The organism is Streptomyces sp. NBC_00341, from assembly GCF_041435055.1.
Classification (GTDB): Bacteria; Actinomycetota; Actinomycetes; order Streptomycetales; family Streptomycetaceae; genus Streptomyces.
Genome location: NZ_CP108002.1, coordinates 7,826,851 through 8,288,223 on the forward strand (window position 1 = coordinate 7,826,851; position 461,373 = coordinate 8,288,223).

General features: G+C 70.8%; 394 protein-coding genes, 2 tRNA genes, 5 pseudogenes and 2 riboswitches (2 of these 403 cut by a window edge). Of the genes and pseudogenes, 206 read left to right on the forward strand and 195 right to left on the reverse strand.

Translation table 11 applies throughout. From position 1 onward, the window contains the following. Positions 1-634 carry the end of a M14 family metallocarboxypeptidase gene (locus OG892_RS34985; RefSeq protein ID WP_371631191.1) on the forward strand. Its footprint begins 704 nt before the window's first position, so only the last 634 of its 1,338 coding nucleotides appear in the window; its start codon lies off the left edge, out of view; its stop codon occupies positions 632-634. Positions 635-708: 74 nt separating this feature from the next. Further along, positions 709-2,457 (forward strand): BCCT family transporter, encoded by a 1,749-nt coding sequence (locus tag OG892_RS34990; RefSeq protein ID WP_371631192.1) that lies wholly within the window; start codon positions 709-711, stop codon positions 2,455-2,457. A gap of 34 nt (positions 2,458-2,491) precedes the next feature. On the opposite strand, the gene OG892_RS34995 is transcribed toward OG892_RS34990, so the two are convergent. Continuing rightward, the gene (locus OG892_RS34995) at positions 2,492-3,415 is read right to left on the reverse strand and encodes an FAD-dependent oxidoreductase (protein ID WP_371631193.1); all 924 of its coding nucleotides are present in this window, start codon (positions 3,413-3,415) and stop codon (positions 2,492-2,494) included. A gap of 126 nt (positions 3,416-3,541) precedes the next feature. Here OG892_RS34995 and OG892_RS35000 point away from each other — a divergent pair, with 126 nt between their 5' ends. The 4 genes from OG892_RS35000 to OG892_RS35015 all read left to right on the forward strand — a co-directional run bounded on the left by OG892_RS35000 (position 3,542) and on the right by OG892_RS35015 (position 8,845). Beyond that, positions 3,542-5,179: an ABC-F family ATP-binding cassette domain-containing protein gene (locus OG892_RS35000; protein ID WP_371631194.1), complete on the forward strand. Its 1,638-nt coding sequence runs from the start codon at positions 3,542-3,544 to the stop codon at positions 5,177-5,179. A gap of 221 nt (positions 5,180-5,400) precedes the next feature. Then, positions 5,401-6,879 carry a chlorohydrolase family protein gene (locus OG892_RS35005; RefSeq protein ID WP_371631195.1) on the forward strand — a complete coding sequence of 493 codons (1,479 nt, stop codon included), beginning with the start codon at positions 5,401-5,403 and terminating at the stop codon, positions 6,877-6,879. Further along, on the forward strand, positions 6,876-7,550 hold the full coding sequence (locus OG892_RS35010; protein ID WP_073734409.1) for a GntR family transcriptional regulator: 675 nt from the start codon (positions 6,876-6,878) through the stop codon (positions 7,548-7,550). The genes OG892_RS35005 and OG892_RS35010 overlap by 4 nt, the downstream gene beginning before the upstream one ends. Before the next feature lie 83 nt (positions 7,551-7,633). Beyond that, the gene (locus OG892_RS35015) at positions 7,634-8,845 is read left to right on the forward strand and encodes an amidohydrolase family protein (RefSeq protein ID WP_073734739.1); all 1,212 of its coding nucleotides are present in this window, start codon (positions 7,634-7,636) and stop codon (positions 8,843-8,845) included. A 68-nt stretch (positions 8,846-8,913) separates the two neighbouring features. Here the strand turns inward: OG892_RS35015 and OG892_RS35020 are convergent, their stop codons facing one another. The 7 genes from OG892_RS35020 to OG892_RS35050 all read right to left on the reverse strand — a co-directional run bounded on the left by OG892_RS35020 (position 8,914) and on the right by OG892_RS35050 (position 18,460). Beyond that, a complete protein-coding gene (locus tag OG892_RS35020) occupies positions 8,914-9,978 on the reverse strand; it encodes an ABC transporter ATP-binding protein (protein WP_371631196.1) in 1,065 nt (354 codons plus the stop codon). Then, positions 9,975-11,045 carry an ABC transporter ATP-binding protein gene (locus tag OG892_RS35025; RefSeq protein ID WP_371631197.1) on the reverse strand — a complete coding sequence of 357 codons (1,071 nt, stop codon included), beginning with the start codon at positions 11,043-11,045 and terminating at the stop codon, positions 9,975-9,977. Before OG892_RS35025 ends, OG892_RS35020 begins: the two co-directional genes overlap by 4 nt. After that, positions 11,042-11,962, reverse strand: coding sequence for an ABC transporter permease (locus tag OG892_RS35030; RefSeq protein ID WP_328864610.1), 921 nt, complete (start codon positions 11,960-11,962; stop codon positions 11,042-11,044). Before OG892_RS35030 ends, OG892_RS35025 begins: the two co-directional genes overlap by 4 nt. Further along, complete coding sequence (locus OG892_RS35035) at positions 11,959-12,933, reverse strand: ABC transporter permease (protein WP_107421718.1); 975 nt, start codon at positions 12,931-12,933, stop codon at positions 11,959-11,961. The genes OG892_RS35030 and OG892_RS35035 overlap by 4 nt, the downstream gene beginning before the upstream one ends. After that, positions 12,930-14,540 (reverse strand): ABC transporter substrate-binding protein, encoded by a 1,611-nt coding sequence (locus OG892_RS35040; RefSeq protein ID WP_371631198.1) that lies wholly within the window; start codon positions 14,538-14,540, stop codon positions 12,930-12,932. The genes OG892_RS35035 and OG892_RS35040 overlap by 4 nt, the downstream gene beginning before the upstream one ends. A gap of 422 nt (positions 14,541-14,962) precedes the next feature. Then, positions 14,963-17,449 carry a Tex family protein gene (locus tag OG892_RS35045; protein ID WP_371631199.1) on the reverse strand — a complete coding sequence of 829 codons (2,487 nt, stop codon included), beginning with the start codon at positions 17,447-17,449 and terminating at the stop codon, positions 14,963-14,965. A gap of 153 nt (positions 17,450-17,602) precedes the next feature. Continuing rightward, positions 17,603-18,460 carry a hypothetical protein gene (locus tag OG892_RS35050; protein WP_371631200.1) on the reverse strand — a complete coding sequence of 286 codons (858 nt, stop codon included), beginning with the start codon at positions 18,458-18,460 and terminating at the stop codon, positions 17,603-17,605. A 134-nt stretch (positions 18,461-18,594) separates the two neighbouring features. Between OG892_RS35050 and OG892_RS35055 the strand changes: the two genes are divergently transcribed. Continuing rightward, on the forward strand, positions 18,595-19,584 hold the full coding sequence (locus OG892_RS35055) for a GlxA family transcriptional regulator (RefSeq protein ID WP_371631201.1): 990 nt from the start codon (positions 18,595-18,597) through the stop codon (positions 19,582-19,584). Positions 19,585-19,603: 19 nt separating this feature from the next. Then, on the forward strand, positions 19,604-20,239 hold the full coding sequence (locus OG892_RS35060) for a DJ-1/PfpI family protein (RefSeq protein WP_328864606.1): 636 nt from the start codon (positions 19,604-19,606) through the stop codon (positions 20,237-20,239). 24 nt (positions 20,240-20,263) lie between these two features. Here the strand turns inward: OG892_RS35060 and OG892_RS35065 are convergent, their stop codons facing one another. Beyond that, positions 20,264-21,022, reverse strand: coding sequence for an enoyl-CoA hydratase/isomerase family protein (locus OG892_RS35065; protein ID WP_073734418.1), 759 nt, complete (start codon positions 21,020-21,022; stop codon positions 20,264-20,266). 80 nt (positions 21,023-21,102) lie between these two features. Here OG892_RS35065 and OG892_RS35070 point away from each other — a divergent pair, with 80 nt between their 5' ends. Then, on the forward strand, positions 21,103-21,729 hold the full coding sequence (locus tag OG892_RS35070) for an HdeD family acid-resistance protein (protein ID WP_371631202.1): 627 nt from the start codon (positions 21,103-21,105) through the stop codon (positions 21,727-21,729). Positions 21,730-21,863: 134 nt separating this feature from the next. Continuing rightward, a complete protein-coding gene (locus OG892_RS35075) occupies positions 21,864-22,319 on the forward strand; it encodes an ATP-binding protein (protein ID WP_073734419.1) in 456 nt (151 codons plus the stop codon). 33 nt (positions 22,320-22,352) lie between these two features. Here OG892_RS35075 and idi read toward each other — a convergent pair whose 3' ends face one another. The 4 genes and pseudogenes from idi to galE all read right to left on the reverse strand — a co-directional run bounded on the left by idi (position 22,353) and on the right by galE (position 25,821). Beyond that, positions 22,353-22,946 carry an isopentenyl-diphosphate Delta-isomerase gene (idi, locus tag OG892_RS35080; protein ID WP_073734420.1) on the reverse strand — a complete coding sequence of 198 codons (594 nt, stop codon included), beginning with the start codon at positions 22,944-22,946 and terminating at the stop codon, positions 22,353-22,355. 150 nt (positions 22,947-23,096) lie between these two features. Continuing rightward, positions 23,097-23,597, reverse strand: a pseudogene (locus tag OG892_RS35085) (GNAT family N-acetyltransferase); the annotation flags it as partial. A 129-nt stretch (positions 23,598-23,726) separates the two neighbouring features. Next, entirely contained in the window at positions 23,727-24,668 is a 942-nt protein-coding gene (locus tag OG892_RS35090) for a cation diffusion facilitator family transporter (protein ID WP_371631203.1), read from the reverse strand. A gap of 169 nt (positions 24,669-24,837) precedes the next feature. Beyond that, on the reverse strand, positions 24,838-25,821 hold the full coding sequence (galE, locus tag OG892_RS35095; RefSeq protein WP_371631204.1) for a UDP-glucose 4-epimerase GalE: 984 nt from the start codon (positions 25,819-25,821) through the stop codon (positions 24,838-24,840). 295 nt (positions 25,822-26,116) lie between these two features. Here galE and OG892_RS35100 point away from each other — a divergent pair, with 295 nt between their 5' ends. From OG892_RS35100 to OG892_RS35185, 18 genes are all read left to right on the forward strand, one after another. Then, a complete protein-coding gene (locus OG892_RS35100) occupies positions 26,117-27,919 on the forward strand; it encodes a DUF5941 domain-containing protein (RefSeq protein WP_371631205.1) in 1,803 nt (600 codons plus the stop codon). Beyond that, positions 27,916-28,653: a sugar phosphate nucleotidyltransferase gene (locus OG892_RS35105; protein WP_371631206.1), complete on the forward strand. Its 738-nt coding sequence runs from the start codon at positions 27,916-27,918 to the stop codon at positions 28,651-28,653. The genes OG892_RS35100 and OG892_RS35105 overlap by 4 nt, the downstream gene beginning before the upstream one ends. Next, positions 28,641-29,702: an iron-containing alcohol dehydrogenase family protein gene (locus OG892_RS35110; RefSeq protein WP_371631207.1), complete on the forward strand. Its 1,062-nt coding sequence runs from the start codon at positions 28,641-28,643 to the stop codon at positions 29,700-29,702. Before OG892_RS35105 ends, OG892_RS35110 begins: the two co-directional genes overlap by 13 nt. Then, positions 29,680-30,459, forward strand: coding sequence for a CDP-alcohol phosphatidyltransferase family protein (locus OG892_RS35115; RefSeq protein ID WP_073734426.1), 780 nt, complete (start codon positions 29,680-29,682; stop codon positions 30,457-30,459). The genes OG892_RS35110 and OG892_RS35115 overlap by 23 nt, the downstream gene beginning before the upstream one ends. Before the next feature lie 8 nt (positions 30,460-30,467). Beyond that, on the forward strand, positions 30,468-31,340 hold the full coding sequence (locus OG892_RS35120; protein ID WP_073734427.1) for a glycosyltransferase family 2 protein: 873 nt from the start codon (positions 30,468-30,470) through the stop codon (positions 31,338-31,340). 106 nt (positions 31,341-31,446) lie between these two features. After that, entirely contained in the window at positions 31,447-32,376 is a 930-nt protein-coding gene (locus OG892_RS35125; protein WP_073734428.1) for an ABC transporter permease, read from the forward strand. Next, entirely contained in the window at positions 32,369-33,154 is a 786-nt protein-coding gene (locus OG892_RS35130; protein WP_073734429.1) for an ABC transporter ATP-binding protein, read from the forward strand. The genes OG892_RS35125 and OG892_RS35130 overlap by 8 nt, the downstream gene beginning before the upstream one ends. Before the next feature lie 443 nt (positions 33,155-33,597). Then, complete coding sequence (gene hpnC / locus OG892_RS35135; RefSeq protein WP_073734430.1) at positions 33,598-34,518, forward strand: squalene synthase HpnC; 921 nt, start codon at positions 33,598-33,600, stop codon at positions 34,516-34,518. A 29-nt stretch (positions 34,519-34,547) separates the two neighbouring features. Beyond that, a complete protein-coding gene (gene hpnD / locus OG892_RS35140) occupies positions 34,548-35,468 on the forward strand; it encodes a presqualene diphosphate synthase HpnD (protein ID WP_199884343.1) in 921 nt (306 codons plus the stop codon). Positions 35,469-35,587: 119 nt separating this feature from the next. Then, entirely contained in the window at positions 35,588-36,976 is a 1,389-nt protein-coding gene (hpnE, locus tag OG892_RS35145) for a hydroxysqualene dehydroxylase HpnE (RefSeq protein ID WP_327340079.1), read from the forward strand. After that, on the forward strand, positions 36,973-38,076 hold the full coding sequence (locus OG892_RS35150) for a polyprenyl synthetase family protein (protein ID WP_073734432.1): 1,104 nt from the start codon (positions 36,973-36,975) through the stop codon (positions 38,074-38,076). The genes hpnE and OG892_RS35150 overlap by 4 nt, the downstream gene beginning before the upstream one ends. A 107-nt stretch (positions 38,077-38,183) precedes the next feature. Beyond that, positions 38,184-40,187: a squalene--hopene cyclase gene (gene shc / locus OG892_RS35155; protein ID WP_073734433.1), complete on the forward strand. Its 2,004-nt coding sequence runs from the start codon at positions 38,184-38,186 to the stop codon at positions 40,185-40,187. Continuing rightward, positions 40,187-40,846, forward strand: coding sequence for a 1-hydroxy-2-methyl-2-butenyl 4-diphosphate reductase (locus OG892_RS35160; RefSeq protein WP_073734434.1), 660 nt, complete (start codon positions 40,187-40,189; stop codon positions 40,844-40,846). The genes shc and OG892_RS35160 overlap by 1 nt, the downstream gene beginning before the upstream one ends. Positions 40,847-40,851: 5 nt before the next feature. After that, positions 40,852-41,871 carry an adenosyl-hopene transferase HpnH gene (gene hpnH, locus OG892_RS35165; RefSeq protein ID WP_073734435.1) on the forward strand — a complete coding sequence of 340 codons (1,020 nt, stop codon included), beginning with the start codon at positions 40,852-40,854 and terminating at the stop codon, positions 41,869-41,871. A gap of 217 nt (positions 41,872-42,088) precedes the next feature. Then, positions 42,089-44,026, forward strand: coding sequence for a 1-deoxy-D-xylulose-5-phosphate synthase (dxs, locus tag OG892_RS35170; protein WP_371631208.1), 1,938 nt, complete (start codon positions 42,089-42,091; stop codon positions 44,024-44,026). Beyond that, a complete protein-coding gene (locus tag OG892_RS35175) occupies positions 44,023-45,417 on the forward strand; it encodes an aspartate aminotransferase family protein (RefSeq protein ID WP_371631209.1) in 1,395 nt (464 codons plus the stop codon). Before dxs ends, OG892_RS35175 begins: the two co-directional genes overlap by 4 nt. Before the next feature lie 67 nt (positions 45,418-45,484). Then, the gene (locus OG892_RS35180) at positions 45,485-46,093 is read left to right on the forward strand and encodes a helix-turn-helix domain-containing protein (protein ID WP_073734438.1); all 609 of its coding nucleotides are present in this window, start codon (positions 45,485-45,487) and stop codon (positions 46,091-46,093) included. 43 nt (positions 46,094-46,136) lie between these two features. Then, positions 46,137-46,313, forward strand: a complete 177-nt coding sequence (locus tag OG892_RS35185) for a DUF6126 family protein (RefSeq protein ID WP_199884344.1) — start codon at positions 46,137-46,139, stop codon at positions 46,311-46,313. Between the two features lie 27 nt (positions 46,314-46,340). Here OG892_RS35185 and OG892_RS35190 read toward each other — a convergent pair whose 3' ends face one another. Next, on the reverse strand, positions 46,341-47,153 hold the full coding sequence (locus tag OG892_RS35190) for a tyrosine-protein phosphatase (RefSeq protein ID WP_073734439.1): 813 nt from the start codon (positions 47,151-47,153) through the stop codon (positions 46,341-46,343). A 434-nt stretch (positions 47,154-47,587) separates the two neighbouring features. Continuing rightward, a riboswitch (cyclic di-AMP (ydaO/yuaA leader) is annotated at positions 47,588-47,778 on the forward strand. Positions 47,779-47,781: 3 nt separating this feature from the next. Between OG892_RS35190 and OG892_RS35195 the strand changes: the two genes are divergently transcribed. After that, a complete protein-coding gene (locus OG892_RS35195) occupies positions 47,782-48,735 on the forward strand; it encodes a peptidoglycan DD-metalloendopeptidase family protein (RefSeq protein WP_371631210.1) in 954 nt (317 codons plus the stop codon). Positions 48,736-48,934: 199 nt separating this feature from the next. Further along, entirely contained in the window at positions 48,935-49,780 is an 846-nt protein-coding gene (locus OG892_RS35200) for an SGNH/GDSL hydrolase family protein (RefSeq protein WP_371631211.1), read from the forward strand. 12 nt (positions 49,781-49,792) lie between these two features. Here the strand turns inward: OG892_RS35200 and OG892_RS35205 are convergent, their stop codons facing one another. The 6 genes from OG892_RS35205 to OG892_RS35230 form a co-directional block, all read right to left on the reverse strand. Beyond that, entirely contained in the window at positions 49,793-50,731 is a 939-nt protein-coding gene (locus OG892_RS35205) for an STM4011 family radical SAM protein (protein ID WP_242436612.1), read from the reverse strand. A gap of 7 nt (positions 50,732-50,738) precedes the next feature. Further along, the gene (locus tag OG892_RS35210) at positions 50,739-52,100 is read right to left on the reverse strand and encodes an STM4012 family radical SAM protein (RefSeq protein WP_371631212.1); all 1,362 of its coding nucleotides are present in this window, start codon (positions 52,098-52,100) and stop codon (positions 50,739-50,741) included. Continuing rightward, positions 52,097-52,909, reverse strand: coding sequence for an STM4013/SEN3800 family hydrolase (locus OG892_RS35215; RefSeq protein ID WP_073734743.1), 813 nt, complete (start codon positions 52,907-52,909; stop codon positions 52,097-52,099). Before OG892_RS35215 ends, OG892_RS35210 begins: the two co-directional genes overlap by 4 nt. 61 nt (positions 52,910-52,970) lie before the next feature. Then, on the reverse strand, positions 52,971-54,116 hold the full coding sequence (locus tag OG892_RS35220) for an STM4014 family protein (protein WP_371631213.1): 1,146 nt from the start codon (positions 54,114-54,116) through the stop codon (positions 52,971-52,973). Next, a complete protein-coding gene (locus OG892_RS35225; RefSeq protein WP_242436613.1) occupies positions 54,097-55,065 on the reverse strand; it encodes an STM4015 family protein in 969 nt (322 codons plus the stop codon). The genes OG892_RS35220 and OG892_RS35225 overlap by 20 nt, the downstream gene beginning before the upstream one ends. Before the next feature lie 7 nt (positions 55,066-55,072). After that, entirely contained in the window at positions 55,073-56,023 is a 951-nt protein-coding gene (locus OG892_RS35230) for an STM4015 family protein (RefSeq protein ID WP_371631214.1), read from the reverse strand. Positions 56,024-56,198: 175 nt separating this feature from the next. Between OG892_RS35230 and OG892_RS35235 the strand changes: the two genes are divergently transcribed. Together OG892_RS35235 and OG892_RS35240 are read left to right on the forward strand one after the other, a co-directional pair. Beyond that, positions 56,199-56,525, forward strand: coding sequence for a hypothetical protein (locus OG892_RS35235; protein WP_073734445.1), 327 nt, complete (start codon positions 56,199-56,201; stop codon positions 56,523-56,525). A 114-nt stretch (positions 56,526-56,639) separates the two neighbouring features. Next, entirely contained in the window at positions 56,640-57,641 is a 1,002-nt protein-coding gene (locus OG892_RS35240) for a DUF6745 domain-containing protein (protein ID WP_371631215.1), read from the forward strand. Between the two features lie 33 nt (positions 57,642-57,674). On the opposite strand, the gene OG892_RS35245 is transcribed toward OG892_RS35240, so the two are convergent. Next, positions 57,675-58,265, reverse strand: coding sequence for a TetR/AcrR family transcriptional regulator (locus OG892_RS35245; RefSeq protein WP_024490035.1), 591 nt, complete (start codon positions 58,263-58,265; stop codon positions 57,675-57,677). Between the two features lie 123 nt (positions 58,266-58,388). Then, positions 58,389-59,597, reverse strand: a complete 1,209-nt coding sequence (locus OG892_RS35250; RefSeq protein ID WP_073734447.1) for a glutamate dehydrogenase — start codon at positions 59,595-59,597, stop codon at positions 58,389-58,391. A gap of 256 nt (positions 59,598-59,853) precedes the next feature. On the opposite strand from OG892_RS35250, the gene OG892_RS35255 reads away from it, so the two are divergent. Continuing rightward, positions 59,854-60,294, forward strand: a complete 441-nt coding sequence (locus OG892_RS35255; RefSeq protein WP_327340097.1) for a PPOX class F420-dependent oxidoreductase — start codon at positions 59,854-59,856, stop codon at positions 60,292-60,294. 99 nt (positions 60,295-60,393) lie between these two features. Then, the gene (locus OG892_RS35260; RefSeq protein ID WP_371631216.1) at positions 60,394-61,656 is read left to right on the forward strand and encodes an MBL fold metallo-hydrolase; all 1,263 of its coding nucleotides are present in this window, start codon (positions 60,394-60,396) and stop codon (positions 61,654-61,656) included. An 87-nt stretch (positions 61,657-61,743) separates the two neighbouring features. On the opposite strand, the gene OG892_RS35265 is transcribed toward OG892_RS35260, so the two are convergent. Next, entirely contained in the window at positions 61,744-62,322 is a 579-nt protein-coding gene (locus tag OG892_RS35265; protein ID WP_371631217.1) for a helix-turn-helix domain-containing protein, read from the reverse strand. Between the two features lie 47 nt (positions 62,323-62,369). Between OG892_RS35265 and OG892_RS35270 the strand changes: the two genes are divergently transcribed. The 9 genes from OG892_RS35270 (at position 62,370) to OG892_RS35310 (ending at position 70,611) form a co-directional block, all read left to right on the forward strand. Continuing rightward, entirely contained in the window at positions 62,370-63,224 is an 855-nt protein-coding gene (locus OG892_RS35270; RefSeq protein WP_328864587.1) for a class I SAM-dependent methyltransferase, read from the forward strand. A gap of 109 nt (positions 63,225-63,333) precedes the next feature. Beyond that, entirely contained in the window at positions 63,334-64,326 is a 993-nt protein-coding gene (locus OG892_RS35275; protein ID WP_328864586.1) for a helix-turn-helix domain-containing protein, read from the forward strand. Positions 64,327-64,534: 208 nt separating this feature from the next. Next, entirely contained in the window at positions 64,535-65,248 is a 714-nt protein-coding gene (locus tag OG892_RS35280; RefSeq protein WP_328864585.1) for a C39 family peptidase, read from the forward strand. 28 nt (positions 65,249-65,276) lie between these two features. Continuing rightward, positions 65,277-66,266, forward strand: a complete 990-nt coding sequence (locus OG892_RS35285; RefSeq protein WP_199884345.1) for an alpha/beta hydrolase family protein — start codon at positions 65,277-65,279, stop codon at positions 66,264-66,266. Between the two features lie 364 nt (positions 66,267-66,630). Next, positions 66,631-68,538 (forward strand): ATP-binding protein, encoded by a 1,908-nt coding sequence (locus OG892_RS35290; RefSeq protein ID WP_371631218.1) that lies wholly within the window; start codon positions 66,631-66,633, stop codon positions 68,536-68,538. 7 nt (positions 68,539-68,545) lie between these two features. Beyond that, complete coding sequence (locus tag OG892_RS35295; protein ID WP_073734455.1) at positions 68,546-68,980, forward strand: roadblock/LC7 domain-containing protein; 435 nt, start codon at positions 68,546-68,548, stop codon at positions 68,978-68,980. Positions 68,981-68,982: 2 nt separating this feature from the next. Beyond that, positions 68,983-69,354 carry a DUF742 domain-containing protein gene (locus tag OG892_RS35300; RefSeq protein ID WP_073734456.1) on the forward strand — a complete coding sequence of 124 codons (372 nt, stop codon included), beginning with the start codon at positions 68,983-68,985 and terminating at the stop codon, positions 69,352-69,354. Beyond that, the gene (locus OG892_RS35305; protein ID WP_328864582.1) at positions 69,332-70,027 is read left to right on the forward strand and encodes an ATP/GTP-binding protein; all 696 of its coding nucleotides are present in this window, start codon (positions 69,332-69,334) and stop codon (positions 70,025-70,027) included. The genes OG892_RS35300 and OG892_RS35305 overlap by 23 nt, the downstream gene beginning before the upstream one ends. Beyond that, on the forward strand, positions 70,024-70,611 hold the full coding sequence (locus OG892_RS35310) for a GAF domain-containing protein (protein ID WP_073734458.1): 588 nt from the start codon (positions 70,024-70,026) through the stop codon (positions 70,609-70,611). Before OG892_RS35305 ends, OG892_RS35310 begins: the two co-directional genes overlap by 4 nt. Positions 70,612-70,683: 72 nt before the next feature. Here OG892_RS35310 and OG892_RS35315 read toward each other — a convergent pair whose 3' ends face one another. From OG892_RS35315 to OG892_RS35335, 5 genes are all read right to left on the reverse strand, one after another. Beyond that, on the reverse strand, positions 70,684-72,624 hold the full coding sequence (locus OG892_RS35315; protein ID WP_371631219.1) for a DUF2264 domain-containing protein: 1,941 nt from the start codon (positions 72,622-72,624) through the stop codon (positions 70,684-70,686). Between the two features lie 40 nt (positions 72,625-72,664). Further along, positions 72,665-75,088 carry a polysaccharide lyase 8 family protein gene (locus tag OG892_RS35320; protein WP_371631220.1) on the reverse strand — a complete coding sequence of 808 codons (2,424 nt, stop codon included), beginning with the start codon at positions 75,086-75,088 and terminating at the stop codon, positions 72,665-72,667. Between the two features lie 47 nt (positions 75,089-75,135). Then, complete coding sequence (locus OG892_RS35325) at positions 75,136-76,500, reverse strand: M60 family metallopeptidase (RefSeq protein ID WP_328864579.1); 1,365 nt, start codon at positions 76,498-76,500, stop codon at positions 75,136-75,138. Between the two features lie 158 nt (positions 76,501-76,658). Next, entirely contained in the window at positions 76,659-77,753 is a 1,095-nt protein-coding gene (locus OG892_RS35330; protein ID WP_073734462.1) for a LacI family DNA-binding transcriptional regulator, read from the reverse strand. 62 nt (positions 77,754-77,815) lie between these two features. Further along, positions 77,816-78,802 carry a hydroxyacid dehydrogenase gene (locus OG892_RS35335; protein ID WP_371631221.1) on the reverse strand — a complete coding sequence of 329 codons (987 nt, stop codon included), beginning with the start codon at positions 78,800-78,802 and terminating at the stop codon, positions 77,816-77,818. Positions 78,803-79,141: 339 nt separating this feature from the next. Here OG892_RS35335 and OG892_RS35340 point away from each other — a divergent pair, with 339 nt between their 5' ends. The 5 genes from OG892_RS35340 to OG892_RS35360 all read left to right on the forward strand — a co-directional run bounded on the left by OG892_RS35340 (position 79,142) and on the right by OG892_RS35360 (position 86,493). Then, on the forward strand, positions 79,142-80,155 hold the full coding sequence (locus OG892_RS35340) for an ABC transporter permease subunit (protein ID WP_327340110.1): 1,014 nt from the start codon (positions 79,142-79,144) through the stop codon (positions 80,153-80,155). Positions 80,156-80,237: 82 nt separating this feature from the next. Further along, a complete protein-coding gene (locus OG892_RS35345; protein ID WP_371631743.1) occupies positions 80,238-81,098 on the forward strand; it encodes a carbohydrate ABC transporter permease in 861 nt (286 codons plus the stop codon). Positions 81,099-81,149: 51 nt separating this feature from the next. After that, a complete protein-coding gene (locus tag OG892_RS35350) occupies positions 81,150-82,823 on the forward strand; it encodes an extracellular solute-binding protein (RefSeq protein WP_371631222.1) in 1,674 nt (557 codons plus the stop codon). Beyond that, positions 82,823-84,298: a M1 family metallopeptidase gene (locus tag OG892_RS35355; protein WP_371631223.1), complete on the forward strand. Its 1,476-nt coding sequence runs from the start codon at positions 82,823-82,825 to the stop codon at positions 84,296-84,298. Before OG892_RS35350 ends, OG892_RS35355 begins: the two co-directional genes overlap by 1 nt. Beyond that, complete coding sequence (locus tag OG892_RS35360; RefSeq protein ID WP_371631224.1) at positions 84,295-86,493, forward strand: right-handed parallel beta-helix repeat-containing protein; 2,199 nt, start codon at positions 84,295-84,297, stop codon at positions 86,491-86,493. The genes OG892_RS35355 and OG892_RS35360 overlap by 4 nt, the downstream gene beginning before the upstream one ends. Positions 86,494-86,581: 88 nt before the next feature. Here OG892_RS35360 and OG892_RS35365 read toward each other — a convergent pair whose 3' ends face one another. Further along, positions 86,582-87,304: a TetR/AcrR family transcriptional regulator gene (locus OG892_RS35365; protein WP_371631225.1), complete on the reverse strand. Its 723-nt coding sequence runs from the start codon at positions 87,302-87,304 to the stop codon at positions 86,582-86,584. A 166-nt stretch (positions 87,305-87,470) separates the two neighbouring features. Here OG892_RS35365 and OG892_RS35370 point away from each other — a divergent pair, with 166 nt between their 5' ends. Continuing rightward, positions 87,471-88,418: an NAD-dependent epimerase/dehydratase family protein gene (locus tag OG892_RS35370; RefSeq protein ID WP_327340115.1), complete on the forward strand. Its 948-nt coding sequence runs from the start codon at positions 87,471-87,473 to the stop codon at positions 88,416-88,418. A 26-nt stretch (positions 88,419-88,444) separates the two neighbouring features. Here OG892_RS35370 and OG892_RS35375 read toward each other — a convergent pair whose 3' ends face one another. Both OG892_RS35375 and OG892_RS35380 read right to left on the reverse strand, forming a co-directional pair. Then, positions 88,445-89,347, reverse strand: a complete 903-nt coding sequence (locus OG892_RS35375) for a transketolase family protein (RefSeq protein WP_371631226.1) — start codon at positions 89,345-89,347, stop codon at positions 88,445-88,447. 56 nt (positions 89,348-89,403) lie between these two features. Then, a complete protein-coding gene (locus OG892_RS35380) occupies positions 89,404-90,105 on the reverse strand; it encodes a transketolase (protein WP_073734471.1) in 702 nt (233 codons plus the stop codon). Positions 90,106-90,233: 128 nt separating this feature from the next. Between OG892_RS35380 and OG892_RS35385 the strand changes: the two genes are divergently transcribed. Beyond that, positions 90,234-90,307: transfer RNA gene (locus OG892_RS35385), tRNA-Pro, on the forward strand. Positions 90,308-90,436: 129 nt separating this feature from the next. Here OG892_RS35385 and OG892_RS35390 read toward each other — a convergent pair. Next, the gene (locus tag OG892_RS35390) at positions 90,437-91,741 is read right to left on the reverse strand and encodes a DEAD/DEAH box helicase (RefSeq protein ID WP_371631744.1); all 1,305 of its coding nucleotides are present in this window, start codon (positions 91,739-91,741) and stop codon (positions 90,437-90,439) included. 420 nt (positions 91,742-92,161) lie between these two features. On the opposite strand from OG892_RS35390, the gene OG892_RS35395 reads away from it, so the two are divergent. Then, entirely contained in the window at positions 92,162-92,569 is a 408-nt protein-coding gene (locus OG892_RS35395) for a YciI family protein (RefSeq protein WP_073734473.1), read from the forward strand. 8 nt (positions 92,570-92,577) lie between these two features. Then, positions 92,578-93,723 carry an RNA polymerase sigma factor gene (locus OG892_RS35400; protein ID WP_371631745.1) on the forward strand — a complete coding sequence of 382 codons (1,146 nt, stop codon included), beginning with the start codon at positions 92,578-92,580 and terminating at the stop codon, positions 93,721-93,723. A 21-nt stretch (positions 93,724-93,744) separates the two neighbouring features. Here the strand turns inward: OG892_RS35400 and OG892_RS35405 are convergent, their stop codons facing one another. Beyond that, complete coding sequence (locus OG892_RS35405) at positions 93,745-94,488, reverse strand: GntR family transcriptional regulator (protein ID WP_073734475.1); 744 nt, start codon at positions 94,486-94,488, stop codon at positions 93,745-93,747. Between the two features lie 214 nt (positions 94,489-94,702). Continuing rightward, entirely contained in the window at positions 94,703-95,626 is a 924-nt protein-coding gene (locus OG892_RS35410; RefSeq protein WP_371631227.1) for an LLM class F420-dependent oxidoreductase, read from the reverse strand. Positions 95,627-95,797: 171 nt separating this feature from the next. Here OG892_RS35410 and OG892_RS35415 point away from each other — a divergent pair, with 171 nt between their 5' ends. The 3 genes from OG892_RS35415 to dhaL all read left to right on the forward strand — a co-directional run bounded on the left by OG892_RS35415 (position 95,798) and on the right by dhaL (position 99,119). After that, a complete protein-coding gene (locus OG892_RS35415; RefSeq protein ID WP_328864568.1) occupies positions 95,798-97,243 on the forward strand; it encodes a glyceraldehyde-3-phosphate dehydrogenase in 1,446 nt (481 codons plus the stop codon). Positions 97,244-97,395: 152 nt separating this feature from the next. Next, positions 97,396-98,394 carry a dihydroxyacetone kinase subunit DhaK gene (locus OG892_RS35420; RefSeq protein WP_328864567.1) on the forward strand — a complete coding sequence of 333 codons (999 nt, stop codon included), beginning with the start codon at positions 97,396-97,398 and terminating at the stop codon, positions 98,392-98,394. A 59-nt stretch (positions 98,395-98,453) separates the two neighbouring features. Next, positions 98,454-99,119: a dihydroxyacetone kinase subunit DhaL gene (gene dhaL, locus OG892_RS35425; protein WP_327340121.1), complete on the forward strand. Its 666-nt coding sequence runs from the start codon at positions 98,454-98,456 to the stop codon at positions 99,117-99,119. A gap of 13 nt (positions 99,120-99,132) precedes the next feature. Here the strand turns inward: dhaL and OG892_RS35430 are convergent, their stop codons facing one another. The 3 genes from OG892_RS35430 to OG892_RS35440 all read right to left on the reverse strand — a co-directional run bounded on the left by OG892_RS35430 (position 99,133) and on the right by OG892_RS35440 (position 102,483). Beyond that, a complete protein-coding gene (locus tag OG892_RS35430; protein ID WP_328864565.1) occupies positions 99,133-99,858 on the reverse strand; it encodes an HAD family phosphatase in 726 nt (241 codons plus the stop codon). 756 nt (positions 99,859-100,614) lie between these two features. After that, positions 100,615-100,851: a DUF5133 domain-containing protein gene (locus tag OG892_RS35435; RefSeq protein WP_079193317.1), complete on the reverse strand. Its 237-nt coding sequence runs from the start codon at positions 100,849-100,851 to the stop codon at positions 100,615-100,617. A 390-nt stretch (positions 100,852-101,241) separates the two neighbouring features. Continuing rightward, positions 101,242-102,483 carry an FAD-dependent monooxygenase gene (locus tag OG892_RS35440; protein ID WP_371631228.1) on the reverse strand — a complete coding sequence of 414 codons (1,242 nt, stop codon included), beginning with the start codon at positions 102,481-102,483 and terminating at the stop codon, positions 101,242-101,244. A 76-nt stretch (positions 102,484-102,559) separates the two neighbouring features. On the opposite strand from OG892_RS35440, the gene OG892_RS35445 reads away from it, so the two are divergent. Then, a complete protein-coding gene (locus OG892_RS35445) occupies positions 102,560-103,132 on the forward strand; it encodes a TetR/AcrR family transcriptional regulator C-terminal domain-containing protein (RefSeq protein ID WP_371631746.1) in 573 nt (190 codons plus the stop codon). A gap of 220 nt (positions 103,133-103,352) precedes the next feature. Here OG892_RS35445 and fusA read toward each other — a convergent pair whose 3' ends face one another. The 3 genes from fusA to OG892_RS35460 all read right to left on the reverse strand — a co-directional run bounded on the left by fusA (position 103,353) and on the right by OG892_RS35460 (position 107,178). Then, on the reverse strand, positions 103,353-105,440 hold the full coding sequence (fusA, locus tag OG892_RS35450; RefSeq protein WP_371631229.1) for an elongation factor G: 2,088 nt from the start codon (positions 105,438-105,440) through the stop codon (positions 103,353-103,355). 432 nt (positions 105,441-105,872) lie between these two features. Beyond that, a complete protein-coding gene (locus OG892_RS35455; RefSeq protein ID WP_073734483.1) occupies positions 105,873-106,151 on the reverse strand; it encodes a hypothetical protein in 279 nt (92 codons plus the stop codon). A 103-nt stretch (positions 106,152-106,254) separates the two neighbouring features. Next, positions 106,255-107,178, reverse strand: coding sequence for a DUF2510 domain-containing protein (locus OG892_RS35460; protein ID WP_371631230.1), 924 nt, complete (start codon positions 107,176-107,178; stop codon positions 106,255-106,257). A gap of 210 nt (positions 107,179-107,388) precedes the next feature. Here OG892_RS35460 and OG892_RS35465 point away from each other — a divergent pair, with 210 nt between their 5' ends. The 8 genes from OG892_RS35465 to OG892_RS35500 all read left to right on the forward strand — a co-directional run bounded on the left by OG892_RS35465 (position 107,389) and on the right by OG892_RS35500 (position 114,141). Beyond that, a complete protein-coding gene (locus OG892_RS35465; protein WP_327340126.1) occupies positions 107,389-108,129 on the forward strand; it encodes a class I SAM-dependent methyltransferase in 741 nt (246 codons plus the stop codon). A 64-nt stretch (positions 108,130-108,193) separates the two neighbouring features. Next, a complete protein-coding gene (locus OG892_RS35470) occupies positions 108,194-108,571 on the forward strand; it encodes a DUF4440 domain-containing protein (protein WP_073734486.1) in 378 nt (125 codons plus the stop codon). 52 nt (positions 108,572-108,623) lie between these two features. Further along, positions 108,624-109,667 carry a S66 peptidase family protein gene (locus OG892_RS35475; protein WP_328864560.1) on the forward strand — a complete coding sequence of 348 codons (1,044 nt, stop codon included), beginning with the start codon at positions 108,624-108,626 and terminating at the stop codon, positions 109,665-109,667. Positions 109,668-109,766: 99 nt separating this feature from the next. Further along, complete coding sequence (locus tag OG892_RS35480; RefSeq protein WP_328864559.1) at positions 109,767-110,177, forward strand: SRPBCC family protein; 411 nt, start codon at positions 109,767-109,769, stop codon at positions 110,175-110,177. 138 nt (positions 110,178-110,315) lie between these two features. Further along, entirely contained in the window at positions 110,316-111,047 is a 732-nt protein-coding gene (locus OG892_RS35485; RefSeq protein WP_073734489.1) for a FadR/GntR family transcriptional regulator, read from the forward strand. A 159-nt stretch (positions 111,048-111,206) separates the two neighbouring features. Further along, entirely contained in the window at positions 111,207-111,974 is a 768-nt protein-coding gene (locus OG892_RS35490; protein ID WP_073734490.1) for a (Fe-S)-binding protein, read from the forward strand. Continuing rightward, the gene (locus OG892_RS35495; RefSeq protein ID WP_328864558.1) at positions 111,971-113,512 is read left to right on the forward strand and encodes a LutB/LldF family L-lactate oxidation iron-sulfur protein; all 1,542 of its coding nucleotides are present in this window, start codon (positions 111,971-111,973) and stop codon (positions 113,510-113,512) included. Before OG892_RS35490 ends, OG892_RS35495 begins: the two co-directional genes overlap by 4 nt. Then, positions 113,509-114,141 (forward strand): LUD domain-containing protein, encoded by a 633-nt coding sequence (locus OG892_RS35500; protein WP_073734492.1) that lies wholly within the window; start codon positions 113,509-113,511, stop codon positions 114,139-114,141. The genes OG892_RS35495 and OG892_RS35500 overlap by 4 nt, the downstream gene beginning before the upstream one ends. A gap of 53 nt (positions 114,142-114,194) precedes the next feature. Here the strand turns inward: OG892_RS35500 and OG892_RS35505 are convergent, their stop codons facing one another. The 6 genes from OG892_RS35505 to OG892_RS35530 all read right to left on the reverse strand — a co-directional run bounded on the left by OG892_RS35505 (position 114,195) and on the right by OG892_RS35530 (position 121,773). Then, complete coding sequence (locus tag OG892_RS35505; RefSeq protein WP_073734493.1) at positions 114,195-116,096, reverse strand: DUF2264 domain-containing protein; 1,902 nt, start codon at positions 116,094-116,096, stop codon at positions 114,195-114,197. Further along, a complete protein-coding gene (locus OG892_RS35510) occupies positions 116,093-117,133 on the reverse strand; it encodes a hydroxyacid dehydrogenase (protein ID WP_327340132.1) in 1,041 nt (346 codons plus the stop codon). The genes OG892_RS35505 and OG892_RS35510 overlap by 4 nt, the downstream gene beginning before the upstream one ends. A gap of 39 nt (positions 117,134-117,172) precedes the next feature. Then, positions 117,173-118,048 carry a carbohydrate ABC transporter permease gene (locus OG892_RS35515; RefSeq protein ID WP_073734495.1) on the reverse strand — a complete coding sequence of 292 codons (876 nt, stop codon included), beginning with the start codon at positions 118,046-118,048 and terminating at the stop codon, positions 117,173-117,175. Continuing rightward, complete coding sequence (locus OG892_RS35520) at positions 118,045-119,046, reverse strand: carbohydrate ABC transporter permease (RefSeq protein WP_073734496.1); 1,002 nt, start codon at positions 119,044-119,046, stop codon at positions 118,045-118,047. Before OG892_RS35520 ends, OG892_RS35515 begins: the two co-directional genes overlap by 4 nt. A 108-nt stretch (positions 119,047-119,154) precedes the next feature. After that, the gene (locus OG892_RS35525) at positions 119,155-120,513 is read right to left on the reverse strand and encodes an ABC transporter substrate-binding protein (protein ID WP_073734497.1); all 1,359 of its coding nucleotides are present in this window, start codon (positions 120,511-120,513) and stop codon (positions 119,155-119,157) included. A gap of 102 nt (positions 120,514-120,615) precedes the next feature. After that, positions 120,616-121,773 (reverse strand): substrate-binding domain-containing protein, encoded by a 1,158-nt coding sequence (locus OG892_RS35530; RefSeq protein WP_371631231.1) that lies wholly within the window; start codon positions 121,771-121,773, stop codon positions 120,616-120,618. 138 nt (positions 121,774-121,911) lie between these two features. Here OG892_RS35530 and OG892_RS35535 point away from each other — a divergent pair, with 138 nt between their 5' ends. Continuing rightward, positions 121,912-122,682, forward strand: a complete 771-nt coding sequence (locus OG892_RS35535; RefSeq protein WP_073734499.1) for a sulfite exporter TauE/SafE family protein — start codon at positions 121,912-121,914, stop codon at positions 122,680-122,682. 78 nt (positions 122,683-122,760) lie between these two features. Here OG892_RS35535 and OG892_RS35540 read toward each other — a convergent pair whose 3' ends face one another. Then, positions 122,761-124,290, reverse strand: a complete 1,530-nt coding sequence (locus OG892_RS35540; RefSeq protein ID WP_073734500.1) for an amino acid permease — start codon at positions 124,288-124,290, stop codon at positions 122,761-122,763. Positions 124,291-124,388: 98 nt separating this feature from the next. Then, positions 124,389-125,396 (reverse strand): hypothetical protein, encoded by a 1,008-nt coding sequence (locus OG892_RS35545; RefSeq protein WP_328864552.1) that lies wholly within the window; start codon positions 125,394-125,396, stop codon positions 124,389-124,391. Positions 125,397-125,717: 321 nt separating this feature from the next. Between OG892_RS35545 and OG892_RS35550 the strand changes: the two genes are divergently transcribed. From OG892_RS35550 to OG892_RS35560, 3 genes are read left to right on the forward strand one after another with little or no spacing between them, the layout of a single operon-like run. Next, positions 125,718-127,151 carry an FGGY family carbohydrate kinase gene (locus tag OG892_RS35550; RefSeq protein ID WP_371631232.1) on the forward strand — a complete coding sequence of 478 codons (1,434 nt, stop codon included), beginning with the start codon at positions 125,718-125,720 and terminating at the stop codon, positions 127,149-127,151. Between the two features lie 19 nt (positions 127,152-127,170). Next, positions 127,171-128,610, forward strand: a complete 1,440-nt coding sequence (locus tag OG892_RS35555; RefSeq protein ID WP_371631233.1) for an NAD(P)/FAD-dependent oxidoreductase — start codon at positions 127,171-127,173, stop codon at positions 128,608-128,610. Further along, positions 128,607-129,839 (forward strand): FAD-dependent oxidoreductase, encoded by a 1,233-nt coding sequence (locus OG892_RS35560; RefSeq protein WP_371631234.1) that lies wholly within the window; start codon positions 128,607-128,609, stop codon positions 129,837-129,839. Before OG892_RS35555 ends, OG892_RS35560 begins: the two co-directional genes overlap by 4 nt. 30 nt (positions 129,840-129,869) lie before the next feature. Here the strand turns inward: OG892_RS35560 and OG892_RS35565 are convergent, their stop codons facing one another. Together OG892_RS35565 and OG892_RS35570 are read right to left on the reverse strand one after the other, a co-directional pair. Continuing rightward, complete coding sequence (locus OG892_RS35565) at positions 129,870-130,289, reverse strand: hypothetical protein (RefSeq protein ID WP_371631747.1); 420 nt, start codon at positions 130,287-130,289, stop codon at positions 129,870-129,872. An 8-nt stretch (positions 130,290-130,297) separates the two neighbouring features. Beyond that, positions 130,298-130,852: a DUF309 domain-containing protein gene (locus OG892_RS35570; RefSeq protein WP_371631235.1), complete on the reverse strand. Its 555-nt coding sequence runs from the start codon at positions 130,850-130,852 to the stop codon at positions 130,298-130,300. 109 nt (positions 130,853-130,961) lie between these two features. Here OG892_RS35570 and OG892_RS35575 point away from each other — a divergent pair, with 109 nt between their 5' ends. From OG892_RS35575 to OG892_RS35585, 3 genes are all read left to right on the forward strand, one after another. Further along, complete coding sequence (locus OG892_RS35575; protein ID WP_073734507.1) at positions 130,962-133,595, forward strand: AAA family ATPase; 2,634 nt, start codon at positions 130,962-130,964, stop codon at positions 133,593-133,595. A gap of 49 nt (positions 133,596-133,644) precedes the next feature. After that, positions 133,645-133,718: transfer RNA gene (locus OG892_RS35580), tRNA-Pro, on the forward strand. Between the two features lie 370 nt (positions 133,719-134,088). Further along, positions 134,089-135,267, forward strand: a complete 1,179-nt coding sequence (locus OG892_RS35585) for a S8 family serine peptidase (RefSeq protein WP_371631236.1) — start codon at positions 134,089-134,091, stop codon at positions 135,265-135,267. A 106-nt stretch (positions 135,268-135,373) separates the two neighbouring features. Here OG892_RS35585 and OG892_RS35590 read toward each other — a convergent pair whose 3' ends face one another. Continuing rightward, positions 135,374-136,906, reverse strand: a complete 1,533-nt coding sequence (locus tag OG892_RS35590) for an ArnT family glycosyltransferase (RefSeq protein ID WP_371631237.1) — start codon at positions 136,904-136,906, stop codon at positions 135,374-135,376. A gap of 244 nt (positions 136,907-137,150) precedes the next feature. Between OG892_RS35590 and OG892_RS35595 the strand changes: the two genes are divergently transcribed. Next, a complete protein-coding gene (locus OG892_RS35595) occupies positions 137,151-138,866 on the forward strand; it encodes an MFS transporter (protein ID WP_073734513.1) in 1,716 nt (571 codons plus the stop codon). 40 nt (positions 138,867-138,906) lie between these two features. Here the strand turns inward: OG892_RS35595 and OG892_RS35600 are convergent, their stop codons facing one another. From OG892_RS35600 to OG892_RS35610, 3 genes are all read right to left on the reverse strand, one after another. Next, a complete protein-coding gene (locus tag OG892_RS35600; protein ID WP_371631238.1) occupies positions 138,907-140,304 on the reverse strand; it encodes a cytosine permease in 1,398 nt (465 codons plus the stop codon). Then, positions 140,295-140,389, reverse strand: a riboswitch (TPP riboswitch). Its footprint overlaps the gene before it by 10 nt. Before the next feature lie 56 nt (positions 140,390-140,445). Further along, positions 140,446-141,411 carry a formylglycine-generating enzyme family protein gene (locus tag OG892_RS35605; RefSeq protein ID WP_328864543.1) on the reverse strand — a complete coding sequence of 322 codons (966 nt, stop codon included), beginning with the start codon at positions 141,409-141,411 and terminating at the stop codon, positions 140,446-140,448. After that, complete coding sequence (locus tag OG892_RS35610) at positions 141,408-142,631, reverse strand: ROK family transcriptional regulator (protein ID WP_327340149.1); 1,224 nt, start codon at positions 142,629-142,631, stop codon at positions 141,408-141,410. The genes OG892_RS35605 and OG892_RS35610 overlap by 4 nt, the downstream gene beginning before the upstream one ends. A gap of 205 nt (positions 142,632-142,836) precedes the next feature. On the opposite strand from OG892_RS35610, the gene OG892_RS35615 reads away from it, so the two are divergent. From OG892_RS35615 to OG892_RS35635, 5 genes are read left to right on the forward strand one after another with little or no spacing between them, the layout of a single operon-like run. Then, positions 142,837-144,324: a sulfatase-like hydrolase/transferase gene (locus OG892_RS35615; RefSeq protein WP_371631239.1), complete on the forward strand. Its 1,488-nt coding sequence runs from the start codon at positions 142,837-142,839 to the stop codon at positions 144,322-144,324. Next, complete coding sequence (locus OG892_RS35620; protein WP_073734518.1) at positions 144,321-145,184, forward strand: ABC transporter permease; 864 nt, start codon at positions 144,321-144,323, stop codon at positions 145,182-145,184. Before OG892_RS35615 ends, OG892_RS35620 begins: the two co-directional genes overlap by 4 nt. 3 nt (positions 145,185-145,187) lie before the next feature. Further along, on the forward strand, positions 145,188-145,970 hold the full coding sequence (locus OG892_RS35625; protein WP_073734519.1) for an ABC transporter ATP-binding protein: 783 nt from the start codon (positions 145,188-145,190) through the stop codon (positions 145,968-145,970). Beyond that, complete coding sequence (locus OG892_RS35630) at positions 145,967-146,998, forward strand: aliphatic sulfonate ABC transporter substrate-binding protein (protein WP_371631240.1); 1,032 nt, start codon at positions 145,967-145,969, stop codon at positions 146,996-146,998. Before OG892_RS35625 ends, OG892_RS35630 begins: the two co-directional genes overlap by 4 nt. Continuing rightward, positions 146,995-149,280 (forward strand): DUF4838 domain-containing protein, encoded by a 2,286-nt coding sequence (locus OG892_RS35635; protein ID WP_371631241.1) that lies wholly within the window; start codon positions 146,995-146,997, stop codon positions 149,278-149,280. The genes OG892_RS35630 and OG892_RS35635 overlap by 4 nt, the downstream gene beginning before the upstream one ends. A gap of 85 nt (positions 149,281-149,365) precedes the next feature. Here the strand turns inward: OG892_RS35635 and OG892_RS35640 are convergent, their stop codons facing one another. From OG892_RS35640 to OG892_RS35660, 5 genes are all read right to left on the reverse strand, one after another. Continuing rightward, positions 149,366-149,860: an FBP domain-containing protein gene (locus OG892_RS35640; protein WP_073734520.1), complete on the reverse strand. Its 495-nt coding sequence runs from the start codon at positions 149,858-149,860 to the stop codon at positions 149,366-149,368. Between the two features lie 50 nt (positions 149,861-149,910). Continuing rightward, positions 149,911-150,417, reverse strand: coding sequence for an NUDIX hydrolase (locus OG892_RS35645; RefSeq protein WP_073734521.1), 507 nt, complete (start codon positions 150,415-150,417; stop codon positions 149,911-149,913). A gap of 71 nt (positions 150,418-150,488) precedes the next feature. Then, complete coding sequence (locus OG892_RS35650) at positions 150,489-151,388, reverse strand: hypothetical protein (RefSeq protein WP_371631242.1); 900 nt, start codon at positions 151,386-151,388, stop codon at positions 150,489-150,491. After that, positions 151,385-152,398, reverse strand: a complete 1,014-nt coding sequence (locus OG892_RS35655; RefSeq protein WP_371631243.1) for an SPFH domain-containing protein — start codon at positions 152,396-152,398, stop codon at positions 151,385-151,387. Before OG892_RS35655 ends, OG892_RS35650 begins: the two co-directional genes overlap by 4 nt. 219 nt (positions 152,399-152,617) lie before the next feature. Further along, entirely contained in the window at positions 152,618-153,247 is a 630-nt protein-coding gene (locus OG892_RS35660; protein ID WP_371631244.1) for a TetR/AcrR family transcriptional regulator, read from the reverse strand. Positions 153,248-153,412: 165 nt separating this feature from the next. Here OG892_RS35660 and OG892_RS35665 point away from each other — a divergent pair, with 165 nt between their 5' ends. After that, positions 153,413-154,285, forward strand: coding sequence for a phosphatase PAP2 family protein (locus OG892_RS35665; RefSeq protein WP_371631245.1), 873 nt, complete (start codon positions 153,413-153,415; stop codon positions 154,283-154,285). Beyond that, positions 154,282-155,241, forward strand: coding sequence for a hypothetical protein (locus OG892_RS35670; RefSeq protein WP_371631246.1), 960 nt, complete (start codon positions 154,282-154,284; stop codon positions 155,239-155,241). Before OG892_RS35665 ends, OG892_RS35670 begins: the two co-directional genes overlap by 4 nt. Before the next feature lie 71 nt (positions 155,242-155,312). Here OG892_RS35670 and OG892_RS35675 read toward each other — a convergent pair whose 3' ends face one another. Together OG892_RS35675 and OG892_RS35680 are read right to left on the reverse strand one after the other, a co-directional pair. After that, entirely contained in the window at positions 155,313-155,867 is a 555-nt protein-coding gene (locus tag OG892_RS35675) for a PadR family transcriptional regulator (RefSeq protein ID WP_371631247.1), read from the reverse strand. Positions 155,868-155,941: 74 nt separating this feature from the next. Continuing rightward, the gene (locus OG892_RS35680) at positions 155,942-157,957 is read right to left on the reverse strand and encodes an FAD-dependent oxidoreductase (protein ID WP_371631248.1); all 2,016 of its coding nucleotides are present in this window, start codon (positions 157,955-157,957) and stop codon (positions 155,942-155,944) included. A 236-nt stretch (positions 157,958-158,193) separates the two neighbouring features. On the opposite strand from OG892_RS35680, the gene OG892_RS35685 reads away from it, so the two are divergent. Next, complete coding sequence (locus tag OG892_RS35685; protein ID WP_073734529.1) at positions 158,194-158,730, forward strand: DoxX family membrane protein; 537 nt, start codon at positions 158,194-158,196, stop codon at positions 158,728-158,730. A 67-nt stretch (positions 158,731-158,797) separates the two neighbouring features. Here OG892_RS35685 and OG892_RS35690 read toward each other — a convergent pair whose 3' ends face one another. Both OG892_RS35690 and OG892_RS35695 read right to left on the reverse strand, forming a co-directional pair. Continuing rightward, a complete protein-coding gene (locus OG892_RS35690; protein ID WP_328864531.1) occupies positions 158,798-160,444 on the reverse strand; it encodes an FAD-dependent oxidoreductase in 1,647 nt (548 codons plus the stop codon). A gap of 61 nt (positions 160,445-160,505) precedes the next feature. Beyond that, positions 160,506-161,426 (reverse strand): diiron oxygenase, encoded by a 921-nt coding sequence (locus OG892_RS35695; RefSeq protein WP_073734531.1) that lies wholly within the window; start codon positions 161,424-161,426, stop codon positions 160,506-160,508. Between the two features lie 519 nt (positions 161,427-161,945). Between OG892_RS35695 and OG892_RS35700 the strand changes: the two genes are divergently transcribed. Then, complete coding sequence (locus OG892_RS35700) at positions 161,946-162,479, forward strand: EF-hand domain-containing protein (protein ID WP_328864530.1); 534 nt, start codon at positions 161,946-161,948, stop codon at positions 162,477-162,479. A 177-nt stretch (positions 162,480-162,656) separates the two neighbouring features. Beyond that, the gene (locus tag OG892_RS35705) at positions 162,657-163,523 is read left to right on the forward strand and encodes a class I SAM-dependent methyltransferase (RefSeq protein WP_242436615.1); all 867 of its coding nucleotides are present in this window, start codon (positions 162,657-162,659) and stop codon (positions 163,521-163,523) included. Between the two features lie 102 nt (positions 163,524-163,625). Here OG892_RS35705 and OG892_RS35710 read toward each other — a convergent pair whose 3' ends face one another. From OG892_RS35710 to OG892_RS35740, 7 genes are all read right to left on the reverse strand, one after another. After that, complete coding sequence (locus OG892_RS35710) at positions 163,626-164,714, reverse strand: NAD(P)-dependent alcohol dehydrogenase (RefSeq protein WP_371631249.1); 1,089 nt, start codon at positions 164,712-164,714, stop codon at positions 163,626-163,628. Positions 164,715-164,716: 2 nt separating this feature from the next. Then, a complete protein-coding gene (locus OG892_RS35715) occupies positions 164,717-166,120 on the reverse strand; it encodes an aldehyde dehydrogenase family protein (protein WP_371631250.1) in 1,404 nt (467 codons plus the stop codon). Positions 166,121-166,128: 8 nt separating this feature from the next. After that, positions 166,129-166,896 (reverse strand): (5-formylfuran-3-yl)methyl phosphate synthase, encoded by a 768-nt coding sequence (locus tag OG892_RS35720; protein ID WP_073734535.1) that lies wholly within the window; start codon positions 166,894-166,896, stop codon positions 166,129-166,131. A gap of 220 nt (positions 166,897-167,116) precedes the next feature. After that, positions 167,117-173,626 (reverse strand): beta-ketoacyl synthase N-terminal-like domain-containing protein, encoded by a 6,510-nt coding sequence (locus OG892_RS35725; protein WP_371631251.1) that lies wholly within the window; start codon positions 173,624-173,626, stop codon positions 167,117-167,119. Positions 173,627-173,694: 68 nt separating this feature from the next. Beyond that, the gene (locus tag OG892_RS35730) at positions 173,695-179,790 is read right to left on the reverse strand and encodes an SDR family NAD(P)-dependent oxidoreductase (protein ID WP_371631252.1); all 6,096 of its coding nucleotides are present in this window, start codon (positions 179,788-179,790) and stop codon (positions 173,695-173,697) included. 56 nt (positions 179,791-179,846) lie between these two features. Continuing rightward, positions 179,847-181,454, reverse strand: coding sequence for a PfaD family polyunsaturated fatty acid/polyketide biosynthesis protein (locus OG892_RS35735; RefSeq protein ID WP_371631253.1), 1,608 nt, complete (start codon positions 181,452-181,454; stop codon positions 179,847-179,849). A 54-nt stretch (positions 181,455-181,508) separates the two neighbouring features. Then, positions 181,509-182,651 (reverse strand): SDR family oxidoreductase, encoded by a 1,143-nt coding sequence (locus tag OG892_RS35740; RefSeq protein WP_371631254.1) that lies wholly within the window; start codon positions 182,649-182,651, stop codon positions 181,509-181,511. 992 nt (positions 182,652-183,643) lie between these two features. On the opposite strand from OG892_RS35740, the gene OG892_RS35745 reads away from it, so the two are divergent. Beyond that, positions 183,644-184,876: a wax ester/triacylglycerol synthase domain-containing protein gene (locus OG892_RS35745; RefSeq protein ID WP_371631255.1), complete on the forward strand. Its 1,233-nt coding sequence runs from the start codon at positions 183,644-183,646 to the stop codon at positions 184,874-184,876. A 40-nt stretch (positions 184,877-184,916) separates the two neighbouring features. Here the strand turns inward: OG892_RS35745 and OG892_RS35750 are convergent, their stop codons facing one another. Continuing rightward, entirely contained in the window at positions 184,917-186,290 is a 1,374-nt protein-coding gene (locus tag OG892_RS35750) for an NAD(P)-binding domain-containing protein (protein ID WP_371631256.1), read from the reverse strand. Positions 186,291-186,608: 318 nt separating this feature from the next. Between OG892_RS35750 and OG892_RS35755 the strand changes: the two genes are divergently transcribed. From OG892_RS35755 to OG892_RS35765, 3 genes are all read left to right on the forward strand, one after another. Continuing rightward, complete coding sequence (locus tag OG892_RS35755) at positions 186,609-187,223, forward strand: ABC transporter ATP-binding protein (RefSeq protein WP_073734540.1); 615 nt, start codon at positions 186,609-186,611, stop codon at positions 187,221-187,223. Continuing rightward, positions 187,220-188,095, forward strand: coding sequence for a hypothetical protein (locus tag OG892_RS35760; protein WP_073734541.1), 876 nt, complete (start codon positions 187,220-187,222; stop codon positions 188,093-188,095). Before OG892_RS35755 ends, OG892_RS35760 begins: the two co-directional genes overlap by 4 nt. Positions 188,096-188,278: 183 nt before the next feature. Further along, a complete protein-coding gene (locus OG892_RS35765) occupies positions 188,279-188,842 on the forward strand; it encodes a hypothetical protein (RefSeq protein ID WP_371631257.1) in 564 nt (187 codons plus the stop codon). A gap of 130 nt (positions 188,843-188,972) precedes the next feature. Here OG892_RS35765 and OG892_RS35770 read toward each other — a convergent pair whose 3' ends face one another. After that, positions 188,973-189,242, reverse strand: a complete 270-nt coding sequence (locus OG892_RS35770) for a hypothetical protein (protein WP_073734543.1) — start codon at positions 189,240-189,242, stop codon at positions 188,973-188,975. Positions 189,243-189,499: 257 nt separating this feature from the next. Here OG892_RS35770 and OG892_RS35775 point away from each other — a divergent pair, with 257 nt between their 5' ends. The 13 genes from OG892_RS35775 to OG892_RS35835 all read left to right on the forward strand — a co-directional run bounded on the left by OG892_RS35775 (position 189,500) and on the right by OG892_RS35835 (position 197,681). Next, positions 189,500-190,294: an SDR family oxidoreductase gene (locus OG892_RS35775; protein WP_328864519.1), complete on the forward strand. Its 795-nt coding sequence runs from the start codon at positions 189,500-189,502 to the stop codon at positions 190,292-190,294. Positions 190,295-190,450: 156 nt separating this feature from the next. After that, positions 190,451-191,242, forward strand: a complete 792-nt coding sequence (locus OG892_RS35780; protein WP_371631258.1) for a hypothetical protein — start codon at positions 190,451-190,453, stop codon at positions 191,240-191,242. 160 nt (positions 191,243-191,402) lie between these two features. Continuing rightward, on the forward strand, positions 191,403-191,726 hold the full coding sequence (locus tag OG892_RS35785; protein WP_073734546.1) for a gas vesicle protein: 324 nt from the start codon (positions 191,403-191,405) through the stop codon (positions 191,724-191,726). 33 nt (positions 191,727-191,759) lie between these two features. Beyond that, positions 191,760-192,215: a gas vesicle structural protein GvpA gene (locus tag OG892_RS35790; RefSeq protein ID WP_073734547.1), complete on the forward strand. Its 456-nt coding sequence runs from the start codon at positions 191,760-191,762 to the stop codon at positions 192,213-192,215. Continuing rightward, a complete protein-coding gene (locus tag OG892_RS35795; RefSeq protein ID WP_371631259.1) occupies positions 192,212-192,973 on the forward strand; it encodes a GvpL/GvpF family gas vesicle protein in 762 nt (253 codons plus the stop codon). Before OG892_RS35790 ends, OG892_RS35795 begins: the two co-directional genes overlap by 4 nt. Before the next feature lies 1 nt (position 192,974). After that, positions 192,975-193,229: a gas vesicle protein GvpG gene (locus OG892_RS35800; RefSeq protein ID WP_073734549.1), complete on the forward strand. Its 255-nt coding sequence runs from the start codon at positions 192,975-192,977 to the stop codon at positions 193,227-193,229. 7 nt (positions 193,230-193,236) lie between these two features. Next, complete coding sequence (locus tag OG892_RS35805) at positions 193,237-194,238, forward strand: histone protein (protein WP_328864516.1); 1,002 nt, start codon at positions 193,237-193,239, stop codon at positions 194,236-194,238. Positions 194,239-194,244: 6 nt separating this feature from the next. Next, a complete protein-coding gene (locus OG892_RS35810) occupies positions 194,245-195,369 on the forward strand; it encodes an SRPBCC family protein (protein WP_371631260.1) in 1,125 nt (374 codons plus the stop codon). Then, complete coding sequence (locus OG892_RS35815) at positions 195,362-195,703, forward strand: gas vesicle protein (protein WP_073734552.1); 342 nt, start codon at positions 195,362-195,364, stop codon at positions 195,701-195,703. Before OG892_RS35810 ends, OG892_RS35815 begins: the two co-directional genes overlap by 8 nt. Before the next feature lie 26 nt (positions 195,704-195,729). Then, entirely contained in the window at positions 195,730-196,545 is an 816-nt protein-coding gene (locus tag OG892_RS35820) for a GvpL/GvpF family gas vesicle protein (protein WP_371631748.1), read from the forward strand. 3 nt (positions 196,546-196,548) lie between these two features. Further along, on the forward strand, positions 196,549-196,776 hold the full coding sequence (locus OG892_RS35825; RefSeq protein ID WP_073734553.1) for a gas vesicle protein: 228 nt from the start codon (positions 196,549-196,551) through the stop codon (positions 196,774-196,776). Continuing rightward, the gene (locus tag OG892_RS35830) at positions 196,773-197,051 is read left to right on the forward strand and encodes a gas vesicle protein K (RefSeq protein WP_073734554.1); all 279 of its coding nucleotides are present in this window, start codon (positions 196,773-196,775) and stop codon (positions 197,049-197,051) included. The genes OG892_RS35825 and OG892_RS35830 overlap by 4 nt, the downstream gene beginning before the upstream one ends. A 162-nt stretch (positions 197,052-197,213) precedes the next feature. Then, entirely contained in the window at positions 197,214-197,681 is a 468-nt protein-coding gene (locus OG892_RS35835; RefSeq protein ID WP_073734555.1) for an Asp23/Gls24 family envelope stress response protein, read from the forward strand. 294 nt (positions 197,682-197,975) lie between these two features. Here the strand turns inward: OG892_RS35835 and OG892_RS35840 are convergent, their stop codons facing one another. The 4 genes from OG892_RS35840 to OG892_RS35855 form a co-directional block, all read right to left on the reverse strand. After that, a complete protein-coding gene (locus OG892_RS35840) occupies positions 197,976-199,022 on the reverse strand; it encodes an iron-containing redox enzyme family protein (RefSeq protein ID WP_371631261.1) in 1,047 nt (348 codons plus the stop codon). Then, a complete protein-coding gene (locus OG892_RS35845) occupies positions 199,019-199,270 on the reverse strand; it encodes a CDGSH iron-sulfur domain-containing protein (RefSeq protein WP_371631262.1) in 252 nt (83 codons plus the stop codon). The genes OG892_RS35840 and OG892_RS35845 overlap by 4 nt, the downstream gene beginning before the upstream one ends. Beyond that, a complete protein-coding gene (locus OG892_RS35850) occupies positions 199,254-199,898 on the reverse strand; it encodes a HemK2/MTQ2 family protein methyltransferase (protein ID WP_242436619.1) in 645 nt (214 codons plus the stop codon). Before OG892_RS35850 ends, OG892_RS35845 begins: the two co-directional genes overlap by 17 nt. 251 nt (positions 199,899-200,149) lie before the next feature. After that, positions 200,150-200,596, reverse strand: a complete 447-nt coding sequence (locus OG892_RS35855) for a hypothetical protein (RefSeq protein WP_371631263.1) — start codon at positions 200,594-200,596, stop codon at positions 200,150-200,152. A gap of 156 nt (positions 200,597-200,752) precedes the next feature. On the opposite strand from OG892_RS35855, the gene OG892_RS35860 reads away from it, so the two are divergent. The 3 genes from OG892_RS35860 to OG892_RS35870 are packed head-to-tail and all read left to right on the forward strand — an operon-like array spanning position 200,753 to position 204,075. Continuing rightward, entirely contained in the window at positions 200,753-201,937 is a 1,185-nt protein-coding gene (locus OG892_RS35860; RefSeq protein WP_371631749.1) for a zinc-dependent alcohol dehydrogenase, read from the forward strand. Positions 201,938-201,996: 59 nt separating this feature from the next. Continuing rightward, on the forward strand, positions 201,997-202,452 hold the full coding sequence (locus OG892_RS35865; RefSeq protein WP_328864511.1) for an SRPBCC family protein: 456 nt from the start codon (positions 201,997-201,999) through the stop codon (positions 202,450-202,452). Positions 202,453-202,494: 42 nt separating this feature from the next. Then, on the forward strand, positions 202,495-204,075 hold the full coding sequence (locus OG892_RS35870; protein ID WP_371631264.1) for a phytoene desaturase family protein: 1,581 nt from the start codon (positions 202,495-202,497) through the stop codon (positions 204,073-204,075). Positions 204,076-204,114: 39 nt separating this feature from the next. On the opposite strand, the gene OG892_RS35875 is transcribed toward OG892_RS35870, so the two are convergent. Further along, positions 204,115-204,990 carry an SDR family oxidoreductase gene (locus tag OG892_RS35875; protein WP_371631265.1) on the reverse strand — a complete coding sequence of 292 codons (876 nt, stop codon included), beginning with the start codon at positions 204,988-204,990 and terminating at the stop codon, positions 204,115-204,117. 362 nt (positions 204,991-205,352) lie between these two features. Here OG892_RS35875 and OG892_RS35880 point away from each other — a divergent pair, with 362 nt between their 5' ends. From OG892_RS35880 to OG892_RS35895, 4 genes are all read left to right on the forward strand, one after another. Continuing rightward, positions 205,353-206,891, forward strand: coding sequence for a cryptochrome/photolyase family protein (locus OG892_RS35880; RefSeq protein ID WP_328864508.1), 1,539 nt, complete (start codon positions 205,353-205,355; stop codon positions 206,889-206,891). Positions 206,892-207,207: 316 nt separating this feature from the next. Next, positions 207,208-207,633, forward strand: a complete 426-nt coding sequence (gene panD, locus OG892_RS35885) for an aspartate 1-decarboxylase (RefSeq protein WP_371631266.1) — start codon at positions 207,208-207,210, stop codon at positions 207,631-207,633. A 30-nt stretch (positions 207,634-207,663) separates the two neighbouring features. After that, complete coding sequence (locus tag OG892_RS35890; RefSeq protein WP_328864506.1) at positions 207,664-208,026, forward strand: GNAT family N-acetyltransferase; 363 nt, start codon at positions 207,664-207,666, stop codon at positions 208,024-208,026. 65 nt (positions 208,027-208,091) lie between these two features. Further along, positions 208,092-208,751 (forward strand): arylsulfatase, encoded by a 660-nt coding sequence (locus tag OG892_RS35895; RefSeq protein ID WP_371631267.1) that lies wholly within the window; start codon positions 208,092-208,094, stop codon positions 208,749-208,751. A 437-nt stretch (positions 208,752-209,188) separates the two neighbouring features. Here the strand turns inward: OG892_RS35895 and OG892_RS35900 are convergent, their stop codons facing one another. From OG892_RS35900 to OG892_RS35910, 3 genes are all read right to left on the reverse strand, one after another. Continuing rightward, a complete protein-coding gene (locus OG892_RS35900) occupies positions 209,189-209,986 on the reverse strand; it encodes a family 1 encapsulin nanocompartment shell protein (RefSeq protein WP_073734567.1) in 798 nt (265 codons plus the stop codon). After that, the gene (locus tag OG892_RS35905) at positions 209,986-211,062 is read right to left on the reverse strand and encodes a Dyp-type peroxidase (RefSeq protein ID WP_371631268.1); all 1,077 of its coding nucleotides are present in this window, start codon (positions 211,060-211,062) and stop codon (positions 209,986-209,988) included. The genes OG892_RS35900 and OG892_RS35905 overlap by 1 nt, the downstream gene beginning before the upstream one ends. A gap of 254 nt (positions 211,063-211,316) precedes the next feature. Further along, the gene (locus OG892_RS35910; protein ID WP_073734569.1) at positions 211,317-212,072 is read right to left on the reverse strand and encodes an MgtC/SapB family protein; all 756 of its coding nucleotides are present in this window, start codon (positions 212,070-212,072) and stop codon (positions 211,317-211,319) included. A 515-nt stretch (positions 212,073-212,587) separates the two neighbouring features. Here OG892_RS35910 and OG892_RS35915 point away from each other — a divergent pair. Together OG892_RS35915 and OG892_RS35920 are read left to right on the forward strand one after the other, a co-directional pair. Beyond that, positions 212,588-213,283 carry a type 1 glutamine amidotransferase domain-containing protein gene (locus OG892_RS35915; protein WP_371631269.1) on the forward strand — a complete coding sequence of 232 codons (696 nt, stop codon included), beginning with the start codon at positions 212,588-212,590 and terminating at the stop codon, positions 213,281-213,283. A 128-nt stretch (positions 213,284-213,411) separates the two neighbouring features. Beyond that, positions 213,412-215,088: a sigma-70 family RNA polymerase sigma factor gene (locus OG892_RS35920; protein WP_371631270.1), complete on the forward strand. Its 1,677-nt coding sequence runs from the start codon at positions 213,412-213,414 to the stop codon at positions 215,086-215,088. 19 nt (positions 215,089-215,107) lie between these two features. Here OG892_RS35920 and gndA read toward each other — a convergent pair whose 3' ends face one another. From gndA to OG892_RS35945, 5 genes are all read right to left on the reverse strand, one after another. Next, positions 215,108-216,547, reverse strand: a complete 1,440-nt coding sequence (gene gndA / locus OG892_RS35925; protein WP_371631271.1) for an NADP-dependent phosphogluconate dehydrogenase — start codon at positions 216,545-216,547, stop codon at positions 215,108-215,110. Between the two features lie 474 nt (positions 216,548-217,021). Continuing rightward, positions 217,022-218,380, reverse strand: a complete 1,359-nt coding sequence (locus OG892_RS35930) for a GH1 family beta-glucosidase (protein WP_371631272.1) — start codon at positions 218,378-218,380, stop codon at positions 217,022-217,024. 20 nt (positions 218,381-218,400) lie between these two features. Next, the gene (locus OG892_RS35935; RefSeq protein WP_073734574.1) at positions 218,401-219,240 is read right to left on the reverse strand and encodes a carbohydrate ABC transporter permease; all 840 of its coding nucleotides are present in this window, start codon (positions 219,238-219,240) and stop codon (positions 218,401-218,403) included. Positions 219,241-219,301: 61 nt separating this feature from the next. Next, positions 219,302-220,312, reverse strand: a complete 1,011-nt coding sequence (locus OG892_RS35940; protein ID WP_073734575.1) for a carbohydrate ABC transporter permease — start codon at positions 220,310-220,312, stop codon at positions 219,302-219,304. A gap of 9 nt (positions 220,313-220,321) precedes the next feature. Then, positions 220,322-221,635, reverse strand: coding sequence for an ABC transporter substrate-binding protein (locus tag OG892_RS35945; protein WP_073734576.1), 1,314 nt, complete (start codon positions 221,633-221,635; stop codon positions 220,322-220,324). 145 nt (positions 221,636-221,780) lie between these two features. Between OG892_RS35945 and OG892_RS35950 the strand changes: the two genes are divergently transcribed. Next, the gene (locus OG892_RS35950) at positions 221,781-223,139 is read left to right on the forward strand and encodes an ROK family transcriptional regulator (protein ID WP_199884348.1); all 1,359 of its coding nucleotides are present in this window, start codon (positions 221,781-221,783) and stop codon (positions 223,137-223,139) included. A 176-nt stretch (positions 223,140-223,315) separates the two neighbouring features. Here the strand turns inward: OG892_RS35950 and OG892_RS35955 are convergent, their stop codons facing one another. From OG892_RS35955 to OG892_RS35965, 3 genes are all read right to left on the reverse strand, one after another. Beyond that, on the reverse strand, positions 223,316-223,882 hold the full coding sequence (locus OG892_RS35955) for a hypothetical protein (protein WP_073734578.1): 567 nt from the start codon (positions 223,880-223,882) through the stop codon (positions 223,316-223,318). Between the two features lie 146 nt (positions 223,883-224,028). Continuing rightward, positions 224,029-225,138: a LacI family DNA-binding transcriptional regulator gene (locus OG892_RS35960; protein WP_073734579.1), complete on the reverse strand. Its 1,110-nt coding sequence runs from the start codon at positions 225,136-225,138 to the stop codon at positions 224,029-224,031. Positions 225,139-225,146: 8 nt separating this feature from the next. After that, the gene (locus tag OG892_RS35965; RefSeq protein WP_371631273.1) at positions 225,147-227,666 is read right to left on the reverse strand and encodes a beta-glucosidase; all 2,520 of its coding nucleotides are present in this window, start codon (positions 227,664-227,666) and stop codon (positions 225,147-225,149) included. 207 nt (positions 227,667-227,873) lie between these two features. Between OG892_RS35965 and OG892_RS35970 the strand changes: the two genes are divergently transcribed. After that, complete coding sequence (locus OG892_RS35970) at positions 227,874-229,301, forward strand: transglycosylase family protein (protein WP_371631274.1); 1,428 nt, start codon at positions 227,874-227,876, stop codon at positions 229,299-229,301. On the opposite strand, the gene OG892_RS35975 is transcribed toward OG892_RS35970, so the two are convergent. Then, positions 229,271-230,629 carry a DMT family transporter gene (locus tag OG892_RS35975; RefSeq protein ID WP_073734582.1) on the reverse strand — a complete coding sequence of 453 codons (1,359 nt, stop codon included), beginning with the start codon at positions 230,627-230,629 and terminating at the stop codon, positions 229,271-229,273. The two genes, OG892_RS35970 and OG892_RS35975, sit on opposite strands and share 31 nt — an antisense overlap. Positions 230,630-230,851: 222 nt before the next feature. Here OG892_RS35975 and OG892_RS35980 point away from each other — a divergent pair, with 222 nt between their 5' ends. The 3 genes from OG892_RS35980 (at position 230,852) to OG892_RS35990 (ending at position 237,406) form a co-directional block, all read left to right on the forward strand. Beyond that, on the forward strand, positions 230,852-231,553 hold the full coding sequence (locus tag OG892_RS35980; protein WP_371631275.1) for a (2Fe-2S)-binding protein: 702 nt from the start codon (positions 230,852-230,854) through the stop codon (positions 231,551-231,553). A 679-nt stretch (positions 231,554-232,232) separates the two neighbouring features. Next, positions 232,233-234,914 carry a PA14 domain-containing protein gene (locus OG892_RS35985; RefSeq protein WP_371631276.1) on the forward strand — a complete coding sequence of 894 codons (2,682 nt, stop codon included), beginning with the start codon at positions 232,233-232,235 and terminating at the stop codon, positions 234,912-234,914. Between the two features lie 128 nt (positions 234,915-235,042). Next, positions 235,043-237,406 carry a GH92 family glycosyl hydrolase gene (locus tag OG892_RS35990; RefSeq protein WP_371631277.1) on the forward strand — a complete coding sequence of 788 codons (2,364 nt, stop codon included), beginning with the start codon at positions 235,043-235,045 and terminating at the stop codon, positions 237,404-237,406. Between the two features lie 73 nt (positions 237,407-237,479). On the opposite strand, the gene OG892_RS35995 is transcribed toward OG892_RS35990, so the two are convergent. Together OG892_RS35995 and OG892_RS36000 are read right to left on the reverse strand one after the other, a co-directional pair. After that, positions 237,480-237,812: an STAS domain-containing protein gene (locus OG892_RS35995; protein WP_371631278.1), complete on the reverse strand. Its 333-nt coding sequence runs from the start codon at positions 237,810-237,812 to the stop codon at positions 237,480-237,482. A gap of 270 nt (positions 237,813-238,082) precedes the next feature. Further along, positions 238,083-238,580 (reverse strand): MarR family transcriptional regulator, encoded by a 498-nt coding sequence (locus tag OG892_RS36000; RefSeq protein WP_073734587.1) that lies wholly within the window; start codon positions 238,578-238,580, stop codon positions 238,083-238,085. 80 nt (positions 238,581-238,660) lie between these two features. On the opposite strand from OG892_RS36000, the gene OG892_RS36005 reads away from it, so the two are divergent. Beyond that, positions 238,661-239,836, forward strand: coding sequence for a PP2C family protein-serine/threonine phosphatase (locus tag OG892_RS36005; protein ID WP_371631279.1), 1,176 nt, complete (start codon positions 238,661-238,663; stop codon positions 239,834-239,836). Between the two features lie 52 nt (positions 239,837-239,888). Here the strand turns inward: OG892_RS36005 and OG892_RS36010 are convergent, their stop codons facing one another. The 5 genes from OG892_RS36010 to OG892_RS36030 all read right to left on the reverse strand — a co-directional run bounded on the left by OG892_RS36010 (position 239,889) and on the right by OG892_RS36030 (position 244,810). After that, positions 239,889-240,344, reverse strand: coding sequence for an ATP-binding protein (locus OG892_RS36010; RefSeq protein WP_073734589.1), 456 nt, complete (start codon positions 240,342-240,344; stop codon positions 239,889-239,891). A 103-nt stretch (positions 240,345-240,447) separates the two neighbouring features. Then, complete coding sequence (locus tag OG892_RS36015; RefSeq protein ID WP_073734590.1) at positions 240,448-240,891, reverse strand: response regulator; 444 nt, start codon at positions 240,889-240,891, stop codon at positions 240,448-240,450. Continuing rightward, the gene (locus OG892_RS36020) at positions 240,888-242,501 is read right to left on the reverse strand and encodes a CHASE3 domain-containing protein (protein ID WP_371631280.1); all 1,614 of its coding nucleotides are present in this window, start codon (positions 242,499-242,501) and stop codon (positions 240,888-240,890) included. The genes OG892_RS36015 and OG892_RS36020 overlap by 4 nt, the downstream gene beginning before the upstream one ends. Continuing rightward, entirely contained in the window at positions 242,491-243,711 is a 1,221-nt protein-coding gene (locus tag OG892_RS36025; protein ID WP_371631750.1) for a PP2C family protein-serine/threonine phosphatase, read from the reverse strand. Before OG892_RS36025 ends, OG892_RS36020 begins: the two co-directional genes overlap by 11 nt. A 196-nt stretch (positions 243,712-243,907) precedes the next feature. Beyond that, entirely contained in the window at positions 243,908-244,810 is a 903-nt protein-coding gene (locus OG892_RS36030) for an RNA polymerase sigma factor SigF (protein WP_328864491.1), read from the reverse strand. Between the two features lie 211 nt (positions 244,811-245,021). Between OG892_RS36030 and OG892_RS36035 the strand changes: the two genes are divergently transcribed. The 3 genes from OG892_RS36035 to OG892_RS36045 all read left to right on the forward strand — a co-directional run bounded on the left by OG892_RS36035 (position 245,022) and on the right by OG892_RS36045 (position 248,740). Next, positions 245,022-246,524, forward strand: a complete 1,503-nt coding sequence (locus tag OG892_RS36035) for an MFS transporter (RefSeq protein ID WP_371631281.1) — start codon at positions 245,022-245,024, stop codon at positions 246,522-246,524. Between the two features lie 191 nt (positions 246,525-246,715). Next, positions 246,716-248,215 carry an SDR family NAD(P)-dependent oxidoreductase gene (locus OG892_RS36040; RefSeq protein ID WP_371631282.1) on the forward strand — a complete coding sequence of 500 codons (1,500 nt, stop codon included), beginning with the start codon at positions 246,716-246,718 and terminating at the stop codon, positions 248,213-248,215. 348 nt (positions 248,216-248,563) lie between these two features. Further along, on the forward strand, positions 248,564-248,740 hold the full coding sequence (locus OG892_RS36045) for a hypothetical protein (RefSeq protein WP_199884350.1): 177 nt from the start codon (positions 248,564-248,566) through the stop codon (positions 248,738-248,740). Between the two features lie 80 nt (positions 248,741-248,820). Here OG892_RS36045 and OG892_RS36050 read toward each other — a convergent pair whose 3' ends face one another. Together OG892_RS36050 and OG892_RS36055 are read right to left on the reverse strand one after the other, a co-directional pair. Beyond that, positions 248,821-249,195, reverse strand: coding sequence for a CrcB family protein (locus tag OG892_RS36050; RefSeq protein ID WP_073734596.1), 375 nt, complete (start codon positions 249,193-249,195; stop codon positions 248,821-248,823). Next, positions 249,192-249,662 carry a CrcB family protein gene (locus tag OG892_RS36055; protein ID WP_371631283.1) on the reverse strand — a complete coding sequence of 157 codons (471 nt, stop codon included), beginning with the start codon at positions 249,660-249,662 and terminating at the stop codon, positions 249,192-249,194. The genes OG892_RS36050 and OG892_RS36055 overlap by 4 nt, the downstream gene beginning before the upstream one ends. A 197-nt stretch (positions 249,663-249,859) precedes the next feature. Between OG892_RS36055 and OG892_RS36060 the strand changes: the two genes are divergently transcribed. The 10 genes from OG892_RS36060 (at position 249,860) to OG892_RS36105 (ending at position 260,601) form a co-directional block, all read left to right on the forward strand. Next, the gene (locus OG892_RS36060; protein ID WP_328864486.1) at positions 249,860-250,822 is read left to right on the forward strand and encodes an urea transporter; all 963 of its coding nucleotides are present in this window, start codon (positions 249,860-249,862) and stop codon (positions 250,820-250,822) included. Between the two features lie 60 nt (positions 250,823-250,882). Beyond that, positions 250,883-251,188 (forward strand): urease subunit gamma, encoded by a 306-nt coding sequence (locus OG892_RS36065; protein WP_073734599.1) that lies wholly within the window; start codon positions 250,883-250,885, stop codon positions 251,186-251,188. Positions 251,189-251,193: 5 nt separating this feature from the next. Beyond that, positions 251,194-252,051, forward strand: coding sequence for a sirohydrochlorin chelatase (locus OG892_RS36070; protein ID WP_371631284.1), 858 nt, complete (start codon positions 251,194-251,196; stop codon positions 252,049-252,051). Next, positions 252,048-252,614, forward strand: a complete 567-nt coding sequence (locus OG892_RS36075) for an urease subunit beta (protein WP_371631285.1) — start codon at positions 252,048-252,050, stop codon at positions 252,612-252,614. The genes OG892_RS36070 and OG892_RS36075 overlap by 4 nt, the downstream gene beginning before the upstream one ends. Beyond that, positions 252,614-254,338, forward strand: a complete 1,725-nt coding sequence (ureC, locus tag OG892_RS36080) for an urease subunit alpha (RefSeq protein WP_073734602.1) — start codon at positions 252,614-252,616, stop codon at positions 254,336-254,338. The genes OG892_RS36075 and ureC overlap by 1 nt, the downstream gene beginning before the upstream one ends. 5 nt (positions 254,339-254,343) lie before the next feature. Then, positions 254,344-255,090, forward strand: coding sequence for an urease accessory UreF family protein (locus tag OG892_RS36085; protein WP_327340234.1), 747 nt, complete (start codon positions 254,344-254,346; stop codon positions 255,088-255,090). Positions 255,091-255,121: 31 nt separating this feature from the next. Continuing rightward, a complete protein-coding gene (gene ureG / locus OG892_RS36090; RefSeq protein ID WP_073734604.1) occupies positions 255,122-255,742 on the forward strand; it encodes an urease accessory protein UreG in 621 nt (206 codons plus the stop codon). A gap of 1 nt (position 255,743) precedes the next feature. After that, the gene (locus OG892_RS36095) at positions 255,744-256,703 is read left to right on the forward strand and encodes an urease accessory protein UreD (protein WP_371631286.1); all 960 of its coding nucleotides are present in this window, start codon (positions 255,744-255,746) and stop codon (positions 256,701-256,703) included. 50 nt (positions 256,704-256,753) lie between these two features. Then, positions 256,754-258,103 (forward strand): ammonium transporter, encoded by a 1,350-nt coding sequence (locus OG892_RS36100; protein ID WP_371631287.1) that lies wholly within the window; start codon positions 256,754-256,756, stop codon positions 258,101-258,103. A gap of 143 nt (positions 258,104-258,246) precedes the next feature. Then, a complete protein-coding gene (locus tag OG892_RS36105) occupies positions 258,247-260,601 on the forward strand; it encodes an alpha-L-fucosidase (RefSeq protein WP_371631288.1) in 2,355 nt (784 codons plus the stop codon). Here OG892_RS36105 and OG892_RS36110 read toward each other — a convergent pair. The 3 genes from OG892_RS36110 to OG892_RS36120 are packed head-to-tail and all read right to left on the reverse strand — an operon-like array spanning position 260,579 to position 263,420. Further along, complete coding sequence (locus tag OG892_RS36110; RefSeq protein WP_371631289.1) at positions 260,579-262,012, reverse strand: lipase maturation factor family protein; 1,434 nt, start codon at positions 262,010-262,012, stop codon at positions 260,579-260,581. The genes OG892_RS36105 and OG892_RS36110 overlap by 23 nt on opposite strands. Before the next feature lie 35 nt (positions 262,013-262,047). Beyond that, positions 262,048-262,572, reverse strand: a complete 525-nt coding sequence (locus tag OG892_RS36115) for a DUF1990 family protein (RefSeq protein ID WP_073734608.1) — start codon at positions 262,570-262,572, stop codon at positions 262,048-262,050. Next, positions 262,569-263,420: a YndJ family protein gene (locus OG892_RS36120; protein ID WP_073734609.1), complete on the reverse strand. Its 852-nt coding sequence runs from the start codon at positions 263,418-263,420 to the stop codon at positions 262,569-262,571. Before OG892_RS36120 ends, OG892_RS36115 begins: the two co-directional genes overlap by 4 nt. 197 nt (positions 263,421-263,617) lie before the next feature. On the opposite strand from OG892_RS36120, the gene OG892_RS36125 reads away from it, so the two are divergent. After that, positions 263,618-264,778, forward strand: coding sequence for a DUF6777 domain-containing protein (locus OG892_RS36125; RefSeq protein WP_073734610.1), 1,161 nt, complete (start codon positions 263,618-263,620; stop codon positions 264,776-264,778). Between the two features lie 158 nt (positions 264,779-264,936). After that, complete coding sequence (locus tag OG892_RS36130) at positions 264,937-265,989, forward strand: chitinase (protein ID WP_371631290.1); 1,053 nt, start codon at positions 264,937-264,939, stop codon at positions 265,987-265,989. A 464-nt stretch (positions 265,990-266,453) separates the two neighbouring features. Here OG892_RS36130 and OG892_RS36135 read toward each other — a convergent pair whose 3' ends face one another. Together OG892_RS36135 and OG892_RS36140 are read right to left on the reverse strand one after the other, a co-directional pair. Then, positions 266,454-267,386, reverse strand: coding sequence for a hypothetical protein (locus tag OG892_RS36135; RefSeq protein WP_073734612.1), 933 nt, complete (start codon positions 267,384-267,386; stop codon positions 266,454-266,456). Beyond that, entirely contained in the window at positions 267,383-267,787 is a 405-nt protein-coding gene (locus OG892_RS36140) for a hypothetical protein (RefSeq protein WP_371631291.1), read from the reverse strand. Before OG892_RS36140 ends, OG892_RS36135 begins: the two co-directional genes overlap by 4 nt. A 57-nt stretch (positions 267,788-267,844) precedes the next feature. Between OG892_RS36140 and OG892_RS36145 the strand changes: the two genes are divergently transcribed. Next, on the forward strand, positions 267,845-270,982 hold the full coding sequence (locus tag OG892_RS36145; protein WP_158072234.1) for a CHAT domain-containing protein: 3,138 nt from the start codon (positions 267,845-267,847) through the stop codon (positions 270,980-270,982). Between the two features lie 457 nt (positions 270,983-271,439). Here the strand turns inward: OG892_RS36145 and OG892_RS36150 are convergent, their stop codons facing one another. Further along, positions 271,440-272,807: an FAD-dependent oxidoreductase gene (locus tag OG892_RS36150; RefSeq protein WP_328864477.1), complete on the reverse strand. Its 1,368-nt coding sequence runs from the start codon at positions 272,805-272,807 to the stop codon at positions 271,440-271,442. Between the two features lie 319 nt (positions 272,808-273,126). Between OG892_RS36150 and OG892_RS36155 the strand changes: the two genes are divergently transcribed. The 10 genes from OG892_RS36155 to OG892_RS36200 all read left to right on the forward strand — a co-directional run bounded on the left by OG892_RS36155 (position 273,127) and on the right by OG892_RS36200 (position 283,816). Further along, complete coding sequence (locus OG892_RS36155; RefSeq protein WP_328864476.1) at positions 273,127-275,193, forward strand: SpoIIE family protein phosphatase; 2,067 nt, start codon at positions 273,127-273,129, stop codon at positions 275,191-275,193. A gap of 155 nt (positions 275,194-275,348) precedes the next feature. After that, on the forward strand, positions 275,349-276,770 hold the full coding sequence (locus OG892_RS36160; RefSeq protein WP_371631292.1) for a wax ester/triacylglycerol synthase family O-acyltransferase: 1,422 nt from the start codon (positions 275,349-275,351) through the stop codon (positions 276,768-276,770). A 119-nt stretch (positions 276,771-276,889) separates the two neighbouring features. Further along, positions 276,890-277,873, forward strand: coding sequence for an aldo/keto reductase (locus OG892_RS36165; RefSeq protein WP_073734618.1), 984 nt, complete (start codon positions 276,890-276,892; stop codon positions 277,871-277,873). A 1-nt stretch (position 277,874) separates the two neighbouring features. Then, the gene (locus OG892_RS36170; protein WP_371631293.1) at positions 277,875-278,186 is read left to right on the forward strand and encodes an L-rhamnose mutarotase; all 312 of its coding nucleotides are present in this window, start codon (positions 277,875-277,877) and stop codon (positions 278,184-278,186) included. Between the two features lies 1 nt (position 278,187). Then, complete coding sequence (locus OG892_RS36175; protein WP_371631294.1) at positions 278,188-279,045, forward strand: amidohydrolase; 858 nt, start codon at positions 278,188-278,190, stop codon at positions 279,043-279,045. A gap of 33 nt (positions 279,046-279,078) precedes the next feature. Beyond that, on the forward strand, positions 279,079-279,939 hold the full coding sequence (locus tag OG892_RS36180) for an Fpg/Nei family DNA glycosylase (protein ID WP_371631295.1): 861 nt from the start codon (positions 279,079-279,081) through the stop codon (positions 279,937-279,939). Between the two features lie 31 nt (positions 279,940-279,970). Next, complete coding sequence (locus tag OG892_RS36185; RefSeq protein WP_073734622.1) at positions 279,971-280,723, forward strand: LytTR family DNA-binding domain-containing protein; 753 nt, start codon at positions 279,971-279,973, stop codon at positions 280,721-280,723. Positions 280,724-280,788: 65 nt separating this feature from the next. Further along, positions 280,789-281,151: a hypothetical protein gene (locus tag OG892_RS36190; RefSeq protein ID WP_371631296.1), complete on the forward strand. Its 363-nt coding sequence runs from the start codon at positions 280,789-280,791 to the stop codon at positions 281,149-281,151. Continuing rightward, entirely contained in the window at positions 281,148-282,629 is a 1,482-nt protein-coding gene (locus OG892_RS36195; protein WP_371631297.1) for a cation acetate symporter, read from the forward strand. Before OG892_RS36190 ends, OG892_RS36195 begins: the two co-directional genes overlap by 4 nt. Continuing rightward, positions 282,626-283,816 (forward strand): histidine kinase, encoded by a 1,191-nt coding sequence (locus OG892_RS36200; protein WP_327340251.1) that lies wholly within the window; start codon positions 282,626-282,628, stop codon positions 283,814-283,816. Before OG892_RS36195 ends, OG892_RS36200 begins: the two co-directional genes overlap by 4 nt. A gap of 61 nt (positions 283,817-283,877) precedes the next feature. Here the strand turns inward: OG892_RS36200 and OG892_RS36205 are convergent, their stop codons facing one another. After that, complete coding sequence (locus tag OG892_RS36205) at positions 283,878-284,393, reverse strand: hypothetical protein (protein WP_327340252.1); 516 nt, start codon at positions 284,391-284,393, stop codon at positions 283,878-283,880. Between the two features lie 124 nt (positions 284,394-284,517). Between OG892_RS36205 and OG892_RS36210 the strand changes: the two genes are divergently transcribed. Next, entirely contained in the window at positions 284,518-284,715 is a 198-nt protein-coding gene (locus OG892_RS36210; protein WP_073734626.1) for a zf-HC2 domain-containing protein, read from the forward strand. Here the strand turns inward: OG892_RS36210 and OG892_RS36215 are convergent. Both OG892_RS36215 and OG892_RS36220 read right to left on the reverse strand, forming a co-directional pair. Next, positions 284,649-285,218, reverse strand: coding sequence for a sigma-70 family RNA polymerase sigma factor (locus OG892_RS36215; RefSeq protein WP_073734627.1), 570 nt, complete (start codon positions 285,216-285,218; stop codon positions 284,649-284,651). The two genes, OG892_RS36210 and OG892_RS36215, sit on opposite strands and share 67 nt — an antisense overlap. A 180-nt stretch (positions 285,219-285,398) precedes the next feature. Beyond that, positions 285,399-285,860: a universal stress protein gene (locus OG892_RS36220; protein ID WP_024491783.1), complete on the reverse strand. Its 462-nt coding sequence runs from the start codon at positions 285,858-285,860 to the stop codon at positions 285,399-285,401. Positions 285,861-286,025: 165 nt separating this feature from the next. On the opposite strand from OG892_RS36220, the gene OG892_RS36225 reads away from it, so the two are divergent. Next, positions 286,026-286,868: a polysaccharide deacetylase family protein gene (locus tag OG892_RS36225; RefSeq protein WP_073734628.1), complete on the forward strand. Its 843-nt coding sequence runs from the start codon at positions 286,026-286,028 to the stop codon at positions 286,866-286,868. 51 nt (positions 286,869-286,919) lie between these two features. Here OG892_RS36225 and OG892_RS36230 read toward each other — a convergent pair whose 3' ends face one another. Continuing rightward, a complete protein-coding gene (locus OG892_RS36230) occupies positions 286,920-287,579 on the reverse strand; it encodes a class F sortase (protein ID WP_371631298.1) in 660 nt (219 codons plus the stop codon). 314 nt (positions 287,580-287,893) lie between these two features. On the opposite strand from OG892_RS36230, the gene OG892_RS36235 reads away from it, so the two are divergent. Next, positions 287,894-288,550: a hypothetical protein gene (locus OG892_RS36235; protein ID WP_371631299.1), complete on the forward strand. Its 657-nt coding sequence runs from the start codon at positions 287,894-287,896 to the stop codon at positions 288,548-288,550. A gap of 92 nt (positions 288,551-288,642) precedes the next feature. Here OG892_RS36235 and OG892_RS36240 read toward each other — a convergent pair whose 3' ends face one another. Both OG892_RS36240 and OG892_RS36245 read right to left on the reverse strand, forming a co-directional pair. Beyond that, a complete protein-coding gene (locus OG892_RS36240) occupies positions 288,643-289,197 on the reverse strand; it encodes a hypothetical protein (RefSeq protein ID WP_371631300.1) in 555 nt (184 codons plus the stop codon). Between the two features lie 161 nt (positions 289,198-289,358). Beyond that, the gene (locus OG892_RS36245; RefSeq protein ID WP_328864466.1) at positions 289,359-290,126 is read right to left on the reverse strand and encodes a hypothetical protein; all 768 of its coding nucleotides are present in this window, start codon (positions 290,124-290,126) and stop codon (positions 289,359-289,361) included. 1,098 nt (positions 290,127-291,224) lie between these two features. On the opposite strand from OG892_RS36245, the gene OG892_RS36250 reads away from it, so the two are divergent. Further along, positions 291,225-292,043 carry an SAM-dependent methyltransferase gene (locus tag OG892_RS36250; RefSeq protein WP_371631301.1) on the forward strand — a complete coding sequence of 273 codons (819 nt, stop codon included), beginning with the start codon at positions 291,225-291,227 and terminating at the stop codon, positions 292,041-292,043. Next, on the forward strand, positions 292,040-294,214 hold the full coding sequence (locus OG892_RS36255; RefSeq protein WP_073734633.1) for a bifunctional diguanylate cyclase/phosphodiesterase: 2,175 nt from the start codon (positions 292,040-292,042) through the stop codon (positions 294,212-294,214). The genes OG892_RS36250 and OG892_RS36255 overlap by 4 nt, the downstream gene beginning before the upstream one ends. A 72-nt stretch (positions 294,215-294,286) precedes the next feature. On the opposite strand, the gene OG892_RS36260 is transcribed toward OG892_RS36255, so the two are convergent. After that, on the reverse strand, positions 294,287-295,180 hold the full coding sequence (locus OG892_RS36260; protein ID WP_073734634.1) for a LysR family transcriptional regulator: 894 nt from the start codon (positions 295,178-295,180) through the stop codon (positions 294,287-294,289). 94 nt (positions 295,181-295,274) lie between these two features. Between OG892_RS36260 and OG892_RS36265 the strand changes: the two genes are divergently transcribed. Genes OG892_RS36265 through OG892_RS36275 form a run of 3 tightly spaced genes read left to right on the forward strand, consistent with a single transcriptional unit; the run spans position 295,275 to position 298,676 of the window. Beyond that, entirely contained in the window at positions 295,275-295,982 is a 708-nt protein-coding gene (locus OG892_RS36265; RefSeq protein ID WP_371631302.1) for a succinate dehydrogenase, read from the forward strand. Between the two features lies 1 nt (position 295,983). After that, on the forward strand, positions 295,984-297,933 hold the full coding sequence (locus OG892_RS36270) for a fumarate reductase/succinate dehydrogenase flavoprotein subunit (RefSeq protein WP_073734636.1): 1,950 nt from the start codon (positions 295,984-295,986) through the stop codon (positions 297,931-297,933). Then, positions 297,930-298,676 (forward strand): succinate dehydrogenase/fumarate reductase iron-sulfur subunit, encoded by a 747-nt coding sequence (locus OG892_RS36275; protein ID WP_024488731.1) that lies wholly within the window; start codon positions 297,930-297,932, stop codon positions 298,674-298,676. The genes OG892_RS36270 and OG892_RS36275 overlap by 4 nt, the downstream gene beginning before the upstream one ends. Positions 298,677-298,748: 72 nt before the next feature. On the opposite strand, the gene OG892_RS36280 is transcribed toward OG892_RS36275, so the two are convergent. From OG892_RS36280 to OG892_RS36290, 3 genes are all read right to left on the reverse strand, one after another. Next, entirely contained in the window at positions 298,749-300,518 is a 1,770-nt protein-coding gene (locus OG892_RS36280; protein WP_073734637.1) for a glycosyl hydrolase family 18 protein, read from the reverse strand. Between the two features lie 248 nt (positions 300,519-300,766). Next, positions 300,767-303,199, reverse strand: coding sequence for an ABC transporter (locus OG892_RS36285; RefSeq protein ID WP_371631303.1), 2,433 nt, complete (start codon positions 303,197-303,199; stop codon positions 300,767-300,769). An 86-nt stretch (positions 303,200-303,285) separates the two neighbouring features. Continuing rightward, entirely contained in the window at positions 303,286-303,501 is a 216-nt protein-coding gene (locus OG892_RS36290) for a dodecin (protein ID WP_073734639.1), read from the reverse strand. A 200-nt stretch (positions 303,502-303,701) separates the two neighbouring features. Here OG892_RS36290 and OG892_RS36295 point away from each other — a divergent pair, with 200 nt between their 5' ends. From OG892_RS36295 to OG892_RS36305, 3 genes are all read left to right on the forward strand, one after another. Then, positions 303,702-304,958 carry an extracellular solute-binding protein gene (locus OG892_RS36295; protein ID WP_371631304.1) on the forward strand — a complete coding sequence of 419 codons (1,257 nt, stop codon included), beginning with the start codon at positions 303,702-303,704 and terminating at the stop codon, positions 304,956-304,958. A gap of 182 nt (positions 304,959-305,140) precedes the next feature. After that, complete coding sequence (locus OG892_RS36300; RefSeq protein ID WP_371631305.1) at positions 305,141-305,974, forward strand: GNAT family N-acetyltransferase; 834 nt, start codon at positions 305,141-305,143, stop codon at positions 305,972-305,974. After that, positions 305,971-306,903 (forward strand): lysophospholipid acyltransferase family protein, encoded by a 933-nt coding sequence (locus OG892_RS36305; RefSeq protein WP_371631306.1) that lies wholly within the window; start codon positions 305,971-305,973, stop codon positions 306,901-306,903. Before OG892_RS36300 ends, OG892_RS36305 begins: the two co-directional genes overlap by 4 nt. Here the strand turns inward: OG892_RS36305 and egtD are convergent. From egtD to egtA, 4 genes are read right to left on the reverse strand one after another with little or no spacing between them, the layout of a single operon-like run. Then, positions 306,846-307,808: an L-histidine N(alpha)-methyltransferase gene (gene egtD / locus OG892_RS36310; RefSeq protein WP_371631307.1), complete on the reverse strand. Its 963-nt coding sequence runs from the start codon at positions 307,806-307,808 to the stop codon at positions 306,846-306,848. The two genes, OG892_RS36305 and egtD, sit on opposite strands and share 58 nt — an antisense overlap. Continuing rightward, positions 307,805-308,560, reverse strand: a complete 756-nt coding sequence (gene egtC / locus OG892_RS36315; protein ID WP_073734644.1) for an ergothioneine biosynthesis protein EgtC — start codon at positions 308,558-308,560, stop codon at positions 307,805-307,807. The genes egtD and egtC overlap by 4 nt, the downstream gene beginning before the upstream one ends. Then, on the reverse strand, positions 308,560-309,939 hold the full coding sequence (gene egtB / locus OG892_RS36320) for an ergothioneine biosynthesis protein EgtB (RefSeq protein WP_371631308.1): 1,380 nt from the start codon (positions 309,937-309,939) through the stop codon (positions 308,560-308,562). Before egtB ends, egtC begins: the two co-directional genes overlap by 1 nt. Continuing rightward, on the reverse strand, positions 309,936-311,252 hold the full coding sequence (egtA, locus tag OG892_RS36325; RefSeq protein WP_371631309.1) for an ergothioneine biosynthesis glutamate--cysteine ligase EgtA: 1,317 nt from the start codon (positions 311,250-311,252) through the stop codon (positions 309,936-309,938). The genes egtB and egtA overlap by 4 nt, the downstream gene beginning before the upstream one ends. 147 nt (positions 311,253-311,399) lie before the next feature. On the opposite strand from egtA, the gene OG892_RS36330 reads away from it, so the two are divergent. Further along, positions 311,400-312,242, forward strand: coding sequence for a TIGR02452 family protein (locus tag OG892_RS36330; RefSeq protein WP_371631310.1), 843 nt, complete (start codon positions 311,400-311,402; stop codon positions 312,240-312,242). A 111-nt stretch (positions 312,243-312,353) separates the two neighbouring features. Here OG892_RS36330 and OG892_RS36335 read toward each other — a convergent pair whose 3' ends face one another. Beyond that, complete coding sequence (locus OG892_RS36335; protein ID WP_073734647.1) at positions 312,354-312,821, reverse strand: type II toxin-antitoxin system PemK/MazF family toxin; 468 nt, start codon at positions 312,819-312,821, stop codon at positions 312,354-312,356. Positions 312,822-312,930: 109 nt separating this feature from the next. Here OG892_RS36335 and OG892_RS36340 point away from each other — a divergent pair, with 109 nt between their 5' ends. Together OG892_RS36340 and OG892_RS36345 are read left to right on the forward strand one after the other, a co-directional pair. Continuing rightward, positions 312,931-313,950 (forward strand): LacI family DNA-binding transcriptional regulator, encoded by a 1,020-nt coding sequence (locus OG892_RS36340; protein WP_073734648.1) that lies wholly within the window; start codon positions 312,931-312,933, stop codon positions 313,948-313,950. Between the two features lie 58 nt (positions 313,951-314,008). Then, positions 314,009-314,341: a hypothetical protein gene (locus tag OG892_RS36345; protein ID WP_328864454.1), complete on the forward strand. Its 333-nt coding sequence runs from the start codon at positions 314,009-314,011 to the stop codon at positions 314,339-314,341. A gap of 98 nt (positions 314,342-314,439) precedes the next feature. Here the strand turns inward: OG892_RS36345 and trxA are convergent, their stop codons facing one another. Then, complete coding sequence (trxA, locus tag OG892_RS36350; protein WP_073734649.1) at positions 314,440-314,811, reverse strand: thioredoxin; 372 nt, start codon at positions 314,809-314,811, stop codon at positions 314,440-314,442. A gap of 117 nt (positions 314,812-314,928) precedes the next feature. On the opposite strand from trxA, the gene OG892_RS36355 reads away from it, so the two are divergent. Then, the gene (locus OG892_RS36355) at positions 314,929-316,371 is read left to right on the forward strand and encodes an NAD(P)/FAD-dependent oxidoreductase (protein WP_371631311.1); all 1,443 of its coding nucleotides are present in this window, start codon (positions 314,929-314,931) and stop codon (positions 316,369-316,371) included. Between the two features lie 43 nt (positions 316,372-316,414). On the opposite strand, the gene OG892_RS36360 is transcribed toward OG892_RS36355, so the two are convergent. Then, entirely contained in the window at positions 316,415-317,317 is a 903-nt protein-coding gene (locus tag OG892_RS36360; protein WP_371631312.1) for a family 16 glycosylhydrolase, read from the reverse strand. 195 nt (positions 317,318-317,512) lie between these two features. Continuing rightward, the gene (locus OG892_RS36365; RefSeq protein ID WP_371631313.1) at positions 317,513-318,136 is read right to left on the reverse strand and encodes a histidine phosphatase family protein; all 624 of its coding nucleotides are present in this window, start codon (positions 318,134-318,136) and stop codon (positions 317,513-317,515) included. 261 nt (positions 318,137-318,397) lie between these two features. Between OG892_RS36365 and OG892_RS36370 the strand changes: the two genes are divergently transcribed. Then, positions 318,398-318,613, forward strand: a complete 216-nt coding sequence (locus OG892_RS36370) for a CbtB-domain containing protein (RefSeq protein ID WP_024492504.1) — start codon at positions 318,398-318,400, stop codon at positions 318,611-318,613. A 29-nt stretch (positions 318,614-318,642) separates the two neighbouring features. Continuing rightward, positions 318,643-319,416, forward strand: a complete 774-nt coding sequence (locus tag OG892_RS36375; RefSeq protein WP_371631314.1) for a CbtA family protein — start codon at positions 318,643-318,645, stop codon at positions 319,414-319,416. Between the two features lie 81 nt (positions 319,417-319,497). Here the strand turns inward: OG892_RS36375 and OG892_RS36380 are convergent, their stop codons facing one another. After that, positions 319,498-320,004 carry a GNAT family N-acetyltransferase gene (locus OG892_RS36380; protein WP_371631315.1) on the reverse strand — a complete coding sequence of 169 codons (507 nt, stop codon included), beginning with the start codon at positions 320,002-320,004 and terminating at the stop codon, positions 319,498-319,500. 109 nt (positions 320,005-320,113) lie between these two features. Then, complete coding sequence (locus OG892_RS36385; RefSeq protein ID WP_328864450.1) at positions 320,114-320,470, reverse strand: tetratricopeptide repeat protein; 357 nt, start codon at positions 320,468-320,470, stop codon at positions 320,114-320,116. Positions 320,471-320,612: 142 nt separating this feature from the next. On the opposite strand from OG892_RS36385, the gene OG892_RS36390 reads away from it, so the two are divergent. After that, on the forward strand, positions 320,613-321,578 hold the full coding sequence (locus OG892_RS36390) for a pirin family protein (protein WP_371631316.1): 966 nt from the start codon (positions 320,613-320,615) through the stop codon (positions 321,576-321,578). Between the two features lie 384 nt (positions 321,579-321,962). Here OG892_RS36390 and OG892_RS36395 read toward each other — a convergent pair. After that, positions 321,963-322,076: pseudogene (locus OG892_RS36395) on the reverse strand (transposase); the annotation flags it as partial. 72 nt (positions 322,077-322,148) lie between these two features. Between OG892_RS36395 and OG892_RS36400 the strand changes: the two are divergent. Beyond that, positions 322,149-323,007, forward strand: a protein-coding gene (locus OG892_RS36400) for an IS5 family transposase (RefSeq protein WP_371628382.1) whose coding sequence is annotated in 2 segments (ribosomal slippage) — positions 322,149-322,504 and positions 322,503-323,007 — 861 coding nt in all. Because the reading frame shifts where the segments join, the coding sequence is not laid out codon by codon here. A gap of 80 nt (positions 323,008-323,087) precedes the next feature. On the opposite strand, the gene OG892_RS36405 is transcribed toward OG892_RS36400, so the two are convergent. The 3 genes from OG892_RS36405 to OG892_RS36415 all read right to left on the reverse strand — a co-directional run bounded on the left by OG892_RS36405 (position 323,088) and on the right by OG892_RS36415 (position 327,112). After that, a complete protein-coding gene (locus OG892_RS36405; protein ID WP_371631317.1) occupies positions 323,088-323,837 on the reverse strand; it encodes an SDR family NAD(P)-dependent oxidoreductase in 750 nt (249 codons plus the stop codon). Between the two features lie 218 nt (positions 323,838-324,055). Beyond that, a complete protein-coding gene (locus tag OG892_RS36410; RefSeq protein WP_371631318.1) occupies positions 324,056-325,831 on the reverse strand; it encodes a glycoside hydrolase family 3 N-terminal domain-containing protein in 1,776 nt (591 codons plus the stop codon). A 51-nt stretch (positions 325,832-325,882) separates the two neighbouring features. Then, a complete protein-coding gene (locus OG892_RS36415; protein ID WP_328864446.1) occupies positions 325,883-327,112 on the reverse strand; it encodes an MFS transporter in 1,230 nt (409 codons plus the stop codon). A gap of 293 nt (positions 327,113-327,405) precedes the next feature. Here OG892_RS36415 and OG892_RS36420 point away from each other — a divergent pair, with 293 nt between their 5' ends. After that, entirely contained in the window at positions 327,406-328,056 is a 651-nt protein-coding gene (locus tag OG892_RS36420; protein ID WP_371631319.1) for a TetR/AcrR family transcriptional regulator, read from the forward strand. A 649-nt stretch (positions 328,057-328,705) separates the two neighbouring features. On the opposite strand, the gene OG892_RS36425 is transcribed toward OG892_RS36420, so the two are convergent. The 10 genes from OG892_RS36425 to OG892_RS36470 form a co-directional block, all read right to left on the reverse strand. Then, the gene (locus tag OG892_RS36425) at positions 328,706-329,572 is read right to left on the reverse strand and encodes a fumarylacetoacetate hydrolase family protein (RefSeq protein WP_073734175.1); all 867 of its coding nucleotides are present in this window, start codon (positions 329,570-329,572) and stop codon (positions 328,706-328,708) included. A gap of 117 nt (positions 329,573-329,689) precedes the next feature. Continuing rightward, entirely contained in the window at positions 329,690-330,832 is a 1,143-nt protein-coding gene (locus tag OG892_RS36430) for a DUF3500 domain-containing protein (protein WP_371631320.1), read from the reverse strand. A gap of 122 nt (positions 330,833-330,954) precedes the next feature. Beyond that, positions 330,955-332,613, reverse strand: coding sequence for a bifunctional 3-(3-hydroxy-phenyl)propionate/3-hydroxycinnamic acid hydroxylase (locus OG892_RS36435; protein ID WP_371631321.1), 1,659 nt, complete (start codon positions 332,611-332,613; stop codon positions 330,955-330,957). Beyond that, positions 332,610-333,683: a zinc-binding alcohol dehydrogenase family protein gene (locus OG892_RS36440; RefSeq protein WP_371631322.1), complete on the reverse strand. Its 1,074-nt coding sequence runs from the start codon at positions 333,681-333,683 to the stop codon at positions 332,610-332,612. Before OG892_RS36440 ends, OG892_RS36435 begins: the two co-directional genes overlap by 4 nt. Positions 333,684-333,799: 116 nt before the next feature. Continuing rightward, entirely contained in the window at positions 333,800-335,047 is a 1,248-nt protein-coding gene (locus tag OG892_RS36445) for an acyl-CoA dehydrogenase family protein (RefSeq protein WP_079193296.1), read from the reverse strand. A 102-nt stretch (positions 335,048-335,149) separates the two neighbouring features. Further along, positions 335,150-335,701, reverse strand: a complete 552-nt coding sequence (locus OG892_RS36450; RefSeq protein WP_073734170.1) for a nuclear transport factor 2 family protein — start codon at positions 335,699-335,701, stop codon at positions 335,150-335,152. Between the two features lie 59 nt (positions 335,702-335,760). Then, positions 335,761-337,845 carry a CocE/NonD family hydrolase gene (locus OG892_RS36455; protein WP_371631323.1) on the reverse strand — a complete coding sequence of 695 codons (2,085 nt, stop codon included), beginning with the start codon at positions 337,843-337,845 and terminating at the stop codon, positions 335,761-335,763. A 264-nt stretch (positions 337,846-338,109) separates the two neighbouring features. Next, positions 338,110-338,664, reverse strand: coding sequence for a flavin reductase family protein (locus tag OG892_RS36460; protein ID WP_328864441.1), 555 nt, complete (start codon positions 338,662-338,664; stop codon positions 338,110-338,112). A gap of 396 nt (positions 338,665-339,060) precedes the next feature. After that, on the reverse strand, positions 339,061-340,254 hold the full coding sequence (locus tag OG892_RS36465; RefSeq protein ID WP_073734168.1) for a CaiB/BaiF CoA-transferase family protein: 1,194 nt from the start codon (positions 340,252-340,254) through the stop codon (positions 339,061-339,063). Further along, positions 340,251-340,628: a cupin domain-containing protein gene (locus OG892_RS36470; protein WP_079193295.1), complete on the reverse strand. Its 378-nt coding sequence runs from the start codon at positions 340,626-340,628 to the stop codon at positions 340,251-340,253. The genes OG892_RS36465 and OG892_RS36470 overlap by 4 nt, the downstream gene beginning before the upstream one ends. A 745-nt stretch (positions 340,629-341,373) precedes the next feature. On the opposite strand from OG892_RS36470, the gene OG892_RS36475 reads away from it, so the two are divergent. The 4 genes and pseudogenes from OG892_RS36475 to OG892_RS36490 all read left to right on the forward strand — a co-directional run bounded on the left by OG892_RS36475 (position 341,374) and on the right by OG892_RS36490 (position 346,740). After that, positions 341,374-343,185 carry a methylmalonyl-CoA mutase family protein gene (locus OG892_RS36475; RefSeq protein ID WP_371631324.1) on the forward strand — a complete coding sequence of 604 codons (1,812 nt, stop codon included), beginning with the start codon at positions 341,374-341,376 and terminating at the stop codon, positions 343,183-343,185. Next, the gene (gene scpA / locus OG892_RS36480; protein ID WP_371631325.1) at positions 343,182-345,395 is read left to right on the forward strand and encodes a methylmalonyl-CoA mutase; all 2,214 of its coding nucleotides are present in this window, start codon (positions 343,182-343,184) and stop codon (positions 345,393-345,395) included. Before OG892_RS36475 ends, scpA begins: the two co-directional genes overlap by 4 nt. Before the next feature lie 164 nt (positions 345,396-345,559). Then, a pseudogene (locus OG892_RS36485) lies at positions 345,560-345,658 on the forward strand (methylmalonyl Co-A mutase-associated GTPase MeaB); the annotation flags it as partial. A gap of 374 nt (positions 345,659-346,032) precedes the next feature. Then, positions 346,033-346,740 (forward strand): GntR family transcriptional regulator, encoded by a 708-nt coding sequence (locus OG892_RS36490; RefSeq protein WP_158072228.1) that lies wholly within the window; start codon positions 346,033-346,035, stop codon positions 346,738-346,740. A 66-nt stretch (positions 346,741-346,806) separates the two neighbouring features. On the opposite strand, the gene acs is transcribed toward OG892_RS36490, so the two are convergent. After that, positions 346,807-348,774, reverse strand: coding sequence for an acetate--CoA ligase (acs, locus tag OG892_RS36495; protein WP_371631326.1), 1,968 nt, complete (start codon positions 348,772-348,774; stop codon positions 346,807-346,809). Between the two features lie 251 nt (positions 348,775-349,025). Further along, positions 349,026-350,180: an NAD(P)/FAD-dependent oxidoreductase gene (locus OG892_RS36500; RefSeq protein WP_073734163.1), complete on the reverse strand. Its 1,155-nt coding sequence runs from the start codon at positions 350,178-350,180 to the stop codon at positions 349,026-349,028. 183 nt (positions 350,181-350,363) lie between these two features. On the opposite strand from OG892_RS36500, the gene OG892_RS36505 reads away from it, so the two are divergent. From OG892_RS36505 to OG892_RS36525, 5 genes are all read left to right on the forward strand, one after another. Then, positions 350,364-350,993: a TetR/AcrR family transcriptional regulator gene (locus OG892_RS36505; protein ID WP_371631327.1), complete on the forward strand. Its 630-nt coding sequence runs from the start codon at positions 350,364-350,366 to the stop codon at positions 350,991-350,993. Between the two features lie 175 nt (positions 350,994-351,168). Continuing rightward, complete coding sequence (locus OG892_RS36510) at positions 351,169-352,008, forward strand: TetR/AcrR family transcriptional regulator (RefSeq protein WP_073734161.1); 840 nt, start codon at positions 351,169-351,171, stop codon at positions 352,006-352,008. 647 nt (positions 352,009-352,655) lie between these two features. After that, positions 352,656-353,714: a hypothetical protein gene (locus tag OG892_RS36515; protein ID WP_371631328.1), complete on the forward strand. Its 1,059-nt coding sequence runs from the start codon at positions 352,656-352,658 to the stop codon at positions 353,712-353,714. Positions 353,715-353,847: 133 nt separating this feature from the next. Next, the gene (locus tag OG892_RS36520; protein ID WP_158072227.1) at positions 353,848-353,985 is read left to right on the forward strand and encodes a hypothetical protein; all 138 of its coding nucleotides are present in this window, start codon (positions 353,848-353,850) and stop codon (positions 353,983-353,985) included. 715 nt (positions 353,986-354,700) lie between these two features. Further along, entirely contained in the window at positions 354,701-355,567 is an 867-nt protein-coding gene (locus OG892_RS36525) for an SDR family oxidoreductase (protein ID WP_073734159.1), read from the forward strand. 141 nt (positions 355,568-355,708) lie between these two features. Here OG892_RS36525 and OG892_RS36530 read toward each other — a convergent pair whose 3' ends face one another. Next, positions 355,709-357,451 carry a CocE/NonD family hydrolase gene (locus OG892_RS36530; RefSeq protein WP_073734158.1) on the reverse strand — a complete coding sequence of 581 codons (1,743 nt, stop codon included), beginning with the start codon at positions 357,449-357,451 and terminating at the stop codon, positions 355,709-355,711. Positions 357,452-357,569: 118 nt separating this feature from the next. Here OG892_RS36530 and OG892_RS36535 point away from each other — a divergent pair, with 118 nt between their 5' ends. After that, the gene (locus OG892_RS36535; RefSeq protein WP_073734157.1) at positions 357,570-358,214 is read left to right on the forward strand and encodes a TetR/AcrR family transcriptional regulator; all 645 of its coding nucleotides are present in this window, start codon (positions 357,570-357,572) and stop codon (positions 358,212-358,214) included. After that, positions 358,211-358,468, forward strand: a complete 258-nt coding sequence (locus OG892_RS36540) for a hypothetical protein (protein ID WP_371631329.1) — start codon at positions 358,211-358,213, stop codon at positions 358,466-358,468. The genes OG892_RS36535 and OG892_RS36540 overlap by 4 nt, the downstream gene beginning before the upstream one ends. A 116-nt stretch (positions 358,469-358,584) precedes the next feature. Here the strand turns inward: OG892_RS36540 and OG892_RS36545 are convergent, their stop codons facing one another. After that, positions 358,585-359,856, reverse strand: a complete 1,272-nt coding sequence (locus OG892_RS36545) for an acyl-CoA dehydrogenase family protein (protein ID WP_073734155.1) — start codon at positions 359,854-359,856, stop codon at positions 358,585-358,587. A 943-nt stretch (positions 359,857-360,799) separates the two neighbouring features. Between OG892_RS36545 and OG892_RS36550 the strand changes: the two genes are divergently transcribed. From OG892_RS36550 to OG892_RS36560, 3 genes and pseudogenes are all read left to right on the forward strand, one after another. Next, entirely contained in the window at positions 360,800-361,321 is a 522-nt protein-coding gene (locus tag OG892_RS36550) for a nuclear transport factor 2 family protein (RefSeq protein ID WP_073734154.1), read from the forward strand. Between the two features lie 178 nt (positions 361,322-361,499). Continuing rightward, positions 361,500-362,015, forward strand: a complete 516-nt coding sequence (locus OG892_RS36555) for a hypothetical protein (RefSeq protein ID WP_371631330.1) — start codon at positions 361,500-361,502, stop codon at positions 362,013-362,015. Between the two features lie 204 nt (positions 362,016-362,219). Further along, a pseudogene (locus OG892_RS36560) lies at positions 362,220-362,870 on the forward strand (RICIN domain-containing protein); the annotation flags it as partial. Between the two features lie 141 nt (positions 362,871-363,011). On the opposite strand, the gene OG892_RS36565 reads toward OG892_RS36560, so the two are convergent. From OG892_RS36565 to OG892_RS36580, 4 genes are all read right to left on the reverse strand, one after another. Next, entirely contained in the window at positions 363,012-364,646 is a 1,635-nt protein-coding gene (locus OG892_RS36565) for a cation acetate symporter (protein ID WP_371631331.1), read from the reverse strand. Then, positions 364,643-365,008 (reverse strand): hypothetical protein, encoded by a 366-nt coding sequence (locus OG892_RS36570; protein WP_371631332.1) that lies wholly within the window; start codon positions 365,006-365,008, stop codon positions 364,643-364,645. Before OG892_RS36570 ends, OG892_RS36565 begins: the two co-directional genes overlap by 4 nt. A gap of 276 nt (positions 365,009-365,284) precedes the next feature. Further along, on the reverse strand, positions 365,285-367,615 hold the full coding sequence (locus OG892_RS36575) for a SpoIIE family protein phosphatase (RefSeq protein ID WP_371631333.1): 2,331 nt from the start codon (positions 367,613-367,615) through the stop codon (positions 365,285-365,287). Positions 367,616-367,813: 198 nt separating this feature from the next. Beyond that, positions 367,814-367,957 carry a hypothetical protein gene (locus OG892_RS36580; protein WP_158072226.1) on the reverse strand — a complete coding sequence of 48 codons (144 nt, stop codon included), beginning with the start codon at positions 367,955-367,957 and terminating at the stop codon, positions 367,814-367,816. Positions 367,958-369,183: 1,226 nt separating this feature from the next. Here OG892_RS36580 and OG892_RS36585 point away from each other — a divergent pair. The 5 genes from OG892_RS36585 (at position 369,184) to OG892_RS36605 (ending at position 374,749) form a co-directional block, all read left to right on the forward strand. After that, positions 369,184-370,431: an MFS transporter gene (locus OG892_RS36585; protein WP_371631334.1), complete on the forward strand. Its 1,248-nt coding sequence runs from the start codon at positions 369,184-369,186 to the stop codon at positions 370,429-370,431. A gap of 206 nt (positions 370,432-370,637) precedes the next feature. After that, entirely contained in the window at positions 370,638-371,411 is a 774-nt protein-coding gene (locus OG892_RS36590) for a TIGR03084 family metal-binding protein (RefSeq protein ID WP_371631751.1), read from the forward strand. 92 nt (positions 371,412-371,503) lie between these two features. Beyond that, a complete protein-coding gene (locus OG892_RS36595) occupies positions 371,504-372,814 on the forward strand; it encodes an AarF/UbiB family protein (RefSeq protein ID WP_328864430.1) in 1,311 nt (436 codons plus the stop codon). A gap of 202 nt (positions 372,815-373,016) precedes the next feature. Beyond that, positions 373,017-374,051 carry an SDR family NAD(P)-dependent oxidoreductase gene (locus tag OG892_RS36600; RefSeq protein ID WP_328864429.1) on the forward strand — a complete coding sequence of 345 codons (1,035 nt, stop codon included), beginning with the start codon at positions 373,017-373,019 and terminating at the stop codon, positions 374,049-374,051. After that, positions 374,048-374,749, forward strand: coding sequence for a maleylpyruvate isomerase family mycothiol-dependent enzyme (locus OG892_RS36605; protein WP_073734146.1), 702 nt, complete (start codon positions 374,048-374,050; stop codon positions 374,747-374,749). The genes OG892_RS36600 and OG892_RS36605 overlap by 4 nt, the downstream gene beginning before the upstream one ends. 155 nt (positions 374,750-374,904) lie before the next feature. On the opposite strand, the gene OG892_RS36610 is transcribed toward OG892_RS36605, so the two are convergent. The 5 genes from OG892_RS36610 to OG892_RS36630 all read right to left on the reverse strand — a co-directional run bounded on the left by OG892_RS36610 (position 374,905) and on the right by OG892_RS36630 (position 380,705). Further along, complete coding sequence (locus OG892_RS36610; RefSeq protein WP_328864428.1) at positions 374,905-375,702, reverse strand: helix-turn-helix transcriptional regulator; 798 nt, start codon at positions 375,700-375,702, stop codon at positions 374,905-374,907. Positions 375,703-376,060: 358 nt separating this feature from the next. Then, the gene (locus tag OG892_RS36615) at positions 376,061-377,113 is read right to left on the reverse strand and encodes a carboxymuconolactone decarboxylase (protein ID WP_328864427.1); all 1,053 of its coding nucleotides are present in this window, start codon (positions 377,111-377,113) and stop codon (positions 376,061-376,063) included. Positions 377,114-377,389: 276 nt separating this feature from the next. After that, positions 377,390-378,268: an SDR family NAD(P)-dependent oxidoreductase gene (locus tag OG892_RS36620; RefSeq protein ID WP_073734143.1), complete on the reverse strand. Its 879-nt coding sequence runs from the start codon at positions 378,266-378,268 to the stop codon at positions 377,390-377,392. After that, positions 378,265-378,900 (reverse strand): carboxymuconolactone decarboxylase family protein, encoded by a 636-nt coding sequence (locus OG892_RS36625; protein ID WP_056799877.1) that lies wholly within the window; start codon positions 378,898-378,900, stop codon positions 378,265-378,267. The genes OG892_RS36620 and OG892_RS36625 overlap by 4 nt, the downstream gene beginning before the upstream one ends. Before the next feature lie 257 nt (positions 378,901-379,157). Continuing rightward, positions 379,158-380,705 carry a GMC family oxidoreductase gene (locus tag OG892_RS36630; protein WP_073734142.1) on the reverse strand — a complete coding sequence of 516 codons (1,548 nt, stop codon included), beginning with the start codon at positions 380,703-380,705 and terminating at the stop codon, positions 379,158-379,160. Between the two features lie 282 nt (positions 380,706-380,987). On the opposite strand from OG892_RS36630, the gene OG892_RS36635 reads away from it, so the two are divergent. Genes OG892_RS36635 through OG892_RS36655 form a run of 5 tightly spaced genes read left to right on the forward strand, consistent with a single transcriptional unit; the run spans position 380,988 to position 390,913 of the window. Continuing rightward, entirely contained in the window at positions 380,988-382,967 is a 1,980-nt protein-coding gene (locus tag OG892_RS36635) for a VCBS repeat-containing protein (protein ID WP_073734141.1), read from the forward strand. Beyond that, positions 382,964-383,983: an enediyne biosynthesis protein gene (locus OG892_RS36640; protein ID WP_073734140.1), complete on the forward strand. Its 1,020-nt coding sequence runs from the start codon at positions 382,964-382,966 to the stop codon at positions 383,981-383,983. Before OG892_RS36635 ends, OG892_RS36640 begins: the two co-directional genes overlap by 4 nt. After that, entirely contained in the window at positions 383,980-389,865 is a 5,886-nt protein-coding gene (locus tag OG892_RS36645; protein ID WP_371631335.1) for an SDR family NAD(P)-dependent oxidoreductase, read from the forward strand. Before OG892_RS36640 ends, OG892_RS36645 begins: the two co-directional genes overlap by 4 nt. Further along, a complete protein-coding gene (locus OG892_RS36650) occupies positions 389,862-390,338 on the forward strand; it encodes a thioesterase family protein (protein ID WP_073734138.1) in 477 nt (158 codons plus the stop codon). Before OG892_RS36645 ends, OG892_RS36650 begins: the two co-directional genes overlap by 4 nt. 5 nt (positions 390,339-390,343) lie before the next feature. Then, a complete protein-coding gene (locus OG892_RS36655) occupies positions 390,344-390,913 on the forward strand; it encodes a flavin reductase family protein (protein ID WP_338012620.1) in 570 nt (189 codons plus the stop codon). Positions 390,914-391,070: 157 nt separating this feature from the next. Here the strand turns inward: OG892_RS36655 and OG892_RS36660 are convergent, their stop codons facing one another. Together OG892_RS36660 and OG892_RS36665 are read right to left on the reverse strand one after the other, a co-directional pair. After that, the gene (locus OG892_RS36660; protein WP_328864423.1) at positions 391,071-392,462 is read right to left on the reverse strand and encodes a cytochrome P450; all 1,392 of its coding nucleotides are present in this window, start codon (positions 392,460-392,462) and stop codon (positions 391,071-391,073) included. Then, on the reverse strand, positions 392,459-393,442 hold the full coding sequence (locus OG892_RS36665) for a DUF1702 family protein (protein ID WP_328864422.1): 984 nt from the start codon (positions 393,440-393,442) through the stop codon (positions 392,459-392,461). Before OG892_RS36665 ends, OG892_RS36660 begins: the two co-directional genes overlap by 4 nt. Before the next feature lie 267 nt (positions 393,443-393,709). Here OG892_RS36665 and OG892_RS36670 point away from each other — a divergent pair, with 267 nt between their 5' ends. Continuing rightward, on the forward strand, positions 393,710-394,669 hold the full coding sequence (locus tag OG892_RS36670) for a hypothetical protein (protein WP_073734135.1): 960 nt from the start codon (positions 393,710-393,712) through the stop codon (positions 394,667-394,669). A gap of 47 nt (positions 394,670-394,716) precedes the next feature. Here the strand turns inward: OG892_RS36670 and OG892_RS36675 are convergent, their stop codons facing one another. Next, complete coding sequence (locus OG892_RS36675; RefSeq protein WP_073734134.1) at positions 394,717-395,367, reverse strand: TetR/AcrR family transcriptional regulator; 651 nt, start codon at positions 395,365-395,367, stop codon at positions 394,717-394,719. A gap of 80 nt (positions 395,368-395,447) precedes the next feature. Here OG892_RS36675 and OG892_RS36680 point away from each other — a divergent pair, with 80 nt between their 5' ends. Next, positions 395,448-396,833 (forward strand): carotenoid oxygenase family protein, encoded by a 1,386-nt coding sequence (locus OG892_RS36680; protein WP_371631336.1) that lies wholly within the window; start codon positions 395,448-395,450, stop codon positions 396,831-396,833. Positions 396,834-396,972: 139 nt separating this feature from the next. Here OG892_RS36680 and OG892_RS36685 read toward each other — a convergent pair whose 3' ends face one another. The 3 genes from OG892_RS36685 to OG892_RS36695 form a co-directional block, all read right to left on the reverse strand. Then, positions 396,973-398,409, reverse strand: coding sequence for an MFS transporter (locus tag OG892_RS36685; RefSeq protein ID WP_073734132.1), 1,437 nt, complete (start codon positions 398,407-398,409; stop codon positions 396,973-396,975). Between the two features lie 231 nt (positions 398,410-398,640). Next, the gene (locus OG892_RS36690; protein ID WP_073734131.1) at positions 398,641-398,997 is read right to left on the reverse strand and encodes a helix-turn-helix transcriptional regulator; all 357 of its coding nucleotides are present in this window, start codon (positions 398,995-398,997) and stop codon (positions 398,641-398,643) included. Next, complete coding sequence (locus OG892_RS36695) at positions 398,994-399,440, reverse strand: SRPBCC domain-containing protein (protein WP_079193292.1); 447 nt, start codon at positions 399,438-399,440, stop codon at positions 398,994-398,996. Before OG892_RS36695 ends, OG892_RS36690 begins: the two co-directional genes overlap by 4 nt. Positions 399,441-399,908: 468 nt before the next feature. On the opposite strand from OG892_RS36695, the gene OG892_RS36700 reads away from it, so the two are divergent. After that, a complete protein-coding gene (locus OG892_RS36700; RefSeq protein ID WP_073734129.1) occupies positions 399,909-400,250 on the forward strand; it encodes a glyoxalase/bleomycin resistance/extradiol dioxygenase family protein in 342 nt (113 codons plus the stop codon). 189 nt (positions 400,251-400,439) lie between these two features. On the opposite strand, the gene OG892_RS36705 is transcribed toward OG892_RS36700, so the two are convergent. The 9 genes from OG892_RS36705 to OG892_RS36745 all read right to left on the reverse strand — a co-directional run bounded on the left by OG892_RS36705 (position 400,440) and on the right by OG892_RS36745 (position 408,797). Further along, positions 400,440-400,943, reverse strand: a complete 504-nt coding sequence (locus OG892_RS36705; RefSeq protein WP_073734128.1) for a pyridoxamine 5'-phosphate oxidase family protein — start codon at positions 400,941-400,943, stop codon at positions 400,440-400,442. Positions 400,944-401,079: 136 nt separating this feature from the next. Continuing rightward, positions 401,080-401,487, reverse strand: a complete 408-nt coding sequence (locus OG892_RS36710) for a GFA family protein (protein ID WP_073734127.1) — start codon at positions 401,485-401,487, stop codon at positions 401,080-401,082. A 95-nt stretch (positions 401,488-401,582) separates the two neighbouring features. Next, positions 401,583-402,299 carry an NADPH-dependent F420 reductase gene (locus OG892_RS36715; RefSeq protein ID WP_073734126.1) on the reverse strand — a complete coding sequence of 239 codons (717 nt, stop codon included), beginning with the start codon at positions 402,297-402,299 and terminating at the stop codon, positions 401,583-401,585. A 59-nt stretch (positions 402,300-402,358) separates the two neighbouring features. Further along, positions 402,359-403,543, reverse strand: a complete 1,185-nt coding sequence (locus OG892_RS36720; RefSeq protein WP_371631337.1) for an acyl-CoA dehydrogenase family protein — start codon at positions 403,541-403,543, stop codon at positions 402,359-402,361. Between the two features lie 33 nt (positions 403,544-403,576). Beyond that, on the reverse strand, positions 403,577-404,524 hold the full coding sequence (locus OG892_RS36725) for an alpha/beta hydrolase (protein ID WP_328864420.1): 948 nt from the start codon (positions 404,522-404,524) through the stop codon (positions 403,577-403,579). A gap of 280 nt (positions 404,525-404,804) precedes the next feature. After that, on the reverse strand, positions 404,805-405,551 hold the full coding sequence (locus tag OG892_RS36730) for an SDR family NAD(P)-dependent oxidoreductase (RefSeq protein WP_371631338.1): 747 nt from the start codon (positions 405,549-405,551) through the stop codon (positions 404,805-404,807). Positions 405,552-405,691: 140 nt separating this feature from the next. After that, positions 405,692-406,390 carry a DUF899 domain-containing protein gene (locus OG892_RS36735; RefSeq protein ID WP_073734122.1) on the reverse strand — a complete coding sequence of 233 codons (699 nt, stop codon included), beginning with the start codon at positions 406,388-406,390 and terminating at the stop codon, positions 405,692-405,694. Positions 406,391-406,425: 35 nt separating this feature from the next. Further along, positions 406,426-407,976 (reverse strand): AMP-binding protein, encoded by a 1,551-nt coding sequence (locus tag OG892_RS36740; RefSeq protein ID WP_073734121.1) that lies wholly within the window; start codon positions 407,974-407,976, stop codon positions 406,426-406,428. Beyond that, entirely contained in the window at positions 407,973-408,797 is an 825-nt protein-coding gene (locus OG892_RS36745) for a p-hydroxycinnamoyl CoA hydratase/lyase (protein WP_371631339.1), read from the reverse strand. Before OG892_RS36745 ends, OG892_RS36740 begins: the two co-directional genes overlap by 4 nt. 519 nt (positions 408,798-409,316) lie before the next feature. Here OG892_RS36745 and OG892_RS36750 point away from each other — a divergent pair. Then, positions 409,317-410,066, forward strand: coding sequence for a DUF6008 family protein (locus OG892_RS36750; protein WP_107421707.1), 750 nt, complete (start codon positions 409,317-409,319; stop codon positions 410,064-410,066). Between the two features lie 1,252 nt (positions 410,067-411,318). After that, a complete protein-coding gene (locus OG892_RS36755; RefSeq protein ID WP_073734118.1) occupies positions 411,319-412,158 on the forward strand; it encodes a helix-turn-helix transcriptional regulator in 840 nt (279 codons plus the stop codon). Between the two features lie 206 nt (positions 412,159-412,364). On the opposite strand, the gene OG892_RS36760 is transcribed toward OG892_RS36755, so the two are convergent. From OG892_RS36760 to OG892_RS36780, 5 genes are all read right to left on the reverse strand, one after another. Further along, a complete protein-coding gene (locus tag OG892_RS36760; RefSeq protein WP_371631340.1) occupies positions 412,365-413,531 on the reverse strand; it encodes a putative PEP-binding protein in 1,167 nt (388 codons plus the stop codon). A 66-nt stretch (positions 413,532-413,597) separates the two neighbouring features. Beyond that, positions 413,598-415,478 (reverse strand): FAD/NAD(P)-binding protein, encoded by a 1,881-nt coding sequence (locus OG892_RS36765; protein WP_073734711.1) that lies wholly within the window; start codon positions 415,476-415,478, stop codon positions 413,598-413,600. A gap of 946 nt (positions 415,479-416,424) precedes the next feature. Then, complete coding sequence (locus OG892_RS36770; protein WP_242436592.1) at positions 416,425-417,663, reverse strand: lanthionine synthetase LanC family protein; 1,239 nt, start codon at positions 417,661-417,663, stop codon at positions 416,425-416,427. 131 nt (positions 417,664-417,794) lie between these two features. Beyond that, positions 417,795-418,094, reverse strand: a complete 300-nt coding sequence (locus OG892_RS36775) for a DUF6882 domain-containing protein (RefSeq protein WP_242436591.1) — start codon at positions 418,092-418,094, stop codon at positions 417,795-417,797. 228 nt (positions 418,095-418,322) lie between these two features. Beyond that, on the reverse strand, positions 418,323-419,189 hold the full coding sequence (locus OG892_RS36780; protein ID WP_073734114.1) for a hypothetical protein: 867 nt from the start codon (positions 419,187-419,189) through the stop codon (positions 418,323-418,325). A 216-nt stretch (positions 419,190-419,405) separates the two neighbouring features. On the opposite strand from OG892_RS36780, the pseudogene OG892_RS36785 reads away from it, so the two are divergent. Beyond that, positions 419,406-419,993 (forward strand): annotated as a pseudogene (locus OG892_RS36785) (helix-turn-helix domain-containing protein); the annotation flags it as partial. Positions 419,994-420,115: 122 nt separating this feature from the next. Here the strand turns inward: OG892_RS36785 and OG892_RS36790 are convergent. Further along, positions 420,116-421,579: an NUDIX domain-containing protein gene (locus OG892_RS36790; RefSeq protein WP_371631341.1), complete on the reverse strand. Its 1,464-nt coding sequence runs from the start codon at positions 421,577-421,579 to the stop codon at positions 420,116-420,118. A 346-nt stretch (positions 421,580-421,925) separates the two neighbouring features. On the opposite strand from OG892_RS36790, the gene OG892_RS36795 reads away from it, so the two are divergent. From OG892_RS36795 to OG892_RS36810, 4 genes are all read left to right on the forward strand, one after another. After that, positions 421,926-422,510 carry a GNAT family N-acetyltransferase gene (locus OG892_RS36795; RefSeq protein ID WP_371631342.1) on the forward strand — a complete coding sequence of 195 codons (585 nt, stop codon included), beginning with the start codon at positions 421,926-421,928 and terminating at the stop codon, positions 422,508-422,510. A gap of 167 nt (positions 422,511-422,677) precedes the next feature. Continuing rightward, the gene (locus OG892_RS36800) at positions 422,678-422,902 is read left to right on the forward strand and encodes a hypothetical protein (RefSeq protein ID WP_073734112.1); all 225 of its coding nucleotides are present in this window, start codon (positions 422,678-422,680) and stop codon (positions 422,900-422,902) included. Positions 422,903-423,319: 417 nt separating this feature from the next. Then, positions 423,320-424,162: a helix-turn-helix transcriptional regulator gene (locus OG892_RS36805; protein WP_327340338.1), complete on the forward strand. Its 843-nt coding sequence runs from the start codon at positions 423,320-423,322 to the stop codon at positions 424,160-424,162. Next, positions 424,159-424,998: a helix-turn-helix domain-containing protein gene (locus OG892_RS36810; protein WP_371631343.1), complete on the forward strand. Its 840-nt coding sequence runs from the start codon at positions 424,159-424,161 to the stop codon at positions 424,996-424,998. The genes OG892_RS36805 and OG892_RS36810 overlap by 4 nt, the downstream gene beginning before the upstream one ends. A gap of 9 nt (positions 424,999-425,007) precedes the next feature. On the opposite strand, the gene OG892_RS36815 is transcribed toward OG892_RS36810, so the two are convergent. Genes OG892_RS36815 through OG892_RS36825 form a run of 3 tightly spaced genes read right to left on the reverse strand, consistent with a single transcriptional unit; the run spans position 425,008 to position 427,084 of the window. Then, positions 425,008-425,166 carry a hypothetical protein gene (locus OG892_RS36815; protein WP_371631344.1) on the reverse strand — a complete coding sequence of 53 codons (159 nt, stop codon included), beginning with the start codon at positions 425,164-425,166 and terminating at the stop codon, positions 425,008-425,010. Beyond that, positions 425,163-426,086 (reverse strand): SDR family NAD(P)-dependent oxidoreductase, encoded by a 924-nt coding sequence (locus OG892_RS36820; RefSeq protein WP_371631345.1) that lies wholly within the window; start codon positions 426,084-426,086, stop codon positions 425,163-425,165. The genes OG892_RS36815 and OG892_RS36820 overlap by 4 nt, the downstream gene beginning before the upstream one ends. Positions 426,087-426,133: 47 nt before the next feature. Further along, the gene (locus OG892_RS36825) at positions 426,134-427,084 is read right to left on the reverse strand and encodes an SDR family NAD(P)-dependent oxidoreductase (RefSeq protein ID WP_328864408.1); all 951 of its coding nucleotides are present in this window, start codon (positions 427,082-427,084) and stop codon (positions 426,134-426,136) included. A gap of 362 nt (positions 427,085-427,446) precedes the next feature. Here OG892_RS36825 and OG892_RS36830 point away from each other — a divergent pair, with 362 nt between their 5' ends. Beyond that, positions 427,447-428,127: a GntR family transcriptional regulator gene (locus OG892_RS36830; RefSeq protein ID WP_073734707.1), complete on the forward strand. Its 681-nt coding sequence runs from the start codon at positions 427,447-427,449 to the stop codon at positions 428,125-428,127. A 120-nt stretch (positions 428,128-428,247) separates the two neighbouring features. Beyond that, positions 428,248-429,582, forward strand: a complete 1,335-nt coding sequence (locus tag OG892_RS36835) for a PucR family transcriptional regulator (RefSeq protein ID WP_371631346.1) — start codon at positions 428,248-428,250, stop codon at positions 429,580-429,582. 8 nt (positions 429,583-429,590) lie between these two features. On the opposite strand, the gene OG892_RS36840 is transcribed toward OG892_RS36835, so the two are convergent. Beyond that, positions 429,591-430,799: an acyl-CoA dehydrogenase family protein gene (locus tag OG892_RS36840; RefSeq protein ID WP_371631347.1), complete on the reverse strand. Its 1,209-nt coding sequence runs from the start codon at positions 430,797-430,799 to the stop codon at positions 429,591-429,593. Between the two features lie 273 nt (positions 430,800-431,072). Between OG892_RS36840 and OG892_RS36845 the strand changes: the two genes are divergently transcribed. After that, the gene (locus OG892_RS36845) at positions 431,073-431,639 is read left to right on the forward strand and encodes a flavin reductase family protein (RefSeq protein ID WP_371631348.1); all 567 of its coding nucleotides are present in this window, start codon (positions 431,073-431,075) and stop codon (positions 431,637-431,639) included. Positions 431,640-431,742: 103 nt separating this feature from the next. Here the strand turns inward: OG892_RS36845 and OG892_RS36850 are convergent, their stop codons facing one another. Then, positions 431,743-432,579, reverse strand: coding sequence for an IclR family transcriptional regulator (locus OG892_RS36850; RefSeq protein ID WP_073734106.1), 837 nt, complete (start codon positions 432,577-432,579; stop codon positions 431,743-431,745). A 77-nt stretch (positions 432,580-432,656) separates the two neighbouring features. Here OG892_RS36850 and OG892_RS36855 point away from each other — a divergent pair, with 77 nt between their 5' ends. Together OG892_RS36855 and OG892_RS36860 are read left to right on the forward strand one after the other, a co-directional pair. Continuing rightward, complete coding sequence (locus OG892_RS36855) at positions 432,657-433,607, forward strand: amidohydrolase family protein (RefSeq protein WP_327340345.1); 951 nt, start codon at positions 432,657-432,659, stop codon at positions 433,605-433,607. Between the two features lie 73 nt (positions 433,608-433,680). Next, a complete protein-coding gene (locus tag OG892_RS36860) occupies positions 433,681-435,126 on the forward strand; it encodes an amidohydrolase family protein (protein WP_327340346.1) in 1,446 nt (481 codons plus the stop codon). Between the two features lie 21 nt (positions 435,127-435,147). On the opposite strand, the gene OG892_RS36865 is transcribed toward OG892_RS36860, so the two are convergent. From OG892_RS36865 to OG892_RS36920, 12 genes are all read right to left on the reverse strand, one after another. Then, positions 435,148-435,990, reverse strand: a complete 843-nt coding sequence (locus OG892_RS36865; protein ID WP_371631349.1) for a poly(aspartic acid) hydrolase — start codon at positions 435,988-435,990, stop codon at positions 435,148-435,150. Between the two features lie 43 nt (positions 435,991-436,033). After that, on the reverse strand, positions 436,034-436,351 hold the full coding sequence (locus OG892_RS36870; protein ID WP_073734102.1) for a DUF4387 domain-containing protein: 318 nt from the start codon (positions 436,349-436,351) through the stop codon (positions 436,034-436,036). A gap of 5 nt (positions 436,352-436,356) precedes the next feature. Further along, on the reverse strand, positions 436,357-437,718 hold the full coding sequence (locus tag OG892_RS36875; RefSeq protein ID WP_371631350.1) for an acyclic terpene utilization AtuA family protein: 1,362 nt from the start codon (positions 437,716-437,718) through the stop codon (positions 436,357-436,359). 38 nt (positions 437,719-437,756) lie between these two features. Continuing rightward, a complete protein-coding gene (locus tag OG892_RS36880; protein ID WP_327340349.1) occupies positions 437,757-439,064 on the reverse strand; it encodes an MFS transporter in 1,308 nt (435 codons plus the stop codon). Between the two features lie 92 nt (positions 439,065-439,156). Next, on the reverse strand, positions 439,157-439,873 hold the full coding sequence (locus OG892_RS36885) for a GntR family transcriptional regulator (RefSeq protein WP_079193288.1): 717 nt from the start codon (positions 439,871-439,873) through the stop codon (positions 439,157-439,159). 93 nt (positions 439,874-439,966) lie between these two features. Next, positions 439,967-441,208: an amidohydrolase family protein gene (locus tag OG892_RS36890; protein WP_327340350.1), complete on the reverse strand. Its 1,242-nt coding sequence runs from the start codon at positions 441,206-441,208 to the stop codon at positions 439,967-439,969. Then, positions 441,195-442,130 carry a 3-keto-5-aminohexanoate cleavage protein gene (locus OG892_RS36895; protein WP_327340351.1) on the reverse strand — a complete coding sequence of 312 codons (936 nt, stop codon included), beginning with the start codon at positions 442,128-442,130 and terminating at the stop codon, positions 441,195-441,197. The genes OG892_RS36890 and OG892_RS36895 overlap by 14 nt, the downstream gene beginning before the upstream one ends. A 94-nt stretch (positions 442,131-442,224) precedes the next feature. Continuing rightward, on the reverse strand, positions 442,225-442,611 hold the full coding sequence (locus tag OG892_RS36900) for a nuclear transport factor 2 family protein (RefSeq protein ID WP_371631351.1): 387 nt from the start codon (positions 442,609-442,611) through the stop codon (positions 442,225-442,227). Between the two features lie 70 nt (positions 442,612-442,681). Then, positions 442,682-443,809: an FAD-dependent monooxygenase gene (locus OG892_RS36905; protein ID WP_079193287.1), complete on the reverse strand. Its 1,128-nt coding sequence runs from the start codon at positions 443,807-443,809 to the stop codon at positions 442,682-442,684. 89 nt (positions 443,810-443,898) lie between these two features. After that, positions 443,899-444,906, reverse strand: a complete 1,008-nt coding sequence (locus OG892_RS36910) for an amidohydrolase family protein (protein WP_371631352.1) — start codon at positions 444,904-444,906, stop codon at positions 443,899-443,901. A gap of 11 nt (positions 444,907-444,917) precedes the next feature. After that, positions 444,918-445,487, reverse strand: a complete 570-nt coding sequence (locus OG892_RS36915; protein ID WP_073734094.1) for an NADPH-dependent FMN reductase — start codon at positions 445,485-445,487, stop codon at positions 444,918-444,920. After that, positions 445,475-446,824 (reverse strand): MFS transporter, encoded by a 1,350-nt coding sequence (locus OG892_RS36920; protein WP_371631353.1) that lies wholly within the window; start codon positions 446,822-446,824, stop codon positions 445,475-445,477. Before OG892_RS36920 ends, OG892_RS36915 begins: the two co-directional genes overlap by 13 nt. A gap of 389 nt (positions 446,825-447,213) precedes the next feature. Here OG892_RS36920 and OG892_RS36925 point away from each other — a divergent pair, with 389 nt between their 5' ends. After that, positions 447,214-448,038, forward strand: a complete 825-nt coding sequence (locus OG892_RS36925; RefSeq protein ID WP_327340357.1) for an IclR family transcriptional regulator — start codon at positions 447,214-447,216, stop codon at positions 448,036-448,038. Positions 448,039-448,044: 6 nt separating this feature from the next. On the opposite strand, the gene OG892_RS36930 is transcribed toward OG892_RS36925, so the two are convergent. From OG892_RS36930 to OG892_RS36950, 5 genes are all read right to left on the reverse strand, one after another. Next, positions 448,045-450,012, reverse strand: coding sequence for an acetoacetate--CoA ligase (locus tag OG892_RS36930; RefSeq protein ID WP_371631354.1), 1,968 nt, complete (start codon positions 450,010-450,012; stop codon positions 448,045-448,047). Next, the gene (locus tag OG892_RS36935; RefSeq protein ID WP_371631355.1) at positions 450,009-451,646 is read right to left on the reverse strand and encodes a bifunctional 3-(3-hydroxy-phenyl)propionate/3-hydroxycinnamic acid hydroxylase; all 1,638 of its coding nucleotides are present in this window, start codon (positions 451,644-451,646) and stop codon (positions 450,009-450,011) included. Before OG892_RS36935 ends, OG892_RS36930 begins: the two co-directional genes overlap by 4 nt. Positions 451,647-451,657: 11 nt before the next feature. Beyond that, the gene (locus OG892_RS36940) at positions 451,658-452,620 is read right to left on the reverse strand and encodes a VOC family protein (protein WP_073734089.1); all 963 of its coding nucleotides are present in this window, start codon (positions 452,618-452,620) and stop codon (positions 451,658-451,660) included. A gap of 53 nt (positions 452,621-452,673) precedes the next feature. Next, positions 452,674-453,537: a fumarylacetoacetate hydrolase family protein gene (locus tag OG892_RS36945; protein ID WP_073734088.1), complete on the reverse strand. Its 864-nt coding sequence runs from the start codon at positions 453,535-453,537 to the stop codon at positions 452,674-452,676. Between the two features lie 232 nt (positions 453,538-453,769). Beyond that, entirely contained in the window at positions 453,770-454,468 is a 699-nt protein-coding gene (locus tag OG892_RS36950; RefSeq protein ID WP_371631356.1) for a TetR/AcrR family transcriptional regulator, read from the reverse strand. Positions 454,469-454,680: 212 nt separating this feature from the next. On the opposite strand from OG892_RS36950, the gene OG892_RS36955 reads away from it, so the two are divergent. Continuing rightward, entirely contained in the window at positions 454,681-455,295 is a 615-nt protein-coding gene (locus tag OG892_RS36955) for a hypothetical protein (RefSeq protein ID WP_371631357.1), read from the forward strand. A 91-nt stretch (positions 455,296-455,386) separates the two neighbouring features. Here the strand turns inward: OG892_RS36955 and OG892_RS36960 are convergent, their stop codons facing one another. Beyond that, a complete protein-coding gene (locus OG892_RS36960) occupies positions 455,387-456,079 on the reverse strand; it encodes a hypothetical protein (protein WP_073734086.1) in 693 nt (230 codons plus the stop codon). Positions 456,080-456,192: 113 nt separating this feature from the next. Here OG892_RS36960 and OG892_RS36965 point away from each other — a divergent pair, with 113 nt between their 5' ends. The 5 genes from OG892_RS36965 to OG892_RS36985 form a co-directional block, all read left to right on the forward strand. Beyond that, entirely contained in the window at positions 456,193-456,843 is a 651-nt protein-coding gene (locus OG892_RS36965; protein ID WP_371631358.1) for a TetR/AcrR family transcriptional regulator, read from the forward strand. A 529-nt stretch (positions 456,844-457,372) separates the two neighbouring features. Continuing rightward, entirely contained in the window at positions 457,373-458,632 is a 1,260-nt protein-coding gene (locus tag OG892_RS36970; protein ID WP_079193342.1) for an ABC transporter substrate-binding protein, read from the forward strand. Then, positions 458,629-459,642, forward strand: coding sequence for a carbohydrate ABC transporter permease (locus tag OG892_RS36975; RefSeq protein WP_073734084.1), 1,014 nt, complete (start codon positions 458,629-458,631; stop codon positions 459,640-459,642). Before OG892_RS36970 ends, OG892_RS36975 begins: the two co-directional genes overlap by 4 nt. After that, positions 459,639-460,547: a carbohydrate ABC transporter permease gene (locus tag OG892_RS36980; RefSeq protein ID WP_327340362.1), complete on the forward strand. Its 909-nt coding sequence runs from the start codon at positions 459,639-459,641 to the stop codon at positions 460,545-460,547. Before OG892_RS36975 ends, OG892_RS36980 begins: the two co-directional genes overlap by 4 nt. Positions 460,548-460,616: 69 nt before the next feature. Beyond that, positions 460,617-461,373, forward strand: partial view of an RICIN domain-containing protein gene (locus OG892_RS36985; protein ID WP_371631359.1) — the 5' end (the start) only. It continues 1,016 nt past the right edge of the window; the window shows 757 of its 1,773 coding nt (coding positions 1-757); it begins with the start codon at positions 460,617-460,619; its stop codon lies off the right edge, out of view.

Sequence of the window (461,373 nt, forward strand, 5' to 3'; positions counted from 1 at the left end):
GCGCGACGAGTCCAAGCTCCTGGCCGCACGCTATGTGCGCCCGGCCGCCCGGTCCGCCGGACACGGCAGTGGGCTCTACGGCGTCTGGACGGACCCGGTCACCGGCCGGCCGGTCAAGCAGACGGCGGGCGACGGGCAGGAGCGCATCCTGCGTAACGCGGCGGGTGTCAAACACGCGGTGGCCCTGCTCGTCGAATCCCGCGTGGACCCGCTCACCGGCGCAGAGCGGGACGACCCCGCGGTCAACAACCGGCGCAGGGTGCACTCCCAACTCGCCGCGCTCAAAGGGCTTTTCTCCTACGTCGAGGAACGGCGCGGTGTGATCGCCGCCGCCACCGCCGGTTCCCGGGCGGCCGGTGCGTCCGGCCGGGGGCCGGTCCTGCTGGGCGGGGCCGACAACGAGGCCCCGGAGCCCGGCGACGTCCTCGCGCGGCCACCCTGCGGTTACCGGCTCACGGCGGCCGGGTTCGCCGCGGTCGGGGACGAACTCGCCCTGCACGGCGTCGCCTCCCGGCCCGACGGTGACGGTGCGTACGTACCACTGGACCAGCCGGCCCGGAGGCTGATCCCGCTCCTGCTGGACGCACGTGCGGCATACCACCTCATAAACGGTCAAGCCGATACCGCTTGTTGATCCCGGAAGATGTGCGCCGCGTGTGGTACTGCCTACGGAGAGCGAAACTTCAGCTTCCGTGAAAGGTGCCTTTCGTGTCGCAGGACGATCAGAGAACGGGCGGCAGGGGGGATCTGTCGGTGACGGCGGATCTGCCCGGCGGCCCGACCCAGGGCCGGCGCCCCACGACCGACCGGGTGGTGTTCGGAGTCACCGCCGTCCTCACCCTCGCCTTCGTGGTCTGGGGTGCCACCGCCACCGACTCGCTGGAGGACGTCTCCAGCACGCTGCTCAACGGCCTCATGCACAACGGCGGTTGGGCCTTCATGCTGGCCGCCTCCGGGTTCGTGGTCTTCGCGCTCTGGCTCGCCATCAGCCGCTACGGAAAGATCACCCTCGGCCAGGAGGGCGAGGAGCCGGAGTTCCGGACCGTGTCCTGGGTCGCCATGATGTTCAGCGCCGGCATGGGCATCGGCCTGATGTTCTACGGAGTGAGCGAGCCCCTGGCGCACTTCGTCCACCATCCGCCCGGCACCCATCCCGCGGACGCCGCGGAGGCGATGCAGACCGCGATGGCCACCACCCTCTTCCACTGGACGCTCCACCCCTGGGCGATCTACGCGGTGGTCGGTCTCGCCATCGCCTACAGCACCTTCCGGCGCCGCAGGCGGCAGACGATCAGTGCCGTCTTCGAACCGCTCATCGGCGCCCGGCACGCCCACGGCGGCGTCGGCAGGCTGATCGACATCCTCGCCATCTTCGCCACGCTCTTCGGCTCGGCCGCCTCGCTCGGCCTGGGCGCACTCCAGATCGGCAGCGGATTCCACGAACTGAACTGGAAGGAGAAGACCGGTACCGGGCTGCTCGTCCTGATCATCGCCGTGCTGACCGTGGCCTTCGTCGCCTCGGCGATCTCCGGCGTGGAGAAGGGCATCCAGTGGTTGTCCAACATCAATATGGTGCTCGCCCTGATCCTCGCCGTGTTCGTGTTCATCGCGGGCCCCACCATCATCGTGCTCGACCTGCTGCCCACCTCGATCGCCGCCTACATCGGTGATCTGCCCCAGCTCGCCGGACGCACGGAGGCGACCGGCGAGGGCGAGGTCGCCGACTGGCTCAGCAGCTGGACCGTCTTCTACTGGGCCTGGTGGATCTCCTGGACCCCGTTCGTCGGCATGTTCATCGCCAGGATCAGCCGTGGCCGGACGATCCGCCAGTTCATCGGCGGGGTCATCCTGGTCCCCAGCACGGTCAGCCTGGTCTGGTTCGCGATCTTCGGCGGCACCGCCATCAAGCTCCAGGAGGCCGGCAAGCTCGATGGCGCCGACACCCAGGAGGCCCAGCTCTTCGGCGTGCTCCAGCAGTTCCCCATCCCCACGGTGATGAGTCTGCTCGTGATGATCCTGGTCGGCATCTTCTTCGTGTCGGGCGCCGACGCCGCGTCCATCGTGATGGGCACCCTGTCCCAGAAGGGCATCCTCGAACCGGCCAAGTGGGTCGTCGTCTTCTGGGGCGTCACCACCGGTGCGGTGGCGGCGGTCATGCTGCTGATCGGGAACGGCAAGGGCGACGCGCTGGCCGGTCTGCAGAACCTGACCATCCTGGTGGCCGCGCCCTTCACCATCGTCATGCTCGGGATGTGTGTGGCCCTGATGCGGGACCTGCGCGAGGACCCGCTCATCGTGCGACGCGAGTTCGGGGTGGAGGCGGTCGAGTCCGCCGTCATCGAGGGCCACGCGAAGTACGACGGCGACTTCGAGATCCGGATCGGCCCAGGCGGCAGCCAGATCACCACCGAACGCGACGGTGACAAGCCCGGCGGTTCGAGCCCGGCCGCCGACTGAGCGGGGCGCCCGCCGGCTCCGTGCGGGCGCCTCCTCAGTCCACCAGCCGGGCCGCCGCCTCCGCGCAGCCCAGGGCCACGGTCACCCCCGCGCCGCCGTGCCCGTAGTTGTGCACCAGGCGCCCGCCGCCGGGCAGCGGCTCGGCCTCGATGCGGACCCCCGCGTCCCGGGCCGGCCGCAGCCCCACCCGGTGCCCGATGACCCGCGCGCCGGCGATCTCCGGCCGGACCCGGGCGCACCGTGCCACGATCTCCCCGGCCACACGGGGATCGGGCACGGTGCGCCAGTCGTCCGTGCCGGCGGTGCCGCCGAGCACCAGCCGGCCCGGCTGCGGGAAGAAGTACGTCGTCGCGTCGGATGCCGGGTCGGCCTCGGTGAACCACTCCTCGATCCCCGGGTTCTCCACCATGACCAGCTGACCGCGCACGGGCCGCATACCGGTGTCGGGGACCAGCTCACGGGCACCGAGCCCCGTGCAGTTGACCACCGTCGCGGCCTCGGCGGCGGCCTCGTCGAAGGAGCTGACCGTACGCCGCTCGACCGAGCCCCCGGCGGCCCTGACCTGTTCCTCAAGCCAGTCGAGGTGCACCGGCATGTCGATCAGCGGCAGTCGGCACCGCAGCCCCTCGGCGCTCTCCACCACATCCTTCAGCTCCCGGGCCCACGCCCCGAGCGCCGCGAGACGCTCGCCCCGGTGCAGGCCGCTGACCAGCCGTACCCCGGTCTCCGAGGGCCGGGCGGCCAGCTCCGCGTACCAGCTCAGCGAGGCCAGAGACCAGTCCCCGACCCGGTCCTGCGGCTCTATCCGGTACGGCCACCACAGGGCCCCCGCCACCGCGGAGGTCGTGGCCGCGGCGGGCTGCCGGGACCAGACCCGCACCCGGTGACCGCGTCCGGCCAGTACCACCGCTGTGGTGAGGCCGCTGACCCCACCGCCCACCACGATCACTTCCGACACTGCCGCACCGCCGCTCGTCTCTGCCCGGTCCACCCGATTCAGGGGAAGGACCCTAGCCGAGGCGAACGGGCCTGGCGATGCTCCGGGCGACCGGCGCCCCGGGCGCCGATTAGGATCGACCTCCTGATGACTGCCACCCTCGTCGCCAAGGACCTCGCCGCCGGACACGGCGACCGCACTCTCTTCGCCGAACTCGACCTCGTGGTCGCTCCCGGTGATGTGATCGGTCTCGTCGGAGTCAACGGCGCCGGAAAATCGTCGCTCCTGCGCCTGCTCGCCGGGCTCGACCAGCCGGAGGAGGGGGAGCTGCGGCTCTCCCCGCCCACCGCCACCGTCGGCCACCTCCCGCAGGAACCGGAGCGGCGCCCCGAGGAGACGGTGCGGGAGTTCCTGGCCCGCCGGACCGGAGTCGCCGAGGCCCAGTCGACGATGGACGCCGCCACCCAGGCCCTCGTGGACGGGGCACCCGGCTCCGACGACGCGTACTCCGAGTCGCTGGAACGCTGGCTCGCCCTCGGCGGCGCCGACCTGGACGAACGGGCCGAGGAGGTGGCCGCGGAGCTCGGGCTGACTGTCGGCCTCGACCTGCCGATGACCACCCTCTCAGGCGGCCAGGCGGCCCGCGTGGGCCTCGCCTCGCTGCTGCTCTCCCGTTACGACATCTTCCTGCTCGACGAACCCACCAACGACCTCGACCTCGACGGCCTGGAACGGCTCGAACGGTACGTCTCCGGGCTCCGCGCCGGCACGGTCGTCATCAGTCACGACCGCGAGTTCCTGATGCGCACGGTCACCAAGGTCCTCGAACTCGACCTCGCCCAGCAGCAGATCAACCTCTACGGCGGCGGCTACGCCGCCTACCTGGAGGAGCGCGAGCGGGCCCGCAGGCACGCCCGGGAGGAGTTCGAGGAGTTCGCGGACAAGCGCTCCGCGCTCGAAGGCCGCGCCCTCATGCAGCGCTCCTGGATGGACAAGGGCGTCAGGAACGCGCGCCGCAAGGCCGGCGACTCCGACAAGATGGCCCGCAAGTTCCGGAGCGAGTCGAGCGAGAAGCAGGCCGCGAAGGCCCGCCAGACCCAGCGCATGATCGAGCGGCTCGATGTCGTGGAGGAGCCGCGCAAGGAGTGGGAGCTGCGGATGGAGATCGCCTCCGCCCCGCGCTCCGGCTCCGTCGTGGCGACCCTGCGCGAGGCGCGGGTCACACTCGGGGACTTCGCGTTCGGCCCGGTCTCGCTCCAGATCGACTGGGCGGACCGGATCGCCATCACCGGAGCCAACGGCGCCGGGAAGTCGACGCTGCTCGCCGCCCTGCTCGGCCGCCTCCCGCTGGACTCGGGGCACGCGAGCCTGGGCTCCGGCGTGGTGGTGGGGGAGGTGGACCAGGCGCGGAAGCTGTTCCACGGCACGGAATCGCTGCTGGAGGCGTTCTGCGCGGCCGTCCCCGACACGGAACTGGCCGAGGTCCGCACGCTCCTCGCCAAATTCGGCCTGCGCGCCGATCACGTGATGCGCCCCGCGACCACCCTCTCCCCGGGCGAGCGGACCCGCTCCGCGCTCGCCCTGCTCCAGGGCCGGGGCGTCAACCTCCTTGTCCTGGACGAGCCCACGAACCACCTCGACCTGCCGGCGATCGAGCAGCTGGAGTCGGCGCTCGACTCGTACAAGGGGACGCTGCTGCTGGTCACGCACGACCGCCGGATGCTGGAGGCGGTCCGCACGACGCGCCGCGTCGAGGTGGCGGCGGGACGGCTGACGGAGAGCTGAGACCGGAGAGCCCGGTCGACCGTGCTGGTATGCCAAATGCGGTGAGCGTGAATCCCCTGTGCTTCGAGTGAGGCTTGAATTCCGACTTATTTCTCATAACTCCTGAAGGTGCGGGCACTTGGTATGCCAAGTGTTAGTGTCGCCTTGTTCCGGCCCGGGAGTCGCCGTTCCCGTCGCCCGGCCGGAACGCGACCGGTATACCCGCACCCGCAGGAGGCCCCGTGCGAACCCGCTGGCGTGCCACCCACGTCCTCGCCCACCGCGACGGCGGCCACGCGCTCCTGCGGGACGGCGAGATCGTGTGGGAGGGCGACACGATCAGCTACGTCGGACGCGGCTACGACGGCCCCGTCGACGCCGAACTGGACCTGGGCGAGGCCCTGGTGATGCCCGGACTCATCGACCTCGACGCGCTCACCGACATCGACCACCTGGTCCTGGACTCCTGGACGCCGCCCGACCGAGCCGCCGGACTCCTCTGGTCGCAGGAGTACTTCGACCACCGCAGGCACGACGTCCTCACCCCGGCGGAACGGGCCACCGTCCGCGAGTACGCCCTGGTCCAGCTGGCCCTGCACGGCATCACCACGTACATGCCCATCGCCTCCGAGGTCCACAGCGCCTGGGCCGAGCCGTACGACGAACTCGTCACCATGGCCGAGACCTCCCGGCGCATCGGACTGCGCGGCTACCTGGGCCCCGCCTACCGCTCCGGCGTCAACGTGGCCCGCCCCGACGGCGGGCGGCACGTCGCCTTCGAAGAGGAGCGGGGCCGCGCCGGACTGCGGGACGCCGAGCGCTTCCTCGACCACACCGCCGAGCTGGGCGACCCGCTCGTCAACGGGGTCCTGCTGCCCTGCCGCATCGAGACGCTCACCGAGGAGCTGCTGCGCGAGACCGCCGCGCTCGCGCGACGCCGCGACGTCCCCGTACGCCTGCACTGCCTCCAGGGCCTGCACGAACGCGACCTCGTACGGGAGACGCACCACGCCACCCCGCTGGAACTGCTGGCCCGCACCGGCCTCCTGGACACCCGGCTGCTCGTGCCGCACGGCGTCTTCACCGACCGCCACCCCTCGGTCCACGGTGAGGACCGGGGCGAACTGGCCACCCTCGCCGGGGCCGGTGTCTCCGTCATCCACTGCCCGCAGACCTCGCTGCGCTACGGACAGGTCCTGCACTCCTTCGGCGCCTACCGGCGCGCGGGCATCAACCTCTGCCTGGGCACCGACTCCTTCCCGCCCGACCTGATCCGGGGCATGGACACGGGCGTCCACCTCGCGAAGACCGCCGACGGCCGGGCGGACGCCGCACCCGCCGAGCACTACGTCGAGGCGGCCACCCTCGGCGGGGCCCGCGCGCTGGGCCGCGACGACCTCGGACGGCTGGAGCGCGGTGCGCAGGCGGACCTGGTCGCGTTCCGGCTCGACGACATCCGCGACGGCGTCCAGGACGACCCCGTCCGCACCTTCCTGCTCAACGGCACCGCCCGGCAGGCCACCCACTCAGTCGTGGCGGGACGCCCCGTCATGACCGACGGCCGTATCCCCGGCACCGACCTGGCCAACCTGCGCCGCCGGGCACAGGAACTCTTCGAGAGGATGCGTGAGGGCTACGCCGAGCGCGACGTGCACCGCCGGAGTGCCGACGCGCTGTTCCCGCCGACCTTCCCGCCGTTCGAGGAGACGACATCACGATGACGACGACCGAATCGCCCGACGCCAGTGAGTCCCACGCGGACCACGCCGAGCACACGATCCGGGCCGGCATCCTGTCCGGCACCTACCCGCCCGGTTCCCGGCTGCGGGAACGCGAACTCTCCGAGGCCCTGGGCTTCTCCCGTATCCCCGTCCGTGAAGCACTCACCCGGCTGACCGGCGAAGGCCTCGTCGTGATCTCCCCGCGGCGCGGCGCCTCCGTACGCAACCTCTCGCTGCGCGATGTCGCGGAACTCTTCGACCTGCGCCTGAGCCTGGAGGTGTTCGCCGCCCGCAGGGCCGCGGAGGCCTGCGCGGCCGGACGCGGCGGCGACCGGCTGCGCGCCCTCATGGAGGCGGCGCAGGACGCCACCCGGCGCGGCGACGCCCACGAGATCCCGGCCGCCAACACCGCGCTGCACGCCGAGATCGTCGCGATGACCGGCAACCGGCTGCTCCAGGACGCGCTCCAGCCCTCACTCGGCCTGGTGCAGTGGCTGTTCACCCTCACCGGCGGCCTCGACCCGAGCGTCCAGTGCGCCGAGCACCAGGACATCTGCGCCGCCATCTACGCGGGCAAGCCCGATCTGGCCGACGCCCTCGCCTACGCGCACATCGAGCGCGGCCGGGGCCCGTCCCTGGCGAAGCTGGCCGAGGTGCTGCCGGCCGAGTGACCCGCCCGGCCGGCGCCGTCCGGTCCGGGCCCCGACCCACCCCGACCGCCGGCACCCGGCGGCCAACCGAGGAGATGCACCACATGCTGATCACAGACGTCCGTCCCTGGGGCGGCGAGCCCTGCGACATCGAGATCAAGGACGGCGTGATAGCGGCGATCACCCCGCACGACCCCGCCCGGACCGTCACGGGCGACACCGTGGCCGGCCGGGGGCGGCTCGCGCTGCCCTCGTTCTCAGACGTCCACTGCCACCTCGACTCCACCCGCATCGGGCTGCCCTTCCGCCCCCACACGGGCAAGCCCGGCGTCTGGGGCATGACGATGAACGACCGCGCGCACTGGCGCGAGGACGAGTGGACCGTCGCCCAGCGGGCCACCTACACCCTGGGCCGCATGATCGAGCGCGGCACGACCCGGGTGCGCAGCTACGCGCAGATCGACGCGGACTGCGGACTGGAGCGCTTCGAGGGAGTCCTCGCGGCCAAGGAGGCGCACGCCGGCCGGTGCGAGGTCGAGATCATGGCCTTCCCGCAGGCCGGCCTCTTCAAGGAGAAGGGCGTGCCGGAGCTGATGGACCAGGCACTGGCCTCCGGCGCGGCCGTGGTCGGCGGCATCGACCCGTGCACCCTGGACCGCGACCCCGTCCGCCACCTCGACGTCGTCTTCGGTCTGGCCGAGCGCCACCAGGCGCCGATCGACATCCACCTGCACGAGCCCGGCGCACTCGGCGTGTTCAGCGTCGACCTCATCCTGGAGCGGGTGCGCGCCCTCGGCATGGCCGGGCAGGTCACGCTCTCGCACGCCTACGAACTCGGCACCGTGGACGAGGCGACGACGCGGCGCCTCACCGAGGAGTTCGCGGAGCTGGACATCGCGATGGCGACCATCGCCCCGGCCCAGCAGCAGCACGCCCTTCCGCTGGCCGGGCTCACCGCCGCCGGAGTGCGGGTCGGCCTGGGCGAGGACGGCCAGCGCGACTTCTGGTCCCCGTACGGCAACGGCGACATGCTGGACCGCACCTGGCAGCTCGCCTTCACCAACCGCTACCGGGCCGACGAGCTGATCGAGCACTGCGTGGCCGTCGCCACCCGGGGTGGCCACTCGATCCTCCAGGGCGGTCCGGAGCGACTGACGTCCGTCGCGGACCGGCCGGGCGTCGCCGTGGGTGACCCCGCCGATCTGCTGCTGGTCGAGGGCGAGACCGTCGCCTCCGCCGTGATGGACCGCAGCGACGACCGCACGGTCCTGCACGCGGGCCGCGTCGTCGCCGACGGCCTGGAGCTCGTCGGCTGACCCCGGCCACGAACGCCGGAGCCCGTCCACCACGAGGTGGACGGGCTCCTTGGAATCCGGCAGCGGTGCTACGCGGCCGGCTTCGCGGCGTCCGGCACGGTGCCGTCGTCCGCGACCAGGTGGCACGCCACCTGACGAGGGGCCGGAGAGTCCGCCGTTCCCGGCAGTGTGCGCAGCTCGGGTGCCTCCGTACGGCATCGCGCGGTGGCCAGCGGGCACCGCGTGTGGAAGTGGCAGCCGGGCGGCGGGTCCAGCGGGCTCGGGAGGTCGCCGCCGAGCACGATCCGGCTGCGGCCACGCTGCTCGGCCGGGTCGGGCACCGGCGCCGCGGAGAGCAGCGCCTGCGTGTACGGGTGCTTCGGCGAGGCGAACAGCTCGGCGGCCGGGGCCTGTTCGACGATCCGGCCCAGGTACATCACCGCGATGCGGTCCGCCAGGTACTCCACGGCCGCGAGGTCGTGGGTGATGAACAGGCAGCCGAAGCCCCGGTCGCGCTGGAGGTCCGCGAGGAGGTTGAGGACGGACGCCTGCACGGACACGTCGAGCGCGGAGGTCGGCTCGTCGGCCACCAGCAGGTCGGGGGCGACCGACAGCGCACGGGCGATCGACACCCGCTGGCGCTGGCCACCGGACAGCTCATGGGGATTGCGGTCCGCGATCTCGGGCCGCAGACCCACCTGCGCGAGGAGCTCGTCCACCCGGCGCGAGGCCTCGGCGCGGTTCGCCAGACCGTGCAGCCGCAGCGGCTCCGCGATGATCTGACGTATCGTCATCCTGGGGTTCAGGGAGGACGACGGGTCCTGGAACACCAGATGGAAATCCTTGCGCAGCGGCCGCAGTTCACGCGGCGAGAGCGCGGTGATGTCTCTGCCGTTGATCTCCACACTGCCACCGGTCGGCCGGTCCAGGCGCACCACGCACCGCCCCACCGTCGACTTGCCGCTGCCCGACTCCCCGACGAGGCCCACGACCTCGCCGGGCATGATCGTCAACGACACCCCGTCCACCGCCTTCACGGAGCCGCCGGACCCGTCGAAGTGCCGCTTCAGATCGTGCACGGCCAGTACCGGAGTGCCGGAGCCCGGAGTGCTGGAGCCCGGGGTGCGGGCGGGTGGGACGAGGCTGGCGCTCATCGGTCGGTTCCCTTGCTCGCGGCGGGTCGTGACGGGGCGGACCCGGCCGCACCGGCCGGGTGGTGACAGGCGATCAGATGAGTGCCGGCGGACCGGCTCAGCGGCGGGCGGTCCGTCAGGCAGTCCGCCTCCGCGAAGGCGCAGCGCGGGGCGAAGCTGCACCCCGCGGGCTGCTCGCGCAGATCGGGCACCAGGCCGGGGATCTCGTTGAGCCGGTCCCTGCCGTTCGCACCCCGGCTGCCGGGACGCAGTACGGCCCCGAGCAGGCCCCGGGTGTAGGGGTGCTGCGGAGAGGCGAACAGCTCGTCCACCGAGGCCTGTTCGACCGGGCGGCCCGCGTACATCACCAGGACCCGGTCGGCGGTGTCCGCGACGACCCCGAGGTCGTGCGTGATCAGCACGATCGCGGTACCGAGCCGGTCCCGGAGCGAGCGGAGCACATCGAGGATGCCCGCCTGCACGGTCACGTCGAGGGCGGTCGTCGGCTCGTCGGCGATCAGGACCGCGGGGTCGCACGCGACGGCGATCGCGATCATCACGCGCTGCCGCATCCCGCCGGACAGCTGGTGCGGGTACTCGTCGACCCGCTTATGCGGGGCGGGGATGCCGACGATGCCGAGCAGTTCGACGGCCCGCTCCCTGGCCTCGCTCCGGCCGAGCCCCTGGTGGCGGCGGAGCACCTCGGTGATCTGCCGGCCGATGGTGAGCACCGGGTTGAGCGAGGTCATCGGCTCCTGGAAGATCATCGAAAGCCGGCGGCCGCGCAGCGAGCGCAGCCTCTTCTCCGGCGCGCCGACCAGCTCCTGGCCGTCCAGCGTGATGGACCCGCCGATCCGGGCGGTCGGCGGGAGCAGCCCCATCACGGCCATGGAGGTGACGGACTTGCCGCAGCCGGACTCGCCGACCACGGCCAGCACCTCGCCGGGCGCCAGTTCGTAGGAGACACCGTCCACGGCGTGCACGGTGCGCTCCGCGCCGTGGAAGGAGACCGTGAGATCGCGGACCCGCAGGACCGGCTCCGCGCTGCGCGCGGCGGCGGTCGCGGTGGACGTTTCGACTTCGGTCACCGGGAACCTCCGCGGGGGTCGAGGATGTCGCGCACGCCGTCACCGAGCAGGTTGAACGCCAGAGTGGCGAGCACGATGACGAGACCGGGGAAGACCGCCATCCAGGGGGCGTCCGCGATGAACGGCTGGGCGCTGGAGAGCATCACGCCGAGCGAGGGCGAGGGCGGCTGCACCCCGAGACCGAGGAAGCTGAGCACCGCCTCGCCGATGATCGCGGACGGGATGCCCACGGTGGCCTGCACGATGAGGGTCGAGGTGGCGTTCGGCAGGATGTGGCGGAACAGGATCACGCCGTCGCCGCCGCCGTTGGCCGTCGCGGCACCGACGTAGTCCAGGTGCTTGAGCCGCAGGGTCTCCGCACGGGTGACGCGCACGATGCCCGGGATCTGCGAGATGCCGATCGCGATGGTCGCGTTCTCCAGGGACGGGCCCATCACCGCGGCGAGTCCCACGGCCAGTACCAGGAACGGGAACGCCAGCATGGTGTCGGTCAGCCGGGAGACCGCCGTGTCGGCGAACTTCCCGTAGTAGCCGGCCACCAGCCCGAGCGGGACGGCGACGACGAAGGCCAGCAGCACGGCCAGCACTCCGACCTGCATGGACGCGGTGACACCGACGAGCACCCGGGACAGCTGGTCGCGGCCCAGGTCGTCGGTGCCCAGCCAGTGCGACCAGCTGGGCTCCCGCAGCGCCGCGTCGAAGTCCGGCAGCGCCGGGTCGTACGGGGCGATGAGCGGGGCGATCAGGGCGACGAGGACGAACACCGCGGAGAGCACCGCGCCCACGAGCGCCAGCCGGTTGCGCCGCAGCCGGCGCAGCGAGGTGGCGAGGCGCGCCGCACGGGTGGGCGGCCGGGACGCGGGAGGTGCCGTGGCGGCCGGCGCGGGCGCCGCCGCCGTCGACGGGGAGAGGGTCATCGGGAACCTCCGAGCCGGATGCGCGGGTCGACGACCGAGTACAGGAAGTCGACCAGCAGATTGATCAGGATGTAGGCGGCCGAGGTGAACAGCACGACGCCCTGCACCATGGCGTAGTCACGGGTGAAGACCGCGTCGATGGTGAGCTTGCCGAAGCCGGGCAGCACGAAGACCTGCTCGGTGACGACGGCCCCGGAGATCAGATGGCCGAGCTGCAGGCCCAGCACGGTGATCACGGTGACGAGCGAGTTGCGCAGCCCGTGCCGGCCGATCACCGCGGCCGGGGACAGCCCCTTGGCGCGTGCGGTGCGCACGTAGTCCGAGGACATCGCGTCGATCATCGCGGCCCTGGTCTGGCGCATCACCACCGCGGCCAGGCCGGAGCCGAGCACGATGGCGGGCAGCACCAGTCGCCGCAGGTTCTCCAGCGGATCGGTGCTGAACGGTACGAAGCCGGAGGCCGCGAACACCGGCATGGCGATGGCGAACACCAGCACCAGCACGATGCCCAGCCAGAAGGCGGGGATCGACATGCCGAGCAGGGCGATGCCGTTGGCCAGCCACTCCTCCGGCTTGCCGCGCCGCACGGCGGCCATGACCCCGGCCCCGATGCCGACGACCACGGCCATCAGCAGGGACAGCGCGGCCAGCTCCAGCGTGATGGGCAGGGCCTGGGTGATGGAGTCGAGCACCGGCAGCCCGGTGCGGGCCGAGGTGCCGAAGTCGCCCGTGGCCGCGTTGCTGACGTAACGCCAGTACTGGACGGCGATGTTGTCGTCGAGCCCGTACTCGGAGCGGATCGCGGCCAGCACCTCCGGGGAGGTCTGCTCACCGGCGAGCGCCTGAGCGGTGTCGCCGGGCATCGCGCGGACCCCGAGGAACACGGTGATGCTGACCAGCACCATCGTCACCAGCGACTGGCCGATACGGCGGCTCACGTACGACGTGAGCAGTCTGCGGAGGGTGGTCACCGGCTCCCCTTCGTGTATCCGGCTTCCTTGACCCTGATCAGGCCGTCACCGGAGAGCTTGATGCCGCTCACGTCCTGCGAGGCGGAGACGTAACTGATGTTGCGGTAGAGGTAGATGACCCCGTGCTGCTTGTTGATCGCGGCGGTGAGCTCGCGGTAGATCTCGCGGCGCTTGGCCACATCGGAGGTGCTGCGCCCCTGGACGATCAGCCGGTCGATCGTCGGGTCGGAGAGCTTGCCCTGGTTGTTGCTGCCCGTCGTGCCGACGAGGCTGTCGATGTTGCCCGCGGGGTCGGGCTGACCGCCCCAGCCGCCGGTCCTCGCCTGGAAGTCGCCCGCCAGGGTCCGGGTCAGCCCGGTCGCGAACTCGGTCGGGCGGAGCTTGACGTCGAAGCCGGCGTCGGCGGCCATGGCCTGCACGACCTGGCCCAGACGGCTGTCCTCCGGGGTGGTGTTGATCATCAGCTCCAGCGGCACCGGCGTCTTCACCCCGGCCGCCTTCAGCAGCCGCTCGGCCTTCGCCACGTCGCGTCCGGGGCAGGTGACCGGGGAGCTGAGGGGCGTCCCCGGCGGCACCGGGCCGCAGGCCGGTTCGTACATGCCCTGGAAGACCAGCTTGTTGATCAGCGCCCGGTCCAGCGACAGGTCGAAGGCCTCCCGGACCCGCACATCGCGGCCGAAGGGGCTGTCGACGGGGCTGGGGTCCTTGTCGATGCCGTGCGAGTTGGCGACGTTCAGGGTCAGCGCCATGTAGCCGAGCGACGGGGTGTTCAGGAGCTGGAGCCCCTTCTCGCCCATCGAGTTGCGGACCTCGACCGGGCCCATCTGGTCACCGATCTGGACGTCACCGGAGCGGATGTTGGCCATCCGGATGCTGCCGTCGGTGATCGTCTTGTAGATGACGCCGTCGAGATGGACCTTGTCCGCGTCGTAGTAGAGCGGGTCCTTCTTCAGCTCGATCCGGTCCCCGACGACCCGCTTGACGTACTTGAACGGGCCGACGCAGGACGGATGGGTGGCGAAGTCGGCCCCGTACTCCTTGATCGCCTTCGGGGACATGATCAGCCCGGCGGTGTTGGCCAGCCGGCCCAGCAGCGGTACGTCGGGGTGGCTCAGCGAGAGCCGCACGGTGTACGGGCCGGTCGCCGTGACCTTCTCGACGGAGTCGATCTCGGAGGCCCGGCCGGAGCCCCGCAGGTGCAGGTGGCGGTCGAGCGAGGCCTTCACCGCGGCGGCGTCCAGCCGGGCACCGTCACTGAATCTGGCGCCCTTGCGGACGGTGAAGGTGAAGGTGCGCCCGCCGTCGGTGACCTTCGGCAGGGTGGCGGCCAGCTGCGGGACGAACTTGTTGTCCTGGTCGACGTCGTAGAGCTGTTCGCACATGGACGTGAACACGGTGCGGGCGACCAGCGTCGAGGTCAGGCTCGGGTCGAGCCTGTCGGGATCGGACTTCAGCCCGATCGTGACCGTGCCGCCGTCGCGCACGGGACGCATATCGGTCAGGCGCGGCTGAGCGGTGGTCTCCTTGCCGGGCGGCGAGAGCGAGCTGCATGCGGTGGTGATCGCCAGCAGTGCGGCCACCGACAGAGCGGCCGGAATTCGACGCATGGGATCAAGCCTCCTTGGGGACGGCAGGGGGGCAGGACGGCGCAACGAGTACCGACGTGGGTACACGTGGGCACTCGTTGAGCCGAACGGTATACCAGCGAACGTCCGGGCCTCTGGGCTGTCCACGACCGCGTTTGCCTGATTTGCAGGGGAATTTGGCGTACGAATGGGGCAAGTCGGCCGACAGAAATTTTCTACGGAATCGCCACTTGAGACCGACTTGGTATACCGGTATCGAAGCGGTCAGCCGGAGCGCGGGGAGGCCGACGGATGCGGGGGCGTGCGTCGGCCCCGGTCGTTGTACGTGTACCAGCGGCCGGAAACTGACCCTGGGCATGCGAAAGGGCGGGGTGGGGAGAAGGCCGCCTCAGGCGAACCCCTCCCCACCCCGCCCCGATGCCCCGGGCGGGCTCTCGCTCCCGCTACCGCTTCTTGCCGCCCTGCTTCGGATCCAGCAGCCCGGCCCGCCGAAGCGCGTCGGCCATCGCCCCGTTGGCCGGGGACGCGGCCGGAGCCGGCCGGCCGCCGCCATTGCCGCCGCCGCCCCCGCGCCGGTCGCGCCCCTGGCCGCCCTGGCCCTGGCCGCTCTGACCGCTCTGACCGCCCTGGCCCTGCCGCTGGCGCGGCGGGCGTCCGCCCCGCTCGCCGCCCGAGCCGGCCGGGGCGCCCGGACCGCCCGGACGGCCGGAACGGTCGGAACCGGAACCGGCCCGCGCGCCAGAACCCGAACCCGCACCGGCCTCGTCGTCCAGCCGCAGCGTCAACGAGATCCGCTTGCGCGGGATGTCGACCTCCATGACCTTGACCTTGACGACGTCACCCGGCTTCACGACGTCGCGCGGGTCCTTGACGAACGTCCTCGACATCGCGGACACGTGCACCAGGCCGTCCTGGTGCACCCCGACGTCCACGAACGCGCCGAACGCCGCGACGTTCGTCACGACCCCCTCCAGTACCATCCCGGACGCCAGGTCGCCGATCTTCTCGACGCCCTCCTTGAAGGTGGCCGTCTTGAACGCCGGACGCGGGTCGCGCCCCGGCTTCTCCAGCTCCTTCAGGATGTCGGTGACGGTCGGCAGCCCGAACTTCTCGTCCACGAAGTCATCGGCCCGCAGCGACCGCAGCACATCCGTGTTGCCGACCAGGGACGCGACGTCACCGCCCGTGCGCTTCACCATCGCCCGGACCACCGGGTACGCCTCCGGGTGCACGCTGGACGCGTCCAGCGGGTCGTCACCCCGGATCCGCAGGAAGCCCGCGCACTGCTCGTACGCCTTCGGGCCGAGCCTGGCCACGTCCTTGAGCCCCTTGCGGGAGTGGAACGGGCCGTTGGTGTCGCGGTGCGCGACGATGTTCTCCGCGAGCCCGGAACCGATGCCGGAGACCCGCGAAAGCAGCGGCGCCGACGCGGTGTTGACGTCGACTCCGACCCCGTTCACGCAGTCCTCGACGACCGCGTCCAGCGAGCGCGACAGCTTCACCTCCGACAGGTCGTGCTGGTACTGCCCGACCCCGATCGACTTCGGGTCGATCTTCACCAGCTCCGCCAGGGGGTCCTGGAGGCGGCGCGCGATCGAGACGGCGCCACGCAACGAGACGTCCATGTCCGGGAGTTCCTGCGAGGCGAAGGCGGACGCCGAGTACACGGAGGCGCCGGCCTCAGAGACCATCACCTTGGTGAGCTTCAACTCCGGGTGCTTCTCGCACAGTTCACCGGCGAGCTTGTCCGTCTCGCGCGATGCCGTGCCGTTGCCGATCGCGATCAGATCGACGTCGTGCGCCTTCGCCAGCTGCTCCAGCTTCGCCAGCGACTGGTCCCACTTGTTGGCCGGCACGTGCGGGTGGATCACATCGGTCGCGACGACCTTGCCGGTCGCGTCGACGACGGCGACCTTCACCCCGGTACGGAACCCCGGGTCGAGCCCCAGCGTGGCCCGGGTCCCGGCCGGTGCGGCGAGCAGCAGATCGCGCAGGTTCGACGCGAAGACGCGTACGGCCTCGTCCTCCGCCGCCGTGCGCAGCCTGAGGCGCAGGTCGATGCCGAGGTGGACCAGGATCCGGGTGCGCCAGGCCCAGCGCACCGTGTCGGCCAGCCACTTGTCCCCGGGGCGGCCGCGGTCGTTCACCCCGAAGCGCCGGGCGACCATGTTCTCGTACGACGAGGGGCCGGGCGTCTGAGACGGCTCCTCCGGCTCCAGGACGAGGTCGAGGACGTCCTCCTTCTCGCCCCGGAGCATCGCCAGCACCCGGTGCGAGGGCAGCGCGGTGAACGGCTCGGTGAAGTCGAAGTAATCCGCGAACTTGGCGCCGTCCTCCTCCTTGCCGTCCCGCACCTTCGCCACCAGCCGGCCCCGCGTCCACATGCGCTCACGCAGCTCGCCGGTCAGGTCGGCGTCCTCCGAGAACCGTTCGGCGAGGATGGCCCGCGCCCCCTCCAGGGCCGCCGCCGGGTCCGCGACGCCCTTGTCCGCGTCGACGAACGCCGAGGCCGCGACGAGCGGGTCCACCGACGGATCGTCGAGCAGACCCGAGGCGAGCGGTTCGAGCCCGGCCTCCCGGGCGATCTGCGCCTTCGTGCGCCGCTTCGGCTTGAACGGCAGATAGATGTCCTCAAGGCGCGCCTTCGTGTCGGCGGCCCGGATGCGCGCCTCCAGCGCGCTGTCCAGCTTGCCCTGCTCCCGTACGGATTCGAGGATCGCGGCACGGCGGTCCTCCAGCTCCCGCAGATACCGCAACCGCTCCTCGAGCGTGCGCAGCTGCGCGTCGTCGAGCATCTCGGTCGCTTCCTTGCGGTAGCGCGCGATGAACGGCACGGTCGATCCGCCGTCGAGCAGCTCGACGGCCGCCCTCACCTGTCGCTCCCGTACGCCGAGCTCCTCGGCGATCCTGCCTTCGATGGACGTCGTCACGGTTTTACCGACTCGCCTTCTCGTACTGGCTGTGCTGGTCGGGCCCCGGGGTCCGCGGTTCGGACCGGTCCCGGGCCACTCGCCTGCATTCTGCCGGGTGGCCGGGCGCCGTGTCGCCCGGCCACTCCAGCTGGGGCCTTCCGGCCCGGCCGGCTATCCCCTGAGATCCGCCGGGAACGCGCCCGCCGCCATCGCCTTCTTCAGGATCCCGCCCCCCAGCTCGGTCAGCCGGGCCACGCCCGCACCGCCGAGTTGCTCGTACGGCGCGAGGTCCATCCGGTCCGTGGTCTCTTCGAGCCCGGTCCGGAGCGCGGTGCCGGCCTCCGTCAACTCGCCCTCGGCGGTGAGCAGTCCACGCGCGTGCAGCCGTGCGGAGGCGTCCTCCCAGTCGCTGCGTCGCCAGCCGCGGGTGGCCAGCACCCAGCGCGGCGCCATGCCCTTGCCGGTGGCGGTGTGGCTGACCAGGGCCTCGACCGGGTCGAGCCCGGCGGCGAGGAGGGCGGCGAGGTGGGCGTCGCCGCGGTGCTCGCGCAGCAGCGTCGCCGCGTGCCAGTACGCCAGGTGCGGCTGCTCCGGCACCGGGAGGTCGGCGTGCGCCGCGTACAGCGGCCGGGCGTGTCGCGTGCAGCCCTCGGCGGCGCGCAGGGCCAGCTGTGCGGCCTCCGCCAGCTCGGGGGAGGCGATGACCTCCTCGCCCAGGAGCCGCCGCAGCGTCGAGTCGGCGGCACGCAGCCGCGCCGCCAGAACGGCCTCCGGCGAGGCGGTGTCCCAGACGGCGGGCAGGTGCGCGGCCACGAGCTCGTGGTTGAAGTTGTAGAAGGTCGCGGTGACCGTACCCGGGCCGACGGCGCCCATGGCGGCCGCGCGGGAGGCGAAGTACGCGGCGGGGGCGTCGGTGACCCCGATCGCGCCGAGCTCCTTGCCGAGGTCGGGGGAGAAGTAGAGCGAGGAGTGGATCGGGTTGATGACGTTGTGGCAGCGGCGTCCGGCACGGGGAGGCAGAGTACTCATGCCCGCACGTTACCGACTGGTCGGTACGCACCGGAACCCCGGGGCGCCGGTGACCTGTGTCGCGGCCCGCCATGGCAGGAAAGGTGGGCAGCTCGTCATTGCGGCCATCCGGGAGGCGGCCCAGGATTACGGACATGAAGCAGCGATCCGTGCTCGTCGTACTTTTCGACGGCGTCCAGAGCCTCGATGTCAGCGGCCCGATGGAGGTCTTCGCCGGAGCCGCCCGGTTCCCGGAGGTCTCGTACGAACTGCGCACCGCCTCGCTGGACGGCGCCCCGGTCCGCTCGTCGAGCGGCCTCACGCTCGTCCCCGACAGCGGACTCGCGGACGCCGCACCCGCGCACACCCTGCTCGTCCCCGGCGGCCAGGGCACCCGCGCCCCGGAGCCCGCCCTCGTCGACTGGCTGCGCGAGCACGCCCCGTACGCGGAACGGCTCGTCTCCGTCTGCACCGGCGCCTTGCTGCTCGCCGAGGCCGGACAGCTGGACGGGCACCGGGTGACCACGCACTGGACGGTCTGCGACCACCTCGCCCGCGCGCATCCGGCCGTCGAGGTCGACCCGGAACCGATCTTCGTGCGGGACGGCAGGCTGGCCACCTCTGCCGGGGTCACCGCGGGCATCGACCTCGCCCTCGCACTCGTCGAGGAGGACCACGGCCGGGACGTGGCGCTCACCGTCGCCCGGCATCTGGTGGTCTTCCTGCGCAGGCCGGGGAACCAGGCCCAGTTCAGCGCCCAGCTCACCGCCCAGACGGCCCGGCGTGAACCGCTGCGCGAGGTCCAGCACTGGATCACCGAACACCCCGGCGAGGACCTGTCCGTCGAGGCCCTCGCCGCCCGCGCCCGGCTCTCGCCGCGTCATTTCGCCCGCGCGTTCCAGGCCGAGACCGGCATGACACCCGGCCGGTACGTCGACCGCGTCCGCCTCGAAGCGGCCCGCAGGCTGCTGGAGGACAGCTCGGACGGTGTCGCCGGCATCTCGCGGAGCTGCGGATACGGCACGCCGGAGGCGATGCGCCGCGCGTTCGTCAAGGCGCTGGGCACCGCACCCGCCGAATACCGCAGGCGGTTCGCTCCCCGGCCGCCGGCCGGACCCACCCGATCCGTCACCATCGGTCTCTGACCGGAAGGCAGGCAGTCCCATGCAGATCGCCATCGTCCTCTTCGACCGCTTCACCGCGCTCGACGTCGTCGGACCGTTCGAGATCCTGTCCCGTGCCCCGGGCGCCGAGACCGTCTTCGTCGCCGAGCGCACCGGGCCCGTGCGCAACGAATCCGGCAGCCTTTCGCTGGTCGCGGACCGGACGCTCGACGAGGTGCCGGCGCCCGATCTGGTGATCGTCCCCGGCGGTCCCGGGCAGAGCGCCCAGATGGCCAACGAGACCCTGCTCGACTGGCTGCGCGCCGCCGATGCCACCAGCACCTGGACGACCTCCGTGTGCACCGGTTCGCTGCTGCTCGCGGCCGCCGGACTCCTCAAGGGGCGGCGGGCCACCTCGCACTGGCTCGCCGTCGACACGCTGAAGGAGTACGGCGCCGAGCCGACCGGCGAACGCGTCGTCATCGACGGCAAGTACGTCACCGCCGCCGGCGTCTCGTCCGGCATCGACATGGGCCTCACGCTGCTGGGCCGCATGGCGGGTGACCGGTACGCCCAGTCGGTCCAGCTGCTGACCGAGTACGACCCGCAGCCGCCGTACGACGCCGGATCCCCGGAGAAGGCCCCGGCCGATGTCGTCGAGGAGTGGCGGGCCCGGAGCCGCCACATCCTTCGGTAGCGATCCCGCTGCGGCAGGGGGCGGTCACCCCTGGGACGGCCAGGTGAAACGGGGTGCACGCCGTTCGAGGAAAGCGGCGACCCCCTCCGCGGTGTCGCCGCTGCGGCGCGCCTGGTCCGCCCAGTGGGCGTCCCGGTCCTCGCGCCCCGCGGCGAACTCCTTGGCGGCCGCCTGGGTCAGCTGCGAACGGGACACCAGCACCCGGGCGTAGGCCTCGACCCGCCTGTCCAGCTCGCCGGCCGGCAGCACCTCGTCGACCAGGCCGGTCCGCAGTGCCCGTTCCGCACCGATCAGCTCGCCGGAGAACAGCAGGTGCTTCGCCGTCGCCGGGCCCGTCAGCGCGACCAGCCGGCGGGTCGACGACGCCGGGTAGACGATCCCGAGCCTGGCGGGGGTGACGCCGAACGACGCGCCCTCCTCCGCGAACCGCAGATCGCAGGCCGCCGCCAGCTGGCTTCCGCCGCCCACGCAGTAGCCGCGCACCGAGGCGAGCGTCGGCCGGGGGAAGGCGGCCAGCGCCTCCTCCGCCGCCACCGCGAGCCCCTGCGGGGCGCCCGCCGGATCGCGCAGGGAGGAGATGTCGGCTCCGGCGCAGAAGGTCTCCCCGGCGCCCGTCAGCACCAGGACCCGCACCGAGGCGTCGGCGGCCGGCCCCGCCAGCAGTTGGGGCACGGAGCGCCACATCGCGGCCGTCATGGCGTTGCGCTTGGCGGGATTGCTGATGACGAGGGTGGCGACGCCGTCCGCGACGGTGAGCTCCAGCCGGGGTTCCGTACGGTCCATGCGCCGGATGCTATCCGTACCGTTCGAACCTATGATCAAGAAGGGGTCACGCAGCAGGCACGTACCCCGAGGAGCTCCCGGTGGCCGATTCCGTAAAAGAAGGCAGGAAGCTCAGCCGCAGTTTCAGCGGCCTGGCCCTGCTCGGAGCAGTCCTCGTCGTCGCGGGTCTGGTCGGCCTCGTCTACACCGGCGTCGCGACGCTCACCTCGATGATCCTCTTCGGCTGGCTGCTGCTGGTCGGCGGCCTGGTCGGACTGCTCCACGCGATCCAGTCGCGCGGCACCAACTACTTCTGGCTGGGCGTGGTGGTCGCCGCCCTGAACATCGCCGCCGGGGTCGTGGTCATCCGCCATCCGCACGGCACGGCCGAGGCGCTGACCATGTTCGCCGCGCTGCTCTTCCTGACCGGCGGGGTGTTCCGCCTCGTCGGCAGTGTCGTGGTGCGCGGCCCGCAGTTCGGCTGGACCCTGCTGCAGGGCGCCTTCGGGCTGCTGCTGGGGCTGCTGGTCCTCTTCGACTGGCCGCACAGCAGCCTCTACGTGCTCGGCTGCTTCTTCTCGCTCGCGCTGCTCTTCGACGGACTCGGGCTCATCGCGATCGGTGTGGGCGGCCGCCGGATCGTCTCGATGGTCTCGGACCAGCTGGGGCCGGACCAGGCAGCGCAGGAGCAGCCTTCAGGGGATGAGCAAAAGCGGTCCGACAACTGACGCATCAAAAGCTATCCGGTCAAATACTGTCGATAGAAGTCGACTTCTGTTCAGTGGTACGGACCGGACCGACTACGCCCCGCACCCTGTACTCGACGTGCAGTCACCATCGAGTGGAGAGCGGGTACCGGTCTATGGAGAGCCGCGGGAGTGTCCCCGCCGGACCCGTGTCGTACGAAGGGGTGTGGCGGTTCACCGCCCCGGCCACGGATGTCTCCGTACCCCGGGCCAGGCACGCCGTACGCGATCTGCTGGACCGCCAGGGCGTACCCCTGGACGACGACATCGCCCAGGGGCTGCTGCTCATCGTCTCCGAGCTGGTCACCAACGCCGTGAAGCACGCGGCGCTGCTCTCCCCGGAACTCGCCGTCGAGGTGGCCGTGGGCGCCGACTGGGTCCGGGTGTCCGTCGAGGACAACCACCCGTACCGCCCGACGGCGCTGGAGACCGACCACGCGCAGACGGGCGGGCGCGGACTGCTGCTGGTACGGGAGATCACCAGGGAGGCCGGCGGAGCCTGCGACGTGGAGCACACCGCAGGCGGCGGAAAGGTCATCTGGGCGGTGCTGCCACTCACCACGCGCCCCTGACCGGCCTTTCCGCCTCCCCGCGGCCGTCCCCGTCTACCAGCCGGCCGCCGTGCCGGTCAGCTCACGGATCGCGGGACGGGCGGCGTCCAGCACCGTCATGAACCATGCAGAGAACGGCGCCGCCGCATGCCGTTCGGCCAGCTCACCGGCCGACACGAAGGCCGTCTCGCCCACCTCCTCCGGATCCGGCCGCAGCCGGTCCTGCGCCATGCCCACGAAGAGGTGGTTGAACTCCTGCTCCACCAGCCCGGACGCGGGGTCCGGGTGGTTGTAGCGGACGGTGCCCGCCTCGGCCAGCAGCGAGGGGGAGACGCCCAGCTCCTCGTACGTCCGCCGGGCGGCGGCGGCGAAGGGCGCCTCGCCCGGATACGGGTGCCCGCAACAGGTGTTGGACCAGACACCGGGGGAGTGGTACTTCCCCGGTGCGCGCCGCTGCAACAGCATCCGGCCCTGCTCGTCGAAGAGGAACACCGAGAAGGCGCGGTGCAGTTGGCCGGGTGCCTGGTGGGCAGCGAGCTTCTCCGCCGTGCCGATGGTGGTGCCGTTCTCGTCGACCAGTTCGAGCATGATCGCGTCTGCTGTGCCGTTCGACGAGGTGTTCGCCGCGGTGGCTGGTGTGGTCGGCATACCCATCCTTCGCTGTGGTCCCGGCCCCGTGCGCCGGTCCCGTCGAGTCTGCGCAAGTCTGCCGTACAAAAGCGGCTTGTCTGCACTTCGGGCCCTGGCATGTCCAGTCCGGCGGCGCCACACGGGCGCCCACGGGTCCGGACTCGCACGTCAGACCCCGAACGCCGCCGGATAATGGATCGTGCCCCGGGGAACCGGCCCGGAATCATCGAGGACCAGCGCCATCATCGCCTCGTCCGGCACCTCGAAGCCCGGCCGGATGCCGTACCGCGAAGCGGGCACGAAGCCGAACCTCGGGTAGTACTCCGGATGTCCGAGCACCAGGACCAGCGACTCCGCACGCGCCCGCGCCGCGTCGAGCACGGCCCGCACCACGGCCTGTCCGGCGCCCCGGCGTTGCCACTCGGGCGCCGTGGCCACCGGGGCGAGGGCCAGTGCCGGAGCGCCCCCGACCAGACAGCGGGTCAGCAGGGCGTGGGCGGCCACGGATCCGTCGGCCGCCTCCGCGACGAGGGAGAGACCGGGCAGCCAGGCCGCCGGATCCCGGCGCAGCGCGTCGACCAGATCGGCCTCCGCCCGCGTCTCGAACGCGGCGGCGTTCACCGCGTGCACGGCGGCGGTGTCCGAGGGCGTCTCGGGGCGGGTCGTCCAGAGCCGCGTGTGATCGGTGCGGTGCAAGGTGAGGAACCTTTGATCGAGAGTGGATTCCACCGTACATCGGTGATCCCGGCGGCCTTCTGGCGCCCGCCGCGCCGCTCGTACGCGGGGGCCTTCAGGGGCTCAGCGGCACAGCTTCACCTCGTGCTCCGCGTGCCCGCTCGGCTCCAGCTGGAAGGTGCAGTGCTCGACGTCGAAATGGTCGCCCAGACAGCCCTGGAGCTCGTGCAGGAGCTTCTCGTGCCCGATCGAGTCGAGCAGTTCCTGGTGCACCACCACATGGGCGGAGAGCACCGGCATGCCGGAGGTGATCGTCCAGGCATGGAGGTCGTGGACGTCCAGCACCCCGGGCAGCGCCGTGATGTGGTCGCGCACCTCACCCATGTCGACACCCTTGGGCGCCGACTCCAGCAGGACGTTCAGCGTCTCCCTGAGCAGCTTCACCGTACGCGGGACGATCATGAGGCCGATGAGCAGCGAGGCGATCGGGTCGGCGGCCTGCCAGCCGGTGGCCAGGATGACGCCCGCCGAGATCAGCACGGTCACCGAACCGAGGGTGTCCGCGAGCACCTCCAGATAGGCGCCCCGGACATTGAGGCTGTCCTTCTGCCCGCGCATCAGCAGCGACAGCGACACCATGTTCGCCACCAGGCCGACCAGGGCGAAGGCGATCGTCAGCCCGCCCCTGGTCTCGGCCGGGCTGACGAAGCGCTCCACCGCCTCGAACAGGAGGTAGCCGCCGACCCCGAGCAGCAGCAGGCAGTTGGCCAGCGCGGCGAGGATCTCGGCGCGGGCGTAGCCGAAGGTGCGGTTGGGCCCGGCCGGTCGGTTGGCGAAGTGGATCGCCAGCAGTGCCATGCCCAGGCCGAGGGCGTCGGTCGCCATGTGGGCCGCGTCGGCGATCAGCGCCAGGGAGCCGGAGACCAGCCCGCCGACGATCTCCATGACCGTCACGGTGAGCGTGATGCCCAGCGCGATCCGCAGCCGTCCCTGGTACGCGGCGGCCGCCGTGCCGGTCGGTGCGGGCCCGCCGTGCGTATGTCCGTGGTCGTGCCCAGCCCCCATGGGGACGCCTCCCGGTCGTCGCGCGGACCCGGAGTCGTTTCGCCCCGGGCAATGCCAGTGAACTACGGGCGGGGGGTATCGGGCAACACGGCAGTGAACACCGTTGCCAACTACTCTGACCTGCGGAAATGCATGCAGGTCAGAGCGGTGGACGGCCCGGCGGTACGGCTCATGGAGCAGCCGGGGCGGGGTGGTGCAGCAGCCAGCCCCGCCAGGCCGACTCGACCATCTCCCGGACCCCGCGACGGGCCGCCCAGCCCAGTTCGCCGGAGATCCGGTCGCAGGACGCGACCGCCTTCGAGGCGTCCCCGGGCCGCCGGGGTTCGAGCTCGGGCTTCCGGTCCAGACCGGTGACCTCCGCCACCAGAGTGGCCAGTTCGCGCACCGAGACGCCCTCGCCGCGGCCGATGTTGACGGTCAGGTCCCCGGGGCCGTCCTGGGCGGTGAGCCGTCGCGCGACGGCCAGGTGCGCGTCGGCCAGGTCGGCCACGTGGATGTAGTCGCGGATGCAGGTGCCGTCCGGCGTCGCGTAGTCGTCACCGAAGACCAGCGGGGCCTCGCCGCGGGTCAGCCGGTCGAAGAACATCGGGATCACGTTGAAGACACCGGTGTCGGAGAGCTCCGGCGCGGCCGCGCCCGCCACGTTGAAGTAGCGCAGGCAGCCGGTGGACAGCCCGTGCGCCCGGCCTGCGGCCCGCACCAGCCACTCCCCGGCGAGCTTGGTCTCCCCGTACGGGTTGATCGGGACGCAGGGGGCCTCCTCCGTGATCAGCTCCGCCTCCGGTACGCCGTACACCGCGGCCGACGAGGAGAACAGGAAGCGCCGCACCCCGGCGGCCGCGACGGCCTCCAGCAGGACGGTCAGCGCGCCGATGTTCTCCCGGTAGTACAGGAGCGGCTTCTCGACGGACTCACCGACCTGCTTCTTCGCCGCGAGATGGATCACACCGCTCACCCGGTGCTGCGTCAGCACCCGGTCCAGCAGCGCGCGGTCCGCCGTCGAGCCCCGGACCAGCGGGACGTCGGCCGGCAGCCGGTCCGGGTTGCCGGACGAGAGGTCGTCGAGAACGACCACCCGTTCACCGGCCTCCTTCATGGCCCGCACCACATGTGCTCCGATATATCCCGCTCCGCCTGTGATCAGCCATGTCATGCGCGCCACCCTAACGACCCGATCGGCCCTCTCCCGCGCACCGGCCCAGCAGGGCTGCCCACCGCGTTTTGTCAGTCGAGGCCGCCATCGACGATGATGATCGCGGGCGGCGCCGCATGATCCCGGCCTGCCCGGAACGGAGCATAAACGGGCAGTGAACTCCCGCTTCCGTTCATCCGATAGCCTCTGCCGACATGCCGCCGGCCCGCATCGGGGCCGTTACCGTCGCGCGCCGACCCGTGTCAGCACCAAGGAGTGAGTTCGTCTGTCGACCGCCATTCTCACAGGTGCTCCGGTGCCCGGATCGTCCATCGAGGACGATCTGAGGTCACTGGGCTTCGACGTACAGGCCGCCGCCGATGTCAGTGAGGCCTCCCGGCTGCTGTCCGTCGTCCCCGCCGACAGCCGGGTCGCGCTCGTCGACCCCCGCTTCGTCGGCCATGTCCACGCCCTGCGGCTCGGACTGACCGACCCCCGCTACCCCGCCGTCACCGTGCCCGGCGCGCTCACCGTGCAGCCCGAGGCGCGTGCCGCCCTGGTGCACGCCCTGGGCAGCGCCGGCGAGGCGGTCGGGGCCGGCGCCCCCACCGGCCCGCCCGGCGACACCGTCACGGCCACCGACCGCACCGTGCCCGGCCGGCTCGCCGCCACGATGGACACCGAGGGCACCGCGGTGCAGCGACCGGAGCTCGGCTCGCTCGTCGCGGCCGTCCCGTCCGACGAGGCCGGCCGCGCCGTCGCGCTCGCCTCGGTCGCCGCCGTCGACGACGAGGCGATCCGGCTGCGCAGCGCGGTGAAGGCCCGCGACGGATTCTTCACCACGTACTGCGTCAGCCCGTACTCGCGCTACATCGCCCGCTGGTGCGCGCGCCGCGGATTCACCCCGAACCAGGTCACGACCGCGTCGCTGCTGACCGCCCTGATCGCGGCCGGCTGCGCGGCCACCGGCACCCGCGGCGGATACGTCGCCGCCGGACTGCTGCTCCTCTTCTCCTTCGTCCTGGACTGCACCGACGGGCAGCTCGCCCGCTACTCGCTCCAGTACTCGACGCTGGGCGCCTGGCTCGACGCCACCTTCGACCGCGCCAAGGAGTACGCCTACTACGCGGGCCTCGCACTCGGCGCGGCCCGGGGCGGCGACGACGTCTGGGTACTGGCGCTCGGCGCGATGGTGCTCCAGTCCTGCCGCCACGTCATCGACTTCTCGTTCAACGAGGCCAACCACGACGCGGTGGCGAACTCCAGCCCCACGGCCGCCCTCTCCGACAAGCTCGACAGCGTCTCCTGGACGGTCTGGCTGCGCCGGATGATCGTGCTCCCGATCGGTGAGCGCTGGGCGATGATCGCCGTACTGACCGCGTTCACCACGCCCCGGATCGTCTTCTACGCGCTGCTCGTCGGCTGCGCCTTCGCGGCCTGCTACACCACGGCGGGCCGGCTGCTGCGCTCGCTGACCCGCAAGGCCCGGCGCACGCCCCGGGCCGCGCAGGCACTCGCGGAACTCGCGGACTCCGGCCCGTTCGCCCAGCTGGTGGCGGCGCTCAGCCCCCGGATCAAGGGCGCCTTGACCGCCCCGGTGCTGGCGGTCGTCGGCGCCGGCGCGCTGATCGCGGCCGCGCTCCAGCAGCCGTTCGGCAGCCGGCAGATGATCGTCGCCGCGGTCTTCTACACGGTCTTCTCCGGAATAGCCGTCGCCCGCCCGCTCCTGGGCGCACTCGACTGGCTCGTACCCCCGGTCTTCCGGGCGGCCGAGTACTGCACGATCCTCGCGCTGGCCGCCCGCAGTGACATCGACGGAGCGCTTCCCGCGGCCTTCGGGCTCGTATCGGCGGTCGCCTACCATCACTACGACACGGTGTACCGCATCAGGGGCGGCACCGGCGCGCCGCCCCAGTGGCTGGTGCGCACGATCGGCGGGCACGAGGGCCGGGTCCTGGTGGTGGCCGTACTCGCGGCCGTATTCACCGGAGCCTCCGGCTTCGCCGTGGCACTCACCGCTCTCGCAGTGGCCGTGGCACTGGTCGTGCTGGTGGAGTCCATCCGCTTCTGGGTGTCCTCCGGGGCACCCGCCGTTCACGACGAAGGAGAACCCGCATGATCGGCCTCGTACTGGCAGCGGGCGCGGGACGGCGCCTGCGCCCCTACACCGACACGCTCCCCAAGGCCCTCGTGCCGGTGGACGGCGAGAAGACCGTCCTCGATCTCACGCTGGCCAACTTCGCGGAGATCGGCCTCACCGAGGTCGCGATCGTCGTCGGCTACCGCAAGGAAGCCGTCTACGACCGCAAGGAGGAGCTGGAGGCGAAGTACGGCCTCAAGATCGTCCTCGTCGACAACGACAAGGCAGAGGAGTGGAACAACGCCTACTCCCTGTGGTGCGCCCGCGAGGTCCTCAAGCGCGGCGTGATCCTCGCCAACGGCGACACCGTGCACCCGGTGTCCGTGGAGCGGACGCTGCTGGACGCGCGCGGTAAGGGCCAGAAGATCATCCTCGCCCTCGACACGGTGAAGAACCTCGCCGACGAGGAGATGAAGGTCATCGCAGAGGAGGGCAAGGGCGTACAGCGGATCACCAAGCTGATGGACCCGGCCACCGCCACCGGCGAGTACATCGGTGTCACCCTCATCGAGGCCGAGGCCGCACAGGAGCTGGCCGACGCGCTGAAGGCGACCTTCGAGCGCGACCCGGACCTCTACTACGAGGACGGCTACCAGGAGCTCGTCGACCGCGGCTTCACCGTCGACGTCGCGCCCATCGGTGAGGTCACCTGGGTCGAGATCGACAATCACGACGACCTCGCGAAGGGCCGGGAGATCGCGTGCCAGTACTGACCCGGCTCATCCCCTCCCCGGTCTTCGTCGACATCAGCCGGGGCGCGATGGACGACCTGGCCGGCCTCCTCGCCGACCAGCGGATCTCCGCCTCCGGCAAGCTCGCGATCGCGATCAGCGCCGGCTCGGGGCAGGCCCTGCGCGAGAAGCTTGCACCGGCCCTGCCTGGCGCCGACTGGTACTGCGTGCCGGGCGGCAACATCGACGCCGCCGTACAGCTGGCCGACGACATCAAGGGCAAGCGGTACGACGCGGTGGTCGGTCTCGGCGGCGGCAAGATCATCGACGTGGCGAAGTACGCCGCCGCCCGGGTCGGCCTGCCGCTGGTCTCCGTCGCCACGAACCTCGCCCACGACGGCCTCTGCTCACCCGTCGCGACCCTGGACAACGACAACGGACGCGGCTCCTACGGCGTCCCGATGCCGATCGCCATGGTCATCGACCTCTCGGTGATCCGTGAGGCCCCGGACCGCTTCGTGCGCTCCGGCATCGGCGACGCGATCTCCAACATCTCCTCGATCGCCGACTGGGAGCTCTCGCACCAGGTCAACGACGAGCAGATCGACGGACTGGCCGCGGCCATGGCCCGTACCGCGGGCGAGGCGGTGCTGCGCCACCCGGGCACCGTCGCGGACGACGAGTTCCTCACCGTTCTCGCGGAGTCGCTGGTGCTCTCCGGCATCGCCATCTCGATCAGCGGCGACACCCGCCCCTCGTCCGGCGCCTGCCACGAGATCAGCCACGCGTTCGACCTGCTCTTCCCCAAGCGGGCAGCGAGCCACGGCGAGCAGGTCGGCCTTGGCGCCGCCTTCGCCATGCACCTGCGCGGAGCCCACGAGGAGTCCGGGCTCTTCGCGGAGGTCCTGCGCCGGCACGGCCTTCCGGTCCTGCCCACGGAGATCGGCTTCACCGCCGACGAGTTCGTCCAGGCCGTCGACTACGCCCCGCAGACCCGTCCGGGACGCTTCACGGTCCTGGAACACCTCAGCCTGTCCACCGACCAGATCAGGGACGCGTACGCCGACTATGCCAAGACCATCAGTAGCTGAACTTCGTCCGGTCGTTCACCCCCCGGGCGTCAAGGACCGGCGCAGCGGCGAACACTGGGCGGGCCGGATATACATGCGCGAGGTCTCGCTGCGTGTGGACCGGTACCTGGTGAACACCAAGGTCACGCCCAACCAGCTGACGTACCTGATGACCATCGCGGGTGTGCTCGCCGCTCCGGCCCTGCTCGTTCCGGGCATCACCGGCGCGCTGCTCGGCGTGGTCATGGTCCAGCTCTACCTGCTGCTCGACTGCGTGGACGGCGAGCTGGCCCGCTGGAAGAAGCAGTTCTCGCTGGGCGGGGTCTACCTGGACCGGGTGGGTGCCTACCTCTGCGACGCCGCCGTGCTGGTCGGCTTCGGCCTGCGCGCCGCCGACCTGTGGGGCAACGGACGGATCGACTGGCTCTGGGCCTTCCTGGGGACGCTCGCGGCGCTGGGCGCCATCCTGATCAAGGCCGAGACCGACCTGGTCGGGGTCGCGCGCCACCAGGGCGGGCTGCCGCCGGTCAAGGAGGCGGCGTCCGAGCCGCGCTCGTCCGGCATGGCGTTCGCCCGCCGGGCGGCCGGTGCGCTCAAGTTCCACCGGCTGATCCTGTGCGTCGAGGCCTCGCTGGTGATCCTGGTCGCGGCCGTCCTGGACGCGGTCCGGGACGACCTCTTCTTCAGCCGCCTCGCGGTCGCGGTGCTGGCCGGCATCGCCCTGCTGCAGACCCTCCTCCACCTCGTGTCGGTCCTGGCATCGAGCAGGCTGAAGTGAGCACCCCCATGAAACTCGGCGCGGTCATCATCACGATGGGCAACCGCCCGGCCGAGCTGCGTGCCCTGCTCGATTCGGTCGCCGCGCAGAAGGGCGACCGGATCGAGGTGGTCGTCGTCGGCAACGGTTCCCCCGTACCGGACGTCCCCGCGGGCGTGCGCACCGTCGAGTTGCCCGAGAACCTGGGCATCCCCGGCGGCCGCAACGTCGGCATCGAGGCCTTCGGGCCGTCCGGCGCCGACGTGGACGCCCTGCTGTTCCTGGACGACGACGGACTGCTGCCGCTCACCGACACCGCCGAGCTGTGCCGGCAGGCGTTCGAGGCCGATCCGAAGCTCGGCATCATCAGCTTCCGCATCGCCGACCCGGACACCGGCGAGACCCAGCGCCGCCACGTGCCCAGGCTGCGGGCGGCCGACCCGCTGCGCTCGTCCCGGGTGACGACGTTCCTCGGCGGCGCCAACGCCGTACGCACCCGGGTCGTCGCGGAGGTCGGCCCGCTGCCGGGCGACTTCTTCTACGCGCACGAGGAGACCGATCTGGCCTGGCGGGCGCTGGACGCCGGCTGGCTGATCGACTACCGCGCCGACATGGTGCTGAACCACCCCACCACCGCGCCGTCCCGGCACGCCGTCTACCACCGCATGGTGGCCCGCAACCGGGTCTGGCTGGCGCGCCGCAACCTGCCCGCGCCCCTGGTCCCCGTGTACCTCGGCGTGTGGCTGCTGCTGACCCTGCTCCGCAAGCCGTCCGGCCCGGCGCTCAAGGCCTGGTTCGGCGGCTTCCGGGAAGGCTGGTCGAAGCCCTGCGGACCGCGACGCCCCATGAAGTGGCGTACGGTGTGGCGGCTGACACGACTAGGCCGCCCTCCGGTCATCTGAGAGGCTCGCCTCTGGGAGCATGAGGCGTATTTTTCTATTCGGGACCTGTCCGCCCTGAGCCGCGCCCGCGACTGGCTGCGCATTTTGAATACGAGAGTCTTATCTGGTGAGTGACACAACCCATGATGGTGCGGTCGCGCTGAGCACCCCGCCATCGGCAGACGACGCCCTGAGCTCGGCCGAGCTGGCCGCGAAGTACGGTCTGACGGTGAGCGGAGCCCGGCCGGGGCTCTTCGAGTACGTGCGCCAGCTCCGCGGGCGACGCCACTTCATCATGGCGTTCTCCCGGGCGAAGCTGACCGCTCAGTACAGCCAGGCGAAGCTGGGCCAGCTGTGGCAGGTGGCCACCCCGCTCCTGAACGCCGCGGTCTACTTCATCATCTTCGGACTGATCCTCGGCACGAAGAGGGGGATTCCGCAGGACGTCTTCATCCCGTTCCTGGTGACCGGGGTCTTTGTCTTCACCTTCACCCAGAGCTCCGTGATGGCGGGTGTCCGGGCCATCGCCGGAAACCTCGGCCTGGTCCGCGCGCTGCACTTCCCCCGTGCCTCGCTGCCCATCTCCTTCTCGCTCCAGCAGCTCCAGCAGCTGCTCTACTCGATGATCGTGCTGGTCGCGGTGACCGTCGCGTTCGGCAGCTATCCGCGGCTCTCGTGGCTGCTGGTGGTCCCTGCCCTGGTGATGCAGTTCTTCTTCAACACCGGCCTGGCGCTGATCATGGCGAGGCTCGGTGCCAAGACCCCCGACCTGGCGCAGCTGATGCCGTTCATCATGCGAACCTGGATGTACGCGTCGGGCGTCATGTTCTCCATCCCGGTGATGCTCGCGGACAAGCCGTCCTGGATCGCTGATGTGCTGCAGTACAACCCCGCGGCCATCTACATGGACCTGGTCCGGTTCGCGATGATCGACGGCTACGGCTCCGAGAACCTGCCGTCGCACGTCTGGCTGGTCGGGCTCGTCTGGGCGCTCCTGGTGGGCGTCGCGGGATTCGTGTACTTCTGGAAGGCAGAGGAACGGTACGGCCGTGGCTGAGGACAACACCGCGGGGCGCGTCCCCACCGTGATCGCCGACGACGTGCACATCGTGTACCGCGTCAACGGCGGCGGCGGTGGCAAGGGCGGCGCCACCGCGGCACTGAGCCGGATACTGCGCCGCGGCAAGGGCGAGGAGCGCGGGATCCGCAAGGTGCACGCCGTGCGCGGCGTGTCCTTCACCTCCTACCGGGGCGAGGCGATCGGTCTCATCGGGACCAACGGCTCCGGCAAGTCGACCTTGCTGCGGGCCATCGCGGGGCTGCTGCCGACCGAGCACGGCAAGGTCTACACCGACGGCCAGCCCTCGCTGCTCGGGGTGAACGCGGCCCTGATGAGCGATCTGACCGGCGAGCGCAATGTCGTCCTGGGCGGACTCGCCATGGGGATGAGCCGCGAGGAGATCCGGGAGCGGTACGAGGAGATCGTGGAGTTCTCCGGCATCAACGAGAAGGGCGACTTCATCACCCTGCCGATGCGGACGTACTCCTCGGGCATGGCGGCCCGGCTGCGCTTCTCGATCGCGGCCGCCAAGAACCACGACGTCCTCATGATCGACGAGGCGCTGGCGACCGGTGACCGCAAGTTCCAGATCCGCTCGGAGGCGCGTATCCGTGAGCTCCGCAAGGAGGCCGGCACCGTCTTCCTGGTCAGTCACAGCAACAAGTCGATCAGGGACACCTGCGACCGGGTGCTGTGGCTGGAGAAGGGCGAACTGCTGATGGACGGCCCGACCGAAGAGGTCCTGAAGGCGTACGAGCGGGAGACCGGCAAGTAGCGCCTCTCCGCCCCGCGCACCGCCGCGGCCCCCGCCGGAACTCTCCGGCGGGGGCCGCGGCGCGTGTCCGGACCCCGGACCGGACACCGCACGTCCACGGCTCGTCGTACGTCATCCGGCAAGATCTCCTCCCGCCGGATGACGTCAATTCAGTGGCGCGCGGGGAAAGTTGGCACGGCACGGCGCACACTCCACAAGTGTCCCGCACCCCGGCGTATCGATGAGCGTTGTACAACGTAAGCTGTACCGGTGCTGATTCGTTGCAAGTGGGGCGATACCGCCTGAGTGGAAGGCCCATGGGGTCCTCCGCACTGGGGAGGGTGGGCGGCGTGTCCGGAATGGGTTGTTTTGGGTCGGCAGTGTAGAACGGGAGATGTGACGGCTATGACGGATAATCTCCAGCTCCGAGGTGCTCACGCCGTCCCCGTGCAGGGCGGTACGCAGTGACGCGAGCCCGCCCGGCGCGGCTTGATTCCGCCGTACCCGGAACCCTTGACAAGGCCGCCGACGAGAATTTTCCGGTGGCTCCGTTCTTCCTGCCGCGCGCCTGGCGCGACGACCTGATGGCTGTCTACGGCTACGCCCGGCTCGTCGACGACATCGGTGACGGCGACCTGGCCCCCGGCGGCGCCGACGCCCGCCATCTCGGTCTCGACCCGGCACAGAGCGAGGACCGCCTCGCCATGCTGGACGCGCTGGAGACCGACCTGCGCAGGATCTTCGCCACCACGGGCGAGACTCCGCACCACCCCCTCATGCAGGCACTTCGCCCCACCGTGCGCCGCCGCGCGCTCACCCCCGAACCCTTCCTCGGCCTCATCGAGGCCAACCGGCAGGACCAGAAGATCCGCCGCTACGGGACGTACGAGGAGCTGCTCGCCTACTGCGAGCTCTCCGCCAACCCCGTCGGCCGCCTGGTCCTCCAGCTCACCGGGACCGCGAGCCCCGAACGCGTCCGCCGCTCCGACGCCGTCTGCACCGCGCTGCAGATCGTCGAGCATCTCCAGGACGTCACCGAGGACCTCGGGCGGGACCGGATCTACCTGCCGGCCGACGACATGGCAAGGTTCCATGTGGCCGAATCCGATCTTGCGGCCCCCACGGGGGGCGCGTCGGTGCGGGCACTGGTCGCGTACGAGGCGGAACGCGCCGGGGACCTGCTGAATGAAGGCACCCCTCTGGTGGGTAGCGTCCACGGCAGGCTCAAGCTGCTTCTCGCCGGATTCGTCGGCGGGGGGCGTGCCGCCCTCACCGCGATCGCGGCCGCCGGGTTCGATGTACTGCCCGGACCGCCCAAGCCCACCAAGCCCAGCCTGCTGCGCGAGGTGGGAGTTGTCTTGCGAAGAGCGCGTAGAGAGGGGTGAGCCGGACCGTGGAGGGACAGACGACGTACATGTCGGCACCGGTACAGGCCGCATACAGTTACTGCGAGGCGGTCACCGGACAGCAGGCGCGGAACTTCGCGTACGGCATCAGGCTGCTGCCGGCCGAGAAGCGACAGGCCATGTCGGCGCTGTACGCCTTCTCCCGTCGCGTCGACGACATCGGTGACGGTGAGCTGGAGCCGGAGACCAAGCGGGTCCGCCTGGAGGGCACCCGCACACTCCTGGACCGGGTACGGGACGGCGCGGTGGACGAGGACGACACCGATCCGGTGGCCGTCGCGCTCGCGGATGCCGCCCGCAGGTTCCCGCTGCCGCTGGAGGGGCTCGACGAGCTCATCGACGGTGTGCTGATGGACGTGCGCGGCGCGACCTACGAGACCTGGGACGACCTCAAGATCTACTGCCGGTGCGTCGCGGGCGCCATCGGCCGTCTCAGCCTGGGCGTCTTCGGTACGGAGCCGGGCGCGCCCGGCTCGGAACGCGCCGCGGAGTACGCCGACACGCTCGGCCTCGCACTCCAGCTGACCAACATCCTGCGCGACGTCCGCGAGGACGCGGGCAACGGGCGCACCTATCTGCCCGCCGACGACCTCGCCAAGTTCGGCTGCTCCGAGGGATTCCACCGGGCCACCCCGCCGCCCGGCTCGGACTTCGCCGGGCTGATCCACTTCGAGGTCCGGCGCGCCCGCGCCCTGTTCGCCGAGGGGTACCGGCTGCTGCCGATGCTGGACCGGCGCAGCGGTGCCTGCGTGGCGGCGATGGCCGGTATCTACCGCAGGCTCCTGGACCGGATCGAGCGCGACCCCGAGGCGGTGCTGCGCGGCCGGGTCTCGCTGCCGGGCCACGAGAAGGCATACGTGGCGGTGCGCGGCCTGTCCGGTCTGGACGCCCGCTACATTTCGCGCCGGACCGCCAGGGGGCGTGTCTGAATGCGCCGCGTAGACATCTCGCGCACCATGAGCACCATGGATGATCAGTGCGGGCGGCGGGCAACCCTCGGTAGTGCCGCTGCGTCCCTGACGGGAAAGACCTGGCGAGAGGGGGATTCGTGACGGACGACGGGCTGCGCTCCTCCCGGGCGGTGGTGATCGGCGGCGGCCTCGCCGGCATCACCTCGGCCCTGCGCCTGGCCGACGCCGGGCTTGACGTGACCCTGCTCGAAGGCCGGCCCCGGCTCGGCGGCCTCGCCTTCTCCTTCCGGCGCGGCGAACTGACGGTCGACAACGGCCAGCATGTCTACCTGCGCTGCTGCACCGCGTACCGCTGGTTCCTCGACCGCGTCGAGGGCGCCCGTCTGGCCCCGCTGCAAAACCGTTTGGACGTGCCCGTTCTCGATGTCGGACGGCCCGCCGGGCCCCGGCTCGGACGGTTGCGCCGCAACGGCCTGCCGGTCCCCTTCCACCTCGCCGCCGGACTCGCCGGATACCCGCACCTCTCGCTCGCCGAACGGGCGAGCGTCGGTCGCGCCGCGCTGGCCCTCGGCCGGCTCGACCCGGACGATCCGGCACTCGACGACATCGACTTCGGCAGCTGGCTCGCCCGGCACGGCCAGTCGCCGCGCACCATCGAGGCCCTCTGGGACCTGGTCGGCGTGGCCACGCTCAACGCCACCGCGCCGAACTCCTCACTCGCGCTCGCCGCGAAGGTCTTCAAGACCGGCCTCCTCTCCGAGCCCGGCGCCGCCGACATCGGCTGGGCGAGCGTGCCGCTCGGCGACATCCACGACACGCTGAGCCGCAAGGCCCTGGACTCCGCCGGTGTCCGCACCGAACTCCGGACGAAGGCCTCCGCGCTCACCCGTACCGACGACGGACGCTGGGTGGTCGAGACCGGGGCCGAGCGGATCGAGGCGGACACCGTCGTGCTGGCCGTGCCGCAGCGCGAGACCCACGACCTGCTGCCCGACGGCGCGCTCGACGCCCCGGAGAAGCTGCTGGAGATCGGCAGCTCACCCATCCTCAACGTGCACGTGGTCTACGACCGCAAGGTGCTGCGGCGGCCGTTCTTCACCGCGCTCGGCTCGCCGGTCCAGTGGGTCTTCGACCGCACGGAGGCCTCGGGCCTCACCGGACCAGGGCAGTACCTCGCCGTCTCCCAGTCGGCGGCCGGCGAGGAGATCGACCTGCCCGTCTCCGAACTGCGCGCGCGTTACCTGCCCGAGCTGGAGCGGCTGCTGCCGGCCGCACGCGGTGCCGGGATCAGGGACTTCTTCGTCACCCGGGAGCGGACGGCGACCTTCGCGCCCGCCCCCGGAGTCGGCCGGCTGCGGCCCGGGACCCGTACCGGGGTCCCCGGCCTCTTCCTGGCCGGCGCATGGACCGCCACCGGGTGGCCCGCCACGATGGAGGGCGCCGTCCGCAGCGGTGCCGGCGCAGCGGACGCCGCACTCCTGGCACTCGGCCGCCCCCACGAACATCCGCTGCAGGAGGCGGCATGAGCAGTACCACCGGAACAAGAGGAGAGTCAGTGACCCCGGCGAATCCGGCTTCCGACACCGTGGCGGACACCACGGACGTCACCGCGCTTCTGGAGCGCGGACGGGCCCTTTCCACGCCGGTGCTCCGGGCCGCCGTTGACCGGCTCGCACCGCCCATGGACACCGTGGCCGCCTACCACTTCGGCTGGATCGATGCTCAGGGCAGGCCCTCCGACGGCGACGGCGGCAAGGCCGTGCGCCCGGCGCTGGCCCTGCTGTCCGCGGAAGCGGCCGGCGCCGCCGCCGAGGCCGGCGTCCCCGGCGCCGTGGCTGTCGAACTCGTGCACAACTTCTCACTGCTGCACGACGACCTGATGGACGGCGACGAGCAGCGGCGCCACCGCGACACGGTGTGGAAGGTGCACGGCCCCGCCCAGGCGATCCTGGTCGGCGACGCGCTCTTCGCGCTGGCCAACGAGATTCTGCTGGAGCTGGGGACGGTCGAGGCGGGCCGTGCGGCCCGGCGGCTGACCTCGGCCACCCGCAAGCTCATCGACGGGCAGGCCCAGGACATCTCCTACGAGCACCGCGAGCGGGTCACCGTCGAGGAGTGCCTGGAGATGGAGGGCAACAAGACGGGCGCCCTGCTCGCCTGCGCCTGCTCCATCGGCGCGGTGCTCGGCGGCGCCGACGACCGTACCGCCGACGTCCTGGAGGCGTACGGCTACCACCTCGGCCTCGCCTTCCAGGCGGTCGACGACCTGCTCGGGATCTGGGGCGACCCGGAGTCCACCGGCAAGCAGACCTGGAGCGATCTGCGCCAGCGCAAGAAGTCCCTGCCGGTCGTCGCCGCGCTCGCCGCGGGCGGACCGGCCTCCGAGCGCCTGGGCGAGCTGCTCGCCGCCGACGCGAAGAGCAACGAGTTCGACAGCTTCTCCGAAGAGGAGTTCGCCGCCCGTGCGGCGCTCATCGAGGAGGCGGGCGGCCGTGAATGGACCGCTCAGGAGGCGCGTCGTCAGCATGCGGTCGCCATCGAGGCGCTGCACGGTGTCGACATGCCCGAAACCGTGCGGGCGCAGCTCACGGCGCTCGCTGACTTCGTCGTCGTACGAAAGAGATGATCGCCATCTGTTCCATATGACTCGCAGTCGCCGGCCGGTGCCCGTCACGGGCGCCGGCCGACGGAGACCCCAGCACAGCAGAGGAACAACTGCACGAAGGGGAAGCCATGACAGCGACGACCGACGGAAGCACCGGGGCTGTGGATCCCCGCGCAGCCTCGGCCAGTAGACCGACAACCGAATCAACCATCGCCGCGGACGACGTACTGGCCGCCGCGCGGCGGGCCGCGGAACGCTCGGTGGAGCACCTCCTCGGCCGACAGGACGAACAGGGCTGGTGGAAGGGCGACCTCGCCACCAACGTCACCATGGACGCCGAGGACCTCCTGCTCCGCCAGTTCCTCGGAATCCAGGATTCCGCCACGGTACAGGCGGCCGGCCGCTTCATCCGCGGCGAGCAGCTCGGTGACGGCACCTGGGCCACGTTCCACGACGGACCGGGGGACCTGTCCGCCACCATCGAGGCGTACGTGGCACTGCGGCTGGCCGGGGACCGGCCGGACGACCCGCACATGCTCCGCGCCTCCGGGTGGGTCAGGGAACAGGGCGGGATCGCGGCGAGCCGGGTGTTCACCCGGATCTGGCTGGCCCTGTTCGGCTGGTGGAAATGGGACGACCTGCCGGAACTCCCGCCCGAGCTGATGTTCTTCCCGAAGTGGGTCCCGCTCAATATCTACGACTTCGGCTGCTGGGCCCGCCAGACCATCGTGCCGCTCACCGTCGTCTCCGCGAAGCGGCCGGTCCGGCCCGCCCCCTTCGCACTCGACGAGCTGCACACCGACCCCGGCGAACCGAACCCACCCAGGCGCCCCGCACCGGCGGCCAGTTGGGACGGTGTCTTCCAGCGCCTCGACAAGGCGCTGCACCTCTATCACCGGATCGCCCCGCGCCGGGTGCGCCGCCTCGCGATGAACGCGGCCGCCCGCTGGATCATCGAACGCCAGGAGAACGACGGCTGCTGGGGCGGCATCCAGCCGCCCGCCGTCTACTCCGTCATCGCGCTGCATCTGCTGGGCTATGACCTCGACCACCCGGTGATGCGGGCCGGACTCGCCTCGCTCGACCGGTTCGCGGTCTGGCGCGAGGACGGCGCCCGCATGATCGAGGCCTGCCAGTCCCCGGTCTGGGACACCTGCCTCGCCACCATCGCGCTCGCCGACGCAGGCCTGCGCCCCGACCATCCGGCGCTCGTGAAGGCGGCCGACTGGATGCTCGACGAGGAGATCGACCGGCCGGGCGACTGGTCGGTACGCAGGCCCCAACTCCCGCCGGGAGGCTGGGCGTTCGAGTTCCACAACGACAACTACCCGGATATCGACGACACCGCGGAAGTGGTCCTCGCGCTGCGCCGGGTCCGTCACCCGGATCCGGCACGGGTCGAGGCGGCCATCGCCCGGGGGGTGCGCTGGAACGTCGGCATGCAGTCCCGCAACGGCGCCTGGGGAGCGTTCGACGCCGACAACACCAGCCCGTTCCCCAACCGGCTGCCGTTCTGCGACTTCGGTGAGGTCATCGACCCGCCGTCCGCCGACGTCACCGGACACGTGGTGGAGATGCTCGCCATCGAGGGCCACTCCGCGCACCCCGTCACCCGGCGGGGCATCGAGTGGCTGCTCGCCGAACAGGAGGCCGCCGGAGGCTGGTTCGGCCGATGGGGCGTCAACTACGTATACGGAACAGGGTCCGTGGTGCCCGCCCTGGTCGCCGCCGGACTGCCTGCCGCGCATCCCTCGATCCGGCGCGCGGCCGACTGGCTGGAGTCCGTCCAGAACGACGACGGCGGCTGGGGCGAGGACCTGCGCTCCTACAAGGAGGAGAAGTGGGTCGGCCACGGAGCCTCCACCGCGTCCCAGACGGCCTGGGCGCTGCTCGCACTCCTGGCCGCAGACCGGCGGGACACCGTGGCGGTGGCCCGCGGCGTCGCCTGGCTCACCGAGACCCAGCAGGCCGACGGATCCTGGGACGAGCCGTACTTCACCGGTACCGGCTTCCCCTGGGACTTCTCCATCAACTACCACCTCTACCGGCAGGTCTTCCCGCTCACCGCACTCGGCCGGTACGTGCACGGCGATCCCTTCGCCGGCCGCACGGACCTCCGTGAGGGGGCCTGATGGGCGAACCCGCGGGGCCGCCCGGCCCCGCCGCCCCGCTGCTGATCGCCTGTGCGCTCGGCATCGAACACCTCGCCCTGCGCACCGGCAGGAGCAGGGCGGACAGGGCGCCGGGACCCGTGACCGTGATCCGTACGGGCATGGGACCCAAGGCGGCCGAATCCGCCGTGGCACGGGCGCTCGGCGAGGGCCGGGCGTTCGGCGCCGCGGTCATCGCCTCGGGGTTCTGTGCCGGGCTGACGCCCGGCATGCACCCCGGAGATCTGGTGGTGGCCGACGAGACCCGGCTCGCCGGGGAGTCGGCCGCCTGCACCGGCACCGAACTGCTTGCCGACGCACTGGCCAGAGCAGTACCGGGACGCACCGTCCACACCGGTCCGCTGACCGGCTCCGACCATGTCGTACGCGGGCATGAGCGGGCCGAGCTGCGGACCACCGGAGCGATCGCGGTGGACATGGAGTCCGCCGCCACTCTGCGCACCGCCCTGCGCGCCGGGCCACGCCCGGTTGCGGCCGTACGGGTGGTCGTGGACGCTCCACAGCATGAGCTCGTCCGCATCGGCACGGTCCGCGGTGGAATATCGGCATTCCGCGTTCTCCGTGCCGTCCTACCGGCTTTCTATGAATGGCACCGATCTTTGCTGCTCCCCAGGAGGTGAGCTAGATGGCCATGCCACTCCGTCAGACCATCAAGATTGCGACGTACCTTGCTGAACAGAAGCTTCGCAAGCGGGAGAAGTTCCCGCTGATTGTCGAGCTGGAGCCACTGTTCGCCTGCAATCTCGCCTGCGAAGGCTGCGGGAAGATTCAGCATCCGGCCGGAGTTCTCAAGCAGCGGATGCCGGTGGCCCAGGCCGTCGGCGCGGTGCTCGAATCCGGCGCCCCGATGGTCTCCATCGCGGGCGGTGAGCCGCTGATGCACCCGCAGATCGACGAAATCGTCCGGCAGCTGGTGGCGAAGAAAAAGTACGTCTTCCTCTGCACCAACGCGATGTTGATGCGGAAGAAGATGGAGAAGTTCACGCCGTCGCCCTACTTCGCGTTCGCCGTGCACATCGACGGGCTGCAGGAGCGGCACGACGAATCGGTGGCCAAGGAAGGAGTATTCGACGAGGCGGTGGCCGCGATCAAGGAGGCCAAGCGCCGAGGTTTCCGGGTCACCACCAATTCCACCTTCTTCAACACCGACACCCCGCAGACGGTCATCGAGGTGCTGAATTACCTCAATGACGAGCTGAAGGTCGACGAGATGATGATCTCGCCCGCCTACGCATACGAGAAGGCGCCCGACCAGGAGCACTTCCTGGGAGTCGAGCAGACCCGCGAGCTGTTCAAGAAGTCCTTCGCGGGCGGCAACCGGGCCAGGTGGCGGCTTAACCACTCGCCGCTCTTCCTGGACTTCCTGGAGGGCAAGGCCGACTTCGCGTGCACGGCGTGGGCCATTCCCAACTACTCGCTCTTCGGCTGGCAGCGGCCCTGCTACCTGATGAGCGACGGCTACGTGCCGACGTACCGGGAGCTCATCGAAGAAACCGACTGGGACAAGTACGGCCGGGGCAAGGACCCGCGCTGCGCCAACTGCATGGCGCACTGCGGTTACGAGCCCACCGCCGTACTGGCCACCATGGGGTCGCTGAAGGAATCCCTGCGTGCCGCACGGGAGACCATCGGCGGGAACCGGTGAGGTGATGACCACCGGAGAACCAGTGGTACTGGTTCTCCGCGAGCCGCCGGCCCGGCCGCTCGCGACGCGCCGCCGTGCGCGGCGCGTCCAGGCCGGGCCGGCGGCGTCGGCCGGGACGTACCGGTTCCGGTGCAGCCGATGACGAGGACCGAAACGTCACCATCGGGGGTCCCCGCCGTCACCGTGAGCTGAGACAGGATTAGAGAGGGGGCCCGGCATGTCGCTTCTGCGGAGCATCCGGGGGCCGCACGATCTCAAGACGCTCAACGAACCACAGCTCGGCGAACTGGCCGAGGACATAAGGAAGTTCCTGATCGAGGCGGTGGCCAGGACCGGCGGACACCTGGGACCCAACCTCGGCGTCGTGGAACTGTCCATCGCCCTGCACCGGGTGTTCGACTCACCCGTGGACCGCATCCTGTGGGACACCGGCCACCAGAGCTACGTACACAAACTCCTCACCGGGCGGCAGGACTTCTCCAAGCTGCGCGGCAAGGGCGGCCTCTCCGGCTACCCCTCCCGTGAGGAGTCCGAGCACGACGTCATCGAGAACAGCCACGCCTCCACGGTGCTCGGCTGGGCCGACGGCCTCGCCAAGGCCAACCAGGTACTGGGCCGCCCCGACCACGTCGTCGCGGTCATCGGTGACGGGGCACTCACCGGCGGCATGGCCTGGGAGGCGCTGAACAACATCGCCGCCGCCAGGGACCGGCCACTGATCATCGTCGTCAACGACAACGAGCGCTCCTACGCGCCGACCATCGGCGGCCTCGCCAACCACCTCGCCACCCTGCGCACCACCGACGGCTACGAACGCTTCCTCTCCTGGGGCAAGGGCGTCCTCCAGCAGACCCCCGTCATCGGACAGCCGCTCTACGAGTCGCTGCACGGCGCCAAGAAGGGGTTCAAGGACGCCTTCGCCCCGCAGGGCATGTTCGAGGACCTCGGCCTCAAGTACGTCGGACCCATCGACGGCCACGACACGGCCGCCGTCGAGTCCGCGCTGCAACGGGCGAAACGCTTCCACGGCCCGGTCCTCGTGCACTGCCTCACGGAGAAGGGCCGCGGCTATCAGCCCGCCCTCCAGGACGAGGCCGACCGCTTCCACACCGTCGGCGCGATGGACCCGCTGACCTGCGCCCCGCTCGCCCCGGCGGCCGGCCCGTCCTGGACCTCGGTGTTCGGCGACGAGATCGCCGCGATCGGGGCGGAGCGGCCCGACGTCGTCGCCATCACTGCCGCGATGCTGCACCCGGTGGGGCTGACGAAGTTCGCCGAGGCCTTCCCGGACCGGGTCTGGGACGTGGGCATCGCGGAACAGCACGCGGCGGTCTCCGCGGCGGGACTGGCCACCGGCGGGCTGCATCCCGTCGTCGCCGTCTACGCCACCTTCCTCAACCGGGCCCTCGACCAGCTGCTGATGGACGTCGCGCTGCACAGGTGCGGCGTGACCTTCGTCCTGGACCGGGCCGGTGTCACCGGGCCCGACGGCGCCTCCCATAACGGCATGTGGGACATGTCCATGCTCCAGGTCGTACCGGGACTGCGGATCGCGGCACCGCGCGACGCCGGACAGCTGCGGGCCCAGCTGCGCGAGGCCGTCGACGTCGATGACGCCCCGACCGTGATCCGGTTCCCCAAGGAGTCGGTGGGGGAGCCGGTCCCCGCCATCGGCCGGATCGGCTCCATGGACGTACTGCACCGCGACGAGGACGCCGATGTGCTGCTGGTCGCGGTCGGCGTCATGGCCCCCGTCTGCTTGCGGGCCGCCGACCTGCTCGCGGGCGCCGGCGTCCGCTGCACCGTGGTCGACCCCCGCTGGGTCAAGCCGGTCGACGGGCAGCTGGCCCCGCTCGCCGCACAGCACCGGCTCGTCGCCGTCGTCGAGGACAACAGCAGGGCCGGCGGCGTCGGCTCCGCGGTCGGGCAGGCGCTGCGGGACTCCGACGTCGACGTACCGCTGCGCACGTTCGGCATTCCGGAACAGTTCCTCGCCCACGGCAAGCGCGCCGAGGTACTGGCCGACATCGGACTCACACCGGTCGAGATCGCCGGCCGGATCAGCGCGACCCTGGCCCTGCGGCCGAAGGCCGTCGACGACGGTCACCACGAGCGCGACGCCCTGGACGACGGGCACAAGGAGAGCGGGGCATGAAGGACGACGGGCCCAAGGGCTTCGATCTGGCGCGGCTCCTCGCGGAGCGCGGCGCCGAGCGCTACGAGCTGCACACCAAGTACCTCAACCACCAGCTCCCGCGCATGCTGCGCACCATCGGCTTCGACAAGGTCTACGAACGGGCCGAGGGCGCGCACTTCTGGGACGCGGAGGGCAACGACTACCTGGACATGCTGGCCGGGTTCGGCGTGATGGGGCTCGGCCGGCACCACCCGGTCGTACGCAAGGCGGTGCACGACGTCCTGGACGCCTCGCTCGCCGACCTCACCCGCTTCGACTGCCAGCCACTGCCCGGCCTGCTGGCGGAGAAGCTGCTCTCGCACAGCCCGCACCTGGACCGGGTGTTCTTCGGCAACAGCGGTACGGAGGCCGTCGAGACGGCGCTCAAGTTCGCCCGCTACGCGACCGGGAAGCCGAGGATCCTGTACTGCACGCACGCCTTCCACGGACTGACCACCGGCTCGCTCTCGGTCAACGGCGAGGACGGCTTCAGGGACGGCTTCGCGCCCCTGCTGCCCGACACCGCCATCGAGCTCGGTGACCTGGACGCGCTGCGGCGCGAGCTGAAGCGCGGCGATGTGGCCGGACTGGTCGTCGAGCCGATCCAGGGCAAGGGCGTGCACGCCTCGCCGCCCGGCTTCCTGCTCGCCGCACAGGAGCTGCTGCGCAAGCACAAGGCCCTGCTCATCGCCGACGAGGTGCAGACCGGCCTGGGCCGGACCGGCGACTTCTACGCGTACCAGCACGAGGAGGGCGTAGAGCCGGATCTGGTCTGCGTCGCCAAGGCGCTCTCCGGGGGCTATGTGCCGGTCGGGGCGACGCTCGGCAAGGACTGGATCTTCAAACGCGTCTACTCCTCGATGGACCGGGTGCTGGTCCACTCGGCCAGCTTCGGCTCCAACGCCCAGGCCATGGCTGCCGGGCTCGCGGTCCTCGCGGTGATGGAGGACGAGGAGACCGTGGCCAACGCGCGCCGCACCGGTGATCTGCTGCGCGAACGGCTGGCCGCGCTGGTCGACCGCTACGAGCTGCTGCACGAGGTGCGGGGACGCGGGCTGATGATCGGCATCGAGTTCGGCCGGCCGTCCTCGCTGAAGCTGCGCAGCCGCTGGACGATGCTCCAGGCGGCCCGCAAGGGACTCTTCGCGCAGATGGTCGTCGTACCGCTGCTCCAGAAGCACCGGATCCTCACCCAGGTCTCCGGAGACCACCTCGAAGTGATCAAGCTGATTCCGCCGCTCGTCATCGACGAGGCGGACGTGGACCGGTTTGTGGACGCGTTCACAGCGGTGATGGACGACGCGCACAACGGCGGGCTGATGTGGGACTTCGGCCGGACCCTGGTGAAGCAGGCCGTGGCCAACCGCTGATCAGGAGGGGTTTTGCCTGGGAGGCAATAAATTTGCCTCCCAGGCAGGATCCTGGCCCAATGGACATATGAATCCCGCAGAAGCAGGGGCGGCCGAAGAGCTGCCCGGTGTCGCGCCTCGGCTACGCGATCTGCGCCGCGGCCGCGGGCTCACCCTGGAGACCGCCGCCCAGCGCGCCGGGCTCTCGCCCGCGCATCTGTCCCGGCTCGAAACGGGCCGCCGCCAGCCCTCGCTGCCGATGCTGCTCGGACTCGCCAGGATCTACGGTACGACGGTCTCCGAGCTGCTCGGCGAGATCCCTCCGGAACGTGACGCGATCGTCCGTGCCCGGAAGTTCGAGGGGGCGGAGGCCGACGGCTGGATGTACCAGCAGGCCGGTGGGTCCGGCCGGGCGATGCAGGCGCTGCGCGTCCGGGTGCCGTACGGCGCGCAGGGCGACCTGGTGCGCGTCCACCCCGGTGAGGAGTGGCTCTACGTCCTGGCCGGAAACCTCCGGGTGACCCTCGGGGACACCGTGCACGACCTCGGCCCCGGTGACAGCGCGCACTTCGACTCGCTCACCCCGCACCGGATCGCGGCGCCGGACCGCGAGGGTGCCGAGCTGCTCTTCGTTCACACCCTGCTGCAGAGCCCCGCCGCCGAGCTGTGTCTCGGCAGCGGGATCCACCGTCGCTGAGACGCCGTCCCGCCGGCCCGTCCGGTCACCAGAGAGGACCGTCATGTCCGATTCCGAGAACTACGACCCGCTGACCCCGGCCAGGCGCAAGGAGTCCGACTCCCAGGAGCGCAAGATGCCGCGGGGGCTGGTCATCAGGCTGTTCGCCTACCTGGTGGCCGGGCACGTCGTCGCGGGCTTCCTCTACCTGCTGTTCGCGGTGGGGATGCACAACCAGTAGCCGGCGGCGTCACCCCTCCGGATTCCGTCAGGAGTCTTCGAGGAGCCGCTCGCGCAGCCGCTCCCGTGTCTCGGGCGTGATCTTCAGCCCCTCGGAGAGGTAGCGGTCCGTGCCGCCCCACGTCTCGTCGATCGTGGCGAAGGCCGCCCCGAGGTATTCGCTGTGGGCGCCGAAGAGCGGGCTGAGGAGCTCCATCACCTCGGGCGACATCCCGGCCGCGGAGGTGTCGCTGCGGCGCACCCGGTAGCGGCGGTGGGTGTCGTTGGACTTGAGGTAGTCCGCCTCGATCGTCTCGCGTCCGACGCCCACCGCGAGCAAGGAGATCGCGATCGAGAGCCCGGCCCGGTCCTTGCCCGCCGCGCAGTGCATCAGGGCCGGGACGCTGTCCTCGGCCAGGGCGTGCAGCACCTGGCTGTGCTCGGCGGTGCGGTCCAGGATGATCGAGCGGTAGGAGGCGACCATGCGGTCGGTCCCCTTGCCGCCGCCGAGGATCGCGCGCAGCTCGTCCATGTTGCCGTCGCGGACCATCCGCCAGAACTCGGAGCCGTCCGCCGGGTCGGTGAGCGGGACGTTCACATTGCGTACGCCGGGCAGCTCGACGTCCGGTCCGTCCAGCTTGAGGTCGGCGGCGTTGCGGAAGTCGAAGACGGTGTGCAGGCCGAGGCCGCCGAGGAACGCCGCGTCCTCGGGCGTGGCGGCTGCCAGGTGACCGCTGCGGTAGAGCCGCCCGTACCGCACCCGGCGGCCGTCAGAGGTGGGCAGCCCGCCCACGTCACGGAAGTTGCGGACCCCCGCCAGCTCGGGTTCCGTCGACGGGGTCTGCGGCAACTGCTGCGTCACGGTCACTCCTGGGGGCTCTGCCGCCGACGCGTGTCGCCGACGGGTCCACTCCCGTGACGATACGACATCGGATACACGGACAATCATCCCGGCGATGCTCCCGTCCATCCCCCTCCGTGCTGCGCATTTGTGGCACGCCGCACCGTGCCTTTGCGGGACGCCCCGCGAATGACGGGCACGACATGTCCGCATTGAGGCTTTTAGTCGAACATGCCCTGCTTATACGGGAGATGGTCACCCTCTCGTGAGCGGGATCATATCCGTGACGGTGTGTGGCGGCGCTCCGGTTGGGCAATCCGTGCGCCAAGCGGAATGCCAAGATCCATAATCCACGGAGTGTGACCGGAATTCCGCGTCGAATTCCCGGTGCGGATTCCGGCGTGGAACCCGTGGCTTGTTTCCGCCGTCCTGGCTCGCTTACGTTCCATGTCAATCCGGATGGAACGCCTAATCCTGCCGCCGTCCGGAATTCCGCACCCACTCACCGTGTGGCAGGAGCGGGGGACCCAGGTAAGCCGCCGACCGGAGTGATCCGGCCGGCTCGGGGTGAAGTCGCGCCAGGCGCGGCCGGGCATCTCCAGCCCGAACCCGACAGCTCACCTCGTAGGCGCCGGAGAGGAAATTCTTCATGCCCATCCCGGGTAAGCACCGCCGTCCCAAGTCCAGCACCATCGCCCGCGGCGTCGTCGTCGCGAGCGCCGGCGGAGCCGTCATCGCGCTTCCGCTGCTCGGCGCCACCGGTGCCAACGCCGCGGAGCAGGCCGCTCCCGCCACCGCGAAGTCGGCCGCCGCCACGCACTCCACCCCGGCCAAGCCGGTCGCGGACAAGCAGTCCGGCACCACGACGTACTCCGTGGTCTCCGGCGACTACCTGTCGAAGATCGCCGCCCAGCACAAGGTCAAGGGCGGCTGGGAGAAGCTGTACCAGGACAACCGCAAGGTCGTCGGTGACGACCCGAGCCTGATCTTCCCGGGTATGAAGCTGACCCTCGGCGGCAAGGCCTGGGGCCACGCCCCGGCCACCGGCTCGCACACCGCCACGGGTGACACCACCCCGTCGAAGGCCCCCTCGAAGGCTCCGGCCAAGACCGAGTCGAAGGCGCCCGCGGCCTCCAACACCGCGTCCTCCTCCGACACCCAGGCGTCCGACACCGCTCCGGCCGAGCAGGGCACCGCCTCCGGCTACGTCCACCCGGTCCCCGGCAACCACACCACCGCCTACCGCGCCTCCGGCGCCAGCTGGTCCAGCGGCAGCCACACCGGCATCGACTTCCCCGTCTCCACCGGCACCAGCGTGAAGGCGATCACCTCCGGCACCGTCGTCACCGCGGGCTGGGGCGGCGCGTACGGCAACGAGGTCGTCATCAAGCACGCCGACGGCCACTACTCGCAGTACGGCCACATGTCCTCGCTCTCCGTCTCGGCGGGCCAGACCGTGACCGCGGGCCAGCAGGTCGGCCTCTCCGGCGCCACCGGCAACGCCACCGGCCCGCACCTCCACTTCGAGATCCGCACCGGCCCGGCGTACGGCTCGGACATCGACCCGATTGCCTACCTGGCGTCGCACGGGATCAACGTCTGATCCAGGCAGCAGCGGTCCGGTGACCCGGACCCGCAAGCAATACAGAGGGACGGTGCGCGGCGGCGCGCCGTCCCTCTGCTTTGCGGTGACCGTCCTTATTCCCCCTTTACCAAAAACTGACCGGGTGGTCTATCTCACCACCCGTCAACCCCATATTACGGTCGCGTAGGTCACAATCGACGGTGCAGGATATGCCCTTGTGGCAGACGATTCGAGAAACATCCGACAGGGCGTCATCAACCGACAGGGCGCCATCGAGTCGTACGCGGCGATTGGCGACAGTTTCACCGAAGGAGTCGGTGACCCGGGCCCGGACGGGACATTCTTCGGCTGGGCCGACCGGCTCGCGGTAATTCTCGCGGACCAGCTCCCGCACCCGGAATCGGCGCAGGGCGGCACAGCCGCCGCGCACGGACACTTCCGGTACGCCAATCTCGCCGTACGAGGACGCCTCCTCGACCAGATAGTCGAGGAGCAGGTACCGCGCGCCAAGCAACTCGCCCCCGACCTGGTGAGCTTCTGCGCGGGCGGCAACGACATCATCCGGCCGGGCACCGACCCCGACGACGTGGCCGAGCGCTTCGAGCGCGCGGTCGCCGAGCTGTCCCGGTCGGTCGGCACCGTCATGGTCACCACCGGCTTCGACACCCGAGGCGTTCCGGTGCTCCGCCACCTGCGCGGCAAGATCGCCACCTACACGGCCCATGTGCGGTCCATCGCGGACCGCTACGACTGCCCGGTGCTCGACCTGTGGTCCCTGCGCTCCGTGCAGGACCGGCGCGCCTGGGACGGCGACCGGCTGCACCTGTCGCCAGAGGGGCACACCCGCGTCGCGCTGCGCGCCGCCCAGGTCCTGGGCCTCGACGTGCCGGCCGACCCCGACCAGGAGTGGCCGCCGCAGGCGCACCGGAGAGCGCTGGAGGTCCGGCGCGACGACATCCACTGGGCCCGCGAGTACCTTGTGCCGTGGATCGGGCGCAGGCTGCGCGGCGAGTCGTCGGGGGACCACGTGGAGGCGAAGCGGCCGGACCTGCTGCCGCTCTGAGGGCCGGTCCGGTCAGAGTTCGCCGAACGGGCGCCGCTCGGCGAACTCCGGCGAGGGCATCCCCAGCAGCTGGGGGCCCGCCCGCCCGACGGAACGCGGCGGCCGGGCCGGTACGCGCTCCAGCACGCCGCCCGCGAACACGTCGTACAGCGGCAGCGTCTCCAGATGGACGTAGCCGATATGGCAGTCGCACACCGCCAGCGGGCACGCCCGGGGGCCCAGCGCCCCGCGGTAGCTGCCGTCGTAGAGGTTGCCGAGTTCGGCCCGGACGAAGTGGCAGCGGCGCACCGTGCCCTCCCCGTCCACCGAGATGACCGACTCACCGGTCCGGCACGGCAGCCCGGCCGAGCGGTGCGGATGGCGGCTGTACGGGAACAGCGGGTCGATCTCCGTCCACCGGCCGGCCTCCGCGTCCGTGTAGGTGTGCCCCTCCGCGGCGTTGACCCAGAGGTACACCTCCTCCGGGAGCGCCGCCCGCAGCCGCCGGGCCTCGTCGAGGTGATCGTCCAGACCCACCACCCCGACGCTGTGCCGGATCCCCAGGGACGCCAGCTCCCCGCACCGGTCCAGGAAGCGCTCGTACGGCGTCTGGCCCGGGTGGTACGTGCACCAGAGCGCGATCTTGTCCCGCCCGGCCGCGCCCGCCTCGGCCAGCCACCGCGTACGTCCGCTCAGGTTCGTCTGGATCGCCACCCGGCGGATGTGCGGCAGCCCGGCCAGCTCGACCATCGCCCGCCGGTACCAGGAGCGGACCAGCCCCTCGCCCCACGGGGTGAACAGCACCGAGATCCGGTCGTCCCGCTGCGCCGCGGCCCACGCCGTGAACCGCTCCAGCGCGGCCCGGTCGGCCCGCAGCTGTTCCCCGCTGTCGCGCCGCTTGGCGAACGGGCAGTACGGGCAGTCGTAATCGCACGACGCGAGCGGGCCCCGGTAGAGAATCGTCAGGTCCATGCGGGGCTCACTTCAGCTCGTACGAGGCCATCGCGGCCCGCACCGCGGGGGAGAAGAGCTCGGGTCCCAGCGCGTCGGAGTGCGCGAGCCCCTCGGGCGACAGACGCAGCAGCCCGGCGGCCGACGCGTCCGGATCGAGCCAGCCCCGCTCCTCGAACAGGGCCAGCTCCGCACCGAAGTCCTCCTCGGGCCGGCTGCCGAACCGCTCGCGGTACTCCGACAGCCGCATGCCCCCGGCCTGGAGGACCGACTGCAGGAGATGGCGGCGGCGCGCCTCGTCGCCGTCGGTGTACCGGCCCACCTCGGCGTGCGAGAAGTCCTCGGTCTCCGTGTAGCCGTCGATGATCGTCCGCACCTGTCGCATCTCCACGGCGTAGTCGAACGAGTAGTGCAGCCGGGAGGTGTACGAGCGGGCGCCGCAGCCGAGGCCGACCATGCCGTCGGTCTGGCACGCGTAGTCGTCGGGGCCCTCGGCGGGCGGGGCGCCGGCGCGCCGGAACATCCGCATCGACACCTGCTCGTAGCCGTGCCCCAGGAGGTGATCGCGGCCCGCGCGGTAGAGCCGCAGCCGCTGCTCGTCCCAGGCCGGCTCCGCGTCCGCCGCGGCGGCGCCGGTCCGGCCGAGGCCGGTCAGCGGACGGACGTACAGCGGGTAGAGGTACAGCTCCTCCGGCCGCCACTGGAGCGCCGCGTCCAGTGAGGTGCGCCAGCTCGACTCGTCCTGCCCGTCGATGCCGTAGATCAGGTCGATGTTGAGGACCGGGATGCGGGCGTCCCTGATCAGCCCCAGGGCGGCCTCCACATCCGCCCGGCGCTGCGGACGGACCGCCGCCCGTGCCTCGGCCTCGACGAAGCTCTGCACACCGATGCTGATCCTGGTCGCCCCCCGCTCCGCCAGGACGGCCAGCCGGTCGGCGGTGGCGGTCGACGGTGACGTCTCGACCGACAGGGGCACCGAGCGGAGATCGGCGCCCATGCGCTTCTCCGCTATGTCGCACAGGCGCTCCAGCTCGCCCGCCGTCAGGAAGGTCGGGGTCCCGCCGCCGAAGGCCGCCGAGGCGAAACGCACCGGCTCCGTGTCGCCCAGGGCCTCCCGTACGGCTGTCGCCTGCCGGTCCAGCGCGTCGAGGTAGCGGCCGGTCAGCTCGTCGGGGGCGCCGACCCGGGTGAAGAGGTTGCAGAAGCCGCAGCGGACCTCGCAGAACGGTATGTGGAGATAGAGCGAGAGCGCGTCCTTGCCTTCCCCGGCCCACAGATCCCTCAGGGCCGGACGCCCGCCGGGCAGCCGGCCGAGCGGCTCGTACGCGGTCTTGTGCGGATAGGCGTACACATAGCTCTGGTACGGGCGGACGGTGTGCGGACTGGTCATCGTGCGGTCCCCGGTTCCAGGAAGAAGTGGGCGTACGGAACGGTCCAGACGGACTCGTGCCCGAGCCGGTGGCCGGTGTAGCCGTCGTCGCCGTACGCCGTGCCGTGGTCGGAGCAGACGATGGCGAAGGCGCGGCGGCGGCTGCTCATGGCGGCGAAGAGCCGGCCGATATGGGCGTCGACGTACTCCAGCGCGGCGGCGTGCGTCGCGCGGCTGTCACCCGCGTCCCGGGTCGCGCCGGGCCGGTGGAACCAGTTCGGCTGGTGCAGCGCGGAGACGTTGACGAAGAGGAACAGCCGCTGTCCGTGCGGCAGCCCGGCTACGACCTGCTCGGCACGGGCCACCTGCGCCTCGAACGAGGTGGGTGAGGCGACGCCGAACCCGGGTTCCCAGTGCGCCTCCTGGAACATGCCGGGAAGCACCGAGCCGAGCGGTGCCCGCTGGTTGAAGAACCCCACCCCGCCGATGCACACCGTGCGGTAGCCGGCCGCGGCCAGTCCCGAGACCAGGTCGGGGGTGTCGAAGACGAAGGTGCGCTCCTCGGTCGTCTCGCTGCCGGCGAACCGGGCGGCGAACAGCCGGGGATGCGGGCCGGGCGCGGCCGGCGTGGGCAGGAACCCCGCGAAGATGGCCTGGTGCGACGCGTAGGTGAAACTCCCCGGAGCGTGCCGCCGCTCCCAGCCCCCGGCCGGCAGATGCCGGGCCAGGTTCGGGATCCGGCCGGCGGCGGCCAGCTCCGCCGCGACGTCGTACCGCAGGGTGTCCAGGGTGACGAGCAGCAGATCGTCGTGGCCGACGACCTCGCTCATGTCCGGGTTCGGGGCGCCTATGACGCCGGAGGGAGGCCCGTCCATGGCGCCGGACGGGGGTTCAGGATGCTGCGTCGACACGGTGGTTCCCTGCTCTGTTCAGTACGGCGGCGACCTGCGCCGCATAGGTGTCCAGTCCCTCGGCGCCGCTGCCGGGCAGACCGGTCAGGCGCGGCAGCAGATCGCCGAAGGCGTTGACCTCACCGACGGCGAACCGCCGCCAGCCGGTCGAGGGCAGCAGGTCGACGCCCACGCACAGCGTGTCCGGGAAGGCGTCGCCCGCCCGCTCGCACACCGACATGGCCGCCTGCCAGCTGCCGCCCGCCGCCGCGACGGCGGCCCGCGCCTCGTCCAGATCGCCGCGAGCCCCGCCGAGGTGCAGATTGGTCATGGGGGAGCGGCTGGTGCGCACGACGGCGTGGGTGGCGCGGCCGTCCACCACCACGACCCGCAGATCCGCGGCCCGGCCGCGCTGGGAGGCCTTCGGCAGCCAGCGTTCGACGTGCAGACCGTCCGGTGCGAGCGCGTCGACGATCGTCGCGACCTCGCTCTCCGTCGTGAGCCGCCGTACCCGGAGCGAGTTGTGCAGCCGGCCGGCTCCGTCCCGCTCGACCGAGGTGGTCGCCCTCACCCGGCCCGGTCCGGCCGTCTCCACGGCCAGCACCCCGGAGGCCGAGGACCCGTGCGCGGGCTTCACGAACACCCTCGGCATCCCGCGCTCCGCCATCAGCCCGCGCACATCCGCCCAGCCACGCACGGGCGGTGCGCCGGGGCCAGAGGTGGGTGAGGCGGGCACGGGCACGCCCGCAGCGGCCAGCACGCCGTGACACAGGCGCTTGTCGAACAGCACCGCGATGTCGTCGGGGTCGTCCAGCAGCACCGCACCCGCCCCGGCCACCGCCCGCGCCACCTCCCGTACGGCGGAGGTGAATTGCGCATACCAGCGGGACGAACCCTCCACCCTGGTCGGATCCTCGACGCCCCGCAGCAGCCGCTCGACCTCGGCGTCCTCACCGGGGGAGTCGATGCGCACGGTCTCCCCGGGCAGGAAGACCGCGGCCCCGTTCAGTACGTCGAGCCAGGACACGACGCGGGCCGGGGACAGCCCGGCGGCACGCACGGCCTCCTGGAAGAGGCCGACGCGGCGGTTGCCCGGATTGCCCACGACCGCGAAACGGGGCGGCGCGCTATTCACTGACCGCGACATAGCGGGGCTCTTCGCCCTCGGGGTCCCAGTAGTCCGCCTCGTCGAGATCGAGCCGGGTGCCCGCCCCGGCGCACAGCTCCCGGAAGCGGTCCATGAGCGGATCGCTGAGGTAGTGGTGACGCAGGTCGAGCGAGGTGAGGTGGGTGAGCGGCTGACCGTTGAGCAGGGCCGAGGCTCCCTCATCGGTGAGCGTTCCCATGGAGAGGGCGAGCGACTCCAGCCGGGCGACGACCGGGGCGTGCGAGACGGCCGCGGCGATCTCGTCCTGGATCTCACTGTTCTGCAGGCCGAGATGGCGAAGCCGGGGAAGGCCGGTACCCGCGAGGACCGGGCGCAGATCCTCCACCGTGGCGTCACCGCCGTACCAGCCGACGCCGAACCAGAGCTCAAGCCTTTCGAGCGCGGGCAGTTCGCAGGCCCCGACCGCTCGTACGACGTGGCCGGGCAGGCCGCCGGACTCGAACCGCAGCGATTTCAGCGCCCCGTGCCGCACCGGACGCAGCTCCAGCGTCGCCTCCTCGGGGACGCTGTCCCCACCGCCGCGCACGGTCAGCTCCTCCAGGAGCGGGAACGCTTCGAGGACCGGTGTGATGTCGCACATCGCGAGCCACGACACCTCGCACTCCTCACCGACCACATCGGCGAGGAACAGCGCGCGCAGATCCGTGAACCGGCCCGCCGCGGAGACGAGCAGCTCGACGACGGGGGCGAGAGCGGAGTAGTCGTCCTCCCACCAGGGCCCGATCAGCAGGGCCCGGACCCCTGCCGGGTCGACCGTGTCGAGGAAGTGCTGCCAGAGCTCGGGGAACGGTACCTCCTCCTGCCTGCAGTCCAGCCGCCAGGCCACCGACTCCGCCGGAGGCAGCGCCGGCCCGCCGACATCGTCCGCGCACGGCAGCGTCAGCACGGGAAGACCGTGGAACATCTCGGGGTGTTCGATGCTGTTCAAGGCCGTATCACTCCGACACCGTGGTGTAGCGCCCTTCGGGCCCGCCGTCGTCCCACGGCTCGCAGCGGTCCGACAGATCGACCCGCACCCCGTGCGGTACCAGGGCGTCGGAGATCCTGCCCTCCATCCGCTCACTGAGGAAGTGGTGGTGCAGATCCAGCACATCGAGGTGGGTCAGCGGCTGGCCCTCCAGCAGCGCGGCCGCGCCCTCGTCCCCGAGGGTGCCGCACGACAGGTCGAGCGTGCGCAGCCGGGCCACCAGCGGGGCCGAGGCGACGGCCGCCGCGATCTCGTTCTCCACCTCGCTGTTGCGCAGACCGAGATGGTGCAGGGCCGGAAACCGGGTGCCGGACAGCAGCGGCGCCAGATCCGCCACATCCGCGTCGCCGCCGTAGGCGGACACACCCAGCCAGAGATCGAGCCGCTCCAGCGCGGGCAACTCGCTGTCCAGCACCCCGCGGACCACCTCGACCGGCAGCCCGCCCGTCTCGATGGTGAGCGAACGAAGGCGCTCGTGCCGGGTGGGCGGGAAGACGAGATCGGTTCCGCCGCGCACCCCGAACTCCACCAGCGCCGGATAGGCGGCGAGCAGGGCGGTCACATCGCTCTGCTGGATCCAGGAGATCTCCGACTCCTCCATCGTCAGATCCCCGACGAACACCGCCTCCAGCGACGTCAGCCGGTCGGCGGCGGCCGTCACCAGACCGATCGGATAGGACGAGTCCTCCTCGTACGACTCGCCCCACTGACCGATGATCAGCGCCCGCACCCCGGCCGGGTCGACGGCTGCCAGGAACGAGGCGAACTCCTGCTCCCAGGTGCGGTCGTCCTCGTACGGCTCGACGAAGACGCGCCAGGCCGCCGCACCCGCGGCCGGCCGGCTCCCGTCGCTCGCGTCGTGCTGGAAGTCGACGGCCGGAAGGCCGAGCAGCTCGTGCAGGTGGTCCACATCGGACATGGCCCTGGGCTCCTGGTGACGGTGACGGATTGATGTCCGCAAGGTCTATCAACAGCCACTGACAACGGGCGCACCGGCCCCGCCGCCCGGCCCTTCACCGTCGATTGTCAGACCCCCGCCGTAGCGTTTTCCACGTGGCCGGCACAGCGGGTGCCGGTCCGGAGGGGAGACGTCTGTGTACCGGCAGGGCGATGTGCTGATCATGGCGCTGGAGGAGTCCGAGGTACCGCCGAACCTCCTGGACGCACCGGGCGAACTGCGTGACGGGCGGGGGCGGCTGGTGCTCGCGCTAGGTGAGGTCACCGGACACGCCCACGCGGTGCCGGGACCCGGCCGGCTGATCCGGGAGGCCGGGGTGTTCGGCCCGATGCTGCTCCACCTGCCCGACGGGGGGCGGGTGGTGCACGAGGAGCACGCGGTGATCCCGCTGCCGAAGGGCTGGTTCCGCGTCGTGCGCCAGCGGGAGTACGCGCCGGGGTCGGTCCGCATCGTCGCGGACTGAGCCGCTCCACCGGCCGGGCCTGCGGGAGCCCGCGGTGAGGAGTGGCCGGAGAACGTCCGGAACAGGAAACCGGAACAGGAAACCGGAACAGGGAAGACAGGGGACGGGGAGAACATGCAGTACGTGGACTCATGGCGGGCCGTGGCGGCGGCGACGGGCGCGGCGGACCGGGCGGCGGCGGAGGACGGGGTGCGGCTCGCCTACCGCAGCGCGGGTCTCGCCGAGCCGGAGGAGTTCGTCTGGGCCGAATCGCCCAGGGAGGCCGTCGGGCTCGTGCGGAAGCTGGCCGACGCAGGCCGCTCGGTCCGCGAGGAGATAAGGACCCGGCCCTGGGCGGACGAACGACGCCGTTTGTACGACGAGTTGGGCCCGGCCGGCTGGTCCGCGCTCTGGTCCGCCACCGGCGCCCAGCTGTGGGAGACGACGGCGGCGCTCGCCGACCGGATACGGGCCGCTGTCGTGTCCGAGGCGGCCGAGCGGCCGGAGGACGAGCCGGATGTGCGGCTGCTCCTCCTCGACGCGGTCCTGGGCCAGCACGACGCGGCCTGGCTCGCCGCGTTCGACGGCCGGGGCGACCGGCTCGACGGACTGGCGGCGGTGGCCAGGAACGCGGGCTGGTGGTGGCCCTACGAGCGCACGGTGGTGATCAGTGAGCGTCCCGAGGAGCTGTACCGCGACGAGGCGGGCAGGCTCGACCGCGGCGACGGCCCCGCGCTCTCCTACCGGGACGGCTTCGGGCTGTACGCCTGGCGCGGCATGCCGGTGCCCGCCGCCTTCCTGGCGGAGCTGACCGCGCTCACCCCCGAACGGATCCGGGCCGAGGAGAACGCGGAACTGCGGCGCGTGATGCTGGAGTTCTACGGATACGACCGCTACCTCACCGAATCGGGCGCCGAACCGCTCCACCGGGACGAGACGGGCATCCTCTGGCGGATCGCGCTGGACGGCGACGAGGACGTGGTCATGGTCGAGGTGGTCAACTCCACCCCGGAGCCGGACGGCACGCACCGCACCTACTGGCTGCGGGTGCCGCCCGCGGTCCGGACCGCGAAGGACGGCGTCGCCTGGACGTTCGGGCTGCCGGGCGAGTCCTACGCACCCGTGCGTCAGACGTGAGGCCCCGCTGGAGAGGGCTGTCTGCTCCGGTAGTCAGGCGGTCAGTGTCTCGTGGTCTATGCCGAGTTCACGGGCCAGTGCCTGCTCGGTCCACTCCAGCATGGTGGCCCGGGAGAGCGGACCCGCGTACGAGGTCATCTGCACCGCCAGGCCGTCCAGCAGAGCGGTGAGCCGCCAGGCCACGGACATCGGGTCGTCGCAGTGGAACTCGCCCGCGGCCGCGCCTTCGTCGATGACCTCGGCCAGCTCCGCCTTCCACTGCTGGTCGAGGTCGCCCGCGACCGTGCGCAACGCGGGATCGCGGATCGATGCCGCCCAGCCCTCGATCCACAGCCGCCAGCCCTTGGCCTGACCCGTCGGCGCGTACCAGCGGACGGCGGCGCGCAGCCTTCGCACCGCCGTGGTCCGACGGGTCAACAGCTTGCGCAGATGCGCGAGATCGGCCTCGGCCGCGTGTGCGAAAGCGGCGGCGACCAGCTTCTCCTTGGTGGAGAAGTGGTAGAGCACGAGTGCGTTGCTCACGCCGAGGACGGAGGCCACATCGGCGATCCGTACCGCCGCGACACCTCGCACCTCGATCTGTTCCACGGCAGCGCGCAGCAGCTCCTCGCGTCGCTCCGCCACACCCAACCGCACTCTGCCCACGGCGCCACCCTAACAACGGCCCTGCCGGGGCAGGCCGGTACCGCGATCCGCGGCGGTCGCAGGGCCGTGCGGTGTCCGGCCGCTGACCGGGCGCGCGCCCGGTCAGCGGTACCAGCCGAAGCGTTCCGCCATCACCGGCAGCCGGTCCGCGACGACGGCGTGGGCCGCCGCCCGTGGGGTGCAGCCGTCCGCGGCGGCCCTGCTCATCACCAGCTCGACGAGCGCGCGCATCGAACTCCGGGTGTGCGCGAAGGCCTCGTCGGCACCGGCGCCGATGTCACCGAACAGGGTCCACCACCACCAGGCGTTGGTGCCGGAGTTGACGACGACATCGGGCAGCACCGTGATCCCGCGATCGGCGAGCAGCGCCTCGGCCTCCGGCAGCACCGGCATATTGGCCGCCTCGACCACCCAACGGGCCCTGATCCCCGCCTGGTTCCCGGCGTCGATGGCGTAGGAGACGGCGGCGGGAACGAGTACCTCCACGTCCTGTTCCAGCCAGGCCCCGGCGGGCAGCTCGCGGTCGGCCCCGCGCAGCGCGCCGCGGTCGACGGTCCCGTGGGTGTCCCGGGCGGACAGCAGGGCCTCGATGTCGAGGCCGGCCGGGTTGGCGATGGTGCCCCTGACGTCGGCGACGGCGACCACCCGGAGCCCGGCCCGGGACAGGAACCTGGCCGTCGCGCCGCCCATGGTGCCGAGCCCCTGCACGGCGACCCGCACCCCGTCGTACGCGACCCCGTCCCGGTCCAGCGCGGCCAGCGCGGACTCCGCGACTCCGCAGCCGCCGACCAGCTCGTCGAGGCCGATGCCGTCCACCTCGACGGCGAAGGCGTCGGCCAGTCGCTGCCGGGCGGCCGCCTCGTCGTCGAGCAGCGGATAGACGGCCTCGATGGAGGAGACGAGTCCGGCCTCCGCGGCGGCCCGGTCGACCAGGTCCTGGCTGAGGCCCAGGTCCTCTCCGGTCGTCCAGATCGTCTCGACGTACGGGCGCACGGCGCGCAGGTAGCGGACCAGGACGCCGTAGGCGGCCGGATCACGGGGATCGCAGTCGATGCCGCCCTTGGCGCCGCCGAGGGGGACGTAGCGGGCGCCGGTGCGGTCCGCGTCGAAGTGGAGGGCTTCCTTCATCGTCATGCCGCGGGCCAGTCCCGCCACCTCTTCGAGCGTGCAGCCCGCGCGCATCCGCAGCCCGCCGCTGGACACCCCGCGCACCAGCCGGTCGACGACCAGGTGTCCCCGGTGGCCGGTGACGTGGTCCGTCCAGGTCAGCGAGATCAGCGGGGCGGGCGGGGACACCGCGGGCGTTGTCATCGGAGTTCTCCTCGGTCACTGCGTTCGGGGGCGGGCCCGGGGACGGTGCGGTGGACCCGGGCCGCGCGGACCGGGTGGCCGTCCGGCCCGTGATCTTTACTGAATCGCGAGTCAGTATCGAGACCGTTCTGCGCCGCTGTCAACGCCGCCCGCGCCGAAGCGGGGCCCGGTGGCCGGATGCGGTCGCGCGGACTGCGGAACGTATGCCGGACGCGTAATGCGGAATCCTGCACGGGGTCCGGACGTTGGATTCGGCATGACGGGAATCGACGCACATCAGGATGCGCTCCTTCGGCTGTTCTCCGAGGGGAACAGCGGTGTACTGGTCACGCTGAAGCGGGACGGCAGGCCCCAGCTGTCCAATGTCAACCACTTCTACTACCCCGACGAGCGCATCGTCCGGGTCTCGGTCACAGAGGACCGCGCGAAGACCCGGAACCTGCGCCGGGACCCGAGGGCGAGCTACCACGTCACCAGCGAGGACCGCTGGGCCTGGACGGTCGCGGACGGCACCGCGGACCTCACCCCGCCGGCGGCCGACCCGGAGGACGCCACCGTGGCGGAGCTGATCGCGCTCTACCGCGACGTCCAGGGCGAGCACCCGGACTGGGACGACTACCGCCGGGCCATGGTCAGGGACCGACGGGTCGTACTGCGTCTCCACATCGAGCACGCGTACGGGCAGCCGCGTGGCTGAGGCGGGCCCCGCGGGCCACCATCCTGTTGGGTGTTCTGCTCTCGCACTGTCGTACCCCCTGTCCATAATGAGATGACACCGACTCCCTCAGGAGATCTTGTGACCGGCGCTGACTCCACGTTCTCGCTCCGTACCCGGCTGCGTGCGCTGCGGCCCGCCGACTTCGGGGCCGACCCCGGCGGCCCCCGTATGGAGCGCATTCGTCGTTCCCCGAATTTCGTCGACGGGTCCTTCCAGAACCCGGTGGGGGCGCGGATCAGGCCGTCGGGGTCCGCCCTGGAGTTCGCGAAGACGTACTTCCGCAAGGAGGAGCGGGTCCTGAGATCGCCGACCGGTGACGTACCGGTCCATGCCACCACCCTGGCCGATCTCGCCACGCCTCCCGTCTCCGGGCTGCGGCTCACCTGGATGGGGCATTCCAGTGTGCTCGCGGAGATCGACGGCCGGCGGGTGCTGTTCGACCCGGTCTGGGGCGACCGCTGCTCGCCCTTCGCGTTCGCGGGCCCCAAGCGCCTGCATCCCGCACCGCTGCCGCTCGGCGTCCTCGGTCCGGTCGATGTCGTGGTGATCTCCCACGACCACTACGACCACCTCGACCTGCCGACCATCCGGGCGCTGGCCCGTACGGACACGGCCTTCGCGGTGCCGCTGGGGGTCGGGGCCCATCTGGAGCGCTGGGGCGTGTCCCCCGACCGCATCCGCGAGCTCGACTGGAACGAGGACACGAACGTCGCCGGGATCAGCCTGACAGCCACCCCGGCCAGGCACTTCTGCGGCCGTGGCCTGCGTAACCAGCAGCACACCCTGTGGGCCTCGTGGGCCGTCGCGGGGCCCGAGCACCGGATCTACCACAGCGGCGACACCGGCTATTTCCCCGGCTTCAAGGAGATCGGCGCCGAACACGGGCCGTTCGACGCCACCATGATCCAGATCGGTGCGTACAGCCAGTACTGGCCCAAGGACCACACGGACGGCAAGCCGGAACCCGGTGCCTGGCCGGACATCCACATGAGCCCCGACGAGGGGGTCCAGGCCCATCTGGACCTCCAGGGCAACGATCCGGCGGCGGGCGTCATGCTGCCGATCCACTGGGGGACGTTCAACCTCGCGCTGCATCCGTGGGCCGAGCCCGCCGAATGGTCGATGCGTGCCACCCAGGTCGCGGGAGTCACGATGGCGGCTCCGCACCCGGGCCGCCCGTTCGAGCCCGCCGATCCGCCGGCCGTCGAACCGTGGTGGCGCGGTGTGGCGGCGGAACCCGTGGCGGGCTGGGGCAACTGGCCCCCGGTCCACGTACCGCTTCCCGGCGGAGCCGTGACGCCCGCCCCCGACCGTGACCGCGACCCGGCGGCCCAGGCCTGAGCGGTGAGGTGTCCGCGGTGCGACGCGCACGTGCCGCGGACACCTCGACGTGCCGGGTGACCGGCCGAACCACCCCGGCGGCGGGGTTCACCCCGAGGGGTGGAGGTGTGTGCGCTGCCCGTCGTGGTCGAGGATGCACAGGATCTCGGCCGGCCCGCCGTGCGCCTTGAAGGCGTGCGGGATCATGGTGGAGAACTCGGCGGCCTGGCCCGTTTCGACCCGGATGGCGCGCTCGCCGAGGATCAGCGTGACGGTCCCCGACAGGACCGTGAACCAGTCCTTGCCCGGATGCACTCCCAGCTGATCGGCCCCGGGGCCCCTGGCCTCGTCGGTGATGCGCATCTTGGCGACGGTGGCACCGGCCGGTCCGGAGCCTCGGTTCAGCACCCAGGTGGTCAGCCCGCGCTGCTCGTCGCGCTGCGGCCTGATCACGACATCCTCGTCGTCGGCGCTCTCCACCAGCTGGTCGAGCGAGATTCCCAGGGCGCGGGCCAGCGCCGTGAGCTGGTCGAGGCCGATGCGCCGGTGGCCGGTCTCGATACGGCTCAGGGTGGAGGGGCTCAGGAAGGCGCGCTCCGCGAGGTTGTCGAGCGACCAGCCGCGGGCCTGCCGCAGGCTCCTGATCCGCATGCGCACCGTGCTGTCCAGATCGCTCTCTTGCGTCATACGCAAGAGCATAAGCGTCATGCGCAAGGCGGAGTTATCGTCGGCATATGAACAACCCCGTCACGCCTTCAGCCCCCACACCGTCAGCCGGCACGAACACAGCCGCCACCGACGCCGCCGTCATGGCCGAGATCCTGGAGCTCGACGCAGAGGTCCTGGGGGCGTACTTGTCGGAGCTGACCACCTGGCTGGGTGAACTGTCCGACCGGGAACCGGTCCGCATCGTCGATCTGGGCAGCGGAACCGGGACCGGTGCGATCGCCCTGGCGCGGCGCTTCCCCGGAGCCGAGGTCTCGGCGGTGGACGTCTCCCCGCAGATGCTCCACCGCCTGTCGGTGAAGGCGTCCGGGCTGGGACTCGCGGACCGGGTCCGCGGCGTACAGGCCGATCTGGACCAGGGCCGGCCGCCCCTCCCCACCAGCGACCTCGTCTGGGCCGCCGCCGCACTCCACCACCTGGCCGACCCGGACCGGGTGCTGTCCCACGTGTTCGACGCCCTGCGGCCGGGCGGCCTCCTGGCCATCACCGAGATGGACTTCTTCCCACGCTTCCTGCCCGAGGACATCGGGGTGGGCCGGCCGGGCCTGGAGGCCCGACTCCACGACGCCCTCAAGGGGGCGCCCGACGCCGGCTGGACGGACCACCTGGTCCGCGCCGGCTTCACGCCGGAGGCCGAACGCCCCTTCGTGATCGACCTTCCCGCCCCGCTGCCGGACGCCACCGCCCGCTACGCCCAGGCGTGCCTGCGGAAGCTGCGCTCCCACCTCGACGGGCAGCTCCCCGCAGAAGACCTCGCCGCCCTCGACGCCGTCACCGACGACGAGGGCCCGCACAGTGTCCTGCGCCGCGACGACCTCACGGTCCGGACCACCCGGACCACCTGGGTGGGCCGCCGCCCCTGACCGCCCGTCGAGCGGCGGCGAAGGTGGCCGGTCGCGGGTCGAACGGCGGTACGCTGCCGTCGGGAAGCGGGTACGGCGTCGGTGCGCCCGCACCTCCGAGGGAGCGGCCATGCTGCGGGTGCACTTCACCCCCGAGGACCTGGGGCGGATCCGGGTGGCACCCGGGCCGGACTTCCTCTGGGAGATCAGCAACAGCGTGCAGACCCTGCAACGCCGCGACGGCGAAAGGGTGTTCGGCGCCTGGCGCCGCTGGGTCCGCCCACGGCTCTCCGCGAGCCCCCGGCTGCTCTCCCCGCTGCTGCCGCCGCGCGGGTACTCACCGGACTTCCTCACCCCCACCGCCGGCGACCGCGCGACCTTGCAGGCGGCCGTCGACACCCTGATGAGCACCCCGCGCCCACGACTGCGCACCGATCTGACGCACCTGGCGGCCACGCTCCAACTCCCGGGCTGGATCAGCTCCCTGGCAGGCGGGGACGCCGAGGCGCTCCGGCAGCTCGGTGAGGCGCTGCGCACCTACCAGCAGGAGGCGCTCGCCCCGTACTGGCAGCGCGTCCACGCGCACATAGACGCCGACCGCGCCCTTCGCCTGCGCAGCCTCCTCGACGGCGGCACCGAGGGTCTGCTGGCCGGGCTCGGGCCGCAGTTCCGCTGGCGCCCGCCCGTACTGGAGGCGGCGTACCCCGTCGACCAGCAACTGCGGTTACAGGGAAGGGGACTCGTGCTGCAGCCGTCGTTCTTCTGCTGGCCCACGCCGATCACCCTGGCCGACGGGGACCTGCCGCCCGTTCTCGTCTACCCCATCCACCACGCCGAGGACTGGGCCGGCCCCGCCCCCGCCCGCCCGGCCGGGGACGCCGGACCGCTGGGCCCCCTGCTCGGCCGCACCAGGGCCCGCCTCCTGCGCGCGACCCGGACCGGATGCTCCACCGTCGAGGCCGCCCGGCTCCTGGACGTGACCCACCCCGCCGTCAGCCAGCACCTCAACGTGCTGCGCGCGGCGGGTCTGGTCGCCACCGTGCGGGAGGCCGGCCGGTCCATCCATGTCGCGACGGCGGAAGGGCGAGCCCTGCTGGCCGCCGCCGGGCGGGCGAAGCGGTAGCCGGAGGGGGCAGGGACGGACCGTAAGCCGGAGGCGCAGGGACCGTAAGCCTGAACTTTCGTTCCTTGCACCGTCCGTCGGCCGGGTACGACGCTAACTCCTGCTGCCGGAACCGGCCGTGCCGCGCGGAGCCGTGGCGTTCACCGGTCGAGTGCCTTCCCGGCAGGCGTTCCTCCCACAAGGCCCGCCCCCACCCTCAGGAGCCTTTATGCGCAGGAGACTCGTATCCTCCGCGATCGCCGTCGCCGCCGTCGGTGCTCTCCTCCACCCCGGCCTGGCCCAGGCATCGCCCGTAGCGCACACCCCGCCGGTATCCGTGCTCGCCCACGGGACGAAGGCCGGTACGGCCGTCGTCAGCGGGCACAACGAGCCCGGCACCCGGCTGAAGGTCGACGCCGGGCGTACCAGCAGCGGGCACTGGCTGGAGATCGACTACCAGGTCCAGGAGACCGGCTACTGGTGCGGTCCGGCCGCCACCCGCATCGCTCTCTCGGCCCGGACCGCCCCGCCCAGCCAGGGCGTCCTGGCCGGGCAGCTCGGCACGACCGAGGCCGGCACCGACCACATCGGCCAGGTCACCGGCGTACTCAACGCGAACCTCGGCGGCGGCTGGTACGAGACGAAGGAGATGCCGAACGACCCGCCCACCCAGGCCCAGCGGGACCTGCTGTGGAACGACATCGTCTTCGACATCGACCGCAACTACCCACTGGTGGCCAACATCGTGGCGCCGCCCGGCAACCAGCCGCCCGGCTACCCGTCGGACCAGACGATCTACCACTACTTCACCGTGTTCGGCTACGACGACGTGGACCGCACCGTCCTCATCGCCGATCCGGCCTCCTTCGGCGGCAACCAGATCTACTGGATCTCCTTCGATCAGCTCGCCACGCTGATCCCGCCGAAGGGCTACTCGGCGTGACCCGTTCCCTTCCCCGCAGGAGGCCGTGTTGAGCAGCTACCGTCCCACCCGCAGAAGCGTCATCAGGGCCGCCGGCGGGATCTCCGCCGCGATGGCGCTGGGCACCGGGGGCATCCTCGCGGCCGCGTCCCCGGCCGGTGCGGCGGGGGACGGCTTCGGACTGCGCGTCGTGGAGCGCAACGAAGCCGATCCACGCATGTGGTACTACCGGTTCGCGACCGACGCGATCGGCTGGAATCCGGGCGTCAACGTCCTGCTCCCCGACGACTACCACTCCGGCGCACGCACCTACCCGGTCCTCTACCTCTTCCACGGGGGCGGTACGGACCAGGACTTCATCACCTTCGACCGCGCGGGCATCCGGGACTGGACGGCCGGGAAGCCCCTCATCGTCGTGATGCCCGACGGCGGGCACGCGGGCTGGTACTCCGACCCGGTCAGCTCCAACACCGGCCCGCGGAACTGGGAGACCTTCCACATCGGCCAGCTGCTGCCCTGGATCGACGCGAACTTCCGTACGTACGCCGAGTACGACGGCCGTGCCGTCGCCGGATTCTCGATGGGCGGCTTCGGAGCCCTGAAGTACGCGGCCAAGTACTACGGCCACTTCGCCTCGGTGAGCGCCCACTCGGGCCCGGCCAGCCTGCGCCGCGACGCCGGACTGGTCACCCACTGGGCCAACGCGTCCTCGGCCGCCCTGGACCTGGGAGGCGGCACGGTCTACGGCATACCGCTGTGGGACGAGGCCAGGGTCAGCGCCGACAACCCGGTCGAGCGGATCGAGAGCTACCGGAACAAACGGGTCTTCCTGGTGGCCGGCACCAGCCCCGACCCGGTCAACTGGTTCGACACGGCCAACGAGACCCAGGTACTGGCCGGCCAGCGGGAGTTCCGGGCCCTCCTCGGCACCGCCGGCATCCCGCACGAATGGTACGAGGAGCCGGGCGGACACATGATCCGCGCCGCCATGGTCCGACGCGACCTCGACGGCATCGTCGCCCGGCTCCGCAAGGCCTGAGCGGGTCCGCAATGCCTGAGCGGATACGTAAGGCCTGAGCGGATACGTCAGGAAGCCCCCTCGTCCCCAAGCCGTCGAGGGGGCTTCTCGCGTGCGGTCGGGGGCATGGCCGGTAACAGCCGCATCGGCGGACGTACTTAATCGGTCGCTCGTGCGAGAGCTCATACCAGAGCGGGACGGATGGCGGGCAAGTTCCGCAACTGCCCGCCGCGGCCTCGTCAAGGGCGACTACCGTGTGTGTCCGGTGATCAACGGTGGGCTCATATCCCGGAGCCCGTCCGGCCGATGATCCAAGAACGACCGACCACCGTAGGTGCCACCACATGGATACCGATTCCTGGGGCCCCACGTACCGAGGACGCTGATGTCTCAACTTCGCGCACCCGACGCGCGACCGGAACGCCGAGAGGGCGGGCGGCACGGCCGACCGGGCGCTCGTTCCCACTCGGCCGCGGCCAGACCGCGCGCTGCCCAGCCGTCCCCCGAGGCGCGTATACGCCCCCAACTCCTGCGCACCGCCGTGCTGCCGGCCGTCGCCGTCATGCTGACCGGCGCCGCGGCCGTCATCCTCACGGTCCGCTCCACCGGCGCCGCGCCGTCCACCGAGCTGTGGACCGCACTCGGCGCGGCCGCGACGCTGGCGGTCGCCGCCGTGGCGGCGGCCTTCCTCGCCGCCAACCGCGTCGCCACCACCGTCCTCGGGCGGTGCTTCGCTTTGCGCCGGGCCAGCGCGCAGGGCCAGGCCGAACTGCAGCAGGTGGTGGAACAGCTCCGCAACGGCGAACCCGTACCCACCCGCCGGACCCCGCAGCCCACCGCCCCCGGCAGCGACGCCTTCGAACTATTGGCACAGGAGCTCGGCCGGCAGCAGGAGGCGGCCGTGGCCGCCGTCGTACAGGCCTCCCGGCTCTCGGAACACACCGGCGAGGACCAGAAGGTCGAGGTCTTCGTCAACCTCGCCCGCCGGCTCCAGTCACTCGTGCACCGGGAGATCCAGCTGCTCGACGAGCTGGAGCACGAGGTCGAGGACCCCGATCTCCTCAAGGGCCTCTTCCAGGTCGACCACCTGGCCACCCGGATCCGCCGGCACGCCGAGAACCTCGCGGTCCTCGGCGGCGCCGTCTCCCGGCGGCAGTGGAGCAACCCGGTCACCATGACCGAGGTGCTGCGCTCCGCGATCGCCGAGGTCGAGCAGTATCCGCGGGTCAAGCTCGTGCCCCCGATCGACGGCACCCTGCGCGGACACGCCGTGGCCGACGTGATCCACCTCCTGGCCGAACTGGTCGAGAACGCCACGGTGTTCTCCGCCCCCCAGACCCAGGTGCTGCTGCGCGCCCAGCACGTCACGGCGGGTCTCGCCCTGGAGGTCGAGGACCGGGGGCTCGGCATGCCGGGCAACGAGCAGAAGCGGATGAACGCCCTGCTCGCCGACCCCGACCAGGTCAATGTCGCCCGACTGCTCCAGGACGGCCGGATCGGGCTGTTCGTGGTGGCCTCGCTGGCCCGCAGGCACGGCATCGCCGTGCGGCTGCAGAGCAACATCTACGGCGGGACGCAGGCCGTACTGGTGCTTCCGCAGTCCCTGCTCGGGGCAGAGGACGACACCGCGGTCGGCGCGGCACCGGCCCCGCCCCCCGGCCCCGTGCACCGCCCGCCGCCGCTGGACGAGGCCGCCGCCCCCCGCGACCTCGGCCCGGCCCCGACGTCCGCCCCCGAGCCGGAGCGTCGGCCCTACGTGCCGCAGCAGCAGCAACTGCGGATGCACCAGCCGCAGCAGACCGGGCGTCAGGGCGAGGGCCCGCCGCTCCCGCTGCGCGCCGAACGCCTCGACCGGCCCACGCCCGCCGAGGCCCGCCCCGGCATCCGGCCCGCCGACGACGCGGTCCCGGCGCTCCCTCCGGAGACCGGGGTCGTACGCGGCACGATGGACCGCCCGCAGCTTCCCCGGCGCGCGAACCAGGAACACCTGGTTCCCCAGCTCAGGGAAGCGCCGGTCCCGCGCACCGAGGAGGAGCCCACCCTGCACGACCCGGGCCTGGTGGCGGCCTTCCGGCGCGGCATCGACCTCGGTGAGGCCCGGGCGGAGACGGAGCCGGGGGCCGAGTCCGTACCGGAGTCCGGCTCCGGGACGACTCCGGCAGCGGTGCCGGCCGCCGGGACACCACTGGACCCGCTTCCGGTCCGGGGTGCCTCGACGCCGGGGCAGCTCCTGCGGACCGGCTCCTACCACAGCGATCAAGACCCACTCGACGCGAACACCTCCAAGGAGTAGATGCACCATGGCGACCGATATGTCGTCCGGTCAGGTCTCGGACCTCGACTGGCTGCTGAGCGGGCTGGTACAGCGCGTGCCGTACACCCGCAGCGCGGTCCTGCTCTCCGCCGACGGGCTGGTGAAATCCCTCCACGGCATGGACGCCGACAGCGCCGACCACATGGCGGCGCTGGCCGCCGGGCTGTACTCCCTCGGCCGCAGCGCCGGGGCGCGGTTCGGGGACAACGGGGAGGTGCGCCAGGTGGTGGTGGAGCTCGACTCGACCCTGCTCTTCGTCGCCACCGCCGGTTCCGGCACCTGTCTGGCCGTGCTCGCCGGGCGGAGCGCCGACGCCGCCGTGCTGGGCTACGAGATGGCCATGCTGGTCAAGAGCGTCCGGCCCTACCTGATGACCCCGACCAGACAAGCGGCCGGGGTGCCGGGCGCCACGGGGCTGTGAGCGTGTCGGCCACCCGGGACGCGCCGTTGCTCGACGATGCGGCGGGCCGCCTCATCCGCCCCTACACGGTGAGCGGCGGCCGCACCCGCCCCACCACCGTGCTCGACCTGCTCTCCCTGGTGATGGCCACCGGAACCGTTCCGCAGGTCCACCTCGGCCCCGAGCACTCGGTGGCGCTGGGACTGTGCGGCGGGCCCACCTCTGTGGCCGAGATCGCCGCGCACCTGCGGCTGCCCGCAGTCGTCACCAAGGTGCTCCTCTCCGACCTGGTCGACTGCGGAGCGGTCACCGCGCACCCGCCCGCCTTCCATGACATGCCCACCGACCGATCCCTGCTGGAGGCAGTGCTCGATGGCTTACGACGACAGCTCTGACGGTTTCGACGGCTCCGCCCCGTACCCGGGGACCGGGAGCCCCGGAAACGTCGGCTACGCGCAGGAGCCCAGCAGTCCGGAGGGCTTTCCCGTCGCGCTCAAGGTGCTGGTCGCGGGTGGTTTCGGGGTCGGCAAGACGACGTTCGTCGGCGCGGTCAGCGAAATCGCGCCGCTGAGCACGGAGGAACTGCTGACCCAGGTCAGCGCGGCGACCGACAGTCTCGAAGGCATCGAGTCGAAGACCTCGACCACGGTGGCCATGGACTTCGGCCGCATCACGCTGGACGAACAGCACGTGCTCTACCTGTTCGGCACACCCGGGCAGGAACGGTTCTGGTTCATGTGGGACGAGCTCTCGCAGGGCGCGCTCGGAGCCGTGGTCATCGCGGACACCCGCAGGCTGGAGGAGTGCTTCGCCGCCGTCGACTTCTTCGAGCGGCGCGGCATCGGGTTCATCGTCGCGGTCAACGAGTTCGACGGCGCCTTCCGGTACGGCCCCGAGGAGGTGCGGGCCGCGCTCGACCTGGCACCCGCGGTACCCGTCGTCCTCTGCGACGCCCGGATCGCCAGCTCGGGAACCGGCGCGCTGGTCACGCTCCTCCAGCACCTCATCAACGCCACCGCGGAGCCGGCCCCGCTCTCCGGCCACGGCAGTTTCGGAGTCCATACGTGATCCCGCACGCCATCGGACGGATGCTGCTGACCCCCGTCGACAGCGACGCGCCCGTCCGGACCCAGCGGCTGCGCAGCCTTGACCTGGGGGAGCGGAGCGACGCCTCGTTCGACAACTTCGACGCCTTCGCGGACCGGGTCGCCGAAGTGACCGAAGTGCCCTTCTCGATGGTCAACTTCATCGACGGCAACCGGCAGTTCTACGCCGGACTGCACACCCCCGCGGGCACCCGCAAGGGTGCGGACCTGGGCGCCACGGCGGCGGGCAGCGGCCGCAGCGGGCGCTATGTCGCCCTCGACCACGGCTACTGCCCGCACGTCGTGGTCCGGCGAAGAGCCCTGGTCCTGGAGGACGTCTGCGACTATCCGCGGTTCGCCGGGAACCCGGTCGTCGACGACATAGGCATCCGCTCCTACCTCGGGGCGCCGCTCATCGACCGCACGGGGATCGCCCTGGGCGCCGTCTGCGCGGTGGACACCGTGCCCCGCCCATGGGGGCGGGCCGGGCTCGACACGATCAAGTCCCTCGCGCAGGAGCTGATCGGGCACATCCACAGCCGGGAGGACAACAGCATCGGGATCTGACCCGCCCCCGTCGGCCGAGGGCCTCGGCCGGCCGGGGCCGGTCAGGCCTCGACCCCGCTCCCGTCAGGAAGGTCAGGCCTCGACCCGGCTCCCGTCCAGGAAGGTCAGGACCACCGCGTCGCCGTCCACCCGCACCCGCACCGCCGTCCGCAGCGCCTCCGGATGGACACTGTCGCGGGAGAGCACCACGAGCGACACCTGCACGCTCCGGCCGCCCGGAAGGGGCGCGCTGCGCAGATACGGGACCGCCGAGTGCGGTCCGTACGCGTTGGACTCGACATCGCGCGCCACCGCCGCCCCGTCGGCGCCGCCGTCCCACCCGTACAGCGCGACCACCGCACTGGTCAGCCCGTCGGCCGTGCGGGCGAGCGCCCAGTCCGGACCGGAGGAGGCGAACGGGCTCGCCGGGCCGGCGACCGCGTAACCGCCCTCCCGGACCATGGCGCCCTCGGGTGAATCGACCCGGTGCACCCGGATCTCCCACGGTCCGTGCAGCACACTCGTCGTCCCGATCCGGTACACGCGCTCGTCGCCCGGCAGCCGCGCCGCCGACCAGGAGGCGGCGACGCGGCCCTCGCAGCGCAGCGGATGGATCCGGCGGCGCCGGGACGGGGTGCCGTCCGGGGCGATCAGGGCCAGCTGGTTGTCGATGTTGCGGGCCAGGGCGTGCGGCGCGGACTCCGGCGCGGTCGCCGTCGAGTACGCGAGCTTCGCGTAGTGCGGGTCGTCCTCGCCCGCGCCCCGGTCCGGATCGGCTTCGGAGGAATCGGACGGATCGGCTTCGGGCGCGGGCGGGTTGTGGTCGCTGCCGTGGTTGACCAGCCGGACGATCCCGTCGTGCCGGGTGCCGTGCAGCAGCCAGCCCGGTGCGGGCAATGCGGTGTAGGTGTCGGACTCCTCGACGGGCAGCGGGAGTTCCCGCGCCGTCCACACCGCGTGGTCCGCCGGGAGCAGCAGCCCGAGGAAGCCCTTGCTCGCCCAGTACGGCGAGGCGGGACCCGAGTACGGCTGGGTGGACGGCAGGAAGGTGTCGTACCAGCCGAGCGTCAGCAGCCCCCGCTCGTCCGGCACCCCGCGCTCCGCGAAGTGCCGCAGAGTGCCGGAGGCGAGCCGGCGGGTGAGTCCGGGCGCCAGCGGCGTGCAGTCCGCGAGCGCGCCCATCCACACCGGGGCCAGTGAGGCGAAGCGGTACGCGAGCGAACGGCCCTGGTGGACCGGGGCGCCGTCGGCCCCGAAGAAGTGCGGGTAGTCCTCCAGGAACCGGCTGAGCCGCTCCCGGTACACCGCGGCCCGGCCGCCGTCGTCGTCCGGCCCGGCGATCCGCGCCCACAGCAGCGGGTACAGATGCATCGCCCAGCCGATGTAGTAGTCGAAATTGCGGCCGTCCCCGTCGGTGTACCAGCCGTCACCGACGTACCAGTCCTCGATCCTGTCGAGTCCGCCCTCGATGTCGGACCTGCTGTACGGGGCGCCGACCGAGGCGAGGAACTGCTCGGACACCACCTGGAACAGCCGCCAGTTGTTGTCCCAGGTGCGCCCGCCGACGAACCCGGAGAACCAGTCGACGACCCGTTCCTGTACCCCGGCGTCGAGCCGGTCCCAGATCCACGGCCGGGTCTCGTGCAGCGCGACCGCGATGGACGCCGCCTCCACCATCTGCTGCGAACAGTCCGTCAGTCGCGGCCAGGCCTCACCGCTGCCGGGATCGGTCCCGGCGGCGAGACCGGCCGCGTAGCGCTCGGTCAGCGAGGGGTCGACCGCCCCGCCCGCGCCCGCGATCCGGCAGGCGGCGAGCAGGAACGACCGGGCGAAGCCCTCAAGACCGTCCGAGACGACGCCCGACCAGCTACCGCGCCCCGGCAGCCGGTACTGCGCGAAGCCGGGTGTGGCGTACGGCGTCAGCGCGTCCAGCATCCGGTCGGCGGTCGCCTCCCAGTGCGCCCGGGTCCAGCCGGTACGTGACGACAGGACCCGGTCGGTCGGCGGCAGTTGCAGATGCGGGGCGACGGACATGGTGGCGCTGCTCCTCGGGGCGATGTTCGGAAGGGGTGGGTTACAGGACGAGTTCGGCGCGGTGGGTGTGGCCGCGCGAACCGCCGGCCGCGACGGTGAGGACGGTCCTGCGGCCGGGGGCGACGCTCACGGTGGCATCGGCTCGCGCCACCGACCGCACCCGGAAGGGGAGTTCGACCGTGAGCGACGCCTGGGTCCGGCCCGGGTCCGCCACCGCGACCGACACGTGCGCGCCCCTTCGCCGCACGAGCACGGAGGCCGGCCCCGACGCGGTGATCCCGGCCGCGGACCCGGCGTCCCAGAAGTGCGCGGCGGTCAGTCCGGCCCGGCGGTCCTCCACGGCCTGGGCGGTGGCGTCGTTGGCGACGATCCGGACCGGCCGGGAGTGCGACCAGACCGCGGTGGCGGCGGCCGAGGCGCCGGGCAGCAGTACGTAGGCGTAGCCGGCGTCGTCGGGCGAGATGCCGTGGTCCACCCGGAGCGTGAGGTAGCGGCGGGTGACGGGGTCGGTGCTGCCTCCGGTGTCGGCGCCCGTGTTGACGGCCCGCCACGTCCCGGTGCGTTCCTCGCGCAGGGTGCGCAGCGCGGCCCCTTCGGGGAAGACGTAGCCGCCGGTGCCGTCGAGATGCGCCCACCGGGCCCGGCGGAACTCGTCGGACCGGCCCTGCTCCACGGGGAGCGGGAGCCCGTCGACCAGGAGCCGGTTGCGGCCCCGCGCGCCGAGGTTGCGGTTCTCCACGATCGTCTCGACCGCCCGGCCGTCGCTCGCGGTGATGCCCGCGCCGAGCGCGACCACCGCGTTGTCCAGCAGGAACCAAGCCTTTCTGGTCCGCAGCGTGCTGCCGGCGGCGCCGGTCACCTCCATCGCGGCCACCGTGTACCGGTCGTCCAGCACGGTCCCGCCCGCGACGCTGTTCGACGGCAGGTAGGTGGAGGTGCCCGCGCCGGTGCCGAGGTCGTCGCGGTGGCGGGTGTCGACCGTGGTTCCGGGGAGCCGGTACGGATCGACGGTCGGCCAGAAGCCGTCGTTGTACTGCCCGAGGTCGTCGCCGTCGTACAGATACGTCATGCCGTCGCCGGTGTACCAGCCGTGCAGGTTCTCGCCGTTGCCCGCCTCGTACGCGGAGATCCGCTTCGACGACAGCGACAGGGCGCAGGCCCAGCCGGGGCGGCGGTGCACCACCCGGTCCATGTCCGCGAGGACGAAGCTGCCGGTCGTGCGTGCCCCGGCGCGGATGGAGCGGTCTTCGAGCACGGCCTTGGCCAGGGCCAGTTGGGGGAGGGTGGCGAGGGCCGCGAACGGGGTGGTGCGATTGCGGGTCAGCCAGCCCTTGGCCAGCGACCGCCAGCTGTCCGCGTAGGAGGCGGGTGCGCCGGACGCGAGGAGGAGGATCGCCGCGACGGCCGCGGCGCCGTCACGGTGGTCGCCCGCGCGCTCCCGCGAGACGGCCCGCCCGCGCACCGAGTCCATCATCAGCCCGTCGAAGACCACCGGAGCGAAGCTCCGCTCCACGGCCTCGTACATCACGGAGACCTCCGGGTCCGCGACCGCCCACGGTGAGCCCGCGAGGAGGGCGATCAGCCAGGCCGCGCCGCCGAGCAGTACGGTGCCGTACGAGCCGGTGTACGCGACCACGTCGTGCTGGACGAACGAACCGTCCTCGTAGAAGCCGTCACCCGAACTCGCGTACCGGAAGAGGCTGTTGCGGCCGGAGTCGCGCACGTCGGAGAGGGCGTCCCGAGCCGATGCCAGTTTGTCCGCGTCCTTGCCGAGCAGCCCGCGCAGCGCCACGGTCACCGCCTTGTCGGTGCGGTTGGCTCCGGTCTCGGACAGCGTGGGGGAGTTGGTCCGGCGGTCCGCGTCGGGGCAGAACCGGTCGACGACGGCCAGATAGTCCGTCAGGTCACCGTCGGTCAGCCGGCCGCGCAGCAGGACGCAGCAGTCCATCAGCGCGCGGGGTGCGCCGATCTCCCAGAACCACCAGTTGCCGCTCTCCTTCGCCTGCGGGTGGTAGGCGGTGTCGTACGTGAAGCGCAGCGCGCCGAGCAGGGCCTCCGCGGTCGCCGCGTCGCCGGACAGAGCGGCGCCGGGCGTGGCCCACGCGGTGGCGAGGGTGCGCAGCCGGGTGTAGCTCTGCCCGAAGTTGCCCGGCTCCGTGACGGGGGAGAGGTCGGCCCACAGCGCGGTCCGTCCGGCGTCGCGGTCCAGGGTGTCCCACAGTTCCTTCGCCGTGCTGTCCAGGGCCGCGAGGGCGGCGGCGAAGTCGGGGTCCGCCGGCTCTGACCCGCCTCCGGTGATCAGGGTCTGGGCCCGCTGGAGGAGCCCGTCGAAGTCCTGGTCCGCGCCGGTAACGTTCTCCGGCGTGCTGTCCGCGGCCTGCGCGGTACCTGCCGCCGGGGCGAGCGTCGCGCCGACGGCCGCGGCGCCGCTCGCGGCGAGAAGGGTCCTTCTGCTCAGTTGCACGGTGACTCCCTGTCCTGTGCGGTTGCGTCGTCCATGTCCCTCGCCGCTCAGTCGGAGAGCGTGCTCGGGTCGACGTCCGGCCGGGGCAGGTTCAGGGCGGCGAGTTCCGCCCTGCCGACGGCGTCGATGGGGAAGGCCCAGGTGTTGACGTAGAAGTCGGTGAGGTCGCGGCCCGCGACGCGGCTGGAGTAGGTGGCCAGTGCCCGGTAGCGCTTGTCGTTCTCCGTGGAGTCGGACTGCGGGTTCTCCTCGCGCACCAGCTTGTGCAGCCGGGGCCAGAAGTCGTCCCCGAAGGCCAGCTCCAGCTGACGCAGCGGCACGAGCTTCTCGTAGGCGCCGAACGACTTCTCGTAACTCAGCCCGTCGGTGCCGAACTTCGCCCGTGCGGTCTGGAAGGCGGTCAGCCCGGTCGCCGGATCGACCGTGAGCAGGTTGGACGGCTGGTCCAGGGTGCGCTGTGCGGCCAGCGAGTAGATGTTCACCGTCACCTCGGTGAGGCCGCCCGGCTTGTAGGCCATCTGCTGATGCAGGTGGCCCAGTTCGTGGTAGAGGCCCCAGCCGCGAGTCCGCAGCCCCTCGACGGTGGTGGCCCTGTCGAGATAGGCGCGCGGGAAGCCGTTGTAGCCGTGCGTGGCGTACGCGCCGACACCGGTCGGCACCTTGCTGACCTCGGTGAAGTGATACGGGCCCGCCTTGCGCCGGTGCACCGGGCGCGAACCGTCCAGGCCGCTGATCCGGGCGTGCGAGTCGATGATCGTCCCGACCAGCCGGAGCAGTGCGGCGTGGTCCTCGTCCCGGTACTGCAGCGCGCCGTCCCGGGTCAGCGTCATGATCGTGTCCGGCCCGTGGAGTTCGACCCAGGGCGACTCTGTGAGGGTGTCCAGCTGTCGCTGGTAGCCGGCCTCCGTGGTGCGGCCCAGCGTGAAGACCGGCATGGGGGCGGCTCCGGAGCGGATGAGCACAGAAGCCCGTTCGCCGTGTCCGGTGAGCGTCAGGTAGACCGGGCCGCCGTGCGGGTCCGTCACGGTGTTGTCGCCGGAGGTCAGCGGATAGGAGCGCGGTTCGGTGATCTCGCCGTAGTAGTCCCAGGCGCCGATCCAGAGCGTGGGCAGCAGGCCGTCGTGCGGCCGGACGGTCAGCGAGAGCGGGGTGCCGGCGGGAACGTACAGGCCGGTCGGCTGGAACTCCGAGCCGCGCAATGCCTGTGCGAGCCGCAGCCGTTCGGCCTCCGCGCCGGGGCGGGCGGTGACGGTCAGGGCGACGGGGCGGGCGGCCGGCCGGCGGGGGGCGGCCTGCGCGGCGGGAGCGGCGACGCCGAGTGCGGCCACCGCCCCGGCGCCGGCCGCGGCGGCGAGTACGGAGCGGCGGCCGACCGGAGTGGCGGACGGGACTGAGGGGGTGTGCTGACGCATGCGGAACTCTCCCTGCAGAAACGAACGAGGGGCGGAAGCGTGCGGAACGGGGTGGGACCTGCCGTCAGCATGTAAGCGGTTGCTGTCGAGCCGCAAGGGGAGTCGGAAAGTTACTGTCATTTTCTATGGCCAACTGCGGACAGGCAGGAGGTAACCGGTCAACCTCGCGCGGGCCTGCCGGCTCGGGGGCCGACGGAATCGCGTACCACGATGTGGGTGCCGAGCCGCAGCGCGCCCGTGGTCGGCTCCCGCCAGTCGTCCTCGTCGCCCCCGGAGACGGCCAGCCGCACCGCCTGGCGCCCCATCTCCTCCAGCGGCACATGGACCGTGGTCAGCCGGGGGCGCAGCTCCTGGGCGACCGGGATGTCGTCGTAGCCCACCAGCGAGATGTCCTTCGGCACCCGCAGCCCGGCCTCTTCGAGTGCCTGTGCCGCGCCGGCGGCGACCACGTCGTTCGCCGCGAAGACGGCCGTGAACTCCAGCCCGTCCCGGATCAGTTCGGTCATCCGCCGGTAGCCGAAGTTGCGGCTGAAGGCGCCCGACTGGACCAGTTCGGGATCGGCCGGCAGCCCGCGCAGCTCCAGGGCCCGCCGGTGCCCGGCCAGCCGGTCGCGGGTGGTGGAGAGCTTGGGCGGGCCGCCGAGGTAGAGGATGCGCTCGTGGCCCTGCATCAGCAGGTGGTCGGTGATCGCGAAGGCGCCGCCCTCGTTGTCGTACTCGACGGAGGCGGTCGGCGCCGCCTCGCCCAGCGGCGGCCGGCCGCACAGCACCAGCTTGGAGCCGCCCGCGTCCAGCTCGCGGGCGCGGCGGGCCAGCTCGGAGGTGTAGCCGCGATCGGCGATGGAGCCGCCGACCACCACCACCGCGTCGGCCCTGCGCTCGTGCATCAGGTCGATGAAGGCCAGCTCGCGCTGCGGGTCGCCCTGGGTGCAGCACACCAGGCAGAGCCGGCCGCCGAGCGCGGCCTCGCGCTCCACGCCCCGCGCGATGTAGGCGTAGAAGGGGTCGATGACCTCGTTGACGATGATGCCGACGGTGCGGTTGGAGACCCCGGCCAGTGCGCGGGCGTGCGCGTTGACCACGTAACCGAGCTCGCGCATGGCCGACTCGACGCGCTCCCGGGTCGCCTCCGCGACGGGGTAGTTGCGGTTCAGGACGCGTGAGACGGTGGCCGTCGAGACCCCTGCGCGCCGTGCGACGTCGGTGACCGTCGCCCGCCGCTGTCCGTCCGCGGCCGTGCTCTGCCGGCGCATCCGGCTCACCCCCTGGTGGCTGTTGTGTGACGCCGAGCCTAGAGCCTGTGGCGGGACGGGGTTCATGCGATCCTCCCGAGGTCGGCCCGGTGCACCGGGTGTCCGAAGGGCTCGCCCCGCGCGTAGCGGGCCAGCTCGTCGACGGCGAGCGCGCCGAGGCGGCCCACCTCGTTGCCCTGGGCGCCCGCGAGGTGCGGGGTCAGGAAGACGTTGGGCAGGTCCCACAGCGGGTGGCCGGCCGGCAGTGGCTCGGGCGAGGTCACGTCCAGAACCGCGTCCAGCCGCCCGCTGACCAGGTGCCCGGTCAGCGCCTCGGTGTCCACCAGCGGGCCCCGGGCGGTGTTGACGAGCAGGGTGCCGGGGCGCATCAGGCCGATCCGGCGGGCGTCGATGATCCCCCGGGTCTCGGGCGTGTCAGGGGCGTGCACGGTCACCACGTCGCTGGTCGCGACCAGGGTGTCCAGATCGGTCGGGGTGACACCGAGGAGTGCGGCCTCCGCGGCGCTCACGTACGGGTCGTACAGCAGCACCTCCGCGTCCAGGACCCGCAGCAGCTCGATGACCCGGCGGCCGATCCTGGAGGCGCCGACCACGCCGACCCTGAGCCCGTGCGTGCCGAGCCAGTGCTGCCGGTCGAGGTCGGCGCCGGTGCGGTGGGTGCGGCGCTCCCGGTAGAGCCCCGCCAGCGGGAACACCCGTTTCGCGCCCATGATGATCGCGGCCAGGGTGAACTCCGCCACCGGCACGGCGTTGGCGGAGGCGGCCGAGGAGACGGCGATCCCGCGGTCGAAGGCCTCCGGGGCCAGAAACGTCTTCACCGTGCCGGCCGCGTGGATCACGGCCCGCAGCGCGGGCGCCCTCTCCAGCAGCGCGGCGTCCACGGGCGGGCAGCCCCAGCCGGTCAGCAGCACCTCGGCGGCGGACAGCGCCGCGGTGGCGGCGGGGGAGTCGAACTCGCTGATCACGGACGGGTCGAGGAGGTCCGCCGTCTCCTCCAGCCGGGCCCGGACGGGAGGCGGGAAGACCTCGTCCAGCAGTCCGGGGCTCATGACCAGAACCGTGCGCGGCCGCCTTCCGGGCGGGGTCGCGGCATCGGTACCGGATCGAGCCGGTGCCTCTTCGGTGGTTCGCACCCTGCCTCCGGACAGTAATCGCGTTCTATGGAATGACCGGCACGCTAGGGAGCGTGACGGCCGACCGTCAAGCTCCTTCCGCCGGTAACTGACCTTATTCGGGCGGTATGCGGCGATTTTCTGGCTCGGATTTCCTCCGGAGAGGACTGCGAAACAAAGACGTTCGCTCGGATCTCTTGACGCTGGGGTTAACCGCTTACTAACTTGCCGCCGCAGAAGGCTCACCACGCGCCACCCGGCCGAACAGGACGCACCATGGCTGACACAGCACCCCCGCTGCCGCGGGAAAAACGGCGGCAGCGGGCCGATGAACCCGCCCCGCCCGAAGCCCGGACGGCTGCCGCGCCACACCGGCTGACGCTCGGGCAGCGGATCAAGCGGGACCGGGTGATGCTGCTGCTCACCCTGCCCGGACTGCTCTACTTCGTCGTCTTCCACTACGTGCCGCTGCTCGGGTACGTGGTGGCGTTCCAGGACTACCAGCCGTACCTCGGCTACATGCACAGCGTCTGGGTCGGCTTCGCCAACTTCTCCTCTGCGTTCGGTGAACCCGCCTTCTGGAGCGCGACGTTCAACACCCTGGAGATCGCCCTCATCCAGCTGGTGTTCTTCTTCCCGATCCCGGTCGCCCTGGCCCTGCTGCTCAACAGCATCGCGAGCGACCGCATCAGGCGGTTCGTGCAGAGCGTCGTCTATCTGCCGCACTTCATCGGCTGGGTCATCATCGTCTCGATCTTCCAGCAGATCCTGGGCGGCGCCGGGCTGTTGCCCGATGTGCTGGGCGGTCTGGGGCTGCCCCGCTACGACATGATGAGCGACCCCGACGCCTTCCCCTGGCTGCTGACCCTCCAGGTGGCCTGGAAGGACGCCGGCTGGGGCACGATCATCATCCTGGCCGCGCTCCTGAACATCGACCGGCAGAGCTACGAGGCCGCCGCGATCGACGGCGCGGGCCCCCGGCGCCGGCTCTGGCACGTGACCCTGCCGGGCATCGCCCCCGTGCTCATCCTGCTGCTGATCCTCAACCTCGGGCAGATCCTCTCCGTCGGCTTCGAGCAGATCCTGCTCCAGCGCGACGCGGTCGGCCCGGACGCCGGTGAGGTCCTCGACACCTACGTCTACTACCACGGCATCAAGGACAACGACTGGGGCGTCGCCGCCGCCGTCGGACTCGTCAAGGCCGTCATCGGCACCGTCCTCGTGCTGGGCGCGAACAAGTTCGCCCACCGACTCGGCCACGAAGGGGTGTACCGCGGTGCTGACCGCTGAGAAGACCCGCGCCACGTCCGCGACCACGGCGCCCGCGCCCCGGCCGGCCCGCAAGCCCAGGACCGACGGCAGACCGCCGTGGATGGAACGCCCGACCCGGGTGGGACAGACCGCCAAGGCGGTGGCCGTCGTCGTGGTCGTCCTCGCCGTCGCCTACCCGCTGGTCGGCGTCATCGGAACGAGCTTCGCCTCGCAGACCGACATCATCAAGGCCTCCGGCCTCGTCCTGTGGCCCGACCACCCCAACCTGGACGCCTACCGCACGATCTTCACGGGCGGCGTCGTCACCCGGGCGCTGCTCGTCTCCGTGGGCATCACCGTGTTCGGCACCCTGGCCAGCCTGCTCGTCACGGTCGGCATGGCGTACGGACTCTCCCGCCGCGAGGTCACCGGCTCCCGCCCCATCCTGATGATCGCCCTGTTCACCATGCTGTTCAACGCGGGCATCATCCCGAACTTCCTGCTGGTCAAGGGGCTCGGGCTGTACGACACCTACGCGGCGCTCGTCATGCCCACCCTGGTCAGCGCCTTCAACCTGGTCGTCCTGCGGTCCTTCTTCATGAGCCTGCCGGACGAGCTGTACGACGCGGCGAAGGTCGACGGCGCCGGCGACATCCGCATCCTGGTGCGCATCGTCCTCCCGCTCTCCAAAGCGGTCCTCGCCGTGATCAGCCTCTTCTACGCGGTGACGTACTGGAACGCCTTCTTCAACTCGCTCCTGTACCTCAACGACTCCGACAAATGGCCGCTGCCCATGGTGCTGCGGACCTACGTCCTCCAGGGCCAGAGCCTCAACTCGGCCTCGGCCGGCGAGGTGCTCGCCCCGCAGCAGGCCGTACAGATGGCGGTCCTGGTGATCGCCGTCGTACCGATCCTCTGCGTCTACCCGTTCCTCCAGCGCTACTTCACCAAGGGCGTGCTCACGGGCGCCGTCAAGGGCTGAGCGCAGCCCCCGCCCCCCACTCCTTCCTTCCCCTCTCCCAAGGAGACTCAGGTGCCGAGCTCAACCCCCGTCAACCGCAGAGCGCTGTTCCGCATGGGTGCGGGCATCGGTCTGGGACTGGCCGCCGCCCCGCTGCTCGCCGCCTGCGGCGACGGCGGCACGACCGCCAAGGCCGAGGCCAAGAGCGCCTCGCTGCTCCCCGACACCGCGATCCGCAACATCGGTGTCAAGCCCGATCTGGCCGGCACCGCCGCCGGCGTCCCGCAGGGCTTCTTCAGCTACCCGGCCAAGCCGCTGCGGGCCACCAAGGGCACCCCGCTCAAGGGGGCGAAGCCGATCAGCGCGACGATGGAGACGTTCTCACCGCCGCCGCCCTCGCGCGGCCGGAACGCCGCCTGGCAGGAGATCGAGAAGCTGCTCGGCGGGCAGGTGAACGTCACCGCCGTCCCCGCCGACGACTACGGCACCAAGTTCTCCACCATGGTCGCCAGCGACAGCCTGCCGGACCTCTTCATGTACCCGGAGACCGGCGGCGTCGACAACAAGGCGGCCTTCCTCCAGGCCAAGTGCGCCGACCTGACCCCGTACCTCGCCGGGGACAAGGTCAAGGACTACCCCAACCTGGCCGCGATCCCGAAGGGTGCCTGGCAGTCCGCCATCTTCGGCGGGAAGCTCTACGGCATCCCGATCGCGCGCACCGGTACGGGTGGCGCCGGTGTCTACCGCCACGACCTCTTCGAGGAGGCCGGCGTCACGAGTCTCGACCAGATCACCGACCTCGACCGCTTCGTCGAGATCTGCAAGGAGCTCACCCGCCCCAAGAAGGACCAGTACGCGATCATCGCGGGTGCCACCAGCATGCTCGCCATGTCCGCGGGTGCGCCGTACTACTGGCGGCTGGACGAGAAGACCGGCAAGTTCACCACCGATCTGGAGACTCCGGAGTTCCGCAAGGCGGTGGAGACCGCCCGGCTGCTGTACAAGGCGGGCTGCTTCTACCCGGGCACGCTCCAGATGTCCGGGGCGCAGAAGGCCCAGTACACGGACATGTTCAAGAACGGCAAGGGCGCCTACGTCTACGACGGGATGCCCACCTACCTGGCGCCCGGTGTCGGCTACGTCGCGGCGATGAAGGCGGTCGACAAGAAGTACGACCCGCGCCCGTTCGTACCGGTGGGGAAGGACGCCATCGCGTGGATGGACAACGTGGAGCTCCAGAACACCCACGTCAAGCAGGCGTCCGGTGACCGCGTCAAGGAGATCCTGGCCTTCGCGGACTTCGCGGCCTCGCCGTTCGGCAGCCTGGAGTACACCCTCATCAACTACGGGGTCGAGGGCAAGGACTTCACCCGTGACGCGCAGGGCAACCCGGCGCTGACCAAGCAGGGCACCCAGGACGTCACCGTGCCCTGGAAGTTCGTGGCCTCCGCCGTCCCCGCGATCTTCAGCGCCGACTCGGAGCCGGGCGTACGCCACGTCCACGACACGTTCACCAAGATGATCCCGGTCATGGAACAGGATCCGACGCTCCAGTACTCCTCGCCCACCTGGGACTCCAAGGGCTCCGGCAGTCTCAACACGCTGAAGGGCGATGCCCTCAAGGACATCATCTCCGGGCGCAAGCCGATGTCCGCCTACGACCAGCTGGTCAAGGACTACCTGGCCAAGGGCGGCGAGCAGGCCCGGGGAGAGTTCGAGGACGCCTTCCAGAAGGGCAAGAAGTGATGACCGCTCCCACCAGCAGGCGTACGGCCCTGAGAATCGGCGGCGCGGCGGTTGCCGCTGCCGCCGCGATCCCCGCCCTCGGCTCGCCCGCCGCGGCGCGACCGCACCGCTTCGACCCGAAGCCCGGCGCGAACGGGGTCGGCGACCCGCTCTTCCCGACCCTCGGCAACGGCGGCTACCAGGTCCTTCACTACGACCTGACCTTCGACTTCACCCCGGTCACGTACGACTTCTCCGGCACGGTGAGGATCAACGCCAGGGCCACCCAGGACCTCTCCGCGTTCAACCTCGACACCGACGGCCACACCATCGACACGGTGACCGTCTCCGGCCGTCCCGCCCGCTGGGAGCTCACGCCGGGCCAGAGCGGACAGGAGCTCACTGTCACCCCGGCGCGCCCGCTCCACGACGGACAGGCGTTCACCGTCGAGATCGGCTACCGGGGCAACGGCAAGGCGCCCCGGCTCGGCCTCACCGGCTGGAACTTCGGCACCGACGGCGGATTCGCCTCGGCCGCCCAGTCCTCGCGCGCCGACACCTTCCTGCCGTGCAACGACACCCCGTCCGACAAGGCGACGTGGACCTTCCACATCAGCGCGCCCAAGGGCTTCGTCGCCACCGCCAACGGTGAACTCACCCACCGGACCCGGCGCGCCGACGGCTCCTGCGTCTGGCACTTCGCCCTGCGCGAGCGGATGGCGACCGAACTCATCGGCATCGCCGTCGTCAAGGGCACCTACCTGTACGGCACCAGCCACCGGGGCCTGCCGCTGAGGCACATCGTGCCCCAGGGACAGGAGGAGAAGTACGGCCCGATCGTGGCCCGCACCCCGGACCATCTCGCCTGGCTGGAGGCGAAGTTCGGCCGCTACCCGTTCTCCGTCTACGGCCTCCACATCTACGACGGCTACACCGACGCCCTGGAGAACCAGACCCTGTCGCTGTTCTCCACCAACTGGTTCAAGCCCAACGCCGACGGACAGCCCGGCTACGAGACCACCATGGTCCACGAGCTCGTCCACCAGTGGTTCGGCGACTCCGTCACCCCGGACGACTGGCAGCAGGCCTGGCTCAACGAGGGCCCCGCCGTGTACTACGCCGGTCTGTACGGCGAGGAGCGCGGCTGGTCCGTCTTCGAGGACAAGATGAGGACGACGTACGAGAAGCTCGACGTCGTCCGCGCGGCCGACGGCCCGCCCGGACTGCCGAGGGCGCTCGGCGGCACCAACATCTACGACGGCGGCGCACTCGTCCTGTACGCCCTGAGCCTGCGGGCCGGCCGGCGGAGGTTCGACACGGTGATGCGCGAGTGGGTCAAGCGTTTCAAGGACTCCACGTACACCACAGAGCAGTTCATCCGGCACACCGTCGACGTCACCGGTGACCGGAGCCTGGACCCGTTCCTGCGCGACTGGCTCTTCGGGGCCGTCAACCCGCCCATGCCCGGCCACCCCGACTGGAAGGCCACCGCGTGAACCGCACCGTGAACACCGTACGAGGAACCGCCGCTGCCGCCACCGCCGCATTCCTGGCCGCGCTGCTCACCGCCCCGGCCGCCCAGGCCGCGCCCGGCGCCCGCACCCTGTACGCGGCCCCCGACGGCCGCGGCACCTCCTGCACCGTCAGCCGCCCCTGTACCCCGGAGGGTGCCCGCGACCGGGCCCGCACCGAGAAGGGGCGCGACGTCCGCGTCCTCCTCAAGGACGGCACGTACCGGCTCGACGCGCCCCTGAGGCTCGGCCCGGACGACTCCGGCACCACCTGGGCCGCCGCCCCCGGCGCCCGCCCCGTCCTCTCCGGCGGACAGGACATCACCGGCTGGCACCGCAACGCCGACGGCACCTGGAGCGCCGCCGTCCCCGCCGGGGTCACCCCGCGCCAGCTCTTCGTCGACGGCGAGCGCGCCACCCGCGCCCGCGGCGAGGCCTGCGCGGCGAGCACCTGCGACGCCTCCGCCACCGGCATGACCGGCGCCACCGCGACCGGGATCGACCACTGGCAGCGCCCCACCGACGCCGAAGCGGTCATCCGGGTCCGCTGGCGGAACTACCACTGCCGGATCGCCGGCGTCAGCGGCGACACCATGACGTTCGTCCAGCCCTGCTGGACCAACTCGGCGAGCGGCACGGACCGCACCGGCCCCGCCTGGGACTCCACCGCCGTCGACTCCACCCGCTACAGCGGTGTCGCCTTCTTCGAGAACGCCCCCGAACTCCTCGACCAGCCGGGCGAGTTCGTATGGGACTCGAAGGGCCGCACCGTCACCTACCTGCCGCGCAAGGGCGAGGACATGCGCCGCGCGCGGACCGTCACCCCGCACACCGAACAGCTGCTCGTCGTCGATGGCGCCCATGACGTCACCGTCAGCGGGATCGGCTTCGCGTATGCGGCCTACCGGCAGCCCGGCACCGATGAGGGCTACGCGGGAATGCAGGCCGGTCTCACCCTGACCGGCGCCACCGGCCCCGTCGACCACGCGGGCCGCTACTACACCAAGCCGTCCGCCGCGGTCACCGTCCGCGGCGGCCGGCGGGTGCACGTCGACAGCAGCCGGTTCAGCCATCTCGGCGGCGCCGGAGCGATCCTGGAGGCCGGCACCAAGGACAGCTCGCTGACCCGTTCGTCCTTCACCGACCTGTCCTCGGGCGCCGTCTACGTCGGAGACACCGAACCGATGCCGGAGGCGTCACTGACGGGGGAGCGGAACACCGTCGCGTACAACACCATCAGCCGCTCCGGCGTCGAGTACACCGACTCGGTGGGCATCTGGGCCGGTTACGAGGCAGGCCTGAGCGTCGACCACAACAGCCTGGACCACCTCCCGTACTCCGCGATCTCGGTCGGCTGGGGCTGGAACCAGCCCGAGGCCCGGAAGTCCGTACTGCGTGACAACAAGGTGACGGGCAACCGCATCACCGACGTCATGGAGGTCGCACAGCAGCAGCACGACGGCGGCGCGATCTACACCCAGGGCGCGCAGCCCGGCACCGTCCTCAGCGGCAACTACATCAACCGCTCCGCGTACGGCAACACCGAACGCGACGGGAACGGCATCTACCTCGACGAGCAGTCCTCGCACATCACCGTCGAGCGCAACGTCATCACCCGCATCGGCTACAAGTGGGTCTCGAACTGGGCGGACTACGGAATCCGGAACACCGCGCGCGGCAACTGGACCGACACCGCCGCCCCCGCCCTCGGCGGAACCGGCTCGGTCATGACGGACAACCTGACCGGCCTCGACCGGCTGCCCGCTCAGGCGCTCGCCGTCGCCGCACGGGCGGGCGCCCACGGCGGACCGGTCGAGCAGCTCCGCACCGACCTGGCCCGCACCGGCACCGCGACCCAGTCCTCGACCGACGGCACGGCGACGGCGGCACTCGCCCTGGACGCCGACACCAACACCGACACCCGCACCCTCTCGGAGGCGGGCGCCTGGTGGCAGGCGGACCTCGGCGCCGTCCGGCACGTCCGACAGGTCGAGATCTGGAACGACGCCGCCACCACGACGGCCGACTTCGACGTCGTCACCGACGACGGCACGGTGCACGTCAGCGGGAAGGCGCTGCGTCCCACGCTGGTGAACCTGGACAGCCGGACCCGCACGGTGAGGATCGTGACGTCCGGCACGGGCCGGGTGGCCCTGGCCCAGGTGCTCATCCACCCCTGACACCCCCCACCACCGCGCACACCGATCGCCGGACCGGCCCCTGGGCCCGTCCGGCGATCCGCGTCGTACGCCCCGGGGCCCCGGGTGCTCACTCCAGCCCGAAGGTGTCCGCCAGCATTGCGACCTGCGCGTCCAGCAGGGTGCCCCCGCTGTGTCCCATCCCCTCGAACTGGCCCGCTGCCTCCAGGCCCACGGAGCCGTGCAGCTGCGCCCAGGCGAGGAGCGCGCCGGCCAGAGCTCCGGCAGCGCCCGCCGGGCCGGCGGCGTCCGCCGCGTACTCGGCCACCCAGCCGCCCACAGCCGGATCCCCGTCCAGCCAGGCCGCCATCTGTGCCACCACCGGCGCCACACCCGCCCCTGGCGTCCCGCCCGCGAATACCGGAAGGAACGGCCCGAGCACCGCGCGCGCCCGGTCCAGCGTGTCGGCGGGCGCGACATACCCCGGCACCGGGGCGCCCTGGATCAGGAGATACCGGTGCGGCTCCCGGACCGCCCAGGCCCGGTACGCCACCGCCAGCGCGTGCAGCCGCTCGCGCGGGCTCTGCGCGGCGGCCACCGAACGGGCGCCCGCCGCGCCGATGGCCGAGGCGGCATCGTCGTACGCGTCCCTGATCAGCGCATGCAGCAGGTCGTCGCGGCTGCCGAAGTAGCGGTAGAGCGCGGGCCCGGACAGGCCCATGTCCTTGGCGATCCGGGTGAGCGCGAGCGCCGCCACACCCCCTTCGGCCAGCTGTCGCAGGGCCGCTTCCTTGATCTCCGCCCGGGTCTGCTCCCGGTAGCGGGCCCGCGGCCCCTGCTGCGCCTCGGCCATCCCCGGCCCCTTCCGCTAGGCAAGCTCACTTCAGTTACGGATTGTAACAGTCAGCCTTGCAAGGCAGCATCGCAAGAGTTACTGTCTCTAACAGAAGCGACAAGCCGTAGCGCTCGGGGTGTGTGGAAGCGACCCGGGTGACCGTCCGCATCACAGGGAGTACGTCATGACCGCAGCACGTGATCTTCAGGTAGTCCTCGGCGCGGGCCCCGCCGGTACCGCGCTCGCCGTCGAACTCGTCCGCCGGGGCCACCCGGTCCGGCTCGTCGACCGGGCGGCCGCCGGCCCGGCGCTCGAAGGCGTCGACCGGTTCGCCGCCGATGTCGCCACCCCGGAGGGCGCCCGTGCGGCGGTCGGGGGCGCCGCCGTCGTCTACCACTGCGTCAACGTGGCGTACCACCTCCAGGTCGAGGCCATGCCGCGCATCCAGAGGGCCGTACTCGCGGCGGTCGAGGCCGAGGGCGCTCGCCTCGTGGTGCTCGACACGCTCTACCCGTACGGCGAGACGCACGGTGCGGTCATGACGGAGGACACCCCGTGGAACGCCACGACCGACAAGGGCGTGATGCGCGCCGAGCTCGACGCCCGCTACCTCGCCGCGCACACCGAGGGCCGGCTGCGGGTGGTACTGGGCCGGTCCGCCGACTTCGTGGGGCCCGGTGTCCTCAACTCCACGTTGGGCGGCGCGGTGTTCCCCGCCGCGCTGACCGGGGGAGAGGTCCCGGCGTTCGGTGACATCGACCTGCCGCACAGCTACACGTACATCGGTGATGTCGCCGCGGGCCTCGCGACGCTGGGTGAGAACCCGGACGGCGACGGCAGGGTCTGGCACCTGCCCACCGCCCCGGCGCTCACCACGCGCCGGATCCTGGAGATGATCGAGGAGCGCGTCGGCCGTCCGCTGACCCTGACCGTCGTCGCGGAACCCCGGCCCTTCGGACCGTTCGACGAGCAGTTCATGACGGCGTACGCCGAGATGTTCTACCAGCACACGGAGGCCCAGATCGTCGACTCCTCCGCCATCGAGAAGGCGTTCGGCCTGGTGCCGAACCCCCTCTCCGCCACCGTCGACGCCACGCTCGCGTGGTACGGGGAGCTCCTGGCGGCGCACTGAGTGCGCCGGGGCGCCCCCCCGTCCGCTCACCGGCCCAGGAACCCGCCGATCCGCTGCCGCAGGCCCCGCGGGTCCAGGCCGTGAGCGGCGAGGTGCTCGTCCATCTGCCCGTACCGGCGCAGTTCCTGGCGGGCGACGCCCAGGCCCAGGATCCGGTGCGGGAGGGCGGCGAGCGCGTCGTTGGCCGCCGCCGTGGACGTGCCCGCGAGGTACGGCTCGACGATGACCACGTCGGCGGCCGGCCGGTCGCCGACCGCCCCGCGCAGGCCGTCCCCGTCGAACGGCCGCACCGTCGTCGCGTACAGCACGCTCACGTCGAGCCCCTCGGTGGCCGCGAGGACGTTGTCGAGCATCGGGCCGACGGCGATCACCACGCCGCCCGTCCCCTCGCGCACCGTGGTGAACCCGCCCGCCCCGCCGACCGGACGGGCCCGCTCGTTGGACTGCATGGAGAGCCGCACATAGACCCGGTCGTCCCCGGTGACGGCGTCCCGCAGCAGCGTCTCGGCCTCGTCGGGGTGCCCCGGAACGTGCACCGTCCAGCCGTCGAGGGTGTCCAGGAGCGCGACGTCGCCGGGTGCCATATGGGTGAAACCGCCGGCCGGCCAGTCGTAGGAGGCTCCGGCGCTGACCAGTACCCCGCCCACGCCCTGGTGGCCGAAGTCCAGCTTCACCTGTTCGAAGGGGCGCTCCACCAGGAAGCTGGCGAAGGTGTGCACGATCGGCCGCATTCCGGTGAGCGCCATTCCGGCCCCGGCGCCGATGAGCAGCTGTTCCCGGATGCCGACGTTGACGACGCGGTGCGGATGGGCGCGCTCGGCCCGGCTGAAGCCGTCCCGGCTGATCTCGGCCAGCACGAGCGCCAGCCGCGGGTCCTCGTCGAGCAGGTGTGAGGTGGTCGAGATGAAACGGTCCCGCATCGTGTCCATGGGAGGTCTTCCTCTTCTTTTCTGTCCGTCGGTCCGGTGGATGGCTGACGCGGGGCTCAGCGCTTGGGGGCGACCCGGGCGACCACGGCACGCGGCTGTCCGGGGTGCGGCGCGGTGAAGGCGGCGTACAGCTCCTCGTGGTCCCGTCCGTCCACGGAGGCCACCGACCAGCCCGCGGTCGCGAACCGGCCGGCGATGCCGCCGGGGCGGCCGTACGTCGCCGAGGCGTTGTCGATGACCACGGTGTGCAGCTGGTCGAGGCCCGCCGGGGCCGCGTAGGCGATCGCCTCGTGGTTGCTGCCCTCGTCCAGTTCGGCGTCCCCGGTCAGCACCCATACGCGAGGGCCGGTCAGCCCCTGGGCCCGCAGCCCCAGCGCGGTGCCCACGGCCAGCGGCAGCCCGTGCCCCAGCGAACCGCTGCCGATCTCGGCTCCGGGCACCAGCAGCCGGTCCGGATGGTGGCCGAGCGGCGAGTCGTACGAGCCGAAGCCCGCCAGCAGCTCCTCGCCGAAGAACCCGTGCGCGGCGAGGACGGCGTAGTACGCCATCGGCCCGTGCCCCTTGGACAGCAGGAAGCGGTCGCGGTCGGGGGAGTCCGCGGTTTCCGGTGACACCCGCAGCACCCGGTCGTAGAGCACCCACAGGGTGTCGAGCGTCGAGGTGGCGGCGGTGTCGTGCTTCTCGTCGCCGGTCATCAGGCTCATCAGCCGGTGCAGATCGCGGTAGGCGGGGGCGTGAGCGGTAGTCGTGTGCGTCATGTGCCACAGCGTTCAACATCAAGCATGGTTGAGGTCAAGAGCCCAAAGGTGTTCGTAACCACCCGTTGAAGTGCGGTATTGTTCTCATGCACGTTCGGCCACGGGGAAACCCCAGGTCAGACGGGTATCGGGACGTGGCGCAGCTTGGTAGCGCACTTGACTGGGGGTCAAGGGGTCGCAGGTTCAAATCCTGTCGTCCCGACTGGAGACAGTCGCAGATCAGGGCCGGTTTCGGAGCAATCCGAAACCGGCCCTGACCCGTTTCCGGAGACGCTCGGGACCCGGCCCGGCCCGGCAGGATCGGCGACGGGCCGGCCGGGCTCGCGACGGGTCAGCGGCCCTTGCGCACCTGGGACGCCCTGCGGGCCTCCGCCTCCTGACGGGACTGGGCGGCGCGGCGGCTCTCCTTGGGGGCCTGGGTCCCCATCCCTCGGAACGGCCGCCTGCCCGTCTGTGCGGGTTTGGTCGTCGGCGGCCGCTTGGCGCCGGTGATGCGCGTCAACTCGGCCTCGCCGGAGCGCACCTGAGTGACCGTCGGCCGGATCCCGGCCTCGGACATCAGCTTGCTCACGTCCCGCCGCTGGCCCGGTGTGACCAGGGTGACGGCCTTGCCCGACTGGCCGGCCCGCGCGGTGCGGCCGCTGCGGTGCAGGTAGTCCTTGGCGTCCGTGGGCGCGTCCACGTTCACCACCAGGTCCAGCTCGTCGATGTGGATGCCGCGGGCCGCCACGTTCGTGGCCACCAGCGCGGTGACGGCGCCGCTCCTGAACTGGTCCAGCGTGTGCGTGCGCTGCGGCTGCGACTTGCCGCTGTGCAGGGCGGCCGCCGGGATTCCGCTGCTCTTCAGGTGGCGGGTGAAGGCGTCCACGCCCGCCTTGGTGTCCAGGAACATCAGCACCCGCCCCTCGCGGGCGGCGATCTCGGTCGCCGCCGCGTACTTGTCGGCGGCGTGCACGTTGAGGACGTGGTGCTCCATCGTGGTGACCGAGGCGCGGGCCGGGTCGACCGAGACGAGGACCGGGTCGTTGAGGTAGCGCTCCACCAACTGGTCGACGTTCCGGTCGAGCGTGGCCGAGAAGAGCAGTCGCTGGCCGTCGGGGCGCACCTGGTCCAGGATCTCCGAGACCTGCGGCAGGAAGCCCATGTCGCACATCTGGTCCGCCTCGTCGAGCACGGCGATCCCCACCCGGTCCAGATGGAGGTGGCGTCGTGAGATCAGGTCGCAGAGCCGTCCCGGGGTCGCGACGACCACCTCGGTACCCGCCTTCAGCGCGGCCGCCTGCCGGTTCATCGACAGTCCGCCGACCACCGTCGTCATTCCCAGTCCGAGCACGCGCGCGTACGGCTCCAGGGCGTCACCCACCTGCTGGGCGAGCTCCCGGGTCGGGACGAGCACCAGGGCGAGGGGGCGCTTCGCCTCCGCGCGCCGCCCGGCGGTACGGACCAGCAGGGCCAGCCCGAAGGCCAGCGTCTTGCCGGAACCCGTCCGCGCCCGCCCCAGCACGTCCCGGCCGGCCAGCGCGTCGGGCAGGGTCGCCGCCTGGATGGGGAAGGGCTCGGTGACGTCGAGACCGGTCATCGCCGTCAGCAGCGCGTCGGGCAGTCCCAGCTCCGCGAAGGACCCGGCGGGCGCCATTCCCGGGCTCGCGCCCGCCGCCGAGGGCGTGCCGAGCGCGCCCCGGGCCGGTTCGGCCCGCCGGTCGGTGCGGTCACCGGGGCGTCCGGAGGCGGGCGGCTTCGCGTTCATGGGGGAACCTTCCTCAGGTGGGGGCCTCCGTAACGCGCCGGGGCCCGTGCTCCTCGGCACGGGCCCCGGCGATGTCGCAAGCGTCGGCCCATTTTACCAGCGGGCGCCGGAACCCGGCGCCGGACAGTGCGACGGGGGCGGTCCCGCGGTCCGTCATGAAGCCGCGACGAGGTTCGGGATGATCGCGGGACCGAGGGGTGGGAAACTTTTTCTGGCCGATGACGCCGATGATGTCGAGAACCCGGAACCGGCTCCGTCCCCGTAGTGAACGCGACCACAACGGCTCGCACCAGCGTCGAGGAGAACACCATGGCGAAGTACCTGCTTCTGAAGCACTACCGAGGCGCCCCGGCCGCCGTCAACGATGTCTGCATGGACCAGTGGACGCCGGAGGAGATCTCGGCCCACATGAAGTACATGCACGACTTCGCGGCCCGGCTGGAGGGGACCGGTGAGTTCGTCGACGGCCAGGCGCTCGCCCCGGAGGGGACCTTCGTCCGGTACGACGGCGAGGGCCGCCCGCCGATCACCGACGGCCCGTTCGCGGAGACCAAGGACCTCATCGCCGGCTGGATGGTGATCGACGTCGACAGCTACGAGCGCGCCGTCGAGCTGGCCGGGGAACTGTCGGCCGCGCCCGGGGCGGGCGGCAACCCGATCCACGAGTGGCTGGAGCTGCGCCCCTTCCTGACCGAGCCGCCCACCATCACGGAGTGACCTCGTCGATGGATGACGTCATGCTCCGGAGCCTCACGCCGGGCGTGCTCGGGATCCTCGTCCGCCGCGGAGCCGACTTCGCGGCGGCCGAGGACGCCGTCCAGGACGCGCTGGCAGAGGCGGTCCGGGTCTGGCCGGCCGACCGGCCGCGGGATCCGAAGGGCTGGCTGGTCACCGTCGCCTGGCGGCGGTTCCTCGACGCCACCCGGGCGGACGCGGCCCGCCGGCGGCGCGAGGACCTCGTCGAGGAGCAGCCGGCCCCCGGACCCGCGACCGCGGTGGACGACACGCTCCAGCTCTACTTCCTGTGCGCCCACCCGTCTCTGACGCCCTCGTCCGCCGTCGCGCTCACACTGCGCGCCGTCGGAGGGCTGACCACCCGCCAGATCGCCCAGGCCTACCTGGTGCCGGAGGCGACCATGGCCCAGCGCATCAGCCGGGCCAAACGCACCGTCTCCGGCGCGAGGTTCGACCGGCCGGGCGACGTCGCCACCGTGCTGCGCGTGCTCTACCTGGTCTTCAACGAGGGGTACTCCGGCGATGTGGACCTGGCCGCCGAGGCCATCCGGCTCACCCGGCAGCTCGCGGCCGGGATCGACCACCCCGAGGTGGCGGGGCTGCTCGCCCTGATGCTGCTCCACCATGCCCGGCGCGCCGCCCGGACCGCGTCCGACGGCAGCCTGGTGCCGCTGGCCGAGCAGGACCGCGGCCTCTGGGACACCGCGTCGATCGCCGAAGGGGTCGGGATCCTGCAGACGGCCCTGGCCCGTGACCGGCTGGGCGAGTTCCAGGCCCAGGCCGCCGTCGCGGCGCTGCACGCCGACGCGCCCACCGCCGAGGAGACCGACTGGGTGCAGATCGTCGAGTGGTACGACGAGCTCGCGCGCCTGACCGACAGCCCGGTTGTCCGGCTCAACCGTGCGGTGGCGGTGGGCCAGGCCGACGGGCCGAGGGCCGGACTGGCGGCGCTCGCGAAGCTGGACGAATCGCTGCCCCGGTACACAGCGGCGGCCGCCTACCTCCACGAGCGTGACGGCGACCTCGCGAGGGCGGCACGGCTGTACGCGGAGGCGGCCCTGAAGGCGCCCGACCTGGCCGAGCGCGACCACCTGACGCGCCAGGCCGCCCGGCTCAACTCCCGGCGCTCGGGCTGATACCGGTCACCGGGGCGCGGTTCACTGTGCGGTCAGGGTCATCTCGAACGAGTACCGGGACGCCCGGTACAGGTGCGAGCCGAACTCCACCGGGCGCCCGGCGTCCCCGAGGACCGTGCGCTCCATGGTGAGCAGGGTGCCGCCGCGGGGTTCGCCCAGCAGTCGGGCCTCCGGCGCGGTGGCCCGGCGCGCGCCGATGGTCTGCTCCGCGGTGCGCAGCGCGATGCCCGCCCGCCTGAGCAGCTCGTAGAGGCCGTGTCCGGTGAGCTCCTCTTCGGTCAGGCCCAGGAGGTCCGCCGGCAGGTGGTTCTCCATGACCGCTATGGGCTCGTCGTCCGCGTACCGCAGTCGGCGCAGGGCCACGGTGGCGGCGCCGGGTTCGACCTTGAGGGCGGCGGCGATCCGGTCGGAGGCGGGCACGGTGAGCATGGACAGCAGCTCGGTGCGCGGCCGTCGGCCGTCACGTTTGAGGTCCTCGAACAGACTGGTGAGCTCGATCTGCCTGCGTACCCGGTTGTTGACGACCTGGGTGCCGACCCCCCGTTTGCGGGCGAGCAGTCCCTTGTCCACCAGATGCTGCATGGCCTGGCGCATGGTCGGCCGGGAGAGCCCGAACTGGTCGGCCAGGGCGATCTCGTTCTCCAGCCGCGTCCCCGGTGCCAACGTGCCTGACTCGATGAGCTGTTGAAGCTGCTGTGCGACCTGGAAGTACAGCGGCACCGGGCTGCTCCGGTCGATGGTGATCAGCCTGGTGATCGACTCCATGTCGGGCTCCTCAAGACGTTGTGCCACGAGGTTCAGTATGCCGCACGTTCGACTCAAGCTCTGTACGTATATATGTCAGAACAAATACTGCCCTGAACATACGGTCCGGCCCCTGCCGCCCGCCCCCGTACCGGTGCCGACGGTGGTGCGGGGGAGAGGGGAGGGGCCGCACGCGGAGTGCCGTGGCACAGGATCCCTGTGTGGTGCGGGCGGCTCAGCCGGCCAGCTCTCCCAGCAGCGCCCACGTCCGCTGCCGGTCGGCCTCTCCGGCCAGGTCCGTACCCGAGAACACCACCTCGGTGGCCCCGGCGTCCCGGTAGCGCCGGACCTCGGCGGCGACCGTCCGCTCGTCGCCGATCACGGCCACGTCGGCGGCCCGTTTCCCGCCGGACAGTTCGACGGCCCGTGCGTAGGAGGGAATCTGCTCGTAGAAGGCCAGCTGCTCGGTGGCCGCCGCGCGCGCCGCGTCGGGGTCGCTCGTGACCACACCGTGCACGAGCGCCACGATCCGGGGCGCGGGACGGCCCGCGTTCCGCGCCGCCTCGGTGACGGCCGGCACGATGTGCTCGGCCAGGGCCCGGGGGCCGGCGAGATAGGGCAGGATCCCGTCCGCCAGCTCGCCGCTGACGCGGAGCGCCTGCGGGCCCATCGCGGCGACGAGCAGCGGCACGCCCGCCTCCGCCCCGGGCACGTGCGCGGGGACCGGAGTGCTCGCGGTGAGCAGTTCGCCGTGGAAGTCGGCGGTGCCCGTCTCGGTGAGCTGGCGCAGCGCGGTCAGGAATTCCCGCAGACGGGCGATGGGCCGCTCGTACGGGATGCCGAAGCCCCCCTCGGTCAGCAGTCTGGTGCCGAGCGCCAGCCCCAGGTGGTAGCGGCCGTGCGTGGCCGCCTGTGCGGTCAGGGCCTGGCTGGAAACGATCAGCGGGTGGCGGCCGAAGACGGGGATCGCAGATGTGCCCACGTCGATGCCGGGCACCTCCCGTCCGACGATCGCCGCGAGCTGGGGCGAGTCGGCCCCGAAGGTCTGCCCGAACCAGGCGGACCGCAGCCCCGCGGCCGCGGCCTGGGCGGCAAGGCGCACGCTGGCATCGATCTGGTTGCCGGTGCCGGTCGCACCGATGGCTACTCCAACAGTCATGTCAGTTCAGAACCGGGGGAGTTGGACACGCATTCCGCTCCGGTCATGACGACTTCGTGTCCGCCGTGTGTACGCGGACGAGGTCGGGAGGCGTCCGAGGGGGAACCGTCTGGATGATCAGAACAACAGCGGGTTACCATATGAGCGCCTCCTAGCTCGAAAGATAAACCTGTGACTGTCAATGACGACTCGTTCACCAACTGGAAGAACCGCGAGGAGATCGCGGAGTCGATGATCCCGATCATCGGGAAGCTGCACCGGGAGCGGGACGTCACCGTCCTGCTGCACAGCCGCTCCCTGGTGAACAAGTCGGTGGTCAGCATCCTCAAGACCCACCGGTTCGCCCGGCAGATCGCCGGTGAGGAGCTCTCGGTCACCGAGACCCTGCCGTTCCTGAAGGCGCTCACCACCCTCGATCTCGGCCCTTCCCAGATCGACATCGGCATGCTCGCCGCGACGTACCGGACCGACGGCCGAGGCCTCTCCGAGGCGGAGTTCACCGCCGGGGCCGTCGCCGGCGCCACCGGGGCCGACAAGATCGAGCGCCGTGAGCCGCGCGATGTCGTCCTCTACGGATTCGGCCGCATCGGCCGCCTCCTCGCCCGGCTGCTCATCGAGAAGGCGGGTTCCGGCAACGGTCTCCGGCTGCGTGCCGTCGTCGTCCGCAAGGCCGCCGGCCAGGACATCGTCAAGCGCGCCTCGCTGCTGCGCCGCGACTCGATCCACGGCCAGTTCCAGGGCACGATCACCGTCGACGAGGCGAACAACAAGATCATCGCCAACGGCAACGAGATCAGGGTCATCTACTCCGACGACCCGACGACGGTGGACTACACGGCGTACGGCATCAAGGACGCCGTTCTCATCGACAACACCGGCAGGTGGCGTGACCGCGAGGGGCTGTCCCAGCACCTGCGCCCCGGTATCGCCAAGGTCGTGCTCACCGCACCCGGCAAGGGCGATGTCCCCAATGTCGTCCATGGCGTCAACCACGACATGATCAAGCCGGACGAGCAGATCATCTCCTGCGCCTCCTGCACCACCAACGCGATCGTCCCGCCGCTGAAGGCGATGGCGGACGAGTACGGCGTCCTGCGCGGGCACGTGGAGACGATCCACTCGTTCACCAACGACCAGAACCTGCTGGACAACTACCACAGTTCCGACCGCCGCGGCCGCTCGGCGCCGCTCAACATGGTCATCACCGAGACCGGTGCGGCGTCCGCCGTGGCCAAGGCGCTGCCGGACCTCGACGCCACGATCACCGGAAGCTCGATCCGGGTCCCGGTGCCGGACGTCTCGATCGCGATCCTCAGCCTGAAGCTCGGCCGTGACACCACCCGCGCGGAGGTGCTCGACCACCTCCGCGAGGTGTCGCTGACCTCGCCGCTCAAGCGCCAGATCGACTTCACCACAGCCCCGGACGCGGTCTCCAGCGACTTCATCGGCTCGCGCCACGCCTCCATCGTGGACGCGGGGCCCACCCAGGTCGACGGCGACAACGCGATCCTCTACCTCTGGTACGACAACGAGTTCGGCTACTCCTGCCAGGTCGTCCGGGTCGTCCAGCACGTCTCCGGGGTGGAGTACCCGACCTTCCCCGTCCCCGTGCTCTGACCCCGGCCGTAGCGATCACGCGAGGCGCATACGAATGAATGACCGATTGTCCTACGAATTGCCCTGTGGGGGCCTGGGACGCAACATGTAAATCACCTCGGCGGGAGGGGCCCGGCCCAGCCGCTCGCGGCCCTCGACGACGGAGGACCTGGATGGCATCGTATTTCGAGAACGGTGACGACACCCTGGTGCCGGACGCCCTGCGGGGCTTCGCCCGTGCCCACGCGGATCTGCTCACGCTCGACCCCGGCCACAGCTTCCTCCTGGCCCGCGACCCGGCACCCACGCGGAGGGTCGGCCTCCTCTCGGGTGGAGGGTCGGGGCACGAACCCCTGCATGCCGGATACGTCGGACGAGGCATGTTGGACGTCGCCTGCCCGGGGCTCGTCTTCGCCTCACCGCACAACCGGCAGGTGTACGAAGGATCCCTCGCCGCCGCCCGGTCCGAGGGCGTGCTGCACATCGTGAAGAACTACACCGGCGACCGGATCAACTTCGGCATCGCCGCCGAACGGCTCGCCCACCGCGGCGTGCCCTGCGCCCGCGTCCTGGTCGACGACGACCTCGCCACCGACTCCGAGGACATCGCCGCAGGCCGCCGGGGCACGGGCGGCACCGTCCTGATCGAGAAGATACTCGGGGCGGCGGCCGACACCGGCCTCGGCCTCCACGAACTCCAGGAGCTCGGCACCCGCCTCGCCGCGAGCTGTCGCACCCTGGCCGTTGCCTCAGCCGCCCACACCGCGCCCACGACCGGCAGGCCCGCCTTCCTCCTCGACCCGGAGGAACTGGAGTACGGCGTCGGCATCCACGGCGAGCGCGCCCCGAAGACCATCCCCCGCGGGCCCCTCGGCCCTCTCGTCGAGCGCATGGTCCTGGCGCTCCTGGACGCGCTCTCCCCGGCCCGGGATTCCTCCGTCATCGCCCTGGTCAACGGCCTCGGGGCGGTCACCCCGCTGGAGCTGTACGCGGTCCACGCCGAGCTCGGCGGCCTGCTCGACGACCGGGGTATCGAACTCGCCCGTTCCCTCGTCGGCGAGTACATCACCTCCCTGGACATGCGCGGCTTCTCCATCACCCTGCTCGCCGCCGACCACCAGATCCTGCGCCTGTACGACGCGCCCGTGATGACCGCCGCCCTGCACTGGTGAAGGAGGCGGCGGCACACGGCCGTCCCCGACAGAGTTCCCCCGAGCACGGGAGGCACCCCATGACGACCAGCACGTCCCCCGACGCGTTCTCCACCGACGCCTGGATGCGCCGGTTCGTGCAGTCCGCCCGGACCGCGAAGGACCGCCTCACCTCATTGGACCAAGAGGTGGGCGACGGCGACTTCGGCGTCAACCTCAGCACCGGAGCACTCTCGACTCTTCGGCATCTCGACGCGAACCCCGCGTCCGGCAGCGACCCCGCCGCACCTCTCCAGGCCGCGGCCACCGCCTTCCTGGACGAGGTCGGCGGCACCAGCGGGCCGTTGTTCGGCTTGCTGTTCCAGGCACTGGCCGTCGCCGTGGCCGACGCAGAGGCCGCCACCACACCGGCTCTCGCAGCCGGAGCGGCGGAGGGACTGGCGGCCATCCGTCGAGTGGGGGACGCGGCGCCCGGCGACAAGACCCTCGTCGACGCACTGGGCCCGGCGGCCCAGGCCCTGCGGACCGCCCCGGCGGACACCCCGCCGGCGGAAGCCCTGGCCCGGGCCGCCGACGCCGCCTGGGCCGGTGTGTCCGAGACCGCGCGCCTGCGCGCCCGGATGGGACGCTCCAGCTACCTCGGCGAGCGCGCCGAAGGCGTTCCCGATCCGGGCGCGGTGGGGATCGGGCTGCTCTTCGCCTCCGCCCGAGCGGTCGTGGAAGACCTCAGCACGCGGCTGGACTGAGGGGGCTTCCTGACTACTCCCGCGCCCCGTGAGCCGGCCAGGACTCCACCCAGGCCGACAGATCCGGAGCGTTCAGGACCGGCACCCACAGGTCGGCCCGGGCCGCGTCCTCGGGACGCGGGCGCGGGCCCACCCCGACCACGCGCAGCCCGGCCCGCAGGGCCGACTCGATGCCCGTCATCGAGTCCTCGACGGCGAGGGCCCGTTGCGGTGCGGCACCGCAGAGGCGGGCGGCCGTCGCGTAGACGTCCGGCCAGGGCTTCGGGCGTACGGGCTCGCCGTTCCCGCCTCCGGGGTTCTCTTCGCTCGGGACCACAACGTGCTCGAAGTGGCCGAGCAGGCCGGCCCGGTCGAGGCTCGACTCCACGACCTGCAAAGGGCAGTTGCTCGCCACGGCGAGTGGCAGGCGGCCGGAGAGCCGGCGTACGAAGTCGGCGGCCCCGGGCATCGTGACCGGGTCCTTGGCGACCTGAACCATGAAGTGGCGCAGCAGCGAGCCGGTCATTTCCGCTGCCAGTTTGGGTTTGTCCGCCTCCTGGGCCATGAGCCGACCGCAGTCGATGTAATGGACGCCCTTGGCCCGCTCGGCGAAGCCCGGCGCGGGATGGATACCGAAGTCCCGGAAGACCTGGTTGCGTGCGTCCTGCCAATGGCTTTCTGTGTCCATCAAGGTCCCGTCGCAGTCGAAGACGACGGCCTCGGGAGACCAGCCGGTAAGGGCGTTGGTTGTGTCGGTCATGGTGTGCCGCTCCTGAAGGAGGGAGGCGGTCAGGCTCGTGGCGGGACCGCGGATTCGTGGTTGTGCGTTTCCCCGAGACAGCTCGGATGGCTTGCTGCGTCCGTCGGCCCCGTCGATTTCCGGGGGTGCGCAGGCGCATTTCCGTCCGAATCGTGAAACGTCACCGCGGCCACGCTATGGAGGTGTTGTTGTGTGGTGCAATCACTGCTTTGCGTGCTCGACCGCGCTGGATCCGAGGTGTAAGGACCCACCCGAATGTCTTTCGCGAAACGCGCCGATTTTCACGTCAATGCCGCACGGCAGAAGGTGAGTTGATGAATGAGCGCACGGGGGCCATCGCCCGGGATCCGGTGTGGATTGATTCACCCGAATGGCAAGCCGACCGTCAAAAATTCGGGCAACTTCACTCTTGGGCGTGCACGCTCGAAAGTACATAACAATACGGCGAAAGAAGCCGGTTATTTGCTACCGGCGTACGCGGGCTCACGAAATTCTCGCATCAAACGCGAAATGAGCGGTCGCAGTGAGCTGGTGTGTCGCGTTCGGCGGGTGGTGCGGGCCCCGGGACGGAAGCGTGCCGCGCTCGACGGGGGCGCCGCTCCGCCCCCGGATCTTGCGCGCCGAGCCCGAACGCGCGACCTGATAAACGCAGTTCGAGGCAGCATCCGCGGCCTGTGCCGACTGGCCTCCGACCGGTAGCCGTCGAGTGGGCGCGGGCCGTCGCGTGCGAGTCCGGGCCGACTGCCCGGTCCTTCATCAGGCCGATTCGCCGCCCCAGGACCTCGGAGGGAGGCCGCGGGCCGCGAGCAGGCCCCGGGCGGCAGCCAGGGCTTTCGACTCGTCGCGAATGCCGGTAAGCACGCAGAGCGTGTAGAGCGTGCCCTCGGTCCCGGGCCTGACCGTGCAGTCCCACTGGGATGCGTCGAGACTCTGCAGCTCGTCGTAGCGGTTGACCAGCTCGCGCAGGATTTCGGGATCGGCTTGCAGCACCATAGGCCTTCCTCGGGTCGGGTCACCTCTGGTTTCTCTACGATGGTGCGGTGCGCGACACGGCGCCGCCACTGCGGCCCGCCAGTCGAGAATCGACCGCCACTATCCCCATGGTTCACTTGCTCATGTACCTACGCTGTCAGGGAATTCCGCCGTGACCGTCGTCCGCGACGAGGACGTCGCGCACAAGGCGTCGCACTGTCCCGTGTGCGGGTCGGCGCAGAAGTCGCGATCAGGCGGCGAGCAGGGAACGCGGCCGATGCCGAGCTGCTTTATTGCCTCGCTCGTTCGAGAAAAGCGTGGAATGAGCGCGCGGGCAGATCCGTGAGACGCCGGACGGTGCCGGTGGCGACGGCCGCTTCCCACCTGGCCCCCGAGGCCCGGGACGGACGCTCAGGCGGCGTCGGCGTAGGCGGGAAGCTGCCAGTCGCCGCCGCGGTCCTCCTTGGACAGCCGCGCGACCAGGTCGGGGATGCGCAGGAAGCAGGCCAGCGCGGTGGCGTTCTGGAAGGCGCTGATGGCGTGCTTGGTCAGGGGCATGCCCACGCGCAGGATGCGCGGATTGACCTCGCCCTGGATCTCGTCGACGAAGGGCCGCAGGACGCGCTCGTAGTTCGCCAGCGCGGCCGGCAGGTCGTCCGGAGCCCGGTTGATCTCACCGGCCAGGACGTAGGCGCCGACCAGGCCGCCGGAGATCCCCATGCCGCTGTAGGGGGAGGCGCAGTGCGCGGCGTCACCGGCCAGCACCACCCGGCCCTTGGACCAGCTGTCGCTCCGCACCTGGACGACCTCCTGGGAGTAGAAGAACGGGCTGTCCTTCATGCCCTCGATGAACCGTTCCGTCTGCCAGCCGGCATCCCTGAACCGCGCGGCCCAGAACTTCTGCTGCTCCCCGACGGGAGCCCGGTGGATCGCGGAGGCTTCCGCGGACTCCTCGCGCACCACGAAGTACGCCTGGGTCTCGGTCGCGTTGTGGCTGCGCCGCATGATCTGCCTACCGCCCGGAACCATGTAGGTGTCACGGATGTTGGTGTCGGAGGCGATGCGCGGGACGAACCAGTAGGCCATGTGGATGCCTACACGCCAGTACGGGTCGAAGCCCTCCGGCAGCAGCGCCCGCCGGGTACGTGAGCCCTGCCCGTCGGCGCCGATCAGCAGATCGAAGTCGCCCGACGTTCCGTCCGAGAAGTGCGCGGTGACCCGGTCGGCGTCCTGGTCGAAGCCGTCGACGCTCTTGCCGAAGACGTACTCGGCGTCGCCCTTCGTCGCCTCGTGCAGGATGCGCACGAGGTCGCCGCGCATGATCTCGTACTCCGAGGTCAGCGTCTGCCGGCCCTTGCCGGAGGTGTTCGCCATGATCGTCGCCTTCGGCTTCCCGCGGGAGTCGACGAAGGCCACGCCCGCCTCGTCCACCAGCTGACCGCGCACCTCCTCCAGCAGCCCCATCCGCGCCACCGCGTCGATGCCCTGCCCGCGTAGATCCACCTGCGCCCCCGAGGCACGCAGTGCCGGGAACCGCTCGACGACGGTCACCTCGTGACCACCGCGCGTGAGCCAGAAAGCCAGCGCCTGCCCCGCGACACCGCCGCCGGCCACCAGGATCCGCAGGGAACGCTTCGCGATCTTGTTCGTCATGGCCACTCTAAAATCTATCGGTGATTGATTTCTTTCCAGATTCTTCTATCGGCGATAGATTGTCAACGTGACCAAGATGAACCGTGCGACCGTCGTCACCGAGGCACTGGACCTGCTGGACGACGTGGGCCTGGAAAATGTCAGCACCCGGCGGCTGGCCAAGCGCCTGGGCGTGGAGCAGCCGTCGCTCTACTACCACTTCAAGACCAAGAAGGACCTGCTGGCCGCGATGGCGGAGGCGGCCATGGCTCCGCACGCCCACGCCCCCCTGCCGGAGCCCGAGGACGACTGGCGGGGCTGGTTCCTGGACAACTCCCGCAGTTTCCGCCGCACTCTGCTCATGCGCCGCGACGGCGCCCGCCTGCACGCCGGCAGCACCCCGACCGGCGACCTGGACCGGATCCGCCGCAAGATGGCCTTCCTGGTCGCCTCCGGCGTGCCCGAGCGGCAGGCGCGGATGGCCATGCTGGCCGTCGGCCGCTTCACCGTCGGCTGCGTACTGGAGGAGCAGGCGGACGTGGACGCGCCGGACGCCGGGGACCTGCCGGACGACGTTCCCGCGCTCGATCACGAAGCGGCGTTCGAGGCGGGCCTCGCGCTCATCCTCGGCGGACTCGAACAGCACACCGCCGCCCCCGACGGCCGCTGACCGCCGGCGGGCAAGGCCAGGACAGGGCGCCAGGGGCCCGAGTCGTGGCGGGTGAGGCGTCCCGGATATCCGGACCGCCTCACCCGCCACAAGGCCGGCGGAGCTGTACCGACCACGGCGATCGATCGCCCCGGCGAGGACCACCCAGCGAAACGCGCAACCGACGGGCCGGCCTCCCTCCCCGTGCGCGGACTGCCCGCACACGGGGAGGTTCCGGTCACTACCGGCCCGGCACCGTGCTCGGCGCCGGGGCGTAGCCCGTGGCCCGGGTGGTGAACGTCCCCCTGCCCTGGGTCCGGCTGCGCAACCGGGTCGCGTAGCCGAACAGTTCGGCCAGCGGCACGGTCGCCGTGACCACCGCCGTACCGGGCCGCGCGGTCGAGCCGGACACCTGGCCACGCCGCGCCGCGAGGTCGCCGAGCACCCCGCCGACGGCGTCGTCGGGCACGGTGACCGTCACCTCGGCCACCGGCTCCAGCAGCACCATCGCGCAGGCGCGCAGCGCCTCCCGGAGCGCGAACCGCCCGGCCGTGCGGAACGCCATCTCCGAGGAGTCCTTGGAATGCGTGGCGCCATCGGTCAGCGTCACCCGCAGCCCGGTCACCGGATGCCCGCCGAGCGGCCCCTCGGCCAGGGCGTCCCGGCAGCCGGCCGCCACCGCCCGGACGTACTCCTGCGGAACCCGGCCGCCGACGACGGACGAGTGGAACTCGAACTCCGCACCGCCCTCGCCGTCCTGGCCGTCGGCGCCCCCCAACGGTTCGACGGTGAGCACGACATGGGCGAACTGCCCGGCCCCGCCGTCCTGCTTGACGTGCCGGTACACCAGACCCGCCACCCCGCGCACGACCGTCTCCCGGAGGGCGACCTGCGGCCGGCCGACCCGGACCTCGAGGCCATGGGCCCGGCGGATCTTCTCGGCCGCCACCTCCAGATGGAGTTCGCCCATGCCCGAGAGCACCGTCTGACCCGTCTCCGGGTCCGTCCGCACCGCCAGTGAGGGGTCCTCCTCCGCCAGCCGCGCCAGCGCCGACATCAGCCGCTCCGTATCGGTGTTCCGGCCCGCCTCGACCGCCACCGAGACGACCGGATCGGCCACGGTGGGCGGTTCGAGGACCAGCGGGGCACCCGGCGCGCACAGGGTGGCACCGGCACGCGCGGCCTTGAGGCCGATCACCGCGACGATGTCCCCGGCCACCGCCTCGTCCACATCGACATGGCGGTCCGCCTGCACCCGCAGGATCCGGCCGACCCGCTCGCTGCGCCGCGCACCCGCGTCCAGCACCGTGTCCCCCTTCCTGAGCGTGCCCGAGTACAGCCGCAGATACGTCAGCCGGCCCGTCGGGGTCGCGGTCACCTTGAACGCCAGCGCGGCGAGCGGAGCCGCCGGGTCCGCGGCCCGTTCCTCCACCTCGCCGCCGAGCGTGCCGCGCACGGGCGGCACGTCCAACGGAGAGGGCAGATAGGCCACGACGGCCTCCAGCAGCGGCTCGACACCTCGGTTGCGGTACGCCGAACCGCACAGGACCACGACGCCCTCACCGGTACGGGTCAGATCGCGCAACGCCACGGCCAGTGTCTGTGCGGAGAGCGTGGACCGCGCGCAGAACTCCTCCAGCGCGACCGGGTGGAGCTCCGCCACCGCCTCCTCCAGCAGCCGCCGGCGCCGCGACGCTTCCTCCAGCAGCTCATCGGGCACCTCCCCCTCCTCGTACGTGTCGGAGCCGTCGGCCCAGACCAGTGCCCGCATGCGCAGCAGATCCACCACTCCGGTGAACCGCTCCTCGTCCCCGATCGGCAGCTGAACCACCAGGGGGACCGTGTGCAGCCGCTCCCGGATCGACGCCACGGCGGAGTCGAGGCGGGCGCCGACCCGGTCGAGCTTGTTGACGAAGGCGATGCGCGGCACACCGTGCCGGTCGGCCTGCCGCCACACCGACTCGCTCTGCGGCTCCACACCCGCGACCGCGTCGAACACCGCGATCGCGCCGTCGAGCACCCGCAGCGAACGCTCGACCTCGTCGGCGAAGTCGACGTGCCCCGGGGTGTCGATCAGGTTGATCCGGTGGTCCGCCCACGTACAGCTCACCGCGGCGGCGAAGATGGTGATGCCGCGGTCGCGTTCCTGCGGGTCGAAGTCGGTGATGGTCGTGCCGTCATGGACCTCGCCGCGTTTGTGGGTGGTGCCGGTGGCGTAGAGGATCCGTTCGGTGACGGTGGTCTTGCCGGCATCGACGTGGGCGAGGATGCCCAGATTGCGAACGCCGTTGAGTGTGCTGGTGAGTCGGCGGTTCAGTTCGGTACGCACGGTCCGTGGCCCTTCGGGGTGATCCGGAAGAAGACGGCGCGATCCCCGGACGAGGAGGCCTGTGATCAGGCCCGCGGAACCCCTGGCCGCGGCGCGTCGAGCAGCGCGCGACCACGATGACGGTCCGTCAATGAGGGTGCGGGGTTCAGGCGTTCGTCGCGGGTGTCCGGGGCCGGCCGCGCAGCCGGCGCCGGGCGGAGGTAGACACCAGGATCACCTCGTACCGCGACAGGGGAACGACGACAGCGGTGCGGTAGCGCACGGCAGGTCTCCCCTCACTGGTCACGGTGCGCGCCCCGACGTGAGCGCGGCGCGTGATTTCGTCGTGAGTCTAGGCAGTTGGGCGCGGCGGGGGAACCGGTTTTCCGGCTCACTCCGCGCTGTTGCCGGGCCGTAGCCGTCCGGGGACGGGACCGTGTCACAGGGGCCGTGTCACATCGGAAGGGAACCGCGCCCGGCGAACCGGACGCGGGGCCGGCATGCCCTGCGGCACCGCCGCACCGCCCTGCGGCCGCAGCCGCGCCATTCGGCGGGGGACACGCCCGCTCCCCGGCCGCCCCGGGTGATCAGCGCGTTCACCGGACTGTGCGGGTCCAGGGCCATCGTCCGGGCCAGTAGGACGCCGATCACCAGCGGGGCCAGGGTGACGGCCAGCGTGGTGCCGGCACTGGTGACGTGCTTGATGCGGGGGCGCGGTGCGTCGGGAGCCATGGTCCCATTCGAGCAGCGGAGGCCCGGTGCGGGATCGGGTGCCGTACTCAGTCCGGGCGGCTCGGGTACTCACCCGCGCCGCCCGGCTCCACTCGGGGAGTGGCTACGCCGTGGTGCCGGGGCCGGAACCCGCGCCCGCACCCGAGGCGGCCTTGATGCCCTTCGTGATGTCCTCCAGGACGGACAGGGCGGGCGCCTTGCTGTTGATGTCGAAGCCCGAACGGACGACGATCAGCATGTTCTTGGCCCGGGGGGCGGGGAAGGCCAGCGACTCGACGTACCCGTCGTCGCCGTTCTTCGTCACGACCTTCCAGCGCACCCGGTAGCCCTGCTGACCGGCCACCGTGACCGCCTCGGACTTCAGCTCCTGGTGCGAGGTGATGCCGCCGTAGATCTTCTCGCCGTACGATTCCTTCGCGTTGGCGGCGATGTCCTTCTCGGCGGTGGCCTTCGCGGTCTTGGTGCTCAGCTTCAGCGCCTCTGCCGGTACGGAGAACACTCCGCCGCGCACGCACTTCTCCTTGGGCGCCCCGGGGCAGGCGTACGAACCCGTGGTCACCCCAGCCCCCATGCCCGACTCGCCCTTCCAGCCGTCCGGGACCGGGATGCTGATTCCGCTCGCCAGGTCCGTCGCGTAGCCGTCCTCGGTCTGCGGCAGCTGCTGCTCCGGGTCCTGCTCCCCGCCACCGCTGTTTCCGCCACCGCCGTCGCTGCCACCGCTGCCGCCCGGGGCGCCGGGCTGACGGCTGGGCGCGTGGGAGGGCGGGCTGGACGGTGCGGTGGCCGCGTTCTCCGACTTCTTGCCGGAGTCATCGGTCAGCAGGTACACGCCACCGCCGATGGCGGCGAGCACCACCACACCGGCGGTTATGCCGGCGCCGATGCGTATCCGGCGGCTGCGGGCGGCCGCCGGTGGCACGCGGAGGTGATCGGTCCACTGGCTGCCGTCCCACCAGCGTTCCTGGATGGGGCCAAATCCTGTGTACCCGGGGTCTGGATGCCAGCCGGGCGGGCTCGTCTGCGTCACGGCAGCCACCGTAGCCGGGTTGCGTGAGAATCCTATGAATCAGGTGAACCAGATGAATTGGGCGATCGGTCCCGGTCCGGCTCGGCCCGTCCGGAAGCTGATTATGGTCTAGACAATTGGTGAGCCCGCTCGCTAGCATCCGCGACGGAGCGCGACGGCCCGGCGGCAGCGGTTCGCCCGGTCCGTCCGCCACGGCAGGGGAGAGGGCACATGGAAGCGACCGCTCCGGACCGTCGGTTCGCAGAGGACTACCGGATCGCCCGGGAGATTCCGCGCGACGGGCTCACCGCCTGGCGCGCGGCCGTCGCAGCCGAGGTGCCGTTGGAGCCGGGGGCGGTCGTGCTGGACGTCGGCGCCGGGACCGGGGCCTTCGCGGCCGCGTTCGCGGACTGGTTCGGGGCGCGGGTGCTGGCGGTGGAGCCGGCTGCCGCCATGCGCGCGCTGATCCCTCGGACCGCGGACATCGAGGTGCTGGACGGCCGGGCCGAGGCGCTGCCGGTGCCGGACGGGTGCGCGGACGCGGCCTGGCTCGGCTCGGTCGTCCACCACATCGAGGATCTGCCCGCCGCGGCACGGGAGATCCGCAGGGCGCTGAAGCCGGGAGCGCCGGTGCTGATCCGTAACTCCTTCCCCGGCCGGTGCACGCGTGACCTGAGGGTGCGGTTCTTCCCCGGGACCGCGCGCATCGTCGACTCGTACCCGACCGTCGAACAGACCTGTACGGCGTTCGCCGCCGCCGGCTTCGCCCGGGTCGCGCTGCACGCCGTGCCGCAGGAGAGCGCGCCGAGCCTGTCCGGCTTCGCCGACCGGATCCGGCGGGACACCGACGCGAAGCTCCGGGCCCTCACGGACGAGGAGTTCGCGTGCGGGATGCGGCGGTTGCGGCGGGCCGCGGCGCAGGAGCCGGACCGGCCGGCCGTCAGCTGGATGGATCTGCTGGTCCTCGCCTGACCGCGCGCACCGGACCCCGCTCCTGATCCGGCCTGATCCGAACGGCAGCCCTTAGGCTGCGCGCATGAGCGGAATCGATGAGGAGGAGCGGTCCGTGCGGGCCGCTGTCGAGGGCGAGCTGCGGCTGCTGGACCCTGCGGTCCGGGCCCTGCCCGATGCGGTGACCGAACTCCTCGACCCGGAGTTCACCGAGTTCGGCGCGTCCGGGAGGCGGTACGACAGGACCTCGATCCTCGTCGTCACCTCCGCCGACGCCGAGGGGACGCCCGTCGCGGCCACCGTCACGGGCATGTCCGGCAGGCTGCTGGCCCCGGGCCTCGTCCACCTGACGTTCATGACGGAGCGGGACGGGCGCCAGGTGCGGCGCAATTCGATCTGGCGCCGCACGGAGTCGCGCTGGCGGCTGTACTTCCACCAGGGCACACCGGTCAACGCCTCCTGAGCCGAACGGAATTCGGTGGGACGGTGAGCCCCGTGCCTTCTAGGCTCCTGGAATGACGAACGCCAGCTATCCCGCCAAGCCCCGGCCCGGTGACCGCGTCGCCGTGGTGTCCCCCGCGTCCGGGCTTCCCGGCATTCTCCCGCTCCCGTACGAGCTGGGACTGCGCAGGCTCCGTGAGGAGTTCGGGCTGGAGCCCGTGGAGTACCCGAGCACCCGGAAGATGGGTTCGACGCCCCAGGAGCGGGCCGCCGACCTCCACGCGGCCTTCTGTGACCCCACGGTCAAGGCCGTCATCGCCAGCATCGGCGGGGACGACCAGATCACCGTGCTGCCGCATCTGGACCGGGAACTGCTGCGGGCCAACCCCAAGCCGTTCTTCGGCTACAGCGACAACACCAACCTCCTGGTGTTCCTCGAACACCTGGGCATCGTCGGTTACCACGGTGGATCGGTGATGGTCGAGCTGGGACGCCCGGGGGCGATGCACCCGCTGACCGCCGAATCGTTGCGGGCGGCGCTGTTCACCCGCGATGCCCATGAGATCGTCCCGGCGAAGGAGAGCGGCCGCGTGAACGCCCGCTGGGAGGATCCGCGGACCTTCGACGACGAACCCGCCATGCTGCCCGTCGACGGCTGGACCTGGCACAACGCCGGCCGGGTGGTCGAGGGCGCGAGCTGGGGCGGTGAGCTGGAGATCCTGTCCTGGCTGCTGATGGCGGACCGGGGGATACGGCCGGTGGCCGAGTACGCGGGCCGGGTGCTGTTCCTCGAGACGTCCGAGGAGATGCCCGGCGCCGGGCAGGTGTACCGGATCCTGCGGAACATGGGGGAGCGCGGACTCCTGCGCCGGTTCCCCGCGCTGCTGATGGGGCGCGCCAAGCACTGGTCCTTCGAGCAGCCCCTCGAACCCGAGGCCGGACAGCGGTACCGCGACCGGCAGCGCGAGGCGGTGCTGCGCGCCCTGAGCGAGTACGCCCCCGACACCATGGCCGTCTTCGACGTCGACCTCGGCCACACGGACCCGCAGGTGATCATCCCGTACGGCGGTCAGGTGCGGGTGGACGGAGTGGCCCGGCGCATCGTGGTGACGTACTGAGCCGTATCCGTCAGGAAGCCGGACGGCACGGCCTCGGCGGGCGGGGCGTGTCCGATCCGTTCAAGAAGACGGTGACGCCGGTCCTCTACCGTCACTGCCATGAACAGCACCGACAGGGAATCACGCCACCTCGGCATCCACATCGACCGCACGGCCGACGACGTCTACGCCTACGCCTCCGACCCGGTGAACCTGCCCGCGTGGGCCCGTGGACTGGGAGGCTCGATCAAGAGGACCGACGGCCGGTGGGTCGCGGAATCCTCCCCCATGGGAAGGGTCGTGGTGACCTTCGTGGCACGCAACGGCCTGGGCGTGCTCGACCACCACGTCACGCTGCCCTCGGGCGAAACCGTCTACAACCCGGTCCGGGTGATCAGCGACGGCACGGGAAGCGAGGTCGTCTTCACCCTGCGACGGCAGCCTCACCTGAGCGACGCGGAGTTCGAGCGCGACGCCGGCATGGTGGCCGCCGACCTGAACCGGCTCCGGGAGCTGATGGAGTCCGCGTAGCCGCACCGGAGGTGCCGCCGGGTCGGGGCGCGGGGCGGGTCAGTTATGGTCCGACCACATGTGGTGTGTGACATAGTGGGAGATCCGGACCGGACCGGTCGGCAGCGGAACGGCTCCGGCCGGGGCAGGGAGTGGCGGATGCCCGTCGAATGGCAGCCCGTACGGCAGTCGCGCACCCATGAGCTGGTGCTCCAGAGCATCGAGCAACGGGTGTTCGCCGGTGAGCTCAAGGCCGGCGACCGGCTGCCGCCCGAACGGGAACTGGCCCCGGTCCTCGGAGTCAGCCGGTCCGCTCTGCGCGAGGCCCTGCGGGTGCTGGAGACCATCGGCGTCCTGGTGGCCCAGCCGGGCCGGGGGCCGGACGCCGGGGCGCGGATCGTGCGCCACCCCGACGACGCGCTCGGGCGCCTGCTCCGGCTCCACTTCGCCCTCGGCAGCTACAGCCTGGAGGACGTGCTGGAGGCGCGTGTCGTGCTGGAGCGGTCCAGCTTCGAGGCCGCAGCGCACCATGCCTCCGCCGAGGATCTGGACGAGGCCGGTGCGCTGCTCGTACGGATGGGGGCGCCGGATGTCGGAGTGCCCGAGTTCAACGACCTGGACACCAGGTTCCACGTACAGATCGCGCGCAGTTCCGGCAACGAACTGACCTCCACGCTCACCTCCGCCGTCCGGGAGTCCGTCCGGCCGCTCATCCTGCGCGCCCTGGAGACCGCGGCGGACTGGCGGGCCACCGCCGCCGCGCTCAACGCCGACCACACCGAACTGCTGCGGCTGGTGCGCGCGGGCGAAGGGGCGCGGGCCGCCGATCTGGTGGAGGCGCACATCCGGGGGCTGCACGGAACGCTCGTCGACGAGAAGCCGGCGCCCTGAACGGGGCTGCCCTCACCGGGGACTGATCGGGCGTGCCCCGCGCCCTTCCGTCGGCCGAGCGCGCGTACTATGGTCCGACCATACAATGGTTCATGATTCTGTTCGGGATCATGAAAAGGATCATGACGATCACGTGCAGAGAAACGATCGGGGAGACCCATGCGCATCGGACTCTTCGCCACCTGTCTGGGAGACACGCTCTTCCCGGAGGCGGTGAAATCCACCGCGGTGCTGCTCGCCCGCCTGGGTCACGACGTGGTGTTCCCGCCGGGGCAGACCTGCTGCGGCCAGATGCACGTCAACACCGGCTACCAGCGCGAGCCCGTCCCGCTGGTGCGCAATTTCGCCGAGCAGTTCGGTGACGCCTCCATCGAGGCCGTCGTCATGCCCTCGGGATCGTGCGCCGGCTCCGTCCGCCACCAGCACGAGATCGTCGCCGAACGGTACGGCGACGCGGCGTTGCGCGCGGGCGTGGCCACGGTCAAGGCGAAGACGTACGAGCTGTCGGAGTTCCTCGTCGACGTGCTGGACGCCACCGATGTCGGCGCGTACTTCCCGCACCGGGTCACCTACCACCCCACCTGTCACTCGCTGCGCATGTTGAGGGTCGGTGAGAAGCCGCTGCGGCTGCTGCGGGCCGTCGACTCGATCGATCTCGTCGAGCTGCCGGAGGCCGACGCCTGCTGCGGGTTCGGCGGCACCTTCGCGCTGAAGAACGCCGACACGTCGACCGCGATGCTCCAGGACAAGATGCGCCACATCGCCACCACCGGGGCCGAGGTGTGCACCGCCGGCGACTCGTCCTGTCTGATGCACATCGGCGGCGGGCTCTCCCGGATCAGCTCCGGCACCCGCACCCTGCACCTGGCCCAGATCCTCTCCGCCACCCGCACCTCGCCGTACGTCCCGACGGAGGCCGCCCGATGAGCAGCACCTTTCTCGGCATGCCCGCGACGCCGCCCCGCTCCCCGTACGGGACGGGCAATCTGCGCGGTGACCGGAAGTTCCCCGCGGCGGCCCACGACGACCTGGGCAATGGACAACTGCGCCGCAACCTCGGCAAGGCCACCCACACCATCCGCGCCAAACGCCTCGACGTCACCGGCGAACTGCCCGACTGGGAGGAGCTGCGCGACGCGGGCGCGGCCATCAAGACCGACACCATGAACCGCCTCCCCGAGCTGCTGGAGGAGCTGGAGCGCAAGGTCACAGAGCGCGGCGGTACCGTCCACTGGGCCCGGGACGGCGGCGAGGCCAACGAGATCGTCGCGCGACTGGTCAAGGAGACCGGGAGCAAGGAGGTCATCAAGGTCAAGTCGATGGCCACCCAGGAGATCGGTCTCAACGAGCACCTCGAATCCATCGGCATCACCCCGTACGAGACCGACCTGGCCGAACTGATCGTGCAGCTCGCCCACGACAAGCCCTCGCACATCCTGGTGCCGGCGATCCACCGCAACCGCGACGAGATCCGGGAGATCTTCCTCAAGGAGATCCCGGGCGTCGACCCCTCGCTGGACAACGTCCCCGCGCACCTCGCCGCCGCGGCCCGCGCCTATCTGCGCGAGAAGTTCATGACGACGAAGGTCGCCGTCTCCGGGGCCAACTTCGGTATCGCCGAGACCGGCACCCTGTCCGTCGTCGAGTCCGAGGGCAACGGCCGGATGTGCCTGACCCTGCCCGACACCCTGATCACCGTCATGGGCATCGAGAAGGTGCTGCCGCGCTACCAGGACCTGGAGGTCTTCCTCCAGCTGCTGCCGCGCTCCTCCACCGGCGAGCGGATGAACCCGTACACCTCGATGTGGACCGGCGTCACCCCGGGCGACGGGCCGCAGACCTTCCACCTGGTGCTCCTGGACAACGGACGCACCGCGGCGCTCGCGGACCGGATCGGCCGCGAGGCGCTCAACTGCATCCGCTGCTCGGCCTGTCTCAACGTCTGCCCGGTGTACGAACGGGCCGGCGGCCACGCCTACGGATCGACGTACCCGGGACCGATCGGGGCCGTGCTCACCCCGCAGCTCGCCGGCATGCACGCCGCGAAGGACGACCCCAACAGCTCGCTGCCGTACGCCTCCAGCCTCTGCGGGGCCTGCTTCGACGCCTGCCCGGTCAAGATCGACATTCCCTCGCTGCTGGTCGAACTGCGCCACCAGCACACCGAACAGGCCGGCACCACCCCCGAACAGCTCGCCATGAAGGCGGCGGCCGCGGTGATGGGCAGGCCGAAACTGTTCACCGCCGCGCAGAAGGCGTCCGGGCTCGGCCGCGTCATCGCGGGACGGGACAAGAAGATCTCCCACCTGCCGCCGCCGTTCAACGGCTGGAGCGACAGCCGCGACACCCCGGCCCCGCCCCGGCAGACCTTCCGCTCCTGGCTGGCCTCCGCCGAGGGCGCGGAGACGATGCGGGCGGCCGCCGACGAACACACGGGCAACCAGCAGCAGGAGGAGGAGAAGTGACGACCGCTCGCGAAACGGTGCTCGGCCGCGTCCGGGACGCCCTGGCCCTGGCACCCGCCGCAGACACCCCGATCCCGCGTGACTACCGCACCGGTCGCACGCTCCCCGACGCGGAACGCCTGGCCCTGTTCACCGACCGGCTCGTCGACTACAAGGCCCAGGTCCACCCCTGTACGGCAGAGCGCACGGCCGAGGTCGTCGCCGAGGTGCTGCGGGAGCGGGGAGCCGGCCGGATCGGGGTGCCCGCCGGGCTCGACCCGCGGTGGCTCGACGCGTACGACGGGCAGGTCCAGCGGGACTCGGCCGACATTCCGGCACCCGGACTCGACGCCCTCGACGGTGTCGTCACCGCGTCCGCCGCCGGCTGCGCCGAGACGGGCACGATCTTCCTGGACGGTTCACCCGACCAGGGCCGGCGGGCGCTGTCGCTGGTGCCCGACCTCCATGTCTGCGTCGTCGACCTGTCGGCCGTGGAGGTGGGCGTACCGGAGGCGGTGGCCCGGCTGGTGCCCGAGCGGCCGACGACCCTGATCAGCGGCCCGTCGGCCACCTCCGACATCGAGCTCGAACGAGTGGAGGGCGTACACGGCCCGCGCACCCTGGCCGTCGTCATCCGCACGGACGCGTGACAGGCGTCTGACGGGGGTGGGGGCACGCCGGAGCGCGCCCCCACCCCCGTCGGCTACCCGTGCTCGACCGTCACCGGGCCGAAGCGGACCCGGGTCGTCGCCGCGTCCTCGGCCCAGCACACCTCGACCGTGTCCCCGTCGACGTTCACCCCGCTCACCACCGCGTCGAGCGCGGCCGCGCCGGGCTCCGCGGTGAGCGAGGCGAGCGCGGCCAGCACCACCGTGCCCTCCGCGTCGGCGCCCAGCCGGGGCAGCACCGCCCAGGGCGTGTACGCGGTGCCCTGCGGGGCGCGTACCTCGTCCCGTGACTCCCAGCCGTGCAGACCGTGCAGCGCGGACGTGACCGAGGACCCGGGTCCGGTCGCCCAGCCCGTCTCCTCGACCCGGGCGCCGGGAGGCGCGCCGAGCACCCGGTGCACCCGGAGCTCGTAGCGGCCGCGGACCACCGTCACGCTCTCCACCCGCAGTCCCGGCTCCGTGGCGGCGCCGCTCGCGAAGACCGGGCGGTGCCAGGAGGCGGCCCAGCCCCAGCCGTCACCGCCGCCCGCGCCGAGCGGGCGGATCGCGCGGCGGCGGCTGCGGGCTCCGCCGACGACCACGGACAGGTGGTTGTCCGCGGCGTTGGCCCGCGCCGTGGGCCCGGTGACCGTCGAGTACGCCTGACGGCTGTACAGCGGATCGTCCTGCGCCGCCGACTCGCCCTCGTGCGGCCGGACATGGTCGCTGCCGTGGTTGTGCAGCCGGACGATCCCGTCCGCCCGGGTCGACTGGACGAGCAGTCCCGGCGCGGGCAGCGCGAGCACCCGGTCGGGCCCCTCGCTCGGCGCCGGCTCCTCGGTCGCCGTCCACAGCGGATGGTCCTCCGGAGCCAGCAGGGACACGAAGGCCTTGGACGCCCAGTAGGGGGACGACGGGCCCGAGTAGGGCTGGAGCGTCGCCTCGTGCGGCCCGTGCCAGCCCAGGCTCAGCAGCCCGTCGGTGCCGGTCGCGCCCCGGTCCAGGAAGTAGCGCAGCGCCCCGCTGATCACCCGCCGCGACGTACCCGGCGTGAGCGGGGTGTGCCCGGTCAGCGCACCGAGCCCGACCGCCGCACCGGCCGCGAAACGGTAGGTCAGCGAGCGGCCGAAGTGGATCGGGGCCCCGTCCCCGCCGAACAGCAGCGCGAAGCTCTCCAGGTGTTCGCTCAGGCGCGCCCCGTAGTGCGCGGCGAACTCCGCGTCGCCGGAGAGGTGGGCGTCGAGCACGGGGTAGAGGTGCAGCGCCCAGCCGTTGTAGTGGTCGAAGGCGCGGCCGTCGCCGTCCGCGTACCAGCCCTGCCCCCGGTACCAGACCTCCATCAGGTCGCGGGCCCGCTCCCGGGCCCGCGCGGTCTCCGCGTCGCCCCGGCCCACCGACTCCAGGAACCCGGCCACCGAGTACGGGAACAGGTACCAGTTGTTCGCCGCGGGGGTGTGCCGCAGGGCGCCGCGCAGCCACTCCTCGGCACGGTCCCGCACGGCCGGGTCCAGCCGGTCCCAGAGCCAGGGCCGGGTGAGCCGCAGTCCGATGGCGACCGAGGCGGACTCCACCATGGGCTGGCCGAAGACGGTGTGGTCGCGGATCAGCGGCCAGGACTCGGCGTCGTCCCGGCCCGGCGTACGGGTACCGGCCGCGAGCCCGTCCGCGTACCGCTCCAGCCAGCCGTGCGGGTCCTTGCCGCCCGCGCCCGCGACCCGGAAGGCGGCGGCGAGGAACGTGCGCGCGTATCCCTCCAGGCCGTCGGAGCGGACCCCGGAGGCGGACGGGCGCCCCGGCAGGTCGAGCATCGCGCTGCCGGGGGTGGCCCACTGCCAGGCGGCCTTGAGCAGTCCGTCCGCGGCGGCCTCCCAGTGCGCGCGGGTGTAGCCGGTGACCGGGCTCTTCGACCGGTCGTCGGCGGGGAGCTCCAGCGGGGAGTCGGGGTGCGGTCGGTTCATGCGAGGAAGGCCAGCCTTTCGCGTCGTACGGGATGGGCGAATCCGTCGCCCGCGGCCCAGCGTTCGCTCTCGCCCACGGCCAGATCGACGAGCCGCCGCCATTCGTTGCCCTGGGAACCAGCGAGATGCGGGGTGATCAGGGCGTTCTCGCAGTCCCACAAGGGGTGTTCGGCCGGCAGCGTGTCGGGGTCCGTGACGTCGAGGACCGCCCGGATGCGCTGCTGCAGCAGTACGTCGGTCAGCGCGTCCTGATCGACGACGGCGCCGCGCGCGGTGTTGACGAGGACCGCGTCCGGCCGCATGGACATGAGCAGTTCACGGCTGACGAGCTCGCGGGTGGCGGGCAGCAGTGGGGTGTGGACGCTCACCACGTCGCTGCGCGCGAACAGTTCACCGAGGTCCACCGGCCGGACACCGAGCGCGGCCGCCTCCTCCTCGGAGACGTACGGATCGTGCAGCAGCACCCGCAGGTCGTAGGGGCGCAGCAGCTCGATGACCCGCCGGCCGATGAGCGAGGCGGACAGGATGCCCACGGTCCGGCCGTAGTTGCCCACCTGCGGGGAGGTGGCCAGCCAGTTGCCGCGGTGGCGCTCGGCGCGGTAGTCACGGGCCCGTTCCAGCGCCCGTTTGCCGGAGAGCAGGATCATGGCGACGGTGTACTCCGCGACCGGCAGGGCGTTCGCCGCGGCGGCCGACGACACCTCGATGCCGCGTTCCCAGCAGGCCTCTGTGATGTGCCCGCGCACGCTTCCGGCCGTGTGCGCGACGGCGCGCAGCCGGGGCGCGGCGGCCAGCGCCGCCTCGTCGAGCGGCGGACAGCCCCAGCCGGTGACCAGCAGCTCCGTGTCCGCGAGTACGGCACGGGCCCGCTCTGTGGTGAAGTCGTCCAGCACGGGCAGCGGCGCGAGGTCGCACACCCGCGAGAGCGCGTCCAGCGACGGGGCGTCCAGCAGGGCGGCCGCGGCATCCGGCTTCATCGCGACGGCGGCGCGCGGCCTGCGCCGTGCGGCGGGGGTGGGAACGGCGGTGCTTGGCATCTTTCTCCTGGTACGGGGACGATGTGCGGACCGGTACGGCTACTTGACGGCGCCCGCGGTGAGCCCCGACTTCCAGAAGCGCTGGAGCAGCGCGAAGGCGAGGATCAACGGCAGGACCGCGAGCAGCGAACCCATGATGACCACGGGGTAGTACTCGGGTGAGACGGTGGCGGAGCTGTTCCAGGTGTACAGGCCGAGACTGACGGGATACAGGTCCTGGTCGGACAGCATCACCATGGGCAGGAAGAAGTTGTTCCAGATCGCGGTGAGCTGGAAGAGGAACACCGTGACCAGCCCCGGACCGAGCATCCGCAGCGCGACCCGGAAGTACGTGGTGAGTTCCCCGGCCCCGTCCACCCGGGCCGCTTCGAGCACCTCGTTGGGCACGTAGCCCTGGCTGAATATCCGCCCCAGGTACACGCCGAACGGGTTGAAAAGCACCGGGATGAACACCGACCAGAAGGTGTTGACCAGGCCGGTGCCGGACGCCATCAGGTACAGCGGCAGCGCCAGCACGGTCTGCGGCACCATCACCGCCGCGAGGACCAGGCCGAACAGCTTCTCCTTGTGCGGGAAGCGGTACTTGTCGAAGGCGTACCCGCAGGCGATGCTGATCAGTGCGCCGAGCGCCGCGCCGAGGACCGCGTACAGCAGGCTGTTGCCGTACCAGCGCCCGTACACACCGCCGTCCATCGCGAACAGGTCCTTGAGGTTCTGCGCGAAGGAGAAGTGGTCGAGCGAGAGCACATCGCTGCCGAACAGGGCGTCGCGGTCCTTCGAGGAGGCGAGCACCAGCCACAGCACCGGCAGCAGCGTGTACAGCACGGATATGCCGACGACCAGGTTGACGACGGAGCGGCCGAGCAGCCGGGGGCGCAGGGCGGCGGCGGTGCGGGCGGGACTCGTCGCGCTCATCGGACGTCCTCCTCTGGGGCGTTGGAGCGATTGGTCCAGCGGGTCACGCCGTAGGAGAGCGCGATCGTGAGGACCAGCAGGACGACCGACGCCGCGGCGGCCAGGCCGTAGTTGTTGCGGGTGAACGCGGCGTCGTAGATGTACATGCTGGGCGAGAACCGGGAGCTGATCATCGGCGTCGACTGGCTCAGCAGCATCGGCTCGGTGAAGAGCTGGAGCGCGAAGATCAGGGTGAACATCGCGACCATCACGATCGAGGAGCGCACCAGCGGTGTCTTGACCTGGAGTGCGGTCCGCACCGGTCCGGCACCGTCGACGACGGACGCCTCGATGACCTCGCGCGGCACGGCCTGCAACGCGGCGTAGAAGACCACCATGTTGTAGCCGAGGTTGCTCCACAGCGCGATGTTCACGATCGAGGGGACGACCGTGTGCACGCCGAGGAAGTCGATCGTGATGTCGGCCTTGCCGAGCAGGTCCACCACCGGGCTCAGACCGGGCGTGTAGAGGTAGAGCCAGATGACGGCGGCGATGATGCCCGGCACGGCGTGCGGCAGGAAGAGCCCGAGCTGCGCCCAGGAGCGCAGCCGTACCACTCCGGAGTCCAGCAGCAGCGCCAGCGCGAGCGCGCCGATCACCATGACCGGGATGTAGATGAGGCAGTACAGGACGACGGTGCCCAGGCCGCTGAGGAACGTCGGGTCGGTCAGCACGGCGGTGTAGCTGCGCAGCCCGACGAAGACCCTGCGCTCGGGGCCGAAGCCGAGGCCGGGCTGGTCGTCGGCGAAGAAGCTGAGCCAGACGGCGGTGGCGACCGGGATCAGGAAGACCGTCACCAGGAGGATGAAGAAGGGGGTCATCAGGGCCCCGGCCGCGCCGAGTTCACGGCGCCGGGCGGACTTGCGGGGGCGGCCCGGGGGTGTGGTGGGATCCGGCGACGCGGCGGAACCTGTCGCGTCCACGGGGGCGGAAGCCTGCGTGGTGAGCGGGCTGGTCATCGGTGTCACCTGCCTCTCTGCTGCTGGGATCGGGGACGGGCTGCGGATCTGCTGCCGGGTACGGGTACGGGCCGCGGGGCTGCTGCCGGTACGGGTACGGGCCTCGGATCAGCTGCTGTGTTCTGTGGTGGACAGGCCCAGCGCCCTGAGGTCGGGCATGGTGCCCCGCTGGGCGGCGCGCACGGACTCGATCACCGAGCCCTGGCCGCCGCCCACCCGGGCGAAGCCGTCCTGCATGACCTTCTGGGTGGCGGTCATCCGGGGTCCCCACGTCCAGCCGTCCCGGATCTTGTGGGCCTCCTGGTCGAAGAGCGTGTAGATGTCCTGGCCGCTGTAGTAGGCGCGGTCGAAGGCCTTGCGGCCGACGGCGACGAGTCCGGGGGCGGCCGGGTACTGGCTGCTGGCTCCGCTGGAGAGCCGGGCCAGCAGCGCGTCGGGGTGCGCGACCTGCCACTCGATGAACTCCAGCGCGGCTTCCGGGTGGTCGCTGCTGCTGGTGACCGCGAACGTCGATCCGCCGTGGGTGCCGAGCGCGGGGTCCGCCCCGTTCCACTGGGGGAGCGGGGCGATGGCCCACTTGCCCTTCTGCCCGGGCCTGGCGTTCATCTGCGCCCCGGCGTCCCAGGCGCCGGTGAACCGGGCCAGGACCTCGCCGGAGCTGAGCTGGGCGTCGTAGGCCCTGCTGTCCACCGGGCTCATGACGACCAGGTCCTCGTCGATCATCCGCTGCCAGTAGGCCGCCACCCGGCGGGTCGGCGCGTCGGCCAGCGACACGTTCCAGGCGCCGCCGCGGGTGTCGAACCACTGGCCGCCGGCCTGCCAGGCGAAGGAGGCGAACTGGAAGGCGCCGTCGGTGGCGAACGCCGACAGCCTGCGGCCGGGCGCCTTCTCCCGCACGGTGCGGGACGCCTCCTCGAACGCCTCCCAGGTGCGCGGGACTTCGATGCCGTACTCCGCGAACAGGTCGCTGCGGTAGTGCATCACCATCGGTTCGACGTCGAGCGGCAGGCTGAAGACGCGCTTCTCGAACGTGGTGAGCCCCAGCGCCTGCGGCAGCAGCTTGGCGCGCAGCCCTTCGCTCAGCATGTCCGTGATGTCCAGGGCGACCCCGTCGATGGCGAAGCCGGGGATCTGGGGGTACTCGATCGTCGCGACGTCCGGGGCGTTGCCGGCCCGGGAGGCGTTGCTGAGCTTCGCGTAACCGCCCTGGGGCCCGGAGGGGATCTGCTGGAAGTCGACCTGGATCGTCCGGTGCGTCCGGTTGAACGCGTCCACCACCTCCTTGCTGCCGCGCAGCGCGGACCAGAAGGTGATGTGCGTGGCGTTGCGGCCGGTCCCGCCGGCCTTGCTGGTCCTGCTCGTGCTCTTCGACCCCGATGTGCCACCGCTGCAGGCGCCCAGGGCGCCCGCCAGCGGTACTGCGGCCATCGTGGCGAGCATGGACCGACGGCTCTGTCGACCGGGCATGGGCGCCTCCCGCGGCTCCTGATTGAGGACACGGGGAATCCTGTTCGGCTGATCGGTTACGGTCAATAGATCGCTCAGAAGAAAATCAAAGCGGTCAAACGATCAGTCTGTGGGGGGAGTAATCTCCTGAGTCGATCCGCGGACCTTCAACTCCGGCAGCAGCTCAGTCCGGCGCACCGGTCCGGACGCCCCGGCGGCGCCGGAGAGCCGGTGGAGCAGCAGTTCGGCGGCCGCCCTGCCGATCTCCGCCTTGGGCGGCGACACCGCGGTCAGCGGCGTGCTGCCGAGGGCCGCGACCACATCGTCGTATGCCACCACCGAGCAGTCCCCGGGCACGTGCACACCGTTCTCGGCCAGGCGCTGCACCAGCATCAGCGCGTCCACGTCGCCGTGCAGCACCGCCGCCGTGGCCCCGCGCTCGCGCAACAGGGCGGCCAGGTCGGGCGCGTGACCGGCGCTCCCGGGCGGGACGGCGGGCACCTGCCCCGCCTCGGCCGGACCCGGGCCGGGCACCGCGTTCGGTGAGCTCAGCACGACCGTCCAGTCCTCCACCTCGGGGCGCCCGGCCGCGATCGCGGCGAACGCGGCACGCACCGTGCGGGCCGTCGGGCTGTCGTCACGGGCGGCCAGCACGATCCGGCGATGACCCAGCGCCACCAGGTGCTCCACGGCCAGGTGCACCCCGTACCAGTGGTCGGAACAGACGGAGTCCAGGGCGTGCAGCGCGCTGCCGGGCCGGGGCCGCCGCTCCATCAGTACGGTCGGCACCCCCACGTCCGCCAGCCAGCCGTAGTCCAGCTCCTCGGAGAGCGCGTGGCGCCAGCGCGGGGCGATCAGCAGCCCGCGCACCCCGTCCGCCAGCGCCCTTTCCACCAGCGGCCGTTCGGCACCGGCCGACTGCGGTGCGATGTGCAGCGCGATCCGGATCCCGGCCTCCTCCAGCACGCCCCGGGCGCCGTGCAGCGTCTCGTACAGGTACGAATGCCGCTCCGGCACGACCAGCGCGACCGCACCGCCCTCACCGGCAGGCCCGTCGCCCCGCACGGCCGGTGCGGGCGCGGCGCCCGCCGGCTCCCGCAGCGGCCTGGCCACGCCGTGACCGCGCCGCAGCCGCCCGGCCCGGGTCAGCTCCTCGACATCGCGCCGCACCGTGACCACGGAGACGTCCAGTTCGGCGGCGAGCACGCTGACCTTGACCGGGCCGCGCGACTCCACCACCGACATGATCCGCTGACGCCTGAGTTCAACCGGCTCCCGCATGCTGCTGGCCCCCTGCCGTACCGCTGCGCGTTGTTCGTTTGAACGCTTCCAGTGAGCGCTTGGAGCGCAGCATAGCCATGCCGCTTCGCCAGCTGGGTAAAGGCCGAAAATCATGGCAGATTACGATCTGTTTTCGGCATGGACACTCTCACTCTCTGGCAACTGGCGGCGCTGGCCGCGGCATCCGCGCTGGTCGGCTTCTCCAAGACGGCCGTCAGCGGTGCCAACACGATCAGTCTCGCGGTCTTCGCGGCGGTACTCCCCGCCCGCGAGTCCACCGGGGTACTGCTCCCGATCCTCATCGCCGGCGATGTGCTCGCCGTGCTCACCTACCGCCGCCACGCGCACTGGCCGACGCTGCTGCGGCTCTTCCCCGCCGTCGCCGTCGGCGTGGTGGCGGGCACGCTGTTCATGATGTGGGCGGGCGACGCCGCCGTACGGACCTCGATCGGAGCGATCCTGCTCTTCATGGCCGGCGTCACGATCTGGCGTCGCCGCCGCACCGCCGCCGGGAGCGGGGAGCCCTCGGCGGAGGCGGGCCCACCGGATGCGGCGGAACGGCTGAAGGCCCGCTCGTACGGGGTGCTCGGCGGGTTCACCACCATGGTCGCCAACGCGGGCGGCCCGGTCATGTCGCTCTATCTGCTCTCCGCCGGATTCCGCAAGCTCGGCTTCCTCGGCACCTCCGCGTGGTTCTTCCTGATCGTCAACACGTCCAAGGTGCCGTTCAGCGTGGGCCTCGGACTGATCGACGGGCGCTCGCTGCTGCTCGACGCCTGCATGCTGCTGTTCGTGCTGCCCGGCGCGTGGATCGGCCGCACGTGCGTGGACCGGATCAACCAGACGCTCTTCGAACGCCTGGTCATCGGGGCGACCGTGCTGGGCGGCCTCCAGTTGCTGCTGAACTGACGGGGTCCGCCGCAGAACCGACGGCGGCCCTCCCGGATCGCGGTGATCCGGAAGGGCCGGCGGGCGGCGGCCGAGAGGTCAGATGATGCCTTCCTCGATCTCCGCCTGCTCACGGGCGTTGCCGTACGCCGACGGCGTGCTGTACGAACTCCGCGCGACGAACCACCACACGGTGGCCAGCACCAGCACGGCGACCAGTGCGATCGAGGCGTAGTTCATCGAGTCGATCGTCACCGGGGACGACTGCGGCAGCAGGAACAGCACGGTGACGATCGAGACCCACACCACGGCGATCCAGCCGACCGGCTTCGACCAGCGGCCCAGGTGCCACGGCCCGCGCTCGAAGCGGTCACCGGCCCGCAGCTTCAGGAAGATCGGGATCGCGTAGGCGGGCGTGATGCCGATGACGTTGATCGCCGTCACCGCGCCGTACGCGGTCGCGGAGTACAGCGAGGGAACGGCGAGCAGTCCGGCGACGACGACCGACAGCCACACCGCGTTCACCGGCGTCTGGGTACGGGCGCTCACCTTGCGCCACAGCGCGGAGCCGGGCAGCGCGTTGTCACGGCTGAAGGCGAACACCATCCGGCTGGCGGCGGCGACCTCGGCGTTGCCGCAGAACAGCTGCGCCGCGATCACGATCAGCAGCATGGCCGTGGCGCCCGAGGTGCCCAGCGCGTCTATCAGGATCTGGGCGGGCGGCACTCCGGTGGCGCTGTCCTGGGTGCCCGCGTAGTCCTGGATCGCGAAGGTCAGCCCGGCGAGCAGGACGAAGCCGGCCACCCAGGAGACCCAGATCGAGCGGACGATGCCGCGGGCCGCGGAGACCGAGGCGTTCGAGGTCTCCTCCGACAGGTGGGCGGAGGCGTCGTAGCCGCAGAAGGTGTACTGGGCCAGCAGCAGACCGATCGCCGCCACGTAGAGCGGGTTCTCCCAGCCGGTGTCGTTGACGAACTCGGTGAAGACGAACGACGGCGACTGGTGGTGCGAGGGCACGATCGCCAGCACCGAGACGATCACCGCGACGCCGGCCAGGTGCCACCACACGCTGATCGAGTTGAGCACGCTGACGAGCCGCACACCGAAGAGGTTCAGCACGGCGTGCAGCAGCAGGATGCAGAGGAAGATGACCATCGTCTTGCCCGGTGTGGGGGTGAACCCCCACTGCAGGTTCATCAGCGCACCGGTGAACAGCGCGGCACCGTAGTCGATGCCGGCGATCGCGCCGAGCAGCCCGAGCAGATTCAGCCAGCCCGTGTACCAGCCCCACTTACGGCCGCCGAGCCGGTCCGCCATGTAGTAGAGCGCCCCGGAGGTCGGGTACGCGCTGGTGACCTCGGCGAGCGCCATGCCCACGCAGAGCACGAACAGGCCGACGCCCGCCCAGCCCCACAGCATCACCGCGGGCCCGCCCGTCGACATGCCGAAGCCGTACAGGGTCATGCAGCCGGACAGGATCGAGATGACGGAGAAGCTGATGGCGAAGTTGCCGAAGCCGCCCATCCGTCGTGCGAGCACCGGCTGGTAGCCCAGCTCGCGCAGCCGCTGCTCCTCGTCCTTGGGCGCGTTGGCCTCGGGACCCGTGTGGGGCGAGGTGGATATGGACATACGGGGGGACCTCCGTGAGCGGTGATGGTGCGGGGACGATGAGCGGGGGACAGCGAAGGGACGGTGCGGGCGCGGGAAAAGGCGGTGCGGGGGCCTGCTCAGCCGTGCGGTCCTCTGCCGGGGTCGCGGGCGGCGGCCAGGGCGCGGCTGCGGGCGCGCAGAAACACTTCCTCGGCGCCGCCGGGGTCCTTGGGGCTGCGGGTGCGGTACGCCCAGGGCAGTGAGGTGAAATAGGGGCCGAGTTCCCTGAACACCGGTGCCGCGTCGGCGAATTTGAGCGCCCCCCACAGTGCGTGCGCCAGATGGTTGAGGTCGAGCAGCGTGTGGCTGGGCGCGGGCGTGCGCAGGAACCAGATCTCCAGAGCGCGGACGGCGTCGCGCTCTGCGTCCTCGGTCACCCAGTGCAGGTCCAGGGCCTTCTCGTGGCCGCGTTCGCGCCGGTAGCGCTCGACCCGCACATACAGCGGAAGCACATGGAGGGCGGACCCCTCCGGTGCGGAGGAGGCAGCCCACTGGACGAAGTTGACCGCCTCGGAGAGGGAACCGCCGGCCTTGCGCGCGTACACGAACTGGAGCATCCGGTGGTACGCCTCGCGGTTGTACGGATCGCGCTTGTCCGCCTCCGCCAGCAGGCCCCAGGGGCCGGGGAAGAGCATGGGACCCGGCGGGTGCAGCCGGTGCTCCTCCAGCCGCTGGCGCTCGTCCAGCTGGGAGAGGGCCAGCAGGCACACCCACGGCACCGGGTCGGCGGGCGAGGCGTGGGCGGCAGAGCGGCAGGCCTCCCAGGCCTGCTGCCACAGCTCCTGTGCGCGGCCGTGTCGCTCGCGATGGGCCCGGACGGCCCGCTCCACGACGACCCGGGCGTGCATCACGGTGGCCGCGACACTGCGGGGCTCCTCGGTCAGCCAGGCCTGTACCGCGTCCGAGCCCGCGGCGACGGCTCCGAGCACCTGGGTGCGCTGGGTCCACAGGGTCCAGTCCGGGGTGCTCTCCAGCAGATCGCGCATGGAGAGCCAGCGTCCCGTCCGTAAGTCCTGTAATGCGGAACGGAGTTCGTTGTCGTGGCCGGCCGGATGGTAGACCGGCCGGAAATCACTGTTGGCCATGGACGTGCTCTGGGCGTGGTGTCGGGCTCATCGATCCTCAAGGACGTGGGGGGTGAAGCAGCTGTTGAAATATGAACTGCTGTAAAGCGTCCGCTTGTTGCTCGGCGGTGAGTGTAGAGCCCCTTGTACCGAACCCCCGAATGAATCGTGGATCTTATTCAAGTCTCCTCAGCAAATGGGAGGTTGGGCGTCAAAGGGGGGTTCCGGACATACGCATTTCCGGTGCTTGACTCAATCGCTGGGCTGCATCACTCTGGGGTCCCGCTATCGAAGATCACGATTCCGTTCAAGCGCCGGAGTACGCGTCCCCATGGAGAGCCGATGACAGGTCCGGTACTCGCCGTGGACCAGGGGACCTCCGGCACCAAGGCGCTGGTGATCTGTCCGGAGCGGGGGGTGATCGGTTCCGGTTCGGCTCCGGTACGACCGCGGTTCGGCTCCGGCGGGGTGGTCGAGGTGGACCCGGCCGAACTGTTCGACTCGGTCGTCGACGCCGGACGGCGGGCGCTGGCCGAAGCGGGCGAACCGGCCGTCGCCGTCGGCCTCGCCAATCAGGGCGAGACCGTGCTCGCCTGGGATCCGGAGACCGGCGTGCCGCTCACCGAGGCGATCGTCTGGCAGGACCGCCGGGCCGCCGGGCTGTGTGCTGAACTCGCTGAACATGAAGAGGAGTTGAGAGAGCTCACCGGGCTCCCCCTCGATCCCTATTTCGCCGCCCCGAAGATGGCCTGGATCCGCCGCGAACTGACCCGCGAGGGGGTCGTCACCACCAGCGACTCCTGGCTCGTCCACCGGCTCACCGGCGCGTTCGTCACGGACGCCGCGACAGCCGGACGCACCCAGCTGCTCGACCTCGACCGGGTCGGCTGGTCACCCGCCGCACTGGACATCTTCGGTCTCGGGGACGAGCGCCTGCCGTCGGTGGTCGACGCCGCCGGAGCGTTCGGGACGACGACCGCGTTCGGGCCCGAGCTGCCGCTGACCGGCCTCCTCGTCGACCAGCAGGCCGCCCTGCTGGCCCAGAGCGCGCTGGAGCCGGGCACCGCCAAGTGCACCTACGGCACCGGCGCGTTCCTGCTGGCCCAGACGGGCCCGGTGCCGCGCCGCAGCTCCACCGGACTCGTCAGCTGCGTGGCCTGGCGGCTCGGCGGGCGGACCAGCTACTGCCTGGACGGGCAGGTCTACACGGCGGCCTCCGCCGTGCGCTGGCTCACAGACCTCAAGGTGATCTCCGGCGCCGCGGACCTCGACCCGGTCGGCGGCTCCGTACCCGACTCCGGGGGCGTCACCTTCGTCCCGGCGCTTGCCGGACTCGCGGCCCCCTGGTGGCGCGGAGACCTCCGGGGGTCGGTGACCGGGCTGAGCCTGGACACCACCGCGGGACACCTGGTGCGGGCGCTGTGCGAGGGCATCGCCGCACAGGTGGCCGAGCTGGCCGAAGCGGTGGCGGCCGATCTGGGGGAGCGGCCCGGGGTGCTGCGCGTCGACGGCGGGCTGACCCGCTCCGCCCTGCTCATGCAGACCCAGGCCGATCTGCTGCAACGGCCCGTCGAGGTGTCCGCGCTGCCCGACGTCACCGCGCTCGGCGTGGGCGCCGTGGCCCGGCTCGGCCTCGATCCGGGGCTCCCGCTGCGCCGGGCGGTGCCCGACTGGGAACCGGCCGCGGTGTACGAGCCGAGGATCGGCCCCGACGAGGCCGCCGAGCGGCTCGCCGGATTCGGGGCGGCTGTCGGCACCCTCCTGGAGCGGTCGTGACCGCTTCCCGGACCGGCCGATGACCCGGACCGTCACCAGGGCCGGGCAGCCGCTTCCCGAGGGCCAGGACTACGACGTCACGGTCATCGGCGCCGGAGTGGTCGGCACCGCCATCGCCCGGGAACTGGCCCGCCACCGCGTCCGTACCGCACTCGTCGAGGCCTCGGACGACATCGGCAACGGCACGTCCAAGGCCAACACCGCGATCCTGCACACCGGTTTCGACGCCGTGCCCGGTTCGCTGGAGGCCCGGCTGGTCCGCGAGGGGCAGCGCGGACTCGCCGTGTACGCGGCCGAGACGGGCATCCCCGTCGAACGCGTCGGCGCCCTCCTCGTCGCCTGGGACCAGGAACAACTCGACTCGCTACCGGGCCTGTTGACCAAGGCCGAGAGCAACGGCTACCACGCGGCCAGGCTGCTGGACGCGAGCCGGCTCGCCGAGATCGAACCGCACCTGGGGCCGGGCGCGCTCGGTGCGCTGGAGATTCCCGACGAGTCCGTCATCTGCCCGTGGACCACCCCGCTCGCCTTCGCCACCCAGGCGGTCCTGGCCGGCGTCCACCTGCACCTGGACTGCCGCGTCACGGCCATCGAGACCGGCACCGAGCCCGGTAATGAGCCCGGCACCGGTATCCACACCCTGACCACCACCCGCGGCCCGCTCCGCACCCGGGCGCTGATCAACGCCGCCGGACTGCACGCCGACGAGATCGACCGCCTCCTCGGGCACGACGCCTTCACCGTCACACCGCGCCGCGGACAGCTCATCGTCTACGACAAGCTCGCCCGCGACCTCGTCCGCCACATCCTGCTCCCCGTCCCCACCGCCGCCGGCAAGGGCGTCCTGGTGGCACCGACCGTCTTCGGCAACGTGCTGCTCGGCCCCACCGCGGAGGAGCTCGACGACAAGGCCGCCACCGAGTCGACGGAGGACGGACTCGCGCTGCTGCGGGAGAAGGGGCGCCGCATCCTGCCGCGGCTGATCGACGAGGAGGTCACCGCCGTCTACGCGGGACTGCGGGCGGCCACCGGCCACGAGGACTACCGGATCAAGGAGTACCCGGAGCTGCGCTACGTCGCCGTCGGCGGCATCAGGTCCACCGGGCTGACCGCCTCCATGGCCATCGCCGCGCACGTCACCGATCTGCTCGCCCGGACCGGCCTCGATCTGGGCGCCCCCGTCGAGCTGCCGCACGTCACCATGCCGACCCTGGGGGAGGCGGCCGACCGCCGCCCCTATCTGGACGCCGTTCTCATCGCGGCGGACCCCGCCTACGGCACCGTGGTCTGCCACTGCGAACGCGTCACCGAGGGCGAGATCCGCGACGCACTGGACTCCGTGCTGCCGCCCCGCTCCGTCGAAGGACTCGCGCGCAGGACGCGGGCCGGCAACGGCCGCTGCCAGGGCTTCTACTGCGGAGCCCGGCTCCGCGCACTGACCGCCAGGACGCGGCCATGACCCGCCGCGAGCGGACGGTCGACGTGCTGGTCGTCGGAGCGGGCCCGGCCGGACTCGGCGCGGCGGCCGAACTCGCCGCATCCGGGGTACGGGTGGAGGTCCTGGAGCGCGAGCAGAGCGCGGGCGGCATCCCACGCCACTGCCACCACGGCGGCTTCGGCGGCCGTGGTGGCCGCGCGGGCGGCGGCCTGAGCGGCCCCGAGTACGCCCTGCGGTGCGTGGCCGCCGCCGAACGGGCCGGTGCCACCCTGCGCACCGGCATCACCGTCACCGGCTGGGCCGGACCCCGCACCCTCGACGCCACCGGACCGGGCGGACTGGAACGGATCACCGCCCGCGCCGTCCTCCTCGCCACCGGCGCCCGGGAACGCCCCCGCAGCGCCCGGCTCGTCCCCGGCAGCCGCCCCGCAGGCGTCTACACCACCGGTGAACTCCAGCAGGCCGTCCACCTCCACCACCAGCACATCGGCACCCGTGCGGTGGTCGTCGGCGACGAACCGGTCGGCCACGCGGCGGCCGGCACCCTGCGCGTCGCCGGAGTCGAGGTCGTCGCCCTGGTCACCGGCCGTCCGCCGGAACCCCTCGCCGTGCTGCGCCGGGGCCCCGGCGCACCGGTGCTCAGCCGCACCACCGTGACCGGCCTGACCGGTCGCGGCCGGCTCGCCGGAGTCACGGTGCGGCACGAGGACGGCCGGACCACGACGCTGCGCTGCGACACCGTGGTCTTCACGGGCGACTGGATCCCCGACCACGAACTGGCCCGGCGGGGCGCGGTCGCCCTTGACCCCGGCACCCGCGGACCCGCCCACGACACCTCGTACCGGACCGGCGAGCCCGGAGTCTTCGCCATCGGGAATCTGCTGCACGCGGTGGAGAGCGCGGGCACCGCGGCGGCCGAGGGACGGGCGGCCGCCGCCCCCGTACTGCGCCACCTGGCCACCGGATCCTGGCCCGCCGGCCGTACGGCGCTCGCGGTCGAGGCCCCGCTGACGTGGATCGCGCCCAATCTCATCGGCCCCGGCGGGGAACCGCCGCTGGACAACCGCTTCGTCCTGCGCACCGGGCGGCGCCGGGCCGCCCCGCTGTTCGAGGTCCGCCAGAGCGGGCGGCTGCTGCACCGGCAGCGGCTGCTGCTTCCCGCCCGGCCCGGCGTCCCCCTCCACCTGTCCGCGGACTGGCTGGACCGGGCGGATCCGCACGGTGACACCGTACGGATCCGCATGCGCTGACCGGGCGCGGGGGCGGCGGAGCTCCGGAGGTCAGGGAATCAGCAGCCAGTCCGAACCGATCGCCGCGACCAGCCCGATCCCCAGCAGCCAACTGCCCAGCCTGGTTCGGCCGTTCCGGCTGAGCTCGATCACGATCCCGCACAGGATCAGCGCCAGCCCGTACACCCCGACCACCAGGACGGAGGACCGGCTCGCGATCCGCAGCCCCAGGACGACCGCCATCGCGGCCATGCCGACCGAGGACAGGATGATGCGCAGCCGTCTCGCCTGACGTGGTGTCAGCCGACGCTCCTCGGCGTCGGGTGCGGCTATCGGGGTGTCCACGGCCTGGTCCGGGTCAGAAGTGCTCATGACGCGGGATGGTAATAGCTTCGCGCGGCCCTGTTCGCCGCTCTCGGTCAAGGGGAGGGAAAGGACGCGCCCCGGCGCGCGCCACGGTCCGGGCCACAGGCTGCCGACTACCGGCTGCCGCCCCGCAGCCGTGGCGCCTCGGCAGCGGCGTCGACGGGCTCCGCACCAGGCCCCTCCACCCGCCCGGCAAGCTCCCGCGCCCAGCCGGTGAGCGCACCGATATCGATCCCGTGCGCCGGCGCACCACCGTCGGCAGAGTCTGTGGACTCCACAGACTCCAAGGCGTCCGAGCCCTCCATGAACTCCATGAACTCCGTGAGCGCCGCCGCGCCCCGGCGCAGCAGCCGCGCCCCTCCCGTCACGTTGCCCCGCGCGGCATGGGTCAGCCCGACGGCAAGCTGGGCCAGCCCGCGCCACAGCTCCCGTTCGGCCACGGGGCCCGACTTCCACGCGTCCTCGAAAACCTCATGGGCGTGGAACGGCATCCCGGCATCCAGCAGCCGCTGCGCCTCCCGCACGGTCTCCTGCGGGGAACGGACCACGCCCTCCGGCTGCCGCTCCACCCCCGGTGAGCCGTACGGCAAGGGGCGCCCCAGCCCGTCGCGGGGGCGCGCGTTGTGCGCCCGGCCTTCGGTATCGCGGTCCCTGCGTGTCTCGTCCACCCCTCGATTGTGCCCCGCACCTGCGGCGAACTCCCCGAAGCACTGTTGGTGGGCACCCGCGCACGACTACTCTCGACAGTTGTCCGTACCACTTTGGGGGAGGGTAGGCATGCAACCGTCCCGGCCGCTGTACGAGCGCGAACCGGAGATCGCCGCTGCCGCACAAGCCGTCGACGCGCTCTGCGGCGCGCAGGCGTCCGGCGGGCTGCTGATCTTCAGCGGTGAGGCCGGCATCGGCAAGACAGCGCTGCTGGCCGAGATCCAGGCCATGGCGGCCGACCGGTGCACCGTCTGGTCCGCACGCGGCGGCGAGACCGTCACCTCCGTGCCGTTCCACGTCGTACGCCAACTGCTCCAGCCCGCACTGGAACAGCTCCCCGCCGACGACGTACGCGCCCTGTTCGGGTCCTGGTACGAGATCGCCGCGCCCGCCCTCGGCCTCGTCGAGCCGACCGGCCCGCAGCCCGATCCGCAGGGCGTGCGCGACGGCCTCGACTGGGTCGTCTCGCGGCTCGCCTCCCGGCTGAGCCACCGCCCGCTGCTGCTCCTCATCGACGACGCGCACTGGGCCGACGGCGAATCCCTCGCCTGGCTCGCCTCGTTCACCGCCCGGCTCGGTGAACTGCGCGTCCTGGTCGTCCAGGCGCACCGCCCAGAGGAGCTCGCCGCCCGGGAGCCGGCGCGCACCGCGGCGGGCGGGCATCCGGCGCAGGTCCGGGTCGCCCTGCGGGCCCTCACCCCGGAGGCCACCGCGGAACTGGTCCGCGCGGGCCTCGGCGAACACGCCGACGACCCGTTCTGCCGCGAGGTCTGGGCCGTCACCGGCGGCAACCCGTACGAGGCGGTCGAACTGGTCGCCAAGGTCCAGGACCGCGAGCTGGCCCCGCTGGAGGAGTCCGCCGGGCTGCTGCGCGAACTCGGTGCGTCGGCCCGCGGCAGCGGACTGGTCGCCCGGCTCGAACGGCTCGGCACCAACGCCAACCGGTTCGCCTGGGCCGCGGCGGTGCTCGGCACCGACATCTCCCAGGACCTCGCCGCGACGCTGGCCGGAATGAGCCCCGCGGAGGCGGCGGACTGCACGGCCCGGCTGCGCGAGGCCCGTATTGTCAGCGGCTTCGACCCGCTGGAGTTCGTCCACCCGCTGATCGCCACCGCCGTGTACCGCTCGATTCCGCCGGCCACCCGCACCGCCATGCACGGCCGGGCGGCCTGGGCCATCACCCGGGCCGGTCTCGGCCCCGCCGCGGCCTCCCGGCATCTGCTCGAAGTCCATCCGGACGACGACCACGAGCTCGTCGAGCAGCTCCGGGCAGCCGCGGCACAGCACCTCGCGGTCGGCGCCCCGGAGGCGGCCCGCCGCTGTCTGGAACGGGCCCTCCAGGAACCACCCCGCCAGGACGTGCACGCCACCCTGCTCTACGAGCTGGGCTGTGCCACGCTGCTCAGCTCGCCGCCCACCACGGTGCGGCATCTGCGTGCCGCGCTCGACCTTCCGGGACTCGCCGACAACCTGCGGGTCGACGCCACGTTCCGGCTCGCCGCCGCGCTGTCCCACAACAACCAGCTGAAGGAGGCCGCGCTCGCCCTCGCGGCCGAGGCCGAGCGGACCGCGCCCGGCCCCGGCCTGATGCGCCTCCAGGCGGCGCACTTCCTCTGGGAGGGCATGCAGGCGGCCGAGGACGACGGTCCGGGCCGCTCCCGCCGGCTCGCCGCCAACGCCGACCACCTCACCGGCCGGGACAACGCGGAGCGGGCCCTGCTCACCCTGCGGGCCTTCGACGCCATGCTGCGCGGCGAGAACTCCCAGCTGATCGTCGACCTCTGCGAACGCGCCCTGGTCAACGGCCATCCGGCCCGTGGCCTCGGCTGGACCGATACGGAATGGGGCTTCGAACTCCCCACCCTGCTCGGCATCACCTACGCCTTCACCGACCGGCTCGACCGCGCGGAGGAGCTCTTCGGCGAAGCGGTGCGCGCCTTCGAGATCTCCGGCTGGAGCGGCGCCCACCTGGCCTTCGCCCATACGCTCCTCGGCCTGGTCAACCGCCGCCGAGGGCGTCTCGCGGAGGCCGAGGGCTTCCTGCGCGAGGGCCTGCGGCTGGCCGACCGGGTCGGCAGCGGACTGCCCGTCCACTGGGACGCCGCCTGCCTGCTCATCGACACGCTGCTGGCCCGCGGCCGCGTCACCGAGGCCCGCAAGATCGCGGACCGGTACGACTTCGGTACGCCCTACCCCAGCGCCATGGTGCTGCCCGACGGCCCATGCGTCCGGGGCCGCCTGCTGCTGGCCGAGGGGCGTACGAAAGAAGCGGTCACCGAGCTGGAGGCGGCCGGCCAGGCCCTCGAACCGCGCGGCAGGTTCAACGGCATCTGGGGACCCTGGGCCGGCGACCTGGCACGCGCGCTGGCGGAGGAGGACCCGGGCCGCGCCGCCCGGATCGCCAACTCCGCCCGGGTGCACGCCGAGCGCTTCGGGACGGAGACCGCGATCGGCGAGGCACTGCGCTGCGTCGCGCTCTTCGCCCCTCCGGAGGAGGCCGAACAGCTGCTGGCCCAGGCGGTCCGCCACCTGGAGGCGTCCCCGTCCGGCTACGAGTTCGCGCTCGCCCTCGTCGAGCACGGCATCGCGACCCGCTCCCCGGGGCAGCTCGCGCGGGCGTACAAGCTGGCGACGGCCTGCGGCGCGGAATCCCTGGCGGCCCGCGCCCAGCAGGCACGGGCGTCAATGCGGTCCACCGAGTGAGGTAATGTTTGTCCTGCGCGGCCACCCGGAACACCGGGAGGAACCGTAGCGGGACGTGGCGCAGCTTGGTAGCGCACTTGACTGGGGGTCAAGGGGTCGCAGGTTCAAATCCTGTCGTCCCGACTGGAGACAGTCGCAGGTCAGGGCCGGTTTCGGAGCAATCCGAAACCGGCCCTTGATCATTTTCGGGGACCGGTTGGAGACCGGCATTCCTTGACCGGTGTCAGCGGGTGAGGACGTGCGGGGCCGGCAAGGTGCGCGGGTCGCGGGCGGGAGAACCGGTCGGCGCGTGCGGGCGTGCGCTACGGGCCGGGTTGGCCGCGCAAGGAGCGGCCTGGGCGCAGGGCGGGTCTGATCGGCTGACGAGGCCGACGGAGGCGGCGTGTCGGGGGCAACGGGGCACGGTGACGTCGGACTGTACGAGGGTCATGCCCTGCCGCCGCCACCACACGGGGTCGCAGGCCCTCACAGCCTCAGCGATGGAGTGTTGGATATGCGCATGCTCTGGGGCGGCGTGACCGCCGCCGCTCTGTTGATCGCGCCGCTGGGAGCCCCCGTGCCGGCGGCCGAGGCTGCCCCGGTGACGGCCGCCCCCCTCTACCATTCCGGCCGGGCTGTGCCGGGCCAGTACATCGTCCGGCTCGACAGGGCTGCGAACGTGCCGGGGACGGTCGCAAGCCTCGGCATCAAGACGATGTTCACCTATGACACGGTGCTGCAAGGCTTCTCCGCCGCGCTGACCGGTGCGCAGCTCGACGCGGTACGCGCGACGCCCGGCGTCACGGCGGTCGAAGAGAACTCCGTCATCGCCGTGTCCGACGGCACGCGCGGCGAGCGGCAGTCCCGTGCCGCGGCCGCGTCATGGGGGCTGGATCGGATCGACCAGCGGAACCTGCCGCTCGACGGGCAGTTCAACGCCGTCGGCACCGGGACGAACACGACGGGCTACATTCTCGACTCCGGCATCGACTTCGGCCACAGCGAGTTCGGCGGGCGCGCGGTCGCGGGCTTCGACGCGGTCGGAGACGGTCGCAACGGCCAGGACTGCAACGGTCACGGCACACATGTGGCGGGCACGGTCGGCGGCGAGACCTTCGGGATCGCACGCTCGGCGAAGCTGGTGAGCGTGCGGGTAGTGGACTGCTCGGGCGAAGGCAGCATCGCCGGGACCATCGCTGGCCTGGACTGGGTCGCGAGGAACGCCGTGCAGCCCGCGGTGCTCAACGCCTCACTCGGCGACTCCTACTCCTCGACGCTGAACCTCGCAGCCGACGCCCTGGCCGAGAGCGGCGTCCTTCCGGTGGTCTCAGCGGGCAACGACGCGAAGGACGCCTGCACCGCCTCACCCGCGAGCGCACATGAGGTACTGGCCGTCGGGGCCAGCGACAGAACCGACCGCCAGACGGGCTTCAGCAACTACGGCCCCTGTGTGTCACTGTTCGCCCCGGGGCAGGACATCGCCTCGGCCAAGCTCGGTGGCGGCAGCGTCTCCAAGAGCGGCACCTCGATGGCCAGTCCGCACGTCGCTGGCGTTGCCCTGCTGTACAAGGCGGCACACCCGCAGGCGGACGCCGCAACGGTGGCCGGCTGGCTCGACGACGAATCCACGAAGGACATCCTCTCGGTCACCAGCGGGACCCCCAACCGGCTGCTGTACACCGACGGGTTGTGACCTCGAAGCAATCCGGGGGTTGCACAGGAGCTGTCTCTGACGGACGAGGCCGTGGCCTTTGGGATCCTCCCGCCGGACCGCCCTTGATCATTTCTGTTGTCCCCGGCTACGCGTAGTTGCGCAGTTCCGGCCACATCTCTCCCCAGGGGCGGCGGGGGCCCGTGCAGACGTAGACGTGGCCGCCCTGTTCGACGTTGTGCACGCCGTACGGGTTGGAGAGGGTGGCGGCCACCCGGACGTGCCGGAAGTGGCTGCGCAGCTGGGCCGCGTAGCCGGGGTCGTGCTCGGGGCCGGGGGCGATGGCCACCACGGTGGTGGCGTCCGGGTTGCCCGGACCCCACCACCAGTCGGTGTTGTGGGCACTCACGGCGGTGGGCAGTCCGGTGCCGCGACCGAGTTCGTTGACGGCGCCGGCCTCGCCGTAGTCCGCCGCGAACAACACCGCGTTCGCGCGCTGTTCGGCCGGCAGCCCGGTCCACACCTGCCGTACGGTGCCGACGAGTTGGGGCCAGCCCAGGGTCTCGCCCGAGTTCGAGCTGATGCCGTACGTCCAGGCCACCTCTGAGGGCGGCAGCACCGGCAGGACCATCACCGCGAACAGCCCGGCGGAGGCGGCGGTCGCGATCATCAGGTCACGGAGCCGGCCCGGCCGGGAGTGCAGCCGGCCGTCGAGCCCGACGGCGCCGGCCGCCAACAGGCAGACATACAGCCCGCCCAGGTAGTACACCTGGGCTCCGGTCGTCACGGCGAACAGCACGAACAGCACGGCGTACGAGGCCACTAGACACTGCCACAGCGGGCGGCCGGAGCGCCACAGGAACCGCAGGCCCGCCATCCACAGCACCGCCAGCGCCAGGCAGGACATCCCGAACTGGCCCACGATCCAGGTGGGGATGTTCCCCGGGCCCCCGTTCTCCCCGTTCAGTGCCCGCGTCATCGCGAACATCGGCCAGCCGTGTCTCGCCTGCCACCACAGGTCGGGCAGCACGAGCAGTACGGCGATCGCGGCGCCCGCGAGCAGTCGGCGGTCGGCCACGGTCCGGCGGGCCGGGCCGAGGAGCACGGTGGCCAGCAGGACGATGCCGAAGATGGCGGCGAGGTGGTTGAACTCCGAGCCGATGCCGATCAGCGCTCCCACGGCGAGCCACCACCGGGTGTCCCCGGTGCGGCCGATCCGGACGACCACGAGCGCGGTCGCCGCCCAGGCCAGTACTTCGTACGACGTGGTGTTGGCGATGTGCGCGCCGCCCAGCAGCACGGGCATGGTGGCGGTCGCGACCGCCGCGAGCAGCTGGGTCCGGCGCGCGCCGCCGAACTCCCGCGCCGTCAGGCCGCCCACGACGACCGTGCCCGCCGCAGCCAGCGCGGGCCACAGCCGCAGGCCCGCCTCCGAGACCCCGAACAACGACAGGGAGACCCGGGCCAGCAGCGGCGCCAGCACCGGCTGGTCCACATAGCCGGCCTGGAGGTGCCGGGCGCAGTCGAGGAAGTACAACTCGTCGATGTGGAAGCCGTAGCGCGGAGCCAGCGCCATCAGCAGGGCGAACACCAGCCCCGCGACGGCGAACACCCTCCGGTCCGGCGGAGCCGTCCGCCCGCCGGCCACGTCGCCACGCACCGTGCCCGTACTCTCCGCCATCTCCGCAACCCCCCGGTCTCGGTGCCCCGGCCGCGGTGTACACGCCTTCCGAGCCGCTCGTACCTTAGTCACCCGCCCGGCCTTAGTCACCCGCCGGGTGGGCGGTGAAGTACCCGGTGCACCCGGTGTCCCGGGTGGACGAACGGCCGCCGCACCGGAGTATCAGGACTGGCCGTGCCCGGGGCCCGGGAATAGCTTGGCTCCCGTACGCGGCCGAGGTACCTCCGACGGGCGGGATGGTCCGATGCAGAGCACAGCCGTACGCCTCGGCGGCGCCGAGGATCCCCTGGGTCCGGGCTACAAGTGGATCGCCCTGTCGAACACCACGCTGGGTGTGCTGATCGCGACGATCAACCTGTCGATCATCCTCATCGCGCTGCCGGACATCTTCCGCGGCATCGGAGTGGACCCCCTGCAGCCGGGCAACACGAGCCTGCTGCTCTGGCTGATCATGAGTTACATGGTCGTCACCGCGGTGCTGGTGGTGAGCTTCGGCCGGCTGGGTGACATGTACGGCCGGGTCCGGATGTACAACCTGGGGTTCGCGGTCTTCACGCTCTTCTCCGTACTGCTCTCCGTGACCTGGATGCACGGCACCGCCGGCGCCCTGTGGCTGATCGGGATGCGGGTGCTCCAGGGCGTCGGCGGAGCGATGCTGATGGCGAACTCGAACGCCATCCTCACCGACGCCTTCCCGCCCCGGCAGCGCGGTCTCGCCCTGGGGCTCAACCAGGTCGCGGCGATCGCGGGCTCTTTCATGGGACTCGTGCTCGGCGGGCTGCTCGGTCCCTTCGACTGGCACCTGGTGTTCCTGGTCTCCGTGCCGATCGGACTGTTCGGCACGGTCTGGGCCTATCTGAAGCTGCACGACACCGGCGTCCGCACCCCGGCCCGGATCGACCGGTGGGGCAACCTGACCTTCGCGGCCGGTCTGATCGCCGTACTGTCCGGCATCACGTACGGCATCCAGCCCTACGGCGGCAACACGATGGGGTGGACCAACCCGTGGGTGATCACCGCGATCGTCGGCGGGCTGGCCGTGCTGGGGCTCTTCTGCCTGATCGAGACCCGGGTCGCCCAGCCGATGTTCCATCTGGCGCTGTTCCGCATCCGGGCCTTCACGGCGGGGAACGTGGCGAGTCTCCTGGCGTCCCTGGGGCGCGGCGGCCTGATGTTCATCCTGATCATCTGGCTCCAGGGGATCTGGCTGCCCCGGCACGGCTACGGCTTCGAGCAGACCCCGCTGTGGGCCGGTATCTACATGCTGCCGCTGACGATCGGTTTCCTGATCGCCGGCCCGTTCTCCGGGTGGGCCTCCGACCGCTACGGTGCCCGGCTCTTCACCACCGGCGGCATGCTCCTGGCCGCCGCCACCTTCGTGGCGCTCAAAGAACTGCCGGTCGATTTCGACTACTGGCTCTTCGCCCTGATCCTGCTCGTCAACGGGCTGGCCATGGGGCTCTTCGCCTCGCCCAACCGGGCGGCGATCATGAACAGTCTGCCGCCGGACCAGCGGGGGGTGGGCGCGGGGATCAGTACCACCTTCCAGAACTCGGCCACGGTGCTGTCGATCGGCATCTTCTTCTCGCTGATGATCGCCGGGCTGGCGAGCTCGCTGCCCGACACGCTGGCCCACGGACTCACCGAGCAGGGCGTGCCGCCCGCCGACGCGGCACGCGTCGCGGCCCTGCCACCGGTCGGCGTGCTGTTCGCGGCGCTCCTGGGGTACAACCCGGTACGCAGCCTGCTCGGCCCGGAGACCCTGGCGCAGCTGCCCACCAGCCACGCCGACTACCTCACCGGGCGGGCCTTCTTCCCGACGCTGATCTCCGGACCGTTCGAGCAGGGCCTCTCCGTGGCCTTCGACTTCGCCATCGCTGCGTGCCTGGTGGCCGCGGTCGTCTCGCTGCTCCGCGGCGGCCGTTACATCCACGGCGAGACGGAGACCGCGAAGGCGTGACGCCCCGGCGCCCCACCGTCCGCCGCGCCCGCCGGGACCGTCAGCGGCGGCGCAGTCGCAGCGGGGCGTACACGGCGAGGGCCGCGAGGAACGCCACCCCGTAGGCGAGGTCCGCCCCGTGCAGCGCCCGCGCCACCGGGCCCACGTACAGGCCGGTGCTCATGAACGGCACCGCCGCGGCGAAGGCGGCGGCGAACGCGGTGAGCGCGGGCCACCACGGCTGGGGGCGGGAGCTCTCGGCGGCCAGGTCGACGGGGGAGCCGCCGCGCGCCCTCGCCCGGACGATCCAGTCGACGGCCACGATCGCGACGAACCCGGGGATCCAGTAGCCGACGAGCAGCAGCACGTTCTGGAAGCGGGCGGTGGTGTCGGCCGCGTGCATCCACAGGACGAGGGGGAAGCCGAGGGCGGCGGCGAGCGCGGCGGCGACGGGGCGCGGCAGGCGAACGCCCATGGTCTGCAGCGCCAGCGAGCCGCTGTAGTCGTTCATGGCGTTGCTGCACAGCGCGGCGAGTGCCACGGCGAGCAGCCCGAACGCCCCGAGCGCGCCCCCGCCCAGCAGGGTGTCGATGCCGTGCGCGGTCTGGTCGGTGAAGACGGACGCGCCCCACAGGCCGAGCGTCTGGACCGCCACGAACGAGACGCTGATGCCGAGCAGAGTGCACCAGAACATCCGGGGCCGTGACGTGGTGCGCGGCAGGTAGCGGCTGAAGTCGCTGGCGTACGGCGCCCAGGACAGCGCCAGGCTGAGGGCGATCGTGCACGTCAGGACGAACGCGCCCGCCCGGTCCGCGCCGTGTGCGGTGCCGGTCGCGGCGGGGTGGACCCCGTCCAGGAGCTTCGTGGCGAGCACCGCGAAGGCGGCGGCGAGGACGAAGGTCATCACGGTCTGGAGCCGGTGGATCACCTCGTACCCGAGGACGCCGAGCGCGCCCTGGGCCGCCATCATGGCCAGCACTCCGAGCCAGAAGGGCCAGCCGCACAGCTGGGCCAGCGCCTCCCCGCCGAACAGCCCGATCAGCGCGTCCCAGGCGATGGAGGACAGCCACTGGAGCGTGCCCGGCAGCACCACACCCCGGCCGAACGCCAGCCGGGCGAGCGGGAGTTGTCCGGCGCCTGTCTGGCTGCCCCAGGTGCCCAGATACGCGGTGGGCACGGCGCCCACGAGGGTGCCGAGCACGACGGCGGTGAGCGCCGTGGCGAAGTCCAGGCCCAGGGCGATGCCGACGGTGCCGGTGAAGACCCCGGTCATGGTCAGGTTGGGGGCGAACCAGACGGTGAACAGCCGGCCGGGCCCGCCGTAGCGGCGGTCCTCGGGGACGGGGGCTATCCCGTGCGCCTCGACGCGCAGATCGCCCGGGGCGGTGGGCATCCGTCCGTCGAACGCGGGCCGCGCGTCCGTGGCCGCGCGCTCGTCCTGGGCATACGGCAATGACATGAAGACATCCCTCCGCCAGTGCTAACTGGTTCAGGTTCGACGGGTGTGTTCTCAGCCCCTGTGCGGGGCACCCCGTGTCCGGTGAGGCGGCCAGGATAGCCGGGTGTGCGCGGAGCGCGACGGGAGGGGTGAAGGCGACGGTCAGACCGTGAGCGCGCAGCGGAAGCCGCCGTGGCCGGTCGTGCTGTCGGGGGTGTTGGAGGTGCGGGCGGCGACGCGGTAGCGGTTGCAGTAGGAGCGGTGGCACAGGTGCGAGCCGCCGCGCAGCACCCGGTTCTCGCCGTGCGGCGGGCCGGTGGGGTCGGTCCGGGTCGCGGGGTGCTCGGCGGTGTGCCAGTCGGTGCTGAACCGGTCGGCGCACCACTCCCAGACGTTGCCCGAGGCGTTGTACAGGCCGAAGCCGTTGGGGGCGTAGGCCTTGACGGGTGCCGTGCCCGCGTAGCCGTCCTCGCGGGTGTTGCGTACCGGGAAGTCGCCCTGCCAGATGTTGCAGCGGTGCCGGCCGTTCGGGGTCAGTTCGTCGCCCCAGGGGAACCGGGCCCGGACGAGGCCGCCCCGGGCGGCCTTCTCCCATTCGGCCTCGGTGGGCAGCCGCTTGCCGGCCCACCGGGCGTAGGCCGTCGCGTCGTTCCACGACATGTGGACCACTGGGTGGTCCCGGCGGTCGCCGACCGAGGTGCCCGGCCCCTCGGGTGCCCGCCAGTGGGCTCCGGTCACCGCCCGCCACCAGGGGGCGCCGGGCACGGTGCCCGGCAGTACGGCACGGCGCGCCTCCGGTGGGATGAAGGACCCGAACACGTAGGACCAGCCGATGAGTTCGGCCTCGGTGCGATAGCCGGTGGCCTTGACGAAGACCGCGAACCGGGCATTGCTGACGCAGGCCGCGTCGATATGGAACGCCCCGGTCGTGACCTCCCGTACGGGCCCCTCGCCGTCGTCCGGGAACGCGTCCTCGTCCTCGCCGCCCATCAGGAACGGTCCGCCCGGTACGGCGACCATGCCGCGCAGGAGGTCGGCCCGGCCTCGCACCGGGACGGCGAAGTCCGCCGGGGGAGCGGCGGGCGCCGTCCGGGTGCTCTCGCGGGCGGGACCGCAGCAGGCGCTCACCGCGCGGACCCGGTGCCGGGCGCGCCGGGCGCCGGCCGGTCGAGGAGCTCCTCCAGGTCCTGGCCGGTGGTGCGCAGCAGCAGGGCCACCCCGCCGAGCGCGGCTGCCTCCCCGCCCAGGGTGGAGCCGCGCACCTCGATGGTGCGGGGGGCGGACGGCAGTGAGAGTGCGGCCAGTTGTTGCCGGATGGGGGTGAGGACGAGGCCGTCCAGGGCCGCCGGTTCGCCGTAGACGACGATGCACTCGGGGTCCACCTGTGCGGCGAGGGCGGCCAGTACCCGGCCCGCCACGAGGGCCGCGGTCCGGACGACGTCCGCGGCGTCCGGCTGGCCCCCGGCGGCGAGCGCGACGAGCTCGGCGGCGTCCCGCGCGGTGACCCCGCGATCGGCGCACGCGGCGAGCAGCGCGGGGACGGAGATGAGTCCCTCCAGGCAGCCGCGGCCACCGCAGTGGCAGGGCTTTCCCTCGGGGTCGCAGCTGGTGTGGCCGATCTCGCCGGCCGCGCCATGGGCGCCGTGCACCAGTGAGCCGTTGACGACGAGTCCGCCACCGACCCCTTCCGACCAGCGCAGATAGACGGCGTTGTCGAAGCCGCGGGCGGCGCCCCAGGTCACTTCTGCGAGTGCGGCGAGCCGGGAGTTGTTGTCCGTGAGGACGGGGGCGTCGAAGTGCCTGCCCAGTTCGGCGGCGACGTGCCCGGCGAACGGTGTCATCGTGCGGGGGTCGCCGGAGGCCGGGTTCTGTACGAAGCCGGGGAGGCCGAGGCCGATGCCCTGGACCGGGGCGAGGCTGATGTTCTCCCGCCGCACCAGCTCCTCGACGCCTCTGATCGCCTGCGCGGCGCGTTCCGCGGCGCCGCTGTCCGCAGGGACGGGGGCGCTGTACCGGCCGACGACCTCATGGGCGCAGTTCGCCACGACGACATGGATGCGGTGGCGCTGGAGGTCGATGCCGATCAGCTCCGCCCCGCGGGAGTTGAGCGAGATCTCCAGAGCCGGACGGCCTCGGCCGCGCGGTTGCTCCGGGTCGGGGGCCGGCTGTTCGACGACGGCCTTGCGTTCCAGCAGATCGGACACGATCGCGAACAGGGTGGTACGGGAGAGCCCGACCCGCTCCTTCAGCTCACCGCGGCTCAGCGCGCCCGACCTGCGCAGTTCACCGAGTACGGCGGCTTCATTGGCCCTGCGCAGGCGCTGCAGGGCATCGGTGCGTTCCGTCATGGACGCATGGTCGATCGGGGCAGGGCTTTCTGTCAACGCGCCGGACGAATTCACACAATGTTTATTCCCAAGGGTTGACGTAAAAAAGTCGGCGTCCCTACAGTTCCGGTCAGCCGACTGCACCGGCACCTGCCGAAGCACCGCCGGACCGGTATCGGCCGGGTTCCCGGCAGCACACCGAGCGACCACCGAAAGGGCGGCCCGAGTGGCTCCGCGCAACGTCCTGTTCCTGATGACCGACCAACACCGGGTCGACACTTTGGGCTGTTACGGCAACCCACTCGTCGACACCCCGGCCCTCGACGCCCTGGCGGCCGCGGGAACCCGGTTCGACCGCTTCTACACCCCGACCGCGATCTGCACCCCGGCCCGCGCCTCGCTGGCCACCGGCCTCCACCCCTTCCGCCACGGGATGCTGAACAACCCCGAGCGCAACGGCGGGAGCAAGGACGAACTCTCCGACGAAGACCCCATGCTCTGGAGCCGGTTGACGGAACGGGGTTACTCGGTGGGCCATGTAGGCAAATGGCACATCGGCCGCGAGCGAGGCCCCGAGTTCTACGGCCTGGACGGCGAACACCTGCCCGGCGCCCTCAACCCCGTACACCACCCCTCGTACGAGAAGTGGCTGGAGGACAACGGCTTCCCGCCCTTCGCGGTACGCGAACCCGTCTTCGGGACCGCCGCCAACGGAACCGGGCGCGGGCACCTCATCGCGGGCCGGCTCCAGCAGCCCGCGGAGGCCACCATGGAGGCCTTCCTCACCGACCGCGCACTCGGCCTGCTGGACCGCTACGCCGGCGAATGGAAGGCCGACGGCAAGCCGTTCATGCTGTCCTGCCACTGGTACGGCCCGCATCTTCCGTACCTGATCCCCGACAGCTACTACGACCTGTACGACCCCGACGACGTCCCGCTGCCCGCCTCGATGGCCGAGACCTTCGCCGGGAAGCCCGAGGTGCAGCGCCAGTACAGCGCGTACTGGTCCTCGGACGGATTCGACGCCGCCGCCTGGCGCAAGCTGATCGCCGTCTACTGGGGCTACGTCACGATGATCGACCACCAGGCCGGGAGGCTCATCGCGGCGCTCAAGGAACACGGCCTGTGGGACGAAACGGCGGTCTTCTTCACCGCCGACCACGGTGAGTTCACCGGTGCCCACCGGCTCAATGACAAGGGCCCGGCCATGTACGAGGACATCTACAGGATTCCCGGCATCGCCCGGATCCCCGGCGCCCCGGCCCAGGTCAGCGATGACTTCGCCAGTCTGATCGACCTCAACCCGACCATTCTCGAACTGGCCGGAGCGCCCGTGCCGGACCAGTGCGACGGCGCCAGCCTGCTGCCCCTGCTGCACGGGGCCGACGCGGGGGACACCCGCGACGAGATCGTCGCCGAATTCCACGGCCACCACTTCCCGTACTCGCAGCGCATGCTCCGCGACCGGCGCCACAAGCTGGTCCACAACCCGGAGAGCGTGCACGAGCTCTACGACCTGGAGGCCGACCCGCACGAACTGCACAACGTGTACGACGCGCCCGCCTACGCGGACGTCCGGCGCGACCTCACCGTGCGGCTCTACCGCGAACTGCTGCGCCGCGGCGACCCGGCGTACTCCTGGATGAGCTACATGGCCGACATCGGCGGCGACCGTGCCGCAGACGTCGACGGCGTCGCGGAGGAAGTGGCATGAAGACACCGGCCGAAGCTCCCGTGGAACACCGGGACGAGCGCGCGGCCCCGGCAGCGGAAGGCACGAAGAGCCCCGAGCGCACGGGGGACACCGGGAAGAAGCCGCGCGGCACCGGCCGTCTCACCGACGTGCTGCTGGCCCTCGCCTCCGCCGCGCTCGGCCTGCTCGCCTGGGGCATCCTCGCGAACAGCGGCATCGACGGCTTCCCCGGACCGGTCGTGGTGGCCCGCCGCGCGGGTGAACTCATCGCGGACGGAACCCTGTTCAGCGACGCGGGCGCCAGCCTCAAGCGGGTCCTGACCGGCTACGTGCTCGGCGTCGTCCTGGCGGTCCCGGTCGGCTTCCTGATGGGCTGGTACCCGGTCGTCCGCAGGCTGATCGAGCCCTGGCTGCAGTTCTTCCGGATGGTGCCGCCGCTCGCGATCATCCCGCTCGCCATCGTCCTCATGGGCATCGACGAGACCCCGAAGATCTTCGTGATCTTCCTGGCCTCGTTCCTGTCGTCCGTCGTCTCCACCTTCCAGGGCGTCGTCGCCGTCGACGTCACCCTCGTCAACGCCGCCCGGGTGCTCGGCGCCCGTGATCCGCAGGTCTTCATCGGCGTCGTCGTGCCCGCCTCCACCCCGTTCATCCTGGTCGGCATGCGGATCGGGCTCGGTGCCTCCTGGGCGACCGTCGTCGCCGCCGAACTCATCGCGGCCCAGGGCGGACTGGGCTTCCGGATGCAGCAGGCCCAGCTCTACTACGACCTGCCGACCATCTTCGTCCAGCTCATCGCGATCGGCGCGATCGGCCTCGCCATGGACCGGCTGCTGCTCCTCGCCGAGCGCCGGCTCACCCACTGGCAGGAACGGCGGTAAACCATGCCCACCATCAACTTCCGTGACGTGAGCCGCGGCTTCGCGGTCAAGGACGGCGACTTCCTGGCCCTGGACCGGGTCTGCCTCGACATCGAGGACGGCGAGTTCGTCACCGTCGTCGGACCCTCCGGCTGCGGCAAGAGCACCCTGATGAACATCGCCGCCGGACTCCTCGACGCGACCGGCGGCGAGGTCACCGTCGACGGCGTCCCGGTCCGCGGCCCGGCCCCGGAGCGGGGCGTCATCTTCCAGCAGTACGCGCTCTTCCCGTGGATGACCGTCACGGCCAACGTCGAGTACGGACTCAGGGTCGCGGGCGTCAGGAAGGCGGAGCGCCGGCGCCGCGCCCGCGAGGTCATCGAACTCGTCGGCCTCACCGACTTCGCGGACTCACTGCCCAAGACCCTCTCCGGCGGCATGAAGCAGCGCTGCGCCATCGCCCGCGCCTACGCGGTCGACCCGAAGGTGCTCCTGATGGACGAACCCTTCGGCGCCCTCGACTCCCTCACCCGGGTGCGGATGCAGGAGTCGCTCCTGGACACCTGGGGCCGCGACCGGCGCACCGTCATGTTCATCACCCACGACGTGGACGAGGCGGTCTTCCTCGCCAACCGCGTCGTCGTCATGGCGGCCCGCCCCGGCCGCGTCCACACCGTCATCCCCGTCACGCTGCCCTATCCGCGTACCGAGGAACAGCGGCTGTCTCCCGAGTTCGCCGAGTTGCGTGCCCAGGTGTGGCACGCCGTCCACCACCAGCCCGCCCCGCTCGAAGGAATCGCGTCATGAATTCGATCCGTGCCGTCGGCCGCCGTACGGCCGGCCTGTTCCTCGCCCTGGCGCTGGTATCCGTCGCCACCGGCTGCGGGGGCGACTCCTCCTCCGACGCCGCCGACGGCGGACCGCAGAAGGTGCGGTTCGGCTACATCGCCGATTACAGCGGCTCCGTCGCGCTCGCCGTCGCCCAGAAACGGGGGCTGTGGAAGAAGGCGGGCATCACCCCCGAGCTGAAGGTATTCACCAACGGGCCGCTCCAGGTCCAGGCACTCGGTTCCGGCGACCTGGACTTCGGCTACCTCGGCCCCGGCGCACTGTGGCTGCCCGCCTCGGGCCGCGCGTCCATCGTCTCCGTCAACATGCTGGGTCTGGCCGACCGGGTCATCGCCCGGCCCGGCTCCGGCATCGAGAGGCCCGCCGACCTCAAGGGGAAGAAGGTGGCCGTCGCGGAGGGCACCTCGGGCGACATGATCCTCAACCTGGCGCTGAGCGAGGCCGGTCTGAAGCAGGACGACGTCAAGAAGGTCGTCATGGACGCCTCGACCGTCGTCACGGCGTTCTCCTCCGGCCAGGTCGACGCGGCGGCCACCTGGTACCCGCTGATCGACACGATGAAGAAGAAGGTCCCCGGCCTCAAGGAGATCAGCCGCACCCAGGACTACTACCCGAAGCTGACCTTCCCGAATGTCTTCGTGACCCAGCCGAAGCTGGCCTCCGGGAACCCGGAACTCGTGAAGAAGGTGACCGGGGTGCTCAAGGAGGCCGGCGACTGGACCGCCGCGCACCCCGAGGAGTCCGAGACCGTCACCGCCGACTTCCTGAAGCTGCCGGCCGGGCAGCTCAAGGGCTCCACCCAGTACGTGAAGATCCTTCCCTCCGCCGAGCTGACCAAGCTCAGTGAGGACGGCACGGTCGACGGCTGGTTCGACGAACTCGCCGCCGTGTTCGGCCGGATGGGGAAGCTGCCCGAGCCGGGCAAGGCCGAGGACTACTACCTCGGTGACCTGTACGCCGAAGCCGGAAAGGCGGACCGCTCATGAACGGCTCCACACACACCGACGGCCTCACCACGTCCAGCGCCATGAGGCGGCGCGGATTCCTCGCGGGGGCGGCCGGCCTGGCCGGTGCGGCCCTGCTGCCGGCAGCCACCGCCGGCCGGGCCGCGGCGGACACCGGGGCGAGCGGCGCGGCGTCCGGCGAGCCGCTCCGGGTGGTCTCCGGCGGCCGGGCACGGGCCACCGTGCTCTGGTGGGGTGCGGGCAGCGCCGAGTTCGCCGCCACCGAACTGCGCGACTACATCCGCAGGATGACCGGGGTGCGGCTGCCGCTGCGCGCCGCCCCGGACCCCGGGTCCTCCGCGCCCGAGGGCGTCACCGGCCTGGTGGCCCTGCGCGCGGGGACCGGCGGCGCGGGTCCGATCGCCGCCGGCCGGCTGGCGGACGCCGGACGGGAGCTCGACGGGGCACCGGAGGACTCCTTCACCCTGCTCGGCGACGACACCCTCCTCCTGCTGACCGGGCACGGCGACCGGGCTCCGCTGTACGCCGTGTACGCCCTCCTGGAACGCACCGGCGTGCGCTTCTTCGCCCCGGGCTTCCCCGCGTACGAGGGCCACCACGAGCGGATACCGAACGCCCGCGGCCTCGACGTCCCGGCTGTGCGCCTCACAGACCGGCCGGGCTCGGAACTGCGGCGCCAGTACGCGGAGGAGGGGTTCAGCCACACCGCCGCGAGCCTGCCCCCGCTGCTCGACTGGATGGCCAAGAACCGGCTGAACACCTTCGTCTACCCGACCGACTACCTGGGCCTCGGCGTCACCACCTACGACGGGGTGCGCGATGTCCTGGTCCGCGAGGCCGCCAAGCGCTCCATCCGCATCGAGACCGGCGGCCACGGCTACGACAGCTTCCTGCCCAGGGCCGACTACCCGCAGTTCTACGAGTCCGGCGGCCCGGTCTTCGACATCTACAACCCCGAGGCCCTGGACGCGTACGTGGCCAAGGTCGTCGCCTTCCTGCGGGAGCGTCCCGAGATCACGCTCTTCGACTGCTGGCCACCGGATGTCGGCGCGTTCCAGAAGCCCGTCCTCGACCGGTACGGCACCGCGTCCGACGCGGAGTCGGTGGTGGTCAACGAACTCGCCCGGGTCCTGCGCGAGGAACTGCCCGGTGTCCGGGTCGAACGGATCGCGTACGCGTCCACCGTCCAGCCGCCCGGCCCGCAGTACCCCTGCGACCCCGAGGTGGTGGTGGACTTCGCCCCGTACGGCCGGAACTACGACGGTCACCTGGGCGACCCGGCGGTGGGCGCCAACACCGGCCTGGCGAACGCGCTGCGGGCCTGGCGCTCCACCCACCGGGGCCCGCTCGCCATGTACGAGTACTACCGGCGATACCGCTGGCGCAGCCTTCCGGTGCACCCGCTCACCACCATCGCGGGCGACGCCGTCTTCGAGTCCGGGCTCGGTCTCGACGGCATCGGCATGTACAGCGAGCCGGCCGACTGGATCACCTACGAGCACGTCCAGAGCCTGGTCGCCGCGCTGGCCTGGGACAGCTCACTGGACGCGGGCGGCTACCTCGACGGCTACCTGGAGGCCCGGTTCGGCGCGGCCGCGACCGCAGCGATGGGCCGTTACTACCAGCTGACCGCCCTGGACCCCGACACCCACGGGCCCGGCGTACTCACCGCGAACTACGGGCAGGCGCGGGCCGCACTGCAGGAGGCGGCCGGCCGGACGAAGGATCCCGCGCCGCGCACCCTGCTCGACCGGCTGACCCGCAACCTCGACATCGCGCTGGCCGACATGAGGATCGGGCTGGCACCGGCCGGCAGCGCCGAACTGGACGCCGCCCGCCGGGAGTACCGGGCGCTCGTGCACCGCAACCGGTTCAACGGCGTCTGCCTGCCCAACATGCAGGCGTGGGGGCGCTGGAACGGTCCGGACGGGCAGTCGCCGTACGACGACGCCCGCATCCGCCAGGACGTCGTCGACACCTACGCGAGCGCCGCCGCCGGGTTCGGCGATCCGGGATTCCTGGTGCTGACCCGGGGCGGTGACCCGGTGCCGCTCGACGTGGAGGCGCAGGACGTCGACTTCGCCGGCCACACCGTCCAGTGGACGGCCACCGCGCCCGACGGCGTCGTCCTGGAGCCGTCGAGCGGCACGCTGAGGGTGCGCGGTACCCGGGGCGCCACCGCCCGGGTCGCCGTAAGCGCCACCGCGGACGCGGCGGCCGGCGCGCACCGGGTCACGCTGGAGTTCCGGCTGGCCGACGGGACCCGGCTGGTCCCGTCCCCGGTGGAGACCGAAATCCGCTGACCGGCTGGGCGAGGCGCGGTCCGTCCCGGCATCCGGAAGCCGGGACGGGCACCGCCGTCCGCCCGCCCGTCCACCGCGTCCCGGTTCAGCCGAAGAGCTTGGCCACGAACGCGGAGAGGTTGGCCGAGGTGCGGGCGATCTGCTCCTCCACCGTCAGCGACTCCTTGAACCGGGCGCCCGAGGGCACGGCCTTCTTTCCCCGGACGTAGAGCGAACAGGCCAGGTCGGTGCACATGTAGAGCCCGACCGAATTGCCCTCGCGCCCTGACTGCCCGGTCTTGCGGGCGGTCATCAGGGAGACCCCGCTGCCGGGGTGCGTGGTCAGACAGAGCGAACACATGCTCCGGTGCAGGAAGCCGCGCTGCTGGGAGGGGAAGCGGAGCGTGATGCCCGCGGTCCGGCCGTCGTGCTCGGTGACGATGTAGCTGCGCCCGGGAGCGGACAGGTCGCGCCAGCCGAGGAAGTCCAGATCGTCCCACCGCAGCTCGTCGAGATCGCGGGGGAGCGGCAGACGCTTGGCTTCCCCCTTGGAGCAGTTGACGAACGATGTGCGGATGTCCTGCTCGGTCAAGGCCTTCATGACATCGACGCTAACTCTGCCTACGACCCCTAGGCAAATAAATAAACGATTTAGGTGTTCACCTGTGTGCCCTCGGGCAGTACGGCCAGTCGGTGGGCGGGCGGGTGCTCGATGCCGAGATCGGGGCGCCAGGCCGCGAGGATCTGCGCCGAGGGGTCGAACAACGGCGTCGGCAGGGCCTCGGGCCGGGTCCACTGCCAGGCGCTGATGAGATGGGGTTCGGTCACCTGCGGGCTGCCCGACTCCACCGTGACCAGGGCGGCCATCGTCACCCGGTTGATGCCGCCGGCCACGTCGTGCAGCATCGCGAAGACGCCCATGCCGTGCTCGGGGACGTCCAGCCCGGTCTCCTCGCGCAGCTCCCGCACCGCCGCCGCCGCGATGGACTCGTGCGTCGGATCGACCTTCCCGCCGGGCAGCTCCCAGCTGCCGCTGTGGTGCCGGCCGAGCAGGATGCGCCCCCGGGTGTCCTGCACGATCACGCCCACCCCCAGTGCGGCCTGGGCCTGTGGCGGCCGGGAGTTGCGGTCGGGGATCCGCGCCGTTTCGCTGTCCATGTCTGCTCCTCGGACTGATCGGCGGCCGGTGACCGCCACAAGGTGTCGAGCCTACGGGCGGGCGCCCGCCGTCACCCGGCCAGCCGCAGCGACGTGGGCGCGATGCCGAGCCGCACCGTCTGTCCCCATGTCAGCTCCAGCGCGTCCGCCTCCATGCCGTCACCGAAGACCACCACCCGGTCGGACTCCACGGTCAGCCGCAGCCCCTGCCCGCGCCCCAGCTCGCCCGAGACCAGCGAGGTGCCGGTGACGGGTGACGGCCAGGCCTCCCGGACGAACCAGAGCAGCCGGGTGTCGGTGGGCGCCGGCAGCGTCAGCGGGCTTCGGCGTTCCTGCCACAGGGAGCGCAGCCAGCCGGTGGCGCCGGTGCCGGTGCCGACCAGGACGCCGGAGGACGCCTGTGGTTCTGCGGGGGAGTCCGCCGCGTCGGGGCCGAGCCGGTAGCGAGCGGTCTGGTGCCCCGGCGGACCGAGATAGATCTCGTTGAGCGCCAGCAGCCGCTGGGTGTCGTCGGCCACCGCCTCGACCATCGTCAGCTCGTCCGCCGTGCCGCCCGGAGCCACGGCCGCCCGCAGCAGCGCCGCCGCGTCGGCGGGCCGGTGGCGGACCAGGACCCCCGGATTGCGTCCCGGATCGGAGTCGATGCCGACGACCGGCTGTCCGGAGAGGTACTTGGCGGCGTTGGCGACCAGACCGTCCTGGCCGACCACGACCACCACGTCCTCCGGCGCGAACAGGAACCGGTCCAGATCCTGGCGCTCCACCCGGGACTGCCGCCACTGCAGCGGAACGGCCGCCGCCACCTCGCTGAGCGCCTGCCGGGTCCGCTCGTGCCGCCGGGCGACCTCCTCGATGGACCGGCCCCGGCTCGTCAGGAAGAACGCCGCCTGACCGTGGGTGCCGTGCCGGGCGAGCAACTCCTCGTACTCGGTGGTGCGGTGGACCAGTACCGCTCGCGGCGCCAGGCTCATGCCCGGCTCTCCGGAGCGGGCCGGCCGAGCTTGGTGAGCAGGCCGGTGAGGATGTCGGGCGAGAGGGTGAGGCTGTCGATGCGCGGCAGGTTCTCCGCGAGCCGGGTGGCGGCCAGCGCGTGCAGGGTCGCGGCCTCGACGTCTCCGTGCACCTGGAGCCAGGCGGCCTGGGACTCGGCACGGGCCGCCCCGACCTCACGCGCAGCTTCGGCCTCCGCACGGGCGAGGCGCACCTTGCGCGCCGCCTCGGCCTCGGCGCGCACCCCGTCGGCCGCGGCGTTCTCCTCCGCCTCGCGCCGGGTGTTGGTGCCGCGCTGCTCGACCAGTTGCTCCTCGCGGCGGGCCAGCTCGATCTGGCTGGCCAGCTCGTTCTCCGCGATGGTCCGCTCGCGCTCGACGGCCACGGCCCGCCGTTCGTACGTCGCGCGGTCGGCCTCCTGCTGGATCTGCTCCCGGGCGGGGGTGCGCAGGGCCCGCTCCACCTCGGCCTCCGGCCGGATGGCGACGACGCGAACGGCCACCACCTCGATCCCGGTGGCCGGCAGCCGGGGCTCGTCGGCCAGCCCCGCGGCGACCCGTTCGCGTACGGCGGCGACGCCGTCGACCAGCGCGCCGGCCAGCGGGGTGCGGGCCAGTACGTCCAGGGTGTGCTGCTGGGCCGTCTCGGTGAGCAGCGTCGCGATCTGCTCCAGCGGTGCGCCGCGCCAGACGCCGGAGTCCGGGTCGACGGAGAAGTCGAGGCGCGCGGCGGCCTCGGCCGGATCGCTGATCCGGTACGTCACGGTGGCCTGCACGGTGACGTCCTGGAAGTCGGCGGTGCGGGCGTGGAAGGCCATGGCCAGTTCGCGGTCGTTGACCGGCACCTCGGAGAGCGCGGCGCTGAGCGACCGGTACCAGAAGCTGAGCCCCGCCCCGTCGTGGGCGAGCAGGCCGCGCTTGTGGTGGCGGATGTGGGCCGTGGGCGCGGAGCGCAGATGGCGCCAGCCGAAGCGCCTGGTGATGTCGGCCATGGTGGGACCCCCTTGTTTTCGTCATGGAGACGATAACGGGCGGTACGTCATATCGTCAAGAGGACGAGAAGGGGATGCCGGCAGTGCGGGCGCGTACGAAAACGGGCGGCCGGTGACTTCCGAAGAAGTCACCGGCCGCCCGGTCGGTGCGCCGCCCCCGTCCCCACGGTGCGGCGCGGGCGGGCCGTCGTCATCCGCTGGGGCGACGGCCCACGTCTTTCAGGACCCGGACGAGTGGGCGCCCAGGCCGAGTGCGGGAAGGACGGCGCCCTCCACGAAGCGGACCAGGAAGTTCTCGTCCGCGCAGGTCCCCTCCAGCAGGGGCCGGGCACGCATCACGCCCAGCAGCTGCGCGGAGACGAACTCCGCGGCGGGGTTGTCCGCCGCCACTTCGCCGCGCTCCACGCCGCGTCTGACCATGGCGTCGAGCGCCGCCAGCTCCGGCAGGATCAGCGACTCGCGCAGCGCGCACAGCAGCTCGGGACTCTGGAGCGCGGCGTGACTCAGCGCCAGCATCAGCGTGGTGTCACGGCCCGAGCCCTCGCCGATGGCCTTCGCCGCCTCGCGCAGGTCTCCCGCCAGTGTGCCCGTGTCGATCCTCGGCAGCAGTCCGCGCCGGGTGCCGTGCAGGGCGGCGACGACCAGCTCCGGTTTGGAGCCCCACTGCCGGTAGAGCGTGGACTTGCCGCAGCGGGACCGGGAGGCGACGCCCTCCATGGTGAGTGACTCGTAGCCACTCTCCCTGAGCATGTCGAGGACGGCGGTGTAGAGCTCCTGGGCCCGCTCCGGCGTGATTTTCGAGCGGCGTGGCGCGGGCGCCGTCTCCTGCTCGGTTTCCTGCGACGACATGCGCGTTCCCTCTCTGCGACTCTGCGACGAGGTCCATCGATACGCCAGTGTACCGATACGCGAGTGTTCCGATACGCCCGCGTATCGGTACACTGGCGTATCGATACGGCATGGGCAGATCCATGCCGCCGTAACACCGCTTCGTCAGCAAAGGGGCACCGGGTGATGTTCGCCGGTAGCAGGCCCGCAGATCAGGAGCCGGACAGCGCTGCCCGACCGCCCCTCGTCCGCGAGCTTCTTCTCGTCGTGGGGCTTTTCGCGATCTACAAGTTCGGCCGTCAGGCCGCCAACGGTCATGTCGATGAGGCGTTCCGCAACGCCGGACACGTCTGGGACTTCGAACGCGCCGTGCACCTGCCCGGCGAGGGAACCGTTCAGGGGCTGCTGCTCCACAACGAGACGCTGATCCACCTGGCGAACACCTACTACGCCACCGTGCACTTCCCGGCCACCCTGCTCTTCCTCGGCTGGCTGTACTGGCGCCGTCCGCGCCACTACGTCTGGTCGCGGCGCGTCCTCGCCGTCCTCACCGGCGCCGCACTCGCCCTGCACCTGGTCTTCCCGCTCGCCCCGCCGCGGCTGCTCGCCGCCACCGGCCTCGTCGACACCGGGCAGGTGTACGGGCCGACGGTCTACGGGTCGACGCCCGCCACCGACTCGATGGCGAACCAGTTCGCGGCGATGCCCTCACTGCACTTCGGCTGGGCGGTCATGGTCGGTGTCGGCCTTGTCGTCGCGACCCGGTCCCGGTGGCGCTGGCTGTGGCTGCTGCACCCGGCGATCACCCTGTTCGTCATAGTCGGCACCGCCAACCACTACTGGCTCGACTCGATCGTCGTGGCCGCACTGCTCTCGGTGGCCCTCGCGGCCCTGCGCCTGCCGCGCGCGGAACCGGTCAGGCACATCCCCTGGCCGGCCGCGGCGGCGGGCCCCTACGCCACCGGTTCCCATGCCGTCCGCGCCGGTGTCCCCGCCGGTGTCCCCGTGCAGTCGGGCGACCGCTCCCCGTCCTACGCCGCGTCCGGAGCCGGACGATGAACGCCACCCTGATCGCCGTCGCGCTGTCCCTGGTCTCCGCTGCCGCCTACGCGTCGGCCGCGGTCGCCCAGGCACGGCTCGCCGGGCGCACCGCACCCGGGACCGGGACGCTCCGGCTGCTCGGCCACGGGGCGTGGTGGTCGGCCGTCGGGCTGAACGCCGGCGGCGCGCTGCTGCACGTGGCCGCGCTGAAATACGGCCCGCTCACCCTCGTCCAGCCGCTCGGCGCCCTCACCCTGGTCGCCGCCGTCCCGCTGGGCGCCCGCGCGGCCGGACGCCGTGTCTCCACGACCGAGTGGCGCGGCACCCTGCTCACCCTGCTCGGCCTCGGGGCCCTGCTGACGACCGCGGGGGGCTCCGCCCCGCATCAGACCCTCAGCCTGGTCGAGGCGCTCGCCGTGGGCGCCGCGACCATGGCGGTCGTGGCGGGCCTCAGCCGTCCGGGCGCCCGCCCGGGGCTGCGGCACGCGGCGGCCTCCGGCATCACGTCCGGCGTCGCCTCCGCGCTCACCCAGACGCTCACGGTCGCCGTCACCGACCACACCACGGGCCCGCTGTTCAGCTGGCGCCTGGTGGTCGTCGCGCTGCTCGTCTCGGCGTTCGCGATGGGCGGGCTGCTGCTCTCCCAGACGGCCTACCGGGGCGGCCTCGGCGCACCGCTCGCCGTGGTCACACTCGCCAACCCCGTGGCCGCGGCGGCCATCGGTCTCGCGCTGCTCGGGGAGCGCCTCCAGGGCGGGACGATCAGCCTGATCGCGGCGCTGCTGGGCTCGGCCGCCGCGGTACGCGGAGTGTTCCTGCTCAGCCGCGCGCAGGCCGGGGCGGCGCCCGTCGCCGCGCCCGTGCCCATGCCCGCGCCGGACATCCCCGTACCGTCGCGGGTGGTCATCAGGAGCCCGCGCGCGCTCCGCCCGGAGCACGGACACCTGCGCAGGATCAGGGCCGGCCGGTCCTGAACCGTGCGGTGAAGGGCCCGAGCGCGTGGTGAAAGGCCCGAGCGTGCGGTGAAAGCTCCGCCCGGGTCCGGCTACCGCTGCCCGGGTGCCGCCGGGGCGGCGGCGTCATCGGCCAGTGCGCGGGTCAGCCAGCCGATCCAGAAGTTCTCCAGATCGATGCCGCCCCGCAGCACCAGATGGCGCAGCCGGTCCTCCGCCGCCGTGCGCTCCGGCGGGAAATCCCGCTCCTCGATCGCCAGATACTCCGACAGCTGCTGCCGGTGCAGTGCCAGATGCCGGCGCAGCTCGGTCTCCAGGCCCGGGGCTCCGACGACCGCCGCCGCCCGCATCCGCAGCAGCAAGGGGTCCCGGACCTGCTTCGGGTCCTCCGGACGGGCCACCCACTCGGACAGCGCCTCGCGGCCCGCCGGCAGCACCTCGTACTCCTTCTTCTGTCCCCTGGCCGGCTGCGCCGGGACGAGCGCCCGGATCCTCCCGGCCCGCTCCAGCTTTCCCAGCTCCCGGTAGATCTGCTGGTGGGTGGCCGACCAGAAGTAGCCGATCGAACGGTCGAACCTGCGGGTCAGCTCCAGCCCCGACGAAGGCTTTTCGAGCAGGGCGGTGAGGATCGCGTGCGGGAGTGACATGGGGTGCATCCTAAAGACGGCCGGGCGGCCGGGCGGCCGGGCGTTCGGACACCCGGCCCCCCGGACACGCTCGGTCAGAGCGCGGCGGCGAGCTCCGTGCCCTGACGGATCGCCCGCTTGGCGTCCAGCTCGGCCGCGACGTCCGCGCCGCCGATCAGATGCGCAGGGCGGCCCGCGGCGATGAGCTCCTCGTGCAGGTCCCGCCGGGGCTCCTGGCCCGCGCACAGCACCACCGTGTCGACCGGCAGCAACCGCTGCTCGCCGTCGACCGTGATGTGCAGCCCGTCGTCGTCGATCCGCTCGTAGCCCACGCCCGCCAGCATGGTCACGCCGCGGTGCCGGAGCTCGGTGCGGTGGATCCACCCCGTCGTCTTGCCGAGCCCCGCGCCGACCTTGCTCGCCTTGCGCTGGAGCAGATGGACCGTACGCGGCGCCTTCGGGCGCTCTGCGGTGCCCAGCCCGCCCCGTTCCCGGTACTCCGTGTCCACACCCCACTGGCGGAAGAACGCCTCCGGGTCCAGGCTCGCCGCGTCCCCTCCGTCGGTCAGGAACTCGGCCACGTCGAAACCGATCCCGCCCGCCCCGACGAGCGCGACCCGGTCGCCCACCGGCGCCCCGTGGCGCAGGACGTCGAGGTAGCTGACCACGCTGGGGTGGTCGACGCCCGGGATCGCCGGAGTGCGCGGCGTGACCCCGGTGGCCAGCACGATCTCGTCGAAGCCGTCGAGCTGCTCCGCGGTGACCGTGGCACCGAGCCGGACCCCGACCTTCTCCTCCGTCAGCCGGGTACGGAAGTAGCGCAGCGTCTCGTTGAACTCCTCCTTGCCGGGCACCCGGCGCGCCACGTCGAGCTGCCCGCCGATCTCCTCCGCCGCGTCGAACAGCGTCACCTCGTGGCCGCGCTCCGCCGCCGTCACGGCACACGCGAGCCCGGCGGGACCGGCGCCGACGACCGCGACCCGCTTGCGGGTCCTGGTCGGTGACAGCGTGAGCTCCGTCTCGTGGCAGGCCCGTGGATTGACCAGACAGGAGGTGACCTGACCGCTGAAGATGTGGTCCAGACAGGCCTGGTTGCAGCCGATGCAGGTGTTGATCGCGTCCGCGCGGCCCTCGCTCGCCTTCACCACGAAGTCGGGGTCGGCGAGGAACGGCCTGGCCATCGACACCATGTCCGCGCGCCCCGCGGCCAGGATCTCCTCCGCGACTTCCGGGGTGTTGATCCGGTTGCTCGTCACCAGCGGTACGGAGACGGCGCCGCGCACCTTCTGGGTGACCCAGGTGAACGCACCGCGCGGCACCGACGTCGCGATGGTCGGGATACGCGCCTCGTGCCAGCCGATGCCCGTGTTGATGATCGTCGCCCCGGCCGCCTCGATCTCCCGGGCGAGCAGCACGACCTCCTCCAGCGAAGAACCGCCGGGCACCAGGTCCAGCATCGAGAGCCGGTAGATCAGGATGAAGTCGCGGCCGACCCGCTCACGGACCCGGCGCACGATCTCCACGGGGAAGCGGATGCGGTTCTCGTACGAGCCGCCCCACCGGTCGTCGCGGTGATTGGTCGCGGCGGCGATGAACTCATTGATCAAGTAGCCCTCAGAGCCCATGATCTCGACGCCGTCGTAACCCGCGCGCTGCGCCAGCGCGGCCGCCGTGACGAAGTCCTCGATGGTCGACTCGACCTCGTCGTCACTGAGCGCGTGCGGGGTGAACGCGCTGATCGGCGCCTTGATCGCGCTCGGTGCCACCAGGCCGGGGTGATGGGCGTAACGCCCGAAGTGCAGGATCTGCATGGCGATCCGGCCGCCCGCCGCATGCACGGCGGAGGTGACCCGCGCGTGTTCGGCCGCCTCCGCCTCCGTGGTCATCTTGGCGCCGCCGGGAAAGGTGCAGCCGGGGTCGTTGGGCGCGATCCCGCCGGTGACCATGAGGCCCACGCCGCCGCGCGCGCGGGCGGCGTAGAACGCGGCCATGCGCTCGAAGCCGTGCTCCACCTCTTCCAGGCCGATGTGCATCGACCCCATCAGGACCCGGTTCGGGAGAGTGGTGAACCCGAGGTCGAGCGGGCTCAGCAGATGCGGGTACGGGCTCATGCGGCGGCTCCTCGCGCAGTGTCGTCGCACCAGTTCTAGAGCACCGGCACGCCATTGTGCAACAAGTTGCACAATGGCGTTCGTCGCACTGTGCCATGGGTCACCCGTCCTCCGGCCGTGCCCGGACGGCCTAACAACGTGACCCGTCGGGGCTCCGGGGCGCGGAGAGTGGATCCGTACCGCACCCGGGGCCCCTTTCCGTCCGGCCGGGCCCCCGAACCCTCCCGGAGAACCCCATGGGCAGCGTGAACCGTCGTGACTTCGGCCTCCTTCTCCTGCGCGTCGGTACCGGCGCGGTGCTGGCCGCGCACGGCAGCCAGAAACTGGCCGGCTGGTTCGGCGGCGGAGGCATCGAGGGCACCACCGCCGCGATGGAGGCGATGGGCTTCCACCCGCCGAAGCACAGCGCGGTCGCGGCCGGACTGGGCGAGGCCGGTGGCGGCGCGCTGCTGGCCCTGGGCCTGGCCACGCCGGCGGCGGGGGCGGCGGCCGCCGGTGCGATGGCCGGAGCCGTGGCGGTCCACGCGCCCGCCGGATTCTTCGCACAGGGCGGTGGTTACGAGTACCCGGCCTTCCTCGGGTTCACCGCTGCCGCGATCGGACTGATCGGCCCCGGCCGCTACTCGTTGGACGAGGCCACCTGCCACGTGTTCAACCGGCCCTGGACGGTGGCCCTGGCCTTCGCGGGCGGCGCGGTGGCGGCGGCTGCCGTCGTCGGCAAGCGGGCCAGGGGACAGGTCCCGGCTCCGGCCCCGGCCCCGGAAGAATTCTGATCCGGCGAGGGTCCTGAGCCCGGGCGTCCCTCCGTCGGCCGGTCGGGGCCAGTCCCGTCCCGTCCGGTCAGTTCGGTGGTCTGCGGCGGCCGCGCTTCGCCGCCGCGACCAGTGCGGGCACCGTGGCGAGTTTGACCCGGGGGCGGCCCTGCTCGCGGCCGCCCGCCAGCTCGGCCTTTTCGATGGCCGCCAGCCCCCTGGCGTCTATGACATCGCGGCCCCGGCTCCGGGCGAGGCGGCGCAACGCCCGGGGCGGGGGAGCGGGGGAGGGCAGTACGCCCGCCACGGCATCGGCCAGGAGAGAGCCGACGGTCTCGGCGGCGCAGGTGCGGTTGGCCCCGATGCCGCCCGACGGACCCCGCTTGATCCAGCCGACGACGTACGTCGCGGGCAGGCCGGTGACCCGGCCGCCCTCGTGCGGAACGGTTCCGGTCGTCTCGTCGAAGGGCAGTCCCGGCACCGGCAGACCCCGGTATCCGATCGCCCGCAGGAACAGCCCCGCGGGTATCTCCCGCTGCCCCTCGGCGGCCGTCACCCGCACCGCTTCGACCTGGTCCCGGCCGAGCACTTCCGCCGGAGCCGCGTGGAAGCGGAAGACGATGCGCCGTCCGGCGGCCGTCGGACGCGCCAGGCCGGCCGTCTCCCGTGGCATGTCCCGGAACAGTGCGGCCTTCTCGCCCGGCGCGGCGGCGTCGATCGCCGCGCCCGTCCTCGGGTCGCTGTCGTCGACGACCAGTTCGACGCCCGGCAGGTGCTTGAGGGCGAGCAGTTCGGAGGCGGTGCAGGCCGTGTGCTCCGGGCCGCGCCGCCCCAGCAGCACCACCTCGCGCACCCCTGAGTCCCGCAGGGCCGCCAGTGCGTGAGCCGCGATGTCCGTGTCCGCCAGGGCGGCCGGATCCGTGACGAGGATGCGCGCGACGTCGAGCGCGACGTTGCCGTTCCCGGCGACGACCGCCCGGTCCGCCGTCAGGGAGACGCTCTCCGGCGGCGTCTCCGGGTGGGCGTTGTACCAGGACACGAACGAGGTGGCCGAGATGCTGCCCGGCAGATCCTCGCCCGGGATGCCGAGCCGCCGGCCGGTGGAGGCGCCGACCGCGTAGATCACCGCGTCATGGTGCTCGGCCAGCTCCCCCACGGTGATGTCCCGGCCCACCTCGACGCCCAGGACCATCCGTACCCGGGGGTGCGTGTGGAAGCGCGCGAAGGCCTCGCCCGCCTTCTTCGTCGCGGGGTGGTCGGGCGCGACGCCGTACCGGATGAGGCCGCCCGCCACCGGCAGCCGGTCCACCAGCGTGACCTCGGCGTTGGTGTGCAGCAGCAGGTCCTCCGCGGCGTACATCCCGGCCGGCCCGGTGCCGACGACCGCCACCCGGATCGGCGCGAAGCCGGACGGCAGGCTGCGCGGGAACGACGGCTCGCCCCAGGCGTGGAAGTTCGGCCCGGCGACCGGCTCCGGCTCCCGGTCCTCGAAGTAGGCGGCGTTGATCGCGGCGTACTCCTCGCGCGCCCCGAAGAGGCTGTCCACCGGGAAGACCGCGTCGACCGGGCAGGCATCCGCACAGGCGCCGCAGTCGATGCAGGTCGCCGGATCGACGTAGAGCATCTCGGTGCTGCCGAAGGCCTGTTCCTCCGGGGTCGGGTGAATGCAGTTGACGGGGCACACGGCGACACAGGTGGCATCGCTGCAGCAGGTCTGGGTGATGGCGTAGGTCATCTCGGCATCTCGTCGGCTGGTCGGTGCGGTCGGCTCTGTCGGTCCGGTCGGCGCGCGCCGGTCAGATCAGGGAGGCGCGCTTGTAGAAGAAGAGGGCCGGTTTGGTGAGGAGACGGGCCGAGGCGAGGAACTCCATCAGGCCCGAACAGCTGGACCGCATCAGGGACTTGTGGTGCTCGTTGGCACCCGCCTCGCTACGGGCGCGCTCGCTGTCCAGCCCGGCGTTCGCGTAGACGTCCCGGTTCACCATGCTGGTGACGATGTAGTACGAGGCGATCGCCACCACCAGGGAGTTGATGCGGCGGCGCACCGGACCCGCGTTCCGCAGGCGCCTGCGCGTCTCGTCACGGGCGAACTTCATGTGCCGCGACTCCTCGACCACGTGGATGTTGTTGATGGTGCGGACGAACGGCGCGACCCGCTCGTCCCGCATCCAGTCGCGCTGCATCACGTCGAGCACCTCCTCGGCGACGAGGATCGCGGCGTAGGCGGCCTCTCCGAAGGCAAGTGTCTTGAAGGCCCTGCCCAGTTCGACCACCGCACGGTGCGGCCGGTAGGCCGGTGCGCCGAGCTTCGCCGCGCCCCGGGCGAACATGATGGAGTGCCGGCACTCGTCGGCCACTTCGGTGAGTGCCCACTGGAAGCGCGGGTCGGTCGGGTCCTTCGCGTACATGTCGCGCAGCACCATCTGCTGCAGGATCATCTCGAACCAGATGCCCGTGCTGGCGACGGACGCGGCCTCCTGGCGGGTCAGGGCCTTGCGCTGGGCCTCGGTCAGCTCCTGCCAGTACGCCGTCCCGTAGAGCGTGCTCCACTCGGGGCTCGCGCCGTGGTGGTCCGGGTCCAGGGGGGTGTCCCAGTCCACCTCGGCGGCCGGGTCGTACGACAGCTTCGCGGCCGAGTCGAGCAGCCGTCGGGCGACGTCCTGCCCGGCGGACCGGTCCTGGTGGTGGTCCTCCGGCCGAACCGTGCTGCTTGCCATGCTGCGGCTCCTTGAATCGAGGGAGATCGACCCGACGGCGCCCGGCCGGAGCCTCATCCCTGCCCACTCGATGAGACAGCCGGCCGCCGGACACCGTCCTCGCTTATTAGACGTGGCGTCTAGCAAGCTGTTGGACGGAAGGTATAACAAGAGCGGGCGTCGGCCTACCCCTGTGCGGCACATTCGTACGGTCTCTCCACGGCGCGTCGGCGTGACGGCCGCAACTCCGCCCGGCGGGGAGGGTGTCGGGCCGACGTCGGACCGGTGGGCCGGAACGGGCTGTTCGCGCTCGGTTCGCATGCCGAATGCCTCATTGCTCACGGCACACATCATCTGGATGAAATGCACCCGTTCAGGTGAACCGACGTGGATTCTTCGAGCAGAGGCGATCGCCGGTCGGATAGTAAAGGGGCGGTCGAAGCCCGGGGTCCGGGCGAGGCCGGAAAGTGCGGTGACCGATCATTCGTTGATTCCTTCTGGCCGCCGGCACGGTTTGGTCGGAAGAAAGGTGGCTGGGCTGTGCGTGTAGAGGCAACCAATCGGGTCAGGCTTGTTTTCTCGCTGTTCGACGCCAACGCCAACGGCGTTCTCGAAGCCGACGACTTCGAGCTCATGGCAGGTCGTGTCATCGAGGCGGCACCCGATTCCGACGCGGCGGCGAAGAGCGCCATGGTGGCCGCGTTCCGACGGTACTGGTCGACGCTCAGTGCCGAACTGGACGCTGACGGGGACGGCCTGATCACCTTCGACGAGTACGCGGCCTGTGTACTTTCACCTGCGCGTTTCGACCTGGCGCTCGGCGATTTCGCCGAATCGCTCGCCGCGCTGGGTGACCCGGACGGGGACGGTCTCATCGAGCGGCCGCTCTTCATGGCGCTGATGACAGCGATCGGCTTCGAACCCCCGAACATCGACGCCCTCTTCGATGCCTTCGGGCCCTCTGAATCCGATCGGATCGACGTGACGTCCTGGGTGGTCGGCATCAAGGACTACTACAGCCCGGAAAAGGCTGGGATTCCCGGTGACTGCCTTGTCGGGAGTGCGGCAGTCTGAAACGACGGGTCCGATTCCATTCGGAATCGGACCCGCCATTTCGATGTGTCGCTTTCTGTGATCGTCCTGTTTCCCAGGGGGCGCGTGATCGGCGCGGAGTATCGGATCAGTGGAAGGGAAGGGGCGGAAGAAGTGAATGGGACGGGAATATCCGAAGGGGCCGGAGGAGCGGAGGGGGTGGCGGGAGGCGTCGGCCTGACCGCTCTTCTGGTCGCCGCGGCACGGGCGATCGAGACCCACCGCCACGACCCCCTGGCACGGGATGTCTTCGCGGAGCACTTCGTGCTCGCCGCACCGGCGTGCGCGGGCTGGCCGGTCCGTATCCAGCAGGTTCCCGACGGGGACGCGAACCCGCTGTGGGGACGGTTCGCGCGCTACTTCGGTCTGCGGACGAGGGTCCTCGACGACTTCCTCCTCCGGTCGGTGCATGCGGACGCCCGCCAAGTGGTCCTGCTCGGAGCCGGGTTGGACTCCCGGGCGTTCCGGCTCGACTGGCCCGCGGACTGTGTGATCTTCGAGGTCGACCGGGCAGGCGTGCTGGCCTTCAAGCACGAGGTGCTCGACGGTCTGTCGGCCGCCCCGAAGGCAGCGCGCGTACCGGTCCCGATCGACCTGCGCGCGGACTGGGCGGGAGCGCTGACCCTAGCCGGTTTCGACCCGGCCGCACCGAGCGTCTGGCTGGCCGAGGGGCTGCTGTTCTACCTGCCCAGCGCCACGGAGACCCACCTCATCGACACGGTGGACCGGTTGAGCACCGGAGGAAGCGCCCTCGCGTTCGAGGTCAAACTCGACAAGGACCTGCTGGAATACCGCGACAGTCCGCTCTACACCTCGACGACACAGCAGATCGGCATCGACCTCCTCGACCTGTTCAACAGGGAGTCGAGGCCCGACTCCGCCGGCAACCTGACCGGCAGGGGCTGGTCCACATCGGTCCGCACGCCCTTCGACTTCACCCGTCACCACGGACGCGGCCCACTGCCAGAGGAGAACGACGCGCTGGCGGGCAACCGCTGGGTGTTCGCGAACAAGCCACGGCCGTGACCCCACTGCGGGGCGGTCCGGTCTCCCTTCTCGTGCCTGCGCCCGGGAAATCCGTGCCGGACCTGGGAAATCCGTGCCACGCCTGCGGAATCGGCGCTGCGCCTACGGAACCAGCACCGGTTTGACCACGCGGCCCGCCTCGCAGTCGCGCTCGGCCTCGTTGATGTCGGTGAGCGGGTATGTACGGATCAGCTGATCGAAGGGAAACCGGCCCGCTTGCCACAGCGCTGTCAGCCTCGGGACGAACAGCCGTGGCACCGCGTCCCCCTCGCAGATGTGGGAGATCCGTCGGCCCCAGTCGAGCGAGCCCGGTTCGAGCGGCAGCGCGCCGCGCAGCCGTGCCACCAGGCCGAGATGACCGGTCGGGCGCAGGGACCGGAGCGCGTCGTTGATCAGTGGGGCGGAGCCCGTGGTGTCCAACGCGTACTGGGCGCCGCCGTCGGTCCGGCCCCGGATCCGGTCGGCCAGCCCGGACGATCCGGCACTCAGCGGGATCGCGCCGAACCGCTCGGCCAGGGCCAGCCGTTCGGGAAACCGGTCGACGGCCACGGTCACCACGCCGGCGGCGGTGGCCGCCATCACCGCGGCCAGACCCACCGCCCCCGCACCGAAGACCGCGAGGGTGTCACCGGGACCGGCTCCGAAGGTGTTGAGGACGGCTCCGGCGCCGGTCAGGAAGCCGCAGCCGAGCGGGCCGAGCAGTTCGACCGGCAGCGAGGCATCGACCCGCACGGCATTGCGGGCCGAAACCATCGCGTACCCGGCGAACGACGACTGGCCGAACCACCGGGGAGCCAGCGCGCCGCCGGCCGCGTCCCTGAACCGTGCCGCGTGCTCCGTCCGGCCTCCGAAGAGGTTGAGCGAGGCGAACGAGTCGCAGTAGGCGGGGGCGGCGCCCAGGCACGTCCGGCAGTTTCCGCAGGAGTCGAAGCCCAGGACGACGTGGTCACCGGCGCTCAGACCGGTGTCCGGGCCGCCCGTCTCCACCACGACCCCGGCCCCCTCGTGGCCGAGCACCGCAGGCAGCGGTGAGCGGCCCTCCGAGCGCCGCACCGCGAGATCGGTCCGGCACATGCCGCAGCCCGCGATCCTGACCAGGACCTCGCCCGCCGCCGGCCCGGCGTCCAGGACCACCTCCTCGACGGTGAACGGGTCCCCGTACGAGCGCAGTACCGCCGCGTCGAACCTCATCCTCACCCCTCCTGGGGACGGTGCACGACGAACGGCCTGAGGTTCCCGTACAGCCCCCACGGCCCGCCCGCGACGCCGACCCCGCTCTCCTTGATGCCCGCGAAGGGCTGGGCGAGTGACAGTTCGGCATGGTGGTTGATCCACGCGGTTCCGCATTCCAGCCGGCCGGCGACCTTCTCGGCCCGGTCGAGATCGGTTCCCCACACCGAGCCGCCCAGTCCGAAGCGGGTGTCGTTGGCCGCCTCGACCGCTTCGTCGAGGCTTGCGTACGGCAGCACCGGCAGCACCGGACCGAACTGCTCCTCCGTCACCACCGCACTGTCGGGCGGCACATCGGCCAGGATCGTCGGCGCGAAGAAGTAACCCGGCCGGTCCAGCCGGTGGCCACCGGTAACGGCGCGGGCGCCGTCCGACAGGGCCTGGGCCGTGCGGTCCGCCACCCGGGCCAGCTGCGGGGCGTTGTTGACCGGCCCCAGCTGCGTGCCCGGGGCGAGCCCGGCCCCGACCACCGCGGACTTCGCGTACTGCGCGAGGGCCTCCACCACACCGGAGTGGAGCCGGGCCGGGACGTACACGCGCTTGACCGCCATGCAGACCTGCCCGCAGTTGCGGAACGCCGCCCAGAACAGCCGTTCAGCGATCCGGTCCACATCCACGTCATCCAGCAGGATCGCGGCATCGTTCCCGCCCAGCTCCAGCGTGACCCGGGCGAGCGAGGCCGCCGCACCCTCGGCGACCGCCCGCCCGGTGGCAACCGAACCGGTGAAGGTCACATGGCGGATCCCCGGATGGCACGCGAGGCGGGCGCCCAGCGGTTCACGGCCCGTGACGACCGTCAGCACGTCCTCGGGCAGGGCGGCGGAGATCACGGACACCATCAGCCGGGTGGCGAGAGGCGTGAACGGGGACGGCTTGAGCACCACCGTGTTGCCCGCGGCGAGCGCGGGAGCGAACTTCGCCGACGCGAGCTGCAGCGGAAAGTTCCACGGAACGATCGCGGCGACCGGGCCGAGGGGGCGCCAGCGGAGCTCGCTGCGCACCGGACGGCCGTCCGTGATCGGCAGGGGCCCGGGAGCGGACCTCGCGAAGTAGCGCAGGCGGGCCGCCGTGCGGGCGACCTCGGCGTACGACTCGGTGAGGGGTTTGCCCTGTTCACGGGTGAGCAGCGGCGCGAGGCCGGGCCCGGCCGCCTCCACGGCGTCGGCGGCCGCGAGCAGAGCGGTGACGCGGGCGCCGTCATCCGCCCGCCAGCCCCGCCACGCCTCCTGGGCCCGGCCGACGACGGCGTCCAGCTCGTCCGCCTGCTGGTCGGGGGAGTCGTCGAAGGCCTCGCCCGTCGCCGGATCGACGACGGCGAAACGCTCGCCGCGGGCCCCGGGCCCGCGGCGCGGCCGGCAGTTCGGCATGCCGGCGGTCAGCCCGCAGCGGCAGCGGCAGGGGCAGCGGTGGCGGCGTGCTCCCGGGCATGCCGGTCCATCTCTGCCCGGAAGGCGGCCACCAACTCCGGCCGAATCCGCCCGGAGTTGCGGTCTCCCCCCTCGCAGACCGCCCCGCGCACCCCCACGATGTCGGTGCCGATACGGGTCAGCGCCCCGAGGTCGGCCGCCCGGACACTGCCCGCGAGGGCGGCGAGCAGACCGGCCCCGTGGGCGCGTCGGACGAACTCCGCGCAGACATCGGGCGGCACATGGTCGAACAGCCGCGTACCGTCCTTGACCGCGGTGTCGAGCATGGCCGCGTCGGAGCCGGAGCGTCGGGCGATGTCGGGCAGCGCCAGCGGATTGACGCAGCCGATCCGGTGCGCGTCGGCATACCCGGAGGCGACGACGAACGCGTCCGGCCGGTACTCCTTCACCGCCCGGACCACCCCTCGCATGACCTCGACGGCCTGCTCGGGCGTCGTGCAGCCGTAGAGGCCGACCTTGATATACGTGGCCCCGGAGACGGCCGCGCCGAGCGCCGCCTGGGCCACCGTGCCGGGCTTGAACGGTACGTCCCCCACGGTGGCGGACACCGGCTTGTCAGCCGGGATCGCGGTCCGGATCTCCCTGATGACCCAGGGGAAGTTCGCGCCGAGCGACCCCTCGTCGGGCTTCTTGACGTCGACGATGTCGAGGTGCTCCGCCGCCTGCGCGCAGTCGAGGGCTTCCTCGACGCCGTCCGGGGAGATGAGAAGCAACAATGTGGGTTCCTTCCACCGCAGGCCCGGCTGCCCGCGGGCGGTCGGATCTGAGCCACTTGGATCACTTGCCGTCCGCTCATCATGGCCGCGGGCCGAGGCCACCGGCAGGGCGTGCGGAGTCAGAACGGTCCACTGCCCCGACCCCGGCACGCGCCGCGTTACGCCGTCCACGCCGGATCGCACCGGCTGCGGCACGGGACCGCCGCAGCCGCAGCGCCCGTTACGGCGTACGCTCCACGCCCGGCACCACCCGCATCCCCAGCCCCTTTACCCGGTAGATGCACGTGTCGTCGCCCCACAGCGACGCGTCCGCCACGGCATAGGGCCCCAGGGAGTCCGTGCCGCTCGCCACGATGTCCATGTCCACCCGGATCAGCCGGTTCGCCGGGGTGATCTGGCCACGATACGTCCAGCCGGACTCCCGGCCGGGCAGCACCGGTTCGAACACGGCGCCGGGAACACCGTCGGCCGCGCCGCTCTCCAGCAGGTGGAACTGGAGGAGCTGGCACACGGCCTCGATGCCCAACGAGCCCGGCTGAACCGGGTCCTGGAAGAAGTGGGCCCGGAAGAACCAGGCGTCCGGGCGGACGTCCTTCTCCGACCGCAGCCGGCCGAGCCCCGCGCTCCCCCCGTCCGGCCAGTAGCCCGTGATCCGGTCCAGCATCAGCAGCATCGGCCCCGGCAGCCGTGGTTCCCCGGCGCAGTACCGGGCCGGGCGGGCGGCGAGATCGACGGTACGGCCGCAGGGTTCGTCGAGCCGGGCCCGTTCGTCCTTTGACACCGCGAGACCCTGCTGCTCGTCGAAGGCGGACCGGGGGAAGTAGCCGAAGACCGTGGAGAGTTCGTACACCGGCACGCCGTCGGCCGTGCACTCCACCCGGAACGACTCGATGATCATGTCTCCGCCGGACGAGACGCGCGTCAGCTCGGCCCTGGTACGGACCGTGCGGGTCGCCGGAGTGACCTCGCCGGTGACCGTTCCCGTTCCGTCGAGGTTGCGGAACAGCAGGTCCGTCTCGCCGGTCAGCGCGCTGCCCACGTAGGAGGCGAGCCACCCGCAGGGCTGCAGCGCGATCTCCAGGAGGACGGCGAACGGCATGGCGCGGCCGCCATTCTGCTCGAAGTACCAGGCCAGGGCGGGCACGTCGTACTCGGCGACGACGACGCTGCCCTCCCGCATTCCGGCCTGCGGCCCGTCCACCGAGACGATGCGGCTCATGAAGTGGTACGGCGGACCGGGCAGCCGGGCCACCTTGCGGGTGCCGTCGAACGGCTCGTACATGGCGCCGAACGCCTCGCTCGGCCTGCCCCACGCGCAGGCCAGCAGCGAGGCGTGGTCGAAGGGGAAACCGTCGGCCGCCACAGCCACCGGCTTCGCCTCCCGGTGCCCGGCCAGCCCGGCGAGCCTCGGCAGGGGCACCGGGGCGCCGCCGGTCTGCACGGTGGGCGGGCCCGAGTGCCGCCAGTGCGACAGCGGCCAGTCGGGGACCAGCCGGAGCGCCATGCCACGGCCCAGGAACGCCTTCGCCCCGTCCACCGAGCCGAGGACATCGGCGTACAGCGTCGGCACCGGTCCGCCGGAGACGCCGGAGACGAACACCTCGTAGACGACCCGTCGGCCCTCCGGGGTCGCCTGGCCCCGGCACATCGCGCTGGAGGGGTGCTCGGTGACCGGTTCGAAGCGCCAGCCGTCCCGGTCGACGGTGAAGCCCAAGGCCGTCAGGTAGAACGCCATCGCCTGGAGACCGCCCTGGAGCATCAGAGTGCCCGGCATACAGGGGTCGTTCTTGAAGTGCCCGGTGAAGAACCAGTCGTCCGGCGACAGTGCGGTCTCGGCGCGCAGATACCCCCGCCCCCACGGTCCTCCGGCCGGGTCGAAGGCGACGACCTCGTCCAGCAGCCGCATCCGGCCCTCGTCCAGCGTGGGCGTGCGCACGTGGGCCGCCGTCGCCTCCCAGCCGGGCCCGAAGCAGTCGGCGGGCCGCCCCTGCGCCAGGGCCCGCATCCGGTCCGCGCCGAACCGGGTCCGTTCGCAGCGCACGGCCGGCGGGTCGAGCGGCAGGTCGTCACCGGGCGGGTGCTCGGCGGGATTCCAGCGGACACCGCCGCTGCCGGCGAGCTCCGCCGGAGTGAAGAAACCGGCCTGGCCCTCGCGGACGCTGAGCCGCAGCTCGCCGTCCACGTAGCAGTCGTAGTGGAAGAAGGCCAGCCGGACTCCGTCGGCCTCCGCGTGGCCGTCGACATGGATCTCGAAGCACAGGGTGTCGCCCGCCTCCGGCGGGGTGCCGTGGAACGTCACCTCGCAGCCGAGCAGCCGGTACGCGCGCTCGCCCCGGTTGAGGAGGTCGACGCCGAGCCAGCTGAGCAGGAGCAGATCGGCCTGGCCCGCCTCGATCAGCAGACCGGCCGGCATGCGCCCCGTGGGGTCCAGGTACCAGCTCCCGGCCAGGACGTCGGTCTCCGTCCAGATCCTCCCGTCCGTGCGTACCGGCCCCGGCAGGGTGAGCGCCGCGGGCACCGCGTCGAGGCCGGTGACCCGGTCGGCGAACAGCATGGGCGGCCCCGGCATCCGGGTCTGCACCGCGTATCCGTCCTGTTCGGCGAAGCGCGGACCGAACAGCGTGGAGATCTCGCGGGAGGCGAGGTGCTCCAGCTGGGCGCGGTCGAACTTCGGCCCCGGCCGCGGGACGTGTGAGGGCGCAGGCGCGGGCGCGGGTGACAGTACAGGTGCGGGGCGCGGGCCGGCACCCTCCCGGCCGGCGGTGGTCAGTGCCCTGACGGCGAGCCCGGACACCCGCAGGAACCGCTGGTGGGCCTCGGTGTGCGCGGCCATGACCTCCTGGTGCAGCGCGGCGACCCGCAGACCGTGCCGGGCGACCACGGCCACGGCCCCCGTCGGCCCCGGTTCCTGGGCTGCCCGCGCGGGCAGCCGGGAGGGGACGGGGGAGGAGGGCGAAGGTACAACGGCAACGGGTTCGCCGGTCTCAGCGGGGGAACCCGTGGCCGGGGCAGGGCTCCGGTCCGGCACGGGGGCCAGCTCGGGGGCCCGGGGCAGAACGGTCACGGCACGCTCCAGGGGCGGCAGGCACGGAGTCGGGGGTACGGGAACGGTGACGGTGGGGCCGGGCGGCGGGAGCTGCGCCGAGGCCTCGGCGAGCCGGGCGAACACCTCGTCGGCCCGCACCGGCACTCCGGCGACGACGAGTTCGCCGACCGCGAGGCACAGCTGCCGCAGCCCGGTGTCCCCCGAGGCGTCCAGCGCGACGGCCACATGCTCCCGGTCGCCGAGCACCCGCTTGATCCAGCCGGTGCACAGCCCCCGGGGTCCGTGCTCCACGAACACCCGCACGCCGTCCGCCCACGCCCGCTCGACGGTGGCCGCGAAGTCGATCGTGTCGATGCCCTGCGCGGTGATCGCCTCCGCGGCCCGCTCGGCGGTCGGCCGGTACGCCCGGCCGGTGGCCCCGCTGTAGAACCGCACCCCGGGCACGTCGACCGTGGGACGGCGGTGGACCTCGCGCCACACCTCGGAGACCTCGGCCAGCTCCGGTGCGTGGGCCGCCAGATCGTAGTCCAGCTCGATCGCCCGGTCGGCGCCGATCCTGGCCACGGCGGCCGCGCACGCCAGGGACTCGCCACCGATGACGCAGACACCGGGCGCGTTCACCGCCATCAGGTGAACCGAGGCGTCCGCGGCCAGCTCCGCACGGACCGCTTCCAGCGGTGCTCCGAGGAGATAACTCGACCACCGGGAGCCCTGGATGCCCCGCTGCCGCCAGTAGCGCCGGACCGCCCGCAGTTCACCTGTGAGTTCGGTCGTGAACAGACCACTGTCCCGGACGGCCTCGAACAGCCCGGAGGCGTCCGGCCAGGCACCCAGCGCGACCAGCGCAGTCGACTCGCCCGAGGAGTATCCGAGCGCGGCGTCCGGTCGCAGCCCGAGCAGGTCGCGGCTGAGAACGGTGTGGAAGACGGCCAGTTCGGCGGCGGCCCAGATCTGGCCGAGGACTCCGGGCTCCGGCCGTGACCGCAGCCGGGCCGTCATCTCCCGGTGCTTCTTCCGTACGGCCTCGCCCAGCGACGGCAGGGCGAGCATCAGCTCGTGGCCCATGCCCGGGTACGCGGCCGAGCCGTTCGTGTACACGAAGGCGGTCTGCCCGGTGACCGGCCCGTCCCGGTACAGCAGGTCGGCGGGGCGGACCCCGCCCTCCGTCAGCCAGCGGCGGGCGGCCTCCCTGCGATCGGCCGGCACGGTGTCCCCGTCGGCCACGAGCGCCAGCCGGGCCGGACCCGCGGAGGACCGCGTACCGGAGTCCAGCGCGGCCAGCACCTCCTGACGGTCCGCCCCGGAGAAGACGTGCAGACGTGGTGCCGTGCCCCGCAGCCACGCCAGGGCGTCCCCCGCGCGCAGCCGTACGCTCACGGCCGGCCCCTCCAGGGGTACGGACACGGCCAGCGCCGTGTGGGCGACGGCCGCGGCGTCCGCGGGCCCGCCGGGACGGGGCACCGCGCGGTGCTGGAGCGAGAGCGCCGCGACCGCGACGGATACCAGCCCGGACGCGGCATGGGCACGCCCGAACACCGACGACGGATCGAACACCGCGTCGGGGCCGTCCCCGATGACCATGTCGGGTTCCCCCGCGGCCCCCTCATCCAGCAGGGCCACGACCGTGTCGCCGTCCCTGCGCGCGGCCTCCAGGGGCTTGAGGACCAGGACGACGGCCGCGTCCCCGGGCTCGTCCTCGCGGCCGAGCTCCCGCAGGGCGGCCCGGTGGACCGCCTCGCAGGACAGGTCGGCGGCACCGACGAGAGCGGCGTCGGCCTCCCCGGAACGGATGGCCCGGACCGCGAGCTCCAGCGCGACCAGACCGGACGCCTCCTCCGCGGACACCGTGAATCCGGGCCCTGCCAGGTCCAGTTGGGTGCTGATGCGGTTCGCCGCGAGGTTCGGCATGCTGCCCACCACCCCTTCCGCCGTCATCGGGGGAGTGAACGCCTCCCGGGCGGCATCCGCCGACGGACCGGTGGCGGGCGCCCCAGAGCGCTCCAGCCAGAACGGCACCCGCCAGCGGGCACCCGCGCGGGCCACCTGGGGGTCCACCCCGGTTCCGATGACCACCATGGTCCGCTCGCGGGGCAGGCTCACCTTCCGTACGGCCTCCCGGGCGGCCTCCAGCACCAGGAGCTGATGCGGCACGGCCCGTCCCAGGGCCAGCGGCGGGAAGCACAGGTCCGTCAGCCGCACGGCGATCTCCGCGACGGGGCCGCGCCGTTCACCACCCAGCACCGCCCGGCGCAGGTCCTCGGTGGACGTGCCCTCGCCGACCCTGGCCCCGATGGCCACGATCGCCACCTGTGCCGGAGCCGGGGCGGGGGCGGCCGGGCCACCGCGTCGCAGGGCGGACGTGGGAACGGCGTCCGGCGGGTCCACGATCAGGTGGGCGTTGGTGCCGCCGAACCCGAACGCGCTCACCGCCGCCCGCCGCGGCCCCGTCCACTCCTCCGCGGCGGTCAGCACCCGCAACGGGGTGCCCGCCAGCGCGTCCAGCGGCCGCTGGGCGCCGAGCGTCGCCGGGCGGACCCCCGCCCGCATCGCCCCGAGCACCTTCAGCAGCCCCGCCACGCCCGCAGCGGCCAGCAGGTGCCCGACGTTCGACTTGGCCGAACCGATGGGCACGTCGTCCGCCGACCCGAAGACCCGGGCCATGCCGCGCGCCTCCACCGCGTCACCGACCGGTGTCCCCGTCGCGTGGCACTCGACGAGCGACACCGACTCCGGCGGTACCCCCGCCACGTCGTACGCCAGCCGCATGGCCCGCACCTGGCCCTCCTGCGACGGGCTGATCAGTCCGGAACCACGACCGTCGTTGGACAGCCCCACCCCGCGGATCACGCCGAACACCGGCAGGCCGGCGGCGCGGGCCTCTGACAGCCGCATCAGGGCGACGAACCCGGCGCCCTCGCCGTGCACCAGCCCGTCCGCGTCCCGGTGGAACGGGCGGCTGCGCCCGGTGCGGCTGGTCGCGGACAGCCCGCAGAACCCCACGTGGAGGTAGAGCGGATCGGGGCGGCTCACCGCGCCCGCGACCATCAGGTCTGCCGTACCGTCGTGCAGCCGGTCGCACGCCAGCTTGATCGCGTACAACGAGGACGCGCAGGCGGCGTCGAGCGACCACGCCCCTGCACCGAGGCCGAGCGCGTCGGCCGCGATCCGGGCGGGCAGCCCGGACGAGAAGCGGTTGCGGGCGTCGGGGCGAGCGCCGGTACCCGCCAGCAGGGCGTCGCGGAGCGGCGGTTGCTGCGCGGACAGCCAGACGTGCTCGGCGAAGGCCGCCCCGGCGGGTGTCGGATACGACAGGTTCCCCAGTACCAGGCCGCCGCGCGGCAGCGGGCCGGTGCGGCCCGCCTCCGTGAGCGCCTGCCGCACCCCGTACAGGACCCAGTGGAAGAGCGGGTCCAGCGACGCGATCTGCTCCGGGGCGATCCGGAAGCCGCTCGGATCGAAGACGGATTCGAACCCGTGGACGTATCCGCCGACGTCGGTCCAGGTGCGGTCGAGATGGTCGTCCACCGAACCCATGGCCCAGTGGCGCGGCAACCGCCACCGGTCCGCGGGGGCGGCCGACAGGCTCGGACGGCCGGCGGCGATGTTCTCCCAGAACGTGTCCGGGTCGAGCGCGCCGGGCAGCACGCAGCCCCGGCCTACGACGGCGATGGGTTCGACAGGCATGCGGGTCTCACTTCACGGCAGGGCGGAGGCCGGGGCGGGATCAGGAGGGCGGGATCAGGAGGGCGGGGTCAGGAGGGGCGGCGGACGAGTTCGACACCGATCAGTTCCAGCCGGACGGACCCGTCGGCATCGATCAGTGCCGCGTCGCAGCGTGCCCCCGCGTCGTGGACCTTCCGCCCCCGCACCACACACCGCACGGTGCCGTCCACCGGGCCGCGCCGGTACACCCTGCACTCGGCGACGGCCATCGGCAGCGTCGCCGAGCCGAGCACCTCCTCGCCCCAGAGCAGGGCGAGTTGCAGCGCGCCGTCCACGGCGGCCGGATCGAGCGGCCAGTAGTGCTCACCCGGCCAGTCCAGGGCGCGCAGGCCCGCGGCGGTCGCCTCCGCGCCAAGCTCCGAGACGCCGTGCACCGAGCGCAGTGCCTGGAAGCGGGGACCGTGGAAGAGGACCTTCCCGTCGTACGACTCGGCCCGCGCGAGCGGCTCCAGGCCGTCCGGGACATCCCAGGCGGCCGCATCGGGGCTGCCGTCCCCGGTGTCCAGGACCGCCCGGAAGTGCGCCGAGCCGTCCTCGCCCAGCAGCTCCGCCTCCAGCTCCCGGAACGAACCGGGCGTCCGGCCGCAGACCACGGTGATCCGGTGGCCCGCGCCGCGCAGTTCGGGCAGGGCGTACGTCTTGTAGACCCGCAGATCGCGCAGAACCAGCTGTCCGGCATCCGGCAGCCAGGCCGTGGCCGCGGCGGCGAACCAGTTCAGGACCATGGCCACGGGCAGCACGGGAACCCCGGCGGGCGCGTGGTCGGCCAGCTGCGGAAGGGTGTCGGAGCGGAGCAGCACCTGTGCGCGACGCGGATCGGCCGCCGGGGACAGGGCGGCCGGATCGTCCCCGGCGGTCAGCACGACGCGGGCTTCCCCGGCGGCTCCGGCCAGCTCGGCCGTGAAGGCCGCGGCGCCCTGGTCCAGGGGGATGAGCGGGACCCCGGACCGGTCGAAGTGCGCGGCCAGCGCCGGGGAGACCATGCCGCCCTGCCAGGGGCCCCAGGCCACGCACCGCACCAGACAGCCGGGGCGGCGGGACTGTTCGGCCGACGCGACCTGGTGGAGCACCTCATTGGCCATCGCGTAGTCGCCCTGGCCCGGATTGCCGAACACGGCGGCCACGGAGGAGAAGAGGCAGATCGTGTCCAGGGGGTCGTCCGCCGTCGCTGCCAGGAGCGCCCGCAGACCGTCCACCTTGGTGGACATCACCCGCTCTGCCTGATCGTCGGTCTTGTCGGCGATCAGGCTGTCGGCCAGCACCCCCGCGCCGTGCACGATGCCGGTGACCGGCCCCCACGTCTCGCGTACGTCGCACAGGGCGGCGGCGAGGGCGGCACCGTCGCGGGCGTCCACCCGGACGTACCGGACGGGCGATCCCGCGGCCTCCAGCCCCGCCACCGTCGCCCGCACCTCGCGCGCGGCCAGGATCTCCCGGGCCCGCTCCGCGATCCGGGCGGGCGACGTGTCCGCCGCGTCCGGGCCGGAGCGTTCCGCGAGCAGCCGGGTGAGGGCCGGTTCGTCGGTCGCGGAGGCCAGCCCGGCGGGCTCGGCGGCCTGCTCGGTCCTGCCGAGCAGCACGATCCGCGGACGGTGGGCCCTGGCCAGGTCGAGCAGCGCCGCGGCGGTCACCCCCCGGGCCCCTCCGGTGGCCACGATCACCGAATCGGAGGAGATCCGCGGCGCGCCGCCGGGCGTCACCCGCTCGGGTACCAGCCGCAGGAGGGTGCGGGTGCCGTCCGCGCGCAGGCCCACCTCCGGGTCGGTTCCGCCTTCGAGCAGTTCCCGCACGATCGCGGCGGCGACCTCCTCGTCGCCCCGGCCGCCGCGCCGGCAGTCGATGACCCTGACCGAGGCGTCCGGCCACTCCTTCGCCGCGGTCCTGGCCAGACCGGCGACCCCGCCCAGCCACGCACGGCCGGGTTCGCCACCCCCGAGCCCGAAGTCGCCCCCGGTGTCCTGGACGGTCACGAACAACCCGCCGCCCCCGGCCGTTCCTGCCGCGGAGACCGCACGCGCCGCGCGCAGCGCCGAGCGGTGGACCTCCCGGGCCCCGTCCGGCGTGGCGTCCGAGGTGAGCGCGCCGAGATGGATGACCGCTCGCGCGTCCGCGGGCACCTCCGTCTCGGCGGTGGCGTCCACGCCGTGTTCCGCCAGCTTCCGCGCGACGACTGCGGCCGTCGCGGACCCGGCCGTCCCGCCGCCGGTCACCACGACGGGCCCGTCGAGCAGGCCCGCCGTGGCCAGCCCGGACGGCGGCGACTCCACGGCGCGCGGGACCAGCCTGGTCAGCGGCGTCCGCTCGTCGGATCCGGTGCGCGGGGCGGGCGGCGCGGATGTCGCGGCGGTGCCGGCGACTTCGGTGCTTCCAGCGGATCCGGGAGGTTCGACGGCCTCCGGCGCGGTGGTCCCGGGAGACGGGGCGCCGTCGGTGAGCGCGTCCACGATCTCGCGCAGCGTACGGAGCTTGCCGAGCCGGCCGATGTCGCCCGCTCCGACGTCGCGCACCTCTCGGCGCATGACAGAGAGGATCTCGACGCGCTTGATCGAGTCGACGCCCAGATCTGCCTCCAGCTCCATGTCCATGTTGAGCATGGCGGCGGGATAGCCGGTGAGCCGGGCCACCACGGAGAGCAGCAACTCCTCCAGCTCCGAGGGCGACAGGGACATCGCGCCATCGGCGGGGTCGGGGTCGGGGCCGGGAGCCTGGACAGGGACGGCTGCCGGTGCGGACGCGGGCGGGGGCACCGCTGCCGGCACAGCGCTCACGGCCGGAGCCGAGGGAGCCGGGGGAGCTGACGGAGCCACCGGTGCGGGTGCGGGTCGTGGCGAGGAGGAGCGGGGGAGCGGCAGTGGCGGCGCGGGGACGGACACGTCCAGGCCTCCGCCGGCGTACCCGTCCGGAGCCCCGGCTGCGGGCACTTCCGTGGCCCCGCCCGGGTGCGTTCCCCCGAGCATGGCGGCCAGGGTCGTCTCGGTCATCCGCAGGAAGGCGATGTGGCTGTCCGTCAGCATGCGCTGGCAGGCCGCGTGGGCCTGCGCCGTCTGCCGCTGGACACTCTCGACGGCGGCGTACCAGCTGCCGTCGGGGGCGGCCTCGGCCCCGGGCGCCGGTTCGAGCTCCGGCTGCCACGGCGCGGAAGCCGTCCCGTACTCAGAAGGCTGCGGGGGGTGGACCGGGGAGGGGACGTACGCGGGCATGGGGACCGCCGGGGTGTCGGACGCGGATACGGATACGGGGGCGGGCCGGGACCGGTGCTCCGGCTCGGGCTCCGGCTCGTACTCCGGAGCGGGCGGCGGTTCGGCGGACGCGGCGCGAGGTGGCGGGAACTGACCGCAGTTGGCTCCGCTGATCTTCACGGTCATTCGGGGTTCGTGCTCCTTCGCTGGGCCCTCGTGGGCGTACGACGCCCAGAGAGTGTCGAGATCGAGGGCGACGCCGCGTACGGCGAGTTCCCCGAGCGCGGCGTGCAGGGTGTCGGCGCCGGGCCGGGCCGGCCGGTCCAGGGGGACGGCCGCGTGCTCGCGGTCACCGAGGATCTGTCCGACCAGACCGGTAAGCGCCGCGCCCGCGCCGACCTCGACGAAGGTCCGTACCCCGGCCGCGTACATGGCCTCGATCTGGTCCTGGAAGAGCACCGGCGAGGAGACATGGCGGGCGATCCGGCTGCGTACCTCCTCGGGCGACGACGGGTACGGCGCCGCGTCCGCGTTGCCGTAGACCTCGGTCCGGGGCCCGGTGAGAGGCACCGTGCGCAGGTACTCGGCGAGCGGCTCGACTACCGGCCGGACCAACGGACTGTGGAACGCGGTCGACGCCGCCAGCCGGCGGGTGCCGGTCCCGTCGGCCGAGAACGCCTTCTCGGCCCGCGCGATCGCCTCGGAAGAGCCGGAAAGCACCACCTGGCGCGGCGAGTTGTGGTTGGCCGGCCAGATGTCGCCGAACCCGCCGCCGGCCAGTACCTGAGCCACGTGCGCGCGGTCCGCCGCCACCGCCAGCATCCCGCCAGGGGCGAGCGCCGCCTCTCGCATCAGCTCACCGCGGCGGCGGGCCAGATCCACCAGCGAGCCGGCGTCCAGAACTCCCGCGCAGTGCAGCGCCACCAGCTCTCCGAAGCTGTGGCCCGCTACGCAGTCCGGCCGAAGACCCAGCTCGCGCACCACCGCCAGCAGCGCGAGAGCGTGCACCGCCAACGCGGGCTGCGCCCACTCGGTGGCGTCCAGCAGGTCCCGCCGGGCGGCCCGCTCCCCGTCGGTGAAGGCGGGCGGCGGGAACACCACCCGGTGCAGAGGACGTCCGTCGAAGCGGGCGCCGCCGAGCCGGTCCCACACGGCCTGGGCGGTCGGCGCCAGCATCGCGAGACCGTCGCCCATCCCGACGTACTGGGACCCCTGTCCCGGGAACAGGAAGCCGATGCGGCCGGGTTCGGCGTCCCCGGACGCGTACCGGACACCGGCGGGCGTCGAGAACGCGTCACCGGGGCGCCGCCGGATCAGGGCGAGGGCCTGCGCGTGCTTCTCCCGCAAGTCGTCGGCATCGGTGGCGACGACGGCCAGCCGCATCCGGGCGGCCGACGAGAAGGAGCTGTGGCTCTCCCGTGCCAGTGCGGCCAGCGGACGGCCGTCGTCGGCCCTCGGTGCCACGAGGCCGGCCGGGGAATCGCCGCTGAACAGGACGAGCTCGCTCGGGGCGGAGCGGTGGCGCAGAGCCGTACGGCCCCCGGCGCCTCCGGGCGCGTACTCCTCGAGCGTGACGTGGAAGTTGCTGCCGCCGAAACCGAAGCTCGACACCGACGCCCGGCGTGGATGCCCGGCGGGCCGCACCCACGGGCGGGTCTCGGTGTTGACGTAGAACGGGCCGTCCGCGGCGGCTGCCGCCGGGTTCGGCCGGTCGACCTTCACGGTCGGCGGCAGCACCTTGTGGTGCAGAGCCATGACGGCCTTCAGCAGCCCCGCCGCGCCCGCCGCGCACTTGGTGTGGCCGATCTGCGACTTGACCGAGCCGATGGCGCACCACTGGCCGTCCGTACGGCCCGTCGCGCCGAACACCTCGTTGAGCGCGGTCAGTTCGGCGGTGTCCCCGGCCTTCGTGCCGGTCCCGTGCGCCTCCACCAGCTCCACGGTCTCCGGCCCGTAACCCGCCTCCTCGTAGGCGCGGCGCAGGGCCCGCGCCTGGCCGTCGGGGAGCGGGGCGTAGATCGCCGTGCTCCTGCCGTCGGACGATGTGCCGATGCCCCGGATCACGGCGTGGATCCGGTCGCCGTCCCGCTCCGCGTCGGCCAGCCGCTTCAAGGCGTACATGACCACCGCTTCGCCCAGCATGGTGCCGTCGGCCGAGGCCGAGAACGGCCGGCAGTCGCCGCTGGGAGACAGGGCGGGCGTCTTGGAGAAGCACAGGAACATGCCGATGTCGTTCCCGGTGTCCACGCCTCCGCTGATCACCAGATCGGCCCGGCCGAGGGACAGTTCACCGACCGAGGTCGACAGGGCCGCCAGCGAGCTGGCGCAGGCGGCGTCGGTGGTGTGGTTGATGCCGTGCAGGTCGAACCGGTTGGCGATCCGGCCCGCGACCACGTTGCCGAGCAGTCCGGGGAAGGTCGATTCCCGCCACGGCGCGAAGCTGGCCGAGATGCGGTCGCACACGGCCTGTGCCTCGGTCTCACCGAGTCCGCTCTCCCGCAGCGCCGCGAGCCACACCGGGCGCTGGGCGCGCCCGTACATGTGCGGGAGCAGTTCCAGGGCGGCGGCGCCGAGGACCACACCGGTCCGGTCCCGGTCGACCCCGGCAGGACCGCCCGCGTCCTTCAGTACCTGGTCGGCGACCATCAGGGCGAGCAGCTGGGAGGTGTCGGTCGTCGGCAGGCTGGTGGGCGGCACCCCGTACGCCATTGGGTCGAAGTCGACCTCCGGCAGGAAGGCGCCCCGACGGGCGTACGTCTTGTCGGGGGCGGCCGGGTCCGGGTCGTAGTGGTCCGCCACGCTCCAGCGCGAAGCGGGCACCTCGGTCATCAGATCGTGGCCGCCGGTCACGATCCGCCAGTAGCCGGCCGCGTCCGTCGCGCCGGGCACCAGGGCTCCTACGCCGACCACGGCGACGGGGACCTGGCGGTGGGGTGGGCCGGGCACGGTCTCTCCTCCGGATCGGGCTGTCGTTGCTGACGCCGGGGCGGCGCCGGTCCCGCTCACGCCAGCTCGCGAGGCGGGAAGCTGAACGCCTCGGCCGTCAAGGGGACGCCGTAGGTGCGCAGTTGATGGGCGCGCGTGACGACCGCGGCCCCTTCGAGCAGGTTGAGCGCGATCTGCACCACGGACCGGTTCGCCGGCGCGGCCAGGAACGTGCCCGCCACCCACTGGTTGAACGCGCCCATCGCCGGACCGCACCAGATCTGGTAGTCGGCCCGCCGCGATCCCTCGCCGGTGATCGCCCACTGGCTGGAGCTCCCCAGGTACCAGCGGAAGACCAGGGCCATCCGGTGCTTCGGATCCGTCTCCGCACGGGTGATCTCCGCAGGATCGCGCCGGGCCCAGAACGCGCGGGTGCGCTGCCAGATCTCGTCGAACGGGGCGCGCAGCACGTCCCGTTCGATCGAGGCCCGCAGCGCGGCCGGGATCTCCTCCAGCGAACCGTGGGCCCGGTACGCGGAATGGAGCCGTCCGGCCCGCTGGGCGAACATCGTTCCCCGGGAGAGCACTTGCAGCTTCACGCCCAGTTCGAACATGTCGGCCGCCGGTGCCATGGTCACATCGGAGATGTCCGCGTCGCAGAGCATCGCCTTGGCCTCGTCGGACAGGCCCGCCTCTGTCGCCGTCTGGTTCACGGAGCCGATGACGACGTAGGACGCGCCGAGGGCGAAGGCGGCGGCCACCGCGTCCGGTGTGCCGAGGCCGCCGGCCGCGCCGATCCGGACCGGCCGGGGGTAACCGAACCGGCGGCACAGGGTGTCGCGCAGGGCCGCGATCCTCGGCAGCAGGGCCTGGAGCGGCCGGTTGTCGGTGTGCCCGCCGCTGTCCGCCTCCACGGTGATGTCCTCGGCCACCGGCACCAGAGCGGCCAGCTCGGCCTCCTGCCGGGTCAGCTTTCCCCGCGCGACGAGCTGGTCCAGCAGCACGGGCGGAGCGGGGGAGAGGAACCTCTCGGCCACCTCGGGCCGGGAGACCTTGGCGAGCAGGCGGGCGCGCCGGACGATGGCGCCATCCGGGTCCCGGCGCAGCCCGTGCGCGGAGCACAGCACGACGGCCGGGGTCAGCTCCATGAACGCCGAGGCGGAGATCCGGGGGACCCCGGCGCTCACCAGCAACTCGGCTACACGGAACTCCAGTTCCGGTTCGGCCGGTGAGTGGATGAGGTTGACACCCCAGTTGCCGCGGGTGTCCAGCTCCCGCGCGAGGGCGTGCACGGCCCGTTCCACATCGGGATAGGCCAGCCCCCCTGCCCCGAAGAAGCCGAGCATCTCCGCCCGTGCCATGGCCGAGACCATCCGGGTGGTCGCGATGCCGTTCGCCATCTCCCCCGCGACATAGGGGAAGCGGACACCGTGCGCCTCGCAGAAGGTGCGGCCGCCGAGCCACTCGGGGTACAGCGGCGGCAGCGTGCCGAGCACCGGGCCGTCGGGTACCGGGCCGGTCGCGATCCCCAGCTCACGGCCGTCCGGCGCACTGACGACGTGGACGGGTCTCCGGATCTGCCGGGCACGGGCGGTGATCTCCGCGGGCGAGAAGACGGGCGCGAAGACGGGCGAGGGGACCGGCGGGGACGCGGCGGGGGCGCCGGGAACGGTGAGGACGGACACGCAAGGGCTCCAACGGGAGAGGACGTGAGCTGGTCAGGCGTAAGGGTCTGCTGGTCAGGCGTGCGGAAGGACGTCCGGGGAAGCGCCCGGCGCCGGGGCGAGGGGCCGGCCCCTCTGGGCGAGACCGGACCAGAGGTAGTCCAGGCCCACCGGGGCGGAGGCCGCCGACGGCCCCAGCCGGGTCCTGACCCGGGTGTCGTCGAACCGCCGCCGGTGGGCGAGGTAGGCCGTCATTCCCGGATAGAACTCCAGCAGGGCCTCCAGGGCCGACGGGGTGTCCGGCTTGGCGGCGACCAGTTCGATCGAGAGCGGGACCAGCCGCTCCAGCAGGGTCACGACCGTGGGCACGGGCACATCGCGGTCGTGGACGACGTGGTACGTGTCGACGCCGCCCGAGGGCGTCAGCCCGGCCAGCCGCACCATGACCTCGGCCGCGTGCTCCACCTGCAGCAGATTCAGCCGCCCTTGCGGCTGCCCCACTGTCCGGATGAGCGGGCGGCCGGCCGGGCCGCCGGGCTCTCCGGGACCGGCGCTGCACCGCGCGTCCCGCAGGATCCGTTCGATGACCTGCAGCGGGTGCGAGGGCAGTTCGGGGTGCGGCGGCAGATCCGTGACGAGGATGCTCGGCCGCAGGACCAGGGCCGGGCGGCCGTGCTTCCGCGACCACGCGTGCACCAGCAGCTCCGCTTCGTACTTGGACCGCTCGTAGGCGTTCTCGAAGCCGCAGGAGTCGTCCAGCTCGTCCTCGTACGCCACTCCGTCCCGCCGCGCCCCGGCGACGAACGCGGTGCTCACGTGACGGATCAGGGGTGCCCGGCGGCCCGCGGCCGCCAGCTCCAGCACGTGCCGGGTCCCCTCGACGTTGATCCGGCGCAGCTCGGGCAGGTCCCCCTCCAGGTTGATGCTGCCCGCGCTGTGCCAGATCGTGCCCAGACCGTCGGCCAGCTTCTGGAACGCCCGTCCGGACAGTCCCAGCCGGGGCTGTGCCAGATCGGTCTCCACCACTCGCAGCCGGCCGGGGAGCTCGGCGGTGAACGCCTCCGGCGAGCCGGTCAGTTCGAAGAACCGGGTGATGCGGCGCAGCGCGTCGGCCGACCCCGCGTGGGCCAGAACCGTCACGGAGTGGTGCGTGCCGAGCAGGCGGCGTAACAGGCGCAGTCCGAGAAATCCGGTGGCGCCGGTGAGGGCGACGTGCACGGGTGTGGCTCCAAGGGCGGTGAGAGGGCGGTCCCGGGACCGGGTGCGGGGTGCCGCCGTTGCGGCGACCGGGTGCGTGCGGAGTGGGATGCCACCGGCCGCCCTGCGGGGCGGAGTGCCACTGGCGGTCGCGTCGCGCGGTGCTGTTCGGTGCTCGCGGGTGCCTCCGGTGCCCCCGTCCGGCAGGGGTTCCCCGGGCCTGCCCCAGGCCGGTGACCTCCGGCGCACGGCACACAATGTCAGACGGCGGGCGGGCCGAGAGCCCCGATTCCCCCTGCTCACCCGAACGAAGTACGCCGCACCGCGAACCGTGCGGGCCGCACGCCCGGGAGGACTTCACCCCTGGCCGGGCCGCCCCGGTGAACGCGACGGCGGGACACGGGCGGAGCCGCACGGGCGCCGTCCTCCTTTCGGGGGAACCTGCCGGTGGGGGGCCTCGACCGGCCGGGGGACTCGGACGAGGCAGCCGGGGTCCGCCGCGTCGTCGGCGGGTGCCGGTGGCGCGGGGCGGCAGGCCAATCACGGCACGGGAACACGGGCCGTGGACGGCTGCGCGGCGGATGCGGCCGACCGCACCGGGATCCGCCCGAACCGGGTTGCCGAGGCCGGTTCGGAACACGGGTGCCGGGCGGACCGGCTCCGACCGGTGGCCATTCTGTTGTCCGGCCGGTCCGGGCCTGCGTTGCGCTGCGGCCGACCGGGGCGGACGGCCCGGCGTCGGTGGCCTCCTGCCGTACGCCCGTTCGCGCTACCCGTTTTTCGCGCACTGTCTCACCTGCCGCGGGTGCTGTCGCCCAACTGCGGCCCCGCGGTCGCCCTGCCATGGCCTTCGGCCAGAATCGGAGCCCCGAATCCCCATGCCTGATCTTGAACAGTCCGCAGAGCCTACTGAGTCCGTTCAGCCCGAGCCGCCCGCGTCCTGCGAGCGCTCCGCTCCGTCCGTTCCCTCGCCCCGCCACCCCACGCACTCGGTCGACCGAGCGTTTCTCAGCATGGAGCGGCGGCGGCCCGATGTCCGCTGGGACGCCGGCGGTGTCGCGTACCTCAGCGGTCCGCCCCCGGCTCTGTCGGACCTGCGCGCGTACGTGGGCTTCCGCCTCGGCGGGCTGCCCCTGCACACGAGCCGGGTCGAGGGCGGACGGCGGCCCCGGTGGCAGCCCGACACGGAGTTCGACATCGAACAGCATGTCCACGAGGTGGTCGCCGACGGCCCCGCCGCCTGGGACTCCGCCCTGCACACCGCACTCAACGCCCCGTTCGCACCCGGGGTTCTGTGGGGGGTCTGGCTGGTCCACGGGCACGAACCCGACGCGTACGCCGTCTGCTATCGCTTCCGTCACGCCTGCCAGGACGGTTCGGCCGCCGCCATGACCTTCCGCGCCATGCTGGGCGAGGGGGAGCCGTCGGCGCGCCCGGTGCCGGGCCGGAGCCGTCGGGCCGGGGTGCCCCGGCGGGTCGGCGCGGCCGTCGGGCTGGCCACGAAGTTCGTGGCGGGCACCCTCGCGGTTCGGGGGCACCGCCCGGATGCCGTCTTCACCCCCTCGGGGGAGCGGCGGCTGTGGCGCGGGCGGGTACCGGCGGACACCCTGCGCCGGATCGGCGCCGCACGCGGCGGCTCCGCCCATGACGTGCATCTGGCCGCACTCGCCGGGGCGTTGGCCGTCTGGTCGGCCCGCTCCGGCGTACCGCTCCCTCGGGTGACGGCCGTGCTGCCCATCGACGCGCGCCGTCCCGACGAGGACCAGACGTGGGGGAACCGCTGCTTCGCCGTGCCGCTGGAGCTGCCGGTGCGGACCGGCTCCGAGGACCCGGACGGGACCGGCGCCGGTCCCGCCGCACTGCGGCGACTGGACCATGTCATGGCGACGACCCGGAAGTTGCGGGGCGAGGCGTGGCGGCAGGCCATCCAGGACCTGGTCCGCTTCATGCCGGGCCGCCCCACCGAGTGGTATCTGCGACGGATCCTCTCCCCGCGCGTCACCAACGTCATGGCCACCTCCATGCCGCTCGCCGAGAAGGGGAGCCTGGGCGAGACGCAGGTGACGGGCACCGCCCTGTTGCCCCTGGTCGTGCCCGGACACCTCTTCGGGGTGGGGCTCTCCTTCTTCGGCGACTGGGCCGAGGTGTCGTTCGTGGCCGATGGCGCCCTTCCGCTCGGGGAGGCGCTGCCGGAGCTGTGGGAGCGGGCGGTGGGCGAGCTGGAGGAGAACACGGCGCCGGTCTGAGGCGGCCGGGCGTTCGCGGCCGGTCAGCGCGCGGAGCGGATCACGGGACCTCTGCTGCCGGACCGGGACGGGCGGCGGCCACCGCCGGCAGGGGCGGGACGGCGCCGCGTGCCCGGCGCCGGCCCGCCCGGAGCTCCCGGCGAAGGGCCCGCTGGTAGGAGCGGATGTCGATCTCGATTCCGTGGCGGTAGCTGGGCGCGTAGGCGCGTTCATGGGACCGCCGCTCGCGGCCGATCGCCCGCGTCATGTCCTGCGGCGACGGCAGGGCGACCGTTCCCGTGATCAGACCGGCGACCCATTCCGCCTGCGGTTCGAGCAACGGGAAGGCCGCGCCGGCGGGTTGGGCGAGCCCCATGAAGTAGAGGCCCGGGAGCCTCGGCGGCACGGTACGCAGATAGAGCTCTGTGCGGCCGTCCCGGGCCGCGAAGACGGCGGGGTCCAGGAAGGGGAAGGAGAGGGAGTATCCGGTGGCGTACACCACGGCGTCCACGGGTTCGCGGCTGCCGTCGGTGAAGTCCGCCGTGTTCCGGCCGAAGGAGCTGACGCCGGGCTTGGGCGTCACCGCGCCACGGGCCAGCTGGACGAGCAGCTCGTCCGAGGTGGACGGGTGGGCGGCGAGGGGCCCGCGGACCGGTTCGGCCAGCCCGTACTGAGCCGGGCCGCCTCGGGTCAGCCGCAGGAGGAGCGCCATCGCCGGGCCCTTGAGGAATCCTGGGATACGGGACAGCGGGCTCCGCACCAGGTGGTCCGCCGGCCGGCCGAGCAGCATCTTGGGGAACACGTGCGTCGCCTCGCGTGCGGAGAGGAAGGTCCGGGCCGCCGTTCGCGAGATCTCCGCCGCGATCTCGCAGGCCGAGTTGCCCATGCCGATCACCAGGACCCGCCGGCCGGTGTACGCCTCGGGGGAACGGTAGTCGTGCGAGTGGAGGGCGGATCCCCCGAACTCCTCGGCCCCCGGCACGGCGGGGCCGGGCAGGCGCGGGTCCCAGTGGTGCCCGTTGGCCACCACCACTTCGGTGTACCGCCGCGTCGTCACCTCCGCCGCCGTGTCCCCGCGGCACCGTCGGCCGACCTCCCAGCCGCCGTCGTCCAGGGGCCGCACCGAGGTGACCTCCGTGCCGAACGTGATGTGACGGTGCAGGGCGAACGTCGCGGCGTAGTCCTCCAGGTAGGCGAGGACCTTGCTGTGGTGCGGGAAGACCGGGTAGGCCTTTGGCATCGGCAGCGAGGAGAACGACATGCTCTCCTTCGAGATGTTCGCGTGCAGCGACGCGTACACCCCCGACATGCCGTTGTCGTTGCCGTACCGCCAGAGCCCGCCGATGCCCGAACCCGCCTCGAAGCAGTCGAACGGAACACCGCGCGAGGCGAGGACCTTGCTCGCGGCCAGGCCGGACGGACCCGCTCCGATCACACACGTTCTCCGCATGGCTGACCGCCCCTTCGCCTGCACCGGGCACGGTGCTCCGGAGCGGGTCACGCTATCCACCCCACGGTCCACGGAACCGGTCTTCGGCAGCGGACCCGTCGCGCGGATGACCACGTCGTGCACCGGGTTGACGACAGCGGCACGGGCGCTCTCTCCGGCACCGTTTCCGCTGCCCGGCCTGCTCGTTGGGCACGGGCGGACCGGACGCGCCACCGAACGCCCGGCCGACGTATCCCCGTACACCGGCAGGACGCGGGCTGCTCCCGCGGCCGACAGCCGTACCCGGCACGACGGAGCGACACCATGGACGTCACAGATGTGCACCACTCCTACCGCCAGCGCGAAGTCCTCCGGGGCGTCGACCTCCGGCTACGGCCGGGCACCCTCGCCGGCATCGTCGGGGAGAACGGCTCGGGCAAGACCACTCTGCTGAAGATCGTCTCCGGTGAGCTCAGGCCGGACCGGGGTTCGGTGCGCCACCGGGGCAGGTTCGGCTACTGCCCGCAGTCCGTGGTCCTGGACGACTCCTTCACCGTCCGCCAGCACCTCGACTTCTTCAGGAGCGCGTTCGGGCTTGCGGACCTGCGGCTGGCCGAGGAGGTGATGGAGGTCCTGGCCTTCACGGAGTACCTCGACCAGCGTGCGGGCCTGCTCAGCGGGGGCTCCCGGCAGAAGCTGAACCTGACCCTCGCGCTCATGCACGATCCGGACGTCCTGCTGCTGGACGAGCCCTACCAGGGTTTCGACTGGGAGACGTATCTGCGCTTCTGGGAACTGGCGACCAGGCTGCGCGACGCCGGGCGCTCGGTGCTGGTCGTCTCCCACCTGGCGTACGACATCGACCGGCTCGACGTGCTCTGGCGCCTGGAGAACGGCCGCCTGCACTGCCAGGAACCCCGTGCGGAGGCGGCGGCATGAGGCGGCACTGGTCCCTGTTCGTCACGGCGTCGCGGTACGCGTTGATCGGGCACACCCGCAACCGCTTCGCGATGCTGCTGGTGGTCGTGTACATCCCCGTATGGATCGCCCTCGCCTATGTGACCATCCCGGACCGGCCCGCCCCGTTCCGGCTGCGGGCCACCGGCGAGGTGCTGTCCCCGCCGGGCAACCACCTGACCCAGATCACCGGCGCGCTGAACGCGGTCACGCTGATCGCCGGATTCATGATGTTCGCCGCCACCTTCACCGGAGGCGCCTTCGACCGCCGGCTCGCGATGGCCGGCTACCCCCGGTATCACCTGGTCCTCGCCAAGCTCTCGGCGCTCACGCTGGTCTGTGCCGCCATCGCCGGGTACGCCACGGTCGCCGTCGGATTCTCCTGGCCGCCGCGGCAGCCCCTCCTGCTCGCCGCCGCGCTGTTCTGCGCGGCGCTGACCTACGGTGCGCTCGGCGTGGTCTTCGGATCGGTACTCCGCCGAGAGGTGGAGGGCATGTTCGCCATTCTGATGATCAGCATCCTCGACGTCGCGCTGCAGAACCCCCTCTCCAGCTCCGGGTCCGACAGCGCGGTGGTGCGCTTCCTGCCGACGTACGGAGCTGTGCAGGCCGGCATGTCGGCGGCGTTCTCCGACGCGTCGGCCGTCCAGGGCCTCGTGATCCAGGGCCTCTGGCTCATCGCTGCCGCGTCAGCCGGGTTCCTGGTCTTCCGCCGGCGGACCGGAAACGCGCTCCCGCCGGAAAGGCGGCCATGGATCCCGGCCCCCCACGGGCGGGCAGCGGCCGGGGACACCCCCGCGCCCCTGCCCTCGGCGGAGCCCGGACCGTCGGCGGAGCACGTACGGCCCACCTGAACACCGGACCGACGGCAGGGCTGTTGATGTCCCTGTCGCACGGACGCCCGACGCCTCTTTGTGCCACCGTCCGGTCCGCGGAAAGGAGCCGTGACCTGCGGGACGCGGTGATCGTTCAGTAGCCGCCGGGCGCCGACGCGGTGCCCGGACCGACAGATCCTTCCGTGCAAGGAGCACCACTCCATGACTCTTTCGCGTACCGTCCGGCGCAGCGTCCTGACCGCGGCTCTGCTGTCCGTCTCCGCGCTGACCGTCTCCTCCAGCGCCGTGGCCGAGCCCGCCGCCCGCGCCGCCGCCCCGGCCGCCGCACAGGCGGCGCCGCTGCCGCCCGCGTGCCAGGAGGCGCTGCTCGAAACCCTGGACAAGTTCCCTGTCGTGGACTTCACCGTCCCCGACAAGGCAAAGAACGCCCTGCTGGCTGAAGTGCTGGGGCTGAGCGAGGCCGATCAGGCGGCCTTCACCGAGGCGGGTTGCGCGGCCTGGAACACCTGGGCGACCGACAACGGCCAGGCGGTCGCCACGGACCTGGACACCCGCTACCGGAACGCCGCCGCGCCCGCCTGCAACAAGTTCGCCAAGGCCTCGATCGGGTCGCTCAAGAAGTTCGCCCCGAACGTACCCGCCGCGACCCGTGACCTGGAGGCGCTGGCCAAGAAGGTCTGGAAGAGCGCCATGGAGAAGCTCGCCGCGGACGCCACCAACGCCGACTGCCGCGCGGCCTACAACGGGGTGAAGGCCGGCTGGTAGCCGACACGGAGCGTGGGTCCGGTCCGCAGAGGCGGACCGGACCCACGCCCCTGCGCCGGGGACGGCATGGCTCGGGGCGGGCCCGACGCGCGGATCCGGATCGGCATGTGGCCGGCGCGGGTCCGGACCGTCATGAGGCCAGCAGGGCCCCGAGCACCATGCCGCCGACCAGGCCCACGGCGCTGACCACGATGGCGATCACCGCGAGCCGCTCGTGCCGGACGGTCTGGGCGACTATGGCCAGGACCAGAGCGACCACGCCGAAGACGATCGGCAGGAAGACGAGCGAGATCACTCCCAGCACCATCGCGATGATGCTCAGCACGTTGCCTGTCGCCGCGGGCCGGGGTGCGCCGTGGGGCTGGTGGCCGGTCTGGTGGTCGCCGTACTTCGTCGTCATGACCCACTCCTTTGTGATCGGCCTGAGGCCTGGTCCGGTGATGACCGGCTTGAACCTCGGTTGCCCCGAACTCCCCTATGAACACCTCGACTTGAGTCCGGTGCAGGCGGCGGCCGTGCGCTGCTGGGGCCGGAGTGCGGCAGTGGGGCGGGCGGGGTGTCACGAGAGACGCGCACGTGGCCAAGGAGGCGATCAATCGACTGTTCGCGGGTGATTGATCCTGATTGATTCTGATTCATCCGGGGAAAGCGACTTCCATGCTCGTCAATCTCTCCGGAAAATCAGCCCTGGTCACCGGCTCCACGCAGGGAATCGGTGCGGCGATCGCCGCCGGTCTCGCGGCGGCGGGCGCCCGTGTCGCGGTCAACGGCCGCAGCGCCGATTCGGTGGCGGCTGCCATCGAGCGGCTGCGCGAACACTGCCCGGAGGCGGAGTTCGTCGCCGCGCCGGGCGACATCGCGACCGAGGACGGCGCCCGGCAGGTGCGGGACGCGCTGCCGCACGCCGACATCCTCGTCAACAATCTCGGCATCTTCGGCGCCCAGCCGGCGCTGGAGATCAGCGACGACGACTGGCGCCGCTACTTCGAGGTCAATGTGCTGGCCGCGATCCGCATGACCCGGGCGTATCTGCCGGGCATGAAGGAGAACGGCTGGGGCCGCGTGCAGTACATCGCCAGCGACTCGGCGGTGGTCATCCCGGCGGAGATGATCCACTACGGCGTGTCCAAGACGGCACTGCTGGCCGTCGCCCGCGGCTTCGCGAAGGACGCCGCGGGCACGGGGGTCACGGTCAACTCCGTCATCGCCGGCCCGACGCACACGGGCGGGGTCGAGGACTTCGTCTACGAGCTGGTCGACAAGGACCTTCCGTGGGACGAGGCGCAGCGCGAGTTCATGCGCACGCACCGGCCGCAGTCGCTGCTCCAGCGCCTCATCGAGCCCGAGGAGATCGCCCACATGGTGGTCTACCTGGCCTCCTCGTTCGCCTCCGCGACCACGGGCGGCGCCCTGCGGGTGGACGGCGGCTACGTGGACTCGATCCTGCCCTGACCCTGCCGGCCACCGGGCCCCGCTCGGCCGGGTGCACCGCCTTCCGAGGGGGCACCGTCGCGGAGACAGCTGTCCCGCACCCCGTGTGAACTGCAGTTTTCTGGGAAACGGCTTGAAGACAGGATCCGCAACCGGAGCCGAACCAGGAGACCCCCGGTGGTGTACAAGGAAGACCGTGCGCAGCACATGAGGGACGACCTCGAAGCTGCCATAGGCCACTACATGGTGGCTGTCGCCGGCAGACTTCTCGATGAAGGCCTCCCGGTCTCCTCCATTTCCTCGTACGGGGCCTATGACGACCCCAGCCAGGACGCGTTCGGGGCGGACGTGGAAGGAAGCGTGGAGTTCACCCGCACCTTCCGGCGAAAGGTGTTCGGTGAGGGCCGGGACGCAGGGCTTCTCTGGTGCGGCGTTTCGGGGTGGTGCTTCTTCTCCATACCGGAGGGGGCAGGTCGGACGCTCATGGATTCTGCTCGATGGATGGGGGGCGGGCTGACGCCCGACCCCGGCCGAGTGGCTGCATTCCTCTCCGAGGTCCAGCTGGATCCCGAATTCTCGGGAAGCGACGAGCGACCCTTCTATCGCGCTCCGCACGCGAGCCCGAGATCACTTCTGCAGCGGCTCGCCTTCTTTGGCACCGACGGCGGAAGTGCGGATTCATCGGATTACGACAGCCGATTCGACCGCTTGCGGATCGATTCCTGTCAGAAGCGTGTGGTGAGCGCTCTGACCTCCGAGAAGCAAGAGGTCGTCGAGGTGGCGTTGCGCAGTGGCGAGCTGCAGGCGTTGCTGGGATTCCTGGAGTACGTCGAGGGGGCGGCGCCGAGTGACGACGCACGGGAGATGGCGCGGAGACTGTGCTCCGACCTCTCCTTGAGGGCGCGGGACGGACGTGAGGGCCTCGACACGCATCGCGAGGCCCTCACGTATGCGGAGGAACAGCGATAGCTGTCAGAGCCACGAAATGCCGTCCGGTCTCGTGCGACATTCGCCGCCCGCGCGAAACCGCTTGGGGTTGGAGCCCTGACAGACGCCCGGTCCGCGTGCCGACGCACTCCGATGGTTCCGCTCAAGATGCGCGGTCGACGGGAGTGACGAGACTGGCCTTATGGCAGAACGACGTCGCACACAGGCCGGGAGTTCCAAGACGGCTACTGCTTCCCGTCCCCGGCGACCGGCACGGGGGCCGGAGCATGCGGCTCGCGCTGCCAGCAAGAGCCTGGAGGGGCTGATCGGCCATCCCGCGGAGGGGGTCTCCGCCGTGCGGCGCGAGGACGACGGATGGTGCGTGGTGGTGGACGTGCTCGAAGTGCCACGGATCCCCGACACCACAAGCCTCCTCGCCTCTTACGAGGTGCAGCTGGACCTGGAAGGCGAACTCCTGCAATACCGCAGGGTCCGGCGCTACCGACGTGGTGCAGCCGACGAGTGATCCGCGCTTTGCTCCCTGTTGGAAGGACTCTCCATGACCGCGACCACCTACACGGACGAGGTAGTGGCCTGCCCGCCCCGCGCCGGAACGTTGTACGACGTGCTGGAGCTCATTCTCGACCGTGGCATGGTCATCGACGTATTCATCCGGGTTTCGCTGGTAGGTATCGAGATCCTGAAGATCGACGCGCGCATCGTCGTCGCGAGTGTGGACACGTACCTGCGCTTCGCGGAGGCGTGCAACCGGCTCGACCTTGAGCGTGATTCCGGCAGCACCACCATTCCCGAGCTTCTCGGTGGCGGTGTGGCGAAGTCCGTGGGGAAGCGCAAGGTGCGAAACGCGGCCGAGACCGTGGGCGACACCGTACGCAAAGCAGTAGGTGGTGGCGACGACTCGTCCGAGGAAGCGGACGAGCCGCAGGAGCGCCCGAAGAAGCGACGCGCGCCCGCCCGCAGCGGCGAGAGCCGACGACGGCGCGCGGAGGCATGAGCGTGAGCGCGGCAACCGACGGCGTCTACGTCTACGCGATCCTGCGGTCCGCGACGGCGCTGCCCAAGGACGCGGTCGGCGTCGGATCGCCACCGGCAGCTCTCAGGGTCATCGGTCAGGGCCTGCTGGAGGCGGTCGTCAGCGACGCGCCGCCGAAGCTCCGCGCCCGCCGACGCGATCTGCTGGCACACCAGGACCTTCTGATGCGACTGGCCGACGACGGGCCGGTGCTCCCCATGCGGTTCGGAATGGTCGCGGCGGACGAGCAGACGGTCCTCGCGCAGCTGGCAGCTGACGAATCCGGGTATGCCGCCACCCTGGACCGACTCGCGGGCCGTATCGAGATCAACGTCAAGGTCCTTCCCGCGCAGAACGCACTGGAAGCACTCGTCACCGAGGAGAAGAACGTGCGGCAGCTCCGTGCGGCAGCTCGGCGAAACCCGGGGTACGAGGCCAGCGTCCGGCTGGGCGAAGCCATCGCCGGTGCCCTCAACCGGCGGGCGGCCGCAGCGGGGCAGCAAATCCTTCGTGAGCTCGCACCTGCTGCTCGGGCGGCCGCCCCGGGGCCGGAGGTCCCGGGATGCGTGCTGAACGAGTCCTTCCTCGTCGACCGGGCCGAGAGCGAAGCCTTCCTCTCGCGGGCCCGGGACCTCGGTGCCACGTTTCGGGAGCATGCGGAGATCCGGTCCGTCGGCCCGCTTCCCTGCTACAGCTTCGTTTCGGCACAGGCCCGGCCCGTGCTCGTGGGTGGGAAATGACATGGGACTGATCACCGGTCTGCTCACGCTCCCGATCGCGCCGGTGCGCGGCGTGGTCTGGGTCGCGGAGAAGCTCAATGACACTGCCGAGCGCGAGCTGCACGACCCTGCCGTGTTGCGCACGCAGTTGGCCGTACTCAATCAGGAACTTGAATCCGGAGACATCAGCCTGGAGGAGTTCGAACGCGAAGAGGAACGCTTGCTTGACCGCCTGCACGCCGTAAGGGTCGGCCCGGCACAGAGTGATCGAAGGTGACGAACTGATGGAAGACCAGACGAAGTTGACCCTCGCGGTCGCAGTAGTCGGCGGCTATGTGCTGGGCCGGACCAAAAAGGGGCGAGTGGCTCTCAGCGTCGCGACCTACCTCGCCGGCCGGCGCTTCGGCCTGGAGCCCCGCCAACTCGCCGCAGAGGGTATGCGCCGACTCGGCGAGGTCCCCCAGGTCGCCGAACTTCAGGAACAGCTCAGAGGCGAGGTTCTCGACGCCGGCCGCAAGGCCGTGACCGCCGCCGCCAACCGCAGCATGAGCACGCTGGCCGGTTCGATCAGCGAGCGTACGGCTCGTCTCCTCGAACCGCCGAGCGACGAGAACGAGGACGAGGACGAGAACGAGGACGAGAACGAGGACGACGAGTACGAGTACGAGGGCGAGGGCGACGAGGAGCCTGAGGACGAGGACCAGGAGTACGAGGACGAAGAGTACGAGGAGGAGCCGGATGAGGGTGAGGAAGAGGATGAGCAGCCAGTAGAGGACGAGGACGAAGAAGAGGACGAAGAAGAGGACGACGAAGAGGACGACGAAGAACCCGAGGAAGAGCCCGAGGAAGAACCCGAGGAGCCGGAGGAGAAGCAGCCGAGAAGGCGCACCTCTCGCCGGGCGTCGTCGGGCCCGGCCAGGAGCGGTGGGGGCGGCGAAACGTCCCGGACCGGCAAGGCCCCGGCCAAGAAGACGGCTGCCTCCAAGAAGGCGGCTCCGGCGAAGAAGGCGGCGGCCAAAACGTCTGCCTCGGCCAAGAAGACCGCTGCAAAGAAGACCGCCCCGGCGAAGAAGACGGCTGCCAAGAAGGCGGCCCCGGCCAAGAAGACGGCTGCAAAGAAGGCGGCCCCGGCGAAGAAGGCGGCGGCCAAGAAGTCCGGCGGCTCGGCGAAGAAGACCGCTGCGAAGAAGACCGCTCCGGCGAAGAAGGCGGCAGCCAAGAAGACGGCAGCAGGCAAGTCATCGTCGAAGCGGGCCGCATCCAAGCGCACCAGCGGTCGGAGGTAGCGAGTCATGGCCAGGACGGAAAACGCAGAGCCTGAGTCGGAAGAGACCGAAGAGCCCGACGAGACCGAAGAGACCGACGAGTCCGGAATGGGCAAACTCCGCGGCGAGCTGTCCAACTTCCTCAGCGCGCAAGTGGAGAAGCTCGCGGAGAAGGCAGGGGACAAGCTGACCGATGTCACCGGCCAGCTGACCGATGTCGCGGAGAACGGCGGCTCATTGCCGGCCATCGGCTCCCGCATACTCCAGGGCGACTCCCCGGCGAAGGCGTTCGTCTCGGAGAAGGCCAAGGGCGTCAAGGACAACGTCGTGGAGAAGGCCAAGGAGGCCTTCGGCGGCGGCAAGGGCAAACGTAAGGCGAGCGGCGGAAAGATCATGAACATCATCGAGGTCCTCGATGTGGGAGTGCCGCTCCGTACCGCTTACGACCACTGGACCCAGTACGACCAGTTCAGCAGCTTCGCCAAGGGCGTGCGCGATGTCTCGATGGACGAAGAGATGTCGAGCGACTGGAAGGTCAAGGTGGGGCCCTCCTCCCGCAGCTTCAAGGCAACGGTCCAGGAGCAGGTCCCCGACGATCGCATTGTCTGGACCTCCGAGGGCGCCAAGGGGACGACGCGAGGCGTGGTGAGCTTCCACGAACTGGCACCGTCCCTCACCCGCATCGTCCTGGTCATCGAGTACTACCCGTCCGGCTTCTTCGAGAAGACGGGCAACCTCTGGCGGGTGCAAGGACGCCGGATCCGGCTCGACTTCAAGCACTTCCAGCGGTACGTCACGCTCACGGACGAGGAGCCGGACGGGTGGCGTGGTGAGATCCGCGACGGAGAAGTAGTCGTGTCGCACGAAGAGGCCATGGAAGAGGAAGAAGCGGAGAACGAGGAAGACCCGGAGGGGGAGGAGGAAGAGGATGAGGACGAGTGGGATGAGGAGGACGACGGTGATGACGAGGAACCGCTGACGGACGAGGACGACGAGGAGGAGCCGGACGAGGACGACGAAGAGGAGGAAGAAGAGGAGGAAGAGGAGGAGCCGGAAGAGGAAGAGCCGGAAGAGGAAGAAGAGGACGAGGCACCGCGCAGAAGGCGGACCCCGTCCGCGAAGCAGCGATCACGGAGAGCACGAAGTGACTGATCTCGACTTCCGGCAGGACGCTTCCTATCCCGTGGCCGGGCCGCAGAACACCAACCTGGCGGACATCCTGGAGCGTGTTCTCGACAAGGGCATCGTGATCGCCGGGGACATCAAGATCGACCTTCTCGACATCGAGCTGCTCACCATTCGCCTGAGGCTCTTCGTAGCGTCCGTGGACACGGCGAAGAAGGCCGGGATCGACTGGTGGGAGACCGATCCGGCGCTCAGCTCTCACGCGGCGAGGGACGCCCTGAAGGACGAGAACCGGGAGTTGCGGGCGCGGATCGAGGCACTTGAATCGGGCTCCGAAGAGACATCGCCGGATCCGCGATGAGCCAGGGAGAGGAAGAGCAGGGGCTCATGACGGAGTGCGGCTCGGGCGTCTCGGAGACGCACGCAACCTACGTCTTCGCGGTCTGCCGCACGGAGGGGAACCCCGATGTGGACGGTCTTACCGGGGTCGCACAGGGCGAACCGGTGCGGTGCCTCCGCATCGGTTCACTCACAGCGGTCGTGCAGACCGTTCGAGGGGCTGACTTCTCGGACGAGGCCTGGCAGCAACGGCTGACCGACGAGGCCGAACTCGAACGGTACGCGCGTGCCCACCATGAGGTCGTCTCGGCCGTCGCTGCCCGCTGTCCCACGGTCCCCCTGCCGCTGGCCACGTTGTACAACGGGGACGAGAGGGCCGCATTCGCGCTCGCCGGTGAGTCGACACGCTTTCGTGCAGCGCTGCGGCGTATCGCGCAGCACGCCGAATGGGGAATCAAAGTCTACGCACCCGTCTCGCGGAGCGCGGGCGACGGGATCCCGGAGGAGCGGACGGCTGTGGCGGCGGGCAGGGTGGCCCCGGCCCCTGGAGCGGGTAGAGCCTACCTGGAGCGCAAGCGCGGCCTCCAGTCGCGGCGTGAGCAGCGGCAGACGGATTCCTTGCGGCTCGCGGACGCCGTGGACGCGGACGTGAGCCGCCTTGCCACGGAGTCCCGCCGGCTCCGGCCGCACGGCAACGGAGCGGTTGACGACCAGAGCGTTCAGGTCCTGAACGCCACCTATCTGGTCGCGGCGCATCGGGCCGCCGAGCTGGACCTGCTGGTTGCCGGCTTGCGGGAACGCACCGGTGCGCACATCGAGGTCTCTGGTCCCTGGGTGCCCTACTCCTTCGTGGGCGAGGTGTAGTCCGTGACGCACGAACCAGTTCCGTGGGATGGTCCCGGCGGCTTGAGCGGCCCGATCGGCGTGCCGCTGGTCGATCTGCTGGACCGTGTGCTGGCGACCGGGGTGGTCGTGAGCGGTGACCTGGTCATCGCAATCGCCGACGTACCGCTCGTACGTGTCTCACTCCATGCGCTGCTGTCATCGGTCAACGAGCGTGTTCCCGCCCCCTGGGCCGACAGCGGTCCGCTGTGACGGGCTCACGAGTGGACCTGGATTCCGAGAAGATGGGGCGCGATCTGGTCACCCTGGTACTCACGGTGGTCGAACTCCTCAGGCAGTTGATGGAGCGGCAGGCCCTGCGGCGCATCGACCAGGGCGATCTGACCGACGACCAGACCGATGAGATCGGCACGACCCTGATGATGCTCGATCAGCGCATGGCAGAGCTCTGCGAGCAGCACGGGGTACGGATGGAAGACCTGAATCTCGATCTCGGCCCCCTGGGTTCCCTCCTGCCCCGTGACTGAGGGCGGAGCCAGGGAGCGGCGGACACGGAAATGCGCTGTGCCTCCAGGGCACTCGAATGGCGCATGTGGGGATCTTGGAGCACCGTGGGAGGGGGCACGGGTGGCGGAAAACGTCCGCCGCGTTCGGCTGGCCCCTCCCAGAACTCTCGCTGCGAGGTACTCATGGCGACGAACGGCAGTGAAAACGGAACGGCACTCGGATCGAGCGGATCGTCGGGCGGAACCAAGGGGACGACGGTCATCGCGGATACCGTGGTCTCGACGATCGCGGGGATAGCGGTACGTGAGACCGACGGGGTCCACGCCATCGGCGGGGGAGCCTCCAGGGCTGTGGGTGCGATGAGGGACAAGGTGTCCCGCTCCAACGACCCGGGCCGCGGAGTGAAGGTCGAGGTGGGCGAGAAGCAGGCCGCCGTCGACGTCGACATCGTGGTCGAGTACGGAACTCTCATCGTGGACACCGCGAAGAAGATTCGCGTCCATGTCACCGATGCGGTGGAGACGATGACTGGGCTGGAAGTCGTCGAGATCAACATCAAGGTTCTTGATGTCTACGTGCCGGGGGACGACGACAGCTCGGACGACGACGAGGAAAAGGCCGCTCCTGAGAGGTCGCGCCGCGTTCAGTGAGGCGGCGAACCCAGGGGATGACCGACACGGACTGCCGCTCATGGGCCGTCGTGACCGAGAGCCGCGGCCAGCCCGGCTTCCACTTCGGTGAGCCGGGCCCGGTCGGTGGCCAGGGCGGCGTAGCGCCAATCGGTGCCGCGGTCCAGGCGGTCAGTTCCTGTCGCGCGGGGCCGGACAGGTCGGTGAGGGGCGAACGGTAGCCCGCGAAGGAGCCACCGCTCATGCGCAGCTCGCCGTCGTACACCACCTCGGTCAGGTCTCCGGTGACGTGCCCCTGAGCGCTGACGGCCCTGGTCATGGGCTGCCGGGATGCTCTGCGGCTGCTGCCAGTGGGACGCGCAGGGCGGACCGTCCGCCCCGCCAGGCCGCCAGCAAGAGCGCACCCAGTCTGTCTTCGAGCAGACCGGTGGCCCTGATGCCGAAGGCCACGTCGGCGTCCAGGCCGGGCTCCGTCGTCAGAAGAGGGTCGATCACCTCCAGACGGACGACTTGCTCGTGCACCGCGTCGGCCTCGACGTGCTCGTCGTAGAAGCGCGCGGCGGCCGGCCCGGCACCGGTGCGCCGCATCGCCTTCGCGAGTCGCCGGGAGCCGGGGGAGGACGTCACCTCCACCGCGGCGAAGTGGCCCACGAGAGCGCCGCGCAACGCCCGGTGCAGACCGAACAATGACATGACGTTGACCGTGCACAGCCCCTGCGCGGGGGCCGCGTCCAGATAGGCGCCGTAGGCGTGGTCCAGGCCGAGGTCGTCCATCAGGTCGGCGAAGAGCCGGGCGTGGATGTCTTCGGCGCGTCCGGCGCCGAACTCGTCGTACTCGACCGCGGCCATGGCCGCCTTCGCGCGGCCGTGCAGCCGCGGGATGACCCAGGCGTGCGGATCGGCTTCCTTCAGGTGGTAGAGGGAACGGAGTGCCGAGTATTCCCGGACCTGCCACAGCAGACCCTCGCTCTGCAGGAAGTCGCTCACGCCGGTGCCGTCGTCAACGGCCGGTTCGGTGAGGATCGCGGCGAGGGCGTCGCGGGTGTCGGCTTCCCCCGGCACGTCGGTGCGCAAGGCGGTCAGGAAACGGCGTTCCAGCGCACCGCGCAGCCGCAGCAGGTCGGGATCCCACTCACGGTCGTCACCGACTCCGTGGAATCCCTGGTAGTGCAACTCGTAGAGCACGTAGAGCGCGAGCTGGAGATCGTCGCCGTACGGCTCGGCCTCGGACACGGCCTGTGGGTCCACCAGGGGTGCGTGTCCGTCCCGCAGGGCCGACAGGACGGCGCCGGAGAGCACGCCGCGCGACGTGGGCAGCGCAGGGCTGGTGGCGCGCGATTCGAGGTAGAGCGCGGTAGTCATGCTGTCGCACCTGATTCCGGGTCGGTGGCGGCGTCGGTCCCGGTCCCGGCGGTCGGGGCCGCGCGGCTGCGGTGGCTGGTGTCGCACCAGGGGTAGCTGCGGCTGCGACGGCAGGTGCACACCGCCACCATGAAGCGCTCGGAGGTGACAGCCACACCGTCATGCCCGGTGACAGTCACGGGCCCCTCCACCAGGAGCGGTCCGCTGCGTTCGAGGCGGACACGGCGGATGTCAGATTTGTCGCGCACGGATGACCACCAACTCCTCTTTGTCCTGTTCTGTGTGGTTCATCAGTCCCTGATCGCGCAGCCACGGCAGTCGGGAGTGCAGGACGGGGCCGAGGGGGACGAGCCCGCGGTCGACGACCTCCGCGTCGAGGTGTGCCCGTGCGAGGACATCGATCGTGGTCTGGACACCGCACATTTCCGAATGGACCATGAGCAGTGTTCCGCCGGGTCGCAGCACGGTCGCGGCGGTCGCGCACACCCGGTCGACGACGGCCCGGCCATCCGGGCCGCCGTCCCACGCGCGGGCCCTGCCCCGCAACGGCGGCCGTGCGGCGGGCGCGGGAACGTACGGGGGGTTACTGATCACCATGTCGTACTGACTCGCGTCGAGAGCGGACAGATCGCGGTAGCGGACGGTGATCCGGCTGCGGTGGAGGGCGGCGTTCACCCTGGCGCACAGCACGGCCCGGTGCGAGATGTCGATGGCGGTCACGCGGGCGCCCAGCCGGGCGGCGTGGACTGCCAGGGCCCCGCTGCCGGTCCCCAGTTCCAGGAGACGTGTCCCGGGGGTGATGTTCTCCCGGGCCACGGCCCGCATGAGGAGGTGCGTGTCGTGTTGCGGACTGTAGACGCCCGGCACTGTCAGCATGCGCCGTGGCCTGCTCCGCGGTGGTACGGCCATGGCCGCCTCTCGCCCTCGTAGGGGCGGCGACTGATCGCCGCCCGTCCAGGATGGGCCGCGCGCGGGCCGGGCGCCATTCCGGCGTTGCTGGTCCGCGTCCGGCACGCCTTGTACCGAGGCCGGACCAATCCGGTCATGCATCACAGCAGCCTCCCTGGGTTCGGGGGTCTCCTGCCCACCGAAACGGAAGCAACCACCGCTGACGCGACCGGTGACCTCTAATCCGGGTGCGTGGAGGTGCCGGGGGCGCCGCCCAGGGGGCGGCGGCCCCGCTTCAGTTCGGCTTCGTACAGGTGGTCACAGCCCTGGGCGAGCCTCTGGACCAGTTGCTGCTCGATCTCGGTGAAGGGGCGGTAATAGGTCCGGTTGTAGGCCTCGATGAGCTGGAAGGTCCAGTGGCCCGGGATTACGTTGCGGCCGAGGACCTCACGTTCGACGAGGTCGGCGTCCAGGTCGTGGCCGGCCTCGCGCAGGAGCCGGACCGCGTCGCCGACGGCGAAGTCGGCGCTGCCGGTCAGTTGATGGAAGTCGTACAGCGCGCCGCGGGCGCGTTCGGTCGTCTCCAGCGCCTTGGACAGGGCGCCCAGCGCTTCGACGGTCTTGTCGCTGACTCCTTCGGGACGACGGTGTGTGGTGTCCGGGTCGCTGTTCCGCTCATCGCTCACGCCGTACCTATGCCCCGAGCCCGCACACACCTACCTGCCGGTCACCGGTCCCCCCGTGGCAGCCTGCCGGAATGCGCCCAGCCGTGAAGGGCGCGACAGTGAAGTGCGGAGCGCCATTGGCTGCGGCCGGGATTTTCTCTCGAGAGGATTCGCATGATGCGCGCACTGACCTGGCAAGGCAAAAGGGACGTCCGGGTGGAGACCGTTCCGGATCCGCGGATCGAGGACCCGACGGACATCATCGTCCGGATCACGTCCACCGGCATCTGCGGCTCGGACCTGCACCTTTACGAAGTCCTGGGCCCCTACCTCGACCCCGGAGACATTCTCGGCCACGAGCCCATGGGGATCGTGGAGGAGGTCGGCCCCCAGGTGACCTCGCTCGCCCCCGGGGACCGTGTAGTCGTCCCCTTCAATATCTCGTGCGGGCACTGTTACATGTGCGACCGGGGGCTGCACTCCCAGTGTGAGACCACGCAGGTCCGCGAGCGGGGCATGGGAGCCGCCCTCTTCGGCTACACCAAGCTCTACGGCCAGGTGCCCGGTGGCCAGGCGGAGCTGCTGCGGGTTCCCTTCGGAGACAGCCTGCCGGTCAAGGTGCCGCACGGGCCGGCGGACGACCGGTTCGTCTACCTGTCCGACGTACTGCCCACCGCCTGGCAGGCCGTGGAGTACGCGGCGATCCCGCCCGGCGGGTCCGTCACCGTCCTGGGGCTCGGGCCGATCGGTGCGATGGCGGCGCGGATCGCCAGGCACCGGGGCGCGGGCCTGGTGGTGGGCGTCGATCTCGTGCCCGACCGGCTGTCCCGCGCCGCCGCCGACGGGGTGCTCTGCCTCGACCTGCGCCGGCACGGCAAGGAACTCGGCGACGCCATCCGCGATCTCACCGACGGACGGGGCACCGACGCGGTGATCGACGCGGTCGGCATGGAGGCGCACGGCGCACCCGTGGCGAAAGCGGCGCACGGGGCCGTGGGGCTGCTGCCCGACGCTCTGGCGGAACGGCTCATGGAAACGGCGGGCGTGGACCGCCTGGCCGCCGTCCGGGCGGCGATCGACGTGGTGCGCAGGGGCGGCACGGTCTCGGTGTCCGGCGTGTACGGCGGCGCGGCCGACCCCCTGCCGATGCTGACCATGTTCGACAAGCAGATCCAGCTCCGGATGGGGCAGGCCAACGTCAGACGCTGGGTCGACGACATCCTCCCGCTGCTCACGGACGAGGACCCGTTGGGCGTCGACGACTTCGCGACGCACCGTCTGCCGCTCGAAGAGGGGCCGCAGGCGTACAAGACCTTCCAGGACAAGCGTGACGGGATGATCAAAACGTTGCTGATCCCCTGAGCGCGGTGCCCGAGCGGCCCGGCGGAGGCGGACGCCGCCCAACGAGACGTGGAGGACCGATGGCCGTACGACATCGATTGATCGAAAGCCCCGTGGACGATGTCTGGGCGGTTCTGGCCGACGGCAGGCGGTACGCGGACTGGGTGGTGGGGACGTCGGAGTCGCGTCCTGAGGACGGAGAGTGGCCGCAGGTCGGCTCCAGCATCACGTACACCGTCCGGGTCGGCCCGTGGTCGGTGGCCGGAAGCACCGTCGTTCGGCGCCGCGAGCCTCCCGAAGTGCTGGAACTGGAGGTCGACAGCGGGTGGCTCGGCACCGCCCGGATCGCCCTGGAGGTCCGGCCGTGGGGCGAGAACACCCTGGTGACCATCGATGAACACCCGCTGCGCGGACCGGCCGGAAAGCTGCACAACACAGCCGTGGACGCGCTGATCCAACTACGCCACCGCAGCATGCTCGCCCGACTGGCCGACACCGTCGAGACGGCCCCGCAGGGCAGACGCAAGACCGGCTGAAGTCCGCCCGGCCCCCGGAACGGCGAGCACGTGGAGGTACCGATGCCGGACGCGGTGGTGGTCGGCGCGGGGCCCAATGGTCTCGTGGCGGCGAACCTTCTTGTCGACGCGGGATGGACCGTGGAGGTGCTTGAGGCGCAGCCGGAGCCGGGCGGCGCGGTCCGTAGTGACCGGGGCGTCCATCCCGACTACGTGAGCGACCTGTTCAGTGCCTTCTACCCGCTGGCGGCCGCCTCCCCGGTACTGGCGGGGCTGGACCTGCGCGCCGAAGGGCTCAGCTGGAGCCGTGCCCCGCGCGTCCTGGCACACCCGCTGCCGGACGGCCGCTGCGCGCTTCTCGAACGTGGAGCCGAGGAGACGGCGGAGGGCCTGGACATGTTCGCCGCGGGCGACGGTGCCGCCTGGCTCGACCTGTACGGCACGTGGAACCGCCTGGGTCCGGACCTTCTGCGCGCCCTGTTCACCCCCTTCCCGCCGGTGCGGTCCGGTGTTCGGCTGGCGGCCGGGCTCCGGGCGGCCGGCGGTCTGCGCCTGGCGCGGATGCTGTTGCTGCCCGTCCGTCGCCTGGGGGAGGAACAGTTTCGCGGCGAGGCCGCCAGGCTCCTGCTCGCGGGCAACGCGCTGCACGCGGACCTCGGGCCCGAAGCGGCGGGCAGCGGGGGCTTCGGGTGGCTGATGTCCATGCTCGGACAGACCTACGGATTTCCGGTGCCGGTCGGAGGAGCCGGTGCGCTCACCGCCGCTCTGGTGCGGCGCCTGGAGCGGCACGGAGGCGTGGTCCGCTGCGGGAAGCGTGTCGACGAGATCGTCGTACGCGGCGGACGAGCCGTCGGCGTACGCACAGCGGAGGGTGAGTCCGTACCGGCGTCCCGTGCCGTGCTGGCCGATGTGTCCGCGCCCGCGCTCTACGGTGAACTGGTCGACGCGCGGTACCTCCCCGGCCGGCTGCTGAAGGACCTGCACGGGTTCCAATGGGACTACGCCACGTTCAAGGTCGACTGGGCACTGACCGGCCGCGTGCCCTGGACCGCCGCTGGGGCCGGCTCGGCGGGCACGGTCCACCTGGCCGACGGGGTCGACGGGCTCACCCGCTTCGCCGCGCAGATCGCGACGGGCCGGGTTCCCGACCACCCCTTCCTCCTCGTCGGGCAGATGACCACGGCCGACGCCACCCGTTCACCGGCCGGCACCGAATCGGCGTGGGCCTACACCCATGTCCCGCACCTGATCAAGGGGGACGCGGGCGAGGACGGCCTGACAGGGCGGTGGGACCGGCGTGAACAGGAAGCGATGGCCGACCGCATGGAGGCCGAGGTGGAACGGCGGGCCCCCGGATTCCGTTCCCTCATCACCGCCCGGCGCATCCTCGCACCGCCCACCCTTGAGTCCATGGACGCCAACCTGCACGGCGGCGCGATCAACGGCGGAACCGCGGCTGCCCACCAGCAGTTGGTGTTCCGGCCGACTCCGGGTACCGGGCGGCCGGAAACGCCGGTGAAGGGCCTCTACCTCGCCTCGGCCTCCGCACACCCCGGCGGCGGGGTCCATGGGGCCCCCGGCGCGAACGCCGCGCAGGCCGCGCTGCGCGGCGTGCGTTCTGTGCGCCGCCTTAGCGGCCGGTGAGCCGCAGCGGAGCACCGGCCACGAACGGGAGCCCGAGGGTCAGGCATGCGCCGGTCCGGTCCCCTCCGCCGCGCGTCCGCCGGCCCCCAGCAGTCCCGTCGCTTCGAACGGCGATCGCGTCAGCTCCCGGCGTGTCAGCACCGAGACCAGCCCCGGCAGACCGCCTCGCACCGCCTGGACACTCCGGAGCCACCCGGGCACATATACGGAAGGTGCCCGCCGTTCGACCGCGCCGACCACGAGTCGGGCCACGTACTCCGGGGCGTAGGTCTTGCGCGCAGGCGGAGGCATATGGGCCCGAAGCTCGCGCAGCACACGGTGCTGGTCGGCATCGCGGATCATATCGGTGTCGATCCAGTTCAGATACGCGATGCCCACGCTGACCCGGTGCGGGGCCAGTTCGGCGCGCAGGGCGTGGGAGAAGGACTCCACGCCCGCCTTGGACGCGCAGTACGCACTCATCATCGGTGCGGCGCCGATGGACGCGAGCGAGGCGATCTGCTGGTAGTGACCGCGGGTGCGGAGCAGCTGCGGCAGGAAGGTCCGCGCCGTGATCGCGCTGCCCACGAGGTTGACCTCGATCACGCGCCGCCAGGTGTCCGGATCGGAGTCGGCGAACGGACCTCCCTCCGCCACTCCGGCATTGGCGACGACGGCCGAGACGGGGCCCAGCCGACGGCCCACCTCTTCGGCGACGCGGGCCATCGCCTCGTCGTCGGTGACGTCCACGTGCCAGTGGAGTGACTCCGTGGGCAGTCCTGCGGCGGTCCGGGCGAGCTCGTCGCCCTCCAGGCCGAGCAGGGCCACGCGGACGCCCCGCCCGGACAGTTGGCGGGCGACAGCCGCACCGAGGCCACGTGCGGCTCCGGTCACCACGGCTGTACGGCCGCTCAGGACGGACTTTCGGTCCGACACGGGAACTCCTGCGGATCGGCGTCTTCGGGAATGGTCACAGGCAGCGGACACGTGTGTGCGTCAAGAGCGGAATGAGGAGCACGCTGCTCGACGCCATGATGTCACCGTATGGAATGCCGCGCTCACGTTGAGTCGGTGCGGGTACTCCGGCGGCGGCGGTCCGCGCCGGGGAGGGCATCCCAGGAAAGCCTGACGCAGCGGGCGCAGAGTCGGCTTAGCCGTGCGCGGCGCCTGGCGTGTGCCGCCCGCGCCCCGCGCCGTCGTGCGCTTTGATCTGTGGTGGGGAGGCGCGCGGTGCGGATCGGTCCGGCGGGCACCGCGTGTCACCGGCCGGGCAGCAGTCCGTCAAGGGAGCGTTCGGCATGGGCAAGGAAGAATCCGGCACGCCCCACTGGCTGTTCGGTGATCAGCTCGGCCCGCATTTCATCGACCCGGCGCACGGCGGCCCGCACCGGGACGCGCCGCTGCTGATGATCGAGTCCCGTAACGTCCTGCGCAGGAGGCGCTTCCACCGCGCCAAGGCGCACCTGCTCCTGTCGGCGATGCGCCATCGGGCCGCGGAGCTCGGTGATCGGGTCCGGTACGTCAAGGCGGATACGTACCGGCAAGGACTGCGTGAGGCGGTGGGCGACGCCCGGGTGACCGTCCACCACCCCACATCCCGTACGGCCCACGCCTTCGTACGCGGGTTGCCCTCGGTGCGGGTTCTGCCGGCGCGTGGCTTCCTCGTGAGCCATGACGACTTCAAGGCGTGGGCGGACGGCCGCGCCTCGAAGCAGCTTCGTCAGGAGGACTTCTACCGATGGGTCCGCCGGACGCACGGTCTGCTGATGGAGGGCGACCGGCCCGCCGGCGGCCGCTGGAACCTGGACCACGACAACCGGCAGCCCCCGCCTCGCGGCGTCACCGAGCTGGGCGCACCGGCACCGTACCGGCCCCGGGAGAGCGAGATCGACGACGAGGTGCGGTCCGACCTGGACCGGTGGTCGCGCGACGGGGACGTGGAGTTCGTCGGCGATGACGCACCACGCCGGTTCCCGGCCACGCGCCGGGAGGCGCTCGCCGCACTCCGCCGCTTCGTGGAGCACCGGCTCGCCACGTTCGGCGAACACGAGGACGCGGTTCTGGCCGGGGACCCGACGATGAGCCACAGTCTGCTGTCCACGTCGCTCAACCTCGGACTGCTGGACCCCGCCGAATGCGTCGAGCGGGCGGAGACCGGATGGCGGTCGGGCGGTGTGCCGCTCAACAGCGCCGAGGGGTTCGTGCGGCAGATCGCCGGGTGGCGCGAGTTCGTCTGGCATGTCTACTGGTACTTCGACGAGCGGTACCGAACGAGCAACGTTCTGCGTCACCGCGAGCCACTGCCCGACTGGTTCACAGAACTGTCCCCGGACGGCACCGGGGCGAACTGCCTCTCCCACGTCCTGGAACAGGTCAGGACGACAGGCTGGACCCATCACATTCCCCGCCTGATGATCCTGGGCAGTTTCGCCCTCCAGCGGGGCTGGGATCCCCGGGCCGTCACCGACTGGTTCCACCGCAGCTTCGTCGACGGCTACGACTGGGTCATGGTCCCGAACGTGGTGGGCATGTCGCAGTACGCCGACGGGGGCCGCATGACCACCAAGCCCTATACGTCCGGGGGCGCCTACATCGACCGCATGAGCGACCTCTGCGGCCCCTGCCGGTACGACCCGTCCGTACGGGTCGGCGAGGACGCCTGCCCCTTCACTGCCGGATACTGGAACCTCCTGCACCGCCACCGTGACCGGTTCGAACGCAACGCGCGGATGACCCGGGCGGTGCGAGGTCTGGACAGGCTCCGCGATCTCGACGCCCTCCTGGAGCAGGAGCGCGAACGCCGCGCAGATGGACCGGGGGCAGGACGAAGGCGTTGACGGTGATGCCCACCACCGCGCCGGTCAGCGTCTCCAGGAGCCGGTGACCGACCGTGGACGTGCTGGACGATCCTGCGGTGATCACGAAAAGGCCGTGCTCGCGCCGAGGAGGCCCTGTCTTCCGAGAGGGACTGGACGAGGGTGTCCCGCTCGGGCCCGGACTCCTTGACCGCGCTGTGCACGGACCGCCGGACCGCAGCCCACTCGCGAATGCCGCGAGAACGCTGCCCGCGCCCGCGGCTCGTTATAAGGTGGAAAGACTGCCCTTGACCTGCAAAAAGCGCAGGCAGGGAGCTGAGGAATCAGGGGTATATCGATGATGCGCACCATGTTCAAATCAAAAATCCACCGGGCCACCGTGACCCAGGCCGACCTGCACTACGTCGGTTCCGTCACCATCGACGCCGAGCTGATGGAGGCCGCGGATCTGCTCCCCGGCGAGCTCGTGCACATCGTGGACATCGACAACGGGGCCCGGCTGGAGACGTACGTCATCGAGGGCGAACGCGGCTCCGGAGTCATCGGGATCAACGGCGCCGCCGCCCACCTCGTCCGCCCCGGTGACCTGGTCATCCTGATCAGCTACGCGCAGGTCGACGACGCCGAGGCGCGCAGCCTGGTCCCGAGCGTCGTCCACGTCGACGCGGGCAACCGGATCGTCGCGCTCGGCGCCGACGCCTCCGCTCCCGTCCCGGGCACCGACACCGCGCGCAGCCCGCACGCCGTCCCCGCGGCACGCTGAAGCGACCGACCCAACGAAGGAGCAGCCGACATGGCGGACCTGAGCGGCCAGGACGGACCCGATATCCGTGACGACCGGGCGGCGGGCAGGCTGCTCGCGTACGAGGACGGCACGGCCGCCGGGGTCATCGTGTACTTCGTGATGGACGGGGCCCCCGCCGCGCTCGTCGCCGTACACACGGTCGTCGAGCCGGGGCACGAGGGCAAGGGGATCGGGAGCGCCCTGGTCAGGGAGTTCTACGCGATGGCGGGCCGTGACGGAGTCCCCGTCGTACCGCTGTGCCCGTACGCCGCGAAGTGGGCGTCGCGCCATCCCGACGAGGCACCGCAGGCCCCGGCCGCACTGGTGGAGCGGGCGAAGGAACAGCTCGCGTCGCGTCCCGAGCTGTACTGATCCCCGGCGCCGGTGGTCCCCGGCCCGAACTGATCCCCGGCGGCGGGGCCGATAGCGTCCCGCCCATGTCCCTCGCTCTGCTGCACACCTCCCCGGCCCATGTCCCGGTCTTCGACGCCCTGCGCGACGCCGGCCATCCGGGGCTCGCGCTGCGCCACCTCGTGCACGAGGGGCTCCTCGACCGGGCCGGGGAGTGCGGGCCGCAGTCGGTGACGGGCGAGATCGAGGCGGCGCTCGCCGGTGCGGTCGCCGCGGGGGCCACCGCGGTGCTCTGTACGTGCTCGACGATCGGCGGCGTCGCGGAGTCGCTCGGCCCCGCGCTCGGCGTCCCGGTGCTGCGGGTCGACCGCCCGATGGCTGCCGTCGCGGCCCGTGCGGAGCGGGTGACCGTCATCGTGGCAGTCGCCTCCACCGCGGCGCCCACCCTTGCGCTGATCGCGGAGGAGGCGGACGCGGCGGGCCGGCGTCCGGCGGTCGTGCGCACCGTGCTGGTCGAGGGCGCCTGGGAGCGCTTCGAGGCGGGCGAGCGCGACGGGTACCTGGATCTGGTGGCCGAGGCCGCCGACGCGGTGGCGGACGCCGATGTGATCGTGCTGGCCCAGGCGTCCATGGCCGATGCCGTCACCCGTACGGTCACCCGGATTCCGGTGCTCTCCAGTCCGCGGCCGGGGCTGGCCGCCGCGGCGGCGGTGGCCGCTTCGGTGGGCCGGGCGGATCTTTCGTAGGCCGAACGTATGGACTCGCCGGGCGCGGGCAGCCGCTCCGGGAGACGGTGGAGGAGATCCACCCAGACCGTTCGGAGGACCGAGATGACCCATCCGTTTCCCGACCCCGTTCCGCCCTCGCCCACCCCGGGTCCCATTCCGGGCCCGCCCCAGCCGCTGCCGGAGCCGGAGCCCGTGCCGCCGGGTCCGGGGCCGGCCCCGCCCGTCCCCACGCCGCCGGGCCCCTCGCCCGACCCGATCCCGCAGCCGCCCGCGCCGAATCCCGAGCCGGTGCCGCCGCCGGAGCCGGAGCCCTCACCGGTGGGCTGACCCGTGCGGGGGACACACGCGGGGGACCGGCCGCCGCAGTCCCTGCCCACCGGCGGCTCGATGAACACCGCCGCTCTCCGTGCTCATGCCGGAGGCTCACCGCCACGAGCCTCCGGCATGAGCCGCGATCAGGCGATGATCGGGACGACGGCCTCCGGCGTCAGCATCCGGAACGTGAACGACTGGTGGAAGTACAGGCTGACCGTCGTCGCGTCGTGCTCCTGATAGCCGATCGACAGATCCTCGCCCAGGCACAGCTCGAAGTCGCCGCCCCGGGTGGACAGCAGCACCCCGCCCGCCACCGCCGGCGCCCACAGGATCTGGTCGTCGAGCAGCCGGGCCAGATGGGTGGAGACGGGATATCCGTGGTCGGACGTCTCGGTCGCCTCCGTGAACGCGTCCGCGCCCAGCAGCAGCCGGTAGGGCCCGTCGACACCGGCCAGCCGCAGCTGGGTCAGCGCCTGGCTGACGGTGGCCGGATAGTCCCGGGCGTCCGCCGGCAGCGGCAGCGGGGTGTGTGAGGAACCGTCCCGCAGACCGGTGATCCCGGCCGCCGCGTAGCCGTCGATGAGCGCCATGTCCTCCGCGAACGCACAGGTCCGGGCGGCGTCCTTGACCGGCTGCCAGTCACTGTCGTCGGAGCCGCGCTCGACATCGTCCACCGCCGCCCTGCTCAGCGTGAACGGCACCCGCCACTCGATGACCGGCACCGAGGTGCGGGCGCGGGCCAGCACGTTCGGAGTGGGCGGGTCGATCTCCCGGAGGTGGCCGTCACCGACGGCCGCCAGCCCCGGGCCCTCGGGCCCGCTGACGTCGACGACGCGACGGCCCGCCAGATGGCGGCTGAAGGTGCGCCGGGCCTCCTCCTCGATCTGGTCCCAGGCGGCTTGCGTGACGGGGGCGAGTGCGCGGTGGAGGTTGTTCATCACTGGGCGCTTTCTTGCAGGCTGCCGATGTGCAGCGAACCGTCACGGGAGCCCGGCGGGATCAGGGCCTGCGCCGCCGGCGCGGACGCCGGCTCCGGCAGGGCCCCGGTCCCGCTCTCTGCGGACGCGGGCGACGGCGGCGGGGCGTCGAGGAAGTCGGCGCCGGGGGCGTGGAAGAGCGTGCCGGTGACCGCTGTCGAGAAGTCGAGGATGCGGTCGTGGGTGCCGGGGGGACTGCCCAGGAACATGTTCCGGAGCATCTGTTCGGTGACGCCGGGGTCGGCGGCGTACCCGATGAAGTACGTACCGAACTCACCCTGCCCGAAGCTGCCGAACGGCATGTTGGCACGCAGGATGTCGCGCTCCGTGCCGTCCGGGTCCGTGATGGTGTTCAGCGCCACGTGGGAGTCGGCGGGTTTGACGTCGTCGGCGAACTCGATGTCGGTGAACTTGGTCCGCCCGATCACCTGCTCCTGCTCCTCGGTGCTCAGCGCGTTCCACGACGTCAGATCGTGCAGGTACTTCTGCACGACGACATAACTGCCGCCCGCGAAGTCCGGGTCCTCGTCACCGACCAGCGCCGCCGAGAGCGCGTCCGGACCCACCGGGTTCTCGGTGCCGTCGACGAAGCCCAGCAGATCCCGGTGGTCGAAGTAGCGGAACCCGTGCGTCTCGTCCACGACCTTCACCGCACCGCCGAGCCGGCCGAGCAGCTGGGAGGCCCACTCGTAGCACACGTCCATCCGCTCGGCCCGGATGTGGAACAGCAGGTCGCCCGGGGTGGCGGGGGCGTGGTGGCGGGGCCCGCGCAGTTCCTGGAAGGGATGGAGCGAGGCGGGACGCGGTCCCGTGAACAGCCGGCCCCAGGCATCGGAGCCGAACCCGGTCACACAGGCCAGTCCGGAGCCGGGGAAGCGGAACCCGATGGAGCGGGCGAGGGCCGCCAGATCCGGCAGCGCCTCGCGGACAGCGGGCTCACCGCCCGGCTCGATCGTGGCGACCAGGATCAGCGCGGCACTGGTCAGCGGTGCGACGACGGGCTGCGCCGCGGCCGCTTCCTCGGTGGTCCCGGGCATGCGGCGGCTCCATGAGGTGGCGTGGGCGACAAGGCGGTACGGCGGTACCCGCGCGGGTGCGGATGGCGGGGCCCGCTGCCACTTACCCACATCCGGCAAGGCGCCGCACCCCGGCGCGTCCGACCGGGCGACATCCGCGCCGGTCCCTTGCAGGCGTGGTCTTGCGGGGCCCCGTTCCGGTCCCTTGCCCACGTGGTCTTGCGGCGTCCCGGTCTGCTCCCTTGCCCGCGTGGCCTTGCGGCACCCCGGTCCGTTCACTCGTCCGCGAGGTCGCTCCGGCTGCACGCCAGCACCCCGGTGGTGCCCGACAGCCGGGCCATCAGGGCGTCCGGATCGCCCCTGCCCTGCACGCTGAGCGCGACCTCGACGGTCCGCTCGGGCGGGGGCACGGTCTCCGACCGGCGACGGTGCCGGAACATCCCCTCGCCGTCGGCGGCGAGCGTGGTCAGTTCGGAGATCGCGAACCCCGCCTCCGTGCAGTGCTTGACCAGCTCCCGCAGCGCGCCCACCCCCTCCGTGTAGGTGATCCGGTAGCCGATCGAGGCGTTGCGCAGCGCCGGGAGCCGGTGGGCCAGCGGGCGGACGCCGTACGACACCAGGAAGTAGGCGAGCGTGGCGAGGGTGGCGAGCACGGGCAGCCCCGCGCCGGCCGCGCAGCCGACCGCCGCGGTCAGCCAGATCGACGCGGCCGTGGTCAGCCCCTTGACCGAGCCGCGGTGGACGAAGATGACACCACCGCCGATGAACCCGAGCCCGGAGACGATCTGCGCCGCCACCCGGGACGGGTCCAACTCGACCTGCCCGGTGACCAGTACGTCGGAGAAGCCGAACTTGCTGACCAGGGTGAAAAGCGCGGCCCCGAGCCCGACGATCGTGTACGTGCGCAGACCGGCCGCCTTCTGGCGGATCTCGCGTTCGATCCCGATCGCGCAGGAGAGCCCGAACGCGATGCCGAACTGCGCCGCGTGCGTCCAGTTCTGGCCGAACGGTTCATTGATGTCGATTGCCACAGAGCCTCCGATCCCCTTGGGACCTTCCGGGCAGCCGGCCGCCGGAAGGAAAGCGCCGTCACTCCGCCGTGCCGGGCGGCGCGACGGTTGCGGCGGCGCGATGCTCCACCGTACCGGCCGCCCTCACCCGGCCCGGGGCGCGTTACGGCTCGTCAGGTCTGTGGCGTCCGGGAGGCGCCGTCGAGCAGCGGGGAGTGGGCGGCACTCAGGTCGCGGGCCGGTGCCGGATCAATCCGTCGGTGTCGCAGAGCACCGAGTCGATGATACGGGCAGGCATGACCGGCTCTCCGTCCGCCGGCCGCCGGCACACGGCTGTCGGCCGGTGACCTGGCCGGGACACCGACGGCACCCGCCGTCTGCACCACCCGCGTCACCCCAAGGGCTTTCCCGCGCCCCGCCGTAGTGCCCCTGCGGGGCGTCGGAGGGGTGTGCACCGTACGGTCGGGGCCGGTGGGCGCGACATCGCGCGCAAACGTTTCCGGCAGCCGACGCCGGGACCCTGCGGAAGATGTGACATGGCAAAGATTCTTTTCGTGATGACCGGTTCCGACCACTGGACGCTCGCCGACGGGTCCCTGCACCCGACCGGCTTCTGGGCCGAGGAGGCAGTCGCCCCGTACGAGAGGTTCAAGGCCGCCGGGTACGAGATCGTCGTCGCCACCCCCGGCGGCGTGGTGCCGACCGTCGACCGGGGGAGCCTGGCGCCGGAGTTCAACGACGGCCAGGAGAACGCCGACCGGGTGGCGAGCGTCCTCGCCTCCATGAGCGAACTCCAGCAGCCGCTGGACCTGGCGGACGTGGACCCGGCGGACTACGCGGCGGTGTTCTACCCCGGCGGCCACGGCCCGATGGAGGACCTGGCGGTGAACTCGGACTCCGGGCGGCTGCTGATCAGCGCTCTGGAGTCGGGCCTGCCCCTCGGCATCGTCTGCCACGCCCCGGCCGCCGTGCTGGCCGCCACGAAGGACGACGGGACCAACGCGTTCGCCGGCTACCGGCTCACCGGCTTCACCAACACGGAGGAGAGCCAGGCCGGATTCGCGGACAAGGCCGCGTGGCTGCTCCAGGACCGCCTGGTGGAGATCGGCACCGATTTCCAGGAGGGCGAGCCGTGGGCCCCGTACGTGGTCGTCGACCGCAATCTGGTCACCGGCCAGAACCCCGCCTCCGCCGCCCCGCTCGCGGGCGAGCTGCTCAAGAAGCTCGCCTGATCCGTCGGGCCGGCCGAGCGGGAACACGTACCGGAAACTCCGCTCGGAGGAACTGATATCCCGGCCGCCCTCGGCGGTCTCCCAGTCATCGGGCATCATCGGCGGCCTACAGGACAGGGACCTAATTCATGAGCAGTCATCACCACACGGTGGATCCGGTGCCACTGGTGATCGCCGCGCGCAACGGGGACGCGGGGGCGCAGGACGCACTGGCCAGTGCGTACCTCCCGCTCGTCTACAACATCGTGGGCCGGGCGCTGAACGGTTCCGCGGACGTCGACGACGTGGTGCAGGAGACCATGCTCCGCGCACTGGACGGCCTCGGCGGTCTGCGCACCCCGGAGAGCTTCCGCTCCTGGCTGGTGGCGATCGCGATGAACCAGATACGTGCGCACTGGCGGGACCGCGATATCGCGCCCGGCACGCTGGAGGAGGCCGGAGAGATCGCTGACCCGGGGGCCGACTTCGTCGACCTGACGATGATGCGCCTGCAGCTGTCCGGGCAGCGCCGGGAGACGGCGTGCGCGACGCGGTGGCTGGAGCCGGACGACCTGGGCCTGCTGTCGCTGTGGTGGCTGGAGTGCGCCGGGGAGCTGACCCGGACCGAGGTGGCCGGGGCGCTGGAGCTCTCGCCGCAGTACGCGGCGGTCCGGGTGCAGCGGATGAAGGCGCGGCTGGAGACGGCCCGTGTCGTCGTGCGGGCACTCGGTGCGCAGCCGCCGTGCGAGGAACTCCGCGGCGTCTGCGCGGCCTGGGACGGCCGCCCCTCCGCGCTGTGGCGCAAACGAATAGCCCGGCACGCCCGTGAGTGCTTCCGGTGCTCCGGGCTGTGGAGCGGCCTGATGCCCGCGGAGGGCCTGCTGGCCGGACTGGCGCTGGTCGCCGTACCCGCGGCGCTCCTCGTGCGGTGGCCCGCCGGGGACGACACCGCACCGGTCGCCGCCGCACACGCCCTCGACGCCGCGGCGGGCGACGGCGCGACAACCGCCCGGCCCGGCCGGCACCGCTCCGGGGGCGGGCGGCACACGGGCGGCCGTACCCCCTCCCGCGCCGCCGCCCGCCGACGGCGGCGGATCCAGCGCCGGGCGGTCGGCGGCGCGGTGGTGGTGGCGTGCATGACCGGCGGAGGCCTCTGGTACGCCTCCCTCGGGCCCGGAGCGGGGACCGGGGGAGACAGCGCATCGAGCACGTCGGCGGAGCCCATCACGGATCTCACGGCGTCCGGAAGCCCCGCCACCACCTCATCGCCGTCGCCGGCATCCGCCTCGCCCTCACCCTCGGCCTCTGCCTCACCGTCCAAGTCCAAGAAGCGGAGCGCCTCCACACCCCCGGCCCGCACACCGCACAAGAGCGTCGCCCCGGCGCCGAAGAAGGCGCCCGCACCGCGTCCGTCGAGCACCCCCGCCACGCCACCCGCCCCCGAGGGCGACACGGCCCAGGTCGTCGCCCTGGTCAACCAGGAGCGGGCGACAGCGGGATGCGGACCCGTCGAGGAGGACCCGCAGCTCACGGACGCGGCGCTGCGGCACTCCGACGACATGGCCGCCCGCGACTTCTTCGAGCACACCAACCCCGACGGCGCCGACCCCGGACGCCGCATCACCGACGCGGGCTACCACTGGTCGACGTACGGCGAGAACATAGCCCGGGGCCAGCAGACTCCCGCATCGGTGATGGAGTCCTGGATGAACAGTCCGGGCCACCGCGCCAACATCCTCAACTGTGACTTCAAGGACATCGGCATCGGCATCCACCAGGGACCGGGCGGACCGTGGTGGACCCAGGACTTCGGCGCGAAGATGTGAGCCGGTCCGGCTCACCCCGTCAGCTCTCGACCTCGGTCCTGTCGCCGCCCCAGAGGGTGTGGAAGACGCCGTCGCGGTCGACCCTGCGGTAGGTGTGGGCGCCGAAGTAGTCGCGCTGGCCTTGGGTGAGCGCGGCGGGCAGGCGTTCGGCGCGCAGCGAGTCGTAGTAGGCGAGGGTGGCGGCGAAGGCGGGCGTGGGGACGCCCTGGGTGACGGCGGTGGCGACGACGGCGCGCCAGTCGTCCTGTGCGGCGGCGATCTCCCGGGCGAAGCTCTCGTCGGCCAGCAGGCTCGGCAGATCTGCCCGCGCCTCGTAGGCGCTGGTGATCCGGTCGAGGAACGCGGCCCGGATGATGCAGCCGCCGCGCCAGATCGCGGCGACCCTGCCGAGGTCGATGTCCCAGTCGTACGTCTCGCTGCCGGCCGCGATCTCGTGGAAGCCCTGCGTGTAGGAGACGATCTTCGAGGCGTACAGGGCCTGCTCGACCTGGTCGGCGAACGCCGCCGCCTCGTCCTTGCCGAGCCTGCGGGCGGTCGGTCCGGCGAGGTGGCGTGAGGCTTCGCGGAGCGCGGCGTGGCCGGAGACGGAACGGGCGAAGACGGCCTCGGCGATCGCGGAGACGGGAACACCCAGGTCCAGGGCGATCTGCACGGTCCAGCGGCCGGTGCCCTTCTGCTCCGCCTGGTCGAGCACCACGTCCACGAAGGGCTTGCCGGTCGCCGCGTCCACCTGGGAGAGGACCTCCGCGGTGATCTCGATGAGATAGGAGTCCAGGCGCCCGGTGTTCCAGGTGCGGAAGGTGTCCGCGATCTGCGCGGGGGAGTAACCCGCCACGTCGCGGAGCAGCTGGTAGGCCTCACCGATCAGCTGCATGTCCGCGTACTCGATGCCGTTGTGCGTCATCTTCACGAAATGACCGGCACCGTCGGGGCCGATGTGCGTGACGCACGGCGCCCCGTCCTTGGCCTTCGCGGAGATCTTCTCCAGCATCGGCCCGAGCGAGGCGTACGACTCGTCGCTGCCGCCCGGCATGATGCTCGGCCCGTTCAGCGCGCCCTCCTCGCCGCCCGAGATGCCGGCGCCGACGAAGTGGATACCGCGTTCGCGCAGCTCCCTCTCCCGGCGGCGGGTGTCCTCGAAGTGGGCGTTCCCGCCGTCGATGATGACGTCGCCCTCCTCCAGCAGCGCCGCGAACTCCTGGATCACCGCGTCCGTGGGCTCGCCCGCCTTCACCATGACGACCAGGCGCCGGGGCCGTTCCAGCGACTCGACGAACTCCTGCGGCGTGTGCGCCGCGATGAAGGTCCCCTCGTCACCGAAGTCCTCGACCAGGGCATCGGTCTTCGCCGCCGTGCGGTTGTGCACCGCGACGGTGAAGCCGTTGCGGGCGAAGTTGCGGGCGAGGTTGCGGCCCATCACCGCGAGCCCGGTGACGCCGATCTGCGCGGTGCCGCTCATCTGGGTGCTCCTGCAATCTGTCAGGGGAGGCCGGGACGCTGAGATGTCGCGATGCTGAGATGTCGCGTTGTCCAGTATGGATACCGGACCGGCGGACGGCCTGTTCAGCCGGGCAGGCGGGTGCGCGCCGCCCTCCCGGGCGCCTCGCACCGTCCTCCGTTCCCTCCCGTGCCCCGCTCGCTCGTCTTGACACTCGCTGAGCGGCGGCGCAACACTGGTTCCGGTTGGGAGAGCGCTCTCCCGGACGGGTTTCGCACCCGGCCGGGATGCCGATCCCGCAGGCCGCCCGCGCCGTCCCATCCCCGCTGTCGGTGCGGTGAGGAAGTCCGCGGTGGTCACGGCAATCCGTGACCACCGCGGACTCATGCCCGGACCCGGCTGTGGGCCGATTCCCGGTGGAAACGCGAAACCTCCGGCCGCGGCGGTCGTCCGCCGAGGCCGGAGGTTTCGGCCGGCCACCAGGGCCGGCCGGGCTCAGGCGGCTCTGCCCGAACGGCCCGCCCCGGCCTCGCGGATCAGCTCGGCGTAGCGCCTGCCACTGCTCTTGACCGTGCGGCGCTGCGTCGCGTAGTCCACGTGGACCAGGCCGAAGCGCTTGTCGTAGCCGTACGCCCACTCGAAGTTGTCCAGCAGCGACCAGGCGAAGTACCCGGCCAGCGGCGCGCCCTTGCGGACGGCGCGCGCACAGGCGGCGAGGTGCTCCTCCAGGTACTGGGTGCGCTCCGGGTCGTGCACCGAACCGTCGGCCAGGACGACGTCCTGGTACGCCGAGCCGTTCTCGGTGACGTAGATGCGCTCGACGCCGTACTCCTCGGTCAGGCGCAGCAGCAGCTGCTCCAGGCCCTGGGCGTGCACCTCCCAGTCCATGTGGGTGTGGCGGGAGCCGGGGAGGTAGACCTGCTTGGCGTGCGGGACGGGACCGGTCGCGTCGGCGGTGACGACCTGGCGGAAGTAGTAGTTCACGCCCATCCAGTCGAGCGGTGCCGAGATGAGGTCCATGTCGCCGTCCCCGACCGGGAGTTCGACGCCGTACAGGTCGACCATGTCCTGCGGGTAGCCGCGCCCGAGGATCGGGTCGAGCCACCAGCGGTTGATGTGCCCGTCGCCGCGCACGGCGGCGGCGCGGTCCGCCTCGCGGTCGGTGGCGGCCTCCACCGGGCTCAGGTTGTTGACGATGCCGACGCGGGCGTCCGAGGACGCGGCGCGGATCGCCTGCACGGCGAGACCGTGCCCGAGGTGCAGGTGGTACGAGGCCCGTACGGCGGCGGTCAGGTCGGTGAGACCCGGCGCCATGGTGCCCTCCAGGTGACCGATCCAGGCCGAGCAGAGCGGCTCGTTGAGGGTCGCCCAGTCCTTCACCCGGTCGCCGAGGCGCTCCACGACGGCCGAGGTGTACGTGGCGAAGTGCTCGGCCGTCTCCCGGACCGTCCAGCCGCCCCGGTCCTGGAGCGCCTGCGGCAGGTCCCAGTGGTACAGCGTGGCGAACGGGGTGATTCCCGCGTCGAGGAGCCCGTCGACCAGCCGGTCGTAGAAGTCGAGCCCGGCCTTGTTGACGGGGCCGTCGCCGCCCGGGACGATCCTCGGCCAGGCGAGCGAGAAGCGGTACGCGCCCGCTCCCACCTCCTTGATCAGGCCGATGTCCTCCGGCACCCGGTGGTAGTGGTCGCAGGCCACGTCCCCGGTGTCGTTTCCGGCGATCTTGCCCGGGATGTGGGAGAAGGTGTCCCAGATCGACGGGGCGCGGCCGTCCTCCGCCACGGCGCCCTCGATCTGGTACGCGGCGGTGGCGACGCCCCAGGTGAAGTCGGCCGGGAGGGCGCTGAGGTCGTTCACGGACTTCCTTTCCGAAGTGGTCACTTGACGGCTCCCGCCGTGAGGCCCGCGACGAGGTACCGCTGGAGCAGCAGGAACCCGGCGACGATCGGGACGCTGACGACGAGCGAGGCGGCCATGACCTGGTTCCAGTACACGTCGTTCTGGGTGGCGTAGCCCTGGAGGCCGACGGCCAGGGTGCGGGTGGTGTCGTTGGTCATGACGGACGCGAAGAGCACCTCGCCCCAGGCCGTCATGAAGGCGTACACGGCGACGGCGACGATGCCCGGCACGGCGGCCGGCACGACGACCCGGAACAGGGCGCCGAGCGGTCCGCAGCCGTCCACCAGGGCCGCCTCGTCCAGATCCTTCGGGATCGAGTCGAAGTAGCCGATGAGCATCCAGATGGAGAACGGCAGCGAGAACGTCAGATACGTGAGGATCAGTCCGCCGCGCGAGCCGTACAGCGCGATGCCGGTGCTGTTCCCGATGTTGACGAAGATCAGGAACAGCGGGAGCAGGAAGAGGATGCCGGGGAACATCTGGGTGGAGAGCACCGTGACGGTGAAGACGCGCTTGCCGCGGAACTTGTAGCGGCTCACGGCGTACGCGGAGAACACCGCGATGATCACCGAGAGGACCGTCGCCGAACCCGCCACGACCAGCGAGTTGACGAAGTACCGGGCCAGCGGGACGGTGTCCCAGATGTCGAAGTACGGCTGGACCGTCAGCCCGGACGGTATCCAGTGGAACTTCCCCGAGACGTCCTGGAGCGGCTTGAGCGAACTGCTGATCATCACGTAGACGGGCAGCAGCGCGAAGGCGGCCAGGAAGGTCAGGATGACGCGGCGGGTCCAGAGGAAGGACTGCGGGGCGGCCATCGGGGACCGCCTCCGGGCCCGGGACTTCGACGCCCCGGGTGCCACGGCCGACTGGGCATTGCTAGGCATCGGTGCCCTTCCTTCCGCGTGAGGTGATGAGCAGGTAGCCGGCCGTCACGAGCAGCAGGAAGAGCAGCAGGAGGACGGACATGGCGGATCCGGTGCCGAAGTTCCAGGTGACGAACGACGACTGGTAGATGTGGATCGAGATCAGGTCCGCGTTCTCCGGCGCCGCCTTCCCGAACAGCACGTACGGGGTGTTGAAGTCGTTGAACGTCCACAGGAACAGGACGAGCACGAGGACCTGGTTGACCGGGCGCAGCGCGGGCAGGGTGATCTTGCGGATCTGCTGCCAGACGCCGGCGCCGTCGATCGCGGAGGCCTCGTACAGCTCGCGCGGGATGTTCTGGAGGCCCGCCATCACGATGAGGAAGGCGAACGGCCAGCCCTTCCAGACCGAGACGACGATCAGGGCGTAGATGCTGTTGTCACCGATCAGCCAGAAGGACGGCTGGTCGGTCAGCCCGAGCTGGTCGTGCAGCACGTGGTTGACCAGGCCGTTGTCCCGCTGGAACATGAACGCCCAGGTGATGACGGCCGCGTAGACCGGCAGGGCGTACGGCACGAGGAAGATCGCCCGGAGGAAGCCCCGGCCGCGGAAGTTCTCCTGCAGCATGATCGCCGCCGCGACCCCGAACAGCCAGGCCAGGCCGACGGCGAAGAACGTGAAGACACAGGTGACGAAGAACGAGTGGAGCAGCGCCTCGCCGATCGGGGCGTTGACGTCCACGGCGATCTTGTAGTTGTCGAAGCCGCTCCAGGGCGCTCCGCCCCAGTTGTTGATGTAGAACTGCGTGAGCTCGCGGAAGCTCATCACGATTCCGATAACCATCGGAATCACGTGGACGAGGAGTTCGAGCAGGACGGCCGGCAGGAGCAGGAGATAGGGCAGTCCGCCCTGGCGGATCCGGTCGGGGATGCGCGGCAGTCTCCTGCGCGCACCCCCGTTGCCCCGGCTCGTCACCCTGTCCGACTTTTCCGTCCGGCTGTCGGTGGTCACGGTGGCGGTCATGAGGGAGCCTTACTGCTGCATCGTCTGCTGGGCCTTTTCGAGGCGCGCCTTGACGGATTCGGTGGTCACGGGGCGTCCGGCTGCGGCGTCGGCCCACAGCTCCTTGACCGCCGTACCCACGGCCGTCTCGAACTGCGACTCGTTCGGCACCTGCGGCAGCGGGGCGGCGCTCGTGGACAGGGTGTCGCGCAGGACCTTCAGGTCGGGGGCGGAGAACGCCTCGTCGGCCTGGGCGGTCTTGACCGGCGGAATCGACCCGTAGGTCTTGTTGAGCAGCTTCTGCTCGGCGTCGCTGGTCATGAACTTCACGAACTTCTTGGCGCCGTCGATGTTCTTGGTGTTCTTGAACACCGCCATGTTGATGCCGGCGACCATGGAGTTGGTGCTCTTGCCGGTGCCCGGGGTCCCGGCGGCGACGGGGACCGGGGCCGCGCCCCAGTCCTCGGGCTTCATGCCCTGGGAGGCGAAGGTGGAGGCGGCGGCCTGCCACAGCACCATCGCGGTCTTGCCCTTGGCGAAGTCCGTCAGGGACTGGTTCTGGGCGTACTCCGCGTTGCCCGGAGCGATGATCTTGTCCTTGGCCATGAAGTCGATGTACTGCTTCACGGCGGCGACGGCACCGTCGGAGGTGAAGGTCGCCTTGCCCGACTTGTCGAAGAAGTCCGCGCCGTGCTGCTGGCCCAGGACGAAGGTCTGGTGGATGTTGTTGGAGAGGTTGGAGCCCTCGGCGCCCAGCCCCCACTTGCCGTCCTTGGAGAGCTTCTTGCCGTCCGCGACCAGCTCGTCCCAGGTGGTCGGCGGCTTGCTGATGCCCGCCTCCGCGAAGCTCTTCTTGTTGTAGTAGAGGGCGTACGCGAGGGAGTACAGCGGCACCGCGGAGGGGTCCTTGTCCGCCGCGCCGGCCGAGGCGACCGCCGACTCGACGAAGCGGTCCCGGCCGCCGATCGCGTCGAAGTTCTCCTTGTTCCAGGGGAGCAGCGCGCCCGTCGCCTGAAGCGATGCCGACCAGGTGTTGCCGATGTTCAGCACGTCCGGGCCCTGCCCCGACGTGGTGGCGGCGAGGATCCGGTTGAGCAGATCGGCCCAGGGCACGACCTCCAGCTTGACCTTGATGCCGGTCTGCTTCTCGAACTTCTTCAGCTCGGGGGTGAGGATCTTCTTGTCGGCCTCGATGCTGGGGCCCTGGTTGGACGCCCAGTAGGTGAGGGTCTTCGGCGAATCGTTGCTGCCGCCCGAGGCGGACGAACCGCCTCCGCAGCCGGTGACGCCGGCGGCGATGGAGATCGCGAGGGTGACTGCTGCTGCGGCTCTGACGTTGCGCATGCTGGATGGCCCCTTTCCGGGGAGGAAGGCCGTGTTCGAGAACCGAACGGTCTTCAGGACTTAATTTATGACGTGATTTAAGAGGTGAGAGAAGGTCGCGTCAAGTCCCGCGGTCACGGTATGTTGCGGGAAGGGAAGGAGCCACATGGCTGAGCGCAACAGACGGACCGTGCGTGACCTGCGACGGGGCAACCGGGCAAGGGTATTGCAACGGTTGTATTTCGACGGCCCGCTGAGCCGCCAGGAGCTCGGTCCCGCCACGGGGCTGAGCTCGGGTTCCATCAGCAACGTTGTTACGGAACTTGATGCCGAGGGCCTCCTGGAGGAGGCCGGAGTCGTCGATTCCGACGGCGGCCGCCCCCGCACACTGCTGCGCGTCGCGCCCGGGGGCGGTCTCCTGATCGGCATCGACATCGGGGAGACCCGGATCAGGGTGGAGCTCTTCGATCTCGCCCTCACCGAACTCGCCCGCACCGAAAGGCTGCTGGCCCAGCACGGTTACGACGTCAGCCGCATCGTCGGCCACGTCCGCAGCGGGGTCGCCGATGTGCTGCGCGATGCCGGGGCCGATCCGCGCCGGCTGCTCGGCATCGGGATCGGCGTCCCGGGAATCATCGAGCGGGACGCCCCGGAGGGCGCCGTCGGCGATGTGGGCTCCGTCGTCCACGGCCAGACGATCGACTGGAGCGCCGTCCCCTTCGAGCAGCTGCTCCGTGCGGCCGTCCGGGTCCCGCCCGAGGTGCCGTTCTTCATCGACAACGGCGCCAAGACGCTGGGCCAGGCCGAGATGTGGTTCGGCGGCGGCCGGGGTGCGGGAGCCTCGGCCATCGCGCTCATCGGCTCCGGCGTCGGAGCCTGCGTGAACCACGGCGACCTGCTCGACGAGGACCGCAGCAGCATGGCCCTCGAATGGGGTCACACCACCGTTCAGCTGCGCGGACGCCGCTGCCGGTGCGGCTCCATCGGCTGCCTGGAGGCGTACGCGGGCGCGGAGGCGATGCGCGAGCGCTGGCACGAGGCGGGTGGCCCGCTCGCCGCCGACGCCGACGACGAGACCGCGCTCGCCGCGCTGCTGGCCGCGGCCTACCCCGGCCCCGGCGGCGAGCCCGACCCGCTGGCGGTGTCACTCCTGGACGAGACGGCCGAATGCCTGGGCGCCGCGCTGGGCGACCTGATCAACCTCTTCCTGCCCGAACGCATCCTGCTCGGCGGCTGGGCGGGCCTGCTGATCGGACCGCACCTGCTGCCGGACATCCGCCGCTACGCCCAGGAGTACGCGCTCCGGCACGCCGCGGCCCGCACCACGATCGAGATGGGCCGCCTCGGCCCCGACGCGGTCACGGTCGGCGCCGCGACGCTGCCGCTCGCCGACTTCCTCGCCAGGGGCGGCAGCCGCCCGGCCCCCGAGCCCCGGCCCAGCGCCCTCGCGCCGGGATTCCGGACCGCCGCGGACGCCGTACGCAAGCGGGAGCACCCGCACACCGCTTCGGACGCGACGGGCTGAGGGGGCGTGAACGGCGGCGCGGCGTGGCGCGCGGGCGGCGGCGTGGACGGCGCGGGGACCGGCGTGACGCGGCGTGGGACGGGCCCCGGACGGGGTGGGCGGGGCCGGCGCCGTTCCGGTGGCGTACGGGCTGTTCGCCGGGTACGGCGGTGTACGGGCCGTTCGCCGGGTACGGGTCAGTGCGGCGAGGACGACGACCGGCCCGTGGGACGCCACGCGGCCGGCCAGACCACGTCCCGGGCCACGGACCCCGGGACGCCGAGATCGGCCCGAGCGTGCGCGACGTAGCGGTCCCGAGCCTGGCGGAACTCCAGATACGCCTGGTCCCAGTCCTGTTCGGCCTCCGTGGCGATCCCGCGGGCCAGGCACTCAAGCCGCCACACACAGTGGTCCAGCGTCTTCGAGGCGGTGTTCGCCTCGGTGTCACCGAGCAGCGCGAGCGTCTCGGAGAGCGCGGACCGGCGGGCCTCCAGCGCGCCGAGCTCCACGAGCATGCCGGGTGCCGGCTCCGGAGACGTCGGGCCCGGTGTCAGGCCGCGGGCGGCGGCCAGGGTCCGGTATCCGGCCGCCAGTTCCTTGACGGCGTGGGCGTACTCGGCGTAGGCCGTCAACCGGCGTTCGTCCCACCGCACGGCCTGCTGCCTGCGCCACCTGGTCCGCTCGTTGAGGCTGGTCATCACGTACGACATGAGCGCCCCGAGGGCGACACCCGCGAGAGGGAGTATCCGGTCGGCCAGACTCACAGGGAACTCCGATCAGGTGGCGCGACGGCGCGGCGACCGCCCGATACTTTCCGCGGCGGCCGTGATCGCGCAACCCCGGACGTCGCGGGCCCGGTACGGACTCCTCGCCCCGGACAGCTCCTCCGACTCCTCGCGCCCGGCGGCTCCTACGCCGAGTCCCGCACCACCAGCGCCGGTTCGAAGATCACGGAGGTCGTCGCCCCGTCCGGCTTCGCCAGCCGTTCGATGAGCAGCCGGGCCATCTCGGCGGCCATCGCCTCGACGGGCTGCCGGATCGTGGTCAGGGGCGGGCGGCAGGCGGACGCCGCGCTGCTGTCGTCGAACCCGATCACCGCGACGTCCTCCGGCACCCGTTTCCCGTGTTCCCGCAGGACGTGGCAGGCGCCCACCGCCATCAGGTCGTTGGCCGCGAACACCGCGTCCACGTCCGGATGTTCGACCAGCAGCCGCTCCATCGCGGCCTCGCCGCTCTCCTGGGTGAACTGCCCCTCCGCGATCGGGATGTACGGGTGCCCGAGCCCCGTCATCGTGTCGCGGAAGCCCGCCAGCCGTTCCTGCCCGGCGGGTACGTCGAGCGGGCCGGTGATGGTCGCGATGCGGCGGCAGCCCCGCGCCAGCAGATGCTCGGCCGCCAGCCGCGCCCCGTCCTGGTGGGCGAGGTCGACATAGCTGATCCGGACCGGGCGGGCCGGCCGCGCGTACAGCACCGCGGGCAGCCCCGCGTCCGTCAGCAGACCCGGCAGCGGGTCCTCCGCGTGCGTCGAGACGACCAGCGCGCCGTCGGCGCTGCCCTGGCGGAGGAACGAGACCACGTCCTCCCGGGCCCGTGACGTCTCGGCGAACATCAGCACCGGGTGCATGCCGCGGGGCCGCAGGTAGTTGACCACTCCGGTCACCACCCGGCCGAAGAACGGGTCCGCGAACACCTGTGCGGTGAACGCGGAACCGCTGTCGGGCTCGCCGGCCTCCGCTGGCCCGGAGCCGGACGGGCGCGCCCCGTCCGCCGGTTCGCTCTCCACCCCGGCGCCCGAGACCACCAGCGCGATGGCGTCGGTGCGCCGGGTCACCAGCGAGCGCGCCGCGCGGTTGGGGGCGTATCCGGTGCTGGCGACCGCCCGGCGCACGGCCTCCTGGATCACCGGATCGACATTGCGTACTCCGTTGATCACCCGGGAGACGGTGGCGCGGGAGACTCCGGCCGCCCTCGCCACGTCCTCCAGGGTGGGTGTACCGGCCGAGCGCAGATCATCCGTCATGAGCGCATTTATAGCACCGACGGAGAGCGCTCTCCATTACGGTGCGGCGCCTCCGGAACACCGGTGCCCGGCGAGGGTGCCGCCCCGGTCGCCGTCAGCGTCGCGCTGAGCGGCAGTTCGCCCGCCGAGCGGCCGGCCAGCAGCGTGAACCCGCCGGGCTCCGTCTCCCAGCCGTGCCGCTCGGCCGACCAGTGCGCCAGGGCCCGCCCGGACACCCGCACCACCGCGACCACGCTCTCCCCGGGCCTCGCGCGGACGGCCGCGTATCCGATCAGCCGGCGCACCGGGCGTTCCACCGCGGACCCGCTCCTGGCGAGATAGACCTGGACCACCTCGCGGCCGGACCGGCGGCCCGTGTTGCGCACCCGTACCCGTACGTCGAACGGCTCCCCGGCCCGTACCCCGGCGGGGGCGGTCAGCTCCTCGTACTCCCACTCCGTGTAGCCCAGCCCGTGGCCGAACCAGTAGGCGGGCGCGGAGCCGGAGCGCAGCCAGGCCCGGTAGCCGATGTGCTGGCCCTCCTCGTAGCGCAGCCGCCCGTCGGGGGCGGGCAGGGTGTCGAGCACCGGTACGTCCTCCTGGGCGGCGCCCCAGGTGGTCGGCAGCCGGCCGCCCGGTTCCGCCCGGCCGAACAGTACGTCCGCCAGCCCGCCGCCGGCCTCCTGCCCCGGGAACCAGGCGAGCAGCAGTGCGGGCACCCGGGAGTGCCAGGGAAGGGCGACCGGGCCGCCCGAGTTGACCACGACCACCGTGCGCGGGTTGGCCCGCACCACGGCCCGGACGAGCGCGTCCTGCCCCTCGGGCAGTTCGAGGCTCTCGCGGTCGTGCCCCTCGGACTCGCTCTGCTCGGTGGTCCCCACGACCACCACGGCGACCTCCGCGGCCCGTGCGGCGGCCACGGCCTCCGCGAGCGCGGCGGACGCGTCCCCGGCGGGCGGGGCGGCGGCGAGGATCGTCGCGACTCCGGAACGCGGCGCGAGCGAGCGCAGCGCCACCACCTCCACCTCCTCGTCCGCCGCGAGTTCGGTCCGCGCGGCGTGCTCGGGCGGCGCGACGTGGACCCGGGTCGGATCGTCACTGTCCAGCGGGAAGGTCCCGGCCAGCACCTCCCGGCCGCCGACGGACAGCGAGATGTCGCCCCAGCCGCCCACCGCCCAGGTCCACACCCCGCCCACGGGCGGCCGGACCAGGGCCCGGATCTCCACGGCCGCGGCGCCCTCGACCGTGACGGAGGGCTCCACGATCCGGCCGGACAGCCGGTGCTCCGCGTGGAGTTCGGCCCCGCTCGCGTCCAGCAGCCGCACGAGCACGCCCGGTTCCCCCGACCGGGGGTCGCGCGACCAGTCCCGGCCGAGGGGGCGCGGCAGCGGCGACGGCGGCAGCCCGGGCCGGTAGGTCACCCGCACGTCCCCGCCCAGCGCCTCCTGGATCCCCGCCAGCGGAGTGACCACGGAGTCGGGAAAGACCTCCGCGCTGCCGCCGCCCTGGATCCGTACCGCAGAGGCGTGCGGGCCGATCACCGCGACCGTGCGCAGTGCCGCCGGATCGAGCGGGAGCAGCCGCCCGTCGTTGCGGAGCAGCACCGAACCGGCGGCGACGGCGCGGCGCAGCAGGGCGTGCCGGGCGGCGGGGGCCACCGCGGGCCGCCTGACCGGCCCGGGGGAGCCGAGCGCGCCCACGCGTCGCGCCAGCCGAAGCAGCCGCCGCACCTTGTCGTCGACCACCTCCGCGGGGACGAGCCCCCGCTCCAGGGCGGCGAGCAGGCCGGCCGCCCAGGGGCCGTCGGGTCCGGGCATCGCCAGGTCCTGTGCGGAGCGGGCGGTGTCCAGGAGGGTCCGTACGCCTCCCCAGTCCGAAACGACGGTCCCGTCGAATGCCCAGTCGCTCTTGAGAGGGCTCTCCAGCAGCGGGGACGCGGACATCGTCACGCCGTCGACCTTGTTGTACGCCGACATCACGGCCCAGACCCCGGCCTCCACCGCGGCCTCGAAGGGGGCGAGGTAGACCTCGTGCAGGGTCTGCTCGTCCATGCGGACGTCGACGGTCAGCCGGTCCGTCTCGGCGTCGTTGGCGACGAAGTGCTTGGCGGTGGCGGCGACCCCGCCGGACTGGATGCCCCTGATGAGCGCGGCCCCGGTCCGCCCGGTGAGCAGCGGGTCCTCGGAGAAGCACTCGAAGTGCCGCCCGCCCAGCGGGGAGCGGTGCAGGTTGAGGGTCGGGGCGAGGACCACGTCCACCCCCTTGCGGCGGGCCTCCGCGGCGAGCAGCGCGCCGAGGTCCGTGAGCAGCCGCTCGTCCCAGGAGGCGGCCATCGCGGTCGGGGAGGGGAGCACGAGCGAGGTCTCGCGCTCGTCCCACGTCTCGCCACGCACCCCTGCGGGTCCGTCGGAGAGGGTGAGGGCGCGCAGTCCGACAGCCGGTTCGGGGTGGGTGCGCCAGGTGCTCCCGCCGGTCAGCAGACGCACCTTCTGCGTGGCGTCGAGCTTCTCCAGCAGCGGATCGATCTCTTCGTCCGTCATGACGGCCATGTCCCTTCACCCCAGCGCTCCCCGTAGCCGGAGAGCGCTCTCCCGTCGTACCTGGGTCAGCGTCGCTGGCCGACGTCGACCGTGTCAATGGGGAACGGTTGCGCGGGGGTTGAAGCGGGTTACCGGCCGCGCTCTTGTCATCACCCGTTGTCAGCACATAAGTTGACCGCTTGCGACGTGTCCTACTGTCAGTGGGGGAGCCAAGTCATGGCCGCGAACGGACGGCACCGCAGATATCAGCCGAGCCGCATCAACCGCGCCTCGATGCTGGTCACAGCGGGCGGTGCGGGACTAGCACTCCCGCTGATCACGGCCGCGTCGGCGGGTGCGGCATCGGGTGATGTCTGGGAGAAGGTGGCCGCGTGCGAGTCCACCGGAAACTGGCACATCAACAACGGTAACGGCTATTTCGGCGGGCTCCAGTTCACCCGGTCGACCTGGTCGGCGTACGGCGGCGCGGAGTACGCGCCACGCGCCGACCTGGCCAGCAGGGACCAGCAGATCGCCATCGCGGAGAAGGTCCTGAAGGGTCAGGGGCCGGGCGCCTGGCCGGTCTGTTCCGCGCGGGCGGGACTGGCGCGGGGCGGTGACTCTCCCGACATCAGCCCGCAGACCGAGCGGACGACCAAGGTCGCGGCGCCGAAGCGGGCGGCCACCGAAGCCAAGGCCACCGAAGCCAAGTCCTCGACACCCGCGAAGGCCCGGACGAAGCAGACCCCGGCGGCCGGTACGCCGACATCGGTGCCGGGCAAGCGCGACTCGTACACCGTGGCGAGCGGCGACTCGCTCTCCGGGATCGCGGCCGACCGCGACCTCGGCGCCTGGCAGCGGCTGTACTCGGCGAACCGCAAGGTCGTCGGTGACGACCCGGACCTGATCTTCCCCGGCCAGCGGCTGAGCCTCGACCTGGCCGGGACCCCGAGGGCGGGCACGAAGAGCGCCCCCAAGGCCGATCCGAAGCCGGCGGCCCGGCCGGCCGCGCCGAAGCGGACGACGCAGCCCGCACCGAAGCGTGCGCACCCCGAGCAGACGGCCAAGCCGTCGCACCCCAAGCCGGTTGCACAGCCCAAGCAGCAGGCCCGGCCCGCACCTAAGAAGACCGAGACCCACAGGACCGAGACCCACAGGACCGAGACCCACAAGGCCGAGGCCCACAAGAAGACCGAGACCCACAAGAAGACCGAGACCCACAAGAAGACCGAGGCCCACAAGAGCGGGCACACCGCGAAGCACGCCGGGATCACGGCCCCGGTCGAAGCCCGCACCGGCACCCAGTACCGGCAGTCCGGTGCCTGGTCGAGCGGATACCACACGGGCGTCGACTTCCCCGTGCCCACCGGCACCTCGGTCAAGGCGATGTCTTCCGGCACGGTCGTCACGGCAGGCTGGGGAGGGGCGTACGGCTACCAGATCGTCATCCGGCACAGTGACGGCAAGTACAGCCAGTACGCGCACCTGTCGGCGCTCCACGTGCGCGCCGGACAGCGGGTAGGTGAGGGCCAGCGCATCGCCCGCTCCGGCGCCACCGGCAACGTGACGGGTCCGCACCTGCACTTCGAGGTCCGCACCGGCCCCGAGTACGGCTCCGACATCGACCCGCTGGCCTACCTCAGGGCGGGCGGCGTCAAGGTCTGAACGGTCCCGCCCCGACCGGCGTCATCGGCCGTCACGGCTGTGGCGCCGGCAGCGGCGGGCGAGGCGGTGGACCCGGCGGGCGATCCGCCGCGCTCCGCGCCGACGGTGTGCGGCGGCCGCGGGCACGGACCGAACTCGACCTGCACCGACCGGAGCTCCGGCGGGGTCCGAACAGCCGGCGACGGCCGGCTGGGAAACGTTTCCGGAATCGATGGCTCCGGCCCCGCGGGCCCGGGGAACGCCACCGCGCCCCGCGGCGCCCCGGCCTGCTGCCGTACTGCGCCCGCCGGGTCCGGGGAGCCGGCGGGCCCGCCGAAATCCCGGGCCTCCGTGCCGGGCCCGGGTGAAGCACCGGGTCCGGGGATTTCGGCAGGCCCGGTTGAGGCACCGGAACCGGGCCCGGCGGGTGAGCCGGGGGCGCCCGGAGCCTCGTCCGCGTTCCTCACGGCCTGCCGCGCGCCGCCTGCCGCCGCCTCCTCGGCCCGCCGGCGCTCCGCGCCCATCCGTTCCGTGGTGAGCAGGATCAGCCCGCCGGCCGCGACTATGCCGCAGCCGAGGGCGAGCATGGCGCCCGCGGTGCCGTGCCGGAACGACTCACCGAACAGCGTGAGGCCGACGACCGCCGCGACCACCGGATTCACCACGGTGACCGTGGCGAGCGGGGCGGTCAGACCCGCGCCCCGGTACGCGGCCTGCGACAGCAGCAGCCCGGTGGCGGCGAGGGCCGCGATCACCAGCAGGGCGGGCAGCCCGGTCCCCACAGAGCCCGAGGTCCACTCCATGGCCACGGTCTTCGTGAACACGGAGGCGATACCGAACGCCACACCGGCGGCTGCGGCCAGGACCACGCTCCGCATCACCGGCCGGCGCATCGCCTTCGAGAGCAGGGCGAGCGCCGCCACCGCGCCGAACGTCACCGAGCCGAGCATCAGCTGCTGCGGGCCGCCCAGGGTGTGCGCGTCGGAGCTTCCGGTGAGCGCGAGCAGACCCGCCAGCCCGACGGTCGCCATGACCGCGCCGCGCCAGGCCGTCGCCCCGGCCCTGCGGTGGACGAAGAGGGCGGCCATCGGCAGGGCGAAGACGATGGTCAGGGCGCCCAGCGGCTGCACGAGGCTGAGCGGACCGTAGGCCAGCGCGACCACGTGCAGAAGCGCTCCCACGCCGTTCAGCGCGACCGCGGCCCACCAGACCCGGTTGCGCAGCGGAGCGAGCGAGCGGCCGTCGGAGGCCGTGGCGACGCGCTCCTGGACGATCGCGCCGGCCGCGTAGGCGACCGCGGAGACCAGTGACAGCAGCACGGACAGCGCGAGGGAACTCATGTACACCACGATGGCCCTTCAAAGCCGCCGCGTCGTCGTCCCTGAGACGGCGATCCGGCGTACTGCTTTGGTAGTACGGCAGTGGTTACGGTGTCCTCCTCCCGACGGTAGTCCCCCCTGCGACCGACGTCAGAACGATCATCCCGTACGGATACGGTGGACCGCGAGCCGTGGCACTCCTGGTGTCCGCGGCGTCACGACAGGTGGCCGGAAGAGTGGAGGGGCAGCGCGATGGAAGAGCCGGGAGCGGCCTCGGTGAGCGCGTTCTTCGCGCTCGGGGCGGCCCCGTCGCCGGACGAGGGACACCGCGCGCTGACCCGCCTGTACGAAGGCGACACGGAGCCGCTGACCTCCCGCATCGACACCGTCGCCGAGCGGCTCTGCACGGCCGAGCGCCGGGTGGCCGCCTCCGTCGCGCAGCTGGGCCTGGCCGCACGGCTGTGGTCCTGCGCGCTGGGCCCCGCGGCACTCTCGGGCCGTTTCCCGGACCTGCGGCCGGAGAACCTCCACTGGGACCCGAGCCGGCCGGCGCCCGAGGACCTGTGGACGGACTCCGCCGAGCTGCTGCCCGGCACCGCGGCCCGGATCAGGGACGTCGTCCAGTACGGCCATCTCGAACCGCTCGCCGCGGCGATCCGCCGCGACACGGCGGTCTCGCCCCGACTTCTGTGGGGCAACGCCGGATCCGCACTGGCCGGAACCGTACGCCAGCTGACCGGCTGGGCGCGTACGCACGGCAGGCCGGACGTCGCCGCCCGCGCCAGAGCCCTGGCGGCCGAACTCTTCGACCACCACGAGCTGCGCGATACCGGCGCCCCGCACGGCCCGGGATTCCGCCGGACCACCTGCTGCCTCTACTACCGCGTTCCGGGCGGCGGCCTGTGCGGCGACTGCGTCTTCGACAGCGCGCCCGGAGCGGCGGCGCGCGTATAGACCGTGTCCGATTCCCGCCCACTCGACCGTCCCGGCCGGTTCCGTGACCCGGACTACGCCCGCCAGTCCGACCGCTGGGAGGAGCGCTTCGCGCCGAGCGCGCGCCGAGGCGACCGCCACGACGAACGGCCCGAGGAACAGCAGCGTCGCCGCCACGCCGAGCGGGAGGCGGCCCACCGCGCAGTAGAAGGCCACGTTCATCACGGCCATCGCCGCGCCGTAGAGGACCATGCCGGCCCATTCCCGCCGCGTGTGGCCACGGCCCCTCGGACGCACCAGCACCATCAGGACGAGGGCGGCGCAGAGTTGCCCCCCGGCCATGGCAAGGCGCTGGCGGGATGCCTGATCCAGAACGAGATCGGGACCGAATAGGACCGCGTGCACCGGGTCGGTCTGTGCGGCTGCTTGTAGCGGCGGAGCGCGCTTCAGTCCGAGGCTGCCGTGGGCGTCGGCCGCGGAGAGACCGACGCGCCGGTCGTCCGGGCACGGCCCGGCGCCGAGTGCCCAGAGGGCGCCTCCCTGCCTACCGAGTCCCTGGTCGCGGGCGTGCTGAAGGGCGGCGTGGCGGGGGTGCCTCCTGCCCCGTGCCGCGCCGATGTGCCGCCGGTTTTCCCGGTGTTGTTCCCTCCGAAGAGTCGAATGTCATGCACCTGGACAGGGCCGTATCGGTCGTGCTGTCATGCCAACTGCCAATCCTTCCAACGTTGTACATCCTGTTGCAACGAGCCGCCACCCTTCCTCACAAGGAGGATCCGTGCGCATCAGAAAGAAGCTTGTCCTGCTGCTGGCCGCCGTCGTCGGCGCCGCGGGACTGTCCGCCGTACCCGCCGCCTCCGCGGCGGACCAGGACCCCGGGAGCCCGGCCGACGTGCATGGGCTCAAGGGGGAGTACTACACCCAGTCCGCCCCGGGAGCCTTCGACTTCGGTGAGCTGAAGGCCACCGGATTCGACCCGGGCATCGACTTCCAGAGTCTGGAGTCGCGGCTGTCCTCGGCCACCGGGCAGGCCGACGACGCCAGCATCCGGTGGACCGGGAAGATCGTGCCGGAGAAGTCCGGCGCCCACACCTTCTCCATGATCGGGGACAACGGTTTCCGTCTCTGGATCGACGGGAAGCCGGTCATCGATCACTGGGTCGACGACTGGGAGAAGGAACAGACTTCCGAGCCGGTCGAGTTGACCGCGGGCAAGGCCTACGACTTCAAGGTCGAGTACTTCGAGCACGAGGGCGGCTCGAACCTCCACCTCAAGTGGACCGAGCCCGGCGGTACGAAGGTCCCGGTGCCGCAGTCCGCCTTCCGGCTGCCCGACGACTTCGCGTACGACGGGGCCATCGCCGCCACCGTGCTCGCGGACGGCCGCACTCTCAAGCTGGACTTCGCGCAGAAGCTCGGGAAGCTCCCGGCCGGCCTGGTGAACCACCTCGACGCCGTGATCGGTGGCGCCGAGTGGCCGCTCGGCGCGGTCAAGGCCGACCCGAAGGACCCGCGCAGCCTGACCGTCGCCCTCAAGGAACCGGTCGTCGGCAACAAGGCCGGCAACGCGACCGGTCTGGCCGACATCCGCTACGACGGCGACGGCGCCCTGGCCGGTGAGGACGGCAAGCAGGTCGGCGCCTTCTGGTCCAGCGGGCCGAACCACTCCACGCACGAGCTGAGCACGAAGTGGGCCGAAGAGGTGGGGCCGAAGAACGCGCTCCCCGAGTACCCGCGTCCCCAGCTCACCCGTGACAACTGGCAGAACCTCAACGGCTCCTGGGAGTTCGCCGCGGCGAAGGCGGGGGAGCGGCCCCCGGTGGGCAGGAAGCTCGGCGAGAAAATCCTCGTCCCGTATCCGGTCGAATCCCAGCTCTCCGGGATCGAACGGCACGAGGACCGCATGTGGTACCGCCGTACCTTCACCGTGCCCAAGAACTGGAAGGTCGGCTCGGGCAAGCGGCTCCAGCTCAACTTCGGCGCGGTCGACTGGCAGGCCGAGGTGTACGTCAACGGGCACAAGGTCACCGAACACAAGGGCGGCTACGACAAGTTCAGCGCCGATGTCACCGACGCGCTGAAGCCCGGCCGCACCCAGGAGCTGATCGTCGGCGTCTACGACCCGACCGATGCCGAGGACGGCGAGAACCCGCCGATGGGCAAACAGCGCCTCGACCCCAGCGGCATCTGGTACACCCCGTCCTCCGGCATCTGGCAGACCGTCTGGATGGAGCCGGTCGCCGCCGACCACGCGGACTCGCTGAAGATCACCCCGGACGTCCCCGGCAAGAGCGTCGCCGTCGAGGTACGCGGCGCACGTGACGGCGTCCCCGTCACCGCGACCGCGTACGACGGCAAGCGCAAGGTCGGCACGGCCACCGGGCGGACCGGATCCGCCCTGAAGGTGCGGATCCCGGACCCGCACCTGTGGTCCGCCGACGATCCGCACCTCTACCAGCTCAAGGTCTCCGTCGGCTCCGACCGGGTCGGCAGCTACTTCGGGATGCGGTCCATCGCCGTCGAGAAGGTGAACGGCACCCCGCGCACCGTTCTCAACGGCAAGCCGGTCTTCCTGATGGCCACCCTCGACCAGGGGTTCTGGCCGGACGGGCTGCACACCGCGCCCACCGACGAGGCACTCGCGTACGACCTGAAGATGCACAAGGCGATGGGCTTCAACTCGGTGCGCAAGCACATCAAGGTCGAGCCCGACCGCTGGTTCTACTGGGCGGACAAGCTGGGCCTGATGGTCTGGCAGGACATGCCGGCGATGAACACGGTGAACCCGTCGGCCGCCGCCCGCACCGAGTACGAGCACGAGATGAAGGAGATGATCGACGAACACTCCAGCCACCCGTCCGTCGTCATGTGGGTCACCTTCAACGAGGGCTGGGGCCAGTACGACGAGGCCCGCATCGCCGACCAGGCCAAGTCCTGGGACCCGACGCGCCTGGTCAACAGCATGTCCGGGATCAACCTGGGCGTCGACGGCGGCACCGGGGACATCATCGACGAGCACGGCTACCCGAGCCCGGCGCTGCCGAAGCCGGACGGTCAACGTGCCCTGATCAGCGGCGAGTACGGCGGACTGGGTCTGGCGGTACCCGGCCACGCCTGGGCCGTGCAGCAGTCGTACATCGCCGTCGACCCGGCCACCTACACGGACGACTACCTCGCCAAGCTCGACGAGGTGCACGCGCTCGCCTGCAAGGGCAGCAACGGCGCCGTGTACACGCAGATCTCCGACGTGGAGGGCGAGTTGAACGGTCTGCTCACCTACGACCGCAGGGTCGTCAAACCCGATGTGAAGCGGGTGCACGACGCCCAGCAGGCGTTGATCCACGACGCCTCGCAGCCCGACGTGGCGGGATGCCCCACCGGCTGATCCGTACGACCCGCTCCGGCCCGGCCCTCGCGGGCGGGCCGGAGCGGGTCCGTCCGCCCTCTTGACGGGGGCTGACGGGGAACCAAGAATGATCGCGCTCTGACAACGTTGTCCGAAGGAGTATTCCCATGCACCGGACCCCACGGCCGCGACTGCGCGGCCCGGCGGCCGCACTCGCGGCCGCAGCCCTCCTGGGCGGTGTCCTCACCACGGGGGCCACGGCCGAGGCCGCGCCGCGCAACGACGGCCGGCTGACCGACCTGGTCAACCCGTTCATCGGCACCCAGAACGAGGGCAACACCTACCCCGGCGCCTCCGTGCCCTTCGGCATGGTGCAGCTCTCTCCGGACACCGGCCACAACACCGGTTACGACTACGGCGAGAACCACATCCGCGGCTTCTCCGCCGTCCATCTCTCCGGCGTCGGCTGCGGACTCGGCGGCGATCTGCCGACCCTGCCCACCACAGGCGACGTCACCGAGACCGACTACGCGAAGTACGCGGCCGAGTTCAGCCACGACGACGAGAAGGCGAGCCCCGGCTACTACAAGGTCGGGCTCAAGACCGGCATCGACGCCGAGCTGACAGCCTCGAAGCGCACCGGCGTCCAGCGCTACACCTTCCCGGCCACAGACAAGGCCAACGTCCTGCTCAACGCGGGCCAGTCGCTGCACAAGACGCTCTCGTCCAAGGTCGAGATCCTGGACAGCCGCACCGTGCGCACCGCGATCACCGGCAGCGGCTTCTGCCAGGACACCAAGCCGTACACGGTCTACACGGTCACCCACTTCGACCGGCCGTTCACCACCTCCGGCACCTGGAACGGCGACACCGTCACCGAGGGCTCGAAGACGTCCTCCGCCACCGACGCCCGCAACGGCGCCTGGCTGCGCTTCGACACCAGCAAGGACCGCACGGTCGAGGCCACCACCGCCCTGAGCTACGTCGACGCCAAGGGCGCCGCGCTCAACCTCCGCGCCGAGGGCGGCCGCAGCTTCGACCACGTCGAGCGCGCCGCCCAGCGCGACTGGGAGAACCGCCTCGAAGGCGTGAAGGCGCAAGGAGGCAGCGACGAGCTGCGCCGGACCTTCTACTCCTCGCTCTACCGGTCCTTCCTCGCGCCCAACGTCGGCAGCGACGTGGACGGCCGCTACACCGGCTGGGACCAGAAGAAGCACCGCGCCGTCGATGCCCACGGAGCCTTCACCTACTACCAGAACTGGTCGCTCTGGGACACCTACCGCACTCAGGCCCAGCTCCTCTCGCTGCTCGCCCCGCGCGAGTCCCGCGACATGGCGATATCCGTCCTGCGGATCGACGCCGAGAGCGGCTGGCTCCCCAAGTGGGGCTACGGCACGGTCGAGACGAACATCATGACCGGCGACCCGGTCACCCCCTTCCTCACCAACGCCTACCAGCAGGGACTGCTGAAGGGGTACGAGGAGCAGGCGTACCGCGCACTGAAGAAGAACGCGGACGGTGTGCCGCCCACGGACTCCGCCCCGGTCGGCAGGGAGGCCAACGCCGAGTACCTGAAGGACGGCTTCGCCCCGTACATCAAGGACCGTCCGCACGCCAAGCCCGGCGACTCCGACTACGACCACGGCGCCTCCGCCACCCTGGAGTACGCCCTGTCCGACGGAATGCTCGCCGAGATGGCCCGCGACCTCGGCCACAGGGCCGACGCCGCCCGGTACGGCGCGCGCGCCCAGAACTACCGGAAGATCTTCGACCCGTCGACCGGCTTCTTCCGCGCCCGCGACGCCGCCGGAGCCTTCACCGGACCGGTCGACCCGGCCGAGAGCGAGGGCTTCCACGAGGGCACGTCCTGGCAGTACCAGTGGATGGTGCCGCAGGACACCCCCGGCATGGTCGACCTGATCGGTGGCAAGGACGCCGCCAACCAGCGGCTCGACTCCTTCTTCGCGTACGACAAGCTGCTGGCCGACCCCGCGAAGACCGCCCGTGAGGTCTGGGTCAACGGCCCGTACGCGTACTACAACGCCGACAAGTACAACCCGCAGAACGAGCCCGACCTCATCGCCCCGTACACCTACCTCTCCACCGGCCAGCCGTGGAAGACGACCGACGTGGTCCACGCGGCCCTGACGCTCTTCACCAACGGTCCGACCGGCATGACGGGCAATGACGACCTGGGCACCATGTCCGCCTGGATGGTGCTGTCCTCGATCGGGGTCTTCCCGGTCCAGCCCGGTACCGATACCTGGGGCCTGTCCACGCCCGCGTTCGAGCGCGTCGACATCAAGCTCGACCGCCGGTACTACCCGCGCGGCTCGCTCACGGTGAGCGCCCCCGGCGCCTCGGACACCGACCGCTACATCCAGTCGGCCCGGCTCGACGGTGCGAATCAGTCGCGCACCTATCTGACCACGGACGACATCCGCTCGGCCCGCTCGCTCTCCTTCACGGTGGGCGACGCACCGTCGGCCTGGGGCACCTCGCCCGAGGACGCTCCGCCCGCGCTCGGCTGACCCGGCCGGTCCGCGGCAACGCCGGACGCCCTTCCCCCCGCACCACGGGGGAAGGGCGTCCGGCGTTCGGGGTTCAGCGGGGGAGCGGGGGGCCGATCGCCTCGGCGACGGTCGCGAAGACCGGCAGCGCACTGTCGAGGCCCAGCACCCCGATGAGCCGCTCCATGAACGGGGACGGCTCCGCGAGCCGCAGCCGGGGGCCCAGCAGGGTCTGCCCCTGGAGCAGCACGTTGACCGTCGTCGAGTCCGCGAAACTCACGTCCGAGAGGTCGACGACGACGGGGCCTTCCCCGCTCGCGGCCGCGCTCTCCAGGGCCGCGCCGAGCGGGGCGACGTTGTCGATGTCGAGATCGCCGGTCACGGCGAGCACCAGCGCACCCCGGTCCTCGCGTGGGACGATTCTCATGGCTCTGCCGGCACTGGGGGATGGGAGCACGGTCACCTCATGACGCACTGGACGGCGGGGGAGAACACCGGTTGACGCGGACGGTCCGGTGCATGTCCGTCCTGCTCGCGGCGGGTGGAGGACAACGATAGAAGTAATAGTTGCCATTTGACAACATTCTCCGTGGAGCAACAATCTGTACTTGAACGATCAATGGACGCATCCCCTCGGGGCGTACCTCGGAAACGCTGGAGCAGAGGCCCGATGAAGCTAGTGCCGCGTCAGCCTGGGCTAGGCGCTGTCCGCGATGTCGTCACGGAGCCGGTCGGCCGTGAGCCGCTGCGCCGCGGCCGAACGGAAGGCGGCCAGCCCCCCGGCGAGCGCCGCCACGTCGGCGGGCTGCATCCGCTCCAGCACGGCGGAGAGCTCACGCGTGCGGATCGCCCGGTACTCCTCCAGCAGGGCGTGGCCCCGCCCGGTCAGCCGCAGCTCGACCTCGCGACGGCTCGTCTGGCTCGGATCCCGCTGGACGAGGCCCATGGCCTCCATCCGGTCGCAGAGCCGGCTCACCGACGGAGCCCGCGAGCCGAGCGCCTCACCGAGCGAGCGGAGGTTGCTGCCCTCCTGCTTCTCGATGACGAGGAGGGCCCGCAGCTGCGAGGTCGACACCGTGCCCGGAGGCGCGGCCTCCTGGCCGCGGCCCCACAACACCTCAAGCAGTTCCGATGCGGCACACACGTCCTCGGACACCCGCTCAAGGCGGTGAGGAGGGTCGGTACGGTGGCGCATCCATTCACTCTTTCATCCTGCACACCTTTCTGTCAGCCCGGCCCGGGCCCCGCGACCCGAAGAGGAATGAGCGCAAGACCGTGAACGTCCGTACCGAAATCGAGAGAGCCGTACGTGCGGCCGCACCGCACGCCCTGGTCGAGACGGTGCGCGCCGCACTCGCCGCGGCGTACGACGCCCGGTCCGTGGAACTGCTGCTGGCGGACTACGGAATGACGGTGCTCAAGCCGGTCGGCTCCGCGCCGGGGCGTGAGCGTACCCTGTCGATGCACAACAGCCCGCAGGGCCGGGCGTTCGGCAGCCAGCTCCCGCACGAGGAGCCGGCGGGCCGCGGCGGCGCCATCGACCACCACTTTCCCGTCACCGTACGGGGCGAGCGCCTCGGCATCCTCACCGTCCGCCTCCCGGCAGGGGGCTCCACCCCGCGGACCATGGACGAGCTGACCCAGGTGGCCGACCTCCTGGGCCACGAGATCATCGTCGCCGAACGGGACACCGACCTCTACCAGGCCGCCCGCCGTATCGCCCGGCTCACCCTGGCCGCCGAGATGCAGTGGCAACTGCTCCCCGCACGCGCGTTCACCGCCGCCGAGTACGCCATCGGCGCCCAGCTGGAGCCGGCCTACGCCATCCACGGCGACAACTTCGACTGGGCCGCGGACGGTGACCAGCTGACCGTCTCCGTGACCAACGGCATGGGCGAGGGCATCCAGGCCTCCCTGCTCACCAACCTCGCCGTGAACGCCCTGCGCAACGCCAGACGGGCCGGCATCGGCATCGCGGACCAGGCCGCACTCGCCGACCAGGCGCTCTACGACCAGCACCGCGGCGCCGCCCATGTGTCGACCCTGCTGCTCCGCTTCGACCTCGCCACCGGAACGGTCGGCGCGGTGGACGCCGGCTCCCCGCAGCTGTGGCGGCTGCGCGGCAGGAAGGTCGCCCGGATCGAACTGGACGCGCAGTTGCCGCTCGGCATGTTCGAGGAGTCGCGGTACGACGTCCAGTACCTCCAGCTGGTCCCCGGCGACCGGCTGCTGCTCGTCAGCGACGGGGTGTACGACGCCGTCTCGCCGCTCGGTGAGGCCTACGTCGAGCGGGGTCTCGCCAGGGCGGTCCTGGCGACGCGGCTGCTGCCCGCCGCCTCGGTGCCCGGCGCCGTGCTGCGTGAACTCGCGGACTACCGGGAATCGGACCCGCTCGACGACGCGCTGGTCGTCTGCATCGACTGGTTCGGCAGGCAGGACAGCGACGGCTGACCGTCGCGGGGCCGTGGGCCGCCGGAACCCGAGACCGCCGGAGCGGCCCGGATCAGCTGCTGAGGGTGAACTCGGCGCGGATGCGCTTGCCGACGGGTACCCGCTCGGCCGTCAGCCGGTCGCACAGGGCCACCACGATCTCCATGCCGTGACCGCCCAGCCGGCTCGGGTCGGGGGAGTAGAAGACCGGGAGCGCGCTGCTGCTGTCGTACACGGTGACGCTGATCCGCTCGGCCGTACCCTCCAGCTCCAGCAGATAGGGGCCGTGGCTGTAGCGGTCGGCGTTGGTGACCAGCTCGCTCACGGCCAGCATCAGATCGTTGCGCGTGTGGGTGCCGAGCACGGCCATCCACTCGGAGACGAGCCGCGCGAGAAAACGGTCGGCCAGCCCCCGTGCCAGAGAGATGCACCCGGGCTCGCCGTCGAACACCTCGGCGGCGTGCAGTGACTCCGTGGGCGGACGGCTCATCGGGGAGTCGTCCGGCCGGGAGATGGCCTGTTCGTTCATGTGCTCCAGCCAGGGCGCTGCGGGAGAGGCCGTGGGGGCCTCTCGTCTCGCTGCTCGTGTACCCACGCCGGGAGATCCCATTCCCGGCCGGTGTCAGCAGATTTCAGGCACGTCCGGGAAGCCGGACCACGGTCACGAAGAACTCGTCGATCTGGCGGACCGCCGCGATGAACTGATCGAGGTCGACCGGCTTCGTGACATAGGCGTTGGCGTGCAGTTTGTAGCTGCGCAGGATGTCCTCCTCCGCGGAGGACGTCGTCAGCACGACCACGGGGATCAGGGAGAGTTCCGGGTCCTGCTTGATCTGCTCCAGCACCTGCCGCCCGTCGTACTTGGGCAGGTTCAGGTCGAGCAGGATCAGGTCGGGGCGCGGGGCCTCGCCGTGCTCGCCGCGGCGGTAGAGGAAGTCGAGCGCCTCCTGTCCGTCGCGGACCACGTGGAGGGTGTTGCGGATCTTGTTGTCCTCGAACGCCTCACGCGTCATCAGCTCGTCACCGGGATCGTCCTCCACGAGCAGGACCTCGATGGGCTTTGCGGGATGGGTCACGCGGTATCTCCGGGGATCTCGGCGGGCGGGGCGGCCTCGGCCGGGGAACCGTCGTCCTCGGCAGGCAGGCTGAAGTGGATGCGGGTGCCCCGGCGGGGTTCGGGATCAATCCAGATCCGGCCGCCGTGGAACTCGATGATCTTGCGGCAGAGGGCCAGTCCGATCCCCGTGCCGTCGTACTCGTCGCGGGCGTGCAGACGCTGGAAGATCACGAAGACCTTCTCCGCGAACTCGGGGGCGATCCCGATTCCGTTGTCCGTCACGGTGAAGTGCCAGACGTCGTCCTCCCGGACACAGCCGACCGTGATCACGCACGGCTCGTCCGGGCGGCGGAACTTCACCGCGTTCCCGATCAGGTTCTGCCAGATCATGGCGAGGGTCGTGCCGTCGCCGTTCACCTCTGGCAGCGCGTCCTCGCGCACGACCGTGGTCCCGGACTCCTCGATGACCAGCGTCAGATTGGCGAGCGCCCGGTCCAGGGAGCGGTCGAGGTCGACGGCGCTCCAGCTGTCGTGGACCCGGCCCACCCGGGAGAAGGTCAGCAGGTCGTTGATGAGCACCTGCATGCGCTTGGCGCCGTCGACCGCGAAGTCGATGTACTGCTTGCCGCGCGCGTCCAGTTCCGTCCCGTAACGCTTCTCCAGGAGCTGGCAGAAGGACGCGACCTTCCGCAGCGGCTCCTGGAGGTCGTGCGAGGCGACGTACGCGAACTGCTCCAGCTCCGAGTTGGAACGGCGGAGCTCCTCCGTCTGCTGGGCCAGCAGCTCCTCCCGTTCCTTGGCGGCGTCGAGCTCCTCGACCAGCCGGCACCGCATGTCCTCGACGGCGGCCGCCACCGCCCTCACGTCGGACGGGCCGCGCACCTCGATGCGGCGGCGGAAGGAGCCGGACCGTACGTGCCGGGAGGCCTCGGCCAGCGCGTGGAGCGGCCGTCCCACCACCCGGTGCAGCAGCAGGCTGAGGGCGATCACGCACATCACGAAGCAGGCCACGAGCGCGATCAGGGTCCGGTCGCGGGTGACGCGCGCGTCGTTGAGCTGGGCACGGGCGTGGTCACGGGCGGTGTCGAGATGCGACTGCTGTGCGGTGTAGAGCCGCCGCAGCGTGTCGAAAGCGGTCTTGCTCTCGGAGGTCCTGGCGGAAGCGCGGCCCTGCCGGCCGTCGCGGCGGACGGCGGCGATCAGCGGTTCGGCATGCTCTTTGCGCCACTGCGCGGAGGCCGCGGCGATCCGGTCCAGATCGCGGGCGTACGGCTCTGCGCCGCCCATCGCGGAACGGACCCGGGCCAGCCGCTGTTCTTCGTCGCGCTTGCCCGTCGCGTAGGGCTGGAGGAAGGTGGGGTCGCCGCTGAGGGCGTAGCCCCTCACCCCGGTCTCCTGGTCGAGCAGCGCGTTCTGCAGCTGGAAGGAGGCGGAGCGGGCGGGCTGGATACGGTCCACCAGTTCGGTGGTCCGGTCGGATATCCGGGCCAGTACGAGTCCGCCGACGACCAGGCAGCCGCACACGACCATGACGAAGCAGCCCAGGATCAGATGGACCCAGTTCTGGACCGACAGCCGTGCCAGCCGTCCCGGCAGCAGCGGGGTGTCCGCCGGTGAATCACTGGTCATGAGGTGTCCTGTTCCAGGCGAGATGCAGCACGGCCACGTCGTCGGCGAGGCCGCCGTGGGGAGCCGCCGCGTCGGCGGCTCCGTCGACCAGGGCGTCGATGAACGGACGGGCCGGCAGTTCGGCCCGGCTCCGGGCCATCGCGAGCAGTCCGTCCTCGCCCAGCCGGGTGTCGGGGCCGGTGCGCCCCTCGAACAGGCCGTCGCTGAAGAGTACGAGACGGGCGCCGGGCGGCAGCGGCAGGTCGGTGGAGATCCACTGACCGTGACCGGGCAGCAGTCCGAGCGCGATGCCGCCCTCGGGCTCCACCCACTCGATGTCCGTGCCCTGGCGCAGCAGCAGCCCTGGGTGTCCCGCCCGCACGATCCGGACGTGGTCACCGCCGGGCGGGAAGACGAGCGAGGTGACGGTGGCGAAGACATGCGGGTCGGACCGCTCTGCGACCAGGATCTCCTCGAGCAGGGCGATCTGTTCCAACTGGTCGGTGCGGCACAGCACAGCCGTGCGCCAGGCCACCCGCAGGCACACCCCCAGCGCTGCCTCCGCCGCGCCGTGCCCCGACACATCACCGATCACGGCGTGCACCGTTCCGTCGGATGTCTGGACCACGTCGTAGAAGTCACCGCTGAGCAGACCGTGCGCGCGGCCGGGCTCGTAGCGGGCGACCGCCTCGAAACCGTCGTCGTTCAGGAGCGGTACGGGCAGCAGCCCGCGTTCGAGGCGGGCGTTCTCCTGGGCCATCTGCTGGTTGGCGCGCAGGGCCGCCGCCGCCCGTTCGACCTGCTTGCGCTGGAGGGCGTAGCGGATGGCGCGGGACAGTGCCTGCGGGTCGAGCCGCCCCTTGACCAGGTAGTCCTGCGCACCGGTGGCCACCGCGTCCAGTCCGGCCTCGGCCTCGGCCAGCCCGGTCAGCACCACGATCGCGGCGTCCGGAGTCGTCTCCACGATCTGGGTGACGGCGCTCAACCCGTTCACATCGGGAAGGTGCAGGTCCAGCAGGACGCAGACGGGTGTCCGGTGCCCGCGCAGAAAGGTCAGGGCCTCGGTCAGCGTCTTGCACCAGGTGAGCGCGGAGTCCAGCTCACCGTCGGCGAGCATCTCCTCGACGAGCAGGGCGTCGCCCGCGTCGTCCTCCACCAGCAGGATGGCGGCGTTGAGGTCCCACACGGAGGACCGGCCGCCCGGCTGGGTTCCAAACTGTGCCGGGAGAATCGCGCTGACCGGATGCCGCACGTGGGAGTCAGTACGCGTCACAGCCACGCCTCACCCTCTCGTTGTGATCGAGCGGGCCGCCCGCCGTCGCAGGGCAGCATATGTGAATGACGCCCGCCCAAGTGCGGGCGGGCGTCATCGCGCTGCTGTGAGGCGGTACAGGCGTTGCCGTACGGACGCTCTCATGTGTCGGGCGTCACGCCTCGACGGACATCCCGGCACGCAACTGCTTGACGATGCGGGCCAGCAGCCGTGACACATGCATCTGCGAGACGCCGAGTTCGGCACCGATCTGGGACTGCGTCATCTCCTGGCCGAAGCGCATCCGCACGATGCTGCGCTCGCGCTCGTCGAGCTGTTCCAGCAGCGGCGCCAGCGTGTGGAGGTTCTCGACGGTCTCCATCCCGGGGTCGGCCTCACCGATCATCTCGGCGAACGACCGCTGGTCGCTCCCGGAGTCGGTCTCGGCCGAGGGGGAGTCCAGGGAGCCCGCCGAATAGCCGTTGGCCGCGACGAGGCCCTCGATGATCTCTTCCTCGGGCAGGTCGATCAGCTCGGCCAGTTCCTTGACCGTCGGATCGCGGTCGAGCTTCGCCGAGAGCTGCTCCTTCGCCTTCGCCAGGTCGACACGGAGCTCCTGGAGCCGCCGCGGCACGTGCACCGCCCAGGTCGTGTCCCGGAAGAAGCGCTTGATCTCCCCGACGATGTACGGGACCGCGAAGGTGGCGAACTCGACGTCACGGGAGAGGTCGAACCGGTCGATCGCCTTGATCAGCCCGATGGTGCCCACCTGGATGATGTCCTCGGTGTCGTCGCCACCGCGGTTGCGGAACCGTGAGGCGGCGTACCGCACCAGCGAGAGGTTCATCTCGATGAGGGTGTTGCGCGCGTACTGGTACTCGTGGGTGCCCTCTTCGAGGACCTGGAGCCGGTCGAGGAAGAGCTTCGACAGGGCGCGGGCGTCCTTCGGAGCCACCTTCCCGGTGTCCTCGATCCACGGCAGCTCCGAGGTGCCGGGCTCCGAACGGATGCCGGTCTGCTCGGAAAACGTGCGTGTGGCACCAAGGACTGCGCCGGTCTGCTCCGTCGTGGCCGCCATGTTGTCGCCCCTCCTGCTAGCCAAGTGCGTCAGACCTCGTGTGCCCCGCATCGACGAGGTCATGCCGAATGGGTGCGATTTATTTTCGCCGTCGTGGCGGCGACGGACATGAGTGCCCATTTGTCAATTTTTGTCCCAATGTTGGTTGGATCCGGGATGTTGCCGGCCCGCATTCGCGGGCACTGTCTTGTATCCGACGCAGGGAGATGCCATGGCGAACAGCGATTCCACGGGCCCGGCTACGGCCACTGTCACGACCAGGATTCCGGCGAGACTCGACAGGCTCCCCTGGTCGGGATGGCACTGGATGATCGTGATCGGGCTCGGGACGGTCTGGATCCTGGACGGCCTGGAGGTCACGGTCGTCGGCAACATCGCGAGCCGGCTCTCCGAGGACGGCAGCGGTCTGCCCATCAGCGCCGGCCAGGTCACCGGGATCGCCGCGGCGACGTACGTGGCGGGGGCGTGCTCCGGCGCGCTCTTCTTCGGGTGGCTCACCGACCGCTACGGCAGGAAGAAGCTCTTCCTGATCACGCTCGCCGTCTACCTCCTGGCGACGGCACTCACCGCGGTCTCCTTCTCGGTCTGGTGGTTCTTCCTCTTCCGGTTCCTCACCGGCTTCGGGATCGGAGGGGAGTACGCCGCGATCAACTCGGCCATCGACGAACTCATCCCGAGCAAGTACCGGGGGCGTGTCGACCTCATCATCAACGGCAGCTTCTGGCTCGGTGCGGTGGCCGGCTCGCTGCTCTCCGTGCTCGCCCTGAACACGTCCATCTTCCCGAAGGACGTGGGCTGGCGTCTGACCTTCGCCCTGGGCGTCGTCCTCGGACTCGTCATCCTCCTCGTACGCCGCCACGTGCCGGAGAGCCCCCGCTGGATGTTCATCCACGGCCGTGACGAGGAAGCGGAGAAGCTCGTGGCCGAGGTGGAACGTGAGGTGGAGTCGCAGACGGGACGCAAGCTCCCGGAAGCGGAGACAAGCATCACCGTCGAGCAGCGGGGCGGGATCGGCTTCGGGCTGATCGCCAGGACCGTCTTCCGGTCCTACCCGAAACGGGCCGTGCTGGGCTTCTCGCTCTTCATCGGGCAGGCGTTCCTCTACAACGCCGTCACGTTCGGCTTCGGCTCGATCCTCGTCACGTTCTTCGACGTGTCGAGCGGCGCCACCGGCTACTACTTCGCCGTCATCGCCGCCTGCAACTTCCTCGGACCGCTCCTGCTCAGCCGGTTCTTCGACACCGCCGGTCGCAAACCCATGATCGCCGGGACGTACATCCTGTCCGGCGTCCTGCTCCTGGTCACCGCGTGGTTCTTCAACAGCGGGTGGCTCTCGGCCGTCACCATGACCGCGTGCTGGTGCGTCGTGCTGTTCTTCGCGTCCGCCGGTGCCAGCTCCGCCTACCTGACCGTCAGCGAGATCTTCCCGATGGAGACCCGTGCGATGGCGATCGCCTTCTTCTACGCCATCGGCACCGCCGCCGGCGGAATCTCCGGGCCCCTCGTCTTCGCCGACCTCACGGAGAGCGGCGTGGTGGCCGAGACCGCTCTGGCCTTCTGTATCGGGGCCGTCCTCATGATCGCGGCCGGGCTGGTGGCGTGCTTCTTCGCGGTAGCGGCGGAGGGCCGGTCCCTGGAGGACATCGCCGCGCCGCTGAGTACCCGGGAGGACGCGGGCGGAAGCGGGACGCGGCCCTCGGGCGAACCCGGGTGACGCACTCGAATGGAGCAGCCGCCGGAGCATGGCAAACTTGGTGGGGGCGTTCGGCCCGCAGTGCGGCGGCTTCGCGCGGAAGCCCGCGGCCGGACCCTCAGTCCCGTGGATGCGAGTCCTCGTGAGTCCGGCTCGGCGGCGCGCCACGGCCGCCGGGAGAATCCGGCGGCACAAGCAACAGAGGAACGGCAATGACGGTGACAGAGGACGGCCCCGAGCTCGGTACCGAGGAGCTCGTGCCCGGTACTGAGGAGTTCGGTCCCGGTATCGACCCGCAGCGGCTGGCCGTCTGCCTGAGCGTGCTCGACGAGCTCGACGCCATCGAGGTCGACCACCCGGACGCCATCGCGGTGCGCCGCGCCACCGCCGGTGTCTACCGGACCGTGAAGCAGCGTCGCCGCCAGGAGCGCCGGGCCGCCAAGACCGCGCACGACAAGGCCGTCACCGAGGCCACCGCGACCGGTTCGGCGGAGCGCATCGACGACGAGACCCAGGGCGTCCTGCCGTCCTCCTCGGCCGCCGCGGAGATCGCGGGCGTCCTCCAGCGCCCCAGGTCCTGCTACATCTGCAAGACGCGGTACGTCGAGGTCGACGCGTTCTACCACCAGCTCTGCCAGTCGTGCGCCCGGGAGAACCGCGCCCGCCGTGACGCGCGCACCGACCTGACCGGCCGCCGGGCGCTGCTCACCGGCGGCCGCGCCAAGATCGGTATGTACATCGCGCTGCGCCTGCTGCGGGACGGTGCGCACACCACGATCACCACCCGCTTCCCCAACGACGCGATCCGCCGCTTCAAGGCGATGGAGGACAGCGACGAGTGGATCCACCGGCTGAAGATCGTCGGCATCGATCTTCGCGACCCCGCCCAGGTCGTAGCGCTCGCCGAATCCGTCGCCGCCGAGGGTCCGCTGGACATCCTGATCAACAACGCCGCCCAGACGGTGCGCCGCTCACCGCAGGCGTACAGCGAGCTGCTCGGTGCCGAGTCCGCCCCGCTGCCCGCGGGCGAACTCCCGGCCGCCGAGGTGATCGGCACCTTCGGCAGCGGCACCGTCGACCGCGTCGCCGCGCTGCCCGCCGCCCGCAAGGAGGGGCTGAGCGCGCAGGACGTCACCGATCTCGCGCTGGTCACCGGATCCGCCTCGCTCGAACGCATCGCCGCCGGCACCGCCATCGACGCGGGCGGCCTGGTCCCGGACCTGCACCACAGCAACAGCTGGATCCAGACAGTCGACGAGGTCGAGCCGATCGAGCTGCTGGAGGTCCAGCTCTGCAACTCGACCGCGCCGTTCATCCTGATCAGCCGGCTCCGCCCGGCCATGGCCGCGACGGCATCGGCCCACTCCTACGTGGTCAACGTCTCGGCGATGGAGGGGGTGTTCGGCCGCGGCTACAAGGGAGCGGGGCACCCGCACACCAACATGGCCAAGGCCGCGCTGAACATGCTGACCCGTACCAGCGCCCAGGAGATGTTCGAGAAGGACGGCATCCTGATGACCGCCGTCGACACCGGCTGGATCACCGACGAGCGGCCGCACCCCGACAAGATACGGCTGGCGGAGGAGGGCTTCCACGCCCCGCTCGACCTGGTCGACGGCGCCGCTCGGGTCTACGACCCGATCGTGCGCGGTGAGGCGGGCGAGGCGCTGTACGGCTGCTTCCTCAAGGACTACGCCCCGGCGAACTGGTAGCGGTCAGGAACAGCGCCCCGCCACAGAGCCGCGGACCCGGCCCGGGAAGCCTCCCGGGCCGGGTCTTTTCCGTGCTCGGTGGCTGAAAGTGACCCAGGGCACACGTTCCATCGAGCGTAGCGGCGCTCATTTGGTTACTCTGAGAGGAACGGACGCCACCGAGGGATCCACGAAGATTCCCCGGCCGTCCTGGGACAGGCCTGTCAACCAGGCCGCCGTCCCGCCCCGTACCCGGCGCCACCGCGACCGAAGCAGATCCTTCCCCCGCCCCGGCGGGCGGTCGACGTGCCGGTATTGGAGCCGGAGCGTCGGCGACGCTTGGGGTTACGCGACACAAAGGAGTGCGCGGTGACGACACCGGAACTGACGAAGTACGAGAAGCGACCGGCCGAACGGTCCGGAGAGCGGGCCCGCAGGCCCGAGAAGCTCCGGAACATCGAGGTCTGGGCCAGGTCCGCACCGATCCGGCTGGCCGGCTACGAGGACGACCTCGCCGAGCCGCACATCCTGCCCGGCATCGACTGAGCGTCGCACCACCGAGCTCCGGCCCGCGCCCCGTCTCCGGGGTGCGGGCCGGAGCTCGGTCGTGTGGCGGCCGGTCCCGTTCAGAAGGCCGCGCGGGCCACTGCGGCCCCGGCGAACGAGAGACCGACCCCCGCGCCCACGGTGAGCAGCAGATAGCCCGCCGCCAGGGCGAGCCGGCGGGCGGAGTTCAGGGTCAGCAGTTCGTAGGAGAACGTCGACCAGGTCGACAGAGCCCCGCAGAACCCGGTGGCGAGCAGCAGATCGAGCCGGGCGCCCAGCTCCCCGCCGGCCACCGCCTCGGCGACGAAGCCGAGGAACAGGGCGGCGCCGGCGTTGGCGGCGAAGGTGCCCCACGGGAAGACGCTGTGCAGGCGGAACTTCGCGTCGACCCCGAGGTAGTAGCGCAGCGGTGCGCCCACGAGTCCGCCGGCGATGACGAGCAGCCAGTCGGTCATGACGCGCCGTTCTCGGTGACGTAGGAACGCCCGAAGGCGAAGTGGGTGGCGAACGCGCCCGCCGTCACGGCGGTCAGTGCGGCCACCACGGTCAGCACCAGGCAGCCGACCGCGTACCCGGGCTGATGGTTCTCGAACAGCTGCCGGACGTTGTCCGTGTAGTGCGAGAACGAGGTGAACCCGCCGAGCACGCCGGTGCCGAGCAGCGGACTGATCAGCCGGGGCGCGCCGGGGAAGCGCAGCTTCAGGGTGACCATCAGAACACCCATCAGGAAACAGCCCACCGTGTTGACCAGCAGAATCGTCCAGGGGAAGGCCGAGGCGCCGGTGGGCCAGAGGCGTTCGGCGCCGTACCGGGCGACGGCTCCGGCGGCGCCGCCGACCGCGACGGCGGCCACCACCGACAGCTGCACCCCCGGGTGATGGTCGGGGTGGCTGTGCAGGTGCAGCCTCATCCTGGGTGACATTCCGCGAATCTATGGAGCGGTGGGGGCCGTCCGGGGCGTAGCGCGCCAGCCCCGGCCGAGCCCGTACCCGGGTGGGTCAACCGGAGGCCCCGCAGCGCGATTATCCGATCACTCTGTGTCTTGATGGCATACGTAGGGATGCGCTCCCGGCCTGTCGGCCGGAGGGCCTCCTCGCTGTCGAGTCGCTGGAGTCAGCCTTGCCCCTCGCCGAGCCGAAAATCGTCCGGCGGCTGGAGAGCCGTCAGCCGTCCGCGTACGTACTTGCCTCCCTGCGCGGGTTCGGGCAGGTCGATCTCCAGGCCGGGCTCCTGACCGGTGTGGCGATCCTCGTAGCGCTGTGGGTGTCCGGCTGGCAGAACGGCCTCTTCGCCACGCTCGGCACCCTGATCGCCACCGCGACCGCCTACGCCCTCGCCGTCGACCGGTCGGGGATCGCGCTCGGACTCCAGGGGTACGCGGGCTGCCTCACGGGCATCGCCCTCGTCTCCTCGCTGGGCAACCATCTCGCCACCTATGTGCTGACCGTCTTCGGCGCCGTCATGTGCACCGTCCTGATGGCCGCCCTGGGCACCCTCCTCGCGCCCTACGGGCTCACCCCGCTCACCGCGCCCTTCTGTCTGGTCTCCGGAGTGATGGTGGTGGGCGCCCCCTCGTTCGCGCGGGTCTGGCACGGCGACCCGGCCTCCGTGGCCAGCACCACCACCGGCGAGACCGGGTGGACCTGGACCGCCCTGTGGCACGCGTTCTTCAACAACATCTCGCAGGTCTTCCTGATCGACAGCTGGTACGTCGGGCTGATCATGCTCGTCGGCCTCGCCCTGGCCGGCCTGCGCGTCGTGCTCTACGCGGCGGCCGGCAGCGTGGCCGGCATCGTCGCCGCGTGGGTGCTCGGCGCCCCGACGGCCCTGATCGCCAACGGCATCTACGGATACAACGCGGTGCTCGTGGCGATCGCCCTCGGCGCGGTGTTCCTGGCGAACACGGTCTGGAACGGTGCGTACGCGCTCTTCGGCGCGGCCGTCAGCACCGGGCTCACCGCGTCGCTGACGTCCATTTTCAAGACCTTCGGCGGCCACACCTTCACCTGGCCGTTCATTCTCACGACCTGGGCGCTGATGGCCGCCGTGCCGCTGCTGCCCCGGCTCCGCCGGAGCGGTTGACCGTCCCGGCTCCCGGGCCCCCGCGCCCTCAGCCCGTACAACCCGAGGAAGGTACTGACGATGAACCTCGCCCCTCGCGAGATCGACAAGCTGCTGGTGTACGTGGTGGCCGACCTGGCCCGCAAACGCCAGGGACGCGGCCTCAAGCTCAACTACAGCGAGTCGGTCGCGCTGATCACCGAGGCGATCCTCGAAGCCGCGCGCGACGGCAGGAGCGTCGCGGACTGCATGGAGCTGGGCCGCCATGTCGTGGGCGAGCCGGACACCATGCCCGGTGTCCGGGAGATGCTCGGCCTGCTCCAGGTCGAGGCGTCCTTCGTGGACGGCACGAAGCTGGTGTCCTGCCACGACCCGATCGGGGGCTGACCCCGGTGGCCGAGCGCTGCGCCGTCATCGCCGTGTGCGGCCACGAAGCCGGTTACGGGCGTGCGCTGGAGGGACTCGTGGACCCCGGGGTGAGCGTCGTGCCGAGCGGGCGTGAGCTGTTCCGGAGCATTTCCGCGCACCGGCGCCGGGGTGCGGAGACCGCGGTCGTCCCGATGACGCTCGGCCGGGACCCCGAACTCGTCGCGGACACCGCCCGGACCCTGCGCGCCGTGGCCGGCGGTGACCGTGCGGCGACCGTGCTCACCGAGCCGTTCGGCACCGCGCAGCACCTCGTCGGCTGGCTGCGCGCGGCGGCGGGACGGGTCGCGGAGGACTCCGCCCTGCTGGTCACGGCCCCGTCCGGCGACCCGTTCGAGGACGCGGAGCTGTACCGGATCGCCGCCCTCGTACGCCGCTACGGGCGGCACGCCCTGGTCGAGGTGGCGTTCACCGGCGGGGACCCGGACCCGGCCGAGGGCGTCCGGCGCTGCCGGCTGCTCGGCGCGGAGCGCGTGACGCTGCTTCCGGCCGGGTTCGCGCCGCCAGAGGTGCCCGAGCCGACCGGCCCGGCCGGGCCGGTGGTGGACCGCACCGGCCCTCTCGTCCCGGCGTCCGCGCTGCGACGGGTACTGGCCGAGCGGGTGGCCGACGCCCGGCGGCGCCTGCGCGAACACGGCGACGACGGCGTCGCGGCCGGGCTTACGGCGGCAGCGAACCACGGCCACTCCCACACCCACCCACCGGGCGGGGGACACGACCACGACCACGGCCATGGTCACCACCATCACGGCCCCGGCCATCCGCACCCGCATCAGCACCCGTCCGCCGATGGAGCGGGCCAAGTCATCAGGAGCATCGCATGACGTTCCGTCAGAAGTACCTCTACGGCAAGGACCCCATCGAGATCAACGCGGGCCGCCGCACGCTGAAGGTCACTGTGAGCAACACGGGTGACCGCGCGGTGCAGATCGGCTCTCACTACCACTTCTTCGAGGTCAACTCGGCGCTGTCGTTCGACCGCGAGGAGACGCTCGGCATGCACCTCAACATCCCCGCCGGCACCTCCGTGCGCTTCGAGCCCGGCGGCTCGCGCGAGGTCGAGCTGTGCGCGTACGGAGGGACGGGCCGCCTGATCGGTTTCAGCGGGTTGCTCAACGGCAGCCTCGCCTCCCACCCCGCCCGGGTCGAAGCCGTCCGCAAGGCCATCGAGCAGGGCTTCCAGGGCGCCCAGAGCACCGCCGCCCAGAGCACCGGAGCCGGCAAGCCCGCCTCGAAATCCGCTGCCAGGCCCGCAGCCAAGCCCGCCAGGCCCGCCGCCAAGCCGGCCAGGCCCGCAGCCAAGCCCGCCAAGCCCGCCGCCAAGCCCGCCAAGCCCGCCGCCAAGCCCGCCAAGGCCGCCAAGGAAAAGAAGAAGGGTTCGCGCTGATGCCCATCCTGCCCCGCAAGCAGTACACCGACATGTTCGGCCCGACGGTCGGAGACCGCTTCCACCTGGCCGACACCAACCTCGTCGTCGAGGTCGAGAAGGACTACAGCGAGGGCCAGTACGGCGACGAGGTCCTCTACGGCGGCGGCAAGACCATGCGGGACGGCATGGCCTCCGACCCGCAGATCACCGCCGCCCAGGGCGCACTCGACACCGTCATCACCAACGTCGTGGTCATCGACCCGATGGTCGGCGTGGTCAAGTGCGACATCGGCATCAAGGACGGCTTCATCGTCGGCATCGGCAAGTCCGGCAATCCGCAGACCCAGAACAACGTCGATCCGAACCTGGTTATCGGCGCGGGCACCGAGGCCATCGCGGGGGAGCACCTCATTGCCACCGCGGGCGCCATCGACACCCACGTCCACCTGATCGCCCCGCAACAGGCCGAACAGGCGCTCACCAACGGCATCACCACCCTCATCGGCGGCGGCACCGGACCGACGGACGGCACCAACGGCACCACCTGCACCCCCGGCCCGTTCAACATCGCCAGGTTCCTCCAGGCCGCCGAGGGCTTCCCGGTCAACCTCGGCATCATGGGCAAGGGCAACGGCAGCCTGCCGGAAGCCCTCAACGAGCAGATCGTGGCGGGCGCCTGCGGCCTCAAGGTGCACGAGGACTGGGGCGCCACCCCGGCCGTCATCGACAACGCCCTGAACGTCGCGGACGCGCACGACGTCCAGGTCTCCATCCACACCGACAGCCTGAACGAGAGCGGCTTCTTCGAGGACACCCGCTCCGCGATCGACGGCCGGGCCATCCACACCTTCCACAGCGAGGGCGCGGGCGGCGGCCACGCCCCCGACATCATGCGGGTCGCCGGCGAGCCGAACATCCTGCCGTCCTCCACCAACCCGACCCTGCCCTACACCAAGAACTCGGTGGACGAGCTCCTGGACATGGTCATGGTCTGCCACCACCTCAGCCACGACATTCCCGAGGACGTGTCCTTCGCGGACAGCCGGGTGAGGGCCGAGACCATCGCCGCCGAGTCGGTGCTGCACGACCTCGGCGTGATCAGCATGTTCTCCTCCGACTCCCAGGCCATGGGCCGGGTCGGGGAGTCCGTCACCCGGGCCTTCCAGACCGCGCACCACTGCAAGGACAAGCTCGGCAGGATGGAGGGCGACTCGGCGCGCAACGACAACCAGCGGGTGCTGCGCTACCTCGCCAAGGTCACCATCAACCCGGCCATCGCCTCAGGCATCGCCGAGCACGTCGGATCGATCGAGAAGGGCAAGATCGCCGACATCGTGCTGTGGCCCATCCACTCCTTCGCGGCCAAGCCGAAGATGGTGATCAAGGGCGGCATCGTCTCCTGGGCCCAGATGGGCGACCCCAACGCCTCACTGCCCACCCCGCAACCAGTCATCTACCGGCCGATGTTCGGCCAGTACGGCAAGGCGCTGCAGGCCACCCACGTCACCTTCATGTCCCAGGCGGGCATCGCCGCCGGTGTCCCCGCCGAACTCGGCCTGGAACGCAAGGTCCTGCCGGTCCGGCGCACCCGCACGATCGGCAAGCACAACATGGTCCGCAACGACGCCCTGCCGGACATCCAGGTCGACCCGGAGACGTTCAAGGTCACGCTCAACGGCAAGGTCGCCACCATCGACCCGGCCGAGACGCTGCCCCTCAACCACCTCTACTTCCTGGTCTAGGGCCGATGTACCGCAACGAGGGCGACAGCGCGGGCGAACCCCCGCCCGCCGTGATCGCGGGCGCCACCGGGCTCGGGCCGCTGCTGGTCGGCCTCCAGCTGACCGACTCCGCGTTCCCCAGCGGCTTCTACACGCTGTCGCACAGCCTGGAGGGCTTCGCCCAGGCCGGAGCCGTCGACGCCGCCACCGTGCCGCACCTGCTGCACGACCTGCTGCTGCACGGCGTCGGCCCCGCCGACGCCACGGCACTCGCCCTCGCCCACCGCGCGACGGCGGCGGGCGACCCGGCGGCCGTGGTCCGGATCGACGAGCACCTCTTCGCGACCAAGCTCGGACGCGAGATGCGCCAGGCCGCCACCCGGACCGGACGGCAGCTGCTGGACCTCGGCCAGGAGGTCTTCGACCGCCCGGAGATCAGCGACTACTTCGGCCGCGTGGTGCGCCGGGAGACCCCCGGCACCCAGGCGGTGGCCGCCGGTGTCATCTACGCGGCGACCGGGGTCCCGGTCCGGCAGGCCGTCGCCTGCGACCTGTTCGCCTTCTGCGTCAGCTTCGCGGGCGCGGCCCTGCGCCTCAGGCTGACCGACCACCGCTCGGCGCAGACGCTCCTGCGGGGCGCCGCGCCCGTCATCGAGGAGGCCGTCGAGGCGGCGCTGCGACGCGGACTCGACGACGTAGGGGCCACCGTCTTCGCCTCGGACATCATGTCGGGCCGTCATGAGCGCGCCGAGGCACGCCTCTTCGCCAGCTGAAACCCCACCCCGTCACACACCAGGGAGCACCATGGACGACAACGTACTGCGGGTCGGCATCGGCGGACCGGTCGGATCCGGCAAGACGGCGCTCATCGAGGCGCTGGTGCCGATGCTGATCGAGCGCGGCCACCGCCCCGCCGTCATCACCAACGACATCTACACCCAGGAGGACGCGCAGCACGTCCGTCGCACCCTGGCCGGTGTGCTGGAACCGGAACGGGTCGTCGGCGTCGAGACGGGCGCCTGCCCGCACACCGCCGTACGGGACGACCCCACGATGAACCTGGCGGCGGGCGCCGAGATGCTGGAGCGCTTCCCGGACACCGACACGCTGCTCTACGAGTCCGGCGGCGACAACCTCACGCTGACCTTCAGCCCGGCCCTCGTGGACCTCTTCCTCTTCGTGCTGGACACCGCGGAGGGCGAGAAGATGCCCCGTAAGCGCGGCCCCGGCATCACCGAGTGCGATCTGCTCGTCATCAACAAGATCGACATCGCCCAGTACGTGCGCACGGACATCAACGTCATGGAGTCCGACGCCCACCGGGTCCGGGACAACCGCCCCGTCGTCCTCACCGACTGCCTGACCGGCGTCGGCATCGACGACATCGCGGTCTACCTCGAATCGCGCCGCAAGGTGCTGATCTGAGATGACGCTCGCCCCGCACCGGCCACCGGCCGACCGGCTGGCCGAGGAGTACTACGCCGCGGTCCGGATCCCGCCGGACGTGGCGGCCCTGGCCTCCGTGCCCGACACGCTCGCGCCCGGGTCCCCGGCCAAGGTCGGCATCCTCGACCTGGCCTTCGCCGTGCGGGGCGGACGCACCGAACTCGTCGAGCGCTACCAGAAGACACCGCTGCAGATCATGCGGCCGCTGTGGATCGACCCCGCGCTGCCCGGTATGAGCTACGTCTACCTGATGGCGACCGGCGGCGGCTACGCCCAGGCCGACCGCTACCGGATGGACTTCCGCTGCGGCCCGGACACCCAGGTGCATCTGACCACCCAGGCCGCCACCAAGGTCTTCCGGATGGAGCACGACTACGCGAGCCAGCGGGTGCACCTGACGGCGGAGGCCGGGAGCTACGTCGAGTACCTGCCGGACCCGCTGATCCCGTTCAAGGACGCGCGCTTCTACCAGCGCACCGAGGTCACGGTGGCGAGCGGCGCCACCGTCGTCGTGGGCGACACCCTCACCGCCGGACGGCTCGCCCGAGGCGAACGCCACGCCTACCGGGTGCTCGCCACCGACCTGCGGATCAGCCGCCCCGACGGCACCCTGCTCGCCCTCGACACCCTGCGGCTCACCCCGGGCGGCGAGGGCGAAAGCGTCCTGGGTCCCGGGGTGTTCGCCGGCCACGACCATGTCGCCTCGCTCTTCGTGGTGACCGGCCGCGCCCCCGCCGCCGAAGTGGCCGACGCCCTGCACGGGGCGCTGGCACCGCTCGGCGTCCTGTACGGGGTGAGCGTCCTGCCCCGGGAGTGCGGCGCCTGGGTGCGGCTGCTGGACGACAGTCCGATCCGGGTCGCCGCGGCGCATCAGGCCGCCTGGCAGTCCGTGCGCCGGCTGCTCACCGGCCATCCGGCCCCCGACCTGCGCAAGCCGTAGCGCCCGCCCAGGCCCTGCCCGCCCCCACGACACCCACGAGGTACCCGCCGATGAACACCGCTCCCGCACCGATGCCACCCGCGTACGACTCCGGTGACACCGCCTGGCTGCTCGCCTCCACCGCCATGGTGCTGCTGATGACGCCCGGTCTCGCGTTCTTCTACGGCGGCATGGTGCGCACCAAGCACGTGCTGATGATGATCAAGATGAGCTTCGCCGCGCTCGCGTTCGGCACCCTCGTCTGGTGGGTCATCGGGTACACCCTCGCCTTCGGCCCCGATGTGGGCGGTGCCGGAGTCATCGGCAACCTCGACCACGTGTTCATGCACGACATCGATCTGACCACGCTGACCGGATCGATCCCCACCTACGTCTACAGCACCTTCCAGATGGGCTTCGCCATCATCACGGTGGCCCTGATCAGCGGTTCGATCGCGGACCGCGCCACGATGCGGGGCTGGCTGGTCTTCGTCGTGCTGTGGCTGCTCATCGTCTACATCCCCATCGCGCACTGGGTGTTCGACAAGGACGGCTGGATCGTCAGGCACCTCGGCGCCCTCGACTTCGCCGGCGGTCTCCCGGTGGAGCTCAACTCCGGTGTGGCGGGCCTGGCCGTCGCGCTCGTCCTGCGGGCCCCGCGCGACTTCGCCCGCCGCGAGGAGCGCCCCAACAACATTCCGCTTGTGGTCATCGGTGTCGGGCTGCTCTGGTTCGGCTGGTTCGGCTTCAACTCCGGCTCCGCGCTGAGTGACCAGGGCACCGCGGCGGCGGCCTTCATCAACACCCAGCTCGGCGCCGCGGGAGCGATGGTCACCTGGCCGCTGGTGGAGAAGTGGCGCACCGGCCGGGTCACCACGATGGGCGTCGTCTCGTCCGCCGTCGCGGGCATGGTCGCCATCACCCCGGCCTGCGGTGAGATCAACACGCTGGGCGCGGTCATCACCGGCCTCGTGGTCGGCGCGGTCTGCGCGTTCGCGATCACCCTGAAGTTCCGTTTCAACGTGGACGACACGCTCGACGTGGTGGGTGTGCACGGGGTCGGCGGTCTGATCGGCCTGATCATGGTCGGCCTGTTCGCCACCGCGCGCATCAGCGGCAAGAAGGGGCTCTTCTACGGGGGCGGCTGGGGACTCCTGGGCAAGCAGCTCGTCGCGATCGTCGCCGTGATCGCCTTCTCCTTCATCCTGACCTGGCTCATCGCCAAGGCCGTGGACCTGACCGTCGGTTTCCGCGCCAAGGAGGAGTACGACCGGGTTCCCGGCGAGGAGCAGGAGCGGGCGTACGACTTCCAGACCGCGGAGCGCCTCGGCGCACTGGTCTCCAGTAAGCCGGTGACCAGCGACGACGAACTCGTCAAGCAGATCAGGACCCTGCTGCGGGCCCGCGAGCAGGAGAAGTAGCCGGCGGGAGGCGGGGCGGACACCGATGGCCCGGACCGCCCCGATTCCTCCCCCGAGTCATCCGATGGATGTGGGAGAGAAGTTTCGTTCTGTCTGGAAGATTGCATTGACAGGTTCACGTCCTGCTCCAATCATCGGACGTCATGACCGAACTTCCCAGGCGCCACGTACTCGGAATGACGGCAGGGGCGGCAGTCGGCGCCGCCCTGCTCACCCCCGCCACCGCCGAAGCGGCCCCGCGAACCGGGGCCGCGCCCGAGACCCGGCACGGCGGTGACTGGGGGGCCGTGCCCCCGGCCGTCCCCGTCCCCCTCGACGACTGGTTCGACAACGACGGCATCGACACCGCGGAGGACCGGGGCGGCAGCTTCGACGGCTCCGGCTACACCTTCCCCGGCGAGGAACTCCCGGCAGGGGAACGGGAGATAGCCGGAACCCTCTTCCGCTTCCCGGCCGCCGGGGCCGGGGCGAAGAACAACGTCGTCGCCCTCGGCCAGCGCGTCGCACTCCCGCCGGGCAGCTATCTCTCCGGCCTCTTCCTCACCGCGTGCAGCTACGGAGCCGCCTCCGGCAGGGCGACGGTGCACTACGCCGACGGCACCACCTCCGAACCGGCACTCGCCGGACCCGACTGGTACTCCGGCAGTGGCGACCTGACCTCCGCCTACCGCTACGCACCCGACGGCACGAAGGACCCGCACCCGGTCTCCATCGCCGTGTCCGAGATCCCGCTCGACCCGGCGAGGCAGGCCGTCGCGCTGACGCTCCCCACCACCCAGCCCGCACAGGAGAACAAGCCCGCCCTGCACATCTTCGCGCTCTCCCTCCAGCCGGCCGCCGAGGGACGGGCACTGGCCGTACGGGACGCGCACTCCACCACCTCACTGCTCGACAACGGCGCCCAGAGCGTCGAGGCCACCGTCGTCAACGCGGGGACCGTGGGCATCCTCGCCGCCGACGGACTCAGCCTCTCGGTCGACGTACCCGGGGCGCGCACCGTCGCACCCGCCCGCATCACCCGGCTCGCCCCCGGTGACCAGGCCCGCGTCCGCATCGGCATCCGCAACAGACCGGGCACCGCCGCCGGGACCGCCCGGGACGGCAGCGTCGTCGCACGCGGCCGGGGACAGCAGGCGGCGACGGTCCGGCGCTCGCTCACCCTCGGCGTCCCCGACTACACGCCCACGGACGCGTCCCTCTCCACCCACCAGGCGCCCTACTGGTACCAGGACGCGAAGTTCGGGATCTTCATCCACTGGGGCGTCTACTCCGTCCCGGCCTGGGCACCGGTCGGCACGCAGTACGCCGAGTGGTACTGGAACCAGATGCAGGACCCGGCCAACCCCACCTACGCCCATCACCGCGACACCTACGGCGAGTCCTTCGCCTACGACGACTTCATCCCGCGATTCCGCGCCGAGCACTTCGACCCCCGCGCCTGGGTGGAGCTGTTCCGGGACGCCGGCGCGCAGTACCACGTCCTCACCTCGAAACACCATGAGGGCTTTGCCCTCTGGGACACCAAGCTCTCCGACCGCAACTCGGTGAAGATGGGCCCCAAACGCGATGTGATCAGGGAACTCTTCGACGCCTCACGGCGCTACGCCCCCGAACTCCACCGAGGGCTGTACTTCTCCATGCCCGAGTGGTTCAACCCGGACCACCCGTGGATGGGCCACGCCCCGCGCAATCCGTACACCCTGGAGCCCGTCCCGTACACCGGCCACACGGCGGGCAAGGACTACGTCACCGAGTTCCAGGGGCCGCAGATGCTGGAGCTGATCGACGGGTACGACCCCGAGATCATCTGGTGCGACATCGGCGGCGACAACGACAGCCACCGGGTGCTCGCCGAGTACTTCAACCACGCCAAGAACCGGGCCCGGCCGATCGACGTGACGGTCAACGACCGCTCCGGGATCGGTTCGCACGACTTCACCACACCCGAGTACACGACGTACGACCAGATCGTCACCGCCAAGTGGGAGTCCAGCCGGGGCCTCGACCCGTTCAGCTACGGCTACAACGCGCAGACCCCGGACGAGAAGTACATGACGGCAGAGGAGATCGTGCACTCGCTCGTCGACATCGTCTCCAAGAACGGCAACTTCCTGCTCGACATCGGGCCGAAGGCCGACGGCACCATCCCCGACATCATGCAGCGCAGGCTGCGCGAGACGGGGCAGTGGCTCAAGACCAACGGAGAGGCGATCTACGACACCACGTACTGGTCGCGGATGCCGCAGCTGGGCGAGGAGCTGCGGTTCACCGTCCGGCCGGACCGGGCGTTCTACATCCACTCGCTGGTCAGGCCCGGCGCGACCCTGACGGTCCGGGCGCCGGTGCCCGTCCGCGGCGGCGACCGGATCACGCTGCTCGGGTACGACCGGCCGCTGAGCTGGCGCACCGCCGGTGACTCGCTGGTGATCGACGTACCGGCGGCGGCCCGCAGGACCGGCGAGCACGCCTGGGTGTTCAAGATCGACTGGAAGGACTGACCGGTCCGGGGCGCGGTACCGGGCGCATGAACTCCCGCACGTAGGTGCGGTGCCACCAGTGCCCGGTGTCCCGCAGTTCGCGCCAGGTCGTGTACCGGTAGCGGTACACCCTGGCGCGGACGTGCTCCGGCGGCGCGTCCGGGAACGGGTTGTGCCGCAGCAGCCGCAGCGTGTCCCGGTCGTTCTCCAGCAGCCGCTGGACGAACGGCCCGAACCAGGGGCGGGCATAGGCGGGCGAGAGCGCGGCGAACCACATCATCCAGTCGAGCCGCAGGTGGTACGGGGCGCACTGGCGCGGCAGCCGCCGCGGATCGCCGGGCTTCCCCCGGAAGCCGTACTCCCGCCAGACCGTGTCCGCACCCACGGTCCGCTCGTCCGTCCCCTCCACCACCACCTCCAGCCGGACCCGGCTGATGCTGCCGAAGGCGCCGTAGGTGTTGACCAGGTGCAGCGGGTCGAAGGAGCGGTTCATCACCTGGCGGCGCGAGACGAGATTGCGGGCCGGGCGGTAACTGAGGAACAGGACCAGGGCGGTGACGGCGATGACCACCACCTCGTACCAGAGGGGCGCGGGGGACTGCGCGGGCGGCTCGGCCACCGGGGACCAGTCGACGGCCGACAGGGCGAGCACGATCGTCAGCCAGTTGAGCCACGCGAAGTTCCCCGACAGCACCAGCCACAGCTGGGTGAGGACCATCAGCCCCGCCGCCACGCTCGCCACCGGCTGCGGGGTGAACAGCAGTACCGGGACCAGCAGCTGGGTCACATGGTTGGCCGCTACCTCGGCCCGGTGCAGCGGCCGGGGCAGATGGTGGAAGAACCAGCTCAGCGGTCCGGGCATCGGCTGGGTCTCGTGGTGGAAGTACAGGCACGTCAGCCTGCGCCAGCACGCGTCACCGCGGATCTTGATCATCCCGGCCCCGAACTCGACCCGGAACAGCACCCAGCGCAGCAGCCACAGCACCAGCACCGGCGGTGCGGTGTGCCCGTTGCCGAGGAAGACGGCGAGGAAGCCGGTCTCCAGCAGCAGCGACTCCCAGCCGAAGCCGTACCAGACGTCCCCGACCTGGACGATCGACAGGTACAGCGCCCAGGGCAGGGCCCACAGCAGCATCGCCGCCCACAGCGGCAGCCGGGCGTCCACGCCCGCGATCAGGGCGACGGAGAGCGCGCAGCCGGTCCAGGCGACCAGTGCGAAGAACCGGTCGGAGTAGTGGAGGCGGAAGAGCCCGGGGGCGGTGCGCCAGTCGGTGCGCCGCAGCAGCGCGGGGGCGGGCAGCATGCCGCGTTCACCGGTCAGCGCCCGGAACTGGAGCGCGGCGGTGAGGAAGGCGGTCAGATAGATGACGGCGAGCGCCCGCTGAAAGATCAGCCGGCTGAGCCAGTATCCGTCTGCGGTGAACCACTCCATCGCCCCCAGTATCGCCCGCGCCACCTTTCGGCGCGTCAGTTCGGCTGCCGGCGCGCCTGCGTGACGATCCGGCGCAGGGTGCGGCCGAGCCTGCGCGCGTACCAGCGCTGGGCCACCGGTACCAGCGGACCGGCGAGCCGGGCGTACCAGCGGGCCGGGCGGCTGAACGCCATGACGGTGAACGACACCGTCCCGTCGTCGGCCAGCTCGACCACGAAGGACTCCTCGCCGCACTCGGGGTGCCGGACCAGCGTCCCGTAGGCGAATCCGGTGCGCTGCGGCCCGTACTCGGTCCAGACGACCCGGCAGGGCGCGGCGAACCGGACCGGGCCGATGCCGAGGGACACCCGAACGGTCCCACCGGGCTCTGCGCGTGGTGCCGAGGCCTCGACCCCGGCGCCGGAGGCCCGGTGCATGCGGAATTCGGTGACGGCGGCCCCGGCGGCCTCGAAGTCCGCGCGGCCGTGGCCGACCCGGTTCCGGTGGTGCAGGTGGTGGTATCCGTCGGGGAGCGGGCCGAGACGGGTGGCGCCCGCCTCCGGATAGGTCAGGGTGCTCATGCGATGCGTCCTTCGTGGTTGGTGCGGTCGCGGAGCCGCTTCCAGGCGAGCACCGAGCAGAGCGCGAAGCCCAGCGCGTTGCCGACGCCGTGGGTGGCGGCCATCCAGGTCAGAGTGGGGTGGGGCAGTCCGGTGGCCTCGCCCAGGGCCCAGCTGAGCGCCAGTGCCATGGTCACGGCGAGCACGACGGCCGAGGTGCCGAGCAGCAGCCGGGTGGCCCGGTCGCGGCCCGTGCGGAGCCGTCGCCAGGTCAGCAGGGCGGTGGTCCACATCCCCGCCGTCAGCACGACCGCGCCGGCGAGTTCGGCCCGGTCCCCGACGAAGTAGCCGATCAGGACGAGCAGGGTGCCCAGCGGCACGCTCAGCGCCGCGAACCGGCCCGCCGGGCTGTCCACGAGCCGGCAGAGCAGTCCGGAGACCAGTGCGGCGGCGAACCCGGCGAAGTGGAAGTGCGGCACGGTCAGCGCCAGGATGCCGGGGCCGAATCCGAACAGCGGACTGCCGGAGCGCTCCGCGACCAGCGCGGTGGCGGCGATCGCGGGCGTCACGAGGGCGGTGAGCAGCGCGATCTCGGCCGGTGCCGTGCGCGGGATGCGCAGTGGTGCCGAGCGGCGGACGAGCCGGGGCAGGGCGTGCAGCGCGAGGAGCACGGCCCCGAGCGCGTAGCAGAGTGCGAGGGTCGTGGCGGCGGGGCCGCGCGGCAGCCAGAGGGAGACGGCTCCGGGTACGGCGAAGGCCGGCCACAGCCGCCGGATCCGGTCGAGCTCCGGCACGTCCGCCAGCCGCAGCCCGGCCGGCACGATCACCAGCATGCCGAGCATCACGATCAGGCCGACCAGGACAGACATGACCCACCCCCTTGTTGAACACGTTCAACTGCTTGCCTGTGCCGACTCTAGAGACTTTCTTGAACGTGTTCAAGTGAATGGTTCCGGCATCGTGCCGCTGCCGCGCCCGCGGTCCGCCCCCGGCTTGCGGGGCGGGGGCAACTGCGGCAGACATGAGGGGACCACTCGGGACCGGTGAACCGGCAGGAGACCTCTTCGTGCGCTCACCCATACGCCTGCGCCGTGCCGCGGGCGCCACGCTGTCCGCCGGGATACTCCTCGCCGCGGGCTGCGCACAGGCCACCCACGGCAGCAGCAACGGCACCAAGGGGACGGCCGACGTCCAGGCGGTCCTGCTCCAGCCGGCCGCGTCGCGCGGGCCGCACCCCTTCACCGCGTCGACGGCCCGGCCGGCCGGCGCGGCGCCGACGCCCTCGCGCACCGGCCCGCAGAAGTCCCCCGGCTCCGGCGGTGGCGGCGCCGTCCACGAGATCACCGGCACCACCCCCGGCCTCTACGGCGGCGTCCGGTCCGTGGCCTCCTGCGATGTCGGGAAGCAGATCCGGCTGCTCACCGCCGACCGCGCCAAGGGGTCGGCGTTCGCGCACGCGGTGGGCGTCTCCACGGCCGGAATCCCCGGGTTCCTGCGCGGGCTGACCCCGGTCCTGCTGCGCGCCGACACCCGGGTCGCCAACCACGGCTTCGACGGGGGATCCGTGACCACGTTCCAGTCCGTGCTCCAGGCGGGTACCGCCGTACTGGCGGACGGTTACGGGCTGCCGAGGGTGAGGTGCGCCTGCGGGAACCCGCTGACCGCGCCGGACCGTGCGCGTGCGCCGGCCGGCCGGGCGGGGGAGTGGACCGGTTACGACCCGGCGCGCATCGTCGCCGTCGGGCCGGCCCCGCGCGAGGTCTCGGGCCTGGTGATCGTCGACGTCGTGAACGACGCCTGGATCGAGCGGCGGACCGGGGGCGAGGGCACCCGGGACCGCACCCCCCGGGTGCCGCCGCCGTACGGCCCGGACGCCGACATCACCGGACCGCTGCCGAAGGTGCCGCCCGGGGAGCCGACGCCCGCGCCGACGGACTGCCTCACTCCCGGCGTGCCGACTCCGCCGGGGGAGGAGGCGGCCGTGACCGCGAGCCCCTCGGGGGCGCCGGAAGCCGGCCGGGCGGCGCCGCACTGTCCGAGCGGGCCGCCCTCGGACGAGGCCACCGAACCCCCGGATCTCCCGCCCGACGAGCCGACCGGTACCCCGGCGGAGCCGGACGATCCGCCCGGGGACCTGGTGCCGTCGATGACGCAGGAGCCGCAGACCGCGATCCGGCTGCCGTGGCCTGACGGCGAGGGCGAGGATGCGGGGCCCGTCACCGGGTGAGCCCGGCGCTCGCGCATATGGTCCAGACCTATTGACGGAAGGTCTGGACCACTTTAGCGTGTGCCGCGTTGTGGCGGCCGGGATGCCAGGACCTCTGACTTGTCAGGATCATGGCAATTTCGGCTTCTCTGGTCTCCACCCCACGAAGGGAACCGGAAATGTTCGGTCGGACATCACGTCTGCTGGGCGTCGGCATCGCGGCGGCATGCGTCGTGCAGATGCTGGTCGCGGCGACGCCGAGCTCCGCGCAGGACGACACCTGCGCCGTCAAGTCGAAGCCCGCGGGCAAGGTGCTCCAGGGGTACTGGGAGAACTGGGACGGCGCCTCCAACGGGGTGCACCCGCCGCTGGGCTGGATCCCCGTCACCGACAGCCGCATCACGCAGCACGGCTACAACGTGATCAACGCGGCCTTCCCGGTGATCCTCTCCGACGGCACCGTCCTGTGGGAGGACGGGATGGACTCGACCGTGAAGGTCCCCACCCCGGCCGAGATGTGCCAGGCCAAGGCGTCCGGACTCACCACCCTGATGTCCATCGGCGGCGCGGCGGCGGGGATCGACCTCAGCTCCAGCGCGGTGGCCGACCGCTTCGTCGAGACGGTGGTGCCGATCCTCAAGAAGTACAACTTCGACGGTATCGACATCGACATCGAGACCGGCCTCAGCGGCAGCGGCAACATCAACCAGCTGTCGGCCTCGCAGTCCAACCTGATCCGCATCATCGACGGGGTGCTGGCCCAGATGCCGTCGAACTTCGGCCTGACGATGGCCCCTGAGACGGCCTACGTCACCGGCGGCAGCGTCACGTACGGCTCGATCTGGGGCGCGTACCTGCCCATCGTGAAGAAGTACGCGGACAACGGCCGGCTCTGGTGGCTGAACATGCAGTACTACAACGGCAGCATGTACGGCTGCTCCGGCGACTCGTACGAGGCCGGCACCGTCGCGGGGTTCACCGCGCAGACGGACTGTCTCGACAAGGGACTCGTCATCCAGGGCGCCACCGTCAAGGTGCCCTACGACAAGCAGGTCCCGGGGCTGCCCGCCCAGCCGGGCGCGGGCGGCGGCTACATGGCACCGGGGCTGGTGTCCCAGGCCTGGAACCACTACGGCGGCAGCCTGAAGGGCCTGATGGACTGGTCGCTGAACTGGGACGGGTCCAAGAACTGGACCTTCGGTGACAACGTCAAGGCACTGCAGGGGCGCTGACCGCCCCGGCCCGAGCGACTCCCTGTCCTTCGGTACCACGGACAGCAACACCGTTCTGGCCGACGACGTCTTCATGACGTCTTCCAGGTGCGGACGGGCGGGGAGGCAGGGGAGATCGCTTTCGGTGTGGTCAGTGTGGTCCGGCACGTGCTCCGATTCAGGTGCCGGACCACGTACGTGCCGAGGGAAGCCGTGCCGGCGGGGTGGCAGACGGCCGAGAACCCTTCACCGGCGCTCTGCGCAAGCGTGAAGCCTGGGCCGGGCAGTAGCAGGGCGTTGGCCGCATCTCGCTGCTCCTGCAGTCTGGGCCGGTGCAGAACGCCTCCACTATGGGCAGTGCACCCTGTTCGCCCAGGTGGAGGCGCAGGCTCGTGGCGGTCTCCAGGAGAGACGTACCGCACTCGGGGCACCGCAACGGCGCGCGTCCCCGCAAGCCGCACTCACGGGTGTCTTTCCGGAGCGCGTCAGTACTTCGTCTCGTCCTTGCGCAGCGCTTTGGTGATCTCCAGTCCCAGTTCCGGAACGAGGCGAGCGGGGCAGTCGAATCCCAGCGCTACCGCCAGGTCCCTGCCGTGCAGGTCGACGGTCCCCTCGATGAGACCGGCGTAGATGGCGATGGCGGCCCGACCGAGCCGCCAGCCCCGCAAGGCCATGAGAAGACCGGCGACAGCGGCCGGCCACCACAGCAGACCGACGAGGAGGTACAGCACTCCCCATGCACTTACGCCGGCAGCCTGGCTGAACGCGGCACGGGCTCGGTCGACCTGGTCGCGGTGTTCCTGCGGGCAGACCAGCCACAGCGTCGGCCAGACTGGGCCGAGATCCAGGTCATAGGTCCGCAACACCCGGGTGTCCACAGCACGCATGCGGTCGCCGATCCAGGTGGGGCACCGTGGTGCGGTGAACGCGATCCGGTCCCGCGCCCTGCTGAGCGACTCCGTGTCCGGTTCGGGTCGCATATCGGGGTGGCCGTATCGAGTGCGCACGCGGATCAGGGCCCGTTCCCTCTTGGCGGCCAGATAACGATGGTTCGCCGAGGCCCACCGGTGCGCGCGACGATCGGTCAACCACCTGGAGGGTCCGCTGAGAGGCGGGGGCCAGCGTTCCGCGAGCCAGGCGCCTTCGACGACTGTGCCGATGCCTTGCGCCAGTGCGCCGACTGCCGCTGTGAGCAGCACGATCCCGGCCAGCACCGCGATCGATGCTGGGCCACCGAAGGAGCGATGTGTCGTCAGTCTGTCCAGTTCAGTGCCCAAACGGCCGGCATCGGCCCACCGTCGCTGACCCAGGACGGCCCCGGCGGCGGCCACACCGACATAGAGCATCCCCGGAAGCACCAGCAGCGTGAACCACTTCTCGGTCAGCTTCTTGCCCAGCTCGCCCAGCAAAGTGCTCACAGCCGCTCACGGCTAAGGGGCTCATCGCCGATCGAACACCGTGGGACGTTGCCGGACTCCGGCAGGTGTATTCGGGTGCAACGCCGGAGCGGGCACGAGTAGAACTCTTCCACCGGATGCCCCGGCAGAACCGGCATTCCACCCAGCTGCGGCCTGCCGCCGGAGTCCGGACCCGCGGGATCCCCGGCCACTGGTGATGCAGCGCGTACACGATGGCCCGCGATTCCCTCGGCCCGCAGCAACTCGTTCAATTCAGCGCGTACCGCCGCGATGTCGGCTTCGGCGCGGAGTGTGGCCAGAATCCGGTCCAGTGCTTCTTCCTGGACCGTGTCGCCGCGCAGAATCGCATAGATGTCGGGCAGTTGGGCGCAGATGTCAGCGATCTCCTCCTCCATGGACACCCGTCAATTGAAGCAGAACCGGGGACGGGACCGGCAACGAACGGAGACAATCGGGGTATGAGGAAGCGCCCTGCGCCGGATGCTCTCGGACGCGCGAATGAGTTGATGTCGCATGCTCAACGGACGGGCGACGAAAGGACGCTGGACAAAGCCGTACGGCACCTGCGTGAGGTCCTTGCCGCTGCGTCCTCGGATGATCCCCTGCGCGGCAGGTACCTCGCCGACCTCGGAGTGGCGCTGCGGTGGCGATTCGAGCGCACGGGGGCCCCGGCGGACATTTCCGCTGCGATTGAGGCCGGTCAGAGCGCAGTGCGGGCCACGCCAAGGGGCAACGCTGACCGGTTCGACTACCTCAACAGTCTCCTCAACGCGCTGTGGATCCGGTATGAGGCATCCGGCATCCTGAAGCACCTGGACGAGGGCGTCGCCATCAGCCAGCAGGCTATCGCGGAGGCTCCGCCCGATCACCCGGTGCGGGCCGGGATGCTCTCGGCCTTGGGGAGTGCGCTGCGGGGCCGCTATGCCAGGACCGGCCGCCTCGCAGATCTCGACGCGGCGATCCGGTCGGGGGCGCAGGCTGTGGACGCCTGCCCGAACGAATCCGCCTTCCTGTCGGACCTGTTGACCACGCTGTGGGAGAGCCCGCCGCTCGGCTCGGACCTCGACAGCGTGATCCGAGCGCTGTACCGGGTGGTCTACAGCACTCCACGTGATCACCCGGATCAGCTGGACAACCTGCGCGACCTCGCGGACGGGCTCGGTCGACGATTCGGGAGGACCCGGTCGCCGGACGATCTGGACGATGTGATCCGGATCCTCGGTCGCGTGGTGACGCTGGAGCCCAGTGCCAAGTGGTTCACCCATCTCGGTACCTGGCTCGTGCGGCGGTTCGAAAACGGGGGTGCGCTGCCGGACCTGGAGAAGGCGGTCAGGGTCAGCCGCGAAGCCCTTTGGGCGGGCGGAGCTCACGGGAGAGTCGGAGCGGAGTCCCTGACGAATCTCGGCAGCGTCCTGCGAATGCGGTTCGAGCACACCGATGCCCTGGCGGATCTGAACGAGGCTGTCCAGCTCAGCGCCGACGCCGTGCAAGCCGTCGCGCCCGGTGCTCCTGAGCAAGCGGTGATGCAGTCGAATCTCGCGATCACGCTCGTCCTCCGCTTCGCACGCACCGCGTCGCTCACTGACCTGGACGAGGCTATCCGCATGCACGCTCTGGCCCACGAGTCGATCGGGCGGGACCGCGTCGAACGGCCGGGGATCCTGTCCGCCCACGCCCTCGCACTGCAACTCCGCTTCGAGCGCACTGGAGCGGTGGCCGACATCGACGAGGCAGTCCGTCTGGGCACCGAGGCCGCGGGGCGGGGTCTTCCGTCGCGAGCCATGAATCTGGCCAACCTTGCCGAGGCCCTGCGCGTCAGGCACGGGCACACCGGAAATCCGGCCGACCTCGACCAAGCCGTTCTCGCAGCGGACGAAGCGGTCCGCCTCACCCCGGCAGACCACTCGGAGCGCGCCAAGCGGCTGCTCGTGCTCGGACACACTTTGGCATACCGGTTCGTCGGCCTGTGCGAGGAAGACGACTATCTGCGGGCCGGCGAGGCGTTCAACGAAATACTCCGGCTGGAGTCCGCCCCTCCCTGGGCGCGGGCCAGAGCCGCGCAAAGGCTCGGCGGCCTGCTTGCGATCACAGGCAACCAGCCGAGCGCCGTCCGGTATTACGAGACTGCGGTGGTCTGGCTCCTCTTCCTGAGTTCGCGTCACGTGTCCAGGGACGCGCAGGAACACCGGCTCGGATCGTACGAGGGCCTTGCCTCCGATGCCGCCGCGTGCGCACTGGCGAACGGAGACGCGGAACGGGCGCTGGAGCTGCTTGAGGCGGGCCGAGGGGTGCTGCTGGCGCAGGCGCTGGAAACCCGCACGGACGTGAGTGAGCTGCGCTCCGAGGCACCGGAGCTGGCGCAACGGTTCACATTCCTGTGCAGGCGTCTGGACCGTGACGAGCGGCCCTTCGAGGGACAGACCGTCGCACAGGAGGAACGTAGCGAGCTCCTTGCCGAGTTCGGCGCACTGGTCACGGAGATACGTCGGCTGCCGAGGTTCGGCCGGTTCCTGCTTCCCGAACCGGCCGCCGAACTGATGCAGGACGCCGCCGAGGGGCCGATCGTGTTGCTCAACACGAGCGACCACGGCTGCCACGCTCTGTTGCTGACCGAGGCCGGCGTCCGTGCGGTCCCGCTCCCGGGGCTCACCAGGGAGGGCGCGCACGACCACGCTCAGCAGTTCCTCGCCGCGGTCGATATGTGCCAGTGCTCCACCCTTCTCGAACAAAAGCGGGCCCAACAGTCCATCACTCATCAACTGGAGTGGCTCTGGGACACCATCACGGAACCCGTTCTCGTTGCACTCGGTCACACCGCTCCGCCAGCGCCGGGCCAGCCCTGGCCCCGGGTTTGGTGGTCTCCGACCGGGCCACTGGCACTTCTTCCCCTGCACGCGGCCGGCCGTTCTCGCGATCCTCGTTCGGTAAACAGCGTTCTGGACCGTGTGGTCTCCTCGTACACGCCGACCGTGGGCGTCTTGCGGCACCACCGCGGCCGGCCCCGTACCAGAACCGCTTCCCCGGCGCTCGTCGTCGCGATGCCGGAGACACCGCGCCAGGCGGCGTTGCCCGGGGCCCAGCGGGAACACGATCTGCTCAAGCATGTCTTCGGGGAGCCGACCAGCGTCGTGGGAGGAGCGGCGACCCATCAGCGGGTGCTCGACGAATTACCACGCCACTCGATCGCGCATTTCGCTTGCCACGGTACGAGTGATCCAGCCCATCCCTCCGCCAGCAGCCTCCTGTTGCACGACCACGCTGAGCACCCGTTGCAGATTCCGGAGATCGCCCGCCTCGACCTCATTGCCGAACTGGCATACCTCTCAGCGTGCGAAACCGCCCGCAACAACGCGCGACTCGCGGACGAGGCCATCCACCTGGCCGGCGCATTCCAACTCGCCGGGTATGCCAACGTCGTCGGGGCGCTCTGGAAGATCTCTGACGATGTGGCAGTGAGCATCGCTCAGGACTTCTACGCGTACTTCGCGCGCTCCGGCAGCGCGGCGCTTGCCCTCCACGAGTCCATCCGCCGCGTCCGTGCCTCCTATCCGAAGACTCCCTCTCTGTGGGGTGCGCACATTCACTCGGGGATCTAGTGACCTCACCGTGTAGGTTCACCTGTGGTGAGAAGGGCATCGGGCAGGGGCGTCCTGCCAAGCGTGCATCAGGTTCAGGTGCAGCCTGTGAGCCCTGCCTCATAGCCTCGTCCCCGACAACTTTCCGCTGGAGCCAGCACAGTGCCGTCTGTCGCGACGATGGCCATGACACAGGACGTCGGCTCCTGGGTCCGGCCGGACAGAGCCGCGCGGGACGCGTCCTTGCGCGACGCTGTCAGGACCTGGCTGTCAACCAACTGGCCCCTCGGTACGTCGCTCACTCCGCCGCCGGCCCGCAGTGCCGGGGACGCGGTCGCGGCTGCCGTGTTCACAGCATTCTGCCTGTCCCCTGATCTCGGATGCGTGGCGGGAAGACCGAATGGGACGGCCCGACGACGGCCGACGGCCCCGGAGGGATCTCCCGCGCGGAGACCTTCCGGGGCCGTCGGCCGTGCCGTCAGTTGCCGGGCTCGGAGGCGTCGAGCATGGCGTCGCGCTCGACGACCTTGACCCGCTCGCGGTCCTGCTCCGCGCCGAGGGCGCGCTCGTGGGCGTCCAGGCGGTACCAGCCCTCACGGGTGGTGTAGCGGACGCCGCGGGCCCGCAGGAAATCGGTGACGGCCTCCGGCTCGGGCTGCGCGGGAGCGGGCAGCCGGCCCTTGGTGTGGTCCTCCAGCAGGCAGGCGACGGTCTCGTTGGCGTCGCCCTTGGTGTGGCCGATCAGGCCGATCGGGCCCCGCTTGATCCAGCCGGTGACGTACACCGAGTCCATCGGCTCGTCACCGGCCAGGACCCGCCCGGCGGCGTGCGGGACGGTGCCGGAGGCGACATCGAAGGGGAGCTTGGGCAGCTCCTGCGAGTAGTAGCCGACCGCGCGGTAGACGCTCTGCACGTCCCAGTCGTTGAAGCGGCCGGTACCGCGCACGTTGCCGGTGCCGTCCAGCTCGGTGCGCTCGGTGCGCAGACCGGCGACCCGGCCGTCCTCGCCGAGGATCTCGACGGGGGACTCGAAGAAGTGCAGGAAGAGCTTGTGCGGCCGGTCGCCGATGTCGCGGATCGCCCAGTTCTCCAGCGTGGAGGCGACCATGTTGGCCTGCTTGTTGCCGCGCCGGGTCTCGATCGAGCCCTGGTCGTAGTCGATGTCCTCGGGGTTGACGATGACCTCGATGTTGGGCGAGTGGTCCAGCTCGCGCAGCTCCATCGGGCTGAACTTGGCCTGGGCCGGACCGCGCCGCCCGAAGACGTGCACCTCCAGCGCCTTGTTCGCCTTGAGGCCCTCGTACACGTTGGCGGGGATCTCGGTCGGCAGCAGCTCGTCACCGGTCTTGGCGAGCATCCGGGCCACGTCCAGGGCCACGTTGCCGACGCCCAGGACCGCGACCTTCTCGGCCTCCAGCGGCCAGGTGCGCGCCACGTCCGGGTGGCCGTCGTACCAGGAGACGAAGTCGGCGGCCCCGTGCGAGCCGTCCAGCTCGCTGCCCGGTATGTCCAGGGCCCGGTCCGCGTCGGCGCCGGTGGAGAAGATCACGGCGTCGTAGAAGGACCGCAGCTCGTCCAGGCCGATGTCGTTCGGGTAGTCGACGTTGCCGAAGAGCCGCAGCTGCGGCTTGTCCAGGACCTGGTGCAGCGCCTGCACGATGCCCTTGATCCGGGGGTGGTCCGGGGCCACGCCGTAGCGGATCAGGCCGAAGGGGGCGGGCATCCGCTCGAACAGGTCGATGGACACGCCCGGCTCTGCGGCGGCCTCGGATTTGAGCAGCGCGTCCGCTGCGTAGATTCCGGCGGGACCGGCTCCGACGATGGCTACGCGGACGGGGCGTGTCATGGAGGGCTGTTCCTTAGAACGGGCGAAGAGCGGGCGAAGAGCGGGAGAACGATCAGGCGAACAGTGGGCGAACACGGGCAGGGCGTGTCTTGGTAAGGCTTGGCTTAGTTCGCCCCCGCACACGTTAGCCGCTGCCCGCGCCCGGTTTCGGGGCGGGTCGGCGTTCTGCGGGGATATCCGGTGCTCCCGAACGGGGTGCCGGGTGCCGAATCCTTGGGATACGGGCCTGCGGGGCGGCCCGGGGAATGTGTCCCATCGCACGTTCAGCTGGTGGACAGCTCACTCGAAGAATCGGACAAATGATGGCAGAGTGACCCACATGGATGATCGGGTAGCGGGTGCCCTGTCACTCCCGGACGACTGGCCCGCCCACCCGGACCTCAGTCTCGCCCTGAACCGTATGGGCAGCTTCGACTGGGACCTCGACAGCGGCCTCATGCACATGGACGAGCCCGCGCTTGACGTGTTCGACCTGCGGGCCGACGAGTACGACGACCGGCCGGAGTCGCTCGCCGTGCGGGTGCCCCCGGACGAGGGCGTACGGCTGGACGCGCTGGTCGCGCAGGCGCTCAAGAGCGGCCGGAGCAACTACGGGGCGTACTTCCGCAGCCTGCGCCGGGACGGGAGCCTGCGCTGGACCCACACCCAGGGCTTCGTCCAGCGTGACGCGACCGGGCGGCCCCGCCGGATCATCGGCATCGTCCGGGACGCCACCCAGGAGCTGGCCGACTCCACCGCCCGCCGTGAGCTGGACCGGGAGCGCAGGCGCCGGACCAGTCTGGTGGAGGCCACCACGGCGGCGCTGGCGCACGCCCGTACCGTCCGGGACGTCACCGACGTGCTCAAGAACTCCCAGGGGCTTGCCCACCTGGGCGCGACGAGCCTGGTCATGGGGTTGATAGAGGCCGGGCGCCTCCATCTGGTGGCGGACGGGCCGGAGGGCTCCTTCGTGCCCGGCACCCGCTACACCCGGACGGACGAGCCGTACCCGATGAGCGAGGTCGTGCGCACGCTCACCCCCCGCTTCATCGAGTCCGCAGAGGACTTCGCGGCCTCGTACCCGATCCTGTGGCCCTACATCAGCCATCTCGGCATCACCTCCGCGGCCTATCTGCCACTGATCGCCCAGGCCCGCCCGATCGGCGCGCTCGGGCTGCTCTACAGCGACAAGGACGGCTTCACCGGCGACGAGCGCAATCTGCTCGTCGCCCTCGGCAGCTCCATCGCCCAGAGCCTGCAGCGCGCCATGCTCTACGAGCAGGAGCACGACCTCGCCGAGGGGCTCCAGCAGGCCATGCTGCCGCGCCGGATTCCCGAGGTGCCCGGCGCGCAGACCGCCGTCCGCTACCGTTCGGCCCGCCTCGGCCGGGACATCGGCGGCGACTGGTACGACGTCATCCCGCTGCCCGGCGGCAGGGTGGGCGCCGTCATCGGTGACGTACAGGGGCACGACACCCACGCCGCGGCCGTCATGGGGCAGCTGCGCATCGTGCTGCGCGCCTACGCCGCCGAGGGCCACAGCCCGGCGACGGTGATGGCGCGGGCCTCCGTCTTCCTGCACGAGCTGGACACCGACCGCTTCGCGACCTGCACCTACGCCGAGGCCGACCTGACCACCGGCGTCGTCCAGCTGGTCCGGGCCGGTCATGTGGACCCGCTGGTCCGGGAGGCCGACGGGACCTGCCGCAAGGTGCCCGTCGAGGGCGGGCTGCCGCTGGGGCTCTCCGCGATGTTCGGGCGGCTGGAGTACCCGGTCAGCACGGTCGAGCTGGATCCCGGCCAGACCATGGTGCTGTTCACCGACGGGCTGGTGGAACTGCCCGGAGCGGACCTCGACGAGGGCACGCAGCTGCTGGCCGACATGGTCAGGAACGGTCCGCAGGACCTCCAGGAACTGGCCGACCGGCTCTGCGAATGGGTCGACGAGCGCGGCGGCGAGGACGATGTCGCCGTGCTGCTGCTGAGGCGCCGGGCCGCCCACGCGCCGCAGCCCGGCGGCCGGCTCCAGCAGCACGTGGCGCAGAACGATCCGGAGGCGCTGAGCTCGGCGCGCCACATGATCCGTGCGGCGGTGCGGGCCTGGGGCGCGAAGGACCGGGCCGACGAGGTCGAGCTGGCCGCCGACGAACTGACCACCAACGCGCTGATGCACACCGACGGCGGCGCGATCGTCACCATCCGGGTGCTCACCGGGGCGGAACGGCGGCTCCGGGTCGACGTCGAGGACCGGTCGAGCGCGCTGCCGCGCCGCCGGGACGCGGGCGAATCGGGGGTCTCCGGCCGGGGACTGATGCTCGTGGACCAGCTGGCGGACGCCTGGGGCGTCGAGTCCCGGGGCACCGGCAAGTGCGTCTGGTGCGAATTCGGCATTCCGCCACGCGACTGAGCAGCCGTCGACCGACGCCGTCGGCCGGCGGCAGTGAACACTACTGCAAAGTAACAGAACGTAACATGTCTGTACTTGACCGTAACCGACCGAGAGAGATTGACTGTGATTTCTTGATTTCCGTCAGTCTTTGTCTTCGATGACATGAGGACCCGTTGGGCACTGAGCTACTGGCACCTCTCGATCTTGCCTTCTGGCACCTTGAGTCCGATGCCCACCCCATGCACCTCGGCGCGCTCGCCGTCTTCTCCCCGGACGCGGGCCCCGCGCCCGGCCCGGACGCCCTGCTGGAGCTGCTCGGCGCCCGCGCCGCCGCGATCCCCCGGCTGCGGATGCGGGTGCGCGACGTACTGCTGCCGGTCGGCGGCGCGGCCTGGTCGGTGGACAAGGACTTCGACGTCCACCGGCACATCAGGCGGGTGGAGCTGCCCGGGACGGAGACCGGCGGCGAGGGCGCGTTCATGGCGGCGGCCACCCGGCTGGCCGGCGAACTGATGGAACAGCCGCTGCGCAGAGGGCTGCCGCCCTGGCAGATGTACGTGATCGGCGGCGCCGCCGACGGCCCGTTCGCCGTCCTGGTCAAGCTCCATCACGCGCTCGCCGACGGGATGCGCGCGGTCGCCATCGGGGCCGGGATCTTCGACGAGATCGCCTCCGTCGCGGGCCGCGGCCGGACCGGGGCACCGGCCGGCCGGACCAGGCCGGTACCGCCGCGCTCCTGGATGCCCGGTCCGCGCCAGGTCGCCGGTCTCGCGCTCGGTCGGATCGAGGACCTCGGCCGGGCGTTCGGCGTCGGCGCCTCGCTGGTGCGGGCCAGCCGCCTCGACCTGCGCGGCGCGACGGCGCTCAGTGCCAGCTCCAGCGGCACCCGGCGGCTGGCCACCGCCGATCTGGACCTCGACGCCGTGCAGCGCATCCGCCGGGCCGCGGGCGGCACGTCCAACGACGTGCTGCTCGCGGTCGTCGCCGGAGCGCTGCGCCGCTGGATGCTGGAGCGCGGCGAACCGCTGCCCGGCGCCGATCCGCGCGCCCTGGTGCCCGTCTCCCGGCGCCGCCCGGGAGGCGCCGCCACCGGGAACCGGCTGTCCGCGTACCTGCTCGGCCTCCCCGTCTCGGAACCCGACCCCTGGGAACGGCTGCGCGCGGTACGCGGCGCCATGGACCGCAACAAGTCCGCCGGGCCGCTGCGCGGGGCCGGCGCGGTCGCCGTACTCGCCGATCAGCTTCCTTCGCTGGCCCACCGCTTCGGTGCCCCGCTCGCCGGCAGCGCGGCCAGGATGCTCTTCGACGTCCTGGTCACCAGCGTGCCGCTGCCGCGCTCCGCGCTCTCCCTCGCCGGCTGCCCGCTGCGCGCGCTGTACCCGATGGCGCCACTGGCCCGGGGCCAGTCGCTGGCCGTGGCGCTCACGACGTACGGCGGCCGGGTGCAGATCGGGCTGGTGGCCGACGGCAAGGCGCTGCCCGATCTGGAGCGGCTGGGGCGCTGCGCGGAGGAAGAGGTGGCCGAGCTGCTCGCGACGCTGCCCGTGCACGGACCGGCCGGAGGCCCGGTCGTCCGACCGAGTGCGGCGCCATAGGTCGGACAGATTCCCGAGTAAACGCCGCAGTTGATCGCCTCCGAGGTGTTGACGCAGCCGAGTGATCCGATGAATATGTGCGAGAGGACAGATCGATCATCGGGGAGGGCGGCACAGCGATGCGGCGCAACAGGCTGGGAAACAGCGCGGTCGAGGTCACCGAGCTGTCCTTCGGGGCGGCCGCCATCGGCAATCTCTTCACTGCCGTCGAACCGGCGCAGGCCGCGGCCGCCGTCGACGCCGCCTGGGACGAGGGCGTCCGCTACTTCGACACCGCCCCGCACTACGGACTGGGCCTCTCGGAGCGGCGGCTCGGTGAGGCGCTGCGCGCCCGCCCCCGCGACTCGTACGCGCTGTCCACCAAGGTCGGCCGGGTCCTCGACCCACTGCCCGACGGCGGGTCCGCCCCGTCCGACGAGCTCTCCGAGGGCTTCGCCGTGCCCGCCACCCACCGCCGCCGCTGGGACTTCAGCGCCGCCGGTGTCCGCCGCAGCATCGAGGACAGCCTGGAACGGCTCGGTCTCGACCGCATCGACATCGCCTACCTGCACGACCCGGACGACCACGCGGAAGCCGCCTTCCAGGAGGCCTATCCGGAGCTGGAGAAGCTGCGCGCGGAGGGCGTGATCGGCGCCATCGGGGCCGGCATGAACCAGACCGCGATGCTCACCCGCTTCGTCCGCGACACCGACGCCGACGTGGTGCTCTGCGCCGGCCGCTTCACCCTCCTCGACCAGTCGGCCCTGAGTACTCTGCTGCCGGAGGCCGCCGCTCGCGGACGCAGCGTCGTCGTCGGCGGGGTCTTCAACTCCGGCCTCCTCGCCGACCCGCGCCCCGGCGCGACGTACGACTACGCCGCCGCGCCCCTCACCCTCCTGGACCGGGCCCTGCGCCTGAAGGCCGTCACCGAGGGCCACGGCGTACCGCTGCGCGCCGCCGCCCTGCACTACCCGCTCACCCACCCCGCCGTCGCCGGTGTCCTCGTCGGCACCCGCTCCCCGGACGAGGTGCGCGACGCGGCCGCCCTGCTGCGCGAGCCGGTCCCCGACGGGCTCTGGGACGAGCTGCGCGAAGAGGGACTGCTGCCCGAGAACGGAAACTGACATGCGCATCGCCCTGCACACCAAGGTCCGCGCGGACCGCACAGCCCAGTACGAGGCCGCGCACCGCGAGGTCCCGGCCGAACTGACCCGGGCGATCCGCGCGGCGGGCGCCACCTCCTGGACGATCTGGCGCAGCGGCACCGAACTGTTCCACGTCATCGAGTGCGAGGACTACGCCCGTCTCCTCGCCGAACTGGAGGAGCTCCCCGTCAACGTCGCCTGGCAGGCCAGGATGGACGAGCTCCTCGACGTCACGCACGACTACTCCTCGGACGGCGCCGAAGCCGGACTCCCCGTCGCCTGGGAGCTGTGACATGACCACCACCCCACGGATCGTCGACGCCCACCACCACATCTGGAACCTCTCGGTACGCGACCAGGAGTGGATCACCGGCGAGGAACTCGCGCCCCTGCGCCGCGACTTCTCCCTCACCGACCTGGAACCGGAGGCCCGCGCCAACGGCGTGACCGCCACCGTGCTCGTGCAGACCGTCACCGTCCCGGAGGAGACCCCCGAGTTCCTCGCGCTCGCGGACGGCAGCGATCTGGTCGCCGGCGTCGTGGGCTGGAGCGACCTCACCGCGCCGGACATCACCGACACCCTCGCCGCCCTCCGCGAGCTGCCCGGCGGCGACCGGCTCGTCTCGCTGCGCCACCAGGTCCAGGGCGAGCCCGACCCCGAATGGCTGCTGCGCGCCGACGTCCTGCGCGGCCTGGCCGCGGTCGCCGGCGCCGGACTCGTCTACGACCTGGTGGTCCAGCCGCACCAGCTGCCCGCCGCCGTCCGGGCCGCCGAACTGCTGCCCGGCCTCACCTTCGTCCTGGACCACGCGGGCAAACCGCCCATCGCCACCGGCGGCCTGCGCCCCTGGGCGGATGACGTACGGGCCCTCGCCGCCCTCCCCAACACCGTGTGCAAGCTCTCCGGCCTGGTCACGGAGGCCGATCCGCACAACTGGACCGTCAAGGACCTGCGCCCCTACGCGGACACCGTCATCGACGCCTTCGGGCCGGCCCGGCTGATGTTCGGCTCGGACTGGCCGGTGTGCCGGCTCGCGGCCACGTACACCGAAGTCGTCGAGGCCGCCCACACCCTGGTCAGCGGCCTCGGACCCGGCGAACGGGCCGCCGTCCTCGCCACCACCGCCGAGCGGGTCTACGGCCTCCGGTAGCCACCCCGGCGCCGCCTGCGGCAGGCTGGGACCATGCCAGAACTGCCGGAAGTCGAAGCCCTGCGGGTCTTCCTCGACGACCACCTCGTCGGCAGGGAGATCGACCGCGTCCTCCCGCTCGCCATCAGCGTCCTGAAGACGTACGAGCCGCCGCTCACCGCCCTGCACGGCGGCACGGTCACCGGCGTCCGGCGGCACGGCAAGTTCCTGGACATCGAGGTGGGCCCCCTGCACCTGCTCACCCACCTCGCACGGGCCGGCTGGCTCCAGTGGAGGGACGGCTTCCCCGCCACCCCGCCGCGCCCCGGCAAGGGGCCACTCGCGCTGCGCACCGTCCTCACCGGCGGCGACGGCTTCGACCTCACAGAGGCCGGCACCACCAAGCGCCTCGCCGTCCACCTCGTCCACGACCCCGCAGAGGTGCCCGGTGTGGCCCGACTCGGACCCGACCCGCTCGACCCGTCCTTCGACCGGGACACGTTCGCCGCGCTGCTCGAAGGAGAGCGCCGGCAGATCAAGGGCGCGCTGCGCGACCAGTCCCTCATCGCCGGCATCGGCAACGCCTACAGCGACGAGATCCTGCACGTCGCGAAGATGTCACCCTTCAAACCCACCGCGCACCTCACCGACGACGAGATCACCCGGCTGCACACCGCCCTGCGCACCACCCTCGACGACGCCGTCGCCCGCTCCAGCGGCCTCGCGGCGAAGAAGCTCAAGGCCGAGAAGCGCAGCGGGATGCGGGTCCACGGACGCACCGGAGAAGCCTGCCCGGTCTGCGGCGACACCATCCGTGAGGTCTCCTTCAGCGACTCCTCGCTCCAGTACTGCCCGACCTGCCAGACCGGCGGGAAACCGCTCGCCGACCGCAGGCTCTCCAAACTGCTCAAGTAGCCGCCACCCGGCCGGTCTACACTCCGGCCTCATGCTGCGCGTACTCGCCGTCGACGACGAAGAACCCGCCCTGGAGGAGCTCCTGTACCTCCTGCGCGCCGATCCCCGCATCCGCAGCGCCGAAGGAGCCACCGGAGCCACCGAGGCGCTGCGCCGCATCGGCGGCGCCGTCGAAGCGGGGCCCGAGGACCCCGCCGCCATCGACGTCGTCTTCCTCGACATCCACATGGCCGGGCTGACCGGCCTCGACGTCGCCCAGCTGCTGGCCGGATTCGCCGCGCCCCCGCTCATCGTCTTCGTCACCGCCCACGAGGACTTCGCCGTACAGGCCTTCGACCTCAAGGCCGTCGACTACGTCCTGAAACCGGTACGCCGCGAGCGCCTGGCCGAAGCCGTGCGCCGCGTCGCCGAACAGGTCGGGGAGCGCTCCGCACCCGTCCACGACACCGCGCAGGACCAGATCCCGGTCGAACTGGGCGGCGTCATCCGCTTCGTGCCGATCGACGACATCGCCTACGCCGAGGCCCAGGGCGACTACGCGCGACTGCACACCGCCACCGGAAGCCACCTGGTCCGGGTGCCCCTGACCACCCTGGAGGAACGCTGGCGGACCCGCGGCTTCGTCCGCATCCACCGCCGCCACCTCGTGGCCCTCGGCCGGATCGACGAACTGCGCCTCGACGCGGGCAGCATGAGCGTGCGCATCGGCACCGCCGAACTCGCCGTCAGCCGCCGCCACACCCGTGCGCTGCGCGATCTGCTGATGCGGCAGGGCGGCCGCTGACCAGCGGCTACCCGCGTTTCCAAGCCCTTCCCAGCGGGGTCGGGTGCTGCGTACACTCCGGCCCCATGTCCGCAGAGTCAACGCCCCGGCGTGAAGTGGTGACGGGGGAGCCCCGGCGGGTCCGGCCGCTGCCGCGCTACCGCACCCAGTCGGAGATCGACGAACAGACCGCGCTCGGCGGTGCCTACGTACGCTCGCTGATGCGCAGCCAACTGCGCGCCGGGCTCACCGCCTTCGCCGCGCTCGCCGTCGTCGCGGGCACCCTGCCGCTGGTCCTTGCGGCACTGCGCAGCGACGCCGTCGTATGGGCCGTCCTCGGCTTCGCCGCCTACCCGCCGCTCACCCTGATCGCCTGGTGGTACGTGCGCCGGGCCGAGCGCAACGAACACGACTTCGCCCGGCTCGTGGAAGGCCGCCCCGCACAGTGAGCCGCGCCTACGCGGTGACGGCGGTCGCCGCCGTCGTCTCCGCCACCGTCCTCGTCGGCGGGTTCGGACTGCGCATCTCCCGCACCACGTCCGACTTCTACGTCGCCTCCCGCACCGTTCGGCCCCGCCTCAACGCGGCCGCGATCAGCGGCGAGTACCTCTCCGCCGCCTCCTTCCTCGGCATCGCCGGACTGGTGCTCGTGCACGGCCCCGACATGCTCTGGTACCCCGTCGGCTACACGGCCGGCTACCTCGTCCTGCTGGTCTTCGTCGCCGCGCCGCTGCGCCGCTCGGGGGCCTACACCCTGCCCGACTTCGCCGAGGGGCGGCTCGAATCCCGGCAGGTGCGCCGGCTCGTCAGCGTGCTCGTCGTCGGAGCCGGCTGGCTCTACCTCGTGCCGCAGCTCCAGGGCGCCGGACTGACCCTGAAGATCCTCACCGGGGCGCCCGGCTGGCTCGGGGACGTCCTGGTCGCCTCCGTGGTCGTCCTGGCCGTCGCCGCGGGCGGCATGCGCTCCATCACCTTCGTCCAGGTCTTCCAGTACTGGCTGAAACTGACCGCGCTCCTGGTCCCCGCCCTCTTCCTGGTGCTGGCCTGGCAGGGCGACGGACGGCCCCGCGTCACCTTCGACGAGCAGCTGTCCGTCTTCCGCGCCGACCACCCGCTGTACGCCACCTACGGGCTCATCGTCGCCACCTTCCTCGGCACCATGGGCCTGCCGCACGTCGTCGTCCGCTTCTACACCAGCCCCAACGGCCGCGACGCCCGCCGCACCACCGTCGCCGTCCTCGCCCTGATCGGCGTCTTCTACCTGCTGCCGCCCGTCTACGGCGCCCTCGGCCGGCTGTACGCCCCCGAACTGATCCACGGCGGCGACGCGGACGCCGCCGTACTGCTGCTGCCCGGCCGGGTCATCGGCGGCCTCGGCGGCGACCTGCTCGGCGCGCTCATCGCGGGCGGCGCCTTCGCCGCGTTCCTGTCCACCGCCTCCGGACTGACCATGGCCGTCGCCGGAGTCATCACCCAGGACGTCCTGCCCTCGCGCGGCGTACGGCACTTCCGGCTGGCCACCGTCCTCGCCATCTCCGTCCCGCTGGCCGGCTCCCTGCTGGTCAGCCGGGTGCCGGTCGCGGACTCCGTGGGGATGGCGTTCGCGGTCTCGGCGTCCTCCTTCTGCCCGCTGCTGGTCCTCGGGATCTGGTGGCGCCGCCTCACCCCGCCCGGCGCCGTCGCCGGACTCCTGCTCGGCGGCGGCTCCGCACTGCTCTCCGTCGCGATCACCGTCAGCGGCGCGGTGCGCCCGCCCGGCTGGCCGCACGCCCTGCTCGCCTGGCCCGCCGTCTGGTCCGTGCCCGTCGGCTTCCTCGCCATGATCCTCGTGTCGCTGGCCACGCCCGGCCGTATACCCGCCGGCACCAACGCCGCCATGACCCGCTTCCACCTGCCCGAAGCGCTCACCTCAGGGAGGCACCGGTGACCGGGGCCGGATACGCCGTCATCGTGCTCCTGGGCGCCCTGCTGTTCGGGGCAGGCCTGCTGGCCGGACGCCGCACCGCCCGCCCCGTCCGCACCAGCGACGTCGGCACCCCCGTGGAGCACGCCACCTTCGAAACCCTGCACACCGCCTCGCTGGCAGCGCCCCCGCTGCGCGCCGGACTCACCGAGGACAGCGCCCGCAAGTCCGCCCGGCGGCTGCGCTCCCTGCTCGGCACGGACGCCCTGTGCCTCACCGACCGCGAGCGGATCCTGGTCTGGGACGGCGAGGGCGGCCACCACGGCGAACACGTCATGGAACAGGTGGCGGAGCTGCTCGCCAGCGGCCGGGACACCGCGTTCCGCAGCGACTGCGAGGATCTGGACTGCCCGCTGCGGTGGGCCGTCGCCGTGCCGCTCACCGTCGACCACCGGGTCCTTGGCGCCCTGATCGCCTACGCGCCGAGGGAGTCGGCCGTCCTGGCGAGGGCCGCAGGGGAGGTCGCCCGCTGGGTCTGCGTACAGCTGGAACTCGCCGAGCTCGACCGCTCACGCACCCAGCTCATCGAGGCGGAGATCAGGGCCCTGCGCGCGCAGATCTCCCCGCACTTCATCTTCAACTCGCTCGCCGCCATCGCCTCCTTCGTCCGCACCGACCCCGAGCAGGCCCGTGAACTCCTTCTGGAGTTCGCCGACTTCACCCGCTACTCGTTCCGCAGCCACGGCGACTTCACCACCCTCGCGGACGAACTGCACTCCATCGACCAGTACCTGGCCCTGGTCCGGGCCCGCTTCGGTGAACGGCTCGCGGTCACCCTCCAGGTCGCGCCGGAGGTGCTGCCCGTCGCCCTGCCGTTCCTCTGCCTCCAGCCCCTCGTCGAGAACGCCGTCAAACACGGACTCGAAGGAGCGGTCACCTCCAGCCGCATCACCATCAGCGCCCTGGACGCCGGTTCGGAGGCCGAGGTGGTCATCGAGGACGACGGCATCGGCATGGACCCCGAACGGCTGCGCCACATCCTGCGCGGCGAGGGCGGCAAGTCCACCGGGGTCGGCCTGCTCAACGTGGACGAACGGCTGCGGCAGGTGTACGGCGACGACTACGGGCTCGTCATCGAGACGGGCATCGGCGCCGGAATGCGGATCACGGTACGGCTGCCGAAGTACCGCGCCGGGGTGCACGGTTCCTGAAGGGGCGGCCGACGGGCTCTCAGTACGGACGGACAGGTTCTCAGTACGGACGGACAGGCTCTCAGTACAGGTGGATCGAGAGGTGCCCCAGCGGCAGCCCCAGCTGCCAGGCCGGCGTCCACACCTGCGCCACCGCCCCCTCCGCCTCCGGGTCCCGCGGGCCGTCGGCCGGCTCCCCGGGCGGCGGGCCGATCGCGTCGAGGTCGGCCGCCAGCAGTTCGGTGTCCTCCAGCCACCGCCACGCCGCCCGTGCCAGCGCCAGATCCGGGTCTGGGCCGCCCCGCGCCGCCTCCAGCGCGTCGAGCCGCTCGCAGACCCAGCCGCGCCACGGGGCCCCGCACGCCGTCAGCAGCCGCAGCTCGTCCACCCGGGTGGCGGGCAGCGCCTCGGCCACCGCGCCGTCCGAGAGGAAGACCGTGAGGGCGAGCGCGTCACGCCCCGCCCGGTACTCCAGCGTGGCCGGTTCCATCAGCTCCCCGGTCCGCAGCAGCTCGTCGGCGATGTACTCCGCGTACATCCAGGCCATCGGGATCTGCAGCCCGCCGCCACCGGATCCGTCCTGACGTTCCGGACGCATCGCGTCTCGCCCCATTCCGTTCTCGGCACGCCCCCACACGCAGCATTGAACCGGGGGAGCGCGCCCCGCGTGGCCAGAAGGACAGGATCCGTCGGACCGGATGCGTCACAGACAAGAGGGTGCGATGACCGCAGAGCCCGGGAAGGGACCGCACATGAGACAACGGCTCGGCGCCTACGTGCTGGACGCGCTCCCGGCCCCGGAGGCGCTGGAGGTCTCCCGCCATCTGCAGAACTGCGACCTCTGCGCCGCGGACTACGTCGCGGTGGCCGAGGCCGCGGCCCTGCTCCCGCTGCTCAGCGAGGAGGACCTCCTGGAGTAGCCCGGCAGATTACGGGAGAGCAGGCGCAGCGCGTAGTACGAACGGGACTTCACGGTCCCGGCCGGAATCCCGAGCACCTCGGCCGTCTCGCCCACGCTGAGGCCCCGGAAGTAGATCTGGACCAGCACCGCCCGGTGCTCCGGGCTGAGGCCACGGACCGCCTCGCGCACATCGAGCGCGGCGACCGCGGACTCGGCGGTGTCCTCCCCGCACGGGGCGCTCTCCAGCACCGCGTCGCCCACCTCCGCGGGCCGGGCCAGCCGCGACCTGCGGGCGTCGATCGCCAGCCGGCGGCCCACGGTGAACAGCCAGGGCCGCATCGACTCGTACGGGCCGTCGAACGCCTCCGGGTGCTGCCAGGCCCGCACGAGGGTCTCCTGGAGCAGATCCTCTGCCCGCTGCCGGTCGCCGAAGGTCAGACCGAGGAGGAAGTGGAACAGGGCCGGGCCGTGCTCACGCTGCAGATCCGCGAGGGCCCGCTCGTCGGTCGTCGTCGTGGTCATGGTGAACGCCCTTCCCCGCGGAGGTCCCTGCCGCCTCGCTGCTGACTCGCGTATACGAACGCATCCGCGCCCCTGGCAACAGGACAAACGCCGCCCCGTGCGACGAGCGGTCGCACGGAGCGGCGAATGGTGCGGTGAGCGGTCGGGCGGGCGTCGGAGCAGGGCGCGGGGTGCGAGGGCTTACGGGACTACGGTGACGGGCCAGCGCCCCGCCTTCACGAGGCGGACGGCCACCGAGCCGATGAAACGGTGGCCCGCCGACTCCGACGCGCCCACCACCACGGCATCCGCCTTGAGTTCGTCCGCCGCCGTCACCAGGCCGTTGTACGGATCACCGCGGAAGGTGTGGAACTCCCAGCGCACATCCCATATGTCCTTCATCCGCTCGGTCGACTCCCGGATCTCATTCACCAGACCCTCCGCGACCTCCCCGGTCGTATCACCGACCGGCGCACCGAGCGCGGCACCCGCGGGCAGCACGGGCTGTACGTAGACGAGGGCGAGCATGGCCCGCTGCCGACGGGCGAGCCCGGCGGCATAGGCCGCGGCACGCATGGACGACTCCGAACCGTCGAGGCCCGCGACGATCACTTTTGGGCCGTCTGTGCCACGTTCGAACTGGTGAGGCTGCTGGTCTGTCACGGCAGTGAGGCTATCCGCTGCCGTGCGGCCCGCCCGTCCGGGCTCTCGGCGGTCGGGACGCGTGGACGCCGGTTGCCACGGGCGGGCTCCCCCCATTGGGTGCAAAACCCCGCGTGACCGGTGTCGTTGAGGTGGGAGGGAGCCCGGACGTGCGAGCAGTTGGTCATGAAAAATGATCAGAGGCTGCCGATGCGCAGGACGCTGCTGAGGCTGGCCGCCGGACTGGGCGCGGCCTCCGTCGTGCGCCTGGTCGCCGCGGACACCGCAGGCACTCCCTTCCGGCGCCCCGCGGCGCCGTCCGACGCCGCGGCGGGGCCGCCCGCGGCCCTCCGGACCAAGCCGCTGTCCTATCGTCTGAGCCCCATGACAGCGAACACTCCGCCCCACTACCGCCCCGCGGCGCCGCCCGTCCGCACCCGGCCGTTCGAGAAGCTGCCCGACATCGGGCACGCCATGGTGCTGACCTTCGACGACGGCCCGGACCCGCTCTACACCCCGCACATCCTGGACACGCTGCGCGAACACGACGTACGGGCCATGTTCTTCCTCTGCGGTGAGATGGCCAACGACAACCAGGACCTGGTGCGCAGGATCTCCGACGACGGACACACGGTGGGCAATCACTCGTGGACGCATCCGCTGGTCACCAAGCTCTCCCGGGCGGGCATCACCGACGAACTGGGGCGCACCAGCGAGGTGATCGAGAAGATCACCGGCGCGCCGCCGCTCTGGTACCGGGCGCCCTACGGGGCCTGGAACCGCAATTCCTTCGAGATCGGCGCGGCGATGGGCATGGAACCGATGGCCTGGACGGTGGACACGCTGGACTGGACGGTTCCCGGCACCGACAGCATCGTCGACCGGGTCAGGGAGGGTGCCGCACCCGGCGTCGTGGTGCTGTCGCACGACGCGGGCGGCAACCGCTCGCAGAGCGTGGCCGCGCTGGGGCGGTATCTGCCCGAGCTGCTGGACGAGGGCTACCGGCTCACCGTGCCGCAGCGCCGCTGAGCCGCGCGCCGGCCGTTGCCCGGGGACGGGACCGCCCCCGGGCAGCGGTCGTCAGCGCGTCGCGACCAGCCGGGCGAAGACCACGACGTTGCCGTCGTAGCCATTGGCCTTGGTGAATCCGCCGCCGCAGGTGATGACCCGCAGTTCCGCCTTGCCGGTGTCGCCGTACACCCGGGCGCCGGGAAAGTCGTTCTTCTCGAAGACCTCGACCCCGTAGACCTCGAAGACGGCGACCCGGTCGTCGCTGCGGGTGATCTCGACGCGGTTGCCCTTCTTCAGCGAACCCAGGCTGTAGAAGACGGCCGGGCCCGCCTCGTTGTCCACGTGGCCGACGACGACCGAGGTGCCCAGCTGCCCCGGCGCGATGCCGTTCTGGTACCAGCCCGCGAGGTTGGGGTCCTGCGGGGGCGGCGTCTCGATCCAGCCGTCCGGGTCCAGGTTCACGTCGATGACCGGCGCGTCGACCTGGATCGAGGGGATGGCGACGCGGTCGACGGGGGCGTACGCCAGCGGTTTGACCACCGGCCCTGCCACGGGCGCCGCGGGCACTGCCACCTGGTGGCCGACCGACGTGGCGGCGACCGGCTGCGGCGGTCCGGGCGAGAGGTCCGCGCCGTTCCGCATCAGTGCGAGACCGGTGAGCATCACCAGGGCGAGCGCGCCCCAGGGCGAGTGTCTGATCCGTTCGGGGTGCCAGTTGTCCCGGCCCATGGTTCTCCCTTCGTCGCGACGAGGGGAACGCTAGGCGCGGGGCGGCCGGGCGGCGATCAGGGAGGGGCGAACGGGTGGCGGCCGGGCGGGCGGTTGCGTATCGGAGTAGTGCGCGGATAAAAGTTCTGACGCTCTGTGACCTGCGAATCCATCAGTTTCACCGCTGTGCGCACGGTGTGTCGGATCACCGGGGTGGAGCAGCGCCGAAATGCGCTGGATCAAGGATCTGGTGAGGGTTCGTCATGGGAGGCGTTCTCGTCGATCCATCCCGGCGCACCGAGCTCCGGGGGCGCTTCCCGCTGGAGGTTCGAACGATGCGTGCTACACGCGCTCTCGTTGTCGCCGCGACCGCCGTCGCCGCCCTCGGGCTCGGCGCCCCGATGGCAGCAGCCGGTGGAGACGTCGGGAACGGCCAGAACAACGGGAACAGCCAGAACGACTGGAACGACCCGGGCGACTGGGACAACGGCAACAACAACGGCAACGGAAACGGAAACGGGAACAACAACAACGGCAACAACAACGGCAATGGCAACGGGCACGGGAACAACAACGGGAACGGGAACGGCCGCAACAACGGTCCGAACAACGTGACCGTCGATCCCGAGCGCGTGCACCAGGGCGCGGCCATGCAGGTCAGCGCGGAGGGCTGCGGCCGGGGCGGCAGCGTCTCGTCCAACGCCTTCCGGACCACGCGGCTCTCGGCGGGCCGGGTCGGTCACGCCAGGGTCCGGATCCTCAACGACGCCACGCCCGGCTCCTACAACCTGACGGTGCGCTGCGACGGCACCGACCGGACGGCCGGGCACCGGTTCACCGTGCTCAACAGCCGCGGCGCACAGGGCGGCCTCGGCGGCTCGATGGCCGCGAGCCCGGCGGACATGGGCGTGGGCGCGGGTCTGGTCGCCTCCGCGGCTCTCGGTGGAGGCATGTACATCATGCGCCGCCGGAGGACCCATGGGGCGGTCTGACCTCGCGGACATACCTGCCGGACCGATAACCACGTCGCCCCGAGTCCTGTGAAAGGACCCGGGGCGACTTCCGTTCCGGCCGGCGGTGCCGGTCAGTGCGAGCGGTTCTCCCTGCGTCGTCGCGCCACGAAGACGGTGCTGGTCGCGGCGGCCACGGCCAGCGCGGTGCCGCCCACGATCATCGCGGTGTCGGGGCTGTCGATGCTGCCGCCGAGACCACCCTGAACGCCGGCGGGCGAGGCCGTCGAACTCGTGGTGCTCGTGGAGCTGGTGGTGGGCGTGCTCGGGGCCGCGCTGATCGTGAGGTTCACCTTCGCCGTGGAGCTCGGCGATGTGTTGCAGGTGAACGTCACCTCGTACGCGGCGGCCGGTTTGGCATCCCAGTCGACCGTTGCCCTGGCGGTGCCGCCCCTGGGGATGGTGACGGTGTCGAACACCCCGGAGGACGCCGTGGCCGTCGTCGAGCACCCCTTGGCGGCCAGGGTCACCTGGCCGCCCGGCGCGATCGCCGAAGGCGTGACGGTGTATCCGCTCCCGCTGTTGGACGGTCCGCCCGCAGTCGCGGCATACGCGGTCACGGCCGGGGCGGTCATGGCGAATGCCGCCGCGCCGAGCAGAGCGACGGGAGCGACGCGTATTGCGCGCATGGTGATTCCTCCGGGTCCCCGAGGAGCAGTTGCGGAACGGATTCCCGCAAAGCATCAGAAATGCACCTCGATGCCGCCCACGCTAGAAGTGGTGCATTTCGCCCGCGATCGGAGTCGTCCAATGGTGCGCCGCTGTCCCCCGAGCGGCGCACGGTCCGCCCCTAACCCCCTGACGCCTTGGGGAACAGATCGAGGAACGGTGCGGCGGTGGCCGAGAGGCCCCGGCCGAAGGGTGAGTCGAAGTCCCAGATCAGGAAGAGCAGGAAGGCGATCAGGACACTGAAGAGGCCGGCCAGCAGGAGTTCCCGGAACGTGCGCCGGATCTGCAGGGCGAAGATCAGCCCCACGGTCACCAGCGCCCCGATGATCAGCCCGAACCAGACGACCCCCGGCATGGTGGCCCCGGCGCTCTGCCCGCGCGCGCTGCGGGCGTCGTCGGCCGCGGCGATCTGGTCGACGAGCGGCTGGTACGCCTGTCCCTCGTGGTCCGTCTTCGGCTTGTAGTCGGTGACGTCGGCGCGCACCCGGTCCAGGAGCTGCGAGCCGCGGTCGTCGAGCCTGCCGTGGTCGATCATGGTCTGCCACTCGTCGTGCACGACGAAGCTGACGTAGGCGTCGACGTCGGCGCGGATCCGGGTGCGTACCTCGACCGGGTAGACGGACGAGCGCGCGTCGACCTCGTGGAGCGCCTGCGCCTCCTGGCGGACGTACTCCTGGGCCGCTCCACGGCCTTCCCAGACGCCCGCGATGGCGAGGCCGAGCACGATCGCGTAGACCACGCCGATCATCATCGTCATGTACTCGATGACGTCAGGGGTTTCGGACGGGTCGTCGTCCTCGGGAAGCCGGCGGTTGTTGAGTACGGCGATGGTCAGCACCACGGCGGTGGCCGCGACCATGGCGAAGGTGAGAACAAGCCATTCCGACATGTGGGTCTCCGAAGGTCATCGGGAACGGGGCCGCAGCACGGCGACGGCGAACACCGCGGGGGCTGTGATCATCAAGGTGAGCGTGACCAGGGAGGTATGGCGCTCCGGGGCCTTCCGGACCGGTCTGCGGTAGGCGGGCAGGGCCACCGGCCGGGGTGTGGGGCGTACGGACGGTGAGGGCGAGGGCGAGGGCGAGGGGGACGGAGACGGAGGGGGCGGCGGAGGGGGAGGAGGCGGGGGTGCCGGCTCCGGCGCGGGCGGCGGAGGTGGTGCTGGTGCTGGTGGGGGCGGCGGTGGAGGAGGGGTAGGGGGAGGGGGCGGCGGGGGTGGCGGCGGAGGCGGAGGCCGGGGCGCGGGCGGTGGGGTGGGCTTGGGCTTCGGCCCCGCGTGACAACTGCCGTCACCGCTGCTGGCGACCGCCGAACTGCCCCCGTCGTCGCCGATCGAGGCGTACCCGCAGTTGCTCGCGACCGCGGGCACCGGGGCGGTGAGCAGCCAGATGAGTGCGACGGCCGCCGAGAGCCGGCCGATGAGTGATCCGTACACGACCGGGAGCATGTTCCGGGCCGCGCGGCGGCACGCCGCACGGCCGCCGGATTCCCCTGATGGTGGGTACCTGAAGCACTGGGTGTTTGCGGCCGGGGAAAATTCTGCGGACGCATTGAACAAAGAGGGCCCATGCGTACCCGCCCATGGTCATGCGTCACGCGATTCCGCATCGCAACTGGCAGCTTCGGCGGGAGAGTTGACATGCACTTCCGGTGGGGCGGCCCGCGTACGGCGGGCGCGCGCCCAACCCGGCGGCGGCGGGCCGGCCGGTGCCAACAGCCCCGCAGCGGGAGGAAGATGGTGTGCGGCGTCCCGCAAATGCCGAGTCGGCCGATACGCCAAAGTAGTTCTATTGCGAACCTTTTTCAGGGGTTCCGTCGTCCGAATGTCACACGCAGCGACGAGGCGGTTGCAGTTGCCACGGGTGTGACCAATAACGGACCGCTAATTTCCGTTTCCGCTCGCTCTCCTGGCGGGCGATCAGTAGCCTCTGGTCAACACTGACCATGAACATGGCCGGATCGCCGTGGCGACTTGTTGGAGAGATCGATGGAGCGTCCCGCCTGGGCACCGCAAGGCATTGACATTTCGGTGCCGAGCGTGTCCCGAATGTATGACTTCTATCTGGGCGGCTCGCACAATTTCGAGGTGGACCGGGAAGCGGCCCGCAAGGCCATGGAGTTCATGCCGGGGCTTCCCAAGATCATGCAGGCGAACCGTGCCTTTATGCGCCGGGCGGTGCGCTACGCGCTCGATGAGGGGATCTCCCAGTTCCTGGACATCGGTTCCGGGATACCGACCTTCGGCAATGTCCATGAGGTCGCCCAGGGCATAGCCCCCGAGGCCCGGGTGGCGTACGTCGACCACGATCCGGTCGCGGTCGCACACAGCCAGGCCGTGCTCGAGGGCAATTCCGCAGCGGTGATCGCCACCGCCGATCTGCGCCGGCCGCAGGAGATCCGGGACAACCCGGAGATCTCCGGACTCCTCGACTTCGACCGGCCGGTAGCGCTGCTGCTCGTCGCCGTACTCCACTTCATCGAGGACTCCGACGAGCCGCACAAGGCGGTCGCGGAACTGCGGGACCTGCTGGCCCCCGGAAGCCTCCTCGTCGTCACCCACGCCTCGTACGAGGGCATCCCGCTGACGCGGGAGGAGGCCGGCGGTGCGGTCGGGGTGTACAAGAACATCCGCAACCCGCTGGTCATGCGCTCGTCCGACGAGATCGGCCGGTTCTTCGACGGATACGAGATGGTCGACCCCGGCCTGGTGCCGATGCCGAGCTGGCGCCCCGAGACCCCGGTTGCGCAGGGCGGTGAAGACCCGTACGCCTTCTCGGGCTTCGCGGGAGTGGGACGCAAGGCGTGAGCATTCCCGCCCAGTCGTCCGGCGCACCGGACGCGGAGCCCGACGGCCCCGAGGACCGGCTCCGGCGATTCGCCACGATCTGGAGCCGGGCCATATTCCCGTCGACGGCCACCTCCCTGACCCGCCCGGAGTTCGAACACCATCTGCTCCCGCTGGCCCGCATGCTCAGCGACACCCTGCACGCCCGCCCCTTCGACGCCGTATCGGCGGCCGGGGTGGGCGGCGCGCTCGTCGCCGCGCACTGCACGGACCCGGACGCGCTCAGCTCCACGCTCGGTGTCGTCGACTCCTACCTCGTCCTGTACTGCGGGAACAACGGCCCGGTGGCGCTGGCGACCGAGGACAGCCGGTCCCGCTGCGCCAGGATCCAGCACGCCGTAGCAGGCGGCTTCAGCCAGGCGCTGCGCGAGCGGACCCTCGCAGAGCAGGAGGCCATCGCCCGATCGGCGCTCGCCGCGCGCTCCCACGCCGAACAGGCGCTGCACGCGACCGAGGCGCGGTTCCGGGCCGTCTTCAAGGACGCCGCCATCGGCATCGGGATCGCCGACCTCGACGGCAACGTCCTGGAGGTCAACGACACCCTCACCCGGATGTTCGGCGGGCTCGACCACCACGTGCGCAGCCACCGCGTCAACGAGTGGGTCCACCCGGAGGACTCACCGAAGGTCTGGAAGTACTACAACGAGCTGGTGAGCGGCGAGCGCGACCACTACCGCGTCGAGAAGGCGTTCTACCGCAACGACGGCACGGTCCTGTGGACCAATCTGACGGTGTCCCTGCTGCGCGACGCGGAGGGAAACCCGGAGTACCAGCTGGCGTTGATGGAGGACACCACGGAGCGCAGGCTGCTGAATCTGCGGCTTCGTTACGAGGCCACACACGACGCGCTCACGGGTCTGCCGAACCGGACGCTCTTTTTCGAGCGCCTCGAGAAAGCGCTCTCGGCCGGTGACGGCAGCCGTTTCGGGCTCTGCTACCTGGACCTGGACGGCTTCAAAGCGATCAACGACAGCCTGGGCCACGCCTCGGGCGACCGGTTGCTCGTCGAGGTCGCGGACCGGCTGCAGAGCTGCGCGACCGCGCCGGGCGAGATGGTGGCGCGGCTCGGCGGCGACGAGTTCGTGGCGCTGACGACCGGTCCCGACACGGCTTCGGAGGTCGACGAACTCGCCTGCCGGATCCTCGGGGTGCTCGCCACACCGATCCGGCTGGACGGGCGTGAGCTCACCGTCCGGGGGTCCATCGGGGTCGTCGAGGGCCCGGCCGGTGAGCGCAACGCCGCCGAGGTGCTGCGCAGCGCCGACATCACGATGTACCGGGCCAAGTCCGCGGGCGGCAACCGCTTCGAGCTGGCCGACGCGGAGGCGGACGCCCGTGCCATCACCAGGCACGGGCTGACCACGGCGCTGCCCGCCGCGCTGGAGCGCGGCGAGTTCTTCATCGAGTACCAGCCGCTGGTGCACCTCGGGGACGGCTCCGTGCACGGGGCGGAGGCGCTGGTGCGCTGGTGCCACCCGCAGCACGGGGTGCTGGGGCCCGACCGGTTCATCGCGCTCGCCGAGCACACCGGGCTGATCGTGCCGCTCGGCCGCTGGGTGCTGGAGGAGTCGGTGCGGCAGGCCAACTTCTGGCAGGAGCGGCACACCGACGGGGGCCCGCTGCGGATCAACGTCAACCTCTCGCCCGCCCAGCTGCACCATCCGCGCCTGGTCGCCGAGACCGTCGACGTCCTGGAACGCTCGGGGCTGGAGCCCGCGGCGCTGTGCCTGGAGGTCACCGAGTCGGCGCTCATCGGCGCCGACGACGATCTGCTGAAGCCGCTGCGCCAACTCGCCGAGATGGGCGTCGGCATAGCGCTCGACGACTTCGGCACGGGTTACTCGAACCTGGCGAACCTGCGGCGGCTGCCGGTGAGCGTGCTGAAGCTGGACCGCTCCTTCACCCAGGGGATGCAGCACCACCCGGCCGATCCGGTGGACCTGAAGATCGTCGAGGGCATCGTGTCGCTCGCGCACAGCCTGGACCTGGCGGTGACGGTGGAGGGCGTGGAGACGGGGGCCCAGGCGGAGCAGCTGCGGGAGCTGGGGTGCGACACGGCCCAGGGCTGGTACTACGCGCGGCCCGGCGCCCCGGACCGGATCCACTCGCTGCTGCTGGCCGACGCGGTGTGAGCCGGCGGACGCTCCGTCCCGGGGCGCGTCAGGTGCCCGGGGACTAGCTTGATCTCTAGGTTGAAGATCAAGCTAGGCGTCCGCCCGGCTCGCCAGCAGCACCCGCTGGAACTCGCGCGCCGCCCGTGGCGGATCCACGTCACTGCGGTGCGCGAGCGCGATCGTGCGGCGGAGCCCCGGCTTCGCCAGTGGCGTCGTCCGCAGGCCGTGGCCCGTCCGGGCGGCCACCATGCTCGGGACCACCGCGATGCCGAGACCGGCCCGTACGATCCCGAGCACCGCGTCCATCTCGCCGCCCTCCACGGTGAACGACGGCTCGAAGCCCTCGGCCCGGCAGGCGGCCACAGTCAGCTCCCGCAGGTCGTAGCCGTGCCGGAACATCACCAGCGGCTCGCTCTGCAGATCCGCGATCCGCACCCGCCCGCCCCGGCCGGGCCGCGGTCCCGCCGCCGACGAGACCACCACCAGATCCTCCTGGAGCAGCTCGACCGTGGTCAGGGCCGGTGAGGCCGCGGGGAGCGGAAGCACCACGAGAGCCAGATCGAGGGCGCCGCGCGCCAGCTCCCGTACCAGGTCGTGCGAACCGCCCTCCTCCAGCAGCAGCTGGATGCCCGGGTGCAGATCGTGGAAGGCGCGCAGTACGTCGGGCAGCAGCCCCGTGCAGACGCTGGGCGTCGCACCGAGCCGAACCCGCCCCCGGCGCAGCTGGACCAGCTCCTGGACCTCGTGCCTGGCGGTGTCCGCGTCGGCCAGGATGCGCCGGGCCAGTGGCAGCAGCGCCTCGCCCGCGTCGGTCAGCGCGATGTTCCCCCGGGCGCGGCTGAACAGTTCGGCCCCCAGCTCGCTCTCCAGCGCCCTGATCTGCTGCGAGAGCGAGGGCTGTGACACATGTACGTCCTCGGCGGCGCGGGTGAAGTGCTGGGCCTCGGCCACGGCCACGAAGTACACGAGCTGCTGAAGCTGCATACACCCACCGTAGCTCGCTCGATAGTCAGAGGCTATGGACATGAGCTGTTTCATGTCTTGGACTGATCGGGCCTTCGGTTCTAGCGTCGTGTCCATGGCATTGGCAACACGGACGGACCGACGGCCGTCCATGACGCGTTCGCTCTGGGACTCCTCCGTCGGCAAGAAGACGATCATGGCCGTGAGCGGCCTGATCATGCTCCTCTACCTGGTCGTCCACATGGTCGGCAACCTGAAGATCTTCTTCGGTCCGGGCGAGTTCAACGGCTACGCGCACTGGCTGCGCGTGATGGGCGAGCCGTTCCTGCACCACGAGTGGGCGCTGTGGATCGTCCGGCTGGTGCTCGTCGCCGCCGTGGTGCTGCACGCCGTCTCCGCGTACCAGCTCAGCCGTCGCGACCTCAGGGCGCGGCCCAGCAAGTACGTACACCGCAAGCCGCGTGCCAGCTATGCCACCAACACCATGCGCTACGGCGGCATCGTCCTCGCGCTGTTCATCGTCTGGCACATCCTGGACCTGACGACCGGCACCGTGCACTCGGGCGGATTCCAGTCCGGACACCCGTACCAGAACGTCATCGACACCTTCTCCACCTGGTACGGCAACGTCATCTACATCGTCGCCATGCTCGCCATGGGCCTGCACGTCCAGCACGGGTTCTGGAGTGCGGCACAGACCCTCGGCGCGGGCAGCGCGACCCGCGACCGTGTCCTGAAGACCCTCGCCAACGCGCTCGCGCTGGTGCTGACGGTGGGCTTCGTCTCCGTACCCGTCGCTGTCATGACCGGAGTGGTGAGCTGACATGAACGACTACACGCACTACGCGACCGGTGACGCCCTCGCCGACACCCGCGCCCCCGGCGGGCCCGTCGCCGAACGCTGGGACACCCGCCGCTTCGAGGCGAAGCTGGTCAACCCGGCCAACCGCCGCAAGCACACCGTCATCGTCATCGGCACCGGCCTGGCCGGCGGCTCCGCCGGCGCCACACTGGCCGAACAGGGCTACCACGTCGTCCAGTTCTGCTTCCAGGACTCGCCCCGCCGGGCCCACTCGGTGGCCGCCCAGGGCGGCATCAACGCCGCGAAGAACTACCGCAACGACGGCGACTCGGTCCACCGGCTCTTCTACGACACCGTCAAGGGCGGCGACTTCCGCGCCCGCGAGTCCAACGTGCACCGGCTCGCCCAGATCTCCGTCGAGATCATCGACCAGTGCGTGGCCCAGGGCGTCCCCTTCGCCCGCGAGTACGGCGGACTCCTCGACAACCGCTCCTTCGGCGGCGTCCAGGTCTCCCGCACCTTCTACGCCCGTGGCCAGACGGGACAGCAACTGCTCCTCGGCGCCTACCAGGCGCTGTCCCGGCAGATCGCCGCGGGCAATGTCGAACTGCACCCCCGCACCGAGATGCTCGACCTGATCGTCGTCGACGGCAAGGCCCGAGGCATCGTCGCCCGCGACCTGGTCACCGGGAAGATCGAGACGTACTTCGCCGACGCGGTCGTGCTGGCCAGCGGCGGATACGGCAACGTCTTCTACCTGTCGACCAACGCCATGAACTCCAACGCCACCGCCATCTGGCGTGCCCACCGGCGCGGCGCGTACTTCGCCAACCCGTGCTTCACCCAGATCCACCCCACCTGCATCCCGCGCACCGGCGAGCACCAGTCCAAGCTGACGCTGATGAGCGAGTCGCTGCGCAACGACGGCCGCATCTGGGTCCCGAAGGCCAAGGGCGACAACCGCCCCGCGAACGAGATCCCCGAGGACGAGCGCGACTACTACCTGGAGCGTATCTACCCCGCCTTCGGGAACCTGGTGCCCCGCGACATCGCCTCCCGCGCGGCGAAGAACGTCTGCGACGAGGGCCGCGGGGTCGGCCCCGGCGGCCAGGGCGTCTACCTGGACTTCGCGGAGGCGATCCAGCGGATGGGCCGGGCGAAGGTCGAGGAGAAGTACGGCAACCTCTTCGACATGTACGCGCAGATCACCGCGGAGAACCCGTACGAGACACCGATGCGCATCTACCCGGCCGTGCACTACACGATGGGCGGGCTCTGGGTCGACTACGACCTCCAGACCACGATCCCCGGCCTGTTCGCGATCGGCGAGGCGAACTTCTCCGACCACGGGGCCAACCGGCTCGGAGCCTCCGCGCTGATGCAGGGCCTCGCGGACGGCTACTTCGTCCTCCCGTCGACGATCAACGACTACCTGGCCCGCAACCCGCACCACGAGAAGGTCGACGCCTCGCACCCCGAGGTGGAGGAGGCCGTGGCCGAGACCGAGGACCGGATCAACCTGCTGCTCGCCGTCGACGGCGACCGCACCCCCGACTCCTTCCACCGGGAGATCGGTGAACTCATGTGGGAGTACTGCGGTATGGCCCGCACCGAGGAGGGGCTGCGCAAGGCGCTCGGCAAACTGCCGCTGATCCGCGAGGAGTTCTGGCGGCGCATCAAGGTCCCCGGTACCGGCGACGAGTTCAACCAGTCGCTGGAGAAGGCCAACCGCGTCGTCGACTACCTGGAGCTCGCCGAGCTGATGTGCCTCGACGCACTGCACCGCGCCGAGTCCTGCGGGGGGCACTTCCGCGAGGAGTCGCAGACCCCGGACGGCGAGGCCGCCCGGCGCGACGAGGAGTTCTCCTACGCCGCGGCCTGGGAGTTCACCGACACCGGCGACGCTCCCGTCCTGCACAAGGAAGACCTGGTCTTCGAGTACGTCCACCCCACTCAGCGGAGCTACGCATGAAGCTCACCCTGCGCGTCTGGCGCCAGAAGAACGCCGACGCCCCCGGCGCCATGTCCACCTACCGGGTGGAGGGCATCTCCCAGGACATGTCGTTCCTGGAGATGCTCGACACCCTCAACGAGGAGCTCATCCTCGAAGGGGACGACCCCGTCGCGTTCGACCACGACTGCCGCGAGGGCATCTGCGGCGCGTGCAGCCTGGTCATCAACGGGGACGCCCACGGCCCGGAGCGCACCACCACCTGCCAGCTCCACATGCGGTCCTTCGAGGACGGCGACACCATCGACATCGAGCCCTGGCGCGCCTCGGCCTTCCCGGTCGTCAAGGACCTGGTCGTGGACCGCTCCGCGTTCGACCGGATCATCCAGGCCGGCGGCTACATCTCCGCCCCGACCGGTACGGCACCGGACGCGCACGCCACCCCGGTGCCGAAGCCGGACGCCGACTTCGCCTTCGAGCACGCCGAGTGCATCGGCTGCGGCGCCTGCGTGGCGGCCTGCCCCAACGGCTCCGCGATGCTCTTCACCTCGGCGAAGGTCAACCACCTGAACGTGCTGCCGCAGGGCGCCCCGGAGCGCGAGACCCGGGTGCTGGACATGGTGGGGCAGATGGACAGCGAGGGCTTCGGCGGCTGCACCCTCACCGGGGAGTGCGCCACGGCCTGCCCGAAGGGCATCCCGCTGCCGTCGATCTCCGCGATGAACAAGGAGTGGCTGCGGGCGACCCGCAAGGTCCACCGCTGACGCGGCGGAGCCCCGGCTCCGGAGGCCGCCCGCCTCCGGAGCCGGGGCTCCGCCGTACCGTCGCCGCGTCGGTCAGGACGTCACGGAGAGGTCGTCGCCGTAGACCGTGCCCTGTCCGTACCAGCCGTGCAGATACACCGTCACCGCACCGCTCGCTCCGGTGGTGAAGGCCACCGACTGCTTGGCGTAACCGCTGGACGAGCCCCAGGTGCTGGCCGTGGCCCCGCCCTTGACGCCGAGGTAGCCGTAGCTGCCCTGCACCCAGCCGCTCAGCGTGTACTTGGTGTTGGGGGACAGCGTCAGCGTCTGCGTGCACTCGCCGGTCTGTGAGGCGGTGGCCGCCGCGGCGAGCGCGTGCGAGCCGCCGTGCACCGGGGTGGAGACGACCGCGCCACCGGACTCACAGGTCCAGGGGCCGAGCGAACCCGTCTCGAAGTCGCCGTTCACCAGCGATCCGGTGCCGCCCCCGGGACCGGAGACCGTCAGCGTGAAGACCGCCGTGTGGCTCAGCGTGCCCGCCGCGCCGGTCACGCTGACCTTGTACGTGCCGGGCGCGGCCGACGCGGAGGCGGTGACCTTCAGCGCAGAGGTACCGCCCGCGGTGACCGACGTCGGGCTGAGCGTGGCCGTCACACCGGCCGGCGCCCCGCTGGTCGTCAGCGCGACGGTCTTGGCGCTGCCCGAGGTGACCGCGGTGCTCACGGTCGCCGTGGCCGAACCGCCGGGCGCGACCGTCGCCGAACCGGGGGCGACGGCCACCGAGTAGTCGTCCGTCACCGGGCCGGTGCCGCCGCCCGTGGTGAAGGGTGCGAACGTGTGGCTGAAGTACCAGGTGTCCTGCGCGATCCCGGAGCAGGTGTCGCTGCCGCCGGTGCCGGGGCAGCCGCCGTTGTCGCGCTGCAGCGCCCAGAACGACAGGGTGCTGACGCCCTTGGAGACGGCCCAGTTGTACACCGAGGTGGCGTCGGCCGTGGTGAACGTCTCGGCGGGGCCGTAGTCGTCGATGCCCGGCATCTCGATGATCCCGGTCATGCCCCACAGCTGGGCCTCGGACTTCGACGGGTAGAGCTTGGCCAACTGGCCCTTCAGGCCGGTGATCGCCGTCTGGGTGTCCTGCGCCATGTTGTGCGAGGCGCCGTCGTAGTAGTCGAACGTCATGAGGTTCACGACATCGACCTGCGCGCCGTTGGTCACCGCGTTCTTGAGCACCGCGAGCCCGCTGGAGGCGAGCCCGCTGGTCGTGGTGGGCAGGGTGTACGAGATCTGCACCGAGCGGCCGTTGGCGGCGGCCCAGTCCTGCACCTTCTTGATCGCCTTGTTGCGGCGGTCGATCCCGGCGCTGTTCTCCAGCGAGTTGTCCTCGATGTCCATGTCGAGGCGGGACACGTCGTAGGTCGTGATGACCTTCTCGTACGCCGCGGCGATGGAGTCGACACTCGTGCAGCTGTCGGCGATCTCGGTGCCGCCGTTGTCGGCCGCGTACCCGCCGAACGACGGGATCACGTCGCCGCCGCGCGAGCGGATGGTCGTGAAGTCGGCGCCGTACTCGGACTGGGCGATCGGCGTGCTCGAATCGCCGTTCCAGTACGGGGTGCAGGACCCCTGGGCCTCGGTCTGGACGAAGGCCATGGTCAGGTACTTGGCACCGGACGCCTGCGAGAGGGCGGCCGGGCTGTCTCCGTTGTACGCCTCGAAGTACGGGGCGAAGACGTGCGCGGGCAGGGGAGTGGCGGCGGTGGCGGCGGCCTGCGCGCCGGCGCCTGATCCGAGGACCAGGCCGGCGGACGCGACGGCCGTGGCCAGCGCGCTCAGGACGGCGGCGACTGTTCTTGGACGTCTCATGGGGTAGCTCCCAGCGGAGTGAGACAACGGGCGGATCGCACAGCTCTGCCACGCCCGTCGAGGGCGTGGTCCGTTCCTGTGAATCCCGGCCGGGGGTCACGTGCCGCACGGTGTGGAGCGGCCGTGAGGCATGCCCATAATTGGTCTGGACCAGCTAACTGTCAACGTTCTTTACTGTTTTATTTCCCTTCGGTTGCCCGAACCGGCAACCGGCAGGGCAAATGGGGGAGTTGGGGAGAAAAGAACGGTCAGTCGAGGTGGAGCGAGGCCCGGAGGTACGCCGCCGTCCGGCTGTCCTGCGCCCGCGCCACGGCCGAGGGCGGTCCCGTCGCCACGATCCGGCCGCCCCGGTCGCCGCCGCCCGGCCCGAGGTCGATCACCCAGTCGGCGCCCGCGACCACGGCCATGTCGTGCTCGACGACCACCACGGTGCTGCCCGCGTCGACCAGCCCGTGCAACTGCCGCATCAGAACCTCGACATCGGCCGGGTGCAGCCCGGTCGTCGGCTCGTCCAGCAGGTACAGGGTGTGGCCCCGGCGGGCGCGCTGGAGCTCGGCGGCCAGCTTGATCCGCTGCGCCTCGCCGCCGGAGAGCTCGGTCGCCGGCTGCCCGAGCCGCAGATAGCCGAGCCCCACGTCGAGCAGGGTCCGCAGACTGCGTTCCGCGCCGGGCGTGGAGGCGAAGAATCCGGCCGCCGACTCCACCGTGAGATCCAGCACCTGGGCGATGTTCAGCCCGTCGAGGGTGACTTCGAGGGTCTGCGGGTTGTACCGCGCGCCGTGGCAGTCCGGGCAGGGCGCGTACGTACTGGGCAGGAAGAGCAGTTCCACGGAGACGAACCCCTCACCCTGGCAGGTCTCGCACCGCCCGCCCGCCACGTTGAAGGAGAACCGGCCGGCCCGGTAGCCGCGCTCGACCGCCATGTCCGTCCCGGCGAACAGCTTGCGCACGACGTCGAACAGCCCGGTGTACGTGGCCAGGTTGGAACGCGGCGTACGGCCGATGGGCTTCTGGTCGACCTGGACGAGGCGGTCCACCGCCGCCAGCCCCTCGGCCGACGCGCACCCGGGTACCGGCCGCTCGCGCGGCTGGTCGGCCTCGGCCTGCGCCGGGGCCCGCCGGTCGGCCAGCACATCCGCCAGGACCTGCCCCACCAGTGTCGACTTGCCAGAGCCCGAGACCCCCGTGACGGCGGTGAACACCCCGAGCGGGAAGGCGGCGTCCACGCCGCGCACATTGTGCCGCTCCACGCCGTGCAACCGCAGCCACCCGGCGGGCTCCCGCACCTCGCGCACCGGGGCCGGCGCGTCGTCGAAGAGGAAGCGGCGCGTCGCCGACTCCTCGACATCGGCGAGACCGGCCGGCGGGCCGCTGTGCAGCACCCGGCCGCCGTGCTCACCGGCCAGCGGCCCCACGTCGACCAGCCAGTCGGCCCGCCGCACCACATCCATCTGGTGCTCCACGACGAAGACCGTGTTCCCGGCCTCCTTCAGCCGGCCGAGCACCCCGAGCAGCGACTCGGTGTCCGCCGGGTGCAGACCGGCGGACGGCTCGTCCAGTACGTAGACGACGCCGAACAGCCCCGACCGCAGCTGCGTTGCCAGCCGCAGCCGTTGCAGCTCGCCGGAGGAGAGCGTGGGGGCCGTGCGGTCCAGGCTGAGGTAGCCGAGCCCCAGCTCGGTGACCGTTTCGATCCGGGCCAGCAGATCGGTCGTCAGTACCCGGGCGGTGTCGCCTCCGCCGGCCGCCGCCAGCACCTCGGCGAGCCCGGTGAGCGGGAGCCCGGCCAGCTCCGCGATCGTCCGGCCGGCGAAGGTGACCGCCATGGCCTCCGGTCGCAGTCGGCTGCCCGCGCAGACCGGACACGGCTCACTGGTCAGAAAGCGTTCCGCCTTCGTCCGCAGGGCCCGGCTCCTGGTATCCGCGAAGGTGTGCGTCACATAGCGGCGCGCGCTCATGTACGTACCCTGGTAGGGGCGTTGGATCCGGCCCGCGTCACGCACCGGATGGACCGTCACCACCGGCTGCTCGTCGGTGAACAGGATCCACTCCCGGTCTGCCGGGTCGAGATCGCGCCACGGCCGGTCGACGTCGTACCCCAGGGCGTCCAGCACATCGCGCAGGTTCTTGCCCTGCCAGGCGCCCGGCCAGGCGGCGATCGCGCCGTCCCTGATCGACAGCGAGGGGTCGGGGACCAGCAGCTCCTCAGTGGTGCGGTGCACCCGGCCGAGGCCGTGGCAGCGCGGACAGGCCCCCGCGGCGGTGTTCGGTGAGAACGCGTCGGAGTCCAGCCGCTCCGCACCCTCCGGATACGTCCCGGCCCGGGAGAAGAGCATCCGCAGCGAGTTGGACAGCGTGGTCACCGTTCCCACCGAGGACCTGGCGCCCGGCGCAGAGCGGCGCTGCTCCAGCGACACGGCCGGCGGCAGTCCGGTGATCTCGCCCACCGCCGGTGCGCCGACCTGGTGGATCAGCCGTCGGGCGTACGGGGCGACGGACTCGAAGTAGCGGCGCTGGGCCTCCGCGTAGATCGTCCCGAAGGCCAGCGAGGACTTTCCGGAGCCGGAGACACCGGTGAAGACGGTGAGGGTGTCGCGCGGGATGTCGACCCGGACGTCCCTGAGGTTGTGCTCGCGGGCGCCGCGGACCCTGACGTACGGGTCGTGGGGGGTGGTGGGCATGGGGGCGGGGACTCCGTACGGTTCGGGGCGGGCGGGCCTGGACAGACATCCCATTCTGGGCGCGGGCCCGCCGTGCGCGCTCCGGGTCAGTCCTTGTCGTCGAGCCGGAAGCCGACTTTCAGGCCGACCTGGTAGTGCTCGATCCGGCCGTCCTTGATCTGGCCGCGCACCTCGGTGATCTCGAACCAATCGAGATTGTGCAACGTTTCCGAAGCCCTCGCGACCCCGTTGCGGACTGCCGCGTCGACGCCCTCATGGGAGGTTCCTACGATCTCTGTGACGCGATACGTATGGTTTGACATCTTATGTCTCCTCTCGCCTCTACCAAGGTGCCCCACCTTGGCGCGGTTCGCGAGAGTTGGCGGGGCGTTCGCGCGGCCGGAACCGGCCTTGACCAAAGTATTGGTCCATACCAAAATCCAGCCACGCCCGTGCGAGCGCAGCCCGCAGTCCCCCACACCGGGTCCTGATCTTGTCGTGCCGTTTCGCAGAAGGTGACCCCGTGAAGAACCGCATGCTCGTAGGAGCTGTTGCCCTGATATCCGTAGCCGCGTTGGGTGGCTGCGGAGTGATCCCCGGTTCGGGTGGCTCCGACAGCAAGAAAGTCACGATCTGGCTGATGAAGGACAGTGTCAGCCCCGACTTCCTGGCCAATTTCAAGAAGTCGTACGAAGCGGCGCACTCATCGGTCGAACTGGATTTCAGAATCCAGAGCTGGAGCGGTATCGGACCGAAGGTCATCGACGCCCTGGGCGGCAAGGACACCCCGGATGTGATCGAGGTCGGCAACACGCAGGTCGCCCAGTACGCGGAGAGCGGCGGACTGCGCGACCTGACCCTGGAGTCGATGCGGGACCTCGGCAGCGAGGACTGGTTGCCCGGTCTCGCCGAACCGGGCAGCATCGGCGGCGTCCAGTACGGAATCCCCTGGTACGCGGCCAACCGGGTGGTGATCTACAACAAGGACCTCTTCGAGGAGGCCGGCATCAAGACCCTGCCGAAGACGCGCGCGCAGTGGATCGCGGACAGCGAGAAGCTCAACCGCGACGGCGATCAGGGCATGTATCTGCCGGGCCAGAACTGGTACGTGCTCGCCGGGTTCATCTGGGACGAGGGCGGTGAACTCGCGAGCGAGAAGAGCGGCGACTGGAAGGGCACGCTCGACTCCGCCGCGGCCCTGCGGGGCATGAAGTTCTACCAGCAGCTCCAGGCTCTCGGTGGCGGTCCCAAGGACGCGGACGAGGAAAAGCCCCCGCAGGGCAATGTGTTCGCCAAGGGAGATGTCGCACAGATCATTTCCACCCCCAGTACCGCGACGCTGATCGAGAAGGCGAATCCCGAACTCAAGGGGAAACTGGGATACTTCCCGATCCCCGGCAAGACCGCGAAGTCCCCCGGCTCGGTATTCACCGGCGGATCCGATCTGATCGTTCCGGAGAAGGCGCACCGGCGGAGCGCCGGCATCGACGTGGTCAAGGAACTGGCCAGCGCCAAGTGGCAGGAGGAGCTGGCCAAGACCATGAGCTACGTGCCCAACAAGACCACCCTGGCCCACGTCATCGAGGGCGAGGAGAGCACCGCCGCGATGGCCGAGGGCGCGGCGGAGGGCCATGCCACCCCCAACTCGCCGCAGTGGGCGGCGGTGGAGGCCGACAACCCGATCAAGCTCTACATGACGGCCGTGCTCCAGGGCGGTGACCCGGCGGCTGAGGCGAAGACCGCCTCGGAGAAGATCACGGGAGTGCTCGCCGGCAGCTGACCGAGCGGTCGGCCGGTGAGCTTGGGCCGACGCGCACCACGGGATTCAGCCGTCGCACATCCCCGCTCTCCACGGCGGTCACGTCGAATCCAGCCGGTCACGGAAGAAGTAAGGAGCCGGACCGCCGCGCCTGTCGCGGCGGTCCGGCAGCCGCCCTTGCCGACCCGTCCCCGGAGACCGTCATGCACGCGCTGCCCACCGCCTCCACCACTCCTGCCGCCGCCTCCCTCGCCGCAGAACCGCCCGCTGCCGCGCGGCAGCGGGCGCGGTCCGTCGTCCCGCCGCGCTACCGGGTCTCCCTCGCCGTGGACCAGGAGGAGGTGCGCGCAGCCCAGCGCCTACGCCACCAGGTCTTCGCCGCGGAGTTCGGGGCCCGGCTGGAGGGCCCGGAACCGGGCCTGGACAGCGACGCGTTCGACGCGTACTGCGACCACCTGCTGGTCCGGGAGACGGCCACCGGCGACATCGTCGCCACCTACCGCCTGCTCCCGCCCGAGCGGGCCCGGATCGCCGGACGCCTCTACGCGGAGGGCGAGTTCGACCTCGCCAGGCTCGCCCCGATCCGCGACGACCTGGTCGAGGTCGGCCGCTCCTGCGTCCACCCGGCCCACCGCGACGGCGTCGTCATCGCCCTGATCTGGGCCGGGCTGGCCCGCTACATGGAGCGCACCGGCCACAACTGGCTGGCCGGGTGCTGCTCGATATCCCTCTCCGACGGCGGCGGGGCAGCGGCCCGCGCCTGGGAGACCGTACGGAACAAGCACCTGGCGCCCGAGGACTACTGGGTCTCCCCGCACCGCCTCTGGCAGGCCCCGGCGGCGCTTCCGGGCGGCCCGGGCGGGCTCGCCGCGCTCCCGCCGCTGCTGCGCGGCTATCTGCGCCTCGGCGCCCGGATCTGCGGGGCGCCCGCGCACGACCCCGAGTTCAACGTCGCCGATCTCTACGTGCTGCTGTCGCTGCGCGGCACCGACCCGCGCTACCTCCGCCACTTCCTCTCGCTCGCCCCGCAGCAGTGAGCCACTGGCTGCCCGCGTCCCCGTGCACCCCGCCCGGCTGCGCGGTGCACGCGGGCCCGGCCCGGCATCCGCTCCCGGCGGCGGCCCTGCTGCTCGCCGGATGCGCGCTGACCCTCGCAGGGGTTCTGTGCGCCCCGCTCGCGCTGTCGCTGACCGGCGGGGCGCGGCGGGAGCGGCTGATCCGGTGCTGGGCGCACGCGGTGCTGCGGGCGTTCGGGGTAGGGGTGCGGATCACCGGGCCGCCTGCCGCGCGGGGCGGCACCCCGGCCGTACGGGGCGGCGCGGCGGGCATCGGTGGCGGGCCTTCGGGCGGGCCGGCCGGTGCGGTGGGCATCCGCGCCGGCACCCCGGGGGTGCTGGTGGTCGCCAACCATGTCTCCTGGCTGGACATCCCGCTGGTCGCGGCCGTGTGCCCCGGCCGGATGCTGGCCAAGAGCGCCATCCGGCGCTGGCCGGTGCTCGGCCCGCTGGCGGCGCTCGGAGGCACCCTGTTCGTCGAGCGCGAGCGGCTGCGCTCGCTGCCCGCCACCGTGCGGAGCCTCGCCTCCGCGCTGCGCGGCGGCGCCCGGGTCGTGGTCTTCCCGGAGGGCAGTACCTGGTGCGGCCGCGGGCACGGCGGCCGGTTCCGGCCCGCCGCGTTCCAGGCCGCGATCGACGCCGGGGCCGCCGTCCAGCCGCTGCGCATCCGCTATCTGGGCGGACCGCCGGACCACCGCGCTCCGGCGGGCGCCGCGGCCTTCGTCGGTGACGATCCGCTGACCGCCTCGCTCTGGCGGGTGGTGAGGGCGGCCGGGCTGACCGCCGAGATCCGCGTACTGACGCCGATCCCGGCGGGCGCGGTGCCCGGCCGCCGCGAACTGGCCCGGCTGGCTCAGTCCACCGTGGCCAGCGACAGCGCGAACCTGCCCCCGGCGTCCGTCCACCACTGAGCCAGCCGGAGCCCGGCCCGGTCCAGTTCGTCCCGTACCCCGTCCTCGCGGAACTTCGCCGAGATCTCCGTCCGCAGCTCCTCACCGGCCTCGAACGGCACCACCAGATTCAGTTCCGGGATCTTCACCGTGAGCTCCCGGCGGGCCCGCAGCCGCATCTCGATCCACTCCCGCTCCGGATTCCACCGGGCCACGTGCTCGAAGTCGGCGGGCTCGAAGTCGGCCCCCAGCTCCCGGTCGACGACCGACAGGACGTTCCGGTTGAACGCCGCCGTGACTCCCGCGGCATCGTCGTACGCCGCTACGAGCACCTCCTCGTCCTTCACCAGATCCGTACCGAGCAGCAGGCTGTCGCCGGGGGAGAGCAGCGAGCGCACGGACGAGAGGAACGCGGCACGCTCCTCCGGCAGCAGATTGCCGATGGTGCCGCCCAGGAAGACGATCAGCCGCGGTCCCGGGGTCTGTGGCAGTGTCAGCGCGCCGGTGAAGTCGGCGATGAGGGCGTGCACGGACAGGCCGGGCCGCTCCTCCAGCAGCGCCTCGGCCGCCCCGCGCAGCGCGCTCTCGCTCACATCGACCGGCACATAGGTGTGCAGCTCCGGCAGCGCGTCGAGCAGGTGCCGGGTCTTCTCGGAGGACCCGGAGCCCAGCTCCACCAGGGTCCGGGCGCCGGACGCGGCGGCGATCGCGCCGGCCCGGTCGATCAGGATCTCCCGCTCGGCCCGGGTGGGGTAGTACTCGGGCAGCCGGGTGATCTCCTCGAACAGTTCGCTGCCGCGGGCGTCGTAGAACCACTTGGGCGGCAGCGTCTTCGGCTGCCGGGTCAGACCGTGCAGCACGTCGGCGCGCAGCGCCGCGTCCGTCGCGTCCACCGGCAGGGTGCGGGTCAGCAGAAAGGGACTCACTGGGCGGGCTCCTTGAGCGGGGTCAGCGATACGTCGGTGCGGGTCGCGGTCAGCAGGGTGCGGTCCGGGACCTCGCGCCAGCGCGGATCGTCGTCGTAGGGCTCCGAGGCCACGACCGCGTGCCGGCCTGGCTCGGACCAGTGCCACAGGGTGTCGCCCCAGGCCGTCGCCACGATGGTGGAACCATCGGTGAGCAGCAGGTTGAGCCGGGAGCCCGGAGCCGCCTCCGCGACCTCGGTCACGGTGTCCGCGACGGCCTGCGGGAGCGCGTCGCCCGCCGCGAGCCGGTGCCGCACCAGGGCCCAGACCAGCGCCGAATCGCAGCGGGCGGTCAGCCTCAGCAGTTCTGCCGGGGGCAGCGTCGCAGCGAGCGGTGCCATGGAGCCGGGCCAGCCCTTCACCGCGCCGTTGTGGCTGAACAGCACCTCGCCCGCGGCGAACGGCGCGGCCGCGGCCTCGCCGTCCGGATCGAACTCCGTGGCATCGCGGACCGCGGCCAGCACGGCGTGGCTGCGCACCACCCTGGCCAGATCGGCGAAGGTCCGGTCGCCCCAGACGGGTCCGGGGCGGCGGTAGCGTCCGGGGACCGGGTCCCCGTCCGCGTACCAGCCGACGCCGAAGCCGTCCGCGTTGACCGTCCCGTGCCGCTGCCGGCGCGGCTCCCAGGACTGGCGCACCAGGGAGTGCGCGGGCCGGGTCAGCACCTCGCCCAGGGCTACCGGTGGTCCCACGTAGGCGATATGACGGCACATCAGGAATCCCTCGCGGTGCGGAACCCCGAGAAGATCTGCCGCCGGACCGGCAGGTCCCAGTTGCGGAACGTCCCCCGGCAGGCCACCGCGTCCACCGCGAACGACCCGCCGCGCAGCACCTTGTGCCCGGGGCCGAAGAACACCTCCGAGTACTCGCGGTACGGGAACGGCGCGAAGCCCGGGTAGGGCAGGAAGTCGCTCGACGTCCACTCCCACACGTCCCCGATCAGCTGCCCCGCTCCGGACGGTGACCGGCCGGCCGGATACGCCCCGGCGGGGGCGGGCCGCAGGTGGCGCTGGCCCAGGTTGGCGTGGTCCGGTGTGGGGTCCCCGTCGCCCCACGGATAGCGCCGGGACCGGTCGGCGGCCGGGTCGTGGCGGGCCGCCTTCTCCCATTCGGCCTCGGTGGGCAGTCTGCGCCCGGCCCAGCGGGCGTACGCGTCGGCCTCGTACCAGCTGACGTGCAGCACCGGCTCGTCGGCCGGTACCGGTTCGGTCACGCCGAAGCGCCGGCGCAGCCACTGACCGGCGTCCCGGTGCCAGAACAGCGGCGCCGTCAGCTCGTGCTCACGGACCATCGCCCACCCCTCGGGCGCCCACCAGCGGCGCTCTGTGTAGCCGCCGTCCTCGATGAACGCCCGGTACGCGCCGCAGGTCACCGGGGCGGTGTCGAGGAAGAAGGCGGGTACGTCGCGGCGGTGCGCGGGGCGTTCGTTGTCCAGCGCCCATGGTTCGGTCGAGGTGCCCATGGTGAACGGTCCGCCAGGGACGAGCACTTCGGCCGCGAGAGTGGCCGCGTCGGCGGCCCGGGGCGGCTCGGGTGCGGTGAGCGCGGCGGGGCCGGAACGCAGCTGATGGGTGATCAGCATGGTCTCGTCGTGCTGCTGTTCATGCTGCGCGATCATCCCGAAGGCGAACGCGGACCGCAGCAGGGGGCGTCCGCCGAGCGGCGTCGTGCCGAGCACGTCCAGGGCCCGGCCGCGCACCTCCGCGGCGTAGGACCTGGCCTCTGCGGGGGCCAGCAGCGGCAGGGAGGGGCGGGCGGCCCGGGGGTGCTCGAAGGCGTCGTACAGGCCGTCGATCTCCGGGCGCATCGCCTCCCGTCCGCCCACTCCGCGCAGCAGCCACAGCTCTTCCTGATTGCCGATGTGCGCGAGGTCCCAGACCAGGGGAGACATCAACGGTGAGTGCTGGGCGGTCAGTTCGTGGTCATCCACGCTCTCGGTGAGCAGGGTGGTGCGCTCCCGCGCGGTGAGGAGCGCGGTGACAGCACGCTCGCGGAGCACCTCGGCGTCCAGCGCGTCGGGTCCCTCCAGCGCGTCGGGTCCGTCCAGCGCGCCAGGTCCGTCCTGTGTGTCAGGTCCGGGGGAGTCGGTCATGAGAGGGTCCCCTTCGGGTCGTACCGGCCGTCCGTCCGGTCAGCTGAGAGCGTGGCCCGGAGATCGTCGGCGGGACATCGGCCCCGGGCGACGTACCGGTCGTGGAAGTCCGCCACGGTGTCCTGCACCGCCCGTGTGGCGCCCATCCTGGGCAGCGCCGCCAGGGCCAGCTCGAAGCAGGCGGTGGCCGCCGCCCGCAGTTCGGGATCGGCCAGTCCGTCGCGGGCGGCGGCGAGCCAGAGCGGATTGCGCGGAGGGGCCAGCGGCCCAGCGGTCTCGGCCAGCGGTTTGACGGTGCGGTACACGGTCTCTGCGGCCTCCGGGTCGTCGAACAGGGCAGTGGTGACCGCGAGCGGCACGAGCCATCCGTCGGTGCCGGACTGCGCGTCGATCATGCGCAGCTCCAGGTGCCCGCGCGGACGGACCGGCGGGAACAGCGTGGTGATGTGGTATTCGAGGTCGGAGCGGACCGGGCGCCGAGGCACCCCGGACCGGATCCACTCCCGGAAGCTGAGCCCCTCGGGCACGTGCCACGGCCCCGCCTCGCCGCGGATGCACAGGACCGGCGTGTCCAGGACGTGCGAGGCCCAGGCGTCCCGGGGCGGCAGCGAGTCGGCCGGGGCGAGCGTGCGCAGCGGGTCGAGATCGGCCCACAGGGACTGGCGCGCGGAGCGCCACGGCGTCGGCCTGCCCTGCCGGAACGGCGAGTTGGCGAACACCGCCACCAGTACCGCACCCAGCAGATGGGCCAGCTGCCAGCGCCGCCCGTAGCCGAGCGGACCGGGTTCCTCCTCTCCGGCGTCCAGACAGACCTGGACGGACGCGGTCGTGCACATCATGGCGCGGCCCGCCGGGCCCCACCGGTCCAGCGCCTTCTCCATGGCGTCGTAACGGGGTTCGCGCAGCAGCCTGCGCGGCGACTGCCAGGGATCGACACCGAGCCCGACGGCGGCGAGATCCAGCCGGTCGAGCGCGGCACGTACGGCGACGAGATCGTCGGCGGTGTCGTTGACACACGCCATGAGGGAATCCGCGGGGCGCGAGCTGAGCTCCAGCTGTCCGCCGGGTTCGAAGGTCACCGCGGCGTTCAGGGACAGCGCCCGGACGGCCGCTGCGGCCGCTTCGAGACGGTGGTGCGGGACGGGACTGTGCGGGCGGTCGCGATCGTGCAGGAGCCATTCCAGCTCGACTCCCACGATGCGCGGCGGTCCCGTCTTGAAGCAGATGCCGCGCAGTAGATCCTCCGCCGCGCCCTCGCCGAGGGGCGGGGCGTGGTCGGGCGGACCGTGGCCGCCGGACGTTTCTGGTGACATGCCGGGCCTCCTTTGCCGGTGCGTCCGTCCTACCCAAACCCCTGCCGGGAGTTCGCACAAGAGTGCCCCGGCGCGTCAGAAACCCGGTTGCGTCCAAACCGCGGGAGCGTCGATCATGCCCCGTATGCACCATAAGGGGGAGGGCCGGTGAGCGCCCGGCTGCGCGGCATCGCGCGAGAGACCGAGTCCATCGTCGAGGCGGGGTTCTACCGCACGCCGCAAGGGCGGGAAGTGAGCATCGAACGGGCGCTGACAGCTGCCCTCTCGGGGACCAGGCTGTACGGCCCCGAGCCGGTGCCGGTGGCGTCGCTGGACCGCGACCGCACACCGCTCATCGAGGTCACCGGCGAGAGCAGCCTCCGGGCCGCCGCCCGGAGGAGCGGCGAACGGCCGGGCAAGGTCGCCGTCCTGAACTACGCCTCCGCCCGCAACCCCGGTGGCGGATACCTCAACGGGGCCCAGGCACAGGAGGAAGCCCTGTGCCGGGGCTCCGCGCTCTACGCCACGCTGCGCCGGGCCCCGGAGTTCTACGCGCACCACCGGGCCGAGCGCAGCCCCTTCTACACCGACCGGGTCATCCACTCACCGGGCGTGCCGGTCTTCCGCGACGACCGGGGCCGGCTCCTCGACACCCCGTATCTGGCGGGATTCCTCACCTCGCCCGCGCCCAACGCCGGAGTGATCCGCCGTACGGACCCCGGTTCGGCGCACCTCGTCGGGGCCGCGCTCGCCGCACGGGCCGAGCGGGTGCTGGAGGTCGCGACAGTGCGCGGCTACCGCAGGCTGGTGCTGGGGGCCTGGGGCTGTGGTGTGTTCCAAAACGATCCGGTGGAGGTGGCGGGCGTGTTCCGCTCGCTGCTCGCCGACGACGGCCGGTTCGCGGGCCACTTCGAGCAGATCGTCTTCGGCATCCTCGACCGCGACGGCGAATCGCCCACCAGGTCTGCGTTCGATCGCGTGTTCGGGAAGATCGGGCAACCCTCACCCTGACGTTGAGCCATAGGCTTCGACGTCATCCGGCACGGCCCGCCTGGGCCGTTCGAGTCCGCGGCCCGGCACGCCCGCAAGGGGACACCGTGGAAGTGACGGGCCGCCGCAACCTCACCTCCAGCCGTAGAGCTCCCGGAGCCGCCCGGCGACCAGGTCGAACCTGTCCCGGTCCAGGGCGCACGCCTCGCGCCGCATCCCGTCCTCGTGGACCCGCAGCACCCGGTCCAGATCGACCCAGGACGGCCGCCCCGAGCTGTCCCAGGGACCGGCGCCCAGCGCCACCCACTCGCGGTCCTGGTCGTGCTGCTTGCTGGAGAGCTGTACGGCGAGCAGGGTGCCCGTCTCCTCACGTGCCACGACGAGAACCGGGCGGTCCTTGCCGCGCCCGTCGTTCTCCTCGAACGGCACCCAGGTCCAGACGATTTCGCCGGGGTCGGGATCGCCGTCCCGGTCGGGGGCGTACGTGGCGCGGACCGGGCCGACCCCGTGCGGGTCCGCCTCCGCGGTGGCGCCGGGACCGGTGCGGCCGGGAGAGACGGCCGAGCCGTCATTGATGTCGCTGCGGTGCTGGATGGTCATCGCAACACCGTAGAACCCGCACGGCCCCTCGCGTGGAGCGGGTCCGCGAAACGAGTACGGGGGCCGGAGCGTTCCGGTACGGAACGGGTCTGTAAGACTGCCCGACGCCATGATTCAGTTACCCGAGCAGCCCACCGAAGGCCCCGTCCCGACCAGCGCCGACGTGGCGCGGCTCGCCGGCGTCTCCCGGGCCACCGTGTCCTACGTACTGAACAACAACGCGGCCGTACGGATCAGCGATCCGACCCGCCGCCGGGTGCGCGACGCGGCCGCCGAACTCGGCTACGTACCGCACGCCGCCGCCCGGAGCCTGCGCGCCGGACACTCCCGCATGGTGCTGCTGCCCACCGGGGGTTTCCCCTCCGGCCCCCTGCACCACCGCTTCCTGCACGAGCTGGAATCCGGACTGCGCCGTCTCGACTACACCGTGGTCCAGTACGGCTCCCTCGGACTGGACGCCGACGACGCGGCCCGCGCCTGGGCGGAGCTCCGGCCCGTCGCCGTCATCGCCCCCGGTTCCGTCCCCCTCACCCCGCAGGGCACAGCGGTGCTCCGACGCTCCGGCGCCAAGGCGGTGATCACGCTCGGACCGCAGCCCGTGGCGGGCGCCCACGCGCTGATCATGGACCAGCGCAAGGTCGGCGGCTGCGCCGTCCGGCACCTGCTGGAACGCGGCAGGCGCCGGATCGGCGTGGTGATGCCGGAGGAACCGGGCCTCGCGCCGTTCGCCGGACCCAGACTCGCCGGCGCCCGGCAGGCCGCCGCAGGCACCGCCCGGATCGAGCCGCTGCCGCTGCGCCACGACGAGGAGTCGGCCGCCGGGCTCGCCGCCCGCTGGCGCACCCTCGGCCTGGACGCCGTCTTCGCCCACGACGACATCCACGCGATGCTCCTGATGCGGGCGCTCCAGGACGCGGACATCGAGGTCCCCGGCGAGACCGCGGTGGTCGGCGCGGACGACCTGATGCTGGCGAGGCTGCTGAGGCCCAGGCTCAGCAGCGTGCGGATGGAACTGGCCACGGAGCAGCCGCTCGCCGATCTGGTCGACCGGCTGGTACGCCATCCCGGGAAGGAACCCGAACGCCACGACCTGCTGCGGGCGCGGGCCGTCCACCGCGATTCGAGCTGAACGGGCCCGCCAGCGCGGCAACGTGCGCGGCGGACCTCCCTTGCCTAGCGTCATGACCATGAGCCATCCGCAGAGTTACGAGATCCTGCTGATCCCCCAGTTCACCGATGCCAAGGGGACGGACGCCCCCGGCACCGGGCGGACCATCCGCTCCGCGGTCGTGGAGGCGACCGGCGCGACGGGCGAGTCCGGATACCCGCGATACGCCGGGGAAGGCATGGTGGCGGACATCGACCCGGCGACCCACACCGTCGAGGCGATTCTCGTCGACGGCTCGGAACTCGACTACGGACTCACGGTCCGGATCTCGGAGAAGCCCGCCCGGGACAGCCACATGCCGGACAGCCACGTCCCGGAGAACTCTGTCCCCGAGAGCAACACGGACGGCTGAGTCCGCCGCCCGGCAACGCCGTCGGGGCCCGGCCGTCCACGGCCGGGCCCCGACGGGCTTCGCGCACTTTTGCGAGACGCCTGCTTCTGCTACTTCTGCTACTTCTGCTCCTTCTGCTCGTCCGCGATGGACTTGCGGACCTCGTCCATGTCCAGCTTCCGGGCCTGACCGATGACGTCCTCCAGCGCGGCCTCGGGCAGCGCGCCCGGCTGCGAGAAGACCGCCACGTTGTCGCGGACGATCATGAGCGTCGGGATCGACCGGATCTCGAAGGCCGCGGCCAGCTCCTGCTGCGCCTCCGTGTCGACCTTGGCGAAGACCAGATCGGCGTGGCGCTCGGACGCCGAGTCGTAGACCGGGGCGAACTGCCGACACGGGCCGCACCAGGAAGCCCAGAAGTCGATCAGGACGAACTCGTTCTCGCTGACGACCTGATCGAAGTTTTCCTTGGTGAGCTCTACGGTGCTCATGCTCTGCTACCTCTTCCTGTGCCCGTGCGGACGTGTCCCCGGACAACGGTGCCTGTGCTTGCACTATTCCGCCTGCCCATGTGGCCGCCGCGCACACCCACGACCAAAATGGGCCTCATGACACATGCTGTGGAGCCTGTCGAGTACGACGTCGTGGTCATCGGGGCCGGTCCGGTGGGTGAGAACGTGGCGGACCGGGCCAGGGCCGCCGGTCTGAGCGCCGCGATCGTGGAGTCCGAGCTCATCGGCGGTGAGTGTTCGTACTGGGCCTGTATGCCGAGCAAGGCCCTGCTGCGCCCGGTCGTCGCCCGCGCGGAGGCCCGCCGAGTCCCCGGTCTCAGCGGATCCGTACAGGGCCCGCTCGACACCGCCGCTGTTCTCGCCCACCGCGACGACTACGCCTCCCACTGGAAGGACGACGGCCAGGTGGCCTGGCTGGAGGGCATCGGCGCGGACATCTACCGGGGCACCGGCCGGCTGACCGGCACGAAGGCGGTCTCCGTCACGGCACCCGACGGCACGGAGCAGCGGCTCACCGCCCGGCACGCCGTCGCCGTCTGTACGGGCAGCCGGGCCGTGGTCCCCGATCTGCCCGGAATCGCGGAGGCCCGCCCCTGGACGAGCCGCGAGGCGACGAGCGCCAAGGAGGTGCCCGGACGGCTCGTGGTCGTCGGCGGGGGTGTGGTCGGTGTGGAGATGGCCACGGTGTGGGGCGCCCTGGGCTCGGAGGTGACCATGCTCGTCCGCGGCGCGGGGCTGCTGCCCCGGATGGAGCCGTTCGCCGGTGAGCTGGTGGCTGAGGCGCTGACCGCGGCGGGGGCCGATGTCCGGTTCGGCGTCTCGGCCACCGCTGTGCGGCGCCCGGCCCCGGACGGACCGGTCACCGTCGAGCTGGACAACGGCGAGAGCGTCGAGGCCGACGAGATCCTCTTCGCCACCGGCCGGGCCCCGCGCACCGACGACCTGGGGCTGGAGACGGTGCACCTGAAGCCCGGGTCCTGGCTCACGGTGGACGACAGCTGCCGGGTCGAGGGCACCGGCTGGCTCTACGCCGTCGGTGACGTCAACCACCGCGCGCTCCTGACCCACCAGGGGAAGTACCAGGCCCGGATCGCCGGAGCGGCGATCGCCGCCCGCGCCCAGGGCGTCCCGCTGCTGGAGACCGACCGCTGGGGCGCCCACGCGGCGACCGCCGATCACGCCGCCGTTCCCCAGGTCGTCTTCACCGACCCGGAGGCCGCCTCGGTCGGCCTCACCCTGGCGGAGGCGGAGCAGGCGGGCCACCGCGTCAGGGCCGTCGACCACGACCTCGGCGCGGTCGCGGGCGCCGGGCTGTACGCGGACGGCTACCGGGGCCGCGCCCGCATGATCGTCGACCTCGACCGGGAGATCCTGCTCGGCGTCACCTTCGTGGGTCCGGGCACCGGCGAACTGCTGCACTCCGCGACGGTCGCCGTCGCGGCGGAGGTCCCCATCGAGAGGCTCTGGCACGCGGTCCCCGCCTACCCGACGATCAGCGAGATCTGGCTGCGGCTCCTGGAGACGTACCGGGGGGCGTAGGGCCAGAGCGGTCCCGCCGGGCAGCCGGCGGGACCGCTCTGCGTCAGGCCGGGGGTTGGTTGTCGCTGGTGGTGACGCGGACGTGGTCGACGACGAGTTGCTGGGGGAAGGTGGTGTTGCCGTCGGGGTCGCCGGGCCAGTAGCCGCCGACGGCGAGGTTGAGGATGAGGAAGAAGGGTTTGTTGAAGGCCCAGGTGTTGCCGTTGGTGTCGGCGGGGGTGCGGTGCTGGTAGACGTTGCCGTCGACGGACCAGGTGATGGAGTCGGGGGCCCAGTCGATGGCGAAGGTGTGGAAGTCGTCGGCGAAGGCCTGGCCGCCCGGGAGGGTGTATCCGGCGCCGATGCCGGCGGAGCCGGAGTAGCCGGGTCCGTGCAGGGTGCCGTGGACGGTGCCGGGCTCGAAGCCGACGTTCTCCATGATGTCGATCTCGCCGGAGTTGGGCCAGCCGACCTGCCCGATGTCGTCGCCGAGCATCCAGAAGGCGGGCCACATGCCCTGGCCGCGCGGGATCTTCATCCGGGCCTCGACATGACCGTAGGCCTGGGTGAACTTGCCCGAGGTGTTCAGCCGCGCCGACGTGTACTCGCAGGTGCCGTACCAGCACTGGTAGTTGCTCGGGTTCTCCTTGCGCGCGGTGATGACGAGATGGCCCTGGCCGTCCAGCGCCGCGTTGCTGTTCCCGGCGGTGTAGTACTGCCGCTCGTGGTTGTCGACGTTGTCTCCGGTCTCGATCTGCCACTTGCCGCCATCCACGGCGGAACCGGCGGCCCCGTCGAAGTCGTCGGTGAACGTCGCGGCAGCTGCGGACGCCTGGTTCGTGACGGAGCCCTGTGCCGCAGGAAGGGGAGCGGGAGCGGCGGAGGCGAGGCTGGAGGTGGCCGAGACGAGGGCGAGAACCGAGAGTGCGGAGACCAGGAGGCGCCTGGTCAGGTGGGGGGAGCTCATGTGGATTTCCTTTCCGTACAGGACGGAGGAAATGTGACTCACCATGCATATGACAAGTGGGGGCATGGCGGCCACGTGGGGGAGTTGCGGCCTTAGTTCACTACGTGATTTAAGAAGTGAACCAAGAGCGTGTCAAGGCTCCTCACAGACCACAGTTCTTGCACGCATCGAACCCGCCGCCCTGCGGTACGCGCGTCAGTTCCCGGATTCCGGCGGGAGCGGCCGGCCGCAGCGCAGGTTCCACCGCCCCGCCCTGCCGCTGAGCTCCGTGACGGTCAGCGGAGCCACGTCCAGCCGCCAGAAGGCCTGTGGCGGGAGGTCCAGCGCGTGGACGGTGGCGGCCCGGATGACGGCGGGCTCGGCCACCGCCAGCACCCGCCCGTCGTCGCCCCCTCGGCTCCCGCCGCTCCCGTGACTCCCGTGTTGTCTTCCGTGCGGGGAGTCGACCCACGCGCCCACCCGTGCGCACAGCTCCAGCAGGGACTCGCCCCCGTGCGGAGCGGCGGACGGATCGGTCAGCCAGGCCGCCACCCCGTCCGGCTCGTCCGCGCTCACCTCGGTGAGCCGTGCGCCGGACCAGCGGCCCATCTCCCAGTCACGCAGCGCGGGTTCGGGATCGGAGCGGAGTCCGAGGGCGTCCGCGGTGGCGGCGCAGCGCAGGGACGGACCCCGCAGGCACCGGTCTGCCGCGGGCACCACGCCTGCGGCGGACCGGGCCTGCCGCAGGCCGGATGCGTCCAGGGGTGCGTCGCCGACGAACCGGGCCTCGCGCAGCGCGGCGTTCATCGCCGGTGAGATCAACATCACCCGTACCGTCATTACCGCCCTCAACTCCCTGAACAGTGGCCACTTGGCCAAGCACACCATGGCATCCGGGCCCCGCAGCACCTTCGGTGCACCATGGCGGGCCCCGCTTCCAGGCGGTATGGTCGCGACGACATGACGACGGTGTGACGGAAGCCCGGTGAGAATCCGGCACGGTCGCGCCACTGTGAACCCGTACCTGTGCGGGAAGTCAGACCCAGCACCTTCGTCTCAGGCACCATGATCGGGACGCGTGTTCCCACAGGAGGTTCTGCCATGGCACAGACTGCTGCCCCCACCACCGGCGCACCCGCCATCACCCCCATCTCCCTGAAGGCCATTGCCCCTTGGGCGGTCTTCTTCGGCATCGTCATGCTGATCCTGCTGTACTTCGTCGGCGCCGAGCAGGGCGCCACCTCCGTCATCTCGGGCGCGGGCGTGCACGAGTGGGTCCACGACGGCCGTCACCTGCTCGGCTTCCCCTGCCACTGACCTACCGGGCTGATCCAGGGGAATCCCTCATGAACTCCATATCTGTCAGAGCTCTGCTGGTCCGCGGCATGCTGGCCGGCCTGATCGCGGGCGCGCTCGCGCTGGTCGTCGCCTACTGCCTCGGTGAGTCCCGGGTGGACGCGGCCATCGCCCTCGAAGAGGCGCACAGTCACGACCACGGCGGCGGCGAGGAACTCGTCAGCCGCACCATGCAGTCCACCGCGGGTCTCGCCACCGGCGTGCTCGTCTTCGGTGTGGCCATCGGCGGCATCGCCGCACTCGTCTTCTGCTACGCGCTCGGCCGGATGGGCCGGTTCGGCCCGCGGGCCACGGCGGCGCTGATCGCGGGCGCCGCTCTGCTGACCGTGTACGTCGTGCCGTTCCTGAAGTACCCGGCCAATCCGCCGGCCGTCGGCAACCCCGACACCATCGGCAAACGCACCACGCTGTTCTTCCTGATGGTCGCTCTCAGCGTGCTGCTGGCCGTCGCCGCCGTCATCCTCGGGAGGCGACTGGCTCCCCGACTGGGCTCCTGGAACGCGACGATCGCCGCGGCGGCCGGCTATGTCCTGGTGATCGGCCTCGCGTACGCCTTCCTGCCCTCGTTCAACGAGGTGGGGAGGGACTTCCCGGCCACCCTGCTGTGGCAGTTCAGACTGGCCACGCTCGCGGTTCAGTTCACGCTCTGGACCACGTTCGGGCTGGTCTTCGGCTACCTCACGGAGCGGTTGCTGGTGCCGAGGGCGCGGGCCGTGACGGCCGGAAGCGGAACGTCGGAACGAACCGCCACCGCCGCGGGCTGACCCGCACGGAGGCGATGCCGGACCGGAACACGGCGGGACCCGCGAGGATTCACCTCGCGGGTCCCGCCGTGTTCCGGCGGCTCACTCCTGACCGGGCCCGTCCCAGTCCACCCGGTAGTGCTTCAGCGCGGAGTCCTGACGCACGAATCGCATGCCCGCGGCCGTCATGACGTGCTGGGACGCGATGTTGTCGAGGTCGGTGTCCCCGTGCACGCAGGTGACGCCCCGGTCCCGGGCGAACCGCAGCAACGCGCGGAGCGCCTCGGAGGCGTACCCCATGCCCCGGACCGAGGGCACCAGCCCGTACCCGATCGTGACGTGCCCGGCCTCGTCGGGCGCTCCGTGGAACCCCATCCCGCCGATCACCGGCCCGTCCTCCCCGAGCCGTATCTCGTACGAGCCGAACGGGCTCGGATCCCCGGCGCCAGCAAAGGTGCCGAGCAGCCGCGTGGCCGCCGCCTGCTCGCCCGGAGAGGGGTACCCGTCCGCCCAGCGGACGCCGTCCGGCGGCCGGCCCGCCACCACGTGCTCGGCGTCGGATGCGCTCATGGCGCGGAGCAGGAGGCGGGAAGTACCGAGAACAGTCATGGCCAGTGGACTATCACGCAGTCCGCGCGCCCCGCACCCGGATACCCTCGTCGGCTGTCACCGCCGGAGTCGGCCGGTCCGCTCCGGCGGTGACGGCGACCGGCCGTGGCTACTCGCCCCCGGCCGGTGTGAAGTCCCCGGACAGCGCGGCCGCGACCCGAAGGTGCGTCGCCGCCTCCGCCGGGCGACCCTGGCGCTCCAGCGTGCGCCCGAGCATCAGCCGGGCGTAGTGCTCGACGGGATCGAGTTCCAGCACCGCCCGCAGCTCTGTCTCGGCCCGGCCGAGCCGCGCCGAGTGGTAATAGGCCCTGGCCAGCAGCAGACGCGGCGCGACCTGCTCCGGCACCTCGTCGACCAGCCCGCCCAGAATCCGGGCCGCGACCAGGTACTCCTTCGACTCGAAGAAGAACTGCGCGCGCTCCCACCGCTCGGCGGCGGTTCCGAACTCGTAGTAGGTGTCGCTCATTCGTCCTCCTCGGTCGAGGCTCGCCGCCGGGCCGGTCCCGTACGCGTCAATCGCCACAACACTCCGAGATGGTTTAACATTCCACTAAATATTCGGCGTGGGCGCCGTCGGACCGGGCCCGTACGGGAATAGGTTGAGCGCCATGAGCAATCTCGATCGCCAGGCCGTCCCCTCCGTCTGCGGAGGACGCGGCTTCGTCGTGGCCGAACCGGTACGTGAACTCCTCACCCCGCGCCGCGTGAAGCTGGGGGAGTCCACCGAGGTCCGCAGACTGCTGCCCAATCTCGGTCGCCGCATGGTCGGGGCCTGGGCCTTCGTGGACCACTACGGCCCCGACGACATCGCCGACGAGCCCGGGATGCAGGTACCGCCCCACCCCCACATGGGCCTGCAGACGGTCAGCTGGCTGCACGAGGGCGAGGTCCTGCACCGCGACAGCCTCGGCAGCCTGGCGACGATCCGCCCGCGCGAACTCGGCCTGATGACCTCCGGCCGGGCGATCAGCCACTCCGAGGAGAGCCCCAGGTCGCACGCCGCGCTGCTGCATGGCGCGCAGCTCTGGGTCGCGCTCCCGAACGCCCACCGCGATGCCGATCCGCACTTCCAGCACCACACGGACCTGCCGACGGTCACCGCCCCGGGCCTCACCGCCACGGTGATCCTCGGCAACCTCGACGGCGCGACCTCGCCCGGTACCGCGTACACCCCGATCGTCGGCGCGGACCTGGCCCTGAACCGGGGCGCAGAGGCGCGTCTCCCGCTCGACCCCGACTTCGAGTACGCGGTGCTGTCGATGTCCGGAGAGGCCGAGGTCGACGGCGTACCCGTCCTGCCGGGCTCGATGCTCTACCTCGGCTGCGGCCGCGACGAACTCCCGCTGCGCGCGGAGTCCGACGCCGGTCTGATGCTCGTGGGCGGTGAGCCCTTCGAGGAGGAGATCGTCATGTGGTGGAACTTCGTGGGACGTTCGCACGAGGAGATCGAGCAGGCCCGTGCGGACTGGATGGGCGGTGATCGGTTCGGCGCAGTGCATGGCTACGACGGTGCACCGCTCCCTGCTCCGGCGTTGCCCCCGGTGCCCTTGAAGCCCCGGGGGCGGGTGCGTTGACCTGTGCGTTTACCGGTGCTGGGCCGTCCCCATCCTGGGTGTCTCCGGGGTGGGAGGCGGTCTCCGCCGAGGTGCGCCGGGAGCGCCGGGAGCGCCACAGCTTCGCCTTTCCGTGCAGTCGCTGCGGGATCTGTCCTGGGCTCTTACTGGAGGGGACCCCGCCCGGTTCTTGCGGCAGCGACGGGCGGGGCGCCCGGGGAGGCGCCCAGACGCGCCAGATGTGGCGCGTCTGGGCTTGCTGTGCCGCCGGATGGGACGCGGTTGCACGACCCTGTTGAGGTTCGTTGCAAGGGGTGAGAGCTGTGTTCGAGGGGCTTAACGGGTGAGCACTGGACGAGAAGTCGCGGATCCAGGCCCTGGATCGGTCCCAGCCAGTCCTGCCGCGATCGCGTCGATCACCTGTCGATGATCACGCCACCGCCCACCCCGCTTTGGCGAACGGTCCGGAAGCAACGGGTCGATCCGTGACCACTGCGCGTCAGTCAACGACGAATACAGACCAACGATCAGATGATCCAAACGAAACGGCCTAGGCCGTGTCTTCAAAGCTGTTTTAGGTGTTGAGGGATCATGTCGGTTGTGGTGCGTCGTCATGAGCTGTCGGATGCTGAGTGGGCTGTCCTGTCGCGGTTGTTGCCGAGTTCGGGGACGGCGGGGCGGCCGCGGTCGGATGACCGCGTGGTGCTGAACGGGATTGTGTGGAAGTTGCGTACGGGGTCGGCCTGGCGGGATGTGCCGGAACGCTACGGCTCCTGGCAGACGCTCTACACGCGTTTCCGCAGGTGGGCGCTGGATGGCACGTTCTCTCGCATGCTGCGGGCTCTGCAGGCGGAGAAAGATGCGGCCGGGGACATCGACTGGCTGGTGTCGGTCGATTCCACGATCGTGCGGGCCCATCAGCACGCCGCCGGCGGCAAAAGGGGTCACCGAGGGGGACGAAGCGGGTGATCACGCCCTCGGCAGATCCCGAGGCGGACTGAGCACCAAGCTCCACCTGGTCTGCGACGGACACGGCCGCCCACTCGCCTTCGTTCTGACCGGCGGGAACGTCAACGACTGCACTCGCTTCGAGGAGGTCCTGGACGCCATCTGCGTTCCCCGCATCGGTCCAGGCCGGCCACGCACCCGGCCCGACCACGTCATCGCGGACAAGGGCTACAGCTCCCGTAAGATCCGCGCCTACCTGCGAAAGCGCGGCATCCGCCACACGATTCCCGAACGCATCGACCAGGCCAGCGGCCGCCTACGCCGAGGCTCACGTGGCGGCCGACCACCGCGTTTCAACAGGGAGGTCTACCGACTCCGCAACGTCGTCGAGCGCTGCTTCAACCGGCTCAAACAATGGCGCGGCCTGGCCACCCGCTACGACAAGACCCACGAGTCGTTCCAGGCCACCGTCACCATCGCCTCAATCCTGTTATGGATCTGACCTTTGAAGACACACTCTAGTGGTCGTTGCGGACCGTCAGACGATGCACGCGCCGCAGCGCGCCGCGATGCCTGACCCCGTCACAGTCTCGTGAGCCCGCCATCGGCCATGATCGTCTGCCCGGTGACGAAGTACGAGTCCTCGCCGGTGAGGAACGCGATGGTCCCGACCACATCCTCGGGCTCGCCGACCCTTTTGATGGCCTGCAGCTGCGAGATGTGCTGCTGAGCCGCGTCGGGGACCGCGGAGACGATTCCCGGTGTTCGGGACATGGTCGGGCCAACGGCGTTCACGGTGATACCGAAGGCGGCTACGTCATTAGCCAGTCCCCGGGTGAAGCCGATCGCACCCATCTTGCTCGCCATGTAGTGGGATACCCCGGGGCTGGCGAGGCCGATCGAGTTCGAGGTGAGGTTGACGATGCGACCCCAGCCGCCCTCCTTCATCAGCGGAAGCACGGCCTTCACCATCAGGAACTGCGAGTCGAGATTTACGGCCAGGACACGCCGCCACGTCGCATGGTCGAGCTCGTCGATGTCGTATCTGGGATAGATGCCGGCATTGTTCACGAGGATGTCGCAGCGGCCGAGGCGGTCGCGGACTTCCTCGCCCACGTGGAGTGTCTGGTCGAGGTCGGAGACGTCTGCCTGGATTCCGATGCTCTGGTGGCCCGCTGCTTCGAGCAGCCTGAGGGTCTCGGTGGGTTCGTTCAGGTCGACGGCGACGATGACGGCACCCCGGGCAGCGAGTTGTCGGCAGATGGCTTGCCCTATTCCGCCGGCGGCCCCCGTCACCACAGCGACGCGGTCTTGACGAGTCGTGAGCATCATGTCCTCCAAAGGGTTGCGTTTGTCGTGTGCTCCGGTCGGCGTGCCGACCCTCTCCGGAGCCGTGCACCGGCGTGAGCTGGTCCGAGTCGTCCCTGCGGATCGGTCACCGTCCGGCGGTGGGGGCGTGCGGGTCCGGGACCCCGGAGCCGTCGGCATGGTGGCTCCGAGGCCCTGTCCCGCCGGCCGTCGGGCTCCGCGGGCGTTCTTGTGGGCAGGCGTCAGAGGGTGAGGCCGTGGCCTGCGGGGAAGACCGGGTCTTCGGTGTCGTTGGGGACGTCCTCGCGGGACGCTGCAACGGCGGCCATGGAGCGCGGGAGCTCGAAGGGGAGGCGGCCCTGGGCGGTGGCGTGGCCGAAGACGACGTCGAGGACGGCTGTGTCGGACGCTCCGAAGTCTGCGAGGAGGGCGGCGGCGTGGTCGGCGATCTCGGGGAATACGGCCGCGCGTTCCAGGTTGACACAGGCGATCGTGGGGACGGTCTTCATCAGGTCGAGCATCGCGGCAAGTTCGGCCGGGGGGAAGGAGAGGTCGCCGGAGTGGAAGAAGGACTCGAACTTGTTCGCGCGTTCCTCGTAGGGGGTGGAGAGCCGGACGACGGCGATGTCGGCCTGGGCGGGGTCGCTGACGACCTGGCCGTAGGCGGCGGCTGCTTCCGGGCGCACTCCCTGGAGGTACAGCTTGGGGGCGCCGGTGAGCGGGAGCAGCGTGTCGCGGTTGGTCAGCACAGTGATTGCACGGCGCTGAGCGTCCTCACCCGCGGCGGTGAACTCGGGGTTGCCGACGATGCGGGAAGCGGCATCTATGTCGACGTACGGGTTGTCGAAGAGTCCGAGGACGAACTTCTCCCGCAGCAGCCGGCCCACCGAGGCGTCGATGCGTGTTTCGGTGATCCGGCCGGAGCGGACGAGTTCAACGATCAGTTCCGGGCACTGCTCACCGCCGAACTGGTCGGCACCCGCGTCCAGGGACTTCGCGGCCCGTTCGGCGGGGCTGAGGTGTTCGACGCCCCAGGCGCGGGCGACGTGCGTCTCGCCGAGGATCTTGGCGTCGGTGAGCAGGCCCCAGTCGGTGCAGACGATGCCGGTGAAGCCGAGCTCGTCGCGCAGCAGTCCGGTGAGGACGTCCTTGTTGAAGCCGAAGCCCACCTCTTCCCAGTCGGTGCCGATGGGCTGGCCGTAGTAGGGCATCATCTGCGAGGCCCCGGCAGCGATGGCGGCCTTGAACGGGGCGAGGTGGTGGTCGCGCATGCCGCCCGGGTAGATCTGTTCCTTGCCGTGGGGGAAGTGCGGGTCCTCGCCGTCCTTCTGCGGGCCGCCGCCGGGGAAGTGCTTGACCATGGTGGCCACCGACTGGGATCCGAGGGTGTCGCCCTGGAGGCCGCGAATGTAGGCGGCGGCGAGTTCTCCGGTGAGGCGGGCGTCGTTGCCGAAGGTGCCGCTCTGCCGTGACCATCGTGGGTCGGTGGCGAGGTCGATCTGGGGGTGCAGCGCGACGCGGAAGCCGACGGCCAGGTATTCGCGGCGGACGGTGTCGGCGAAGCGGTGGACGAGTTCGGCGTCCCCGATCGCGCCGAGGCCTATGGGCTCGGGCCACTGGGAGAACGCGCCGGCGTTCAGCGCGGCACCGGGGTTGTCGGTGAAGGCGTTGCGGGGGTCGGTGGAGAGCGTGACCGGGATGCCGAGGCGGGTGGCGGCGGCGCGTTCCTGAAGGGCGTTCTGCCACAGGGCCATCTCGCGGGCGCCGTAGCTGCCGAGCAGGTTGAAATGGGTGAGGCCCTTGGTCTCCAACAGGTCTGTGGTGCTCATGGGGACCATGGCGGGATCCCCGGTCTCGATGAGAGTGCCGTCGGGGTTCATGGTCAGCATGGTGTGGAAGAGCTGGCCGGCCTTCTCCTCCAGCGTCATGCGGGCGAGCAGGTCCTCGGTGCGCTCGTCGGGGGTGAGGGCGGGGTTCTGGTAGGGGTGGCCCTCGTTGCGGGGTGCACGGGTGTTCATGGTGGTGCTCCTGTGATGCGGGGTGGGCCCGTCGGCCCGTCGGTAAGAGGTTCAGCGGACGGCGCGGACGAACTGGATCGCGGTGGCACCCAGTGCGGCGCATATCCCGCCGAGGAGGAAGAGCGCGGTGTAGTTCTCGTTTCCGCCGCCGATCGCGAGGACGGCAGGGGCGACGATGGGGACGAGGGACTGGGGGAGGGCGTTGGCGACGTTCAGGACGCCCATGTCCTTGGCGGAGGTCGCCGGATCGGGCAGGACCGCGGCGGCGAGGGCGAGGTCGACGGCCATGTAGAGGCCCTGGCCGATACCGAAGAAGAACAGGGCGATCAGGAACAGGGCGTAGCTGTGGGCGACGGCGAGCAGGAGCAGGCCGACGCCGATGAGTATGGCCGCGCCGAGCACGAACGGTTTGCGGCGCCCGACGCGGTCGGAGAGGAAGCCGCCGGCCACGGACCCGGCGACACTCATCAGGACCATGATGATGGTGCCGAGGAACATCTTGCCGGTGACCTCGTCCTCGCTGTACCCGAGGCGGTCCTCGAGGAAGTACACCTGGTAGGTCGTGACCGCCGAAATGCCGGCGAAGACCAGGAAGCGGCTGACGAAGTTCCAGCTGAAGTCGGGGTGCTTGCGCGGGTTCACCCAGAAGCTCAGCCCGAATTCCCTGAGCCCGTAGGGAGGAAAGCTCCCCTTCGCGGCGGGCCGGTCCGTCATCACTGTGCAGAGGTAGCAGACGGCGGCCAGGCCGAGCGCGGCAGGGATGAGGAAGGCGAGGGCGAGGGTGTCCTGGAAGACGTTGGCCAGCAATGAACCGAGGATCATCGCCAGGGCGCTGCTCATGCCGACGAATCCGGAGACCCGGGCGCGCTGCTCCTCCGGGATCAGGTCGGGGATGGTCGAGGTCACTGCGGCCAGGGCCGCGTTGCAGCCGAGCTGAGCCAGGGCCCAGCCCAGCGTGAGCAGCGAGACGGTGTCGCCGAAGGCGATGACCGCCAGGCCGGCGAAGCCGACGCTCATGCCGCCCAGCAGCCACGGCCGGCGGCGGCCGAAGCGGCTGGTGGTGCGGTCGGAGAGGGCGCCGAAGAGCGGGTTGGCGACCAGCGCGAGGACGGCGCCGACGGCCATGACGGTGCCGAGCTTCGCACCGCGCTGCCCCTTGGGAACGATCTCGTCGACCCGCAGGGCGAGCGTGACGACCACCGGCGTGAGGATGGCCAGGAAGATGCCCATCTGTGCCAGCACGATGCCGACGACGAGGCGGGCCGGGGCCTGCGGCGGCACAGGGACGGCGGAGGGCGAAACGTCCGACTGCCCAGTCGGTAGGGGGTGGGCGGCGAGCGGCGTCGCGGCGCCTGTCGGGTTCCCACCCGCTGGGGTGGCCATTGCCGGGGGACGGCTATCGAAGGCCATGAGGGCTCCTTGCGGCTCTCGACCGGCTTCGTCGCCGGTCCACGTCGCTAGACTAAGTGAAAACCGAGTGGGTGCTAGGTATTAAAGCCATGGCGTGGGTCACACCCGAATCGGGCATGGAGGCCGATATCGATCCGCGTTCTTCGGGCCCGTAGGCTGGGCGTATGCCTCCCCGAAAGCCTCGTGGCAGCTATGCCGTGGGCGATGAACGCCGCCAGCGCATCCTGGACACCGCTGTCGAGCACTTCGCCCGCAACGGCTACCACGCCAGCTCGCTCGCCCGGATCGCTCACGACGTCGGCATCACCCAGGGCGGCCTGCTGCACCACTTCCGCAGCAAGGAAGACCTACTGCTCTCCGTTCTCGGCGAGAGCGAGGAACGCGACCGCGCGTGGGTCTTCAGCGACGACGGCCTGACGGATACTCGGCAGGTGACGGCTGCTCAACACGTGACTGCCGCGATAAAACTGGTCTCTCTCAATACCACCCGTCCCGGCCTCGTGCGCATGTTCACCGTGCTGTCCGCGGAGGCCGCCGAGCCGGGACACCCCGCCCATGCCTTCTTCACGCAGCGCTACGACCGGCTGGTGGGCAACATCTCCGGCGCATTCCGGCGCAGTATCGACAGTGGTGAGATCCGTCCGGACGTCGACCCCGTAGCCGTGGCCGAGGAGATCATCGCCGTCATGGACGGACTACAGATCCAGTGGTCTCTCAACCCCGCCCGGTTCGACATGGTCGGCCGTCTGCATGCCTACTACGACCGCCTCTTGCGCACGATCACCACTCAGGGGACGGGAATCCTTCCAGCCTGAGTCGGCCCGCTCACGCATGAGGCTCCGCGCTCGGTAACGAGCGCGGAGACTCATGCGTGCTTCACGGGGGAGCCTTTTCCGGTCTTCACCCTGAGCGGGTGCCTCAGTTGGCTGCATCGAGGGGCACATGCTTCGCTCTGCCGACTGCCATCCGGGATTGCGGCGCCGATGAGTGCGGCACATCGACGCGGCTGGTCCAGATGGCAGTCGCAAGCGATGCTGAGGCAACGGACGACCGCGACCTGGGTTCCGTCGCCTGCTCGGATGACCCGGGGGGACGCGACGGCCCGGCGGGAGTGTCACGCCGGAGCGCCTGCGCGTATGCGCACAGCCAACGCGCTTCCGCCCAGGTCTCGCACAAGCGCGGGCTCTGCTTACTGAAGACGTGCGCCTACCGCGTAGGGCTCATCCCGTCAGAGGATGAGGTCGAGATGAGCTTCCTGCCTTGCCCACCCGAGCTCGCCCCCGACGAGCTGGTCGACTTGGATCTCAAAGGCGGCCCGCCCCGTACACCGAGTGAGGGACCAGGCCGAACGTGCCACCGCAATCCCAAGCTTTTCAGTTTCTCCTGGCCCGGTCCGGAGCTGAATCGCACCTTGGGGGAGCTGGTGCTACACCTCTTCTACGGTGGTTCGGAAGCGTGGCAGCGTCAGATGGCCGTGTTGACCGACCGGCAGTGGTTACCGACCACGACATTGCGCAGCACGCCCAGTCCCTCGACCTCGACCTCGACCGTGTCCCCCGGCTGAAGCAGCTGCGGAGGCGTACGGGCGTAGCCGACGCCCGACGGCGTGCCGGTCGCGAGGAGATCACCCGGGCGCAGGGACAGCGTGTGCGAGATCAGCGACAGCGTTTCCCCGACCCCGTAGATCATCTGACTGGTACTGGCATCCTGAACCGTCTGGCCGTTGACCCGTGTCCGCAGTCGCCGGCCGTCCTTCAGGTCGCCTACCTCCGCGGCCGGAACCATCGGGCCGATCGGCCCGGATCGGTCTCCGTTCTTCCCCAACGACCACTGGGTGGTCAGCTTCTGGGCCTTGCGAGCGGTCAGATCGTTGAACGTGGAGTATCCGATGACGGCTTGCACGGCCGCCTCGGGGGTGGCATCGACGAGAGGTGTTCCGACCCAGGCGACCACTTCGCCCTCCCAGTCGAGTCCCTCCTCGTTCGACGGTACGGGGACCTCGGCTCCATCAACGGTCAGAGACTGGGTCCATCGCGCGAAGAGGGTGGGATACGTGGGAAGGTCCTGATCCCGGAAACTGCCCTCCGCGGCGTGCTCCGCGTAGTTGAGTCCGATGCAAAAGACGCGGGCGTCGGGGAGTACCGGCGGAACCAGTTCGACATCGGCGAGGGCAAGTGTCCGCCCGGTGGGGGGCCGTGAGAGATGCCCCGTCGGATCGGCCCAGAAATCAGCGAGTGGGGCGATGACGGAGACCTGCTTCTGCTCCTCGATCAACGTGGCGACCTCCACGCCGCAGCTGTCGTGGAGTCGCTTGATGCCTACTATTCTCATCTTCTATCCCTTTCTGCTTCTCAGGTGCGTGTACGCGACCTGGGAGCCGTTTGTTGGCGACCGCCCCGTTGCCGGAACCGGTTCGCGTTCCGGACCGGTTGCCGCTGAGCTGTGGGTCTATCGGTCGACGCTGTCCTCGGGCGAGCCCGTGTGATCGTGTGCGAGGTGGTGCTGCATGAGGAGGTCCGCGCCGAAGTCGTTGGAGGGGTCGCGCCAGACGCTGTGCACGTGGTTGGCGTTGTCCTCGGCGTTGTCGAATTCGACGAGGGTCACTGGCCCCTGAATACGGAAGTAATGCGGCTGGTCGACGGACGTGCCTCCGGCCCAGGCGAAGCGCAGTTCTTCGACGCCGCCGGCGGCCGCGATGCGATCCATCTCGAAGCCGACCAGGCCGGGGCGGGCGCGCTCGACGAACAGGGCGAGCAGCTCGTCGAAGTGGGTGCGTTGGGCTGTCGAGAGGTCGCCGACGCGGACACCGCGAGGATGCGCGCGGAAGTAGGCGAGAGCCTTGCGGTCGACATCGGTGATCATCGCGTCGCGACGGCCGACCCCGTGGTACGCGGGGTACTCGACCTCACCGATGGTCTCCACGGTGCGGGTGACGAAGTCCGCCGGCGGCTTGGAGTGGATGATCGCTTCTCCCCGCTGCGCGTCGGTAAGACCGTCCAGCAGGACGAAGCCGGCGTCCTCCTCCTCTCCGAGGATCCGGAACGGGCCGAACCGGGCCGGCTCGGCGCCGAGCAGGAACGGGGTGGCGTTGACCAGGTCGCCGTCAACGACCGTGAGGTTGACCGACAGGTGATGCCCGACCAGGCGCCAACCCCAGGTGGTGTCAGGCTGCGGCTGTCCGAAGAAGGTGAGGAAGTAGCCGCGGGCATCACGGAACGTCGCCGCGATGTGACCGAACACGGGCAGATTGATCTCGCGCAGCACATGCTCATTGGCCATCACCTGGATCACGCGCGCATACGCCGGAATCGACATCGACTCGGCAATGAGCCGGTGCGCCAGAACTTCCTGATGACGGTCGAGCTCTCCCAGAGCGATGCCGTGACGGCCGGACTCGGGAAGGAAGTTCCAGTGCGTCCGGCCCGGATCCGTTGACGGCAACAGCACCTTCGCCCGCTGCTCCGCGGTCAGTCCGTCGAACAGGCCCATCGCGGCGAAGGTGACCGCGGTCGCGTCGAAGGAACCACCCGGTCGCGGCCGATGCGCCTCGGGAAGCTCATCGCTGTCGTGTGAATGTCGCGTCCCCGCCATGTCGTCATGCCCTTCTTCGTCGGTTGATCAGGATCTGTTGCGCTGCCGGCCGTCAACCCGCTGCGGTGGGGTCGGGTACGGCACCGGCCGAGGCAGAGCCGGATGGCCGGTGCCTTACGAACTCACTGGTTCCCGACCTCATGACGGGGTGCGGGAGCGTGACGCCGACGGTGCCGGCCGGCATCGGGCTGAAGCGTGCGGCGCAGTTGAGAGACGAAATCGGGGATGCTCGCGTGCTCGCCGGCCGCGAACACGTAGAAGTCCGGCCGCGCGAGGAGCGCTTGGCACTCGTGCTCGTCGAACCACCGCGCGTAGACGCCGTCGAGATCCTCGACGGACCCCCGCCCCGACACGTCGGCGACCACGCCACCGATCTGCCGGAACCAGGACATGTCCGCCCCGCCCAGGCACTCGGTGGGATTCCCGGCACGGCTTATCAGCTGCCAGCCCTGGCCCACCACATCGTCGAAGAGCCCCTCCCGGCGCCCGGACCGGACCCGTCCCTGCGGTGCCAGCCGGCCCTCGGACCCGGTGCTCGTCATCGTCAACGACGGCTCGCCCAGGCGAGGGTGCGGAGGCTGCCGGGTATCGGCCAGTGGATCGCGCGACCGCTTCCTCATTTCGGCGTCGCGGGCAGCCGCCTTGACGGGGTCGAGCTCGCAGATGACACGTCCGGCGGCCACTGCCTCGTCGATGATCTCCCGGACATGGCCACTTCGTTCCGGACCGTACGTGTCGAGCACGGCGGGAGTCGCCAGGCCCTGGTGCGCCATCGCCAGGCGCCAGCTGAGGGCGCGCGCGTCACGCAGACCCGCGCACAGTCCCTGGCCGAGGAACGGCGGCATGAGGTGTGCCGCATCACCGGCGAGAAACACATTTCCCTTTTGCCAGGTACGCGCCCAACGCCCATGGAACGTGTAGACGGCGTGGCGTTCCAAGTGGGCCGTATCCGGGGTCACGCCCCAGGGCTCCATGAGCCGCCAGGCCGTGTCGGCCCGGTTCAGTGCGTCGACGGCCATGTCCGCGCGGCGCATGAACTCGAAACGCCGCCGTCCAGGGCCGCTGTTGACCGCGGTGGCGGGTTGCGCCGGGTCGCAGTACTGGGTGACGAAGGCGCTCCAGTTCTCCTCGACCTTCGGCCGGTAGTCCACCACCAGCCAATCGGCCTGGAATCCCGAATCTCCGACCTCGATGCCGAGCTGTGTGCGGACGGCGCTGTTGGCACCGTCTGCGCCGATGAGCCATCGCGCCCGAAGGTGCTCGATCTCGTCCGGCTGCTCCGTGCGGGACACCCGGACCGATACGCCCTCGTGTCCGTGTTCGTCTGCCAGGGACAGGAAGGTCCAGCCACGGTGAACGGTCACCCCCGGCGTCGAGGCGGCCAGGTTCTCCAGGGCTGCCTCAAGGTCGGGCTGGTAGAAGCCGTTGGTGTTCGCCCAGCCCGACTCGGCGGGTCTGTTCCAGTCGATGGCCTGGAGGAGCTCGCCCTCGCCGTTGCGGAACTCGTACCCGCCGCGCTCGCCCCGGGAGGGTTCGAAGAGGTCTGCGTGGTCCTGCATGAGCCCTGCGGCCTGGAGGATTCTGAGGGCTTCGTGATCGATGGTGCACGCTCGGGGCAGCGGATACCGCGTGGCCCAGCGCTCCACGACGGACACCCGCAGACCGGCCTGGCCGAGCAGGACGGCGGTCAGCAGACCGACGGGCCCGCCACCGATGATGACGCAGTCCACCGCCCGCCGAAGGAGCGGCGCCGGTTCGGAGTTCTTCGATGAGGCGGTCATGCGTCCGGCTCCTTCGCCGAGTGGCTGTTGGCATCAGGCCCGAACAGAGGGGCGGCCGGCACCGCGGCGGTCGGTACGAGGGACAAGTTCACGTTCGAGCGTTCCGGTGGTGTCAAGGTGGTGCCGGTTGTGGTGCGGTGAGCTCCGCCGTCGGCGGGCAGGACCACATACTTGGCGTGGGGTGAGGCTGCCTGGTCCCGCCACGCCGCCGGGAGCTCATCGAGTACGAAGGTACGCACGTCGATCCTCAGTTCGTCGCGGGCCAGGGCGGACCACAGCCAGATCAGCGCGGCACGCTTGTCCCGCAGGGGGGTGTGCAGGCCCGCGAAGCCGGACAGGGTGAGCTGCTTCCCGCGGAGCAGTCCCGCCGGCACCTGCGCGGTCGCACCGGCCGGATTGCCGATGTTCACGACCCGGGCCCGCGGTGCGCACGCGCGCAGCGCCGCCTCCAGCGGCGGCCCGTACACGCCGTCGAGAACGACATCCACCGGGCCGGCCGCTGCCGACAACCGCGCCGCCAGTTCGTCGGTTCCCTCCTCGGGGCGCAGTGCGACGACGGCATCCGCGCCGAGGCCGAGCAGCGACTCGAGCGCCGCCGCGTCACGGGCCACGCCGACCACCCTGCCCGCCCCGCTGAGCTGCGCGATCTGAACTGCGAGGCGCCCGACCACACCGGTGGCTCCGAGGACCAGCACCGTCTCCCCGGGGCGGAGGCCGGCCGCTTCGAGCAGCGGAATGAACGCCGCGGTCCCCGAGTTCCCGACAGCCGCCGCTCGCACGGGGTCGAGACCGTCGGGGAGCGGGAGTACGTCTTCGTCGGCGACCAGCACCTTGGAGGCGAAGGTGCCGGGGGCGGACGGGGAGGCGTGGGACTCGGCGTAGACCCAGGTGCCGGGCGCATAGCGGTCGGAGTCGAGCACGACCCCCGTGCACTCGCTGCCCGGGACGTACGGATCCTCGTGGCGGGCCGAGTGGAAGGTTCCGGAGGCGATGAGCAGGTCGAGCGGGTTCAACGGCGCCGCGACCACGGCGATGGAGGTCTCGCCCGCTCCTCGTGGCCCCCAGGCCACCGATCCCGTGCGGGGTTCTGTGCCCGGAGCCTCGACGACGGCCGCCGGGACCGTTTCGCGTGTGGCTGCCGAACAGTGGGACTCGGTATCAGATCCGGCATCGTGTGTGTGCATGCTCAATGCCTTCCGGTCCCGGTTTCCGGAGAGCGGCGTTCGAGCACACTCGTGAACGTGGGTGCGGAGTCGACCCCGCACAGTGCCCGTCCGAGGTTCTCCAGCCACGTGTCGATGGTGTGGGCCGCGTGCAGGCTGCCGGCGCGGCAGTTCCTGGCGATCAACTGCAGGGGCTGTCGTTTGGCGATCGCGGACGCCCCGGAGGAGTGAAAGAGCGTCTCGACGGCCGAGCTGCAGGCATCCCAGACGTAGGCGACGTCGGTGTGGAACTGGAGGACCTCACGATCGGTGGGATCCACGCCCTGGCGATCACACTCGTCCAGAGCGGCGATCGCGGCATCGGCCACCAGGCCCGCGGCCCGGATCTGGCTGTGTACTCGGCCGACGGTGAGATGGGTGATGGGGGCATCGGTCTGGTTCCCGTACGGCGAGTAGGGGATGGTTCGCCTCCCGAGCCCTGCGAGGAAGACCTCCATGGCATGGTCGGCCATGCCCAGCGCCGTGCCCGCGCCCGTCACGAGCGAACGGGCGAGGCCTCCTCGCCGCGGCCCGAGCCCCTGCGCGGTGAGTTCGTCGATGCGCGAGGCGAGCAGGGTGGGTGTGCTGAACCGTTCGTCGGGTACGAAGAGTTCACCGTCGGTCGCGACTGTCTGGCTGCCCGTGGCTGCGAGTCCCATGGCGTCCCAGTCGTCCTTGGCGACGAGTGAGTCCTTCGGCACGAGGACCATGCCGACCTTCGTGTCGTCGGTGGGGTCGCAATACACGGCGAGATACCCGTGAGACGCGTGGACGCTCCCGGTCGAGAACGGCCACTTCCCCTCGACCATCCAGCCGCCGTCCACGCGCCGCGCGGTTCCCGACATCCGTCGGCTGGAGCCCCCCACAGCGAACGTGCGGTTGCCGACCCAGGGCGACTCGTACACGGGCGCGACGACGTCGTCGGCGAAGGAGAAGCTCCACAGGTTTCCCCCTGCGGCTGCCCACACGACCCACGAGGTCGCCCCGCATCCCGCACCGAGGGCGCGGTAGATGTCGTGCAGTTCCCGCGTGGTGAAGTCCGCGCCACCGAGGCGCTTCGGTGTGGTCAGGCTGAAGACACCGGCCGCGTCGAGCCGCTCGATGTTCTCCTGGGGGATGCGGCGCTGTCGCTCTGCCACCGGCTGCTGGTCGCGGAGCCAGGGCTGCAGTTCCGTGATGCGGCCGACCATCTCTTCAGCTGGTGAAGGGTGCGTGTTCGAGTTGCTGCCCATGGTCTCGGTCCTCGCGATCTTCTAGTGGTGCACGTCCGGATACGTCGGTCCGGCGCTCAGGAGCAGTGGTCGTGTCCTTCGGGGTGTGGGTGTCGGGGCGGATCAGGAGGGCCAGGTATCGCCCGAGGACGGCACTCCGCCGAATCCGGCCACCCGTCGCAGGGACGGATCTGAACCGTCGCGCCGCCCCACCGAGGCATCGGGGTGGTCGTCGAACCAGCCGTCCGCGGGGTACCTGTACATCCAGTCGACGAGAAGCCGACGGCGGGCAATCAGCCACACACCGTCACGTCGCTCGAAGCGGTCGAGATAGCGGGCCCAGAGCTTGACGCACTCGCCCTTCCACTGGTGGCTCTCCGAGCCCTGGTGATCAGCCTGGAGATACGTCTCGACGTGGGCGATGTCGGGGCCGTCGAACTCGATCAGGCTGTTTCCGAGCAGATGCATGGTCCGGACGAACCGCGGCATCTCACCGGCCAGGAACTCGATGAATCCGGCCACGGGACCGATGTGCAGGCTCTCGGGGAACTGGACCCAGGCATCCTCGTGGAACGCGCTGCGCACGAGGTCCATGTCGACCCTGTCGAGGCCGCGACAGTAACGGAGAAGAGCGTCGTGGATGTGAGCGCGAGCACTCAGTTCGTCGATGTTCATGATTTCCTCTCACCGAAGACGAATCCCTCAGGCAGGCCCTGCGGGGGACCTGAACCGACTCAGGGCTTCTTCGCGGGCAGGACAGGCAGCTGTACGTAGCTCGGATGGTTCGGGCCGGTGTGGATCGTGTTGTGCGCACCGTCGTGATAGGCGGAGTCGTAGGCATGGCGCATTCCATGCCCGACGCCTGTGTACGGCTGGACGTCGATACGGATGCGATGTCCCTTCCTCACCAGACCGGTATTCGGAATGATCTCTATCTCCACGGGTACGATCTCGCCGTTCCGAAGCGGGGCGTAGTCGTCGCGCAGATGTGTGTGCTTCGGCCGGAAGTCCGTTGTCCGCTCGAGGTCCAAGGTGCGGTGCGAGGCCTTGAGCCATCCCTTGGCCAGCGGGTAGAACCGAGTGGAGATGCCGGGAATCAGAGCCGGTCCGCAGAAGTCGACCTCGCGGTCGTCGGCGTCCAGCACGCGCACGGACACATAGATGTCCATGTCGTCGCTCGTGCTCGCCATCCACAGCACCGCCGTGCTGTATCCGGCGAGCACCGTGTCCTCCTCCAGGGGCGCGCTGACGAATGTCGCCCCCGGACTGCACGGCGCCGTGGCCACCGCGCCTTCACCGGACGCCGGCGGGAAGCGGGGTGCGGTCGGATCCACTTCCGCGGAGTAGGTCACGGACCCGTCGGCTTCGGGCGTGGCCCGTGCCAGACGCAGAACGTTGTCGCATGGCAGGTCGAGGTCCGGACCGCCTGGAGAGGCGTCGAGGTACCACCGCACGTACCGCGTGCGCGCTACCGGCCACTCGTGCTCCTCCTGAACGTAGGAGCCGCCCCGTCCCGTCCGGATCTCCAGACGGACCGGGGGCCTGTCCATGATCCCGTTGTCGATCCCCTTGAGCCAGTGATCGAAGAAGGCCATGTGATCCTCGACCGCAGCGGTCGAGTAGGACTTCAGGAACCAGTCCTCCCAGAAGTCGATCTTCTTGTTCGACGTGATGGAGTTCAGGTAGGTCTCGCTGCTGCCGAGTTGGTGGAAGTTGCCGGGATGCGTGGTCGCGGCCACCGTCCAGAGGGGCACGGTCACTTCGCTCAGATCCGGGCTCATCAGCACTTCGGACCGGGGCCCGAAGGCCGCTGAGGGATCCGAGTCCTTGAAGGGGTTGGCCCTGGCGATCCCCAGGAAGTCCTTCGCGTCGACCTCGCCGCAGATCGCCGGAACGATCCCGTGCTGGAACCATCCGGGGAAGAACTCCTCATTGAGGATTCCCCCGGTGTACATGACCTCCTCATAGAGGTCCGTGTCCGTGCCGATCGCGATCATGGCCCTGAGATGCGGCGGATCGAGGCTGGCCACCGCGTGCTGGCTCACCGCGTAGTACGACATCCCCCACAAGCCGACATTGCCGTTCGACCAGGGTTGTGCCGAGGCCCATTCGATGGCGTCGTAGTACGCCTCCGCCTCGTCGATTCCCCAGATCCCGAGGGTTCCGGGGCTCTTGCCGGCGCCAGGGCTGTCGACGCGGACGAGTGCGTAACCTCGCGGGATCCACGCTTCCGTATTGATGCTCTCGTGGTTCTCGTACTCGTACCCGTCCGGATTTCCGCGGAAGTACCGTTCCTCCATCTCCTCGTGGCGCTCGGCATCCGAGTCGCTGCTGATGGAGTGATGGACGAAAGCCCTCCCGTAGACCCCGCAGTTCATGACGACGGGAACCGGATCCGTGCTGTCGGGACGATAGACGTCCGCGTACACGAAGGAGCCGTTGCGCAGTGGGATCCTGACATCGCGAAAGCGGCGGATGCCAAGGACGCTGCGCCGCACCTCGTTGCGTGCCGCTGACGGCGAAGCGAGCCGACGAGGTGCGGTGTCGGTGTACACCTTTGCCCGGTTCAGATCCTCGATCAGTTTCGCGACGGTCGGATCGTCGGTGAACGCCTGGACGGGATCGGCCGGCCCGCCCGGGAGCGAAGCGAGCCCGTAGCGGAAGTCGATGGGCCGGCCGCCCACGAGGTCGTGGGTTTCCGGAGTGATGTGAATCCCGTGGTCCGGGCTGATGTTGCGATTGAGCGTGAGCAGGAAACGGGCGATGTTCGTCAGCCCTGGATCGGACAGCTTGTCGATGTTGCCGTCGACCCGTGCCACGATGTCCGCGAGGGTGACCCTCTGCGCCCCGCGTGCCGCACCGATCAGGACCGTTCCGACCGAGAAGACGACGACCTCGCCGTCCCTGAACTCGAATGTGCCGTCGTCGTCCGTGAAGCCGGAGCGGGTGGGGGTCTCGAACCGCAGCCCGACGACGGGTCCTGCGAATCTTCCTGTGCGCAGCATGACTCTCTGCCTTCGAGGTCGGGACATGGTGGGATCGTGTTGCCTGTGGGCCGGTGGCGGCGCTTGTCGGGCGGACCGTCAGACGCTGGCCAGTCGGCGGAACCTGCTGCCGTGGAACACGAGCGGGGAGGTGTCCGGCGTCGCGCTGAGGCCGTGGATCTCCATCAGCACGATGTCGTGGTCACCACAAGGGACCTCTTCGCGGATCGTGCAGTCCAGCCACAGCGTCGCACCGTCGACGAAGATGCTGCCGTCGTCGGAAGCGAACCAGTCCGTGCCGGCGAAGCGGTCGGTCGCCTTGCTCGCCAGTCGCGCGCAGATCTCGTCCTGCCCCTCGGCCAGTACGCTCAGCCCCAGGCGCGGCTGCTCCCGTAGCTTGGGCCAGGTGGTCGAGGTGTGCTGAATGCACATGGATACCAGTGGGGGCTCCATGGATACCGACGTGAACGAGCTCGCTGCCAGCCCCACGGGCTCGCCGTCGTAGCGCGCACACACCGCTGCGACTCCTGAGGGAAAGCACCCGAAGGCCCGCCGCAGCTGGTCGGCCGCCGTCACCGGCTCGATACCTCTCACTTCAATCTCCTCGTTCGGCAGGTGCCGGGCGTCCGCCTCGGTCGAGGTGGGCGTGCTCACTCGGGTACCGCCAGGTAGTGCGGGATGGTGCTGATGATGGGGAACCGCGCAGGCGAGGTGCCTGGAAAGCCGGTGACGAGGCTGCCGATGTCGAGCCGCGCACTCGGTTGCCGCAACTTCCGCCTTGGCGGACCCGGCCGGTCACGCTGGTGCCTCGCGAACGTGACACGCGCGTGAGGCATGTCCTGAACACTAATTCCTGCCGCTAAAATGTCAACACTTTTTTCGGCAGGGTCTGTGCGTCACTCTTGGATCCGCCGATTTACATGGCTCTTTGCGGGATTGTGTTGCGAGAGAAGCCTGATCGTCCATCGATGGGATGGCGAAGCTGTGCACACTTGAGTGCTTCGCTTCGTCGCGATGGGATCGGCCCGCGTGCCGGAGCGCGCCGGTGCGCTATGCCTGCGTCGGGGCATGGACCAGCCAGCCTCGGATGGTTTCGGCGTCGGCGCCGAGGGCCGGCGGCGGCACGTGGTCGACACGGGTGGTTTCTGTCTCCGTGCCCGCTGTGTCCACGGTGAAAGTGCGCAGGGCGGATCCGGGGAGCGAGATCTTTCCCAGGCTCTCGTGCTCGACGTCGATGAGCAGTCGCTGTGAGCGGGTCTGTTCCCATGCGTAGACCTCGTCCAGCGCTCGGACCCGGCCGGCGGGTACACCGGCATCGGCGAGTCGTCGCAGCAGCTCATCGGGCTCGAAGCGCGTAAACGCGGACTCCAGCAGTGCGGTCAGATCGTCCCGATGTGCCACGCGGTCGGTGTTGGTCCCGTACCGCGAGTCGTCGTCGGTCAGATCGAACGCCGCGCAGAGACGGCCCCACATGGCGTCATTGCCACAGGCGATCTGCACGCTGCCGCCCGCGCAGCGGAACAGTCCGTACGGAGCGATGGCGGGGTGGTGGTTGCCTTGTGCGGTGCCGACCTCGCCGGCGACGGTCCACCGGGTGCCCTGGAACGCGTGAGCGGCCACGACGGAGGCGAGCAGTGAGGTGCGCACGATCTGTCCACGACCGCTGCGATCACGTTCCCGCAGTGCGGCGAGGACGCCGAAGGCCCCGTTCATCCCGGCCATGAGATCGGCGATCGGCACGCCGACGCGCTGGGGATGGGCCGGGTCCGGTCCGGTGACCGACATCAACCCCGCTTCGCCCTGGGCGATCTGGTCATAGCCGGCGCGATGGGCCTCGGGTCCGTCGTGCCCGAACCCGCTGATCGAGAGCACCACCAGACGCGGGTTGAGCTCCATCAGTCGATCGGTGCCGAATCCCAGTCGCTGCAACGCTCCGGGTTTGTAGTTCTCCATGAGGATGTCGGCCCGTTCGACGAGCTGGGCCAGCACCTGCGCGTCCTCGTCGCACTTCAGATTGAGTGTGATCGATTCCTTGTTGCGGTTGCAGGACAGGAAATAGGTCGACACGGGGGTCCCGTCGTCCCCGCCGACGAACGGTGGTCCCCAGGAGCGGGTGTCGTCCCCGGCGGGGCTCTCGACCTTGATCACGCGGGCCCCGAGGTCGGCCAGCATCATGGAGGCCTGCGGTCCGGCCAGGGCGCGGGTGAGGTCGACGACGAGCAGTCCGTCGAGCGCCCCGCTCACGACTGGGCCCCAGCGTCACTCGTCGGCGGAGCGGCCGGGTTCGGCCGGATGACGAGCATGCTCGCAGGCAGGTTGGTGGAGTTCTCCACACTGCGAACCGAGCCGGCCGGGAGTCGTGCGCCGTCGAGAGCGCGGAGCGTGTGCGTGCGGCCGTCGCCGTCGGTCAGGGTCAGCGTGCCGGTCAGTACGAGGTAGAGGGTTTCCGCGGGGACGGGTGAGAGGTCCGCCCGGCCGCCGGGCAAGTAGTGCGACAGGGCGACCGTCACGGCGCCGGTGTAGTCCTGGCCACCGAACAGATGGACCGGGCCGACGCCATGGTGTCCGGCAGGTTGGAAGGGCTGTCCCTCTTCGAGAGGGGCGATGTCTATCGACATGAGCGTGCACTCGATTCTGGCTGAGCGTGCAGGCCGGGCGCTTGCGCTGACGGGCCGCGGGCGGGGCCGGCGGGTGGGAGACGTGTACCTGTCCATGGGCCCGGCGCCCTCGGATGCGGGGCGGGCGGCGATGGACGGCCAGTCCTCGGACCGGACCCCGTTGCCATGAGGCGGACGCGGTGACGTCACTGCCTGTGCGCGACCGCCGTGGCCGGCTCTGCGGAATGGGTGGCGGTCAGGAGCACCATAGGCGCACTGGGACTAAAAATGTCAACATTGATGTCCCTCTGGTGCGTGGGGAGCTGGGTGTCTGCGTGCCACGCGGCAGGGTGGTGCTCGATGAGGGCCCCGGGTGTGGTGGAGATTCTTGTGCTTCAACGTGGAGCGCTCGGGGATCGCTCGCGCCTCGTGCCGCGTCGCCCGAACCCTGCCGCCCCATAGGGCGGCCTTGCGCGTCGGGGCGGGATCGGGTTACTGCCCAATGGGTAAAGTGTTGACACTTTGAGGGCGACTTCCACTATTCTGCTCAGGGCGGCGACTCCTTTCACCAGACCGGTCGCGCACACTCGTGGCTCCCGAGCCCGAGACGCTTCAGCCGGCGACGACAAGACCCCGCGAAGCCCCTGCATCCGCTGAGCGGACGCGGGGTGCCCCGCCTTGGCCACCCTGCTGATCCCAGGGGCGGTCGGCACGTCCCACCGGCTGGGGAGACGCCATCGCTACCAACGATCTTGTGAGGGCCTCCATGACAGTTCTGCCTGACGAAGGCCTGCCGCTTGCCGGAGATTTCCCCAGCGCCTCTCCCGAGCAGTGGCAGGCCCTTGTGCGCGGTGTCCTGCGCAGAGCGGGGGAGGAGTCCGCGGACTTCACCGTGGATGAAGCTCTGTCGACCTTCGTGGAGGACGGGATCGTCACCCAGCCCCTGTACACGGCAGACGACGCGGCACCCGATCCAGGATTCCCCGGTCTCGCCCCGTTCGTACGCGGGGCGCGTGCCGCGGGCAACAGCGACGCCGGCTGGGACGTGCGGCAGCGGCACACGGTGTCGGACAACTCCGCCGTCCTGACCGATCTGGAGAACGGCGTCACCTCGCTCTGGCTCGTCGTGGGCTCCGAAGGCATCCCCGCGACCGCGCTCAACCGGGTTCTTGACGGCGTGCATCTCGCCCTGGCACCGGTCGCCCTCGACGCGGGTGGCGAGACCGCCTCGGCGTCGGCCGAACTGCTGCGCCTGTACGAGGCGCGGGGGGTGGCGCGCGGGGATGCCCGGGGCAATCTGGGCGCGGATCCGCTGGGCCACGAGGCCCGTACCGGTGAGGTGCTCGACTTCGAAATGGCTGCCTATCTGGCGCGGCGTTGTGCCGACACGTATCCCGGACTGCGAGCGCTGACCGTGGACGCTTTGCCCTACCACGAAGCCGGTGGCTCGGCCGCCCAGGAGTTGGGGTGTTCGCTGGCGACCGGCGTCGCGTACCTGCGTGAACTGACCCGGGCGGGGCTGAGCGTCGAACGAGCCACCTCACAGCTGGAGTTCCGCTACGCGGCCACTGCTGACCAGTTCCTGACCATCGCCAAGCTGCGGGCCGCACGGCGGCTGTGGGCGCGCGTGGCGGAGACCTGCGGTATCCCTCACCGGGGAGGCCAGTTCCAGCATGTCGTGACCTCATCGGTGATGATGACGCGTCGGGACCCCTGGGTGAACATGTTGCGCACCACGATCGCGATGCTCTCGGCAGGTGTGGGCGGCGCGGACGCCGTCACCGTGCTTCCGTTCGACGACGCACTCGGCCTGCCCGACGGGTTCGCTCGACGGATCGCCCGCAACACGTCGGCCATCCTCATCGAGGAGTCGCATCTGTCACGGGTGATCGACCCGGCAGGCGGTTCCTGGTACGTGGAGAGCCTTACCGACCAACTCGCACACGCAGGCTGGGACTTCTTCCAGGCCATTGAGCGCACGGGCGGGCAGCGGAAAGCTGTCCGGTCCGGCATGGTCGGTGAGAAGCTCGCCGCAACCTGGTCCGCCCGCGCGAGGCGACTCGCCACACGCGAGGAACCGATCACCGGAGTCAGCGAGTTCCCGCACCTGGCCGAGAATCCGGTGGCACGTACGCCAGGCCACCGGTCGTCGACCGGCGGACTGCCCCGCGTCCGGCGCGACGACGAGTTCGACGTTCTGCGTGCACGCTCCGACGCACACTTCGCAACGACCGGCAGCCGTCCGCGGATATACCTGACCGGTATCGGAACCGTGGCGGAGCACACGGCTCGCCTCACCTTCGCAGCCAACCTGTTCCAGGCGGGCGGCATCGAACCCGTCACGGGTGGACGTCTCGCCGAGAGCGGGACACACCATGCCTGCATCTGTGGCAGCGACGAGGACTACGAAGCCCAGGCAGCCACCGTCGCCTCGGAGCTCAGAACCGAAGGCGCGGAGTACGTCCTCCTGACGGGCGGACCGGGACCGTACCTGGGCGTCGACGCCTATGTCTTCGCCGGTGGTGATGCGGTCGCCGCCCTGTCAGCCGCCCTCGACCGCATGGGAGTGTCCCGATGAATATCCCCGACTTCTCCGGGATCGCTCTGGGAGTCCCGTCCGTCGACGGCGGAGCAGATGAGTGGCAGACGGCCCTGAAGGATGTGGCCCCGACAGGCATCCCGCACTGGGAGACGCCGGAGGGCATCCCGGTCAAGCCGCTGTACACCGGGCAGGACCTGGAGGGCATCGACTTCCTGGGGACGTATCCGGGGGTGGCACCGTATCTGCGGGGCCCGTACCCGACGATGTATGTGAATCAGCCCTGGACGATCCGGCAGTACGCGGGGTTCTCCACCGCTGAGGAGTCCAATGCCTTCTACCGCCGTAACCTGGCGGCGGGGCAGAAGGGGCTGTCGGTCGCGTTCGATCTGCCGACCCACCGGGGCTACGACAGCGACCATCCCCGGGTGACCGGCGATGTCGGCATGGCGGGGGTGGCGATCGACTCGATCTACGACATGCGCCAGCTGTTCGAGGGCATCCCGCTGGACCGGATGTCGGTGTCGATGACGATGAACGGGGCGGTGCTGCCGGTGCTGGCGCTGTACATCGTGGCCGCGGAGGAACAGGGCGTGCCGCCGGAGAAGCTGGCCGGGACCATTCAGAACGACATTCTGAAGGAGTTCATGGTCCGCAACACCTACATCTATCCGCCGAAGCCGTCGATGCGGATCATCTCGGACATCTTCGCGTTCACCTCGCAGAGGATGCCGCGCTACAACTCGATTTCCATCTCGGGCTATCACATCCAGGAGGCCGGGGCGACGGCCGATCTGGAGCTGGCCTACACCCTGGCCGACGGGGTCGAATACCTGCGCGCCGGACGCGACACCGGCCTGGATGTGGACGCGTTCGCGCCCCGGCTGTCGTTCTTCTGGGCGATCGGCATGAACTTCTTCATGGAGATCGCGAAGTTGCGGGCGGCCCGGCTGTTGTGGGCCAAGCTGGTCAAGGAGTTCGAGCCCAATAACCCCAAGTCCCTTTCACTGCGCACCCATTCGCAGACGTCGGGGTGGTCGCTGACCGCGCAGGACGTGTTCAATAACGTCACCCGCACCTGTGTGGAGGCGATGGCCGCGACCCAGGGCCACACCCAGTCGCTCCACACCAACGCCCTCGACGAGGCGCTCGCGCTGCCCACCGACTTCTCGGCCCGCATCGCCCGCAACACTCAGCTGCTGCTCCAGCAGGAGTCCGGCACGGGCCGGGTCATCGACCCCTGGGGCGGCAGCGCGTACGTGGAGAAGCTGACCTACGACCTGGCGCGGCGGGCCTGGCAGCACATCGAGGAGGTCGAGGCGGCGGGCGGCATGGCCAAGGCCATTGACGCCGGTATCCCCAAACTCCGCATCGAGGAGGCCGCCGCCCGCACCCAGGCCCGGATCGACTCCGGACGCCAGCCGGTCATCGGCGTCAACAAGTACCGCGTCGAGACCGACGAGAAGATCGACGTCCTCAAGGTCGACAACACCTCGGTCCGCACCCAGCAGATCGAAAAGCTCCGCCGACTGCGCGAAGAGCGGGACGAGACCGCCTGCCAGGACGCGCTGCGCGCGCTGACGGACGCGGCGGGCCGGGAGCCCGGCCCGGGGCTGGAGGGCAATCTGCTGGCGCTGGCCGTGGACGCGGCGCGGGCGATGGCGACGGTGGGCGAGATCTCGGACGCGCTGGAGAAGGTGTACGGGCGGCACTCGGGCCAGATCCGTACGATCTCGGGTGTGTACCGCAACGAGGCAGGGGAGTCACCGTCGGTGGACCGCACCCGCGCGCTGGTCGACGCGTTCGAGGAGGCCGAGGGACGCCGGCCGCGGATCCTGGTCGCCAAGATGGGCCAGGACGGGCACGACCGCGGCCAGAAGGTGATCGCGACCGCCTTCGCCGACCTGGGCTTCGACGTGGACGTGGGCCCGCTGTTCCAGACGCCGGGCGAGGTCGCCCGGCAGGCGGTCGAGGCGGACGTGCACATCGTCGGCGTCTCCTCCCTGGCCGCCGGCCACCTCACCCTCGTACCCGCACTCCGCGAGGAACTCGCCGCCGAAGGTCGCGAGGACATCATGATCGTGGTCGGCGGAGTCATCCCGCCGTCCGACATCGAGGCCCTGCACGAGGCAGGTGCGGCAGCCGTGTTCCCGCCCGGGACGGTGATCCCGGACGCGGCCCACGATCTGGTGACGCGGCTCGGCGCCTCACTCGGCCACGAGGCTCTGTCCGGGACCGAAACGTCATGAAGCTCGATCTCGACATGTACGTCGAGGGGTGTTCGCCGGCAGGCGGGCCGTTGTCGCGCGTGCTGTCACACTCGTCGAGTCCGCCCAGCCCGATCAGAGGGAGCTGGCCCAGCGGCTGTTGACCCGGTTGAACCGGGTCGCCGTGCTCGCCGTGGACCCGTCCTCTGCAGGGCATCAAGAAGGGTGTCCTGGAGCTGGCCGACGTCATCGCAGTGAACAAGGCCGACGGTCCGCACGAGACGGAGGCTCTGTCCCGATCCAGACGTCCGGTCCCTGGTGCCGGCACTGGAAGAACTGGTCAGAAGCGGAGAGCTGACGCCCGCGCTGGCCGCTGAGTACATCTGGACGCCCTTCACGAGGATCGCGATGTCGTTCGGAGGGCGAGGGCGCCGTCGCATCGTAGCGTGGTGTCAACATTTTGCAGTGCATGGTGCGCGAAGAGGTTGTTTCCTCGGTGCGGTAGGCGTGGCAGGACTGTGATGTCGCGCCGGTCATGTGACGACGTCATCGGAAAGTGTCGGCAGTCCTGCGGACCGAGTCGGCTACGGTAGTACCGCAACCAGTCCGCGGTCTAGAGACCGATCGGACGTCGAAGCGTGGGAGAGGCCAGCACACGATGACAGCAGGGTCGGTCGAGGTGGCGGACAAGCTCGCCCATCCCGACGAGGTGAGCAGAGCCCATCATGCTGTGCGGCGGGCGATCATGCGCGGCGAACTGCGGGCCGGAGATCCTCTGTCCCAGGTCGAGCTCGCCCGGCAGCTCGGGGTGAGCCGCGGGCCATTGCGTGAAGCGCTCAGAATTCTGCAGCGTGAGGGCTTCATCCAGCAGGAATCCCAGCACCGTGCCCGGGTGGCGACGTTCAGCGACGACGACCTCGACGAGCTGTACGCCATGCGTATCAGTCTCGAAGCGCTGGCTGTAGGAATCGCCGTGCCGCGGATGACTGAGGAACATCTTCACCGCATCGACCAGCTACTGCACGAGATGGACGAGACGGCGCGCACTGGCGACGTTGAGCAGTGGGAATGCCCGCACGAAGCGTTTCACCGCGCGCTGGTCCACCCTTCCGGCGAGCGCCTGGAGCGGGAACTCGCCCTGCTGTCCGACCATGCCACGCGGTATCGCATGGCCTTCGTCACCTGGAATCCGCTCGAGTGGCAAGCCGGCACGAGCGAGCAGCACCACAAGATCGCCGAGGCGGTCATGGCGCGCGACCCGGATGCCGCCGCCCTGGCGCTGGCGAACCACCTGGGCCGAACGGCTCTCGTGGTGCTCTCCATGGCATCACCCACGTTCGAGCCCGTGCGGGTACGCAGGGCCCTCTCCGCTGTGTGCGGCCGGTAGCCGCACCACCTGGGCGGGCAAGGTGCGTTCGGAGAGGGCCGGACGCCAGAGCGTCGCGTTCCGTGGTCAGGCGCCGGCGGGCAGCTGGGTCTGGATGAGGTCCATGACCGATGAGTCGGTCAGGGTGGTGACGTCTCCGAGTTCCCTGTTCTCGGCGACGTCGCGGAGAAGGCGTCGCATGATCTTGCCGGAGCGGGTCTTGGGCAGTTCTGCGACCGGCAGGACGCGCTTGGGCTTGGCGATCGGGCCGAGGGTGGTGCCGACGTGGTTGCGCAGTTCCGCGACGAGTTCTTCGGAGGCGGTTGCGGTGCCGCGCAGGATCACGAACGCGACGATGGACTGGCCGGTCGTCTCGTCGGCGGCGCCGACCACGGCGGCCTCGGCGACGGCCGGGTGCGACACGAGGGCGGATTCGACCTCGGTGGTGGAGATGTTGTGCCCGGACACGAGCATGACGTCGTCGACGCGGCCCAGGAGCCAGATGTCGCCGTCCTCGTCCTTCTTGGCACCGTCGCCCGCGAAGTACCTGCCCTCGAACCGCGACCAGTAGGTGTCGAGGAACCGCTGGTCGTCGCCCCAGATGGTGCGCAGCATCGAGGGCCACGGCTCGGTGAGGACGAGATAGCCGCCTCCGCCGTCGGGGACCTCACGTGCTTCGTCGTCGACGACGGTGGCGCTGATGCCGGGCAGGGCGCGCTGGGCGCTGCCGGGCTTGGTGTGGGTGACGCCGGGGAGCGGCGAGATCATCATCGCGCCTGTCTCGGTCTGCCACCAGGTGTCGACGATGGGGCACGTGTCGGCGCCGATGTGCTTGCGGTACCACATCCACGCCTCGGGGTTGATCGGCTCACCGACCGAACCCAGGACCCGGAGACTGCTCAGGTCGAACTTGGCGGGGATGTCGTCACCCCACTTCATGAACGTGCGGATCGCGGTCGGCGCGGTGTAGAGGATACTCACGCCGTACTTCTGGACGATCTCCCAGAAGCGCCCCTGGTGCGGGGTGTCGGGGGTGCCCTCGTACATGACCTGCGTCGCACCGTTGGCCAGCGGCCCGTACACGATGTAGGAGTGCCCGGTCACCCAGCCGATGTCGGCGGTGCACCAGTAGACATCCGTCTCCGGCTTGAGGTCGAAGACCGCGTGGTGCGTGTAGGCCGCCTGCGTGAGGTAGCCGCCGGAGGTGTGCAGGATGCCCTTCGGCTTCCCCGTCGTCCCCGAGGTGTAGAGGATGAACAACGGCTGCTCGGCCTCGAACGCCTCGGGAGTGTGCTCGGCGGACTGCCGCGCGGTGATCTCGTGCCACCACACATCACGGCCCTCGGTCCACGCGGTGTCCTGCCCGGTGCGCCGGACGACCAGAACGTGCTCGACGCTCTCGATCCGGGACACGGCCTCGTCGACCGCGGGCTTGAGCGCGGAGGGCTTCCCACGCCGGTAACCCCCGTCGGAGGTGATGACGACCTTCGCGTCCGCGTCCTGGATACGGGTCGCGATCGCGTCCGCGGAGAACCCGCCGAACACCACGGAGTGGGCGGCGCCGATGCGGGCGCAGGCCAGCATCGCGACGGCGGCCTCGGGGATCATCGGCAGGTAGACGGCGACGCGGTCGCCCTTGCCGACACCGAGCTCGGTGAGCGCGTTGGCGGCGCGGGAGACCTCGTCCTTCAGCTCCGCGTAGGTGATGGCACGGCTGTCGCCGGGTTCGCCCTCGAAGTGGATGGCGACGCGGTCGCCGTTGCCCGCCTCGACGTGGCGGTCCACGCAGTTGTACGCGACGTTGAGCTTGCCGTCCGCGAACCACTTCGCGAAGGGCGGGTTGCTCCAGTCGAGCGTCTCGGTCGGCTCCGTGGCCCAGGTCAGGCGGCGGGCCTGCTCGGCCCAGAAGCCCAGCCGGTCCGCATCGGCCTGCTCGTACGCCTCGGCTGTGACGTTGGCGTTCGCGGCCAGATCGGCAGGCGGTGCAAACCGCCGCTGCTGGGAGCCGGCCACCGTCGCGCTGACCACCGCCCTGTCGTCGCGTGCTGCAGACATACCTACTCGCTCTCCTTCACGTACCTGCACGATGCGGAGTGCACCGCTCGCCCAGCTACCGCACGGCACGCCGAACGGTGTTCTCGGCCGTTGCCGTTGGCTCGACGTTTCCACCCGGAGCTCTGCGGGGGAGTCGAGGCCTCCTGGGCAGTGTCCGCACGGGCGTCCGGTCGAGGGCCTTCATGTGCGGCGACGATCGCCGACGCCTCGTGATGCGTGACACTTTCATTAACCTACTGTGTAATCGAGGTTCAGTCCATAGGGGTGTCCTGCGGTTCGCCGGTGAAGAGGTCGATGAGCCCGAACGGGGCGCGGTCGCCCAGACACAGGTCCAGCATCTCGTGGGCGTCGGCATAGAAGGGGACGGTGCGGGCGAACAGCGCCTCTTCGTAGGCGGTGAGTGCCACCTCGACGTCGTCAGGGTGCGCGGCGATCGCCTTGGCGAGTTCGGCGCCGTCGAACATGGCCAGATTTGCGCCGTCGCCGGACGGCGGCATCAGGTGTGCGGCGTCGCCGAGGAGCGTCACCCCGCGCATGCGGTTCCATCGGTGCCCGTCCGGAAGTGCGTGAATCATGCGCGCGACCGGTGCGGTCTCGCCGTCGGTGATCAGCGCGGTGAGCTCCGGTGCCCACCCGTCGAACTCGGCTGCTACCCGAGCGGTGGCCGCGGCGGCATCGCTGAAATCGATGCTGCCGATCCACTCGGCGGACCGGGTCAGCTCGACGTACGTGTGCAGGATGTTCCCCGCTTCGCGGTGCGCGACGATCCCCTTGCCCGGGGTCAGCGCGTACATCGCACCCACGCCGACGGTCCCGGCCGCCGCGGTGTGCCGCTCGTCGGCGTCGTGCAGGTAGGTGTCGATGAAGGTGGTGCCGATGTACTCGGGCTTGGCGTCGGAGAGCAACGGGCGGACCTTCGACCACGCGCCGTCGGCACCGACCAGTAGATCGCTGGTCACGGTCGTGCCGTCGGCGAGGGTCAGCTCGTGCCGGCCGTGGCCGAGGGGTCGAACGCCGGTGATCTTGCGCCCCCACTGGACCGTTCCGGCGGGCAGGGAGTCGAGCAGGATGCGACGCAGGTCTCCGCGAAGGACCTCGGGACGCCGTGCCGTTCCGTCGTCGGGCTCGTCGTGCAGCAGCTTGCCGTGCTGGTCAAGCACGCGCAGGGCCTCGGCGCCTTCATGGATGATCGCGCGGAACTCGTTGGTGAGTCCGGCGTCGGCGAGTGCGCGCTGCCCGTCGTCCTCGTGAATGTCGAGCTGGCCGCCCTGGGTCCTGGACTCGGGCGAGGCGTCGGCCTCGTAAATCGTCGAGGGGATGCCATGAACGTGCAGGACCCGGGCGAGGGTCAGGCCGCCGAGGCCGGCGCCGACGATGGTGATCGGGTGATGAGTGGTGGTCTTCATGGTCTTCCTCGTTTCCGTGCGGATGGGGCGCCGGGCAGCTGCCATGAGACCTAAATGGTCCCGCGTTCCATAAGTAATATGGAACGCGGGACCAGGGTGTGTCAAAATGAGGACATGCCACGCACGCGAGGAAGAGCACCCGACGGGAAAGGCCGGACCGACGCCCTTTCGCGAGAGATCATCGTGGGTGCAGCCGTCGCGCTGTTGGACGAGCGTGGTGAGCGAGGGCTCACGTTCCGGCTGCTGGCCAAGGAGCTCGACACCGGGCCTGGCGCGCTGTATTGGCACGTAGCGAACAAGGACGAGCTTGTCGCCCTGGCCGCCGATCAGGTCCTCGGTCAGGTTTTTGCCGCGGTCCCGTGCGCCGAGGAGGATGCAGCCGTAGGGCTGCGCGCGCTGGCGGTCGCCGTCTTCGACGCCCTTGACCGGCATGCGTGGGCGGCGTCGCACGTCACGGCACCGGCCGCGCTGGCGAACGCCCTGCGCCTGCTCGACCGCATCGGCAGCCTGGTCATGCGGGTCGGGGTGCCGGCCGAACGGCACTTCGCGGTCGCCACCGCGATCTCGTACTACATCACCGGCGTGAGCGCCCAGATCGTCGCCCCCGGCATCACCGCCGATGCGGCCGTCGGCCGGGAGGCCTTCCTCGCCCGGACTGCCGAAGGCTGGGAGGGGCTCGATCCCGACGACTACCCCTTCCTGGCGCGCACCGCCGCCAACCTGCGCGACCACGACGACCGCGACCAGTTCATCGCCGGACTCGACCTTCTCCTGAACGGCCTGAACGCCACGGCGGAGGCGCCGTCCGCTTGACGGCGCCTCCGCGTAGGCGCCGCACCGCGGAAAGCGGCTTCGTCCATGGTTCCGGTGGACCTGGGAGCCCGGGGCGCCTGGGCCGCGACCCGATGTGGACAGGGTGACCGGCAAGGCCGACGCGCCCGGTCCGACTTCATGGCTCGGAATTCGACTATGGGATATAGTAGGCAATATGTCACGCATCAACGAGTCGGCGATCGACTGTGTCCCTCAAGAGATCGTCGAAGCTACGCTGCGGGCCGCCGGGGCGCGCGATGTGCCTCCGGCCGACGTGACTTTGCGGGACATCGCCCAGGAAGCAGGGATGTCCCGCAGCACGCTGCTGCGCAGGCTGGGCGGCAGCCGACGTTCCCTGGACGAGGCGCTGCGGGCTGCCGGTGTCGACCTCGGAGGCCGGAAACCGGTCAAGGAGCGTGCGATCGCGGCTGCGGGCGCTCTGATCAGTGAGCAGGGGCTGGGGAAGGTCACGTTCGAGCGGGTGGCGGCGGCGGCGGAGTGCTCGGTGCCCAGTCTCTACGTCACGTTCGGGGGGCGTGACGAACTCCTCCGTGCCGTGTTCGATCGCTACAGTCCGATCGTCGACGTCGAGGCGTTCCTGGCCGGGCCGCACGGCGACCTGGAAGCAACCGTGCACCAGCTCTACCGACTGCTCGGCGACGCCATGGAGCGTGAACCGCGCGTGCTGCCGGCTCTGCTGGCCGAGGTCTTCGCTCGCCCTGGGGACGCAAGCGTCCAGTTCGCCTTCCAGAACCTCACCCCCCGGATGCTGGCCGGGCTCGGGCAGTGGCTTGCCGCGGAAGTGGCCGCTGGGCGAATCCGCGATCTCCCCCTCCTTCTGCTGATCCAGCAGATGGTCAGCCCACTTCTCCTGCACTTCCTGTTGCGTCCCGTTACGGGTCAGGTCGCCGCTGAGTACCTGACCACGAAGGAGGAGGCTGTGGACACGTTCGCTCAGGCCTTCCTCCGCGCCGTCGCTCTTCCCGTGGCGGCGGGCGTGCGCCCGCAGGAGTAGCTCGCGCGCTGACGGGCTGCGGCTGAGCCGGGCGGGTTCATCGTGCCCGGCGCCCGTGCTGGACTCCGGCCGACGGGACGGTTCCGGCACCCTCCGAGCTGCGGGTGACTTAGTGGTGTACCGGCTCCTCCGGGCGGTGCGGTGAAGTGCGCCGGCCGTCTGCCGTCGAGGCGTATTCGGCGCGACCCCGTGCCCTGCACATTCGTCGGGGGAAGACCCGAAGTTCAGCACGGCGAGCGTGACGTCTTCACGTCAGCACCCCCCACATCCTCGATCACCCTTCCGGTCGGCGAATACGACCAATTCGCCGCGGCGACATGGTCGCATGCACGGCCGTTCGCGGTGTCGGGCTGCACCGCACCATCCAACGCCTTTCTGGCGCCGTCCAGTTGCACGATGCGTCGCGCACGGTTGACGCCAAACCGCCTGGCGAGTGGCCCCTGATGTGACGACGCCGGTAGACCCACGTCGGAACGGGGCAACTCGCGTGACCGCAGTGCGAAACTTGACACCTCTATGTACGTAGGCTGTAATCGGGTATCAAAATAATGAATGGCGAGCCGCGATGTGTTTGCGTCGCCCGGCCGCCGTCCCGTACACATCGCGACCCCTACCGCCTTCCTTGCAGGCGGGACGGGTGATCGGAAATGATCTTTATGGGCCACTCCACCCCCGCACCCACGAGCACGCACCGCAAGCTGGTCATCGTTGTCCTCGGCCTGGCAGCGCTGATCACCACCATGCTGTGCGCCTTCGCCCTGCCCTCGCTGCACAGCGGCCCCCACCACGTCCCCATCGGTGTTACCGGAACCCAGCAGGCCGCGCAGGACCTCCAGCGAACTCTCGACAGCGATACGTGGGACGTCGACGTGTACGCCAGTACGTCGGAGCTCAAGGCGGCAATCGAGGATCAGGACGTCGTCGGCGGCCTGGCCCTGCAGCCGGGCAAGCTCGACGTCTACACCGCCACGGCGGGCGCCCCCTCCGCGACCGGCGCTGTGACCGCTCTGGGCGACACCCTGGCCGCGGACCGGCACGTTGCCGCGACCGTCCACGACCTGGTGCCTTTCACCGCGGACGACCCTCGTGGCTCAGGCCTCACCGCGGCGTTGATGCCGATGATCTTCGGCGGAATCTTCCCGGCCCTGATTCTCGGCGGCGTCTTCCCCGGACATCGTGGCCTGCGTACCCGGCTGGCCGGAGCCGTCCTGTTCTCCTTGGTCGCGGGCGTGGCTGTCGCAGCGGTCCTTCAGTTCGCCACCCACTCCATCGGTGGTGACTACTGGATGAACGCCTTCGGTGTCGTCCTCGGCATGACCGCCATGTCCACCACCCTCCTCGGGCTCCAGGCCCTCCTGCGCATGGGGGGCTTCGCCTTCGGCGGAGCGTTGATGATGCTGCTGGGCAATCCCCTGTCGGGACTGGCCACCGGCCCCCACTGGCTCCCCTCGGGCTGGGCCGCTCTCGGCCAGTTCCTCCCTCCGGGTGCCGCCGGCAGTCTCCTGCGCACCAATGCCTTCTTCGACGGCGCGACGGCGGGATTCCCTGCCCTCGTCCTGACCGGATGGATCATCCTCGGAGTCGCCCTCGCACTCATCGCCGACCGGCGGGGACGGCGCAGTCCGCAGGCACCGTCCGAGTCCGTCGTCGTGCGGCAGTCGACTCCGGCCGACCCGCAGCCGGCACCTGTCGCGTCGGGCCGCTGACACGCTCGGTTGCTCAGTGGGGTGGCGACTGAGGGAATGGGCTGCTCCACCCCCTTGAGGGGCCCGGACGCGGCCGGGCCCCTCAAGGGGGTGGAGGGTGAGATGGAGCCGGCGTCAGCAGGCGACAGTGCGCGTGCCCAGCTGTGATGCCCGAGGTGATGAGGTCGATGCCGGCAAGGAACTGGGCTACGAGATCATCGGCCTCCTCGCCGAGCCGACCATGTGTATCGAGGTCCACCCCTGCTCCGCCCTGCCCGCCGCCCCGGCGTGAGCGCGGCGGAGCGGCCCGGCATTCCGGGCGGCCAGGCTGCTGCCGCCACATACGCGGATTCCCTGGAGGTCGGGTGCTCGTGCAGCGCGTGGCGTTCCCGTCCGCGCCCCTTGAGCGGGCGGCCCGTCCTTGTCAGCCCGAGCCGCCAGGTCGAACGGTCGAGGGCGGGGGAGATGCTGTTCTCTGGACTTCCGCCCGCCGCTCAGGTGTGGGGGTGAAATCAGTCCGGGGCATCACACTCACACAAATTGTGAACATTTTTCGATGGGATGCGATGCGCGCGTACGCATTGGCGTTAGGGGAATCAGCGGCGATCCTGGGGCGGCTGAGGAGCGTCAGCGTCTCAAAGCGCAAAGTCTGCATGCAGATCTCACGTCTCGTGAGATCTCTACCGCGCCTCTTGGTTCAAGGCGCGAGTGCCACCTCGACGTAAAGTGTTGACATTTATCGATGGTGCTTGATGATGGTACTAGCGCCCCCGCCTCTGCCGTCGCAGAAGTAGCGGGGGAGATCCCGGTGCCGGGGTGCGACGCGCAGGTAATCGTGCCGTATCCGCCACGGCAGGTTTCCGATCGATGCGCGGGCAGCGTGCGGCACGCGGGTGCCGGCTCGAATTCAGATTCCGGTGGGACCACCGGAGCGAGGCCGTGCGTCATTGAAATCCCCTGGATCGTCGGGCAAGTCACCAGATGAATGTGTGTAAGGAGATGGATTCGTGATACTGGTCACCGCCGCCAATGGCAATCAGGGAAAGCTCCTGGTCCCGCGTCTTCTGGCCGCGGGTCAGGAGCTTCGAGTTTGTGTTCGCTCCGAGGAATCGGCACAGTCTCTTCGTTCTGCTGGAGTGACTGATGTCGTCGTCGGCGATATCGCGGAGCCCGGGGTGATGGTACGTGCCATGCAGGGGGTGGAGAAGGTCTACTACGTGGGTCCGACCCTCCATCCGAAGGAGCGGGAGATGGGGTTTACGGCCATTGACGCCGCTCGCGAGTCCGGCGTGCAGCATTTCGTGTTCAGCTCAGTGCTGCACGCGATTCTTACCGATCTTACTCAGCATGAAATCAAGCGCGATCTCGAGGAGTATCTGCTTTCCTCCGGGCTGGAGTTCACGATTCTGCAGCCCGCCAACTACATGTTGCGGCACAGGCTCAAGCCTGTTCTGGAGCAAGGCGTCTTCCTTCTCTCGTGGGCGCTCGAGCGATACCAGTCGATGGTCGATCTGGGGGACGTCACCGACGTGGCCGCCGCCGTTCTCACCGACGGTGATCGTCATGCGGGGGCGACCTACGAACTGGTCGCGCCCGGGCGCTACACGGCGTACGACATCGCGGAGACAATCTCCGAAGTGCTGGGGCGCAAGGTGTCCGCCAAACGAATCGATGCCGATCAATTCACGGCGGCGTCACATGGCGCGGACCACGAAATCAATTTCCCGTATCATACCGGCGCTGCGCGAGCGATCAGTAAGCGCTACAGCAGTCATGATTTCGTGGGAAACCCGAATGTGCTCACGTGGCTGCTCGGCCGAAATCCGACCAGTTTCAAGCAGTTCGTCCAGCGAGAGCTGGAAGGTCACTCGTAGGGCTGCGGCGGGTGGTGCCGGTTCGTTTGCTCACGCCTGTGAACGCTTCACCGCAATCGCGAGTCGGGCCGGCCTGATACTGGCCGTCGTCCACCGGCTGGGTCTGCCCCACCTGACAGGGAGGGGCAGACCCAGCCTCGGTCACGCGGGCTTGATCGGAAGCTGCACGTACGAGGCGCGGTCGCCCCCCGTGTGGATGACATGCCGTCCGCCGAATTCGGTGGTGTACTCGCGGATTCCGGGCATCATCGTGCCCAGGAGCGACCGGCTGCTGATGACGAAACGGAGCTGTTCGCCCGGGTGGAAGGCGAGCCCGACCGGGAGCAGGTCGATCTCGACATCGACAACCTCACCGGGCGAGAGCTTCTCGACCTGGTCGAAGCTGTGGGCGGGAATCTCCTCCGTCGACAGCTTCTCGTCCAGACGCCGCATCGAGACGCGCAGACGCCCGTCCGTCCCCTTGTAGCGAAGGATCGAGGCGCCTCGCTCGGTGACGTCCTGGATCATCGCGCCCTGGTTGAGCACGGTGAACTGCTGCAGGGGCGTGCCGTACGCGTCGAGCTTCTGGACGAGGAGGAACAGGTCCATGTCGTCCGCGCCTTCGGCCTCGACCCACAGGTGCGCCTTCGGGTAGCCGACGAGGACGGTCTCCTGGTCGAAGCGCGTCACGAACGACACCGTGTCCGGGTTGGCCCCGACGGGGTACCCCGCCGTCGCCCCGGTGTCGGGCACCGCGGTCCCCAGGGTCCGTGAGCGGGCGTCGAGGTAGTACTTCACCGGCGTGACGTCCGCCGGCGGGAACTCCTCCGCCGGGATGTTCACCCGGTCGCCGCCCTGCAGATCGAGGAGGGAGTAGCGCACGCGTGGCGTCTGCTCCCACCCGTTGTCCTCGCCCTTGAGGAAGTGGTCGAAGAACCGGCGCAGGTCCTCCACGTTCGCCTCGTCGTAGTAGTCGGGCCATTCCTGGCTGTTGTGGACGCGCAGCCACTTCTGCGTGGACTCCATGCGCCGCCAGGCACGGAAGGTCCCTGCGGTGTGCAGTGTGTTGGAGTAGCTCGCGACGACGTACGCGGGCACGTTGATCCGGTCGAAGAGCGGGATCTTGTTCTCCCACAAGTCGTTCACCAGCGGGTAGCGGTCGGCCTCCGTGAGGATGTCCTCCTTCTGGCCGTTGCCGTAGAAGCTGTTGTCCTGAAGCTGGCGGGCGAAGCCGGTGTCGGGGATGCCGCCGCGCATCACCAGGTCGCGGTAGACATCGCTGACGCCTTCCCACGGGTTGATCGCCGTCAGGTGCGGAGGCTGTTCGGCCGCGGTGAACCACTGGGAGACCGCGAGGTAGGACGTGCCACTCATGGCGACCTTGCCCGTGCACCAGTCCTGGACGCCGAGCCACTCGATGAGGTCGTAGCAGTCGCGCCCCTCCTGCCGGTCCCATACGACGCTGTCGCCCTCGCAGTTGGCGACGCCCCGGATGTCCGGGTTGCAGATCGCGTAGCCCTGCGCGCACCAGTACGCGGGGTCCGGGCCCTCGAACTTCTCCAGGCCCGAGACGATCCCGTTGTCGAGCCCGACCATGCCGAAGATGCCCATCACGCTGGCGGACGAGCCCTGGCCCTTCCCGTACGGGCTCCACGCCACGATGACCGGCACCCGCTCTGTGCCGGCGGGACGGAATACATCGACGTTGATCGTGACGCCGTCGCGCAGTGTGACCGGCACGTCCTTGTCGAGCACGATGTCGAGGGGGAGCGGCTTGAACGGCGGGGCGATCTGAAAGCCCGCCTCCAGTGTTCGGGAACCGGGCTCGTAGCCGCTCAGTACTCCGTACCGGCCACCCGGCTCCAGTGGCTGAGAGGGCGTGAATACCTTCTGGACATCACTCATGGTGAACTCCTCGCATCTCTGCGTCCGTGGACCGGCTCTGTCCACGATGCGAGCGTACGTCCGTGATCGCAAGATCTCAACAGCTGTTGAGATCATGGTCCGGGGGTAGTTTTGGCACATGACCGCGCACACGACTCCCACCGCGACCGGCCGTCTCGGACGACGGCCGGGAACGAACACGACGCGGCAGGCGATCCTCGCCGCGGCCCGCGCCCGTTTCGCAGCCGACGGCTTCACAGCGACGACGATCCGGCGGGTCGCGGCCGACGCCGGCGTGGACGCGTCGCTGGTGATGCAGTTCTTCCGGTCGAAGAACGAGCTGTTCGCCGCCGTCATGTCCGTGCCCGCTGACGCGTTGACACGCTTCAGTGCCGCGTTCGAGGGTGCGGACGACGGCCTCGGAGAGCGTGTCGTCCGCGCCTTCCTCGAGGTGTGGGAGGAGGACGTACGGAGCTCGGAGCCGCTCATGGCGATGCTCCGGGGTGCCATCGCCAACGATCAGGCGAACGAGCAGCTGCGCGGCTTCCTCCAGGAACGACTGCTGGTCGACGCTCTCGCGTCGCGCTCCGTCGGCGACGACTTGACGCTCCGGGTGGGGATCGTGTCGTCGATGCTTGTCGGGCTCGTGGTGGGGCGAGGCGTCGTCGGTGTCCCCACGCTCACCGGGGTGGAGCGTGAGCAGCTGATCGCCCTTGTCGGGCCCGCCGTGCAGAGCGTGCTCGTGCCGATGCCATCGGCCGATGACAAGGCGGCGGACCGATGACGGCGATCGACGGGCGCATCTACGTCGACGGGCGCCCCACCCCGTGCCCACCGGACCTGGAGGACGCCGCCGACGACCTGGAACGGTCGGGCGGTGTCGCCTGGATCGGGTTGATGGACCCGGGCGCGGACGAGCTGGAGGCGGCCGCGGCCCGGGTCGGGCTGCACCCCCTGGCCGTCGAGGACGCGCGTCCTCTGGAGCGTCTTCAAGTGGCGGCGCTGGCTCTGACTCGTCGCTCCGGAAGCACGTCGTAGCGGCCGGGGGGCAGGCGGCACTGCCGCCTGCTCCCCGGCCTGCATTGCCGCTGTGCCAGTCACGTGTTCCCTGGCAGTGCCCGGGACCGAGGGCCGGCCGCGTCCTCGCCGCGAACTCAGCCGGCCTTGTTCGGAGCAACCGGCGCGAAGCGGTCCAGGGTGGTGATCCCCTCGAACCTGTGCGGCTGGGATCCCGCCATCAGCCTGCCGTAGTTCTCGGACAGGGCTTCGAGGTTGAGGGCTCCGTGCAACGTGATGACACGGGCGTCCCGCCAAGCCCGTTGAATGGGCTCACTTTCCATGATCGCGGTCGAGCCGGAGTTCCGCTGGAGCAGTTCGATCGCCTCCGCGCACCATTTGGCCGCGTAGGCCGTCTCGGCGAGGACGCGCGCACTGAACATCTGCATGTACTCGGGTTCGGCCGGCGTTCCGGCGGCGGCGAGTGCTCCGAGCCGGTCGGTCTCATCGGCGTTGGCGCGGGTCAGCAACGTCGCTGAGCGGATCTTCGAATGAACCTCTGTGAGCATCAAGTGTGTGAGCGGCGCTTCCAGCTGATTCCTGTACGTCGTGCCGCGCAGAGGCCGGCCGGCGGCGCGTTCGAGGAACCTGTCCAGTGCACCTTGGGCGAGGCCGATCGACATCCCCGCCATGAGGCTGAACGCCCAGCCGAGGGTCGGCGCCTTCCAGAGGGCACCCTTGAGGCCGTTGTCGAGAGAGCCGCCGACGACATGCCGGAAGTCGACGCCGCGATGTTCCGGAACGAAGAGCCGGTCCTCTGCGAGCGTGATGGACACACTGCCGGTGGCGCGCATGCCGGCGACCTGCCAGTCGTCGAGGAACCGGAGTTCGGCGCGAGGGACCTGAACGCCTACCAGGTAGGGGCCTTCGCCGTCGTCGGCGATGCAGCCGAGGTTGGTGAAGGGTGCCCAGAGCGAGTCGCTGCCGAACGTCCAGGGGCCGCCGGAGATGGTCCAGCCGCCCTCGACCCGCTGTGCGCGCCCCTTGGAGGCCGGGAAGTGGCTTGAGGCGGCGACCCGCGGTCCGACCCACGCGGGGCCGAAGACCTCCTCGACCACCTGAGCCCCCGAACCGGCGGGAATCCAGTTCGTCGAGGCCCCCACCCATACGGTCCATCCGCACGAGCCGTCCCACCTGGACACCTCGGAGACGACGTCCAACTGCTCCCGAACGGTCAGCTCGTAGCCGCCGAACTCCGCGGGACTGCCGATGTCGAACGCTCCGGTCGCGTCCAGATCGGCGATGGTCTCGTCGGGAAGCCGGCCCGCGCGTTCCGCAGACAGCGCGCGTTTCCTCAGGTCCGGCCCGAGCGCCCGGACCTTCTCCAGGACCGTCGTCAGCCTCTCGGACGTGGGGTGAGTCGCAACCATCGTCGATATCTCCTGTGGTCGATTCTTGCGGGTGAGGGTCCGACCGCGCTTTTGCCGGCTCGAACTCTCAGCCTTCGTGCAGTTGTGGCTCTGACCTGCGGCATCCGGAGGCCGGATGTCTGTTCATGGGAATCGTCGTCCGAGGTGACCCCCGAGGCGGTCGCCCGGTCGCCGGGCAGCGGTCCGGTCCGGAGCAGGGCCACCGCGTGTGCCGCTGGTGTTGCGGTGGTGATGAACCCTGAAGGACAGGCGGTGGCGGGGCCGCAGCGAATAGTGATCGTTTGATGGCAGCTCCCGGCCACCCACCGCCCGGCGGGTAAAACGGTGCCCTCAATCGCACCGTAGAAGGCGCACTTTAAAGTGTCAACATTTTCGACATCCTTATTCTCGGCCATGTGTCGTGCACCGATAGTGACCGGCGTGTCGACTCGTGCGTGATACAGCCCTGGGGTCGAGCTCCGGGCGTGGTGACGCCGCGTGTGGGTGCGTGAGGGGTTCAGGCCTCTGGTGCCTGCGTGTCGCCTGTCCTCCCGGTCGGTTCCGCGCGGGCGGTAGGGCGATGTAACTCGGAGGACATGAAGTGTTGACAGTTTCTCCATGGCTCTCGATGATGGTGCCCACGTCCGCCACCCTTTCGTCGGCCTTGAGCCGTCGTCGGAAGTGACGGAAGGTAATTCGGATGCCGAACCGGCGGGGTCAACGGGCCGCTGAGTCGTCGCTCGGTGGTCGACTCGCGACCCGTACCGCACGCAGCCGCACGCATTGCGCTTCAGGGCGGACGGCCGGGACTGCACCTCGCCGGCAAGGGGACGGAGTGCACTCCTCGGGCCGCGCTCCATGCTCCGGCGGCTGCCGAGTAACAGTCGGACCGCCACTGAGCGCGTGCTTCACAGCTGGCATCGGGAGTGCCCCACTGGCGACTTGAAGGATGAGGAGCGCAACAATGGTTGAACACGACAAGGCCGCCATTATCGAAGTCCTGAATCTCTACGGCTTCGCGCTTGATGCCCACGAGTGGGACCTGTTCGACCGCGTTTTCGCGGAGGATGTGACCGCTGAATTTGGTCCTGCCGGAAACGCCTGGGAGGGGCTCGCCACTTTCAAGCGCTCGTTTGCCGAGTTCCATGCGGGGCTGGACGGACATCAGCACACGATGATGGGTCATCTCGTACATGTCGACGGTGACAAGGCGCACGCCTTCAGTTATGGCAATTGGCTGCTTGTGCGCGAGGCGGCCGACGGCGGCCCGACGTGGCAGGGGACCGGCTGGTACGACGACGAACTGGTCCGGACCGAGCAGGGATGGCGGATCCGGCACCGTGTCTGCCGGCTGATGTCCTGGGCCGGCAACCCCTCGGTGCCCGAGCCGAACGCCGAACACCACCCCGACATGAAGACGAACGTCCTGCGCCAGCACATCGAGGAGGGCAGGGTCGCGTTCCACAAGGCTATCCAGGCCAAGTAGGCCGCCGGGCGTGCGCGGCGTGGGGCCTTGAGGCTCTCGCCGCGCACCGCCTCCGATATGAGTCGACGTCAGGCCGGCTCCCTTGAACGTCGTGTTGGTCCTTCAGCGCGTCGTGTGCTTCGACGTGCTCCCGTTGCGAGCGATTGCTCGCACTCGTTTTACCGATGGAGCCTCAAGGATGACTGAAAGCCAGATTTCGCCGCCCGCAGTCGTGACGCTCGCATGCGGTACGACGGTGCTTGCGACGCGAGGCACCTCGGCCGGCGAGTTCGTGGCCTGGATGGACAAGGCCTTCGCTGACGAGAACGTGCTCCTGGACGCGCAGCCCGAGCATTACGTGATGGTCGGGCAGCCGGACGGAACGGTCCACATCGTCGAGAACGTCGGCCCCCACATCTGCTCCTTCTACCTGGGCAGTTGGTCTGCCGAGGCAATGGCATGGGCCGCAGACGCGGACGAGCGCCTCCCGGAAGCGGAGTTCCCGTACAAGAAGGCCACAAATCTCTACCTTGCCGACGGCACGGTCGTGGGGCGTGTGCTGATTCAGTTCGGTGACACCGCTGAAGGCTTCACGTCGAGTCTGACGGTCTACCTGCCCACCTCGTGCCCGGAGAGTGTTCTGGAGCATCATCTCCGGCACTTCGCCGTCGAGTTCAGGAACTGGATCGTCGCCTCGGCAGCGGCCCGCGCCTGAGGAACGGCACGGCGGGCCAACGGACTCGCCGACGGCTGCAGGTCTGCGGGTGCCGCAGAGACTATTCGAGGGATGTTCGTAGCTGTCGGTGGAAACGGCCGGCGGCACGCAGACGCAGTACCGCATCGTTGGCCTGTGGTTCTCCGTTGGTGATCCGTAGACCGTCCTCGCCGTGGGGCCGTACGGTCACGCCGTCGACACGGCTCGAAGGTCAAGGTCACCTTCATCATGGGCCACGACAGCCACGGCCACCCGCAGACCTCGGCCACCGGCTGCTCCGGCACCGTACAGACCATCGCCGACGGCGAGCACGACCCCAACGCCAACATCTTCGGTGTCTGGGATGCCGAGTACACCGACAAGGGCGCGAACGGACAGCCCGCCCTGACCACGCACGACGAACACATCAGCCAGCCCAGCCACCGCCAGGCCGAGCACTACGGAGGCTCCGCCGGGGTGTCGGTCGTCAACCGTGACGCGGCCCACGGCGGCAAGACCGTCGGGAGCATCGAGAACGGCGACTGGATCTCCTTCACGCCCTACGCGCTGGACGATGCCACCAAGTTGACCGCCCGCGTCGCCTCCGCTGGGAGACGTTCCAGGACGTCTCCACGAACCTGAGCAACCGCCCGGCCGGCACCACCACCCTCCACGGCGGACGGGACCAAGGTCCAGCTCTACGGGTGCAATGGTTCCGGGGCGCAGAAGTGGACGCCGGGGGCCGATGGGACCTTGCGCAATCCGCAGTCCGGCAAGTGCCTCGACGCGGAGGGTGTGTCCTCCGCCGACCGGACCAGGTTGCACCTGTGGACCTGCGGCACCGGCGCCAACCAGAAATGGGTCCTGCCCAGCTGAGTGACCCGCTCGACACCGTCATCGGCGCGGGGGCGACGGTGGCGGGACCGGCCCCTCACACGGGTCGGTGACGGCGGCAGTGCGCGACGCCGAAGCGCCCTGCCGCCGTCTCTCACGCCCATCGGTGACGGCCGATCGAGGTCATTTCACTTGCTCGGAGGAGTTCGCGGACCCCGCCCCGGTCAGGGCTCGCTCCTCCAAGTCCTGGTACCGGGCACGGGCCGTCGATCCGGACGCCGTTACTCGGCTCGCGGCCCAGCCCATGAGGAAGCCCACCGGTACGGACACGAGGCCGGTTGCCTCCAACGGGAACCAGGCGAAGTCGGCCCCGGGCAGGATGGAATTGGGCGAACCGGAGACGGCCGGACCGAACAGTTGCAGCACCACGCATGTGCCGAGCCCTCCGTAGACGCTCCAGAGCATGCCCGCCCGTGTGTAACCCGACCAGAAGAGTTCGAACACAACCGTGGGCAGGATGGCCGCTGCCGCGGCCGTGATGGCGAACTGGGCGAGGAAGGTGACTTCTCTTCCCTCCAGCGCGACCGCCAGCACCACTGCCAGCGCGCCGACAGCGACCGCGGACCAGCGCAGGAGACGCATCTCGGTCTTTGCCCGCCGGTCGCGCCCGGCGCCGGAGGTGAAGACGTCGTGCGCCAGAGAGGCCGCGGACGAGAGGGTCAGCGCAGCCACCACGGTGAGGCTGGTCAGGAAGAACATGGAAACCGTGAGGGCAATGGTCATGCCGCCGGCGGAGCCGTCGGCGGCCAGTCGTATGGCCAGAAGCGGAAGTGCCGCGAGACCCTCGGGATCGGCCGCGCGGATGGCATCGGCCCCTACGACCGCGGTCGCACCGAAGCCCAGGAGAACGGCCAGCCCGCAGAAGAGGGCGACTGGTCCGATCGCGTATTTCACCGTACGGCGCGCGGACTCACCCCGATCGGTGGCGTTGAGACGCATCAGCATGTGGGGTCCCACAGCGGCTCCGAGGATCATGGTGATCAGCATGGAGAGCCGGGACCAGGCATCGTTGGCACCGACGCCGTGGAGCGGGTTCGGTGCGTAGTAGTGCGCGGGGTCGGGGCTGTTGTGCGCTGCCGCGTCGAGCAGCCGGTTCACGTTCCAGCCGAATGCGTTCAGCACCTGGCAGGCCAGCACGGCCATGGCGACGAGCAGGACCACCGTCTTGATGGTCTGGAGGATGCTGTTGCCCCGCATTCCGCTGAGGGAAGCTGCGCAGATCATGACTGCTCCGATGAGGGCGGTGCAGACCTGTGCGGCCGCGCCGGTATCGGAGAGTCCCATCAGAAAGGTCACAGCGGCGCCGGCGACCACCAGCTGAACCACGATCAGCGGCAGACAGAAGCACAGGGTCGCCACGGTGCCCGCGATGCGCGCGGCGGAGCCTGGGAAGCGGGCCCCCAGGGTGTCGCCGAGGGTGAACCGACCTACGCTGCGCAGTGGCTGGGCGAGAATCAGGAGCACTCCCAACGAGCCCACGATGCTCATCGCCAGGGCCATGCCGTCGTAGCCGGCGAGTGCCACCAGCCCCGTGGTGGTCATCAGGGTGATGAGGGAGATGTGATCGCCCGCCAGAGCGAGCCCGTTGGTCACCGGCCTGACGGACCGTCCGGCCACGTACACGTCCGCCGGTCCGTCGGAGTCCGCGCCGTACATCAGGTACAGGAGGACGACGCAGCAGACCACCAGGAGAAACGCCACCAGTGGCACGGCGCTCGATGGTGCTGCGGCGAGGAAGTGATCGGTTCGGTCCGTCATCGTCTGCCCTCTCCGTTGGCGGAGTTCAGGGCGACTTTCCCGCCACTGTTCCATTCCCGGTATGCCTCTTGCTGGCTACGGTCGAAGTGGACCGCTGTCGTGAGCAGCAGGCAACCTTGCAGGGCGAACAGCACGGTCCCGGCGGTGAGTTCACCTGCCACGTGGGTTCCCACGGGTATCCCGGTGAGTACCGGAAGGCCCACGATCGCTACCCAGCCGGCGGCGTTGGCGATGACGAAGCGCCTGCGTGAACGGGAAGCGGCCGAGCGCAGCGTGTGGAGGCCGTTCTCATCGCCTCCCGGTCTCGAGGCTTGTGTGCCGTGGCGCCTCGGTTCGAAGAACGAGTGCTGGGGTGACTCCATGATGTCTCCTGATCGGGCCAAATGATGCAGCCGGCCGACCGGGTGGCCCAGCCCGGGCAGTGGCAGAAGTGGGACGACCGGCGTCTTGGACGCAGCGATCGGAGTGCACGCGCGACCGAGGCTGGAGCCGACGATGGGCGAGGCGGTGGTGTACCGGCGTGACCCACGCCAGGGCAAGTCACACCCGGGCCTCGATCAGCGCCAACGCTGCGGTGGTGGGCAGTGCGGTCGGGAGGCCCGGGGCGTCAGGCGCTCGACCTGCCACTCCCGGCGCGCTCAGTCGGGCAACGCCAGCTCCGCCCAGATGGTTTTGCCCGACTGCCTGTACCTGCTGCCCCAGCGACTGCTCAGCTGGGCGACGAGAAACAACCCGCGACCACCCTCATCAATCGAGGAAGCCCGGCGCAGTCTGGGTTGGGTGTTGCTGGGATCGCTGACCTCGCAGACGAGGACGTCGTCGTGAATGAGGCGAAGGCCGATCGGGCCACCCGCATACCGGACAGCGTTGGTGATCAGTTCGCTCACGATCAGCTCGACAACGAAGTCGAGATCCTTGAGCCCCCACTCGCTGACCTTGGCGGCGACGGCCGCCCTGGCGGCGGAGACCGCGACCGGATCGGCCGGAAACTCCCACTCGGCGACAGCGTCGCGTTGCAGCGGACGGGCCATGGCGAGCAGCAGGGCCGTGTCATCGGCCGCGGGGTGGTCAGCCTGTTCCGCTGTCAGTATCTCGCCGGCTGTCTGTAGAGAGCACCGCTCACCATGCAAGTCGGCAATGCGGCCGGCGAGCCGGATTGCGGCAGCGTCGATGCCGTCGGCCGGCTGGCCGAGCAGCCCGTCGCTGTAGAGAGCCAGCCAGCTGCCCGGAGCGAGGCGCGTCGTGGTCGCCTCGAACGGCAGGCCGCCCACGCCCAGCGGTGGGCCGGGCCGGACAGGTAGAGGGTGAGCGGTGCCATCCGGTCCGGCCACGATGGGCGGCGGGTGTCCGGCGCTGGCCACCGTACACAGCTGCGTGACCGGGTCGTAGAGCGCGACCAAGCATGTCGCACCCACGGTGTCGCGCTCAGCAGGGTCGGCTTCGGAAGCGATACGTGCGACCAACTCGTCCAGTCGGCTGAGGAGTTCGTCCGGAGTCAGTTCCAGGTCGGCCAGTGTCTGGACGGCGGTACGCAGACGACCCATGGTGGCCGCAGCGTGGAGCCCGTGCCCGATCACGTCGCCGACGACCAGGGCGACCCTCAGGGAGGGCAGCGGGATCACGTCGAACCAATCCCCTCCGATCTCCGCGCCGCCGGCAGCCGGCACGTACTTTCCCACGGCCTCCACCGCCGGAGTGAGCGTCGCGGCGGCCGGCAGCAGCCGTTGTTGCAGGGATACGGCGGCACGGTGCTCCCGGGTGTACCGACGCGCATTGTCGACACTGAGCGCCGCATGCGCGGCGATCTCCGCGAACATGTCGGCGTCCTGCTGATCGAAGGGCTTGTCGTCATCGGTGCGCCAGGCGCCGATGAGCCCCAGAACCAGGCCACGGGCGAACAACGGGGCCATGGCCAGGGAGTGACCGTTGTCCGGGATGAGCAAGGGGATCAGGCGGCCATCGCCTATCGCCCGTTCGATCGAGTTCCGATCGAAGAGGACCGTACGTCCTTCCTGGAGGTCGCGAATCGCGGGCCGGTCCGGCAGCCGGGGAAATCTGTCCTCCAGTTGCAGCAACCCCTCGGGCCATCCTTCGGCGGCTCGCACCGCCACGCGGCGAAGATGGAGATCACCGCCGCCGAACGTCCTGGGTGGCTCGTCGCCCGCCAGAACCTTGTCGGCGAGATCGACCGACACCAGGTCCGCGAAGTCGGGCACGAGCACCTCGGCAATGTCCTGGGCGGTGCGGCGGACGTCCAGTGACCGGCCGATGCGGGCCGCGGCCTGGTGCCGCAGCTGCAGCCGCCGGTCGGCAAGCCACTGCTCAGTGGCATCGGTGACCAGCACGATGACGCCTGTGGGCCGGCCTTCGCGGTCTGTGGTGCGCACAGCGGTCACGGAGAACGAGTAGTCACGGACAGGTTCGGACCGGGAGCGGCCCCGGACTGCGTGGTCGACCAACGGCAGGCCTGTTGCCAGCACGGTACGCAGCTCCGCCTCGATGATGGCGGCATGGGGAGGCTCCATCACGTCCGCCGGAGTGCTTCCCAAGGGCGGGGATGACAGGCCGGGCGTAGTGAAGTTGGTCTTTACGACAGCGAGATCGGCGTCTCGGACGATGACCCCGATCTGCTCCTGGGCGAGCAGGGCGCGCAAGAGTACGGCGCCCTGCTCGGATTCCTCCGCACGGTCGGCCGGAACGGCCAGCAGCAGCTGGTGCGCAGTTTGTTCGAGAGGCAGAAGGCGGCAGCGCACGTTCACCGAGTGCCCGCGAGAGTGGCGCAAGAGGGTGTCCTCGACGGGGGAGGGCCACATCGAAGGAACACAATCCGTACGCGTCGACTCGGTGAACAGCTCGGACACGTGCAGGCCGCACACCTCGTCGGCGGACCTGCCCAGCAATTCCAAGGCGCCCCGGGACCACTGCCTGACGGTGCCGTCGTCATCGTCCTGACCGATGCGGGAGTCCATGCCAGCCTCACAAACATTGATGCCTTCTACATCCCAAGTATGAGTATTTGTGTGATCTCTACGATTTAGGCGATGCCTGACATACTACTCGATGTACGTAATATCCGAATATCAGCCAATTGGTGACCGGTTTCCCGGTCGGCCGAGGGGTGACACGCGTCCCGGGGTGTTGTCTGCTGCCTGGCTCCTTGGCCGGCGTCAACCGGCGGGCGCGGCGCTGAATCGGCCGCCGGTATCCGGTGCGGGCAAGTTCGCCGAAGTGGGGGCCCGTTGATGAGTGTCCAGCGCGAGCCCGTAGGGATTCAGTGCCGCATTGATGGTCGCTTCGTCGCGTTCAACCATGGTGGCGCTCCTGGTTCATGACGTCCCCGAGGGGCAGCGCTCTGGCGTCGTCGGGTGCGTGAGCGGTCGTGTTGTTGTCGGGTCAACTCATGTACGGGCGGGCCGACGTCGGCCCCATCATTAGGAGCGATGGCAATAGTGTCAACACTTTGCGCCATGGCTGGCGCTAGTTTTCAGTTCTGAGTGCGCTCCGTCTCAAGCGGGCGCGTGTGGGGTGCTGCCTGGAGGGGGCGGTTCAAGGCCAGTCGGGTAATCGTTGGGAGTGGGAAGGGCGCTGCGGCCTCGTCGTGCAGGGATGTGTTAACGGCAGTACGAGAAAATGTTGACACTCCATGAAGGTCCTCTTACGGTGTGCATCACCGCCACTGCTTTCGCCATCCCCGACGGCCCAGTGATGGCGACATGGGGCGGCATCGAGTCCCTCCCCGGCTCATGACCGCTACCGCGAACCTCTCGGTGCCGGCATGGTCCACTTCGGCCGACCGCCTTGGGCGCTGGGGAGCACGGCGTCACACGCCGACGTCCCGGTCGGCAGCCCCTGCCCGCAGGTGTCCGCGCTGCCACGAGTGCCGAGTTGTCGCCCAGCCAGAATCGAGTGCCACGATCATGCCAATAGATGTCCCCGAGCTCACTCAGGCTCCACGCTTCCAGCCCACTGGCCACCATGACGTCGGGCTCCCTGCCGTACGACCTGCCTGGCGGCCGGATCGTGATCCCCGCCGGCCCGGGCCGTCAGTGTGATCAAGGTCTAGAGGCCCAGCCGGGATGACGCCCGGCTTTGGAGGCTGCAGCTCGTACGTGTCGATAGCGGCAGCTAAGAGGTGACGCATTTCCTGTCCTTCAGCCGGCGCGCGGGGTTGATCACGGATGGGATCGGGGCTCCCCCAACACGTCGGGTGCGGAGCATTGGCCAGTCGGTGCGTACGCCGACGTGGGACTTTTGCCGTTTGAGCGGGATGAGACGGCAGTCATCGAAGCCGAGCCGCGTCTGAGCATCGCGATGACCCGCAAGGGGGTCAGCTCCGAGCTCACGTGCGACCCCACCCGCCTTCGGCGTGTCAGGGCGCCCCTATGGCGACAGCTGTCGCATGGGTGCGAGAAGCGCGGTCAGCACCGAGCTCGGTCGAACAAGTCACGTGCAGTTGCCGGTAGTTACACCGAACCGGATTCCCGAAGGGCCGGGCGCCCGTGGGGGAGCTGCGCAAGGGAATCAAGGAGGATTCCGCATGACCACCATGGACAAACCCGCAAGGCTCATCAGGACAGGCGAAGACCCTTCCGGCACGGCCAGGGAGTCGACTGGGTGGCGTACCGCCATTGCGTCCACGCTTGGCCTCACCGTTGGCCCCAGCGTTCTCACCGTGATGTCGTTCGGGGCGTTCATCGCCCCGCTCCACCGGGAGTTCGGCTGGGGCGTTTCCGACATCGGCCTGGCTGCTTCTCTCCTCAGCGTCACCGTCATGATCATCTCGCCCCTGCAGGGCTATCTGGTCGACAGGTACGGCGGTCGCCGCCTCATCCTGTGGAGCTCACCGGTCTTTGGTCTCTCGCTGATGGCGATGTACTTCCTGCCCGGCGACCTGTCCGTGTTCTACCTGGCCTGGGCCCTCATTCCTGTCTGCGGCCTGGGCCTGTGGCCGGTGTCCTATCTCCGGCTCACAGCAGGGTGGTTCGAGCGCAAACTCGGGTTCGCGCTGGGGATCGCCAACTCCGGAATCGGAGTCGGCACGGTACTCGTCCCCATTCTCACAGCTTGGCTGATCGGGGCGTTCGGCTGGCGGGCCGCTTTCGTCGGACTGGGGGCTGTCGCGCTCCTCGCGTTCCCGGTCGCATTCTTCTTCATCACAGAACCGAGCCCACGCAAGACCGATGTCCAGTCAGGCGGTGACACCCTGAAGATCTCCGCGAGGAGGAGGCCGTTCTGGCTCATCCTGGGCGCCTTCCTCCTGCTCGGGCTGGTCGGCTCCTCCATCACGGTCTACCAGATTCCCCTGCTCCTCGACGCCGGTGTCCCGGAAAGCATCGCCAACCTGGTGCCGGTCGCGCTAGGACTTGCGCTCATCGTGGCCAGAGTCGCCACCGGCTGGCTCCTGGACCGCTTCAGTGCATCCGTGGTCATGTCCTTCAACCTGGCCGGCGGCCTGGTCTCGGTGCTGTTGTTCGCGGCGGGCCCCAACGTAGTGACGGGACTCATCGCTGCGGCCCTGGCCGGGTTGTTGATCGGCTCGGAGTTCGATGTCCTCAGCTACCTCGTCCCCCGGCATTTCGGACGTATGGCCTACGGCAAGATCTACGGGATCGCGTTCTCGGCATTCCAGATCGGTGGGGCGATCGCCTCGTCCGCTGTGAGCGCGAGCCGGGACAGCTATGGCTCCTACACCCCGGCCATGCTCACGCTGGCCGTCGTGTGCGTGATCTGCGCCGGCTTCTTCATGTGCCTCGGACCGTACCGGTACGACACGGTCCACGGGTGAGCTGGGTCGGAGGGCAGAAGGTGGGTACAACTCGTGCTTCGGTGCGGGAGCGTTGTCCTGAGCTCGTCAGTCCGTCACTTCCAGGGCGTCGAAGGCGGCGCGGAGAGCACGTGCGAAGAAGCGGCGGTCCGCCCGCGCCCGGAAGATGGACGCGGTTCGCCCGCTGCGTTCTTCGGCGCTTCGAAAGGACTGGCCACGTGACCGCGATGCAGGACGTGTACGCCGATCTGGCGGTGGAGGGCACCGAACTCGGTGATCTCGTGTCAGGACTGAGCCCCGAGGAATGGGCGGCGGAGACCCCCGCCGCCTCCTGGACGGTCCGTCACCAGGTGGCTCACCTGGCGTACGTCACCCGTATGGTCCGGCTCGCGGTGAGCGACGCGGAGGCATTCGAGGCCGAGACCGCGCCGGTCCGGGATGACTTCCAGTCCGGGCTGGACGCCAGGCTCGCCGAGTACGTCGCGGAGCCGCTTCCCGGTCTGCTGCGTCGCTGGGCCGAGGAACGGGCCGCCGCCGAGAGGGGGCTGGCCGCACTGGAGCGGCGTGACCTGGTGCCGTGGCCGGCCGGGCCGCTGCCGGGCAGCGTGCTCGCCGCGGTCGCGTTGACAGAGCTGTTCGCGCACGGCCAGGACATCCGCGACGGCCTCGGGCGTCCGCGCGTGCTCACCGACCGGATCGGCCACATCGTCTTCCTCGGGACCCGCACCCGGGACCTGGCCTACCGTGCCCGCGGTCTGCGGCCTCCGGCCGAGCCGTTCCGTTTCGAGCTGACGGCCCCGTCCGGGGAGCTGTGGGCCTTCGGCCCGCCGGAGGCCGGGCAGCGGATCGCCGGCCCGGCCCAGGACTTCTGTCTGCTCGTCACCCGGCGCAGACACCGCGATGACCTCGCGCTGAGCGCTGTCGGGACGGAGGCCGACCAGTGGCTGGACATCGCACAGTCCTACGTCGGACCGCCCGGCACGGGCCGGGCACCGCAGTGAGCAATATGGCGTATAGATCACCGGCCCGGCGGCTGCTTACCTAGCGGGCGGGCCGTCTTCGGTCCACCCGACACGAGGGATCTGGGGTTGCCGTGCGAGAACAACGGACCAGCTGGTGGCTGCTGCCGAAGCGTGCCTGTGCCACCGCCTTGATCGTCACCGGACATCTGATCGCCGCCCTGCCGCACACGATGACCCGCGGCGGTCGGACCCGGCTGGCGCTCCGCGCTCCCCGGCTGCTGACCGCGCTGGGGCCGTTCTTCGTCAAGGCGGGGCAACTGCTCAGCACGCGCCGTGACCTGGTCCCCGAACACTGGTGCGACGCGCTGGGTGAACTCGCCGACGAGGTGCGGCAGCCGAGACGCGCGGCGGTGGCACGCACCCTCGCCGAGGCCGGATTCTCGGATGCCTTCGCCGAGTTCGACTGGGAGCCGGTGGCCTGCGGCAGTATCGCCAGTGTGCACCGCGCACGGCTCGCCGACGGCGCCGAGGTCGCCGTCAAGGTACAGCGGCACGGCATCCGCCCGGTGCTGGAGGCCGATCTGCGCCTCGCCCTGCTCGGCGCGCGGGCCGGTCGGCTGCTGCCGAGCATGCGGGACCTGCCCGCCGAGGAGATGATCGGACAACTCGGCGGCGCCGTCCTGCGCCAGCTCGACTTCACCGCCGAACACGATTCCCTGCTCGCGCTGCGGGGCAACCTCTCCGACCACACCGAACTGCGCATCCCCGCGCCCGTCGAGGGACTGTGCGGACCGACGGTGCTCACCATGGAGTTCGTCCCGGACATCGGCCGGTTCCGGCCCCACGGCATGTCGATGGCCCGCCGCCAGGAGGTGGTCCGCGACGTCCTCCGGGCGGTCTACCGGATGCTCTTCGTGGACGGCGTGGTGCACTGCGACCTGCATCCGGGCAACCTCTGCCTGGACGGTGAGGGACGGGTCGTGGTGCTGGACGCCGGCTTCGTGGTGCAGCTGCCCGACGCGGTGCGGCGCTCCTTCGCCGGCTTCTTCCTCAACATGGCCCAGGGCAACGGCCCGAAGTGTGCGGACATCGTGCTCGACAGCGCCGCGCGGCTCCCCGCGGACTTGGACCGGGAGGGCTTCCGCAGCGCGGTGACGGAGCTGGTGGACGAGGTGGCCGGGGCGCTGTCGAAGGACTTCGACCTCGGGGCGTTCGCGCCGCGGCTGTTCAAGCTCCAGAAGGATTTCGGCGTCTTCGCCGCGGCCGAGTTCGCCTTTCCGCTGCTGTCGCTGCTGGTGCTTGAAGGAATGATCAAGGAGTTCGACTCCGAGGTCGACTTCCAGGCCGAGGCGGTTCCCGTGCTCATGGCCTCCTTCGCCAAGGACGTCCAAGTGGACGCCGAGCGCCGTGAGAGCGGCCCCTCCGGCGGGTGGGCCGCCTGAGAACCGTGCCGGCCCCGCCGAACCTCGCACGGTCTGCGGCCGCCCGTACCCGCCTTCGTGTGGCCCGGGCCGGACGGCACGAGCCGCCGCGTGGCGGACAACACCCCACAGCTCCTGCCGGACCGGCTGTGCACGCCTGCGGACCAGCCGCGTCGGCGGGCGAAGCGGCACGTCGAGCAGGGGACGGAAAAGGAGGAACGACATGTTGGTCTGTGTGACAGGAGGCACCGGCTTCCTCGGCTCGCACACGGTCGCCGCCCTCGCGGCCGGCGGAGCACGGATCCGGCTGCTGGTGCGCGACCCGCTACGGCTGGCGCCCGCGCTCGGCCCGCTCGGCATCGACCCGGACACGGTGGAGACCGTCACCGGCGACGTCGCCGACGAGGCAGCGGCGGCCCGCGCGGTCCGCGGCGCCGACGCCGTGATCCACCTCGGGTCGGTCTACTCCTTCGACCGCCGGCGCCGTGACGACATCACCCGCACCAATGTGGCGGGCACCGAAGCGGTCCTGAAGGCGGCGGTCCGGGCCGGGACCGGCACGGTGCTGTACGTCTCGACCGTTGGCGCGCTGATTCCCACCACCGAATCCGAGCTGCGCGCCGAAAGCCCGGTGGGGAACCCCGTTGAGCCCTACCTGGCGAGCAAGGCGGCCTGCGAGACGTTCGCCCGGCGGCACCAGGACGACGGGGCGCCGGTCCACATCGTCTACCCCCCGGCCCTGCTGGGCCCGGACGACCCGAGGCTCGGTGACCAGACCGGCCGGCTGCGCGACGCGCTGCGCGGCCTGATGCCGCTGTGGCCCACCGGCGGCTTCCCGCTGGGCGACGTGCGTGACACCGCCGCGGTACTCGGGGGACTGGCCCTCGGCCCGCCGCCGGACAAGCCGGTACGGGTCTTCGGGCCCAACCGGTACGTGACGACGGCCGACTACCTGACGGAGCTCCGCGCGGCGACCGGCCGCAGGCTCACGACGCTAAGGCTGCCGGGGCGGGCCATGCTTCCCGCCGCCCGGGTCGCCGATGAGGTCCAGCGGTGGTGGCCGTGGCACATACCGGCTGAGTTCGGCGCCGCGTACACCTGCGTGCACGCGGTGCCGGTGGCCCGGTCCGCTACGGCCGACGTCCCCACGGCGCGGCCCGTCGCGACGACGATGGCCGACACCGCTCGCTGGCTCCACCGGGCCGGCCTGCTGACGCGGCGCCAGGCCGGTACCGCGGGCGAGCGGAGCGGGTCATGACGGCGGCGGGGACCGGACACGAGCCGGCCGAGCAGTACCACGCCTACCGGCGGACCAGGAAGAACATCACCGGCCTGGTCACCCGGACGCCGGACACGGCCGCCGCCGGCGTGCCCGCCTGCCCCGACTGGACCGTGCGCGACCTGATCGGACACCTGGTCCACATATGCGAGTCGTTCGTCGCCCTGGAGGACAACCAGATAGATCTGCGCCCGTCGGAGGGCGTTGACCTGACCGGTCTGCTGGACCGGTGGGACGCCCTGGACAGCGAGTTGCGCGAGGCACTGGACCGCACCCCCGAACTGCGGCGGCGCATCCTGTTGCTCGACGTGTTCTCGCACGAGATGGACCTGCGCGTCGGTCTGGGCGAGACGGTCGCGCCGTCCGGCCATCCGGCGTTCCCCGGCGCGCTGGACCTGGCCACCATGGGCTTCGGCCTCGCGTTGCACGGAGGGAATCTGCCGGCGCTGCGGATCGACACCCCGGAGCGGGACTGGGTGGTGGGAGAGGGGGCTCCCGTCGCCACGGTCCACGGCCCGGCCTTCGACGTGTTCCGGTCGCTGACCGGCCGCCGCACCCGGCACCAGATCGAGGACCTGCGCTGGTCCGGGGACCCGTCGGTGACCTGGATGCCGGCCTTCGCCTGGGGGCCGTTCGCGCCGCCCGCGAACGAGGTGGAGCCGGTCCGCGGGTTCTGACCCACCGGGCCCCGCGAGCGCCGCGGCAGGACGTCCGGGGCCGCACCGGCCGGGCCGGTGCCCAGGGCGGGGCCGGCGCACGGATGGGCCGCACCGCTGGAGAACGCCCGGCCCGTCGCACGACGGGCCGGGCGTTCTCCTTCGCGCCTACGGTCTCAGGTGCCGGTGATGGCGGGCAGCGGGAAGGGAGCACCGCCGGCCTTCGGCAGACCCGAGAAGTCCAGCTCCGGCAGCGCCAGCAGGATCGGCAGGTCCAGGGGGGTCAGCGGACGCCCGGTCAGGTTGACCCGGGTGTCCTGGTCCCGCCGTACGTTCAGTACCTGGCTCGAAGCCACCAGCAGCGGGCGCCGCTGACCGAGCGGCGGGGGCGGGTCGTCCATGGCGAGCACGGCCGCCCGGATGTACCAGGCGCCCTCCGGCAGGCGCAGCGAGAACGATCCGGGCCCGTCCAGGATCGCGCAGGCGGTCGGACGGCCCTGCACGATGGACTCACGGAACGCACCGACGTAGATCCGTACCGGCTGTGCGGTGCCGGGGAGACGGATGGTGCCTTCGAGCTCACTGGCGGGCCGGCAACCGTCGAGGAGCTGTTGCGGCCCCGTGGCGGCCCCGCCGCTCGGCGCGAGCAGTCCGGCACGGGCCAGCGCCCGGTAGCGGGCCGGGGAGTGGCTCACACTGCGGGTGAAACGACTGGTGAAGGTGCCGAGACTGTTGTAACCGACCCGGTAGGAGATCTCGGTGACGCTGAGATTGGTCTCCAATAACAGGCTCTTCGCCTGGTGCAACCGGACCACGGAAAGGAATCGGCCCGGAGAGGTCCCGGTGAGATTGCGGAACACCCGGGAGAAGTAGAACTTGCTGAGAATCGCGGTGTTGGCGATCTCGTCGAGCGAGAGTGGTTCCTCGTATCGGTCCCACATCGTCGCTATCGCGCGCTCAACGGCGACCTGCATGGCAATGCTCCAAGCTTGTCGATGAATCGAATGCGTCCTGACGGAAATGGCCGAGCAACATCTCAGAACTGACGCTCTGTCGGTGCGATAATGTGTACCGCAAAGATTTGCACGGTGTTTCTCCGAGCGTGCCGATGAAGCGAGTACGTCCTGACTGGACGTGCAGGGCAGCGCCTGACGACCACAGGTCGGCGGGAAAGGGAACCCGCTTTCGGGCGACGACATGAAGTGTTGGATCCCGCTGCGCTGCATCGGGTATCAACACCTGGAGAATTCAGGGCGCACGGACCCTATATCGGAGCACCACCGCAAGGCGGTGGGCGGAACAACAGCTGCCGACCCGAGGGGAGCTGGGTATTCAGTTGTCGCGGAGCAGTTGTCCGCTGCGCCGCCGGGCCGCCCGCTGGGCGGCCCACGACGTGACCGCGAGGATCTCCCGGTCGCCCCCGCCGTTCTGCCGGAAGGCCGCGATGACCTTGTCGTCCACCCGGTAGGAAGCCAGGGCGGTGAGCAGTGCGAGGTTGCCCGCCGGTCGGTCGGCCGGCGGCAGTTCCCGCAGCGGTGCGTCCAGCCAGGCCCGGCCGAGGCCGGGGTCGCCGCCGTCCCAGCGGGCCAGCTCGGCGGCCACCAGGTCCCGGACCGGCTCCGGCACCAGTTCGGCCGCTGTCAGCTCGACGGCCGCCGCGCTGCGGGCCAGCGCCGCGGCGATCCGCGGATCGGCCGCCGCCCAGCCCAGGTCCTTCGGCAGCGGTGCGTCGGGCAGTAGCGACAGCGACGTACCCGTTCGGGGCCTGGCCCGGACGGAGCTGCGCATCAGGCCGGTCAGCACCCGCAGCACGGGCCCCACCGCCCGGTCCGGGGCGTGCGGCGGCAGCGGTTGCGCGCCCAGGAAGACGTTGACCATCCGGTTGAGGTACTGGAGGCATAGCGCGGTCCCGGCCAGCTCCGGCATCAGTTCGGGTGCGAACGGCGGCCTGCCCGCCGAGCCGATCCACGCCGTCAACTGGTCCGGCGCCGTCCCGCCGCCGTCCGGTGCCGCCTTCGTGCCCCGCCCGGACGAAGTGGGCCGGGCAGTCAGGGAGTTGTGCATCGTGGAGTGCATGGTGGTGCAGAACGGGCACTGGTTGCCCCGGGACACGGCGGCGGCCACCGCTTCCTTTGCGGCCCGCGGTACCAGCCCGTCGACCAGCATGGTCTCGCGCAGCGTCATCCAGGAGGCAGCGAGCAGTTCCGGCACCGGGGCGTGCAGGGCGATGGGCGGGGCCAGCACCCCGAAGTCCCGTTCGAGCTCCCGGTAGACCCGGGCGGTGACGCCGGCCGCCTCACCGAACTGCACGGTCGCGATGTGCCGGACCTGGAGCAGGGACAGCCGCCTGAGCGGCGACTGGACGAGCAGTCTCGGGTCCTTCATGTGTCCGCTCCGGGATCCGGACCGGTGACGTCGCGCCGCGGTGGCTCCGCGTGGCCTTCAAACATCGGTGGCACTTCCCTCAGCTCCTCAGCGGATGTCCTTCGGTGCGCCAGTCAATCGTCACACCGATGCGGGGTTCCTCCTTCTTCATTCTTGCGGTCTGACGGCCGGTACCAAACGAGTTAGAGGCGCGGTCTGCCATCGGGTTCCGCCTCCGTGCGGCCGCACCACCGGGCCCCGCCGACGTTCCGGGCGGGGCCACGGTGACGGCACGCCCTAAGGAATGGGGAAGAACGCCCGGACAAAGCGTTCGAACATCCTGTCCCCGATGGTCCACCGCATCCGCGGCAGCAACCGGGACGGCATGCCGATCCGGTACCTGATCTTCGGGTTTTCGCTGGTCACCGCCTTCTCGATGACCTTCGCCACGGTCTCCGCGCGCACCGCCATCCGGCCGCGGCCGCTCGGCTTCTCCGTCTCCCGGTAGGCGCCGTGCCAGTCGACGAAGTACCGCCAGAAGTCGTCGTACACACCGCCCCGCTCCTGCCCGGACATCCCGAGGTCGGCGACCGACATCGGTACGAACCCGCCGAGCACCGGCGACGGTTCGACCAGCACCACCTTGATGCCGAACGTGTCCACCTCCAGGCGCAGCGAATCGCTGATGGCCTCCAGGGCGTGCTTGGTGGCCTGGTAGTAGCCGCGGCCCGGGGTGGCGAACTGACCGAAGATGGACGACATCATGACCACCCGGCCACTGCCCTGGGCCCGCATGCCGGGCAGCACGAGCTGAGTGAGCCGGCACAGTCCGAAGATGTTCGTTTCGAACTGGCGGCGCACCTCGTCCATCGGGGTCTCGCCGATGGTGCCGTTGAGGCTGTAGGCGGCGTTGTTGATCAGAGTGCCGACCGAGCCGTGCTCGGCGGTGATCTTGTCGACGACGGCCGTCATCGAATCCTCGTCGTTGACATCCAGTTGGAGGACCCGGATGCCCTCGGCCTCCAGCTCGGCCAGCGCCTCGGGCTGCCGCGCGGTCGCGTAGACCGGCCAGCCGGCCCGGTGCAGCCGCAGTGCCACGGCCTTTCCGGTGCCGGAGGATCTGCCGGTGCTCGACGACGCCCCGGTCAACAGGATCGCGCGCGAGGGGCTGTTCACCGGGGTTCTGCCAGCCGCTGCTCGGACACCGTGGCGTCCTCCGGCTGCGAGGCGATCCGGCTGCGGGCCACCGAGTCGCCGAGGCCCAGGCCGTCCACCAGGCGGTTGATGAAGGCGAACAGTGAAGCGGTGAACACCGCTTCCAGCATCTCCGCGTTGGTCCAGCCCGCGGCCTCGGTCCTGGCCCAGTCCTCGTCGGTGACCCGGAACGCACCCGTGCAGATCTGGGTGACCAGGCGCATGAGTTCCTTGGTGCGCTCGTCGATCGGCAGGTCCTCCACCGAGGCGGAGTCGGCGATCGCGTCGGTGAGTTTCTGGTCGCCGCCGAACTGGGCCAGGAACCAGTTGTGGGTGCCCACGCAGTACGGGCAGCCGTTGACCTTGGAGCTCCAGGCGGAGATCATCTCGCGGGTCGCACGCGGCAGCACGCCGTCGTTGAACACGCCGCCGTAGCCGGCGATCACGACCTCAAGCAGGTCGGGCCGGCTGGACACCAGGCGGAACATGTCCGGCACGAAGGGAATGCCCATCCGGGACTTGATCGCCTCGTACAGCTCCGCGGTCCTGCCCTGGGCTTCGTCCTCCCCCACCAGGGGGACGCGGACCGTGCTCAGCACATTCGGATCGGTCATGGATGATCACCTTTTCTTCCGATTGTGGGAGCCGCCCCGCGAACCAATTCAGAAAAACGGGAATATATCCGGGTCTGCTATCCGGCGGGTAATTGCGGCGTTGTTATCTCTCATGGTGGCAGGAATGGTGGCGGCGTCTCGCCTTTCAAATTGCCCTGCGTACGCCCGCCGGCGGGTCCTGGACCTGGACATACGGACGGCCGTTCCGGCGCGGCAGGCGCCGGAACGGCCGTCGGGGGAGGCCGGGCGGGTTCAGTTCACTCGGCGCGCAGCCAGTCCGCCAGCCGCTCACCGATCATGATCGAGGTGAGGTTGGTGTTGCAGTTGACGATGCTCGGCATCACCGAGGCGTCGGCCACGTACAGGCCCTCCACCCCGTGCACCCGCAGCTGTTCGTCCACCACTGCGCCCGCGTCGTCAGCGGTCCCCATGCGGGCCGTGCCCACCGGGTGGTAGCCGCTGTCCAGGCTCACCTTCACGTACTGCTCGACCATCGCGTCCTTCTCGATGAGCTTGTCGCTCAGCACGATGAAGCCGTCGCCCCGCGACGCGATCCCCGGGTGGTTGGCCAGCTCCCAGCAGGTCCGGACGCCCTGGACCATCTTCTCCAGGTCCCGTTCGGTGGAGAGGAAGTCGAGCTGGATGTCCGGCCCCGCCGCCGGGTCGGCCGAGGCCAGCCGCAGCCGGCCGACCGACTCCGGCTGCTGGTCCACCACCATCACACCGAAGATCATCGAAGCGCCGGCCAGCATCTGAAGCTCGGGGAAGAGCTCCAGGTCGAAGTGGTTGACCATGTAGTACTGCATGTCGTTGAAGTCGGTGGACCCCTTGGACGTGGTCCGCACCATGGACTGCAGGAACGGCACGTTCTCGTCCAGGGCCCCCTCCTTGGGCCGCATGAACACGCCGGTCCGCGGGTGGTCCATCAGGTGGGCGCCGACCCCGGGCCGGTCCAGCCGGACGTCGATCCCGAGCCTGGTCAGATCGTCGGCCGGGCCGATTCCCGAGCGCATCAGCAGCGTCGGGGTGTTGACCGCGCCGGCCGACAGAACGACCTTGTGCGCCCGAAGTTCCTCCGGCTGGCCGGCACCGGCCGAGACCAGGACGCCGACCGCGCGGTCGCCCTCGAAGAGCACTTCGTGCACCAGCGTCCCGCTGCGGATGGCCAGGTTCTCCCGTGCCCGTACCTCGCCCGTCAGGTACGCCATCGCCGTCGAGACCCGGAAGCGGGGGTCGCGCCGGTTGGACGGGATCGGGCCGATACCGGTCGCCTCGGGGTGGTTGTGGTCGGAGACCTCGGGGAATCCGGTCGCCAGGCTCGCTTCGGTGAAGGCGCGCTGCATGGTGGTCATCTCGTCCGGCTGGAACCTGCGGATCGGCACCGGGCCGCCCTTGCCGTGGTAGCGGCCCTCGAAGTTCAGGTCGTCCTCCAGCCGGCGGAAGTACGGCAGCACCTGCTCGTACGCCCACGCCGGGTTGCCCGCCGCCGCCCACTTGTCGTAGTTCTCGGGCACACCCCGCAGCGCGATGGTGGCCCCGACCGCGGACGAGCCGCCGGTGATCTTTCCTCGGGGGAAGAGGATGCGCCGGCCGTCCATGATCTCCGCGCGGTAGTGCCAGTCGTGCTTGCTCATCGACATGGCGTTGCCGTTGGTGATGTCGTGCGGGATGTCGGCCGGATCGGGAAAGTCCGGGCCCGCTTCGACGAGGAGCACCGAACGGGCCGGGTCCTCGCTCAGCCGGGCTGCGAGCGCCGCACCCGCGGAGCCCGATCCGACGATGATCGCGTCATACGTGTGCGTCATGGATGTAAACCTCGCCAGAGTGTGATTCGACAGGGTCCGATCTCACCCGAGTTTTACAGGTCGCCCGCATCCGGTCTTCTCCAAGACTGCTCAATGACCAGGGCCGTGGATATTCCCCGTACTGAAGGCGAGTGCTCCCTTCGAACCGTGGCAACGTCAGAGAAGCAGCCCTTGACGGGGTGGTAGATCCTCAAGTGCCAGGTACTGCGACAGTAATTTCGGAATTACATTCGCGATGGCCTCGGCCAGCCGTTCATTTCTCGTTCACGGGAGGGAATTGGGATGTCGTACCGACAGCGATTCCGCAGGCTCATACCAGGGGTGGTCACGATATTGGTGGCGACCTCGCTGTTCTTCGTCGTCCGTACATCGGTGTCCGCCGCGGGCGGTGAAGAGGCTGCTGCGGCGTACAAGTTCAAGGAAATGCCGATCGCGATGCCACCCGGATACGACTCGCAGCCGAAGAAGACGATCCGTGAGGTGAACCCTGCCTACGAGAAGATCCGCGCCTGGATCTCCTCGGTCGGCGCCAGCATCGCGGTCAACGATGTCACCGGCCACGGACTCGCCAACGGCATGTGCATCGTCGACACCCGTACCGACTCGGTCGTGGTCACCCACACCCCGACCGCTCCTACCGCCGACCGGTTCACCCCGTTCGTGCTGGACGGCAAGCCGCTGCCGATGGACGACGCCATGGCACCCACCGGCTGCACCCCCGGCGACTTCAACGGCGACGGCCGCAACGACTTCCTGGTCACCTACTGGGGACGCACTCCGGTGCTGTTCCTGGCGAAGTCCGACGCCAAGACCCCGTCCGCGTCCGCGTACGTCCCGCGCGAGGTCGTCGCCTCGCAGAGTCTCGACGGCAAGTACCACGGGCCGCGGTGGAACACCGACGCTGTCTACGTCGCCGACCTCGACGGCAGCGGCCACCCGTCGATGATCGTCGGGAACTACTTCCCGGACTCCGACGTGCTCGACCCGAACGGCCTCAACAACGTCGAGATGAACGACTCGCTGTCCAGCGCGAAGAACGCAGGCGGTGACCACGTGCTGCGCTGGTACAAGGGATCGGCCGGCACCAACCCGGACGTCTCCTTCGTCGAGGAGAAGGACGCCATCCCGTACGCCAACTCCACCGGCTGGACGCTGGCCATCTCCGGCGCCGACCTGACCGGCTCCGGGCTGCCCGACGTCTACATCGCCAACGACTTCGGCCACGGGCACCTGCTGCACAACCGTTCCACCCCCGGCAACATCCGCTTCACGGAGGCCAAGGGCGAGCGCACCCCGACGACGCCGAAGTCGTTCGTGCTCGGCAACGGCTCCTTCAAGGGCATGGGGGTCGACTTCGGTGACGTCGACAGCAACGGCAGCTTCGACATGATGGTCAGCAACATCACCGTCGCCTGGGGCCTGGAGGAGAGCAACTTCCTCTGGGTCAACCAGGCCGACAGCCCGGCCGCCGCGAAGGCCGAACTGCAGGACGGCATCGCCCCGTTCAAGCAGGAGGCGCAGAAGAACGGCGTCGCCTGGACCGGCTGGGGCTGGGACGCCAAGATGGGCGACTTCCTCAACAACGGCCAGCAGAACATCCTGCAGGCCGACGGCTTCGTCAAGGGCGACATCGACCGCTGGCCGTGGCTCCAGGAATTGGCCATGACCAACGACAACCTGCTCTCCAACCCCGCGATGTGGCCGCACGTCGGCCCCGGTGACGACCTGGCCGGCGACGAGGTGATGGCGTTCTATGCCCGGACCAGCAGCGGCAAGTACGCGAACGTGAGCAAGGAGCTCGGCCTCGACGTCCCGATCCCGACCCGTGCGATCGCCACCGCCGACACCACCGGCAGCGGCGCGCTGGACTTCGCGATAGCCCGCCAGTGGGGCCCTCCGGCGTTCTACGCCAACCAGGCCCCGAAGCTGGGCAAGGACCTGACACTGCGGCTGTACCGGCCCGCGCCGGACTCCACCGCTGGAGAGGGGCTGGCCGCGACCGGCTCGCCCGCGTACGGCACCACGGTGAGCATCACCACGCCGCAGGGGCGGCAGATTGCCCAGCTCGACGGCGGCGGCGGGCACGGAGGCTTCCGTAGCTTCGACGTGCGCTTCGGCCTCGACACCTACACCGGCCCGGTGAAAGCGCACTTCACGTGGCGCGACAGCGGGGGCGGCCTGCACACCAGGACCCAGCAGCTCTCCGCGGGCAGCCACACCCTCATGCTGACCGACGACATCCAGGAGGTGACGAGCCGATGACCGACAACCGTTCCCGGACTGTCGAGGCGGCTCCGCACGCCGCCCAGCCCCACACCGAGAAGAAGAAACCCAACCGGGATCCCCGCTACCTGGCACTGCGCAACTTCGCCATCTCCATGAGCGTGTTCAACATCCTGGGCTACACCCTGCTCGGCTTCGAGCAGCCCTGGCTGTGGCCGATCATCTGCGCGCCGTTCGCCTACGCGGTCGAGATGATGCTGGAGATGATCAGCGCCTGGGCCCAGAAGCGCCGGCCCCGCTTCCTGGGCGGCGGCTTCCGCAGGGTGTACGAGTTCCTGCTGCCCGCCCACATCACCGCGCTCGCGGTGAACATGCTGCTCTACGCCAACGACCTGCTGCTGCCCATCCTGCTCGGTGTCTTCATCGGCGTGGCCGGCAAACACGTCCTCCAGGCACCGATCAACGGCCGCATGCGGCACTACATGAACCCGTCCAACTTCGGTATCACCGTCTCGCTGCTCATGTTCGGCTCCTGGATCAGCATCGCCCCGCCGTACGAGTTCACCGAGAACGCGAACACGTTCTTCCGGGTCGGCATCCCGCTGGTCATCGCCACCGCGGGCACGGTCATCAACGCCATGCTCACCAAGCGGGTGCCGCTGATCGTCGGCTGGCTCGGCGGCTTCGTCATCCAGGCGGTGCTGCGCCACTTCATATGGGACGTGGCGATCTGGTCCGCGCTCGGGCCGATGAGCGGTGTCGCCTTCGTGCTCTTCACCAACTACATGATCACCGACCCCGGAACCACCCCCTCGAAGGGCCGCAACCAGTTCATGTTCGGCTCCTCTGTCGCCATGGTCTACGGGCTGCTGATGGTCTTCAACGTCGTGTACACCCTCTTCTTCGCCACCACGATCGTGTGTGCCGTCCGCGGTATCGGCTGGTGGGTCGCCCACGGTCTGCAACGGCGCCGGGGCAACGACGCGACGAGCGGCACGGTGGCGCAGCCCACCGATCCACAGCGCCTGGCCGGCAACGAGGTGGTGGCAGCATGACCGTAAGCGAACCGAGGCCCGTGACCACGGCCGAGAACGACGAGCGGGCACCCTCGGGCCGCATCGCGGTGGTCGGCATCGCCTGCCGCTACCCCGACGCCGAGAACCCCGAACAGCTCTGGCAGAACGTACTGGCGGGCCGCCGTGCCTTCCGTAAACTGCCTGACCAGCGGATGCGCGCCGAGGACTACTACTCACCCGACCCCACCGCGCCCGACCGCTTCTACAGCGCCAAGGCCGCGGTGATCGAGGGCTTCGAGTTCGACCGGGTCCGCTACCGGGTGGCGGGCAGCACCTTCCGCTCCACCGACATGACCCACTGGCTCGCCCTTGACACCGCGGCCCGCGCCCTGGAGGACGCCGGCTTCCCGTACGGCGAGGGGCTGACGGGCGTCAACACCGGCGTCATCATCGGCAACACCCTCACCGGGGAGTTCAGCCGGGCCAACCTGATGCGGCTGCGCTGGCCGTACGTCCGCCGCACCGTCGGCGCCGCGCTGCGCGAGCAGGACTGGGACGACGAGGCACTCACCGTGTTCCTCGACAGCCTCGAACAGCGCTACAAGAGTGCCTTCCCGCCCATCGGCGAGGACACCCTGGCCGGCGGCCTGGCCAACACCATCGCAGGCCGCATCTGCAACCACTTCGACTTCAAGGGCGGCGGTTTCACCGTCGACGGCGCCTGCTCGTCCTCGCTGCTGTCGGTCTCCACCGCGTGCGACGCGCTGGCCCGCGGCACTATGGACGTTGCCGTGGCCGGCGGCGTGGACCTGAGCATCGATCCCTTCGAGGTGATCGGCTTCGCCAAGACCGGCGCGCTCGCCACCGGCGAGATGCGGGTCTACGACAAGGGCGCCAACGGCTTCTGGCCCGGCGAGGGCTGCGGCATGCTGGTCCTGATGCGGGACGAGGACGCCCGCGCGCAGGGCCGGTTCCGCTACGCCACCGTCGCCGGCTGGGGCTACTCCTCCGACGGGAAGGGCGGCATAACCCGGCCCGAGGCCAGCGGTCACCGGCTCGCCATGCGACGCGCCTACCGCACGGCCGGCTTCGGCATCGAGACCATCGGCTACTTCGAGGGCCACGGCACCGGAACGGCCGTCGGTGACGCCACCGAACTGCGCGCCTTCTCCGAGGCCCGCCGCGCCGCCGGGGCCCCCGCCCCGGCCGCCCTGAGCACAGTCAAGGGCAACTTCGGCCACACCAAGGCGGCGGCCGGCGTCGCTGGGCTCCTCAAGGCGATCCTCGCGGTCCGCCACCAGGTGATCCCGCCCGCCACCAGCCATGTCGACCCGCATCCCGAACTCCTCGGCCCCGAGCCCGCGCTGCGGGTCCCCGACCGTGCCGAGCTGTGGCCCGAGGGCACGCCCATCCGGGCCGGGGTCTCCTCCATGGGCTTCGGCGGCATCAACGCCCACGTCGTGGTTGAGCACGCCGACGGCCTGCGGCGCAGCGCCGTGCCGAGCGTCACCCGCAAACTGGTCGCCTCCCGACAGGACGCCGAGCTGTTCCTGCTGGACGGCGCCGACCCGGAGGAACTGCGGGAGAAGGCGACCCACCTCGCGGAGTTCTGCGCCCAGCTGTCGTACGCCGAACTCGGCGACCTGGCAGCCACGCTCCAGGGCGAGCTGGACGGCCGGCCATTGCGCGCCGCAGTGCTCGTCGCCTCGCCCGAACAGGCCACCGAGCGGCTCACCGAGCTGGCCGGACAACTGGCCGCCGGAGTCCGCTCGCTGCTGGACACCCCGGGGGGTGTCTTCCTGGGCAGCGCCGGATCGGCCCCCCGGATCGGCTTCCTCTTCCCCGGCCAGGGCGCCGGAAAACGGGGCGACGGAGGCGCGCTGCGCCGCCGGTTCGCCGCCGTGGACGAGCTGTACGACCGGCTCTCGCTGCCCACCGACGGCGACCTGGTCGCCACCGACGTCGCCCAGCCCAGGATCGTGGCCGCCTCGGTCGCGGGCCTGCGCATCCTGGACATCCTCGGCATCGAGGCGGTCCGGGCCACCGGGCACAGCCTCGGGGAACTGACCGCCCTGCACTGGGCGGGCGCCATGGACGAGCCGACCGTGCTGAGCACGGCCGGCGCCCGCGGCCGGATCATGGCCACGGCCAGCGACGGCGACGGCACGATGGCGGCACTCGCGACCACCCCCGCACTCGCCGAGGCACTGACCGTCGGCGAGCCGGTGGTGATCGCCGGCTACAACAGCCCGCAGCAGACCGTGGTGTCCGGCCCTGTCGCGGCGGTCGAACGGGTCTGCGCACGGGCGGCGGGCCAGGGCGTCGGCGTGGCGAGGATCAATGTCTCGCACGCCTTCCACTCACCGGCCGTCGCCCCGGCCGCGGCCGGACTCGCCGAGCATCTGGCAACCGAGCAGTTCGGCCGGATCGGCGGGGGCCTGGTCTCCACCGTCACCGGCGGACTGCTGCCCGTCGAAACCGACGTCGTGGACCTGCTCACCCGGCAGGTTCTGCAACCGGTCCGGTTCACCGAGGCGCTCCAGGAGATGGACGGCGAGGTGGACCTGCTGATCGAGGTCGGACCGGGACACGTACTGAAGTCGCTGGCCGCCGACATCCTGCCGGATGTGCCCGCGGTCGCCACCGAGGCGGACGCCCTGTCACTGACCGGGCTGCTCGGCACGGTCGCCGCCGCCTGGACGATGGGCGCGCCGGTCCGGCACAGCCGGCTCTTCGCCGGGCGTTTCACCCGGCCCCTGCCGCTGGACAAGGAGTTCCTGTTCTTCGCCAGCCCCTGCGAGTCCAACGGCGAGGACTTCGTGCTGGAGCAGTCGGTATCGGCCGCGCTGCCCGAGCTCACCGTTCTCGCGCCCACCGCCGACACCACGGCAGCCGGCGGGGAGGATGCCTCCAGCCTGGAGGTACTGCTCCGGCTGGCCGCCGAGCGGGCCGAACTCCCGGTCGAAACGGTCGATCCGGCGGCCAACCCACTCGATGAACTGCACCTGAGCTCCATCACCGTCGGCCAGATCATGAATCAGGCCGCCCAGGAGCTGGGCATCTCCGCCCCCATGGTCACCACCGCGTTCGCCACCTCCACGCTGGGGCAACTCGCCGAACTCCTCGACGAGCTGGCCGAGCAGACGCCCGACGACCACCAGCCGTCCGCCGCCCCCGGCGTCGCGAGCTGGGTACGCCCGTTCGTGGTCGATCTGACACCGGCCGAGCTGCCCGGCGGCCCCGCCGCCGGGCCCGGTGGCGACTGGGAGGTCTTCGCCTCCGACCGGCACCCGCTGGCCGGCCCGCTGGCCGAGAAGCTGCGCGCGACCGGGCCCGGCGCGGGCGTCCTGCTCGCCCTGCCCCGCGACTGCGGCCAGGAGCACATCGGGCTGATGCTCGACGCCGCCCGAGCCGCACTCGACCCGGATCGGCGTGCCGCCGGCACCCGGCTGGTCGCCGTCGGCGACCGCAGGGGAGCGGCGGGCCTGGCCAAGACGCTGCACCTGGAAGCACCGGACATCCCGGTCACCGTCGTCACCCTGCCGTTGCCCGAGGGCATGACGGCTGATGCGGCCGAGCGGATCAGCGTCCGGATCGCCGCTGACGCGGTGGCCACCGCCGGGTTCAGCGAGGTGCACTACGACGCCGATGGCGTGCGGCGGGAGCCGGTGCTGCGGGCGGTGGAGCTCGCGACGGACTCCACCCACCAGGCGCTGGACGAGGGCGACGTCCTGCTGATCACCGGCGGCGGCAAGGGCATCACCGCCGAGTGCGCCATCTCGCTGGCCGGGCCGAGCGGTGCGGCGATCGGGCTGATGGGCCGCTCCGACCCCGCCGAGGACGCCGAGCTCGCGGACAACCTGGCCCGGATGGAAGCGGCGGGTGTCCGGGTGTACTACGCGCGGGCCGACGTCACCGACGTCGACCAGGTCAAGGCCGCGGTCGGCGAGATCACCAAGGCGCTCGGCCCGGTCACCGGGCTGCTGCACGGTGCGGGCCGCAACCAGCCGCAGGCACTCGCCAACCTGGACGAGGACTCGTTCCGCCGCACACTGGCCACCAAGATCGACGGTGTGGAGGCCGTGCTGGCCGCGATCGACCCGGCGGCGCTGCGGCTCTTCGTGACCTTCGGCAGCATCATCGGCCGGGCGGGACTGCGCGGCGAGGCGGACTACGCCACCGCCAACGACTGGCTCACCGAGCTGACCGTCCAGTTTCAGCAGGACTACCCCGACTGCCGCTGCCTGGCACTGGAGTGGTCGGTCTGGTCCGGTGCCGGCATGGGGGAGCGGCTGGGCGTCCTGGAGGGGCTGGTCCGCGAAGGCATCGAGCCGATCCCCGCCGACCAGGGCGTGGAACTGCTCGGCCGGCTGCTGGCCGACACCGGTGTCCCGCCGGCCCTGGTGGTGATGGGCCGGGCCGGCGGCCTGCCGACGCTCACCCTGGAGCAGCGCGAACCGCCGCTGCTGCGGTTCCTGGAACGCGTCCAGGTCCACTACCCCGGCATCGAACTGGTCGCGGACGCCGAACTCGGCGGCGGCAGCGATCTCTACCTGCCCGACCACCTGCTGGACGGCGACCTGCTCTTCCCCGCCGTCCTCGGCATGGAGGCCATGGCCCAGGTGGCCACCGCGTTGACCGGCCACCAGGACACGCCGGTGCTGGAGGACATGCGGTTCCTGCGGCCCATCGTGGTCCCGGTGAACGGCACGACGACTCTGCGCGTCGCCGCCCTGGTCACCGGACCCGGCACGGTCGAGGCGGTGGTGCGCAGCAGTGAGACCGGCTTCCAGGCCGACCACTTCAGGGCCACCCTGCGCTTCGGCGGGCCGGAGCCGGCCGGCGACCAGGCGCCGGTCACCGACCAGGTGCCGCGGGTGCCGCTGGAACCCCGTGAGCTGTACGGGCCGGTGCTCTTCCAGGGCGAACGCTTCCAGCGGCTGCTCGGCTACCGGGACCTGGCCGCCAAGCACTGCCTGGCCGAGATCGACGACACTCCCCGGGCCGACTGGTTCGCCGCCTACCACCCGGGCGAACTGGTACTGGCCGACCCGGGTACCCGTGACGCGCTCATGCACTCCATCCAGGCGTGCGTGCCCGACGCCACCCTGCTGCCGGTGAGCGTGGCACGGCTGCATCTCGCGGCCCGGCCGGCGCGACACACCGGCCGACTGCTGTTCCTCGACGCCCGCGAGCGGTCCCGGGACGGCGACAGCTACCTCTACGACCTGGACGTCCGCGACGAGGAGGGCAGGCTGGTCGAGCGCTGGGAGGGCCTGCTGCTGCGGGCGGTGCGCAAGCAGGACGGAGCCGGCCCCTGGCTGCCGGCCCTGCTCGGCCCCTTCCTGGAACGGCGCGCCGAAGCGGCGCTCGGCCACCCGCTACGGTGCGTCGTGCTGCCCGGAGGCTCGGTGGACGGGTCCTCGGTGGACGAGCGCCGGCAGCGCACCGCCCAGGCTGTGAGCTGGGCGCTGGGGCGTACCACCGAGGTGCACCACCGGCCCGACGGACGGCCCGAACTGGCCGACAGGCGACGGGTGTCCTCCTCGCACGCGGCGGGCGTCACCTTCGCCGTGGTCGCCGACCAGGCCGTCACCTGCGACATCGAGGTGGCAGCCGATCGGCCGGCCGACGAATGGGCCGCGCTGCTCGGCCCCGACGGCCTGGCGCTGGCACGGCTGCTCGCCGAGGGGCGGGGCGAGGCGCTGAGCCTGGCCGCCACCCGGGTGTGGGGCGCGGTGGAGACACTGCGCAAGGCGGGCCACGCGGTGGCCGCGCTGAGCCTGGACGGCGACGCGGGACTGCCGTCCGGCTGGGTGGCCTTCCGGGGCGGCGCACACCGCATCACGTCCTTCGCGACCGCCCTGGAGGGCGTCGCCGATCCGGTGTCGTTCACCGTGCTGACCGAGGGGACCCGATGACGCAACCGGCCTACTACGAGTACCGCCACCTGGTGGGCTTCGAGGAGACCAACCTCGTCGGCAACGTCTACTACGTCAACTACCTCCGCTGGCAGGGCCGCTGTCGGGAGATGTTCCTGCGCGACCGGGCTCCCGAGGTGCTCGCCGACATCCGTGCCGACCTCAAGCTGTTCACCCTGAAGGTGGACTGCGAGTTCTTCGCCGAGATCACCGCCTTCGACGAACTGTCCATCCGGATGCGGCTGCTGGACCTCACACAGACCCAGATCGCCTTCACCTTCGACTACGTGCGGCTCGGTCCCGACGGAAGCGAAACCCTGGTCGCGCGCGGGCAGCAGAGGATCGCCTGCATGCGCGGTCCCAACACCGACACCCGTCCGACCAGGGTCCCCGAGCCGCTGCGGCTCGCCCTGGTCCCGTACAGCGTCTCCGGTACGGCGTCCTCCCGGACGCTCACCACTACTGCGGGGTGATCCACATGTCCATCGTCCCATCCGCCTCTGTTCCGCTGCCCGGTCCGCTCGACCTGCCGCCGCTTCCCGCGGAGGCGCCCGAGGCGGACATCCACGACCGTCGCGCACTGCGCGGGGTGCTGGGGCGTTTCGCCACCGGGGTGACCGTACTGACCGCGGGACGCGACGCGCCGCGCGGCATGACCGCCAACTCCTTCACCTCCGTCTCCCTCGAACCGGCCCAGGTGCTGGTGTGCGTAGTGAAGTCGGCGTCCATCCACCAACTCGTGATGGCCGAGCAGGCTTTCGCGGTCTCGGTGCTCAGCCGGGACCAGGAATGGGTGGCCCGCCACTTCGCCGACCACTCACGCCCGCGCGGTGCGGCGGAGTTCGCCGGCATCGACCACGAACCCGGCCGGCACACCGGAGCCCCCGTGCTGGGCCACGTCCAGGCATGGCTGGAGTGCCGGCTCAGCGCCATCCACGACGGGGGTGACCACACCATCTTCGTGGGCTCGGTACTGGGCGCGGGCAACGCGTCGGGCGAGGACCCGCTGCTCTTCCTGGGCGGGGCCTTCCGCCGCGTCGCCGCCTGACCCCGGTTCGAACGGGAAGCCCGGCCGCTGCCCCGGCCGGGCTTCCCGCGTTGTCCGCCGCACCCCGCGGCGGACTCCGGAACGCGAACGGCCGCCCCGGGCTACTGCTGCCCGGGGCGGCCGTTGGCGTGACCGGTCCGTCCTCGCCGGCGCACCGTCAGTTCCGCGCCTCAACGGTCATCGGCAGGCCGCCCTTGACCCGCAGGGTCAGCATCGGCTCGGCCCGCACCTTGTGGCCCGGGGGGACCGAGAGCCGCAGCCGGCGCAGCAGGACGGCGAGTACTACCGTGGCCTCCATCATCCCCAGGCTGCTGCCGACACAGACCCGCGGTCCCGCACCGAACGGTACGTAGCTGTACCGGTGCCGGTCCGCGGAGCGGCCCTTGGCGAACCGTTCCGGGTCGAACCGGTCCGGGTCCTCCCAGAAGTCCGGGTGCCGGTGCAGTGTGTAGGGGCACAGCACCACATCGGCGCCGGCCGGAACCCGGTAGCCGCCGATCTCGTCCGCCGCCAGCGCCCTGCGCGGCAGCAGCCACACCGCCGGGTACAGCCGCATCACCTCCTGGAGCACCATTGACGTGTACGTGAGCCGGTGGAAGTCCTCGATGGCCGGCAGCCGGTCGCCCAGTACCTCGTCGATCTCGGCGCGTACCCGGTCGCCCGCCTCGGGGTGCCGGTCCAGCAGATACAGCGTCCAGTTGAGGGTGCTGGCGGTGGTGTCGTGCCCGGCGAGCAGCAGGGTGATCAGCTCGTCGCGCATCCGGTTCTGCCGGACCGTCGGATCCCGCTCGTCGGCCGTCGCGTCGATGAGGCGCGAGAGCACGTCGTCGCGAGTGCCGTCGGAAGCCGGTTGCTGTTCCCGCTCCTGGGCGAGCGCGGCCACGATGCGGTTCAGTTCGGCCCGCGCCTTGCGGAACCTCAGCTGCAGGGGCAGCGGTACCCAGGTGGGCACCGAACTCAGGCTCATCATCTCGAAGACGGCCTGGTCCTGGACGATTTCGAAGGCCTCGCCGATGGACTCGTACGCGCCCAGGTCCGCGTCCAGCAGCGAGCGGCCGAGCACCCCGAGGGTGAGCCCGGTCATCTCCTGCCGGATGTCCACCGCTCCCACGCCCGCCGACCGCCTCAGCCGGCCGGCCAGCAGCAGCGCCTCCTCGCCGATGGCCCCGATCTGCCGGTTGATCCGGCGCGGCTGGAACGCCGGCTGGATCACCTTGCGCTGGGCACGCCACAGCGGGCCCTCACTGGTCAGCAGGCCGTTGCCGAGCGCGCGGCGGGCGTGCACCAGACCGATGCCCTTGTGGTAGTTGGCGCTGTTGTCGGTCAGTACCCGGCGGATGTGGTCGGGGTGGTTGAAGAAGTACAGGGTCTTGGGGCCGAGCGGCAGCCGTACCGCGTCGCCGTAGGTGGCCGCTGCCTCGGTCATCACTGCCAGCCGATCGGAGGCCATCCGGGCCAGGAGCAGCGGGGTGCCGGCCCGCGACGGCCCCGGTGGCCGACGCGGCCGGCCGCCGCCCGGCGGGGCCGGTACCGGGCCCACGCCGGTCATGCCCGCGCCTCGGGGGCGTCGCTGGAGACCCGCTCGGCTATCTCCCGGCGCCATACCTCGTACGCCGTCAGCCGGCCGTCCACGACGGGATCGGGCCGGGCCCGCGAGCAGACCTCGGTGACCTGCTGCGGGCTCATGCCGCAGAGCAGTTGCGCGGCCATTTCGGTGTGCGGTGTCAGCAGCCCGGCCTCCACCCGGGTGGTCGAGGCGAAGGCCACGCCCTGAGCGAGTTGCGGCCGGTAGTGGCCGGCCCGTTCGAGCAGGTACAGCAGCTCGGCCTCGCCGGCACCGCCGGCGTAGCAGGCGGCCAGGCCGACCCCGCTGTAGAGATCGGCCCGCCGGTTCGCCGCGAAGCTGTCCACCAGGTCCGCGACCACGGCCGGGTCGGTGCCGCCGATGAACCAGAGCGCCCGCCCGATGCCCTGGTCGACGGCGTGCCCGGCGTACCGCCGAGTCTCGTCGCCGGGCCACGGGAAGGACGGGTCCCGGTACTGCTCGCGCACATAGCGCTGGGTACGGAAGTAGGCCTGGTGGAACCCGTATCCGTCCAGGGCCAGCCAGCGCAGCAGTGGGTCGGCGGGTGCGATGGACGCCCACCGGAAGCGGGGCAGCCGGGCCATCGCCCAGCCGACCCCGACGTGCACCATGTAGCCGTGCGGGGCGCCGTGGCCCGCCAGGAAGGCCGGTATCCGGCCGTTGCCGGGTATCGGAAGTCCGTCCAGCATGGCCAGTCCCATCGCCGCGCCCTCGTAGGCGAAGCCGCGGAACCGCACCGGAATCCGTTCCAGCCGCTGGTGCGCCTCGTCCTGGTCGCGTGCCTCGACGGCGAACGCGTACCCGTCGAGGAAGGTCGCCCCGACCGTTTCGAGCGTCTCCCGCGCCTCGGGGCTCTTCTCGTGGAAGCCCCGGGTGGACAGCTTGGTCTCGTTGTGGCTCGGTGTCATCAGACGGCGCCTGACCGCTCGCCAGCTCGCGCTCATCGTTGCCCTCCAGCCCGCCGCGCGCCCCAACGGCCGCAGCTCTCCGGTTACATGCTCCGGTTCCGCGGCCCGCCGTACTACTTCTGCCGTGCCGGTACCGGGCAATTCAGGAGTAGGCACGGAACGGGTCGGGTCCCGACAATCAGTCGCGTCGCCCGCACGCCCCCACATCCGAGGTCTCGCATGCGGCCGTCCCGAACGGGAGCGGCCGGGATCGCGGACCTCGTGCACCGGTTCCGGCACCGCCCACCCCAGAGGAGACCTCACGTGACCGATACCACCTCCGTTCCGGCCCCGCCGCACGCCACGTCGCTCTTCGTCAACGGCCTGTTCCCGCGCCGCCGGGTCCTGCTCCTCGTGCTCAGTCTGCTCGGCGGCCTACTGATCGCCTACGCATGGTCCTCGAAGCTGGCGGACGACGAGATCGGCTTCCGTACCGCCAGCCAACTGCTCGGTCATGACGCCAAGGACACGCCGCTGTCCGGCATCGCCTCCGGGGTGCTCTTCGCCCTGGTGTCCGGGCTGGCAGGCTCCTTCACGGCCTGCAACGTGGCCGTGTTCGGAGCGGTGGGACCGCTGGTCGGGCAGATCAGCCTGACCCGCCGTCAGCGGCTGACACACGCGCTGCGGCCGCTGGGCTGGATGGCGGCCGGCATGCTGCCGGTCTCGGCCGCCTACGGGGTGCTGGTCGGTCTCGTCGGCACCCACATGCCGCAGTTCTCGATGGCGCAGACGCAGGGCATCTCACCCCGAATCGCCCAGGCCATGATCGTGTACGGGGTGCTCGGCCTGTTCATGCTGGCGCTCGGGCTGGCCGCGGCCGGTCTGATCCCCGACCCGCTGGCGGCAGTCTCGCGCCGGCACCCGAACGCTCCGCTGGTGTTGATCGGCGTCATGGTCGGCGCCTTCCTGATCGGCCGCCCCTACCCGCTGTTCCGTAACCTGTTCCGGCAGGCGGCCGAGGAACACAACCCGCTCTATGGAGCAGTCGCCTTCTCGCTCCAGTCCATCGGCAACTTCGTGGTGATGGCGGTGCTCTTCCTGCTCCTGTCCTACACCCTCAGCCGGCCCGTCCAGCGCTGGCTGGCCACCAAGCCCGGCCGGGTGGCGACGCTGACCGCGTCCGCGTTCCTGGTGGCCGGCGCGTTCACGGTCATCTACTGGGACATCCGGATGCTGGGCAGGCTCGACTACATATGGTTCCCGACGGCTCCCTGGAATGCGTAGCGGGTTTCTCTCCACCCCGGCGGAACCACCAACGGCGGCTCCGGGCCCTACTGGGTCCGGAGCCGCCGTTGTGCGGCCCCGGCCAAGGACTCCTGGGCCCGCTGCGGATCGTCCCCCGCGCCCAGGATCATTCCGCTCACCTGCGCCTCGAAGCAGACGTCCGCGGTGTTGGGCTCGACCAGGTAGCCGCCGAGATCCAGGGTGACCAGGCCGTGCAGGGCGATCCACAGTTGATGGGCGACCAGTTCGGGGTCGAGGGGACGGAAGCGGCCGGTCGCGGCGCAGCGCTTGACCGCTCCGACGAGGATGTCCAGGGTGTAGCGGCCGTGCTGCCGGTCGGCGTCGGTGAGGGAGAAACCGCTGAGACCCGAGCCGCCGAACATCACGTTGTACAGGTGCCAGTGCTCCCGGGCGTTGTCCCGGTACGCCCAGCCGAGCGCGAGCACGTCGGCGACCGGGTCGTCGCTCTCCTCGACCGCCCCCATCCTGTCGCCGAGCAGCCTGAACCCCTCGTGGACCATCGCGCGCACCAGGTCGTCCATTCCGCCGAAGTACGTGTAGACGGCCGTGGTCGAGGTGCCCACCATGGCTGCCAGCTTGCGGGTGGACAGTGCGGCCGGCCCCTCCTCGCCGAGCAGCTTCGCCGCGGCGTCGATGAGTTGGGGACGGAGATTCGGGTCAACGGGTCGTGGGCTCACCCTTGACAGTATGGCGGGCGGCTGTGACGCTCTTACGTGACAGCGTTACGTAACGGCGATACTCAACGGAGGAGGCGGCCATGCCTCGCACCACCGACCCTGCCCGCGGCACACTCCCGCACAGCACGGTGCACCTTCTCGGTCATGGCTACCAGCCGGTGCCGGCCGAGACCGACCACACCGGACTGACGGTGCGCGGCACGCTGCCGCCGCAGCTCGACGGAACCTTCCTGCGGATCGGGCCCAATACCCGGGGCACTCACGACCCCGCCGTCGACCACGCCCTGGGGGGCGACGGCATGGTGCACGCGATCCGGCTGGCCGGCGGCCGCGCGCTGTCGTACCGCAACCGCTGGCTGCGGACCGACGCGATCAGCGGCGCGCTCAACGAACTGCCCACTCCCGGGCCCCGTAACGGACCGGACGACAACGTCAACGCGAACCTGGTCCGGCACGCCGGCCGCACCCTGGCCGTGGCCGCCGCCACCGCCCTGCCGCTCGTCCTCGACTCAGGCCTCGCCACCCGCGCCCGCACCGACTTCGACGGCACCCTCCCCCGCGGCTTCTGCGCGCACCCCCTCACCGACCCGGTCACCGGCGAACTCCTCGCGGTCGCGACCGACCACGCGAGGGACGAGGCGGTTCTGCTCACCCTCGACGTCGCGGGCCGGGTCCGCGAAGCACTGCCGATCCCGGTCAAGGGCCGCCCCTGGATGCACTCCTTCTCCCTCACCGAACGCCACGCCGTCCTCTTCGACCTGCCGGTGACCCACGACCCCGCCGAGGCGCGGGCCGGCTCGCCCGTGCCCTACTCCTGGCAGCACGACCACGGTGCCCGGATCGGGATCGTGCCCCGCGGCGGCACGGACGCGGCCGCACTCTGGCTCGATGTCGCACCCTGCTTCGTCTTCCACCCGGTCAACGCCTTCGAGGAGGGCGACGGCCGGATCACCGTGGACGTGATCCGCCACGAGCGTGCCTTCGACCGTGACCGGCTGCACGCCAGCGAGTCGGCGCCCACCCTGTGGCGCTGGACCCTCGATCCGCGTGAGAACGCCGTGACGGAACGGCAACTGGACAGCCGGGTGCAGGAGTTCCCGCTGATCGACGAGCGGTACACGGGGCTGCCGTATCGGTACGCCTTCACCGTCGAACTCGACGCGGGCCAGGGCGCCGCGCTCTGCGGCCCGGCACTGCTGCGGCATGACCTCGCCACCGGCCGCTCGGAACGTCATGTCTTCGCCGGCGGACGGCTGACCGGCGAACCCGTCTTCCTGCCGCGCGAGGCGCGAGCCGCGGAGGCCGACGGCTGGCTGCTGACCCTGGTGTACGACCCCGCCACCGACCGCAGTGAACTGGTGGTCCTGGACACCGCCGAATTCACCGGGCCGCCCGTCGCTGTGGTTCCGCTGCCGGTGCGGGTGCCGCACGGCTTCCACTCGCAGTGGGCGCCGGGGGAGCGGTGAGCGGCGCGGAGGCCCACGAAGACCCCGCCAGGGACGGCCACCGGGCAATCACCCGGGCCCACCGGCATGAACTCGGCGGATCCGGCCCGAAACACCACGGAGTCGCACTCGGCCGAGTGCGACTCCGTGGGGCCAGGTGTCAGTCCAGCGGACGGGCCAACGCCTCGTCGGCCTTCCCCGGCAGCGGCACGACTCCCGCCGGAGCGTCGGCGCCGCGGGCACGCAACCCCAACCAGACCAGGACCACGCTCGCCAGGGTCACCACGACGTTCACGATGAGCGCGAGGTGGAGGCCGTCCAGTTCCATCGTCTGGGTCGCGGCGACCGCGCTCAGGATCGGGATGCCGACCGTGATGGCCACCTGCTGGGTCATCGCGGTCATGCCCGTGGCCAATCCCTGCTCCTCGTTGGGCAGGCCCGAGGTTCCGGTCACGGTGTAGGCCACGATGGAGGTCACATGCCCGAAGAACGCGATGAACAGCGCGGGGATCACGATCGCGAGCGCCACCCGGTCCGTACCGAGGAAGATCAGCGGAACGATCGCCAGGCCCTGCACGGACATGCCCGCGGCCAGCACCTTCCGGCTGCCGTGGCGTCCGATGGAGCGCCCGGCGATGACCCCGGCGACCATGGCCGCCAGGCCCGGGACGCCGAAGACCAAGCCGGTGATCAGCGGGGAGTAGTGCAGGACGTTCTGAAGGTAGAGGGTCATCAGGAAGATCATGGAGGTCCCCATGGAGAAGGTCACGAGACCCCCGTAGTTGCCCCACTTCACCGTCGGCCGCTTGAGGATGCGCACCGGGGCGAGCGGCGCGGGTGAACGCAGCTCGATCACCCAGAACGAGGCCAGCAGAACCACGCCGATGATGGCCGAGTAGATGTTCGTCTCGATGATCGCGTAGATGACGGCCAGCAGACCGCCGGCCGCGGTCACCGCCCCGGGCACGTCCAGCTTCACCCGGTCGGGGACGCTGCTCTCCCTGATCAGTGATGGGGTGAACGCCAGGATGACCACCGCCACCGGGACGTTGATGAAGAACGCGGCTCGCCAACTGAGCAGGCTGACCAGGACTCCGCCGACCAGCGCGCCGACCGTGAAGCCGCCGGAGAGCAGCGCACCGTTGAGGCCGAGGACCCGGTCTCGCTGCGCGCCTTCCGCGAAGGTGCTGGTGAGCAGGGACAGTGACGCGGGGATCGCCATCGCGGTGGCGAAGCCCTGCAGTGCGCGGGCGGTCAGAAGTACCTCGGCGTTCTGGGCGAATCCGCCGAGCAGTGAGGCTGCGCCGAGCAGCGCCAGCCCCGCTATGAAGAGCCGGCGGCGGCCGAACAGGTCGCCCATCCGTCCGAAGAGGAGGGCGAAGCCCGCCGCGGGGAGGGCATAGGCCGAGGTGACCCAGGGCAGCCCGGACAGCCCCAGCCCGACGCCCGCGCCGACCTCGGGCAGCGCGACGTTGAGGATCGAGAAGTCGACGGACAGCATGAATCCGGACCCGAGCAGGAGGAACAGGATCATCCGTTCCCTGCCGGTGAAACGTGGAACTGAGCTCGCTTCGCTCTTGCCTGCGTCGGTCGTCATGAGATGGTTCCCTCGATCGAGAGTCCGATTTCGTGAACGGTCACCGCGTCGGCCGACCGTGCCGCCCGGCGGCACGCGTCACCGAGCGCCGGGCCGATGCCCGACGGGCCGTCAGTCCGGCGCCCCTGCCGGGGTGACCCGGAGCTGGGGGAGTGCTGGGAACTGCCGCCCCATTCCCGTCGTTCGCCCGGAGGGCAGGCCGTGCGACGGACGGGAACAGGGCGACAGGGTCTAAGGGGTGTCTTGCCGTTCCGCTGCTTCGGCGATGTGCTTGATCTTCGCCAGACGCCGATCCCAGTCGGCGGCGAGCATGGTCATCCACCGCGCCGTCGCGTCGAGGGCTGCCGGCTCCACCGCGTACCGCACCTCGCGTCCGACCCGGCTGCCGGAGACCAGTCCGGCGGCGTCCAGGACGGCGAGGTGTTTGGCCACCGCCTGTCGTGATATCGGAAGACTCTCGGCAAGCGTCGTCGCCGTGGCCTCGCCCTGTGCGGCGAGCAGTTGCAACAGCTCGCGTCGCGTGTTGTCGGCCAGCGCGACCAGCACGCTGTCCACCACCCCGACGGAGCCCTGGCGTTCGTCCGTCACACGGACGACGCCTCGACGCGCGTCTTGACCGCGTCGAGCACCTGGGGCCAGCCGTCGGAGTTGTCGCTGTGCGTCTTGGCACGCAGATCCTCGGACCCGGCCAGCGCCGCGAACCCGCTCTCGACGACGCGCAGCCGCGTCTTGTCACCCTCGGCGGTCAGAGTGAACTCCACCAGGGTGCTGTTGTTCTCGCTCAGCTCCTCACCGGGGAACGCGCTGGCCCAGCGGTACGCGACGTAGGTCTGCGGCTGCACCTTCTCCACCCGCACGGGGAAGTTGCCGTGCTCGGGGTTCTTGGCCACCGTCGATTCGCCCTCGACGGCCACGGTGCCGGACGCACTGGCCGGGTCGGCGACCCAGAACCCCGGCTCGGTCACCAGTGACCACACCCGGTCCACGGTAGCTGCGATCAGGGTTTCGCGTTCGATCAGCCGTTCGCTCATGAGGGACTCCTTCATTGGTGCTCGTGCCAGCAACCCGATGGTTGCACATCGGGTCGTCAGGCGCAATCCAAAGGTTGCGTTCAGCGGGAGGGGCGCGGTACTGCCGAGGAGGGAGGTGTTGCGTCAGGTCCGGGCACGCGCGCTGCCGTGCTTTCGGAGGCGTTGGCGTGTCGCGCAAGAGTTGGGTTGCGTAGGGGTTGAGCCACGTGCAACACTTTGGTTGCGGAATCCGATGGATCAGCCGCCGGGCAGGTCGGCTGGTCCTCGGCAACCGGGTCGGGCGCGCGGTGAGGCAACCTGCGGCTTCCCGGCCGGACGGCACGGTGGAGGTCTCCGCGGCCGGCCGGTGCCATCGGGCGGTCGTCGTCGAGCGCGCCGCCGAGGCGGACGACTTCACACAGCACCGAGAGGCGTGGCGTGGCGACAGCCGCTGCCGCGACCTCGGATCACACATCAAGGAGATTCGACATGGCGACACTGAAGCCCGGAAGCATGCTGGTCGGCTCGACTCGTCCCGAGGAACTGCGGGCCTGGTACATCAAGGCGCTGGCTCCGGGGTTCACCGGCGACGGCCCGATCGACCTGGGCGGCTTCCACCTGGTCGTCTGCGAGCGCGACGACATCGACGCGAAGAACAACCAGCCGGGTCGCTCCATCGTCAACTTCCATGTCGACGACTTCGACGCGGTGGAGGCCCAGCTGAGCGCGGCCGGCGCGGAGTGGATCTCGATCGACGACCGGGAGCCGGGCAAGTTCGGTACGTTCTCCGACCCCGACGGGAACTACCTCCAGATCATCCAGTGGAAGTAGGACGCCAGAGGCCGGGTGTTCTCGCAGCCCCTCTTCCGGTCCGATGCGGACCGGAAGAGGGGCTGCTCCTTGTGCGCCGCCCCCCACCCCGCGTCCGTGCGAAGGCGGCGGCGCTTCCCCCGGAGCCGTGCGACGCCGTTCGTGCCGACGGCGGTGGAGACCGCCGGGGGCGTTCGGTTCCGGCCGGCCTCAGTCCTGCTCCGCGCCGTAGGCGTGGGCGTAGTCCACGGTCCGCGGTGGCGGGAAGCGGGTGACGAAGTCGCACACGACGACATGAGTGGGGACGATGGTGATCACGGCCATCTCGCTGGTGCTCTCCCGTTTCACCCGCATCCACTCCTCCATCTGCGCCTCGTCGCCGATGTTCCGGCGGGACGCGTCGATGTGCTCCTGGGGGACCCCCTGCCGGATCTCGACCGAGGCTGTTCCGCGTACGTTCATGATCAGCGGTGTGTAGGTGGTGGTGTCGACCGTGAAGGCGACCTGCGGGTGCGCCATGAGAGCCTTGACCTTGTACGCTCCGGTCGGGGTGGCGAAGACGAAGGCCTTGCCGTTCCAGAGGTAGGAGACCGGCACCGCCCGTGGGTGGCCGTCCAGCCCCACGTATCCGAGCCGCATCGGGATCGGTGCCTCGATCAGCGTCCGGATCACCGGGTCAGTTCCCATCAGGTGCAGGATCTCGGCGTAGTTCATGGATACCGCTCCTTCTCGCCGGGCGGAACTCTCGGTCCAGTCTCTTGGGCGTCGTGGACGCCCGTTCTTCTCATCGTGCCTGGCCCCTGGGGTCTGTCGTCAGTTTGACGACAGACCCCAGGGGGGCCGGCGGCGGTCACACGGCGGCCGTGGGCTCCGGTACCTGCGGGAGCCAGGACACGGCATCGTCGCGGAAGTGCTGGTTCCGCGGAACGAACACACTGTCGTCGTCCAGGCTCATGACGGTCACGAAGACGGCGTCCGAGCCGTCGTCGAGCGCGCACACCCGGGAGCCGCAGTCGCCGCAGAACCCACGCCCGGCGCCCGGCGAGGTCGCGTACCACGTGGGCTCGCCGCCCGGACCGTCCCAGGCGAAGCCGGACAGAGGGAGGCCCACAAAGGCCATCATCGGGCCGCCGGAGAGCTTCCTGCAATGCGGGCAGCTGCACACATGGGGGTAGAACGGCCGGCTGTTCGCGCTGTACCGGATCCTCCCGCACAGGCAGCCGCCGGTACGGGTCTGCTGCTGGTCGATCTCGCTCATCGTGGTGTCCCCAGGCTCTCGGTCCGTCGGTTGTGCTTCGGGAAGCCCGCCGTCGTCGGCGGGCTTCCCTGTTTTCTCCGGGCGTCGGGCAGGGGTCAGAAGGTGCGCTCCGCCACCCGGACCCTCTCGACGTTCTCCAGTGCCGCTCGCAGCGCGGCGGCCGGCAGGGGAGCCCCGAGGGCTTCGGTCCGGTCCTCGAAGGCGGTGTTCTTGTCGGCCATGTAGAGCCAGGTGTACGCGGAGGTCTCCGGCTCGATGCGCCAGCTGTCCGCCAGCGAGCCCACGTCGACGGTGTCGAAGCCGATCGTGTGGATCAGCGCCGATGCCCCGGTCTTCGCGGAGGCGTCGTTGCCGGCGATGGCCACGGCGCTGCGCTCCGGATGGCCCGAGGGACGGGCGAGCTGGGTGATGTGGTGGGCCAGAATGCCGCTGAACGCCTTGACCAGGTGGACCCCGTCGAAGTGCTGCTGGATCAGCTCGCTGGTGGTCAGCTTCTCCGAGTCCAGCTCCTCGATGCGGCCGTCGCGGATCGGGTAGTAGTTGCTGGTGTCCAGCAGGGTCCGACCCCGCAGCGGCGCCGCCGGGACGGACCGGTAGTCGGTGACCGGCAGGGCCATCACGACGAAGTCACCTGCTCGTGAGGCCTGTTCGACCGTACCGGCCGTGGCCAGCGGGCCCAGGTCCGCGACGAGGCCGGCCAGGCTCTCGGGGCCACGGGAGTTGGACATCACGACCGGAACGCCGTTCCCGACGGCGAGCCGGGCGATCACTGTGCCCATGACTCCGCTGCCGATGATTCCAAGGGTGGACATGACGACTCCTCAGGATTTTTGGTGGACTCTCTTGTGCCGGGGGGACGGCTCGGCACCGGTCAGATGTAGTAGGTGTTGGGCTCCAGGCCGCAGAGGATCCGGCCGTAGGTCTCGGCGTTGACATCCGGATTCATCATCGCGTGCAGGCCGAAGGTCTGGAGGTCGTTGGCTATCTGCTGCACCGGCACCTTGGTGTAGGCGGCGGAGCCGCCGCTGGACGAGGCGAGGATCTCCACCGCTTCCCGGGTCAGCCGCACGGCTGAGCCCTCGTCCGCGCGGCTGCGGCCGCGTTCCGCCATCTCCCAGGGCTCGGCCGAGGCGCACTTGGCGTCCAGCTGGGCGGCCAGCCGGGTCGCGTGGAACTCCGCCTCGTCGAGCTTCATCACCGCTTCGGCGACCCGCAGATGGGTCACCGGGGCCTCGCTCTGGCTCGGGTACTCGGTGTAGGTGATCTTGCGGCCGGGGAGCCGCTCGAAGAAGAGGTCCCGCACCGCCTTGCCCATGCCGACGGCGACCCCGACCGTGGACGCCGCGCCCACCATGATCAGCGGAGCCCGGTACATCGGCGAGTCGGCGTTCAGCTTGGAGACCGACTGGCCACCGAGCACCATGGGCGCCGGCAGGATGCGTTCCTGCGGGATGAACAGGTCCTTCGCGGTCGTGGTGACGCTCCCGGTTCCGCGCAGGCCGCCGGTGTGCCAGTCGTCGACGATCTCCAGCTCCGACAACCGGACCGGGCCCATCACCGGGTACGGCTGCCCGTCCGGGTCCAGGAATATCGCCGCGACCTGCTGCCAGGTGCTGCTGAGGGCGCCGCTGATGAATGGCCACGAGCCGTTGACCAGGACGCCGCCGGGAACGGGGACGGCCGTCGCGGTCCCGGGCCCGATGGTGGCGCAGAGCCCTGTGCCGGACTCCGCGAACACCTCGTCCTGGACCTCGTCCGGGTACAGGCCCATGCTCCAGCCGGCGACCCAGGAGCTGGCCACCACCCATGCGGCGGACCCGTCGGCCTTGGCTATCTCCTGGGCCACCGCCACCATGGTCTGCGCGTCGCTCTCGTACCCGCCGTAGCGCAGCGGGATACGCATCCGGAAGACACCCGCGTCGCGCAGGGCCTCTACCGAGTCAGAGTGCAGTCGGCGGTTCTCCGTCGACCACGCGGTGTTGGCCCGAAGCACGGGCGCGATCTCGGACACCTGCCGCACCAGCTGTTCCCGGGTCGGGATGACGGATGTTGACATGACTTCTCCTCAACGGACTTGTGGGATCAGAGGTCAGACGAAGAACGCGTTGAACGCGTCGATGACGGCCTGCGGCGCTTCCTCGACGAAGTAGTGGCCCGCGTCCGGCACCAGCACGACCCGCACGTCGCTCCCCTGGGTGGGCAGCGTCGCCTCCATCTGCTTGGCGAACATGCCGTCGGCGAGGTTGGAGACCAGACCGAGCATGGGCGCGGTCACCTGCCCGTAGGTGCCGAGGTCGGCGATGTCCTGGCCGAACGTCTGGTACCAGCCGTTGCCGCCCCGGATCCCGTCCGCCGTGTCGTAGGCCCGGGTGTAGACGGCCCGGTCCGCCGGGGTCACCGCGCCCTGGTCCAGCAGGAAGTTGTCGAAGACCCAGGCGATGAGGAAGTGGGCGCGTCCGGCCAGCAGTTGTTCGGGCAGGCCGACGACCTGGTTGAAGGCGAACCACCACGGGAAGAAGGGCATGCCCGGGGCAGGCAGCACGGGGATCTGGTACATCGACGCGTCCGGGTGGAGCACATCGAGCAGGGCGACCCTGCGGGTGGCCTCCGGGTGGTTGACCGCGAAGCTGAAGGCGACCTGTGCGCCGACGTCGTGGCCCGCGATGTCCACCTGGTCGTAGCCGAGGGCGCGGACGAATCCATGGACGACCCCGGCCATCGTCTTCTTGTCGTATCCGGTGGTGGGCTTGTCCGAGCCGCCCATGCCGGGGAGGTCGAGCACGATGACCCTGCGGCCGGCCGCGGCGAGGGCGGGCATCACCTTGCGGAATTCCCACCAGGTCTCCGGCCAGCCGGGCAGCAGGACCAGCGGAGTGCCCTCGCCGCCGGTGACGTAGTGGAGGCGGAGACCGTTCACGGTGGCGTACTCGCTGCTGAAGTCGCCGTCCAGGGAGCTCGCGAGTTCGGCATCGGTCGGGACGCCCGGGGCTTCCCCGCCGGTGTCCGGCGTGCTCGTACTGCTGCTGTTCGTCGTCACTGTTCCCACTCCTCGTCGTCGTGGCCGAAACAGGTATGCGAAGGACCGGCCCACGGGCTCGGTGTTGCTCAGCCATCATCGAAGATGGGAATCCCCCCGGCCTCTTCCTACGTGCCCTCCCTCGTTCCCGGGTGGGGCGGACGTCGGGTTCGGGGCATGCGTGCTCAACGGCTCGGCAGGTCTGTTCTCTCCGCCTGCCGAGCCGTATCCGGGAGTCGCAACGACGTACGGGGCAGGGCCGAACAGCGGCCCTGCCCCGTACCCATGACGTGGAACCGAGTCAGGGCAGCTTCTTCAGGCCGGCCCCGGTCAGGAGGTAGCCGGGCGCGACCGCGGTCGCCTCAGTCCGGACCAGCTCGACCATCGCTGAGCCGGCGATCTCCGGGGTGAGCAGCGGCCCCATCTGCTTCAGGTACTCCTCCTCTGACCGGCCGTCGCGAGCCGCGTACGCGCGGGCCGCAGACCTGCCCAGCTCGGTCACCGGGGTGATCCGGGGAAGCACCGCGGAGAACGTGATGTCCAGTCCGGCGCGCTTCGCCTCGTCCTGGGCGTATCCGGTGATGAAGCGCTGGGTGGCCTTGGCGCCGGCGTAGCCCCCGGAGAGCGGCGAACCCGCCATCGCTGCACCGCTGCTGACCACGATCACCCTGCTGCCGGGACGCAGCGGAGTGAGCAGGGCCTCGCGCAGCCAGTGGAACGCGATCCTGACATCGGTCTGCCAGTTGACCGAGAAGGTTTCCCAGGTCTGGTGTTGCAGCGGACGCATGTGCGGGCTCGCGCCGGCCGCCAGGACGACGACCTCGGGCCGGTATCGGTCGAGGAGGCTGCCCGCCACTGTGGGGTCGCCCGCGTCGGCGAGTTCGGGCACGGTGCTGCCGACGGCGCCGGCCGGATCGGCGAACGGCGCCGCGGTGCGCGAGACGGCGACCACTCGGGAACCGGCCTCGGCGAAGGCCGAGGCGATCCCGTGGCCCAGGCCCCGGCTCGCGCCGACGACGATGGTGGTCTTGCCGGACAGGTCGCTCATGATGTCCTCCAGGTGATGGGCGTGTCCGGTCGCGGACGGTCGAGAACTCCGGACCCGGGACCTGTCGCGGGGAGGCAGCAGGTCCCGGAGCCGGAGTCACGGGCCCTCCCGGCTGTCGCCGGAGGGCGGGAATCGACGCGCTACGACTTGAAGCGTGTCCCATTCCACCAGTTGTTGCCGGGCCCGGCTGCGTCCTTGCTGTCGTAGCTGTCCTTGTAGCGCCACCAGTCCCAGGGGTGCTCGAGCTCGTCCTCCTGCCGCCCCAGGGCGGTGATGTCCAGGTAGTTGTAGAAGTTCTTGAAGATGTCCCCGCCCCGGTCGAAGACCGAGTAGGTGTGGAAGACGTCGTCGCCGTCACGGATGAACGCGCTCACCCCGGGCGACTCGCCCATCTCGGTGGCGGCCTCGTAGTCGTAGTTGAAGTCGCTGCCGAACGACGAGTACCAGGGGTACTTCCAGCCCATCCGGGCCTTGAAGGGTTCGAACTTTGCCAGCGGCGCCCGGGAGACCAGGGCGAAGCTGGTGTCCCGGGCCCACATGTGGGCGAGCTCGCCGACGCTGTCCGTCTGCATGGAGCAGCCGATGCAGCCCTCGTCGTCGTCCGGGCCGAACATGAAGTGCCGGACGATGAGCTGGCGGCGGCCCTCGAACAGGTCGAGCAGCGTCGCTGTGCCGTCCGGTCCTTCGAAGAGGTACTCCTTCTCCGCCTTGACCATCGGCAGCTTCCGGCGCTCCGCGGCGATCATGTCGCGGGCGTTGGTGACCTCCTTCTCCTTCTCCAGGAGCGCCCTGCGGGCCTCCAGCCACTCCGGTCGGGAAACTATCTTCGGAAGGTTCATCGGTTCTCCCTGGGTGGTCTGCTTCAGAGTTGCGATTACCGGCCGGTCCGCTCGCGGGCCAGAAGACTGCGGCGCTCGATCTTGCCGACCGGTGTGCGGGGGATCTGATCGATGAACTCGATCCGCCGGATCTTCTTGTAGGGGGCGACCCGTTCGGCGACGAAGGCCATGATTTCCTTCGGCGTGACCGGCGCGCCGGTCACCACGAATCCCTTGGGGATCTCGCTGGCCTCCTCGTCGGGTACGCCGATCACCGCCGCGTCCGTGACCTTCGGGTGCGACATCAGGACCGCTTCGAGCTCGACCGGGGACACCTGCTGGCCCTTGTACTTGATGAGTTCCTTGATGCGGTCGACGAGGAAGAGCTCTCCGTTCTCGTCCACATGGCCGAGGTCGCCGGTGTGCAGGAAACCGTCCGGTTCGAGCACCTTGGCGGTGGCCTCCGGGGCGTTGAGGTAGCCCTTCATCACATGCGGGCCGCGGATGAGGACCTCGCCGTCCTGGTTGTGCCCGAGTTCGTCGCCGGTGGTGATGTCGACGATCTTGCACTCGATGTTGGGGGAGTTGGGGCCGACCGACCCAGGAACCACCGGGTCGGCGAGCTGCATGAACGAGACGAGTGCCTCGGTGAGGCCGTATCCCTGGCCGATGCTCACCCCCAGGCGCCGCCGGCAGAGCTCGGCCGTCCCGGGGTCGAGCGCGGCGCCGCCGGAGACGATCGAGCGGAGCGAGGAGAGGTCGTACCGGTCCACCAGCGGGCTCTTCGCGAGGAGGACGGCGATGGTCGGCACGACGTAGAGGCGCGTGACGCGGTGGTCCTGGATCGCTTTGAGGTAGGCCTCGGGGTCGAAGCGCGGCATCGTCACGAGTGTCGCGCCCTGGAGCAGACTGGCGTTCATCGTCATGATCAGGCCGAACGCGTGGTGGAAGGGCGGGACGGCGAGCACCGTCTCGTGCTCATCGAGGGGCGCGACCAGACTGGTCTGGAGCACGTTGGCGATCATGTTCCGATGGGTCAGCAGCACCCCCTTGGGATAGCCGGTGCTGCCGCTGGAGTGGAGCACGGCCACCACGTCGTGCGCCGGGTCGACGGCCGGCTCGGGCGGCACACCGTCGGTGAGCAGCGCGGAGAACGCCGTGGCGCCCTCCGCCTCACCGAACACGAAGATCTCTTCGACCTTCGTTCGCGCGGTCACTGCCGTGGCCTTGACCACCTCGGACGGCGTGGTCACCAGCAGGCGCGCTCCGGTCTCGTTCAGGTGGGCGGTGAGATCGTCCGCCGTGTCGAGGGGATTGAGCACCACCACCGTGCCGCCCGCCAGTGCGGCGGCGTGGAACGCGATCGGGTACGCGGGCACGTTCGGCGCGAGGAGGGCCAACACGTCGCCCTTGCCGAAGCCGCGAGCATGAAGCCCGGTGGCTGCGCGGCGCACCGCCGATGCGAGCCGGCCGTAGGTGTGACCGTTCTCCCCGTCGACGTCGACCGTCGCCAGGCGGTCAGGGTACTGCTCCGCCTGGCGCAGTATGAAGGCGGTGAACGTGGTCTCGGGGACGTGGACGCGTGGACGTGGGCCGGTGAAAATCATGACGCGGCTTCCACCCGGCTGTACGTGCTGAGGCCGGGCTGGTAGTCGCGCTTTTCGAACTGCTTGAGCGCCACGTTGATCCACTCGTTGCCGCTGAGACGGGAGAGCTCCCAGAGCTTCGCCTGGTCGTAGTCGATCGACGTCGGAAGGTCCATGGTCGTGGTGCGCTCATAGACCTGCTTCGCCAGTTCCAGGGTGATCGGGTTCTTGTTGATGATCCGTCCGACGATTCGGTCGGTCTCGGCGTCCAGTTGATCGCCCGGTACGGCCTTGTTCACCAGCCCGTACGTCTCCGCCTGCCGCCCGGTGAGAGTGTCCCCGGTGAGGATGTAGTACAGCGCCTGCTTGCGCGGCAGGTTGTGGGTGGCCGCCCAGGTGGCTCCACCCGCCGGGAAGATGCCGAAGTTGATTTCGGAGAGTCCGAACTTCGCGGTCTCCGACGTGATGGCCAGGTCGCAGATCCCCGCGACCAGGAACCCGCCGCCGAAGGCGTACCCGTTCACCTTGGCGATGGTCACCGCGGGAAAGGCCTTCAGCCGCTTGAACCAGTTGAGCGCCACCAGATTGGTCCGGTAGAACAACTGCGGGTCATCGAAAGGCTGCAGGAAGCACTCTTCGAGGTCCATCCCGGAGCTGAAACTGTCACCGCTGCCGGTCACGACGACCGCCTTTACGGTTCCGGCTGCCTCGATCGCGTCCAGGGCCTCATTCATATCCAGGTGCATCTGCGGATTCATCGCGTTCTTCTTGCCCGGCCGGTTCAGGTAGATCGTGGCCTTCGGTCCGTCGATCTCGACGTTCACCGTGTCCAGCGTGATCATTTTTTTGGCCTCTTCTCCAGACGAAGTGCGTACGCGCACAGCAATTCACCAATCCACCGTCCGTGGCTCCGGCCACGGATATGAGCATCACATTTTCTGTATCGGGTCGACTTCTCCCAATGTGCTTTGCGTGAATCGGTGCGGAGCGCTCCGAGGCGGTGCCGGCGGCCGAGGCACCTGTCCGGGGTCACACGCGGGCGGAGGGCCTTGCCACCGGCGAGATCCGGGCGCGCCCTGCCGAGACCCCAAGAGAGCAATTGGGAAGAGGTGAACCCGGCGGACTGGGGGCAGTCTGTTATGTGGGAGGCACGTAGGCAGGCCAGTTCGCAATCGTGAGCAGCGGGAGGGTGCTGTTCTGCTCGTGCCGGGGGAACCCAGGACGTGCTTTCTCGCTGGTCTCGGATTTCGGTCACTGCCTCAGGGTGCTGCCGAACGCCGACAGCTGTTTCTGTGATCTTTCCGCACAGTTGAGAGACAATCAGGGAGGAACTTCGTATGGATCACTCCGGCATGCCTGGGATGGCACCCACCGTTTCGACGGTGGACACCGTCGGCGCTGTTCTCTTCATCGGCTGGGCCGTCGCGATGTGGGCCGCCGTCGCCGTGCTCGCGGTCGGGAACCGGAGGGCGGTGAAGCCGTGGCTGTACAGACTCGGCGTAGGGCTCGTGGGCGTTGGCGTGGTGGGCCAGGTCGGCCACTTCCAGGAACATGTCACGCAGGCGGGCTACTGGATCGCCCATCCCTACTCCCCGGCGTGGATGACTCCGTGGGCTGACAGCTTTGCCCGTGGGATGGGTCAGGTCGACGCCGGCAAGCCCGCCCTCGGGATGGAGATCCTGCACCTGGTCGGCAACTTCATCTTCCTTGCCGGCCTGGTCGGCATCGTGCAGATCACGCACCGGGTCGCCGGGCAGCTGAAGGCGCGCAAGTGGGCCAGGATGGGCGTCTGGATGCAGGGCATCCACGGCATCGAGCACATCGTGCTGACGGCTTCCGTGGCGCTGGGCGCGAGCCGGGCCATCGGCCTGTCCACCTGGTTCGGTGCCATCGAACCGGGCCCGGCACTGGTGACGTACCGGGTCTGGTGGCACTTTGTGGCCAACGCGGTGGGCACAGTCATCCTCGGCATCGCCGTCTACCACCTCTGGAAGGAGAAGCGGGCGGTCAAGGAGAGTTTCGGTCTCCTGGGGGACGTGGAAACCGCGGCTGCCCCGGCCGGCTCCGAGGAGGGTTCCGCGAGCGCACTGGAACCTCTGGGGCGCCGCTGAGGGGCGGTGGCTCCCGGGCCCGGTCATCGCGCGGAGCGTGTGACCGGGCCCGTTCAATGCCGAGCCCTTCGCGGCGCGCTGCGGCCCGGCCCGGGTAGCCGGGCTCCTCGATGGGGATGCGCCCCCGCGAGTCGAGTGCGTGCTTCGGGAACCCTTGCACCCGCGGTGGTGGCCCTCGTGGAGGGCGATGAGCATGACGGGGTGCCAATAGGGCGCCCGTGCTGCCGAGTTGAGACCTCGAATGTCTCCTCGACGCACGGGCGCCTCGTGCGTTGCGCCTTCGGCGCCGTCACCTCATCGGTGGCCACTGCGAATTGCTCTCTCATGGGCGCGATCCGGGTCCTGGCCCGTGAAAGCCGCAGCCCTGGTGGGTCGAGCACTTCAGCGATTTCGTGCCGCACATTCTCGGCGTCGTCGCGAGAGCCGTGCACAAGCACCACGAAGCCATGCTCGATGAGCGTGGGCAGGGGGCCGTGGAAGTACGGCGGGGCCATGGGAACCGCCGGCCGACGCGTGCGGCGTCGGGCAGAGCGCCGACGTGGCCGTGTCGAACAGCGGCGGAGACAGGCCACGGCACCGTGACGTCTCGGTGCCGGTAGGAGCTCCGGTCCTTGAGTTCGGTAAGAACCCCAGACTTGAGGAACCACCTCATCACGGCCACGACGACGAGGTGGCGCTCGGAGCCGGGGGCGCGTAGACGCGTCCCGGTTCTGCCGGGCCGCTCGAACACCCGCGACCGGCCCTCGGCTCCACCAGCAGGTGAAGCCGGCGAAACCCGTTCGGGGTCGGAGATTCAATCCGAATCGCGCTGAACACCGTGAACGGAAGCGGTACCGTAAACGCAATTTTCGGCCATCTTTTCTCAACATCCATCTCAAACCGCAATTTTGAAGATGCGAACGGTTTCGAACGGTTAAACGATATTCCTCGGCCAGACTCGGCCGCCACGGCATCGGCCGGGTTCGACACGTTCGGGAAGGTGTACCGCCATATGAGGGAGCCGCCGCGCGACCGGTACAGAACGATCAGGCAACCCAAGACGAACCCGCCAACCCGCAAGGCAACTCGTTGTAATGAACGCGCCGGTGGGCCGGGACGCGCTGCGACCGCTCACCGGAACAATTCCGATCGGGATTCCGAGAGTCCCGACAGGCAATTGGTACTTCCGTGCACATGCAAATGCATTCTCAGCATCCAAAGCCGGGAGATACGAATGGCCACAGAGGCAGCGATCGAGCGCAGTATAAAAGCTATGTGGAATCACCACGCCGACCCGCTCTCCCTGGGGCAACTGGCGGAAACCGCCTTTTACAGCAAGTTCCACTATTCGCGGATGTTCAACGAGCTGACCGGGACGTCGCCGGGCCGGTTCCTCGCCGCGATCAGACTGTTCATGGCCAAGCGGCACCTGCTGGAGACCGCGGCCAGCGTCTCGGACATCACCTACCGGGTGGGCTACAACAGCCTGGGCACGTTCACCAGCCGCTTCACCCGCAGCGTCGGCATCGCGCCGACCAGGTACCGGTTCCTGGCCCGCTGCGGCATGCCACCGCTCACCCTGCCGGCCGCCCAGGCACGCCACGGGTTGTCCACTGTGGCCGGACGACTGCACTTCCCGGCAGGCGTCGGCCCGGTCCGGGTCTATGTGGGTGCGTTCAGCACCCCGATCATGGAGGGACTGCCGCGCTCCTGCGACATTCTGGACGAGTGCCGCCCGTTCCGCCTGAACGTCCCCGACGGGCTGTGGTTCATCCGAGCGGCGGCCGTGATGCTGCACGACGGCGCGCCTGGCCCGCAGGTCCGCCTGCCGAGGCTGATCGGCTCGGGGTGGGCGGTCCGCGCCCGCGGAGGATGCATGTACAACGCCGATGTGCAATTGCGGGCGGCCACCCAGCTCGACCTGCCGATCCTGCTGGCTCTGCCGGAACTGGACGGCCCGTACCACCGGCCGCTGCACGCCGCCCCGTCCGGTGAGGCCGAGGTCGCCGACAGCGGGTTCGGGCGGGCTCCCTGTGCGGGCGACTGGCAGGCTGATCCGTGGGGCCGGGCCGGAGCGCACCGGCTGAGGGCCGTGCAGGAGGGCTCACCATAGGCGGAACCTGCGCCAGGCCCCTGGGAAACGGGCACAACGGATGCGAGCCGGCCGGGCGGCCCGGGGCCCGGCCGAGCGGTCCGGCGAGGAAGCGACGGCCTCGCCGGACGAGTTGCCGCCGCACGGACCCCGCCGTCCGCACAGCCGGCTCCCGGTGGGGTCCGGCTGTGCGGCCACCGCCGTACCGGGCGCTCGCCCTGCCAGAGTTACGACCGGAGGATCACCTGCTGGAGTTCGGCTGTGCACATCATGTAGCCGTCCGGGGTCGGCAGCTGCTCCAGGTAGTGGCCGAGGTCCGCCCCCAGCGCGAACACCCTCACCCTGGTGCCCGTGGCGCGCGCCGACTCCACCACCCTCCTCATGCCGTCGATGACGGCCGGGTGCCGGGTCTGATAGGACCCGGCCACCAGGTGGTTGCCCCGGTCCGCCGCGAGGTAGAACTGCACCAGGTCCTTCGTGCCGACGAACAGCTCGCTGGCCCCCGAGGCACAGATCGCCGCGGTGGCGTGCACCGCCGCGGGCGTCTCGATGAACGCGGACACCGGCACGTCGGCCGGCAGCTCCAGGTGCCGGCTCAGCGTGGCGAACTCCTCCGCGTCGTTGACGAAGGGAACCGAGAGGTGCACCCGGCCCACCTCGTCACCGAGCCGCTTGCCCAGGGATCCGAGGACCGCGTGCAGCGCGTCCCGGTACGCGTTCGACCCCAGCAGCCAGCGGGCGCCGTGCAGGCCCAGCTCGGGGTTCGGTTCGACCGCGACCTGGGCCGGCTCGGTCACCCGGGCAGCGTGGTCCGAGCGGAGGTCGAGCAACCGCAGGACGAGCCGCTGCTCGGGCAGGAGAGCCTCGACGAACCCGCACAGCCGGTCCGCGACGGCCTGCCCGTACGCCGTGATGTCGGCCGGGCTGCCGCCCATCGAGTCGAGTGGACGCAGGCCCGCCGCCAGGCAGAGGAACTCCTCCCGGATGAAGAAGGAGTCGACCCGCTTCGCGTCCGGACCGCACGCGTTGATCGTGGCGATGTCCTGCAGGTCCGCGATGACCGCGCAGGCCGAGCCCAGGTCGTCCAGTGACGGCTCCCCCGCTTCCGGGCTCGCGGCCCGGGAGGCCGTGTCGGACTCGACGATGATCGACTGGCTCTCCAGATGCAGTGTCACCTCGCCGGTGACGCCCGCCAGATCGCTCTCGTCGACACGGAGCACGGGTATACCCCTGCCGCGGCAGATGGACTGCATGTGCCCGGTCAGCCCGCCCGCGCCGCAGACGACCGCACGTGAGGCCACCATCGCGTCGTAAAGGCCCGCTTCGAGGGAACCGGCGACGAGGATGGACCCCTGAAGCGGGTTCCTTGTGCGGTTACAAGTGCCTCGCAACACCTTCTCTGTTCCGCCGCTCAACAGGAACCCTTGAATTCGTCGCCCGCTCAACTGGTCCTCCGCGTCCTAGGAGTTCGCTAGCCCGAGTTGTCTGCGCAGTTGCTTCGGCGTAACTGAGATGTCGGTGAGCCGTTCAACGGCTGCCCGGTTGACGACAGCCCTCATCAGACGGTCGCGCCGGGACGCGTCCATCGAAAGGTTCGGAAGTTCTCCCGCGGCCCGAATGCAGGAATCCAAACGGGAATCTCTGATTTCCCGCTCACTTCGGGTACGTGTAGCCAGCCTCCTCACTTCCAGAGTTACAGCCTCCTCGAATTCGACCCGCTCCACTTCCTTGATATTGCTGGAACGGGCATAGTATTCGGCCAAGCTCTCGGCCAAAACGTCTCCGCCCGGTTCCAGCGTCTCGATGACATGCGCGGCAACCGCGATCGAGTGGTTCTTGATGGCCGCGAGGTTGAAGGTGAACGCGCCGGTCCGGCCGTTCCGGACGATCTCGTCGCCTTCTCTCAGCACACCGACCGCGAAGAGGGGGCCGACCGCCTCCCCGCCGGTGCCGAGCAGAGCCCCCCGTCCGTCGACCTCCAGACCGCGCCCGGTGCGCCCGTGAGGGACCGCCATGCCCCGGCGCAGGAGGTTCTTCCACAGCGGCTGTCCGACCCTGCCGTAGTCCGACTCCCTGCTGAAGTTGGAAATCACCAGGTCGGTCTCGATGGACCGCGTCCCGTTGCTGGTGTCGACGGAGACGGTCAGCCGCCCGGACTCCGTCGGCTTGATCCCGGCCACCTTGCCGACCACCAGTTGCGCTGTCCCGTCCGCCGGGTGCATAGCGCGCTCGATCACCTCCATCGTGTACTCCACCGCACCCACCCGGAAGGCGGCGATCGCGGTACCGAACTCGTCGAGCAGCCCCCGCAGTTCCGCGGAGGGAATCAGCTCGATGGCCTTCGGCAGATGCGGCTCCCACGCCTTGGCCACCCGCTCCGCGACCACGGTCGGATGGATGCCGGGGTACTCGCGGACGACGGTCGAGCACGCGGCCTCCCACGCGCTTCGGACCCGGGCCAGGAACTCCTGACGATCGAGGTACGGCTCCAGCAGTGTCTTCGGGCAGGGCAGCCGCACCACCTCGTGTTCATGGCCGGCGGGGTACGTACGGAACACCGTCCCGGTCCTGGAGACCAAATGGATCTTCCCCGTGTGGCCCTGGCGCAACAGCAGGCCCGCCGAGTCGTACGCGCTCAGCACGGATCCGACGATCGCGACGGTCGCCCCGGGCGGGAGCGTCGTCAGTTTCCGGACGCCGGCTTCGGAGTACGGGTTGCGCACGAAGGACTCGTGATCGAGCACTTCCGCGGCGTACGGCGGCTCCCTGAGTTCCAGGCCGGTCGCGAGGATGACGCGGTCCGCGAAGAGCACCGTCGCCTCCCGGCCCTGCCCGCCTCGGGAACCCTTTTCCGTACTGTTCAGGGAGAAGTGCCGTACAGTCACATCGACGCCGCTCGAACGGACTTCCATGTCGACGGCCTCGCCGTCCGCCTCGACGAGCACGACGCCGGGATAGGCTTCCCGCCCGGCCTCGGCCAGCCGGTCGATCAGATAGTCCTGGAAGATCCGCCGGGGCGCCGGTCCCCCCTCGGTGAACGTCGTCCCGGCCCAGGGGGCAGGCCAGTCCCCGCGGTCCGCCTCGGAGTTGGCCCAGCGGATGAAGTCGTGGACGTCCTCACGGAAGGCCGACATCCGACCCGCCTGGATGTTGAACGCATGACCCCAGGGGTTGCCGTCGCGGTGGTAGGCGACACCTGCGCACCGGTAGTCGGAACGCCGCTCGAGCAGAACGATTTCCAGGGGGCTGCGCGCGAAACGGAGCAACCGCATAGCGGTGGCGGCGCCGGCCAGGCCCGATCCGACAATGAGCACTCTTGGGTATAGACCTGTTCGAAGTATGGTAGAACCTCCCCGAAGAGGATGGGACTGCGGCTCTGCCGACTCACACCAGCCTCGGGTTTTCACGAAGCGGGCTGTCCGGCAGTCGGGCAGTAGAGAAGAAAGTGCCTTGACCAGCAAGAACGAGACTTGTCGAGGTCCTTGTTCCTGCCATGGCGCGAGGGCGCTTTCCGGGTGAAGTACTCTATCGGGCCCACCCGCCTTTCGTATGAGACGTTTACCGGTTTAGCGCCGGGTCCGAGGGTGCTGGGCCGGTCCGTGTCAACTCCGCGTTGGCTCAAGCGCAGCGGGGATGTCCGCCGCTGCCCCGTCCCGTCCGTCCCGACCCGCCCCGCCCCGCCCCGCCCCGCAGTTCAGCGTCGAGAACCGTGGGCTCCTGCCGGCAGCCGCCTGCCCGGCCCTCGGTGTCACGGTCCAGCCGGTCAGAGGCGCCCCTTCGACCGTTCGCACGAGGAGGTCGAACAGGCCCGCGCGGACTGGACGGACGGTGATCGGTTCGGCGCAGTGCATGGCTGCGACGGTGCACCGCTCCCTGCTCCGGCGTTGCCCCCGGGGCCCTTGAAGCCCCTGGGGCGTGCGAGCTGAGCTGCGGTTTCTTGGCTGGTTGGGGGCGCCCGATCGTGCCCGCGTCGCACTGAGGGCGGGGGAGACCCGGAAGCGGCTGAGAGCGCCTCACGAGAAGGTCTTCCCCTGGACCGGCGTTCCCGTCTGTGCCCGCGTCTGACGACTCGTCCAGCACTCCGAAAGCCTCATCACCTGGGCCGTGATCACTCTCATGACGTGGCGCCTGGCCAAGAGAGGCGCCCCCCGGGTGAAGGAACCAACGCGGACCAACGGCTGACCCACCCCGCACGCCTCAGGATCGGCTGCTGTCAGCGCGTCCACGTCACTCCACAGGGCCCTGCAGTCCGCACATCACGTGTGGATATGGATCCGCAACTGGCACTCAGGCAGTGGGGGCGTGGTCCGGGAAGGGGACGGCGTACCGCGGGTCGCGATTCGCGGTGATGCGGGCGTGGCGCAGGAGCTCACGGACGATGCCCGCGTTGCCCATGGCCCAGCCGGTGGCGGGGGCGAGGTCACTGGGCGTCTCCCGGTGTTCGAAATTGGACCAACAGATGCCATCGGTGTCGGTCGTCGCGCGGGCCGCGAGGTCGGCGACGAGGACGTCGGCGAAGTCATGGCCGTCGCCGCGTTCAACCTGACGGTCGCAGGCGAAGGCGAGGACGCCGGCGGTGCCACAGCAGCGGCCGTTGTTGTCCCAGAAGCCGGGGCGGATCCGGCGTGGGATGCCGGAGTTGATGACTGTGTGCCAGCAGCGGTCGGCGAGGGCGGGCCAGGCGGGATCGTCGGGCAGGACGTGGGTCAGAAGGCGGAACGCCTGGGCATCGCCGGCTGAGCCGTGGCACCAGCCGTAGTTGTGGCGTTCGATCTTCTCGTGCTGCTGTTGCGGGTCGGAGTGCGCGACGAGGAAGCCGTCCGGGCCGGCTTCGTTGCGCGAGACGACGTCGGCGGCTCCGGCCACTGCGAGGTCGACGAGGTCGGGGCGGTCGGCGGCCCGGCCGACGGCAGCGAGCGCGTAGACGATGCCGAGGGTGCCGTGCGACATGTGGTGCAGGCGCGGGACCGCGCCGACCCGGGTCTCCCACTGAACGCCGGCCGTGGTGGGCTCGGCAGCGCCCGCGTAGCGGTCGACGGCCAGCTGGGCGAGGCTGAGATCGCCGCACTCCAGCGCGGCAAGCGCTATGCCGGCGTTGCCGACGATCAGTTCGAAGCGGTTGTTCCACCCTGTGCCGTCGTAGCGGGACCGCAGGACGTCCAGAGCACGGTCGGCAGACGCCCCTGCCGCGGCGTCACCGAGCACACGGTGCACGCCCCGCAGGGCGACAGCCATGCCGGCCACTCCCGTGTAGAGGCCGCTGTCCTCCCAGTCTTCGACCGCGTCGGCGACGCTTCGGGCACCGCGCAAGGCCGCGTCCGCGTACCGGTCGTCGGCGAAGTATTGCCATGCATCGAGGAGGGCTGGCAGCACCCCCGAACTTCCGCTGTACAGCTCTGGCGTGACCTGGTCGTCGGCGAGAGTGTTTGGCCAGACCACACCGTCGTCGGTGTCCCGTGCAGCCTTCATCAGCCACTCAAGGGCTCCAACGGCGAGCGACTCCGCATCCGGTGCACTAGCGATCATCGGCCTAGCGTTCCACGAAGTGTGGCCGCACCACCACCCACATCAAGCGGTCTCCGGTTCAGAAACAGTTACTCACGTTGCCGTTTAACGTCCGACGGCCAGTATCAGCAGCCTGAGGCTCCGTGTAATCGTCACGGTCGCTCGTCAGCGAGCGCCAAGTCATTGACCGTGAAGTGGAGTTGTACGCCGTCCACCGACTCCGCCCACAGTCCCTCGGCGTCGAGCACGGATGCGGCGACCATCCGGGCCTCAGCGACGAGTTCGGGGTCAGACTTGAAGCCCGGCCATGGAAGGACGGGGTAGTCGTTCTCCTCACCATACTGCCGCACCCTCTCCATGCCGCCCAGGGCGGTGTCCGGTATTGATTCGTTCGCCCAGGACCACAGCCAGGTCTGCTGGGCCTGGAGTTCCTCATGCTCGACCAGTCCCACGATCCCGGCCTCCGTGCTGCGTTGCCGCTCAGCACAGGTGTGACTGTGCGCGGCACCTGGCCCGAAAGGACAACTGCGACGCTCAGAACCGACCCAACGACAACGTCGAGCGCAAGCTCGCCCGCCTGTTCGTGTCGAGCCGTGCGACCCGTGCCTCGACCGTGGGTCTGTCCCCGGCGTGAACGGACGGTCGATGACCGGGTAGAAATGGCCTTCCAGTGCTGGGTATCAGCTGCTGAGGTCGAACACGCCCCACGTGGTGAACGGCTCGGCCTGGACGTAGATCCTGCTTCCTCGGCCGACAACCCTCCGACGGCCGGGGGCAGAGCCATCAGACAAGGTGAGTAGGCCGACGTCCGTTGGCGTGACGGATGTTTCGGCGAGCTCTCCGAGGGCGAGTCGCTCCTGCTCCTCGCGGTAACCGCCGTAGAAGGCCACCAGATCACCATGGACGGCCACCGCCTTGGCCCCCCGTACCCGGTTCGCCCACACCCTCACGGGCCGCTCGGGACGGTCGGGGCGGATCTCGACGAGCGGGAAGTCCGTGTATGGGCACGCCCAGGCGGCCGTGCCCGACACGTTCAGGGCGTAGCAGTCGAAGAGACCGGGAATGTGGGCGTCGTCCGACGTCCAGGTGAGCTGGCCCGTGGCGCTCCAGCGGCGGATCCCGGCCGGATTCTCGTCGAAGTGCCCGACCCAGATATGGCCGGCCTCGTCCACGAGTAGGTGCTCGATGGCGTCCCCCACGGAGAAGGACGAGGTCTCACGGCCAAGCGCATCGAAAACCTGGACCTGGTTCGCGTCCTCGTACCGGCGGGTGCGAGACGCGGCGACGACGAACTCGCCGTCGGGCAGGCGGTCCAGATGCGGCCAGCGGGCCCGCACGGCGCTCAGCTCGGTGAGTTCGACGTTGCCGCCCGGATCGACGGAAACAACCAGTGCGTCAAAGGGCAGGACATCGCCGCCAGGCTGCGGAGCGCGTTCGGCAAGCAGCCAGTGGGCGGCGCCGAAAACGTCGACGGTACTGGTCAGAACGTGGCGGTCGTGGTGCGCTTGGGGGAGTCGGGCGTAGGGGACGAGGACGGTCTTCTGCACGGGCGGGCCCTCCTGAGTGGGCGGTCGGTCACGGCCATCGGGCGCTGCGGTGAGCGGCGGTCGGCGGCGCGCGAGCGGTGGAGAGCGGAGCGGGGTGCGGTGTTCTGTCCACGGAGGTTGGTGACAGGTTTCACGGTGGGGTGATCTTGAACGAGTGAGGGCCTTCCGGGTTCGGTGTGGATTGCGACATCTACACGGAACGATCAGAAGGCCCTCATGCCCCACCGTAATGCACCCCTGACCGAGACCGGACGTCTGCGTCTGGCCCGCTGCGTCGTCGAGGACGGCTGGCCCCTGCGACGGGCCGCCGAACGCTTCCAGGTCTCACCCACTACGGCTCAGCGGTGGGCCCGCCGCTACCGCGAACTGGGCGAGGCAGGCATGACTGACCGGTCCTCGCGCCCGCACCACAGCCCACGCCGGACACCGGCCCGCACCGAGCGGCGGATCATCAAGGTCCGTGTACTGCGCCGATGGGGACCGGCCCGCATCGCCTACCTCCTCGGTCTGAACCCCGCCACCGTCCACCGCGTCCTGACCCGTTACCGCCTCGCCCGCCTGGCCCATCTGGACCGTGCCACCGGCCGTGTCATACGCCGCTGCGAGCGCGAGAAGCCCGGCGAGCTGGTGCACGTGGACATCAAGAAGCTCGGCAACATCCCCGACGGCGGCGGCCACAAGACCCTTGGACGCCTGGCCGGCCGCAAGACCCGCTCCGGCGTTGGCTACAGCTACCTCCACAACGCCATCGACGACCATTCCCGCCTCGCCTACAGCGAGATCCTCACCGATGAGAAGAAGGCTCGCGGGTACAGGCGTAGTCGTGGCCGCGTTGCAGGGTTTGGTATCCGGCCCGTGATCGCCGGGGAGGGCACCGACGGGCCCGGTGCTCCCGGAGGATGAGGATCCGGGGCGCGCGCTCATCGTCACCAGCCCAGTTCCGTGTAGGGGCTGCCGACGGAGATCCCTTCGATGGCCGCGCGGGTGTAGTCGACGAGCTGCTTCGGCAAGTTCGTAGGCTCCCACCACTGCCATGACAGGCACTTGTCCGGCTCGAGCAGCTCGGGATCGCCCTTCCAGCGATGAGCCCGAAATACCAGCTGCATCAGTGGCGGTCCGCCGGGGGCGTCAACGACGTGCACGACATGCGCGAGTCTTACGTCTGCCGGGTCAATGACCAGCCCGGCTTCCTCTCGGGCCTCTCGAATCAGGCAGGTGAGAGCCGACTCCTGTTCGCACTTCCCCGATAGGTAATGCCAGGTGTTGCCCGCGAAAGCAGAGTCGGGGTGGCGCAGGCCGAGGAGAATCCGGCCCTCATCGTCCTGGAGGTGGAGGTGGACGCCGACTCCGTTCAGCACTGTCCGGCTACCCCCGTCGCGCACCGGCCGGGCGGCGACCGGTCGGGCGAGGGCCTGTTCGGCGGCGTGGCGGCGGATCAGATCGGGGAGTCCGGGGCTCAGCCGCAGCCTGTCCAGCTGGTCGGGGGTGAACCAGCGCAGCAGCACCCCCTCCCTGAGCTGGAGCCGGTCAGGGTCCCCGTTCCATCGGCCGCTGAAGACGCGGATGGGTACGTGGAGCCCATCGACGCTGATGGCCTCCTCCACGGCGTACGGCTTCAGATCTTCGAGGTGCAGACCGGGGACCTCCTCGGACAGCTCACGCGTCAGGGTGTCGGCAAGGTTCCGGTCGCCCCGCTCGCGTCCGCCGCCGAGCAGCGAGAGTGTCCATGGCTCCCAGATCCAGGGCCGGTCATCTCGAAGATGGAGAAGATAGGACCCGGCTCCGTCATGGACCAGAGCGGATGCGTTCACCGGCTCCGGCCGGCCGTCCAGCCCCGCGTCGCGGATCTTGGCGCGCAGGGTCGGAGAAGTGACGTCGCAGAGCGGGAGCCACCGGGCGGCGGACACCTCCTGCTCCTGCAAGGCGATCTCCGGCGGCAGCTCATCCACGAGGTAGAACACGAAGCGGAAGTCGTAGTGCTGGTGCTTCGGTTCGCCCTTGGCAGGGCTTTCGTCGATGTCGTGGACGTCGATGTCGATCGGTGCTCCGAGCGCCTGGGGGGTCAGGCACAGAGCGCCTGGTGGGATCCCCGCTTCCGCCAGTAGTTCGCGCAGGGCTGCGGCCAGCAACGTGGGGTCGCCGGGCTCGAGGTGGCCTCCTGGCAGGAGCAGCTTCCCGCCGGTTGCCCGGTGGGCGATGTGCAGCACCCGGCCGTCGCGGTCGACGACCGCGGCGCTGCAAGTGACGTGGCCGGGAAGAGTAGTACGGCTGGACGGGTCGTCAGGGCCGTCCAGGACGGCCAACAGCCCGGCCAGAGACTCTCGCTCCTTCGGACGCGTGGCCAGATAGCTTTCGGCAGTCGCGCGGATGTGTGGGCGAGTGTCCGGCACGTCAACACCTCGGGGAAGCATGGATGGACTGGTGGGTGGGTCGACGGAGGGCGTGGTCGCCGCGGTCCCCGGCGGAGCGTCAGTCTCCGGGACGGCGGAGACCTGCTCCGCTCCGGAGGCAGGGCGCCGTTCGATTCCGGAGGGCTGATGCACGGGGGTGAGGGCGGGATTCATGATGTCCTCCATTTGAGCGGGGAAGTGGCACTGGTGCTCTATAGACGCGGTGGATCGGGCTCCGTCACGGCTCGTTTTGTGAACACATGTTCTGATCGGGGCGTCGTGAGGGCCGGACCGGGATCGGATATTCGGTGTTCTGCCCGCACCATGAGGACACAAGATGGTGGGCATGACTGTGGCCGTCCCCGAACTGCACACCGCGCGCCTGCGGCTGCGCCCCTTCACCGACGCTGACGCGGAGCCCATGTTCGCGCTGCACAGCAGCGCCCATGTGATGCGCTACTGGGACTCCCCGCCGTGGGACGAACGGGCCCGCGCCGAGCGCTTCATCGCGACGTGCCGGAAGATGGCGGATGAGGGTACTGGGGCGCGGGTGGCCATCGCACGCGTTTCTGACGGGGCATTCGTCGGCTGGTGCGGTCTGGCCGGATGGAACCCGGATTACCGCAGCGCGTCGTTGGGCTATGTACTCGACGAGACGATGTGGGGCCACGGTTACGCGACAGAGGCCGCACACACCTTGCTGCGGTGGGCGTTCGACGCACTGGACCTGAATCGAGTTCAGGCCGAGACCGATACGCGCAACGTGGCTTCTGCCCGGGTCCTGCAGAAGCTCGGGTTCATGCGCGAAGGGACGCTGCGGGAAGACTGTGTGGTGAACGGCGAGGTGTCCGACTCGTGGGTGTTCGGGTTGATCAGGCGGGAGTGGCGGCCGTCGGCTGGGCCGGTTCCAGCCGGCGAAGTGCGGCCTTGAGTCCGTTTCTGGCAGAGGCCGCGTCCGGGGCGAGTCCGGTTCCGGCTGCCCACGGCCGGGAACGGGGGCAGCCGGCCCATCGCCCTGTGCTCCGATCCGCACGCCGTGCGGGGGTGCCCGCGTCCGGAGCGGATGCGGGCGGCAGAGCGCCGGGTCACGCTGGAGTCATGGCTACGCCTCCGATCGTGATCCACCGGCCGGCACCTTCCGGTGCGAGGCTCGTCACCGTGCACATCGCCGGCCGCGAAGAACGGCTCGGGCTCGCCCACAGCGACCACGACGTCATCGTGTTCCTCGCCGACGCCGGGCTGGCCAACCCTGAGGGGGCTCTCGACAGTGCGTCCCTCGTCGAGTGGCAGGGCGCCCCCGCCCACGAATACACAGCACCCTGATGCCGCTGGACTGGCCGTCCGTCCGTGAGCCTGTCGGCCCGTACTCCACCGCCTGACGTTCTCGGCCGGTTGCTGTGCGCCCGGTGAAGGAGCACGTGCGCTCCCGGACGGCAACCCGTCGCCCCCCTCTGGGCTCCGTCCGTCGCGGAGGCCCGGCCGACCTGGCGAGGGGCCAGGCTCCGGCTCGTGATCGTGCGATCGGCTCGCGGAGTCGGTAGCGTGGTCAGCACAGCTGCGGTCGGGACGGTCATGGCCGCTGAGACAGCCCCGGCACCCGGGAACCGTCCCGCTCAGTACTGCTGCGACGAGGGCGCCACGCAGGTGCGGAGAGCGGCTGCTCGGAATGGACGCGTTGGTGGCGGTGAGGCCGGCCCGTCGCAGATCAAGAGCTGTGTGCGGGACGGCTACGGTAGGGGAGTGGCTCCACCTCCCAACTCTCTCGGTGAATTCCTGCGCGCACGCCGGGCCCTCGTCCGGCCCGAGGAGGTGGGCCTCGCCCCCTCGTCGCGCCGTCGGCTGCCGGGGCTACGAAGGGAGGAGGTCGCCGCGCTTGCCGGGATCTCCGCGGCGTACTACGTGCGCCTGGAACGCGGCCGGGACCGTCACCCCTCACCGGAGGTGACGAACGCGCTCGCCCGCGTCCTGCTCCTCGACGCTGATGCCCGCGCCCACCTCCACACCCTTGCCCAAGGCCACCCCGTACCGCACCCGGCGCCTTACGCTCCGGAGACCGTCCCGGAGCCCGTACGGCAACTTGTGCTCAGCCGCACGGACACCCCCGCCTTCGTCCAGGGCCGCTACCAGGACGTCCTTGTCGCCAATGCTCTGGCCACCGCGCTGTCACCCAGCTATCGCGTCGGCGTCAATCTGCTGCGCGCCGCCTTCCTCGGCACCCGGGTCCGCGAGCTCTACGACGACTGGGACTTTGTCAGTGCCTCCGTCGTCGCTTCGCTGCGTGCCCTGGCGGGATCCGTACCCACCGATCCGCGTTTCGCCGCGCTCGTCGCTGAACTGCGCTCGGGAAGCGAGGAGTTCGGACTGCTGTGGGACCGGCACGACGTGCGCCCGCGGACCGCGGGTACCACCCGTCTGTTCCACCCCACGCTCGGCGTCCTCGATCTCCGTTACGAGAAGCTGAGCGTCCTGCCCGACGAGGGGCAGATCCTCGTCGTCTACCACGCCCCGCCCGGCAGCCGCGAGGCCGCGCTGTTCGCCTCGCTCGCCACCACCGCCGCACGACCTGAGGAGTCCCCCGCGTGAGCGCGCCCTCGCCTGCCCTGGGCGCCTTCCTGCGGGTCCGCCGTGACGCGCTCCCTCCTGAACGCGCAGGGCTGCCGGCGGGTACCGGCCGCCGCGGTGTGCCGGGCCTGCGCCGCGAGGAACTGGCCGGCCTCGCCGGGATCAGCCCTGAGTACTACACCCGCCTCGAACAGGGGCGTGACCGCAATCCCTCGCCCGAGATCCTCGCCGCGCTCGCCCGCGCCCTGCGGCTCGATCCCGCCGCCACCCGCCACCTGCACCGCCTGGGCGGGCATCTGCCCCCGGACGACCCGGCCGGCCCCGGCGACGCGGCCGGCCGGCTGCCCGCCGGGCTGCGCCAACTGCTGACCGTGTGGGACGACGTCCCGGCCGTCGTCCAGAACGCCTACCTGGACGTGCTCGCCGCCACCCCCGCCGCCACTGCCCTGGCCCCCTTCTACCGTCCCGGCGTCAACCTGCTGCGCGCCGCCTTCCTCGGGGACAGCGTCCGCCGGCGCTACCGCAACGCCCCCGAACTTCTCGCCCGTGCCGTCGCCTCGCTGCGTGCCTTCGCCGACCGCGTCCCCGACGACCCCCGCCTCGGCGCCCTGCGCGACGAGCTGACGGCCGCCTCACCGCAGTTCCGGACGCTCTGGGAGCGGTACGAGGTGAGCCCGCCGCCCGGCGGAACCGTGGAGATCGACCATCCGTCCGTGGGCCCTCTGAGCCTGGAGTACCAGCGCTTCGCCGTGCCGGGACTGGCCGGCACCCTCCTCGTGGTGCACACCGCCGTCCCGGGCACCCCGTCCGAGGCCGCGCTGGACCGGCTGGTGCGGGAGGTGTCGGCGGAGTCCTGAGGTCTCTGCTCAGCCGCCCAGCGTGTCGAGCCCGCGGTTGCCGCGTGCCCGCCCGTGCGGGTCCACGGCCGCGTCCTCGGCCGTGTCCTCGGCCGGGGCGAGGGCCATCGACGCGCCCTGGATCCCCGGTCCGATGAGGCCGACAGCGGTCGTCGCGGAGGCGCTCATCCGGCGATCAGCTCCTCGCCCGTCCGCCACAGCCGGTCCGCGTTCTGCCGGTCGAGGGCATAGGGTGCGACGCCGCCCGAGCCCAGGGCCCCGCTGCTCTCGATCACCGGGGATTCCGCGCAGTCCTCGAAGTACCGGCCCCCGATGCCCTCCAGCAGGGGCGAGGCAGCGAGCAGGACGCTGGTCGCCGCCCCCTGGGGGACCGTCTTGCGAAGGTGTTCGGGGGTGCGCAGGCCGCCGGTGTGCTGCTGGAGGTTGGTGGCGATGGCACCGGGGTTGAGGGCGTTGGCGCGAATGCCCGCACTGGACCAGCGCCGGTCCGCGCCGACGGCGAACAGGATGTCGGCGGTCTTCGACTGCCCGTACGCCGACCAGGGGTCGTACGGCCGGAAGCGGTAGTCGAGGTCGTCGAAGATCACCGGGGACATGAGGTGCCCGGTAGAGCTGACGGAGACGATCCGCGCGCCTCCGGCAGCAGCGAGCGCCGGGTAGAGCCCATGGGCCAGTGCGAAGTGACCCACGTAGTTCGTGCCGAACTGGAGCTCGCGGCCCTCCGGGGTACGGTCCAGCTCGGGGAGCGCCATGATCCCCGCGTTGTTGACGAGGATGTGCAGCGGGCCTGTCCAGGCGTCGGCGAAGGCGCGGACGGAGTGCAGGTCGGCGAGGTCGAGGGCGCGGGCGCTGACCCCCGGGTTTCCTGTGGTGCGGGTGATCTCGACGGCTGTTTCGGCGGCTGCCCCGGGCCGGCGGGCGGCGAGGACCACCTCGGCGCCCGCCGAGGCGAGCGCGCGGGCGGTCTCCGTGCCGAGGCCGGAGGTGGCACCCGTGACGACGGCTCGCCTGCCGGCCAGCGAGACGCCCCTGAGGACGTCGTCGGTGGTGGAGGTGAAGCCGAAGGGAGTCCGGAGGAGCTGGTCCATGGAAGTGTTCCTTGTCGTCATGGTGCGGAAGCGGAGACGCGGGCGGCTCAGACGCCGGTGGCCCGCGCCGACAGGTCCCACAGCCGCGCGGCCGACTCCGGGTCGAGGGCGTGCGGCGCCACACCGACCGGCTCCGCCTCCCGCGCGAACAGGGCGGGGTCGATGACAGGCGCCTCGTTGGAGTTCTGGAAGTACCGGCCACTGACGCCGTCGAGCAGCGGGGACGCGGCGACCAGCACCGACGTGGCAGCGCCCTGGTCCGCACTGCGCCAGGGGTAGCTGTCGTACACGGCGCGGGCCTCGTCCGACATGTCCTCACCGAAGGCGTGTTTCTGCAACGGGGACTTGATCCCGCCGGGCATCAGCGAATTGGCCGTGATGCCGTCCGCCGCCCAGCGCGTGGCGGCCTCGGCCGCGAAGAGGACGACGGCCGACTTCGACTGGCCGTAGGCGAGGAAGGGATCATAGGGGCGCTCGCCGAAATTGATGTCGTCGAACACGACCGGGGATGCCAGGTGGCCGGTCGAGCTGACGGCGGCGATCCGTCCGCCGACGGAGGCGAGCGCGTCGTGCAGCCCGGTCGCGAGGGCGAAGTGGCCGAGGTGGTTGGTGGCGAACTGGCGCTCCCAGCCGTCGGCGGTCAGGCTGAGCTCGGGGAGGGCCATGATCCCGGCGTTGTCGACCAGCATGTGCAGCGGGCCCTCCCAAGCACGGACGAGGCCGCGCACCGAGGTGGGTTCGCTGAGGTCGAGCGGCACCGCTGTCACGGCCTCGTTCCCGGTGTCCGCCGTGACGCCGACGGCCGCTTCACGAGCCCGTTCCAGGCCGCGGGCGGCGATCACGACCCGTGCCCCGGCTCGGGCGAGGGCGCGGGCGGTCGCGAGCCCGACTCCGGAGGAACCCCCGGTCACGAGTGCGGTGCGACCGTGCAGGTCGACCCCGCTGAGTACGTCGTCAGCGGTGGACTCACGGTCGAAGGAGGTGGTGAGCAGAGCCATGGAACATCCCTGGAGTCTTGAGCGGAACCTTGCTCCTCCACCATCCGTCCGACCCACGTCCCAGGCCATTGCCCTGCCAAGGGGGAGAGCGGCAGGGCCACCCCGGGAATAAAGCCGGTGCACCGGTGCGGTAGCGGCCCGGCGGCGTGCCGGCCACGAAGGTCCGGGGACGGGTGAGGTCCATGCGGTGAGTTCCTTTGGGCCGCTGACGGGGTGAGGAAGCCGTCGGGGCTAAAATCCGGCATCCTCGCGTGGTTGCCGCCAGGGCCCAATCGGGCTGGGCGGTCTCTCGATGTAATATCGATGCTGGAATAAATTAACGCTAATAACTGTGAGTGTCGTTCGGCTGCTACCGTGTGCCCATGGCTGGTGAGAAGGCAACAAGGGGCGGCGTCGTCTACGCGCAGATTCGCGAGGACATCTTCCAGGGCGTGTTCGAGCCGGGACAGCGGCTCCGCCTGGTGGAGCTGTCCCAGCGCTTCTCGGTCAGCCAGTCGGTCGTGCGCGAAGCACTCACCCGCCTGTCCGAGCAGGGCCTCGTCCACGCCGCACCACAACAGGGCTTCAGCGTGGTCACGGTGTCTCTGGCGGATCTGAACGAACTGACGGAAGCCAGGGTCGAGATCGAGACCCTGGTTCTGCGCCGGTCGATGGAGCGCGGGGACATCAAGTGGGAGGCGTCCGTGGTCGCGGCCCACCACCACCTGGCCGGCACCGACGGAGTACGGGCCGACGGCACCCTGAACAGTGAGTGGTTCGCCGTGCACGAACGCTTCCACCAGACCCTGCTGGAGGCGTGCGGCAACGGCAGGCTGCTGGCCGCCGCCCTCAGTCTGCGGGACGCGGCCACGCTCTACCGGCGCTGGTCGTTGCCCGTCGGTCACGACACCGAGCGCGATGTCGCGGGCGAGCACCAGGCGCTCGTCGACGCCGTACTGGCCAAGGACGTCGACGCGGCGGCCGGGCTGCTCGCCCGGCACATCGACCGCACCTCCCAGGCTCTGCGCGCCGTGATCGAGAAGGACCCCGCCGCAGTCGCCTAAGGGCAGTCGCGCGATCCCCGGCGGGCCACGTCGAATGCGGCACCCCGCGAGGCGACGGCCCGGCGGTGATCAGCGCGGCGACGCAGCGCATGCTGCTCTCACGACGGCAAGGACGACGTCATGACGGCTCACCACGACCCCGCTCCCTCCGGCTGGATCCGCCGGCTCACCCCCGACCGCGCGCACCCGCCCGCCAGTTCGGCGCGCACCATAGCCGAGGCGACCGACCGCCTCGGCTCCCGGCCCGTGGCCTGGGCCGTCGAAGTCGGTGACGAACTAGCCCGGGTGATCACCCGGGAGGTTCCCGAGCTGGGCGGCGGACAGGCACCCTTCGAAACCCTCCGGATGGGTACCGAAGCCGCGACGCTGCGCGCACTGCTCCTGCTGGCGGATCCGGCGGCCGACCGTGCGGTTCCCGAGGAATCCCTGCTCGGAGACCGCGAGTTCGCCCGGCGGCGGCTGGGCCTGGACAAGGTGTTGCGCGGCATCCGCGTCGCCCACGCCGCGCTGACGCAGGCCCTGATGGCCGCGTGCCAGGAACGGACCGCGCCGTCCGAACGCGCGGAGCAGTTCCGCCGCATCTCCGAGCTGCTCTTCGGCTTCATGGACGAGTTCTCCTCCCGGATGACAGCCGAATACCTGGCCGAGCACGACCGTTGGCTCGCCAGCGGTGCCGTGGCGCGTGAGGAGGCCGTCCGGGCGATTCTCGACGGGCAGCCGGTCCGGGAGGAATCAGCGCGCGAGCTCCTCGCCTACCGGCTGGCGGGCCGCCACCTGGCCGTTGTCGCGTGGTGCGACAGCCCGACCGCCGACACCGCGGCCGATCTGCAGCGAACGGCGGCCGAACTGCTGCACCTGCGGGGCTGCTCCTCCGTCCTGGTCCTCCCCGTGGGCCGGACCACCCTCTGGGCCTGGGGCGAACCGCACACATCGTTCCCTCCGGCGGCACCGGGGGAATACCCGTACCCGGACGGCTTCCGTTTCGCGTTCGGATCGGTTCGCCAGGGCGTTCCAGGGTTCCGCCAGTCGCACGAGGACGCCCAGCACGCGGCCCGCGTCGTGCGGCTCAACCCTCGCGGCACGGGTTCGGCCGTCGACTACCCCGACATCGCGCTGCCGGCCCTGCTCTGCGCCGACCTGCCCGCCCTGCGCCGATTCGTGGGCGACGAACTCGGGGCACTGGCGGCCGACAACCCTCACGCGGAGCAACTGCGCCGGACGCTGCGCCTGTACCTGCGCAACGAGCGCAGCCTGATGGCGGCCGCGGCGCAGCTGCACGTGGCGCGCAACACCGTCACCTACCGGGTCAAGCGAGCTCAGGAACTGCTCGGACATGACCCGGCATCCCGGCTGCCCGAGGCGATGGCGGCTCTGGAGGCCGCCCGGGTGCTGGGCCCCGCCGTGCTGCGGCCGGGAGGCACCGGCCCGCAGGACGATCCCTCCCGTCACTCCTGATCATCCGCTCAGATCAGCGGAGTGACCTGCTCCTCGATGCCCAGCAGCGCCCGCCCGTACAGCTCGCCGGCAATGGCCGGGTTGACCACCGCGTGCCGGCTGCCCGTCTCCTGGTCCCGCCAGATCCGCTGCAGCGGGTTCGCCTCGGCGAAGCTGCCGGCGCCCTGGATGCTCAGCAGCAGATCCAGGGCCTCACGGGAACGCCGCGCCACGTATCCGGTGTCCATCCGGACCCGGGCCCGCGTCTCGAACGGCATGTACTCGTCCCGGGCCGCCCAGCTGTCGATGTCGTCGGCGGCCCGCATCAGGTGCAGACGGGCGGTGTCGATCAGCTGGGCGGCCTCCGCCAGCTGGATCTGTGTCGAGGGCGCTTCACTGGCGTGCTCGTAGAAGGTGTAGGAGATGCCCTTGCCCTTGGCCAGGGAGGCCTTGACCAGGTCCATCCCCGCCTGGGCCAGCCCCACTTGCGGACCGGCCAGCACCAGCGCGAGGACGGGCACCAGCGCCGAGCGGTACAGCACCTCGTCCTTGAGTTCGGTCGGATACGCCCCCTGCACCCCCTGCGTCACCGACAGAACGCGGTGCTCGGGAACGAACACCTCGTCGGCGACGAGGGTGTTGCTGCCCGTGCCCCGCATGCCGGCGACGTACCAGGTGTCCTCGATCGTCAGCTCGTGGATCGGGATGAGAGCGGCGCCCTGGTCGGTCTGCTGACCGGAGGCGTCCACGACGGGGATGCCGAGCGTCGCCCACTGCGCGTGCAGGCTGCCGGAGGCGAAACCCCAGCGGCCCGTGACGACCAGCCCGCCGTCGACCGCCCGGCTGGTGGCGCTGGGCGCGAGGACACCGCACACCCGCGCGTCGGGGTTCTTCCCCCACACCTCCTGCTGGGCCCGCTCGGGATACAGGCCGACCATCCAGTTGCACACGTTGACCAGCGTCGCCACCCAGGCCGTGGACCCGCATCCGCGCGCCAGCTCCGAGGAGACCTCCAGAAGGGTCCGGAAGTCCGACTCGTGGCCGCCGAAGCGTCCCGGCACGGTCAGCCGGAACAGCCCGGCCTCGGTCAGCGCCTCGATGTTCTCCTCGACAACCCTGCGGTCGGCTTCCGTGCGGGCGGCGTTGTCCCTCAGCAGGGGAACCAGCGCCGTCGCCCGCTCCTTCAACGGTGTGGTGGACGCCGCGGGCGGCTGCGGGGCTGATGCGGTCGTGGTCATGCTGTCCTCCGGGCGTGGCACGGTTCGTACGGCGCACCTCGGGTGACGAGGCGCCGCTCCTGTCCTGGGATTGCACGCCCGGTTCGCCCGGCTGTCTTGGTTCCGGGACCGCACAATCGCGACCGTCTCTTGCGCTGCCGGACCAGTCGGGCGGCTCTTTGGGCGCGGCACCCAAGCCCGTTCATCCGGCTTGGCCCCCCGGCCCAGTGCGATGAGGAGAAGACCGTGGAATCACTGGACCGAGAGCCCGGATCCCGCCCCCTGGAGGCCGCTGTGCCCACGTCTTCCCCCGCCGCGACGGTGCTGCCCGTCACCGCCCCCGACCCGGCCGTGTTCCGCCAGGTCCTGGGCCACGTACCGACCTCCGTGTGTGTGGTGACCGCCAGGACACCGTCGGGCCCGGTGGGCGTCACGGTCGGCAGCTTCACATCGGTGTCCCTCGACCCGCCGCTGGTGGTCTTCTACGCCGGCCGGACCTCGGCCAGCGCCGAGGCGATCGTCGGCGCCGGGAGCTTCCGAGTGAACGTACTGGCCGAGGACCAGCAGGAGGTGTGCACGGCGTTCGCCCGGCGGACGCCGGACCGGTTCGCGCTGGGGGACTGGGAGTTCGGGTCGCACGCGGCCCCGCGGCTCGGTGGGGCGGTGGCCTGGATCAGCTGCGACGTCGAGGGGAGTTTTCCGGCGGGGGACCACCTGGCGGTGGTGGGCCGGGTACGGGACCTTGCCGCGGCCCGTCCGCCCCGCAGGCCCCTGATCTTCCACCGCGGCGGCCCTGCCCGGCTCGACCGCGCCCACGGCGTACACGCGCCCACCCATTCGTTCGGCTGGTGGGACCGCTGAACTCCGGCCCGCGGGACGGCACATGAGAGCCGCCCGGAGCGGACGGACCAGCCACGACGGACCCCGGCCGATACCGGGCTCCACCCCTCCCGCACGCTTCCCGTCACGGAGCGGCGTGAGTGCCGCCGGGGCGCGCTGCCCGCTGTCCTTCCTCCTCCAGCCGCCGGGAGATCGCGCGGGCCGTCGCCCGTACGGCCGGGCCGAAGCCCGCCTCCGCGAAGCCGGTACTGGGCGCGACCACCGACAGCGCCGCCACCACCTCGTGGCCGTCCCGTACCGGCGCGGCCACGGTGCTCCGCGGCCAGGGACGACTCTGCCGGGCGTAGGCGTGATCACCACGCCGTACCTCCGCGAGCATGCGACGCAGGTCGGCAGAGGTGACGATGTCGTCATGGCCCTCTCCCGGCTCGTAGGCCTCGATGGCGTGGTCCTGGACGGGCGCCGGGGCGTACGCGAGCAGCACAAGCCCGGCGCCGGTGGACGTGAGCGGAAGCCGGCCTCCCACGCGGTACTGGACGGGACTGGCGTCGAGCGCAGAAAGCCGTTCGACGAGCACTGCCTCCTGCTGCTCGCGCACGGCGAGCAGTACGTGCTGCCGCGTGACATGGAAGAGGTCTTCCATGAAGGGCATGGCCACGGACCGCAACCCGTGGCCGCGCGGCGCCAGGGACGCGGTCTCCAGCAACCGCAGCCCCACGACGTAACGCCCGTCATCGAGACGTTCCAGCGCGCCCAGGCGGACGAGGGTGCGGGCGAGTCGCAGCGCACTGCTGCGGGGGATGTCGCTCCGCTGGGCGAGTCCGGCGAGGGACAGCGCGCGGTGGTCGCTGTCGAACGTGTTGAGCAGGGCGAACGCCCGGTCGACAACCGGCCGGCCCTCGGCCGGTTTCCTGCCGCGGCGTGGCTGAGCACCGCCGTCCGAACCCTGCGTTCCATTCATTGGCATCACTCATTCCATCTTACGGCCGCCTTCCTACGCTGGCTCAGGTACGGACCCGCACATCCAGGGAGCCCCACATGACCCCGACCGGTCTCATCGACGTCCACGCCCACTTCGTCACCGACAGCTACGTCGCGGCGGCCCGGTCCGCCGGGATCGAGCACCCCGACGGAATGCCCGGCTGGCCCGCGTGGAGCGTCGAACAGCACCTCGACCTGATGGACCGCTCGGGAATCGAGAAGTCCTACGTATCGATCTCCTCCCCGGGCGTGCACTTCGGGGACGACGTCGCGGCCCGCGCCCTGGCACGGGAGGTGAACGAGTTCGCCGCCGGGGTCCGCCACGAGCATCCGCGGCGGTTCGGTCACTTCGCCTCCCTGCCGCTGCCCGACGTCGAGGGCTCGCTCGCCGAAGCCGCCCACGCCCTCGACGTACTCGGTGCGGACGGGGTCGCCGTGGAGACCAACCACCACGGCGTCTACCTCGGCGACCCGCGCTTCGAACCGCTGTGGGAGGACCTCGACCGCCGCGGAGCCCTCGTCTTCGTCCACCCCACCTCGCCGCCCCACGCCGATGACGTCTCGCTGGGCCGGCCGCGGCCGATGCTGGAGTTCCTCTTCGACACCGCCCGCACCGCGAGCGACCTGCTCCTGCGCGGAGTGTTCACCCGCTTTCCGCGGATTCGCTGGGTACTGACCCACGGCGGGGGAGCGCTGCCGCTGCTCGCCGACCGCATCGACATGTTCAGCGCCGTGTTCCGTGACGGCTCCAAGGACGCGCCCAGCGCCCTGGAGGAGCTCGGCCGCGTCTGGTACGACATGGCCGGGACGCCCTTCCCCCGCCAGATTCCGGCCCTGGACGCCGCGTTCGGCACCGAGCGCCTCCTGTACGGCAGCGACTACTGCTGGACACCCGCCGAAGGTGCGCTCGTCCAGGTCGCGTCCGTCGACGCGGCGGCGCAGCCGTCCGCCACCGACACCTGGCGCGACCTCACCACCCGCAACGCCCACCGGCTGTTCGCGGGGTGACGCCCGCCCGAAGGCCGTAGCCCCGAAGCCCGAAGCCCCGAAGCCCCGAAGTCGTATGGCACCAAGGAGAGATATGAGCAGGTACGTCGAGCCGTCCAGGATCAACGGGCGGGTGCTGGTCAGGGATGTCACCGTGGTCGATCCGCTGGACGGGCGCCGCACTCCCGGTCAGGACGTGGTGGTCGAAGGGAACCGGATCACGGCGGTGACGGCGACCGGCGCGCCGGCCGAGGGCGCACACGTGGTGGAGGGGCGGGGCCGGTGCGTCGTCCCGGGGCTCATGGACATGCACATGCACGCCCTCAACACGCCCAAGGACGTCGACGGCACCTACGCCCTGATGCTCGCCAACGGCGTCGTCGGCTTCCGCCAGATGTCGGGGAACAGGGCGCTGCTGAGGTCCCGGAGTCAGGGCACGCTGCCCCGGCCGACGGGTGCGCCGACACTCAAGGCGACAGCCGGTGACCTGCTGACCCCGCTGAACGCGAGCACCGCCGAAGGCGCGGTGCGGGCCGTACGCGAACAGCACCGGGACGGCGCCGACTTCGTCAAGGCGGGCATGACGACCCGCGAGACCTTCCTCGCGGCCCTCCAGGAGGCGAACCGCCTCGGCATCCGTCTCGGCGGCCACCTGCCTGCCGACCTCGACCCCCGGGAGGCCGCACGCGCCGGGGTGTGGTCGATCGAGCACCTCGGCCCCGGCGTCACCGTGTTCGCCGCGGCGTCGTCCAAGGAGAGCGAGGTCCGCGCGGGCAACCCCACCCGCAAGCTCCCGCCGATCCCCAGGGTCAAGATCCCCGGCGCGGACAAGCTGGCGATGAAGCTGATCAAGGGAATGGTCACGAACCCCGCGACCAGCATGTCCGAAGGGGAAGCGCACGCCTACGAACTGGCCGACGGCTCCTACGACCAGCAGAAGGCGGAGGAACTGGCCGCCCTGTTCGTCGAACACACCACCTGGCAGTGTCCGACCCTGATCCGGGTCCACACCCAGCAGTTCGGCGACTCGCCGGAACACACCGAGGACCCGAGGCGCCGGTACATGGCTCCGGAGGAGCTGCGCACCTGGGACAAGTCGGTGAAGAAGTTCGCCAGGCTCCCCGACGTCACCCGCAACGCCCTGCACAACCACTGGGCCGCGCAGCTGCGGATGACCAAGACCTTCGCCGATGCCGGCGTGCCGATGGTCGCGGGAACGGACGCGTGCGGGGCTGCCGGGATCATCCCGGGCTTCGCCCTCCACGACGAGTTCGACCATCTCGCCGAAGCCGGACTCGACCCGCTGACCATCCTGCGGATGACAACGACCGAGCCGGCCCGGTTCCTCGGGGAGGAAGGCGACTTCGGCCGGATCGCGCCGGGTATGCCCGCCGATCTGGTGCTTCTCGACGAGGATCCGCTGGAGAGCCACACCGCCCTCCGTGCGATCGCCGGGGTGATGAGGGAGGGTTCCTGGTGGTCCCGCGCCGAGCTCGACGCCGTCGTGGAGCGGATCGCCGCCAAGCCAGGTGCCCACTGACCGCGGTCGCTGTCCGGCTGCTTACGTGTGCCGTGGGGCTGCCGGTACCGCGAACTGGTCGGTCAGGAAGGAGAGCACGGCCGGGATGACGGCGAGGTCGCTGTGTCCGGCGCCGCTCACGATGTCCAGACGTGTGGCGATGCCGTGCCGGTCCCAGTTCTCGCGCAGTTCGCTCATGCGGTCCATACGGCTGTCCGGTTGTTCGGCGCCTTCCCAGACGTCGACGTGGGTGTCGTCCTCCCCGATGACGAGCTGCACGGGTACGTCAGCCATGGCCGCGGTGTCCGGAGCGGTCCCGAAGAGCTCCGCGCTGTCAGCGGTGCCCCGCCACCAGCGGGTCCGGGTGTCCAGGAGGGTGGTGCGGCCCGGGGCGCCGACGGAGAGGGAGGCCAGGCGATGAGGGTGGAGGTAGAAGAAGCGGTGGGCGAACTGGCCGCCACCGGAGAAGCCGTGGAGGTGGAAACGGTCGGTTCGGATGTGCCACCGGCCGGCCGCTTCCTTGATCATGTCGAGCAGGAGAAGGTCGGCCCGGAAGCCCGGCGCGGTCAGGAATTTGTAGCTGTCGAGGTCGTTGGGGCCGGTCACCCCGGCCGGGAACAGCGGCGCGAGTACGACGCAGTCGCGTTCTTCGGCGAAGTCGGCGAAGTGGTCGCGGACCTGGCCGACGTTCCGGTGCGTTCCGTGGACGGCCACGACGAGGGGGCGGGGTTCACCGGTGTTGCTGTGCCCGCGGGGGACGTACAGGCAGTAGGAGACGCGCGGGTCGCCGGTGAGTGCGAACAGCGGCGTGGACCCGGTGAGGAAGAGCTGCGCGGGGTGGTCGGGAGGCAGGTGCCAGGGAGACAGGGGGCGTTCGGTGGGCATCGGTGCGGCTCCGGAATGCGTGAGGAGGAGGTGCGGGCGCGGGTCAGAGGGCCGGTGGCAGCTCCATGTCCATGAGCGGGGCGTACTGCTGACCGGCGTAGCAGTCGGTGTCGTGGAGGTCGCCCTGAACGGTGGGGCGGGGCAGGGAGACCTTGACGGCGAGTGCGCCGGGGTGGTTCACGACGAGGATCTGGTCGGGGTCGGTGCCGTAGAGGGACGCGAAGAGGTGCTTGTCGAGGAATCCGGTCGCCACAAGTGCGTCGTAGGCGGCTCGGTCGCGGCACATGAAGTCGAAGGTGAGGCTGAAGGGTCCGGCGTTCTTGGAGCGGACCAGGGAGCAGTAGTCGAGCAGGGTGGCCATGGGTTTCACAGCTCCTCGGTGGTGGTGCGGAACAGTTCGGTGGGCGTGATGCCGGTGGCGACGTGGTTGAGGGTGAAGCGGTAGAGCGGTCCGCGGTCCGTCTCGGGGGGCGAGTAGGGGTAGGCGAGGGTGGAGACGAGTCCGTCGTACTCGGCGATGGGCAGGTGGCTGCTGGCGTGCGCCACGAAGGTGGCGATCGCGTGGGCGGTGGCCTGGTCGTGGGCGGTCACGGTGATCAGCACGCCGAGTTCGCGGGGCTGGAGGGGCTCGGGCTCTGTGCCGTTGAGAACGGCTCCGCCGCCGTAGAGGCGGTAGTCGATGTCGACGGATACCGGGTCCACCGAGCCTTCGAAGACGTCGAGGATCTTCGCGTCGAAGTACTGCTGGGCGAACGGCAGGAGCCCCGGCAGGGCGTCGATGACGACGCGGTCGCGGACGCCGCCGATGATGACGGTCTGGTAGCCGACGAGTTCGGCGCCTTCGAGTTTGTTGGTGTAGCCGTCGGCCGGGAGATAGCGGGCTCCCCGGACGCGGACGGTCCGCTCGTCGACGGCCTCGTAGGTGGCGTCGGTGGTGTCCAGGACGCCCGAGGGTTCGGCGATGTGGAACGGGTCGGCGTTCTCGTACAGGGTGTGGGCGGCGACCGAGCGGGGGGTGAGACGGGTGCCGTCGGCGAGGGTGGTGACGTCGAAGTGGTCGTCGCGCAACGTCGCGAGCAGGCCGTTGGCGGAGGGCGGGACGGCGCAGGCGGCGCCGCACTCGATGGTCTTGGCCAGGTGCCAGGCGAGACCCGGATCGGCGCCGCGCAGGTGGGGGAGGGCGGCGAACAGGGCGGTGTCGGAGGCACGGCCGGCGAGGATGACGTCGCAGTCCTCGACCAGAGCCTCCTGGATGGGTTCGACGCCCATCATCGCCACCGTGTGGCTGCGCCCGAACACCTCACGGTCGATCTCGGGTGCGTGGGCGAGTGGCCGGATGCGGCCCGCGTCGTAGAGGTCCTGAAGGCGTTCGGCGGGCTGGTCGGAGTAGATCAGCGCGACCTTGAAGTGCAGGTTCTCCTCTGCGGCGATACGGCGGGTGAGGGCTGCCACCTCGTCGACTCCGACATCGCGGCCGGAGGTGCCGCACGAGCCGATGATGAGCGGCACGTTCAGCTCGTCGCGGGCCTTCAGCAGGAGCCGCAGGTCGCGCGCGACGGCCTGGGCCGAGAGCTTGGGCGTGCCGGAGCCGAGGGCCGCGGGGCCGGAGTCGGTGGACCCGGCGTCGCAGGCGATCACATGGGGACGGGCTTCGACGCCGCGACGGAACGCGTCCGCGTCGAAGCCGGCGCCCAGAGCCCCGGTGGGGGCGAGGATGCGGAGTTCCATGGGGTCAGGACCTTTCGTTGTGCTGGTGGAACGGTTCTTCACGCCGTGCTCCGGTCCGGAGTCCGGCGGGCCAGCAGGGTGAAGACGGCGAAGGTGACCGCGGCGAAGACGGCGGCGTTCAGCATCATGAAGCGCCAGCTCGTGAGGTCCACGGTGATGCCGAGGATCGCCGGGCCCAGGGCCATGCCGGCGGAGGAGGCGATGGTGTAGAGGGCGGTGTAGGTGCCGAGCACCTTCTGGGTCGGGGCCAGGTCCCAGAGCGCGACCAGCGCGTTGACCGCGAACGAGGCGTAGCCGATGGCGGACAGGACCGTCGAGACGACCGTTCCCGGGACAGTCGGGACGGCGAAGCCGACCAGCAGGCCGATGACGAACAGGCCGACGCCGTAGCGCATGGCGCGCAGTTGCCCGAGCCGGTCGGAGCCGTAGGCGAGGGGCAGCACGCACACCAGGAAGGCGACGGCACCCGGCAGAGCGAGCCCACCGGCCTCGCCGCGGGTCAGCCCGAGCACCTCGGTGCCGTACGGCGTGTTCAGCGAGCGCAGCGCGGTCCACATGCCCGAGAAGCAGAAGATGCCGATCATCAGCAGCACGGTCGGGCTGGAGGGGCTGCGTACCGCGTCCTTCAGGACCGCCCAGGGAGAGGTGAACTCCGGCACGTCCTCCTGACCCTCGATGGGCTGCTCGGGCAGGACGGCCCGCTCGTGCCGGCGGCCGAGGAACACCCAGGACAGCCCGAGCATGATCAGCATCAGGGCCGGGGGGATCGCGAACGCCAGGTGCAGGCTGCGGTCCACGACCAGCAGGCTGATCAGGGACGAGACGATGATGGTGAGGCTGACACCGGCCTTGATGAACCCCTGCGCCCTGCTGCGGCTCCCGGCCGGGACGTAGTCGGATATCAGTGTCTCGGTCACGCCCTTGAAGGCGTTGGCGACCAGGGCGAACCCGACGACGCAGACCATCAGCACGGGAAGACTGCCCGCCCAGGGAATGAGGACGAACGGGACCGCGGCGATCACGGCACCGGCCAGCACGATCGGCCACCGTCCCGCCCGTCGGCGTACGAGCCTGTCGGAGAGGAACCCCACGGACGGCTGGGTGAAGACCCCCAAGGAGTGGTCGAGACCCATGATCAGACCGACGACGCCGGCGGAGGCAACGTAATGGCGCAGCTGCTCGGGGACTTGGGCGTCGTAGAAGTTCCAGACCGATTCCTGGGCGAAGACCGCCAGGGTGACCCACAGCACCGCGCTCGCGCTCATCCGCTTTCCGGGGGCGGGTGCCGGTGGCGCGAGGGTGGGAGTCCCTTCCGACGCGGTCGCGTCGGGGTGGTCATGCAGCATGGCGGCTCCTTGCCATATGCTATAGCAACAGGGGTGTGCGTATGCCCCGACCACGTCCATGGTCAGACGGGCGTGCGGATGGAGGCGTCCGGTCAGCTGCTGGAGAGCTGATTCAGCGCCTCGCGGTGGTGACGTGCGGCCAGCAGCTCGGCCCGCTCCTCGTCCCGGTCGACAAGGGCGTCGAGCAGACTGCGGTGTTCGCGGAACCGCCGGCGGAAGGCCTCGGCGCGTTCCGGGGCGAGCTTGATCGTCAGATCGAGGCGCTCCTCGTCACTGAACGCGCGGGCCTGCTGGAGCAGGCCTTCGAGCACCGGGTTGCCGACCGCCGCTTCCACTTGGTGGTGGAAGCGGCGCATGAGGCGATGGATGGCCACCAGCTTGTCGGTCGCGTCGGTGTGCGTTCCGTGTTCGGCCAGGTCCCGCTCGATCTGTCCGGCCAGGGAGTCGGCCTGCTCCAGCACCCCGGCCAGATCCGCGAGCTGGGCATCGGTGGCGTTGCGGGCGGCCAGGCGTGCCATGAGGGCCGACAGCCGCACCTCGGCCTCGACGATCTCCGAGCGCGCGGAAGCCGAGTGGTCGGCGATCCGCAGCGCCCGGGTCCCGACCCGCTCCACCACCTTCTCGTGCACCAGCTGGCGCAGCGCCTCGCGCACGGGCGTGGGGCTGACGCCCAGGCGGGCCGCGAGATCGCGTTCGGTGATCTTCTCGCCCGGCTGCAACGAACCCTCACGGACTGCGGCGCGAAGCCGCCGGTAGGCCTGGTCGGCCAACGACGTCGTCTCCATGGGGCTGAGGGCATCGGAACTCATGCCCGCAAGATTGGCTCCGCTATAGCAAATAGTCAATAGGTGGTTTGGGTGTGATCGGCGTGGCCGTGTCAGTTGCTGCCACCGTGCCGGGGCCTATGGGGCCAGAACGCGGTGGAGGCGTTGGCCTCGGCGCCACACCGCACGGATCGAGAGGCTGTCGGTGATGTTCACCGTCGGATCGCCGTCCACCATCAGCAGGTCTGCCTGGCGGCCCGGTGCGATGTATCCCCTGTCCGGCAGCCGGAAACTGGTGGCGGCCGATGAGGTGGCGGCGGTCAGTGCCTCGGCCGGTGTGAGCCCGCAGTCGACGAGGAGGGAGAGTTCCTGGTGCAGGCTGACGCCGTGCGCCGTACCCAGCACGCCCACGTCGGCCGCGTCGGTGCCGGCCACGATGGTGACGCCGGCGCGGTGCAGCGCACGGGTGGCGAGCTTGGCGTTCTCCAGGGAACTGGGGCTGCCCAACTGCCAGCAGGTGCAGAGGTTCTGGTGCCACGACTCCGGAATGAACCGCCGTGCCCGTACGTCGTCGGCGACCGCCCGGCCCGTGAGCTCTCCCGCCATCGAACCCATCGTCACCAGTGTCGGGATGACGAAGACGCCCGCCTCCTTGACGGTCCGGACCACTTCCTCGCTCGGCGGCTGGTCCATGAAGACGTGCACGAGGCCGTCGACGCCGGCCCGTACAGCCGTCAGCGTGTTCCGCACACTCGTGGCATGGGCCACCGCGAGCAGTCCGTGCGCGTGCGCCTCGGTGACGACGACGCGCGCGGCCTCCTCGGTCAGGGTCGGTGAGGGGTGCCCCATCGCTGTTCCGTCGTCGATGAGCAGTTTGATGAAGTCGGCCCCTTCGGCGACGCGGTCCCGGACGAACCGGGCCGCGTCCGCAGGGCCTTCGATCACCGGGAACTGCTCGCGGAAGGACAGGCCGATCAGCATCGACGGATGCCCGCCGAGGACGGTCGCCCCGGTCGAGGCCGATCGGATGTCCGCCATGTCGTTGCGTTCGGCAGCGAGGACGCGCTGGTCACCGAGGCGTTCGGGGACGGTGAACATGTCCATCTCGGTCGTGACACCGAACAGGATCGCCAACGCGAGCGCGTCGCCCGTGGGATGGGTGTGGGAGTCGATGAGCCCCGGCATCAGCGTGGCGCCCGTGCCGTCGATGACGGCGTACCGGTCGGAGTCGTACCGGAGGGTGGCATCCGGCCGCGGGACGACCGCGGCGATCCGCTCACCCTCCACCACCACGTCGGCCCGGTCGGCCGTCTTCTCGCCGTCGAAGAGGCGCACGTTCGTCACCACGAAGCCGGAGCGGGTCGGATCAGAAGCCGACATGGTCCGCCCCCTTCAGACCGAGCATGGCGCGGGCTTCGTCCGGGGTGGCGAGATCACGGCCCGCCTCCGCCAGAATCCGCGCGACCTTGGCGACCTGCTGGGCGTTCGACGTGGCGAGTTCGCCCCTGCCGATGTACAGGCTGTCCTCGAGCCCGACCCGGACATGACCACCGAGCAGGGCGGACTGCGTGGCGAAGGGCATCTGATGCCGGCCCGCGGCGAAGGCCGAGAGGTAGTAGTCGTCGCCGAACAGGCGGTCGGCGACGGTCACCATGTGCAGCAGGTTGTCGAGGTCGGCGCCGATCCCGCCGAGGACGCCGAAGACGCACTGGATGAGGAACGGCGGCTTCGCCAGACCGCGGTCGACCATGTGGGCGAGGTTGTAGAGGTGCCCCACGTCGTAGCACTCGTACTCGAATCGCGTGCCCGCGCCGTCTCCCAGCTCCCGCAACGTCGTCGCGATCTGCGCGAAGGTGTTGGTGAAGACCGCGGATTCGGAGGCGCGCAGGTAGCGCTGCTCCCAGTCGTGCTTCCACACGCGGTCGGCCTCGGCCGCGGGGAACACACCGAAGTTCATCGAGCCCATGTTCATCGACGCCAGCTCGGGCCGGGCGCGCCGGGCCGCCGCGAGCCGGTCGTCGATCGACATGGTCATGGCTCCGCCCGTCGTGATGTTCACGACCGCGTCGGTCCGCTCCTTGATCTGCGGAAGGAACCCCATGTACACATCCGGATCCGCGGTCGGCTGCCCGGTCTGCGGATCGCGTGCGTGCAGGTGCACGATCGCAGCACCTGCTTCCACCGCGTCGACGCTCTGTGCGGCGATCTCGTCCGGAGTCACCGGGAGGTACTCGGACATGCTGGGTGTGTGCGCCGAGCCGGTGACGGCACAACTGATGATGGCCTTGGACGATCGTTTCATCGGGACTCTCCTCGTTCTGCGGCGTGACGACGTCCGCTGCAGCGCCGATGCGCCAGTGCGCGGGTCTGTGGGCGTGTGGGTGGCCGGGGCGAGTTCAGCCGTAGTCGCTCCACTCCGTCACCCGCCCGCCCTCGATGACGAAGACGCTCACGCATTCCATGGAGGCCGGGACACCTGCCTGCCAGCCCCATGCGGGATCGGACTCGGCCGGGGTGCCGGTCCAGCTGTGCTCGGCGTAGAGGGTGTGGTCGCTGGCGGCCCATCGGGTGATCTCACCGAATCGCCGGTCCGGCAGCTTGTCGTGGATCTCCTGGATGGACCGCAGCAACGGTGCGGCGCCGGCGCCTTGGAACCGGTTGTGGTGTCCCCACCGGATGTCCTCGGCCAAGAGGTTCGCGAAGCTGTCGAGATCCATGTCGTTGTAGGCCGCGAAGAACCGTTCGACGATCACCAGCAGTTCCCGCTCATCGGTACCTGTCATGACGAAATCCGTTTCCCTGATCAGAGGTGGACTGACTGAGTTCTGCGGTGCGCGCGGAGGGACGCGTCGGTCAGTAGGGCTGTCCGAGGGCCTGGAAGGCCTTGCTCAGCAATCCCACGTTCTCGGATGTGGGGGCCCCGGCCTGCTCCAGGCGGGACAGTTCGACGCTCGTCTCCACGACCGTGGCGACCCGGGAGTGCCGTCGCTCCATGAAGGTGCCGAAGGCCGCGTCCAACGTGGGGGCGTCCGAGACGCACTGCGCCAGCACGACGGCGTCCTCAAGCGCCATCCCGCCTCCCATGCCCATGTGGGCGGTTGTCGCGTGCGCGGCGTCACCGACGAGGATCGTGCGTCCCCGGTGCCACGGGGCGGGCAGCAGGATCCACTCGAAGGGCCTCCCGATCAGGTCCGCGTCCCGCGTGAGGCGGCGCCGCATCTCGACGACGGCGGGTGCCGTGTACGAGTCGAGGAGGCGGCCGAAGAGCGAGTAGACGTCCTCGTCGGTCAGGTGTACGCGTTCGGGCATGTCGATGACGGCCGGGATGTAGGTCAGGCCGCCCGGGAGGTGGTAGAAGCCCAGCCGCCCGGCCGGGCCGATGTACCACCCCTCGCCGTCGATGCGCGGGCCGGACATCATCCAGCGCAGGCTGTACTGGCCCGAGTACGCGGGCGTGGGGGCGTCGGGGAAGAGGCGGGTGCGGGTGCGGGAGCCGATCCCGTCCGCGCCGACGACCATGTCGTAGCGGGCCTGGCGGCCGTCGGTCATGGTGACGAACACGCCGTCGTCACGCTCGTCCGTGGTCCGGGCCGTCACACCTCGGTAGACCTTGGCCCCCAGTTGCTGGGCCGCCTCCTGCAAGGTCGCCAGGAACACGGGGCGGTAGACGCCGATCGCGTCCTTGACCCCGGGCAGCAGCGGGCGCTTCGGCCCCTCGCTGATCAGGTTCCCGGCGGCATCCATCTGGTCGACCACGGTCGACCCGGGCAGGAACACCGTGCTGCCGGCGGCGCACGCGTCGTAGACACCGAGTTCGTCCAGCGCCTGAGTGGCCCGGCCGGACAGGGCGATCGACGCTCCGCCGGGTGCTTCGGCCAGTTCCACGACGTCACAGCTCACGCCCACGCGGGAGAGTGCGATTGCCGTTGACAGGCCGGCGATGCTGCCGCCGATGATCAATGCTGTCGAAACGCAGGCCATTGCCGCGTCTCCTTTCCGAGGGGGCCACGTGCGTGGCCCGGACGATGGCTGTCTTGACCGTGGTCGAGGGTCGTTCTCCGACCCGGCGTTCAGTGACGCGGGGCCGGCCTGCGGGCCAGAAGGCGTTCCGCGTTACGGGTGGTGAGTGACCGCCAGGTATCGGCGGCCGAGGGGCGCGGCGCGGCGTCGATGGCGGAGATCTGCGCCTGTGCCAGGCCTGCGGGGGTCCAGCAGTAGTCGCTGCCGTACAGCAGCCGCTCGGTGCCGAAGGCACGGCCGAACGCGGGAATCTGGTTCGGGAACGGAGTGCCCGCCATGTCGAACCACAGGCTGCCCAACTGTTCCTGCACCGAGGCGCAGGGCGCGGAACTGTCGTCCGTGGCACCCATCCCCAGCCCCAGACGGAACAGCTCCATGCGATCGGCGAGGAGTGGAAGGGCGCCGCCACCGTGGGTGAAGACCCACTGGATGCCCGGGTGCCGGGTCAGTACGCCGTTGAACACGAGATCACTGGCGGCGCGCGCGGAGTCGAACAGGAACTCCATCATCGGGCGCGGCCTGCCCAGCGACACCGCGTCGGAGCCGGGAGGAGAGGTGGGATGCACGAACACCACCGCGCCCCGGGCGTCAAGCTCCCGCCACAAGGGTTCGTAGCGCGCGTCGCCGGGATAGACGCCGGCGTGGTTCGTCTCGATGGCGACACCGTCGGCGCCGAGCGAATCCAGGCTGTGGACCGCCTCACGTACCGATCCCTCGGTGTCCGGCATCGGGAGAGAGGCGAAGAAGCCGAAGCGCGTGGGGTGTTGCTCGCAGATCCGGCCCGCGAACTCGTTGACCTCCCGGCTGAGCAGCCGAGCGGCCCGGTCGTCCCCGAAGTGCGTGCCCGGCGACGACACGGACAGGATCGACTTCTGAATCCCTCCGCGATCCATGAGGCCCAGGTGATCGTCCGTGCTCCACGTGGGCCAGGACGGCATTCCGTCCGGATGCGTGATTCCCGCGGACTCCGCGGCGGTTATGTAGTTTTCGGTGACGAAGTGGGCGTGTACGTCGATCAACGGGTCGGGCGACGTGGGCGTGGGAGGCGTAACAGGCATCAGGGGGGTTCTCACTTCGTTCGCAGCGGGCTCAACGCGCCGTTGATCCGGACGAGTTCGTTGAGCATGGCCCTGGCGGAGTCGGTCATGATCTCGTTCGGTACGAGCTGCTCGCCCTCGGCGATGAACTGCTGCACGAAGGGAAGCGCGACCGCCTCTGACACCGGGGTCATCTTGAGCGTGGTGACCACCTGCTTGATCATCTGGGCGGCGCGGGTGCCGGCCGAGACTCCGCCGTAGCTGACCAGGCCGACCGGCTTGTACTGCCACTCGTGATGCAGGTAGTCGATCGCGTTCTTCAGTTCGGCGTTGTACCCGTAGTTGTATTCGGGCATGACGAACACGAAGGCGTCGGTGCCGGCGATCCTCGCGCTCCACTCCCGCGTGTGCTGATGGGTGTACCGGCGAAGGCGTGGGTGGTGCGGTTCGTTCATGAACGGCAGGTCGACCTCGGCGAGATCGATCAGCTCGACCTCCGCGAAACCGCCGTGTGCTTTCGCCTCTGCCTCGACCCACTTACCTATGACCGGGCCGATCCGGCCGGGACGGGTGCTTGCCACGATGATCCCTAGTCCGGGCATCGCTCACTCCTTTCCATAACGAATGGTTCGGCCTCCGCGAGGGGTGCGGCGCCGGCGAACTCGTCGCGTGCCGCGATGTCGTCGAAGCCGACGATCGCGGGGTACCGGTAGGGGCCGAGGCGCAGTACGAGAAGGGCGCACAGGACCAGCACCCCCGCGATGAAGGGCATGACGGCCTCGTAGCTGCCCAGGAGCTCGTATCCGAGGTTGACGGCCAGCGGGCCGAACGCCGATGTGAGCAGGAGAGCCGCCTGGAGGAGACCGAGGAGCGCGCCGAAGCGGCGCATGCCCAGATAGCGGCTGATGAAGAAGGGCAGAAGGTCGGTCTCGACGCCGAAGGCGACGCCGACCAGCGCCGTGCCGATGACGGCGCTGAAGAACGGGGCGTGCAGCAGGAACATGCCGATGACGGGGCACATGATGACGGCCGCGCAGACGAAGGGCGCGTGAAAGCGGTCCAGGAGCACTCCACCGAGCACCCGGCCCAGGAGCGACGTAAGGCCGAACACCGTCAGCAGGGAGGCGGCCTGACCGGACGCGACGCCCTGGTCGGTCATCATGGGCACGATGTTCACCTGGATGCCGACCACCGCGACTCCGGTGAGGCCGAGGTTGAACGCGATCATCCAGAAGTGCGAACTGCGCAGGCACTCGTGGACGCTCAGCCCCGGCGGTTCGAGGCTCACGGTGCGATCGCGCTCCTTGGCCGCCTTGACCAGTCTGCCGCGAACGCTCCGTTCGGCCCTGACCCGCACGAGGACGAACACCATGGCCAGGGAGATGACAAGGGCGATCAGGGCCAGCCATCGGTAGGTCGCCTGCCAGCCGTACGCCGTGAGGAGGAAGGTCGCGAGCAGTGGAGTCGCGGCCGATCCGAGGGCGGCGAGGGACGCGGTCACGCCCACCGCCATACCGCGCTTGTTGTCGAACCAGCTGACGATGGCTTTCGTGAACGGAATCACGGTGCCGCCGGCGAACAGCCCGGCCAGGAAGTACGGCAGGTAGAAGAGCGGCAGGGCGTGGGGGACCACGGTGACCAGCGCCAGGCTGAGGCAGTACAGCAACCACGACGGGACGACGATCCAGCGGAAGGCGAACCGGTCCAGGAGGTGCCCGACGATCGGTGTCGCGATCGCCTGCCCCACGGCCAGGAAGGTGAAGGCGGCGGTGACCGTGGCGCGGCTCCACCCCGTGTCCTCGGTGATGGGGATGACGAAGAGGCTCAGGGTGCTCATGACCATCGGGCCGGCGCTGACCGCCATGGCGAGCCCGGATCCGACGGCCACCCACCAGGGGCTGAGTGGTCGGCGCGGTCGCTGTGCGATGAATCCGTTCACTTGATGGGCACTCCTCATGTGTCGGGACCCGGCCGCGGCTCGGGGCGCAGGGGCGGCCGGCGCTCGGATGCGATCGTCCGGGCGGTGGAGGAACGGTCGGTCCCGGACGGCGGACGCCGGACGCCGGGCGAAGTGGGCGCATCGGCAGCGGGCGGGGACGCGGGTCCTGGTCGGCCGAGGAGCCGTCGCGGTCGCTCCGGGTGTGGCGAACCGCTCCGGAGGGGCAAGCCGTCCGGAGCCGGCGGAGTACGGCTGAAGAGGCTCAGCAGCCCAGGTCAACCCCGTTGTTTTGCGGTGGAGTTACCGAAGAATTGCTGTGGGGTGTCGTCAACGTTAGGAGAGAAGGGCGATAATGGCACCCACTGTGCCGCTGAGTGGAACGGAGATTGATGGTGTCGTCCGACCGGTCGTCGACGGACAGGCGTTCCTCCTCGGAGGAGCCCCCGAAGCAGCAGGGTTCCTCCGCCGGTGAAGCGCTCGTCGACCGCGTGTTCGCCCTGCTCGGCTCCTTCGACTCCGAGAACCGTGCGCAGCCGCTGGCCGGACTGACGCGGCGAACGGGAATGCCACGAAGCACCGCGCTGCGCCTGGCACGTCAGCTGACCGACGTCGGGGCACTCGAACGCCTTGAGGACGGCCGCTTCGTCGTCGGTCTCCGCCTGCTGGAAATCGCTTCGCTCGCACCACGCGGGCATGGGCTGCGTGCCGTGGCGATGCCGTTCATGGAGGACCTCTTTCATGTCACCGGCCAGCACGTCCTGCTGGCCGTGCGCGACAACGACGAAGCCATGCTGGTCGAGCGGCTCTCGGCGCATGACGCCGTGCCGGTGCGGTTCCGGGTGGGGGAGCGCATGGCACTGACGACGACCGGAGTCGGTCTCGTGCTCCTGGCGAACGCGCCGGCCGAGGTCCAGGAGCGGGTGCTGCGGGGCTTCACCCCTGAAGAAGCGGGCGAATCCATCGCCACCGCCGAGGACCTGCGCCGCAGCCTCGCCGAGATCAGGAGAGGCGACTACGCCGTGGCGCGGCGCGCCGACCCGAAGAACCCCCGTACGACGGCCGCCGCACCCGTGCGCAATGGAACGGGGGTCGTGGCGGCCCTGTCCGTGGTTGCCCCGAGCCCGGAGTTCGATCCGGCGGCGTACGTACCGGCCGTGCGCGCCACCGCACGGGCGATCTCACGACAGTTGCAGAGCACCGAAGCCGTCCGGTGAGCGGTGCTACCGGGCGAAGCGGCTGAAGTAGGCGAGGGCGTCGATGTCGTCGACGGCCTCGCGGCCGGCCACCTGGCCGATCGGCGCGCCCTGGAGCAGGCGCTTGACGGGCACCTCCAGCTTCTTGCCCGTCCGGGTGTGCGGCACGGCCGGGACGGCCAGGATGCTGTCGGGGACGTGCCGGGGCGATGCCCGGGTCCGGATGGCGGTGCTGATCCGGTCGCGCAGCGCGTCGGTGAGTTCGTGCCCGGCTTCCATGACGACGAACAGCGGCATCCAGTACGTACCGTCGGCGAGTTCTGCCCCGATGACCAGGCTCTCCTGGATGCCGGGCAAGTCGTCGACGACCGCGTAGACGTCGGCGCTGCCGAGCCGGACGCCCTGCCGGTTGAGGGTGGAGTCGGAGCGGCCGGAGACGACGACGCTGCCGCGGGACGTCCGGGTCATCCAGTCGCCGTGGCGCCAGACACCCGGATACGCGGTGAAGTAGGCGTCGCGGTAGCGGGAGCCGTCGGGGTCGTTCCAGAAGTACAGGGGCATCGACGGCAGCGGGCGGGTGACCACGAGCTCGCCCACCTCGTCGGTCACGGGACGCCCGTGCTCGTCCCAGGCTTCCAGCGCCACGCCGAGCACCGGGGCGGAGATCTCACCCGCCCAGACGGGGGTGGTGGGCGCGCCCCCGGCGAACGCGCTGACGATATCGGTGCCCCCGCTCGTGGAACCGACCTGGACGTGCGCGCCGACGTGGTCACGGACCCAGTAGTAGGGCTGTGCGGGGAGCGGGGCACCGGTGCAGCCGAGGCTGCGCAGAGCCGACAGGTCGAGGTCGCGGCCCGGTTCGAGGCCCGCCTTCGCGGAGGCGAGGAGGTATCCGGGGCTCACGCCGAGAACGGCCGCGCGGTGTTCCGCCGCGACGTCCCAGAGCCGTCCGGGCTCCGGATACGTGGGGCTGCCGTCGTACAGCACGACGGTGGCTCCGATCAGCAGGCCGGAGACGACCAGGTTCCACATCATCCAGTTCGTGGTGGTGTACCAGAAGAACCGGTCGCCGGGCCGCAGGTCGAGCTGGAGACCGAGCAGCCGGTGATGGTCCAGCAGCACACCGCCGTGGCCGTGCACGATTCCCTTCGGCGTGCCCGTCGTCCCCGAGGAGAAGAGCACCCACAGGGGTGCGTCGAAAGGCAGTTGCTCGAAGACGGGCTCCTCCGAACCCCCGGTCACCTCGGCCCAGTCGGACACGCGGGGGTCATCACCCACGGGCAGACCGAGGCACGGCACGCGGACCGTGTGCCGCACGGTGGGCAGGGCGGCGCGCAGGGCGTCCGATTCGGCACGGCGATCGTGTTCCTTGCCGTTCCAGCGGTAGCCGTCGGCGGCGAACAGGATGACGGGTTCCAGCTGCGCGAAGCGGGTCGCGGCTCCGGGGGCCCCGTAGTCCTGTCCGCAGGCGGACCAGACGGCTCCGATGCTGGCCGCGGCGAGGAACGCGACGACGGTGTGCGTGGTGTTGGGCAGGTATCCGACCACCCGGTCACCGGCCACTACGCCGCTCCGGCGCATCCAGGCGGCCAAGGAGCCCACCTGGCGCCGGAGTTCGTCCCGTCCGGTGCGGGTGGTGGTGCCGTCCTCGCCGACCGAGACGATCGCCGGGTGCGGTCCCTCGTCGCGCAGGGCGTGCTCGGCGTAGTTGAGCCGCGCGCCGGAGAACCAGCGGGTGGCCGGCATGGGGGCCTCGTCGAGGACTGCGTCGTACGGGGTGCTTGAGCGCAGGTCGAAGAAGTCCCACACCGCCGACCAGAACCCGGCGAGATCGTCCACCGACCATTCCCACAGCGACCGGTAGTCGGCGTGTGCCGTGCCGGTGCGTGTCGCGACGAACTCGGTGAAGCGAGCGATGCGGGAGCGGTCCGCGGCGGCCGGGTCGGGGGTCCAGACCGGGGCGGGCGGCGAGGGGTTCGCGTCTGTCGTGTTCATATGCCGCCTGCCAGGACGGAGGAGCCGGGTGTCGCCGCTGCCGGGACGGGAGGGGAGGAGAGCTGGTGCCGGAGACCGGTGACCAGGGCCGCCAGCTCCTGAGCGGTGCGCGCCGTGCCGTAGATGTAGTGGTCGGGGCGGATCACCACGCCCAGGTGTCCCGCTGCTTCGAGGTGCGGGAGGTAGACGTCGTCGACGTCGAAGGCGGCGACTTCCGGGGCGGCTTCGGCACCGTCGGGGACCAGGTGCAGCAGGCGGGCGCCGATCCGGTCGAGGAAGCCGAGCTGCTCGTCCGTGAGGGCGGTGCGGGGGTCGGCGGTGGACGCCACCACGAAGCCGTGCCCGACCACCTCGTCGAGCAGGCCGGTACGGCCGCCGTGGCGGACGCGCGCCTGCGTGCTGAGGACTCCGGCCGACGGATCCGGACCCTGCGTACCGTCGGAGACGATGCCGTGGGGGAGCGTCGACGGGGGCAGCGGAGGCAGGATGCGCTCCGGGTCCGCGCCCTGTCCGATCATGGCGGTGTCCCGCCCGGCCGCGGCATCGGCGTCGGTGACGCAGATGACCTTGCCGAGTTCGACGGACTTGGCGATGGCGTGCTGGACGTGGGCGCCGCGTTCGCCGCCGTAGGTGTCCAGTACCGCCGGATCGGCCTCGCCCTTGAGCACGAGACCGAGCTTCCAGGCGAGGTTGGCCGCGTCGCGGATGCCCGAGCACATGCCCTGTCCGGCGAAGGGCGGCATCAGATGGGCGGCGTCGCCGGCGAGGAGCAGCCGGCCCGAGCGCCACACGTCGGCCCACTGCGCCTGGAAGGTGTAGACGGCGTGCCGTTCCAGGGTGCAGTTGTCCGGAGTGAGGTCCCAGGGCGCCAGGAGGCTCCAGGCGGTGGCTTCGGTGTTGAGCTGCTCCACCGTCTCACCCGGCATGCGCATGAACTCCCAACGCCTGCGCCCGGGTCCCCCGGAGACGACGGTGGTGGGTCTGGCCGGGTCGCAGATCTGGAGGTTGACGGGGTTCCAGACGCGTTCCTCGTGCGGATGGACGTCGACGATCAGCCAGTCGTAGAAGAAGCCCAGGTCGAGCATCTCGGTCGGCATGTGGGTGCGCACGAAGCTGTTGGCTCCGTCGCTGCCGACGACCCAGGGTGCGGTGAAGAGGTGCTCGTCCCCGTGGGTGTCGCGAGTGGTGATGCGTACCCCCTCGGCCCTCTCGACGAGGTCGACGGCCTCGTGGCCACGCAGGATGGTGATCGCATTGTCGGCTTCGGCGGTTTCGACGAGGGCCTTCTCCAGGTCCGGCTGATACATCATCGACGCGGTGGGCCAGCCGGACGGGCCGAGCATGGACCAGTCGAAACGCAGCAGTGTCTCGCCGGTGGCGTTGCGCCACTCGTAGGTGTCGGCGGGCTCGGTGAGATCCCTGAGCCGGTCGCCGAGTCCGGCGCCGGCCAGCAGGCGTGCGACCTCGTCGTCGAAGTGCACGGCACGGGGGCGGGGGTAGGGGGAGGGCCACCGTTCGAGAACGGTCACCCGCCACCCGTCGCGCGCCAGCAGGAGGGCGCACGCCAGGCCGACCGGTCCGGCTCCGACCACCAGGACGTCGCTGTCCGTGGTGCGGTCCGATTGAGGGTTCATGTCGTGGGCTCCTACTTGGCCGGGGCGGCGTGGGCGCCCGTCATGAGTTCCGCGAGGTCCTCGGGCGCGAGGAAGGACGGCGGCGGAGGCGGTCCCCAGGCCCACAGGGCCTTCGCGCCCTCCCACTCGCTCGGCTTCCACAGCGCGTCGTCCACGATGCAGTCCAGGTCGGAGTAGTACTCGGAGAACGTGCCGGCCGGGTCCTTCAGGTACCAGAAGAAGTTGGAGCCGATGAAGTGCCGCCCGAGGCCCCAGGTGTGCCGGCCGGGATCGGCCTCCAGCATGGCCGTCGCACCGCGCCCCACCTCGTCCACGTCTTCGACCTGCCAGGACGTGTGGTGCAGGAAGGCCACCGGTGCCTGCTGGACCAGCACGTTGTGGTGGTCGCTTGAGCAGCGCATGAACGCGGCCAGTCCGCGCACGGTGTCGCTGACCTTGAAGCCGATCCCCTCCTGGAAGAACCGCTGCGAGAACTCCTGCGCGGTCGAACCGAGCACCACGTGCCCCAGTTTGCGCGGCCTGACGGCGGCCTCCCGCAGGATGCCGGGGGCGCGCTGGTGCAGGCGTGCGTTGACCCCGGGCGCGTTGTACGGCGGCGGCGGTGTGGCCGCCTGCTCGTACCGGGGTGCGAGCTCGACGCGGACCAGCAGCTCCGTGCCGGGGTCGACGGCGGCGACGGTGGTGGGAGTGCGGTCGACGGGGACGCCGAGTTTCGACAGGGAGGCCGCGATCCGGTCGAGGTCGTCCGGGTCGTCCGCGCCCACGCCCAGCTCGACCAGGCGCCGACGCGGAGAGTGCACGATGCGCAGCTGCTCCCCGCCGTCCACGGTGGAGAAGCCGAGCCCGGCCACGGGCGCGGCGGCGGTGCTCAGCGGGCCGGTGCTGGGGGTCAGGCCGAATTCCTCGTAGTAGGCGGCGGTCTGTTCGACGTTCGGAACGCCCATCACGATCTGGGTCAGGCGGTGCAGTGGCATGGTGGCCGGCTTTCTTCAGACGGACTGTTTCTCTCGGGGACAGGTGCGGTGACTCAGGAGGACAGCATCGGGTTGCGGAGCTCCCCGAGCCCCTCGATCCGGCTGACGAGGACGTCACCGGGCGCGAGGAACTTCTGCGGGGTGCGGGCTCCGCCGATGCCCGCGGGAGTACCGGTGAAGATCAGGTCCCCGGGCAGCAGCGGGCAGACTGCCGACAGGCGGACGATCAGTTCCGGGACGTCGAAGATCATGCTGGAGGTGCGGCTCTTCTGCAGCACCTCGCCGCCCTCCAGCGCGCACCCGATCTCCAGGTCGTCCGGGTCGTCCAGCTCGTCGACGGTGACCAGCTCGGGGCCGGTGGGGGCGAAGCCGGGGTAGGACTTGCCCAGCGAGAACTGGGGCGCGGGCCCGGTGAGCTGGAGCCGCCGCTCGGACAGGTCCTGGCCCACGGTGACTCCGGCGACATGGGACCAGGCCGTCTCACGGGTCGCCAGGTGGCAGCGCCGTCCGATGACGACGACGAGCTCGACCTCCCAGTCCACCAGCCCTTCGGGCAGGGTGACCGGCTGGTCGTGCCCGGTGAGCGAGGTGGCGAACTTGGTGAAGACCGCGGGCTCGTCGGGGATCGTCAGCCCGGACTCGATCACGTGGTCGCGGTAGTTCAGCCCGACCGCGAAGATCTGGGCCGGGCGGGGGACCGGGGGCCCCCACACCGCGCCGTCACCCGGGGCGGGTCGCAGCCCGGAATCCGCCTGCCCGTCGCGTACGAGTTCGTGCGCCCAGCGGGTGAACGCCTCCCAGTCGGCGAACGCCTGCTGGGGGTCCGGACCGAACCGTCCGCCGCTCGCCTCCGCGACGTCGAGAAGGCCGTCGGGACGGCTCAGGGTCAGACGTCCATCGATGTTCGCCACACGCATGTGTACTCCCGCTGTCTCGTGCGCTGTCTCGCGCTCGGCATCTGGAACCCAGTGTTCACACGCGTTCTCACGAATGCAATAGATTAGCGATAATCACTCTCCTTGGCCTTTTTCTGCTGCGGTCGGCGACCGTGCCGACCGATCGCGCTCCGCAGGTCGCTGCGCACGGTGATGAAGGGAAGGTCGCGTGGCGGCGACATGGGTCGTGACCCGTGCCGCCTGGCGACACGCTTCAGCGGGAGGGTTCCGCCCATTGGCGGGCGATCGCCTGGACCTCGGCGGCACTGAGTACGACACCGAGGTCATCGACGGCCGACTGGGGGCGCAGCGAGCTGATGATCAGCTCCAGGTAGCGCCTGTAGGCATCCGGGCGCACCGGAGAGCTCCGGTGCGCGAACTCCGTGAGCATCAGCATGATCATGATCAGATCGGGGACCGTCAGGTCGGTGCGCACCGCACCTTCCAGCTGGGCGCGCCCCAGGAGCTGTTCCAGTCGTGGCGCCAGACCGTCACGCAGTGCGTCGGCGCGCTGCCGGCCGGGCCCGGAGCTGAAGACGACGTCGCGCAGGCCTCGGTCGGCGACGTTCATGGCCACCGCCTGCCGCATGACATGAGTCAGCCCGTCCCAGGCCGTGGCCGCGGCCAGGCCCTGGTCCACCAGTGCAGTCAACTCCGTGAACCGGTCACCGAGTGCGGCGTCGACGAGCACCTCCTTGTCGGGGAAGTGGCGGTAGATCGTGCCGATGCCGACACCTGCGTGGTGAGCGATCTCGTTGAGGCCGGCTCCGACGCCCTGGGTGGCGAACACCTCGCGCGCGGCGTCGATGATCCGTGCCCGGTTGCGCGCGGCGTCGCGTCGCGGCGCGCGTCCGGCGGGCGTGGCGCCGGCCGGCTCGTTGTCCCGCCCTTGAGGGTGCTCGGTTGATGTCACGAGACCACCCTACGCGAAGCGGATAGCTCTCATCCGTTTCGCGTGTTAGCTTGGCCGAGCGATCCGGATAAGTGCTATCCGGTTCTGGCTCGCTGATGGTGAGCCCGTATCGCGCCCACGTTTCTCGGCAGCGCGCGGCGCCTCGCTTTCCCTGAGCCGCTCGTCCCCGTGCGCGGACGTCCGACGAGATCAAGAGCAGGAGACTCGCCACCATGACCGACTCGACGGAGAGCGCCCACGGGCGCGCGGCATCACTCGAACCTCGTCGGAGGCTGAAGCTCGACAAGGAGCTGCTGGGTTTCCGCGCGATCACCGTCGTACCCGCGGCGCTGTTCGCCCCCACGCTGGTGCTGGGGCTGGTCGTTCCGGGGTCGGGGGCGGGGACGACGCTGGGCATCCTCTTCCACATCAGCGTGCTGTTCGTCATCGACCGGGTGCCCGCCCCCGCCTGGGCGCGAGCGGCCGCGTTCGGCTGGATCGCCATCGACGTGATGGTCGGGATCATGACGCTCAACCTCGTCTCCGACGACATCTACATGCCGATGCGCCTCGGCGGCCACGTCATGGCGGCCACCTGGCTGATCACCGTGTCCCTGCTCTCCCGGCCGGTGCTGTTCAGGAGCCTCGGAATCCTCACCGGCGCCTGGCTCGCCCTCTTCAGCTTCTTCGGCGCCCACCTTCCGATCGCTCTTCTCGGGCCCCCCGGCATCCTCGTCGTCGTCTGGCTCGTCATGGCCGGCTCGTACGAGCCCGACCCGCTGGGAGGCCTCACCCGGGACGCGCGTGCCGCGCTCACGACGGAACCTTCGGGTGCTGTCGGCGGATGAGGCCGCGGACCGGGGAGGGGCGGATTTCCCGGCGGACCGGATTCCGGACGGGTGTCGTCGGCGTTCTCCCCGTCCGGTGCGCGTCCGGTCCTCAGCCGCGGGCGGCCGCTGCGGCGACGATCCAGTTCCTGAACTCGACTGCGTAGTGCCGGAGATGGTGCTCCAGGACCTCGTCCGGGCACGTGGCGGGGAAGTACACCGTCAGGTTCGCGGTGAAGCCTTCCGCGGTGTCACCGAACTGGATCAGCGCCCGCCCGACGACCGTGCCGTCGGCCAGGAAGAGGTTCGAGGACATCTTGCGCGGGAACTCCGACTCCGGGAGGAGTTCCTCCGCGTCCTTGGCCCAGGCCAGGGCTTCCGTTCCCCAGCCGCCCATGTAGAAGTCGGCGACGTGGGGGCCGATGTTCTCCACCACGCGCGCTCCGACGGAATCGGTGCCCATCACGTAGTGCTCGGGGTGCGCCGCGAGGAGTGGGCCCTCGTCGCCCGCGAACGCCTCGTCCATCCAGGCCAGGAACTCGCCCGAGGCGATGCCCTGCGTCGTGAGCACCGTCGTGCCCGACTTGAAGGCGCCCTCGGAGGTACGGGCGCTCTCGCGCAGGAAGGCGTTGCCCGCCTCGATGTCCTCGGCCAGCAGGTCGAGCAGCCCCTGGCGTCCCAGCCGCGTCCTGAAGCGCTCAAGGGCGCGGCGGGCGTAGAACAGCTCGAAGTCGTCGATGCTCCCACCGGTGGGTCCTGACGCGAGCGTCACGGTCACGGGCGACGACGTCCGGGTGTCTGTCATTCTCGAACCTCCACGAAATGTGAATGTGAATTCATGTTCACGTTAGGTTATGCGCAGGAGCGAGCGACTTGTCAAGAGAACCGGCGGAGACCGCCGCCGATACGATGCGTGACATGACCGAGGAGCCAGATCGCGCACCGCTCTACCGAGAGCCCCGGCAGGCGCGCAGCGTCGCGACATTGGCTCGCGTACTGCAGGCGGCCGAGGAGATCGCCTCCTCGTCCGGCCTGGCGGAAATGACGATCACCGGCGTCGCGGAACGCGCCGGTGTCTCGGTCGGCACGATCTACCGCCGCTTCGACGACAAGGACCAGCTGGTCACCGCCCTGGTCGAGCGGATGCTGGAACGCCGCGAGGCCTACGTCGCCGAACGGCTGCGCGCGGCCGAGCCGTCCCTGCGCGGCCTCATGGACGCCTACGCGCACGCCCTGCTGCAGTCCTTCGCCGAGGGCAACAAGCTCTTCCCCGAGCTGCTGCGCGCACGGGGCGTCAAGGCGGTGGACCGAGGGGCCGACGCCATCACCGAGATCCACCGCCTCCTGGTCGAAGCCGCAACCCCCTACGCCGACCGGATCCGGCGCTCCGACCCGCAGGCGGCACTGGACACCGTGGCCCGCGCCCTCCTCGGCGCCTGCTTCCACAACTCGGTGCGCCCCGACCCCGCCACCGGCGAGGCTGCCCTGCGCCGGTACGCCGACGAACTCGGCGACATGGCGATCGCCTACCTCGACACTCCCGACCGGGACCGCACCGCTCGTCCCTGAGCCGCCGGGGGAGGTGGGGCGGCTTCCGGGGCCGACAGGTCACGTCGGGCTCCGGCGGGGCCGTGTCGTGGGCGCTCGTCTCCGTCCGCACAAGAACTAACACGAGGGGCGAGCTGGTGCGCCGGCCCGGCATGCTTCTCCCTGGCGCATGCGTCAAAGCGCCTACTGAGACGAGGACTTGGCGCCCGATGCGAGTGAAGGCGGGTTGCGCGGAGTCGCTCCGGCGGCCAGTCGGCCGGCCGTGTCGACGTCCAAAGTTGTTTGTGGCCGGGAACGTAGACGCCGTTGCGGGACGGGCGTAGAACTACGCCAGCGATCGATTGCGTTGCAAATTGGTGGCTTCTGTTGGAAACAGTTGGACGGTACAGGTGAGATCCGTTCCGGCTGCATTCCGGGACCACCGTCCCTCGGCTCACATCATTCACGCCATGGAGGCATCATGTCGGCTGTCGACCCGGACAGAGGCGTCGTCACGCCCACCCACACACGCAGGAGTCTGCTCAGGGGCGTGGGCGCCGCCGGACTGACCGTGGCCGCCGGCGGTCTGCTCGCCGCCTGTGGAGATGACTCGGAGTCCAGCGACTCGAGGAAGTCGTCGGGCCCGGTGGCGGGCAGCACGGTCACCTTCGGATCGAACAACTCCGACCCGGCGACCAAGGAGGCGTTCGCCGCGCTGACCGGTTCCGCGACGGCGTCGACCAAGGTGAAGGTCAAAATCAACACCGTTGACCACAACTCCTTCCAGCAGAACATCACCAGCTATCTGCAGGGCACACCGGACGACCTCTTCACCTGGTTCGCCGGATACCGCATGCAGTACTTCGCGGCGCAGGGACTCGCCGCGCCGCTCGACGAGGTCTGGGAGAAGATCGGCGGCAACTTCGGACCGGTCGCCAAGCAGCTCTCCACCGGCCTCGACGGCCACCAGTACCTTGTGCCCCTGTACAACTACCCGTGGGTCGTCTTCTACAGCAAGAGCCTGTTCAAGAAGAACGGCTACACGGTGCCGGCCACGTGGGACGCGTACCTCGCGCTGTGCAGGAAGATGAAGTCGGACGGCCTCATCCCCATCGCGTTCGGCGAGAAGGACGGCTGGCCGGCGCTCGGCACGTTCGACATCCTCAACATGCGGATCAACGGCTACGACTACCACGTCAAGTTGATGAAGCACGAGATCGCGTGGACCGATCAGGGCGTGAACACGGTCTTCCAGCACTGGGCGGAGATGATGCCCTACGTGCAGAGCGGCGCGAACGGCCGGACCTGGCAGGACGCGGCCAAGACGCTGGAGTCCAAGAAGGCCGGGATGATGTTCCAGGGCACCAACCAGGTGGCCGCGCAGTTCGTCAGTGACAAGGCGGACCTGGCCGACCTGGACTTCTTCCCCTTCCCCGCGATCAATCCGAAGTGGGGCCAGGACTACATGGACGCGCCCGCCGACGGCTTCATGCTGAGCAGCAAGGCGAAGAACCCCGCCGCGGCCAAGGCCGTCCTGGAGTACATCGGCACGGGCGCGGCCGAGGCCGAGTACCTCAAGTCCGACCAGTGGGACGTCGGTCTGGCCAAGGGCCTGAAGATGCCGACGTACAACGCCATCCAGAAGAAGTCCGTGGCCGAGATCGCCAAGTGCAAGGCCGTGGGCCAGTTCATGGACCGGGACGCCGATCCCGCCATGGCCACCGCGATGATCTCGCTGATCCAGAAGTTCGTCGGCGACCCCGGCACCAGCGGCATCGCGTCTCTGCAGAAGAACGCCGAGTCCCAGGCGAAGGCGATCTACACCGGATGAGCACCGTCACCCGCACGCACCGTCTGCCGGCGCCGCCCGGCCGCCCGCCCGCCCGGCGCAAGCGCCGGGGGCCGCGGCGCCTGCGGCACCTGAACACCCACGACCGCGTCGTCGTCGCCCTGATGCTCGGCATTCCGCTGCTGCTCAGCCTGGCCTTCGTGTGGGCCCCGGCGCTCGGCACCGTACTGCTGTCGTTCACCCGGTGGAACGGCGTCGGTGACCTGCACACCAAGGCATGCGATCCGGCCCTGCCCTCCATCCTGAACAACGGGTGTGTGAACGGCGTCCAGAACTACCACCAGGCCGCCACCAACTATCCGGAGTTCTGGCCCGCGGTCCAGCACAACTTCATCTGGCTCGCGGTGTTCGTCGTGATCGCCACCCCGCTCGGGATGGTGTTCGCGGTCGTCATCGACCGCGGCATCAGCGGCAGCCGCATGTACCAGAGCATCCTGTTCCTGCCGGTCATGCTCTCGCTGGCGCTCGTCGGCATCATCTGGGAGTTCATGTACTCGCAGAACTACGGCGTGATCAACACCGTCATCGGCCGCGCCGGGGACAACAACGCCATCGACTGGCTCGGCGACCCGGACCTGAACCTGTGGGCCGTTCTGGTGGAGGCGACCTGGCGACAGGCGGGCTATGTGATGGTCCTGTACCTCGCGGGCCTGAAAGCCGTCGACCCGACCCTTCGCGAGGCCGCCCGGATGGACGGTGCCAACGCCTGGCAGACGTTCTGGCGGGTCGTCTTCCCCGTGATGAGACCGATCAACGTCGTCATCATGGTGATCACCGTCATCGAGTCGCTCCGCGCCTTCGACCTCGTCTACATCACCAACAAGGGCATCAACGGCCTGGAGCTGCTGTCGGTCCTGGTGACCTCGAACATCGTCGGCGAGACCCAGCGGGTCGGCTTCGGCTCCGCCCTCGGTGTCGTACTGCTCCTGATCTCGCTGGTGCCGATCTGCCTCTTCCTCCGTCAGACGTTCCGCAGGGAGGGAACACAGTGAGTCCGACGACACTGCCGAGGGGCACGACACCGGCGCGCGTGACCCGGCCGGCGCGACCGCGGGGCCAGGTCCTCTCGCAGGTCTTCCTGGTCGGCGCGTCCGTGCTGTGGCTGCTGCCGATCCTGTTCGCGCTGTACATCGCGGTCCGTCCGTACGCCGACACCCGCAAGCACGGATACGTCTCGCTGCCGCACAGCCTGACACTGAGCAACTTCGGTGACGCGTGGTCCCAGGCGGACATGGGCCGGTTCTTCTGGAACTCGATCGTGATCACGGTGCCGGCGGTCGTCATCGTGCTCGCGCTGGCCGCCGGCGCGGCCTTCGTCCTGACCCGGGTGAACGTCAAGGTGAACGTCGCCCTGCTCATCCTGTTCACGGCGGGGAACCTGCTGCCCCAGCAGGTGATCATCACTCCGCTGTTCCGGATGTACCTGAAGATCCCGCTGCCCTCGTTCCTCAGCGACAGCGGCCTGATGTACAACTCCGCCTTCGGCCTCATCACCATCAACGTGGCCTTTCAGCTGGGGTTCTGCGTCTTCGTGCTCAGCAACTACATGAAGTCGATCCCCGGGGAGATGTACGAGGCCGCGCTGGTGGACGGAACGAGCCTGTGGACCCGCTTCTGGCGCCTCACGCTCCCGTTGTGCCGACCGGCGCTGGCCGCCCTGGCCACGTTGCTGACGACCTGGATCTACAACGACTTCTTCTGGGCCATCACGCTGATGTCATCCGGCGACAAACGCCCGGTCACCTCCGCGCTTGCCAACCTCCAGGGGCAGTTCGTGAGCAACCAGAACCTCATCGCCGCCGGCGCGATGATCGCCGCGGTCCCGACGCTGGTGGTCTACGTCCTGCTGCAGAAGCAGTTCATCTCGGGGCTCTCCCTCGGGGCCAGCAAGGGCTGAGCACCGGCAGGGGGCGGTGCGTGAAACCCCGAAACGACACCCGCAACCAGGAAAAGAGGATGAGGAGACATGAGACCTCGATGGATGGTGCTGGCGCTGGCCCTCACCGTGGGCACCGGACTGGCGGCGCCAGAGGCGTTCGGCTCGCAGACGGAGAAGGCCCCGGCGGCGGACGCGGCGCCGATGCCGGACAACGCAATAGCGGCCGACGCGCCCCTGATGGGCTGGAGCGGCTGGGGCTTCCTGCAGCGGGACCCCACCGCGGGAAAGTTCAAGGCACAGGCCGACGCCCTCGTCTCCAGCGGGCTGAAGGACCTCGGCTACGACTACGCCAACATGGACGACTTCTGGTACAAGTGCCCCGGGAGCCAGGGCCCCGACGTGGACTCCAACGGCCGTTGGGTGACGGACGGTTCACTGTTCCCGGGCAGCGGCTCCAAGGACGGCATGGAAGCCCTCGCGGACTACGTGCACGGCAAGGGGCTGAAGTTCGGCCTGTACGTGACGCCGGGCATCTCCGCCCAGGCGGTGGCCAAGAAGGCGAAGATCAAGGGCACGTCGTACACCGCGGACCAGATCGCCACGTCGAGCAGCGCGAGCAACTTCAACTGCAAGGGCATGCGCAACATCGACTTCAGCAAGCCCGGGGCGCAGGAGTTCATCGACTCCTGGGCGGACCAGTTCGCCGGCTGGGGCATCGACTACCTGAAGCTGGACGGAGTCGGCCCGTCGAAGACGGACGACGTCAGGGCCTGGTCCAAGGCCCTGGGGAAGACCGGCCGTCCGATCGCCCTGAACCTGTCCGCCAGCCTGTCCGCGTCCTCCA

Excerpts from the sequence above, each read along its gene's own strand:
- OG892_RS36555 (WP_371631330.1), top strand. The coding sequence starts at position 361,500 with ATGACTGAAAGCCAGATTTCGCCGCCCGCAGTCGTGACGCTCGCATGC.
- OG892_RS35810 (WP_371631260.1), top strand. The coding sequence starts at position 194,245 with ATGGCCAGGACGGAAAACGCAGAGCCTGAGTCGGAAGAGACCGAAGAG.
- OG892_RS36610 (WP_328864428.1), bottom strand. The coding sequence starts at position 375,702 with ATGCAGGTCGCCGTTGAGCGCGCGATAGCGACGATGTGGGACCGATAC.
- OG892_RS35645 (WP_073734521.1), bottom strand. The coding sequence starts at position 150,417 with ATGGACAGCGAAACGGCGCGGATCCCCGACCGCAACTCCCGGCCGCCA.
- OG892_RS35495 (WP_328864558.1), top strand. The coding sequence starts at position 111,971 with ATGAGCAGCACCTTTCTCGGCATGCCCGCGACGCCGCCCCGCTCCCCG.
- OG892_RS35120 (WP_073734427.1), top strand. The coding sequence starts at position 30,468 with ATGAAACTCGGCGCGGTCATCATCACGATGGGCAACCGCCCGGCCGAG.
- OG892_RS36085 (WP_327340234.1), top strand. The coding sequence starts at position 254,344 with ATGTACCGCAACGAGGGCGACAGCGCGGGCGAACCCCCGCCCGCCGTG.
- OG892_RS36625 (WP_056799877.1), bottom strand. The coding sequence starts at position 378,900 with ATGACCGATCCGAATGTGCTGAGCACGGTCCGCGTCCCCCTGGTGGGG.
- OG892_RS36915 (WP_073734094.1), bottom strand. The coding sequence starts at position 445,487 with ATGCCCGGACTAGGGATCATCGTGGCAAGCACCCGTCCCGGCCGGATC.
- OG892_RS36180 (WP_371631295.1), top strand. The coding sequence starts at position 279,079 with ATGCCAGAACTGCCGGAAGTCGAAGCCCTGCGGGTCTTCCTCGACGAC.
- OG892_RS35430 (WP_328864565.1), bottom strand. The coding sequence starts at position 99,858 with ATGACCGACACAACCAACGCCCTTACCGGCTGGTCTCCCGAGGCCGTC.
- OG892_RS35230 (WP_371631214.1), bottom strand. The coding sequence starts at position 56,023 with ATGTCCGATGTGGACCACCTGCACGAGCTGCTCGGCCTTCCGGCCGTC.
- OG892_RS35665 (WP_371631245.1), top strand. The coding sequence starts at position 153,413 with ATGTTCGCCGGTAGCAGGCCCGCAGATCAGGAGCCGGACAGCGCTGCC.
- OG892_RS36110 (WP_371631289.1), bottom strand. The coding sequence starts at position 262,012 with ATGGAGTGGTTCACCGCAGACGGATACTGGCTCAGCCGGCTGATCTTT.
- OG892_RS35220 (WP_371631213.1), bottom strand. The coding sequence starts at position 54,116 with ATGTCGCGGTCAGTGAATAGCGCGCCGCCCCGTTTCGCGGTCGTGGGC.
- OG892_RS36170 (WP_371631293.1), top strand. The coding sequence starts at position 277,875 with ATGCGCATCGCCCTGCACACCAAGGTCCGCGCGGACCGCACAGCCCAG.
- OG892_RS36240 (WP_371631300.1), bottom strand. The coding sequence starts at position 289,197 with ATGCGCGCAATACGCGTCGCTCCCGTCGCTCTGCTCGGCGCGGCGGCA.
- OG892_RS36875 (WP_371631350.1), bottom strand. The coding sequence starts at position 437,718 with ATGGAACTCCGCATCCTCGCCCCCACCGGGGCTCTGGGCGCCGGCTTC.
- OG892_RS35270 (WP_328864587.1), top strand. The coding sequence starts at position 62,370 with ATGAACAACCCCGTCACGCCTTCAGCCCCCACACCGTCAGCCGGCACG.
- OG892_RS36230 (WP_371631298.1), bottom strand. The coding sequence starts at position 287,579 with ATGGGCCGGGACAACTGGCACCCCGAACGGATCAGACACTCGCCCTGG.
- OG892_RS35480 (WP_328864559.1), top strand. The coding sequence starts at position 109,767 with ATGAACAGCACCGACAGGGAATCACGCCACCTCGGCATCCACATCGAC.
- OG892_RS35510 (WP_327340132.1), bottom strand. The coding sequence starts at position 117,133 with ATGCCAAGCACCGCCGTTCCCACCCCCGCCGCACGGCGCAGGCCGCGC.
- OG892_RS36825 (WP_328864408.1), bottom strand. The coding sequence starts at position 427,084 with ATGGCTCTGCTCACCACCTCCTTCGACCGTGAGTCCACCGCTGACGAC.
- OG892_RS35790 (WP_073734547.1), top strand. The coding sequence starts at position 191,760 with ATGACCGCGACCACCTACACGGACGAGGTAGTGGCCTGCCCGCCCCGC.
- OG892_RS36715 (WP_073734126.1), bottom strand. The coding sequence starts at position 402,299 with ATGTCCACCCTTGGAATCATCGGCAGCGGAGTCATGGGCACAGTGATC.
- OG892_RS35280 (WP_328864585.1), top strand. The coding sequence starts at position 64,535 with ATGCGCAGGAGACTCGTATCCTCCGCGATCGCCGTCGCCGCCGTCGGT.
- OG892_RS35305 (WP_328864582.1), top strand. The coding sequence starts at position 69,332 with ATGGCTTACGACGACAGCTCTGACGGTTTCGACGGCTCCGCCCCGTAC.
- OG892_RS36120 (WP_073734609.1), bottom strand. The coding sequence starts at position 263,420 with ATGTCTGTCCTGGTCGGCCTGATCGTGATGCTCGGCATGCTGGTGATC.
- OG892_RS35115 (WP_073734426.1), top strand. The coding sequence starts at position 29,680 with ATGCCAAGACCATCAGTAGCTGAACTTCGTCCGGTCGTTCACCCCCCG.
- OG892_RS36815 (WP_371631344.1), bottom strand. The coding sequence starts at position 425,166 with ATGAGCGCCTCCGCGACGACCGCTGTCGGCCTCATCGGACCGGGGATC.
- OG892_RS36745 (WP_371631339.1), bottom strand. The coding sequence starts at position 408,797 with ATGATCACGCTGGACACGGTGAACGTCGAGATCGACGGACCGAAGGCC.
- OG892_RS36680 (WP_371631336.1), top strand. The coding sequence starts at position 395,448 with ATGCCTCGCACCACCGACCCTGCCCGCGGCACACTCCCGCACAGCACG.
- OG892_RS35695 (WP_073734531.1), bottom strand. The coding sequence starts at position 161,426 with ATGGCAAGCAGCACGGTTCGGCCGGAGGACCACCACCAGGACCGGTCC.
- OG892_RS36645 (WP_371631335.1), top strand. The coding sequence starts at position 383,980 with ATGACCGTAAGCGAACCGAGGCCCGTGACCACGGCCGAGAACGACGAG.
- OG892_RS35545 (WP_328864552.1), bottom strand. The coding sequence starts at position 125,396 with ATGGCCAACAGTGATTTCCGGCCGGTCTACCATCCGGCCGGCCACGAC.
- OG892_RS35030 (WP_328864610.1), bottom strand. The coding sequence starts at position 11,962 with ATGACCCTCTCCCCGTCGACGGCGGCGGCGCCCGCGCCGGCCGCCACG.
- OG892_RS35090 (WP_371631203.1), bottom strand. The coding sequence starts at position 24,668 with ATGGGGGCTGGGCACGACCACGGACATACGCACGGCGGGCCCGCACCG.
- OG892_RS35745 (WP_371631255.1), top strand. The coding sequence starts at position 183,644 with ATGGAGCGGCGGCGGCCCGATGTCCGCTGGGACGCCGGCGGTGTCGCG.
- OG892_RS36365 (WP_371631313.1), bottom strand. The coding sequence starts at position 318,136 with ATGACGGTACGGGTGATGTTGATCTCACCGGCGATGAACGCCGCGCTG.
- OG892_RS36185 (WP_073734622.1), top strand. The coding sequence starts at position 279,971 with ATGCTGCGCGTACTCGCCGTCGACGACGAAGAACCCGCCCTGGAGGAG.
- OG892_RS36700 (WP_073734129.1), top strand. The coding sequence starts at position 399,909 with ATGGCGACACTGAAGCCCGGAAGCATGCTGGTCGGCTCGACTCGTCCC.
- OG892_RS35595 (WP_073734513.1), top strand. The coding sequence starts at position 137,151 with ATGCAGAGCACAGCCGTACGCCTCGGCGGCGCCGAGGATCCCCTGGGT.
- OG892_RS36075 (WP_371631285.1), top strand. The coding sequence starts at position 252,048 with ATGACGTTCCGTCAGAAGTACCTCTACGGCAAGGACCCCATCGAGATC.
- OG892_RS35440 (WP_371631228.1), bottom strand. The coding sequence starts at position 102,483 with ATGACGAACAAGATCGCGAAGCGTTCCCTGCGGATCCTGGTGGCCGGC.
- OG892_RS35715 (WP_371631250.1), bottom strand. The coding sequence starts at position 166,120 with ATGCCGAACTGCCGGCCGCGCCGCGGGCCCGGGGCCCGCGGCGAGCGT.
- OG892_RS36755 (WP_073734118.1), top strand. The coding sequence starts at position 411,319 with ATGTGGAATCACCACGCCGACCCGCTCTCCCTGGGGCAACTGGCGGAA.
- OG892_RS36245 (WP_328864466.1), bottom strand. The coding sequence starts at position 290,126 with ATGTCGGAATGGCTTGTTCTCACCTTCGCCATGGTCGCGGCCACCGCC.
- OG892_RS35820 (WP_371631748.1), top strand. The coding sequence starts at position 195,730 with ATGACGGAGTGCGGCTCGGGCGTCTCGGAGACGCACGCAACCTACGTC.
- OG892_RS36695 (WP_079193292.1), bottom strand. The coding sequence starts at position 399,440 with ATGAGCGAACGGCTGATCGAACGCGAAACCCTGATCGCAGCTACCGTG.
- trxA (WP_073734649.1), bottom strand. The coding sequence starts at position 314,811 with ATGAGCACCGTAGAGCTCACCAAGGAAAACTTCGATCAGGTCGTCAGC.
- OG892_RS35315 (WP_371631219.1), bottom strand. The coding sequence starts at position 72,624 with ATGTCCGTCGCCCCGCATCTGCAACTGCCGCCGACCGACCGGGTCCTG.
- OG892_RS36580 (WP_158072226.1), bottom strand. The coding sequence starts at position 367,957 with ATGGTTGAACGCGACGAAGCGACCATCAATGCGGCACTGAATCCCTAC.
- OG892_RS35105 (WP_371631206.1), top strand. The coding sequence starts at position 27,916 with ATGATCGGCCTCGTACTGGCAGCGGGCGCGGGACGGCGCCTGCGCCCC.
- OG892_RS36720 (WP_371631337.1), bottom strand. The coding sequence starts at position 403,543 with ATGTCAACATCCGTCATCCCGACCCGGGAACAGCTGGTGCGGCAGGTG.
- OG892_RS36860 (WP_327340346.1), top strand. The coding sequence starts at position 433,681 with ATGAGCAGGTACGTCGAGCCGTCCAGGATCAACGGGCGGGTGCTGGTC.
- OG892_RS36710 (WP_073734127.1), bottom strand. The coding sequence starts at position 401,487 with ATGAGCGAGATCGACCAGCAGCAGACCCGTACCGGCGGCTGCCTGTGC.
- OG892_RS35625 (WP_073734519.1), top strand. The coding sequence starts at position 145,188 with ATGCCCACCATCAACTTCCGTGACGTGAGCCGCGGCTTCGCGGTCAAG.
- OG892_RS35800 (WP_073734549.1), top strand. The coding sequence starts at position 192,975 with ATGGGACTGATCACCGGTCTGCTCACGCTCCCGATCGCGCCGGTGCGC.
- OG892_RS35250 (WP_073734447.1), bottom strand. The coding sequence starts at position 59,597 with ATGACAACGCCCGCGGTGTCCCCGCCCGCCCCGCTGATCTCGCTGACC.
- OG892_RS35950 (WP_199884348.1), top strand. The coding sequence starts at position 221,781 with ATGGCTGAGCGCAACAGACGGACCGTGCGTGACCTGCGACGGGGCAAC.
- OG892_RS36900 (WP_371631351.1), bottom strand. The coding sequence starts at position 442,611 with ATGACAGGTACCGATGAGCGGGAACTGCTGGTGATCGTCGAACGGTTC.
- OG892_RS35340 (WP_327340110.1), top strand. The coding sequence starts at position 79,142 with ATGGCTGACACAGCACCCCCGCTGCCGCGGGAAAAACGGCGGCAGCGG.
- OG892_RS36340 (WP_073734648.1), top strand. The coding sequence starts at position 312,931 with ATGATTCAGTTACCCGAGCAGCCCACCGAAGGCCCCGTCCCGACCAGC.
- OG892_RS36770 (WP_242436592.1), bottom strand. The coding sequence starts at position 417,663 with ATGATCGCTAGTGCACCGGATGCGGAGTCGCTCGCCGTTGGAGCCCTT.
- OG892_RS35560 (WP_371631234.1), top strand. The coding sequence starts at position 128,607 with ATGACCCGCCGCGAGCGGACGGTCGACGTGCTGGTCGTCGGAGCGGGC.
- OG892_RS35420 (WP_328864567.1), top strand. The coding sequence starts at position 97,396 with ATGGCATCGTATTTCGAGAACGGTGACGACACCCTGGTGCCGGACGCC.
- OG892_RS36010 (WP_073734589.1), bottom strand. The coding sequence starts at position 240,344 with ATGAACGAACAGGCCATCTCCCGGCCGGACGACTCCCCGATGAGCCGT.
- OG892_RS35635 (WP_371631241.1), top strand. The coding sequence starts at position 146,995 with ATGAACGGCTCCACACACACCGACGGCCTCACCACGTCCAGCGCCATG.
- OG892_RS35000 (WP_371631194.1), top strand. The coding sequence starts at position 3,542 with ATGACTGCCACCCTCGTCGCCAAGGACCTCGCCGCCGGACACGGCGAC.
- OG892_RS35490 (WP_073734490.1), top strand. The coding sequence starts at position 111,207 with ATGCGCATCGGACTCTTCGCCACCTGTCTGGGAGACACGCTCTTCCCG.
- OG892_RS35265 (WP_371631217.1), bottom strand. The coding sequence starts at position 62,322 with ATGACGCAAGAGAGCGATCTGGACAGCACGGTGCGCATGCGGATCAGG.
- OG892_RS36830 (WP_073734707.1), top strand. The coding sequence starts at position 427,447 with ATGGCTGGTGAGAAGGCAACAAGGGGCGGCGTCGTCTACGCGCAGATT.
- OG892_RS36380 (WP_371631315.1), bottom strand. The coding sequence starts at position 320,004 with ATGACTGTTCTCGGTACTTCCCGCCTCCTGCTCCGCGCCATGAGCGCA.
- OG892_RS36265 (WP_371631302.1), top strand. The coding sequence starts at position 295,275 with ATGGCATTGGCAACACGGACGGACCGACGGCCGTCCATGACGCGTTCG.
- OG892_RS35375 (WP_371631226.1), bottom strand. The coding sequence starts at position 89,347 with ATGGACACGATGCGGGACCGTTTCATCTCGACCACCTCACACCTGCTC.
- OG892_RS36650 (WP_073734138.1), top strand. The coding sequence starts at position 389,862 with ATGACGCAACCGGCCTACTACGAGTACCGCCACCTGGTGGGCTTCGAG.
- OG892_RS35880 (WP_328864508.1), top strand. The coding sequence starts at position 205,353 with ATGGGCAAGGAAGAATCCGGCACGCCCCACTGGCTGTTCGGTGATCAG.
- OG892_RS35010 (WP_073734409.1), top strand. The coding sequence starts at position 6,876 with ATGACGACGACCGAATCGCCCGACGCCAGTGAGTCCCACGCGGACCAC.
- OG892_RS36550 (WP_073734154.1), top strand. The coding sequence starts at position 360,800 with ATGGTTGAACACGACAAGGCCGCCATTATCGAAGTCCTGAATCTCTAC.
- OG892_RS35640 (WP_073734520.1), bottom strand. The coding sequence starts at position 149,860 with ATGAAGGCCTTGACCGAGCAGGACATCCGCACATCGTTCGTCAACTGC.
- OG892_RS35215 (WP_073734743.1), bottom strand. The coding sequence starts at position 52,909 with ATGAGCGAGGTCGTCGGCCACGACGATCTGCTGCTCGTCACCCTGGAC.
- OG892_RS36150 (WP_328864477.1), bottom strand. The coding sequence starts at position 272,807 with ATGACACGCCCCGTCCGCGTAGCCATCGTCGGAGCCGGTCCCGCCGGA.
- OG892_RS35055 (WP_371631201.1), top strand. The coding sequence starts at position 18,595 with ATGAAGCAGCGATCCGTGCTCGTCGTACTTTTCGACGGCGTCCAGAGC.
- OG892_RS35050 (WP_371631200.1), bottom strand. The coding sequence starts at position 18,460 with ATGAGTACTCTGCCTCCCCGTGCCGGACGCCGCTGCCACAACGTCATC.
- OG892_RS36335 (WP_073734647.1), bottom strand. The coding sequence starts at position 312,821 with ATGACCATCCAGCACCGCAGCGACATCAATGACGGCTCGGCCGTCTCT.
- OG892_RS35365 (WP_371631225.1), bottom strand. The coding sequence starts at position 87,304 with ATGGCCGAGGCGCAGCAGGGGCCGCGGGCCCGCTACCGGGAGCAGACC.
- OG892_RS36035 (WP_371631281.1), top strand. The coding sequence starts at position 245,022 with ATGGCGAACAGCGATTCCACGGGCCCGGCTACGGCCACTGTCACGACC.
- dhaL (WP_327340121.1), top strand. The coding sequence starts at position 98,454 with ATGACGACCAGCACGTCCCCCGACGCGTTCTCCACCGACGCCTGGATG.
- panD (WP_371631266.1), top strand. The coding sequence starts at position 207,208 with ATGATGCGCACCATGTTCAAATCAAAAATCCACCGGGCCACCGTGACC.
- OG892_RS35330 (WP_073734462.1), bottom strand. The coding sequence starts at position 77,753 with ATGCGCCGGCAGAGCACGGCCGCGGACGGACAGCGGCGGGCGACGGTC.
- OG892_RS35195 (WP_371631210.1), top strand. The coding sequence starts at position 47,782 with ATGCCCATCCCGGGTAAGCACCGCCGTCCCAAGTCCAGCACCATCGCC.
- OG892_RS36640 (WP_073734140.1), top strand. The coding sequence starts at position 382,964 with ATGACCGACAACCGTTCCCGGACTGTCGAGGCGGCTCCGCACGCCGCC.
- OG892_RS35835 (WP_073734555.1), top strand. The coding sequence starts at position 197,214 with ATGGCGACGAACGGCAGTGAAAACGGAACGGCACTCGGATCGAGCGGA.
- OG892_RS35755 (WP_073734540.1), top strand. The coding sequence starts at position 186,609 with ATGGACGTCACAGATGTGCACCACTCCTACCGCCAGCGCGAAGTCCTC.
- OG892_RS35475 (WP_328864560.1), top strand. The coding sequence starts at position 108,624 with ATGACGAACGCCAGCTATCCCGCCAAGCCCCGGCCCGGTGACCGCGTC.
- OG892_RS35940 (WP_073734575.1), bottom strand. The coding sequence starts at position 220,312 with ATGACCGCCACCGTGACCACCGACAGCCGGACGGAAAAGTCGGACAGG.
- OG892_RS36890 (WP_327340350.1), bottom strand. The coding sequence starts at position 441,208 with ATGTCGGCTTCTGATCCGACCCGCTCCGGCTTCGTGGTGACGAACGTG.
- OG892_RS35840 (WP_371631261.1), bottom strand. The coding sequence starts at position 199,022 with ATGACTACCGCGCTCTACCTCGAATCGCGCGCCACCAGCCCTGCGCTG.
- OG892_RS36530 (WP_073734158.1), bottom strand. The coding sequence starts at position 357,451 with ATGAGTGATGTCCAGAAGGTATTCACGCCCTCTCAGCCACTGGAGCCG.
- OG892_RS36740 (WP_073734121.1), bottom strand. The coding sequence starts at position 407,976 with ATGATTTTCACCGGCCCACGTCCACGCGTCCACGTCCCCGAGACCACG.
- OG892_RS35160 (WP_073734434.1), top strand. The coding sequence starts at position 40,187 with ATGGGCGAACCCGCGGGGCCGCCCGGCCCCGCCGCCCCGCTGCTGATC.
- OG892_RS36565 (WP_371631331.1), bottom strand. The coding sequence starts at position 364,646 with ATGACGGACCGAACCGATCACTTCCTCGCCGCAGCACCATCGAGCGCC.
- OG892_RS36850 (WP_073734106.1), bottom strand. The coding sequence starts at position 432,579 with ATGAATGGAACGCAGGGTTCGGACGGCGGTGCTCAGCCACGCCGCGGC.
- OG892_RS36050 (WP_073734596.1), bottom strand. The coding sequence starts at position 249,195 with ATGACCGACTGGCTGCTCGTCATCGCCGGCGGACTCGTGGGCGCACCG.
- OG892_RS36225 (WP_073734628.1), top strand. The coding sequence starts at position 286,026 with ATGAAAAATGATCAGAGGCTGCCGATGCGCAGGACGCTGCTGAGGCTG.
- egtB (WP_371631308.1), bottom strand. The coding sequence starts at position 309,939 with ATGACCGACTCCCCCGGACCTGACACACAGGACGGACCTGGCGCGCTG.
- OG892_RS36730 (WP_371631338.1), bottom strand. The coding sequence starts at position 405,551 with ATGAGCGACCTGTCCGGCAAGACCACCATCGTCGTCGGCGCGAGCCGG.
- idi (WP_073734420.1), bottom strand. The coding sequence starts at position 22,946 with ATGCCGACCACACCAGCCACCGCGGCGAACACCTCGTCGAACGGCACA.
- OG892_RS36925 (WP_327340357.1), top strand. The coding sequence starts at position 447,214 with ATGGTGTCGTCCGACCGGTCGTCGACGGACAGGCGTTCCTCCTCGGAG.
- OG892_RS35020 (WP_371631196.1), bottom strand. The coding sequence starts at position 9,978 with ATGAGCGCCAGCCTCGTCCCACCCGCCCGCACCCCGGGCTCCAGCACT.
- OG892_RS36605 (WP_073734146.1), top strand. The coding sequence starts at position 374,048 with ATGACGGCGGCGGGGACCGGACACGAGCCGGCCGAGCAGTACCACGCC.
- OG892_RS36130 (WP_371631290.1), top strand. The coding sequence starts at position 264,937 with ATGTTCGGTCGGACATCACGTCTGCTGGGCGTCGGCATCGCGGCGGCA.
- OG892_RS35890 (WP_328864506.1), top strand. The coding sequence starts at position 207,664 with ATGGCGGACCTGAGCGGCCAGGACGGACCCGATATCCGTGACGACCGG.
- egtC (WP_073734644.1), bottom strand. The coding sequence starts at position 308,560 with ATGTGCCGTCATATCGCCTACGTGGGACCACCGGTAGCCCTGGGCGAG.
- OG892_RS36880 (WP_327340349.1), bottom strand. The coding sequence starts at position 439,064 with ATGCTGCATGACCACCCCGACGCGACCGCGTCGGAAGGGACTCCCACC.
- OG892_RS36175 (WP_371631294.1), top strand. The coding sequence starts at position 278,188 with ATGACCACCACCCCACGGATCGTCGACGCCCACCACCACATCTGGAAC.
- OG892_RS36275 (WP_024488731.1), top strand. The coding sequence starts at position 297,930 with ATGAAGCTCACCCTGCGCGTCTGGCGCCAGAAGAACGCCGACGCCCCC.
- OG892_RS36885 (WP_079193288.1), bottom strand. The coding sequence starts at position 439,873 with ATGAGTTCCGATGCCCTCAGCCCCATGGAGACGACGTCGTTGGCCGAC.
- OG892_RS36410 (WP_371631318.1), bottom strand. The coding sequence starts at position 325,831 with ATGAACACCCGTGCACCCCGCAACGAGGGCCACCCCTACCAGAACCCC.
- OG892_RS36545 (WP_073734155.1), bottom strand. The coding sequence starts at position 359,856 with ATGGTTGCGACTCACCCCACGTCCGAGAGGCTGACGACGGTCCTGGAG.
- OG892_RS36280 (WP_073734637.1), bottom strand. The coding sequence starts at position 300,518 with ATGAGACGTCCAAGAACAGTCGCCGCCGTCCTGAGCGCGCTGGCCACG.
- OG892_RS35525 (WP_073734497.1), bottom strand. The coding sequence starts at position 120,513 with ATGCCCGGTCGACAGAGCCGTCGGTCCATGCTCGCCACGATGGCCGCA.
- OG892_RS36290 (WP_073734639.1), bottom strand. The coding sequence starts at position 303,501 with ATGTCAAACCATACGTATCGCGTCACAGAGATCGTAGGAACCTCCCAT.
- OG892_RS36940 (WP_073734089.1), bottom strand. The coding sequence starts at position 452,620 with ATGCCACTGCACCGCCTGACCCAGATCGTGATGGGCGTTCCGAACGTC.
- OG892_RS36600 (WP_328864429.1), top strand. The coding sequence starts at position 373,017 with ATGTTGGTCTGTGTGACAGGAGGCACCGGCTTCCTCGGCTCGCACACG.
- OG892_RS36100 (WP_371631287.1), top strand. The coding sequence starts at position 256,754 with ATGAACACCGCTCCCGCACCGATGCCACCCGCGTACGACTCCGGTGAC.
- OG892_RS36020 (WP_371631280.1), bottom strand. The coding sequence starts at position 242,501 with ATGACCAGTGATTCACCGGCGGACACCCCGCTGCTGCCGGGACGGCTG.
- OG892_RS36250 (WP_371631301.1), top strand. The coding sequence starts at position 291,225 with ATGGAGCGTCCCGCCTGGGCACCGCAAGGCATTGACATTTCGGTGCCG.
- OG892_RS36665 (WP_328864422.1), bottom strand. The coding sequence starts at position 393,442 with ATGAGCGCGAGCTGGCGAGCGGTCAGGCGCCGTCTGATGACACCGAGC.
- OG892_RS36360 (WP_371631312.1), bottom strand. The coding sequence starts at position 317,317 with ATGAGCTCCCCCCACCTGACCAGGCGCCTCCTGGTCTCCGCACTCTCG.
- OG892_RS35630 (WP_371631240.1), top strand. The coding sequence starts at position 145,967 with ATGAATTCGATCCGTGCCGTCGGCCGCCGTACGGCCGGCCTGTTCCTC.
- OG892_RS36000 (WP_073734587.1), bottom strand. The coding sequence starts at position 238,580 with ATGCGCCACCGTACCGACCCTCCTCACCGCCTTGAGCGGGTGTCCGAG.
- OG892_RS35550 (WP_371631232.1), top strand. The coding sequence starts at position 125,718 with ATGACAGGTCCGGTACTCGCCGTGGACCAGGGGACCTCCGGCACCAAG.
- OG892_RS35255 (WP_327340097.1), top strand. The coding sequence starts at position 59,854 with ATGACGGGAATCGACGCACATCAGGATGCGCTCCTTCGGCTGTTCTCC.
- OG892_RS36165 (WP_073734618.1), top strand. The coding sequence starts at position 276,890 with ATGCGGCGCAACAGGCTGGGAAACAGCGCGGTCGAGGTCACCGAGCTG.
- OG892_RS35915 (WP_371631269.1), top strand. The coding sequence starts at position 212,588 with ATGGCAAAGATTCTTTTCGTGATGACCGGTTCCGACCACTGGACGCTC.
- OG892_RS36405 (WP_371631317.1), bottom strand. The coding sequence starts at position 323,837 with ATGATGCTCACGACTCGTCAAGACCGCGTCGCTGTGGTGACGGGGGCC.
- OG892_RS35725 (WP_371631251.1), bottom strand. The coding sequence starts at position 173,626 with ATGCCTGTCGAACCCATCGCCGTCGTAGGCCGGGGCTGCGTGCTGCCC.
- OG892_RS36235 (WP_371631299.1), top strand. The coding sequence starts at position 287,894 with ATGCGTGCTACACGCGCTCTCGTTGTCGCCGCGACCGCCGTCGCCGCC.
- OG892_RS35770 (WP_073734543.1), bottom strand. The coding sequence starts at position 189,242 with ATGACGACGAAGTACGGCGACCACCAGACCGGCCACCAGCCCCACGGC.
- OG892_RS36615 (WP_328864427.1), bottom strand. The coding sequence starts at position 377,113 with ATGAAGGACCCGAGACTGCTCGTCCAGTCGCCGCTCAGGCGGCTGTCC.
- OG892_RS35060 (WP_328864606.1), top strand. The coding sequence starts at position 19,604 with ATGCAGATCGCCATCGTCCTCTTCGACCGCTTCACCGCGCTCGACGTC.
- OG892_RS35325 (WP_328864579.1), bottom strand. The coding sequence starts at position 76,500 with ATGCGTCAGCACACCCCCTCAGTCCCGTCCGCCACTCCGGTCGGCCGC.
- OG892_RS35765 (WP_371631257.1), top strand. The coding sequence starts at position 188,279 with ATGACTCTTTCGCGTACCGTCCGGCGCAGCGTCCTGACCGCGGCTCTG.
- OG892_RS35395 (WP_073734473.1), top strand. The coding sequence starts at position 92,162 with ATGGCGAAGTACCTGCTTCTGAAGCACTACCGAGGCGCCCCGGCCGCC.
- OG892_RS35850 (WP_242436619.1), bottom strand. The coding sequence starts at position 199,898 with ATGCTGACAGTGCCGGGCGTCTACAGTCCGCAACACGACACGCACCTC.
- OG892_RS35860 (WP_371631749.1), top strand. The coding sequence starts at position 200,753 with ATGCGCGCACTGACCTGGCAAGGCAAAAGGGACGTCCGGGTGGAGACC.
- OG892_RS36500 (WP_073734163.1), bottom strand. The coding sequence starts at position 350,180 with ATGAAGACCACCACTCATCACCCGATCACCATCGTCGGCGCCGGCCTC.
- OG892_RS36040 (WP_371631282.1), top strand. The coding sequence starts at position 246,716 with ATGACGGTGACAGAGGACGGCCCCGAGCTCGGTACCGAGGAGCTCGTG.
- OG892_RS36585 (WP_371631334.1), top strand. The coding sequence starts at position 369,184 with ATGACCACCATGGACAAACCCGCAAGGCTCATCAGGACAGGCGAAGAC.
- OG892_RS35920 (WP_371631270.1), top strand. The coding sequence starts at position 213,412 with ATGAGCAGTCATCACCACACGGTGGATCCGGTGCCACTGGTGATCGCC.
- OG892_RS35210 (WP_371631212.1), bottom strand. The coding sequence starts at position 52,100 with ATGACCAGTCCGCACACCGTCCGCCCGTACCAGAGCTATGTGTACGCC.
- OG892_RS36575 (WP_371631333.1), bottom strand. The coding sequence starts at position 367,615 with ATGGACTCCCGCATCGGTCAGGACGATGACGACGGCACCGTCAGGCAG.
- OG892_RS36660 (WP_328864423.1), bottom strand. The coding sequence starts at position 392,462 with ATGACCGGCGTGGGCCCGGTACCGGCCCCGCCGGGCGGCGGCCGGCCG.
- OG892_RS36630 (WP_073734142.1), bottom strand. The coding sequence starts at position 380,705 with ATGACGCACACGTATGACGCGATCATCGTCGGATCGGGCTCCGCGGGT.
- OG892_RS35520 (WP_073734496.1), bottom strand. The coding sequence starts at position 119,046 with ATGACCAGCCCGCTCACCACGCAGGCTTCCGCCCCCGTGGACGCGACA.
- OG892_RS35555 (WP_371631233.1), top strand. The coding sequence starts at position 127,171 with ATGACCCGGACCGTCACCAGGGCCGGGCAGCCGCTTCCCGAGGGCCAG.
- OG892_RS35650 (WP_371631242.1), bottom strand. The coding sequence starts at position 151,388 with ATGAGCCTGGCGCCGCGAGCGGTACTGGTCCACCGCACCACCGAGTAC.
- OG892_RS36475 (WP_371631324.1), top strand. The coding sequence starts at position 341,374 with ATGACAGTTCTGCCTGACGAAGGCCTGCCGCTTGCCGGAGATTTCCCC.
- OG892_RS36190 (WP_371631296.1), top strand. The coding sequence starts at position 280,789 with ATGTCCGCAGAGTCAACGCCCCGGCGTGAAGTGGTGACGGGGGAGCCC.
- OG892_RS36870 (WP_073734102.1), bottom strand. The coding sequence starts at position 436,351 with ATGGCCACCCTGCTCGACTACTGCTCCCTGGTCCGCTCCAAGAACGCC.
- OG892_RS36145 (WP_158072234.1), top strand. The coding sequence starts at position 267,845 with ATGAGGAAGCGCCCTGCGCCGGATGCTCTCGGACGCGCGAATGAGTTG.
- OG892_RS36430 (WP_371631320.1), bottom strand. The coding sequence starts at position 330,832 with ATGGCGGGGACGCGACATTCACACGACAGCGATGAGCTTCCCGAGGCG.
- OG892_RS35400 (WP_371631745.1), top strand. The coding sequence starts at position 92,578 with ATGGATGACGTCATGCTCCGGAGCCTCACGCCGGGCGTGCTCGGGATC.
- OG892_RS35390 (WP_371631744.1), bottom strand. The coding sequence starts at position 91,741 with ATGGCGCCCGCCGGGTCCTTCGCGGAGCTGGGACTGCCCGACGCGCTG.
- OG892_RS35870 (WP_371631264.1), top strand. The coding sequence starts at position 202,495 with ATGCCGGACGCGGTGGTGGTCGGCGCGGGGCCCAATGGTCTCGTGGCG.
- OG892_RS35455 (WP_073734483.1), bottom strand. The coding sequence starts at position 106,151 with ATGGCTCCCGACGCACCGCGCCCCCGCATCAAGCACGTCACCAGTGCC.
- OG892_RS35670 (WP_371631246.1), top strand. The coding sequence starts at position 154,282 with ATGAACGCCACCCTGATCGCCGTCGCGCTGTCCCTGGTCTCCGCTGCC.
- OG892_RS35995 (WP_371631278.1), bottom strand. The coding sequence starts at position 237,812 with ATGAGAATCGTCCCACGCGAGGACCGGGGTGCGCTGGTGCTCGCCGTG.
- OG892_RS35675 (WP_371631247.1), bottom strand. The coding sequence starts at position 155,867 with ATGTCACTCCCGCACGCGATCCTCACCGCCCTGCTCGAAAAGCCTTCG.
- OG892_RS35935 (WP_073734574.1), bottom strand. The coding sequence starts at position 219,240 with ATGGCCGCCCCGCAGTCCTTCCTCTGGACCCGCCGCGTCATCCTGACC.
- OG892_RS36210 (WP_073734626.1), top strand. The coding sequence starts at position 284,518 with ATGACCGCAGAGCCCGGGAAGGGACCGCACATGAGACAACGGCTCGGC.
- OG892_RS35405 (WP_073734475.1), bottom strand. The coding sequence starts at position 94,488 with ATGGAGTCGATCACCAGGCTGATCACCATCGACCGGAGCAGCCCGGTG.
- OG892_RS35410 (WP_371631227.1), bottom strand. The coding sequence starts at position 95,626 with ATGACTGTTGGAGTAGCCATCGGTGCGACCGGCACCGGCAACCAGATC.
- OG892_RS36570 (WP_371631332.1), bottom strand. The coding sequence starts at position 365,008 with ATGGAGTCACCCCAGCACTCGTTCTTCGAACCGAGGCGCCACGGCACA.
- OG892_RS36300 (WP_371631305.1), top strand. The coding sequence starts at position 305,141 with ATGCACGCGCTGCCCACCGCCTCCACCACTCCTGCCGCCGCCTCCCTC.
- OG892_RS36910 (WP_371631352.1), bottom strand. The coding sequence starts at position 444,906 with ATGCCTGTTACGCCTCCCACGCCCACGTCGCCCGACCCGTTGATCGAC.
- OG892_RS36470 (WP_079193295.1), bottom strand. The coding sequence starts at position 340,628 with ATGTCGATAGACATCGCCCCTCTCGAAGAGGGACAGCCCTTCCAACCT.
- OG892_RS36065 (WP_073734599.1), top strand. The coding sequence starts at position 250,883 with ATGAACCTCGCCCCTCGCGAGATCGACAAGCTGCTGGTGTACGTGGTG.
- OG892_RS36795 (WP_371631342.1), top strand. The coding sequence starts at position 421,926 with ATGACTGTGGCCGTCCCCGAACTGCACACCGCGCGCCTGCGGCTGCGC.
- OG892_RS35530 (WP_371631231.1), bottom strand. The coding sequence starts at position 121,773 with ATGCGGGAGCCGGTTGAACTCAGGCGTCAGCGGATCATGTCGGTGGTG.
- OG892_RS36420 (WP_371631319.1), top strand. The coding sequence starts at position 327,406 with ATGCCTCCCCGAAAGCCTCGTGGCAGCTATGCCGTGGGCGATGAACGC.
- OG892_RS35535 (WP_073734499.1), top strand. The coding sequence starts at position 121,912 with ATGGACACTCTCACTCTCTGGCAACTGGCGGCGCTGGCCGCGGCATCC.
- OG892_RS35465 (WP_327340126.1), top strand. The coding sequence starts at position 107,389 with ATGGAAGCGACCGCTCCGGACCGTCGGTTCGCAGAGGACTACCGGATC.
- OG892_RS36115 (WP_073734608.1), bottom strand. The coding sequence starts at position 262,572 with ATGAGCACCCTGACCTATCCGGAGGCGGGCGCCACCCGTCTCGGCCCG.
- OG892_RS35505 (WP_073734493.1), bottom strand. The coding sequence starts at position 116,096 with ATGAACCGACCGCACCCCGACTCCCCGCTGGAGCTCCCCGCCGACGAC.
- OG892_RS36750 (WP_107421707.1), top strand. The coding sequence starts at position 409,317 with ATGGCACCCACCGTTTCGACGGTGGACACCGTCGGCGCTGTTCTCTTC.
- OG892_RS35175 (WP_371631209.1), top strand. The coding sequence starts at position 44,023 with ATGAAGGACGACGGGCCCAAGGGCTTCGATCTGGCGCGGCTCCTCGCG.
- OG892_RS35785 (WP_073734546.1), top strand. The coding sequence starts at position 191,403 with ATGGCAGAACGACGTCGCACACAGGCCGGGAGTTCCAAGACGGCTACT.
- OG892_RS36975 (WP_073734084.1), top strand. The coding sequence starts at position 458,629 with ATGAGCACCGTCACCCGCACGCACCGTCTGCCGGCGCCGCCCGGCCGC.
- OG892_RS36635 (WP_073734141.1), top strand. The coding sequence starts at position 380,988 with ATGTCGTACCGACAGCGATTCCGCAGGCTCATACCAGGGGTGGTCACG.
- OG892_RS36030 (WP_328864491.1), bottom strand. The coding sequence starts at position 244,810 with ATGGCGGCCACGACGGAGCAGACCGGCGCAGTCCTTGGTGCCACACGC.
- OG892_RS36095 (WP_371631286.1), top strand. The coding sequence starts at position 255,744 with ATGACGCTCGCCCCGCACCGGCCACCGGCCGACCGGCTGGCCGAGGAG.
- OG892_RS35680 (WP_371631248.1), bottom strand. The coding sequence starts at position 157,957 with ATGAGCCCGTACCCGCATCTGCTGAGCCCGCTCGACCTCGGGTTCACC.
- hpnH (WP_073734435.1), top strand. The coding sequence starts at position 40,852 with ATGGCCATGCCACTCCGTCAGACCATCAAGATTGCGACGTACCTTGCT.
- OG892_RS35445 (WP_371631746.1), top strand. The coding sequence starts at position 102,560 with ATGAACCGTGCGACCGTCGTCACCGAGGCACTGGACCTGCTGGACGAC.
- OG892_RS36820 (WP_371631345.1), bottom strand. The coding sequence starts at position 426,086 with ATGGACCAGCTCCTCCGGACTCCCTTCGGCTTCACCTCCACCACCGAC.
- OG892_RS35515 (WP_073734495.1), bottom strand. The coding sequence starts at position 118,048 with ATGAGCGCGACGAGTCCCGCCCGCACCGCCGCCGCCCTGCGCCCCCGG.
- OG892_RS35590 (WP_371631237.1), bottom strand. The coding sequence starts at position 136,906 with ATGGCGGAGAGTACGGGCACGGTGCGTGGCGACGTGGCCGGCGGGCGG.
- OG892_RS35585 (WP_371631236.1), top strand. The coding sequence starts at position 134,089 with ATGCGCATGCTCTGGGGCGGCGTGACCGCCGCCGCTCTGTTGATCGCG.
- OG892_RS36355 (WP_371631311.1), top strand. The coding sequence starts at position 314,929 with ATGACACATGCTGTGGAGCCTGTCGAGTACGACGTCGTGGTCATCGGG.
- galE (WP_371631204.1), bottom strand. The coding sequence starts at position 25,821 with ATGACATGGCTGATCACAGGCGGAGCGGGATATATCGGAGCACATGTG.
- acs (WP_371631326.1), bottom strand. The coding sequence starts at position 348,774 with ATGTCTGCAGCACGCGACGACAGGGCGGTGGTCAGCGCGACGGTGGCC.
- OG892_RS36390 (WP_371631316.1), top strand. The coding sequence starts at position 320,613 with ATGAGCAATCTCGATCGCCAGGCCGTCCCCTCCGTCTGCGGAGGACGC.
- OG892_RS35775 (WP_328864519.1), top strand. The coding sequence starts at position 189,500 with ATGCTCGTCAATCTCTCCGGAAAATCAGCCCTGGTCACCGGCTCCACG.
- OG892_RS36905 (WP_079193287.1), bottom strand. The coding sequence starts at position 443,809 with ATGGCCTGCGTTTCGACAGCATTGATCATCGGCGGCAGCATCGCCGGC.
- OG892_RS36515 (WP_371631328.1), top strand. The coding sequence starts at position 352,656 with ATGATCTTTATGGGCCACTCCACCCCCGCACCCACGAGCACGCACCGC.
- OG892_RS36370 (WP_024492504.1), top strand. The coding sequence starts at position 318,398 with ATGGCACAGACTGCTGCCCCCACCACCGGCGCACCCGCCATCACCCCC.
- OG892_RS36435 (WP_371631321.1), bottom strand. The coding sequence starts at position 332,613 with ATGACCGCCTCATCGAAGAACTCCGAACCGGCGCCGCTCCTTCGGCGG.
- OG892_RS36590 (WP_371631751.1), top strand. The coding sequence starts at position 370,638 with ATGCAGGACGTGTACGCCGATCTGGCGGTGGAGGGCACCGAACTCGGT.
- OG892_RS36955 (WP_371631357.1), top strand. The coding sequence starts at position 454,681 with ATGACCGACTCGACGGAGAGCGCCCACGGGCGCGCGGCATCACTCGAA.
- OG892_RS35150 (WP_073734432.1), top strand. The coding sequence starts at position 36,973 with ATGAGCAGTACCACCGGAACAAGAGGAGAGTCAGTGACCCCGGCGAAT.
- ureC (WP_073734602.1), top strand. The coding sequence starts at position 252,614 with ATGCCCATCCTGCCCCGCAAGCAGTACACCGACATGTTCGGCCCGACG.
- OG892_RS35655 (WP_371631243.1), bottom strand. The coding sequence starts at position 152,398 with ATGGCCGACATCACCAGGCGCTTCGGCTGGCGCCATCTGCGCTCCGCG.
- shc (WP_073734433.1), top strand. The coding sequence starts at position 38,184 with ATGACAGCGACGACCGACGGAAGCACCGGGGCTGTGGATCCCCGCGCA.
- OG892_RS36345 (WP_328864454.1), top strand. The coding sequence starts at position 314,009 with ATGAGCCATCCGCAGAGTTACGAGATCCTGCTGATCCCCCAGTTCACC.
- OG892_RS35345 (WP_371631743.1), top strand. The coding sequence starts at position 80,238 with ATGGAACGCCCGACCCGGGTGGGACAGACCGCCAAGGCGGTGGCCGTC.
- OG892_RS35710 (WP_371631249.1), bottom strand. The coding sequence starts at position 164,714 with ATGAGGTTCGACGCGGCGGTACTGCGCTCGTACGGGGACCCGTTCACC.
- OG892_RS36685 (WP_073734132.1), bottom strand. The coding sequence starts at position 398,409 with ATGACGACCGACGCAGGCAAGAGCGAAGCGAGCTCAGTTCCACGTTTC.
- OG892_RS35685 (WP_073734529.1), top strand. The coding sequence starts at position 158,194 with ATGGGCAGCGTGAACCGTCGTGACTTCGGCCTCCTTCTCCTGCGCGTC.
- OG892_RS35620 (WP_073734518.1), top strand. The coding sequence starts at position 144,321 with ATGAAGACACCGGCCGAAGCTCCCGTGGAACACCGGGACGAGCGCGCG.
- OG892_RS35965 (WP_371631273.1), bottom strand. The coding sequence starts at position 227,666 with ATGGCCGTCATGACGGACGAAGAGATCGATCCGCTGCTGGAGAAGCTC.
- OG892_RS35015 (WP_073734739.1), top strand. The coding sequence starts at position 7,634 with ATGCTGATCACAGACGTCCGTCCCTGGGGCGGCGAGCCCTGCGACATC.
- dxs (WP_371631208.1), top strand. The coding sequence starts at position 42,089 with ATGTCGCTTCTGCGGAGCATCCGGGGGCCGCACGATCTCAAGACGCTC.
- OG892_RS35985 (WP_371631276.1), top strand. The coding sequence starts at position 232,233 with ATGCCAACTGCCAATCCTTCCAACGTTGTACATCCTGTTGCAACGAGC.
- OG892_RS35610 (WP_327340149.1), bottom strand. The coding sequence starts at position 142,631 with ATGACGGAACGCACCGATGCCCTGCAGCGCCTGCGCAGGGCCAATGAA.
- OG892_RS35900 (WP_073734567.1), bottom strand. The coding sequence starts at position 209,986 with ATGAACAACCTCCACCGCGCACTCGCCCCCGTCACGCAAGCCGCCTGG.
- hpnD (WP_199884343.1), top strand. The coding sequence starts at position 34,548 with ATGTCGGCACCGGTACAGGCCGCATACAGTTACTGCGAGGCGGTCACC.
- OG892_RS36105 (WP_371631288.1), top strand. The coding sequence starts at position 258,247 with ATGACCGAACTTCCCAGGCGCCACGTACTCGGAATGACGGCAGGGGCG.
- OG892_RS35435 (WP_079193317.1), bottom strand. The coding sequence starts at position 100,851 with ATGGTGCTGCAAGCCGATCCCGAAATCCTGCGCGAGCTGGTCAACCGC.
- OG892_RS36945 (WP_073734088.1), bottom strand. The coding sequence starts at position 453,537 with ATGCGTGTGGCGAACATCGATGGACGTCTGACCCTGAGCCGTCCCGAC.
- OG892_RS36655 (WP_338012620.1), top strand. The coding sequence starts at position 390,344 with ATGTCCATCGTCCCATCCGCCTCTGTTCCGCTGCCCGGTCCGCTCGAC.
- OG892_RS35275 (WP_328864586.1), top strand. The coding sequence starts at position 63,334 with ATGCTGCGGGTGCACTTCACCCCCGAGGACCTGGGGCGGATCCGGGTG.
- OG892_RS36540 (WP_371631329.1), top strand. The coding sequence starts at position 358,211 with ATGACGGCGATCGACGGGCGCATCTACGTCGACGGGCGCCCCACCCCG.
- OG892_RS35370 (WP_327340115.1), top strand. The coding sequence starts at position 87,471 with ATGACCGCAGCACGTGATCTTCAGGTAGTCCTCGGCGCGGGCCCCGCC.
- OG892_RS35355 (WP_371631223.1), top strand. The coding sequence starts at position 82,823 with ATGACCGCTCCCACCAGCAGGCGTACGGCCCTGAGAATCGGCGGCGCG.
- OG892_RS35295 (WP_073734455.1), top strand. The coding sequence starts at position 68,546 with ATGGCGACCGATATGTCGTCCGGTCAGGTCTCGGACCTCGACTGGCTG.
- OG892_RS36535 (WP_073734157.1), top strand. The coding sequence starts at position 357,570 with ATGACCGCGCACACGACTCCCACCGCGACCGGCCGTCTCGGACGACGG.
- OG892_RS36205 (WP_327340252.1), bottom strand. The coding sequence starts at position 284,393 with ATGCGTCCGGAACGTCAGGACGGATCCGGTGGCGGCGGGCTGCAGATC.
- OG892_RS36285 (WP_371631303.1), bottom strand. The coding sequence starts at position 303,199 with ATGCCCACCACCCCCCACGACCCGTACGTCAGGGTCCGCGGCGCCCGC.
- OG892_RS35470 (WP_073734486.1), top strand. The coding sequence starts at position 108,194 with ATGAGCGGAATCGATGAGGAGGAGCGGTCCGTGCGGGCCGCTGTCGAG.
- OG892_RS36055 (WP_371631283.1), bottom strand. The coding sequence starts at position 249,662 with ATGTCACCCAGGATGAGGCTGCACCTGCACAGCCACCCCGACCATCAC.
- OG892_RS36445 (WP_079193296.1), bottom strand. The coding sequence starts at position 335,047 with ATGGGCAGCAACTCGAACACGCACCCTTCACCAGCTGAAGAGATGGTC.
- OG892_RS35600 (WP_371631238.1), bottom strand. The coding sequence starts at position 140,304 with ATGTCATTGCCGTATGCCCAGGACGAGCGCGCGGCCACGGACGCGCGG.
- OG892_RS35905 (WP_371631268.1), bottom strand. The coding sequence starts at position 211,062 with ATGCCCGGGACCACCGAGGAAGCGGCCGCGGCGCAGCCCGTCGTCGCA.
- gndA (WP_371631271.1), bottom strand. The coding sequence starts at position 216,547 with ATGAGCGGCACCGCGCAGATCGGCGTCACCGGGCTCGCGGTGATGGGC.
- OG892_RS35805 (WP_328864516.1), top strand. The coding sequence starts at position 193,237 with ATGGAAGACCAGACGAAGTTGACCCTCGCGGTCGCAGTAGTCGGCGGC.
- OG892_RS35660 (WP_371631244.1), bottom strand. The coding sequence starts at position 153,247 with ATGTCGTCGCAGGAAACCGAGCAGGAGACGGCGCCCGCGCCACGCCGC.
- OG892_RS35895 (WP_371631267.1), top strand. The coding sequence starts at position 208,092 with ATGTCCCTCGCTCTGCTGCACACCTCCCCGGCCCATGTCCCGGTCTTC.
- OG892_RS36930 (WP_371631354.1), bottom strand. The coding sequence starts at position 450,012 with ATGAACACGACAGACGCGAACCCCTCGCCGCCCGCCCCGGTCTGGACC.
- OG892_RS36865 (WP_371631349.1), bottom strand. The coding sequence starts at position 435,990 with ATGCCCACCGAACGCCCCCTGTCTCCCTGGCACCTGCCTCCCGACCAC.
- OG892_RS35240 (WP_371631215.1), top strand. The coding sequence starts at position 56,640 with ATGCAGTACGTGGACTCATGGCGGGCCGTGGCGGCGGCGACGGGCGCG.
- scpA (WP_371631325.1), top strand. The coding sequence starts at position 343,182 with ATGAATATCCCCGACTTCTCCGGGATCGCTCTGGGAGTCCCGTCCGTC.
- OG892_RS35180 (WP_073734438.1), top strand. The coding sequence starts at position 45,485 with ATGAATCCCGCAGAAGCAGGGGCGGCCGAAGAGCTGCCCGGTGTCGCG.
- OG892_RS36935 (WP_371631355.1), bottom strand. The coding sequence starts at position 451,646 with ATGAACCCTCAATCGGACCGCACCACGGACAGCGACGTCCTGGTGGTC.
- OG892_RS36260 (WP_073734634.1), bottom strand. The coding sequence starts at position 295,180 with ATGCAGCTTCAGCAGCTCGTGTACTTCGTGGCCGTGGCCGAGGCCCAG.
- OG892_RS35075 (WP_073734419.1), top strand. The coding sequence starts at position 21,864 with ATGGAGAGCCGCGGGAGTGTCCCCGCCGGACCCGTGTCGTACGAAGGG.
- OG892_RS36270 (WP_073734636.1), top strand. The coding sequence starts at position 295,984 with ATGAACGACTACACGCACTACGCGACCGGTGACGCCCTCGCCGACACC.
- OG892_RS35040 (WP_371631198.1), bottom strand. The coding sequence starts at position 14,540 with ATGCGTCGAATTCCGGCCGCTCTGTCGGTGGCCGCACTGCTGGCGATC.
- OG892_RS35945 (WP_073734576.1), bottom strand. The coding sequence starts at position 221,635 with ATGCGCAACGTCAGAGCCGCAGCAGCAGTCACCCTCGCGATCTCCATC.
- OG892_RS35335 (WP_371631221.1), bottom strand. The coding sequence starts at position 78,802 with ATGAGCCCCGGACTGCTGGACGAGGTCTTCCCGCCTCCCGTCCGGGCC.
- OG892_RS35290 (WP_371631218.1), top strand. The coding sequence starts at position 66,631 with ATGTCTCAACTTCGCGCACCCGACGCGCGACCGGAACGCCGAGAGGGC.
- OG892_RS36960 (WP_073734086.1), bottom strand. The coding sequence starts at position 456,079 with ATGACAGACACCCGGACGTCGTCGCCCGTGACCGTGACGCTCGCGTCA.
- OG892_RS36835 (WP_371631346.1), top strand. The coding sequence starts at position 428,248 with ATGACGGCTCACCACGACCCCGCTCCCTCCGGCTGGATCCGCCGGCTC.
- OG892_RS35970 (WP_371631274.1), top strand. The coding sequence starts at position 227,874 with ATGGCCGCGAACGGACGGCACCGCAGATATCAGCCGAGCCGCATCAAC.
- OG892_RS35960 (WP_073734579.1), bottom strand. The coding sequence starts at position 225,138 with ATGACGGATGATCTGCGCTCGGCCGGTACACCCACCCTGGAGGACGTG.
- OG892_RS36965 (WP_371631358.1), top strand. The coding sequence starts at position 456,193 with ATGACCGAGGAGCCAGATCGCGCACCGCTCTACCGAGAGCCCCGGCAG.
- OG892_RS35380 (WP_073734471.1), bottom strand. The coding sequence starts at position 90,105 with ATGACGCACACGACTACCGCTCACGCCCCCGCCTACCGCGATCTGCAC.
- OG892_RS35865 (WP_328864511.1), top strand. The coding sequence starts at position 201,997 with ATGGCCGTACGACATCGATTGATCGAAAGCCCCGTGGACGATGTCTGG.
- OG892_RS36800 (WP_073734112.1), top strand. The coding sequence starts at position 422,678 with ATGGCTACGCCTCCGATCGTGATCCACCGGCCGGCACCTTCCGGTGCG.
- OG892_RS35980 (WP_371631275.1), top strand. The coding sequence starts at position 230,852 with ATGGAAGAGCCGGGAGCGGCCTCGGTGAGCGCGTTCTTCGCGCTCGGG.
- OG892_RS36155 (WP_328864476.1), top strand. The coding sequence starts at position 273,127 with ATGGATGATCGGGTAGCGGGTGCCCTGTCACTCCCGGACGACTGGCCC.
- OG892_RS35065 (WP_073734418.1), bottom strand. The coding sequence starts at position 21,022 with ATGGACCGTACGGAACCCCGGCTGGAGCTCACCGTCGCGGACGGCGTC.
- OG892_RS36450 (WP_073734170.1), bottom strand. The coding sequence starts at position 335,701 with ATGAACATCGACGAACTGAGTGCTCGCGCTCACATCCACGACGCTCTT.
- OG892_RS35795 (WP_371631259.1), top strand. The coding sequence starts at position 192,212 with ATGAGCGTGAGCGCGGCAACCGACGGCGTCTACGTCTACGCGATCCTG.
- OG892_RS36895 (WP_327340351.1), bottom strand. The coding sequence starts at position 442,130 with ATGAAACGATCGTCCAAGGCCATCATCAGTTGTGCCGTCACCGGCTCG.
- OG892_RS36375 (WP_371631314.1), top strand. The coding sequence starts at position 318,643 with ATGAACTCCATATCTGTCAGAGCTCTGCTGGTCCGCGGCATGCTGGCC.
- OG892_RS35205 (WP_242436612.1), bottom strand. The coding sequence starts at position 50,731 with ATGGACCTGACGATTCTCTACCGGGGCCCGCTCGCGTCGTGCGATTAC.
- OG892_RS36840 (WP_371631347.1), bottom strand. The coding sequence starts at position 430,799 with ATGACCACGACCGCATCAGCCCCGCAGCCGCCCGCGGCGTCCACCACA.
- OG892_RS36215 (WP_073734627.1), bottom strand. The coding sequence starts at position 285,218 with ATGACCACGACGACGACCGACGAGCGGGCCCTCGCGGATCTGCAGCGT.
- OG892_RS35185 (WP_199884344.1), top strand. The coding sequence starts at position 46,137 with ATGTCCGATTCCGAGAACTACGACCCGCTGACCCCGGCCAGGCGCAAG.
- OG892_RS35485 (WP_073734489.1), top strand. The coding sequence starts at position 110,316 with ATGCCCGTCGAATGGCAGCCCGTACGGCAGTCGCGCACCCATGAGCTG.
- OG892_RS35575 (WP_073734507.1), top strand. The coding sequence starts at position 130,962 with ATGCAACCGTCCCGGCCGCTGTACGAGCGCGAACCGGAGATCGCCGCT.
- OG892_RS36510 (WP_073734161.1), top strand. The coding sequence starts at position 351,169 with ATGTCACGCATCAACGAGTCGGCGATCGACTGTGTCCCTCAAGAGATC.
- OG892_RS36855 (WP_327340345.1), top strand. The coding sequence starts at position 432,657 with ATGACCCCGACCGGTCTCATCGACGTCCACGCCCACTTCGTCACCGAC.
- ureG (WP_073734604.1), top strand. The coding sequence starts at position 255,122 with ATGGACGACAACGTACTGCGGGTCGGCATCGGCGGACCGGTCGGATCC.
- OG892_RS36705 (WP_073734128.1), bottom strand. The coding sequence starts at position 400,943 with ATGAACTACGCCGAGATCCTGCACCTGATGGGAACTGACCCGGTGATC.
- OG892_RS36425 (WP_073734175.1), bottom strand. The coding sequence starts at position 329,572 with ATGAGAATAGTAGGCATCAAGCGACTCCACGACAGCTGCGGCGTGGAG.
- OG892_RS36735 (WP_073734122.1), bottom strand. The coding sequence starts at position 406,390 with ATGAACCTTCCGAAGATAGTTTCCCGACCGGAGTGGCTGGAGGCCCGC.
- egtA (WP_371631309.1), bottom strand. The coding sequence starts at position 311,252 with ATGTCACCAGAAACGTCCGGCGGCCACGGTCCGCCCGACCACGCCCCG.
- OG892_RS35990 (WP_371631277.1), top strand. The coding sequence starts at position 235,043 with ATGCACCGGACCCCACGGCCGCGACTGCGCGGCCCGGCGGCCGCACTC.
- OG892_RS35540 (WP_073734500.1), bottom strand. The coding sequence starts at position 124,290 with ATGTCCATATCCACCTCGCCCCACACGGGTCCCGAGGCCAACGCGCCC.
- OG892_RS36385 (WP_328864450.1), bottom strand. The coding sequence starts at position 320,470 with ATGAGCGACACCTACTACGAGTTCGGAACCGCCGCCGAGCGGTGGGAG.
- OG892_RS35690 (WP_328864531.1), bottom strand. The coding sequence starts at position 160,444 with ATGACCTACGCCATCACCCAGACCTGCTGCAGCGATGCCACCTGTGTC.
- OG892_RS35760 (WP_073734541.1), top strand. The coding sequence starts at position 187,220 with ATGAGGCGGCACTGGTCCCTGTTCGTCACGGCGTCGCGGTACGCGTTG.